This window comes from Novosphingobium meiothermophilum, assembly GCF_003171715.1.
Lineage (GTDB): Bacteria > Pseudomonadota > Alphaproteobacteria > Sphingomonadales > Sphingomonadaceae > Novosphingobium > Novosphingobium meiothermophilum.
This window is the reverse complement of sequence record NZ_QGHL01000004.1, coordinates 1-442,064: the sequence shown is the minus strand read 5'-3', so window position 1 is coordinate 442,064 and position 442,064 is coordinate 1. Positions and strand designations below refer to the sequence as shown.

At 64.7% G+C, this 442,064-nt stretch carries 439 protein-coding genes, 6 tRNA genes, 1 other RNA gene, 2 pseudogenes and 1 CRISPR repeat array (1 of these 449 running past the window's edge); of the genes and pseudogenes, 246 read left to right on the top strand and 202 right to left on the bottom strand.

The features are described 5' to 3' along the window. The 7 genes from DKM43_RS02590 to DKM43_RS16435 form a co-directional block, all read right to left on the bottom strand. Nucleotides 1–87, bottom strand: partial view of an ABC transporter ATP-binding protein gene (locus DKM43_RS02590; RefSeq protein ID WP_109796885.1) — the 5' portion only. The gene continues 1,611 nt to the left of window position 1, outside the view; only the first 87 of its 1,698 coding nucleotides appear in the window; the start codon lies at nt 85–87; the stop codon falls past the left edge of the window. After that, the gene (locus DKM43_RS02585; RefSeq protein ID WP_109796884.1) at nt 84–1,136 is read right to left on the bottom strand and encodes a hypothetical protein; all 1,053 of its coding nucleotides are present in this window, start codon (nt 1,134–1,136) and stop codon (nt 84–86) included. The genes DKM43_RS02590 and DKM43_RS02585 overlap by 4 nt, the downstream gene beginning before the upstream one ends. Continuing rightward, nucleotides 1,133–2,233 carry a YncE family protein gene (locus tag DKM43_RS02580; protein WP_109797064.1) on the bottom strand — a complete coding sequence of 367 codons (1,101 nt, stop codon included), beginning with the start codon at nt 2,231–2,233 and terminating at the stop codon, nt 1,133–1,135. The genes DKM43_RS02585 and DKM43_RS02580 overlap by 4 nt, the downstream gene beginning before the upstream one ends. Before the next feature lie 68 nt (nt 2,234–2,301). Continuing rightward, nucleotides 2,302–2,628, bottom strand: coding sequence for a quinohemoprotein amine dehydrogenase subunit gamma (gene qhpC / locus DKM43_RS02575; RefSeq protein WP_109796883.1), 327 nt, complete (start codon nt 2,626–2,628; stop codon nt 2,302–2,304). Further along, complete coding sequence (peaB, locus tag DKM43_RS02570) at nt 2,625–4,079, bottom strand: quinohemoprotein amine dehydrogenase maturation protein (protein ID WP_109796882.1); 1,455 nt, start codon at nt 4,077–4,079, stop codon at nt 2,625–2,627. Before peaB ends, qhpC begins: the two co-directional genes overlap by 4 nt. Next, entirely contained in the window at nt 4,076–5,884 is a 1,809-nt protein-coding gene (gene peaA / locus DKM43_RS02565; RefSeq protein ID WP_109796881.1) for a quinohemoprotein amine dehydrogenase subunit alpha, read from the bottom strand. Before peaA ends, peaB begins: the two co-directional genes overlap by 4 nt. Nucleotides 5,885–5,960: 76 nt before the next feature. Next, on the bottom strand, nt 5,961–6,101 hold the full coding sequence (locus tag DKM43_RS16435; RefSeq protein WP_161554019.1) for a hypothetical protein: 141 nt from the start codon (nt 6,099–6,101) through the stop codon (nt 5,961–5,963). Nucleotides 6,102–6,181: 80 nt separating this feature from the next. On the opposite strand from DKM43_RS16435, the gene DKM43_RS02560 reads away from it, so the two are divergent. After that, nucleotides 6,182–7,540, top strand: a complete 1,359-nt coding sequence (locus DKM43_RS02560; RefSeq protein ID WP_236632340.1) for an MgtC/SapB family protein — start codon at nt 6,182–6,184, stop codon at nt 7,538–7,540. A gap of 57 nt (nt 7,541–7,597) precedes the next feature. Here DKM43_RS02560 and DKM43_RS02555 read toward each other — a convergent pair whose 3' ends face one another. Then, nucleotides 7,598–9,433: a DUF885 domain-containing protein gene (locus tag DKM43_RS02555; protein ID WP_109796880.1), complete on the bottom strand. Its 1,836-nt coding sequence runs from the start codon at nt 9,431–9,433 to the stop codon at nt 7,598–7,600. Between the two features lie 290 nt (nt 9,434–9,723). On the opposite strand from DKM43_RS02555, the gene DKM43_RS02550 reads away from it, so the two are divergent. After that, nucleotides 9,724–9,797: transfer RNA gene (locus tag DKM43_RS02550), tRNA-Gly, on the top strand. Nucleotides 9,798–9,849: 52 nt separating this feature from the next. On the opposite strand, the gene DKM43_RS02545 is transcribed toward DKM43_RS02550, so the two are convergent. Continuing rightward, complete coding sequence (locus DKM43_RS02545) at nt 9,850–11,247, bottom strand: FAD-binding oxidoreductase (RefSeq protein ID WP_109796879.1); 1,398 nt, start codon at nt 11,245–11,247, stop codon at nt 9,850–9,852. 163 nt (nt 11,248–11,410) lie between these two features. On the opposite strand from DKM43_RS02545, the gene DKM43_RS02540 reads away from it, so the two are divergent. Next, nucleotides 11,411–11,791, top strand: coding sequence for a c-type cytochrome (locus tag DKM43_RS02540; RefSeq protein WP_407938477.1), 381 nt, complete (start codon nt 11,411–11,413; stop codon nt 11,789–11,791). On the opposite strand, the gene DKM43_RS02535 is transcribed toward DKM43_RS02540, so the two are convergent. After that, complete coding sequence (locus DKM43_RS02535; protein WP_236632339.1) at nt 11,788–13,677, bottom strand: alkyl/aryl-sulfatase; 1,890 nt, start codon at nt 13,675–13,677, stop codon at nt 11,788–11,790. The genes DKM43_RS02540 and DKM43_RS02535 overlap by 4 nt on opposite strands. Before the next feature lie 154 nt (nt 13,678–13,831). Then, complete coding sequence (locus DKM43_RS02530) at nt 13,832–15,589, bottom strand: fatty acyl-AMP ligase (protein WP_109796876.1); 1,758 nt, start codon at nt 15,587–15,589, stop codon at nt 13,832–13,834. 148 nt (nt 15,590–15,737) lie between these two features. On the opposite strand from DKM43_RS02530, the gene DKM43_RS02525 reads away from it, so the two are divergent. The 4 genes and pseudogenes from DKM43_RS02525 to DKM43_RS16770 form a co-directional block, all read left to right on the top strand. Continuing rightward, complete coding sequence (locus DKM43_RS02525) at nt 15,738–16,334, top strand: regulatory protein RecX (RefSeq protein ID WP_109796875.1); 597 nt, start codon at nt 15,738–15,740, stop codon at nt 16,332–16,334. Next, nucleotides 16,318–16,839 carry a DUF192 domain-containing protein gene (locus tag DKM43_RS02520; protein WP_109796874.1) on the top strand — a complete coding sequence of 174 codons (522 nt, stop codon included), beginning with the start codon at nt 16,318–16,320 and terminating at the stop codon, nt 16,837–16,839. The genes DKM43_RS02525 and DKM43_RS02520 overlap by 17 nt, the downstream gene beginning before the upstream one ends. Before the next feature lie 89 nt (nt 16,840–16,928). Next, nucleotides 16,929–17,342: an NADH:ubiquinone oxidoreductase subunit NDUFA12 gene (locus DKM43_RS02515; protein WP_109796873.1), complete on the top strand. Its 414-nt coding sequence runs from the start codon at nt 16,929–16,931 to the stop codon at nt 17,340–17,342. Continuing rightward, a pseudogene (locus tag DKM43_RS16770) lies at nt 17,342–17,797 on the top strand (DUF2155 domain-containing protein); the annotation flags it as partial. The gene DKM43_RS02515 and the pseudogene DKM43_RS16770, both read left to right, overlap by 1 nt. 35 nt (nt 17,798–17,832) lie before the next feature. Here the strand turns inward: DKM43_RS16770 and aat are convergent. Next, complete coding sequence (gene aat / locus DKM43_RS02505) at nt 17,833–18,609, bottom strand: leucyl/phenylalanyl-tRNA--protein transferase (RefSeq protein WP_109796872.1); 777 nt, start codon at nt 18,607–18,609, stop codon at nt 17,833–17,835. Between the two features lie 66 nt (nt 18,610–18,675). On the opposite strand from aat, the gene DKM43_RS02500 reads away from it, so the two are divergent. After that, nucleotides 18,676–18,751: transfer RNA gene (locus DKM43_RS02500), tRNA-Trp, on the top strand. Nucleotides 18,752–18,775: 24 nt separating this feature from the next. On the opposite strand, the gene DKM43_RS02495 is transcribed toward DKM43_RS02500, so the two are convergent. The 12 genes from DKM43_RS02495 to DKM43_RS02440 all read right to left on the bottom strand — a co-directional run bounded on the left by DKM43_RS02495 (nt 18,776) and on the right by DKM43_RS02440 (nt 26,361). After that, on the bottom strand, nt 18,776–19,900 hold the full coding sequence (locus DKM43_RS02495; RefSeq protein ID WP_109796871.1) for a tyrosine-type recombinase/integrase: 1,125 nt from the start codon (nt 19,898–19,900) through the stop codon (nt 18,776–18,778). Then, nucleotides 19,872–20,087, bottom strand: coding sequence for a hypothetical protein (locus tag DKM43_RS02490; RefSeq protein WP_109796870.1), 216 nt, complete (start codon nt 20,085–20,087; stop codon nt 19,872–19,874). The genes DKM43_RS02495 and DKM43_RS02490 overlap by 29 nt, the downstream gene beginning before the upstream one ends. Nucleotides 20,088–20,137: 50 nt before the next feature. Further along, a complete protein-coding gene (locus tag DKM43_RS02485; RefSeq protein ID WP_109796869.1) occupies nt 20,138–20,383 on the bottom strand; it encodes a hypothetical protein in 246 nt (81 codons plus the stop codon). After that, nucleotides 20,373–20,645: a hypothetical protein gene (locus DKM43_RS02480; RefSeq protein WP_109796868.1), complete on the bottom strand. Its 273-nt coding sequence runs from the start codon at nt 20,643–20,645 to the stop codon at nt 20,373–20,375. Before DKM43_RS02480 ends, DKM43_RS02485 begins: the two co-directional genes overlap by 11 nt. Nucleotides 20,646–20,744: 99 nt before the next feature. Beyond that, complete coding sequence (locus DKM43_RS02475; protein WP_145960457.1) at nt 20,745–21,251, bottom strand: hypothetical protein; 507 nt, start codon at nt 21,249–21,251, stop codon at nt 20,745–20,747. Continuing rightward, nucleotides 21,248–21,583 (bottom strand): hypothetical protein, encoded by a 336-nt coding sequence (locus tag DKM43_RS02470; protein ID WP_109796866.1) that lies wholly within the window; start codon nt 21,581–21,583, stop codon nt 21,248–21,250. The genes DKM43_RS02475 and DKM43_RS02470 overlap by 4 nt, the downstream gene beginning before the upstream one ends. 11 nt (nt 21,584–21,594) lie before the next feature. Beyond that, nucleotides 21,595–24,324 (bottom strand): toprim domain-containing protein, encoded by a 2,730-nt coding sequence (locus DKM43_RS02465; RefSeq protein WP_161554018.1) that lies wholly within the window; start codon nt 24,322–24,324, stop codon nt 21,595–21,597. A 58-nt stretch (nt 24,325–24,382) separates the two neighbouring features. Then, nucleotides 24,383–24,751, bottom strand: coding sequence for a hypothetical protein (locus DKM43_RS02460; RefSeq protein ID WP_109796864.1), 369 nt, complete (start codon nt 24,749–24,751; stop codon nt 24,383–24,385). Next, entirely contained in the window at nt 24,748–25,047 is a 300-nt protein-coding gene (locus DKM43_RS02455; protein ID WP_109796863.1) for a hypothetical protein, read from the bottom strand. The genes DKM43_RS02460 and DKM43_RS02455 overlap by 4 nt, the downstream gene beginning before the upstream one ends. Before the next feature lie 113 nt (nt 25,048–25,160). Then, nucleotides 25,161–25,586, bottom strand: coding sequence for an ogr/Delta-like zinc finger family protein (locus tag DKM43_RS02450; protein ID WP_109796862.1), 426 nt, complete (start codon nt 25,584–25,586; stop codon nt 25,161–25,163). Further along, entirely contained in the window at nt 25,583–26,038 is a 456-nt protein-coding gene (locus tag DKM43_RS02445; RefSeq protein WP_109796861.1) for a hypothetical protein, read from the bottom strand. The genes DKM43_RS02450 and DKM43_RS02445 overlap by 4 nt, the downstream gene beginning before the upstream one ends. Further along, on the bottom strand, nt 26,035–26,361 hold the full coding sequence (locus tag DKM43_RS02440; RefSeq protein WP_109796860.1) for a transcriptional regulator: 327 nt from the start codon (nt 26,359–26,361) through the stop codon (nt 26,035–26,037). The genes DKM43_RS02445 and DKM43_RS02440 overlap by 4 nt, the downstream gene beginning before the upstream one ends. Nucleotides 26,362–26,446: 85 nt before the next feature. Between DKM43_RS02440 and DKM43_RS02435 the strand changes: the two genes are divergently transcribed. Further along, the gene (locus DKM43_RS02435; protein WP_109796859.1) at nt 26,447–27,136 is read left to right on the top strand and encodes an XRE family transcriptional regulator; all 690 of its coding nucleotides are present in this window, start codon (nt 26,447–26,449) and stop codon (nt 27,134–27,136) included. A 15-nt stretch (nt 27,137–27,151) separates the two neighbouring features. After that, nucleotides 27,152–27,580: a hypothetical protein gene (locus tag DKM43_RS02430; protein WP_109796858.1), complete on the top strand. Its 429-nt coding sequence runs from the start codon at nt 27,152–27,154 to the stop codon at nt 27,578–27,580. Here the strand turns inward: DKM43_RS02430 and DKM43_RS02425 are convergent. The 12 genes from DKM43_RS02425 to DKM43_RS02370 form a co-directional block, all read right to left on the bottom strand. Continuing rightward, nucleotides 27,577–28,635 (bottom strand): contractile injection system protein, VgrG/Pvc8 family, encoded by a 1,059-nt coding sequence (locus DKM43_RS02425; protein WP_109796857.1) that lies wholly within the window; start codon nt 28,633–28,635, stop codon nt 27,577–27,579. The two genes, DKM43_RS02430 and DKM43_RS02425, sit on opposite strands and share 4 nt — an antisense overlap. Further along, nucleotides 28,635–29,018 (bottom strand): phage tail protein, encoded by a 384-nt coding sequence (locus tag DKM43_RS02420; protein WP_109796856.1) that lies wholly within the window; start codon nt 29,016–29,018, stop codon nt 28,635–28,637. Before DKM43_RS02420 ends, DKM43_RS02425 begins: the two co-directional genes overlap by 1 nt. Before the next feature lie 31 nt (nt 29,019–29,049). Next, nucleotides 29,050–30,816 (bottom strand): phage tail tape measure protein, encoded by a 1,767-nt coding sequence (locus DKM43_RS16745; protein WP_109796855.1) that lies wholly within the window; start codon nt 30,814–30,816, stop codon nt 29,050–29,052. Between the two features lie 36 nt (nt 30,817–30,852). Next, entirely contained in the window at nt 30,853–30,972 is a 120-nt protein-coding gene (locus DKM43_RS02410; protein ID WP_269089599.1) for a GpE family phage tail protein, read from the bottom strand. Beyond that, nucleotides 30,969–31,319 carry a phage tail assembly protein gene (locus DKM43_RS02405; protein ID WP_109796854.1) on the bottom strand — a complete coding sequence of 117 codons (351 nt, stop codon included), beginning with the start codon at nt 31,317–31,319 and terminating at the stop codon, nt 30,969–30,971. Before DKM43_RS02405 ends, DKM43_RS02410 begins: the two co-directional genes overlap by 4 nt. Before the next feature lie 137 nt (nt 31,320–31,456). Beyond that, complete coding sequence (locus tag DKM43_RS02400; protein ID WP_109796853.1) at nt 31,457–31,966, bottom strand: phage major tail tube protein; 510 nt, start codon at nt 31,964–31,966, stop codon at nt 31,457–31,459. A 100-nt stretch (nt 31,967–32,066) separates the two neighbouring features. Beyond that, nucleotides 32,067–33,230, bottom strand: a complete 1,164-nt coding sequence (locus DKM43_RS02395; protein WP_109796852.1) for a phage tail sheath subtilisin-like domain-containing protein — start codon at nt 33,228–33,230, stop codon at nt 32,067–32,069. A gap of 115 nt (nt 33,231–33,345) precedes the next feature. Then, entirely contained in the window at nt 33,346–33,720 is a 375-nt protein-coding gene (locus DKM43_RS02390; RefSeq protein WP_109796851.1) for a GPW/gp25 family protein, read from the bottom strand. Further along, nucleotides 33,717–34,292 (bottom strand): phage baseplate assembly protein V, encoded by a 576-nt coding sequence (locus tag DKM43_RS02385; RefSeq protein ID WP_109797061.1) that lies wholly within the window; start codon nt 34,290–34,292, stop codon nt 33,717–33,719. Before DKM43_RS02385 ends, DKM43_RS02390 begins: the two co-directional genes overlap by 4 nt. 112 nt (nt 34,293–34,404) lie before the next feature. Next, on the bottom strand, nt 34,405–35,445 hold the full coding sequence (locus DKM43_RS02380; RefSeq protein WP_109796850.1) for a hypothetical protein: 1,041 nt from the start codon (nt 35,443–35,445) through the stop codon (nt 34,405–34,407). A 75-nt stretch (nt 35,446–35,520) separates the two neighbouring features. After that, complete coding sequence (locus DKM43_RS02375) at nt 35,521–36,096, bottom strand: phage tail protein I (RefSeq protein ID WP_236632337.1); 576 nt, start codon at nt 36,094–36,096, stop codon at nt 35,521–35,523. After that, on the bottom strand, nt 36,093–37,007 hold the full coding sequence (locus tag DKM43_RS02370; RefSeq protein WP_109797059.1) for a baseplate assembly protein: 915 nt from the start codon (nt 37,005–37,007) through the stop codon (nt 36,093–36,095). Before DKM43_RS02370 ends, DKM43_RS02375 begins: the two co-directional genes overlap by 4 nt. 185 nt (nt 37,008–37,192) lie before the next feature. Between DKM43_RS02370 and DKM43_RS02365 the strand changes: the two genes are divergently transcribed. The 5 genes from DKM43_RS02365 to DKM43_RS02345 all read left to right on the top strand — a co-directional run bounded on the left by DKM43_RS02365 (nt 37,193) and on the right by DKM43_RS02345 (nt 40,530). Continuing rightward, a complete protein-coding gene (locus DKM43_RS02365) occupies nt 37,193–37,543 on the top strand; it encodes a hypothetical protein (RefSeq protein WP_109796849.1) in 351 nt (116 codons plus the stop codon). Beyond that, on the top strand, nt 37,540–39,108 hold the full coding sequence (locus tag DKM43_RS16615) for a collagen-like domain-containing protein (RefSeq protein ID WP_109796848.1): 1,569 nt from the start codon (nt 37,540–37,542) through the stop codon (nt 39,106–39,108). Before DKM43_RS02365 ends, DKM43_RS16615 begins: the two co-directional genes overlap by 4 nt. A 2-nt stretch (nt 39,109–39,110) precedes the next feature. After that, nucleotides 39,111–39,422 carry a hypothetical protein gene (locus DKM43_RS02355; protein ID WP_109796847.1) on the top strand — a complete coding sequence of 104 codons (312 nt, stop codon included), beginning with the start codon at nt 39,111–39,113 and terminating at the stop codon, nt 39,420–39,422. A gap of 113 nt (nt 39,423–39,535) precedes the next feature. Then, nucleotides 39,536–39,988, top strand: a complete 453-nt coding sequence (locus tag DKM43_RS02350) for a D-Ala-D-Ala carboxypeptidase family metallohydrolase (RefSeq protein WP_109797058.1) — start codon at nt 39,536–39,538, stop codon at nt 39,986–39,988. Beyond that, entirely contained in the window at nt 39,985–40,530 is a 546-nt protein-coding gene (locus tag DKM43_RS02345) for a hypothetical protein (RefSeq protein ID WP_109796846.1), read from the top strand. Before DKM43_RS02350 ends, DKM43_RS02345 begins: the two co-directional genes overlap by 4 nt. A gap of 91 nt (nt 40,531–40,621) precedes the next feature. Here DKM43_RS02345 and DKM43_RS02340 read toward each other — a convergent pair whose 3' ends face one another. Further along, nucleotides 40,622–40,909 (bottom strand): addiction module antidote protein, encoded by a 288-nt coding sequence (locus DKM43_RS02340; RefSeq protein WP_109796845.1) that lies wholly within the window; start codon nt 40,907–40,909, stop codon nt 40,622–40,624. A gap of 2 nt (nt 40,910–40,911) precedes the next feature. Beyond that, the gene (locus DKM43_RS02335; RefSeq protein WP_109796844.1) at nt 40,912–41,202 is read right to left on the bottom strand and encodes a type II toxin-antitoxin system RelE/ParE family toxin; all 291 of its coding nucleotides are present in this window, start codon (nt 41,200–41,202) and stop codon (nt 40,912–40,914) included. Between the two features lie 422 nt (nt 41,203–41,624). On the opposite strand from DKM43_RS02335, the gene DKM43_RS16430 reads away from it, so the two are divergent. The 3 genes from DKM43_RS16430 to DKM43_RS02320 are packed head-to-tail and all read left to right on the top strand — an operon-like array spanning nt 41,625 to nt 42,345. Beyond that, nucleotides 41,625–41,765 (top strand): hypothetical protein, encoded by a 141-nt coding sequence (locus DKM43_RS16430; RefSeq protein ID WP_161554017.1) that lies wholly within the window; start codon nt 41,625–41,627, stop codon nt 41,763–41,765. After that, the gene (locus tag DKM43_RS02325) at nt 41,765–42,109 is read left to right on the top strand and encodes a hypothetical protein (protein ID WP_109796842.1); all 345 of its coding nucleotides are present in this window, start codon (nt 41,765–41,767) and stop codon (nt 42,107–42,109) included. The genes DKM43_RS16430 and DKM43_RS02325 overlap by 1 nt, the downstream gene beginning before the upstream one ends. Beyond that, nucleotides 42,106–42,345 carry a hypothetical protein gene (locus DKM43_RS02320; protein ID WP_109796841.1) on the top strand — a complete coding sequence of 80 codons (240 nt, stop codon included), beginning with the start codon at nt 42,106–42,108 and terminating at the stop codon, nt 42,343–42,345. The genes DKM43_RS02325 and DKM43_RS02320 overlap by 4 nt, the downstream gene beginning before the upstream one ends. Here the strand turns inward: DKM43_RS02320 and DKM43_RS02315 are convergent. The 10 genes from DKM43_RS02315 to DKM43_RS02275 form a co-directional block, all read right to left on the bottom strand. Next, nucleotides 42,342–42,845 carry a phage virion morphogenesis protein gene (locus DKM43_RS02315; protein ID WP_109796840.1) on the bottom strand — a complete coding sequence of 168 codons (504 nt, stop codon included), beginning with the start codon at nt 42,843–42,845 and terminating at the stop codon, nt 42,342–42,344. The genes DKM43_RS02320 and DKM43_RS02315 overlap by 4 nt on opposite strands. 15 nt (nt 42,846–42,860) lie before the next feature. After that, the gene (locus tag DKM43_RS02310) at nt 42,861–43,370 is read right to left on the bottom strand and encodes a phage tail protein (protein WP_109796839.1); all 510 of its coding nucleotides are present in this window, start codon (nt 43,368–43,370) and stop codon (nt 42,861–42,863) included. Continuing rightward, nucleotides 43,370–43,534, bottom strand: coding sequence for a hypothetical protein (locus tag DKM43_RS16425; protein WP_161554016.1), 165 nt, complete (start codon nt 43,532–43,534; stop codon nt 43,370–43,372). Before DKM43_RS16425 ends, DKM43_RS02310 begins: the two co-directional genes overlap by 1 nt. Next, nucleotides 43,534–43,740 carry a hypothetical protein gene (locus tag DKM43_RS02305; protein WP_109796838.1) on the bottom strand — a complete coding sequence of 69 codons (207 nt, stop codon included), beginning with the start codon at nt 43,738–43,740 and terminating at the stop codon, nt 43,534–43,536. Before DKM43_RS02305 ends, DKM43_RS16425 begins: the two co-directional genes overlap by 1 nt. A gap of 2 nt (nt 43,741–43,742) precedes the next feature. Then, a complete protein-coding gene (locus DKM43_RS02300) occupies nt 43,743–43,985 on the bottom strand; it encodes a tail protein X (protein ID WP_109796837.1) in 243 nt (80 codons plus the stop codon). Then, a complete protein-coding gene (locus DKM43_RS02295) occupies nt 43,970–44,257 on the bottom strand; it encodes a hypothetical protein (RefSeq protein ID WP_109796836.1) in 288 nt (95 codons plus the stop codon). The genes DKM43_RS02300 and DKM43_RS02295 overlap by 16 nt, the downstream gene beginning before the upstream one ends. After that, complete coding sequence (locus DKM43_RS02290; RefSeq protein ID WP_109796835.1) at nt 44,257–44,730, bottom strand: head completion/stabilization protein; 474 nt, start codon at nt 44,728–44,730, stop codon at nt 44,257–44,259. The genes DKM43_RS02295 and DKM43_RS02290 overlap by 1 nt, the downstream gene beginning before the upstream one ends. Before the next feature lie 154 nt (nt 44,731–44,884). Beyond that, nucleotides 44,885–45,700, bottom strand: a complete 816-nt coding sequence (gene gpM / locus DKM43_RS02285; RefSeq protein WP_236632335.1) for a phage terminase small subunit — start codon at nt 45,698–45,700, stop codon at nt 44,885–44,887. A 77-nt stretch (nt 45,701–45,777) separates the two neighbouring features. Then, nucleotides 45,778–46,809 (bottom strand): phage major capsid protein, P2 family, encoded by a 1,032-nt coding sequence (locus DKM43_RS02280; RefSeq protein ID WP_109796834.1) that lies wholly within the window; start codon nt 46,807–46,809, stop codon nt 45,778–45,780. Between the two features lie 62 nt (nt 46,810–46,871). Further along, nucleotides 46,872–47,789 carry a GPO family capsid scaffolding protein gene (locus DKM43_RS02275; RefSeq protein WP_109796833.1) on the bottom strand — a complete coding sequence of 306 codons (918 nt, stop codon included), beginning with the start codon at nt 47,787–47,789 and terminating at the stop codon, nt 46,872–46,874. Between the two features lie 179 nt (nt 47,790–47,968). Between DKM43_RS02275 and DKM43_RS02270 the strand changes: the two genes are divergently transcribed. The 3 genes from DKM43_RS02270 to DKM43_RS02260 all read left to right on the top strand — a co-directional run bounded on the left by DKM43_RS02270 (nt 47,969) and on the right by DKM43_RS02260 (nt 51,918). Further along, nucleotides 47,969–49,864: a terminase large subunit domain-containing protein gene (locus tag DKM43_RS02270; protein WP_109796832.1), complete on the top strand. Its 1,896-nt coding sequence runs from the start codon at nt 47,969–47,971 to the stop codon at nt 49,862–49,864. Next, entirely contained in the window at nt 49,857–50,936 is a 1,080-nt protein-coding gene (locus DKM43_RS02265) for a phage portal protein (protein WP_109796831.1), read from the top strand. The genes DKM43_RS02270 and DKM43_RS02265 overlap by 8 nt, the downstream gene beginning before the upstream one ends. Before the next feature lie 172 nt (nt 50,937–51,108). Continuing rightward, nucleotides 51,109–51,918, top strand: a complete 810-nt coding sequence (locus DKM43_RS02260; protein WP_109796830.1) for a DNA adenine methylase — start codon at nt 51,109–51,111, stop codon at nt 51,916–51,918. A gap of 89 nt (nt 51,919–52,007) precedes the next feature. Continuing rightward, nucleotides 52,008–54,023: direct repeats of the CRISPR family, unit length 36 nt; unit sequence GTTGCCGCTGGACCGCGATTTCTGAACTGCTATGCT. Between the two features lie 72 nt (nt 54,024–54,095). On the opposite strand, the gene cas2 is transcribed toward DKM43_RS02260, so the two are convergent. The 5 genes from cas2 to DKM43_RS02235 form a co-directional block, all read right to left on the bottom strand. Continuing rightward, nucleotides 54,096–54,443, bottom strand: a complete 348-nt coding sequence (gene cas2 / locus DKM43_RS02255) for a CRISPR-associated endonuclease Cas2 (protein WP_236632334.1) — start codon at nt 54,441–54,443, stop codon at nt 54,096–54,098. After that, entirely contained in the window at nt 54,433–55,392 is a 960-nt protein-coding gene (gene cas1 / locus DKM43_RS02250; RefSeq protein ID WP_109797056.1) for a type II CRISPR-associated endonuclease Cas1, read from the bottom strand. The genes cas2 and cas1 overlap by 11 nt, the downstream gene beginning before the upstream one ends. Before the next feature lie 73 nt (nt 55,393–55,465). Next, nucleotides 55,466–58,654, bottom strand: a complete 3,189-nt coding sequence (gene cas9, locus DKM43_RS02245) for a type II CRISPR RNA-guided endonuclease Cas9 (RefSeq protein ID WP_109796828.1) — start codon at nt 58,652–58,654, stop codon at nt 55,466–55,468. Between the two features lie 164 nt (nt 58,655–58,818). After that, nucleotides 58,819–59,181: a thermonuclease family protein gene (locus DKM43_RS02240; protein WP_236632333.1), complete on the bottom strand. Its 363-nt coding sequence runs from the start codon at nt 59,179–59,181 to the stop codon at nt 58,819–58,821. Between the two features lie 882 nt (nt 59,182–60,063). Next, nucleotides 60,064–60,237, bottom strand: coding sequence for a hypothetical protein (locus DKM43_RS02235; protein WP_161554015.1), 174 nt, complete (start codon nt 60,235–60,237; stop codon nt 60,064–60,066). A 352-nt stretch (nt 60,238–60,589) separates the two neighbouring features. Here DKM43_RS02235 and secE point away from each other — a divergent pair, with 352 nt between their 5' ends. From secE to DKM43_RS16550, 5 genes are all read left to right on the top strand, one after another. Next, nucleotides 60,590–60,784, top strand: coding sequence for a preprotein translocase subunit SecE (secE, locus tag DKM43_RS02230; protein ID WP_109796825.1), 195 nt, complete (start codon nt 60,590–60,592; stop codon nt 60,782–60,784). Nucleotides 60,785–60,816: 32 nt separating this feature from the next. Next, nucleotides 60,817–61,353 (top strand): transcription termination/antitermination protein NusG, encoded by a 537-nt coding sequence (nusG, locus tag DKM43_RS02225; RefSeq protein WP_109796824.1) that lies wholly within the window; start codon nt 60,817–60,819, stop codon nt 61,351–61,353. A gap of 186 nt (nt 61,354–61,539) precedes the next feature. Next, nucleotides 61,540–61,971, top strand: coding sequence for a 50S ribosomal protein L11 (rplK, locus tag DKM43_RS02220; protein ID WP_109796823.1), 432 nt, complete (start codon nt 61,540–61,542; stop codon nt 61,969–61,971). 4 nt (nt 61,972–61,975) lie between these two features. Further along, the gene (gene rplA / locus DKM43_RS02215; RefSeq protein ID WP_109796822.1) at nt 61,976–62,677 is read left to right on the top strand and encodes a 50S ribosomal protein L1; all 702 of its coding nucleotides are present in this window, start codon (nt 61,976–61,978) and stop codon (nt 62,675–62,677) included. 92 nt (nt 62,678–62,769) lie between these two features. Further along, on the top strand, nt 62,770–62,946 hold the full coding sequence (locus DKM43_RS16550; protein WP_201739752.1) for a hypothetical protein: 177 nt from the start codon (nt 62,770–62,772) through the stop codon (nt 62,944–62,946). Here DKM43_RS16550 and DKM43_RS02210 read toward each other — a convergent pair. The 4 genes from DKM43_RS02210 to DKM43_RS02195 are packed head-to-tail and all read right to left on the bottom strand — an operon-like array spanning nt 62,933 to nt 66,538. Continuing rightward, nucleotides 62,933–63,508, bottom strand: a complete 576-nt coding sequence (locus DKM43_RS02210) for a hypothetical protein (RefSeq protein WP_109796821.1) — start codon at nt 63,506–63,508, stop codon at nt 62,933–62,935. The genes DKM43_RS16550 and DKM43_RS02210 overlap by 14 nt on opposite strands. Further along, nucleotides 63,486–64,196 (bottom strand): peptidylprolyl isomerase, encoded by a 711-nt coding sequence (locus DKM43_RS02205; RefSeq protein WP_109796820.1) that lies wholly within the window; start codon nt 64,194–64,196, stop codon nt 63,486–63,488. Before DKM43_RS02205 ends, DKM43_RS02210 begins: the two co-directional genes overlap by 23 nt. Before the next feature lie 4 nt (nt 64,197–64,200). Then, entirely contained in the window at nt 64,201–64,962 is a 762-nt protein-coding gene (locus DKM43_RS02200) for a competence/damage-inducible protein A (RefSeq protein ID WP_109796819.1), read from the bottom strand. Nucleotides 64,963–65,002: 40 nt separating this feature from the next. Continuing rightward, nucleotides 65,003–66,538 carry a flavin-containing monooxygenase gene (locus DKM43_RS02195; RefSeq protein WP_269089598.1) on the bottom strand — a complete coding sequence of 512 codons (1,536 nt, stop codon included), beginning with the start codon at nt 66,536–66,538 and terminating at the stop codon, nt 65,003–65,005. Nucleotides 66,539–66,625: 87 nt separating this feature from the next. Between DKM43_RS02195 and DKM43_RS02190 the strand changes: the two genes are divergently transcribed. Continuing rightward, nucleotides 66,626–67,630, top strand: a complete 1,005-nt coding sequence (locus DKM43_RS02190; RefSeq protein ID WP_109796817.1) for a magnesium and cobalt transport protein CorA — start codon at nt 66,626–66,628, stop codon at nt 67,628–67,630. 3 nt (nt 67,631–67,633) lie between these two features. On the opposite strand, the gene DKM43_RS02185 is transcribed toward DKM43_RS02190, so the two are convergent. Next, nucleotides 67,634–68,416 carry a DUF1365 domain-containing protein gene (locus tag DKM43_RS02185; protein WP_109796816.1) on the bottom strand — a complete coding sequence of 261 codons (783 nt, stop codon included), beginning with the start codon at nt 68,414–68,416 and terminating at the stop codon, nt 67,634–67,636. Continuing rightward, nucleotides 68,413–69,786: an NAD(P)/FAD-dependent oxidoreductase gene (locus DKM43_RS02180; protein WP_109796815.1), complete on the bottom strand. Its 1,374-nt coding sequence runs from the start codon at nt 69,784–69,786 to the stop codon at nt 68,413–68,415. The genes DKM43_RS02185 and DKM43_RS02180 overlap by 4 nt, the downstream gene beginning before the upstream one ends. Before the next feature lie 124 nt (nt 69,787–69,910). Here DKM43_RS02180 and DKM43_RS02175 point away from each other — a divergent pair, with 124 nt between their 5' ends. Both DKM43_RS02175 and DKM43_RS02170 read left to right on the top strand, forming a co-directional pair. Next, nucleotides 69,911–70,933 (top strand): SAM-dependent methyltransferase, encoded by a 1,023-nt coding sequence (locus DKM43_RS02175; RefSeq protein WP_109796814.1) that lies wholly within the window; start codon nt 69,911–69,913, stop codon nt 70,931–70,933. Between the two features lie 152 nt (nt 70,934–71,085). Further along, complete coding sequence (locus DKM43_RS02170) at nt 71,086–72,387, top strand: HD-GYP domain-containing protein (RefSeq protein ID WP_109796813.1); 1,302 nt, start codon at nt 71,086–71,088, stop codon at nt 72,385–72,387. A 2-nt stretch (nt 72,388–72,389) separates the two neighbouring features. Here DKM43_RS02170 and rimO read toward each other — a convergent pair whose 3' ends face one another. Continuing rightward, nucleotides 72,390–73,781 carry a 30S ribosomal protein S12 methylthiotransferase RimO gene (gene rimO, locus DKM43_RS02165; protein WP_236632332.1) on the bottom strand — a complete coding sequence of 464 codons (1,392 nt, stop codon included), beginning with the start codon at nt 73,779–73,781 and terminating at the stop codon, nt 72,390–72,392. Nucleotides 73,782–73,936: 155 nt separating this feature from the next. Between rimO and DKM43_RS02160 the strand changes: the two genes are divergently transcribed. Next, nucleotides 73,937–74,356: a DUF1761 domain-containing protein gene (locus DKM43_RS02160; protein WP_109796812.1), complete on the top strand. Its 420-nt coding sequence runs from the start codon at nt 73,937–73,939 to the stop codon at nt 74,354–74,356. On the opposite strand, the gene DKM43_RS02155 is transcribed toward DKM43_RS02160, so the two are convergent. From DKM43_RS02155 to DKM43_RS02135, 5 genes are all read right to left on the bottom strand, one after another. Next, complete coding sequence (locus DKM43_RS02155) at nt 74,331–75,377, bottom strand: potassium channel family protein (protein ID WP_109796811.1); 1,047 nt, start codon at nt 75,375–75,377, stop codon at nt 74,331–74,333. The two genes, DKM43_RS02160 and DKM43_RS02155, sit on opposite strands and share 26 nt — an antisense overlap. A gap of 4 nt (nt 75,378–75,381) precedes the next feature. Continuing rightward, nucleotides 75,382–76,263, bottom strand: coding sequence for a M23 family metallopeptidase (locus DKM43_RS02150; RefSeq protein WP_109796810.1), 882 nt, complete (start codon nt 76,261–76,263; stop codon nt 75,382–75,384). Then, nucleotides 76,260–77,543 (bottom strand): serine--tRNA ligase, encoded by a 1,284-nt coding sequence (gene serS, locus DKM43_RS02145; protein WP_109796809.1) that lies wholly within the window; start codon nt 77,541–77,543, stop codon nt 76,260–76,262. Before serS ends, DKM43_RS02150 begins: the two co-directional genes overlap by 4 nt. 90 nt (nt 77,544–77,633) lie before the next feature. Continuing rightward, nucleotides 77,634–78,737 (bottom strand): AI-2E family transporter, encoded by a 1,104-nt coding sequence (locus DKM43_RS02140; RefSeq protein WP_109796808.1) that lies wholly within the window; start codon nt 78,735–78,737, stop codon nt 77,634–77,636. 171 nt (nt 78,738–78,908) lie between these two features. After that, nucleotides 78,909–78,983: transfer RNA gene (locus DKM43_RS02135), tRNA-Val, on the bottom strand. A gap of 99 nt (nt 78,984–79,082) precedes the next feature. Between DKM43_RS02135 and DKM43_RS02130 the strand changes: the two genes are divergently transcribed. Further along, nucleotides 79,083–79,406 (top strand): DUF3297 family protein, encoded by a 324-nt coding sequence (locus DKM43_RS02130; RefSeq protein ID WP_109796807.1) that lies wholly within the window; start codon nt 79,083–79,085, stop codon nt 79,404–79,406. 9 nt (nt 79,407–79,415) lie between these two features. Here DKM43_RS02130 and DKM43_RS02125 read toward each other — a convergent pair whose 3' ends face one another. Then, nucleotides 79,416–80,312 (bottom strand): LysR family transcriptional regulator, encoded by an 897-nt coding sequence (locus DKM43_RS02125; protein ID WP_109796806.1) that lies wholly within the window; start codon nt 80,310–80,312, stop codon nt 79,416–79,418. A 160-nt stretch (nt 80,313–80,472) separates the two neighbouring features. On the opposite strand from DKM43_RS02125, the gene DKM43_RS02120 reads away from it, so the two are divergent. The 6 genes from DKM43_RS02120 to mmsB all read left to right on the top strand — a co-directional run bounded on the left by DKM43_RS02120 (nt 80,473) and on the right by mmsB (nt 86,301). Then, the gene (locus tag DKM43_RS02120; RefSeq protein ID WP_109797054.1) at nt 80,473–81,969 is read left to right on the top strand and encodes a CoA-acylating methylmalonate-semialdehyde dehydrogenase; all 1,497 of its coding nucleotides are present in this window, start codon (nt 80,473–80,475) and stop codon (nt 81,967–81,969) included. A gap of 81 nt (nt 81,970–82,050) precedes the next feature. Then, the gene (locus tag DKM43_RS02115) at nt 82,051–82,350 is read left to right on the top strand and encodes an I78 family peptidase inhibitor (RefSeq protein WP_109797053.1); all 300 of its coding nucleotides are present in this window, start codon (nt 82,051–82,053) and stop codon (nt 82,348–82,350) included. 88 nt (nt 82,351–82,438) lie between these two features. Continuing rightward, complete coding sequence (locus DKM43_RS02110; RefSeq protein WP_109796805.1) at nt 82,439–83,581, top strand: acyl-CoA dehydrogenase family protein; 1,143 nt, start codon at nt 82,439–82,441, stop codon at nt 83,579–83,581. After that, nucleotides 83,578–84,648, top strand: a complete 1,071-nt coding sequence (locus tag DKM43_RS02105) for an enoyl-CoA hydratase/isomerase family protein (protein WP_109796804.1) — start codon at nt 83,578–83,580, stop codon at nt 84,646–84,648. The genes DKM43_RS02110 and DKM43_RS02105 overlap by 4 nt, the downstream gene beginning before the upstream one ends. Continuing rightward, nucleotides 84,645–85,427, top strand: a complete 783-nt coding sequence (locus DKM43_RS02100; protein ID WP_109796803.1) for an enoyl-CoA hydratase-related protein — start codon at nt 84,645–84,647, stop codon at nt 85,425–85,427. Before DKM43_RS02105 ends, DKM43_RS02100 begins: the two co-directional genes overlap by 4 nt. A 4-nt stretch (nt 85,428–85,431) precedes the next feature. Beyond that, nucleotides 85,432–86,301 carry a 3-hydroxyisobutyrate dehydrogenase gene (gene mmsB / locus DKM43_RS02095; protein ID WP_109796802.1) on the top strand — a complete coding sequence of 290 codons (870 nt, stop codon included), beginning with the start codon at nt 85,432–85,434 and terminating at the stop codon, nt 86,299–86,301. Nucleotides 86,302–86,341: 40 nt separating this feature from the next. Here the strand turns inward: mmsB and DKM43_RS02090 are convergent, their stop codons facing one another. Continuing rightward, entirely contained in the window at nt 86,342–87,136 is a 795-nt protein-coding gene (locus DKM43_RS02090; RefSeq protein ID WP_201739751.1) for a CHAP domain-containing protein, read from the bottom strand. A 124-nt stretch (nt 87,137–87,260) separates the two neighbouring features. Here DKM43_RS02090 and der point away from each other — a divergent pair, with 124 nt between their 5' ends. Together der and DKM43_RS02080 are read left to right on the top strand one after the other, a co-directional pair. Next, nucleotides 87,261–88,643, top strand: coding sequence for a ribosome biogenesis GTPase Der (gene der, locus DKM43_RS02085; RefSeq protein WP_109796801.1), 1,383 nt, complete (start codon nt 87,261–87,263; stop codon nt 88,641–88,643). Between the two features lie 8 nt (nt 88,644–88,651). Next, a complete protein-coding gene (locus DKM43_RS02080; RefSeq protein ID WP_109796800.1) occupies nt 88,652–89,089 on the top strand; it encodes a DUF983 domain-containing protein in 438 nt (145 codons plus the stop codon). A gap of 18 nt (nt 89,090–89,107) precedes the next feature. Here DKM43_RS02080 and DKM43_RS02075 read toward each other — a convergent pair whose 3' ends face one another. From DKM43_RS02075 to DKM43_RS02045, 7 genes and pseudogenes are all read right to left on the bottom strand, one after another. Then, on the bottom strand, nt 89,108–90,283 hold the full coding sequence (locus DKM43_RS02075) for an acetyl-CoA C-acyltransferase (protein ID WP_109797051.1): 1,176 nt from the start codon (nt 90,281–90,283) through the stop codon (nt 89,108–89,110). After that, nucleotides 90,276–91,880, bottom strand: coding sequence for a class I adenylate-forming enzyme family protein (locus tag DKM43_RS02070; protein ID WP_109796799.1), 1,605 nt, complete (start codon nt 91,878–91,880; stop codon nt 90,276–90,278). The genes DKM43_RS02075 and DKM43_RS02070 overlap by 8 nt, the downstream gene beginning before the upstream one ends. 28 nt (nt 91,881–91,908) lie before the next feature. Next, nucleotides 91,909–93,144: pseudogene (locus DKM43_RS02065) on the bottom strand (3-hydroxyacyl-CoA dehydrogenase NAD-binding domain-containing protein); the annotation flags it as partial. 46 nt (nt 93,145–93,190) lie between these two features. Next, nucleotides 93,191–94,423, bottom strand: a complete 1,233-nt coding sequence (locus DKM43_RS02060) for a serine hydrolase domain-containing protein (protein ID WP_109796797.1) — start codon at nt 94,421–94,423, stop codon at nt 93,191–93,193. A gap of 14 nt (nt 94,424–94,437) precedes the next feature. After that, on the bottom strand, nt 94,438–95,232 hold the full coding sequence (locus DKM43_RS02055; RefSeq protein WP_109796796.1) for a thioesterase family protein: 795 nt from the start codon (nt 95,230–95,232) through the stop codon (nt 94,438–94,440). Nucleotides 95,233–95,525: 293 nt separating this feature from the next. Then, the gene (gene gluP, locus DKM43_RS02050; RefSeq protein ID WP_109797050.1) at nt 95,526–96,842 is read right to left on the bottom strand and encodes a glucose/galactose MFS transporter; all 1,317 of its coding nucleotides are present in this window, start codon (nt 96,840–96,842) and stop codon (nt 95,526–95,528) included. A gap of 131 nt (nt 96,843–96,973) precedes the next feature. Continuing rightward, on the bottom strand, nt 96,974–97,861 hold the full coding sequence (locus DKM43_RS02045) for a LysR family transcriptional regulator (protein ID WP_109796795.1): 888 nt from the start codon (nt 97,859–97,861) through the stop codon (nt 96,974–96,976). A gap of 96 nt (nt 97,862–97,957) precedes the next feature. Here DKM43_RS02045 and DKM43_RS02040 point away from each other — a divergent pair, with 96 nt between their 5' ends. Beyond that, nucleotides 97,958–99,070, top strand: a complete 1,113-nt coding sequence (locus DKM43_RS02040) for an S-(hydroxymethyl)glutathione dehydrogenase/class III alcohol dehydrogenase (protein WP_109796794.1) — start codon at nt 97,958–97,960, stop codon at nt 99,068–99,070. Between the two features lie 66 nt (nt 99,071–99,136). Here the strand turns inward: DKM43_RS02040 and DKM43_RS02035 are convergent, their stop codons facing one another. The 5 genes from DKM43_RS02035 to DKM43_RS02015 all read right to left on the bottom strand — a co-directional run bounded on the left by DKM43_RS02035 (nt 99,137) and on the right by DKM43_RS02015 (nt 102,669). Continuing rightward, nucleotides 99,137–99,916 carry an SDR family oxidoreductase gene (locus tag DKM43_RS02035; RefSeq protein ID WP_109796793.1) on the bottom strand — a complete coding sequence of 260 codons (780 nt, stop codon included), beginning with the start codon at nt 99,914–99,916 and terminating at the stop codon, nt 99,137–99,139. 71 nt (nt 99,917–99,987) lie between these two features. After that, the gene (locus tag DKM43_RS02030; RefSeq protein ID WP_109796792.1) at nt 99,988–100,530 is read right to left on the bottom strand and encodes an NUDIX hydrolase; all 543 of its coding nucleotides are present in this window, start codon (nt 100,528–100,530) and stop codon (nt 99,988–99,990) included. Beyond that, the gene (locus DKM43_RS02025; protein ID WP_330857602.1) at nt 100,527–101,207 is read right to left on the bottom strand and encodes a TPM domain-containing protein; all 681 of its coding nucleotides are present in this window, start codon (nt 101,205–101,207) and stop codon (nt 100,527–100,529) included. Before DKM43_RS02025 ends, DKM43_RS02030 begins: the two co-directional genes overlap by 4 nt. 12 nt (nt 101,208–101,219) lie before the next feature. Beyond that, the gene (locus DKM43_RS02020; RefSeq protein ID WP_109796790.1) at nt 101,220–102,041 is read right to left on the bottom strand and encodes a TPM domain-containing protein; all 822 of its coding nucleotides are present in this window, start codon (nt 102,039–102,041) and stop codon (nt 101,220–101,222) included. A 1-nt stretch (nt 102,042) separates the two neighbouring features. Continuing rightward, nucleotides 102,043–102,669, bottom strand: a complete 627-nt coding sequence (locus DKM43_RS02015; protein WP_109797049.1) for a LemA family protein — start codon at nt 102,667–102,669, stop codon at nt 102,043–102,045. A gap of 181 nt (nt 102,670–102,850) precedes the next feature. Between DKM43_RS02015 and mscL the strand changes: the two genes are divergently transcribed. Both mscL and ssrA read left to right on the top strand, forming a co-directional pair. After that, nucleotides 102,851–103,267, top strand: coding sequence for a large conductance mechanosensitive channel protein MscL (gene mscL / locus DKM43_RS02010; protein WP_201739762.1), 417 nt, complete (start codon nt 102,851–102,853; stop codon nt 103,265–103,267). A 60-nt stretch (nt 103,268–103,327) separates the two neighbouring features. Continuing rightward, nucleotides 103,328–103,694: a transfer-messenger RNA gene (ssrA, locus tag DKM43_RS02005) on the top strand. Between the two features lie 85 nt (nt 103,695–103,779). Here the strand turns inward: ssrA and DKM43_RS02000 are convergent. The 4 genes from DKM43_RS02000 to DKM43_RS01985 form a co-directional block, all read right to left on the bottom strand. After that, nucleotides 103,780–104,025 (bottom strand): hypothetical protein, encoded by a 246-nt coding sequence (locus DKM43_RS02000; protein WP_109796788.1) that lies wholly within the window; start codon nt 104,023–104,025, stop codon nt 103,780–103,782. 192 nt (nt 104,026–104,217) lie between these two features. Further along, nucleotides 104,218–105,483, bottom strand: coding sequence for an N-succinylarginine dihydrolase (locus tag DKM43_RS01995; protein ID WP_109796787.1), 1,266 nt, complete (start codon nt 105,481–105,483; stop codon nt 104,218–104,220). A 10-nt stretch (nt 105,484–105,493) separates the two neighbouring features. Beyond that, nucleotides 105,494–106,531 carry an arginine N-succinyltransferase gene (locus DKM43_RS01990; protein ID WP_109796786.1) on the bottom strand — a complete coding sequence of 346 codons (1,038 nt, stop codon included), beginning with the start codon at nt 106,529–106,531 and terminating at the stop codon, nt 105,494–105,496. Beyond that, the gene (locus DKM43_RS01985; RefSeq protein ID WP_109796785.1) at nt 106,528–107,736 is read right to left on the bottom strand and encodes a hydrolase; all 1,209 of its coding nucleotides are present in this window, start codon (nt 107,734–107,736) and stop codon (nt 106,528–106,530) included. The genes DKM43_RS01990 and DKM43_RS01985 overlap by 4 nt, the downstream gene beginning before the upstream one ends. A gap of 190 nt (nt 107,737–107,926) precedes the next feature. Between DKM43_RS01985 and DKM43_RS01980 the strand changes: the two genes are divergently transcribed. Further along, entirely contained in the window at nt 107,927–110,056 is a 2,130-nt protein-coding gene (locus DKM43_RS01980) for a malate synthase G (protein WP_109796784.1), read from the top strand. Nucleotides 110,057–110,088: 32 nt separating this feature from the next. Here DKM43_RS01980 and rsmA read toward each other — a convergent pair whose 3' ends face one another. From rsmA to DKM43_RS01965, 3 genes are read right to left on the bottom strand one after another with little or no spacing between them, the layout of a single operon-like run. After that, nucleotides 110,089–110,955 carry a 16S rRNA (adenine(1518)-N(6)/adenine(1519)-N(6))-dimethyltransferase RsmA gene (rsmA, locus tag DKM43_RS01975; RefSeq protein ID WP_109797048.1) on the bottom strand — a complete coding sequence of 289 codons (867 nt, stop codon included), beginning with the start codon at nt 110,953–110,955 and terminating at the stop codon, nt 110,089–110,091. After that, the gene (gene pdxA, locus DKM43_RS01970; RefSeq protein ID WP_109796783.1) at nt 110,952–111,953 is read right to left on the bottom strand and encodes a 4-hydroxythreonine-4-phosphate dehydrogenase PdxA; all 1,002 of its coding nucleotides are present in this window, start codon (nt 111,951–111,953) and stop codon (nt 110,952–110,954) included. Before pdxA ends, rsmA begins: the two co-directional genes overlap by 4 nt. An 11-nt stretch (nt 111,954–111,964) precedes the next feature. Beyond that, nucleotides 111,965–112,654 carry an HAD-IA family hydrolase gene (locus DKM43_RS01965; RefSeq protein WP_109796782.1) on the bottom strand — a complete coding sequence of 230 codons (690 nt, stop codon included), beginning with the start codon at nt 112,652–112,654 and terminating at the stop codon, nt 111,965–111,967. A gap of 61 nt (nt 112,655–112,715) precedes the next feature. Here DKM43_RS01965 and glmU point away from each other — a divergent pair, with 61 nt between their 5' ends. The 6 genes from glmU to DKM43_RS01935 all read left to right on the top strand — a co-directional run bounded on the left by glmU (nt 112,716) and on the right by DKM43_RS01935 (nt 118,441). Continuing rightward, a complete protein-coding gene (glmU, locus tag DKM43_RS01960) occupies nt 112,716–114,122 on the top strand; it encodes a bifunctional UDP-N-acetylglucosamine diphosphorylase/glucosamine-1-phosphate N-acetyltransferase GlmU (RefSeq protein ID WP_109797047.1) in 1,407 nt (468 codons plus the stop codon). A 31-nt stretch (nt 114,123–114,153) separates the two neighbouring features. Continuing rightward, nucleotides 114,154–114,402, top strand: coding sequence for a ribbon-helix-helix domain-containing protein (locus tag DKM43_RS01955; RefSeq protein WP_109796781.1), 249 nt, complete (start codon nt 114,154–114,156; stop codon nt 114,400–114,402). 2 nt (nt 114,403–114,404) lie between these two features. After that, a complete protein-coding gene (locus DKM43_RS01950) occupies nt 114,405–114,770 on the top strand; it encodes a type II toxin-antitoxin system VapC family toxin (RefSeq protein ID WP_109796780.1) in 366 nt (121 codons plus the stop codon). A gap of 35 nt (nt 114,771–114,805) precedes the next feature. Further along, on the top strand, nt 114,806–116,641 hold the full coding sequence (glmS, locus tag DKM43_RS01945) for a glutamine--fructose-6-phosphate transaminase (isomerizing) (protein WP_109796779.1): 1,836 nt from the start codon (nt 114,806–114,808) through the stop codon (nt 116,639–116,641). Further along, nucleotides 116,641–117,093: a tRNA (cytidine(34)-2'-O)-methyltransferase gene (locus DKM43_RS01940; protein ID WP_109797046.1), complete on the top strand. Its 453-nt coding sequence runs from the start codon at nt 116,641–116,643 to the stop codon at nt 117,091–117,093. Before glmS ends, DKM43_RS01940 begins: the two co-directional genes overlap by 1 nt. A 142-nt stretch (nt 117,094–117,235) precedes the next feature. After that, complete coding sequence (locus DKM43_RS01935) at nt 117,236–118,441, top strand: aromatic ring-hydroxylating oxygenase subunit alpha (protein ID WP_161554014.1); 1,206 nt, start codon at nt 117,236–117,238, stop codon at nt 118,439–118,441. A gap of 16 nt (nt 118,442–118,457) precedes the next feature. On the opposite strand, the gene DKM43_RS01930 is transcribed toward DKM43_RS01935, so the two are convergent. Next, nucleotides 118,458–119,144, bottom strand: coding sequence for a GntR family transcriptional regulator (locus DKM43_RS01930; protein ID WP_109796777.1), 687 nt, complete (start codon nt 119,142–119,144; stop codon nt 118,458–118,460). Nucleotides 119,145–119,325: 181 nt separating this feature from the next. Here DKM43_RS01930 and DKM43_RS01925 point away from each other — a divergent pair, with 181 nt between their 5' ends. The 14 genes from DKM43_RS01925 to DKM43_RS01860 all read left to right on the top strand — a co-directional run bounded on the left by DKM43_RS01925 (nt 119,326) and on the right by DKM43_RS01860 (nt 137,727). Then, on the top strand, nt 119,326–121,125 hold the full coding sequence (locus tag DKM43_RS01925; RefSeq protein WP_236632331.1) for a CocE/NonD family hydrolase: 1,800 nt from the start codon (nt 119,326–119,328) through the stop codon (nt 121,123–121,125). Between the two features lie 76 nt (nt 121,126–121,201). Then, on the top strand, nt 121,202–123,904 hold the full coding sequence (locus DKM43_RS01920) for a TonB-dependent receptor plug domain-containing protein (RefSeq protein WP_109796775.1): 2,703 nt from the start codon (nt 121,202–121,204) through the stop codon (nt 123,902–123,904). A gap of 13 nt (nt 123,905–123,917) precedes the next feature. Next, on the top strand, nt 123,918–125,024 hold the full coding sequence (locus DKM43_RS01915; protein ID WP_109796774.1) for a CapA family protein: 1,107 nt from the start codon (nt 123,918–123,920) through the stop codon (nt 125,022–125,024). Then, nucleotides 125,021–125,473 (top strand): TRAP transporter small permease subunit, encoded by a 453-nt coding sequence (locus DKM43_RS01910; RefSeq protein WP_109796773.1) that lies wholly within the window; start codon nt 125,021–125,023, stop codon nt 125,471–125,473. The genes DKM43_RS01915 and DKM43_RS01910 overlap by 4 nt, the downstream gene beginning before the upstream one ends. After that, the gene (locus DKM43_RS01905; RefSeq protein WP_236632330.1) at nt 125,470–126,780 is read left to right on the top strand and encodes a TRAP transporter large permease; all 1,311 of its coding nucleotides are present in this window, start codon (nt 125,470–125,472) and stop codon (nt 126,778–126,780) included. The genes DKM43_RS01910 and DKM43_RS01905 overlap by 4 nt, the downstream gene beginning before the upstream one ends. Before the next feature lie 2 nt (nt 126,781–126,782). Continuing rightward, nucleotides 126,783–127,664 (top strand): hypothetical protein, encoded by an 882-nt coding sequence (locus tag DKM43_RS01900; RefSeq protein ID WP_236632329.1) that lies wholly within the window; start codon nt 126,783–126,785, stop codon nt 127,662–127,664. Then, nucleotides 127,661–129,760 carry a CaiB/BaiF CoA-transferase family protein gene (locus tag DKM43_RS16545; RefSeq protein ID WP_236632328.1) on the top strand — a complete coding sequence of 700 codons (2,100 nt, stop codon included), beginning with the start codon at nt 127,661–127,663 and terminating at the stop codon, nt 129,758–129,760. Before DKM43_RS01900 ends, DKM43_RS16545 begins: the two co-directional genes overlap by 4 nt. After that, on the top strand, nt 129,757–131,058 hold the full coding sequence (locus DKM43_RS01890; RefSeq protein WP_109796772.1) for a 2-hydroxyacyl-CoA dehydratase subunit D: 1,302 nt from the start codon (nt 129,757–129,759) through the stop codon (nt 131,056–131,058). Before DKM43_RS16545 ends, DKM43_RS01890 begins: the two co-directional genes overlap by 4 nt. Continuing rightward, a complete protein-coding gene (gene dctP / locus DKM43_RS01885) occupies nt 131,055–132,113 on the top strand; it encodes a TRAP transporter substrate-binding protein DctP (RefSeq protein WP_236632327.1) in 1,059 nt (352 codons plus the stop codon). The genes DKM43_RS01890 and dctP overlap by 4 nt, the downstream gene beginning before the upstream one ends. Further along, nucleotides 132,110–133,024 carry an alpha/beta hydrolase gene (locus tag DKM43_RS01880; protein WP_109796770.1) on the top strand — a complete coding sequence of 305 codons (915 nt, stop codon included), beginning with the start codon at nt 132,110–132,112 and terminating at the stop codon, nt 133,022–133,024. The genes dctP and DKM43_RS01880 overlap by 4 nt, the downstream gene beginning before the upstream one ends. After that, nucleotides 133,021–134,214 carry a CaiB/BaiF CoA transferase family protein gene (locus DKM43_RS01875; protein WP_109796769.1) on the top strand — a complete coding sequence of 398 codons (1,194 nt, stop codon included), beginning with the start codon at nt 133,021–133,023 and terminating at the stop codon, nt 134,212–134,214. Before DKM43_RS01880 ends, DKM43_RS01875 begins: the two co-directional genes overlap by 4 nt. Next, complete coding sequence (locus DKM43_RS01870) at nt 134,211–135,332, top strand: CapA family protein (RefSeq protein WP_109797042.1); 1,122 nt, start codon at nt 134,211–134,213, stop codon at nt 135,330–135,332. The genes DKM43_RS01875 and DKM43_RS01870 overlap by 4 nt, the downstream gene beginning before the upstream one ends. Continuing rightward, complete coding sequence (locus DKM43_RS01865; RefSeq protein ID WP_109796768.1) at nt 135,329–136,348, top strand: hypothetical protein; 1,020 nt, start codon at nt 135,329–135,331, stop codon at nt 136,346–136,348. Before DKM43_RS01870 ends, DKM43_RS01865 begins: the two co-directional genes overlap by 4 nt. Then, complete coding sequence (locus tag DKM43_RS01860; protein ID WP_109796767.1) at nt 136,345–137,727, top strand: MmgE/PrpD family protein; 1,383 nt, start codon at nt 136,345–136,347, stop codon at nt 137,725–137,727. The genes DKM43_RS01865 and DKM43_RS01860 overlap by 4 nt, the downstream gene beginning before the upstream one ends. Here DKM43_RS01860 and DKM43_RS01855 read toward each other — a convergent pair. From DKM43_RS01855 to DKM43_RS01835, 5 genes are all read right to left on the bottom strand, one after another. Continuing rightward, the gene (locus DKM43_RS01855) at nt 137,724–138,494 is read right to left on the bottom strand and encodes an OmpA family protein (RefSeq protein ID WP_109796766.1); all 771 of its coding nucleotides are present in this window, start codon (nt 138,492–138,494) and stop codon (nt 137,724–137,726) included. The two genes, DKM43_RS01860 and DKM43_RS01855, sit on opposite strands and share 4 nt — an antisense overlap. Next, complete coding sequence (locus DKM43_RS01850; protein ID WP_109796765.1) at nt 138,491–139,993, bottom strand: hypothetical protein; 1,503 nt, start codon at nt 139,991–139,993, stop codon at nt 138,491–138,493. Before DKM43_RS01850 ends, DKM43_RS01855 begins: the two co-directional genes overlap by 4 nt. A 22-nt stretch (nt 139,994–140,015) precedes the next feature. After that, nucleotides 140,016–142,235 carry a TonB-dependent receptor gene (locus DKM43_RS01845; RefSeq protein ID WP_109796764.1) on the bottom strand — a complete coding sequence of 740 codons (2,220 nt, stop codon included), beginning with the start codon at nt 142,233–142,235 and terminating at the stop codon, nt 140,016–140,018. Nucleotides 142,236–142,311: 76 nt separating this feature from the next. Beyond that, a complete protein-coding gene (locus DKM43_RS01840; RefSeq protein ID WP_109796763.1) occupies nt 142,312–143,511 on the bottom strand; it encodes an MFS transporter in 1,200 nt (399 codons plus the stop codon). Beyond that, nucleotides 143,508–144,836 (bottom strand): MFS transporter, encoded by a 1,329-nt coding sequence (locus tag DKM43_RS01835; protein ID WP_109796762.1) that lies wholly within the window; start codon nt 144,834–144,836, stop codon nt 143,508–143,510. Before DKM43_RS01835 ends, DKM43_RS01840 begins: the two co-directional genes overlap by 4 nt. Nucleotides 144,837–144,919: 83 nt before the next feature. Between DKM43_RS01835 and DKM43_RS01830 the strand changes: the two genes are divergently transcribed. Both DKM43_RS01830 and DKM43_RS01825 read left to right on the top strand, forming a co-directional pair. Continuing rightward, nucleotides 144,920–146,098, top strand: a complete 1,179-nt coding sequence (locus DKM43_RS01830; protein WP_109796761.1) for a cytochrome P450 — start codon at nt 144,920–144,922, stop codon at nt 146,096–146,098. Between the two features lie 83 nt (nt 146,099–146,181). Then, a complete protein-coding gene (locus DKM43_RS01825; RefSeq protein WP_109796760.1) occupies nt 146,182–147,207 on the top strand; it encodes a LacI family DNA-binding transcriptional regulator in 1,026 nt (341 codons plus the stop codon). A gap of 22 nt (nt 147,208–147,229) precedes the next feature. On the opposite strand, the gene DKM43_RS01820 is transcribed toward DKM43_RS01825, so the two are convergent. Then, nucleotides 147,230–147,967 carry an SDR family NAD(P)-dependent oxidoreductase gene (locus DKM43_RS01820; RefSeq protein WP_201739750.1) on the bottom strand — a complete coding sequence of 246 codons (738 nt, stop codon included), beginning with the start codon at nt 147,965–147,967 and terminating at the stop codon, nt 147,230–147,232. A 155-nt stretch (nt 147,968–148,122) separates the two neighbouring features. On the opposite strand from DKM43_RS01820, the gene DKM43_RS01815 reads away from it, so the two are divergent. The 3 genes from DKM43_RS01815 to DKM43_RS01805 are packed head-to-tail and all read left to right on the top strand — an operon-like array spanning nt 148,123 to nt 150,390. Further along, nucleotides 148,123–149,334, top strand: a complete 1,212-nt coding sequence (locus DKM43_RS01815) for a toxic anion resistance protein (RefSeq protein ID WP_109796759.1) — start codon at nt 148,123–148,125, stop codon at nt 149,332–149,334. A 7-nt stretch (nt 149,335–149,341) separates the two neighbouring features. Next, a complete protein-coding gene (locus DKM43_RS01810; RefSeq protein WP_109796758.1) occupies nt 149,342–150,097 on the top strand; it encodes a hypothetical protein in 756 nt (251 codons plus the stop codon). Further along, nucleotides 150,097–150,390, top strand: a complete 294-nt coding sequence (locus DKM43_RS01805; RefSeq protein ID WP_109796757.1) for a polyhydroxyalkanoic acid system family protein — start codon at nt 150,097–150,099, stop codon at nt 150,388–150,390. The genes DKM43_RS01810 and DKM43_RS01805 overlap by 1 nt, the downstream gene beginning before the upstream one ends. 4 nt (nt 150,391–150,394) lie before the next feature. On the opposite strand, the gene DKM43_RS01800 is transcribed toward DKM43_RS01805, so the two are convergent. Further along, on the bottom strand, nt 150,395–150,856 hold the full coding sequence (locus DKM43_RS01800) for a DUF2721 domain-containing protein (RefSeq protein ID WP_236632326.1): 462 nt from the start codon (nt 150,854–150,856) through the stop codon (nt 150,395–150,397). Between the two features lie 202 nt (nt 150,857–151,058). On the opposite strand from DKM43_RS01800, the gene DKM43_RS01795 reads away from it, so the two are divergent. The 26 genes from DKM43_RS01795 (at nt 151,059) to DKM43_RS01670 (ending at nt 180,456) form a co-directional block, all read left to right on the top strand. Beyond that, nucleotides 151,059–152,270, top strand: a complete 1,212-nt coding sequence (locus DKM43_RS01795; RefSeq protein ID WP_109796756.1) for a DUF1624 domain-containing protein — start codon at nt 151,059–151,061, stop codon at nt 152,268–152,270. A gap of 403 nt (nt 152,271–152,673) precedes the next feature. Continuing rightward, entirely contained in the window at nt 152,674–154,854 is a 2,181-nt protein-coding gene (locus DKM43_RS01790) for a TonB-dependent siderophore receptor (protein WP_109797039.1), read from the top strand. A gap of 63 nt (nt 154,855–154,917) precedes the next feature. After that, nucleotides 154,918–155,943, top strand: coding sequence for a PepSY-associated TM helix domain-containing protein (locus DKM43_RS01785; RefSeq protein ID WP_109796755.1), 1,026 nt, complete (start codon nt 154,918–154,920; stop codon nt 155,941–155,943). Next, nucleotides 155,940–156,869, top strand: a complete 930-nt coding sequence (locus DKM43_RS01780; protein WP_109797038.1) for a 2-hydroxyacid dehydrogenase — start codon at nt 155,940–155,942, stop codon at nt 156,867–156,869. Before DKM43_RS01785 ends, DKM43_RS01780 begins: the two co-directional genes overlap by 4 nt. A gap of 164 nt (nt 156,870–157,033) precedes the next feature. After that, entirely contained in the window at nt 157,034–157,708 is a 675-nt protein-coding gene (locus DKM43_RS01775) for a haloacid dehalogenase type II (RefSeq protein ID WP_109796754.1), read from the top strand. After that, complete coding sequence (locus tag DKM43_RS01770) at nt 157,708–159,225, top strand: ABC transporter substrate-binding protein (protein WP_109796753.1); 1,518 nt, start codon at nt 157,708–157,710, stop codon at nt 159,223–159,225. Before DKM43_RS01775 ends, DKM43_RS01770 begins: the two co-directional genes overlap by 1 nt. Further along, entirely contained in the window at nt 159,222–160,202 is a 981-nt protein-coding gene (locus DKM43_RS01765) for an ABC transporter permease (RefSeq protein ID WP_109796752.1), read from the top strand. Before DKM43_RS01770 ends, DKM43_RS01765 begins: the two co-directional genes overlap by 4 nt. A gap of 2 nt (nt 160,203–160,204) precedes the next feature. After that, nucleotides 160,205–161,026: an ABC transporter permease gene (locus DKM43_RS01760; RefSeq protein WP_109796751.1), complete on the top strand. Its 822-nt coding sequence runs from the start codon at nt 160,205–160,207 to the stop codon at nt 161,024–161,026. After that, complete coding sequence (locus DKM43_RS01755; RefSeq protein WP_109796750.1) at nt 161,023–162,849, top strand: ABC transporter ATP-binding protein; 1,827 nt, start codon at nt 161,023–161,025, stop codon at nt 162,847–162,849. Before DKM43_RS01760 ends, DKM43_RS01755 begins: the two co-directional genes overlap by 4 nt. Nucleotides 162,850–162,875: 26 nt before the next feature. Continuing rightward, a complete protein-coding gene (locus DKM43_RS01750; RefSeq protein ID WP_109796749.1) occupies nt 162,876–163,832 on the top strand; it encodes an ornithine cyclodeaminase family protein in 957 nt (318 codons plus the stop codon). Beyond that, the gene (locus DKM43_RS01745) at nt 163,829–164,548 is read left to right on the top strand and encodes a cupin domain-containing protein (RefSeq protein WP_236632325.1); all 720 of its coding nucleotides are present in this window, start codon (nt 163,829–163,831) and stop codon (nt 164,546–164,548) included. Before DKM43_RS01750 ends, DKM43_RS01745 begins: the two co-directional genes overlap by 4 nt. Nucleotides 164,549–164,734: 186 nt before the next feature. Next, on the top strand, nt 164,735–165,580 hold the full coding sequence (locus tag DKM43_RS01740; protein ID WP_201739749.1) for a GNAT family N-acetyltransferase: 846 nt from the start codon (nt 164,735–164,737) through the stop codon (nt 165,578–165,580). Nucleotides 165,581–165,604: 24 nt separating this feature from the next. After that, entirely contained in the window at nt 165,605–166,780 is a 1,176-nt protein-coding gene (locus DKM43_RS01735) for an alanine racemase (protein WP_109796747.1), read from the top strand. Between the two features lie 43 nt (nt 166,781–166,823). Further along, on the top strand, nt 166,824–168,104 hold the full coding sequence (locus DKM43_RS01730) for an NAD(P)/FAD-dependent oxidoreductase (RefSeq protein ID WP_109796746.1): 1,281 nt from the start codon (nt 166,824–166,826) through the stop codon (nt 168,102–168,104). Next, complete coding sequence (locus DKM43_RS01725; RefSeq protein ID WP_109796745.1) at nt 168,101–169,561, top strand: aldehyde dehydrogenase family protein; 1,461 nt, start codon at nt 168,101–168,103, stop codon at nt 169,559–169,561. The genes DKM43_RS01730 and DKM43_RS01725 overlap by 4 nt, the downstream gene beginning before the upstream one ends. A gap of 27 nt (nt 169,562–169,588) precedes the next feature. Further along, on the top strand, nt 169,589–170,914 hold the full coding sequence (locus tag DKM43_RS01720) for an NAD(P)/FAD-dependent oxidoreductase (protein WP_109796744.1): 1,326 nt from the start codon (nt 169,589–169,591) through the stop codon (nt 170,912–170,914). A gap of 149 nt (nt 170,915–171,063) precedes the next feature. After that, nucleotides 171,064–171,921, top strand: a complete 858-nt coding sequence (locus DKM43_RS01715; protein ID WP_109796743.1) for a GNAT family N-acetyltransferase — start codon at nt 171,064–171,066, stop codon at nt 171,919–171,921. 3 nt (nt 171,922–171,924) lie between these two features. Continuing rightward, nucleotides 171,925–173,379 (top strand): NAD-dependent succinate-semialdehyde dehydrogenase, encoded by a 1,455-nt coding sequence (locus tag DKM43_RS01710; protein ID WP_109796742.1) that lies wholly within the window; start codon nt 171,925–171,927, stop codon nt 173,377–173,379. Nucleotides 173,380–173,436: 57 nt separating this feature from the next. Further along, nucleotides 173,437–174,516, top strand: a complete 1,080-nt coding sequence (locus DKM43_RS01705) for a tartrate dehydrogenase (RefSeq protein ID WP_145960455.1) — start codon at nt 173,437–173,439, stop codon at nt 174,514–174,516. A gap of 128 nt (nt 174,517–174,644) precedes the next feature. Continuing rightward, nucleotides 174,645–175,439, top strand: coding sequence for a DUF4198 domain-containing protein (locus DKM43_RS01700; RefSeq protein ID WP_109796741.1), 795 nt, complete (start codon nt 174,645–174,647; stop codon nt 175,437–175,439). 23 nt (nt 175,440–175,462) lie between these two features. Next, complete coding sequence (locus tag DKM43_RS01695; RefSeq protein ID WP_109796740.1) at nt 175,463–175,846, top strand: hypothetical protein; 384 nt, start codon at nt 175,463–175,465, stop codon at nt 175,844–175,846. Between the two features lie 7 nt (nt 175,847–175,853). After that, entirely contained in the window at nt 175,854–176,579 is a 726-nt protein-coding gene (locus DKM43_RS01690) for a HupE/UreJ family protein (protein WP_109796739.1), read from the top strand. Nucleotides 176,580–176,591: 12 nt separating this feature from the next. Next, nucleotides 176,592–177,215, top strand: coding sequence for a hypothetical protein (locus tag DKM43_RS01685; protein ID WP_109796738.1), 624 nt, complete (start codon nt 176,592–176,594; stop codon nt 177,213–177,215). A 175-nt stretch (nt 177,216–177,390) separates the two neighbouring features. Beyond that, on the top strand, nt 177,391–178,791 hold the full coding sequence (locus tag DKM43_RS01680) for an aspartate aminotransferase family protein (RefSeq protein WP_201739748.1): 1,401 nt from the start codon (nt 177,391–177,393) through the stop codon (nt 178,789–178,791). 26 nt (nt 178,792–178,817) lie between these two features. Beyond that, complete coding sequence (locus tag DKM43_RS01675) at nt 178,818–179,315, top strand: Lrp/AsnC family transcriptional regulator (RefSeq protein WP_109796737.1); 498 nt, start codon at nt 178,818–178,820, stop codon at nt 179,313–179,315. Beyond that, on the top strand, nt 179,308–180,456 hold the full coding sequence (locus DKM43_RS01670) for a M20 aminoacylase family protein (RefSeq protein ID WP_109796736.1): 1,149 nt from the start codon (nt 179,308–179,310) through the stop codon (nt 180,454–180,456). The genes DKM43_RS01675 and DKM43_RS01670 overlap by 8 nt, the downstream gene beginning before the upstream one ends. A 39-nt stretch (nt 180,457–180,495) precedes the next feature. Here DKM43_RS01670 and fghA read toward each other — a convergent pair whose 3' ends face one another. The 4 genes from fghA to copC all read right to left on the bottom strand — a co-directional run bounded on the left by fghA (nt 180,496) and on the right by copC (nt 183,119). Further along, a complete protein-coding gene (fghA, locus tag DKM43_RS01665) occupies nt 180,496–181,347 on the bottom strand; it encodes an S-formylglutathione hydrolase (RefSeq protein ID WP_201739747.1) in 852 nt (283 codons plus the stop codon). A gap of 59 nt (nt 181,348–181,406) precedes the next feature. Next, the gene (locus tag DKM43_RS01660; protein WP_109796735.1) at nt 181,407–181,778 is read right to left on the bottom strand and encodes a VOC family protein; all 372 of its coding nucleotides are present in this window, start codon (nt 181,776–181,778) and stop codon (nt 181,407–181,409) included. A gap of 99 nt (nt 181,779–181,877) precedes the next feature. Further along, nucleotides 181,878–182,723, bottom strand: coding sequence for a CopD family protein (locus DKM43_RS01655; protein ID WP_109796734.1), 846 nt, complete (start codon nt 182,721–182,723; stop codon nt 181,878–181,880). 24 nt (nt 182,724–182,747) lie between these two features. Continuing rightward, nucleotides 182,748–183,119, bottom strand: coding sequence for a copper homeostasis periplasmic binding protein CopC (gene copC / locus DKM43_RS01650; protein ID WP_109796733.1), 372 nt, complete (start codon nt 183,117–183,119; stop codon nt 182,748–182,750). Nucleotides 183,120–183,258: 139 nt separating this feature from the next. Between copC and DKM43_RS01645 the strand changes: the two genes are divergently transcribed. From DKM43_RS01645 to DKM43_RS01625, 5 genes are read left to right on the top strand one after another with little or no spacing between them, the layout of a single operon-like run. Then, complete coding sequence (locus tag DKM43_RS01645; protein WP_145960454.1) at nt 183,259–183,516, top strand: hypothetical protein; 258 nt, start codon at nt 183,259–183,261, stop codon at nt 183,514–183,516. Continuing rightward, complete coding sequence (locus DKM43_RS01640) at nt 183,516–183,953, top strand: Spy/CpxP family protein refolding chaperone (protein ID WP_109796731.1); 438 nt, start codon at nt 183,516–183,518, stop codon at nt 183,951–183,953. Before DKM43_RS01645 ends, DKM43_RS01640 begins: the two co-directional genes overlap by 1 nt. A gap of 16 nt (nt 183,954–183,969) precedes the next feature. Beyond that, nucleotides 183,970–184,539: an RNA polymerase sigma factor gene (locus tag DKM43_RS01635; protein ID WP_109796730.1), complete on the top strand. Its 570-nt coding sequence runs from the start codon at nt 183,970–183,972 to the stop codon at nt 184,537–184,539. Between the two features lie 33 nt (nt 184,540–184,572). After that, complete coding sequence (locus tag DKM43_RS01630) at nt 184,573–186,357, top strand: copper resistance system multicopper oxidase (RefSeq protein ID WP_109796729.1); 1,785 nt, start codon at nt 184,573–184,575, stop codon at nt 186,355–186,357. Beyond that, entirely contained in the window at nt 186,354–187,403 is a 1,050-nt protein-coding gene (locus DKM43_RS01625) for a copper resistance protein B (protein WP_109796728.1), read from the top strand. The genes DKM43_RS01630 and DKM43_RS01625 overlap by 4 nt, the downstream gene beginning before the upstream one ends. Before the next feature lie 40 nt (nt 187,404–187,443). Here DKM43_RS01625 and nusB read toward each other — a convergent pair whose 3' ends face one another. Genes nusB through hisG form a run of 3 tightly spaced genes read right to left on the bottom strand, consistent with a single transcriptional unit; the run spans nt 187,444 to nt 189,847 of the window. Then, the gene (gene nusB / locus DKM43_RS01620; protein WP_109796727.1) at nt 187,444–187,890 is read right to left on the bottom strand and encodes a transcription antitermination factor NusB; all 447 of its coding nucleotides are present in this window, start codon (nt 187,888–187,890) and stop codon (nt 187,444–187,446) included. Continuing rightward, the gene (gene hisD, locus DKM43_RS01615) at nt 187,887–189,176 is read right to left on the bottom strand and encodes a histidinol dehydrogenase (protein ID WP_109796726.1); all 1,290 of its coding nucleotides are present in this window, start codon (nt 189,174–189,176) and stop codon (nt 187,887–187,889) included. The genes nusB and hisD overlap by 4 nt, the downstream gene beginning before the upstream one ends. Beyond that, nucleotides 189,176–189,847, bottom strand: coding sequence for an ATP phosphoribosyltransferase (gene hisG / locus DKM43_RS01610; RefSeq protein WP_109796725.1), 672 nt, complete (start codon nt 189,845–189,847; stop codon nt 189,176–189,178). The genes hisD and hisG overlap by 1 nt, the downstream gene beginning before the upstream one ends. Before the next feature lie 54 nt (nt 189,848–189,901). Here hisG and DKM43_RS01605 point away from each other — a divergent pair, with 54 nt between their 5' ends. Further along, nucleotides 189,902–190,951 (top strand): DUF2332 domain-containing protein, encoded by a 1,050-nt coding sequence (locus tag DKM43_RS01605; protein ID WP_236632324.1) that lies wholly within the window; start codon nt 189,902–189,904, stop codon nt 190,949–190,951. On the opposite strand, the gene DKM43_RS01600 is transcribed toward DKM43_RS01605, so the two are convergent. Together DKM43_RS01600 and DKM43_RS01595 are read right to left on the bottom strand one after the other, a co-directional pair. After that, the gene (locus DKM43_RS01600) at nt 190,948–191,835 is read right to left on the bottom strand and encodes an alpha/beta fold hydrolase (RefSeq protein ID WP_109796723.1); all 888 of its coding nucleotides are present in this window, start codon (nt 191,833–191,835) and stop codon (nt 190,948–190,950) included. The genes DKM43_RS01605 and DKM43_RS01600 overlap by 4 nt on opposite strands. Beyond that, nucleotides 191,832–192,650: an SDR family NAD(P)-dependent oxidoreductase gene (locus DKM43_RS01595; RefSeq protein ID WP_109796722.1), complete on the bottom strand. Its 819-nt coding sequence runs from the start codon at nt 192,648–192,650 to the stop codon at nt 191,832–191,834. Before DKM43_RS01595 ends, DKM43_RS01600 begins: the two co-directional genes overlap by 4 nt. 230 nt (nt 192,651–192,880) lie before the next feature. On the opposite strand from DKM43_RS01595, the gene DKM43_RS01590 reads away from it, so the two are divergent. Next, nucleotides 192,881–194,509, top strand: a complete 1,629-nt coding sequence (locus DKM43_RS01590) for a family 43 glycosylhydrolase (protein WP_201739746.1) — start codon at nt 192,881–192,883, stop codon at nt 194,507–194,509. On the opposite strand, the gene DKM43_RS01585 is transcribed toward DKM43_RS01590, so the two are convergent. Beyond that, nucleotides 194,492–194,962: an NUDIX hydrolase gene (locus DKM43_RS01585; protein ID WP_236632323.1), complete on the bottom strand. Its 471-nt coding sequence runs from the start codon at nt 194,960–194,962 to the stop codon at nt 194,492–194,494. The two genes, DKM43_RS01590 and DKM43_RS01585, sit on opposite strands and share 18 nt — an antisense overlap. After that, nucleotides 194,955–195,227, bottom strand: a complete 273-nt coding sequence (locus tag DKM43_RS01580; RefSeq protein ID WP_109796720.1) for a BolA family protein — start codon at nt 195,225–195,227, stop codon at nt 194,955–194,957. Before DKM43_RS01580 ends, DKM43_RS01585 begins: the two co-directional genes overlap by 8 nt. Nucleotides 195,228–195,267: 40 nt before the next feature. Between DKM43_RS01580 and DKM43_RS01575 the strand changes: the two genes are divergently transcribed. The 3 genes from DKM43_RS01575 to DKM43_RS01565 all read left to right on the top strand — a co-directional run bounded on the left by DKM43_RS01575 (nt 195,268) and on the right by DKM43_RS01565 (nt 197,868). After that, a complete protein-coding gene (locus DKM43_RS01575; RefSeq protein WP_109796719.1) occupies nt 195,268–195,858 on the top strand; it encodes a J domain-containing protein in 591 nt (196 codons plus the stop codon). 185 nt (nt 195,859–196,043) lie between these two features. After that, nucleotides 196,044–197,009 (top strand): adenylate/guanylate cyclase domain-containing protein, encoded by a 966-nt coding sequence (locus tag DKM43_RS01570; protein WP_145960453.1) that lies wholly within the window; start codon nt 196,044–196,046, stop codon nt 197,007–197,009. A 97-nt stretch (nt 197,010–197,106) separates the two neighbouring features. Beyond that, the gene (locus DKM43_RS01565; RefSeq protein WP_145960452.1) at nt 197,107–197,868 is read left to right on the top strand and encodes a lysophospholipid acyltransferase family protein; all 762 of its coding nucleotides are present in this window, start codon (nt 197,107–197,109) and stop codon (nt 197,866–197,868) included. Here the strand turns inward: DKM43_RS01565 and DKM43_RS01560 are convergent. Together DKM43_RS01560 and DKM43_RS01555 are read right to left on the bottom strand one after the other, a co-directional pair. Next, nucleotides 197,838–198,695: a GNAT family N-acetyltransferase gene (locus tag DKM43_RS01560; protein WP_109796716.1), complete on the bottom strand. Its 858-nt coding sequence runs from the start codon at nt 198,693–198,695 to the stop codon at nt 197,838–197,840. The genes DKM43_RS01565 and DKM43_RS01560 overlap by 31 nt on opposite strands. A gap of 193 nt (nt 198,696–198,888) precedes the next feature. Continuing rightward, the gene (locus tag DKM43_RS01555; RefSeq protein ID WP_109797032.1) at nt 198,889–200,493 is read right to left on the bottom strand and encodes a phosphoenolpyruvate carboxykinase; all 1,605 of its coding nucleotides are present in this window, start codon (nt 200,491–200,493) and stop codon (nt 198,889–198,891) included. A gap of 326 nt (nt 200,494–200,819) precedes the next feature. Between DKM43_RS01555 and DKM43_RS01550 the strand changes: the two genes are divergently transcribed. From DKM43_RS01550 to DKM43_RS01515, 8 genes are all read left to right on the top strand, one after another. Continuing rightward, nucleotides 200,820–201,578, top strand: a complete 759-nt coding sequence (locus DKM43_RS01550; RefSeq protein ID WP_109797031.1) for a response regulator transcription factor — start codon at nt 200,820–200,822, stop codon at nt 201,576–201,578. Further along, nucleotides 201,544–203,157 (top strand): sensor histidine kinase, encoded by a 1,614-nt coding sequence (locus tag DKM43_RS01545; RefSeq protein WP_109796715.1) that lies wholly within the window; start codon nt 201,544–201,546, stop codon nt 203,155–203,157. The genes DKM43_RS01550 and DKM43_RS01545 overlap by 35 nt, the downstream gene beginning before the upstream one ends. Next, the gene (locus DKM43_RS01540; RefSeq protein ID WP_109796714.1) at nt 203,154–203,594 is read left to right on the top strand and encodes an HPr kinase/phosphorylase; all 441 of its coding nucleotides are present in this window, start codon (nt 203,154–203,156) and stop codon (nt 203,592–203,594) included. Before DKM43_RS01545 ends, DKM43_RS01540 begins: the two co-directional genes overlap by 4 nt. A 105-nt stretch (nt 203,595–203,699) precedes the next feature. Further along, complete coding sequence (gene rapZ, locus DKM43_RS01535; protein WP_109796713.1) at nt 203,700–204,629, top strand: RNase adapter RapZ; 930 nt, start codon at nt 203,700–203,702, stop codon at nt 204,627–204,629. A 196-nt stretch (nt 204,630–204,825) separates the two neighbouring features. Then, nucleotides 204,826–205,230, top strand: coding sequence for a PTS sugar transporter subunit IIA (locus DKM43_RS01530; protein WP_109796712.1), 405 nt, complete (start codon nt 204,826–204,828; stop codon nt 205,228–205,230). 1 nt (nt 205,231) lies between these two features. Then, a complete protein-coding gene (locus DKM43_RS01525) occupies nt 205,232–205,528 on the top strand; it encodes an HPr family phosphocarrier protein (protein ID WP_109796711.1) in 297 nt (98 codons plus the stop codon). Between the two features lie 40 nt (nt 205,529–205,568). Then, nucleotides 205,569–206,384 carry a TrmH family RNA methyltransferase gene (locus DKM43_RS01520; protein WP_109796710.1) on the top strand — a complete coding sequence of 272 codons (816 nt, stop codon included), beginning with the start codon at nt 205,569–205,571 and terminating at the stop codon, nt 206,382–206,384. A 58-nt stretch (nt 206,385–206,442) separates the two neighbouring features. Further along, nucleotides 206,443–206,862: an META domain-containing protein gene (locus tag DKM43_RS01515; RefSeq protein WP_109796709.1), complete on the top strand. Its 420-nt coding sequence runs from the start codon at nt 206,443–206,445 to the stop codon at nt 206,860–206,862. Nucleotides 206,863–206,870: 8 nt separating this feature from the next. Here the strand turns inward: DKM43_RS01515 and DKM43_RS01510 are convergent, their stop codons facing one another. The 4 genes from DKM43_RS01510 to recR form a co-directional block, all read right to left on the bottom strand. Further along, nucleotides 206,871–207,656 (bottom strand): hypothetical protein, encoded by a 786-nt coding sequence (locus tag DKM43_RS01510; protein ID WP_109796708.1) that lies wholly within the window; start codon nt 207,654–207,656, stop codon nt 206,871–206,873. Further along, nucleotides 207,653–209,185 (bottom strand): DNA recombination protein RmuC, encoded by a 1,533-nt coding sequence (gene rmuC, locus DKM43_RS01505; RefSeq protein ID WP_201739745.1) that lies wholly within the window; start codon nt 209,183–209,185, stop codon nt 207,653–207,655. The genes DKM43_RS01510 and rmuC overlap by 4 nt, the downstream gene beginning before the upstream one ends. A 92-nt stretch (nt 209,186–209,277) precedes the next feature. Continuing rightward, nucleotides 209,278–209,844: a peptide deformylase gene (def, locus tag DKM43_RS01500; RefSeq protein ID WP_109796706.1), complete on the bottom strand. Its 567-nt coding sequence runs from the start codon at nt 209,842–209,844 to the stop codon at nt 209,278–209,280. Between the two features lie 44 nt (nt 209,845–209,888). Next, nucleotides 209,889–210,485: a recombination mediator RecR gene (gene recR, locus DKM43_RS01495; RefSeq protein ID WP_109797030.1), complete on the bottom strand. Its 597-nt coding sequence runs from the start codon at nt 210,483–210,485 to the stop codon at nt 209,889–209,891. Nucleotides 210,486–210,537: 52 nt separating this feature from the next. Between recR and fmt the strand changes: the two genes are divergently transcribed. Genes fmt through DKM43_RS01480 form a run of 3 tightly spaced genes read left to right on the top strand, consistent with a single transcriptional unit; the run spans nt 210,538 to nt 213,326 of the window. Beyond that, the gene (gene fmt, locus DKM43_RS01490; RefSeq protein WP_109796705.1) at nt 210,538–211,458 is read left to right on the top strand and encodes a methionyl-tRNA formyltransferase; all 921 of its coding nucleotides are present in this window, start codon (nt 210,538–210,540) and stop codon (nt 211,456–211,458) included. Continuing rightward, nucleotides 211,455–212,207, top strand: a complete 753-nt coding sequence (gene truA / locus DKM43_RS01485) for a tRNA pseudouridine(38-40) synthase TruA (RefSeq protein WP_109796704.1) — start codon at nt 211,455–211,457, stop codon at nt 212,205–212,207. Before fmt ends, truA begins: the two co-directional genes overlap by 4 nt. A gap of 3 nt (nt 212,208–212,210) precedes the next feature. Continuing rightward, nucleotides 212,211–213,326, top strand: coding sequence for a zinc-binding dehydrogenase (locus DKM43_RS01480; RefSeq protein ID WP_109796703.1), 1,116 nt, complete (start codon nt 212,211–212,213; stop codon nt 213,324–213,326). Nucleotides 213,327–213,387: 61 nt separating this feature from the next. Here DKM43_RS01480 and DKM43_RS01475 read toward each other — a convergent pair whose 3' ends face one another. Further along, nucleotides 213,388–214,368, bottom strand: coding sequence for an AAA family ATPase (locus tag DKM43_RS01475; RefSeq protein WP_109796702.1), 981 nt, complete (start codon nt 214,366–214,368; stop codon nt 213,388–213,390). Nucleotides 214,369–214,449: 81 nt separating this feature from the next. On the opposite strand from DKM43_RS01475, the gene DKM43_RS01470 reads away from it, so the two are divergent. The 10 genes from DKM43_RS01470 (at nt 214,450) to DKM43_RS01425 (ending at nt 224,861) form a co-directional block, all read left to right on the top strand. Continuing rightward, the gene (locus DKM43_RS01470; protein WP_109796701.1) at nt 214,450–215,097 is read left to right on the top strand and encodes a glutathione S-transferase family protein; all 648 of its coding nucleotides are present in this window, start codon (nt 214,450–214,452) and stop codon (nt 215,095–215,097) included. Nucleotides 215,098–215,184: 87 nt separating this feature from the next. Further along, nucleotides 215,185–215,544 carry a hypothetical protein gene (locus DKM43_RS01465; RefSeq protein WP_109797029.1) on the top strand — a complete coding sequence of 120 codons (360 nt, stop codon included), beginning with the start codon at nt 215,185–215,187 and terminating at the stop codon, nt 215,542–215,544. A 9-nt stretch (nt 215,545–215,553) separates the two neighbouring features. Further along, complete coding sequence (locus DKM43_RS01460; protein ID WP_109796700.1) at nt 215,554–215,772, top strand: hypothetical protein; 219 nt, start codon at nt 215,554–215,556, stop codon at nt 215,770–215,772. 628 nt (nt 215,773–216,400) lie between these two features. Beyond that, complete coding sequence (locus DKM43_RS01455; protein WP_109796699.1) at nt 216,401–217,966, top strand: class I adenylate-forming enzyme family protein; 1,566 nt, start codon at nt 216,401–216,403, stop codon at nt 217,964–217,966. Nucleotides 217,967–218,003: 37 nt separating this feature from the next. After that, nucleotides 218,004–220,148: a PQQ-dependent dehydrogenase, methanol/ethanol family gene (locus DKM43_RS01450; RefSeq protein ID WP_109796698.1), complete on the top strand. Its 2,145-nt coding sequence runs from the start codon at nt 218,004–218,006 to the stop codon at nt 220,146–220,148. 132 nt (nt 220,149–220,280) lie between these two features. After that, on the top strand, nt 220,281–221,795 hold the full coding sequence (locus tag DKM43_RS01445) for an aldehyde dehydrogenase family protein (protein WP_109796697.1): 1,515 nt from the start codon (nt 220,281–220,283) through the stop codon (nt 221,793–221,795). A 67-nt stretch (nt 221,796–221,862) separates the two neighbouring features. Then, on the top strand, nt 221,863–222,735 hold the full coding sequence (locus DKM43_RS01440; RefSeq protein WP_109796696.1) for an amidohydrolase family protein: 873 nt from the start codon (nt 221,863–221,865) through the stop codon (nt 222,733–222,735). Between the two features lie 11 nt (nt 222,736–222,746). After that, nucleotides 222,747–223,202 (top strand): beta-lactamase hydrolase domain-containing protein, encoded by a 456-nt coding sequence (locus tag DKM43_RS01435; protein ID WP_109796695.1) that lies wholly within the window; start codon nt 222,747–222,749, stop codon nt 223,200–223,202. A gap of 2 nt (nt 223,203–223,204) precedes the next feature. Continuing rightward, nucleotides 223,205–223,942: an alpha/beta fold hydrolase gene (locus tag DKM43_RS01430; RefSeq protein WP_161554013.1), complete on the top strand. Its 738-nt coding sequence runs from the start codon at nt 223,205–223,207 to the stop codon at nt 223,940–223,942. Between the two features lie 16 nt (nt 223,943–223,958). Next, complete coding sequence (locus DKM43_RS01425; protein ID WP_109796693.1) at nt 223,959–224,861, top strand: TauD/TfdA dioxygenase family protein; 903 nt, start codon at nt 223,959–223,961, stop codon at nt 224,859–224,861. Nucleotides 224,862–224,864: 3 nt separating this feature from the next. Here DKM43_RS01425 and DKM43_RS01420 read toward each other — a convergent pair whose 3' ends face one another. Together DKM43_RS01420 and purU are read right to left on the bottom strand one after the other, a co-directional pair. Next, complete coding sequence (locus tag DKM43_RS01420; protein WP_109796692.1) at nt 224,865–225,266, bottom strand: VOC family protein; 402 nt, start codon at nt 225,264–225,266, stop codon at nt 224,865–224,867. Between the two features lie 83 nt (nt 225,267–225,349). Beyond that, complete coding sequence (gene purU, locus DKM43_RS01415; RefSeq protein WP_109796691.1) at nt 225,350–226,204, bottom strand: formyltetrahydrofolate deformylase; 855 nt, start codon at nt 226,202–226,204, stop codon at nt 225,350–225,352. Nucleotides 226,205–226,329: 125 nt separating this feature from the next. Between purU and ligM the strand changes: the two genes are divergently transcribed. The 3 genes from ligM to DKM43_RS01400 all read left to right on the top strand — a co-directional run bounded on the left by ligM (nt 226,330) and on the right by DKM43_RS01400 (nt 229,375). Further along, nucleotides 226,330–227,730, top strand: a complete 1,401-nt coding sequence (ligM, locus tag DKM43_RS01410; protein WP_109796690.1) for a vanillate/3-O-methylgallate O-demethylase — start codon at nt 226,330–226,332, stop codon at nt 227,728–227,730. Between the two features lie 83 nt (nt 227,731–227,813). Beyond that, a complete protein-coding gene (locus tag DKM43_RS01405; RefSeq protein WP_109796689.1) occupies nt 227,814–228,710 on the top strand; it encodes a methylenetetrahydrofolate reductase in 897 nt (298 codons plus the stop codon). Beyond that, on the top strand, nt 228,707–229,375 hold the full coding sequence (locus tag DKM43_RS01400) for an alpha/beta fold hydrolase (protein WP_161554012.1): 669 nt from the start codon (nt 228,707–228,709) through the stop codon (nt 229,373–229,375). The genes DKM43_RS01405 and DKM43_RS01400 overlap by 4 nt, the downstream gene beginning before the upstream one ends. Nucleotides 229,376–229,390: 15 nt before the next feature. Here the strand turns inward: DKM43_RS01400 and DKM43_RS01395 are convergent, their stop codons facing one another. From DKM43_RS01395 to DKM43_RS01370, 6 genes are read right to left on the bottom strand one after another with little or no spacing between them, the layout of a single operon-like run. After that, nucleotides 229,391–230,014: a riboflavin synthase gene (locus DKM43_RS01395; protein WP_109796687.1), complete on the bottom strand. Its 624-nt coding sequence runs from the start codon at nt 230,012–230,014 to the stop codon at nt 229,391–229,393. 12 nt (nt 230,015–230,026) lie between these two features. Then, complete coding sequence (ribD, locus tag DKM43_RS01390; protein ID WP_109796686.1) at nt 230,027–230,998, bottom strand: bifunctional diaminohydroxyphosphoribosylaminopyrimidine deaminase/5-amino-6-(5-phosphoribosylamino)uracil reductase RibD; 972 nt, start codon at nt 230,996–230,998, stop codon at nt 230,027–230,029. Continuing rightward, nucleotides 230,995–231,510: a hypothetical protein gene (locus tag DKM43_RS01385; protein WP_109797028.1), complete on the bottom strand. Its 516-nt coding sequence runs from the start codon at nt 231,508–231,510 to the stop codon at nt 230,995–230,997. Before DKM43_RS01385 ends, ribD begins: the two co-directional genes overlap by 4 nt. A gap of 46 nt (nt 231,511–231,556) precedes the next feature. Beyond that, a complete protein-coding gene (locus DKM43_RS01380) occupies nt 231,557–232,327 on the bottom strand; it encodes a M48 family metallopeptidase (RefSeq protein ID WP_109797027.1) in 771 nt (256 codons plus the stop codon). Nucleotides 232,328–232,337: 10 nt separating this feature from the next. Continuing rightward, nucleotides 232,338–232,781, bottom strand: coding sequence for a YcgN family cysteine cluster protein (locus DKM43_RS01375; protein WP_109796685.1), 444 nt, complete (start codon nt 232,779–232,781; stop codon nt 232,338–232,340). Between the two features lie 8 nt (nt 232,782–232,789). Further along, the gene (locus tag DKM43_RS01370; RefSeq protein ID WP_236632321.1) at nt 232,790–233,368 is read right to left on the bottom strand and encodes an SCO family protein; all 579 of its coding nucleotides are present in this window, start codon (nt 233,366–233,368) and stop codon (nt 232,790–232,792) included. Between the two features lie 146 nt (nt 233,369–233,514). Between DKM43_RS01370 and DKM43_RS01365 the strand changes: the two genes are divergently transcribed. The 5 genes from DKM43_RS01365 to ssb all read left to right on the top strand — a co-directional run bounded on the left by DKM43_RS01365 (nt 233,515) and on the right by ssb (nt 237,653). Beyond that, entirely contained in the window at nt 233,515–234,135 is a 621-nt protein-coding gene (locus DKM43_RS01365; protein ID WP_109796683.1) for an ankyrin repeat domain-containing protein, read from the top strand. Nucleotides 234,136–234,153: 18 nt separating this feature from the next. Further along, a complete protein-coding gene (locus DKM43_RS01360) occupies nt 234,154–234,807 on the top strand; it encodes a COQ9 family protein (protein WP_109796682.1) in 654 nt (217 codons plus the stop codon). 90 nt (nt 234,808–234,897) lie between these two features. After that, complete coding sequence (locus DKM43_RS01355; protein WP_109796681.1) at nt 234,898–235,155, top strand: FeoA family protein; 258 nt, start codon at nt 234,898–234,900, stop codon at nt 235,153–235,155. Further along, nucleotides 235,152–237,008 carry a ferrous iron transporter B gene (feoB, locus tag DKM43_RS01350; protein ID WP_109796680.1) on the top strand — a complete coding sequence of 619 codons (1,857 nt, stop codon included), beginning with the start codon at nt 235,152–235,154 and terminating at the stop codon, nt 237,006–237,008. Before DKM43_RS01355 ends, feoB begins: the two co-directional genes overlap by 4 nt. 96 nt (nt 237,009–237,104) lie before the next feature. Further along, nucleotides 237,105–237,653, top strand: a complete 549-nt coding sequence (gene ssb, locus DKM43_RS01345; RefSeq protein WP_109796679.1) for a single-stranded DNA-binding protein — start codon at nt 237,105–237,107, stop codon at nt 237,651–237,653. Nucleotides 237,654–237,698: 45 nt separating this feature from the next. Here the strand turns inward: ssb and DKM43_RS01340 are convergent, their stop codons facing one another. Both DKM43_RS01340 and DKM43_RS01335 read right to left on the bottom strand, forming a co-directional pair. Continuing rightward, nucleotides 237,699–238,445 (bottom strand): 7-carboxy-7-deazaguanine synthase QueE, encoded by a 747-nt coding sequence (locus DKM43_RS01340; RefSeq protein WP_109796678.1) that lies wholly within the window; start codon nt 238,443–238,445, stop codon nt 237,699–237,701. 21 nt (nt 238,446–238,466) lie between these two features. Then, complete coding sequence (locus DKM43_RS01335) at nt 238,467–241,169, bottom strand: valine--tRNA ligase (RefSeq protein ID WP_109796677.1); 2,703 nt, start codon at nt 241,167–241,169, stop codon at nt 238,467–238,469. 180 nt (nt 241,170–241,349) lie between these two features. On the opposite strand from DKM43_RS01335, the gene DKM43_RS01330 reads away from it, so the two are divergent. The 4 genes from DKM43_RS01330 to DKM43_RS01315 are packed head-to-tail and all read left to right on the top strand — an operon-like array spanning nt 241,350 to nt 244,872. After that, nucleotides 241,350–242,465 (top strand): ABC transporter permease, encoded by a 1,116-nt coding sequence (locus DKM43_RS01330; protein WP_109796676.1) that lies wholly within the window; start codon nt 241,350–241,352, stop codon nt 242,463–242,465. Further along, a complete protein-coding gene (locus tag DKM43_RS01325) occupies nt 242,465–243,316 on the top strand; it encodes an ABC transporter ATP-binding protein (RefSeq protein ID WP_109797026.1) in 852 nt (283 codons plus the stop codon). Before DKM43_RS01330 ends, DKM43_RS01325 begins: the two co-directional genes overlap by 1 nt. Before the next feature lie 9 nt (nt 243,317–243,325). Next, nucleotides 243,326–244,285: an MlaD family protein gene (locus DKM43_RS01320; protein ID WP_109796675.1), complete on the top strand. Its 960-nt coding sequence runs from the start codon at nt 243,326–243,328 to the stop codon at nt 244,283–244,285. 14 nt (nt 244,286–244,299) lie between these two features. Beyond that, the gene (locus DKM43_RS01315) at nt 244,300–244,872 is read left to right on the top strand and encodes an ABC-type transport auxiliary lipoprotein family protein (protein WP_109796674.1); all 573 of its coding nucleotides are present in this window, start codon (nt 244,300–244,302) and stop codon (nt 244,870–244,872) included. A 14-nt stretch (nt 244,873–244,886) separates the two neighbouring features. Here the strand turns inward: DKM43_RS01315 and DKM43_RS01310 are convergent, their stop codons facing one another. Genes DKM43_RS01310 through crcB form a run of 6 tightly spaced genes read right to left on the bottom strand, consistent with a single transcriptional unit; the run spans nt 244,887 to nt 248,773 of the window. Beyond that, a complete protein-coding gene (locus tag DKM43_RS01310) occupies nt 244,887–245,606 on the bottom strand; it encodes an ATP12 family chaperone protein (protein WP_109796673.1) in 720 nt (239 codons plus the stop codon). 1 nt (nt 245,607) lies between these two features. Continuing rightward, entirely contained in the window at nt 245,608–245,826 is a 219-nt protein-coding gene (locus DKM43_RS01305; protein ID WP_109796672.1) for a hypothetical protein, read from the bottom strand. After that, nucleotides 245,823–246,479 (bottom strand): HAD-IA family hydrolase, encoded by a 657-nt coding sequence (locus DKM43_RS01300; protein ID WP_109796671.1) that lies wholly within the window; start codon nt 246,477–246,479, stop codon nt 245,823–245,825. The genes DKM43_RS01305 and DKM43_RS01300 overlap by 4 nt, the downstream gene beginning before the upstream one ends. Nucleotides 246,480–246,489: 10 nt before the next feature. Next, entirely contained in the window at nt 246,490–247,092 is a 603-nt protein-coding gene (locus DKM43_RS01295; RefSeq protein ID WP_109796670.1) for an FMN-binding negative transcriptional regulator, read from the bottom strand. Beyond that, nucleotides 247,092–248,378 carry an RluA family pseudouridine synthase gene (locus DKM43_RS01290; RefSeq protein WP_109796669.1) on the bottom strand — a complete coding sequence of 429 codons (1,287 nt, stop codon included), beginning with the start codon at nt 248,376–248,378 and terminating at the stop codon, nt 247,092–247,094. The genes DKM43_RS01295 and DKM43_RS01290 overlap by 1 nt, the downstream gene beginning before the upstream one ends. Beyond that, nucleotides 248,375–248,773 (bottom strand): fluoride efflux transporter CrcB, encoded by a 399-nt coding sequence (gene crcB / locus DKM43_RS01285; RefSeq protein ID WP_109796668.1) that lies wholly within the window; start codon nt 248,771–248,773, stop codon nt 248,375–248,377. Before crcB ends, DKM43_RS01290 begins: the two co-directional genes overlap by 4 nt. A 188-nt stretch (nt 248,774–248,961) precedes the next feature. Between crcB and rpsU the strand changes: the two genes are divergently transcribed. From rpsU to gatB, 5 genes are all read left to right on the top strand, one after another. Then, nucleotides 248,962–249,168 (top strand): 30S ribosomal protein S21, encoded by a 207-nt coding sequence (gene rpsU / locus DKM43_RS01280; RefSeq protein WP_109796667.1) that lies wholly within the window; start codon nt 248,962–248,964, stop codon nt 249,166–249,168. A 177-nt stretch (nt 249,169–249,345) separates the two neighbouring features. After that, nucleotides 249,346–249,903: an FKBP-type peptidyl-prolyl cis-trans isomerase gene (locus DKM43_RS01275; protein ID WP_109797025.1), complete on the top strand. Its 558-nt coding sequence runs from the start codon at nt 249,346–249,348 to the stop codon at nt 249,901–249,903. Nucleotides 249,904–250,003: 100 nt separating this feature from the next. Beyond that, nucleotides 250,004–250,306: an Asp-tRNA(Asn)/Glu-tRNA(Gln) amidotransferase subunit GatC gene (gene gatC / locus DKM43_RS01270; RefSeq protein ID WP_109796666.1), complete on the top strand. Its 303-nt coding sequence runs from the start codon at nt 250,004–250,006 to the stop codon at nt 250,304–250,306. Continuing rightward, nucleotides 250,306–251,790 (top strand): Asp-tRNA(Asn)/Glu-tRNA(Gln) amidotransferase subunit GatA, encoded by a 1,485-nt coding sequence (gene gatA, locus DKM43_RS01265; protein WP_109796665.1) that lies wholly within the window; start codon nt 250,306–250,308, stop codon nt 251,788–251,790. The genes gatC and gatA overlap by 1 nt, the downstream gene beginning before the upstream one ends. 1 nt (nt 251,791) lies before the next feature. Further along, nucleotides 251,792–253,285 (top strand): Asp-tRNA(Asn)/Glu-tRNA(Gln) amidotransferase subunit GatB, encoded by a 1,494-nt coding sequence (gene gatB, locus DKM43_RS01260; protein ID WP_109796664.1) that lies wholly within the window; start codon nt 251,792–251,794, stop codon nt 253,283–253,285. Nucleotides 253,286–253,367: 82 nt separating this feature from the next. Here gatB and DKM43_RS01255 read toward each other — a convergent pair whose 3' ends face one another. Further along, nucleotides 253,368–253,664: a hypothetical protein gene (locus tag DKM43_RS01255; RefSeq protein ID WP_109796663.1), complete on the bottom strand. Its 297-nt coding sequence runs from the start codon at nt 253,662–253,664 to the stop codon at nt 253,368–253,370. 169 nt (nt 253,665–253,833) lie between these two features. After that, complete coding sequence (locus DKM43_RS01250) at nt 253,834–256,692, bottom strand: M16 family metallopeptidase (protein WP_109797024.1); 2,859 nt, start codon at nt 256,690–256,692, stop codon at nt 253,834–253,836. Here DKM43_RS01250 and DKM43_RS16420 point away from each other — a divergent pair. The 3 genes from DKM43_RS16420 to clpB all read left to right on the top strand — a co-directional run bounded on the left by DKM43_RS16420 (nt 256,691) and on the right by clpB (nt 261,314). Further along, nucleotides 256,691–256,849, top strand: coding sequence for a hypothetical protein (locus DKM43_RS16420; protein WP_161554011.1), 159 nt, complete (start codon nt 256,691–256,693; stop codon nt 256,847–256,849). The genes DKM43_RS01250 and DKM43_RS16420 overlap by 2 nt on opposite strands. A gap of 84 nt (nt 256,850–256,933) precedes the next feature. Next, nucleotides 256,934–258,553, top strand: a complete 1,620-nt coding sequence (locus DKM43_RS01245) for a M28 family metallopeptidase (protein WP_109796662.1) — start codon at nt 256,934–256,936, stop codon at nt 258,551–258,553. A 181-nt stretch (nt 258,554–258,734) separates the two neighbouring features. Then, nucleotides 258,735–261,314 (top strand): ATP-dependent chaperone ClpB, encoded by a 2,580-nt coding sequence (gene clpB / locus DKM43_RS01240; RefSeq protein ID WP_109796661.1) that lies wholly within the window; start codon nt 258,735–258,737, stop codon nt 261,312–261,314. Between the two features lie 162 nt (nt 261,315–261,476). On the opposite strand, the gene DKM43_RS01235 is transcribed toward clpB, so the two are convergent. The 5 genes from DKM43_RS01235 to ligK form a co-directional block, all read right to left on the bottom strand. Continuing rightward, the gene (locus DKM43_RS01235) at nt 261,477–261,821 is read right to left on the bottom strand and encodes an energy transducer TonB (protein WP_109796660.1); all 345 of its coding nucleotides are present in this window, start codon (nt 261,819–261,821) and stop codon (nt 261,477–261,479) included. Nucleotides 261,822–261,864: 43 nt separating this feature from the next. Then, nucleotides 261,865–263,721 carry a methyl-accepting chemotaxis protein gene (locus DKM43_RS01230; RefSeq protein WP_109796659.1) on the bottom strand — a complete coding sequence of 619 codons (1,857 nt, stop codon included), beginning with the start codon at nt 263,719–263,721 and terminating at the stop codon, nt 261,865–261,867. Between the two features lie 197 nt (nt 263,722–263,918). Further along, nucleotides 263,919–264,821: an amidohydrolase family protein gene (locus tag DKM43_RS01225; RefSeq protein WP_109796658.1), complete on the bottom strand. Its 903-nt coding sequence runs from the start codon at nt 264,819–264,821 to the stop codon at nt 263,919–263,921. Further along, on the bottom strand, nt 264,818–265,882 hold the full coding sequence (locus DKM43_RS01220; protein WP_109796657.1) for a 4-oxalomesaconate tautomerase: 1,065 nt from the start codon (nt 265,880–265,882) through the stop codon (nt 264,818–264,820). The genes DKM43_RS01225 and DKM43_RS01220 overlap by 4 nt, the downstream gene beginning before the upstream one ends. Then, a complete protein-coding gene (gene ligK / locus DKM43_RS01215) occupies nt 265,875–266,549 on the bottom strand; it encodes a 4-carboxy-4-hydroxy-2-oxoadipate aldolase/oxaloacetate decarboxylase (RefSeq protein ID WP_109796656.1) in 675 nt (224 codons plus the stop codon). Before ligK ends, DKM43_RS01220 begins: the two co-directional genes overlap by 8 nt. Nucleotides 266,550–266,715: 166 nt before the next feature. Between ligK and DKM43_RS01210 the strand changes: the two genes are divergently transcribed. From DKM43_RS01210 to DKM43_RS01180, 7 genes are all read left to right on the top strand, one after another. Next, the gene (locus DKM43_RS01210; RefSeq protein ID WP_109796655.1) at nt 266,716–267,870 is read left to right on the top strand and encodes a LysR family transcriptional regulator; all 1,155 of its coding nucleotides are present in this window, start codon (nt 266,716–266,718) and stop codon (nt 267,868–267,870) included. Between the two features lie 62 nt (nt 267,871–267,932). Next, on the top strand, nt 267,933–268,766 hold the full coding sequence (locus tag DKM43_RS01205) for an NAD(P)-dependent oxidoreductase (RefSeq protein WP_109796654.1): 834 nt from the start codon (nt 267,933–267,935) through the stop codon (nt 268,764–268,766). Beyond that, nucleotides 268,763–269,788 carry an amidohydrolase family protein gene (locus DKM43_RS01200; protein ID WP_109796653.1) on the top strand — a complete coding sequence of 342 codons (1,026 nt, stop codon included), beginning with the start codon at nt 268,763–268,765 and terminating at the stop codon, nt 269,786–269,788. Before DKM43_RS01205 ends, DKM43_RS01200 begins: the two co-directional genes overlap by 4 nt. Then, nucleotides 269,785–270,204, top strand: a complete 420-nt coding sequence (gene ligA / locus DKM43_RS01195) for a protocatechuate 4,5-dioxygenase subunit alpha (protein ID WP_109796652.1) — start codon at nt 269,785–269,787, stop codon at nt 270,202–270,204. The genes DKM43_RS01200 and ligA overlap by 4 nt, the downstream gene beginning before the upstream one ends. Then, nucleotides 270,204–271,046, top strand: coding sequence for a class III extradiol dioxygenase subunit beta (locus tag DKM43_RS01190; protein WP_109796651.1), 843 nt, complete (start codon nt 270,204–270,206; stop codon nt 271,044–271,046). The genes ligA and DKM43_RS01190 overlap by 1 nt, the downstream gene beginning before the upstream one ends. Before the next feature lie 72 nt (nt 271,047–271,118). After that, complete coding sequence (locus DKM43_RS01185) at nt 271,119–272,063, top strand: Gfo/Idh/MocA family oxidoreductase (protein ID WP_109796650.1); 945 nt, start codon at nt 271,119–271,121, stop codon at nt 272,061–272,063. 118 nt (nt 272,064–272,181) lie between these two features. Further along, nucleotides 272,182–273,141: a phosphatase PAP2 family protein gene (locus tag DKM43_RS01180; protein ID WP_109796649.1), complete on the top strand. Its 960-nt coding sequence runs from the start codon at nt 272,182–272,184 to the stop codon at nt 273,139–273,141. Between the two features lie 7 nt (nt 273,142–273,148). Here the strand turns inward: DKM43_RS01180 and DKM43_RS01175 are convergent, their stop codons facing one another. Beyond that, nucleotides 273,149–274,012, bottom strand: coding sequence for a dienelactone hydrolase family protein (locus DKM43_RS01175; RefSeq protein WP_109796648.1), 864 nt, complete (start codon nt 274,010–274,012; stop codon nt 273,149–273,151). Nucleotides 274,013–274,100: 88 nt separating this feature from the next. Continuing rightward, nucleotides 274,101–274,757, bottom strand: coding sequence for an alpha/beta hydrolase (locus DKM43_RS01170; protein ID WP_109796647.1), 657 nt, complete (start codon nt 274,755–274,757; stop codon nt 274,101–274,103). A gap of 125 nt (nt 274,758–274,882) precedes the next feature. Here DKM43_RS01170 and DKM43_RS01165 point away from each other — a divergent pair, with 125 nt between their 5' ends. The 5 genes from DKM43_RS01165 to parC all read left to right on the top strand — a co-directional run bounded on the left by DKM43_RS01165 (nt 274,883) and on the right by parC (nt 280,956). Further along, entirely contained in the window at nt 274,883–275,929 is a 1,047-nt protein-coding gene (locus tag DKM43_RS01165; RefSeq protein ID WP_109796646.1) for a cysteine desulfurase family protein, read from the top strand. Further along, complete coding sequence (locus DKM43_RS01160; protein WP_109796645.1) at nt 275,926–277,008, top strand: cysteine desulfurase family protein; 1,083 nt, start codon at nt 275,926–275,928, stop codon at nt 277,006–277,008. Before DKM43_RS01165 ends, DKM43_RS01160 begins: the two co-directional genes overlap by 4 nt. Nucleotides 277,009–277,010: 2 nt before the next feature. Beyond that, nucleotides 277,011–277,343, top strand: coding sequence for a 2Fe-2S iron-sulfur cluster-binding protein (locus tag DKM43_RS01155; protein ID WP_109796644.1), 333 nt, complete (start codon nt 277,011–277,013; stop codon nt 277,341–277,343). Between the two features lie 86 nt (nt 277,344–277,429). Beyond that, nucleotides 277,430–278,587, top strand: a complete 1,158-nt coding sequence (locus DKM43_RS01150) for an iron-containing alcohol dehydrogenase (protein WP_109796643.1) — start codon at nt 277,430–277,432, stop codon at nt 278,585–278,587. A gap of 83 nt (nt 278,588–278,670) precedes the next feature. Continuing rightward, nucleotides 278,671–280,956, top strand: coding sequence for a DNA topoisomerase IV subunit A (gene parC, locus DKM43_RS01145; RefSeq protein WP_109796642.1), 2,286 nt, complete (start codon nt 278,671–278,673; stop codon nt 280,954–280,956). 12 nt (nt 280,957–280,968) lie between these two features. Here the strand turns inward: parC and DKM43_RS01140 are convergent, their stop codons facing one another. Both DKM43_RS01140 and DKM43_RS01135 read right to left on the bottom strand, forming a co-directional pair. Beyond that, nucleotides 280,969–282,204, bottom strand: a complete 1,236-nt coding sequence (locus DKM43_RS01140) for an FAD-dependent monooxygenase (RefSeq protein ID WP_269089594.1) — start codon at nt 282,202–282,204, stop codon at nt 280,969–280,971. After that, a complete protein-coding gene (locus tag DKM43_RS01135; RefSeq protein WP_109797022.1) occupies nt 282,201–283,889 on the bottom strand; it encodes an alkaline phosphatase family protein in 1,689 nt (562 codons plus the stop codon). Before DKM43_RS01135 ends, DKM43_RS01140 begins: the two co-directional genes overlap by 4 nt. A 207-nt stretch (nt 283,890–284,096) precedes the next feature. Here DKM43_RS01135 and DKM43_RS01130 point away from each other — a divergent pair, with 207 nt between their 5' ends. Continuing rightward, nucleotides 284,097–286,115 carry a protein-disulfide reductase DsbD family protein gene (locus DKM43_RS01130; RefSeq protein WP_236632320.1) on the top strand — a complete coding sequence of 673 codons (2,019 nt, stop codon included), beginning with the start codon at nt 284,097–284,099 and terminating at the stop codon, nt 286,113–286,115. Between the two features lie 7 nt (nt 286,116–286,122). On the opposite strand, the gene DKM43_RS01125 is transcribed toward DKM43_RS01130, so the two are convergent. From DKM43_RS01125 to hemC, 4 genes are all read right to left on the bottom strand, one after another. After that, nucleotides 286,123–286,896: an SDR family NAD(P)-dependent oxidoreductase gene (locus DKM43_RS01125; RefSeq protein ID WP_109797021.1), complete on the bottom strand. Its 774-nt coding sequence runs from the start codon at nt 286,894–286,896 to the stop codon at nt 286,123–286,125. A 137-nt stretch (nt 286,897–287,033) separates the two neighbouring features. Continuing rightward, nucleotides 287,034–287,918 (bottom strand): MICOS complex subunit MIC60, encoded by an 885-nt coding sequence (locus DKM43_RS01120; RefSeq protein ID WP_236632319.1) that lies wholly within the window; start codon nt 287,916–287,918, stop codon nt 287,034–287,036. 56 nt (nt 287,919–287,974) lie between these two features. Continuing rightward, entirely contained in the window at nt 287,975–288,667 is a 693-nt protein-coding gene (locus DKM43_RS01115) for a uroporphyrinogen-III synthase (RefSeq protein WP_109796639.1), read from the bottom strand. Further along, nucleotides 288,664–289,623, bottom strand: a complete 960-nt coding sequence (gene hemC / locus DKM43_RS01110) for a hydroxymethylbilane synthase (RefSeq protein WP_109796638.1) — start codon at nt 289,621–289,623, stop codon at nt 288,664–288,666. Before hemC ends, DKM43_RS01115 begins: the two co-directional genes overlap by 4 nt. A gap of 45 nt (nt 289,624–289,668) precedes the next feature. On the opposite strand from hemC, the gene tsaD reads away from it, so the two are divergent. The 4 genes from tsaD to DKM43_RS01090 all read left to right on the top strand — a co-directional run bounded on the left by tsaD (nt 289,669) and on the right by DKM43_RS01090 (nt 293,816). Then, on the top strand, nt 289,669–290,721 hold the full coding sequence (gene tsaD, locus DKM43_RS01105) for a tRNA (adenosine(37)-N6)-threonylcarbamoyltransferase complex transferase subunit TsaD (RefSeq protein ID WP_109796637.1): 1,053 nt from the start codon (nt 289,669–289,671) through the stop codon (nt 290,719–290,721). Beyond that, nucleotides 290,718–291,725, top strand: a complete 1,008-nt coding sequence (locus DKM43_RS01100; RefSeq protein WP_109796636.1) for an NAD(P)H-dependent glycerol-3-phosphate dehydrogenase — start codon at nt 290,718–290,720, stop codon at nt 291,723–291,725. Before tsaD ends, DKM43_RS01100 begins: the two co-directional genes overlap by 4 nt. Beyond that, a complete protein-coding gene (locus DKM43_RS01095) occupies nt 291,718–293,199 on the top strand; it encodes a lipopolysaccharide biosynthesis protein (protein WP_109796635.1) in 1,482 nt (493 codons plus the stop codon). Before DKM43_RS01100 ends, DKM43_RS01095 begins: the two co-directional genes overlap by 8 nt. Nucleotides 293,200–293,267: 68 nt before the next feature. Next, nucleotides 293,268–293,816 (top strand): hypothetical protein, encoded by a 549-nt coding sequence (locus DKM43_RS01090; protein ID WP_109796634.1) that lies wholly within the window; start codon nt 293,268–293,270, stop codon nt 293,814–293,816. Between the two features lie 10 nt (nt 293,817–293,826). Here DKM43_RS01090 and DKM43_RS01085 read toward each other — a convergent pair whose 3' ends face one another. The 5 genes from DKM43_RS01085 to uvrB form a co-directional block, all read right to left on the bottom strand. Next, the gene (locus tag DKM43_RS01085) at nt 293,827–294,294 is read right to left on the bottom strand and encodes a hypothetical protein (protein WP_109796633.1); all 468 of its coding nucleotides are present in this window, start codon (nt 294,292–294,294) and stop codon (nt 293,827–293,829) included. A gap of 115 nt (nt 294,295–294,409) precedes the next feature. Next, nucleotides 294,410–294,694, bottom strand: coding sequence for an addiction module antidote protein (locus DKM43_RS01080; protein ID WP_109796632.1), 285 nt, complete (start codon nt 294,692–294,694; stop codon nt 294,410–294,412). Beyond that, entirely contained in the window at nt 294,675–295,019 is a 345-nt protein-coding gene (locus DKM43_RS01075) for a type II toxin-antitoxin system RelE/ParE family toxin (protein ID WP_109796631.1), read from the bottom strand. Before DKM43_RS01075 ends, DKM43_RS01080 begins: the two co-directional genes overlap by 20 nt. Before the next feature lie 4 nt (nt 295,020–295,023). Then, nucleotides 295,024–295,482, bottom strand: coding sequence for a DUF2924 domain-containing protein (locus DKM43_RS01070; protein WP_109796630.1), 459 nt, complete (start codon nt 295,480–295,482; stop codon nt 295,024–295,026). A gap of 55 nt (nt 295,483–295,537) precedes the next feature. Continuing rightward, complete coding sequence (gene uvrB / locus DKM43_RS01065) at nt 295,538–297,727, bottom strand: excinuclease ABC subunit UvrB (protein WP_109797020.1); 2,190 nt, start codon at nt 297,725–297,727, stop codon at nt 295,538–295,540. 111 nt (nt 297,728–297,838) lie between these two features. On the opposite strand from uvrB, the gene DKM43_RS01060 reads away from it, so the two are divergent. The 7 genes from DKM43_RS01060 to DKM43_RS01030 all read left to right on the top strand — a co-directional run bounded on the left by DKM43_RS01060 (nt 297,839) and on the right by DKM43_RS01030 (nt 304,328). Beyond that, complete coding sequence (locus DKM43_RS01060) at nt 297,839–298,387, top strand: DUF3617 domain-containing protein (protein WP_161554010.1); 549 nt, start codon at nt 297,839–297,841, stop codon at nt 298,385–298,387. Between the two features lie 79 nt (nt 298,388–298,466). Further along, nucleotides 298,467–299,270: an esterase/lipase family protein gene (locus DKM43_RS01055; RefSeq protein ID WP_407938475.1), complete on the top strand. Its 804-nt coding sequence runs from the start codon at nt 298,467–298,469 to the stop codon at nt 299,268–299,270. Between the two features lie 103 nt (nt 299,271–299,373). Then, a complete protein-coding gene (locus tag DKM43_RS01050; RefSeq protein ID WP_109796629.1) occupies nt 299,374–300,807 on the top strand; it encodes a circularly permuted type 2 ATP-grasp protein in 1,434 nt (477 codons plus the stop codon). 18 nt (nt 300,808–300,825) lie between these two features. After that, entirely contained in the window at nt 300,826–301,773 is a 948-nt protein-coding gene (locus tag DKM43_RS01045) for an alpha-E domain-containing protein (protein ID WP_109796628.1), read from the top strand. 12 nt (nt 301,774–301,785) lie between these two features. Continuing rightward, nucleotides 301,786–302,598, top strand: a complete 813-nt coding sequence (locus tag DKM43_RS01040) for a transglutaminase family protein (RefSeq protein WP_109796627.1) — start codon at nt 301,786–301,788, stop codon at nt 302,596–302,598. Nucleotides 302,599–302,678: 80 nt separating this feature from the next. After that, nucleotides 302,679–303,425 carry a proteasome-type protease gene (locus tag DKM43_RS01035; protein ID WP_109796626.1) on the top strand — a complete coding sequence of 249 codons (747 nt, stop codon included), beginning with the start codon at nt 302,679–302,681 and terminating at the stop codon, nt 303,423–303,425. Between the two features lie 282 nt (nt 303,426–303,707). Continuing rightward, entirely contained in the window at nt 303,708–304,328 is a 621-nt protein-coding gene (locus tag DKM43_RS01030; RefSeq protein WP_109796625.1) for a response regulator transcription factor, read from the top strand. An 87-nt stretch (nt 304,329–304,415) separates the two neighbouring features. Here the strand turns inward: DKM43_RS01030 and DKM43_RS01025 are convergent, their stop codons facing one another. From DKM43_RS01025 to DKM43_RS01010, 4 genes are all read right to left on the bottom strand, one after another. After that, nucleotides 304,416–305,102, bottom strand: a complete 687-nt coding sequence (locus tag DKM43_RS01025; RefSeq protein WP_236632318.1) for an extensin family protein — start codon at nt 305,100–305,102, stop codon at nt 304,416–304,418. A gap of 158 nt (nt 305,103–305,260) precedes the next feature. Next, nucleotides 305,261–305,336 (bottom strand) — tRNA-Val (locus DKM43_RS01020). A gap of 85 nt (nt 305,337–305,421) precedes the next feature. Beyond that, nucleotides 305,422–307,977, bottom strand: coding sequence for a DUF2309 domain-containing protein (locus tag DKM43_RS01015; protein WP_161554009.1), 2,556 nt, complete (start codon nt 307,975–307,977; stop codon nt 305,422–305,424). Between the two features lie 59 nt (nt 307,978–308,036). Continuing rightward, nucleotides 308,037–309,428: a proton-conducting transporter transmembrane domain-containing protein gene (locus DKM43_RS01010; protein ID WP_109796623.1), complete on the bottom strand. Its 1,392-nt coding sequence runs from the start codon at nt 309,426–309,428 to the stop codon at nt 308,037–308,039. Nucleotides 309,429–309,550: 122 nt separating this feature from the next. On the opposite strand from DKM43_RS01010, the gene DKM43_RS01005 reads away from it, so the two are divergent. Next, entirely contained in the window at nt 309,551–310,417 is an 867-nt protein-coding gene (locus DKM43_RS01005) for a LysR substrate-binding domain-containing protein (protein WP_109796622.1), read from the top strand. A gap of 897 nt (nt 310,418–311,314) precedes the next feature. After that, on the top strand, nt 311,315–312,223 hold the full coding sequence (locus DKM43_RS00995) for a LysR substrate-binding domain-containing protein (RefSeq protein WP_236632317.1): 909 nt from the start codon (nt 311,315–311,317) through the stop codon (nt 312,221–312,223). Here the strand turns inward: DKM43_RS00995 and DKM43_RS00990 are convergent. Continuing rightward, nucleotides 312,199–313,980: a cation:proton antiporter domain-containing protein gene (locus DKM43_RS00990; RefSeq protein WP_109797016.1), complete on the bottom strand. Its 1,782-nt coding sequence runs from the start codon at nt 313,978–313,980 to the stop codon at nt 312,199–312,201. The two genes, DKM43_RS00995 and DKM43_RS00990, sit on opposite strands and share 25 nt — an antisense overlap. A 104-nt stretch (nt 313,981–314,084) precedes the next feature. Between DKM43_RS00990 and DKM43_RS00985 the strand changes: the two genes are divergently transcribed. Both DKM43_RS00985 and DKM43_RS00980 read left to right on the top strand, forming a co-directional pair. After that, nucleotides 314,085–315,551 carry a DUF4139 domain-containing protein gene (locus DKM43_RS00985; RefSeq protein WP_109796619.1) on the top strand — a complete coding sequence of 489 codons (1,467 nt, stop codon included), beginning with the start codon at nt 314,085–314,087 and terminating at the stop codon, nt 315,549–315,551. A 2-nt stretch (nt 315,552–315,553) separates the two neighbouring features. Continuing rightward, nucleotides 315,554–317,092: a DUF4139 domain-containing protein gene (locus DKM43_RS00980; protein WP_236632316.1), complete on the top strand. Its 1,539-nt coding sequence runs from the start codon at nt 315,554–315,556 to the stop codon at nt 317,090–317,092. Nucleotides 317,093–317,110: 18 nt separating this feature from the next. Here the strand turns inward: DKM43_RS00980 and DKM43_RS00975 are convergent, their stop codons facing one another. After that, entirely contained in the window at nt 317,111–318,112 is a 1,002-nt protein-coding gene (locus tag DKM43_RS00975; RefSeq protein ID WP_109796617.1) for a helix-turn-helix domain-containing protein, read from the bottom strand. 85 nt (nt 318,113–318,197) lie between these two features. Continuing rightward, on the bottom strand, nt 318,198–319,487 hold the full coding sequence (locus DKM43_RS00970; protein WP_109796616.1) for an adenylosuccinate synthase: 1,290 nt from the start codon (nt 319,485–319,487) through the stop codon (nt 318,198–318,200). A 339-nt stretch (nt 319,488–319,826) separates the two neighbouring features. Between DKM43_RS00970 and DKM43_RS00965 the strand changes: the two genes are divergently transcribed. Next, nucleotides 319,827–321,176 carry an aromatic ring-hydroxylating oxygenase subunit alpha gene (locus tag DKM43_RS00965; RefSeq protein WP_109796615.1) on the top strand — a complete coding sequence of 450 codons (1,350 nt, stop codon included), beginning with the start codon at nt 319,827–319,829 and terminating at the stop codon, nt 321,174–321,176. A 41-nt stretch (nt 321,177–321,217) separates the two neighbouring features. Here DKM43_RS00965 and DKM43_RS00960 read toward each other — a convergent pair whose 3' ends face one another. Together DKM43_RS00960 and DKM43_RS00955 are read right to left on the bottom strand one after the other, a co-directional pair. Next, nucleotides 321,218–322,546, bottom strand: a complete 1,329-nt coding sequence (locus DKM43_RS00960) for an ATP-binding protein (protein ID WP_109796614.1) — start codon at nt 322,544–322,546, stop codon at nt 321,218–321,220. Nucleotides 322,547–322,549: 3 nt separating this feature from the next. Beyond that, complete coding sequence (locus DKM43_RS00955; RefSeq protein WP_236632315.1) at nt 322,550–323,233, bottom strand: winged helix-turn-helix domain-containing protein; 684 nt, start codon at nt 323,231–323,233, stop codon at nt 322,550–322,552. A gap of 78 nt (nt 323,234–323,311) precedes the next feature. Between DKM43_RS00955 and DKM43_RS00950 the strand changes: the two genes are divergently transcribed. The 4 genes from DKM43_RS00950 (at nt 323,312) to DKM43_RS00935 (ending at nt 329,528) form a co-directional block, all read left to right on the top strand. After that, a complete protein-coding gene (locus tag DKM43_RS00950) occupies nt 323,312–324,424 on the top strand; it encodes an efflux RND transporter periplasmic adaptor subunit (RefSeq protein ID WP_109796613.1) in 1,113 nt (370 codons plus the stop codon). 1 nt (nt 324,425) lies between these two features. Then, on the top strand, nt 324,426–327,536 hold the full coding sequence (locus tag DKM43_RS00945; RefSeq protein WP_109796612.1) for an efflux RND transporter permease subunit: 3,111 nt from the start codon (nt 324,426–324,428) through the stop codon (nt 327,534–327,536). Continuing rightward, nucleotides 327,533–328,768: a TolC family protein gene (locus tag DKM43_RS00940; RefSeq protein ID WP_109796611.1), complete on the top strand. Its 1,236-nt coding sequence runs from the start codon at nt 327,533–327,535 to the stop codon at nt 328,766–328,768. Before DKM43_RS00945 ends, DKM43_RS00940 begins: the two co-directional genes overlap by 4 nt. A gap of 67 nt (nt 328,769–328,835) precedes the next feature. Beyond that, a complete protein-coding gene (locus DKM43_RS00935; protein WP_109796610.1) occupies nt 328,836–329,528 on the top strand; it encodes a VIT1/CCC1 transporter family protein in 693 nt (230 codons plus the stop codon). A gap of 78 nt (nt 329,529–329,606) precedes the next feature. Here the strand turns inward: DKM43_RS00935 and DKM43_RS00930 are convergent, their stop codons facing one another. Continuing rightward, nucleotides 329,607–330,194 (bottom strand): helix-turn-helix transcriptional regulator, encoded by a 588-nt coding sequence (locus tag DKM43_RS00930; RefSeq protein ID WP_145960451.1) that lies wholly within the window; start codon nt 330,192–330,194, stop codon nt 329,607–329,609. Between the two features lie 57 nt (nt 330,195–330,251). Between DKM43_RS00930 and DKM43_RS00925 the strand changes: the two genes are divergently transcribed. Continuing rightward, on the top strand, nt 330,252–331,019 hold the full coding sequence (locus DKM43_RS00925; RefSeq protein WP_109796608.1) for a COG4705 family protein: 768 nt from the start codon (nt 330,252–330,254) through the stop codon (nt 331,017–331,019). Nucleotides 331,020–331,225: 206 nt separating this feature from the next. On the opposite strand, the gene DKM43_RS00920 is transcribed toward DKM43_RS00925, so the two are convergent. From DKM43_RS00920 to DKM43_RS00895, 6 genes are all read right to left on the bottom strand, one after another. Further along, nucleotides 331,226–332,899 (bottom strand): hybrid sensor histidine kinase/response regulator, encoded by a 1,674-nt coding sequence (locus tag DKM43_RS00920; RefSeq protein WP_145960450.1) that lies wholly within the window; start codon nt 332,897–332,899, stop codon nt 331,226–331,228. 50 nt (nt 332,900–332,949) lie between these two features. Next, nucleotides 332,950–333,579 carry a LuxR C-terminal-related transcriptional regulator gene (locus DKM43_RS00915; RefSeq protein WP_109796606.1) on the bottom strand — a complete coding sequence of 210 codons (630 nt, stop codon included), beginning with the start codon at nt 333,577–333,579 and terminating at the stop codon, nt 332,950–332,952. 304 nt (nt 333,580–333,883) lie between these two features. Next, nucleotides 333,884–336,211, bottom strand: a complete 2,328-nt coding sequence (locus tag DKM43_RS00910; protein WP_109796605.1) for a TonB-dependent receptor — start codon at nt 336,209–336,211, stop codon at nt 333,884–333,886. A 21-nt stretch (nt 336,212–336,232) separates the two neighbouring features. Next, entirely contained in the window at nt 336,233–338,275 is a 2,043-nt protein-coding gene (locus tag DKM43_RS00905) for a TonB-dependent receptor (protein ID WP_109797014.1), read from the bottom strand. Between the two features lie 120 nt (nt 338,276–338,395). After that, nucleotides 338,396–339,832 (bottom strand): porin, encoded by a 1,437-nt coding sequence (locus DKM43_RS00900; RefSeq protein WP_109796604.1) that lies wholly within the window; start codon nt 339,830–339,832, stop codon nt 338,396–338,398. A gap of 161 nt (nt 339,833–339,993) precedes the next feature. After that, the gene (locus tag DKM43_RS00895; protein ID WP_330857594.1) at nt 339,994–341,016 is read right to left on the bottom strand and encodes a PQQ-dependent catabolism-associated beta-propeller protein; all 1,023 of its coding nucleotides are present in this window, start codon (nt 341,014–341,016) and stop codon (nt 339,994–339,996) included. Nucleotides 341,017–341,214: 198 nt separating this feature from the next. Here DKM43_RS00895 and pedF point away from each other — a divergent pair, with 198 nt between their 5' ends. From pedF to DKM43_RS00870, 4 genes are all read left to right on the top strand, one after another. After that, entirely contained in the window at nt 341,215–341,658 is a 444-nt protein-coding gene (gene pedF / locus DKM43_RS00885) for a cytochrome c-550 PedF (RefSeq protein ID WP_109796601.1), read from the top strand. A 59-nt stretch (nt 341,659–341,717) separates the two neighbouring features. Next, on the top strand, nt 341,718–342,542 hold the full coding sequence (locus DKM43_RS00880) for a substrate-binding periplasmic protein (protein WP_109797013.1): 825 nt from the start codon (nt 341,718–341,720) through the stop codon (nt 342,540–342,542). Between the two features lie 322 nt (nt 342,543–342,864). Next, on the top strand, nt 342,865–344,622 hold the full coding sequence (locus tag DKM43_RS00875; protein WP_109796600.1) for a methanol/ethanol family PQQ-dependent dehydrogenase: 1,758 nt from the start codon (nt 342,865–342,867) through the stop codon (nt 344,620–344,622). A 142-nt stretch (nt 344,623–344,764) separates the two neighbouring features. Then, nucleotides 344,765–345,415: a response regulator gene (locus DKM43_RS00870; protein WP_201739757.1), complete on the top strand. Its 651-nt coding sequence runs from the start codon at nt 344,765–344,767 to the stop codon at nt 345,413–345,415. Nucleotides 345,416–345,440: 25 nt separating this feature from the next. Here DKM43_RS00870 and DKM43_RS00865 read toward each other — a convergent pair whose 3' ends face one another. The 8 genes from DKM43_RS00865 to DKM43_RS00830 all read right to left on the bottom strand — a co-directional run bounded on the left by DKM43_RS00865 (nt 345,441) and on the right by DKM43_RS00830 (nt 356,143). Then, nucleotides 345,441–347,726, bottom strand: a complete 2,286-nt coding sequence (locus tag DKM43_RS00865; RefSeq protein WP_109796599.1) for a hybrid sensor histidine kinase/response regulator — start codon at nt 347,724–347,726, stop codon at nt 345,441–345,443. After that, nucleotides 347,723–348,940 carry an FIST N-terminal domain-containing protein gene (locus tag DKM43_RS00860; RefSeq protein WP_109796598.1) on the bottom strand — a complete coding sequence of 406 codons (1,218 nt, stop codon included), beginning with the start codon at nt 348,938–348,940 and terminating at the stop codon, nt 347,723–347,725. The genes DKM43_RS00865 and DKM43_RS00860 overlap by 4 nt, the downstream gene beginning before the upstream one ends. Before the next feature lie 155 nt (nt 348,941–349,095). Then, the gene (locus tag DKM43_RS00855) at nt 349,096–349,404 is read right to left on the bottom strand and encodes an EthD family reductase (RefSeq protein WP_109796597.1); all 309 of its coding nucleotides are present in this window, start codon (nt 349,402–349,404) and stop codon (nt 349,096–349,098) included. 111 nt (nt 349,405–349,515) lie between these two features. Further along, complete coding sequence (gene adh, locus DKM43_RS00850; RefSeq protein WP_109796596.1) at nt 349,516–351,036, bottom strand: aldehyde dehydrogenase; 1,521 nt, start codon at nt 351,034–351,036, stop codon at nt 349,516–349,518. A 302-nt stretch (nt 351,037–351,338) separates the two neighbouring features. Next, nucleotides 351,339–351,413 (bottom strand) — tRNA-Gln (locus tag DKM43_RS00845). 94 nt (nt 351,414–351,507) lie between these two features. Continuing rightward, a complete protein-coding gene (yghU, locus tag DKM43_RS00840) occupies nt 351,508–352,356 on the bottom strand; it encodes a glutathione-dependent disulfide-bond oxidoreductase (protein WP_109796595.1) in 849 nt (282 codons plus the stop codon). Between the two features lie 25 nt (nt 352,357–352,381). Further along, nucleotides 352,382–353,737 (bottom strand): peptidylprolyl isomerase, encoded by a 1,356-nt coding sequence (locus DKM43_RS00835; protein WP_109797011.1) that lies wholly within the window; start codon nt 353,735–353,737, stop codon nt 352,382–352,384. A 129-nt stretch (nt 353,738–353,866) separates the two neighbouring features. Next, complete coding sequence (locus DKM43_RS00830; RefSeq protein WP_109796594.1) at nt 353,867–356,143, bottom strand: LPS-assembly protein LptD; 2,277 nt, start codon at nt 356,141–356,143, stop codon at nt 353,867–353,869. Nucleotides 356,144–356,245: 102 nt separating this feature from the next. Here DKM43_RS00830 and DKM43_RS00825 point away from each other — a divergent pair, with 102 nt between their 5' ends. The 6 genes from DKM43_RS00825 to DKM43_RS00800 all read left to right on the top strand — a co-directional run bounded on the left by DKM43_RS00825 (nt 356,246) and on the right by DKM43_RS00800 (nt 361,755). Continuing rightward, nucleotides 356,246–357,703 carry a leucyl aminopeptidase gene (locus DKM43_RS00825; RefSeq protein WP_109796593.1) on the top strand — a complete coding sequence of 486 codons (1,458 nt, stop codon included), beginning with the start codon at nt 356,246–356,248 and terminating at the stop codon, nt 357,701–357,703. Nucleotides 357,704–357,712: 9 nt separating this feature from the next. Continuing rightward, nucleotides 357,713–357,877, top strand: coding sequence for a DUF2256 domain-containing protein (locus DKM43_RS00820; RefSeq protein ID WP_109796592.1), 165 nt, complete (start codon nt 357,713–357,715; stop codon nt 357,875–357,877). Then, the gene (locus tag DKM43_RS00815; RefSeq protein ID WP_109796591.1) at nt 357,877–358,308 is read left to right on the top strand and encodes a DNA polymerase III subunit chi; all 432 of its coding nucleotides are present in this window, start codon (nt 357,877–357,879) and stop codon (nt 358,306–358,308) included. The genes DKM43_RS00820 and DKM43_RS00815 overlap by 1 nt, the downstream gene beginning before the upstream one ends. Before the next feature lie 98 nt (nt 358,309–358,406). Then, nucleotides 358,407–358,829, top strand: coding sequence for a nucleoside-diphosphate kinase (gene ndk, locus DKM43_RS00810; RefSeq protein ID WP_109796590.1), 423 nt, complete (start codon nt 358,407–358,409; stop codon nt 358,827–358,829). Between the two features lie 240 nt (nt 358,830–359,069). Next, the gene (locus tag DKM43_RS00805; protein WP_109796589.1) at nt 359,070–361,397 is read left to right on the top strand and encodes a TonB-dependent receptor; all 2,328 of its coding nucleotides are present in this window, start codon (nt 359,070–359,072) and stop codon (nt 361,395–361,397) included. A gap of 112 nt (nt 361,398–361,509) precedes the next feature. Further along, complete coding sequence (locus DKM43_RS00800; RefSeq protein WP_109796588.1) at nt 361,510–361,755, top strand: hypothetical protein; 246 nt, start codon at nt 361,510–361,512, stop codon at nt 361,753–361,755. A 55-nt stretch (nt 361,756–361,810) separates the two neighbouring features. Here DKM43_RS00800 and DKM43_RS00795 read toward each other — a convergent pair whose 3' ends face one another. The 3 genes from DKM43_RS00795 to purM are packed head-to-tail and all read right to left on the bottom strand — an operon-like array spanning nt 361,811 to nt 364,994. Further along, nucleotides 361,811–362,947: an MFS transporter gene (locus DKM43_RS00795; protein ID WP_109796587.1), complete on the bottom strand. Its 1,137-nt coding sequence runs from the start codon at nt 362,945–362,947 to the stop codon at nt 361,811–361,813. Between the two features lie 6 nt (nt 362,948–362,953). After that, nucleotides 362,954–363,895 carry a phosphoribosylglycinamide formyltransferase gene (purN, locus tag DKM43_RS00790; RefSeq protein ID WP_109796586.1) on the bottom strand — a complete coding sequence of 314 codons (942 nt, stop codon included), beginning with the start codon at nt 363,893–363,895 and terminating at the stop codon, nt 362,954–362,956. Further along, a complete protein-coding gene (gene purM, locus DKM43_RS00785) occupies nt 363,888–364,994 on the bottom strand; it encodes a phosphoribosylformylglycinamidine cyclo-ligase (RefSeq protein WP_109796585.1) in 1,107 nt (368 codons plus the stop codon). Before purM ends, purN begins: the two co-directional genes overlap by 8 nt. 128 nt (nt 364,995–365,122) lie before the next feature. Here purM and DKM43_RS00780 point away from each other — a divergent pair, with 128 nt between their 5' ends. Genes DKM43_RS00780 through DKM43_RS00765 form a run of 4 tightly spaced genes read left to right on the top strand, consistent with a single transcriptional unit; the run spans nt 365,123 to nt 368,157 of the window. Next, entirely contained in the window at nt 365,123–366,391 is a 1,269-nt protein-coding gene (locus DKM43_RS00780; protein ID WP_109796584.1) for a hypothetical protein, read from the top strand. Between the two features lie 36 nt (nt 366,392–366,427). Further along, nucleotides 366,428–367,042: an HdaA/DnaA family protein gene (locus tag DKM43_RS00775; protein ID WP_109796583.1), complete on the top strand. Its 615-nt coding sequence runs from the start codon at nt 366,428–366,430 to the stop codon at nt 367,040–367,042. A 27-nt stretch (nt 367,043–367,069) separates the two neighbouring features. Next, nucleotides 367,070–367,789, top strand: a complete 720-nt coding sequence (gene epsC, locus DKM43_RS00770) for a serine O-acetyltransferase EpsC (protein ID WP_109796582.1) — start codon at nt 367,070–367,072, stop codon at nt 367,787–367,789. A gap of 38 nt (nt 367,790–367,827) precedes the next feature. Then, nucleotides 367,828–368,157, top strand: coding sequence for a DUF2794 domain-containing protein (locus DKM43_RS00765; RefSeq protein ID WP_201739744.1), 330 nt, complete (start codon nt 367,828–367,830; stop codon nt 368,155–368,157). Here the strand turns inward: DKM43_RS00765 and DKM43_RS00760 are convergent. From DKM43_RS00760 to pyrE, 8 genes are all read right to left on the bottom strand, one after another. Then, nucleotides 368,154–368,558, bottom strand: coding sequence for a PaaI family thioesterase (locus DKM43_RS00760; protein ID WP_109796581.1), 405 nt, complete (start codon nt 368,556–368,558; stop codon nt 368,154–368,156). The two genes, DKM43_RS00765 and DKM43_RS00760, sit on opposite strands and share 4 nt — an antisense overlap. Then, a complete protein-coding gene (locus tag DKM43_RS00755) occupies nt 368,555–369,058 on the bottom strand; it encodes a PaaI family thioesterase (protein ID WP_109796580.1) in 504 nt (167 codons plus the stop codon). The genes DKM43_RS00760 and DKM43_RS00755 overlap by 4 nt, the downstream gene beginning before the upstream one ends. A 67-nt stretch (nt 369,059–369,125) precedes the next feature. Then, complete coding sequence (gene ruvX, locus DKM43_RS00750; protein ID WP_109796579.1) at nt 369,126–369,593, bottom strand: Holliday junction resolvase RuvX; 468 nt, start codon at nt 369,591–369,593, stop codon at nt 369,126–369,128. Between the two features lie 6 nt (nt 369,594–369,599). Beyond that, nucleotides 369,600–370,736 carry a DUF3089 domain-containing protein gene (locus tag DKM43_RS00745; RefSeq protein ID WP_109796578.1) on the bottom strand — a complete coding sequence of 379 codons (1,137 nt, stop codon included), beginning with the start codon at nt 370,734–370,736 and terminating at the stop codon, nt 369,600–369,602. Between the two features lie 67 nt (nt 370,737–370,803). Next, a complete protein-coding gene (gene lepB / locus DKM43_RS00740; protein WP_236632313.1) occupies nt 370,804–371,724 on the bottom strand; it encodes a signal peptidase I in 921 nt (306 codons plus the stop codon). Continuing rightward, complete coding sequence (gene acpS, locus DKM43_RS00735) at nt 371,721–372,185, bottom strand: holo-ACP synthase (RefSeq protein ID WP_109796577.1); 465 nt, start codon at nt 372,183–372,185, stop codon at nt 371,721–371,723. Before acpS ends, lepB begins: the two co-directional genes overlap by 4 nt. Nucleotides 372,186–372,209: 24 nt before the next feature. Then, complete coding sequence (locus tag DKM43_RS00730; RefSeq protein ID WP_109796576.1) at nt 372,210–372,950, bottom strand: pyridoxine 5'-phosphate synthase; 741 nt, start codon at nt 372,948–372,950, stop codon at nt 372,210–372,212. Continuing rightward, the gene (gene pyrE / locus DKM43_RS00725) at nt 372,950–373,534 is read right to left on the bottom strand and encodes an orotate phosphoribosyltransferase (protein ID WP_109796575.1); all 585 of its coding nucleotides are present in this window, start codon (nt 373,532–373,534) and stop codon (nt 372,950–372,952) included. Before pyrE ends, DKM43_RS00730 begins: the two co-directional genes overlap by 1 nt. Before the next feature lie 291 nt (nt 373,535–373,825). Between pyrE and coxB the strand changes: the two genes are divergently transcribed. From coxB to DKM43_RS00650, 15 genes are all read left to right on the top strand, one after another. Beyond that, nucleotides 373,826–374,872, top strand: a complete 1,047-nt coding sequence (gene coxB / locus DKM43_RS00720; RefSeq protein ID WP_201739743.1) for a cytochrome c oxidase subunit II — start codon at nt 373,826–373,828, stop codon at nt 374,870–374,872. A 30-nt stretch (nt 374,873–374,902) separates the two neighbouring features. Beyond that, entirely contained in the window at nt 374,903–376,594 is a 1,692-nt protein-coding gene (ctaD, locus tag DKM43_RS00715; RefSeq protein ID WP_109796574.1) for a cytochrome c oxidase subunit I, read from the top strand. Between the two features lie 227 nt (nt 376,595–376,821). Continuing rightward, the gene (locus DKM43_RS00710; RefSeq protein WP_109796573.1) at nt 376,822–377,760 is read left to right on the top strand and encodes a heme o synthase; all 939 of its coding nucleotides are present in this window, start codon (nt 376,822–376,824) and stop codon (nt 377,758–377,760) included. Beyond that, a complete protein-coding gene (locus DKM43_RS00705; RefSeq protein ID WP_236632312.1) occupies nt 377,757–377,945 on the top strand; it encodes a hypothetical protein in 189 nt (62 codons plus the stop codon). Before DKM43_RS00710 ends, DKM43_RS00705 begins: the two co-directional genes overlap by 4 nt. A 1-nt stretch (nt 377,946) precedes the next feature. Continuing rightward, nucleotides 377,947–378,576, top strand: a complete 630-nt coding sequence (locus tag DKM43_RS00700) for a cytochrome c oxidase assembly protein (protein ID WP_109796572.1) — start codon at nt 377,947–377,949, stop codon at nt 378,574–378,576. An 80-nt stretch (nt 378,577–378,656) separates the two neighbouring features. Then, nucleotides 378,657–379,478 (top strand): cytochrome c oxidase subunit 3, encoded by an 822-nt coding sequence (locus DKM43_RS00695; RefSeq protein WP_109796571.1) that lies wholly within the window; start codon nt 378,657–378,659, stop codon nt 379,476–379,478. Further along, nucleotides 379,478–379,849 carry a DUF983 domain-containing protein gene (locus DKM43_RS00690; RefSeq protein ID WP_109796570.1) on the top strand — a complete coding sequence of 124 codons (372 nt, stop codon included), beginning with the start codon at nt 379,478–379,480 and terminating at the stop codon, nt 379,847–379,849. The genes DKM43_RS00695 and DKM43_RS00690 overlap by 1 nt, the downstream gene beginning before the upstream one ends. Then, entirely contained in the window at nt 379,849–380,475 is a 627-nt protein-coding gene (locus DKM43_RS00685) for an SURF1 family protein (protein WP_109796569.1), read from the top strand. The genes DKM43_RS00690 and DKM43_RS00685 overlap by 1 nt, the downstream gene beginning before the upstream one ends. 54 nt (nt 380,476–380,529) lie before the next feature. After that, on the top strand, nt 380,530–381,936 hold the full coding sequence (thrC, locus tag DKM43_RS00680) for a threonine synthase (protein WP_109796568.1): 1,407 nt from the start codon (nt 380,530–380,532) through the stop codon (nt 381,934–381,936). Continuing rightward, on the top strand, nt 381,929–382,813 hold the full coding sequence (locus tag DKM43_RS00675) for a class I SAM-dependent methyltransferase (RefSeq protein WP_109796567.1): 885 nt from the start codon (nt 381,929–381,931) through the stop codon (nt 382,811–382,813). The genes thrC and DKM43_RS00675 overlap by 8 nt, the downstream gene beginning before the upstream one ends. 67 nt (nt 382,814–382,880) lie before the next feature. After that, entirely contained in the window at nt 382,881–383,258 is a 378-nt protein-coding gene (locus tag DKM43_RS00670) for a dihydroneopterin aldolase (protein ID WP_109796566.1), read from the top strand. Continuing rightward, entirely contained in the window at nt 383,258–384,028 is a 771-nt protein-coding gene (locus DKM43_RS00665; protein ID WP_201739742.1) for an SDR family oxidoreductase, read from the top strand. The genes DKM43_RS00670 and DKM43_RS00665 overlap by 1 nt, the downstream gene beginning before the upstream one ends. Continuing rightward, nucleotides 384,025–385,059 (top strand): GTP 3',8-cyclase MoaA, encoded by a 1,035-nt coding sequence (gene moaA, locus DKM43_RS00660; protein ID WP_109796564.1) that lies wholly within the window; start codon nt 384,025–384,027, stop codon nt 385,057–385,059. Before DKM43_RS00665 ends, moaA begins: the two co-directional genes overlap by 4 nt. Beyond that, the gene (locus DKM43_RS00655; protein ID WP_109796563.1) at nt 385,059–385,295 is read left to right on the top strand and encodes a MoaD/ThiS family protein; all 237 of its coding nucleotides are present in this window, start codon (nt 385,059–385,061) and stop codon (nt 385,293–385,295) included. The genes moaA and DKM43_RS00655 overlap by 1 nt, the downstream gene beginning before the upstream one ends. A 17-nt stretch (nt 385,296–385,312) precedes the next feature. After that, nucleotides 385,313–385,771 (top strand): molybdenum cofactor biosynthesis protein MoaE, encoded by a 459-nt coding sequence (locus DKM43_RS00650; RefSeq protein WP_109797006.1) that lies wholly within the window; start codon nt 385,313–385,315, stop codon nt 385,769–385,771. On the opposite strand, the gene DKM43_RS00645 is transcribed toward DKM43_RS00650, so the two are convergent. Continuing rightward, nucleotides 385,753–386,304 (bottom strand): hypothetical protein, encoded by a 552-nt coding sequence (locus DKM43_RS00645; RefSeq protein WP_145960449.1) that lies wholly within the window; start codon nt 386,302–386,304, stop codon nt 385,753–385,755. The two genes, DKM43_RS00650 and DKM43_RS00645, sit on opposite strands and share 19 nt — an antisense overlap. Before the next feature lie 289 nt (nt 386,305–386,593). Here DKM43_RS00645 and rplU point away from each other — a divergent pair, with 289 nt between their 5' ends. The 3 genes from rplU (at nt 386,594) to DKM43_RS00630 (ending at nt 387,952) form a co-directional block, all read left to right on the top strand. Further along, nucleotides 386,594–386,890 (top strand): 50S ribosomal protein L21, encoded by a 297-nt coding sequence (gene rplU, locus DKM43_RS16765; RefSeq protein WP_109797005.1) that lies wholly within the window; start codon nt 386,594–386,596, stop codon nt 386,888–386,890. Nucleotides 386,891–386,918: 28 nt separating this feature from the next. Next, nucleotides 386,919–387,188: a 50S ribosomal protein L27 gene (gene rpmA, locus DKM43_RS00635; RefSeq protein WP_109796561.1), complete on the top strand. Its 270-nt coding sequence runs from the start codon at nt 386,919–386,921 to the stop codon at nt 387,186–387,188. A gap of 242 nt (nt 387,189–387,430) precedes the next feature. After that, nucleotides 387,431–387,952: a GNAT family N-acetyltransferase gene (locus DKM43_RS00630; protein ID WP_109796560.1), complete on the top strand. Its 522-nt coding sequence runs from the start codon at nt 387,431–387,433 to the stop codon at nt 387,950–387,952. 46 nt (nt 387,953–387,998) lie between these two features. On the opposite strand, the gene DKM43_RS00625 is transcribed toward DKM43_RS00630, so the two are convergent. Continuing rightward, the gene (locus tag DKM43_RS00625; protein ID WP_109797004.1) at nt 387,999–388,910 is read right to left on the bottom strand and encodes a metal-dependent hydrolase; all 912 of its coding nucleotides are present in this window, start codon (nt 388,908–388,910) and stop codon (nt 387,999–388,001) included. Between the two features lie 37 nt (nt 388,911–388,947). On the opposite strand from DKM43_RS00625, the gene DKM43_RS00620 reads away from it, so the two are divergent. Further along, complete coding sequence (locus DKM43_RS00620) at nt 388,948–389,535, top strand: TetR/AcrR family transcriptional regulator (RefSeq protein ID WP_109796559.1); 588 nt, start codon at nt 388,948–388,950, stop codon at nt 389,533–389,535. On the opposite strand, the gene ygfZ is transcribed toward DKM43_RS00620, so the two are convergent. Then, nucleotides 389,519–390,280, bottom strand: coding sequence for a CAF17-like 4Fe-4S cluster assembly/insertion protein YgfZ (ygfZ, locus tag DKM43_RS00615; RefSeq protein WP_109796558.1), 762 nt, complete (start codon nt 390,278–390,280; stop codon nt 389,519–389,521). The genes DKM43_RS00620 and ygfZ overlap by 17 nt on opposite strands. 39 nt (nt 390,281–390,319) lie before the next feature. Here ygfZ and pyrC point away from each other — a divergent pair, with 39 nt between their 5' ends. Beyond that, nucleotides 390,320–391,366, top strand: a complete 1,047-nt coding sequence (gene pyrC / locus DKM43_RS00610) for a dihydroorotase (protein ID WP_109796557.1) — start codon at nt 390,320–390,322, stop codon at nt 391,364–391,366. A 4-nt stretch (nt 391,367–391,370) separates the two neighbouring features. Here the strand turns inward: pyrC and rarD are convergent, their stop codons facing one another. Continuing rightward, nucleotides 391,371–392,264 (bottom strand): EamA family transporter RarD, encoded by an 894-nt coding sequence (gene rarD, locus DKM43_RS00605; protein WP_330857593.1) that lies wholly within the window; start codon nt 392,262–392,264, stop codon nt 391,371–391,373. A 224-nt stretch (nt 392,265–392,488) separates the two neighbouring features. Between rarD and DKM43_RS00600 the strand changes: the two genes are divergently transcribed. After that, entirely contained in the window at nt 392,489–392,962 is a 474-nt protein-coding gene (locus DKM43_RS00600; protein WP_236632310.1) for a glycine zipper 2TM domain-containing protein, read from the top strand. Nucleotides 392,963–393,131: 169 nt separating this feature from the next. After that, nucleotides 393,132–393,350 carry a hypothetical protein gene (locus DKM43_RS00595; RefSeq protein WP_109796555.1) on the top strand — a complete coding sequence of 73 codons (219 nt, stop codon included), beginning with the start codon at nt 393,132–393,134 and terminating at the stop codon, nt 393,348–393,350. 55 nt (nt 393,351–393,405) lie between these two features. On the opposite strand, the gene astD is transcribed toward DKM43_RS00595, so the two are convergent. Together astD and DKM43_RS00585 are read right to left on the bottom strand one after the other, a co-directional pair. Beyond that, entirely contained in the window at nt 393,406–394,821 is a 1,416-nt protein-coding gene (gene astD / locus DKM43_RS00590) for a succinylglutamate-semialdehyde dehydrogenase (RefSeq protein ID WP_109796554.1), read from the bottom strand. A 201-nt stretch (nt 394,822–395,022) separates the two neighbouring features. Further along, a complete protein-coding gene (locus tag DKM43_RS00585; protein WP_109796553.1) occupies nt 395,023–396,459 on the bottom strand; it encodes a protein adenylyltransferase SelO family protein in 1,437 nt (478 codons plus the stop codon). A 74-nt stretch (nt 396,460–396,533) separates the two neighbouring features. On the opposite strand from DKM43_RS00585, the gene DKM43_RS00580 reads away from it, so the two are divergent. From DKM43_RS00580 to DKM43_RS00560, 5 genes are all read left to right on the top strand, one after another. Further along, nucleotides 396,534–397,388 (top strand): alpha/beta fold hydrolase, encoded by an 855-nt coding sequence (locus DKM43_RS00580; RefSeq protein ID WP_109796552.1) that lies wholly within the window; start codon nt 396,534–396,536, stop codon nt 397,386–397,388. Continuing rightward, nucleotides 397,385–398,551, top strand: coding sequence for a glycosyltransferase (locus DKM43_RS00575; RefSeq protein ID WP_109796551.1), 1,167 nt, complete (start codon nt 397,385–397,387; stop codon nt 398,549–398,551). Before DKM43_RS00580 ends, DKM43_RS00575 begins: the two co-directional genes overlap by 4 nt. A gap of 171 nt (nt 398,552–398,722) precedes the next feature. Continuing rightward, the gene (locus DKM43_RS00570) at nt 398,723–399,493 is read left to right on the top strand and encodes a tetratricopeptide repeat protein (protein WP_109796550.1); all 771 of its coding nucleotides are present in this window, start codon (nt 398,723–398,725) and stop codon (nt 399,491–399,493) included. 19 nt (nt 399,494–399,512) lie between these two features. Further along, on the top strand, nt 399,513–400,853 hold the full coding sequence (locus tag DKM43_RS00565) for an outer membrane protein assembly factor BamB family protein (RefSeq protein WP_109796549.1): 1,341 nt from the start codon (nt 399,513–399,515) through the stop codon (nt 400,851–400,853). A 43-nt stretch (nt 400,854–400,896) separates the two neighbouring features. After that, complete coding sequence (locus DKM43_RS00560; RefSeq protein ID WP_109796548.1) at nt 400,897–402,243, top strand: methyltransferase family protein; 1,347 nt, start codon at nt 400,897–400,899, stop codon at nt 402,241–402,243. 3 nt (nt 402,244–402,246) lie between these two features. Here the strand turns inward: DKM43_RS00560 and DKM43_RS00555 are convergent, their stop codons facing one another. Both DKM43_RS00555 and DKM43_RS00550 read right to left on the bottom strand, forming a co-directional pair. Then, the gene (locus DKM43_RS00555) at nt 402,247–403,635 is read right to left on the bottom strand and encodes a glutamate--cysteine ligase (protein WP_109796547.1); all 1,389 of its coding nucleotides are present in this window, start codon (nt 403,633–403,635) and stop codon (nt 402,247–402,249) included. 107 nt (nt 403,636–403,742) lie between these two features. Next, on the bottom strand, nt 403,743–404,495 hold the full coding sequence (locus DKM43_RS00550; RefSeq protein ID WP_109796546.1) for a 16S rRNA (uracil(1498)-N(3))-methyltransferase: 753 nt from the start codon (nt 404,493–404,495) through the stop codon (nt 403,743–403,745). Between the two features lie 62 nt (nt 404,496–404,557). Between DKM43_RS00550 and ubiA the strand changes: the two genes are divergently transcribed. Continuing rightward, nucleotides 404,558–405,472, top strand: a complete 915-nt coding sequence (ubiA, locus tag DKM43_RS00545) for a 4-hydroxybenzoate octaprenyltransferase (RefSeq protein WP_109796545.1) — start codon at nt 404,558–404,560, stop codon at nt 405,470–405,472. Here the strand turns inward: ubiA and DKM43_RS00540 are convergent. The 5 genes from DKM43_RS00540 to DKM43_RS00520 all read right to left on the bottom strand — a co-directional run bounded on the left by DKM43_RS00540 (nt 405,451) and on the right by DKM43_RS00520 (nt 411,953). Then, entirely contained in the window at nt 405,451–406,299 is an 849-nt protein-coding gene (locus DKM43_RS00540) for an arylamine N-acetyltransferase family protein (RefSeq protein ID WP_109796544.1), read from the bottom strand. The genes ubiA and DKM43_RS00540 overlap by 22 nt on opposite strands. Nucleotides 406,300–406,316: 17 nt before the next feature. Further along, nucleotides 406,317–409,757: a chromosome segregation SMC family protein gene (locus DKM43_RS00535; RefSeq protein ID WP_109796543.1), complete on the bottom strand. Its 3,441-nt coding sequence runs from the start codon at nt 409,755–409,757 to the stop codon at nt 406,317–406,319. 33 nt (nt 409,758–409,790) lie between these two features. Continuing rightward, entirely contained in the window at nt 409,791–410,537 is a 747-nt protein-coding gene (locus tag DKM43_RS00530; RefSeq protein ID WP_109796542.1) for a DsbA family protein, read from the bottom strand. 109 nt (nt 410,538–410,646) lie between these two features. Continuing rightward, nucleotides 410,647–411,369: a DsbA family protein gene (locus tag DKM43_RS00525; protein ID WP_109796541.1), complete on the bottom strand. Its 723-nt coding sequence runs from the start codon at nt 411,367–411,369 to the stop codon at nt 410,647–410,649. After that, nucleotides 411,366–411,953 (bottom strand): DUF721 domain-containing protein, encoded by a 588-nt coding sequence (locus tag DKM43_RS00520; RefSeq protein ID WP_109797002.1) that lies wholly within the window; start codon nt 411,951–411,953, stop codon nt 411,366–411,368. The genes DKM43_RS00525 and DKM43_RS00520 overlap by 4 nt, the downstream gene beginning before the upstream one ends. 80 nt (nt 411,954–412,033) lie before the next feature. Between DKM43_RS00520 and DKM43_RS00515 the strand changes: the two genes are divergently transcribed. The 4 genes from DKM43_RS00515 to DKM43_RS00500 are packed head-to-tail and all read left to right on the top strand — an operon-like array spanning nt 412,034 to nt 416,000. Beyond that, entirely contained in the window at nt 412,034–413,101 is a 1,068-nt protein-coding gene (locus DKM43_RS00515) for an A/G-specific adenine glycosylase (protein ID WP_109797001.1), read from the top strand. A 3-nt stretch (nt 413,102–413,104) separates the two neighbouring features. After that, nucleotides 413,105–414,400, top strand: a complete 1,296-nt coding sequence (locus DKM43_RS00510; RefSeq protein WP_109796540.1) for a serine hydrolase domain-containing protein — start codon at nt 413,105–413,107, stop codon at nt 414,398–414,400. Between the two features lie 11 nt (nt 414,401–414,411). Continuing rightward, a complete protein-coding gene (nudC, locus tag DKM43_RS00505) occupies nt 414,412–415,296 on the top strand; it encodes an NAD(+) diphosphatase (RefSeq protein WP_109797000.1) in 885 nt (294 codons plus the stop codon). Further along, a complete protein-coding gene (locus DKM43_RS00500) occupies nt 415,293–416,000 on the top strand; it encodes a DsbA family oxidoreductase (RefSeq protein ID WP_109796539.1) in 708 nt (235 codons plus the stop codon). Before nudC ends, DKM43_RS00500 begins: the two co-directional genes overlap by 4 nt. A 19-nt stretch (nt 416,001–416,019) precedes the next feature. Here the strand turns inward: DKM43_RS00500 and DKM43_RS00495 are convergent, their stop codons facing one another. After that, a complete protein-coding gene (locus tag DKM43_RS00495; protein WP_109796538.1) occupies nt 416,020–417,186 on the bottom strand; it encodes a CaiB/BaiF CoA transferase family protein in 1,167 nt (388 codons plus the stop codon). A 432-nt stretch (nt 417,187–417,618) separates the two neighbouring features. On the opposite strand from DKM43_RS00495, the gene DKM43_RS00490 reads away from it, so the two are divergent. From DKM43_RS00490 to DKM43_RS00465, 6 genes are all read left to right on the top strand, one after another. Continuing rightward, nucleotides 417,619–419,571 carry a flavin-containing monooxygenase gene (locus DKM43_RS00490; RefSeq protein ID WP_109796537.1) on the top strand — a complete coding sequence of 651 codons (1,953 nt, stop codon included), beginning with the start codon at nt 417,619–417,621 and terminating at the stop codon, nt 419,569–419,571. Nucleotides 419,572–419,605: 34 nt separating this feature from the next. Then, nucleotides 419,606–420,850, top strand: a complete 1,245-nt coding sequence (locus tag DKM43_RS00485; protein WP_109796536.1) for a cytochrome P450 — start codon at nt 419,606–419,608, stop codon at nt 420,848–420,850. Continuing rightward, the gene (locus DKM43_RS00480) at nt 420,847–421,833 is read left to right on the top strand and encodes an NADPH:quinone oxidoreductase family protein (protein WP_109796535.1); all 987 of its coding nucleotides are present in this window, start codon (nt 420,847–420,849) and stop codon (nt 421,831–421,833) included. The genes DKM43_RS00485 and DKM43_RS00480 overlap by 4 nt, the downstream gene beginning before the upstream one ends. 174 nt (nt 421,834–422,007) lie before the next feature. Next, nucleotides 422,008–423,183 (top strand): iron-containing alcohol dehydrogenase, encoded by a 1,176-nt coding sequence (locus tag DKM43_RS00475; protein ID WP_109796534.1) that lies wholly within the window; start codon nt 422,008–422,010, stop codon nt 423,181–423,183. After that, nucleotides 423,183–423,857 carry a TetR/AcrR family transcriptional regulator gene (locus DKM43_RS00470; protein ID WP_109796533.1) on the top strand — a complete coding sequence of 225 codons (675 nt, stop codon included), beginning with the start codon at nt 423,183–423,185 and terminating at the stop codon, nt 423,855–423,857. The genes DKM43_RS00475 and DKM43_RS00470 overlap by 1 nt, the downstream gene beginning before the upstream one ends. Next, the gene (locus DKM43_RS00465; RefSeq protein WP_109796532.1) at nt 423,850–425,466 is read left to right on the top strand and encodes an AMP-binding protein; all 1,617 of its coding nucleotides are present in this window, start codon (nt 423,850–423,852) and stop codon (nt 425,464–425,466) included. Before DKM43_RS00470 ends, DKM43_RS00465 begins: the two co-directional genes overlap by 8 nt. A gap of 97 nt (nt 425,467–425,563) precedes the next feature. On the opposite strand, the gene DKM43_RS00460 is transcribed toward DKM43_RS00465, so the two are convergent. Beyond that, nucleotides 425,564–425,640, bottom strand: a tRNA-Arg gene (locus DKM43_RS00460). A gap of 61 nt (nt 425,641–425,701) precedes the next feature. On the opposite strand from DKM43_RS00460, the gene DKM43_RS00455 reads away from it, so the two are divergent. Next, the gene (locus DKM43_RS00455) at nt 425,702–426,427 is read left to right on the top strand and encodes a queuosine precursor transporter (RefSeq protein WP_109796531.1); all 726 of its coding nucleotides are present in this window, start codon (nt 425,702–425,704) and stop codon (nt 426,425–426,427) included. Nucleotides 426,428–426,519: 92 nt separating this feature from the next. Here the strand turns inward: DKM43_RS00455 and DKM43_RS00450 are convergent, their stop codons facing one another. The 3 genes from DKM43_RS00450 to DKM43_RS16410 are packed head-to-tail and all read right to left on the bottom strand — an operon-like array spanning nt 426,520 to nt 427,036. Then, complete coding sequence (locus DKM43_RS00450; protein WP_109796530.1) at nt 426,520–426,744, bottom strand: PspC domain-containing protein; 225 nt, start codon at nt 426,742–426,744, stop codon at nt 426,520–426,522. Next, nucleotides 426,744–426,887, bottom strand: coding sequence for a hypothetical protein (locus tag DKM43_RS16415; RefSeq protein ID WP_161554008.1), 144 nt, complete (start codon nt 426,885–426,887; stop codon nt 426,744–426,746). Before DKM43_RS16415 ends, DKM43_RS00450 begins: the two co-directional genes overlap by 1 nt. Further along, on the bottom strand, nt 426,887–427,036 hold the full coding sequence (locus tag DKM43_RS16410) for a hypothetical protein (protein ID WP_161554007.1): 150 nt from the start codon (nt 427,034–427,036) through the stop codon (nt 426,887–426,889). The genes DKM43_RS16415 and DKM43_RS16410 overlap by 1 nt, the downstream gene beginning before the upstream one ends. A 6-nt stretch (nt 427,037–427,042) precedes the next feature. On the opposite strand from DKM43_RS16410, the gene DKM43_RS16320 reads away from it, so the two are divergent. From DKM43_RS16320 to rbfA, 7 genes are all read left to right on the top strand, one after another. Continuing rightward, a complete protein-coding gene (locus DKM43_RS16320) occupies nt 427,043–427,369 on the top strand; it encodes a hypothetical protein (RefSeq protein WP_145960448.1) in 327 nt (108 codons plus the stop codon). Beyond that, nucleotides 427,366–427,926: a ribosome maturation protein RimP gene (gene rimP, locus DKM43_RS00445; RefSeq protein WP_109796529.1), complete on the top strand. Its 561-nt coding sequence runs from the start codon at nt 427,366–427,368 to the stop codon at nt 427,924–427,926. Before DKM43_RS16320 ends, rimP begins: the two co-directional genes overlap by 4 nt. A gap of 3 nt (nt 427,927–427,929) precedes the next feature. After that, nucleotides 427,930–429,582 (top strand): transcription termination factor NusA, encoded by a 1,653-nt coding sequence (nusA, locus tag DKM43_RS00440; protein ID WP_109796528.1) that lies wholly within the window; start codon nt 427,930–427,932, stop codon nt 429,580–429,582. Then, the gene (locus DKM43_RS00435) at nt 429,563–430,297 is read left to right on the top strand and encodes a DUF448 domain-containing protein (protein ID WP_109796527.1); all 735 of its coding nucleotides are present in this window, start codon (nt 429,563–429,565) and stop codon (nt 430,295–430,297) included. Before nusA ends, DKM43_RS00435 begins: the two co-directional genes overlap by 20 nt. A 5-nt stretch (nt 430,298–430,302) precedes the next feature. Continuing rightward, the gene (infB, locus tag DKM43_RS00430) at nt 430,303–432,945 is read left to right on the top strand and encodes a translation initiation factor IF-2 (RefSeq protein ID WP_201739740.1); all 2,643 of its coding nucleotides are present in this window, start codon (nt 430,303–430,305) and stop codon (nt 432,943–432,945) included. 102 nt (nt 432,946–433,047) lie between these two features. After that, on the top strand, nt 433,048–433,584 hold the full coding sequence (locus tag DKM43_RS00425) for a DUF1697 domain-containing protein (RefSeq protein ID WP_109796525.1): 537 nt from the start codon (nt 433,048–433,050) through the stop codon (nt 433,582–433,584). Nucleotides 433,585–433,586: 2 nt separating this feature from the next. Continuing rightward, nucleotides 433,587–433,997, top strand: a complete 411-nt coding sequence (gene rbfA, locus DKM43_RS00420; protein WP_109796524.1) for a 30S ribosome-binding factor RbfA — start codon at nt 433,587–433,589, stop codon at nt 433,995–433,997. Between the two features lie 22 nt (nt 433,998–434,019). Here rbfA and DKM43_RS00415 read toward each other — a convergent pair whose 3' ends face one another. Further along, nucleotides 434,020–434,622: a YceI family protein gene (locus tag DKM43_RS00415; RefSeq protein WP_109796523.1), complete on the bottom strand. Its 603-nt coding sequence runs from the start codon at nt 434,620–434,622 to the stop codon at nt 434,020–434,022. A gap of 88 nt (nt 434,623–434,710) precedes the next feature. Here DKM43_RS00415 and DKM43_RS00410 point away from each other — a divergent pair, with 88 nt between their 5' ends. The 7 genes from DKM43_RS00410 (at nt 434,711) to DKM43_RS00380 (ending at nt 441,885) form a co-directional block, all read left to right on the top strand. After that, the gene (locus DKM43_RS00410) at nt 434,711–435,286 is read left to right on the top strand and encodes a thymidine kinase (protein WP_109796522.1); all 576 of its coding nucleotides are present in this window, start codon (nt 434,711–434,713) and stop codon (nt 435,284–435,286) included. Then, the gene (locus tag DKM43_RS00405; protein ID WP_109796521.1) at nt 435,283–435,837 is read left to right on the top strand and encodes a GNAT family N-acetyltransferase; all 555 of its coding nucleotides are present in this window, start codon (nt 435,283–435,285) and stop codon (nt 435,835–435,837) included. The genes DKM43_RS00410 and DKM43_RS00405 overlap by 4 nt, the downstream gene beginning before the upstream one ends. Next, on the top strand, nt 435,834–436,523 hold the full coding sequence (locus DKM43_RS00400) for a site-2 protease family protein (protein ID WP_109796520.1): 690 nt from the start codon (nt 435,834–435,836) through the stop codon (nt 436,521–436,523). The genes DKM43_RS00405 and DKM43_RS00400 overlap by 4 nt, the downstream gene beginning before the upstream one ends. A 2-nt stretch (nt 436,524–436,525) precedes the next feature. Next, nucleotides 436,526–437,437: a tRNA pseudouridine(55) synthase TruB gene (gene truB / locus DKM43_RS00395; RefSeq protein WP_109796519.1), complete on the top strand. Its 912-nt coding sequence runs from the start codon at nt 436,526–436,528 to the stop codon at nt 437,435–437,437. A 6-nt stretch (nt 437,438–437,443) separates the two neighbouring features. Beyond that, on the top strand, nt 437,444–437,713 hold the full coding sequence (rpsO, locus tag DKM43_RS00390; RefSeq protein WP_109796518.1) for a 30S ribosomal protein S15: 270 nt from the start codon (nt 437,444–437,446) through the stop codon (nt 437,711–437,713). A 223-nt stretch (nt 437,714–437,936) separates the two neighbouring features. Then, nucleotides 437,937–440,234: a polyribonucleotide nucleotidyltransferase gene (gene pnp / locus DKM43_RS00385; RefSeq protein WP_109796517.1), complete on the top strand. Its 2,298-nt coding sequence runs from the start codon at nt 437,937–437,939 to the stop codon at nt 440,232–440,234. 163 nt (nt 440,235–440,397) lie between these two features. Further along, nucleotides 440,398–441,885, top strand: a complete 1,488-nt coding sequence (locus DKM43_RS00380; RefSeq protein WP_109796516.1) for a CehA/McbA family metallohydrolase domain-containing protein — start codon at nt 440,398–440,400, stop codon at nt 441,883–441,885. Nucleotides 441,886–442,064: the final 179 nt, after the last annotated feature.

The window sequence follows — 442,064 nt, the reverse complement described above, 5'->3', positions numbered from 1 at the left end:
CAGCACCAGCCGCGCGGCATAGGGGCTGAGCCACGGCCAGAGCCGCCGGTAGGTGCTCCACGGCGCGATTTTCGGCGCCTCGTTCATGCCGCCCTTTCGCAGCCGAAGGCGGGGCGGCGGACCAGGTCGAAGCCGTGCAGGGCAAAGCGCGGTTCGGATCGCCTTGCCAGCAGCGCGGTGGTCTGGTCGTAGCCGGCCCTCGTGCTGGCATAGTGTTCGTGCCACCAGCGGCCCGTGCCGCCATTGGCGTAGAACGGCAGCGAAAGCTGAAGATGGCGGCGCAGCGCCGCCAGCAGGAGCGAATGATAGTGTTCGGCCAGCAGCGCAGGGTCTTCGCCCCGCGCCAGCGCGCCGATCAGCGCGGCGGCAAGAATGCCCTCGCGCGCGGCCTGGGCGGTGCCATCGCCGCAGATCGGATCAAAGGCAATGGCCGCGGTGCCGCACGCCAGCCAGCCATCGCCCGCCAGCCCGGCCAGCATCCGGGGGCTGGTATCGAACTGCCCGCCAGAGGGGGCCATGCTTTCGATCAGGGGGGCGATCATCGGCGCGCTGGCCGCCAGAACTTCCGGCGCGCCGCCCACCGCCAGCAGCCATGCATCGCCGTGCCCATCGGGGATGAGAAACAGCCAGCCCGCATCCACCGCCTCGATCCAGCAGGTCTGCGCAGGCGCATCCACCCTCAGCCTTACTCGTGCGGTTGAGGAAAGACGCTCTCCAAACCGCAGCACTTCTGCGGCAGGAAAGGGCGGCATGGCATGGATGGCGAAGCTCTTTTGAACGGCCTCGGCTTGTCTGGTCGCTGCCCCTTGTCCAGTGCCGTTTCCGTGGGGAAGCAAATCAAGAACATCTGCAAGGTCGTCTTCCGAGACAACCACCGCGCCGTGGGGCATTGCGCTGGCCTCGGCGCTGCCCCACTTCACCACGCGCCGCGCGATCCGGGGCCTGTCCGCAAACAGGGCGGGCTGGCCGAAGACATCGCGCAGCAGGCTCAGCGCCGCATCGCTGAGCATGATGACCGGGACCGGACGGCGAAGGCCGGGCTCGCGCAGGAACGCGAACCCGGCCCGGTCCAGAAGGTGCGCGGACGTGGCAATCGCGACACCTTGCCCCCTCAGAAGGATCGACGGCGCGGTCACTGCGTGATGATCATCCCCGCGCCCGTGGTATCGTTTCCAAGATCGATGGTCTTGATGTGTTGCAGCGTCTGCGCATCGTACATCTCGATGTCGTAGCTCGCGCCATAGATGTAGAGCATCTTGCCATCGCCCGACATGCCGAACTGGAAGCGCGTGCGGCAGGGGAACTCGGCCTTGTTCTTCACCAGGTTGGTCGTCAGGTCGAGGTGCCAGAACTCGCAGCGCTTGTTGCCGACCTTCTCCTGCGTCACCACGGTCCAGCCTTCCTTCATGTCCTTTGACACTTGCAGGCCAGCCATGCCCCCGCCGACCGGCGCGGGGCCGATGGGGCGGAAATCGAAGGACTTCGTCGCCAGATTGAAGCGGCCGACGCCATAGACCTTGTTGCGGATGTAGGGGTCTTGCGCCGTGAACATCGAGACATACTCGGCCGGGTTGCGCAGGGTTTCCACGCCCCCGCCAAAGCTCACACCTTCGATGCCGGTCGCTTCCGGCTTCGAAAACTCCAGCCGGTCCGTGACCTTCAGGGTGGCCGTATCCACGATCATCACCTTGTCGCGGATCAGGAACATGGTCTTGCCGTCGGGCGACATCATGTAGTTGCCGCGCCCTGCGCCCGTGCGCACGTCTTCTTCGGGCACATCGGCGGTGCGGACCACGGCCTTCTTCGTCAGGTCGATCACGCCAAACATCTGTGGGCTGATGGTCCAGCGGTCCTGAAGCTTCTCGAACCTTTGCAGCATGGTGTAGAAGAATCGGCCCGAAGGATCGGGCACCCCGCCGTTGAAGCGGTAGCGCGTGGTCGGGGTGTTGAGGCTGAAGGAATTGACCACCTTTCTGGTGGCCGTGTCGATCACCTCGATCCCGCTGGTCGTGATCGTGGTGACGTAGATCTTCTTGCTGTCGTTCGACAGGCGCATCGAAGTGGGCAGGCCCGATGCCAGCGTCAGGCGGTCCTTCACCTCGCCGGTCGCCTCGTCGACGATCAGCATCTTGTCCGGGTAGGAACCCATGAACACGGTTGACGCAATGGCCGGCACGGCGCCCGCAGCGATTCCGGTGGTGAGAGCAGCAATCGCAAGACCGAGTTTCTTCATGGCGTGTTCTTCCGCAGGGAGATGATCGAAAGGCGCGGGCATCGAAAGGCGCGGGCGATGCGCGAGCTTTACGGGAAGATGATGTCGAGGCTGCGCCAGTCCTTGGCCGCGGTCGCGCAATTGCTGGCCCAGTCGGGCGAATAGTTGACGTGATCGGGCACCTGCACCGGCCAGAAGCAGGTGACATAGCAATCGTAGATGTCGCGCTCTGCCGGCTGGCACAGACCCGCGGTGCCGCCGCCCGCATCGACTTCCCATCCGGGCGAGAACGAGATCGAGCAGCCCATCGGCGTGTGCATCGGCTTCTGCTGGAGCGCGATCACGTCCTCCTCGGTGGAGGAGATCGTTTCCTCGATCCGCAGTGCCTTCTTGTTGAGGGGTTTCAGGTGCTTCATGACAAGCCCTTTCGTGCAGCAAAGCGTTCAAGAAACTCAGGATTGCGCCGGGCGACCGTGCCGTAGATCTTGAGGCAGGTTTCGGTCCATTCGCGGATCCAGTCGCAGTAATGCAGATTGGCGTGGCCCGTATCGCCATAGCGGACGAAGGCTTCGTGATGGCAGCCGCCCGCACAGAGCGGCCGCGCCCAGCAGGTGGAGCATTCGTATTTCGCGCCCACGTGGCCGCGCGTCAGGAAATCGGTGCGCTTTTCCTTGTCGAGGCCGGTCGTCACATGGCCCAGCACGTGGGTATCGGCATCGGTGAAGCGGTGGCAGGGCGAAAGATCGCCCGACGGGCTGACGCCGACCAGTCCCAGTCCCGCGCCGCAAGGGTGCGACTTGTTGGTGCCCTGTATCAGTTCGCTGATCGTTTCCGATACGTTGGAAAACCCGTGCATCTCGCCGCGCAAGGCGAAGCTGAGCCATTCCGCCGCGAGTTCGTGGAAGGCGGCAACCACCGTGTCCATGCCATCGGCATCGAGCGTGTAGGCCTGCGCGCCGGAATCCGTTACCGGCGCAAAGCCCACTTCGTGAAAGCCGAGATCGTCCTTCAGATGGCGGTAGATGCGGATCACGTCGGTCACGCCTTCGGTAAGGGTGACGCGGGCGGTGATCGCGCGGGTCTTGTGCCCTGCAATAAGCTTTCTGAGCCGCGGCTCCATCACCGCATAGGAACCCTTGCCGTTCTTGTAGATGCGATGCCGGTCCTGAAGATCGGGCGGGCCATCCATCGAAACCGTCACGCCGATGGCCTGATCGGACAGGAACTGGATGATTTCGTCGGTCAGCAGCGTGGCATTGGTCGTCAGGCTGTAGGTCATGCGTTTGCCGACTGCGGCCGCTGCCTCGTTGGCATAGAGCACCACGTCGCGCAGCAGCTTGAAGTTCATCAGGGTTTCGCCGCCGAAGAAGGTGATGTGCGGCACCTCGCGCTCGCCCGAACTCTTGAGCAGGAAATCGACCGAGGTCTTCGCCGTTTCCAGCGACATGTATTTGGGCTTGCCCGCAGGGGTGGCGATCTTGTCTGCGCCGAACTCGTAGCAATAGGTGCAGGCAAGGTTGCACTGGTTCGTCACGTTCAGCACCAGCGCCTGCAACGGATAGTCCTCAGGCGGGGCCGCAGGGGCCAGCGGCGCTTCGCGGATCTCGTCCGAGACGATGCCGCGCACGGCGCGCAGTTCGCGGATCAGATCTTCGGCATCGGCGCGCGAATAGCCCTTTTCGACCAGCGCGCCCACCATTTCGCCATAGGCCAGCTGCCTTTCGCCCAGTAGCGCCATGACGCTGGCCGCGCCTTCATCCAGCGCGAAAATGGCGCCCGCCGAAGCCAGATAGACGAAGCCCGCGCCTTCCGCTTCGAACAGGTGAATGTCGCCGCGCCGATATTTCGGGGCAAGGGTCGTCGTCACTTGGCCACCTCCGGCTGATCCCAGCGCTTGTAGGCGGGCACCGTCACGACCATGAACGAGCGGCCCTTGAGCGGCTTGCCCAGCGCATCGAACTCGTTCTTGGCAGTAGCGACGACCCAGACTTCGCCGTAATTGTTGCGCCCCCACTTGCGTTCGGGATTGGGGCCGTCGATTGCGGGCGTGAACAGCGCGGTCTGGCTCAGTTTGCCGACATAGTTCACGTCGTCGTCGTAATAGACGGTCTGCATTTCCTCCATCGTCCAGGTCACGTCGATGGGGCCAAGCGCAACATCGTCGGGTGTGTAGGGCTTGCCGTCGAGACCGGCGTCAAAGCCGATGGCATCGAACTGGGCATGGCCGGGCGTGTGCTTTTCGCTCCCGCCAAGCCGGGCAATCGCGGTTTCCGGCGTGACCTTGATGTAATCGACCTTCCTGTAGATCGGCAGCCCGGCCGCCAGCACCGATCCGCCAAGGCCGACATCGTGCGCACCGACCGGGGCATCGGCCGCCACATCGACGCTGAGCACCGCCTGCGTCGGGCTGGCGGAAACGATCTTCGTAACCGTCACGCCCTTGCCCAGATCGATGTCGGCGGGTTTCAGGCCAGCGGGGAAGGCATCGCCGATCAGGGTCAGTGTTGCGCCCTTGGCACCGGCCTTCAGGGCATAGGGCCAGACGGCTGAAACGGTGGGCTCCGCGCTTGCGCGGGTCAGCTTCACGTTGAAGCCGAACTCCTTGTAATCGCCCCAGAACCAGCGGCCTTCGGCCGACTTTCGATCGGACGAGAACAGCATGGTCTCGCGCGTTTCGTGGTCTTCGGGGGCATCGGGCCGCGCGCCTTCAGGCCCGCTCGACGAGGTGCCGCGCCACGAATATCCGGTATAGACCAGCCCCTTGCCCCGGCGCGTGAGGGTGGACCCATCCGCCAGCGACCGTAGCGTGATGGTGGTGGCGTAATCATCCTCGTCACTGGCCGGGGTGACGATCATCTCGCCCGCGTAAAGCCCCTTGCCGGGCAGGAAGGCATTGACCAGCCACTTGCCGCCCAGCTTCGCCGACTGCTGGCGGGCCTGCCATTTCGTCCATTCGGGCGTGACGAGCGGAGCGTGCCTGTTCATGTATTCAAGCGCGACCTCGACTGGCAGCGGCTTGGGCGCGCCATTGGCGGGGACAGGCTGCGTCGGGTCTTCCACCGGCTTTCTGAACTGCGCGTCGGCCTGCGAATACATGGCCACGTGCAGGTTGCGCAGCAGGCTCCATTCCGCCTTGGACCGCCGCCACGACAGCGGCTGGGCAAAGGCATGACAGGCCGCACACGACTGGCGGATCGTTTCGTTGGGAATGTTGGTTTCGTTGATGTTGCGGTGTTCGGGCAGATAGGCGACCGGCTTGGCCTCTTCCGGGGCAAGGCCATGCGTGGCCGAGAGCGAGCGGATCACGCCGCGCGCCTCGGTGGGGGTGAGGGAAAGCCCGTTGAGCGCCGACATGCGCCGGATGACCTGCGCCCAGCCTTCCGGCGTGGTGCGCACCCACGATATGCGGGAAAGGTTCCCCTTCGCATCTGCGGTATGGCATGTGCCGCACTTTTCGACGACCAGTGCATCCTTCACAGGAATGCCGGTTTCACTCTCGACCGGGTTCGAAGGATCGCGCGGCGGCTCCTTGGCGGCCTGCGCCGCCACGATCGAGGCCGGCAGCGCCGTGATCGCAAGAAACCGCCACAAATGGGCGCGGCGCGCGCCTTGGGGCACAGGATGGTCCTGATCGGCGACGGGTTGACGGGTAACTGTTCGGGCCACGCTCATCTTCGCATTTTCCCCCAGATGCCGCGCCGGGACCGGAACGAGTCGAGTGCGGCGACAGGCAAAGACTGGACAGGTGTCAAAAGTTCGTCAACGCCTTTCTTGTGCAAGTGCGAAACAGCGCGGGGAAGGGTTCGGCCATCCGCATGGCGCTGATCCCGGTGGCGGCGGGCTTGCCCTTGATCCCCGGATGATCCACCAGTTGCAGAGTCCCGGCCATACGCGGATCGCGCAGGGCGGATCGCGCAGGGCAGGGCGCACAGGCCCGGCCCGCTTTCGCCGGGCGGAGGGAGTGCCTGCTTGCCCGATTTCGTCCAGCCAGTCACAGCCGCGCCGACCGAGCTGCTTTCGGGCCAGATCCTCTCGGACCAGATGCATTCTGGCCAGCCGCTTGCCGGTCTTGCGGCTGCGGTGCTGGCCGGGCTGATCGTGGGTGTCGAACGTGGCTGGACCCAGCGCGAGAAGCCCGCAGGCGGGCGGGTGGCAGGTATCCGCACCTTCGGCATTCTTGGCCTGATCGGCGGTCTTTCCGGCCTTCTCCCGGATGCGGCTATGGCGGTCCTGCTGGGTGGGGCAGCGCTTGTCATCGCCAGCGGCTATCGAAGCGCGGTGCGCGGGGATCAGCTTTCGGCCACCAGCGCGCTTGCCGCCGTGCTGACGCTGGCGATCGGCTGCGTGGCCACGCGCCTGTCCCCCATGCTTGGCCTTGGCACGGCGGCAGCCAGCTTTGCGCTGCTGCGCGCGCGCCATACCCTGCACGCCTTGCTGCGCGGCCTTGATGAACGCGAGATCGAGGCCGTTGCCCGCTTCCTGCTGGTGGCGCTGGTGGTTCTGCCGCTTCTGCCCGATGCCGAGTTCGGACCTTACGGGGCGTGGAATCCCCGCAAGATCTGGATGGTGGTGGTTATGGTCACGGGCCTCTCCTTCGTGGGCTATGTGCTGGCGCGCAGGATGGGCCAAGGTGAAGAGCAGGGTGAGGGGCGGGGGCAGGGGCGGGGTCAGGGGCGCGGCATCATGATCGTCGCGCTTACCGGGGCGCTGGTTTCATCGACTGCGGTGACGGCCGCCTATGCACGGCGGCTTCAGACCGAACCGGAGGCGCGGGGGGCTCTCATTGCCGGAATTGCCCTGGCGTCGGTGGTCATGTTCATCCGCGTGCAGGTGCTCACCCTCGTGCTGGTCCCGCGTGCATGGCCCAGTCTGGCGCTGGCGCTGGCCCCCGCGGTGATCGCCGCGGTCGGCATGGCCGCGCTTGCCTGGCGGCGGCAGGCAGCGCCCGCGCGGGGCTGTCTGAACCTTGGCAACCCGTTCGACTTCCGCCCCGCGCTTATCCTTGCAGGGTTCGTGGCGGTGCTTTCGCTGGTGGCGCGCTGGGCGCTGGCGCAGTTCGGCGGGCAGGGCATGGCCTTGCTGCTGGCGCTGACGGGGATGATGGATGTCGATGCCGCCGTGCTCACCCTTTCGGGTCTGCCGCGTGCCGCCCTTGGCGATGAACTGGCTGGGATCGTGCTGGCCGGGCCGGTCATTGCCAACACGGTGCTCAAGGGCTTCATGGCCCTTGCGCTTGGCGGCGGCAGACATGGCATGCGCGCCGCCGCGCCGCTGCTGGTGGCCGCTGCTGCATCGGCCATCGCCATCAGCCTTGAATGGTGGACCTGAAGGTCGAGGGAGCCGCGACGGGCCATGGGCTGCGCGGCTCCCCGATGGCGAAGCGGATCAGGTCTTGCTTGCGATCCAGTCGTCGACCCGGCGTTCGAGAATCGACAGCGGCTGCGATCCCGATGCGATCAGCAGATCGTGGAACGCCCTGATATCGAACCTGTCACCCAGCGCGGATTCGGCCTTGCGGCGCAGTTCCATGATCTTGAGCATCCCGATCTTGTAGCCGGTGGCCTGTCCCGGCAGCGTGATGTAGCGGCGCACTTCGGAACGCGCGGTTTCCATCGGCTGGCGGCCGGTCTGGTTCATGTAGGCCACGGCCTCGTCCTCGGTCCAGCCCATGGCATGAATGCCGGTATCGACAACCAGACGTGCGGCCCGGAACAGTTCGGCATCAAGCCGCATGAAATCGGCGGCAATATCGGGAAACGCACCCATTTCCTTGCACAGCGCCTCGGCATAGAGCGCCCAGCCCTCGCTGAAGGCGACATAGCCGGTGACGGCGCGGAACTTCGGCCCGCCCTTCTGGCGCACCTGGATATCGCCCTGCATGTTGTGGCCGGGAACGGCTTCGTGGCACATCAGCGTATAGAGTGCCGCCGGGTCCTCGGTATCACCGACGAGGTGGACAAAAGTGCGCGCAGGCCGCGAACCGTCGGGGCTGGGCGCAGAGGCATGGGCGGCGCCGCCCGGCACTTCGGAAAAGGCGGGTTCGCGCACCACTTCGATGCCATAGGCGGGCAGCGTGCCAAAATAGGGTGCCAGCATCGAGCGGGTCTTGGCGACGAAGGCGTTGGCTTCGGCAAGATAGGCCGCGCGGGCGGCATCGTCATAGGGCTTGGGAGGATAGAGCCTTGCCCGTTCGGCATAGAAGGCATTTCGGTCGGCAAGGCCCGCCTGCCGCGCAAGGGCATCCTGCTCGGCCTCGATCCGGGCGACTTCGGCGCGGCCGATGCGGTGGATCTCCTCGGCGGAAAGATCGGTCGTGGTGTTGAGTTTCAGCGCATTGGCATAGAACGCCGCGCCGCCGGGCAGCGAAACCGCGCCAACCCGGCCGCCGGGGGCCTTGGGCAGGCTGGCCTTGCCCCACGCGATCACGCGGCCATAGGCAGGCTTCAGCGCAAGGATCGCCTGCCGTGCCTGCGCCAGAAGCTTGTCCGCCTCGGCCTGCTCCAGCTTGCCGTTCTTGACGAGTGCGGCAGTCTTGGCCTTGACGTCTGCCCACAGCGCGGCATCGGGGCCCTTGTCGAAGGGAGCGCCGCTGACAAGCTTTTCGCTCCCCGAAATCACCGTCTCCACCTGGAAACGGGGCGCGCGGATCCCGGCGGCCTCGCTCGCCACGGTGCGCGCGATCGCCACATCAAGCACGGCGGGAATGCCGCGCAGGCGGGCGATGTAGTTCTTCAGGTCCGTCACGTCGGCCACGGTGTGCGTGTTGACGAGGAAATCGGGCAACTGGCTGTGCACTGAATAGAGCCGCGAGTAGAGCGGCGGGCGGAACATGCGGTCCTTGTTGGCAAGGGCGGCACGATCTGCCTCAAGCGCCCATATATCGAAGTTCACCTGCGCTTCGGGAGAAAGTCTCGCCCGGTCGAACTGCGCGCGCATCCGTGCCACGCTGTCCTGCCGCCATGCCACCTCGGCATCGGCAGCGGCGTCACTGATGTCGTTCCACTTGTCGCCGCCCTCCTTCATGCCAAGGCGCGTTGCAAGCTGGGGCTGAAGCCTGACCCAAGCGGCAAACTCGGCATCGAGGAAGGCGGTAAGGCGCGCGTCTTCGGTGATTGCGGCACTGGCCGGTGCGGCCATGGGCGCAGTCTGCGCAGATGCGGCAAGGGGCGCGGCCAGCGCGCAGGCAAGCGCCGCAAGACTGGCGGCGATGACAGGTTTCATGCAGGATCCTCTGGCAACATTGGTGGATTGATAGCTTGGCGGCCTTGCCCGGCACGGCGAGATGCGCCTTGCCGGAAACGGCAGGCTTGTGGCGCACTGAGGCCCATCATGGCAACCTGCCTGTCATGCCAGATCGTCGCAAATGAAACCGACCTTGTTGAAAACCGGCCTTGTCGGCAGCGATGGACGGCCATCGATCCTGTTGACGAGCGCCCCCTGATCGTGGCAGGGCGCGACACATTGGCGGGCGTTGCTCCGCCACCATCCGGCACGTGCCAGACCGGCCCGCCGCGGGTGTAGCTCAATGGTAGAGCAGAAGCTTCCCAAGCTTACGACGAGGGTTCGATTCCCTTCACCCGCTCCAGCGCTCCCTTCGCAGGCGCCAGATGCGTCTGGGTGCGCCGGTGCCAGTGCGTTCAGCTTCGGAATATCTTGCCCGGATTGAGCAGGTTATCGGGATCGAGCGCGCGCTTCAGGGTGCGCATCAGGTCCACCGCGTCTTCGCCCAGTTCATCGACAAGGCAGTGCTGCTTGCCCAGCCCCACGCCGTGCTCTCCGGTGCAGGTGCCGTCCATGGCCAGCGCTCGCTTCACCATGCGCTGGTTGAGCGCTTCGACCGCAGCCATTTCTTCGGGCGCTTCGGGGTCGATCGAGAAGATGAGGTGGAAGTTGCCGTCTCCGACATGGCCGACGATGGTGGCAGGCACCGGGCACTGGTCAAGCTCGGCGCGGGTGGCCAGAATGCATTCGGCAAGGCGGCTCATGGGCACGCAGACATCGGTGGTGAGGCCGATGGCGCCGGGACGCAGGTTCACGGCAGCATAATAGGCCTCGTGCCGTGCCCGCCACAGGCGGTTGCGCTCTTCGGCAAGGGTGGCCCACGCAAATGCCCCGCCGCCATTGGCAGTGGCGAGCGCGCGGACGGTTTCCACCTGTTCGGCAACGCCCGCTTCGCTGCCGTGAAACTCGAAAAAGAGGGTGGGCGCTTCGGGCAGGCCCAGTTTCGAGCGCAGGTTTACAGCGCGCACCTGCATGGCATCGAGCAGTTCAATGCGCGCCATCGGCACGCCGCAATGGAACGCCTGCACCACGGTTTCCACCGCGCCGGCAAGGCTTTCGAACGTGCAGGTGGCGGAAAGGATTGCCTCAGGCACGGGGTGGAGCCGCAGCGTGATGGCGGTGATGATTCCCAGCGTGCCTTCCGCGCCGATGTAAAGCCGCGTCAGATCATACCCCGCCGCCGATTTCTTGGCCCGCCGCCCGGTGCGGATGATCTTGCCCTGCGGCGTGACGACTTCGAGGCCCAGCACGGCTTCGCGCATGGTGCCATAGCGAACGGCATTGGTGCCCGATGCGCGGGTGGATGCCATGCCACCGATGGTGGCGTTGGCGCCCGGATCGATCGGGAAGAACAGACCGGTATCGCGCAAGTGCGTGTTCAGCGCCTCGCGCCGGATACCGGGCTGCACGATGCAGTCGAAATCAGCGTGGCTGACCGCGAGCACCCGGTCCATGCGCGACAGATCGAGGCTGACGCCGCCCTCGACCGGCAGCGTGTGTCCTTCAAGCGAGGTGCCCGCGCCATAGGGCACGATGGCCACGCCCGCAGCGCGGCAAAGGTTTACGCAATCGACCACGTCCTGCGTGTTTTGTGCAAACACGACGGCATCGGGCAGCAGGGTCTGGTATTGCGATTCGCTGGCGCCGTGGTGCGCGCGGGCGGCAAGGCCCGTCTCGCACGCCGGGCCGAAGCGGGCTTCGAGCGCCTGCATGAAGCCCTGAGGCACGGGACGGGGCGTGGCGGCAGTCTGCATCTGTTCACCTGGCGGGGTTTGGCACCTTTTTACGGGTCTGCTCCCTTTTGGCTATGGTGCAAATCCGTTCAGCCGCGATAAAGCGCGACGATCCGATCAGGGACATGTCAGCGCGTTGGCATGGCGCTGTTGGCGAGAGTTTGAACAGGGCAGGGATTCGATGATGAACAAGTTCAAGGGGTTTGCAGTTTTCGCGGTGGCCGCCTCGATGCTGGCGGGAGGCAACGCCTTTGCGCAGGACGCAGCCGCAGGCAAGAAGGTGTTCATGCGCTGCGTGGCATGCCATGCGGTGAAGGCTGGCGCTCCCGCCAAGATGGGCCCGAACCTTGCCGGTGTAGTTGGCCGCAAGTCCGGTTCGGCAGCAGGTTTCAAGTATTCGGCCGCCATGCAGAAGGCCAACCTGAAGTGGGATGAAGCCACGCTCGACAAGTGGCTGACCAAGCCCGCGGCCGTCGTTCCCGGCACTTCGATGGCTTTTGCCGGTCTTCCCAATGCGGCTGACCGTGCCAATGTGATTGCCTATCTCAAGAAGCCGGTCGATTAAGGCGTCACGATAGCGAAGGCGGGGTCCGGCTTGTCGAGCCAGCTTGCAAGGCGGGCAAAGACAGCCGGATCCCCTTCGATCTTGGCCGCACCGGACTGAATCTTTGCGGCAAGCGGCGTTCCTGCGAAAAGCGCATCGAGCAGATCGGGGTAATTCACCGTCAGGGTGGCATTGCGCCCTGCGCGCAGACCGGGGCGGTGGATCAGGACGCCCTTGGCGACCGTGATGGTATATTCCGCCTTGCGATCGGCAAAGACAAACCCCAGCGACAGCGCTTGCGTTCCGGCTTTGGCCGGATCGAGACGAACGGCCATGACATCGAAAAGATCGGATGGGGGAAGCAGCTTTGCCATGTCCGATCCGCCGGTCGGGTCCTGCATGGTTACGCCGCGCTCAAGTTCGTCTGCGCCTGTCAGATAGATGTTGCGCCACAGCGCGTTCTCGCTCTGGTAGCCAAGCTGGCGGTAGGTGCGGGCAAGCTGTGCCTTGGCCGGTGCATTGGTGGCATCGGCAAAGATCACCTTGTCGAGCAGTTCGGCGGCCCAGGCGTAATCTCCCTTCGTGAACGCATCCTGCGCCAGCGCCATGACCCGCTGCGCCCCGCCCATGGCCTCGACATAGCGCTTTGCACCGGTTTCGGGCGGCAGAGGGGCAAGATGCACCGGATTGCCATCATACCAGCCCATGTAGAACTGATAGACCGCGCGCGCATTGAAGCTGTATGAACCGTAATAGGGCCGGTCATACCATTCCTGCGCCAGAGCGGGCGGGAGGGTAAGGGTTGCGGCGATCTCCGGCCCGGTCATGCCCTTGTTGATGAGCCGCACCGTCTGATCGTGAAGATAGGCGTAGGCATCGCGGTGCTTGCCCAGATAATCGGTGATCGCGTCTGCGCCGAAGCGCGGCCAGCCATGGCTGGTGATGAGCACTTCGGCGCCCGCAAAGAAGTCCATCGCCTCGGTCAGTCCCTGCGCCCATGCCTTGGCATCGCGGATCACCGCGCCGCGCGGTGTCAGGATGTTGTGCTGGGTGGCGTTGGCGTTCTCGGCCAGATCGGCCACTTTCCAGTCAGGAAAGCCGAGGTTCATTTCCGCTGGTGCTTCGGTGCCGGGGGTCAGCTGAAAGCGAATTCGCACGCCATCGAGGACCAGTTCGGTCCCCGTATCGGCAATCTCGCGGGTTGGCGGCACCAGACTGCGCGTGCCGCCCGCCACCCCCATGCCGATGCCCGAACCCATCGATCCTTCCGGCCCCTTGGGCAGGCCAAGGCCGAACTGATAGCCCGCACGGCGGCCCATGGCAGGCCCGGCAATGACATTCTCGCTGACGGCAGCGCGCAGGAATCCTTGCGGGGCAAGGATCGGGGCGTCCTTGTCCATCACCGCTGCCAGACCCGCAGCGCCGCCGAAATGATCGACGTGGCTGTGGGTGTAGATCATGGCGGTCACAGGCAGCCTTGCGACCTTTTCCGCCACGAGATCATAGGCGGCGGCCGCCGTTTCGGTGGCGGTGAGGGGATCGATCACGATCCAGCCCCTGTCACCGCGCACGAAGGTGATGTTGGCCACATCGAACCCGCGCACCTGCCATATGCGGTCCGTGACCTTGAACAGTCCGGCCTGGCCCATGAGCCGGGCATGGCGCCACAGGCTGGGGTTCACGCTGGGCGGAGCATCGCCCTTGGCAAAGGCGAAGGCGGCGGTGTTCCAGACCGGCTTGCCTGCGGCATCGCGGATCACCGGATCCTTGCGCGTGGCAATGAAGCCGCGCGCGGCGAAATCGAAATCGCGGCGGTCGGCCATGGGCAGTTGTGCCAGCGCGGCGGCCTGCGCCTTGCGCGTTGCTTCGGTCGGCTCGTCTGCCACCGCAGGACGTGCAAACATCATGAGTGCGCTGCACACAAGTGCGCGCCGCAATCCGGATGAAGGCATTCTCTCTCCCGGCTCCAATCGGACGTGGAGCTTTCCGGAACAGAGCATGACCTTAATCGGCCGCTTGGGGAAGGGGCAAAACGCCTCTACCCCGGCGGCGTTTTTGCCTTCACGCCGCGAGCGGATAGGGCGTGATCTGTCCGGCCAGATAGAGCTTCTTGGCCTTGGCGCGGCTCAGCTTGCCGGAACTGGTGCGCGGCAGTGTGCGCGGGGGAACGAGTTCGACCACGCAGTTCATGCCGGTGATCGAGCGCACCTTGTCGCGGATCTGGTCGCGCAGCTTCACCCGTTCCGCGGGATCGGAGACGCGGCAATGCACCAGCACGGCGGGCGCTTCCTCGCCATTTTCGGTTTCGACCGAGAAGGCCGCGATATCGCCCTGATGGAAGCCGGGAAGCTGTTCCACCGCCCATTCGATATCCTGCGGCCAGTGGTTCTTGCCGTTGATGATGATCATGTCCTTGGCGCGGCCGACGATGAACAGATAGCCGTTCTCGTCGACATAGCCCATGTCGCCGGTATCGAGCCAGCCATCGACCATGCAGGCATCGGTTGCTTCGGGATCGCGGAAATAGGAGTGCATGACCGAAGAGCCGCGGCACCAGACCTTGCCGATGTGATGGTGGGCAAGCTGCTGGCCGTTTTCGCCGCGGATGGCCACTTCCATGCCGCGCACGGGCACGCCGCAGTTGACCATGGCGCGATAGCGGGCGGGGCGCGAAAGATCGCGCGGGGTGCCGGAAAGACGCTCTTCCTCGACCAGTTCGACGCGGATGCCCTCGCCCGGCGGCATGATGGTGACGGCAAGCGTGGCCTCGGCAAGGCCATAGCTGGGCAGGAAGGCTTCGGCCTTGAACCCGGCATCGGCAAAGGCATTGACGAAGCCCTGCATCACGTCGGGCCGGATCATGTCCGCGCCGTTGCCCGCCACGCGCCAGCGCGAAAGGTCGAACCGGTCGGCCACATGGGTCTGGCTGGAAATGCGGCGCGCGCAGATGTCATAGCCGAAAGTGGGCGAATAGGAGAGCGTGGTGCCGGTGTTGCGGCTGATGAGATCGAGCCATGCCAGCGGACGCCGGGCAAAATCCTCGGTCTTGAGGAAATCGACCGAAACCCCGTTGGCAATGGGCGAAAGGAAGCAGCCGACCAGGCCCATGTCGTGATACCACGGCAGCCACGAAACGCAGCGGTCGGGATTGTCGATCTTCATGCCGTGCGAATGACCGGCCAGATTGGCCAGCAGCGCCCGGTGGGTTACGGCCACGCCATGCGGGAAGCGGGTGGAGCCGCTGGAATACTGGAGATAGCTGATCGCATCGGGATCGGGCTTGGGCAGGGGCGCTTCGGAAGTATCGCCGGCATGAAACTCGTCCCATGAAAGACCGGCGCAGCCCTGCCGGGCGGCGGCGGCGCCCGCCATTTCGGCGATCTCGCCGGGATAGACGAGCATTTTCGGGTCAGAGCTGGAAAGCTGCACGGCAAGCTGGTCGATGTAGCTTTCCTTGCCGCCGAAGCTGGTGGGCAGGGGCAGCGGCACGGGCCATGCCCCGGCATACATCGCCCCGCAGAAGATGGCGGCGAAATCCGGCCCTGTTTCCGCCACGAGCGCCACCCGATCACCCGGCGCAACGCCCATGGCCATAAGCCTGCGCGCCGCGACCAGCGCATCGGCGCGCAGCTCGGAATAAGGGTAGGGACGGATCAGCGTGCCGCGCGGATCGTGGAAGTTGAAGCCCAGCACACCCTTGGCGGCATAGTCCAGTGCGTCGCAGAATGTCTCGAAATCGGCATAGCGACGCGGCTGGACGTCGATGTTCGGTGTGGGAACGAGAACCGCCTTGTCAGCGATGGCGTCCGAAACGGTCATGCGATACCCCGATTATTCTCTTCTGTCGTCCCGCCGTCCGATCGGGGACGCGGGATGAACGGCCCATGACTGCTCCGCGGCGCCAGGACAATATGCGTCGCGGCATGGCCGTTCTCATTTAGCCGCGACTGTGGCACGAATGTGGCGAATGGATCACAATTCGCAGCATGACCGGTCTCGGCGCGCAGCAGGTGCAAGGCGGCAGGCGCGCGCGCCGCGGCCTCTGGATGCGCCGGGGCTTGAGCAGATGGCGCTTGCCTATGTGGCGCGCTTTGCCACCAGTGCGGGCAAGCTGGGCGCCTATCTGAGGCGCAAGCTGCGCGAACGGGGATGGGAAGGCGATGGGCCGCCCGATGTGACGGCGCTCGTCGCGCGCTTCGTGGCGCTCGGCTATGTCGACGATGCCAGTTTTGCCCTGGGCAAGGCGCAAGGGCTGATGCGGCGCGGGTTCGGCGCGCGCCGGATCGATCAGGCGTTGAGCGCGGCGGGCATTGCCGAATCCCTTCGCGAGGATGCGCGCGGCAGCGAGGCCGAGCGCAGGCGCGCGGCGGTGGTCATGGCGCGCAAGCGGCGCTTCGGACCGTTCGGTCTGGCAAGTCCTGATGTGCGGCCTGACCCGGCGGTTCGGGAAAAACAGCTTGCCGCGCTGTTGCGGGCCGGGCACCCCCTTGCACATGCGCGCGCGGTGGTGAATGCCGTGAACGCGCAAATGCTGGAAGAATGGATCGATGAAGCCGGTGACTAGAACTCCCGCCCGAAGACTCGCCCTCAACACCGCTCTGGCTGCACTGGTGCTGGTGACGGGATGCTCGCCGGGTGCGGCAGGAGCGGGGACCAAGGCTGCGGATGCGGCAAGATCCGCAGCTGTCCATCCGGTCTCAGGGCTTGAGATCGTGCCGGTCACGGTTCTTTCCGGAAAGATCCGCCACGCCTTCAGGGCCGAAGTGGCGCGCAGCCCGCAGGCGCAGGCGCGCGGGTTGATGTTCCGCACGCAGATGGGTGACGACGAGGGGATGATCTTCCCGCGCAATCCGCCCGACCGGGCCGCCTTCTGGATGCGCAACACGGTGATCCCGCTGGATATCATCTTCATCGGGCTGGACGGGCGGATCATGAACATTGCCGCCAACGCCGTGCCTTATGACGAGACGCCGCTGCCTGCGGCGGGGCCGACGCTGGCCGTATTCGAGATCAACGGCGGTCTTGCCGCAAGGCTTGGCATCAAGCCCGGCGACAAGGTTGAATGGTGATGAGCCCAAAGCGCGGCGGCATGGCATCTACCCGCTTGCCGACTCCCCCCCTCAGCGGCTAAGCGCGCCTTACATCAACGGCAGGTATCATGAGCATCCTCGGCAAGATCTTCACGTGGTGGAACGGCGCCACCTTCGGCACCATGCTTGACAGTGCGCGCAACGGCGAACTGGTGGGCACCGATGCGCAGGGCAATCGCTATTACCGCGCAAAGAAGCCCTATCCGAAAGGGCATCCCTTTGCCGGGCGCGAACGCCGCTGGGTGATCTACAACGGTTCCAACGATGCCAGCCGCGTTCCTGCCGAATGGCACGGCTGGCTTCATGGCAGCTTTGATGGCGTGCCGGAAAGCAACCTGCCGCCGCCGCGCATCTGGGAAGCCGAATATACGCCCAATGCCACCGGCACGGTCCGGGCCTATCGCCCGCGCGGCGCGCTTGAACGCGGCGGCAAGCGGGCCGCTGCCACCGGCGATTACGAAGCCTGGTCGCCGGAAGCCTGATGCCGCCGCGCGCGCTGCCGGCAGGGCGCACGCGAATGCGCATGGGCCGCACGGCGCTTGGCACCGCGCTGCTGATGACCGGCGCGCTTGCCCTTGCTGGCTGCGAGGGCAACAAGGCCGCTTCGCCCCCGCCAGAGGCGACCGAAACCGGCGCGGTTGTTGCCGCCGCATCGGGCGTTGCGGTTGAAAGCGACTATGGCACGCCGGTCAGGGACCGGGTGGCAACGCTGGGCTTTCTGAACAAGCGCAACAACATCACGCAAGACATGGTGCTGAAGAGCGGCGAATCGCGGCGCCTCGGCAACGTCATCATCAAGCTGGCAACCTGCGAGAAGACCGCCCCTTGGGAATCGCCGCAGGAAACCGGCGCGTTTGTGCAGGTCTTCGTTGAGGAGGCCACCGCAAGCAACCGCGCACCGGCCTGGCGCAAGGTTTTTTCCGGGTGGCTGTTTGTCAATTCGCCTTCACTCAACGTGGTGGAGCATCCGGTCTATGACGTCTGGGTCAAGGACTGCGCGATGAACTTCCCCGGCGAGGAAGAGCCCATCGCCCCGGCGCGCAGCGCGGCAAAGCCTGCGGGCAGCGCCAGCGGCGCGGCGGCTCCCTCGCCAGCAGCCAGCCCCTCGCCGACGGCTTCGGCCAGCGCGCGTGCCGCGGCAATTTCCCCGTCGGAATAGCGCCGCTGCGCTGCCGAAAGCAGTTGCAGATACTGGCTCTGCGGGATCTCAACCGCGCCCAGCGAAGCAAGGTGCGATGTGCTGAACTGGCAATCGAGCAGTTCGGCGCCGATCCGCCGCAGCGCAGCGACCAGCCATGCCAGCGCGACCTTTGATGCATCCGATTCGCGGCTGAACATCGATTCGCCGCAGAATACCCTGGCAAAGCCCACGCCATAAAGGCCGCCCACAAGCCGCCCTTCGCGCCAGCATTCGATCGAATGCGCATGGCCATGTTCGAACAGGCCGATATAGCTTTCGCGGATGCGCGCGCTGATCCAGCTTTCCTCGGCACCGGGACGCGGCGCGGCGCAGGCATCGATCACCGCTTCGAAAGCGGCGTTGCAGGTCACGCTGAAGCGTTCGCGCCGCAATGTGCGCGCCAGTGATCTGGACAGATGAAAGCCGTCGAGCGGCAGGATTGCCCGCATCCGCGGCTCCACCCAGAAAACCTCAGGATCGTCCCGGCTGTCCGCCATCGGGAAAATCCCGGCACGGTAAGCCTTGAGCAGAAGCTCCGGCGGGATCGAGTGGGGGTCTTGGCGAGCCATATCTGCGAATATCTGTTTCGGTCGGTTGCATCCCTTGCGTCAACCCTATAAGGGGCCAGCCAGCACAGGAGTGTAGCTCAGTTGGTAGAGCATCGGTCTCCAAAACCGAGGGCCGGGGGTTCGAGTCCCTCCACTCCTGCCACCTTCTTATGAAAACTTATGTTTTTCAGGTGTTTGGAGGCGGGTTAGCCTGACGCTTTCTTGAGCGGTTAGCCAGATCGAGTTCGATTACCGGTGTCATGGCCCTCTTTGCGAGGGCTTTTTTGTTGGCGTCCTGCGTGTAGATCGCCACCTGGCGGTCGGTGGTCCAGCCTCCGAGGGCCTTCAGTTCCTGATTGGTGGCGCCGGTTTCGGCGCTTCTTCTGGCGGCGGCTTTGCGCAGGCCGTGGGCCGAGCAGTGGGGCAAGCCAGCCCTGGTGCACCATTCGCGCATCTTGTTGCCCAGCCCGGCGACCGAGAAGGGTTTACCGTAATCGGTGACGAGGAAGGTCTCGGTGCCCGTGACCGGCATTGCTGCGATGGCTTCGAGGAGCTGGGGCGCGGCGGGGAGCCAGACGGTTACGCCAGTGGAGTTTCCGGTTTTCGCGGGCGTGACCTCTATCTGTCCGTCCACCACGTGCCGGTGGCCGAACTTCGAGGCATCGCCGCGGCGTTGGGCCGTCCAGAGGAATATCTCAAGCGCCAGACGCGCCTTGGTGCCGAGCGGCCAGAAATCACGATACTGTTCGATCTCGGCATCGGTCCAGGTGTGGAAGCCCCGGCGCGGCACGGCAATCGCGGCGGCCTGATCGACCGGATTGGGGCGATCAAGATGAAGGACCTTGATGGCATAATCGAACAGGCCCTTGAGTTCGCGCCGCAGGTTGTTGGCCGCACTGGGGCCGCCAATCATCCGGCCCTTTTCATCCGGACGCTTCTGCGCCGCTTTCATGAGCACGGCTTCGATGTGATCGAAGCGCCAGTCGGCGATGCGATACTTGCCGTATTCGCCAATGAACCTGTTGAGGATCAGCCGGGCGGTGCGCTCGGTCTGGGCGGACTTTCCGCCGCGAAAGGTGGCCGAGGCGAAATAGCGGGCAGCGGCCCAGGCGACGGTGCCGTGGGCAGGCTGTGATGTGGCCCGCAAGGGCAGGTCGGCAAGGAACGCCTCAAGCTCGGCCCGGCCCTCGGCCGAATTGGGGTGGGCCTTGAAATAGTGCTGCCTGCCCGCCTTGCGCCAGCGGTAGCGCCGTTTGCCATGGCGATCGACGAAGCTGGAGACGTTAGCGGGCAGTTTTTCCTTGCGCGGCATGGAGCAGAACTTCGTCGAGCGGGTTTGCTGTTGCGCTGAGGCGGAACGACTCGGCGCAGGCTTTCGAGACTATCACGATCTCGCCATCGGGCATGATGCGGATGCTGCCTATATCGACGCCGCCATCGCGCGCGCCCCTGACGGCGCGGGTCACATCGGCCTGGAGGATGCGTGCGCGGGCGCTCATGCCGGATGTCCTTTCATAGCAGATACTTGCATGGGATCGCGGGTGGGTGGTCAATCGCGCAGCCACCAGGGCTGTGGGGGCGGTTCTGGGTCTGCACCGTGGATGGGCTGGGGCGTGCCGCGCCGGTTCTTGAGGGCTTCGAGCCGGGCGAGGGTTCGCAGCCAGCGCTGGCGCGCGGCGCGGCGGGCAATTTCGGCTTCGGCTTCCTTCGGGGTGCAGCCCAATTGCTGCGCGAGTTCGAAGGCCGCGCGGTGGGTGCGGTAGCGTTCGGCCAGACTGGTTGGCTTACGCGGCATCGCCGATCATCCCGCTGGCGCATTTCCGCGCAGCCTGCCGCGCAAGCCGCTGTTCGATCATCGCCTCGCGCTCGCGCTGATGGGCGCCCCACTGGCGGTGATAGGCCCGGTTGGTGAGCGTATCGGCTTCGGCCTGTTCAGCGGCGGTAAGCGGGCGTTCGAGGCGGATGGCATCGAGTTCGGCCAGACGGCGCACCTGATCGGGCACCGGCATCCAGCGTGCCACGGGTGAGCGGGCAGGGCGCGCGCGATCATCAGCCATGGTGGAGCCATCCGATCATCATGCCGAGTGCAGCGCCGCCCAGGTGCAGCGCGATAACCAGGAGGGTTTCGCGCGATGGCGGCGAGATATGCTTCCAGATCATGCGGCTTTCCTTTCTGCGGCGATTTCGGCGCGGATTTCACGGGTGAGGCGGGCGAAGCGGTGAACGGCGGGTGCGCCTTCGTGCAGGCGTTCGAGATGCCAGCGCATGGCCTGCAGGAGGTGCGACTGGCGGAACACCTCATGCGCGCGGTTGCCCCGGCGCAGTTCGGTGCCCACCCGTTCGATCGCGAGATCGATGGCGGCGAGGCGCTGATCGAGGCTGGAGGGTGGCGGCAGGGCGCCGCTGCCATCGACGATCCAGCGCCATTCCGCCGAGATCAGTTCCCAGGCGGCGATATCTTCGTCAGCATCGCCTGCGTCCATCGCACCGCGTTCGATGAGCTTGGGGTAGCCTTCGCGGCGGCGCGCCAGGGCGCCTTCGGCCTGTTCGAGCAGGGCGGCATAGTCCCAGGCATAGAGCGGGGTTTCAGCCCAGTGATCGAGTGCGGCAGGATCGCCCGCGATGACCACCTCGCCGGTGCGGGCGTTTATCGGGTCCATCATGCCGCCCTCTGCTGGCGGGCAATCAGATCGTTGACTTCGCGCACCCATTCGGCGCGCTGGGCGCTGCCTGCGGGCATGAGCGCCGCGCCGCGCCGGAGCAGGGCGAGGACTTCGCCGCGCAGGCGCACCTTGTCCGATGGCGAAGAAGACGGGCGGGACCGGCCGACAATGCGGGTGGCGATGCCGGAGCGAGTGCAATCGGTGCACCAGATGGCGCCGTGCCGCTGGGTCCAGCCCACCGGGGCCTTCGCATCGCGGCTGTGGTGGACGGCGCCGCATTCCGAGCATTCGAAGCTGGCAACCTGGGGAAGCGAGACGGGCTTGCGCTTCATGGCACGTCCTTTCAGATGATCGCGGTTTCGGAGAGGGGGCGGGTGAATACCCAGCAGTAGAAATGCTTTCCGCCGGGCGCGTTGACCGGCTTGCAGGCCACGAACTTGCGGCCCTTGGAGGTTTTCAGGTGGCGGCGCAGATCGTCTTCGGTGGGCGGCACCTGCCCGTGCGCGCGGCAGCGTTCGAAGAACTGGGGCAGGCTGACGGCGATGTATTCATCGGCCTTTCGATGGTTATTAAGTGGCCGTTCCTCGCGCTGGCTCTCGGTCTCGATCTCGACCAGGTAATCGAAAATCTGCCAGAACTTTTCGACCACCGGATGTTCGCTCGACACCACGCGCTGGCGGGCGGCGGTCATCTCGGCAATGAACTTCAGCCCCGCCGCGTGGAGGCCATCGCTGACGGGCAGGAACTGGCGCATGGCGGTGAGCGCGGCGGCAAGCTGGGCATGGTTGCGCAGCAGGCGGATATTGTTGACGCCCGATGCGGCCTGCAGTTCGCCCTGGTAGCGGGCATAGGCATCGGCCCAGGCCTTCATGAACTGTTCTTCGTGGCGCAGCGCGAAAAGGATGAAGCCCGAAAGCTCTTCGGCGGGCCAGCGTTCCAGCCTTTCGGCTGCGGCGCGGGTGGCTTCGGAAAAGCCCGACTTGTCGAAGTGCAGCGACATGATGCGTTCGAGCACCGCGGGCGAGGCGCTGACGGGATCGTTCTGGGCAATGATGATCGATCCGCGAAAGAGCGGCTCGAAGGTTTCCATGCCGCCGTTCTTGACCCCGCGCGAACGGGTGGCGCGGCCGTTGTAGAGGCTTTTGAGTTCCTCCCATTCGAACTTCTTCGAATGGTGCACCGCTTCGTTACGGTCCCCCTCGATCAGCACGACAGGCAGGTTCGATACCTTGCCCAGATTTCGTGCGATGGCGGCCGCCGTGCCTTTGGTGGGATCGAAACCTTCGTAGTTTTCACGCCCCGCCGTTTTCCAGAGGAACTCCAGCACGGTGGATTTGCCCGTGCCGGGCAGGCCCGACATTTCGAGGAAAGCAAGGCTCTTGGTCGATGCGCGGATCTGTTCGGCAAAGAGCGACATGATCCAATAGGCGCAGGTGACAAGGCCGTTCATGCCGAAGGCTTCGATCAGCACGGGAAACCAGCTCACCGGGCGGGCTTCGGCGTCGTATTCGATTTCCAGCAGGCGCTCGGTCGTGGCGAGTTTCAGCGCGCAATCGCCGAAATCGAAGAAATCCTCGTCGTTCAGGCGGAAGACCCGGCCCCGCCGCACGGCATAATCGCCCAGGACATAGACTTCGCGCTTGCGGTCGTAACCGGTGAAATCGAGCGTTTCGACCGTCTTGATCCGCCTGGTCTGGGTGCCCACGATCCGGTCAAGCTGTTCGCCGCTGCCCAGCCATAGCGCGCCTGGCGCCACCGAGATCAGCCGCTTCTTGAACTCGGCCGAGGCCGAAAGCGCGCCGCCGGAAAAGGGGGCCTTCACCTCGTGCCGATCGGTGGGGAAATCGATGCGGATGTAGTAGTGGCTTTCCTCGGTGGCGGGGTTTCGCTGGAAATAGAGGGTGCGGAAAGCGGCCGTGCAGATCCGCTTGATCGTGCCCACCTGCTCGGCGGCTTCCTGCCTTACTTCCCTCGGGTCTTTTCCTTCGTAGGCCGGGTTTTCCTGAAGCTCCTTGACGACTTCATCGATCTTGCGGTGGCTGAACTCGGCCCAGTAGGTTTCGGAATTGAAAATGAAGGGAAACTGGCCGACATTGCCGCCCTTCTGCTGCCACAGCTTGAACGCCTTTTCGAAGGCATCGGTGGCCACCAGCACTTCGCCATTGGCGCGGTATTCGGCCAGGTGCTTTTCTGTCAGCCGGTCGCGGACAAGCAGGTTGTTCCAGTCGAGCTTGTCGTCCTCGCCTTCCGGGCGGGGCTGGGCCGCGCTGGCCTCCCAGCCTTCATCGCGCGCGCGCTTCACGTATTTTCGGCTGTAATCGGCGCCGGCCTTGCCCACATCGAAGGCGAAGATCAGCCGGGGCTGGTGCGTGGGCGCAGGGCCATTGGCAATGGCCTTGCGAAGCTCATCAAGGAACTTTTCCGGCCAGTTGCTCACCGACATGGCCGAAACGGCAAACAGGCCCTTTTCTGCCAGTTCCGATCCGCTGAACGCCTGCCACAGCGCGCTGCAATCGAAGATGCCTTCGGCGATCCAGATTTCCTTTGCGCCGCTCAACTGATCCAGTGTGACATCACGCGGTATCCACACCTGCCCGGAATAGGATTTTCCGGGGGCGAAGCGGGCCTTGCGATCGAACCGGCCGGGCTGATCGATCAGCCTTTCCCACCATGAACCGCCGGGCAGATCGAAGCGCACCGTGGCGCTGGCGATGTTCTTGTCCCGGTCGAAGTAGCTTTCCTGGGTATAGGCGCCGCGCAGCAGGCGCAGATCAAGCCCGCGCGCGTGCAGGAGATAGGCATCGGCAGCGGCATGGGGATTGGCTTCGGTCGCCTCGTGGCGGTTTGACCAGTTGTCGAAGATTTCGGGGTAAAGGTCGCGCACCTCGCCTTCCCACCCGCAGCGGTTCTGGCGGCTGCATCGCAGCACCCAGGGCTTCCTGACGCTGGTGAACAGCTCCTTGCGGCCGCAATTGGGGCATTTTCCCTTCTGGAGCCATTCGCCGCGCGGTTCGGCAAAATGGTAATCGCGCCGGATAGAGGCCAGAACTTCTGTGCGGATATCTTCGCGCATGAAAACGGGGGACTTTCGGAAGGACAAGAGCCGATCTGGCCCTGATCTGGCGGCCCGATCAGCCCGCCGGATCGGGGCGGGCGGCGAGGGCGGCGGCGAGCTGGGCGTTGGCGGCGGCGGCGTGGCTGGCTTCGACCGCATCGGCCACCTGGGCCAGATCGGCGGCAAAGCGGCGAATGCCTGCGGGCGTCATCTCGATGAACAGGCCAAGATGCGTTTCATCCACTGGCCGGTCCATCATGATGCGGATCAGGCCGCCCACGCTGCCCACCAGCGTTTGCCGCGCCATGCAGAAATGCACGCCATCGGGCCGGTTGAAGCAGAACGGGGCGACGGTGACGAAATCAGGATCAGGCTCGCGCCAGATCGGGCCAGAGGGGGGCGGGGCTTCGGGGATCGGGCCATCCGGCTTGTCCGGCGCGCTCACTGGATCACCCCCGCCCCAAGGGCCGGAAGGAGGGAAGGCAGGCTGCGAACGGCCATCCACAGCAGCAGGAAGGCCCCGGCAATCAGCCCCAGCGCGCCCGCATTCTCCGCCACTTCGGCGCGGCGCACACGTTCGATCAGGGCCTTGCGCGCGGCCAGATGCAGATCGGCATGTTCCACCTCGATCACCGCACCGCCATCAAGCCTGACGGTGAACAGCGCGGCGCGCACATCGCGCTCTGCCGAAGCGAGGCAGGCCGCCCTTGTGCGGGTGCGGGAGTGGGTGGGCGAAGGCATGGGCTTTGATCCTTTCAGGCAAGGCGGCGGCGCATCCGGAAAAACGCTTTCCGAAGGGCGCAGCGGGGGGATCGTGCGGGGAGGTGTGTTATTGGCGGGGTGCGAAAGAGCGGTCAGCTCGTGTCGGCGCCCGGCGGCGCGGGATCGGCAGCGCCATCATGGCCGCCCTGGGCCGGAAAGAGATCGGGCTGATCGGCATCGGCTTCGCGCAGCAGTTCCAGCACCTGCTGGCGCGGCATGGGCCGCAGCGGCAGGGTTACGCGCGGATCGGGGATGGCGCTGGGCACGATGCCGTATTCATAGGACAGCGTGGCCAGCCAGGTATGGCCGCACAGCACGTTGCTGCACTGGTAGTAGATCTGGCGGTGCTGCGGGGTCACGGCGCGCGATGACCGGCGCAGGCCCACGCATTCGCAGTGCGGGCACCTGACATGGCCCGAACGATAGGGCCGGTCGGCAATATCGTTGGGCAGCGGCCCGGACTGGGCCGAAGAAGGGGCCGAGGATGGGGCCGGAGGGGTGGCAGGGCGCATGGTCATCCGCGCTCTCCTGCCGGTTCCTGCCGGTCGAGCGCGGCCAGCCCGCGGGTGATGGCGGCCACGGCCTCTTCGCCTTCCTTCCGGGCGCGGCGGCGCAGATCGGGGCAGGGCGATGATGCGGCCTCGATCAGGGCGGAAACCGCCTCGCCGCTTTCCTTGGCGGCTTCAGCGGCCACGCGCACCAGATCGGCATCGGCGGGCGCGGCGGCAATATCCAGCAGCGCGGCATAGACCTGGCCGAAGGGGGCATGATCGCCGCCCGATGCGATGAACGCCTTGTCGAGCCGCAGGGCATCGAGGATGGAAATCTCGCTGTCGGCATCGGGATCAGACCAGTTGCGCACCTGGCGCTCGCTGCGCCCGGTGATCATCGAGCAGCGATCCCACCCGATGCGTGCCGCCACCACGGTGAGCGCGCGATGAAAGGTCAGCGGCTCGCGGCGCTTGGTCATGCACCGGCTCCCATGGCGTCGCCGCGCTGCAAAACGCTGCCGTTTTGGAAAGAGACATGCGCCTCGCCCCGGTCTAGGCCATGCCATGCAGGCGGCGCATGGAGGACTTCGAGGGGATAGATATCGGGGCGAAGAAGATGGCGCGAGATACCGGTGGCGGCTTCGGCTTTCAGGACGAACTCTGCGGGCATCCGCTTGGAACTCTGGACCCATTTCCAGACCGCCGTGCTGGAGCAGCCGACAAGCCGCGCGAGGGCGGATTGTGAACCTGCCTGGTCAACTGCGGCCATCAGGGCTTCGTAAGGCGTCATGTCTGCAACCATGGTGGCAGATATGCCGATTACCAGAGTGGCAGTCAACCACCAATTTCACAGTGTCTAATTGCAACCGTGGTTGTAGAGTGCGCGCATGATCGTGCCGGAACGCCTAAAGGCGGCAATGCAATTGCGCGGATTGAGCCAGTCCGCGCTCGCGCGCGCGGCGAACATCAGTTCCTCGATGGTCAACAAGCTGGCCACCGGCCATGCGCGCGAGACCGCGCATATCTATGCCATTGCCAAGGCGCTGAAATGCTCTCCGGAATACCTTTCGGGCGAAGCCGAGGCGATGAATGCCGATGAGGCTGGCACAGGGCCGGACAGGCGGGCATCGCCCGCAGCAGCCAGCTTCGATGATCTGGCCATGGAAGCGGGCCTTGTGCCAGTGCGGCAGATCGATCTCGCCTATGGGATGGGCGCGTCCTACCTCGACATGGTGGTCGAGGAAGTGACCCAGTTCTTTCCGGCCGGATGGCTGCGCCAGTTCACGGCCTCGCCCGCCTCGAAGCTGTTCTTCGCGCAAGGCGTGGGCGACTCGATGCAGCCGACGCTTGCCCCCGGCGATGTGCTGATCATCGATACCTCGATCGACCGGCTGACCATGGCCGATCAGATCTGGGCGATAACCTTTTGCGGGCTGGGCATGATCAAGCGCCTGCGCCCCACGAAGGATGGCGGCGTGCGCATCATGAGCGACAATCCCAGCGTGCCCGAAGAGGTGGCCTATGACGGCGAACTTACGCTTATCGGCCGGGTCGTCGCGGTGATGCGGAAGATCTGAACGAGCATAGCGATCATGAAGACAATCCCCGTCCTGTTCGCATTCGCTGCTGCGGCAGCCGTGGCTTCCTGTGGTGGCGCTGCGCCAGGCGGGTCTGATGGTGCTTCGGTTGAAACCGAGGGGCGGCGTCTTTCCGGGCCGCTTGAGGCAGAGGCGCAGGCCGCCCGGTCTGCTGCCTGCATGGAGCGCATGGCGCATTACCGCGATCTCGGCGTGTGGAAGCACGGCGGGGCGAAGCCCGGCGTTGCCCGTGCGGCATGGGACATGCTCAAGCCTGCCGAAAAGGATGAGGTCTTTGCGATTGCCGCCTGCATCGCCGCAGGCGGGCAGACCGGCGAGCGTATCGTGACGGTGGCCGAGGAAGGCAACGGCCCGGAAATCGAAACGCGGCGCGTGGCCAATGACCGGGATTTCGCGGGTGCCGGAACGCCAGCCTCGCCCTAAGCCGCCACTTCCATCTCGATCCGGGTTTTCAGGCCGCCTGCGTCCATCGTGTGTTCGGCGCTGGAAATCAGCCAGCGGGTCTGGTCGATCTGGGGCTTGAAGCCACTGGCGGCCACCTGCACCCCCGGCGAAAGGCGCGGATCGCCCCAGGCAAGGCTGGCCGAAAGCGTGGCGGCGGCGCGTTTCAGCCGTTTGCTTTCCGCCTCGGCCGCCGCGCGGGCATCGGCCTGGGTGGCATAGGTCTTTTTCAGCCGCTTGGGGTTCTTTCCGCCGGTGCTGGCGGTGCGGCGCTGGCCCTGATCGGCATCGTGCCATTGCGCTTCGGCCCCGTCCTGCGCGCGTTCGCGCGCGGCGCGCCGCCATTCCGCGCTGCTGCACCGGCTGCGGGTGAGGGTGAGCGCGGGGATGGCCGCGCCCGAAGGCGTGGTGGCCGCGCCCTTGGGCGAAAAGATCAGGCAACCCGCCTTGGTGGTGGCGGCGGCATCGTGGCGGCGGGCCAGATCGCGCAGGAACTGCATCGGGCTTTTCCCCGCCTGTTCGGCCACGGCAATGGCAATGCCCGAAAGATCGGGATGCACCCTGGCGATCAGGCCATGATCGGCGGCAATCGCGGCCACGATGGCGCCGATGGTGGTATCCTTCCACACCCGGTTCTGCCGCTTGCGGAAGCTTTCGGCCAGATCGGCGCTGCGCGCCGTCAGGGTGATGCGATCGGGCGGGCCGCTCCAGCTGGCTTCATCCACCACGAAGCTGCCCTTGTCGATCAGGCCCGGCACAACATCGGTGCCGCGTTCCCAGCCCAGCCACACGCGCAGCCGCGCGCCTTCGGGCGGAATGGCCACGCGGCCCTGCGCATCATCCAGCACGATTTCAAGCTGATCGGCCTCTTCGCCATCGCGTTCGGAAAGGCGCAGCGAAACCAGCACGGGGGCCAGCTTCTGCGTCAGGTCATCCGCGCCCAGCATGACGCGCCACGCGGCCTTGGGCTGGACATAGCCCGAACCGGATTGCGGGCGCGTGTCAGGCGGCAGGGCTTCGAAAGGAATGCTGGCCATCAGGCCACCCGCGTCAGTTCGATGGTGAACTCGTTCACGCGGGCGCGGCCATCTTCCACCAGGTTGTCCTTGCGTTCGGAAATCCGGTCAATCGTGAAATGGCCCAGCACGCGGCCCTGCCCATCCATGAACGGCCAGGCATCGCCGGTTTCGGCCATTTCGGCCAGCGTTTCCAGCGCGCCGAAGCGGCCCAGCACTTCGGGCACGAGCCGCCCGGAAAGGGTGATCCTGTCCGCACCGGGGCCGGTGAACTGGCTGGCGGCCATGGCGCCGAAACGGTCGGTGCGTTCGTGCCGCCATTCGCGGCTGCGATCCAGCGCATCGAAGAGCGCGCTGCTGGTGGTGAAGGCGAACATGCCGATGGCGGCGAGCTGCTGCTGCATGGGGTTATGCCTCCTGTTCTTCGGCCATGGGTCAGAGCCGGTCCTCGAAGCTGCGCAGGCCCTTGCCGCGCTGGGCCTGTTCCACCAGCCTGGCCACGCGCTGCGCCAGCGCGTTCGCATCTTCGCCGGGCTGCTGGTGCACGTGGATTTCCACCTTGGCCGCTGCCGGGGGCGCAGCGGCGGCCACGCGCGCAGGCGCGGGCGATGCCAGCGCCATGGCCCCGGCGCCCGCCATGCGGCCCATGGCGCGCACGGGCCGCCCGCCGCCCTGTTCCAGCCCCATGCCAAGGCCAGCGGTCATGTGCCCGCCCATCTGCATCATCAGGCGTGAAGGGCTTTTGATGCCGAGATAGTTCTTGAAAGCGGTCATGCCGTTCTTCGCCACGGTGATGAGCTTGGCGGCGAGCGCCATGGGATTGATGGCCAGCAGGAGGCCATCCATCATCAACCTGCCGATGGTGCGCAAGCGATCAGGCAGGGCTGAAAGCGCGCCTTCCACGGCGTCCGCGCCCGCGCTGAACCAGCCCTTGATCGTTTCCCAGTTGGAATAGACCAGCCAGGCCAGCCCGGCGATGGCCGCGCCGATCAGGATCACCGGCAGGCTGATGGCCCCGGCAATGCCCGCCATGGCCCCGCCGATGATCGGCAGGGCCGCGCTGAACGCGCCGCCCACCGCCACCACCACCGGCGCCAGCGTGGCAATGGCCGATGCCACCCCCGCCACGCCGATCAGCACCGGACCCAGCACAGCGGCCGCCGCGCCCAGCACCACCACCCATTTGCGCGTGCCGGGAGACATGGCCGAAAACTGGCGGATCAGGCTGGTGAAAGTCTGGATCGCCGGGGTGAGTGCCGGGATCAGTTCCTGCCCGATCACCAGCAAGAGATTGGACCACGCCGATTGCCCGGCGCGAAGCTGGTTTGATGTGCTGCCCGACGTGCGCGCCAGATCGCCCTGGGCATTGGCGGTCTGCGCCATGATGAGGCCCGCGCGCGCCATGATCTTCTGCTGTTCGGTGAGTTCACCGTTCAGCGGCACCAGCCCCATCTTCAGCGCCTGCGCCTTGACCGCAGCCTCGGTCATGAACACGCCGAAATCGCGCAGCGGCTCGCTTTCGCCGGTGAGGCCCGATCGCAGCTTTTGCAGGGCGGTGCCCGGATCGACATTGTAGAAGCTGGCCAGATCCTGCGCGAGCATGGCGAACTGCTGGCTCATTGCCGCAGACCGTGCCGGATCGGCCTGATTGAAGAAGATGCCGAAGGTATTGGCCGCCTGCATCAGTTCCACATTGGTGCGGCCGATGGCATCGCCGGTGCGCTGCGCCCAGGCTTCCATCATCGCCCCGTTCGCCCCGAAGGTGACATGGAAGGCGCTTTTCAGTTCCTCGGCGTCCATGGCGGCAATGAAGGCCTGCCGCCCGAAGGCGACGAGCGGCGCGGTGACGGCGACAGAGGCGGCAGCGCCGGCCTTTCCGGCAGCGGCGGCAATGCCGGAAAAGCGGCCCTCGATCCGGGCAATGCGGGTGAGCCGGTCCTTCTGCCGGTCAAGCTCGCGGTTTACTTCGGCTAGCTGGGCTTCGAGCCGGTTCTGGTGGTTCACAAGGTTGGTCACGTTGCCGCTGGCGCCCGCCATGTCGCGGCCCACGGCCTTCAGTTCGGTCTTGAGGCCGCGCGCCTGGTCCTGAAGCGCGCGGATGGACTGGTTGCCCGCGCGGCTCGCCCCGATGATGTTCCTGAGGCCGCCTGAAAGCTTGTCGATCCCGGTGAACTGGACCAGCAGATTGAGCTTGTTCGACATGGCTTCGCTCCGATGCAGCGCGGCAGGGCCGCCGGTTCAGTCCATCCGGGGCAGGCGGTCCACGGCGCGCGCCTGCCAGTAGATCAGTTCTTCAAGGTCCATTCCGGCCAGTTCCGAAAGCGGCCAGTGAAACACGGCGGCGACATCGGCAATCACTTCGCCGATGGAACCCCAAGCAGCCGGTTGATGGCCGCCTTCATCTCGGCGCTCATAAAAAAACCCTTCACCGCGCCCGCCAGCTCGATCAGGTCATCGCTTTCCATGTCCTCGATCTCGGCGGCGATCAGCGCGGGTTCGGAAATGCGCGGCACCAGCACGATCAGCGCGTTGACATCGGTCTGATAAACATCCTCGATCTTCAGCCCGCGCAGCGCGCCCGCCTTGGGCTTGCGCAGGGTGATCTCGGCAATATCGCCGCCCGCGCGCCGGATCGGCGTGTTCAGCCTGATCTTCACGGTCTGCGCGGCGGCATCTGCCTGGGGGGTGGCATCGGCATCGGTCATCGGCGGGGGCCTTTCTGCTCAACATTGCGGGGATTTCCGGAAACCGGCGGCATGACGCCGAAGGCGGCATCAGTCCGGTTGACCTCAGGAAGGTCTCCCTGCCGGTGGCCCCCGCTGAACCACCGGCAGGAAGCACGTCAGGCGCCGATGGCGGCGCGAATGGCAGCGCGGCGGTCCTGCCCGAAGACGCGGAAAATCCCGCCGATCATGTCGATCTCGATCCATACCGCGCCATCGACCTGGAGCTTGTAGTAGCTGCACACGGCCTTGAAGGTCTGTTCGGTATCATCGCCGGGCTTGGCGCTGCCCATGTCGATTTCCATGGTGCGCCCGCGCGTGATGATTTCGCACGATACCACCTGCCCGGTGGCATCATCCTGATAGGCCCCGGCAAAGCGGTTGAGCGTGGCATCCGCCGCGCCCGCGCCGAACTGGCGGAACAAGTCGCGCACAAGGCCGCCTGCCTTGAACTCCAGCTCGATCTTTTCCAGCCCGAAATCCACCGGCACCGGGCCTGCCATGCCGCCCGCGCGGTAATCTTCCAGTTTCAGCGCCAGCTTGGGCAGGGTCACTTCGGTGACGCGCCCCTTGTAGCTGGTGCCATTCTCGAAAAAGTTCATGTCCTTGAGTTTTGCCGGAAAGCCCATGGTGCAGTTCCTTTGTGGTCAACCGGGCTGATGCCCGCTTCGCGTTCATGCCGCCGGTTTCCTGGGCGGCTCGCGCCGCCGGTTCCGGCGAAGGGGAAAGTCAGGCGCCCTGCGATTGCAGCCCGCCAAGCTGCTGCAAAAGATCGGCATAGTAGCGATCGGTGATGCGCTGGTTCAGTTCCAGCCCTTCAAGCGGGGCAGCAGGCGTGAACTCATAGTCGATCACCAGCTTGCCTGCGGCGAGATCGGCCGCATCGTTGAGCGCTTCATCGAACCATGCCCGCCCGCCGATCAGGCGCTGCTGCGCCACCAGCGCGCGCAGGCGGGCATTGATCGTCTCGATTACGTCCTTCACCAGGAACGCGGTCAGCGGCTTGTCGGCCGCCCACATCAGCCCGGCGGCGATTTCATCCTGAAGCACTTGGCTGGTGCGCACCGCGCTTTCGAAGGAGAACAGCGGTTCGGCGGCGCAGGTGCGGTTGCCCCAGTAGATGAACCCGCCCGCCGGGCTGCGCACCAGCGTGGTGATCTGCGCATCGTTGAGCGCCGAAACATCGGTGGTGGGATCCTGAATATCGAAGAACAGGCTTTTCGAAACGCCGGTGACGCCCAGCACCTCGACATTCGAGATGGTCTTGTGCCAGCCCGTTTCCTCATCGATCCGGGCGCGCAGGCCCAGCGCGCGGGCCACCGCATCGCCCGAAAAATCGCCGGTCCAGTTCGGCCAGATCAGCATCAGTTCGCGCGCGGAGAAATCGGCGCGATAGGCCGCCGCTTCGGCCACGGTATCGCCTTGCGCTGCGGCATAGACCATGCCGCGCAGCTTCTTCGCCACCGGGATCAGCGCGGCCAGCACCTGTTCAGTGTCAAGCCCCGGCGCGCCGATCACGCGGGGGCGCTGGCCAGTGGCGGCTTCTGCCGCCAGCAGGGCATGAAGGCCCGAATAATCGCCCGCCGAACCGATCACGGCATCATCCTGGTCATCGTTGTCGATCGGCACGCGCACCACCACCACGAAGGGGCTGGCCTGATCGTAGATCGCCTCAAGCGCCGGGCGCAGCGTGCCGCCCGTGCCCGCATCGGCAATGGCGCGCCGCACATCGGTGACAAGCACCGGGGTGTTGACCGGAAAGGCCGCATCAAGCGCGGCGGTGGCCGCCCCGGCGGCAGCGCTGGCGGTGCAGACAAGGCCGATCACCCCGGTGGCCACGGGAGAGATCGGGCGGGTGCCGGTGGTCAGCACATTGGTCTTGATGCCGTGCATGAAATGCTCCTTGTTTGGTCAACCGGGCGTTTGGCTTTCGCCCGGACTAATGCCGACTGCGTCATCATGCCGCCGGGCTTGCGGCGGGCTTCGCCGCCGGTTCGGGGATGATGGTTCAGCTCGTGTTTCTGCGGGCGATCGGAATGGTCAGGCGGGTCAGCGCATTGGCCGCGCCCTGGGTGCGGATGCCGGAAATCGTGACCACGGCCTGCCCCTGCGCCAGATCGCCGCCGATCTGCACCTGGGTGAGGGTGAGGCGCGGTTCCCAGCGCGCCAGCGCAATGGCGATGGCCATTGAACACAGAAGCGCGGTGGCCGGTCCCAGCGGGCGGTCGATCAGATCGAACAGCAGGCAGCCGTAATCGCGCCGCATCACCCGGCTGCCCAGCGGCGTGGTGATGATATCGGCGATGGACTGGGCAAGGTGATCGTCGCCCGAAAGCGCCGTGCCGCGATCGCGCGACATGCCGGAAAGGCTGGCCGAACTCATGCCGGAGGCCCGCTTTGCGCAGCGCCTGCGGCAACGCCGGTGTGGCGATGATCCTTCAGGCTTTTCCCGCCGCCGATCACGTCATCGCTGGCGGTCACGGTCTGGCTTACCGAAAGCGCGCCGGTGATCGCCACATCGCCTTGCAGATCGATCCCGCCATCGCTGATTAGCACCGTGGTGGCGCCCGATGGCAGTTCAAGGCGCAGCTCGTGCGCTTCGGGATCATAGCTGATGGCCGCGCCATCGCTGAAGCGCAGCAGCGCCACCGGTTGATCGGTGGGAGGGGGGAAGGCATTGCAATGCAGCCCGCCCACGAAGACTGCGCCCGCCAGTTCGCCGCCGGGGCACAGCAGCAGGCCCTGTTCGCCCACCGCCGGCGGCAGCCAGGCGCGCACATCGCCCATGCGCGGGTGCAGCCAGCGCAGGGGCGGGCTGATGGCATCATCGCCGCCGGTGCCCGCATCATCCAGCCTGACCGTGCAGGTGCCCGCCGCCGGATCGACCGACGCGATCCGCCCTACCCGGATCAGGGCATCGGCATCGGTGGGGGCATCTTCGGGTGTGCGTGGCATGGCGCAGACCATGCCGCGCGCCGCGCGCCGCGCCACCCGGTGCGCGTTGTGCGCGCACCTGCCACAACGCGCGCGGGTGGCAGGATGGCCCGATGGTGCGCCAGTGGCCGGATCAGACGCCCTTGGTCTGGATATAGACCCTTAGGCTATAGTTCTCTGCATTATAAACGGTTACACCCGAAAGCGTGACCGAGGAAATCCCGGTGTTCTCTTCGGCGTTGTTTGCGGCAAAGATCCCGACACCGGCGACAGGGTTGATCCAGCTCGAATGCGGGACAGGCACCAGGTATGTGGCAAATGCGTTGGCTGGAACATCAAGGAACCCCCAGGTTTCCTTAAGGCCATCCGAATAGACCAGATAGCCGCCGTTTTCGGTGATGCTGGAGGAAGCAACGCGCCGAAATGCCGAAGAGTTGTGTCCATCGAGCAGATCGGCATCGAGGCCGCTGCCCGCGCCATCGACATTAAGCAGCAGCGCCAGGATGTTCGCCGCTGTAAACACGCTGGAATTGAGCGGCACATAGCCGAGGCGCGCCGGGATGTTGGTATAGAACTCGGAGCTTTGCCCATCGAGCAGATCGGCATCGAGGCCGCTGCCCGCGCCATCGACGCTGAGCAGCCATCCCAGAATGGCCGAACGCGCAGCCGCAGGCGTAAGCGCGCGGGCGCTGTCAGTGCCGGTCTGCGCTTCGGCGTTGGTCGCCAGTTCAACAATACCCTGCCGTTCGGTGGTGGCCGAAGGCAGCATGAAATCGGTCGATCCGAATGTGATGCTGGCCGCGTTAATATCGGCAAAGACGATATCGAACGCGGCGAGCGCGACCGAGGATGCTGTCTTGTTCAGAATGGGATCAGTCTGACCTGTGCAGGCGAACAGGGTTCCATCGGCAAGATAAAGAGCCAGACTTCGCAGGGCATAGGTATCGCTGCTTTCATCGCGCATCGTCACGTGAAGGGTATCATCGGCGATGACTTCACCGGCAATGGCCGAAAGGCGCTTGATTTCGGATGGCAGCGCCGAAAGCGTCGGCACGGGGGCGGTGAAAGTGGCCGAAATGCCGATCTGCGCAATCGTCACCGGAAGGGTGCCGTTGTTCGCCGCGTTGACCAGGGCCGCGCGGCCCGCCGTGGTCACAACCAGATTGAGAGACATGGCACGGTGCTCCAGAAAGAGGGATCATGAATGGGCCGAATGGCGCGTGCGAAGGGATAAGGCATCAGGCAGCCATCACGCTGACGGTGCGGTCATCGAGACACGGACCAGCACGGCAGCACGCACGCCGCCGCGCAGCCCGATCGAGCCATTGAAGTTCTGCGAGAGCGAAAAGGTGAAGTGGCTGCGCAGCGGCTTGGCGGCTTCGACCGCGCGGATCACTCCATCAATGAATGCCGCGCTGGGCGGTCCGGAACCGCTGGAAAGCGATACTGCCAGGTTGAAGGTATGTGGATCGGCGGGCGGGTCCATCTCCCACCATTCCTTCAGCGAAACGGTGCCGCCGAGACCAGATATGATGGTCTTGACGCTTGAAGCCGTGCCCTTCCGGCGCTGGGCAGGGATGGCGCGGGCAATCTGGGCGCGGCGCACATTCTCGCTCCAGGCCGGATCCCATTCATCCACCGAGACCGCCCAGGCAAGCCATGGGAGCATGGCGGCGGGGCAATCCGCCGGCGACCAGAAGGCCCGATAGGCGGTTTCGATGGCGCCGATCCGGCTTTGTAACAGGGCATCAAACACGCGTTCGAGCGGGGTTGCGTTGGGCGGAAGCAAGCTGATGCACGCATGGTTGTTCGGGGCAGGCATCATGCGTATCCGCCATCGACAAGCGTCACCGATGTGCAGTGCGGCGCTTCGACATTGCTGATGGGGATATCCGCGGCGGGCGCGGTGAGCAGGACATTGTGCATCCCTTCAACCATAAGCGCCCCGATGATCCCCGCGCGCGTTACGGTCCGCCCGATGCCGCGCGCCGAAGCGATGAAGGCATCCAGCGATGCGGCGGCGTTGGCCTGCACAAGACTTTTGTCCGGGCCGGGCCTGAAAACCAGCGTGGCAGTGATCGAAAAGGCAACGATCTGGGCAGATTGAACCGTCACAAGATCAGTGATGGGCCGGATCGTGTCAGCCGACAGCGCATCCTCGACCTTCTCGATGAGGGCAGGGGCTGCCTCTCCATCTCCTGTTCGGGAAAGCACCGTGACAACCACCTCGCCAGGGGCGGGACTGATGGCGCTGGCATCGAGCACATCCGGATCAGCCGAAAGCGCGTGGAAGATATAGGCACCGCGCGGGCCAGCAACCGAATATCCCTCTGGTGCCAGGACAAGACGGCGGCGAAAATCCTCGTCGGTCTCGGTCACGGCAGCCACGCCATTGGCCGGGTCGGCCGCCACGATGATTTCCCGCTTCACGCCCAGCAGGGCGCCAAGCTGATCCAGATCTGCGCCCTGCGCATAGGCGACCATCACCGACCTAAGGCCCGCATTGCGGGCCGCGCGCCAGATCATTTCTCGATAGGCGCCCAATTCGATCAGCTTGATGACCGGATCGCTTTCCAAGGTGGCATCGAAGGTGATGCCCGCCTGCGCAGCCATATCAAGGAACTGGGCCAGCCACTGGCTGCGCAGCGTTTCGAAATCCAGCTCCTCGATCGCCTGGGGGGGCGGCAGGCGTGAAAGATCAACCCCAGTGAAGCTGTTCTGCGATTGTCCCGACATCATTCCTCCGGCGGCGCGTGTCCAATGAACTGCGATGGCAGGTGGCGGCGGTCTGCGCGCAGGCGCAACGCCCGCGCGCTGTAGCTGAGCGCGCCACAACACGGCCGCGATGCGCAATGTGCCGGTCAGCGCCATGATCGGGCCGAAGCGGACCATGGCAGCACTGCCATGCCGAAGGGGAAACCATGATGAGCAGCGTTCCGATCTTTCTGTTTCGCAGGGGCGAGCCGATCATCGTCGGCCACGAGGTTATCTCCGGAGATCCCGATGGCCTTGTGGTCGAAGCCTTGCTCAAGCGAACGACCGGGCAGATCGTTCCTCCGGCAGAAGCGCCGGTGGTGGCGGCATTTGCGGTGAGCTTCACCGCAGCGGTCGGAGATGATCCTGCGCGATGGTTCCTGACTATCCCGGCAGAGGTAAGCGCAAGCCTTGATCCGGGGCATTATGCGGCCGATCTGCGCTTTCTGCGCGATGGCGCAGTCGTGGCGATATCCGGGCCTGCCTTCGTGCGCCTGGCGGAAAGCGTGTGTGGATGACGCCGGGCTTCACGGGAGCGGCCATCGATGCCGGGGGCGCGCCAGTCCTCACCCGCTGGTTCGCGCCTGAACGCGCCATTGCGACCGCATGGTTCGGCCCGGAAGCTGCGATATTCCGTCCTGCGCCGCGCAGGCCCGATCCAGACTCGATACCTGCCGTCATCGCCCCGAAGGGACCGGCAGGACCGCAAGGGCCGAAAGGTGATACCGGCGATACCGGCCCGCAGGGACCGGCAGGGCCGCAAGGGCCGAAGGGTGATACCGGCGATACCGGCCCGCAGGGACCGGCAGGACCGCAAGGGCCGAAGGGTGATACCGGCGATACCGGACCGCAGGGACCAGCAGGGCCGCAGGGACCGAAGGGCGATACCGGCGATACCGGGCCGCAAGGGCCAGCAGGGCCGCAGGGACCGAAGGGTGATACCGGCGATACCGGGCCGCAAGGGCCAGCAGGGCCGCAGGGACCGAAGGGCGATACCGGTGATACCGGGCCGCAAGGGCCAGCAGGGCCGCAGGGACCGAAGGGCGATACCGGTGATACCGGGCCGCAAGGGCCAGCAGGGCCGCAGGGGCCGAAGGGTGATACCGGCGATACCGGCCCGCAGGGACCGGCAGGACCGCAGGGGCCGAAAGGTGATACCGGCGATACAGGCCCGCAGGGACCGGCGGGACCGCAAGGGCCGAAAGGTGATACCGGCGATACCGGCCCGCAGGGACCGGCAGGGCAAGGGGTGCCGACCGGTGGCAGCACCGGCCAGGTGCTGGCGAAGCTGACGGCGGCAGATTACAATACCGGATGGGTTACGCCTGCCACCGGAACGGTTACGAGCGTCGCCGCATCGGGTGGTTCCACTGGCCTGACATTCTCTGGAAGCCCTATAACCAGCAGCGGCACTTTGACGCTTGGTGGAACGCTGGCGCTTGCCAGTGGAGGCACTGGGGCGACAACAGCAAGCGGTGCGCGAACCAATCTTGGCGCCGCGGCATCCGGGGCTGTTGGTTCCAGCGGGCTGACAATGGCGACTGCGCGGCTTCTGGGCCGTAGCACGGCCAGCACCGGCGCCATCGAGGAGATCAGTGTAGGAACAGGGCTGTCACTGTCATCCGGCGTCCTAAGTGCTAACGGCGGCGGCGGAGCCAGTGAATGGACAGAAATTGCCAGCGTAACGCCAACCGGCGTCTCCAGCGTAGACTTCGCCAATCTAAAAACGACAGTCTACAACGACCTGCTGATCGTTTTTGAAGGCTTGAGCCACGACAGCGGTTCAAACACCACTTTCTCCATCGCAATCTCGGCCAATGGAAGCACGTTTGGCAACGCATATGTCATCACCAATTCTGTCGCTGCCACTGCGGTTTTGCACGGCGGACGAATAATTCCGAATTTCCGTGCGAATGCCGGTCTTTCGGCCAGCGGCCCCACCACGATCAATGACCTGGGCCAGGCCGCATCGCTTGCTGCGGCAAATTCGGCGTGGCGCTGCAACGGCGGGATCGATGCCATCCGCATTGCAACAGGCGCGGGCAATTTCGATGCCGGGACGATCCGGCTGCTGGGGAGATAGGCATGGGCAACGCGATCAGGATAGACGCGGCCACGGGTGAGATCGAACGTATAACGGTTGATGCTCAGGCGGCAGTTCCAGAAGCCATCTCGATGCGGCAGGCACGCCTTGCGCTGCTGCGCGCCGGTTTGCTGGAAGTGGTGGATGCCGCAATCGCGGCCCAGAGCGGCGTTGAAGGCGAAGCGGCGCGGATCGAGTGGGAATATGCCGCAGATGTCAGGCGCGACAGTTCGCTTGTGCAAATGCTCGCACCGGTCATCGGATTAAGCGCGGAACAGGTTGATGCCTTGTTTGTAATGGGGGCTGGGCTGTGATGTGAAACTGCCCGCCCCCGCGTTGTCGGCTTCGGGCTGACAACGCCGGGGCGCTGATCGGCGCGCACGCGGGGGGCATGGTGGGCCGTGTCATCATGGGAGCCGCCCGGATCATGAACCTTTCGCCCCATTTCACGCTTGCCGAGATGACCCGTTCGGCCACGGCCGTGCGGCGCGGGATCGACAATACGGCCCCGCCGCCGGTGATCGCGGCGCTGCGCCTGCTGTGCGCCGAGGTGCTTGAGCCGGTGCGCGCGCATTATGGGCGGCCGGTGATCGTCACCAGCGGCTATCGCAGCCCGGCGCTGAACCGCGCGATCGGCGGCAGCGCCAGCAGCCAGCACAGCCTGGGCGAAGCGGCCGATTTCACCGTGGCGGGCATTTCCAACATCGCGGTGTGCCGCTGGATCGAACAGAACCTGCGGTTCGACCAGCTCATCTACGAGTTTGGCGAGGCCGGGTGGGTTCATGCCAGCTTTTCCGCGCGCCGCGCCCGCAACCAGACGCTGACAGCGCGGCGGACGGCAAGCGGGCAGACCACCTATCTGCCGGGGATCGTGGCATGATCGAGGCGTGGCTGAAGCGCAACCTGTGGCGCGCGCTGGCTGGCGCCCTGGCGCTGTGGTGCGCGGGCCTGCTGATCGAGATCCACGGGCTGCCGGTTCTGGGCGGCGGGATCAGGGCAGGGCTGGCCGCCTGCCGCGCCGATCTGGCCGCCATCCGGCGTGCGCAGGCCGAAGCGGGCGCAGCGCAGGCCGCCGTCAATGCGGCAGAGGAGCGGCGCAGCGCCGCCAATGCGAAAAGGAGCGAAACCGATTATGCCCACGATCTTGCGCGCGCGCTGGCTGCTGGCAGCGCTTATGCTGGCAGCAATCGCTGCCCCGCTGGCGGGCTGCGGCCCGAAAGTGATCGAAGCGCGGCCAGCCAAGCCCCTGCCGCCGCCCCAGGTGGCAGTGCCGGGCTTCCTGCAAAGCTGCCCGCCGATCCCTTCGTGGCTGTCAGCCGTGCTGATCTGCAGGCCTGCACCGCCGCCGTGACCTATGCCGTGGCCGCCCACAACTGGGCACAGACCCTGCCGCGCGAGGACGACCGCGCGCCGGAGCGATGAGCGCGCAGGGATAATCCCCCGCAAGGATACGAAGGAAGGGCGCGCCGCATCCGGACCGGCGCGCCCATTTTCATTGGGCGTAAACCACCGATCATCGGGCCGATTCGACCTTCAGTTTCATGCCGAATGCACGCAGCAGGGCAACCAGCGTTTGCAGCGATGGATTGCCGTTTTCGCCCACGGCCTTGTAAAGCCCTGCACGGCTGATGCCGGCCTCGCTGGCGATGCGCGTCATGCCGCGCGCGCGCGCCACGTTGCCCAGCGCATTGGCGATGATCGCGGCATCGCCATCCTCGAACGCGGCATCGAGATAGAGACGGATTTCCTCTTCGCTGGTGAGATGCTCTGCGACATCATAGGTTTTCAGTTCAAGCGCCATGATCAGACTTCTTTCGCAAGCTGGATGGCAAGGGCGATATCGCCGTCCTGCCCCTTCTTCGTGCCGCCACACAACAAAATCACCAGTTCGCCCGCGCGTTCGGTGAAATAGATCCGGTAGCCCGGCCCGAAATCCACCTTCAGTTCGCTGACACCACCCTTCAGGTTGCGGCAAAGGCCGGGATTGCCCAGCGCCAGACGATCAATCCGGATGCGAATGCGAGCAACGGCGGCGCGGTCCTTCAACCCCTCCATCCATCGATCGAACTGCTCAGTTGTCTTGACCGCCCTCATGTTCACTATAATAGACGATGTGGCGGGAATGTCAACTATAGTAAGCAGCCTTCGACGGTGCCTTCGAAGCCGACCGCAACCTCATAGCCGATCCACGTATCCGAGGCAGGCAGGCGTTGCGCCTGCCTCTGGGGTGCGGCCTCTAGTCAGGGGCTTTCAGGCCTTTTTCCACGAGGCGGCGGATGGCCTCTGCGCGAGGGGGAAGGCCGGGTTGCGTTGCACGCCACTGGTCAACGCGGTCGAACCATTCGGAAGGCGCTTTCATTTCAAAGCGCTGCATTGGGCTAGGCTTTTTCATACGTGCGATACGTATCACCCGTTGACAGTGAATGCAAGAATACGTATCTAACGTATCAACCGGGGTGGAAGTCGGAAGCTACCACCCCGGTCTAACCTCAACCGATCACACGGAGATCAGGTCAATGGCTAAGACGCCCTATACACCCGCTTCGCGCGCAAAGGCAGCGCAAAATCCGCATCAGACCGCGAAACTGCGCCTCAGCCGCGAAGACCTGCTGCGCCGCCTGTGGGCAGAACATGCGCCCGACGGGAGCGCGCTGTGATGGGCGCGCGTTACGCGGTGGACCCGCTGGCCCTGATCGGCGCGGCACGCGCAAGCCTGTTCCGCATGGCCGAAAACTGCCTGGACACGCCGCGCATGGGCCATGCGCTGGATCTCGACGTGGTGCGGCTCGATCTGGACGAAGCGATCGACATCATGGCGCCATGCCCGCTGCGCGAGGCAGTCGGCCGCGTGCGGGCCGAGCTGGGCGCGCTGGATGTCCATGATCGCGCCCTTTCGCTCGATGATCTGGGCAGCATCTACCATCTGGCCGAACTGCGGCTTGCCCGCGTGGAACTGGCGCTGATCGAGACCGGCCATGCCGGGCTGGAGAAGGCGGCATGAAGCGCGCCGACCTGGTGATCCGCCATCATCTGAAGCTGCGGCTTCCGACGCGGCCCTGCCGCACGCTGGCCGATGACATGGCGGCCCTGCCTGTCAGCCGCTTCGGGAATATCGATCCCGATCTTGAACTGTTCACCTGGCCCGACATGATCGACCAGACCCGCATCGCCGATCCGGCCACGGCGTTCTGCGGGGCCTTTGCCGATGATGACATGGAAATGGATGACGGGGTCTAGCCTTCCAGCATCTTCAGCGCGGCGTCGGTTATCGCTTCCAGGTCTTCCGGGCCGAAGCCCAGCAGGCGGCGTTCGGGATAGGTTGCGTAGATTTTCCTGCCTGCCGTTGATCCGCCGCCCGTGTTGGCCCCAATCCGGCCAATCGGCACAGTGCGGCCTTCCTGATGGATCAAAGCGATATAGTTCGTGAAGCGGTTCCAGCCATAGCCGACTTCAACATGATCCTGTGAAGTTAGAACCTTGAGGCTTCGGGCCAGCCTGATCTTCGGAAACATCTTCGCGGTGCGGCGGATGCGGCCCTTGCGGTCCTTCATCCGCTTGCGCTTCTTGCGCGGCGCCATGGCGCTGCCATCGGGCTGCACGTTGGCGGCGATGCGGCGGGCATTCAGGCGGCGGGTTTCCTCGCCGATCTTGCGCAGAACCTTGCGCCGCTGGGCGGGGCCAAGCCGGTTGAGATACGCGGCGAGGAAGGGTTCCAGTTCGGCCAGATCATCGGCCATGCCTGATCCTTTCGATCAGGGCGCAGCCGCGCCGGGGACGGGCGCGACCTGCACGGGCGCCGCGCCATTGGCGCGGGTCCATAGCGAGGTGATGGGACCGGCACCGCTGCGCAGCGGTTCGGCATCGGGGAAAAGCGGGGCTTCATCCTGCACTTCCAGATGCCATGCGCCATCCCCCGCCGCGGCGGCGGTGACGATTTCGCGCAGGGGCAGCACCATCTTCACATCGAAGGTGCGTTCATCCAGCACGTCCACCTCGAAGGCGAAGCCGGGGGCATTGGGCTGGGTCACATCGGGCTGCTGGCTGCGCAGCCAATCGACCACGGCGAAGAACAGCGCTTCGGGCGCGTGGGTGAAATCTTCGGCCACCAGCGTGAGCTGGTATTCCAGCGCGAAGCCGCGCTGGCCATTGCACCCCGCGCGCACCTGCCCGGTTTCCACCCAGAGCGCGAGCTTATCAGGATCGCGCGCGTAATCGGGGAACAGCGCGGTGATCGCGGCGCGCAGCAGGGCGGGCTTCTTCATCAGGCAGTGCCTTTCACGCGGCGCGCGGCGCGGCCCGGCCGGGGCGGGGGCGATGCGCTCTTTCGGGCAGGGGCGGCATCCAGCGCGGCCACGGCCAGCGTCAGCCCCGCCACGGCAGCTTTCAGCGCGCGTCCGGATGCGGCGCGATCAGCAGGGGCGGCCATCACCGGCCCTTTCCTTCGCTGCTGGCGCCGGTGCTGGCGTTGATCGCGTTCGTGAGGTTGGCGAGCGCCGTGGCCAGTTCCTTGTCGGTTTCCACGCGCTCGCCATCAATCTTGTCGCGCCGCATCTGCTGCCAGATGAGATAGCCGACAAAGGCCCCGGAAGGGCCGAAATTGGTGATGATCTGCGATAGGATCGTGCTTTCCATCATCAGTCCCACAGGTTCACGGTTGCGAGAACCGGCACGGGCACCGGGATGGTTCCCGCAGCATCGGTGCCGGGCAGATCGGGCAGGATCACGGCTGTGCCTTCGGGCAGGAACGGCCCCAGCACGGCCAGCCCCGGATTGGCATCGAGCGCGGCTTCGACCACGCCGCCCGCCGTGGTGCCCAGCACGCGCCAGCAAATGGCATCGATCGTATCGCCCTGGCGCGCGGTCACGGTGCGGGGCATGGATCGCCTCCCTGCGGCGTTCCGGTGCGGCGGCTGCGCCAGAACCGGCCCGGCGGCCCGCACTTTTCGCGGCCGCGCTGGGTGCGATGGCCAGTGCGTTCCTGATCGGCCGGCACCATCAGCGCGCGGCGCGCCCCGCCCCGGCGCGGGCCATCGTGCCGGGAAAGGCCGCCCACCGCATTGACGGGCCGCGCGCAGAGAAAGGTTCCGCCCGAAGGCCCCGGCGGGGGCGGCAGGCCATGGGCGCAATCATCGCAGAAGCGGATCATCATCAGATCAGCTCCACGGCCACGCGCGGCACGCCCAGGATATCGCGCACGGCCTGGGTGGCGAGCTTGCGGTAATCCTCGGCCGTGAACATCCGGGGTTCGGCGCGGGTCTGGCCATCGGTGGTGGCGGACAGATCGCGGTGCAGCTCTGCCAGTTCGGCCGCCGCGTGAAAGCGCACCGCGCGGGTATAGAGCACGGTCAGCCGGTGCTCGCCGCCGATGGTGCGTTCCGGCTCCACCTCGGCCAGCGCTTCATGGCTGTCGGCCTCGCGCGAGGCGCGCCAGAGCGCCAGTTCCCCTTCGACTGTCAGCAGCGCGCCCTCGATCGCGCCGACAAGCCGCGCGTGCGTGACCTGATCGGACAGGCGCAGCGCCTGGCGCATGGCGGTGACATCGATATCGGGATACCAGCCATCGCCCGCCACGACCGAGGCCGGGGGCGATGCGGGCGATGGTGGCAGCGCGACGAAGGTCATCTTCGGGTTCCAGTTCCAGCGGAGACCGCCGGCATGGCCGCGAAGCGGACATTAGTGCGGTCGACCATCAATTAACGGGGGTGAGGTTGAGCGGCCTTGCGGCGGATGCCTTCGGCCCTCGCCCGCCCCCGGCGCGGGTGGCGCAGCTCGTCAATCAGGGTTCGGGTTCGGGTGCGGGTTGGGGTGCCTTTTTCAGTTCGCGATCAATCGCTTCGATCAGTTTCTTGACGCCTGCCCCCCGATCGAGGGCGAGCGCCTGGGCAAAGCTGGCGCGGGCCTGCGCCAGAAGCGCCGCCCGCCCGCCCGCCAGCGCGCTGGGCGCGGCCGGATCGAAGGCTTCGGCCTCTGCCGCCAGGGCAAGGCCGATGGCCTTGGCCAGCTTGGCGCGGACCTGATCGAAAATATCGTGCCCTTCAACCAGGGCGGCAAAGCGCTGGAGCCATTCGCGGCTGATCGGCGCCGGGGCATTGGCCGCGCGCGGGGCAAGGCCCGCCTCGGCCACCTCTTCGGCAATCAGCGTGGCCGGGGTGCGGCGATAGCGTTCGGGCAGGGCAAGGCCATGCCCCAGCACATGCGCGGCAAGGCGGAAGGCGAGGGTCCAGTCGGCAATATCGAGCGCCCAGATCAGCATGTTGCCCACGATTTCATCCTGCGCGGGCGGGCTGGCGGCGAGCGCGCCTTCCACCCAGGGCAGATACTGGCCGATCATGGTGCGCTTGGCCTCGATCTTGCGTTCGGTGCTCTGGATCTGGCGCAGGCGGTTCATGTCAAGCTGGAGCGCGGCCAGAAGCTGCTGATATTCGGATGCCACCGGGCCGCTTTCGGGCATGGGGCGGGCCGGGGCAGGGTCCGGAAAGCCATCGCGCCAGATCGCATCCCGGCGCGGCTCCGGGCCGGGGATCGCGCCGGGGATCGGGCTGGCCTGCGATGCGAGCTTGCGCTGGAAGCTGGCCTTGGCGGGCGAAATCATGGCTGCGGCTTTCCGTTTCTGCGGCGAAAAGGGGGATGCCCGGCCCGCCAGGAGGAGCAGGCCGGGCACGGGGGCTTTTATGCGTCGTGCGCCTCGATGTTTTCCACCATGCAGGCATATTCGAGGTTTTCGATCACGTAGGCCTCGTTAGAGGACTGATAATCGGTCACGCGGTCGTATTCCGGCTCGTCCTTGATCAGGCGGCGGCGCTTGCCATCCTGATAGTAGATCGAGAGGTTATCGGGCCGGGTGATGAGCACCGTGCCGCCGGGGAAGCCCGGCACGCGCATGGCGGGAAGGCCGCCGAGGCGCTTCGTGCTCATGATGACATCGCGGGCGAGCTGCTCGGTGGGCTTTTCATCGGCGTTGACCATGGGGAAATACTTGTCGTGCAGCAGATCGCTGCCGACGATGGCCACCAGTTCGGTATCGTTCTTCGCCCATTCGGCCAGGAGCGTTTCCTTGGCATCCCAGACCAGCGCATCAAGCGTCCTGTAATCGGCATCGGCATGGCTGCCATAGGTGACCTTGCCCGCCAGATCGCTGCCTTCGTCCATGACACGGGCGGCGTTTTCAAGGCGCATCTTCTGGAGCCATCCCACGTTCACATCCTGAAGCGCGGGATTGGCATCGCGATCGGTGGCGGCCGCCGCGCTGGTGCCGTTGAAGCCGATCAGGATGCGGTCAAGCGCGATGCGCTGCACCACGTTATCGCGCCAGATCGTCTCGAAATCGGGGAACTTGGCCCACATGTCGACCTTGGCATAGCGGGCGGACACGTCGAAGTTGGTCTGCACGCAGGTATAGGTGCGGCCGTCCATCGCCGAAGGATCGATGCCGTTGCGGCGGTTGCCCGCAGCCGTATTGGTGCGGCCCGCGATGGTGGAGCCGATGCCCAGGCCGATCAGTTCGCCCTGCATCTCATCGACCGGCGCGATGTTGATCATCGACAGGAACTGGCTGCTGTCCTGGATGCGCTGCTCAAGGCGCTGCTGCACCGAAGGTTCGACCGTGAACTTGGTGGTCTGCGCGGTGGCGGCATCGATGCCGTTGAGCAGCGCGATCTGGCCGACCATCGCGTTGAACCTGGCCCTGGTTTCGTTCTTCATGGGATTTCCTCAAATCTGGGGGAGGGGTGGGCGCGGGTTTCGGGAAATGGGCGCCGGGCCGATCAGCAATCGGTCCGGGCGGCGTTGACGTTGCCCCCGGTGGCGGCGGCGCGCTGGACAAAGCCCTGCGCATTCGTGCCGGGGACGGCGGCAGGGGTGCCTTCGAGCTTTTCGGCCAGGGCCTTCACATCGGCGGTGAGCCTGGCGATTTCGGCCTTGGTGCCATTCGCCAGTTCGGTCATGCTGGTGGCCATCTGCGTCATCAGCGCGCCGATGGCGGCGAAGCTGGCGGCATCTGGGGCAGGGGCGGCGGGCGCAGGTTCAGCCGGGGCAGGGGCAGCCGGGGCATCCGCTGGCGCCGGGGCGGCAGGGGCCTGCGCGGCAGGCTTGACCAGCCCATCGAAGAACGCCTTGATCGAGGCGAAGACGCCGGTTGGATCAGGATTTTCAGCAGGCTCTTCTGCCAGCACGATCTCGAACTCGGTCGCGGCGGTGAAGAGATTGCCCTTGTCCTGCTTGCGCGCGGCCAGCGGGTTGTTTTCGCCCTGGCTGGCGGCAAACTGGAGCATCTCGGTGCCGAGGCTGGCGGGGCTGTCGGTCACGGCAAGGCCGACGAGATAGGCCTTCCCGGTCTGGGCGAAGTTGGGGTTGATCTCGATCGAGGTGTAGAGCTTCTGCCGGTCCTTGTTGATGGCCAGCAGTTCGTCGGTCACGTCGAGTTCGGCAAAGAGCGCGAGGCGCTTTTCCTTCCGGCCCGCCAGCTCGATCTCGACTTCCTCGGTCTTGAGGCTGAGCACATCGCCATAGGCCTTGAAGGGCTTGTCCGCGGTGATGCCGCGCACGTGCTCCATGTTGATCCGCGCGGCATAGGTTTCGCGGTTATAGGTGGCGGCGGCATCAATCAGCCACTGGCGTTCGATGGTGCGGCCATCGGTGGTCTGGCCTTCCACGGCCACCCGGTAAAATCGCGTCTTCGCCATTGCTTCGGCTCCGGTCCTTTGGTGGGGCCGGTCGCTCGTGCGGGCGCTTCCGGCTGATCTGACAGGTCCACAAAAGACGGGCGCGCTGGCCTATTCGCAACGCGGGCGCGTTGTGCGCGCCAGGGTCACAACACGGCGGGGGCGCGCGGGCGCGGCCAAGCGCCATAGCGTGCACCGCCATGGAGCAGCGCGAAGACCAGGATCAATTGGCGCAGGCCCCATCCGGCGGGGATGAGGCAGGGCGTGCGCCGCGCGGGCCGGGCGAGCACACCCGGCTGAAGGCGCGCGCGCTCTACTGGCGGCACTGGACCATGCAGCAAATCGCCGATGAACTGGCCGTGCCCTATTCGACCGTGGCAAGCTGGAAGACGCGGCACAAGTGGGATGATGCCCCGCCGATCGCGCGGGCGGCCGAAGGCACGCTGGAACGCTATCTGGCGCTGATCGACAAGGACAAGAAAACCGGCAGCGATTACAAGGAGATCGACCTGCTGGGCCGCCAGATGGAGCGCCTGGCCCGCATTGAACGCTATCGCGAAGGCGGCAACGAGGCCGATCTGAACCCGAAGCGCCGCCATGGCGCGCGCGCCGCGAACGCGAAGAAGCAGGAGGCGAAGAACCTTATCACGCCGGAAATGGCGGCAAGGCTGCGCGCCGACATGGAAGGCCAGCTTCATGGCCGGCAGAAGGGATGGCTGCTGACCAGCACCGCGTTCCGCACGCGCATGATCCTGAAATCGCGGCAGATCGGGGCCACCTGGTATTTCGCGCGCGAGCGCTTTCTGGTGGGGCTGGAAACCGGCAAGAACCAGATCTTCATCTCGGCAAGCCGCGCCCAGGCCAACATCTTCCGCGCCTATATCGTGCAGTGGGTGCAGAAGGTGTGCGGCGTCACACTCAAGGGCGATCCCATCGTGGTGCAAAGAGGTGCCGTGCCAGGGAGCGCCGAAGGTGATCCCATCGAGGCATTGGACCCCTTTGAGCTGCACTTCCTGGGCACGAACTATCGCACCGCGCAGGGCTATCACGGCGATGTCATCATCGACGAGTGCTTCTGGATCTATGGCTTTGAAGAACTGTTCAAAGTGGCGAGCGCCATGGCCACGCAGAAGCAATATTCGATCACCCTGTTTTCCACCCCCAGCACCCTGGCGCACGAAGCCTATCCGCTGTGGAGCGGCGCGCGATACAACCGCAGGCGGCCCAAGGCCGATCAGGTGCAGATCGACATCAGCCACGAAGCGCTGAAGGAGGGGCAGCTTGGCGCCGATGGCGTGTGGCGCCAGATCGTGACGATCCACGATGCGGTTGAGGCAGGCTTCGATCTGGTCGATCCCGCGCAGCTTCAGCAGCAGTATTCGCTGGAAGAGTTCGACAACCTGTTCCGCTGCGTTTTCCTGGACGACAGCCAGAGCATGTTTCCCTTCCAGCTCATGCGGCGCTGCATGGTCGATAGCTGGGATGCCTGGGCGCATGACTTCCAGCCCTATGCCCTGCGCCCCTATGAAGGCGAGGTCTGGCTGGGATACGATCCCAATGCCAGCGAGAGCGGAACCGGCGATGATGCCGCGCTGGTGGCCGTGGCGGCCCCGGCAAAGATCGGCGCCAAGTTCCGCGTGCTGGAAAAGAAGCGCCTCAAGGGGCTGGATTTCGCCGCGCAGGCCGAAGCCGTGCGCGAGATGCACGACAAATACAACGTCACCAAGATCGGCATCGATGTGACCGGCGCGGGCAAGGCGGTTCACCAGCTGGTGAGCAAGTGGTTCCCCATGGCCCACGCCATCACCTATTCGGTGGCCACCAAGACCCAGATGGTGCTGAAGGCCAAGAACGTCATCTCATCGGGCAGGCTTGAGTTCGATGCCGGGTGGCTGGACCTGATGCAGGCCTTCATGGCGATCCGCCCCGAAATCACGCGCGGCGGCACCCAGGTGACATACGTGGCGAGCCGCGCGGGCGATACCGGCCACGCCGATCTGGCCTGGGCGGTGATGCACGCGCTCGCTTTCGAACCGCTTGACATTACCGAGCCTGCCAGCGGCGGGACCACCGTGGAGATCTTCGACGATGCCTGAAACCGAAACCGCGCCGCCTGCCGGACATCTGGCCGGAAATCTGGCCGCAGCTCCGGCCGGAAGCCTTCCTGCCGTGACACCTGAACCCGCGCGCGAGGTGGCCTTCACCTTCGGCGATCCGGAAAGCGTGATCGACCGGCGCGAAATCTTCGACATGTTCGAGGTGGCGCACAACAACCGCTGGTATGAACCGCCCGTCAGCCTTGCCGGGCTTGGCCGCGCCTATCGCATGGCCCCCCATCACCAGAGCGCGATCCTCTTGAAGCGCAACCTGCTCACCGCCAGCTTCGTGCCTTCGCGCTGGTTTTCCATGGCCGAGTTCGAGCTGTTCGCGCTCGACTGGCTGGTGATGGGCAATGCCTATCTCGAACGCGCCGACAATCTGGCCGGAAGGCCGCTGGGCCTGCGCTGTTCCAAGGCGGCATGGACGCGGGTGGGGCTGGCGCCGGGGCAGTTCTTCTGGGTGCCGCGCACCGGGTGGATCAGCGATGCCACCGAATACCGGCCGGGCACGATCCTGCACCTCAAAGAACCTGATCCCATGCAGGAAATCTACGGAATGCCCGAATATCTATCGGCGCTGCAATCGGGCCTGCTGAACGAGGCAGCGACGATCTTCCGGCGGCGCTATTACCTCAACGGAAGCCACGCGGGCTTCATCCTCTACCTTTCCGACGAAGGGATGAGCGATGCCAGCATCGAGGCCGTGCGCAAGGCGCTGCGCGGGGCCAAGGGCATGGGCAATTTCCGCAACCTGTTCATCCATTCGCCCAAGGGCAAGCCCGATGGCATCAAGCTGCTGCCCATCGCCGAAGTGGGATCGAAGGACGAGTTCCTGAACATCAAGAGCGTGACCGCCGAAGACCTCCTGGCCGCCCACCGCGTGCCGCCGCAGCTTCTGGGGATCGTGCCCAAGAACACCGGCGGCTTCGGCAACGTGAACGATGCGGCGGCCGTGTTCTATGAAATGGAAATCCTTCCCATCCAGCGCCGGATGCTGGCGATCAACGAATGGCTGGGCGTGGAAGCCGTGCGCTTCGAACGGCCCGCGATTGCGCTGGCGGCGGGATAGGGGAGCACCCCCGCCAAGGCGGGGGAAGGGCTGCTGGAACCAGCCCCTCCCGGCGGACTGGACTTCCGCCGCGAACCGAACGGTCCGGACGCGTCATGCGGCCGAATCGATCCGTCCCGCCTCCCGGCCGGGAGTGGAACGGATAAAGAACATTAAGACGGAGTCCAGTTCCATGTTGAAAGAGTATCCAGACCTTTTGCCAGTAGCGCCGGTCAGGCCGCTTGCGCCCTATATCGGCGGAAAGCGCAATCTGGCCCGGCGCCTGGTGCAGCGGATCAACGCCGTGCCCCACCAGACCTACGCTGAAGTCTTTGTAGGGATGGGCGGCGTTTTCCTGCGGCGCGATCGCAGGCCGAAAGGTGAGGTCATTAATGACTGGTCAGAGGACGTGGCGACATTCTTCCGGGTGGTGCAGCACCATTACGTGCCATTCCTTGATATGATGCGCTTCCAGATCACGAGCCGCGCGGGCTTTGAGAAGCTTTTGGCCATGAACCCGGCATCTCTGACCGACATGCAGCGTTCGGCGCGGTTCCTTTATCTCCAGCGGCTTGCCTTTGGCGGGAAAGTGAACGGGCGCGGCTTCGGCGTTGTGCTGGGCAGCGGCGCGCGCTTCGATGTAACCAAGATCGCGCCAATGATCGAGGCGGTCCATGAGAGGCTCGCCGGGGTCATCATCGAGCGGCTGCCATGGCGGGAGTTCATCGATCGGTATGACCGTCCGGGGACTCTGTTCTATCTAGATCCGCCCTACTACGGCTGCGAGACCGACTATGGCCGCGACATGTTCGGGCGCGATGAGTTCGAGGTGATGGCCGACAAGCTGCGAGCCATTCGCGGGCGGTTCATCCTGTCGCTCAACGATCATCCAGCAGTGCGGCGAATATTCGATGGCTTCGCGATCGAAGAGGCGAAAGTGCGTTATCAGGTGGGCGGCATGGACAATTCGAAAATAGCCGGCGAGGTGATCATCTCGAACTGACGAAAGGTCGCGGGGGGCGCCCCCCGCCATCAACCGGCCATAATCAGACGTTCGGGTCGAAGTGGACGCCACCACTTGGGAGCCGCCAGGTTGCCGCTGGACCGCGATTTCTGAACTGCTATGCTGCTGCACTGGACGCTGCATTGGCCGCTGCAGTTGCCGCTGGACCGCGATTTCTGAACTGCTATGCTCCAGTCGGTCTATCTTTCTGCCGACGAAACGTTGCCGCTGGACCGCGATTTCTGAACTGCTATGCTACGGCCGCGATGGTTTCCTCACCTCCGGCCGTTGCCGCTGGACCGCGATTTCTGAACTGCTATGCTTAGCCGGAACCGGACAGGGTGCCTGCATCAGTTGCCGCTGGACCGCGATTTCTGAACTGCTATGCTAGCCGATGCCATCCGCCGCTATCAGGTGGAGTTGCCGCTGGACCGCGATTTCTGAACTGCTATGCTGTGGGCCTCATCACCGGCAATCCCCAAGCAGTTGCCGCTGGACCGCGATTTCTGAACTGCTATGCTTATCCTCCAGCACGCTCCGGAGCTGCGCTTGTTGCCGCTGGACCGCGATTTCTGAACTGCTATGCTTCCATCGGGCATTGATATGACCCGCGACAAGTTGCCGCTGGACCGCGATTTCTGAACTGCTATGCTCGGGCGGCTTGGAGTTTCCGGCAATGCCAAGTTGCCGCTGGACCGCGATTTCTGAACTGCTATGCTTTGAATGGATTGTCATGATGCAGTTCTTTCGTTGCCGCTGGACCGCGATTTCTGAACTGCTATGCTTATAAAGTTCCGACAGTCTTGATAGACACAGTTGCCGCTGGACCGCGATTTCTGAACTGCTATGCTAGCCGGTCATGCAGCAAGGTTTCGGCGACAGTTGCCGCTGGACCGCGATTTCTGAACTGCTATGCTGTGCTGATCCTCGACAGTTTCAGCCACGCAGTTGCCGCTGGACCGCGATTTCTGAACTGCTATGCTGTCACGCCATCACTCCACATAGATCGGATCGTTGCCGCTGGACCGCGATTTCTGAACTGCTATGCTCCAAGCCGCGTAGCGTGCGGCCATTCGTGCGTTGCCGCTGGACCGCGATTTCTGAACTGCTATGCTAAGCCGGTCATGCAGCAAGGTTTCGGCGAGAGTTGCCGCTGGACCGCGATTTCTGAACTGCTATGCTGCTCCTGCTCCTTGGCCAACTTTTCCTGCCGTTGCCGCTGGACCGCGATTTCTGAACTGCTATGCTACGCGAAGCAGGCCGAAGCCGACATCGCCAGTTGCCGCTGGACCGCGATTTCTGAACTGCTATGCTTTGGTGATCTGGACAGCACGGGCGTGCTGAGTTGCCGCTGGACCGCGATTTCTGAACTGCTATGCTCCACGCCATGCAGGCCCATGGGGCACTTCAGTTGCCGCTGGACCGCGATTTCTGAACTGCTATGCTGGTGCAGCGTGTTGACGCATCTGTTCCGATGTTGCCGCTGGACCGCGATTTCTGAACTGCTATGCTTCTATGACTTGGGCAACAATGCCACCACGGTTGCCGCTGGACCGCGATTTCTGAACTGCTATGCTTGGTGGAGAGCTTTGCCGATGGCACAGGCGGTTGCCGCTGGACCGCGATTTCTGAACTGCTATGCTGATCGATGCCATTCGCATCGCGTGCGGCGCGTTGCCGCTGGACCGCGATTTCTGAACTGCTATGCTCAGATCAGGAAGGACGCCGAACAGTTCGCCGTTGCCGCTGGACCGCGATTTCTGAACTGCTATGCTTGGCGTCGATGTAGGTGCCCTCGCGCGACAGTTGCCGCTGGACCGCGATTTCTGAACTGCTATGCTACCAGCTGCAACAAGACGGGGCGGAGTTCGGTTGCCGCTGGACCGCGATTTCTGAACTGCTATGCTGCCGATCAGATCTGGGCGCTCACCTTCTGCGTTGCCGCTGGACCGCGATTTCTGAACTGCTATGCTCCGCGTCCCAAAGGCCCAGTTCGCGCAGGCGTTGCCGCTGGACCGCGATTTCTGAACTGCTATGCTATCATCTCGCACTGATGAAAGGTCAGCGCCGTTGCCGCTGGACCGCGATTTCTGAACTGCTATGCTGGATGTCGATACAACTCTTTGACGGGAAAGAGAAAAATCGGCATCCAGTAGTGCAAATCCCGCAGCGAATCGTCAGAATAGTGCAAGTTGAGCAGGATTTTGGCGTTGGCGCCGACGCCTTTGGCCATTGAAGCGGATGATGTTCTCATATTGTCGGTCGGTGAAGCTGAGAATGTGCACGTCGCCTTTTTCCGGCAGGTTTGACTCGATTCGCCGCACATGGGCTTCGAACTGTTCTTTTCCAGAGCAGAACCTTGCGTAGATAGAAAGCTGGCTCATCTCGAAGCCTTCATCAAGCAGATACTCGCGGAACTGTGTCGCCGCGCGGGCCTCTTCACGCGTTCGCACCGGAAGATCGAACATCACCAGTATCCACATCAGCCGATACCCGCTGAGTTGGGAGCCTTCCTCACGCATCATGCCTTTCCGGCATCACGTATTCCCCGACAGGATGACGGGTGGAAATCGCACGCCAACCGAGTGCCGTGGGCGGTGTGAAGAGCGCCAGGGACAGCCGACCCAGTTCGAAACTTGCCGCGAGCGATTGGGCCAGGCGCTGAATGGCGACCGAGAGGGGCGATGTCATTCCCGCAAGATCAACATCAGTTGCAAGCAGGGCAGCAAGTCGGGCCTTTGTCGCTCCATCGAGGACGTCCTGACCTTCATTCACCAGTTGATGAACCACGGCATCGACAAAGGGTCTGAAAGGTTCCATCAGGTCATCGGCAAGCGCAAAGGTATTCAGCCGGTTGGCGTGATGCACACCGATTGTGGGGTGCAACCCGGAAGCGAGGACCGCACGGGCCGTGGCCGCGCGAAGCACAGTGTAGCCATAGTTCAGGAGGGCGTTCACACCACCTGATGAGCGATCCCGCCGGAAGTCCGGCCCCATCAGGACTGGCCAGTAACGACGGGCAGCCTGAGCCTCAAGATTGTCGGGATCGCCAGAGCGCACTCGCCGCGCTAGCAGGCCAAGGGCTTCGCCTTCCTGCCGCCCGCATGCCGATAGCAGGCTGGCCTGACAAGCGATCTTGGCAACGACCAGCGCCTTCCATGCCTGTTTGCTGAGCGGCAGTGGAGCGTTCCACTGCGCCCGCATCCGAGCATTTTGGGCGTGGTGCCCTTCTACCGGCAAGATCCAAGCCACGGGGGCATGGTTGGCGGCACACAGGACCATGACCGCGCCCCGTTCGGCAAGTCTCACAGCGAGGCTGGTGGTCCATGTTACCCCGTGAGCGTGGACAATCAGGGCCGCCACATCATCCAGAGCGATCCGGCCGAGTTCCCGTTCGCCAAGCATGACGATGACGAAGCCGCGGTGCGCGCGTAGGTGCACGTTGTCGGTAGTAATGTCAACTATACGGTCCATGATCTGCTCCGCCGCATGGTTGCAGGACGCGATCATGCCGTGCCAAGGTTGGCATCCGGTTAAGCAGCCCGGTTCAGTCTTCGCGCGGCCCCGGATCGTGGACTTTTCCTAGTTCGTCGATCCGCACCTGCCGCGCGCGCATCTTCTTCAGTCCGCTCGCAACAGTGGTGACATAACGGAACGGATCGGCAGGGTCGGTATCACGCGTCTTTAGCGGCCCGGCTTCGTTATGTGGGGCGAAGGTGATCGAGCCATTGGCAGAAAACTTGACCACACGCATGATCTTGCCTGGGTCGCCATCGTGTTCAACCGCAACGAGATCATTCTGCCGCAGGCTAAGCACCTTCTTCGCGGCAGGGTGGGGGCGGTGATAGACTTGGCTCGGCTGATGTGCATCGAACAGCGATACTATGCCGGAATGTTCGATGCCGTCCCGGTCCTTCCACCGCGTGATCCATTTGCCATCAGGAAGCCGCCAGACATCGAAACGCGCATTGGCATCGCCCTTTACACCCTTATAGGCGTGTCCTGTTCGATCACGGATCGGAATCACGTTGAGCGCTTCGGTCAACCGTATGCGCCGGATGCCCTGATAAGGGCCGTCCCTTCGCGAAAAGTCGCGCAGCGCCTTTTCAAAGTCCTTGCCGGTTGCGCCCCGCGTGGCTTCAAACAACGCGCCCTGCAGTGCCGGGTCGGGTATTCTTTCCGGATCGGTCAGGTCTTCGGGCTTGAGGGCCAGCAGCGGCTTTCGCGTGACCACGATCGGCATGCCCTTGGCATTGCGCCTTCCGGTGAAGCCATAGGCCGTATCGTTGTGCAGGCGGCCTGAGGTGCTGTCTCGCCCTGGAAGGGGACGCCCCTTGCGCCCATGATCCGGCTTGTGACTGACAACAGCGGCCATGATGCGGCCCTGCAGTTCCTCGCGGAAGCCTGGCCATGGCGGTGGCAGATCGGCAAAGAGCCGGTCAAGATCCTGCTCTTCCGCGCGTGCTGCCGCTCTAGCAACCTGCTGGATCATTGCCGGAGTTGTGGCACCAACCACCGCAGCATCAATGGCATGGTGGCGGTGATCAAGCCGGTTCTTGGGTGCGTTGCTGTGCGGGTTCAGAACCCAGTTGTGATCGGGCAGGATGTCATTCAGTCCCCACAGTCGGCGGAGCATCGCCGTCAACCGGCCAGTCACGGCATAGACCCGCCGTCCCTCATCGGGTGTATAGAGAGCGGAAAGATACTGCGCCGCAATGCGCGAAAGATACTGGGTGTCGGTAAGCTGGCGAGCGATGAAGCCACCATCCCGGTCCACCCGTTCCATCGCATCGGGGCCAAAGCGCCATTGCTTGGACCGATGCATGCGAGCGACCTGCTCCTGGATCAAGGGCCAGCGCGTCGTTTGCCCCCATTGTTCCCATGGGGTGCGGTTTCCTTTCTGCCGATTGCAGTGGTTATGCGCGACAACCTTGTTCGCGGCGCTGTCATCAAGGCAACGCGAATAGGGAACAATGTGATCGATATCGGCTGATCCGCTCATCAGCATCTCGATCGAAATGGGTTCGGCGCAATAGGGGCACCGCCGGTCAAGTGGATTGGAGGGATTCAGTTCTTCCCATATGCGCAGGAGCATCCGGTTGCTGCCACTGTCGCGCTGGCCGATCTCGCGCAGCTTTTCTGCCCTGGCGCGGGCGGCATCGGTTGTCTGCTTGATCCGGCGCTTGTGGTCGGCCTTCTGCTTTTCGTTCAGCTTCAGCTCACGCGCCAGTTCGACGAAAATGAAATCGGGACGACCGTGCCGTCTGACAAGCGCGTTGATCAGCCGTCGCAACTGGTTCAGTCCGATGTGAACGGTGGGATTGGTAATCTTGCCCCATTGCCGTTCCAGCGGATCGCCGTATTCGTCCTTGCCTGGCGCGATCTCGCGGGAAAGTATCTCCCCGTAGTAGGGAAGCTCATCGTAGCACGCGCCATCGCGAAAGTCGCTGTGGTGGAAGCCTGCACGTCTTGCTGCTTCGGCATAAGTCACCACGTCAGCCTTGAGGTGTTCCAACAGGCGAACGGTGGCAGTAAGGCCAAACCTGCCATGGCCGTCTGGCAGATGCGCATTGGCTACTGCCTCGGCGACATCGCTGGGCAGCGACCATTCCTTTTCGAGCCAGGCCAGCAGGTCTTCGGTGCTTTCCTCGTTCAGCAAGCGGTCGATAACAGACCACTGCTCATCAAGGGAAAGGTGAAACCATCGCCTGCCAAAGCGCGTCTTGTCACTCATCTCGGCACGCACTTCGTCGCCTGCCAGATCCTTCCGGTTCTCGCTTTCCTTGTTGAAGCGTTCACCCTCCTTCAATCTTATGGTGCGCGCGAGGGTGGAGAAAGTGACCTTCTTTTTGTCCTGCAGCTTGAGGATGAGGGCATCGCGTTCGTCGCGCGTCAGCTTGCGGGCAGGGGCGCTTGCACAAACGATCTCAAGCTGGTTGACTTCCTCGTAAAGCCTGCGCTGCTGGAACAGGGGATGGGCTTTGGGCAAGCGCGTTTCATCGCCAGGGATGCCGTGTAACCCGGCGAAAGTGCATGTGCCGACAGCCTGCGGCTTAAGCGGGCGCTGGTGAAAGATGATTCGGTGGATGGCGGATTTCGCCTGTTGGCTCAGCAGATCGGGGTGGTATTGCGATTGCGCGTCCCAGATCTTCTCGAACTCTTCGAGATAGTGTTGCCGATTAGGATAGAAATCATAGCCCTTGACGTCAGGCCGCATGCGCACTCTGCGGGTGTCGCGTGAAGCGAGAAACTCGCCGAGGGTGCGCGCGCCGCTTTTGGCCATCGCCTCATCCAGAACACGAGTGGCGGTGGAAATCAGTCCGCTTTCCTGATCGCCCAATACCCTGTCGGCCTTGCGGTTAGAGCGGAAACCACGACGCTGGTTCAGGTGAAAGATCGCCCTGCCGATCTGATGCGGATCCAGCCGATGATCGAGCGCACGAACCCTCAAGCTGTATGGATCCTCGCGTTCGAGCGCCTTTGCCGCATCCTGTTCTGCGGGGAAAAGGCCATGGGCTTTGAGCGCCTTGATGAGAGCGGATCGACGACCAAGATAACGATCGCGGCGCCGACGCATGGCACGCGCATTCCGGCGATCAACGGCAAGACTTGCCCCGGATTTCGGGTCTCGTCCGTCCGAGAAGATTCTCACGCCGATATCGAGAATGCTGTCGCCTTCATACAGGCACCAACCGATCGAGTTTGTCCCGATATCCAGTCCCAGGCGCTTCTCCATAGGAACTCCTTTCGCCGTATAAATTACGCAGCGACGTGCGCGAATCAATTGTATCTTGAGAAACTTCGTGTATATTGAACTCTTCAGAAATCGCAGGTCCAGTTGTTAACAAGCAGCTTGACTGCACCAAATAAGGCGGGGGCTGCGGCCCTCGCTTTTTTGTTTCAGCGCCACTCGCGTGCCAGTCCTTGATCCATCATCCAGCGGCCAGCGTCGATGCCGTTGACTTTGACGCGCGCCAGCGTGCGTCCGTAAGCATCAATGCCGCGCCGCTCGATCTGGACCGGCCCACCTGCAATGAAACGCGCCAGCGCGGCGCGGGCCTGCTCGCCTCTGGCATGATCGCACCAGGGCGGGTTCCGGCTGTTCCGCAGCCGCGCCAGCGCCGCAGGGGAGCAGCGCGATGATCCCCTCAACTCAGGTGCGTCTATGCCAAGCAGACGCACCCGCTCGCCATCGCAAAGCCGCAGGCTGTCACCATCAGAAACCCGCGCCACACAGACGCTGGCGGCCGCCGCAAGGGTCATGAACGCGCTCATCCTGCCACCCTAACACCCCATTGGCGAAGGTGCCACGCCTCGACCCCACGCGCTGCGCTTGCCCCCACGCCCCGCCTCCTCGCTTCAAGCACTGGAATTGCGCAGATTGACACACTCCAGCTCATCGCCCTCGACTTGATGCCGTCGGCATCTTCCTGCGCGCTTTCGAGAAGTGCGTTCAATTGCAGACCTACGAACGAAAACGAGGAGGCGGGATGCAGCCGATCAAGCGCGGCTTTCCGCCTTGGAAATGGTCATATCGGGAAGCGCATTACATTCATCACATCCTAGCTTCCAGAACTATAAATCACTGTTTTTACGGCATTAAAATGTGATGCTCACAACATCACCTATTCTTACATGTGACCTTACCTTTTCTGAAACCCGCAGAAATCCGCCATTTCTTCGTTCTAAGATGTAATGTCGCGTTTTCATTACCATGTGATGTTGAGGTAATGCCGTTTGTGATGCCTCAAACCCGCAGAAATCCGCCAATGTGATGAATGTAATGCGCTTCCCGACAGGCCCCTGCACTTTTTAAGCCTGCCGCGCGCAGGCGTAGGAGACCGCACAGTCTCTTTAGTTGCGACAGGTGGCTGAAAAGGTTAGCCCATGACTGCTGAACGCCGCAGATTTGCTCGGGCATATTCTACATGGTTAGCCAACATATGGCGCTGAAAAATAGAGATTTTTGCAGTCCCTCCACTCCTGCCACCTTCCCCCATTCGCTGAGAGTTTTCCGGGTATTGCAGGTGATGCAAGGGCCATCGGGCGCTGCACGGGGCATTCATCCTGCCATGCCGGGGCAAAACTGAAGGGGGCGATCCTTGCGGACCGCCCCCTCTTGTTTCGGAACTGTCGGCGCGGGAATTACTGCGCGTCGGTCGTGCCTGCGTCCGTGGGGGCAGGCTGGTCGGTGGGAGTGCCGCCGTCGCTGGGCGCTTCGGTTTCGACCGGGGGCTGCCCGTCGGCCGGGACCGTCTGTGCATGGACGGCGCCGGCTGCGGCAACGGCGAGCAGCGGAGCGAGCGGGAGGAGCAGCATCTTCTTCATGGTTTCAGACCCTTTGTTGCGTGAGCGGAAAGTCAGCGACTTTGCATGAGGACAAGTCCTGAAGGTCCGGACGGGTTCCGTTCTGATACTCACCCTATCGAAAGTTAGGCTCGCTTCATCGCTTGCCCTTGGCGCCCATGCCGATGCGGTGATCCCGATCAGGTGATCGGGCCGATTGCCGCAACCCTTGCCAAGGGGCGGCTTGGCGACTAGATATGGGCGACTTTCCGACATCGGAGTTATCGCTTGCCCCTCCCGGACCTGTCCGGGGCGGCGCTGGCCCCTAGGCGGAAGAGACGAGTTTCAACGCGGCACGCGCCGCAGCAAGCAAGGCACGAGAGCAATGGCGAAGCCCAGCCCCGGCGAGTTCTTCAATCAGGTGAAGGCCGAAGCGCGCAAGGTCGTCTGGCCGACCCGTCAGGAAACCACCACCACGGCGATCTTCGTCGGCATCATGATGCTGCTGCTCGCGGTGTTCTTCCTTGGCATCGATTCGCTGTTCGGCATGATCGTCAAGTTCCTGCTCTCGCTCGCCTGATCGCAAACCCACAGGATCCGAAAGAATACGTCATGGCCCGCTGGTATATCATCCACGCCTATTCCGGTTTCGAGAACAAGGTCCGCGATGCGATCATCGCCGAGGCCGAACGCATCGGCCTTTCGCAGCTTGTCGAGGCGGTGGAAGTGCCCACCGAAACCGTCACCGAAGTGAAGCGCGGCAAGAAGGTGCAGGTCGAGCGCAAGTTCATGCCCGGCTATGTTCTCGCCAAGCTGACGATGAATGACGACATCTACCACCTCGTCAAGAATACCCCGAAGGTGACGGGCTTCCTTGGCACCAACAACAAGCCCCAGCCGATTTCCGACAAGGAAGCCGCGCGCTATTTCGGAACGGTCGAACAGGCCGCTGCGGCACCGCGCAAGGACGTGGCGGTCGATTACGAGATCGGCGATTCGGTCAAGGTCAATGCAGGCCCGTTTGCCTCGTTCAACGGGGTGGTCGAGGAACTGGACTTCGACAAGAGCCGCGTGAAGGTTTCGGTTTCCATCTTCGGCCGCGCAACGCCGGTGGAACTGGGCTTCGAGGAGGTTGAACTGGTCCGCTGAGGCGGCCTTATCCTCGGCCAAATCCATTGCTTTCGCGTGCGGATGGCATTATCCGCGCGCTTCCCTTCGGGCGATTCGCCGGAAGGTTCCGTGCGGGAGTTCCGGTCATCCGGCCGGGGCGATTGACCGCTCACTCTGAGGTTCGGCCCCGTAAGGGGCCTGCCGACAGGAAGAAAGGAGGCCATCGTGGCCAAGAAGATTGAAGGCTATATCAAGCTGCAGGTTGCAGCCGGTGAAGCAAAGCCCGCTCCGCCGATCGGTCCTGCGCTGGGTCAGCGCGGCGTCAACATCATGGAGTTCTGCAAGCAGTTCAACGCTGCCACGCAGGAAATCGAGAAGGGCACGCCGCTGCCCACCGTGATCACGGTCTATGCCGACCGTTCGTTCACCTTCGTCACCAAGACTCCGCCCGCCACGTTCTTCATCAAGAAGGCCGCCGGCATCAAGTCGGGTTCGAAGACCCCCGGCAAGGCTTCGGCCGGCACGATCAAGCGTTCGCAGCTGGCGGAAATCGCCCAGGCCAAGATGAAGGATCTGAACGCGAACGACATCGACGCCGCAACGAAGATCATCGAAGGCTCCGCACGCGCGATGGGCCTCACCGTGGTGGAGGGCTGAGATCATGGCCAAGCAGACCAAGAAGCAGAAGGCCCTCGCCGCCAAGCTGGGTGACAATCAGAAGCTCTATGGCGTCGATGAAGCCATCGCGCTTCTCAAGGACCTGAAGTCCGCCAAGTTCGACGAAACGCTCGAAGTTTCGCTCAACCTCGGCGTCGATCCGCGCCACGCCGACCAGATGGTGCGCGGCATGGTCACGCTGCCTTCGGGCACGGGCAAGGACGTGAAGGTGGCCGTGTTCGCCCGCGGCGACAAGGCTGAAGCCGCGCTTGCCGCCGGTGCCGACAAGGTGGGCGCCGAAGACCTGCTCGAAGACATGCAGGCCGGCAACCTCGATTACGGCCGCGTCATTGCGACGCCCGACATGATGGGCATCGTCGGCCGTCTGGGCAAGGTGCTTGGCCCCAAGGGCCTGATGCCGAACCCCAAGCTGGGCACTGTCACGCCGAACGTGGCCGAAGCGGTCAAGGCGGCCAAGGGCGGCCAGATCGAGTTCCGCGTCGAAAAGGCCGGGATCATCCACGGCGGCATCGGCAAGCTCTCGTTCTCGGATGAGGCGCTGCGCGCCAACTTCGACGCATTCGTCGATGCCATCGTCAAGGCCAAGCCTGCGGGCGCCAAGGGCAAGTATCTGCGCAAGGTGGGTCTGTCCTCGTCGATGGGGCCGGGCCTCAAGATCGACGTGGCGCAGGTGCACGGCGGCTGACGCCAGCCACGCCGTTAACAGGGAAACAGGGCCGGGGAGGGAAACCTCTCTGGCCCTTTTTCTGTGCGGACAACAGGGCTAGAGCGGAAGGCATGGCCGATCCTGAAGCACCGCAAAACCCGGTTACTGCCGCCCGCCTGCAGGTGGAAGCCGTGATCCCGCCGGAAAAGCGCGGTCCCGGCTGGGACCGGCACTGGCGCGAACTGGAAGCCTATGCCGCGGCGGCGGCAAACGGCGCGGAGGGTGACTGGACGGTCAATCCCCGCTGACGCGCGGCGCAGGCGCAAGGTTCGCCCGCGTATAGCATTCCACCACGAGACTGATCGCGCGCCCATCCGCCAGACGCAGGACGGCGCGGTGCGAAAGCACCGTCCCCTGCGGACATTCGGCCATGGCGCCGCGCAGGCTGGCCAGCCGCTGCCGCCGGAAGCCCAGAGGCGCGACGACCTTGCCGAAGGGCGCGTCGGTGGTTGCAAGCCTGTGGTTCATTTCGGTCGTCAGCCGCGATGGCACATACCAGTTGTGCGCGACGGACAGCACCCGGTTGCCGCAGACGAGGCTGACGTGCCGGTAGGCGGCCGTATCGTCGGGGCCGAGGCCAAGCGCTTCACGCACCGCCGGAGAGGCGGCCATGGACGCCTGACGGTCGGCAAGGGCGCGGATGACGGGTGGCTGCGCGATGGTGCGGGCTTCGCACCATCGGCTGAGCGCGATCGTTGCGCTGTCGCTGCTGGCAAGCGTTTGTTCGAAATCGGCAAGGCCGCGCGCGGTGCAGCCGCCAAGGATCAGCCCTGCCAGCAGGGCTGCCTCAGGGCGCAGGAGGCGCATCATCAGGCAGGCGGCGGGCGGTGATGATCTTCACCGGCTGGGCCAGAATCTGGCCGCGCATGATCCCTTCGCCTTCGGTTTCCGAAATCGGTGCTGCAAAGATGGCGCGCACCACGTCCATGCCTTCGATCACCTGACCGAAGGCGGCATAGCCTGCCTTCGCTTCGGGATCGGCGGAATCGGGCTGGGCATCAAGGCCGGGCTGGTCCGATACCATGATCGAGAAATCGCCGGTGGCCGTGCCCGGCGCATAGCGGGCCATGGAAAGCGTTCCGGCCTTGTGGAGAATGCCGGTCTGGTCTGTCGGCTCGTGCGGGATCGGAGCCAGATTGCGCCGGGGATCACCGCGCGTGCCCGCCTGAATGAGGCCATTGGGCTGCTCGCCCCAGTTGAGATGCATGGCGCGGTAGAACGTTGTGCCATCGAAGCGCCGTGTTTCGGCATAGCGCACGAAATTGGTGGCGCTGGCAGGCGCGTGCTTCACGTCGACCGCCACCACGATGCGGCCAGCCTCTGTATCCAGCGCGATGCGCACGGTATCGGGCAAGGGGGCGGTGGATGGCGCAGGATAGGCAGGTGCCGCCGCCGCGCGAGGGGGCGCCACGCGCTTCTTTGCAGGTGCTGCCGCCACCAGCATGACGGCCAGTGGCGCAAGCAGGGATGTCAGCAGAACAGGACGGCGGCTGAGCATGGCGTCAGATCCCCCCGGCAACCGGCGTGCGGCCAAGCGCGACAAGGCCATCTTCCAGCGCCTTGGCAACGGCGCCGAGCGTTTCGGCGCTGACCGAGCGGATGACAAAGTTGGCCCCGGTCCGGCCTTCGCGGAAGAAGGGATAGCTGCCGATCTGGCAGCCTTCGAAAGCCTTTTCGGTTTCGCGCAGGAGATCGGCAATCTCGCTTTCCGCCACCCAGCAGCCAACCGTGGCCGACAGGAGCGGCAGGCCGCCTTCAAGCTGGCCGGTGAGGCCATCGAGCATCTGCGCCGTGATCGCCGGAACGCCTGCCATCAGGAACACGTTGCCGATGCGGATGCCCGGCGCGCCCGAAACGCGGTTTTCGATGAGGTCTGCGCCATCGGGAACCCGCGCCATGCGCAGACGTGCCTCGTTCAGCCCCCCGCGCGGGGCATAGTAGGCTTCGAGAATGGCGCGCGCCTTGGGATGGATCACCACGTCCACGCCCAGCGCGGCTGCCACGGCATCGACCGTTATGTCATCATGTGTGGGGCCGATGCCGCCTGTGGTGAACAGGTAATCGTTGCGCTGGCGCAACGCATTAACCGCCTCGATGATGGCATCCATGTCATCGGGGACGACACGCACTTCACGCAGGCGGATGCCCTGCACGCCAAGCCATGTGGCGATCTGGGCGATGTTCTTGTCCTGGGTGCGGCCGGAGAGGATCTCGTCACCGACCACGACCAGCGCGGCTGTCCATATGCGGGATTCGTCAGTCATCCCCTAAAGGGATAGACCAAGGCCCCGTGCCGCAAAAGCGCTATTGCGCCGCGCGGACATGCTCTTTGTGCGGTCCTGTTCCGGCAACGGCAGGGCGAGCGTGATCGAGTTGCAGCACGCCGTCCTCGATCGGGTCTTCGCGCATCCACGCCACATCGCGCACGTAATCCTGATTGAGCCGCCAGCGCATGTCGCTTGCGCTCTTGGGCAGGAGGTGGCGTGCGCGTTCGATGTAGCCTGAGGAGAAGTCGTAGATGTTGTCCTCGTCAAGGCCGTGGTTGGGTGCCAGCCGCGGCACTGCAATGTCCGCGCCCTTGGCCTTCATCGCATTGAGCACATCGCAGATGTAGCGCGCGTTGATATCGGCGCGCAGTGTCCACGAGGCATTGAGATAGCCGAACACCGCCGCCAGATTGGGCAGGTTCGAGAACATCACGCCCTTGTAGTAATAGCGCTCTGCGAAATCGACCGGAACGCCATCGACGCTGATCGCGATTTTGCCCGCCATGACCATCTTCAGCCCGGTTGCTGTCACGATCACGTCGGCATCGAGATGCTGGCCCGATTTGAGCAGGATACCAGTGGCGTCGAACCGCTCGATCCGGTCGGTCACGACGCTGGCCTTGCCTGCCTTGATCGCTTCGAACAGATCGGCATCGGGCACAAGGCACAGCCGCTGTTCCCACGGGTTGTAGGGCGGGGTGAAAGCCTTGGCGTCGTATTTGTCGCCCAGCAGCGCCTTGAGCCTCTTGGTGAGGAACGCGCGGACCTTGTCGGGCCGGGTGCGAGCGCGCTTGTAGAAGTAGTTCTGGAGCCGCACGTTCTTGAAGCGGGTGATGCGATAGGCGAGATCTTCGGGCAGGATCTTGCGCAGGAAATTGGCCAGCCCATCCTTGGCAGGGCGCGTTGCATACCAAGTGGGCGTGCGTTGCAGCATGGTGACGTGGGCCGCCGTTCTGGCCATCGACGGGACGATCGTGACCGCAGTTGCGCCCGATCCGATCACGACCACCCGCTTGCCCGCATAATCGAAGTTCTCAGGCCAGAACTGCGGATGGACGATCTCGCCCTTGAAATCATCCCGGCCCGGAAACTCGGCTTCGTGGGGGTTGTCGTAATCGTAGTAGCCGGAACCGAGATAGAGCCAGCGGGCGGTCATCCGGCTGCGCTGGCCATCCTCGCTTTCCAGAGTGACGACCCACTGCGCGGCCGCGCTGTCGAAGTCGGCGCTGAGCACCTTGCGGCCAAAGCGGATGTGGCGGCGGATGTCGCGTTCGTCGGCAATGCGGTTGAGGTATTCGAGGATCGCGGGGCCATCGGCGATCGACTTCTCGTGCTTCCACGGCTCGAACACGAAGCCCAGCGTATGCATGTCGGAATCGGACCGGACACCGGGATAACGGAAAAGATCCCAGGTGCCGCCGATCTGGTCGCGGCGTTCGACGATGGCATAGCTGCGGTCCGGGCAGAGCATCTGCATGTGCGCGGCCATGCCGATACCCGAAATCCCGGCGCCAACGATGAGGACATCGTAATCAGGCTGTGCCGCCCTGATGGCGGTCTGCTCTGCACCCACTGCTGCTCTCCCATGTCTATTTACAGAAATGTTAGCACTTTCACATGCGATTGCCAGAGCCTTGCGCATTTGCCAGTGATGCGGGGCATGACCATCATTGCCGCCCGCCGCTACCGCCATGGCCGGATCAGCCTTGATCGGCTTGATCTGTCCGGGCCGCCGGAGACCGACCTGCCGCCCGATGCGTTCGACTGGATAGGGCTGCACGAACCCGATGCGGCGGAGATGGCCATGGTCCAGCGCAAGTATGGCCTGCACCCGCTGGCGGTGGAAGATGCGCTGAACCCGCGCCAGTTGCCCAAGGTGGAGGTCTATGGTTCCGGGCTGTTCGTGGTGGCGCGCACCGCGCAGTTGCAGAACAGTGGGCCGGGTGCAGGCGAGTCTGGAGCAGACGAGGAAATCACCTACGGACAAACCGCCTTGTTCGTGGGGCCGGGCTTTCTGGTCAGCGTGCGCTTTGGCAGCACGCGGGCGCACAGTGCCTTGCGCGCCGAACTGGAAGGACAGGTGGAACGGCTGGCCGAAGGGCCGGACTATGTGCTCCATGCGGTGCTCGATTTCATCGTTGATGGCTATCTGCCGCTGCTCGACCAGCTTGAGGAAATCGCGCAGGAGATGGAGGAGGCGGCCATAGACGTGTTTCCCGAACAGGCCGTGATCCGCCGCATCTTCCGCCTGCGCCGCCAGCTTCGGCGGTTCGAGCGCGTGATCGGCCCGATGGAGGAAATGTGCGCGCGGCTGGTCGAGGCTGATCTGCCGTGCATCGATCCCGCCGCCAGGATCTGGTTTCGCGATGTGCTCGACCATGTCCGCCGGGCGATGGCGCGGATGCGCTCGCTCAAGGAGACGCTGGCGGCCATCGTGGAGACGGCAAGCCTGCTGGAACAGCACCGGCAGGGCGAAATGACGCGGGCGCTGGCCGCATGGGCGGCGATTCTGGCGGTGCCCACGGCGATTGCCGGAATCTATGGCATGAACTTTGCCCACATGCCCGAACTGGAATGGCGCTATGGCTATTTCACGGTCTGGGGGGCGATCCTGCTGATCTGCGGTGGTCTGTGGCTGCGGTTCCGGCGGATCGGCTGGTTGTGATGCCTATTGCCCGACGGTGAGCCGCGTGGGCGGCGGTGGCGGCTTGCGGAAGAAGGGCGCGCGCTTCAGCCAGAGACGCAGCGCTTCCCAATGGATCGCGGCCGTGACCTTGAGAGTTGAAAGCGGATAGCGCACCGCCGCTTTGATAAGGGCCCGATCACTCAGCTCCTCGCGGCGGCCCGTGTGGACTGCGGCCATGACCGGGCCCTTCCCGTCCGAAACGCTGATGCCAATGGCGATGCGCGGGCCGGGAGGCATGACGCGGAAGGCGTAGTGCAGGTCCATCGGCAGGAACGGAGATACGTGGAATGCCTTGCCTGCCTGCTGGTGCAGCACGTTTGCCCCGCTTGCCCCTGTCCCCGCTGCGCTGCGGGCAGGAATCACGTAGTTGTGCCGCTCTCCGAAGGTGTTCGAAACGGCATATATCACCGCCTGCAAGCTGCCATCGGCGCCATGGCAGAACCACATGCTGAGCGGATTGAAGGCATAGCCGAGCAGGCGGGGCATCGTCAGCAGCCTGATGGGGCCGCCGTCGGGCACGATGCCGGCTTCTGCCAGCAGCGCTTCGGCATGATCGCGCAGCGAGCTATTGCGGGCATGGTCGCGGTCATGGAAGGAAATCAGATTGAAGCGGTTGTGCGAGAACAGGCGCAGCCGTGCAGCCAGTTCGCTGATCCGGTCAATATCCAGCAAGAGGTGGAACACCCGGTAACGCAGGGTGTGCAGACACGGCCGCAGCCGCCGGTGCAGGACATTGCCGTGATAGAGCGCGGGCGGCCCGATCATGCCGGTTCAAGCACCCGTTCCGGTGCTGGCCGCGGGAAAACATGGATGCGGCCGGATTCGTTCTCGACCGTCCATGGGCGGCGCAGGTTGCCGAGCTGCTCTGCCACGGCAAGTCCCGCTTGCAGGCCATCCTCGTGGAAGCCCGCGCCGAACCATGCTCCGCAGAACCATGTCCGTCGTCTGCCCTGAAGCGACCAGAGCTTGTGCTGGGCGGCGCTGGCCGCGGTATCGAACACGGGGTGATGATAGGTGCCGCGCCAGTGGACGCTTTCCGGCGCAGGCTCGGTCAGCGGGTTCAGCGTGACGAAGAGATCCTGCCCCGTGCGCAGGGGCTGAAGCCGGTTCATCCAGTATGTCACCGAAAGCTCGTGCTGGCTTTGCGGGCTTGCATGCTGGCCAGCCGCCTCGCCTGCCTTCGGGCAATCGGCGGCATAGTTCCACGCTGACCAGACCTTGCGCCGACGCGGCATGAGGCGGGCATCGCTGTGCAGCACGGCTTCGTTGCGGCGATAGGGGAAAGCGGAAAGGAGGCGGCGCTCCATCGCATCGGCATCTTCCAGCATGGCCAGGGTCTGATCGGCATGGGCAGCCATGACGACATGATCGAAACGCTCCCAGCCGCAGCCGGCATTGATTTCCACGGCATCGGCCAGGCGCCGCACCGCGCGCACCGGAGACTCAAGCCGCACACGATCGGCGAAGGTGGCGCTCATCCGCCGCACATATTCGCGACTGCCGCCATCGACCGTGCGCCAGCGCGGGCGTTCGCGAAACTGGAGCAGGCCGTGGTTCTCGAAGAAGCGGACGAAGGCGGCAGCGGGGTGGCGGGGAATGTCGGCCACCGGTGTGGACCAGATGGCTGCGGCCATGGGATAGAGATGATCGTCGCGGAAGGCGCTGCCGCAGCCCAGCCCGTCGAGATAGTCCCCAAGGCCGAGGTCGCCCATTTCGGGAAGGTCGCGCGGGGCGGCCTTGTAGAAGCGGGCAATGTCGCGCAGCATCGACCAGAAACGCGGCGAGACGAGATTGCGCTTCTGCGCGAACAGGCCGCGCGCATCGCCGGAATATTCGAGCCTGCCCCGGTCGAGCGAGACCGCGAAGGTCATAACCGTCTCGCGCGTGGGCACATCCAGATGGCCGAAGAGCGCGGTGAGATTGGGGTAAGTCCGCTCGTTATAGACGATGAAGCCGGTATCGACCGGAATGATTCCTTCAGGTGCAGCCACCTCTATCGTGTTGCTGTGCCCGCCCAGCCGGTCCGCTGCCTCGAACACGGTCACGCGGTGGCGCTGCGACAGCAGCCATGCAGCGGAAAGCCCCGAAATCCCGCTTCCCACCACGGCAATGTCCAGCGCATCGCTGCCGCTCATCCGTTTCTGTGCCCCCAAAAATGTCCGGTCTGCTGCAACGTCCCTAACGGCACAGCAGGCGTTCAGAAGCGCTCCCGTGCTGACAGCTTGACACACCGCGACCGGCAATGCCTAGCCTTGAGTCATGCCCTTTCTTGCCTCTGCCGCCGCGCTCGTCGAACGTCTGCCCCTGCCCGATGTGCTGACCCGCGCGGGCGTGGATTTCATGTGCAACCAGCGCCGCCGCGAGATCCACCGCGAAAAGCCCGCCGACAGTGCCTTTGCCGCGTGGATGACGCAGCGCCCCGTGGCTGAACATACCGACGCGGCAAACGCGCAGCACTATGAACTGCCGCCCCGGTTCTTCGAACTGAGCCTTGGGCCGAACCGCAAGTATTCATGCTGCCTCTACCCCACCGGCACCGAGACGCTGGAACAGGCCGAACTTGCCGCGCTGGAAGCAACGGCGGACCATGCCGCGCTGGCCGACGGGCAGGACATTCTGGAACTGGGCTGCGGCTGGGGTTCGCTCAGCCTCTACATGGCGGCGCGCTTTCCGCAGGCGCGGATTACGGCGGTGTCCAATTCCCGGCCGCAGGGCGATTACATCAGGGCGAAGGCCGCCGCGCGCGGGATCAGCAACCTGACCGTGCTGACCGCCGACATGAACCATTTCCGCCCCGAAGGCCGGTTCGACCGGGTGGTTTCGGTGGAGATGTTCGAGCACATGGCCAACTGGCGCGAACTGCTGGGCCGCGTGCGCAGCTGGATCAAGCCCGAAGGCCGCCTGTTCCTCCACGTTTTCAGCCATGCACGCTATCCCTACCGGTTCGATGCCGAGGACGGATCAAGCTGGATCGCGCAGTATTTCTTCACCGGCGGGATCATGCCAAGCCATGGCCTGATCCGGGAGTTTTCCGACCTGTTCACGCTGGAACAGGAATGGCGCTGGGAAGGAACGCATTACGCGCGGACCGCGCGCGACTGGCTGGCGCTGTTCGATTCCCGCGCAGCCGAGATCGAACCCGTGCTGCGCGCGGTCTATGGCCGCGATGCGCCCCTGTGGATGCGCCGCTGGCGGCTGTTCTACCTCGCCACGGCGGGTCTGTTCGGCAATAGCGGCGGGCGTGAGTGGGGGGTAAGCCACTGGCGCCTGAAGCCCGCGTAGCAGCGCGCAACGTGGCACCTGCCCGAAGGGGCAGGGGATCGGTCAGATACCGCAATTATGCCATCGCATAAGGGGTTTTGCGGATGGATCATGCGCAAGAAGGCTACGCACCTTAACCTAGGGCAGGGTTTGCATAACCTTTCGGGCGGGCCATGCTGAAGCGGATATCGACTGAAGAAATCAAGCTGGGAATGTTCATTCACAAGCTGGAGGGAAGCTGGTTCAGCCATCCCTTCTGGAAGCGCAAGTTCCTGCTGGATGACCCGGACATGCTGGATGCCCTGCGCGAAAGTGCGGTCCCGGCTGTCATAATCGATACCGCGCGCGGGATGGTGCCCGAAGCGGACAAGGCGCAAGGCGTGCCGCCCGCCGCCGCGCTGCGTCCCGCGGCATCGCCCCCGCACCTTTCCGTTGTGCCGCCGGTGCCGCATCACGGTTTCGCCCATGGCGCCTTTGCCCAGAGCACTTTTGCACGTCCGCGCGCCGCCTTGCCCATCGCCCGCGAGTTCGGCCGGGCCAAGCGCGCGGCCGGCGAAGCGCTGAAGATGGTGAGCCGCACCTTCATCGAAGTGCGGTTGGGCAAGGCGATCAAGGTGCACGATGTGGAACCGGTGCTGGATGCGGTCTATGCTTCGGTCCAGCGCAATCTCTATGCCTTCAACGGGCTGCTGCGCTGCCAGAACGACAGCGAGCCGGTCTATCGTCATTCGCTGGCGGTCAGCGCCCTGATGATCGCGCTGGCGCGGCAGATGAAGCTTTCGCCGCTGGAAATCCGCGATGCCGGGATGGCGGGGCTGCTGATGGACGTGGGCGTGGGGCAGCTCCCGGTCGACCTCAAGAGCGTGGGTGGCGATTACACCCTGCTGCGCGATGATCTGAAGCAGCAGCACGTCCTTCTGGGCTACACCTTCCTCAAGGCGGCGGGCGACATTCCCGATGCGGTGCTGCGCGCAGTGCTGCATCATCACGAAAGGCTGGACGGCAGTGGCTTTCCGCAGGGGCTGACCGCGCCCGTGATCGAGCCGCTGGGGCGCATGGCGGCCATCTGCGACACTTACGATACGCTGATTGCCGCGGGGGAGGAGCGCGCAAGGCTTGATCCTGCCGAGGCCATCCGCACGCTGCGCGCGCAGCCGGACAAGTTTGATGCGGGCATTCTGGAACGCTTTGTCGAGGCGGTGGGGGTCTATCCCATCGGCTCGTTTGTGCGCCTGAGGTCTGGCCGACTGGCGATGGTGGTTGACGAAGACCCCGCCGAAACCGCGCTTCCCACTGTGCGAACGTTCTGGTCGCTGGTGCAGGGCAGAAAGGTGCGGGGCGAAACCATCGCCCTTGCCCATTGTTATGGCGAGGATGCGATCGAGGGCGTGGCCGACCTTTCCGGGCTGGACTTGCCTGAGATCGACAAGCTGCGTTCAGCCTTGCTGGCGGCTGCGTGCCGGGAAGCGCAGTAGCTTCAGCCAGCGATCACGCCGTAAAGATCGTGCGGGTCTGCGTCTTCGACCAGAACCTGTGCGAAATCGCCGGGCTTCAGCGTGGCGGGCACGTTGCGCAGATAGACCGCGCCATCGATTTCCGGGGCGTCGGCCTGTGACCGGGCGGTGGCGCCGATGTCGCCGTCCTCGTCAGGTTCGCCAACCTCATCGACGATGACCTTGATCGTCCGGCCGACCTTGGCCGCAAGCTTGGCAGCGCTGATAGCCTCGGTCCGTTCCATCAGCCGGGCATAGCGTTCTTCCTTCACCGCTTCGGGCACGGGGTTCGGCAGGTCGTTTGCAGCGGCGCCCGCCACGGGTTCGAAGCGGAAACCGCCGACGCGATCAAGCTGTGCCTCATCAAGCCATTCAAGCAGGTATTCGAAATCCGCTTCGGTTTCACCGGGAAAACCGACGACGAAGCTGGAGCGGATGGCGATGTCCGGGCAGACCTCGCGCCAAGCCCTGATGCGATCGAGCACCTTTGCTTCGTTGGCGGGGCGCTTCATCGCGCGCAGCACGCTGGGGCTGGCGTGCTGGAAGGGAATGTCGAGATAAGGCGTAACCAGCCCTTCGGCCATGAGCGGGATCACCGCATCCACGTGGGGATAGGGATAGACATAGTGAAGGCGCACCCACGGGGTTTCGCCTTCAGGTGTGCGAAGCTGGCCGAGTTCGCGGGCAAGATCGGTCATGTGGGTGCGCACCGGGCGGCCTTTCCACAGGCGTTCCTCGTGGCGCACATCCACCCCGTAGGCCGAAGTATCCTGACTGATGACCAGCAGTTCCTTCGTGCCCGCGGCAACCAGCTTTTCCGCCTCGCGCAGAACCGCATCGATGCGGCGGCTGGCAAGTTTGCCGCGCAGCGAGGGGATGATGCAGAAGGCGCAGGCGTGATTGCACCCTTCCGAAATCTTCAGATAGCTGTAGTGCCGCGGCGTCAGCTTCACGTCACCGGGGGCGGCCTGAGGGATAAGGTCGATGTATGGTCCCATGCCCGGCGGCGCGGCTTCGTGCACGGCTTCTACCACCGCTTCATACTGGTGCGCGCCCGTGACGGCGAGAACCTGCGGGAATCTGGCGCGGATGACGTCTGCCTCGTTGCCCATGCAGCCGGTCACGATGACGCGCCCGTTCTCTGCAATTGCCTCGCCGATGGCGGCAAGGCTTTCCTCCTTGGCGGAATCAAGGAAGCCGCAGGTGTTGACCAGCACCACATCGGCGCCCGCATAGTCTGCGCTCATCGCATAGCCATCGGCGCGCAGGCGCGTGAGAATGCGTTCGGAATCGACCAGCGCCTTGGGACAGCCAAGGCTGACCATGCCGACCTTGGGCGCTTCGGGGAGCACGATGGGGGAAGTGTCGCTTGCCATTACCGCGCGGCCCATAGGCCAAAACGAAGCGCGCGTCACCCTTTGCCGCGATCCGGTGCGGGAAGGGTGGAACGAAGTGGCCATGTGCGACGTTGCCAAGCGGCAAGCGCCGGGATAGCAATCGTCGGTGGCGGGGGCAGGAGCGAAAGGCGGGAATGGGTCCGGTCAACTGGATGGGTGTCGTGGTTGCCGCGCTTGCCGCACTGGCGGTGGCGGGCCTCTGGTATGGGCCGATGTTCGGGCGGGCGCGGCTTGAGGAAGTCGGCCCCGGCAGGCTCGGTATCAGGCGTTCGCCCGCACGCACGGCAGTGCTTACCGCCGGGCTGCTCCTGGTGACGGCAGCAATGATGGGGCACATGTTCGCGCGCGTTGGCGCGGCCACCCTTGCGGTGAAGTGGTGGCTCTATCTCATGATGTCGGGCGGGCTGGCGATTGCCTTTGTCATCCCGGCGCTGTGGATCAGCTATGCCCAGCAGCGGATCGGAATGCGGCTGGCGCTGATCGATGCGGGGTTCTGGCTGGCTGGTTACCTTGCGATGGGGCTGGCCTTCATGCTGATGGACCGGTGGGGGTAATCTCCACGATCACGTCGCCGGGTTGCAGGGATTGCGCGCCAGGTTCCCAGAAACCGATCGGGCGGCCTGCCCGCAGGATGCGCAGACCGCGCCCGCCGCTGGCAAGATCGGTCAGCGGGCGACCGACTTCGGCAGGGTCGACGGGGCGCTCCACCAGTTGCACGCGGCCTTCGACCGAAGCCAGATCCGAAAGGTAATCGGCAACATTGGTCCCCTGCGCCGAGCCGGCCATGAGCAGGCCGGTGAAGCGCACCGGGTTGATGACCGTGGTCGCCCCTGCCTGACGGGCGAGCACTTCGTTATCGGCAGCGCGCACCACGGTGCTGATGGGAACATCGGGCGCAAGATGGCGCGCGGTAAGCGTGATGAGGATCGAGGTGTCGTCGCGCCCGCCGGAAACAAGAATGGCGCGTGCCCGGCTGATCTGCACGTCGATCAGCGTGGCATCGCGCGTGGCATCGCCTGCCATGATGTTGCAGCCCAGCTTCGCGGCGGCATCAAGGCGGGCCTCATCCGGATCGATCACGACGATGGCCTGCGGCGCAATGCCGCGCGCGATCAGTTCGGCAACGGCTTCCGATCCCGAAATGCCGAAGCCGAGCACGACAATGTGATCGGTGAGGTTCTTCTGGATCTGCGCCATGCGAAAGCGTTCCCAACTGCGCTTGATGATGAAGTTGTAGGCCGTGCCGACAAAGATGAAGAGCACTGCGAGCCGGATCGGCGTGACGATCACCGCCTCGATCAGGCGCGACCTGTCGCTGACCGGGGCAATGTCGCCAAAGCCCGTGGTGGTGATCGAGATCATCGTGAAATAGACGACATCGAGAAAGCTGATCTGCCCGTCGTGGCTATCGTTCAGACCGGCCCGGTCGAACCAGTGGACCATCACCACGATCATGATGAGGCCGAAAGCCGCGCCAAGCCGCAGCGCAAGGTCGGCCCAGACCGGCACTTTCACCGCACGGCGCAGCAGGTTGCGGGGTGAGGCTGACGTGCGGCGGCGGCGGGTGAGGTCCATCGCGCTAGAGCCGGGGCGGAAGAAAGAGTTCGGGATCGCGCGGCACGTTGTTGCGGCGCACTTCGAAATGGACGGTGGGACGCACGGCTTCCCCGCTCTTGCCGACAAGGGCAATGCGTTCGCGTGCGGCCACCTTGTCGCCTTCCTTCACCGTCATCGTGCCGAGATAGGCATAGGCGGTGATCCACCCCCCGCCATGGTCGATCAGGATCAACTGGCCGAAGCGTTCCGGCTCCTTGCCCGCATAGAGCACGGTTCCGGCAGCAGCGGCGCGAACCTTGGTGCCGTAATGCGCGGAAAGATCGATTCCGTTCGAGGGAATGCCCGCCACCCTTTCGCCAAAACGGGTGACGACCGCACCTTCGGTGGGCCACTGCATGGCAGGTGCATCCGAATCGCGCGGGACAAGCGGAGGGCGCGGCGGGGGGGGCGGGCGCAGCGTGGGCGCGGGGCGGGGCACCGCCTTTGGTGTTTCGGCGGGCGGCGTGGCCGGGGGCGCGGCAGACGAAGGCGCCCCGGATGAAGATGTGGCGGAAGGGGGCAGCGTCTGGCTGGGCTGCGTCCGGATGGGGGTGGGCGCGGCGGCTGATGTCCTCGCAGCCGGGCCTGGGGCAGGTGCGGCGACGGGGCGGGGGGCGCCTTTCGGATCGGGGCGTTTCAGCACCTGTCCGATGCGGATCACATAGGGGCTGGGAATGCCGTTCGCCTCGCCAAGTTCGGCCATGTCCACGCCCCAGCGGCGGGCGATGTCCGCGAAAGTATCACCGGGCTGGACGGTATAGCTCCATGCCACGATGGGGCCGCGCGCCGGTGCTTGCCCGGCAAGCGGAACCGCGATCAGCAGCGCTGCCGCGCCAAGCAGTATCGCAGCCGCAGGCCGCTTCATCCGCTGATCGGCACCAGACGGGTGACTCCGCCCATGTAGGGGTGCAGCGCTTCGGGAACGTCCACCGATCCATCCTCCTGCTGGAAGTTTTCCAAGACTGCCACCAGCGTGCGGCCAACGGCAAGCCCCGAACCGTTGAGCGTGTGGACGAACTCGGTGCCTTTCCCGCCTTCGGGCCGATAGCGGGCGTTCATCCGCCGTGCCTGAAAATCGCCGCAGTTGGAACAGGATGAAATCTCGCGGTAGGCACCCTGTCCCGGCAGCCAGACTTCAAGGTCATAGGTCTTGCGCGCGGTGAAGCTCATGTCGCCGGTGCACAGCAGCATCTTGCGATAGGGCAGGCCCAGTGCCTGAAGAATGCCCTCGGCGCAGGCGGTCATCCGTTCGTGCTCTGCGTCCGAATCCTCAGGACGCGTGATCGAGACCAGTTCCACCTTCTCGAACTGGTGCTGGCGGATGAAGCCGCGGGTATCGCGTCCGGCTGCGCCCGCTTCGGAACGGAAGCAGGGGGTCAGCGCAGTCATGCGCAGGGGCAGTTCGGCCTCGACGAGGATCTGGCCCTGTACGGCGTTGGTCAGGCTGACTTCGGCTGTCGGGATCAGCCAGCGCCGGTCAGTGGTGCGGAACAGGTCTTCGGCAAACTTGGGCAACTGGCCCGTGCCGAACACGGCCTCGTCCTTGACCAGCAGCGGCGGATTGCATTCGATGTAGCCGTTCTTGCCGGTCTGCCAATCCAGCATGAACTGCGCCAGTGCACGGTGCAGGCGCGCCATCTGGCCCTTGAGGAAGGTGAAGCGCGCGCCCGCGATCAGTGCGCCGGTTTCGAAATCAAGGCCCAGCGCAGGGCCGATATCGGCGTGTTCGCGCGGCGTGAAGGCAAAGCTGCGCGGAGTGCCCCAGCGGCTGACTTCGGCATTTGCGGTCTCGTCCGCGCCATCGGGGACATCGGCAGCGGGCAGGTTGGCAATCGCGGCAAGCGCAGCGTTCTGGAGCGCGGTCAGCCGCCGGTCTTCCTCTTCCAGCGCAGGCAGTTCGGTCTTGAGAGCGGCGACTTCGGCCTTGAGCGCTTCGGCGGTGTCCTTTTCGCCCTTGGCCATGGCTGCGCCGATGGCCTTCGATGCCTCGTTGCGGCGGGCCTGCACCTCCTGCATCCGCGTCGCCACGGTGCGGCGTTGCGCATCCATTTCAAGGATCGTGGCGGCTGCGGCCTCCACGCCGCGGCGGGCGAGGGCGGAATCGAAGGCTTGGGGATTTTCGCGGATCTGACGGATATCGTGCATGGGCGCGGCTATGCCGCCTTGGTCGGGCGGTTGCAAGCAAGGCGTTTGCCTGTCCTGTCGCGGATTGATCCGGTGCCGGATCGGTCTGGATCAGGCTTGGGACGCAGCGTCGGCGGGAAGGCGGCCTGCGGCAGCCAGATGCTGTTCGCGCAGGATCGACCAGCAGGCAAGGAACAGTCCGGCGGCAAGCGGGCCAAGCACGATGCCGGAAAAGCCGACGAGGCTGATTCCTCCCAGCGTTGTGACGAGAACGATCCAGTCAGGAATGCCAGTATCGCGCCCGACGAGGATCGGGCGCAGCACGTTATCGACCGAACTGATGACCACGAAGCCGGTGATGAGCACAAACAATCCCTGCCAGAGCGCGCCGGTTGCCAGCAGCCACAGCCCTACCGGCCCCCAGACCGCCACCGTGCCGATGACCGGAATGATCGAGAGGATCACCATCAGCACACCACCGAGCAAGGCCCAGGAAATGCCCGCAATCGCCAGCGTGATGCCGCCCAGCGTGCCCTGGACGATCCCCACCACGCCCGTGCCCTTGATCGTGGCGCGCACGATGCCGAGAAAACGTTCGGCCAGCCGGTCGGCGATGTCGCGTTCGATGGGCACGCTTTCAAGGATGATCTCCCCGATCCTGTGGCCATCGCGCAGGAGAAAGAACACGATGTAGAGCGCGAGCAGGAACGAGAGGACAAAGCCTAGCGCGCTGCCACCGAACGATACCGCCTGCTGCGCGATCAGGCCGGAGCTTTCGAGCAGAAGTTTCTGCACGCGCGCTTGTATGGCTGAAAGGCTGGCCCAGCCGCTGTTGTCGATGGCGTGCTGCGCGGCGGCAGGAAGCGCTGCGTGAATGCGAGCATAGACCTTTGCCAGATCAAGCGGGTTGGCCTGCAGGAAATTGACGAGCTGGACAGCCTCCTGAACCACCATCCAGCCGATCCACAGGGCCGGTGCCAGCACGGCGCAGAAGATGATGAGCAGCGAAAGCAGGGCCGCCGGATTGCGCCGCCCCCCCAGCAGTCTCAGCATCCTGCGATAGAGCGGCTGAAACATGACAGCTGCCAACGCCGACCACAGCAATGTCGTGGCAAAGGGCCAGACCACGCTGGCCATGATGATGCTTACCGTGGCAAGGATCAGCAGGAAGCTGCCTTTTTGCAGGCCGCTCGTGCGGCGCGATGGCTGGCTCATTTCCAGTGGTTCCGGCAGTGCATTGTGTTTCGCGCTTCTCTGGCACGCCTCGGCGCCAATGTCGCCAGCAAAAAGGGCCGAATCACGTGTGGCGTCTCTAGGGGGGGCTTCAGGTCCGCAACAACCCGGCCAGCCAGATGGCTGTTCCATCATTTCCGGTAAGGGAAAGGATGGTGGGCGCGACAGGGATTGAACCTGTGACCCCACCCGTGTGAAGGGTGTGCTCTACCGCTGAGCTACGCGCCCGCCCGTGGCAACCGGCAAGATGGCTGCCCGACAGGGGCGCGCCTCTACGATGGTCTGCGTTGATTGACAAGTGGGGCAATCAAGATATTTGCACCGGCCATGACCGAAGAAAGCCCCTCGCCTGAAACCGCCCCTGCTGTTCCCGTTGCCGCTGCCGGCGCAGATGTGCCGCCGGATCGTCTGGCCATCAATCCGCGCAGCCCCTACTTCGACGCGGAAAAGCTGCGCAGGGGCGTGGGTATCCGCTTCAAGGGCGTGGTGCGCAACAATGTCGAGGAATACTCGATTTCCGAAGGCTGGGTGCGGGTGCAGGCGGGCAAGACCATGGACCGCAAGGGCAACCCGCTGACGATCAAGCTCAATGGCCCGGTCGAGGCTTGGTACGAGGATCTGGGCGAGGACGCGCCGGTCGCCAGAGCCTGATCCTGCGCTTCATCGCGGCAGGAGGCGGCTCCGTTCGCGCGTGACGAGCGCGGTGAGCCATTCCTTGAAGGCGCGCACGCGGGCGAGATTGTGCGTGTCCTTGTGCGTGACCAGCCAGAATGAACGGGTGATGCGCCGTTCCGGCAGGACGGGGACCAGCCACTTGTCAGCATCGCCGATGAAGCAGGGCAGCACGCCGATCCCGGCCCCTGCGGCAATCATCCGGTGCTGGGCAATGATTGATGACGATCGCACATCGGCCGAAAGGTCGGGTTCGATCTCGGCCAGATAGCGCAGTTCCGGTGCATAGAGCAGGTCCGGAATATAGCCGACGAGACGGTGGCCATGTGCCAGTTCGGCGGCGCGCCGGGGCGATCCTTTCTGCGCCAGATAGCCGCGCGTGGCATAGAGCCGGAGCGCATAGTCCGAGAGCTTGCCCGCGATCACCGGTCCGGCGCGCGGGCGCGAGAGCGTGACGGCAATATCGGCCTCGCGCTTCGACGGGCTGAGAAAGCCCGAAGACGCGACGAGGTCGATGACGAGGCGCGGATTGGCATCCACGAAATCGCGCATGGCAGGCGCGACGATCCATGTTCCGAACCCTTCGGAAAGACTGATGCGCAAGGTTCCGGCTATGCCGCCGCCGCCCGCAGCGGTTTCGGCAATGCGGGCGGCTGCCTGATCCATGGCTTCCACTTGCGCCAGCATGGCCTCGCCCGCTTCGGTCAGCACCTGGCCTTCGCGGGTCTGCTCGAACAGCGTCGCACCGATGCGCTGTTCAAGGCGTCGTAGCCGCCGCCCGATGGTGGTGGCATCCACGCCCATGACCGCGGCCGCGCGCGCCAGTTGCCCGGCACGGGCCACGGCGAGGAAGGCCTGAAAATCGTTCCAGTCGCTATGCGGCATTGGCTGTTTCCGGTGGTCTGATCCTGCGCGGCGAAGGCGCCTCCCAACGGGCGGAACCATCCTGCAAGAATGCAGGTGAACCTCGCATATTCACTGGTTGCCTGCAATCCTTCATGGGCGCATGTGGGGTTCAGGCAGTTTTGGCGAGAAGAGGAATCCCATGCGTCTGGTAGATCATTTCATCGTCGGCGGCTCTGGCGGCGCGCCCGCGCGCAAGAGCCCGATCTTCGATCCCAACAATGGCGGCATTCAGGCCGAAGTCGCGCTCGGCACGGCGGAAACGCTTGAGCGTGCGGTGCAGGCTGCACTCAAGGCCCAGCCCGCCTGGGCGGCAACCAATCCGCAGCGCCGCGCTCGCGTGATGTTCCGTTTCAAGGAACTGGTCGAGGCGAACATGGACAGCCTTGCGCACATGCTTTCGTCCGAACACGGCAAGGTGATTGCCGATGCCAAGGGCGACATCCAGCGCGGTCTTGAAGTGGTCGAGTTTGCCTGTGGCATTCCGCATGTGCTGAAGGGCGAATATACGCAGGGCGCAGGCCCCGGCATCGATGTCTATTCGATGCGTCAGCCCATCGGCATCGGCGCGGGCATAACCCCGTTCAACTTCCCTGGCATGATCCCCCTGTGGATGAGCGCGATTGCCATTGCCACGGGCAACGCCTTTATCATCAAGCCGTCCGAGCGCGATCCTTCGGTGCCGGTGCGCCTTGCCGAACTGTTCATCGAGGCGGGCCTGCCTGAGGGCATCTGCCAGGTGGTGCATGGCGACAAGGAAATGGTCGATGCGATCCTCGATCACCCGGCGATCGGTGCGGTCAGCTTCGTCGGTTCGTCGGACATCGCCCACTATGTCTACAATCGCGGGGTTGCCGCCGGAAAGCGCGTGCAGGCGATGGGCGGCGCGAAGAACCACGGCATTGTCATGCCCGATGCCGATCTCGATCAGGTGGTGAACGATCTGTGCGGCGCGGCCTTCGGTTCGGCCGGCGAACGCTGCATGGCGCTGCCCGTGGTCGTGCCGGTTGGCGAAGAGACCGCAGAAAAGCTGCGCGCCAAGCTGATCCCGGCGATCCATGCGCTCAAGGTCGGCATTTCGACCGACCCCGATGCGCACTATGGCCCCGTGGTCACGCAGGCGCACAAGGAAAAGGTCGAAGGCTGGATCGCCAAGTGCGTCGAGGAAGGCGGCGAACTGGTCATCGACGGGCGCGGCTTCAAGCTGCAGGGCCATGAGAACGGCTTCTTTGTCGGCCCGACGCTGATCGACCATGTCACCCCCGACATGGACAGCTATCATAACGAGATCTTCGGCCCCGTGCTCCAGATCGTTCGCGCCGAAAACTTCGAGCAGGCGCTCGAACTGCCGAGCAAGCACCAGTATGGCAACGGCGTTGCGATCTTTACGCGCAATGGCCGTGCCGCGCGCGAGTTCGCGGCAAGGGTCAACGTGGGCATGGTCGGCATCAATGTGCCGATCCCGGTCCCGGTGGCCTATCACACCTTCGGCGGCTGGAAGCGCTCTGCCTTCGGCGACACCAATCAGCACGGCATGGAAGGCGTGAAGTTCTGGACCAAGGTCAAGACCGTTACGCAGCGCTGGCCGGATGGTTCGGTGGATGGCGGCAATGCCTTCGTGATCCCGACGATGGGTTGAGACTGTTCGAAAAGGCTTGCGGAAAGGATGGCTCCGGTGTGCGTTGCAAAGCTGATCTGCAACCGTGCCGGAGTTTTCCCGATGAAGCGTTTTCTGGTTCTTTCCCCCGTCGTCCTGTTCGCACAGGCTTGCGCTTCCCCGCAGGAGAGCGCCGAATTGCCAAGGCAGGCGCAGGCGGGGGTCTGCAACGCCGACAACCTGCAATCGCATGTGGGCCACAAGGCCAGCGCCGCCAGCGGAGAAACGCTGCTTCGTCTCTCTGGTGCGCGCACCCTCCGCTGGGGACCGCCGCGCAGCGCCATGACGATGGATTACCGGGCTGACCGGCTGACGGTGGCCTATGATGATGATTACACGATTGTCCGCATTTCGTGCGGATAACGGCGGGGCGAAGGGATGGCGGGCGACAACCGCCACACATCAGTTCTAAAGGCGCGGGGCTTTTGTCCTGCGCAACGGGAAGAGAGACATGACCGATCAGTTTGGCCTTACCGAAGACCAGATCGCCATTCAGGACATGGCGCGGCGCTTTACCGCCGATGCGATCACGCCGTTTGCCGCACAATGGGATGAAGAGCACCACTTCCCGCGCGAGACGATCAAGGCGGCTGCCGAACTGGGCTTTGCGGCAATCTATGTCAGCGAGGAATCGGGCGGCATCGGGCTTGGCCGTCTGGAAGCGGCGCTCATCATGGAGGCCATGGCTTATGGCTGCCCCACGACCAGCGCCTTCATTTCGATCCACAACATGGCCGCCTGGATGATCGACAGGTTCGGCGGGGATGAACTGAAATCGCGCTATTTGCCCGATCTTGTCACCATGGACCGCATGGCAAGCTATTGCCTGACCGAGCCGGGATCGGGGTCTGATGCGGCGGCGCTGAAAACCACGGCGCGCCGCGATGGCAATGACTACGTGCTCAACGGCACCAAGCAGTTCATTTCGGGCGGCGGGGTGAACGATGTCTATGTGGTGATGGTGCGCACTGGCGAAGACGGCCCGAAGGGCATCTCGTGCGTGGTGGTTGACAAGGACACTCCCGGCGTCAGCTTTGGTGCGCCGGAAAAGAAGCTGGGCTGGAATGCCTCGCCAACCGCGCAGGTCATCTTCGACAATGCCCGCGTGCCGGTGGCCAATCGCGTGGGTGAGGAGGGTGATGGTTTCCGGTTTGCGATGGCCGGGCTTGATGGCGGACGTCTCAACATCGGTGCCTGCTCGCTCGGCGGGGCGCAGCGCTGCCTTGATGAAGCGATCCGCTACGTCAAGGACCGCCGCCAGTTCGGCAAGACGATTGCCGAGTTCCAGAACACCCAGTTCGTGCTGGCCGACATGGCAACCGATCTGGAAGCCGCGCGTGCGCTGCTCTATCTGGCCGCAGCCAAGGTAACGGCCAATGCGCCCGACAAGACCCGGTTTTCCGCCATGGCCAAGAAGCTCTCGACCGACAGCGGCTCCTCGATCGTGGACCGCGCGCTCCAGATGTTCGGTGGCTATGGCTATCTGCGCGATTACCCGATCGAGCGGTTCTGGCGCGATCTGCGCGTGCACCGGATCCTTGAGGGCACCAACGAAGTCATGCGCATGATCGTGGGAAGGGACTTGCTGAAGTGACCGACGACATTCTGGTCCGGCGCGAACGCGCGGCGGGGATCATTTCGCTCAACCGGCCACGGGCGATCCATGCCCTCACGCTCGACATGGTTCACGCCATGACCGCTGCCTTGCTGGAATGGCGCAGCGATCCCGCCGTGGAAGCGGTTCTGATCGACCATCAGGTGGCCGCCGATGGTGATCCCAAGCTTTCGCGCGGGTTCTGTGCCGGCGGTGACATTGCCTTCCTGCGCAATTCGGCGCTCAACGATGGCGGTGCATCGGGCCGCAAGTTCTTCCACGACGAGTATCAGCTCAATCACTTGCTGATGACCTACGGCAAGCCTGTGGTGGCATTCATGGACGGCATCACCATGGGCGGGGGCGTGGGCATTTCCGGGCCTGCAACCTGGCGCGTGGCAACCGAGAACACCAAGCTCGCCATGCCGGAAACCGGGATTGGCCTGTTTCCCGATGTGGGCGGCGGATGGTATCTTTCGCGGCTGAAGGGGCGTCTGGGCCAGTATCTGGCGCTCACCGGCGCGCGGCTTGACGGGGCGGAATGCCTCTGGGCCGGGCTTGCCACGCACTATGTGCCCGCAGCCAATCTGGCCGAAGCCAAGGCGCGCATTGCCGCCGATCCGGGTGCCATCGCGGCGATCCTGCGCGAATTGTCGGCCGTGCCGCCAGAGGCGAAGATTGCCGCCCACGCTGCCGCGATCGAGCGCCTCTTTGCGGCCAACCGCTATGAAGACATTCTTGCCGCGCTTGCCGCCGAGGACAGCGACTTTGCGCGCGATACGCTGGCAACGCTGGCCACAAAAAGCCCGCAGACCTGCAAGGTGGCGCTGCGCCAGCTTGCCACAAGCCTGACGCTGCCCGATTTTGCCGCAAACATGGCAATGGAATACCGGGTGGGCGCGCGGGTGCTGACGCTGCCCGATTTTGCCGAAGGGGTGCGCGCGGTCATCGTCGACAAGGACAACGCGCCAAAATGGAACCCGGCCACTCCCGAAGACGTCACCGACGAACTGCTCGACCAGATCTTTGCGCCGCTTGGCGCCGATGAGGAATGGAAACCGCTATGACCTTTGAAACGATCCTTGTTGAACAGAAGGGTGCCGTCACCCTCATCACGCTCAACCGTCCGCAGGCGCTCAATGCGCTCAACTCGCAGGTTCTGGCCGAACTGATCGAAGCCTTTGCCGCTTTCGAGGCCGATGCTTCGCAGCGCTGCGCGGTGCTGACCGGATCGGGCGAGAAAGCCTTTGCGGCAGGGGCCGACATCAAGGAAATGGCCGAAAAGCCGGCGGCCGATTTCTATAACGAGGACTTCTTCGCGAAGTGGACCAGCCATATCGTCAAGACCACGCGCAAACCGTGGATCGCGGCGGTCAACGGGTTTGCCCTCGGCGGCGGCTGCGAACTGGCGATGATGGCCGATTTCATCATCGCGTCCGACACGGCAAAGTTCGGCCAGCCCGAAATCAAGCTGGGCGTGGCTCCGGGCATGGGCGGATCGCAGCGCCTGACCCGCGCTGTGGGCAAGGCCAAGGCGATGGACATGTGCCTGACCGGCCGCATGATGGACGCTGCCGAGGCGGAGCGTTCCGGGCTTGTCAGCCGCGTGGTGCCGCTTGCCGATCTGGTGGCCGAAGCGCTGAAAGCGGCGGAAACCATCGCCGCGATGCCGCCGATGGCCGCAGTCGCCAACAAGGAAATGGTCAATGCCGCGTTCGAAACGACGCTTGATCAGGGCCTTTTGTTCGAACGCCGCGTGTTCCAGATCCTGACCGCCACCGAGGACAAGGCCGAAGGCATGAAAGCCTTCATCGAAAAGCGTCCTGGCGTCTGGAAGGGGAAGTAAGCCCATGAAAATCGCTTTCATCGGACTTGGCAATATGGGCGGCGGCATGGCCGCAAACCTCGTCAAGGCAGGCCATGATGTTCACGCCTTCGATCTGGCCGAAACTGCGCTGGAACGCGCGAAGGAAAACGGCTGCACCACCTATACCTCGGTCAAGGAAGCGGTGCAGGGGGCTGATGCGGTTGTTTCGATGCTCCCCAACGGGGCCATCGTGAAGTCGGTCTATACGGCGGACGTTATCGGCCACGCGCCCACCACGGCGCTGCTGCTCGATTGCTCGACGATCGATGTGGCAACCGCGCGCGAAGTGGCGGCGGCCGCTGCCCAAGCCGGCTATGCCATGGTCGATGCGCCGGTTTCGGGCGGGATCGCGGCGGCCAACGGCGGCACGCTGACCTTCATGGTCGGCGGCAGCGATGAAGCCTTCGCCCGCGCGCAGCCGATCCTTGCCGCCATGGGCAAGGCCGTGATCCATGCCGGGGCCAGCGGCGCCGGGCAGGCCGCCAAGATCTGCAACAACATGCTGCTGGGCGCCTCGATGGTCGCCACCTGCGAGACATTCGCCATGGCCGAGAAGCTGGGGCTGGACCTCCAGACCTTCTACGACATTTCGTCGAAGGCATCGGGCCAGTGCTGGTCGATGACCTCATATTGCCCGGTTCCGGGTGTGGGGCCGCAGTCGCCCGCCGACAACGGGTATCAGGGCGGTTTCGCCACGGCCCTGATGCTCAAGGATCTGAAGCTGGCCATGGCAGCGGCAAAGGACGCCGGTGCGCAGGTGCCCATGGGCGCGCGTGCCGAAGAACTCTATGCCGCCTTTGCCGAAGCGGGCAACGCGGGGCTCGATTTTTCGGCGATCATCAAGTCGCTCTGAATGCTTGCGCGCCTCCTGTGCGAACAGGGGGCGCGCCGCTTCAGCGGGTCCTGGCCGCAATGATGCGCCCGATGGGGTCATCCGCAAGCGCCGGCTTCAGGCTTGACGGGCGGTTTGCAGCGCCCTTGGCATTGGCGGCATCGGGCCTTGCATAGCTTTGCGAAAGCATCCGCCGTGCGGGTGCGGCCTTCACGTCAACTTCCGGGCGAATGCCCTTCAGAAAATCGGCACCGATCCGCGATTCCGGCAGTTCGGCAGCCTTGGCCACCGGCGCGGACGATCTTGCCGCAAGCAGGGTAAAGCCCTTCTGCTTGCCCGGCTTTTCGGGATAGATGAAGCCGTTCACGGGCCACGCGGTGGTGCCAAGATTGCCGATCGGCGCATACCAGACGCGCACTTGCGACCAGTCGTTTTCCGGTGAAACATCCACCGCGCGCACATCATCCTCGATCTGTCCGCGGCGCCCATCGATGGGCGACCAGTTGGCGTGGCGCAGCAGGACAGTGCGCGAATCGATAACCTTGCTGACCGCAGCGACATGGCCCAGTTCCATCCGGCCATAAGGGGCAAAGCTCATCACCGCGCCGGGTTTGGGCCTGTGGCCACGGGCATAGCGGCCCTCGGCCTGATCCCACCAGGTTAACGCATCGCCATAGATCTGGATGCCCGATACCTGCCGTGCGTAAGGAACGCACTGGAGATAAGGCAGCGATTCGCCGTCATCGGGCTGTTGCGCTGAGATGGCGGCAGAACTGCGGATTTCTGCGGCCTTCGCGCCGGTCCCCAGCAGGGCGGCGGCGCACAGGATGGCAATGCGGCTGGGCGGTGTCCTCATGGAGGGCACTATCCCCTACTTTGGTTATGTCCAGCCTTTCACCCATGGTTAACGCGGGCCTAATCATTCGCCCGCACTTAAACCCGCGCTTGCGTTCACGCGCGGGAGGCGTAACGGGTGAGCCATGCGCCCCCAGGTCATCATCATCGGACGCCCCAACGTGGGCAAATCCACGTTGTTCAACCGTCTTGTCGGCAAGAAGCTGGCCCTGGTGGACGATCAGCCCGGCGTTACCCGGGATCGCCGCTTTGGCGATGCCAACCTGCTTGGTCTGGAGTTCACCATCGTCGATACCGCAGGCTGGGAAGATCTTGATCCCGATACCCTGCCCGGCCGGATGCGCCAGCAGACCGAAGCCTCGCTGGTGGGGGCCGATGTGGCCCTGTTCGTGATCGACGCGCGCGCGGGCGTCACCCCGCTCGATGAGGAAATTGCCCGCTACCTGCGGCAAAGCCGGGTTCCCATCGTGCTCATGGCGAACAAGGCCGAAGGCCGGGCAGGCGATCCCGGCCTTTACGATGCCTTCGCGCTCGGCTTTGGCGAACCGGTGGCATTCTCTGCTGAACACGGACAGGGGCTGGCGGATCTGTTCGAAGCGCTGCGTCCGCATATCGAAGGCAAGCAGGCGGACGAAGACGCCGAAGAGGACGATACGGCTGAGGAGGAGGAGTTCGATCCCGAATCCGTTCTGAAGCTGGCGATCGTGGGCCGCCCCAATGCCGGAAAATCGACGCTTATCAACAAGCTGCTGGGCGAGGATCGCCTGCTTACGGGGCCGGAGGCGGGGATCACCCGCGATTCCATCGCGATTGACTGGCAATGGTTCGATCCCGAACGCGAAGCCTACCGCCCGGTGCGCCTGATCGACACGGCAGGCATGCGCAAGAAGGCGCAAGTGACCGACAAGCTGGAGAAGCTTTCGGTCGCCGATACGCGCCGCGCCATAGACTTCGCCGAAGTCGTCGTGCTTGTGCTCGATGCCACACGCGGGCTTGAACATCAGGATCTCAAGATTGCCTCGATGGTGCTTGAGGAGGGCCGCGCGCTTATCATCGCGATCAACAAGTGGGATGTGGCCGAAGATCCTTCGGCGCTGTTTCAGGGCATTCGCGCCGCTCTCGACGAAGGGCTGGCGCAGGTCAGGGGCGTCCCGCTGCTCGCCATTTCCGGACGCACCGGCAAGGGCCTGGACGATCTCCTCAAGGCTGCCTTCGAGATCCGCGCCGCATGGTCGAAGCGCGTGCCGACCTCGGCGCTCAACCGCTGGTTCGATGATGCACTGGCCGCCAATCCGCCGCCCGCGCCGGGGGGACGCCGCATCAAGCTGCGCTATATCACGCAGGCCAAGACGCGCCCGCCCGGCTTCGTCCTGTTCGGCACCCGGCTGGATCAGTTGCCCGAAAGCTATCGGCGCTACCTTGTCAACGGCATCCGCCGCGAACTGGGCTTCGATGCCGTGCCGATCCGCCTTACGCTGCGCAGCCCGAAGAACCCCTTCGCGAAATAGGATCGCCCATGCCGAACCTTGCACTGCCGCTTGATCGAGGTCTCTTGCCCCAAGGGCTGGTTGGGGCGCTGTGGCGGGGCATCCGGGGCAAGTGTCCGCGTTGCGGCGGCACCCACCTGTTCGCGCGGTTCCTGAAGCCGGTCGAGCGCTGCCGGATGTGCGGGCAGAACTGGACGCTCCACGCGGCTGACGATTTTCCGCCCTATATCGCGATCCTGCTGACCGGGCATATCATGGCCCCGGTCATCATCGAACTGGGCCTGCATACCGGCCTGCCGGGCTGGGCGATGATGCTTGGCGTGGCCGTCATGGCGGTCATGCTGCTGGGAGCTTTCCTTCAACCCGCCAAGGGCGCGGTCATCGCGCTGCAATGGTGGCTTGGCCTTCAGGGGTTTGCTCCGGCACCCGGCAAGGCCGAAGCGGGCGGCGGCCAGCACAAGGGCTGAGGCCGCCCGCCCGCGTCCTTAGAAAACTTCGAACAGCCCGGCCGCGCCCATGCCGCCGCCGACGCACATGGTGACGACGACATACTTTGCCCCCCGGCGCTTGCCCTCGATCAGGGCATGCATGGTGCAGCGCGCACCCGTCATGCCATAGGGGTGCCCGATCGAGATCGAGCCGCCGTTGACGTTGAGCAGGTCATTGGGAATGCCCAGCTTGTCGCGGCAGTAGAGCACCTGCACGGCAAACGCCTCGTTCAGTTCCCACAGGCCGATGTCGTCCATCTTGAGCCCGAAGCGCTGCAACAGCTTGGGAATGGCGAAGACCGGGCCGATGCCCATTTCATCCGGCTCGGTCCCCGCCACGGCCATGCCGACATAGCGGCCCAGCGGGGCAAGGCCGCGCTTGGCGGCGAGCGCGGCTTCCATCACGACCACGGCCGCCGACCCATCGGAAAGCTGGCTGGCATTGCCCGCGGTCACGATGCCGCCTTCAATCACCGGCTTGAGGGCAGCAAGGTTTTCCAGCGTGGTCGAGGGACGATTGCCCTCGTCCCTGGCAAGATGGACATCCTGATACGTGATTTCGCCGGTGTCCTTGTTCTGCACGCCCATCGAGGCATCAACCGACACGATCTCGTCATCGAACTTGCCTGCACCTTGCGCGGCAGCGGTGCGCTGCTGCGATTGCAGGGCGTATTCGTCACAAGCCTCGCGGCTTATGCCATAGCGCTGGCCGACGATCTCGGCGGTTTGCAGCATCGGCATGTAGATGGCCTTGTGCATTGCCATCAGGCTCTTGTCGGGCATGACGCGCATGTCCTTGGTCTGGACGAGGCTGATCGATTCCTGTCCGCCCGCGGCCACCACGTCCATGCGGTCGATCACAACCTGCTTGGCGGCTGTGGCAATCGTCATCAGGCCCGAAGAGCACTGCCGGTCCATGCTCATGCCCGAAACCGTCACGGGAAGGCCCGCGCGCAGTGCCACCTGCCGGGCAATGTTGCCTGCCTGCGCGCCCTGTTGCAGGGCCGCACCCCACAGCACGTCGTCAACCTCGGCAGGGTCGATCCCGGCACGGGCAATCGCGGCTTCCAGCGAGAGCGCCCCCAGCGTGGCGCCGGGGGTAGCGTTGAAGGCGCCCTTGTAGGCGCGCCCGATGGGCGTGCGGGCGGCGGATACGATTACGGCGTCACGCATGGTCATGCTCCTGCTGGGATGGTGTCTTTTCAAGGGAAGTGGCGGCAAGGATCGGATTGCCGCCGAAACGGTCGCGCAGTTCGCGCTTCAGAACCTTGCCGATGGGACTGCGCGGCAGTTCATCAACCACCTCGATCGCGGAAATGCGCTGGGTCTTGCCAAGGCGGCTGTTGGCTTCGGCAAGGATCGTCTGTGGATCGGCTGCGGGATCGGCCAGAACCACAACGGCAAGCGGGGTTTCCCCCCAGACATCCGACGGTACGCCAACCACGGCGGCTTCCTTTACCGCGCTCTGGCGGGTCAGTTCGGCTTCAAGGTCGCTGGGATAGATGTTGAACCCGCCGGAAATGATCATGTCCTTGGCGCGGTCCATCAGGATGAGGAAGCCGTCCTCGTCGAACCGGCCAATGTCGCCATGGCGGATGTAGCGCCGCCCTTCGGCGTCGAACCATTCGACTTCGCGGGTCTTGTCGGGCTTGCCGTGATAGCCGTTCATCATGATCGGCGAATGGCCCACGATCTCGCCCACTTCGCCCTGCGGCAGTTCGTTGCCCGCCTCGTCGATGATCTTCATGATATGGCCGGGGGCCACCTGCCCCACGGTGTGCAGCTTGTCGGGGTGCTTGTGCGCCAGCAGGATCGTGGTGGCGCCGCCTTCGGTCATGCCGTAGCCATCGGTGAGACCGCCGGGCCAGCGCGGGAGGACATCGGCCTTGAGCCATGCCGGAAAGGGCGCGGAAGTGCACGATTTCAGCCGGTAGGATGAAAGATCGAAGCTGTCGAAATCGGGCAGTTCCATGATGCGCCGGTATTGCACGGGCACCAGCATGGCATTGGTCACGCGCTCGCGCTCGGACAGTTCGAGGAACCGGCGCGCATCGAACTTGCGCATCAGCACCACCTTGCCGCCTGCCGTCAGCGCGGGAAGGAAACTGACCAGCGTGGTATTGGAATAGAGCGGGGTCGAACAGATCACCGCCGTATCGTCGTCATATCCTGCAACGATCGTGCGCCGCGCGTATTCATGGCGCATCACATGGCTCTGCACGATGCCCTTGGGGGCGCCGGTGGTGCCAGAAGAATAGATGATGTTGAAAGGATCGCCGGGGGCGGGGACGCGCTCCTGCGGCCTTGCGCCTTCCTCGGCCATCCACGCGCTCAGCGGCTCGCCCGCAGCGCTGTCGTCCAGCGCGATCCGCTTCACACCTGCGGGAAGTGCCTGCCCGCCGATGCGCGCGGCGATTTCACTGTCGAGCAGGAGCACCCGGCTTCCGCTATCGGCCAGCATGGCTACGATGGTTTCCGGCGCTGCGGTGGAGGTAAGGGGGGCGGCCACGGCGCCTGCGCGGATGGCGCCGAGGAACGCCAGCGCGGTCGGCACCGCATTCATTGCCGCGATGGCAACCGGTTCATGGCTTTGCACACCCTCGCGCTGAAGAGCGGCAGCGATGCGGTCGATCAGGGCGTCCATCTGCGCCCAGCTGACCGTGCGCGTCTCATCCGCCAGCGCCACGGCCTTGCCCCGCCGTGCGGCATGGGCGCGCAGGATCACGCTGAGCGGGGTGAAGGGGCTTTCGACGATATCCTCGATCCGCATCGCCAGTCTCCGGTTCAGATCAGCCCGTTCAGTTGAACGTCTCGCCTGCGGCGGCCTTTCGCTCCAGCAGCGGCGCAACCGGCAGGCCGTGCTTTTTCAGGCCCGCAACCACCGTATCCAGACCGATATGATCGGCCCAGAACATCGGGCCGCCGGTCCACGCAGGCCAGCCATAGCCATTCAGCCAGACCGTATCGATGTCGCTCGCGCGCTGCGAGATGCCTTCCTCAAGGATCAGCGCGCCTTCGCTGATCATGGGGTAGAGCAGGCGTTCGCGGATCTCGTCCTTGTCGATCGAGCGCTGGGCTTTGCCTTCCTTCGCGGCGAACTCCGCGATGATCGCCTTCACTTCGTCGGATGGTGTGCGCTGGCGATTCTCGTCGTAGTCGTAGAAGCCCTTCCGGGTTTTCTGGCCCCAGCGGCCTACGGCGCACAGTGCATCGCGCAGGGTTTCGATGCGCGAGGGATCGCGGTGCCAGCCGATGTCCACGCCTGCAAGATCGGCCATCTGCCACGGCCCCATCGGGAAGCCGAACTCCAGCAGGGCCTCGTCCACTTCCCAGTAATTCGCCCCTTCCATGATGAGCGCGTGCGCCTGCGCCTGACGCGGGGAGAGCATCCGGTTGCCGATGAAGCCGTGGCACACGCCGGAGACGACCGGCACCTTTCCGATCTTCACCGAAAGCGCCATGACCGTGGCGAGCACCTGCTTCGAGGTCTTGGCGCCGCGCACCACTTCCAGCAGCTTCATCACGTTGGCGGGCGAGAAGAAGTGCATCCCCAGCACCGATTCCGGGCGGCCAGTGACGCTGGCGATCTCGTCGATGTCGAGATAGCTGGTGTTCGAGGCAAGGATCGCGCCGGGCTTGGCGATGCCGTCGATCTTGCGGAACACGTCCTTCTTCACGTCCATGTTCTCGTAAACCGCCTCGATGATGAGGTCGGCATCGGCCAGCGCGCCGAAATCGAGCGTCGGGGTCAGCCGGGCCATGGCCGCTTCTGCGGCGGCGGCTTCCATCTTCCCGCGCTTGACGGTGTTTTCGTAGTTCCTGCGCATGGTCGCCACGCCGCGGTCGAGCGCTTCCTGTGTCATTTCCACGATGGTTACGGGTATGCCGGCGGTCAGGAAGTTCATGGTGATGCCGCCGCCCATTGTGCCCGCGCCGATCACGCCAACGCGCTCTACCGGCAGAAGCGGGGTGTCGGCGGGAATGTCGTCGATCGTGGCCGCCAGCTTACGGGCCGCTTCGATATGCTCTTTCGCACCGGGGATGGGGTCGGACATCGCATTTGCTCCTTGGGGCTGGGGTTCAGGCGCGGCTTGTCGCCAGCGCGGCATAGATCAGCGTCTTCAACTGACGCCGGATGGGATAGATGAACGAAGGGTAGAGCTGGGTCATGAACACGGCGTGGACCTTCTCCACCGGATCGACGAAGAACGCGGTCGAGAAGATGCCGCCCCAGTAGAACTCGCCCGCCGAGCCGGGCACCAGCGCGCGCGCCGGATCGATCGTCACGCCAAAGCCCAGTCCGAAGCCTGCGCCCGCGTTATAGGCTTCGCTGAAAAGCGCGCGCGAAACCTGCGTCAGGTCAGCCCCGCCGGGCAGGTGGTTGGCCGTCATCAGTTGCAGGGTCTTGGGGCTGAGGATGCGCACGCCATCGGCCGCGCCGCCCCCTGCCAGCATCCGGCAGAACCGGTGATAGTCCTGCGTGGTGGACAGCAGCCCGCCGCCGCCGCTTTCAAAGCGCGGCACCCGGCGCGTTCCGGACTTCTCGGCGGGATCGAACAGTTGCGGCGGTTGCCCGGCCTTGTAGGCCCAGGCATCGGCCAGACGGTGCGCCTTGTCGTCGGGACAATGAAATCCGGTGTCGGTCATGCCCAGCGGATCGAAGATGCGGGTGCGCAGGAACTCGCCCAGGCTCATTCCCGAAAGCCGAGACACGATCACACCCAGCACATCGGTGCCCACCGAATAGTTCCAGCCCTGACCGGGTTCGAACTCAAGCGGGATCTGCGCCAGTTCGGCAATGAAGTGATCGTTGCCGGGAAGGCTGGCGTGGCCATCGAGCCGTCCCTTGCGATAGGCGGCGTCGACATTCGTCCGGTTCTGGATGCCATAGGTCAGCCCTGACTGATGGCTGATGAGGTCGATCATGCGCATCGGCGGGGCGGGGCGGGGCGGAGAGAAGTCAACCTCGCCGCCGCCGCCGGTATAGACGCCCAGCGCCGCGAACTCCGGCAGCACGTTCGTCACCGGATCATCGAGCGCAACCTTGCCTTCCTCGACCAGCATCATGAAAGCGACCGAGGTCAGCGGCTTTGTCATCGAGGCGATGCGGAAGATCGTATCGCCTGCCAGCGGGGTGCCATCGGCCCGCGCCTTGCCGCTGGTGTGGCGATAGACCGCCTCGCCGTCACGCGCGACCAGCACATCATATCCCGGCAGGCGGCCCGGTGCGACATAGGTCTGGTCGAGGAACACGCCGATCCTGTCCAGACGATCCGGTTCAAAGCCCAACGCGGCGGCATCGGCAAGCTGCATGTCGTCTGATCTCCTCACCCGAAAATGGCCACGCTTTGCAGGCCCCGCATCACTTCCACGCCATCGGCATTCCACATCCGCAGCGTCTCGCTCGAAAAGCCGTCGGCCATGTGGTTCGAGGATGTTTCGAGCAGCCACCAGCCATCGGTGGTTTGCGGCGCGTCGCCAAGGATGGTGAGCGACCAGTTCATAGAACTGATCGGCCCCTGACGCTCCATGGCGCGCATCGCCCCCGATGGCAGGGCATCGCCCAGCAGCACCAGTTCGCCGACAGGGTCCAGCCCGCGCCGGTCCTTCAGCCGCGCCCATCGGCGGATCGTGGCGGGGCGGGCATCGCCCCTTGCCGTTCCGCGCCGCAGATCGAGGTTGCGGATGAAGAAATCGCCTTCGGGGGCGGGGATGGGCGGTGCCTCCGCCAACGGGAGAATGGCCTGCTCCTGCCGGGCTGCGACCGCGCCGTTTGCAGGCCGCGCCGCGCCAAAGAGCCACAGGGTGCGGTGGGCAAGCGCGCCTTCGCACAGGATGTCGGTCTGCACCTGGGTCACGCTCCTGCCGCTTCGGATCGGGGTTACGACGATGTCAAGATCGCCGCCCACCGGCGCTATGAAGCCCACTTGCGCGCCGCGCAGCGGGGGCAGATCGGGCATGGCCTTGCGCGCGGCGGCATAGGCCAGGAACGAGGAGGCACCGCCATACATGGTGCGTCCCTGCCACCAGCCCGCTATCCCGCGCAGCGAGCATCGCCCGTCCTTCACGGTGATGCTGGCGGCCAGCTCACCCATGGTTGCCGGTTCGGCCAGCGCGGTCATGCGTCTGGTCCGTGAAAGGCCGCGGTCTTGGCCTGATGTGGGCGGACAGGTTCCTGCAATGCTCTCTCCCGGCGCTGGCGAGGGCGGCTGCGTGCCCCTTCGTGCGACTCTCTGGAAGAAAGTGCTAGTGGAAGTTTACGTAAAGGGAAAGGGGGCGAAATGGCCCCGGCAAAGGGCTGGCCGAGCTGACGCTACGGCATCCTTTGCCTTTGCCGGGCAGAAAATTGCGGTGGTCAGGCAATGGACGGTCGCTGCCGGGGCGTGTCCCTAAGGATTGATTCGCCCGGCCCGTTTCAGTGCACGCTTTCGCTGCTCGCGCGGCGCAAGACCGGCGCCCGCGCAGCGCCGATCGCGAAGACGACGAGCAGCGCATAGCAGGCCAGCGGCACGAGGAACGAGGTGAAGATGCCCGCCGCATCCGTCACCGCGCCTGCCAGTGGCGGGATCAGCGCGCCGCCGATGATGCCGGTGCACAGCAGGCCCGATGTTGCCTCCTCGCTGGCAGAGGAGCGTTCAAGGGTAAGGGTGAAGATCACCGGGAACATGATCGAATTGAACAGGCCGATGGCCAGCGCCACATAACCGGCCGAAACCCCGCCGACGAGGAACAGATAGGCGCACATCCCGGCCGCGATCGCGGCGAACAGCGCCATGAGCCGCGCTGCCGCAAAGCGTGCCAGCAACACGGTGCCGATGGCGCGCCCCACCATGGCGCCGCCCCAGTAGAACGAGACCGCCTTTCCCGCCTGTTCAAGGCTTGCGCCCCAGATCGCCTTGTCGCTGAGATAAAAGGCCATCTGCGTGCCGATGGTGACTTCGGCGCCCACGTAGATGAAAATTGCGCCTGCCCCCAGCACGGCCCAGCGCGAGCCGAACGCCTGCCCCAGCAGCGTGGTAATCCCGCCAGTCGGCTGCGAGGGCGGCGCGGCGGCGGCGATGCGCTTGCGGTTCACCCAGAAGAACGCCAGCAGCACGATCAACAGGCCGCAGATCCAGAAATAGGCGCGGTCGATCCCGGCCAGCGCGGCATCGCGCACTTCCGGCGTCAGCGCCGCGCCATCGGCCACTTCCACGCCTTTGAGGAACAGCGATGCGCCGATTGCCGGGCCAAGGAAGGTGCCGAAGGAATTGAAGGTCTGCGACAGGGTCAGGCGGAAATGGCTGCCTTCCGGCTTGCCCAGCGCGGCGGCAAGGGGGTTGGCCGCAACCTGAAGCACGGTGATGCCCGCGGCCAGCATGAACAGCCCGGCCAGAACCAGCGGGTAGGAGGCGATGTTGGCCGCCGCCAGCATGACAAGGCAGGCCAGTGTCATCGTGGCCAGTGCCAGCAGGATGGCCGGAACCGCGCGCAGCCGCCCGATGATGGCGGCGGCGGGGAAACTCATCACCCCGTATGCGATGAAGAAGGCGAAAGCGGAAAGCTGCGCTTCCAGCGTGCTGAGCGTGAAAACGCCCTTCACTGCGGCCACGAGCGGATCGATCAGCGAGGTGATGAAGCCCCACGCAAGGAACAGGACCGTAACCGCCGCAAAGGCGGCGCGCTGCGATGCGGGGGCCTGCGATTGGTCTGGCCGGGTTGCGGCTGTCGTTCCCTGGGGGCTTGCTGGCACGTCACTCTCCTCCTCGCGGCTGCTGGCGAGCCGCTTCCACACCGGACCCGCCCGGCGTCGCGGGCAGTGTCAGGCAGCATGCATAGCGGGTTATGTGAACGTTTCCAAGAACCGTCTTCAGACGGGCGCGTTCACCCTTGCGCCATCCTGGCGGGAAGCTCGCGGCGCAGCTTGTCGATCAGGCGCTGGACCTTCGGAAGCAGGTGGCGCCGCTGGGGATAGACTGCCCAGATCGGCTCGTCGTCGGGCGTGAACATGTCCAGCACTTCCACCAGCGTTCCTTCCGCGATGGCCCGGCTCACATAGAACTCCGGCAACTGGCACAGGCCCATGCCCGCCACCGCCGCATCGAACACCGCCGCGCCATTGCTGCACCGCCAGCGTCCGCGCGCGCGGATGGTGCGCGGCTCGCCGTCCACCTTGTAGCGCCACACATCCGATGTTGCCGGGATGCATTCGTGCGCATCCAGATCATCGACGGTCTGCGGCGTGCCCCGCTCGGCAAGATAGGCAGGCGAAGCGCAGGTCACGCTGCGGCGCGTGGCAATCTGGGTGCGGATCAGGCGGCTGTCGGGCAGGGTGCCGGTGCGGATCGCCAGGTCATAGCCTTCCGAAACCAGCTCCACCACGCGATTGGACAGATCAAGGTCGAGCGAAAGCTTGGGATATTCCTGCACATAGGCGCGCACGATGGGTGCCACGAAGCGTTCGCCCAGCGCGGTGGGGCAGGTGATGCGCAGATGGCCCTGCGGTTCTCCCTGAAGGTCGAGCATGGCGATTGCCTCGTCGCGCTCGGCAATGAGGCGGCGGAACTGGTCCACCAGCGTGCGCCCGGTATCGGTAAGGCTTACCGCACGGGTGGTGCGATGGAAGAACTGCGCGCCAAGGCTCTGCTCAAGCCGCGCCACCGCCCGGCTGACGTGCGAGGTGGAGGTGCCCAGCCGCTTTGCCGCTGCCACGAAAGTGCCCGCGTCGGCCACGGCCACCACTTCATCGATCCCATCCCAGCGATTGCTCATTGTTCTCGTCTTGCAACAGTGCTTATCTTGCGACCGCATTTATCAGCATAGCCGCAATTATGCTATCGCGCCGCCAGATCAAGGGAGTAGATCGCCATGAAGACCCGCGCCGCCGTTGCCTTTGCGCCCAAGCAACCGCTCGAAATCGTCGAACTCGATCTGGAAGGCCCCAGGGCGGGCGAGGTTCTGGTCGAGATCATGGCCACGGGCGTGTGCCACACCGATGCCTATACGCTCGACGGGTTTGACAGCGAGGGTATTTTCCCCAGCGTGCTTGGCCACGAAGGGGCCGGGATCGTGCGCGAGGTTGGCGCCGGTGTCACCTCGGTCAAGCCCGGCGATCACGTGATCCCGCTCTACACGCCCGAATGCCGCCAGTGCAAAAGCTGCCTTTCGGGCAAGACCAACCTGTGCACCGCGATCCGCGCCACGCAAGGCAAGGGCCTCATGCCTGATGGCACCAGCCGCTTTTCCTACAAGGGGCAGACGATCTATCACTACATGGGCTGCTCCACGTTTTCCAACTTCACCGTCCTGCCCGAAATCGCCGTGGCAAAGATCCGCGAAGACGCGCCGTTCCAGACCTCGTGCTACATCGGCTGCGGCGTGACCACGGGCGTTGGCGCGGTCATCAATACCGCCAAGGTGCAGGTGGGCGATAACGTGGTGGTGTTCGGGCTGGGCGGGATCGGTCTCAACGTGATCCAGGGCGCGCGGCTTGCCGGGGCGAACAGGATCATCGGCGTCGACATCAACCCGGACCGCGAGGAATGGGGCCGCAGGTTCGGCATGACCGCGTTCCTCAACAGCAAGGGCATGAGCCGCGAGGACATCGTGGCGAAGATCGTCGAGATGACCGATGGCGGCGCGGACTACACCTTCGATGCCACCGGCAATACCGAGGTGATGCGCACCGCGCTGGAAGCCTGTCACAGGGGCTGGGGAACCAGCATCATTATTGGTGTTGCCGAAGCGGGCAAGGAAATCAGCACCCGCCCGTTCCAGCTCGTCACCGGGCGCAACTGGCGCGGTACGGCCTTTGGCGGCGCCAAGGGACGCACCGATGTGCCCAAGATCGTCGACATGTACATGACCGGCAAGATCGAGATCGACCCGATGATCACCCACGTCATGGGGCTTGAGGAGATCAACACCGCGTTCGATCTGATGCACGCGGGCAAGTCGATCCGCTCGGTCGTGGTGTTCTGAGCGGCTGTTGAGCCGAACGCAGTCAAGGGCCGGACGAACCCGCGCGTTCGGCTGGCCCTTTGCGTTTCACATGGCGGATATGCCGCCGTCGAGTTTCAGTTCGGCCCCGGTCATGAAGCGGCTTTCATCGCTGGCAAGATAGAGCACGCCTGCCGCGATCTCGTCGGGTTCGCCCACGCGGCCCAGTGGGATCTGGCGGGCGAGCTTGCCCATGACCACCGCCTTTTCGAGGTTGGCGTTCGTGGCAATCCCATCAAGAATGGGTGTGTCGACAAAGGTCGGGTGAACCGAATTGCAGCGGATGTCCCACCCCCGCTTGGCGCAATAGAGCGCGACCGACTTGGTCAGCATCCACACCGCCGCCTTGCTGGCGTTGTAACCGGGCATGGTGTCCGATGCGATAAGGCCCGCGATCGAACTGATGTTGATGATCGAGGCAGGCTGGCTGTCGCGCAGCAGCGGCAGAGCTTTCTGGCAGCCGAGGAATACCGAATCCACATTGATGGCAAAACCGCGGTGCCACTCATCCAGCGTGCAGGTTTCGATATTGCCGCGCACGCCCACGCCCGCATTGTTGACCAGCACCGAAAGCCCGCCCAGCTTTTCGGCAGCCGTGGCGATGGCCTGGTCCCAGTCATCGGCGCTGGTCACATCGTGGCGCAGGGCGAAGGCAGTGCCTGCGCCCAGTTCGGCGTTGATGGCATCGGCCTGTTCGGCAGCGCCATCGCCGTTGATATCGGTCAGCAGAACGCGTGCCCCTTCGTGCGCCAGCAGCCTTGCGTGCGCCGCGCCCAGCCCCTGTGCCGCGCCCGTCACCAGTGCCTTCTTGCCCTGAACCCTGCCCATCGCTTCATCTCCCGCTTTCCGTTTGCGTCAACCAAGCAAGTTGCGCGGCAGGAGGCAAGTGGCGCAAAATGTCAGGCCATGATGCGCGGGGCCAGCAGCATCAGCATCCGCACGTCGATGGCATGGCCTTCGGCGCGCCTTGCCGCGAGAAATCGCTCGATTTCCGTAAGGGCAACCCGGTGCACGGTAATGCCTTCGCCTTCCACGCCGCCGCCTTCGGAAACTTTTTCAAGATCATGCGCGCGAAACAGGGTGAAGGCTTCTGTCACCATGCCCGGCGAGGAATGATATTCCCCAAGCGATTCGATCCGCCCGGCCCGGTAGCCGGTTTCCTCTTCCAGTTCGCGCAGGGCCGCGCTGGCAGCGTCCTCGTGCTCAGTGCCCGCCTCGTCGCCGATCAGCCCGGCGGGAAGTTCGATGCAGGGGCGGCCCAGCGGCACGCGGAACTGTTCGACAAGTATCACGTGGCCATCGTCGACTGCAAGGATCACCGCTGCCTTGATGTTGCGGTTGCGCGAGACATATTCCCACCGCCCGCGCGTCTTGGCGACAATGAAGCGGCCCTGCCACTGCACGGTTTCCGGGTGGTCGCGGTATTCCTCTTCAAGGCTCATAGTTCGATCAGTCTGTCCGGCAGTTCGTTGCTGTCGTCCTGCGCGCGCGGGAAATGTTCGGCCAGAACCTTGCCCACTTCCGCCACCGCGCCAACCATTCCTTCGGCGATCTGCCCGCGGCGCAGCGGATCGATCATTGCCTTCATGGCATGGCCCCAGGTTTCCGGCCGCACCTTTGCCGCAATTCCGGTGTCCGCGATGATCTCGGCATGATGCTCGTCTAGGCTGACATAGATCAGCACGCCGGTATGCCCGGTGGTGCGACTTTCCGCGCCAATGCGAAAGCATGACATGGCGCGAGCGCGGGTGCGTGCATTGCGCACCCGGCGCGGGGTCAGCCACAAGCCAAGCGGGGTGAAGCGCGCAATCAGATAGACGCTTGCAAACTTGAGCGTCGCCACGCTCAGCGCCAGCCCGATCAGCGTGCGTGGCGTCCATTCGAAAGCCCACAGGCCCAGCATGCGCTCTGCCAGCGGGAGATAGAAGCCGGGCGCGATCTCAAGCACGGAAAGCGCCGCGAACGCTGCCAGCGCCGCCCAGATCAGCGCAATGTCATGATAGCTGTCCGAGCGCCGGGTCACGATCGTCACGATCTCGCCCGAAGTGTGCGCCTCGGCGGCAGCCACGGCGTCGCTCACCAGCTTGTGGTCGGCTTCGGTCATTGCGATGCGTGTCACGTCTGTCCTGCCCTACCAGTCGCCAGAGGCGCCGCCGCCCCCGGAATCGCCGCCGCCGAACCCGCCAAAGCCGCCGAATCCGCCGCCGCCGCCACCGCCCCAACCGCCAGAATGGCGGTTGTCGGATGCCGCGCGGGCAATTTCGCTGATGCCCCACAGCACGATTCCCGGATCGATCCCGCTCTTGCGCGCAGCATGGCCGCGCCCGCGTCTTCCAAAGACAAGCATGAACATCACGATGATGAACACCCAGAAGAACGCGCTTGCGAGGACCGAGCCTTCCTCCCGGTCGCCGCCGCGCTTGGCCGCCGCTTCGGCAATCGCCTTGGCATCGGCGGGATTGCGGCTGAGCTGGGCAAGGATCTGCTCCACCCCAGCATTGATTCCGCCGGCATAATCGCCTTCCTTGAAACGCGGGGTGACGGCGCCCGCAAGGATGCGCCCGGCCAGCGCATCGGGCAGATATTCCTCAAGCCCGTAGCCTACCTCGATCCGCACCTTGCGTTCGTTTGGGGCGATCAGGAACAACAGGCCCTGATCGGTCTTCTCGCCGCCGATGCCCCAGGCGCGAAACAGGGCGTTGGCATAGGTTTCCACATCCTGATCGTCCAGCGAGGCAACCGTTGCCACCACCACGGCGCGCCCTGTTTCGGCATTGTAGGCCGAAAGGCGCTGCGCAAGGGCTGCTTCCTCCGCATCGGGAATGATCCCGGCCTGATCCAGCACCGGGCCTTGCGGGCGGGCGGGCAAGGCGGCATGGGCCGCGCCCGCTGCCAGCAGGAACAGCACCGCAATGGCGTGCCAGAATGCCCGCAGGGGGCGGGCCAATCCCATCTTACTGTCCCGCTGCGGGTGCTGCCGGCGCGTTCATGTCGAAATTGACCGTCGGCGCCACTTCGGAACCGGCAGCGGCCTTGAACGGCACCATCGGCTTGGCGCCATGGATCAGCTTTGCACCGATGGCATCGGGGAAGGTGCGGATCGTGGTGTTATAGGCCTGCACTGCCTCGTTGTAGCGGGTGCGGGCCACATTGATGCGGTTTTCCGTGCCTTCAAGCTGCACCATCAGATCGGCAAAGCGCGCCTGGCTTTGCAGTTGCGGATAGTTTTCCACCACCGTGCGAAGCTGGCCCAGAGCCTGGGTAAGCTGGTTCTGCGCGTTCTGGAACTTCTCGAACTCGGCCGGATTGGAAAGATCATCGGTGGTGATGTTGATCGAGGTGGCGCGCGCGCGCGCTTCGGTCACGTTCGTCAGGATCTGCGTTTCCGATGCGGCGGCGCCCTTGGCCGTGGCCACAAGGTTCGGGATCAGATCGGCGCGGCGCTGATAGGCGCTTTCCACGTCGGCCCAGCGTGCCTTGGCCTCCTCCTCGGCAGCCGGGACCGAGTTGATCCCGCAGGCCGAAAGGCTGGCGGCGGCAACAGTGGCAAAGGCAACCTGGCTGAAACGGAGTGCGGCCATCGGCAAAACATCCTTCTTGCTTGCGACCACAGGCGCGGTCGTCTTGCGTCCAGACATAGAGCCAGTCCGTTACGGTTCAAGTATCCGCACGGTTGCAAAAGATTCCGGCTTGCCGTGATCTGCGCCCCGCGCTTAGCTACACTCCGGTCGAATGGTTAATGCATCGGGGGAAAGCATGGGCATGATTGGCGAGTTCAAGACCTTTATTGCACGCGGAAACGTGCTGGATCTGGCGGTCGGTGTGATCATCGGCGCGGCCTTCGGCAAGATCGTCTCATCGCTCACCGATGATGTCATCATGCCGGTCATCAGTGCGGTGACGGGAGGCATTGATTTCAGTCAGAAGTTTGTCGTTCTGGGCAGCATCCCGGCCGACTACAAGGGGGAGATGACCTATGCCGCGCTGAAGGAGGCGGGCGTAGCCATGCTGGGCTGGGGTTCGTTCATCACGGCGATCATCAACTTCCTGATCCTTGCCTTCGTGATCTTCCTGATCGTTCGGCAGGCCAACAAGCTGATGCCGCCACCTGCTGCCGAGCCTGCGGGGCCGAGCGAGGTGGACCTGCTGACGGAAATCCGCGACGCCCTGAAGAAATAGGTGCCAACAGGCTGATCCGCCGGGCCGGATCGGAACGAACAGGGGGCGGGGTGATCTCCGCCCCTTTTCATTTGGCGCGCAATGCCTATATGAAGCCTTGCCGGTTTCGACCGGCTATGACGATAAACTGCGGCGTGCAATAGGCGCAGCGGACCCGGGGGCGGTACCCGGCGGCTCCACCATCACCACCGGCTGGAACAGGCCGGGCCTTGTTGTCGCAAGGGTGTTGATGGGGCCGAACTAGGATCGACGTGTGTTGAAAAGCGCTGTTTTCGTCCGGGCTGAGTAACCCGTTAAAGGCTCAAAACTCACAAGTGCCAACGACAACGAAGCACTTGCTCTCGCTGCATAATTCTAGGGGCTAACGCCCTGACGTTATAAAGCGGAAGCACGGTTCGGACCGAACCGGGTAACAGAATCGGAAACCGGGGGCTGGGGGCGAGCCTAGCAACAGAATCGCCCCACCCGCACAGCGCGTGCCGCGCCGCAAGCGTCAGCCACCAAACCTGCTTTCATCCCTCGTGCGAAGCGGCCATGTCCTTGAGCTGCTTTTCCATGCGCAGCGCATCGAGGATCTTGGCGCCCGCAATGAACACCGCGCCCGTTGCGGCCAGAAACAGCAGCTTGCCGCCAATGCCGGGATACTGCGTAAGGTATGCCTGTCCGCGTTCCACCGCGCCCAGCGAGATCGCGTAGATCACCGCATAGGCTTCAAAGCGGGTCTTGATGACAAACAGGCGACCAAACTTTCGCAGCATCCGGGTTCTCATCCTCTTTTGCAGACAAACGCTGCAACGATCATGCCAGTTCCTGCTTTGCTGGCTTGTTGCTGGTTAACCCGATCTTCACTGTAAAGTGAAGCGACAAGCACCGCGTGAAGGCAGGCCGCGTCCCCATTCGGAACAGTCTCCAGCCTGCTCAGTCCCCGGTTCGTTCAGGCGTCAATCCGCTCAGGCCAGTTCCTCAAGCGCAAGGGCCGAAAGCAGCGCCGCGCGCGCGGCCATGACGGCCTGCGCCAGGACAGGGCTTCCGATATCGGCGGGATCGATCTGTTCGGGCCAGTATGCTGCCACCACCGCTTCGAGCGCGGTGATCTTTGCCTCGTCCAGCAGGAAGCGCCGATCGACCGTGGCCGGATCGGCTACCACCCGCAGGCGCAGACAAGCAGGCCCGCCACCATTGGCCATCGATTGGCGCACATCAACCGGCATGACTCGCCGGATCGGCCCGTTCGCTTCCAGATGCCCTTCGAGCCAGGCCCGAACCGATGGCGTTTCCCACGCTTCCAGAGGGATCACGAGGCCCATCTCGCCCGATGGGAGGGTCAGCAACTGGGCGTTGAACAGATAGCTGCGGATGGCATCGGCAAGGCTCACCGCACTGGCAGGCACCACCACGATTTCGGCTTCGGGCAGGCGCTGGGTGATTGCGGCATAAGTGCCTTCGGGATCAGCAAAGGCCAGTTCGTGGGTGAAGAGCACGCGCTCGTTCGCCACCGCCACAACATCGTTGTGAAATGCGCCTGCGGCAATGGCATCGGGGGATTGCTCCACAAACAGACAGCGCGCCGGATCAAGCCCGTGCAGGCGCGCCACGGCGCGGCTTGCCTGTTCATGCTGGCGCGCCGGAAAGGCGCCGCCACCGGTGCCATAAACGAAGATTTCAAGTCCCGGCGCATCGTGGCGGGCGCACAGCCGCATGTGGTTGGCCGCGCCCTCATCGCCGAAGCAGGCGGGAACCGCATCGTGGACGGCAAAATGCGCCGTGTCGGCAAAGGCCAGCCGCAACTGGCGCGCGGTATCTGCCCATTCGTGTGACCGGTGCGGCATGGTCACAAGATTGGCCGCGGTCAGATGGCAGCGGCCGTCTGCCGTATCGGGCGCGGGGCTGACAGTGGCGGCATTGGCGGTCCACATCGATGACGCCGACCATGCCGCCGCGCGCAGGCGGCGCTGGGCGGTATCGGTCTCGTCAATAACATCAAGGCCCATGGCTGCAAGAAACGCCCGATTGGGCCGCGGCAGCGGGACCAGCAGGCCCTGCATCAGCCCAAGGCCAAGGTTGTGCCGCATCTTGGCCAGCCCCTGCAGCGCGGCCGCGCGGGGATGGGAAACCTCGCCCGCGTTGCTGGCCGAGGCCAGATTGCCAAGGCTGAGACCCGCGTAGTTGTGGCTGGGACCGACAAGGCCGTCGAAGTTGATTTCTGCAAGGGGCATGGAGTTCCTTCTAGCGTTCCACGAACCAGACCTGATCGCCCGCCCTGATGCCCAGCGTGGCGGCGGCCACCGGGTCGATGGTGAGGCCATCAGGCGTTTCGGCAATTTCGGCGAAGGCGCAGCGGAAATCGGCCAGTCTGCCTGCTGCCACCAGCGCCCTTGCCGCGGGGCCATCGCCTTCGGGCGCGCGGACGTGGGCCACGGGCATTTCCCTTGCCTCGCTGATCGAACGCACCTTGTCGGTGCGGGCGGTCATGGTCGGGCCGCCATCGAAGATGTCGACATAGCCTTCGTAGGCAAAGCCTTCTTCCTCCAGCATCCGCATCGCCGCGCGGCCCGAAGGGTGGGGCAGGCCGATGGCCGAGCGCGCGCTTTCGGGCAGCATCGCGACATAGACGGGGTGCTTGGGCATGAGATCGGCAATGAACTGGTTGCCGTTTATCGCATTGAAATAATCGGCTTCCTGAAAGCTCATGCCGAAGAAACGGCCGGCCACGCCGTCCCAGAAGGGCGATCCACCGCGCTCGTCGATCACGCCGCGCAGTTCGGCCAGAATGCGCTCGCCAAAGCGCTGGCGGTGCATGGCGATGAAGAGATAGCGGCTGCGCGCGAGCAGCAGCCCCAGCCCGCCAGCGCGTTCGGCAGGGTGAAGGAACAGGCCGCCGACTTCGCTTGATCCTTCAAGGTCGGTTACGAGATTGAGCATTTCAGCGCGGAAGGTGCGGCCCAGTTCCTTGGAATGCTGGGTGAGCGTGGCGATCCGGTAGGAATAGAAAGGCCACTGGCGACCGACGCTGGTGAAGATCTGGGCCGTGCCGCGCACTTCCCCGGTTTCCGCATTTTCCAGAATGAAAACAAACAGTTCATCGCGCGGATTGAGCGGGTCTGCGGCATCGGGTGTGGCGAAGGCATCGGCGGCGCGGGCCAGTTTTGCCGAAAGTGCGCGGCGATCGGGCGGCAGATTGGTGAAGCCGCCGCCGGCGAGCTTGGCCATTTCATAGAGGGCTTGCAGATCGGCGGTGCGCGCTGCGCGTATGCGGAAAGTCATTGATTTTCCCCGGAAAGACGATGCAGAACCAGCGCCGAAAGCGCCGCGCGCTCAGCCAGCGAGGGCACGATCAGGAACTCCCGGTCCGAATGGATCGCCCCGCCGCGCACGCCCATGGTATCGACCACGGGAACCCCGCAGGCGGCGATATTGTTGCCATCGCAGACCCCGCCCGACGCCTGCCAGCGCACCGGCTGGCCCAGCGCCTCGCCGCATTGCCGGACCAGCGAGAACAGCGATTTTGCCTTTTCCGTCAGAGGTTTGGGAGGGCGCGTCAGCCCTCCATGGAGGTGCACCGAGACTTCGTGCACCTTTTCGAGGTTTTCGACGAGCTTTGCGAGGTTTTCGGCAAGGTCGGCGGCAAGTTCGGCCGAGGCAGGCCGCACATTGAAGCGCAGCACCGCAAGATCGGGCACGACGTTGTTCGCGCTGCCTCCGTCGATCCTTGCCGGGTTGACCGTCAGCCCTTCGCGCTCAAGCGCCTTCAGTTTGAGCGCGAGGTCGGCGGCGGCGAGAATCGCGTTGCGCCCATCTTGCGGATTGCGACCGGCGTGGGCCGAGCGGCCGCGGACGACGGCGGCGTAGTTGCCGCTGCCGGGACGCTGGGCGGCAAGCGTGCCATCGGGCAGGGCGGCCGGTTCGTAGGTGAGGGCGGCGGCCTTGCCGCGCGCCAGTTCGGCGATGAGCGGCGCAGAGGCGAGGCTGCCGGTTTCCTCATCCGAATTGATGAGCACGTCATAGCCGATGCCAGCGGCGACGGGGCTGGCCTCGAAGGCACAGAGCGCGGCGAGGATCACCGCGATGCCGCCCTTCATGTCGGCAACGCCGGGGCCGTTCAGCGTCCGGGCATCGAGCCATTGCAGTGACTGGAAGGGGTGTTCGGGTCCGAACACGGTGTCCATGTGGCCGGTGAGGAGATAGCGGCGCGGCGCATCGGGGCGGACCGAAAGGACCAGATGCGCGCCATTGGCGGTTTCATGCCCGGTGCCATCGGCCGCGATGGTGCGCACCGGGGCGGGATTTGCCTTGCGGATCGTGCCGGGCAGGACGGCGAAGGCATCGGCCAGCAGATCCCACTGCCTGGCAAGGCCGGACAGGTTGCCGGTGCCGGTGTTGACCGCGCACCAGCGCTGGACATGGGCAAGCATGGCGGCGCCATCGATCGTTTCGATCAGGCCGCGTTCAGTGGGGGAAAGCTGTTGCATCTGCAACCACACTAACCGCTGGGGCGCGCGGGGTGAACCCCCCGGCGCGGGCAAGGCCAACTTTCGTATTGTTGCCAAGCCCTTTGAAAGCGGGCATAGCGCGAGGTGTTCCTCCCCAGGTCCACCAGATTCGACGCAGGCAGCCCGTGGCTGCGTGCGCGGTTTATGTGAGCGTATGGACATGGGAACTATGAACGGACGTATCGAGCGCCACGGCTTGCAGGTTGACGCGGGCCTTGCCACCTTCATCGACAGTCAGGTTCTGGAACCGCTGGGCCTTGTGCCGGATGCGTTCTGGCAGGGCTTTGCCGCGCTGGTGGACCGTTTCGCCCCCGTGAACCGCGCGCTTCTGGCCAAGCGCGACGCGATGCAGCAGGCCATCGACGACTGGCATCGCGCGCGGGCGGGCAAGCCCATCGACATGGCCGAATACCGGGCCTTCCTGACGCAGATCGGCTATCTTGTGCCGGAGCCGGAAGATTTCCTGATCGGCACGGCCAACGTCGATCCCGAAATTGCCACGATGGCCGGGCCGCAACTGGTGGTGCCGGTGCTGAACGACCGTTTCGTGCTGAATGCCGCCAATGCGCGCTGGGGCAGCCTTTACGATGCGTTTTACGGCACCGATGCGCTGGATGCGCCGCCCGCACGGCCCGGCGGCTATGACAAGGCGCGCGGGGCCGCAGTGGTGGCGGCCGGCCGCGAGTTTCTGGATGCGACCTTCCCGCTGGCGGGCACAAGCTGGAGCGACTGGGACGGCGCGGGCGATCCGCCGCTGGCCGATCCGGCGCAACTGGCAGGCCGCAAATCGGGCGGGCTGCTGCTGGCCAACAACGGGCTGCATGTGGAGATCGTGCTGGACCGCAGCCATCCGGTTGGCGCGGACGACAAGGCGGGCATTGCCGATATCGTGATGGAAGCGGCGCTGACGACCATCGTCGATCTGGAAGATTCGGTGGCGGCGGTGGATGCCGAGGACAAGCTGCTGGCCTATCGCAACTGGCTGGGCCTGATGCGCGGCGATCTGGCGGCCAGTTTCGAGAAGGGCGGCCGGACGCTGACGCGCACGCTGGAGGCGGACCGCGAATGGACCGCGACCGGCGGCGCGCCGATGGTGCTGCCGGGCCGCAGCCTGCTGTTCGTGCGCAACGTGGGCCACCTGATGACCAACCCGGCGATCCTGCTGCCCGATGGCGGCGAGATTCCCGAAGGAATCATGGACGCGGTGATTACGAGTGCGATTGCCTGCCACGATCTGAAGGGGCTGGGCCGCTATCGCAACAGCCGCGCGGGCAGCGTCTATATTGTGAAGCCCAAGATGCATGGGCCGGAAGAATGCGGCTTTGCCAACGACCTGTTCGATGCGGTGGAAGACCTGCTGGGCCTTGCCCGCCACACGGTGAAGGTGGGCGTGATGGACGAGGAGCGCCGCACATCGGCCAACCTTGCCGCGTGCATCCACGCGGTGAAGGACCGGGTGGTGTTCATCAACACTGGCTTCCTTGACCGCACCGGCGACGAGATTCACACTTCGATGCAGGCGGGCGCGATGATCCGCAAGGGCGCGATCAAGGGTTCGGGCTGGATCGCGGCCTATGAGAAGCGCAACGTGTGCATCGGATTGCGCCACGGGCTTTCGGGCAAGGCGCAGATCGGCAAGGGCATGTGGGCCGCCCCCGACATGATGCACGACATGCTGGAGCAGAAGGTGGCGCACCCGAAGACGGGCGCCAATACTGCCTGGGTGCCTTCGCCCACGGCCGCGACGCTTCATGCCATGCATTATCATCAGGTTCCGGTCTTTGCGCTGCGCGAAGAGGTGGCGAAGGAGCCGGTGCCGGGCCTTGACGCGCTGCTGACGATCCCGCTGGCCGAAGGGACCAACTGGTCTGCCGAGGAAGTGCGCGAGGAACTGGACAACAACGCGCAAGGGCTGCTCGGCTATGTCGTGCGCTGGATCGATCAGGGGGTTGGCTGTTCCAAGGTGCCCGACATCAACGACGTGGGCCTTATGGAAGACCGGGCGACCTTGCGCATTTCCAGCCAGCACATGGCCAACTGGCTGCTGCACGGGGTGGCCAGCGCCGAGCAGGTGATGGACAGCCTGAAGCGCATGGCGGCCAAGGTGGATGCGCAGAACGCGGACGATCCGCTGTATGAACCGATGGCGGGGCGCTGGGTGGAAAGTTTTGCCTTCCGCGCGGCCTGCGATCTGGTGTTCAAGGGCGTGGAGCAGCCCAATGGCTACACCGAGCCGTTGCTGCACGCATGGCGCCTGAAGAAGAAGGCGGCGATGGCCAAGGTGGCCGAGCCTGCCTGAGCGATACGGGGCGGGGCCTTGCGGGCCTGCCCCTATTTCGTCAGCGACCGTGCAATCGCCACGAACTCTTCAACGCCAAGTGTTTCGGCGCGGCGCTGCGAATCGATGCCGAGCGCATCGAGCGCATCGAGCGCGCCGGGCAGGCCCTTGAGCGACTGGCGCAGCATTTTTCGGCGCTGGCCGAAGGCGGCTTCGGTGACGCGTTCAAGCATCCGCGCCGAAACGCCCGCGGGCATGGCGGCCGGTTCCACATGGACGATGGCGGACATGACCTTGGGCGGCGGGGTGAAGGCGCTGCGGTGAACCTTCATGGCAATGCGGGGCGCGGCGCGCCACTGCGCCAGCACGGCAAGGCGGCCATAGGCATCGGTGCCGGGCCGGGCGACGATGCGTTCGGCCACTTCAAGCTGGAACATGAGCGTGAGCGATTTCCACCGGGGCGGCCAGTCCTGCCCTGAAAGCCAGCCGGTGAAAAGCTGCGTGCCGACATTGTAGGGCAGGTTTGCGGCCACGTGCCAGGGCGCATCGAAGAGCGCTTCGGGCGAGATCTTCGTGGCGTCGCCTTCGATGACGGTCAGCTTGCCCGGAAAGGCCTCGGCCAGTTCGGCAAGGGCGGGAAGGCAGCGCCGGTCCATTTCGATGGCGGTGACGTTTGCGCCCGCACGCAAGAGGGCGCGCGTGAGGCCGCCGGGACCGGGGCCGACTTCGAGCACGTTTTGCCCCTTGAGGCTGCCGGGCACGCGCGCGATGCGATCGAGCAGGAGTTCATCGAACAGGAAGTTCTGGCCCAGCGCCTTGGTGGCAAACAGGCCGTGGCGATTGACGACATGGCGCAAGGGCGGGAGTTCGGGGGGCGGAAGGTCTGGCGCCGGAAAATCGGGGGGCGGAAGATCGGTCATCCCTGTGCCCTTCGTGCGGCGCATTCGCCTGCCATGCGCAGCGCCGCAACCGTTGGCCCGACGCGCGCCGTGCCGGTTCCGGCAATGCCGAAGGCGGTGCCGTGATCGGGCGAGGTGCGCACGATCGGCAGGCCCAGCGTGACATTGACCCCTTCATCGAAATCGAGCGCCTTGAGGGGGATGAGCGCCTGATCGTGATACATGCAGATCGCCGCATCATAGCGCTCGCGCGCCTCGGCATGAAACATCGTGTCGGGCGGAAGGGGGCCGAAGGCATCGATTCCGGCTTCGCGCAGCATGGCGACGGCAGGGGCGATGATGGCGGCATCCTCGGTGCCCATGCGCCCATCTTCTCCGGCGTGGGGGTTTAGCCCCGCCACGGCGAGGCGCGGGACGGAAATGCCGAAATCGCGCACGAGCGCGGCGGCGGTGATGGCGGCGCGCCTGCGGACAAGTTCGGGCGTGAGCAGGCCGGGCACTTCGCGCAAGGCGACGTGGACGGTGACGGGCACGACGCGCAGGCTTGGCCCGGCCAGCATCATCACCGCATCTTCGGGCGCGATGGCGCAGGCCTCGGCCACGAACTCGGTCTGTCCCGGATGGGCAAAGCCGACGCGGGCGAGGCGGCTCTTGGCGATGGGACCGGTGACGAGCGCGGATGCGGCGCCTTCGCGCACGAGCCGGGTGGCGGTGGCGAGCGCCCGGAGCGCGAGCGCGGCGCCGGCATCATCGGGCGCGCCGGGGGCATAGGGCAGATCCGCCAGATCGAGGACGGGAAGCGCGGAGCCAAAGCAGGCGGCGGCCTGTTCCGCATCGGTGATCGTCTGCACCGGAACGGTGATGCCGCGCCGGTGTGCGGCCTGTTCGACCACGCGGGCCGAGCCGACCACGAAGAAGGGCGCAAGGGCTTCGGCATCGCTCAGCGCCCAGGCGGCGGCGGCAAGTTCGGGGCCGACGCCGGCGGGATCGCCAATGGAGAGGGCTATGGGCGTGAGCATGAACTGCGCTTCTAGGCGCTTGCCGCCGCGCTGGCGAGCGTTTCGAGCGCTGGCAGAAGTTCGTCGAAATGGTCGATCACGGCATCGGCGCCCAGTTCGTGCGCGGGCAGATCGTTGAAGCCGAAACGCACCGCCACCACCGGCAGGCCCGCATTGCGCGCCGCGCCGATATCGAAGGTTGTATCGCCCACGAAAGCCGCCGGGCCGCCGCCGCAGCGCCGCACCATTTCGTGCAGCATGTCGGGCCGGGGCTTGGATGTGCCGGGGCCGAGCGTATCGCCGCCGATCACGCAGGCGAAGCGGTGCAGCAGGCCAAGTTCCTCGAACAGGCGCAGGGCGAGGCTTTCCTTCTTGTTGGTGGCAATGGCGATCTTCACGCCGCGCGCATCCAGCGCATCGAGCATGGCCGCCCCGCCCGGAAAGAGCGTGGTGCGATGCGCGATGTTGCGGGCGTAGAAGGCGACGAGTTCGGACTGGAGGGTATCGAAGGCCGCTTCATCGACACCGCCCGATTCCAGCAGGGCCGAGCGCAGCATCTGCGCCGCGCCGCCGCCGATGTGGCGCGCGGTCTGATCGAGCGGGACGGGCGGGCGCCCGGCCAGCGCCAGCGCGTGGTTGAGCGCCGTGCCCAGATCGCCCGACGTATCGAGCAGGGTGCCGTCGAGATCGAAGCCGACGATTCGATAGGGAAAATCCGCCATGGCCGGGGCAAGTGGCGCGCCGTTCTGGAAAGCGCAAGATTTGTCTGGCAAGGATGCGGGCATGACTGAACCGACGCCCGTTCAAACGCCGCCTTTCGACCCGCCTCTGGCCGAAACCCCTCTGGCCATCATCGTTCTTGCCGCGGGCAAGGGCACGCGGATGAAAAGCGACCTGCACAAGGTGCTCCACCCCATCGCGGGAAGGCCCATGCTGATGCATCTTCTGGACAGCGCGGCCGCGCTGAACCCGGCGCGGCAGGTGGTGGTGGCGGGCCACGGGCGCGAGCAGCTGGAAAAGGCGCTGGGCGAAAGCGCGACGATTGCCGTGCAGGACCCGCAGCTTGGCACGGCGCACGCGGTGCAGCAGGCGCAAGGCGCGCTGGCGGGCTTTGCCGGGGATGTGCTGATCCTTTATGGCGACGTGCCCTTCGTGCGGGCCGAGACGATGCGCGCGATGATTGCGCGCCTGCACGAGGCGGACGCTCCGGCGGCGGTGGTGCTGGGCTTCGCGCCTGCCGATCCGCTGCAATACGGGCGCGTGATCGCCGAGGGCGGGCGCATCGTGAAAATGGTGGAGCACAAGGACGCGACCGAGGCGGAGCGCGCGTGCCGCATCTGCAATTCCGGCCTGATGGCGCTCAGCAGCGCCGACCTGTTCGGCCTGCTGGCGCGCGTGGGCAACGACAATGCACAGGGCGAATATTACCTGCCCGACGTGGTCAACATTGCCATTGCCGATGGCCGCACCTGCGCGGTGGTGGTGACGGACGATCCCGACGAAGTGGCCGGGATCAACAGCCGGGGCGAGCTGGCCGAGGCCGAGGCGCGCTGGCAGCAGCGCCGCCGGGCGCAGGCCATGGCCGACGGGGCAAGCCTGATCGCGCCCGAAACGGTGTGGTTTGCCTGGGACACGGTGCTGGGCCGCGACGTGGTGATCGAACCGAACGTGGTGTTCGGCCCCGGCGTGCAGGTGGCGGACGGCGTGACCATCCGCGCCTTCTGCCACCTTGAGGGGGCGAGCCTTGCCAGCGGGGTGGAGATCGGTCCCTATGCCCGCCTGCGCCCCGGCGCGCGGCTGGAGGAAAAGGCCAAGATCGGCAACTTCGTGGAAGTGAAGAACGCCGTGCTGCACAAGGGCGCGAAGGCCAACCACCTGACCTATCTGGGCGATGCCGAAGTGGGCGCGGGCGCGAACATCGGCGCGGGCACGATCACCTGCAACTATGACGGATACTTCAAGCACAGGACGGTGATCGGCGAACGCGCCTTCATCGGTTCCAACAGCGCGCTGATTGCGCCGGTGAAGATCGGCGCGGACGCCATCGTGGCCGCCGGAAGCGCGGTTTCACGCGATGTGGCCGATGGCGAACTGCGCATGGTGCGGGCCGAGCAACTGGTGAAGCCCGGCTGGGCCGACCGCTTCCACGATGCGATGAAGAGAAAGAAGGCGGAGAAGACGAAATCTTGACTATATACCGATATCATATCATGATATCGGTATGGCTCGCATTTTGACCGATATTCCGGACGCAGACATTGCCGCCCTTGATGCGCGCGCGGGCGAGCAGGGGCGGTCGCGCGCGGCGCTCATCCGTGAGGCCGTGAGGCTCTATCTCGTGCAAAGCAATGCCGGCAACGACTGGATCGAACGCTATGCAGGGCTTTGGACGGATCGCGGCGATATCGGCGACGGTGTCGAGTATCAGCGGGCGACGCGCGAAGATCGCCGCCCTTACAAAGATCTCTGATCGTGTCGGCCCCATTCTTCGATACAAGCATCGTGATCGACTGGTTGCTGTGCATCCCGCAGGCAACGCAGGAGATCGCGCGCTATCGCAGCCACCGCATCAGCCGGATCGTGTGGACCGAAGTGATGGCCGGGGAAGCGCTGGAAAGGCGTGATCGCCTGCGCGACGCGTTGAGCCATTTCGATTGCGTGGAAATCGATGCGCGGATTGCCGCAGCCGCGGCCGACATCCGCTATCGCAGCAGAATGAAGCTGATGGACGCCTATGTCCTTGCCACGGCGCAGGTTAACGGGGCGATCCTGATTACACGAAATACCAAGGATTTCCCGGCTAACCTGCCCGGTATCCGGGTGCCATACACTCTTTGAACGCCTGAACCCCCTAAGAGAAAGCATTTCCCTCCATGTGCGGAATTATCGGAATTGTTGGCAGGCAGCAGGTGGCGGAGCGGCTCGTGGACGGGCTGCGGCGCATGGAATACCGCGGCTATGACAGCGCGGGCATCTGCACCGTTGAGAACGGCGTGCTGATCCGGCGGCGAGCCGAGGGCAAGCTCAATAACCTTGTGCTGGAACTGGCGCGCAACCCGGCATCGGGCACGATCGGCATTGCCCACACCCGCTGGGCGACGCACGGCGCACCGACCACGAGCAACGCCCACCCCCATGCAACGGACGAAGTGGCGCTGGTGCACAACGGCATCATCGAGAACTTCAAGCCACTGCGCGATGCGCTGATCGCGCGGGGACGCCGGTTCGAGAGCGAGACCGACACCGAAGTGGTGGCGCACCTGGTTTCCGAACAGGTGGAAGCCGGGCTTTCCCCGCAGGATGCAGTGAAGGCCGTGCTGCCGCAACTGCGCGGCGCGTTTGCGCTGGCCATCGCCTTCCGGACGCACGACGACATGCTGATCGGTGCGCGGCTCGGCTCGCCGCTGGTGGTGGGATATGGCGACGGCGAGAACGCGGGCGAGACCTATCTGGGATCCGACGCGCTGGCGCTGGCACCGCTGACGCAGCGCATCACCTATCTGGAGGAAGGCGACTGGGTGGTGGTGACGCGCGAGGGCGCGCAGATCTTCGATGCCGAAAACCGGCCGGTGGAGCGGCCCGTGGTGGCATCGGGCGCGACGGCGGCGGCAATCGAGAAGGGCAATTACCGCCACTTCATGCAGAAGGAGATCTTCGAGCAGCCGGTGGTGGTGGCCCAGACCCTGCGCAGCTATCTGCGCCGGGTGGAGCAGACCGTGGCCCTGCCGCAGATCGACTTCGACCTTGCCAGCATCAACCGCGTGACCATCGTGGCCTGCGGCACCAGCTTCTATGCCGGGATGGTGGCGAAATACTGGTTCGAGCAGTTCGCGCGGCTGCCGGTGGACATCGATGTGGCATCCGAGTTCCGCTATCGCGACCCGGTGCTGGAGCCGGGCGGGCTGGCGCTGTTCATCTCGCAGAGCGGCGAGACGGCCGACACGCTGGCCGCGCTGCGCCACTGCAAGGCGGCGGGGCAGACGATTGCCGTGGTGGTGAACGTGCCGACGAGTTCGATGGCGCGCGAGGCGGACCTGCTGCTGCCCACCCATGCCGGCCCGGAGATCGGCGTGGCATCGACCAAGGCGTTCACCTGCCAGCTTGCCGTGCTGGCGGCGCTGGCGGCACATCTTGCGGTGCGGCGCGGGCGGATGACGCGCGCGGAAGAGGCGGCCATTGTCGAGCAACTGGTGGAAGTGCCCGCCGCGCTGAATGCCGCGCTGGCCCACGACGAGGAAATCGCCGCGATGGCGCACCTGATCGCGCCCGCGCGCGACGTGCTGTATCTGGGGCGCGGGCCGGACTATCCGCTGGCGCTGGAAGGCGCGCTGAAGCTGAAGGAAATCAGCTATATCCATGCCGAGGGCTATGCCAGCGGCGAGATGAAACATGGCCCCATCGCGCTCATCGACGAGGCCGTGCCGGTGATCGTGCTGGCACCATCCGGCCCGCTGTTCGAAAAGACCGTGAGCAACATGCAGGAAGTGCGCGCGCGCGGCGGCAAGGTGGTGCTGATTTCGGATGCCGAAGGGATTGCCGAGGCAGGCGAGGGCTGCCTTGCCACGATCGAGATGCCGCGCGTGCATCCGCTGATCGCGCCGCTGGTCTATGCCGTGCCGGTGCAGCTTCTGGCCTATCACGTGGCCGTGGCCAAGGGCACCGATGTGGACCAGCCGCGCAATCTGGCGAAATCCGTTACGGTGGAATGATGCGCATTGCGCTTTATGAGCCCGAAATTGCCGGAAACGTGGGCGCAGTGCTGCGGCTGGGCGCGTGCTTCGGGGTGGATGTCGATCTGATCGAGCCGATGGGCTTTGCCTGGGATGACCGGCGCGTGCGCCGCGCGGCGATGGATTACATCGACCACGTGGCCTTCGCGCGCCACGATGGTTTTGCCCCGTTCCGCGCAGCAACCGCCCCGGCGCGGCTGGTGCTGTTCACCACCAAGGGCGATTGCCTGCTGCCCGACTTTGCCTTTGCACGCGATGACGTGCTGCTGTTCGGCAAGGAAAGCGCGGGCGTTCCGGCCGAAGTGGCCGCGGCCTGCGATGCGCGGGTGCGCATTCCCATCAGGCCGCAGGTGCGCTCGCTCAACCTTGCGATTTCCACCGCGCTCGCGCTGGGCGAGGCGCTGCGCCAGACCGGCGGCCTGCCAAGCTGACGGCCCGCCAAGCTGACCGCCTACCCGTCGGTCTGCCTGCCATAATGCCGAGTTTCCCGGCCAGTGCGGGATGGGGCAAGGGTTAGACGCAATGCCCTTGCGTCCTTGCTGCATGGGCCAAGACGAACAGGAGAGGCCGCAGATGGACGTTCGCGAGGTGCTGGTGGGCGATGCCCGGCACATGCTGGAGCGATTGCAGGCAGGCACGATCACCAAGGCGCCGCAGTGCGCCAGCCGTCCCGCCTCGATCTATACCGATCCAGCGCTTTTCGCCCGCGAGAAGACGCTGCTGTTCCGGCGCGCGCCTCTGATGCTGGCGGCTTCGTGCGAGCTGCGCCAGCCCGGCGACTGCAAGGTGATGGACGTGGCCGGGGTGCCCCTGCTGCTGGTGCGCGGCAAGGATGGCGTGGTGCGCACGTTCCTCAATGCCTGCACTCATCGCGGCGCGCGGCTGATGCGCGAATGCGGCCACGCAGCGCGGCTGACCTGCCCTTATCATGCCTGGAGTTTCCGGCTGGATGGGAGCCTGCTGGCAATTCCGGCGCGTGAAGCCTTTGGCGAGGTGGAGGCGGAGGAAGGCCGCCTTGTGGCCTTCCCCACGACCGAGCGCGCGGGCCTGATCTGGGCCATTCTCGATCCCGGCGCCGCGCCCGATTTCGATGCCTTTCTGGGCGGATTCGATGCGCTGCTGGCGGGTTTCGGGTTCGAGCGCTGGCATCATTTCGAAAGCCGCACGCTGGAGGGGGCCAACTGGAAGCTGGCGTTCGACGCGCATCTGGAGTTCTATCACCTGCCGGTGCTGCACCGCGCCACCTTCGGTCCGGGGATGAGCAATCTGGCCGAGTATTTCCATTACGGCCCGCACCAGCGGCTGGGGCTGCTGACGCGCGCGGACCACGTGCTGGAACAGGACGACGTGGCGGGGCTTGCCGGGATTGCCGAAAGCGAGTGGCCGCAGGCATCGCTCCTGTTCGGGGAATGGATCATCTTCCCCAACGTTTCGATCAACTGCTTCTACAAGGGCGGGCGCGGGGTCATCATCTCGCAGGTTTTTCCGGGCGCCGAGGTGGGCCAATCGACCACGGTGCAGATCTTCCTGCACGAGAATCCTCCGGCGGGCGAACTGCTGGCCGATGCCCGCGCCATGTCGGACTTCCTGGGGCATGTGGTGGGCGAGGAGGACCTGCCGATGTCGCGCGATCAGCAGGAAGTGCTGGCATCCGGCCTGCTGCCGCGCGTGCGCTTCGGCCGCAACGAGGGCGGGGTGCAGCATTTCCATGCATGGATCGACCGCTTTCTTGGCGCCCCGGACGGGGCGACGCTGGCGCAGATCATGCAGCGGGCCTGACGGACGGGCCCGAACTTCAGCTGTAGAACTCGCTTTCGATCCGGGCGAGCGTTTCGAAGCCATCGGCGATGTGGCGGCGCATGGCGCGTTCGGCGCCTTCGGCATCGCCCGCAAGGATCAGGCCGAGCATGTGCTGGTGATCGGCGTTGGCGGTCTTCAGGCGTTCCTCATCGTAGAAGCTTTCGAACAGCAGGCGGTGGATCGGCACGTTGAGGCGCTGGAGGTGATCGGCAATGACGCGATTGCCCGATCCTTCGACGATGAGACGGTGCCATTCGTTGTTGAGCCGCCCGAAGCGATCGGGGGCACGTTCGCGCACGCTGGCATCGAGCTGGTCCTGAAGCGCTTTCAGCCGATCAAGCAGGGCGCTGCTTGCGCCGAGGGTGAAATCGTGCGCGGCCATGCCTTCGAGCGCCATGCGTGCGCGGTAGATCTGGCGCACTTCATCCAGCGTGGAGGAGCGGACCGAGGCGCCGCGGAACTCCTCTATCTGGACCAGCCCTTCGCCTTCGAGCCGCTTCAGCGCCTCGCGCACCTTGGACCGGCTCGCTCCGGTCTGGCGAATGATGTCCACCTCGACCAGCCGCTGCCCCGGCACGAAGCGCCCGGTGCGGATGCGCTGGCGCACCCAGTCGGCAATTTCGGGGCCATTGGGCGGGCGCTGCGGCGATCCCGGCAGGGTGGGGGTGGGCGCAGGGGACATCGGGCACTCTCCAACAGGGGGAGCGTCCCTTATCGAAGGGTATCGACGAAATTGTCAACAATATCGTCAGCCATTTTTCGGTTGTAAGCGCTTGCGAGTTGAAGGATCACACAAGGCAGAAAGATTGCGGAAACGAATCCGCGAGGGGTGCGGTGCGCTGCAAGGGTGCCAGGAGAAAGGCGTGAAGGGTTCTGCGAAAAGAGCTGCTGCACCGTTTGCACTGGCCGCGATGGCCTGCGTGGCCGCAGCGCTGCCGCAGGGACCGCTGGCGGCGCAGGGCGGCGTGACGACGGCGGCGCGGGAATGGCCCGATGTGGTTCGCACGTCGGCCTATGTCCCCGTGCGCGACGGCACCCGGCTGGCGGTGAACGTCTATCGTCCGGCGCAGGGCGGAGTGGCCGAAGCGGCGCCGCTGCCGGTGATCTTCGCCTTTACCCCCTATCGCGCCCGTTTCCGCGACAAGGACGGCGGGATCGAGGAACTGGCGCTGAACGACCGGCTGGCCCTGCGCAGCCTGATCCGCGCGGGCTATGTGGTGGCAACCGCCGACATCCGCGGCAAGGGCGCATCCTTTGGCCATCGCCGCGGCTTTCAGGACCGGACCGAGGCGATGGACGGCCACGATCTGGTGGAATGGCTGGCGCGCCAGCCCTTTTCGACCGGCAAGGTCGGGATGATCGGCTGCTCCTATCTGGGGGGCACCACGTTCCATACGGCCAGCACCGCGCCGCCTGCGCTGAAGGCGGTGTTCGTGGGCGCGTCCGATCTCGACAAGTATGCCTTCGTGCGGCGCGGCGGCATTCCGGCGCAGTTCAACACCCGGCCCGACGAACCGCCGGAGGTCGATCTGGCGAGCGTTCCGGTGGATGCCGATGCGGACGGGAGCCTTTTGCGCGCGGCAGTGGCAGAGCACAGTGCCAACACGCCGATGGCGGCGCTGTGGTATGGCATGCCCTACAGGGACAGCATATCGGCCTTCACCGGCAATGCGTTCTGGGAAGAAGTGGGCATCTACAATTACCTCGATGCCATCCGACGAGCAGGGATTGCCACCTATTTCTGGAGCAACTGGCAGGACGAGCCGACCGCGCAGGCCCTGCTGAGCGCGGCGAACCTTGCCGGATCGCGGTTCCTGGCAGGTCCGGGCAGCCACTGCGTGCCGCCGCCGGGCTTTGACTTTACCGGCGAGATCATCCGCTATTTCGATCTGCACCTGAAAGGCGCGGCGAACGGCATGGATAAGGCGCCGCGCGCGACCTACTGGGTGGAAGGGCTGGACGGTGCGGGCGGCTATGCAAGGGCCGACCGGTTGCCGGGCGAAGGCAGCCGGGCGCAGGCATGGTATCCGGGCGGCGAGCGCAGCGGCACGGCGCGTTCGGCCAACGACGGCAGCCTGATGCCGGGCAGCGCAGCGGCGAAGCGCGGCAGCGACCGCTTCACGGTGGATTACGCCCTGCCCGACCCCGAATACTTTGCCTTCTGGGCGAAGCCGATGGACGCCCATGGCCTGAGCTATACCAGTGCGCCGCTGGATGCGCCGCTCAGGCTTGAGGGCTTTCCGGTGGCGCATCTGGCGGTTTCGGCCGACCGCACCGATGCGCAGGTCTTTGTCTATCTGGATCAGGTGGACAGGGCGGGCAAGGCCGAGGTCGTTGCCTTCGGGCGGCTGGCGCTTGCGCACCGGATGGAAGGCAAGGCGCCTTACGAGACGATGGGCCTGCCGTTCCATCCGGGGCGAAAGGCCGATGTGCGGCCGGTGCGGCCGGGGCAGGTGGTGAACCTTGCCATCGACATGACGCCGGTGGCGCGCGTGGTGCCGGAAGGGGCGCGGCTGCGCCTGACGATTGCCGGGGCCGATCCGCGCCAGCGCAACCTTGCCGAAATCCGGCAGGCCGCGATGGCGCAGGGCGGGCCGCCGGTCATCACGGTGCATTACGGCGCAGGCCGGGGAACGCGCCTAGATCTGCCGGTGGCGAAGTGAAGCGGTTTTGTTGAAGCGATTGACGTTGGACCAGACGAGAAGCCGCATCTGACGGCTCAGGGAAGGAGCAAGGAACATGAAGGGCAGTTTCGAAGGGGCCGCGAAGGCCATTTTCCAGATCGGTTGCAGCATGATTGCGCTTGGCCTGCCGCTGGCGGCCGCGGCGCAGGACGCGCCGCAGGATGCGCCGGAAAGCGCCGCCACGGCCGATGAGGCAATCATCGTGACCGGCAGCCGCGTGCGCGGACAGGCCCCGGTGGGCGCGGCCATCACCACGCTGGGCCGCAAGGACATAGAGACATCGAGCGCGGTGACGGTGGACCGCATGATCCGCGAAATCCCGCAGGTCTTCGATCTTGGCGTTTCGGAGAACTCGCGCGGGCAATCGGGCGGCAGCGGCAATATCACCTATGGCAACTCGGTGAACCTGCGCGGGATCGGGCCTTATGCCACGCTGATCCTTGTGGATGGGCACCGCGTGACCAACAACAGCCGTTCGATCGATCCTTCGACCATTCCGTCGCTGGGCATCGAGCGGGTGGAAGTGATCGCCGACGGCGCTTCGGCGATCTATGGTTCGGACGCGGTGGCGGGCGTGGTCAACCTGATTCCGCGCCGTTCGCTGGATGGCGGCGAGGTGCTGGCGCGCGCCGGCATCAGCAGCCGGGGCGACTTTCACGAATACACGCTGGGTGCGGCGCTGGGCAAAGTGTTCGAGCGCGGGCAGATCATGGTGGCCTACGAGCATGTCGAACGATCGAACCTTTCGGGCGATGACCGGGCCTTCTTCACCAGCGACCAGCGCCCCTTCGGCGGCGCAGACTACCGCATCGTGCGCTGCGCACCGGGCAACATCAACGCCAATGGCACGACCTATGCCATCCCTGCTGCCGGGGTGACGCAGGCCACGGCTGGCGGTCTGGTGGCGGGCACGCTCAACAAGTGCGACGAACTGGACAATCAGGACCTGATCCCGCGCCAGAAATACGATTCGGTGAACAGCACCGGCCGGTATGAGCTGACCGACTGGCTGGAAGTGTTCTATGACGGGTTCTATTCCAAGCGGTCGTTCTATCGCCAGTCCGCGTTTTCCAATGCGCGGCTGACGGTGCCGCAGACCAATGCCTTCTTCGTGCGGCCCGCTGGCTTTACCGGCACGAGCTATACGCTGGACTACAACTTCCGCAACGATCTGCCCGCCAACGACAGTTCGGGTTATGCCCGTTCATGGCAGATCACGCCGGGCATCAAGGTGAAGCTGCCCGCCAACTGGGAAGCCGAAGCGCTGTTCGGCTATGGCAAGACCAATGACTTTTCCGGCTCCTACAACGGCGTGAACAATGCCGCGCTGAACGCGGCGCTGGCCAGCAGCAATCCGGCGACGGCGTTCGATCCCTATGGCCTTGGCCGCACCAGCCAGGCCGTGCTGGACGGCATTGCCAACCAGATCTTCCTTGCCCCCACCAACGGCCGCCTGCGCACGTATGAAGCGCGCCTCAACGGCAGCCTGTTTGCGCTTCCGGGCGGCGATGTGAAGCTGGCGACCGGCTACGAGCGGCAGGACTTCATCGTGGCGCTGGGCAGCGCCCGCGGCGCACCGACCAATCCGATCGTGTTCCGCAATTTCGGGCGCAAGGTGGATTCGGTCTATGGCGAAGTCTTCGTGCCTGTGTTCGGGCCGGAAAATGCGGTGCCGGGCTTCCGGCGGCTGGAGTTCAATGCTGCCGTCCGTTACGACAAGTATTCTGACGTTGGCGGCACCACCAACCCCAAGTTCGGGGTGAACTGGATGCCGGTGGACGGGGTGAAGCTGCGCGGCAGCTATGGCACATCGTTCCGCGCACCGACGATCCCGGAAATCTACGGCAATTCCAACAACCTGTTTGGCCAGTCCTATCAGAACCCGGCCGGAGGCGCGCCGCTTCAGGGCTATGCGCTTTCGGGTCCGAACCTTGACCTGAAGCCTGAAACGGCGACGTCATGGTCGGTCGGCGTGGACTTCGATCCTGCGCCCAACCTGCATATCGGGCTGACCTACTGGGACGTGAACTACAAGAACCAGGTGCTGGCGAACCTTTCGAACCTGGCCATCCTGGGCACCGAGGACCAGTATGCGGGAACCGGCATCATCCTGCGCGGTGCGGCGGCGGCGGCGCGCGTGCAGCAGCTTCTGGCGCAGGGCGTGACGCTGGCGGCAGGATCGTTCCCCGGCGGCAACCCGGCCAACGTGACGCTGTTCGTTGACGGACGCAGCCAGAACCTTGGCGTTTCGATCACGCGCGGCATCGACTTTACCGCCAACTGGCGGGCCGAGCTGGGCAGCGAGGATGCGCTGACGTTCAATCTGGCGGGCACTTACCTTACCAAATACCGCGTGGCGCTGACGCCGACCGCACCGCTGATCGACCGGCTGAACTTCATCTTCAACCCGCTGAAGTTCCGTGCGCGCGGCAGCGTGACCTGGGATCACGGGCAGTTCAGCGCGCGCATTCTTGCCAACCACGTCAACGGTTATTTCAACAACCTGACGGCGGGCGGGCAGAATGTGAAGAGCTATACGCCGATCGAACTGAACCTGACCTACCGGATCGGCGACCGCAACGCTTCGGGCTTCTTCGAGAAGGGCATGGCGCTGAGCCTTGAGGTGCGCAACCTGTTCGACATCGATCCGCCCTATGTGAACCTTGCGCCCAGCGGCAACGGCAGCGGCGGCTATGACGCCACGGCCAGCGATCCCATCGGGCGTCTGTTCGCGGTCAGCCTGCGCAAGTCGTTCTGACAGAGCGATAGCAATGGGTGACGGGGCGATCTCGATCGTGCTGGCGGGCGATCTCGTGCTTGACGAGCCGGATGCGCCCTACTGGCTGGCCGGGATCGCTCCGGCATTGCAGGCGGCAGACCTTGCGGTGGGCCATCTGGAAGTGCCGCATTCGGCGCGCGGGACCGAGCTGGAAGGCGACGTTCCCGCCCCCGGCGCGCCGCCCGAAAACGTGGCCGCGATTGCGGACGCGGGCTTTCACCTCCTCAGCCTTGCCGGGAATCACATTGCCGATTGCGGGGCCGAAGGGATTGCCGACACGCTGGCGCTGATGAAGGTGGCGGGCCTTGAAGGCGCCGGGGCGGGGCTGAGCCTTGCCGAGGCGCGCAGGCCCGTTGTGGCACAGCGGGGCGGCTGGAAAATCGGCCTGCTCAGCTACAACTGCGTGGGACCGGAAAATGCCTGGGCGGGCGATGCGCGCGCGGGGTGCGCCTATCTGCGGATCGAGACGGCCGATGGTTCGGCCATTGCGCCCGCCGCCGCGCTGGAGCGCGTGACCGCCGAGGCCATCGCCATGTTGCAGGCCGATATTGCCGCGCTGCGGACACGGGCCGATTTCGTGATGGTGGCGCTGCACAAGGGCATCGTCCACACGCCCGCGCGGCTGGCCCCCTATGAGCGCGCGATCAGCCATGCCGCCATCGATGCGGGGGCGGACGTGGTGATCGGCCACCATGCCCATATCGTGCGGGGCATAGAGTTTCACCGCGGCAGGCCGATCTTCCACGGGCTGGGCAACGGCTGCGTCGTTACCAGTGCGCTCAGCCCGGCGCAGGATCATCCGGCGCGGCGCGAATGGGCCGAGCGGCGCAAGGTGCTGTTCGGGTTCGAACCCGATCCCGCCTACAGTCTTGCGCCCTTCCATCCCGAAGCGGTCAACGCCATGCTGGGCAGGCTGGTGCTTCACCCGGATGGCCGGATCGAGGTGGGCATCGTGCCGGTTGACGTGCTGGCGCCGGGGCGCCCGGTTCTGGCCGAGGGAGAAAGAAAAGAGGCCGTGGCCCGCTATATCGAACAGATCACGCTTGCGGCCGGACTGCCTGCCATAACCATTGCCGCCGACGGAACGGTTGCGGCATGAGCAGCTTGCGCAGGGCCGTGATCCTGACCGGCGGCATGGCGTTGCTGGCGGCAACGGGGATAGACGCGGTGGCAGTGGCCGGGCGCCATCTGGGACTGCCGGTGCGTGGCTCCATCGAACTGGTGCAGGTGGCCGTGCTGGTGGCAGGTGCGCTCGCACTGCTGGTGGCAACGCTGGAGCGCGCGCATGCAAGGGTTCACTTGCTGGCCGACCGCATGGGCGCGCGCGCGAAGGACAGGCTTGAGCGCGCATCCGCGCTGCTGGGCGCGCTGTTCTTTGCCGCGCTGCTGGCGGGCGCGGCGTGGATCATGGCCGACCTGTGGGACGGGCACGAGGTGAGCGAGGTTATCGGTGTTCCGTGGCGCTGGATGCGGCTGTTCGGCTGCGTCGTGCTGGGGGCAATCGTGCTGGTGCTGATCGGGCAGGCGCTGCGGGGGCGGCGTCCATGATGCTGGCAACGCCCGAAACCGGCCTGATCGGTGTGGCCGTGCTGTTTGCGCTGCTGCTGGCGGGGCTGCCGATTGGCGTGGCGCTGGGGCTGGTCGGCCTTGGCGGGCTGTGCCTGGTGCTGGGCGTGGAACCCGCGCTCATCAAGGGCGGGGTGGTGCTGGTTGATACGCTGACGCGCTATGAACTGGGCACGCTGCCGCTGTTCATGTTCATGGCGCACCTGTTCTTTTCCTCCGATGCCAGCCGCGACCTGTTCGATGCGGCGGCCAAGATGGTGGGGCACCGGCGCGGGGGCCTTGCCTATGCCTCGGTCGGCGGGTGCGCGGGCTTTGGTGCGATCAACGGATCAAGCCTTGCAACGGCGGCCACCATCGGCCTTGTGGCCCTGCCGGAAATGCGCAAGCGCGGCTATTCCGATGCGCTGGCAACCGGCACAGTGGCGGCGGGCGGCACGCTGGGCCAGATGATCCCGCCATCGGGCGCGCTGATCGTGTTCGGCATCATTGCCGAACAATCGATCGGCAAGCTGTTTACCGCCGCGATCGTGCCCGGCATCACGCAGGCGCTGCTCTATTGCGCGGTGATCTGGCTGGTGGTGCGCCTGCGCCCCCATGCCGCCCCTGCCAGCGAGCGCGCGACATGGGCTGAGCGGCGTGCGGCGCTGGGCCGGGTGGCCGACATGCTGGTGCTGATCGCGCTGGTGATCGGCGGAATCGCGGTGGGCTGGTTCAGCCCTTCGGAAGCGGCATCGATCGGCGCGGCAGGCGCACTGGCAATTGCCGCGTGGCGGCGGCGGCTGAACCGGGCCATGCTGATGAAGGCGTTCGAGGAAACGCTGCGCACGAGCGGGCTGATCCTGATGGTCATCATCGGCGCGCTGGTGTTTTCGGTGTTCGTATCCATCACCGGCGTGACCGATGCGGTGGGCGCATGGGTGACGGGGCTGGGCCTTGGCACGGTGGCGACGCTTCTGCTGGTGGCGCTGATCCTGCTGTTGCTGGGTTCGGTGCTGGACGGCCTTGCGCTGATGCTGCTGACCACGCCGATCCTGCTGCCGGTGGTGGAAGGCGTGGGCATGTCGGCCATCTGGTTCGGCATTTTCCTGTGCCGCGCGATGGAGATCGGCTTTGTCCATCCGCCGCTGGGGATGAACCTCTATGTCATCCAGGGCGTGGCCAAGGACGTGAGCATCAACCGCATCTTCAAGGGGGTGATGCCGTTTCTGGCGAGCGACCTGCTGCACCTTGTCATCCTGATCCTGTTCCCCGCGCTGGCGCTGGGGCTGCCCGAACTGCTTGGAAACTGACCATGATTGCCCACCTTGGACCCAACCTGCCGCACGACCTGTTCGATGCCACCGGGCGCAATGCCGGCGCGCTGCGCTGGAACGTGGACCGCGCCATGCCCGCGGCCGACCGGTGGCTGGAGAGCAAGTTTGCGCCATGGACGCGCTCGGTGGTGCAGGACTGGGCCGATGGCGCGCTCGATCATCTGGAGGCGGTGGTGTTCAGCCGCGCCGACGACAGTGCGCAGCGGCTCTATTACTACATGTGCGAACTGCGCAGGACCGGCGCCGTCAGAGGGCCTGAGCCGCTGATGCTGGACATTGCCAAGATCCCCAGAGCCAGCAGCGTGGCGCGCACCGAGGCGGCGCTGCGGGCGCTGGGGGCAAGGCTGGGCGTGGACGAGGCGGCGCTGCGCGCGGCGATTGCGCGGGGCAATGCCGCGCGCCGGGAAAGCCCTGCGCTTGCTTCTGGGACCGCTCCGGTCTGTCTCATTGCCGGAAGCCTGCTGCCTGATGAGCGCCTGCACCGCGTGGCGGCGCAGGCCGGATGGCGCGCGCAGGGCCGCACGCTGGCCGATGAGTGGACTGACCGCGGGCCGCCGGTGGACGAGACGGGCGATGCCTTTGCCGCGCTTGCCCGCCAGATCCATGCCCGCGCGCTGGATACGCGCGGTTTCCATGACCGCGCTGGCGCGCTGGCGCAGCAGGCGCGCGTTGCCGGGGCAAGGGCGGGACTGCTGTGGCTGATCGAGGAGGACGATACCAGCGTGTGGCACCTGCCCGCGATGCGGGCCGCGCTTGAAGGGCTGGGCCTGCCGGTGATGGTGGCCACCCGGCGCGACTGGCTGTGCCGCGACGGGATTGATCTGGAGATGGGCGCATTCCTTGCCGGAGCCGTGGCATGAAGCTGCTGGCAGGACATCGCGTGGCCGTGCTGGGCGGCATGGCGAACAGGGCGCTGGCGCGCTTTCTGGCATCACTGGGCGCGCAGCTGGGCGGGCCGGTGGAAGGCGCATCCTTCGTGATCGACGACATCGGCCTTGACGGGCTGGGGGGTGTGACGATCCCCGAAAGCGCGGTCCATGTTTCGGTGACGCCGTTCGGTTCCGGTGGGCCGCGTTCGGGCTGGAAGGGCGGCGAACTGGTGGCATCGGCCATGGGCGGGGCCTTGCGCGTGACCGGCGAGCCGGGCCTGCCGCCGGTGAAGGAAGCAGGCGATGCCTGCACGTTCCATGCCGACATGGTGGCGGCATCGGGCGCGCTGGCGGCGCACTATGCGCGCGGCACGCAAGGCCCGAATCAGGGCAAGGGCCAGCATGTTGACGTTTCGATCCAGCAGGTGGCCTTCAGCCGCAATTTCAACGGCGTGCTGGTCTGGCAGTTCGACCGGCGCAAGCTGGTGCGCGTGGGCGGGGCGCTGGCCTATGGCAAGGCGACGGTGCGGGCCATCTGGCGGCTTGCCGATGGCTGGTGCTTCCATTCGCTGATGACGGGGCGGCTGGGCGCGCCTGCCAATCAGGCGCTGTCTGACTGGATGGACGAGGCAGGCGTGCCCAATCCGCTGGCGGGCACCGACTGGCTTTCCTATAACCGTTCGACCCTTCCGGCCGAAACCCGCGCCGTGTGGGAAGCGGCCATCGCCGCGTTCTTCCTGACGCGCACCAAGCACGAGATCGCCACCGAAGGCTTGCGCCGGGGCATCAACGCCTGCGTGGCCAACGAACCGGCCGATGTGCTGGCCGATCCGCATCTGGCCGCGCGCGGGTTCTTTGATACACCGGAGGGATTACCTGAACGCTTTGCATCGTTCCGCGAGGGAACGGCGCAGGTTGCCGCGCCCGCAATCCACACCGGCGCCCGTCCGGGGCCGCTTTCGGGCGTGAGGGTGCTGGACTTTGCCTGGGCGCTGGTGGGTTCGATCACCACCAAGACGCTGGGCGATCTGGGGGCCGAGATCGTGAAGATCGAAACCCGCACCCGGCCCGATCTGGCGCGGCTGGACGTGCAGGTTTCCGCATCGAAGCCCGGAAACTGGGATGACAAGCCGTGGTTTGCGCATCTCAACACATCGAAGCGCAGCCTTTCGCTGAACATGAAGAAGCCGGAGGCGCGCGAACTGATCGACCCGCTGATCGACTGGGCCGATGTGGTGGTCGAGAACTTTTCGCCCGGAACGATGGCCAAGCTGGGGCTGGACTATGACAGTCTTGCGCTGCGCAATCCCGGCATCATCATGGTATCGGGCAGCGTGTTCGGCCAGACCGGGCCAATGGCGCAGGAATGGGGTGTTGATGGCACGGGCGGGGCGCTTTCGGGCCGGACCTATCTGACGGGCTGGCCCGACCGCGATCCGGTGATTCCCGGCGCAGTGCCGTTTGGCGACGTGATCGTGCCCTATGTTATGGCGGCAGGCGTGGCAGGCGCCTTGCAGCACCGGCGCGAGACCGGGCGCGGGTGCCATATCGATGCTTCGATGTATGAAATCTGCGTGCAGCAGATGCGCGATTACCTTGCCATGGCCAAGCGCGGCGAACGGCCGCAGCGCATGGGCAATGCCGATGCCCGCGTGTTCTGGCAGGACGTTCTGCCCGCTGCGGGCGACGACCGCTGGGTGGCAATTTCCTGCCCCTTGCAGGACGATCATGCGCGGCTGCTGGCGCTGACCGGGCCTGACGTGGCGGCATGGACTTCGGTTCGCGAGGATCACGCCATCGCCGCACAGCTTCAGGCCCACGGCATCGCCTGCGGCGTGGTGCAGGACTGCGAGGACATGATCGAGCGGGATGCCCAGCTGATCGGCCGCGGGGCGCTGGTCACGCTGGACCATCCGCTGCTTGGCCCCTTTGGCCACATCGCAACGCCCATCCGCTTTTCGCGCGATGCCTTTGCGCCGTTCCGCGCGCCCGGCATGGGCGAACATGTGCACGAAATTGCGCGCGATCTGTGCGGTCTTTCCGACGAGCGCATCGCGCAGCTTGAACATGCAGGAGTATTCCAGTGAGCAGCGCCCCTACCGCAAACCCATCGGGCCAGCGCAGCCGCAAGGATCTTGCCTGCACGCTGGCGGCCAACGCCTTTCAGAAGCAGTTCGGCGCGGACCTGAAACGCCGCGTGGTGGACGAGGGTGAGCCGTTTGCCATCGTGCAGGCCGATACGCCGCACGAGATCTTTCACGTGATGGACATTCCGATCATCACCAACCAGTGGTGGTCGGCCTATATTTCGGCCAAGCAGCTTTCGAACCACTACTTCGAGGTGATGGCCGAGGCAGGATACCCGAAGAACAGCTGCAAATACTGTTCGCTGGGGCTTGCCTGCACACTGGCGAACGATCCGAAAACGGCGCCGTGGGGGGGCTTGCCCAAGCCCACGGTGCTGGTGGCGCGCATGACATGCGATTGCATCCAGCACGTTTTCGGCCAGTGGGCCGATGCGCTGGGCAGCGAGTTCTTTCCGATGGAAGCGCCCGCATGGGAGCACAAGGACCCGCGCTGGTTCGCCCATTCGAAGGACCAGTGGGAACAGGTTTACGATGCCGACCGCATCGCGCTGGCCGTTTCGGAAATGCGCGATCTGATCTCGCTGCTGGAAAACCGCACGGGCCGCAGGTTCGACGAGGCGAAGCTCCATTACCTGATGGAGCGGATCAACGAGCAGGAAGGCTATATCTGGGAAGCGGCACAGGCCATCGGCAAGGCGCGGCCCTGCCCGGTATCGATTGCCGAGCAGATGCCCAACACGATGATCCCGCAATGGCACCGCGGATCGGACTGGGCGGTGAACCACGCAAGGCGGTTCCGCGACGAGGTGATGGAGCGTATCGCCGCAGGCGAGGGCACGGCCGCCAACGAGAAGATCCGCCTGATGTGGATCGGCGCGGGCGTTTGGCACGATCCCGGTTTCTATCAGGCGCTGGAAGAGCGCATGGGCGCGGTCTTCGTCTGGTCGATGTACATGCCCTTTGCCGGGCCGCAGTATATCCGCGAATTGCAGGGCCGCCCGATGGAGGCGCTGGCCAGCCGCGTCTGTTCGATGAACGAGGTGCTGCACCTGCCGCCGTGGATGAACGGGTGGATGACGAGCGAGGCGGAGCGCTGCGGGATCGACGCCTGCGTGGTGCTGCTGCCACCGGAAAACCGCCTTTCGCAATCGGGCACGAAGATCACCGCCGAGGCGCTGGAAAGCGCGGGCGTGCCGGTGCTGATGATCGATGCCGACATGGTGGATGCGGCCAACTGGGACCATGACCGCATGGTGGGCATGGTGGCGGACTTTCTGGTGCGGCGGGGGCTGGCTTGAGGCTGCGTGCCGCCCCTTTCCCGGCGCTGATGCTGGCGCTGGTGCTGGCTCTGCTGCTGGCAGCCTGCGCGCGCCCGGTGCGGAGCGGGGTGACGGAGCTGGTCTATGCCTCGCCCTACAGCCCCGGCCACCCGTTTTCGAAGGCCGATCAGGAATGGATGGCCTTTGTCGAGAAGCGATCGGCCGGGCGGCTGAAGATCAGGCCGGTATGGTCGGGTGCGCTGCTTTCATCCGACATGTCGATGGAGGAACTGCGCCACGGGGTGGCCGACATCGGCCTGATAACGCCGATCTACGTGCGGGGCGGAACGCATCTCATCCGCATCCAGTCGGGGTTCTATCAGGGCGCGGACAGCGTGGAATCGCAGGTTGCGCTCTATCGCTGCATCGCGGCGGCAAACCCCCAGATCGGGCGCGAACTGGCGGGGCTGAAAGTGCTTGCCGTTCAGGGCGGCACGCTGCCCGGCCTTGTCACGGTGAACCGTCCGGTGAGAAGCCTTGCCGACATCAGGGGCCTGCGCATCCGCGCGCCGACCGAATTGCTGAGCGTGCTGGATTCGCTGGGCGCGGACCCGGTGAACATGCCGATGGGCGAGGTCTATTCGGCCATGGCCAAGGGCGTGATCGACGGGGTTATCGCGCCCGAAGATACCTTCAAGTCCCTGCATTTTGCCGAGATTTCCAGACACTTCTACCAGATCGCGGTGCCGCGCGGCGCCTATCCGGCCCGCGCGATGAGCGAAAAGCGCTGGAACACGCTTTCCGCGCAGGACCGCGCCGTGCTGGACGAGGGGGTTGCCGTGTGGGAGGCAGCGCTGGCGCGGCAGGTGCGCGCCGCGGTGGACAAGGGCAAGGCGGAAGCCGCGGCCTACAAGGTCAGCTTCCACCCTGCCTCGGCGGCGGACCAGCAGCAGTTTGACGCGATCTATCTGCGCGATTCCGAAGCCAATGCGCGCGCTCTGAAAGCCTTTGGCATCGATGGCGAGGCCGCGTTCCGGTCTGCCCGCGCGGCGGTGAAGGGTCGCGACCGGATTTCCTGTGGGAGTGCAACATGAAGCGTCTGATCTGCCTTGTCCTTTCGGTTGCGCTGGGGTCCGCCCCACTGGCCGCCCGGCCGCAGGTAATCGGCGAGCCGGCCGGAACCGGCCCGATGCCCGCCGTGGCCGAGGCGCGCGACGATGCGTCGGGCTATACCATCTATCGGCCCGCAAACTGGCCCGCCGGGCCACTACCGCTGGTGCTGTGGGGCAACGGCGGGTGCCGCAACAACGGCCTTTCGGTGAGCCACTTCCTGCGCGAGATCGCCAGCCACGGCTATCTGGTGATTGCCAATGGCGCGCCGAAGGAGGAGCGCCCGATGGAGGCCGCGCTTCCCCCCGCCGGGCAACCGCGTGCCGCAGGCGGCCCGCCCCCGCGCCCCACGCCCGATGAAACATCGACCAGCCAGATGCTGGCGGCGATCGACTGGGTGGCGGGCAGCGATCTTGCCCCCCATGCCGATCTTTCGCGCATTGCGGTGATGGGCCATTCGTGCGGCGGGTTGCAGGCGCTGGCCGCCGGGGCCGATCCGCGCATCGGCACGGTGGTGGCCTTCAACAGCGGGGTCTATGTCGGCGCGCGCACCGGGTTGAGCGGCGTGGGCATCACCAAGCAGGATCTGAACAAGCTGCACACGCCCGTGGCCTACATCCTCGGCGGGCCTGAGGACATTGCCTATCCCAACGGATCGGACGACGTGGAGCGCATTTCCCACGTGCCGGTGTTCTATGCCAATTCGCCGGTGGGCCACGGCGGCACCTTCGGCCTTGCCAATGGCGGGGATTATGGCCGCATCGGTGCGGCCTGGCTCGACTGGCAACTGAAAGGCAGCAAGACGGCGGGCGCGCTGTTTGCCGGGGCAAATTGCGGCCTGTGCAGGGACAAGACGTGGACAATCGTCCGCAAGCAGTTTCCGGAGAACCCATGAACGATCCTTCCGGCACCGGGCCGCTTTCCGGCATCCGCATCGCCGATTTCAGCCATGTCATGGCAGGGCCTTATGCTTCGCATCTGCTGCGGCTGATGGGGGCCGAGGTCATCAAGATCGAGCCGAAGGGCGGCGACGGTTTTCGCAATTACGGCGCGGACCGGCGCTATGACGGGATGTCGCCAGCGTTCATCGCAGCCAACGCGGGCAAGAAATCGATCGCGCTGGACCTCAAGGATGCGGACGATCTGAACATCGCCAAGGCCATCATCGCGCGCAGCGACGTGGTGCTGGAAAACTTCCGCCCCGGCGTGATGGCGCGGCTGGGGCTGGGATACGAGGCGGTGTGCGACGTGCGCGCCGACATCATCTATTGTTCGGTTTCAGGCTATGGGCAGGACGGCCCGCACCGCGACTGGCCCGCGATCGACAACATCGTGCAGGCCACCAGCGGCATGATGATGCTGAGCGGCGAGGAAGGCGATCCGCCGGTGCGCGTGGGCTTTCCCATCGTGGACACACTGACCGGGCAGACCGCGGCGCTGGCGATCCTCGGCGCGCTGATGCGGCGCGAGCGGCAGGGCAGGGGAAGCAAGCTGGACGTTTCGATGTTCGATGCCAGCCTTGCCTTCATGACATCGGCGCTGACGCCGTTCCTGGTGACGGGCAGGCCGATGACGCGCATGGGCAATACCGGCTACAGCGGACTGCCCACCGCATCGCTGTTTACCGCAGCAGATGGGCGGCAGGTGTCGCTGGGCGTGGTGCAGCCGCCTCAGTTTGCCGCGCTCGCGCGCGTGATGGGGCGCGAGGACTGGCTTGCCGACCCGCGCTTCGACACGCCCGATGCGCGGCGCGCCAATTTTGACGCGATGCACGATGAGCTTTCCGCCGAGTTCCTGAAGGACGGTGCGGCGGCATGGGAACAGCGGCTGAGCGATGCAGGTATCCCCTGCGGCATGGTGCGCCGGGTGGACGAGGCGGCTGCGCTTGCCGGAGATGGCGCACTGGTGGAACTGACCATTCCCGGCCTGCCGCACGAAGAGGTGCGCATTCCCGGCGCGGGTTACAGGGTGGCAGGCGCGCCGAGTGAGGCGATCGCCCCGCCACCGCGCCTTGATGCCGACCGCGAGGCGATTCTGGCATGGCTGGCGCAGGAGCCGCACAGCGCCGCAAAGGTGCGGGCTTGAGCCACATCGTTCTTGCCACCGGCGATCTGGCGCCGGACCGCGATGACTATGACGCCAGCTTTGTGGCCACCGCGCCGCTGCTGCGCGCCGCCGATCTGGTGTTCGGCCAGCTTGAGACGAGCTTTGCAGAAAAGGGCGTGCGCCTGCCGCAGGCGCGCCATGCGGTGCTGGCCCGGCCCGAAGGTGCTGCCGCGCTGGGACGTGCGGGGTTCGATGTGATCTCGATGGCGGGCAATCACGTGATGGACTGGGGGCACGATGCCTTCTTCGAAACGCGCGCCCATATCGAGGCGGCGGGGATGAGCGTGGTGGGCGCAGGCGCGAACATTGCCGAAGCGCGCCGCCCGGTGATCCGCACGCTGGGCGATGGCACGCGCGTGGCGTTTCTGGCCTATTCCAGCATCCTGCCGCATTCCTACTGGGCGGACGAGCGCCGCCCCGGCTGCGCACCGATGCGGGCCTTCACGGTTTACGAGCAGATCGAGCACGATCAGCCCGGAACGCCCGCGCGCATCCACACATACCCCCACCGCGAGGATCTGGCCGCGATGGAGGCCGACATCCGCGCCGCAAGGGCCGAGGCGGACGTGGTGCTGGTTTCGCACCACTGGGGCATCCATTTCGTGCGTGCGGTGATTGCCGATTATCAGCGCGACGTGGCCCGCGCGGCGATTGCGGCGGGGGCCGACGCGATTCTGGGCGGACACGCGCACATCCTGAAAGGGTGCGAACTGATCGGCGGCAAGCCGGTGTTCTATTCGCTGTGCAACTTTGCCACCGACCTGAGGATGGACCCGGCGCACGCGGCATCGAAAAGCTTCAACGAAATCCGCGTTCTGGCCGAGGAATGGGAACCGGACTTCGACAGCCTTTACAACTTTCCCAAGGCGGCGCGGCTTTCCATGATCGCGCGGCTGGAAATTGCGCAGGGCAAGGTTCTGCGCGCAGGGCTGCTGCCGCTGGTGATCGGACGCGATGCGGTGCCCCGTCTGGCACAGCCGGGCAGCGCGGATCATGCCGCCGTGGTCGATTACCTTGCCGCCGTGACCGCAGAGGCCGGGCTTAATGCACGCTATCGGCGGGATGCGGACATGGTGGTGCTGGAAGCGGAAGCATGAGGCTGCGCAGCATGGCCTTTCCGCTGGAAGGCTTTGTCCTCCTTTATCTGCTGGCCTATCTGCCCAACGTGATCGTGACCCGGCTGGTGACGACCACGCCGCACCCCGGCCTTGGCCGCCCGCTGACGGGCCTTGAGACGCTGCCTGCATCGCTCATCATCAACATGGTGCTGACATGGGGCTTCATCTGGCTTTCAGGCTGGCACCGCGATGCCAGCAAGATCGCGCTGGGGCGGTGGCGGGTGCCGTTTCCGACGCGGCACACGTTCCTTTCGGGCATCGGCACGGCGCTGATCCTGTTTACCGTGCCGCTGAGCTTCACCATCCCCGATGTGAGCATTCCGTTCATCCAGCTTATCATGCGAGGCGATATCCTGATCATCGCGCCGCTGGTGGACCTGATGTTCGGGCGACGGGTGCGCTGGTGGAGCTGGACCGCGCTGGCCATGGTGCTGGCGGCGCTGGTCATCACGCTTTCCGACCGGGGCGGGCTGAAGCTGCCGCCCATCGCGATCCTGACGGTGGTGCTTTACACCATCGGCTATTTCCTGCGGCTTTACGTGATGACGAGGATTTCCAAGAGCGGCGATCCGGCATCGGTCAGGCGCTATTTCGTGGAAGAGAAGATCATTGCGCTGCCGCTTTCCGTGGCGATCCTTGCGGCGATTTCGGCCAGCGGGATCGGCGGGCAGTCTGGCGAACTGGCATGGGGATTCATTGCGGTGTGGCGTGATCCGGTGCTGGCCGAACTGTTCTGGATCGGCGTGACGCTGACGGTGATTTCGGTGCTGGCCATCATCATCCTGCTGGACCCGCGCGAGAATGCCTATTGCGTGCCGCTGGAGCGCGCGGCGAGCCTTGTGGCGGGCGTTGGCGGATCGGTGCTGCTGGCGTGGTTCTGGGGCGGGCGGATGCCGCGCAATGCCGAACTGGCGGGCGCGGGCATCCTGATCGGGGCGATCGTGCTGCTTTCGCTGGCCCCCCGCCTTTCCGCGCGCAAGGACTTGCGGGCATGACAGGCGGGGTAAGCGATGTGCTGGCCCGCCACATTGCGGGCGCGCGGTGGGAGACGCTGCCCGATGCGGCGCGCGAGGGCGCGCGGCGGGTGCTGCTGGATGCGGTGGGGGTGATCCATGCCGCCAGCGGGCTGGCCCCGGAAGCCGCACCCTTCATCACGCTGGCCAAGGCGAACGGCGCGGGGCCTTGCGCCATTCTGGGCACGGGGCAAAGGGTGCAGCCGCTGGGCGCGGCGCTGGCCAATGGCGCGCTGGCCCATGCGGTGGATTACGAGGACGCCTTCGACCGCGCGCCAGCGCATCCCAATGCCTCGCTGGTGCCGGTGCTGCTGGCGCTGGCGCAGTCGCGGTCGGCGACCGAGGGCGCGGTTGACGGGCGCCGGTTCCTGACGGCGCTGGCGGTGGGCGGGGACGTGGCCTGCCGCATCGCGTTATCGCTGCGCCAGCCGATGGAGCAGGGGGGATGGTATCCGCCGCCGATCGTGGCCGCCTTTGGCGCGGTGGCGGGTGCGGCCAATCTGCTGGGGCTTGCGCCGCAGCAGGTGAAGGACGCGCTTTCGCTGGTGCTGTGCCAGGCGACGATGCCGGGCGAGATCAAGCACAGCCGCCGCACCGTGCTGCGCGCCGTGCGCGAGGCTTTTCCGGCGCAGGCCGCGTTGACCGCGGCCCTGCTGGCGCGCGAGGGGGTGGCCGGTTTCGAGACGCCGCTTGAAGGCACGGCGGGCTTCTATGCGCTTTATGCGGGCGGGCAGTTTGATGCTGCCGACCTGACCGACCGGCTGGGCGCGCATTACTGGGGCGCGGAGCTGACCTTCAAGCCATGGCCGAGTTGCCGCGGCACGCATCCGTTCATCGAAATGGCGCTGGACCTTGCCGCGCGCCATGCCATCGCGCCCGATGCCATTGCCGGGGTGGAGGTGATGGTGGACGAAGTGCAGGCCATGCTGGTGGAACCGCTGGCACGCAAGCAGGCGCCCGCCGTGGCGATAGATGCGAAGTTTTCCGTGCCGTTCACGGTTGCGCTGGCCTTTGCGCGGGGCCGGGTGGGGCTGGGCGATTTCGGGGCGGACAGCCTTGGCGATCCGGCGGTGCTGGCACTGGCGGCAAAGGTGCGCCCGGTGCATGAGGCACAAGGCCGCTGGCAGCGCGGGGTGGGCGGCGCCATGCGCGTGACCCTGCACGATGGCAGCGTGCACGAAGCCTTCGTTGCCAATGCGCTTGGCTGTCCGGCACGGCCGCTGTCCGATGCGGCGCAGGCCGCGAAGTTCATCGATTGCCTTGCGCGCGGGGCGGTGCCGGTAGCGGCCGAAGCCGCCGAAGCGCTGGCGGCCCGCATCCTTGCGCTCGACACCTGTGCGGACGCGGGGGCGCTGTTCTAGAACAGGGCGCGGATTTCCGCGCGGCGCTGGCTCTGCCAGGGCAGGCCATCGGCTTCGGGATCGTCGGTGGGCTGCGCGGCGGTCATGCTGCGGGTTTCGACCGGGATTGCAGGGACCAGACGGCGCAGCGTTTCGGCAATGGCCTCGGCGCGTTCGGAGGCGACTTCGGGCCGTTCGGCCAGAACCATGCCGCTGACCGTTTCCGGCGTGGTGGCGGCAAAGCCGGTGACAACCAGCTTTTTCGGCCGGGCGGCCCTGATCCATGCCACGGCATTATCGATGAGCCAATCATCATACTGATAGACAAGGAAATCCTTGTCGAACTCGAAATAGACGGGGAACACGCGCTCGGCATAGGGGCCGGGGGGGACGGGGCGCGGCACGCCAAGCGGCGCGATATTGCGCCGGGGCAGGACGAAGCGGCGGCCCGGCAGCCCTTCGGCCGGAAGCATGTGCCGCACGCAGGGCACATCGAGCCGCGAGGTGCGCACCGGATCGAGCACGGGCGAGCCGCAGGGCTGGTCGGCGCTGGCCGCAACCCTGCCTTCGACCAGCATGGCGAAGTTCCAGTCGGGCTTGTAGGGGCTTTCGGTCACGTCCCAGCGGGTGCCGGCTTCGCGGTCATCGCCCAGCCAGCAGCCCGATTTGCGCCCCGCATCGGTATCGCGGTAGATCGGGCAGGCGACAAAGCGCACGAGCGCACCGGTTTCGGCCGCATGGGCCGATGCGCTGGCGATGAGGGCGGCGGTGAAGGCAAGCGTTCTCACAGCACGCTCATCAGATTGACGAGATCCTGCTTTTCCTGCTCGGTATAGCCGATGGCGTAGCGCCGTTCGTAGTAATCGACCACCGCGCGCAAGTCCTTTGCCAGACCGGTGGAGAAATAGGGAGCACGCCCCGCAAGCCCGCGCATGGATTGCAGCGTGATCTTGCCGACATCGGCGCACTTGCCCGAGGTGAGGGCAAAGCCGGGGTCATAGGTATAGATAACCCTGCCATAATGGGGATGGGGCCTGCCAGTGCAGGTCACGCGGAACAATGGCAGATCGAGCCAGGGATCGGCAAAGGGCAGGGTGGTGGTGCCCAGATCGACCTGTCCCGGCGCGACATCGTTGCCCATCTGGCTCATGTTGTGACAGAACACGCAGGAATTGCGGACCGGATTGCCGAAGCCGATGCGCGAGTTGATGCCCGCGGTATCGGTGATGAGAAAGGTCTTTTCGCGGAATATCCGCGCACCGCGCGCGACCGACTGGCGGAACGCCAGCGTTTCCGGCGTGAGCGTGGCGGCATCGGCGGGCGTGATCTTCTCCCAGCCGGAAAACTCGCTCCAGACCGGTTCTCCGATGGAGCCGAGCGCGCCGGGCTGGCTGTCGCGCAGGCGGGCCGGGCCAGCCTTTGCGCCCATGCTGTCGAGTGCGCCGCCGACCTTGCTGACCTGCATCGCGGTGTAGATGCGCAGTTCGAAATCCTGCAACTGGCGGCGCTGCGCAGGGGTGAGACGCCGCAGCATCTGCAGGTGGGTGGCGGCGGCATCCTCCATCTGGAGGCGCAGGTTGCCCGCCCGGTTATCGGCCATGAGGTTGCCCGATTGCGGTTTGCCATCATCGGGATCGAGCGGCAGCGCATAGCCCTGCTTGGGATCATAGGGGAACCCGACCGCAAGCAGATACTTCATGTTCGCCACGGGGCGGGGGCGGCGATAGACCGAGATGCGCCCCGCCTGAGGCCCGTAGTCCGGCCCGGAATTGCAGCCATTGGGATCGCGCACCACCTCGATGGTGAAATCGGGCGTGACCGGCTTGCCGTTGAAACTGGTGACAGGCCAGGGCCGTTCGATGCGGATCAGCCCGCGATCGAGCAGCAGCGAGTGGCTTTCGCGCCGGTCCTGCGGCAGGGTGGGGCAGTTCGACCCATCGTAGGCGGCAAAGAGCGGATCGCGGCCCTGGGTGCGGTCCCACTGGCGGCGCGCGCTGTGGGCCGAAAGGCTCATCGCATCGGCAGGCTGGTGACAGGTGACGCAGGCGCGCCCGTCCTTGCCGAGCGGTTCGAAGAAGGGGTGGCCTGCGGTCTTGAGCGGCCCGCCGACCGTGAGCGTGCGCAGGGTGCCGTGTTCGTTCTCGTAATCGAGCACGGCGGGAAGCACGCGGCCTTCGCCGGGCGCCCACCAGCGATCGGGCGCTTCGCCGCTGCTGGCCGCCACCGAGACGACGGCAGCCAGCGCGGCAAGCGGAAGGGCGAACGACCTTGGCGGGAAGATGCGCATCGGTCTGTTCGCGCCCTTTGCCTCAGTTGCCGAAATCGACCCGCAGACGCACGCCGAAGGTGCGCGGCGCACCATAGATGATGCCGCCATCGGCGCTGGAGCTGTTCTGGATCTGCGAGGCGATGTAGGTCTTGTTGGTGAAGTTGTTCACGAACCCTTCGATCTTGTAGGAGCGGCCCAGATCGAGCGTGAGGCGCGCATCGAAGACATCGCGGCCGGGCACCAGCGTGTTCACGCTGGGGAAGGGCGTTGCATACTGCTTGGACAGGTGCGACCACTGCACGCGCGGGGTTAGCTGCACATCGCCCAGCGCGAAGGCATATTGCACCCCGGCATTGACAGTCCATTCCGGCGAGAAGGGCAGCACGCGGTCCTTGGGCACGAAGCGCAGGTTGGTGGGGCAGCCCGGATCGGTGCCCGGCGCATTGGTATCGGAAATGCAGGCCGAGTTGGCGAACTTGGCATCGAGATAGCCAAGACCGAGGTTGGCCGAGAAACCGCCGAACTGCGCGGTCACTTCAAGTTCGCCGCCCCACGATTTGCCGGCCAGCGCATTCTGCGTGACGGGCAGGCCGCCGACGAGGCTGGAAAGCTGGATGTCCTTGTAATCGGAATAGAACACGTCGCCGTTCACGCGCAGGTGCCGGTCGAGCAGTTCGGTCTTGAAGCCGAGTTCATAGACGAAGTTGCGCTCCGGCAGGAAATCGGGCGTGCTGGGGGTGAGGTTGACGCCGCCTGCCTTGTAGCCCTTGGAGGCGGTGAGATAGAGCATGTTGTTGTCGTCGATGTGGTAGTTCACGCCAAGCTTGCCGGTGAGCTGCTGCGATGTGACCTGGCTGGTGAAGGGCAGGGTGAACCCGGCCCCCGGCACGGCGAAGCGGGTATAGACCTGCTTGTCCCACGAATAGCGCGCGCCCACGATCAGTTCGATGGCATCGGTGGCGAAGTAGTTCACCTGCCCGAACAGCGACTGCGAGGTGTTCTTCGCCTCGGTGATGATGCTGCTGTTGGACTGGACCACGTCGCGCGTGTTGCGGTTGTCGCGCAGCAAGGTGACGGGGATGGTTTCATCCATGATGAAGCCGCCGACGACCCACTGGAGCGGCCCCTTGCCGGTGGAGAGCAGGTTGACTTCGCCGATCAGGGTCTTGAAGCGGGTCTTGCCGTTGCTCATGCGGCCGGGGAAGGTGCGGGTATTGGCCGCACTGGTGGGCAGATTGGCCGGGACCGGCAGCGCGGTGGCGGTGCGGTCGCCGTCGGTCTGGTCGTCGGTCGTGCCGTCCTGCCACGAGATCAGGCCGCGCGCCTGCACGCTGTCGCTCACATCGTAGCGGACCTCGCCGGACAGGCGGTAGCCTTCCTGGTTCTGGAAGGAGAGGCCGTCTTCCTGGATGACGAAGGGATCGTTGCTGACCAGATCGTTGCGGTTCTTCACCGCGTTGTTGTCGGACTTGAGGTTGAAGTATTCGCCGCGCACGTTGACGTTGAGCTTCCCGTCCAGCCCGCGCAGGCGCAGGTTGGCGCGCACGGCATCGAGGTTCATGTTGCCGGGCTGGCTCTGCGCATTGGCGGCAATGTTGCGGGTGAAGCTGTCGCGTTCGTCGTGGATGCCCGCGACGCGCAGGGCCACGTTCTCGCCGCCGATGTTGATGGCCGCGATGCCGCGATAGCGGTCATAGTTGGCGACGGTGAGTTCGCCATAGCCGAAGGTGCGTCCGAACTCCGGTTCGGGCGAGCGGACATAGAGCGCGCCGCCGGTGGAGTTCTGGCCGGTGAGCGTGCCCTGCGGGCCGCGCAGCACCTCGATCGTGCCGATATCGAAGAAGGAATGGCCGATGAACTGTTCGTGCGGGATGAGCTGGCCGTCGATGTAGTAGGCCACGCCGGGGTTCGAGGTGGGAGCGCTCTGCGCGATGCCGACGCCGCGGATGTTGATGAAGGTGGAGCGGTTGAAGGTGTTGATGGCGATCGAGGGCGCAACCTGCTGGATGTCGTTCAGGTTGAGCACGCCGCGCTGTTCGAGCTGTTCGCCGGTGAAGACCGTGGCCGAGATCGGCACGTTCTGGAGGTTCTGCTCGCGTCGTTCGGCAGTGACGATGATGGCGGTGAGGCCGCCGCTGCTTTCGGCATTCTCGGCGCCGCTGTCAGCCGTCTGGGCGAGGACCGGGCTGGCCGGGAGCGTGGAAGCGCCGGCAAGCAGCGCACCGAGCAGGATGGTCCTGCGCGAGGAAGAAACGGTCATAAGGCACCCCTCCGAATTATGCTCTTTCAGATAACAGTTTTCGTAGCGCGGATGTAAGCCCTTGCATAGCCCTTTTTCAGGCGTTTGGGCGGTTTGGCCGGGCGAGTGTTGCGGCAATGGCACAGGTGAACGCGGCGCCCGTTGCCAGCATGAGCGCGAGCGCGACGCGCAAGGGATCGAGCGGCGCGAACATGCCGAGCAGCGTCATGGCAAGGGCGCTGGCCAGCATCTGGAGCGCGCCCGCAAGACTGGTGGCGGTGGCCGCTAGCCCCTCTTCGGCAAAGGCCACGGCATTGAACGCCACCGGCCCGGCCAGCCCCGCGCCAAGGCCGAGCAGCGTGACGGGCGCGATCAGGAGCGCGGCGCCTTCGATCCCGAAGAGCGCAAGGCCAAGCGCGATCAGTGCCCCGCTGGCCGAACTGGCGGTGCCGAGGACCATCGCGCTGGTCCGGCGCTCGACCGGGACGACGAGCCGCGTGCCGAGGATGCTGGCCGCCGCGATCACGAGCAGGCCGCCGCCAGCCTCGCCCGATGACAGGCCGAAACGGTGGACGAGCAGGAACGGCGCGGCGCCGAGGAACATGTAGAGCGCGCTGCTGGCAAGGGCGAGGGTGGCTGAGGTCAGCACGAAGCGGCGATTGCCCGCGAGGCGCAGGTAGGATGCACCAAGCCGCAGGGCCTGGCTGCCGGAGCGGACGGGGGCGCCGGTTTCCGGCAGACGGCGCCGGGCCGCGAGGAAGGTCAGCCCTCCGGCGAGAGCCAGCGCGCCGAATACCGCGCGCCAGCCTGCCAGATCGGCAAGGGCGCCGCCGATGACCGGCGCGATGGCGGGCGAGACGAGCACGATGGTCATGAGCGAGGCCTGCGCGCCCGCCGCCTTCTGCGGGCCGAAGACATCCCCGACCATGACCCGTGCGGTGACGACTCCGCAGGCACCGCCAGCGGCCTGAACCAGCCGGGCAAGGAGCAGCCAGCCGGGCGCAGGGGCCAGGGCGGCGGCGAGCGCTCCGGCCGTGAACAGGGCAAGGCCCGCGAGCATGACCGGGCGGCGGCCCCGCCGGTCTGCCAGCGGCCCGGCGACAAGCTGTCCGGCGGCAAGCCCGGCCAGATAGACGCTGACGGTCTGCTGGGCGCGGGCCTCGCCAATGCCGAAATCCGCCCCGATCAGGGGCAGGGCGGGCACCAGCATGTGAATGGCCATCGACCCCATTGCGGCAATGGCGGCAAGGGTGAGGATGGTGAGCCGGTAGCCGGGCGGGGCGGCGGCATCGTTCATGCCGGGCCGGGCTTTTCCGCGATGCGGCGCGCGATCAGCGTCAGCGCGGCGCAGAGCACGGCAATGCCGAACAACAGCAGCGTGGGCGGCGTGAACGAGCCGGTCTGTTCGCGCAGCCAGCCCATCAGCGGGGGCACGCTGGCCCCGGCCAGGCTGCCGGTCATGTTGATGACGACAATGCCCATGGCCATGCTGCCGGGGCTGAGCAGGCGGGTGGGAATGGCCCAGAAGGCGGCCACGGTGCAGCCCGTGCAGGCCCCGCCGATGACGAGAGCGACAAGCCCGGCAGGCCCGGCGCCGAACAGGTTGGCCGCCAGCAGGCCGCAGCCGCCCAGCAGCGCGGGAATGGCCACGTGCAGGTAGCGTTCACCGGTGCGGTCGGAATGGCGGGCGTTGAGGATGAGGCCGATCCCGCTGGCGGCCCACGGCAGTGCGACGACCAGCCCGGTCTGGGCGGACGTGAGGCCCGACAGGCTTTTCACCACCTGCGGCAACCAGAACATGATGCCGTAGTTCGAGGCAAGGATGCAGAACCAGATGGCGGCGCAGAGCCAGCCGAGCGGGCTGCGCAGCACGGCCCAGCGGTCGGGGTCATGGCTCCTTTCCGCAGGGCCGGAGCGCGGCCTTGCGCCTGCCACGTTACGGCCGATCCAGTCCTGCTCCTGCGCGGTCAGCCAGCGGGCATCGGCCGGGCGATCAGGAAACCAGAACCATGCGAAGAGCGCCAGCGCCAGCGCGGGCAGGGCCTCGATCAGGAACATGAAGCGCCAGCTTGCCATGCCCAGCGGCTGATCGAGATCGAGCAGGAGGCCCGACAGCGGCGCGCCGATCACCTGCGCCACCGAGATCGAGACGATCGGAATGGCAAGGATCGAGGCGCGGAAGCGTTCGGGCGCCCACATGCTGAGATAGAGCATGAGGCCGGAAGACAGTCCGCCTTCGGAAAACCCGATGGCAACGCGCAGGGCATAGAGCTGCCATTCGTTGCTGATGGCCGCCATGAGGCATGAGCATACCCCCCAGGCGGCGGTGATCGTGGCGAGCCAGCGGCGCAGGCCGACCGCTTCGTAGAACAGCACGCTGGGATACTTGGCGATCATGTAGCCCACGAAGAGCACGCCCGCGCCGAAGCCGTATTGCGTGCTGGACAGGCCGAGCGCGCGGTTCATGTCGATGGCGGCGAACCCGACGTTCGTGCGGTCTATCGCGCCGACGAGGATGAAGAGCGCGGCAGGGATCACCAGACGCCGGATGACCTTGCCCCCGACGCTGGCTTCGAGCCGGGAATCTTCGTGAATGTCGATGCTCGTGCTGGCCGCCGTCACATGCTCTCCCCTTCGGACAGGCGCATCCCGCCTGCTGATGATAGCGCTTGCATGGCGCAGCGGCGCTGCTTATGCAACCGTTCATGACCGAACGCGTTCAGGATTTCGACCCCGAAGTTCCAGAGGATTTCGACAGCCCGCATGCCGAATATGCACGGCTGCGCCGCGAATGCCCGGTGGCGCACACCCATGGCCTTGGCGGGTTCTGGGCGCTGACCCGATACGAGGACGTGAAGCGCGCGGCATCGGATTCGGCAACGTTCATCACGTCGGTGCAGAACGTGGTGCCCAAGGTTGCCTTCACCGGGCGCCGTCCGCCGCTGCACCTCGATCCGCCCGAACACACGCCCTACCGGCGCGCGCTCAACCCGCTGCTCTCGCTGGAGCGGTCGGAACAGTTCGCGCCCAAGACCCGCGAACTGGCGCAGCGGCTGCTGGCGCCGATGGTGGCGCGCGGCGGGGGCGACATCTGCGTGGAGTTTTCAAGCTATCTGCCGGTCCATGTCTTCGGCGAATGGATGCGGATGCCCGAAGAGTGGCTGGATACCCTGCACGATGCCGGGCGCGCCTTCATTCTGGCGGTGCATTCCAACAAGCCCGAAACGATGAAGGAAACCTCGCTGAGGCTTTACGACATGGCCCGCGCGCTGATTGCCAAGCGCCATGCCGAGCCGCAGGATCCCGCCATCGATCCGACCAGCGCACTGCTGGAGGCGCGCCACGAGGGCAAGCCCCTGCCCGACGACCTGCTGGTGGGCACCGTGCGGCAGGTGCTGGTGGTGGGCATGGTGGCGCCGATGGTGATGATCGGCAACATCTGCGTGCACCTTTCGCGCGATCAGGCATTGCAGCAGCAGCTTCGGGCCGATCCTTCGCTGATCCCGGCGGCGGTCGAGGAGTTTCTGCGGCTCTACACGCCCTATCGCGGCTTTGCCCGCACGGCGGTGTGCGATGTGGAGATGCGCGGGCGCACGATCCCTGCCGGAGAGGCGATTGCGCTGATCTATGCCTCGGCCAACCGCGACGAGGAGATCTTCCCGGAGCCGGACCGGTTCATCCTCGACCGGCCCAACATTGCCCAGCATCTCGCCTTCGGGCGCGGGCCGCACAATTGCCCCGGCGTGCATCTGGGCCGGATGCAACTGCGCGTGGCGCTGGAGGAAATCCTTGCCGCCACGGCCGGGTTCGACCTTGCCGGCCCTGTCAGCGTCAGCCGCTGGCCCGAAGTGGGCGCGCTTTCGGTGCCGCTGCGCTTTGCCTGAGGGCAGGCCGGGTTTGCGCGGGATGCAACCGGCCCCTTGCAGCCGATTGCAACGGCGCACCCGGAAGGGCTAGCATCCGCCGGATGACCAAGGCCCTGCCGCCCAGCCCCGACACACTTGCCGGAAAAGCGCCGACGCTTGACGATGTGGCCGCGCGCGCCGGCGTTTCCACCGCCACGGTGAGCCGGTATGTGAACAATCCCGCCGTGGTGGCCAAGGCCACCGCCGAACGCATCCGCGCCGCGATTGCCGCCACGGGCTATATCCCCAATCTGCTGGCGGGCGGGCTGGCATCGAGCCGTTCGCGGATGGTGGGGGTGCTGATCCCCTACCTTACCGATTCGATCTTCAACGATACGATGCAGGCCATGGTGGAAGAGCTTTCCGCCGCAGGCATCACGGTGATGATGGGGCTGACCGGCGTTTCGGAGGCGCGCACGGAAGACCTGATCCGCGCCGCCCTGAGCCGGAGGGTGGACGCCATCATCTTTACCGGGCCGATGACCGCGCAGGTGGAAGCCATGGTGCGGCGATCGCCAGCCCTGTTCATTCAGGTGTGGGAGCTGCCCGATGATCCCATCGGCATTGCGGTGGGCTTTTCGCACCATGCGGCCGGGCGCGACATTGCCCGCTTTGTGATGCAGCGCGGGTATCGCAGGCCGCATCTGGTGACGGCCGAGGGCGCGCGCGCGCAGATGAGGCGTGCGGGCTTTGTCGAGGAATGGGCGCGATCGGCAAGCGGCGCCATCAGCGAATCGGATGTGGAGGTGCCTTCGCGCTTCGGCCACGCGCGGCGCATCTTTGCCGAGATCCGGCGCCTGCCCGAACTGCCCGATGTGGTGGTCTGCGGGTCCGACTATCTGGCGCAGGGCGTGATCGTGGAGGCGCTGGCCGCCGGGCTGCGCGTGCCCGACAACATTGCCGTGATCGGTTTCGGCAACAGCTCGATCGCGGGCGAGATGCGGCCCACGATCACTTCGGTTGAGGTGGACGGGGCGCGCATCGCACGCGAGGCGATTGCCGCAATCCGCCGCCACTGCGCGCAGGAACCGCTGGCCGAACGGTGGATCGACGTGGGCTTCCGGCTGGTCGCCCGCGAAAGCGCCTGAGCCGGACCGCGCCCGGTGCGGTTCAGAAGGGGATTTCGGCACCGTCCCATGCAAAGCATTTGCCGCTGTCGGCAGGCGAAAGGCGGCTCATCACATCCAGCAGACAGGCGGCGGAATGCTCGCTCGTGAACAGCCTTTCGGGCGCGACACCGCGCTGGAAGGGACGGGACAGCGGGGTGTCAACCGTGCCGGGATGCAGTGAAACCACCACAGCGGCGGGGTGGAGGCGCCCCATCTCTATCGCGAAATTGCGCACCAGCATGTTGAGCGCGGCCTTGGACGCGCGGTAGGAATGCCACCCGCCCAGCCGGTTGTCGGAGATCGATCCGACGCGCGCCGAGATGGCGGCGAAGACCGGCCGTTCTGCCCGGCGCAGCAGGGGCAGGGCATGTTTGCCGACAAGCGCGGGGCCGATGGCGTTGATCGCGAAGAGTTCGGCCATGGCATCCGCGCCAAGGCCGCGCCACGACTTTTCCGGCCCTTCACCGTTTGCCCGCGTGAGGCGGCCGGTGGCCACGATCACCATGTCGAGCCGGTCGCCCAGCCCTGCGCAGGCCGCCGCGATCGAGGCTTCATCGGTCAGATCGAAGCAGTGCGGGATCACCTTGTCTGCCGGGGCAAGCGCGCGCCGGGCAAGCGCGTGGACTTGCGCCACGTCATCGCGCGCGGCCAGCAACCGGGTGAAAGCCGCGCCAAGGCCCCCGCTGGCGCCAAACACGGCGCAGCGCAGGCCGCCGTCCTGTGTGGTTGTCGGGTCCATGGTGTCGTTCGTGGAGCGCGGCGGGCGCTCCGTCGATACGGACGAAGGCGCTGCGCTGTGTTGCGAGTATAAGACAGGTTGCGCCAGCGCGCGCAAGACACCATGTTGCCCGCTGAACCCAGTTGGGCTGATCCCACGTTGAAAGTTCGATACCGATGGCTTCCACACCCTCCGAAACCGCCACGATGAGCCCGATCACCCTGACCCCGCCCGATCCGGTGCCGGTGGTGGCGCCCGCCGAGGCTGCCGGGCTGGTGCCGGTCTCGCAGGAGAACCGCAGCAAGCTGGAAGCCAAGGTCGATGCCTTTGTGGCCGATCTGATCGCGGTTGATGCGCAAAGCCCGGAGTTCGGCCGCAAGGTCGATCAGCTTACCAACATGGGGCGCAAGGAAATTGCGGCGGCAGCAGGCATGTCGAACCGGTTTCTGGACCGGCCGGTGCGCGCGATGGACAAGGACAACGGCGTGGGGGCCGATCTGGCCGAACTGCGCCGCACGATCGAGGATCTGGACCCCGGCAAGCAGGGCAAGCTTTCCACCGGGCGCAAGTTTCTGGGGATCATCCCCTTCGGCAACAGCCTGAAGCGCTATTTCGACAGCTACACTTCGGCGCAGGGGCACATCAAGGCGATCCTCGACCGGCTTTCATCGGGCAAGGACGAACTGCTGATGGACAATGCCGCGATCGATGTGGAGCGGCAGAAGCTGTGGGAAGCGATGGGCAATCTGGAGCAGATGATCCACATTTCCCGCACGCTCGACGCAAGGCTTGAAGAGGCCGCCGCCGATCTGGATGCCACCGATCCGGCCAAGGCCAAGGCGATCCGTGAATCTGCGCTGTTCTACACCCGCCAGCGCACGCAGGACCTGCTGACGCAGATGGCGGTGACGGTGCAGGGCTATCTCGCGCTCGATCTGGTGAAGAAGAACAATGTCGAACTGGTCAAGGGCGTGGACCGGGCCAGCACCACCACCGTGGCCGCGCTGCGCACCGCCGTGACCGTGGCGCAGGCGATGACCAACCAGCGGCTGGTCTTGCAGCAGATCACCGCGCTCAACACCACGACGGCGAACATGATCGATTCCACCGGCAAGCTCCTGCGCGAGCAGACCGGCAAGATTCACGAGATGGCGGCATCGAGCACGATCCCGCTGGAAACGCTCCAGCGCGCCTTCCAGAACATCTACGACACGATGGACACGATCGATACCTTCAAGCTGAAGGCGCTGGATGCGATGAAGCAGACCGTGGACACGCTTTCGGGCGAGGTCGAGAAGTCGAAAGGCTATATCGCGCGGGCCGAAGGCGCGGCGCAGGCCAAGCTGTCAGGTCCCGAAACCGCGTCGCTGCTGACGCTTGAGGGCTGAGCCACTGATGCCATCTTCCTCGGCACATGAAAGCGACCGGATCATCGCCTCGGCGCGCCAGTCGCTGGCCAACAACCGCGCCGGTGGCCGCCGCAGCATAGGCCGCCGTTCGGCCGAGATGAAGCGCCAGCACTTTGCCCGCAAGGCCGCGCGCATGGCCATGGCAGTGGCGGTGCTGCTGGCCGGCGCAATGGTGGCGGGGCTGGTGCTGGACGGGATCGGCCTGACCGGGGTCATGGTGCTGGGCCTGGCGATCGTGGCGGCGCTCTGGTTCTTCGGCACTTATCCGAAGATGAAGGTGCCCGATCTGGCCGCGCTCAACACCGGTGACGTGCGCACCATGGTGGGCCGGACCGAACTGTGGCTTGAGGCGCAGCGCCCGGCCTTGCCCGCGCCCGCGGTGCAACTGGTTGACCGGATCGGCGTGCAGCTTGACGGGCTGGGCGTGCAACTGGAAGGGCTTGACCCGTCCGAACCCGCCGTTGGCGAAGTGCGCAAGCTGGTGGGCGAACATCTGCCCGGCATGGTCGAAAGCTGGCGCAAGATCCCTGCCCATCTGCGGCGTGAGGAGCGCGGCGGGCGCAATGCCGATCAGCAGCTGGCCGACGGCCTTGGCAAGATCAGTGCCGAGATCGATGCAATCACCCGCCAGCTTGCAGCGGGCGATCTTGATGCCCTTGCCGTGCGCGGGCGCTTTCTGGAATACCGTTACGGCGACGGGCCGGAAGCGGCGCCCTTGATCGAAGCACCGAAGGCACCCTGATGCGCATTGCCATCCCCCATTCGCTCGATCGGGATGAGGCACGCCGCCGCTTGCGCGAGAAAGCGGCGCAGGCTGCCGAAAAGGCCGATGGCATGGCCACCGTTACCACGACCTTTGCCGACGACGATCACATGGTTATGAGCGTATCCGCCATGGGTTATACCCTTGATTGCGGGGTGGAACTGGGCGAGGCGGAACTGGTGGTGGAGGTGGATATTCCGGCCAGCCTCGGCTTTGCGCGCCGCATGATCGAAGGGGTGATCCGGGAAAAAAGCGGCAAGCTGCTGTCCTGAACCGTCAGATCTTCCGTTCCAGTTCGAGCAGTTCCTGCGGCAGGCGCAGCGAGCTGGCGGCAATGCGCGTTTCCAGCAGCAGATAGACGAGCGCCATCATCAGCATGGCAATGGCGAGCGAGAAGGTCAGCCCGGTGAGGTTGCCCGTTTCCAGATCGGTCAGCTCGCCCACGAACAGCGAAGCCACTGTCACGCCGATGGCCAGCCCGGAAATGACCAGCAGCAGCAGCGCGCGTCCGATGAGCTGGATGCGCCTGTCGACATAGCGCAGCTCGATCACCACCATGTCGTGTTCGCGGCCGGTGGTCTGGCCGTGTTGGCCTTGGAGTGTGCGGGACCGGTCGACGATGCGGCCAAGGCGGGTGGTGAGGATGTTCATGATGTTGCCGATGGCGACAAGCACGAATACGGGTGCCAGCGCGAGCTGGATGGTCTGGGCAATCACGCCGGTGTGAACAGGGATCATGCACGTCCTTCAAGGGCTATGGCAATGCCCTGCCATGGACCGGGCGGGCGCTGCAAGCCGGATACGTCTGCGGCATGAAACTGCGGTTGCACCGCCGGGCGGCGGCAAGATCGGATTGCCAGAGCGCAATCTTCGATACGATAGGCTGTCATATCGGCATAAGCTGTGAGACTTGAACGGAATCGATAGAAGGAGGGGAGCAATGGCAAGCCTGGCACCATCGCCGCAGGGCATCGCACCTGCCGCGGCCGCCGCCGCCAATCCGGCGGCAGTGCGAACGCGGCTTCTGGCCATCGATGCGCTGCGCGGGCTGGTGATGCTGTTCATGCTGGTTGACCATGTGCGCGAGACCTTTTTCCTGCACTTGCAGGTGAGCGATCCGGTGGACGCCAACACGACCGATCCGGGGCTGTTCTTCACGCGCCTGCTTTCTACCTTCTGCGCGCCCACATTCGTCGCGCTGACGGGGCTTTCGGCCTGGCTCTATGGCCAGTCGCACACGAAGAAGGAGGTAAGCGAGTTCCTGCTCAAGCGAGGGCTGTTCCTGATCTTCCTTGAACTGACGGTGATCTGCCTTGCCTGGCCGACGCAGACCTTCGCCTTTCCGCCAGCACGGTTCTGGTTGCAGGTGATCTGGGCGATCGGCATTTCGATGGTGGCGCTTTCGGCGCTGATCCATCTGCCGCGCAAAATGCAGTTTGGTCTGGGGCTGGCGATCGTGTGCCTGCACAACCTGCTGGACGGAATCGTTCTGACGCCGCAAGACAGCGGCTATGCGCTCTGGGCGGTGCTGCATCAGCGGTCGGTGATTGATCTCGGCATGGGGCTTACGGCCAAGACCACCTATCCCGTCCTGCCATGGATCGGGGTGATCCTGCTGGGCTATGCTTGCGGCCCGTGGTTTGCCAAGGGCACCGATCCGGCGCAGCGGCTGCGCAGGCTCATCATGCTGGGCACCGGCATGATCGCGGCCTTCGTGCTCATCCGTTATGCCAATGTCTATGGGGACAAGCCGTGGTTCATTGGCGAAACGCCGCTGCGCACGGTGATGAGTTTCCTGGCGCTGACCAAGTATCCGCCTTCGCTGCTGTTCCTGCTGCCAACGGTGGGAACGGGCGTGCTGCTGCTGGCGCTGTTCGAGAAGTATCAGGACGGTGCAATCCTGCCGCATCTGGCCTATCTGGGCGGCGCGCCGATGTTCTTCTACATCCTGCATCTGTATGTGCTGAAGGGCATCTATCACGCCGCCCTGATGCTTTACGGGCCGGTGAAGGGCACCGTTTTCGGCGTGGACAACCTTTCGACCGTGTGGATCTGGGTCTTCGTTCTGATTCCGCCGCTCTACTTCCCCACCCGCTGGTTTGCGGGGCTGAAGCAGCGGCGCAAGGACATCTGGTGGCTCAAGTATCTGTGAGCGGGACATTGCCGGGCCTGCCGTAGCGGCAGGTCAGGAAACAAGGGCCGGTCCGGCAGGTGCGCCGGGCCGGCCCTTTTCGGTGCATCAGGTGCAGCGTGCCAGAGCCTTGCGGAAGGCGGCGAGGACCCACGTCGGCAGGTGCGGTCTGCCTGGCAGGGCAGGCATGAAGGTGCGTTCATGGACGGCGGCACAAACATGCCGGTGTCATGCCAATTTCACAATAATCGTTCGTCTGCCCACACCCTTTCGACGCAAGATTCGTCTGCGGGGGCATAAGCTGAAGCGATAACAATAAACCGCAGGACGGCTCGAACGCAGGTTTCGCTTGCAGCACGTGTAACAATGTTACACGTGCTGGGTGGGATCGAACAACCGCATCAACAAGAGGGGTGAAGTTGCGATGATGAAGATGTCCTCAATAAAGGCCGCGCTGGCAATCGGCGTGGCGACGGGAGCGATGCCCTTTGCCGCCCATGCGCAGAGCGCGGCGGCAGCAGACGAGGAAGCCAAGCCCGCCGAAGAGATGGTGGTGATCGGCCAGCGCCAGCAATATCGCGGTGACGTGCCCCTTTCCGCCCTGCCGCAAAGCGTGCAGGTGATCGACGCCAAGACGCTGCAAAACCTCAACATCACGCGCTTCGATGCCGCGCTTGACCTTTCCAGCGGTGTTTCGCGGCAGAACAACTTTGGCGGCCTGTTCGACGGCTTTGCCATTCGCGGCTTTGCCGGTGACGAGAACTTTGCCGGCGGCGTTCTGGTGAACGGCTTCAACGGTGGACGCGGTTACGGCGGCCCGCGCGATGCTTCGGGCATCGAGAAGATCGAGATCCTCAAAGGCCCCAATGGCGCGGTCTTCGGCCGCGGCGAGCCGGGCGGCACGGTGAGCATCATCACCAAGAAGGCCAAGATCGGCGATGACTTCGGCACCTTCGCGGTTCAGGGCGGAAGCTGGAACACGTTCCGCATCGAGGCCGATTACAACCTTTCGATCGGCGATACCGTGGCGATCCGCCTGAACGGCGCAGCACAGGATGGCGACAGCTTCCGCGATACGGTTCACCAGACGCTTTATGCGGCCAACCCGTCGATCCTGTTTGCACCCAGCAAGGACACCAGCATCTCCTACGAGATGGAGTTCATGCAGAACCGCATCCCATTTGATCGCGGCACGATTGCGGTGAACGGGCAGCTTGGCGTGGTGCCCAATTCCACCTTCTTTGGTGAGCCGGGCGATGGCCCGATGCGCGTGAACGTGCTGGGCCATCAGGTGCAGTTCCAGCAGAAGCTTGGCGGAAACTGGTATTTCCTGGCCGGGTTCGGCTATCGCGAGACCGAGTTCAAGGGCTTTTCGAGCGAGCCTGAGCTTGATCCGATCGGCACGAACCGCCGCCAGACGCTGACCTCGACCGGCACCTTCCTTTCGCGTCAGCGCCGTTCGCGCGATTACAGCACCGACAACCTTGTGGTGCGCGGGGAAATCTCAGGCAAGTTCTATACTGGCGGCATCGCACACCATGTGCTGCTGGGCGCGGACTGGGACCGTTTCCGCATCGACCTGCTACAGCTTCGCGGCCGCCCCGTGAACTATACCGCCGGAACGCCGATCACCGCGGCGAACTATGCCGTCAACATCTTCAATCCGGTCTATGGGCAGACGCTGGCGCTGGGCGCCACGCCGCTGACCAATACCTATGAAACGCAGAAGGCGTGGGGTATCTACTTCCAGGATCAGATGGATTTGACCGACCGCCTGAAGCTGCGCCTTGGCGGCCGCTATGACAATTACCGCCAGACCGTGCTGAACCGGAATACCAACCGGTTCGCCCCGGCTGTGCACCAGACCCAGTTCAACCCCACCGGCGGCGTGCTTTACGAAGTGAGCGACGATATCTCGGTCTTTGCCGGATATGGCGAGGGCTTCCGTCCGAACAGCGGCGTCGATGCGGCCAGCAATCCCTTCCCGGCCGAGCTGAGCAAGTCCTATGAAGTGGGCGTGCGCCTTGGCGAACCGGGCGGTGCGCTGAGCGGCTCGATCGCGGCCTTCACCATGACGAAGAACAACATCCTCACCGCCGATCCCAATCCGGCCAATGCCGGGTTCTCGATTGCTGGCGGCAAGGCCCGTTCGCGCGGGATCGAGATGGACTTCAACGCCAACCTGCCCGGCGATATCACTATCATCGCTACATATGCCTATCTTGATGCCAAGTGGACGACCGCAGCCGGCGACAAGGACTTCGGCCTGACGATCAACCCCGGCGACCGTCTCATCAACATTCCCGAACATGCGGCGAATCTCATCGCGACCAAGGGTTTCATGATCGGCGGGCATCGCGCCACGTTTGGCGGCGGCATCAACTATGTGGGCAAGCGGCTGGGTGAAACCGGTTCGACATTCGAACTGCCCGGCTATGTCATTGCGCGTCTGCTGGCGAGCTTCGAGCCGACCGACAACGTGAAGATCACCGCTGATGTGACCAACCTGTTCGACAAGCAGTTCTACACCGCGTCCTATGCGCGGCTGTGGGTTGCACCCGGCGCCCCGCGCGCCTTCAACGTGCGCGCAAGCTTCTCGTTCTGACAAGGGCCGGCAGGGCTGCCGCGCTTGACGCGATGGCCCTGCCGGTTGGAACGAGAGGACGACATGCGCCGCAGCACTTTTCTGGCATGGCACCGGCGCATTGCCTTGCTGTTTGCGCCGCTGCTGATCCTGCAAGCCCTTACCGGCGCGGTGCTGCTGTTCAGGGCGCCGCTTGACCGGCTGATCGCGGGGCCGCCAGCCGCAGGGCCGGTTCTGCCCGCCGAGAGGCTGGTCGTGGCGGCATCGGCCAGCGGCAAGTGGGTGGAGCGGTTGTGGATGCCCGCAGCACAGGGCGATCTGGCACGGGTCCAGCTTGCCGATGCGGCCGGTGCGCGCAGTCTTGCCGCGATTGATCCGGTTTCCGGCCGGATCCGGCGCGAGGGCGGACTGGCCGCCTTTCCTGCCGAAGCGGCCCTGCAACTGCATTACCGGCTGATGGCCGGGACAACCGGCCTGATGATCGTGGCGATGACGGGCCTTGTGCTGCTGGCCATGGCCGCCACGGGCCTTGCATACTGGTGGCCACGGAACGGACACTGGGCGAAGGCGCTTGCGATCAATCCGCGTCTGCCCTCGCGCATCCGGTTGCGGCACTGGCATCGCAGCATCGGAGTGGTGGCGGCCGTGCTCATCACCGTCAGTGCGGCGACGGGGTTGCTGATGGCGGGGGCCGATCTTGCCGCAGCCATCGCGCCCGGCAAGGCGCTGCCGGCACGGGCAGGGCGCCATTCGCCCGCCGAGGCCGAAGTGCGGCGCGCGATGGCACTGGCAAAGGCAGCCTTTCCGAAGGCCAGGGTGCGCGATCTGCGCTTTTCGCCCGGTGGCATGATGGACGCGAACCTGCTGGCACCCGAACGCAATGCGCTGGCTGTGCATATCGTGAAGGTCGATCTTGCCCAGGGCCGGATCGTGCGCACGATCAGGGCGCAGGACAATCCGGCGCTGTGGATGAAAGTTCTGCCCTATCATGCGGGCGATGCCTTCGGGATCACCGGCAGGCTGGTCCTGCTGATCGAGGCACTGGTGCTGGTGGGGCTGGGCATTTCCGGCCCGGTCATGTGGTGGCAACAAGGGAAGCGGTCGAAATGATAATGCTGTATCACGGGCTTGAGGAACGGGGCCGGGTCTGGGCGCAGATCATGGCAGAGCGCGTTCCGCACCTGCCCTTCCGGCGCTGGGGGCACGATGCAGTCGATCCGGCCGAGGTGCGCTTTCTGGCTGCATGGAACGCACCTGCCGACTTTGTTGCGCAGTTCCCCAATCTTGAAGTGCTGTTCAGCGTGGGTGCGGGGATCGACCAGTTGCCGATTGCCGATCTGCCCCCGCAAGTGCGCGTGGTGCGCATGGTGGAGCAGGGCATCATTACCGGGATGGCCGAATATGTCGCCATGGCCTGCCTTGCCATGCACCGCGATCTGCCGTTCTTCATCAACGAACAGCGCGCGGGGCGCTGGACCTATCGTCATACCCGGCTGGCGGCGGAAACGCGGGTGGGCATCATGGGGCTGGGCGAACTGGGCAAGGCGGCCATCGAGATGCTGAGGCCGCTGGGCTTCACGCTTTCCGGCTGGAGCCGCAGCGCCCACGAGATTCCGGGGGTTGCCTGCCATGCCGGAGCGGAAGGCTTAGAGGCGTTTCTGGCCGGGGCGAACACCTTTGTCTGCCTGCTGCCGCTGACCCAAGAGACACGCGGCATTCTGTGCCGCGAGACCTTCGGGAAGATGCCGCGGGGCAGCGCGGTCATCAATGCCGGGCGCGGCGGGCACCTGGTGGCCGATGACCTGATCGCAGCGCTCGACAGCGGGCGCCTGCGCGCGGCCATGCTGGACGTGACCGACCCGGAGCCGCTGCCCGCAGGCCATCCATTCTACAGCCATCCCGCGATTTTCCTGACGCCCCACGTTGCCGCCGAAACGCGCCACGCGACCGCTGGGGAAGTGCTGGCCGACAATGTCATCCGCCTGCTGGAAGGGGCGCCGCTCGTGGGGGAGGTCGATCGCACACGGGGTTATTGAGGTGCGGCATGCCATGCCGTTGATCCGCCCAAAAAAGCGTGACGCGCCTTGTCGGGGCAAGCCGAACGGGTGCAAGTTCCGCTGCAATGGTGGTGATCTGTGAGCATCGAAACCAGCCTTCCGGCCATGCCGCAAGCATCAGGAACAGGGACCGAGTTGCAGCCATGAGCACCGCCGTTTTCACCCCCAAGTTCATCAGCTTCGATTGCTACGGCACGCTGACCCGCTTCCGCATGACGGAGATGGCCACGCAGTTCTATGCTGATCGCCTGCCCGCCGAAGCGCTGCCTGCTTTCTGCAAGGACTGGGCGGCCTACCGGCTGGACGAGGTGCTTGGCCCGTGGAAGCCCTACCGTGAAGTCATCGCCAATTCGCTTGAGCGCTGCTCGAAGAAGTGGGGCGTTCCCTTCCGCCGGGAAGAGGCTGACGCGGTTTATGAAGCCGTGCCGACGTGGGGCCCGCACGATGACGTGCCGGGCGGCCTTTCGAAAATCTGTGACAAGATCCCGCTGGTGATCCTTTCCAACGCGATGAACAGCCAGATCATGTCGAACGTCGAAAAGCTCGGCGCGACTTTCTACAAGGTCTATACCGCCGAGAGCGCGCAGGCCTACAAGCCGCGGATGCAGGCGTTCGAATACATGTTCGATCAGCTTGGCATGGGGCCGGAAGTGGGGATGCACGTTTCGTCCAGCTTCCGCTATGATCAGAACACCGCGACCGACCTCGGCTTTGGCTGCCGGGTGTTTGTCGGGCGCGGGCATGAGCCTTCGAACGCGAACTACCGCGATGTGGAGATCCCGCACATCGGTGCGCTGCCTGCGGTGGTGGGCCTCTGATGCTTTCGCGACGCGGCCTTCTGGGCGGCCTTGCAGCCGGAGCGGCACTCGCTCCGGCGACGAGGCTTGCCGGAAAGCCGCGCATGGGCGGGCGTGTCCGCGTTGCCGGTATCGTGGCCTCTACGGCCGATACGCTTGACCCTGCGCGCGCGGGCAATTCGAGCGACTACATGCGCATGTTCCTGCTTTACAGCGGGCTGATGCAGTATGACCAGGGGCTGCTGGTCAAGGCAGGGCTGGCCGAATCCATCGAGACGGACGACAATATCAGATGGACCATCCGCCTGCGCCGCGGCGTGCATTTCCATAATGGCAAGGCACTGACGGCCGACGACGTGGTCTATTCGCTGCTGCGCCACCGCGATCCTGCGGTGGGATCGAAGGTGAAGGCGGTTGCCGAACAGTTCGTGAGCGCGCGGCGCATCGGCCCGCTTGAGGTGGAGCTGCGGCTCGTCGGCCCCAATCCAGACATTCCCGTGATCCTTGCCCAGCCGCAGTTCGTCATCGTGGAAAACGGGCGGCGCGATTTCCGCGAGGCGAACGGCACCGGCCCATTCGTTCTCAAAGCCTTTGCGCCGGGCATCCGCACCATCGTGCGGCGCAACCCCAATTACTGGAAGTCCGGCAAGCCCTATCTCGACGAGATCGAGCTGATTGCCATCCCCGATGAACTCTCGCGGGTCAACGCCCTGCTTTCGGGCGATGTGCAGATGGTCATTGCCGTCAGCCCCGGTTCGGTCAAGCGCGTCAGGGCATCAGGATCACATCTGGTCATGGAGACCAAGTCCGGCGTCTATACCGATCTGGTCATGCGCCAGGACAATCCCGTGACCGGGCATCCCGACTTTGCACTGGCGATGAAGTATCTGCTGGACCGCGACCTTATCAAGCGGGCCCTGTTCCGGGGATTTGCGACGATTGCGAACGATCAGCCGATTTCGCCGCTTGATCCCCATTTCAACCCCGCCATCCCGCAGCGTGCCTTCGATCCGGATAGGGCGAGGTTCCTGCTGAAGCGGTCCGGGCTGCTGGGCACGCGCCTGCCGGTCTATGTCTCGCCAGCGGCCACGCAGTCGGTTGATATGGGGTCCATCCTTCAGGAACATGCCGCGCGGATCGGGCTGAATCTTGCGATCAACCGGGTGCCAAGCGATGGCTACTGGTCAACCCACTGGATGAAGCATCCGCTGACCTTCGGGAACATCAACCAGCGGCCCACTGCCGATCTCATGTTCAGCCTGTTCTTCCAGTCGAAGGCGACAGAGAACGAGGCGGGCTGGAAGAACGAACGGTTCGACCGGATGCTGATCGAGGCGCGGCAAGCCCGCGATCCGGCCGTGCGCAAGGCCATCTATGGCGAGATGCAGCTCATGATCCACCAGACCGGCGGGGTGGGCATTCCCGTCTTCATCAGCCTGCTCGACGGGTATGACCGCCGCGTGCGCGGCCTTCAGCCGATACCGATGGGTGGCCTCATGGGCTACAGCTTCGGCGAACACGTGTGGCTTGACGCATGAGCGGGACGGCTCCTGCTGCGCGCTGGCGCGGTCCGGCCCGGCTCGTGGCGCAGCGCGTGGTGCTGGCGCTGTTCACGCTGTTGCTGGTTTCAGCCGTGATCTTCACGATCAGCGGGCTTCTGCCGGGCGATGCCGCGCAGGAACTGCTGGGCCAGGGCGCAACGTCCGAACAGATCGCGGCGCTGCGCCATGAGATGGGGCTCGATCGCCCGGCGGTGGTGCGATACCTTGAATGGTTGCGCGCGATCATTGGCGGCGATCCCGGCATGTCGCTGGTGGCAAACAAGCCCGTGGCCGAGATCATCTCCGAGCGATTGCCCAACACGCTGACGCTGGCCGCGCTGACCACGCTGTTTTCGGTGCCTTTCGCGTTCCTTGTGGGCATCACATCAGCCGTGACGCGGGGGCGGACGACCGACCGCGCGCTCAACATCCTGACGCTGGCGATGGTGGCCCTGCCGGAGTTTCTGGTTGCGACAATCGCGGTGCTGGTCTTCTCGGTGAAGCTGCTGTGGCTGCCTTCGATCACCATCGTGCCGCAGGACCCGACACCCGGAGAGTTCCTGCGGGCCTATGCCATGCCGGTGATGGTGCTGGGCGTGGGGGTGATTGCCCAGCTTGGCCGGATGATCCGCGCCGCGATCATCGCCGAACTGGATCGGCCCTATGTCGAGATGGCCCGGCTCAAGGGCGTTTCGCAGCGGCGCCTGATCTTCCGCCACGTGCTGCCCAATGCCGTTGGCCCGATCGTGAATGCCATGGCGCTGAGCCTTTCCTATCTGTTCGGAGGCGCGATCATCGTGGAGACGATCTTCAGTTATCCGGGCCTTGCCAGCCTGATGGTCAATGCCGTGACATCGCGCGACATGCCGCTGCTTCAGGCCTGCGCCATGATCTTCTGCGCCACCTATCTGCTGCTGGTCCTGATTGCCGATACGGTGGCGATCCTTGCCAATCCGCGCCTGCGACAGGGATGACCATGGACAGCCTCATACGTGCCGCGCGGCGGCTTCCGCTTTCGGGCAAGCTGGGTCTGGGGCTTGTCGTGTTCTGGATCGTGGTGGCCATTGCCGGGCCGTTCGTCGCGCCCTATCCGCCCGGCTCCTTCGTCAACGAAGAGGTCTTTGCCGGATCGAGCGGCAGGTTCCTTCTGGGCAGCGATTTTCTGGGACGCGATGTTCTCAGCCGCCTGCTTTCCGGGGCGCGCTTCACCGTGGGACTTTCCGCGATTGCGGTGGCGATCGCGGCCAGCATCGGCACGGGGCTTGCGCTGTGTGCGGCGGTCGGCCCGCGCTGGCTGGACGAAATCCTCTCGCGGTCGATGGATACGCTCATCTCGATCCCCAGCAAGATCTTCGCGCTGGTCCTTGTGGCGGCCTTCGGATCATCGATCGTGCTGCTGACGCTGATCCTTGCCCTGACCTATGTGCCGGGCAATTTCCGCATTGCCCGTTCGCTTGCGGTGGGGCTGGCGCGGCTGGACTATGTGGAGGTGGCGCGTGCGCGGGGCGAGGGGCGGCTCTATCTGGCGCTGGTGGAAGTCCTGCCGAACATGATGCGGCCGCTGTTTGCCGATATCGGGCTGCGCTTCGTGTTCATCGTGCTGCTGCTTTCTGGGCTTAGCTTCCTTGGACTGGGGCTTCAGCCGCCCGATGCCGATCTGGGATCACTGGTGCGCGAGAACACCTCCGGGCTTGCCGAAGGGGCGCTGGCGATCATTGCGCCGGCGGTGGCCATTGCCAGCCTGACGGTGGGGGTGAATCTCCTGATCGATGCCGCAACGCAGGGGAAGGCCGAATGACGGCGCAGGCGCAAATCGCCCCTTCACAAACAGGTGCGGCACATGTCGAAGTCTGCAACCTGTGCGTGACGGTGCGCGCGCCCGATGGATCGGCGCTGCGCATTGTCGATGACGTATCGTTTGCGATCCCGCGCGGCGAGGTGCTGGCCCTGATCGGGGAATCCGGATCGGGCAAGACGACGATTGCGCTTTCGCTCATGGGATATGCGCGCGGCGGAGCACGGATCGAAGGCCGCATCCGCGTGGGCGATGCAACGCTGGATGGCACGGAGTCCGCGAGCCTTGCCGCCCAGCGCGGCAACCGGATCACCTATGTGGCGCAAAGCGCCGCTGCCGCCTTCAATCCGTCGCGCAGGGTGATGGAACAGGTTATCGAACCGGCGCTGATTCACGGCACGGCAAGCGACGCCGAGGCGCGGCGGCACGCGGTGGAACTGTTCGAGGCGCTCTCTCTGCCCGATCCGGCCGGCATCGGCAGCCGTTATCCGCACGAACTTTCGGGCGGGCAATTGCAGCGCCTGATGGCGGCAATGGCGCTGATAACGCGGCCTGATCTGGTGATCTTCGACGAGCCGACCACCGCGCTTGACGTGACGACGCAGGTGGAAGTGCTGCAAGCCTTCCGCAAGGTCGTGCGCGATCAGGGGGCGACGGGCGTCTATGTCTCGCACGATCTGGCCGTTGTGGCACAGATGGCGGACCGGATCCTTGTGCTGAACCGTGGCAGGGTGCGCGAGCAGGACGCCGTGCGCGCCGTGCTGGAAACCCCGGCAGACGATTACACGCGCACCCTGCTGGCAGCAGCGCGCCCCGTGGTGAAGGCAGCGGTCCCTGCGCCCGCCACGGGCAGCCCGCTGCTGAGCATCGAGGGGATTTGCGCAGGCTATGGTCCGGTTGATCGCGAGGGCCGGGCCGCGCATCCGGTGCTCAGCGATGTGAGCCTGCACATCGGCCGGGGCGCGGCGGTTGGCGTGATCGGCGAATCCGGTTCAGGCAAATCGACCGTGGCGCGCGTGGTGGCGGGCCTTTTGGCGCCAACCGCAGGCACGGTCCTGCTTGACGGGCAGCCGCTGGCACGTTCGCTGAAGGATCGTTCGCGCGAGGAACTGCGGCGCGTCCAGATCGTGTTCCAGAATGCCGACATCGCGCTGAACCCGGCGCATAGCGTTGGCGAGATACTGGGCCGGGTGCTGCGCTTCTACGAGGGGATCAGCGGCCATGCGGCGCGTGCGCGCGTGGCAGAGCTGCTGGACCTCATCAGGCTGCCCGCAGCCGTGGCAACGCGCCGCTGCGACGAGCTTTCGGGCGGGCAGAAGCAGCGCATCAACCTTGCCCGCGCGCTTGCCGCAAAGCCCGACCTGATCCTGTGCGACGAGGTGACATCGGCGCTGGATACCGTGGTGCGCGAGGCCATTCTGGAACTTCTGGCCGAACTGCGGCGCGATCTGGGCGTGGCCTATCTGTTCATCAGCCACGACATCGCCACGGTTCAGGCGCTGTGTGACGAGATTGTGGTGCTTTACAAGGGCACCTGCGTGGAAAGCGGCCCGGCCCGCGCCTATGCGGCACCGCCCTTTCATCCCTACACCGATCTGCTGATTTCCTCTGTGCCGGAACTGCGCACCGACTGGCTTTCGGATGTGGGCCGGAAGGACCCGCCGCGTCTGGCCGCGCCGGACGATGGCGGGGGGCTTTGCCGGTTCCTGCCGCGCTGCCCGGTGGCAATCGCAGGCCGCTGCGACACGGCCTCGCCGCCGTTGCGCCAGCTCGACTCAGGAAACGCAGTGCTGTGTCACCGGTCGCAGGCCGAGCTTGCAGGCTGAGTGATCCGCTGGAACAGGAGCATGTCTTGAAGTTCATTTCCGAGGATGAATCCGCCGCGCTGGTAACGCACGCGATGGCCTTTGCCGCAGCGCGCGAGGCGCTGTGCGCGGTGGTTGAGGGCGCGGTGCTGTTTCCCGCCGTGCTGGCGCATGGCTCCGATGCGGCAAACCGCTTCTCGATCAAATCGGCAGCGACCGCCGCCTTTGCGGGGCTGAAGGTGGGATCGTTCTGGCCTGGCAATCCGGCAATCGGCCTGCCCCGGCACAATTCGGTGATCCTGCTGTTCGACCAGCGCATCGGCCGGATCGAATGGGTGATCGAGGCAGGCAAGGTCAACGCCTATCGCACGGCAGCGGCCGATGCGGTTGCGGCTGATGTGCTGGCGCGGCCCGATGCTTCGGTTCTGGCAATCTTCGGTGCGGGCAATCAGGCGCTGTTCGAATGCCTTGCCATTGCGCGCATCCGGCCCATCACCGAAGTGCTGGTCGTGGCGCGCGATGAGGCGAAGGGCCGCGATTTCGCAGACGCGCTCTCAGCCGAAGGGCTGAACGCTGCACTGGCGGGCGCGAAAGAGGCATGTGCGCGGGCAGACATCATCGTGACCGCGACGCCCGCGCGCGCGCCCTTGTTCGAGGCTGACTGGGTGCGGCCCGGCACGCATGTGGCCAGCATGGGATCGGACGCGGCAGGCAAGCAGGAATTGCCGCCCGCGCTCTTCGAACGGGCGGCTCTGTTCTGCGATCACCCGGCACAGGCCGCGGTCATGGGCGACTTGCAGCACTTTACCGGCGATCGCGCCCGGATCACGGCACTGGGCGATGTGCTGCTGGGCAGGGCCGCGGGGCGGACGTCGCCCGAACAGATCACCGTGTTCGACAGTTCGGGCATCGCCTTGCAGGACCTGACCATCGCGCGCAGCCTGATTGCCGCGAAGGAGGCGCAGGACAGACAGGTTTTCGGATCGGAAAGAGAGAGCGCATGATGACCTTGAAAGCTGGGCAAACGGCGGTGGGTGCGGTGATGGACCTGCGCGCCTATGCCGAGGGGACTGCACCATCGGCAGCCTGGCTGGACGGCCGTGCCGCACCGGCCTTTGCCGACGACAAGGCAGTGGTGTGCGCCTTTGCGCTGCGTGGGACGGGGCAGGTTGCCTTTCTGCCGAGCGACGAGTTCGTGCTTGTGCTGAAAGGCGGGCTGGAGATTGCGGCCGAGGGGACGGCGGCCCTGGTGCTGGGGCCTGACGACTGCTGCGCGCTGCCATACGGTTGCAGTTTTGGCTGGACGGCATCGGACGACCTGCTGGCGCTGGTCTATTCCGCGCCAACAGACCGGGCCGGCAATGTCACGGTGCCGGTAATGATCGACAAGAGCGCACCGCTCAATCCTTCAACCCCGCCAGCGAGCGAGAACCTTCTGGGCGAAGTGCCGACCTGCCGGGGCTTTTCCGACTATGTTTCGGCCAATGCCGAGTTCTGCGCCGGCACATGGGATTCCACGCCCTATCACCGCCGCCAGATTCCTTACCGGCAAGTGGAACTCATGCTGCTGATGGAAGGGGCGGTCACATTCAGCGACGGGAACGGCAGTGTCTCGTTCGGGAAAGGGGATGTCTGCCTGTTCGTGCGCGGCGATGGCTGCGCATGGCTGAGCGAGGAATACGTGAAAAAGGTCTTTGCGACGCAGCGTCCGCTGAGCTGACCACCGGAGCGTGGGGGTGGCGGCACAATATGTCGCGGGTGGCAGCATCTTTCGCACGACCGGTTCGCGCGCTTTGGCCTTTCGGAACAATTTGCCATCCTGAATCCGCTTTATAATCAGGTGCTGCGCCCTTGCCGCATATCGGTTGGCGCGCGCTTGCAGGAGTAGCTGGATATGTCGGGGGCCATGGCGGGAAGCGACAAGCGGGACGTGATCGCGCTGCGGCCGGACCACCTTGAACAGGCGCTGGGCCTGTCGCAGGCGCTCAACTGGCCCTACCGGCTTGAGGACTGGAAGTTCGCGCTTGATCTGGGGCGCGGCTATGCGGTCGAGGCGCAGGGCAAGCTGCTGGGGACCGCGCTGTGGTGGCCTTACGGCAAGGATTTTGCCACGGTCGGGATGATTATCGTCTCTCCCGACGCGCGCCGGCAGGGCATTGGCGCAAGGCTGATGGAAGCCCTGCTGGCCGATGCGGCAGGTCGGCGCATCACCCTTATTTCGACGCAGGACGGCGAGCCGCTCTATACCCGGCTTGGCTTTATGCGCTGCGGCTTCATCACGCAGCATCAGGCTGTCCTGGCCAAGGTGCCGGCGATCGACAGATCGGTGCCGGTCCGTGCAGCCTTGCCGGAGGACCGCGCCGCAATCGATGCGGTGGATGCCCGCGCTGCTGGAATGGACCGGCGCGAACTGCTGGATGCGCTGCTGGGGATTGCCGATACGGTTGTGGTTGAACAAGATGGCGCGATCACCGGCTATGGCTGCGTCAGGCGCTGGGGGCGCGGCGTGGTGATCGGGCCGGTTGTGGCAGCGACCGCCGGTGATGCCAGGGCGATCATCGCCACGCTTGCTTCGGCCCATGAAGGCGATTTCGTGAGGATCGATGTGACAGAGACCAGCGGACTTGCGCCGTGGCTGGAGGAGATCGGCCTGCCCAGGGTTGACCGGGCGCCCATCATGGCACTGGGTGCGCCGCCGCAGGCAGAGCCGGGTGCAATGCTTGTTGCCTTGTCCAACCAGTCGCTTGGCTGAGCCAGCAACCAGAGAAGGTTCGTGATGACCGATACAGCCGTTCGAGATGCCAATGCCGCCATTGCCGCCTCGCTTGAGACGGTGCCGACCCCGGCGCTGATCCTTGATGTGAGCAAGGTTGACCGGAACATTGCCCGGCTGCGCGCGCATCTGGCGCAGCTCGGCACGGGATTCCGGCCGCATGTGAAGACCAGCAAGTCGATTGACGTGGCGCGCAGGCTGTTTCCGGAAGGCGTGGGTCCGATCACCGTCTCCACCCTTGCCGAGGCCGAATATTTCGCCGACGCGGGCTTTGCCGACATTACCTATGCCGTGGGACTGAGCCTTGACCGGATTGCGCGGGCGCGCAGGCTGGTGGTGCGGGGCGTGCGGCTTTCGGTGCTGATCGACACGATCGAGCAGGCGCATGCGCTCGTCTCTGCCGCCGCCGATGGCGAGCCAATGCCCGCCGTGCTGATCGAGATCGACTGCGACGGGCACCGTGGCGGCGTTCTGCCCGATGATCCTGCCCTTCTTGCCATTGCCGAGGTGCTGCACGGCGGCGGGCTGGAACTGGCAGGGGTTCTGACCCATGCCGGGGAATCCTACAATGCGCGCGGCGGCGAGGGGCTGCCTGAAGCGGCCGAAGGCGAACGCGCGGCGGCTGTAGCTGCGGCCGAGCGTTTGCGGGCAGCCGGCCATGCCGCGCCAGTGGTCAGCGTGGGATCGACGCCGACTGCCCATTTCGCGCAGAACCTGAGCGGTGTGACCGAGGTGCGCGCGGGCGTGTTCAGCTTCTTCGACCTGGTCATGCACGGGATCGGCGTGTGCACGCTGGACGACATTGCCGCATCGGTTCTGCTGACGGTGATCGGCCATCGCCCGGAAAAGGGCTGGATCCTGACCGATGGGGGCTGGATGGCCCTTTCGCGCGACCGGGGCACGCAGCGCCATCCGGTGGATCAGGGCTATGGCCTTGTCTGCGACATCGACGGCAATCCCTTTGCCGACGTGATCGTGGAAGATGCCAGCCAGGAGCACGGGATCATCAAGGTGCGGCCCGGCAGCGGCGCCAGCCTGCCTGATCTGCCGATCGGATCGCGAGTGCGGGTTCTGCCAAATCACGCCTGCGCCACCTGCGCGCAGCATGACAGCTATCACGTGGTGGATGGCACGGGCCGCGCGATCACGGGCCAGTGGCAACGGATGCGGGGCTGGTGAGAACACCTTGTTTCATGAGGTCCGCAAGGGCGGAGAAGCCAAAATGAAGATGACATCATACTGGCTCGATTCGGCAAAGCCCTTTGCATCGGCCGCACCCGGCGGCCCGGAGGGCAGGGCCGATGTGGCCGTGGTGGGGGCGGGCTTTACCGGGCTTTCGGCAGCGCTGACGCTGGCGAAGAAGGGGGCCAAGGTCGTCGTCCTGGAAGCCGACCGGGTGGCGGGCGCCGCATCGGGCCGCAATGGCGGCATGTGCAACAACGGCTTTGCGCAGGACTATGGCGGCATGGTTGCCAAGTTCGGGCTGGAACGCGCGAACATGTTCTACCGCGCCTTCGATGCGGGCGTGGATCTGGTCGAACAGATCGTGGCCGAGGAAGGAATCGACTGCCATTTCGGGCGCGTGGGCAAGCTGAAGCTGGCGGCCAAGCCCGAACACTTCGAGAAGATCAAGCGTTCGCAGGAACTGCTGGCCCGCAATGTCGATCCCGAAACGAGCATCGTCATGCCTGCCGATCTGCCATCGGAGGTCGGCTCGGACATTTTTTACGGCGGGATGCTTTATGGCAAGAGCGCCAGCATGCACATGGGCGAATACGGGCAAGGCCTGGCCGAGGCCGTTGTCCGGCGCGGCGGCACGATCTTCGAACGCAATCCGCTGATCGCGATGCGCCGCATTGCGGGTTCGGCATACGAGCTGACCACCCTGCACGGCAGCCTGACCGCCAAGCAGGTGCTGCTTGCCACCGGCACATCGCGGGTGGGGCCGCTGGGCTGGTTTCGTCGGCGCCTTGTGCCGGTTGGGGCCTATCTGATCGCCACCGAACCCTTGCCGACCGAACTGCTCGACCGGCTGACCCCGCGCCGCCGGAATACGGTGGATACGCGCAATTTCGTCAGCTATTTCCGGACCACGCCCGACAACCGCATCCTGTTTGGCGGCCGCGCACGGTTTTCGAGCCGCAGCGATCCGGCCGCCGATGCGAAGAGCGGGGCGATCCTGCGCCGTTCGATGACGCACTTCTTCCCCGAACTTGCCGATGTGCGAATCGATTACTGCTGGGGCGGCATGGTTGACATGACGGGCGACCGGCTGCCGCGCGCGGGAGAGCGCGACGGGTTGTTCTATTCGATGGGCTACAGCGGCCACGGCACGCACATGGCGACCTACATGGGCAGGATCATGGCCGACGTGCTGGACGGCAAGGCCGAGCTGAACCCCTGGCGCGATTTCGACTGGCCCGCCATCCCCGGCTATTTCGGCACACCGTGGTTCCTGCCCTTTGTCGGCGCATACTATCGCTACAAGGACATGGTGGGATGAGCGATCCCGTGGCACAGGCGATTGCGCAGGTCGTGGCTCTTTCCGGCCATGCCTATATCGACGGCGGGTGGGTGGCGCTTTCGGGCGGCGAGCGCCTGCCGGTCATCAATCCGGCAAATGGCGATGTGGTGGCCGAGGTCACGGCCGGGACGGCTGCCGATCTTGATCGGGCCGTGGCTGCGGCACGGGCGGCGTTTCCGGCCTTTTCGCAATCGCCGGCGGCCGAAAGGCTTGCCCTGCTGGAGCGCATTCATGCGCTGATCGTCGACCGTGCCGAGGCTCTGGCGCAGGTGCTCGTGCGCGAGATGGGCGCTGCCATCAGTCATGCGCGCAGCGCCCATGTGCCGTTTGCGCTGGGGCATGTGCAGGCCGCCATAGAGGTGCTGCGCGACTACGATTTCCTGACCATGCGCGGCACCACCGCGATCGTGCGCGAAGCAATTGGCGTGGCTGCGCTCATCACGCCATGGAACTGGCCGCTCTACCAGATCACGGCAAAGGTTGCCCCGGCGCTGGCGGCCGGATGCGCGGTCGTGCTCAAGCCCAGCGAGCTTTCGCCGCTCAGCGCGATGATGTTTGCGCAGATCGTGCATGATGCGGGCGCGCCTGCCGGCGTGTTCAACCTTGTCAACGGCACGGGCAGCGAGGTTGGCGCGGCCATGGCGGCGCATCCCGATATCGACATGATCTCGATCACCGGGTCCAACCGCGCGGGCGTGCTGGTGGCGCAGGGCGCGGCGCCCACGGTAAAGCGGGTGACGCAGGAACTGGGCGGAAAATCGCCCAATGTCCTGCTGCCCGATGCCGATTTCGCACGCGCCGTGCCGCTGGGGGTCATGGCTGCGTTCCGCAATGTCGGCCAATCATGCAGCGCGCCCACCCGCATGATCGTGCCGCGTGCGGCCCTTGCCGAAGTGGAGGCGATTGCGCGCCGCACGGCGGAGGCGATCGTGGTGGGCGATCCGGCAGACGAGGCGACCACCCTTGGCCCCATCGCCAATGCTGCGCAGCATCGGCGCGTGCAGGCAATGATCGCTGTGGGGATCGAGGAAGGGGCAAGGCTGGTCTGCGGCGGTCCGGGCTGTCCCGACGGGCTTGACCACGGCCTGTTCGTGCGGCCCACTATCTTTTCCGACGTTTCCACCGCCATGCGCATTGCGCAGGAGGAAATCTTCGGCCCGGTGCTGGTCATCATCCCATATGACACCGTGGACGAGGCCGTGGCGATTGCCAACGATACCGAATACGGCCTTGGCGGTCATGTGCATGGCGCCGATCTGGCGCTGGCGCGCCGGGTGGCGCTGCGCATCCGCACCGGGCAGGTCCACATCAACAGCCCGGCGTGGGATCCCCATGCCCCGTTCGGCGGCTACAGGCGGTCGGGCAACGGGCGCGAATACGGCCTTTTCGGTTTCGAGGAATACCTTGAGGTCAAGGCCATCCTTGGTTTCGCATGACATCAGCATTCATCGGAGAAGTGTGACATGCCCGCGCCCCTGAGGTTCATCGAGTCCACCCCGGAACTGCCGGCCGCAGCGGATGTGGTCGTCATCGGCGCGGGCGTGATCGGCAGCTTTACCGCCTATTACCTTGCCAGGCGCGGCCTGAAGGTTGCGCTGATCGAAAAGGGCGTGGTGGGCGGCGAGCAATCGAGCCGCAACTGGGGCTGGTGCCGCCAGCAGAACCGCGACGAGCGCGAACTGCCGCTGGCGACCAAGGCGCTCGACCTGTGGGAGGCGTTCGGCAAGGACAGCGGCGAGGAAACCGGCTTTCGCCGCTGCGGGCTGTTCTATGTGAGCAACGACGAGGCCGAGATTGCCACATGGGCGAAGTGGGGCGAATATGCCCGCTCCATCGGCGTGAAGACGCGGATGCTGAACAGTGCGGAGGCGACCGAGAAAGGCAGCTTTACCCGGCAGGTGTGGAAGGGCGGCGTGCATTCCCAGATGGACGGCATTGCCGATCCGGGGCTTGCCGTGCCGGCGGTGGCGCGCGCCATCATGGCGCTGGGCGGAACGGTGCATCAGGCATGCGCTGCACGCGGGATCGAGACGACCGGCGGCGCGGTGAGCGGTGTCGTGACCGAACGCGGCACGATTGCCACGAAGCTGGTGATCCATGCGGGCGGGGCCTGGGCATCATCGTTCATGCGCCAGTTGGGCGTGCGCTTTCCGCAGGCGACGGTGCGCCAGTCGATCCTTGCGGTCGGCACTGGCCACATGAGCCTGCCCGATGCGTTCTACGGCGATTCGATGTCGATCACGCGGCGCGGCGATGCCGCCCATGCGCTGGCCTACAGCGGGCGAGCCAAGGTTGATCCGACGCCTCAATTCCTGCGGTTCCAGAAGCAGTTCATCCCCATGTTCAGGCAGCGCTGGAAAAAGGTTTCGCCCGGCGGCCTGCACGGGCTGCGTGCTGGGCATGAAACGCTGGCGCGCTGGGCGCTGGACCGGCCAACGCCGATGGAGGCCCGCCGCATTCTTGATCCGACGCCCGATCCCAAGACCATCCGCCTTACGATCGAGCGCGTTTCGCGCCTGATTCCCGAAGTGGCGCGCGCACCCGTGGTGGGGACATGGGCCGGATTTGTCGACAGCACTCCCGACGGCGTTCCCGTGATTGGCGAGATTCCGGCGATCCCCGGCTTCATTCTGGCGGCAGGCTTCAGCGGCCACGGCTTTGGCATCGGGCCGGGCGCGGGGCATCTGGTGGCCGATATTGCCACGGGCGAGGAGCCGATTGTCGATCCGCGTCCCTATCGTCTTTCCCGCTTCGATCCGGGAGCGGCGATTGACGTGTCCGAGTTCTGAGCTGTCGAAATCGGCCTGTGCAGCATTTCGCAATATTGTTCCAAATCTTCCTCAAAACCAGCAGCTTCTTTTGAGAGCTGTCGGATAGACATGAGTCTAGCTGGACGACGCTTGTCGTCCATGTTTCGTCACAATGGCGGGAGCACCCGATGGCAGTTCAGGACACGACGCAGATCGTGCTGCGGGAGATGGCGCGGGAGGATATCCACGCGGTTGCCGATCTGTGCTTTGAACAGCAATGGCCCCACCGCGAGGAGGATCTGCAAAAGCTGCTGGCCATCGGCAGCGGTCTGGTTGCCGAAGTGGACGGCAAGATCGTGGGCACGATCATGGCATGGCGCTTTGGCGATGCCTTTGCCATGCTTGGCGTCATCATTGTGGCGATGGCGCATCAGGGCAGGGGGCTTGGCCGCCAGCTTGCCAGCGCCATGATCGATCGGCTGGGCGTGGGCACGGTCATGCTCAACGCCACCGATGAGGGGCTTGGCCTCTATGGCAAGCTGGGCTTTTCCGAGCTGGGCAAGATACGCCAGCATCAGGGGCTGGCCCCGGTGCAGCCGCTGGTGGCGCTTCGCCCCGGTGAGCGGGTCCGCCCCATGGGCGCGGCCGATGCCGATGCGGTCGAGGCGCTTTATTGCTCGGCCACGGGCATGGACCGCAAGGCCCTGCTCGATGCACTGCTGGCCGATGGCAGCGCGGTGGTGCTTTGCCGCGAACATGTCCAGACCGGGTTTGCCGTCATGCGCCGGTTTGGCCGGGGGTGGCTGATCGGCCCCGTGGTTGCGCCCGATCTTGCCGGGGCAAAGGCGCTGGTGGCGCACTGGCTGGGAACGCAGACCGGCAGCTTCTGCCGGATCGATGTGCCCGATGCCAGCGGGCTTGGGGCCTGGCTTGAGGAAGTCGGACTTCCGGCTGTCGGTCAGGTTACGCGCATGGCGCTTGGCCCGGCTCCCGTCCCCGGCCATGATGCCGCCCTCTTTGGTCTTGCTGCACAAGCGCTAGGTTGAACAATGCTGACACTTTCCGACCCCACACTGCTGCGCGAGGCAGCTTTCATCGACGGCGCATGGATCGGGGCTGGCCTCCCCGCCCTTGAAGTGACCAACCCGGCCACGGGAGAGGTGATCGGCACCGTTCCCGATTGCGGCAGGGCTGAGACCGAGGCCGCCATCTCGGCAGCGCAAGCCTCGTGGGGTGAATGGCGCCGCCGCACGGCGGGAGAGCGCGCCGCGCTGCTTGAGGCATGGCATGCGCTGGTGCTGGCCAATATCGATGACCTTGCCCGGATCATGACTGCCGAACAGGGCAAGCCACTGGCCGAGGCGCAGGGCGAAATCCGCTATGCCGCGACGTTCATCAAGTGGTTTGCCGAGGAAGGGCGCCGCGTTGGCGGACGCAACATTCCATCGCCCGAACGCGACCGGCGCATCATTGTGCTGACTGAACCGGTGGGCGTATCGGCAGCGATCACGCCGTGGAACTTTCCGGCTGCCATGATAACGCGCAAGTGCGCCCCGGCGCTTGCGGCGGGTTGCCCGGTGGTTATCAAGCCATCGGAGATGACGCCGTTCACCGCGCTGGCGCTGATCGAACTGGCCGTGCGCGCTGGCTTTCCCAAGGGCACGATCAACCTGCTCACCGGGATGCCGAAGGCCATTGGCGAGGCGATCACGGCAAGCCCGGTGGTGCGCAAGCTCTCGTTCACCGGTTCCACCCGCGTGGGCGCCCTGCTGATGCGGCAGAGCGCCGACACGATCAAGCGGCTGAGCCTTGAACTTGGCGGCAATGCGCCGCTCATCGTGTTCGACGATGCCGATCTTGATCTGGCGGTGAAGGCGGCGATGGCATCGAAGTTCCGCAATGCCGGCCAGACCTGCGTATGCGCCAACCGCATCCTTGTTCATGCACCGATCTATGATGATTTCGCGGCACGTCTGGGGGCAGCGGTTTCGGCGCTCAATGTGGGCAACGGCATGGACGGGGACGCCACCACCGGGCCGCTCATCAACCGGGCCGCTGCCGAGAAGGTGGCCTGCCATGTCGAGGATGCCCTGACCAAGGGGGGCAAGGTGCTGTTTTCGGGCAAGGGGGCGCAAGGCGGCAACTTTGTCCGCCCGGTCGTCATTGCCGAGGCCAATGCCGAGATGCGCCTTGCGCGCGAGGAAACCTTCGGGCCGGTGGCGCCGCTGTTCCGGTTCGAGACGGAGGAAGAGGCCATCGCGCTGGCCAATGATACCGAATACGGCCTTGCCAGCTATTTCTACACGTCCGGCCTCGATCGTGCATTCCGCGTTGCCGAAGCGCTGGAGGCGGGGATGATCGCGCTGAACACCGGATCCATCGCGATGGAAATGGCGCCGTTCGGCGGGGTCAAGCAATCGGGCCTTGGGCGTGAGGGCGGCACGCTTGGCATCGAGGAATACCTTGAAACCAAAGCCTTCCATATCGGCGGTCTCAAAATCTGACGTCTCCGGTCCCGGCATCGCCGGATCCGGCATGAGGCGGCTTCACAGGGGAATCACATGAGCAGCAATATCCGCAAGCACACCATCGCGGTGATCCCCGGTGATGGCATCGGCAAGGAAGTCATGCCCGAAGGCATGCGCGTGCTGGAAAAGGCCGCCGCGCTCTATGGCTTCGAGATCGATCAGAAATGGCACGATTTCTCCTCGTGCGATTACTATGCGCGCCATGGCCGGATGATGCCCGAAAACTGGAAGGAGGAGATCGGCCGTCCGGACGCGATCTTTTTTGGCGCGGTGGGCTGGCCCGATACCGTGCCCGATCACGTCTCGCTGTGGGGATCGATCATCCAGTTCCGCCGCGAATACGACCAGTATGTGAATCTGCGCCCGGTGCGGCTGATGCCGGGCGTGCCCTGCCCGCTGGCCGGGCGCGAGCCGGGTGACATCGATTTCTGGGTGGTGCGCGAGAACACCGAGGGCGAGTATTCGGCCGTGGGCGGCATCATGTTCCCCGGAACCGAGCGCGAACTGGTGATCCAGGAAACGGTGATGACACGCGTGGGGGTTGACCGCGTGCTGCGCTATGCCTTCGATCTGGCGCAAAAGCGCGAGCGAAAGCACCTGACCAGCGCCACCAAGTCGAACGGCATCGCCATCACCATGCCCTATTGGGACGAGCGTGTCGAAGCCATCGGGGCCGAATATCCCGATGTCAGCCACGACAAGTATCATATCGACATCCTGACCGCGCAGTTCGTGCTGAACCCGGACCGCTTCGATGTGGTGGTGGGATCGAACCTGTTCGGCGACATTCTTTCCGACCTTGGCCCTGCCTGCACCGGCACCATCGGCGTTGCTCCATCCGCCAATATCAACCCCGAAGGCAGGCATCCTTCGCTGTTCGAGCCGGTCCATGGTTCGGCGCCCGATATCGCCGGGCAGAACATTGCCAACCCTGTGGGCCAGATCTGGTCGGCGGCCATGATGCTGGAGCATCTGGGCGAGACCGAGGCCGCTGCGGCGATCATGCGCGCGGTGGAGCAGGTTCTGGCCACCCCTTCGGCCCGCACCCGCGATCTCAAGGGCGCGGCCAATACCCAGGAATGCGGCAAGGCCATCGCAGAAGCGCTGGCATAGGCACGAACTGCAAGAGCGCCCGTGCAGGGGGCGACAAGTTCTGCTGCACGGGCGCCGATCCTCAGGGAAACCTGTCGATTGGAACTGTCTTTCGGGCAAAAATGCCGGGCGCGAGTCATACTCTTGTCATGCCGGAACAGCCCGGCGCGCTCATCCGAAAGGCCATCATCGTGCGCAGGATTTCCTCCTATATCTCGGCCGTTATTGCGGTGGCCACTGTCGCCACCGCTCTTGCCTCATCCGCTGCCAGTGCCCACGCGATCTGGTTTGCCCAGCGCGCCAAGCAGCTCGCCATGGTCTATGGCGTTGGGGCGGACGATCTGGATGCGGTCAAGCGGATGCCGCTTGTCACCGCGGTTGCGGGCTACGACGCTGATGGACTTCCGGTAACGGCGACGCTGCGCGCTGCGGGCGCGATTCCGGTGGTTGACAGCGACGAGCCGCTGGCCGTGGTTGCCGCCGCCATGGATTATGGCGTTTGGTCCAAGGATGGCGCCGGTGTGTTTCACAACAAGGGCCATGACGAGATCAAGGACGCCACGGTCAGCGAGCACAATTTCAAGTATGCCGTCCACATCAACCAGTTGCCGAAGAAGGGCGTCCCGCTTGTTCCGGGGCACAAGCTGCAACTGATCCCGGCTGACAATTTCATCCCGCAGTCGATGGGCCAGCCCATCCGCCTTCGTGCCTTTTACGATGGCAAGCCCGCAGCCAACGTGGATATCCTGCATGACTATGTGAACGATCCGGATCAGACGCCGTCGAAGACCGACGCGCAGGGCTATGTCACGCTGCCGGTGCGCAATCAGGGGCTGAACGTGATTGTCGGCATCCTTGTTACCGGATCGGACAATCCGGCCAGATACAGGCAGATGGAACACCGCGCATCGCTGTCATTCGTGCTGCCGCACCTGCCGGAATGAATCCAGATTCGGGGAGAATTGTCATGAATATCAAGAAGATCGCCACAGCACTGGCGGGCCTTTCGCTCATCGCGCTGCCGGTGGGCGCCAGCGCCCATGGTTCGATGAAGCCGCAGCATGGCGGGATCGTCACCATGACGGGCGAAACGGTGATCGAACTGGTCCGCGCGCCCAAGGGTGTGGATGTCTATATCACCGAAGAGGACGAGCCGCTGGCAGCGTCCGGCTTTGCCGGAAAGCTCATCGTGACAGCAGCAGGCGCCAAGGCAGAGACCGCGCTGGTATCGCAGGCCGGCAACAGGATGTCCGCGCCGGGGCTGAAGATCCCGGCGGGCGCGAAGGTGGTCGTCGCGCTGACCGCCAAGGGCAGCGGGGCCAAAACCCTGGCATCCTTCACGGTGAAGTGAGGCCCCGATGGCCCGCCCAGCCGCCCGTCCGCTTCTGCAAGGACTGCTGCGAGGGGCCGGGTGGGCCATCGCGCTGTTCATCATCATCGCGCTGAAATCCGCTGCCTTCGCCCATGGTGTGGGCGAGGACGACCGCGCCTTCATCGAAGGCGCATCGGGCATGGCCATCGGCCCCTACATGTATCTTGGCGCCAAGCACATGGTGACGGGCTACGATCACCTGCTGTTTCTGGTGGGGGTGATCTTCTTTCTCTACCGGCTGAAGGATGTCGGGACATACGTGACGCTGTTCGCCATTGGCCACAGCACAACCCTGCTCATCGGTGTTCTGTTCGACATTCGCGCCAACCCCTACATCGTCGATGCCATCATCGGGCTTTCTGTGGTCTACAAGGCGCTCGACAATCTGGACGCGTTCCGCACCCTGTTCGGCCGTGCGCCCAATCCCAAGGCGGCGGTGCTGATCTTCGGGTTCTTCCACGGCTTCGGCCTTGCCACCAAGCTCCAGGAACTGACCCTTGCCAAGGAGGGGCTGGTGCCCAACCTGATCAGCTTCAACATCGGGGTGGAACTGGGCCAGTTCACCGCACTGGGGGCTATCCTCATCGCGATGAACCTGTGGCGCTCGACCGGCAGTTTCCGGCGCAGCGCGATTGCCGCAAATGCCGCGCTCATGTGCGCGGGCTTTGTTCTCGTGGGCTACCAGCTAACCGGTTATTTCACCAAGACCTGATGAGGCAGATCAATGACCCAGACCATGACCGCAAATCCGGTGGGTTCGATCGAAGCATCGCCCCGCACGCTTGCCAAGGCGACCGGCGGGGCCTTGCTGGCGGCCGCGGCGATTGTCGTGCTGTTCGTGATGCCTGCCGAATACGGGATCGATCCGACGGGCTTTGGCCGCATGATCGGCATTGCCGGCATGGGGGCAGGCAGCAAAGATGAAGCTGCCCCTGCCCCTGGCCCTGCGGAGGCACCGGTTGGCGGCCCTGCGGCTCTGACTGTGCCGACGAAGGATACGATCATTCGCCAAGGCGATTTGCGCAGTGATGAGATGACGATCACCCTTGCGCCGCACAGCGGGCAGGAAGTGAAGGCGCACATGCTGGAAGGGCAGAGCTATGTCTTCGAATGGTCTGCCAAGGGCGGGCCGGTGAAGGTGGATATGCACGGCGAAAGGCCCGATGCCGCCGAGGGCGAGTTCACCAGCTACTGGGCGGAGAAGGCGCTTACGGGTGGCAAGGGCGTGTTCACCGCGCCGTTTGCGGGAACCCACGGCTGGTATTTCCGCAACAAGGGCGAAACGCCCGTGACGGTTACGGTAAAGACGGCGGGCTTCTACAACGATCTGTTCCTGCCGCAGGGATAGGCGCGGCGCTGTCACCCGCAGGCAGGCGCACCCGGCGGGCAAAGTGTCGCGGCATTTTCTGCCGTGCGCATTGCCGCCAAAAGCGGGGCACCGTTCATTCCCCGCCGCATTCGGGCAAACCCGCTTCGGCCGCTGACTTAGGCTGGGCCGCGTGATAGACAACGGACAAGCCAAGATGACCCACCCGACCAATCGCTCCCTCGTCGAAATGGACCGCGATCACCTGATCCATTCGGTGACATCGTTCCGCGGGCATGAACAGCATGGCGCCATCGTGCTGGAAGAGGGCAAGGGCATGTGGCTGACCGATGCGGCGGGCAACACGCTGCTGGATGCCTTTGCCGGGCTGTGGTGCGTGAATGTCGGTTATGGGCAGGAATCGATTGTCGAGGTGGCGGCAGAGCAGATGCGGCGTCTGCCCTATGCCACCGGTTACTTCCACTTCGCCAGCGAACCCGCCATCCGGCTGGCGGCGGAACTGACCGCCGCGGCCCCGGCCGGGCTGGATCACGTGTTCTTCACGCAGGGCGGGTCGGATGCGGTGGACAGCGCGATCCGCTATATCGTTCACTACTGGAACGCGGCCGGGAAGCCTGAGAAGAAGCACTTCATCGCGCTGGAATGGGGCTATCACGGATCGAGCAGCCTTGGCGCGGGGCTGACCGCGCTGGGCAATTTCCATCGCAACTTCGATCTGCCGCGCCCGTGGCAGCATCACATCGCATCGCCCTATCCCTACCGCCATCCGCAGGGCCACGACGATGCGGCGGTGATTGCCTCGACGGTTGTCGCACTGGAAGCGAAGGTTGCGGAGCTGGGCGCCGAGAATGTGGCCGCCTTCTGCTGCGAACCCATTCAGGGTTCGGGCGGGGTGATCGTGCCGCCGCGCGGCTGGCTCAAGGCCCTTCGCGAGGCATGCACCCGGCTGGGCATCCTCATGCTGGTGGATGAGGTCATCACCGGCTTCGGTCGCACCGGGCCGCTGTTCGCCTGCCTCGACGAGGATGTGTCGCCCGATTTCATGACCACGGCCAAGGGACTCACGTCGGGCTATGTGCCGATGGGCGCTATGTTCATGGCCGATCATGTCTATCAGACCATCGCCGATGCAGCCCCGGTCGCTCTGCCCATCGGGCATGGCCAGACCTATTCGGGGCACCCCGTGGCGGCGGCCGTGGCGCTGGAAGTCCTGCGGCTTTACCGCGAAGGCGGCCTGATGGAAAACGGTCGCAAGACCGCCGAACGGCTGGCATGGCACATGGAACGCATCCGCGTGCATCCGCTGGTGGGCGATGTGCGCTATCGCGGGATGCTGGGCGCAATCGAGCTGACGGCCGACAAGGCGACGAAGGCAGGCTTCGATCCGGCGCTTGATATCGGGGGCCGCCTGTCGAAGCTGACATATGCCAACGGGGTTATCGTGCGCTGCTTTGCCAATGCGGTGCTTGGCTTTGCACCGGCGCTGTGTTGCACGATCGAGGAAATGGACATGATCTTCGAACGGGTGGAAAGATCGCTGGACCAGTTGCTTGAACAGCCCGATGTGGCTGCTCTTGTGGCCTGTCACACGGCCTGACCACAGCCGGACAAGGGGGAACTGCCATGCTGCCGGGACCAAAGCTCGACCGGATTGATCTGAAGATCCTGGCCAAGCTCCAGCAGGAGGGGCGAATTACCAACGTGGAACTGGCCGATGCGGTCGGCCTTTCGCCAAGCCCCTGCCTGACGCGGGTGAAGCGGCTGGAGAAGGCGGGTTACATCAGCGGCTATGGCGCCCACGTGAACTTCAACAAGCTGGGCGAATACCTGACGGTTTTTACCGAAGTGACGCTGAGCGAACACCGTCAGGGCGATTTCAGCCGGTTCGAGAACCGCATCGTCAAGCTTGACGAGATCGTCGAATGCCATCTGGTTTCAGGCGGATATGATTATCTCCTGAAGTTCGTGACGCGCGGTGTGTCGCACTATCAGTCGATCATCGAAAGCATGCTGGAAGGCGATTACGGCATCGAGAAGTATTTCTCCTACATCGTCATCAAATCGCCGTTCATCAAACAGAAGTTCCCGATCCAGAGCCTGTTCGGCCAGAACCATGGCTGAGATTGCCGATCCTGTTCCCGATCTGGTGGCCCTGCGCCGCGACATTCACGCGCATCCCGAACTGGGTTTCAGCGAACATCGCACCGCGCGCGTGATCGCAGCGGAACTCGCAAGGCTGGGCCTTGAGGTGCACGAAGGCATCGGCAAGACCGGGGTCGTGGGCGTGCTGAAGGGCAGGCGCAAAGGCACGCGCACGCTTGGCCTGCGCGCCGACATGGATGCCCTGCCCATCCATGAACAGACCAACCTGCCCTGGGCCAGCACCACGCCCGGAACCTTTCACGGCTGCGGGCATGACGGCCATGTCGCCATGCTGCTGGGCGCGGCGCGCGTGCTTGCCGCCGATCCCGATTTTGCCGGGACGCTGAACTTCATCTTCCAGCCCGCCGAGGAAGGGCAGGGCGGCGCGCGCGTGATGATAGAGGAGGGCCTGTTCGAGCGCTTTGCGTGCGATCGCGTCTATGCCCTGCACAACTGGCCGGGGCTTCCGGCGGGCACGATCAGCACGCGCCCCGGACCGATCATGGGCGCGGCCGACAAGTTCCGCATCACGCTGACGGGCAAGGGCGGCCATGCCGCGATCCCGCATGACACCCCCGATGCCATCCTTGCGGCGGCATCGCTGGTGCAGCAGATCAACACGATCGTGGCGCGCGATGTGCCGCCTTCGGCCAACGCGGTGTTATCGGTGACGCAGATTCACGGCGGTCATGCGCACAACGTGATCCCGGCTGAAGTCGTGGTCAGCGGCACGGTGCGCACTTTCGATCCCGCGGTGCAGGACCGGATCGAGGACCGGATGCGCGCGATGCTGAAGGGCATCGAGGCCAGCTTCGAGGTGCAGTGCGCGCTGGATTACGACCGCTATTATCCGGCCACCATCAATGATCCCGCCGCTGCCGCCGACGCGCTGGCGGTTGCCGCCACGGTTGCCCATGCCGAACTGGCGTCCGAACCCGCGCCCACATCCGAAGACTTCTCGTTCATGCTGCAACGGCGGCCCGGTGCCTATATCTGGCTGGGGCAGGGCGCTGCCGATCACGCCGCCCCGCTGCACAATCCGCATTATGATTTCAACGATGCGGTGATGGAAACCGGCATCCGGCTTCATGTCGCGCTGGCGCGGCACTGGCTTGTCTGACGGCCAGGAGCCTGTCCGAAGGCAGGGCTTGTCTGAAGATCAGGCTTTCAGCCGGTCCGCGTGCCAGCGGATATGATCGTCCATGAAGGTGGAGATGAAGTTGTAGCTGTGGTCGTAGCCCGGCTGCATCCTCAGCGTGAGGTCGATACCGGCCGTCTTGCAGGCATTGGCAAGCAGTTCGGGGCGCAACTGTTCGGCCAGAAAGGCATCGGCATCGCCCTGATCCACCAGCACCGCGCCCGCGGGACGCCTGCCATCCTCGATCAGCGCCACGGCATCGTGCCTGCGCCATGCGGCCCGGTCATTGCCCAGATAGCCGCCCAGCGCCTTGTGCCCCCACGGCACCTGTCCCGGTGCAACGATGGGCGCAAAGGCTGAAAGCGAACGGAATCTTTCGGGATGGGTGAGGCCGAGCGTCAGCGCGCCGTGACCGCCCATCGAATGGCCGGTGATGCCCATGCGGCCAAGGTCCACCGGGAAGTTCGCCGCGAGCAGCGCGGGCAGTTCCTTGGCGATATAGTCCCACATGCGGTAATGGGCGGCATAGGGTTCCTGCGTGGCGTTGACATAGAAGCCCGCGCCCAGCCCAAAGTCATAGGCGCCATCGGGATCGTCGGCCACGCCTTCGCCGCGCGGCGATGTGTCGGGCGCCACGAAGACGAGGCCATGTTCTGCACAGGCCCGGCGATACTCGCCCTTGTCGGTGACATTGGCGTGTGTGCAGGTCAGCCCTGAAAGGTAGATGAGCACCGGCAGGTTTTCCTGCTGCGCCGCGGCGGGCGGGAGGAAGACCGAAAAGGTCATCCCCGTGCCCGTCGATGCCGACGCGTGCCGGTAAACGCCCAGCGTTCCGCCATGCGCCTTTGATGTCGATACGGTTTCGATGCTCATCTGCCTGTGTTTTCCTGTGGCCGTGTTTTCCTGTGGCCGTGCTTTCCTGCGCTTGCCGGTCAGGCGATGATATCAAGCGCGCAGAGCTTGTTGCCCGACGGATCGCGCAGATAGGCAAGGTAATAGGGCGAGCCTTCGCGCGGGCCCGGCGGGTCTTCGCAGGCCGTGCCGCCATTGGCGACGCCTGCTGCGTGCCAGGCATTTGCCTGTTCGGGCGACATGCGGAAGCCGATTGTGCCGCCGTTGGCGCCGGTTGCAGGTTCGCCGTTGATGGGCTTGGTCACGATGAACAGGCCGCCGTTGTGCTGATAGATCAGGCGGCCCTTGGGATCGATGATGGCTTCCGGTCCGCCGAAGGCGGCAAAGGTGGCATCGTAGAACTTCTTGGCGGCGTCGATATCGTCGGCGCCCACCATAATGTGGCTGAACATTCGCACTCTCCCTTGGGCAGGTCGTTGCCGCAAAGAGAGCTACGCCATCGCCCGGAGCGGTCAAGCACCCGCGCGGGAAATCTTTATTGCCAATCTGCCTCAGCCGTGGGGATCGATCACGCCCAGCATGGCGACGACGCCCACAACGCCAAGCCCGGCGGCCAGTTCCGAGAGGACCGAAAGGCGCAGACGGCGCATGGCCTGCGGCTGTGCCCGTTCGAGCGCCGGAACCACGCGCCAGCGGTTGTTGGCCGCCAGCGCCAGCATCAGCCCGAACAGGCCGAGCTTGAGCGCCAGCAGCCCATGCCATGGGCCGGGGCGCGGCCAGAGCGATCCGGCAATGGCAAGCGTGTTTGCCATTCCCGTCAGCACCAGCACGGCGACGGCAATGCTGCCGGTGCGGGCAAATGCGGCAAGCGCGGGGATATCCGGCCCGGCGCGCGAGATCGCTCCAAGGGCAAAATCGACCAGTGCGGCAATCCACAGGGCGGCCGCCAGAAGATGCAGCGCATCGGCGGCGCGGTGCAGGCCATGCTCGCTTGCCCCTGCGTGCCCGGTCAAGGCGATGGTGGCAAGCGCGGCGGCCCCTGCCAGCCCCATCACTGGCAAGCGCAGGGCCTTGAACGGGGCCGCTGCCGCTGCGATCACGGCAAAAAGCGCCACCAGGCGCCATTCCATGACCTTGCCGAGCGGCGTTGCGGCCAGCACCATGTCGACCGTTGGCTGATCGAGCGCGGCGATGCCCGTGCCGGTCATCGCGGCGATGCTTTCCAGCGCCCACCAGGCCGAAGCCGCAGCCGCAAGCATCGCCAGCACCGCCATGCCGGTTCGCTCAAGGCCAGACAGCAGGCGGTTTTGCAGCAAGCGGTGCAGGGGCCATCCCGCCACGATCAGGAGCGCGAAGCATGCCGCAGCACGCGACAGGACGAGGCCCTCACTTTCCACCTTTGCGGTTCGCCTTCCGGCCGATCAGCGGACGGTGAAGCTGTATTTGCCTTCGATGCGGTGCTGATCGCCCGCAACCGCGTGCCAAGTCAGGTCATAGCTGCCGGCGGGAAGCGGGCGGGGCAGGGTCACGGTCAGCACCTTGCCGGTAACGGCGGTCTGGAAGCCCTTGATCGGCATGGGGGCGTGGTTTGCCATTCCGGGCATTCCGGTCATGACCAGTTCGATGCCCGAAAGCGGGGCGACGAGATCTTCCGAGAAGGTCAGGGTGAGCTTGGTCGGCTTGGCCACGGCGGTGTTCGCCGCCGGGCTTGACGAGACAAGCTTGGGATGGGCGAGCGCCGGGGTGGCGATGAGGGCGAGTGCCGGTGCGGCAAGGAGCGAGAGAAGACGCATTGGAAGTCCTTTCATCCGGGATCTTGCTGGCTTTACGCAGGGCGCTGGCCGATCCCTCGTGCAAGGCGGAAAAAATTGCCATGAGGGATTTGCCGCATCCGCGCGTATAGGGGGCAGGTGGAACGAGGGTATGGTGGCCATGGCCGATATTGATGAACTTCTTGGGGTGCTGGCCCACCGGGCGGTGCCTCCGGCGCTGGGTTCACTGGAGGGCAGTGTCCTTGCCGGGCTGGCGGAACGGCGCGAGCGGGCAAATGCACGCCGCGCGATGGCGGCCGCGCTGCTGGTGGCCGCGTTCGTGGGCGCGTTCGGCTCGGTCGTGCCATCGGCCCCGGCACAGGCCGAGCCGCTGTTCGGCATTCCGGCGGGCGCGCCATCGCACCTTCTGGCGGACTGATGGCGCCGGTGCTGCGCTATGTGCTGGTGGCGGTGCTTTCCGCCGCGGTTGCGCTGGGGGCCAGCCATCTGGCGCAGGGCTGGATGCCCGCGCGCCACGGCAGCGAACTGCACCAGCTTGTGCACGGAAAGCTGAACCTGACGCCCGACCAGGATCGCGAAATCCGGCGGTTGGAGCAGGACTTCGCCAAGACCCGCAAAGGTCTGGATGCGCGGTTGCGGGCGGCCAACATCGCGCTGGCCAAGGCCATCGAGCGCGAGCACAAGATCGGCCCGCAAGTGACGGGGGCAGTGGATTCATCGCATATGGCGATGGGCGAATTGCAGAAGGCGACGCTGGCCCATGTCTTTGCCATGAGGGCCGTGCTGACCCCGCAGCAGCAGGCGATTTTCGACCGCGAGATCAGCCGCGCGCTGACATCGGCGGACGGACACTAGACGCCCTCGGACGCCGATGAACCGCCCCGGCGATGACCAGGACGACCACGCACTGGTCAGGCGCGCGCTTTCCGGTGAGCAGCAGTCCTATGCCGCCCTGATGGCCCGCCACCGCGAGGCCGTGTTCCGGGTGGCGCGCCATCATACCGGTGACGAGGCCGAGGCGCTTGACCTGACGCAGGAAGCCTTCGTTGCGGCCTTTGCGGCGCTGACTCGGTTTGATCCGGCACGGCCGTTCCGTGCGTGGATCCTGCGCATCACGATCAACAAGTGCCGCGACTGGGCGCGCCGCCGCGCGGTGCGCCGCATGTTGCGCTTTGCGCTGCCTCTGGAAGATGCGCGCGATGTGGCCGATGCCGGGCCTGATCCGGAAGCGGCGGCGATTTCGGCGCGCGAAGTGGCGCGGATCGGCGCGGCGGTGGCAGCGCTTCCGGCAAACCTCAAGACCCCGCTCATCCTGTGCCGTCTGGAAGGGATGAGCATGGCCGAGGCGGCGCAGGTTCTGGGCATCAGCGAAAAGGCGGTGGAAACGCGGATCTATCGCGCCCGCCAGAAGCTTTCCGAAGATTTCATGCGCAAAGCCTGAGGGATCGGCGGCGCGCCCGCGTATCAGCAGGCAATGGACAAGCCGCTTCTTCTCGATCGTCGCCGTCTGCTTGCCGCAGCAGGCGCGCTTGCTGCAACACCCCTTGTGCCCGCATGGGCGCAATCGGGGCATTCCGGCCATGGCGGCGCGGGCCATGCGCGCAAGGCAGGGGCGATGGCCGGGCGCAACACCGGCGGCATGCTTTCGGGCGAGAGCATCGCGCTTTCAATCGGCGCGGCAAGGTTCGGGGTGGGCAGGCGGTCCGCGGCGGCAGTGGCGGTGAACGGTTCGATCCCCGCCCCGCTGATCCGTCTGCGCGAAGGGCAGAACGTGCGCATTGCCGTGACCAATACCCTTGCCGAGCAAAGCTCTATCCACTGGCACGGGCTGCTGGTGCCCTTCCACATGGACGGGGTGCCGGGCGTATCCTTTCCCGGCATCGATCCGGGCGAAACCTTCGTTTACGACTTTCCGATCCTGCATTCTGGCACGTTCTGGTATCATTCGCATTCGGGGATGCAGGAAGCCCTGGGGCTTTACGGCCCGATCGTGATCGACCCGGCCGAGCCTGACGGCGCTGCGCCGTTCGAGCGCGAATATGTGCTGATGCTGGCCGACTGGAGCCCGACCGATCCGCACACGCAGCTGCGCAAGCTCAAGACCATGGGCGGTTATTACAACTGGCAGCGCCAGACCGTTGGCGGGCTGCTGAAGGGCAAGGACCAGAACCTGAAGGAGCGGCTGGAGTGGGCGAAGATGCGCATGGACCCGGCCGACATTTCCGATGTGACAGGGATTACCTATTCCTACGTCATCAATGGCCATGACAGCGAAGCGAACTGGACCGCGCTGTTCGCACCGGGCGAGCGAGTGAAACTGCGGATCATCAACGCTTCATCGATGACCAATTTCAACTTTCGCATACCGGGCCTTGCCATGACCGTGGTGGCGGCTGACGGGTGCGACGTGCAGCCGGTTGAGACCGACGAGTTTCAGATCGGTATTGCCGAGACTTATGACGTGATCGTTCAGCCGAACGAGGCCGCAGCCTTCGCCATCATTGCCGAGGCGATCGACCGTTCGGGGCTGGTGCGCGCCACGCTGGCGCCGCAGATCGGCATGGCAGGGGCAATTCCGCCCAAACGCCGCCGCCCGATCCTGACCATGCGCGACATGGGCATGGACATGAGCGGCATGGACATGGGCCAAGGGGGCGAGATCGATCTTTCCAAGCCCGCGAACGAAAGCATGGACGGCCATTCCATGAAGATGCGTGATCTTTCGCTGGCGCCCGGCGTGAAGCCGGGGCCGGGCGTGGCGACGATTTCTCCGATGCCTGCCGACCGGCTGGCCGACCGGCCGACCGGGCTGGAAGATGTGGAGCACCGCGTGCTGACCTATGCCGACCTGCGATCCCGCAAGCCCAACCCCGACCGCCGCACGCCCAGCCGCCAGATCGATGTGAACCTGACCGCCAACATGGAACGCTACATGTGGTCCATCGACGGGCAGACAATTTCGAGCGGCGGCCAGCCGATTCCGTTTCGCGAAGGCGAAAGGGTGCGCGTGAACCTCATCAATCACACGATGATGCCGCATCCCATTCACCTGCACGGCCACTTCTTCGAACTGGTGACGGGCGAGCCGGGCAACCGCCCCCGCAAGCATACCGTCAATGTGCTGCCCGGCGGCAAGGCGAGCTTCGATCTGACCGCCGATGCCGTGGGCGACTGGGCGTTCCACTGCCACATGCTGCTGCACATGCACGCCGGGATGATGCGCGTGGTGACGGTGCGGGCCGCCGGAGACGCGGCATGAAGCCCGTGTCGTTCGCCGCGCTCTTGACGGCGGCGGGCCTGGTGGCCTCTGCTCCGGCGCTGGCCCAGGATGCCTCCGATCCTCACGCAGGCCACGACATGGGCGCCATGGGCGCCATGGATCATTCCATGCACCAGATGCCCGCTGCCGCTCCGGCAGGCGCGCCAGACCCCCATGCCGGGCACGACATGGGCGCCATGGATCAGGCAGCGCAAAGCGATGAGACTGCCCGGATGGATCATTCGACGCAGACGGATCATTCCGCGCACATGGACCATGCAGCGGCTTTGGCCATTCCCGACAGCGAAGTGGGCAATGCTCCGCCGCCGCCCGTGCCCACCGATCATCCTGCCGATGCCTTCTGGGACAAGGCACGGATGATGCGCGCCCGCGCGGCCCTTTCAAGGGAAGGGGCGTTTTTCGGCAATGCCCTCATCCTTGACCGGATGGAGCACCGCAGCCGCAACGGAAAGGGCGGCTATGCCTGGGAGGCGACCGGCTGGATCGGCAATGATTACGACCGGCTGGCCTTCGACACGCAAGGCGAAGGCACTTATGGCGAGCCGCTGGAGCGCGCCGAAGTGCGGGCGGCATGGCGGCATGCCTTCGATCCTTGGTGGAACTTCGAACTGGGGGTGCGGCAGGACTTTGGCCACGGGCCGGACCGGACCTATGCCGTGGCAGGGTTTCGCGGCCTTGCGCCCTACTGGTTCGAGGTGGGCGCACATGCCTTTGTTTCGAACAAGGGTGACGTGCATCTGCGCATCGATGCCGAGCATGACATGCGGCTTACGCAACGGCTGATCTTCCAGCCCGCCATCGAGATAGACGTGGCGGCGCAGGACGTGCCCGAACTGGGCATCGGGGCAGGCATCGAGAAAATCGAACTGGGCGCGAGGGTGCGCTACGAGTTCGCGCGCGAGTTTGCGCCCTATGTGGGCGTTCACTGGGAACGCAAGCTGGGCCGCACGGCGGGCTTTGCCCGTGCCGATGGCGAATCGCCATCACAGGTCAGCGCGGTGGTGGGCCTGAGGATGTGGTTCTGACGTGGGACGCGGCGGGGCGGCCGCACGAGAGGCAAGTCTCCTAGCGCACGTCCTTCGCCACGGCATCAAGCACGCCGTTCACGAACTTGGCTTCGCGGTCCTCGAAGAAGGCATGGGCCACATCGACATATTCGGTGATGACCGTGGCCACGGGCACGTCCTTGCGGGCGAGCAGTTCATAGGAACCGGCGCGCAGGATCTGGAGCATGGTCTTGTCGAGCCGGGCCAGCGACCAGCCCTTGGCCAGCTTGGCCGAGAGCAGCAGGTCGATCTCGTTGCGGCGGGCATCGACGCCCTTCACCACATCATCGAAGAATGCGACATCGGCCTTGAGGTATTCGACATCCTCGATTTCGGCGCCCAGCCGGTGCTGGTGGAACTCGTCCAGCAGAAGGTGGAGCGGGGTGCGCTCCATGTCGATCTGATAGAGTGCCTGAACGGCAGCGAGCCGCGCGGCGGCGCGGGCCTTTCCGGAAATCTGGGTCACAGGCCAAGCCTCAGTTCGATGGAGCGCGCGTGGGCGGCAAGGCCCTCGGCCTCGGCAAGGGCGATGGCAGCGGGGCCGATTGCGGCAAGCGCCGCATCCGAGGCGGCGATGAAGCTGGTGCGTTTCATGAAATCCAGAACGGAAAGGCCCGACGCGAAGCGCGCACGGCGCCCTGTGGGCAGGACATGGTTCGGCCCGGCAATATAATCGCCGACGGCTTCGGGGGTCATCCGGCCAAGGAACACCGAACCGGCATGGCGGATGCGGTCGAACAGGCTTTGCGGATCGTCGGTGGCGATCTCCACATGTTCAGCGGCCAGCGCATTGGCAAGCGCGGGGGCTTCATCCAGCGAATCTACCACAATGATGACGCCGTGATTGTCCCAGCTTGCCTTGGCGACGCGCGCGGTAGGCAGCATGGCGATCTCGACGCCCACCATGTCTGCCACCTGATCGGCAAAGGCGGCATCATCGGTGATGAGGATGGATTGCGCGACGGGATCATGTTCGGCCTGGCTCAGCAGGTCTGCCGCGATCCACTGCGGATCGTTCCTAGCATCGGCAATGACAAGGATTTCCGAAGGGCCGGCAACCATGTCGATGCCGACAACGCCGAAAAGCTGGCGCTTGGCCTCTGCCACCCAGGCATTGCCGGGGCCGGTGATGACATCGACCGGCCTGATCCGTTCGGTTCCATAGGCAAGCGCGGCAATCGCCTGCGCGCCGCCGACGCGCCACACTTCGTCGGCTCCGGCAAGGTGGGCGGCGGCCAGAACCAGCGGGTTTGCCTCACCCTTGGGCGTGGGAGTGACGACGACCAGCCGCCCGACGCCCGCTACCTTGGCGGGGATGGCGTTCATCAGCAGCGAGGAGGGATAGGCCGCCCGCCCGCCGGGCACATAGAGACCGGCACCGTCCACCGCGCTCCAGCGCGCGCCGAGCCGCATTCCGGCCTCGTCGGTGTAGTCGCGGTTTTCGGGCAACTGGGCGCGGTGATAATCGCGGATGCGCTGCGCGGCGAGTTCCAGCGCGGCGCGCAGATCGGGCTTGAGCGCATCGAAAGCCTCGCGGCACTCCTCGGCGCTGATGCGCCAGCCATCCGCGGCCGGGGCATGGCCATCGAAGCGGGCGGTATATTCGGCCAGCGCATCACCGCCGCGCAGTCGCACGTCCTCAATGATGGTCTGCACATCGCGCGCCACGCTTTCATCGCTTTCGCGCCGGTCCTTGACGAGGCGGGCGAAGTCGCGGGCGAAATCGGGATCGCCGGAGTGGAGGCGCAGCATCAGGCAGCCTGCCTTTCCGCCACGAGCGCGCGGAAGGCATCAACCAGCGCGCCGAGGCGGGCGCTGTCGGTCTTCAAGGCGGCGCGGTTGACGATCAGCCGGGCCGATACGGGCATGATACGGCTGGTTTCGACAAGGCCGTTTTCCTTGAGCGTGCGCCCGGTGGAGACGAGATCGACGATACGGCTGGCAAGGCCCAGCGACGGGGCGAGTTCCATCGCGCCGTTGAGCTTGACCACTTCGGCCTGCACGCCCAGCTTTTCGAAGTGGCGGCGGGTGAGGTTGGGATATTTCGTGGCGACGCGGGCGTGGCTTTCGCGGGCATTGGCCCCGCTTTCCACCATGGCGACGGGTTCCGCCACCGACAGGCGGCAGTGGCCGATATCAAGATCGACCGGCGCATAGAGATCGGCATAATCGAACTCGTCGATCACGTCCGATCCGACAATGCCGGCATGGGCCGCGCCATGGGCCACGAAAGTTGCCACATCAAACGCGCGGACGCGGATGATCTTCACGTCGGGCCGGTTCGTGGCAAAGGACAGCGCACGCGAAGCCTTGTTGAAGAAATCGGCTTCGGGCACGATCCCGGCCTTCTCCAGCAGTGGAAGGGCCTCGTCGAGGATGCGGCCCTTGGGCAGGGCGAAAACGAGCGGTGCGGCGGTGGACATAACCCGCCGCCCATATGGCAGGGCTGCGCAAAGGGCAACCAAATGAACCCGATCATGGAGATCGAAGAAGTCGCAAGAGCCATAGAATGGCAGGCAGATCACGCCGCGAACAACGGTGCGCCCTGCACGGGCCGCGTGGTGCGGGCGCAACTGCGCCTGCTGGACGGGGCAACGCAGGTGGGCAGGCGAATCGCTTCCTGGCCGGGAAAGCCGCTGGAGGACGCGCTGCCGCTGCGGCTTGCGGGCGGACACCATAACCTTGTGCTGACGGGCCGGGATACGCGCCTTGGTCCGGTCTATCGCGGCGAACTGACCGATCAGGCAGAGGTTGATGCGCTGGTGCTGTCGGTCACGCGCGAACATGACGCGGACCTTCTGCCATGGCTAGACGGACCGCCGCAGACCAACGAGGCGGGGCGTTCGGCCTCGATCATGGCTGCGCTGCTGTGGCTTTCGCAGCGGCTGGGGCCGCACTTCGAACTGAACGAACTGGGCGCAAGCGCGGGCGTCAACACGATGATGGAGCGCTTCTTCTTCGATCTGGGCGGGACAAGGGCCGGACCGGAAGAATCGCCCATGCGCATCATACCGGAATGGCGCGGGCCGCCACCGCCGCAGGCAGGGGTTGAAATCACCGGGATCAGAGGGTGCGACCGTGCGCCGGTGAACCTTGCCGATCCGGAAGCGGCGCTGCGGCTCAAGTCCTATGTCTGGGCGGAAGTGACCGAACGGATCGGACGGATCGATGCCGCCATCGCGCTGGCAGGCCGCAAGGCGCCCGACGTGCTGCCGATGGACGCGGCCGAGTTTGTCGCACGGCGTCTTGCCGCGCCGCAGGCAGAAGGCACGACGCGGGTCGTGTTCCACTCCATCGTCTGGCAATATCTGCCGGGGGAAACCCGCACCCGGATCGAGGAAATGATGGCCGCGGCAGGGCAAAGGGCCGACACGACGCGCCGGCTGGCCTGGGTCATGCTCGAAACCAACCGCCAGACCTTCCGCCACGAACTGAGCGTGCGATACTGGCCCGGTGGGGCGGAGCCGCGGATCCTCGGCACCGCCCATGCCCATGGCGCGTGGGTGGAGTGGTTCGGGCTGGACTAGCCAAGAAACCGGTCGAGCGCGGCGTTGACCGCTTGCGGCGCTTCCCACGGCACGAAGTGGCCGCAATCGTGCACCTTTTCGAGCGTGAGATTGGTGACGAGGCGCTCCATCCCGTCAAGGTTACAGGGCGGCAGGGCCATGTCGTCCATCGCCCAGATCACCAGCGTGGGAATGGCGAGCGGGGGCAGCGGAGCATCAGCATAGCCTTCGGGCAGTTCGAAGGGCGCGTCCATCGGCGGCACGGCCATCGGACTGGCGCGATACCAGTTGAGCATGGCAATGGCGGTATCGGGGTTTGCCCAGTCCCGCAGCAGGGCATCGCGTTCGGCATCTTCGAGCGCGGGCGAGCGCTTCCAGTCGAGCGCCTTGAGCAGCAGCGCGCCCAGACCGTGTTCGCGCACCAGCGCATCGTTCGCAGGATCGCGGAAGGCGCGCATGTATTGGCTGGCGGCACGCTGCTGCGGATCGGTCCAGAGCAGGCGGGGGAAGATCACCGGGTGCGGCGCATTGGCGATGACCGCGCGGGTCACGCGCGTGCCTTGGCCTAGCAGGGCAACGCCCCAGGCAATCGCCCCGCCCCAGTCGTGGCCCAGGATGGTGAATTGCCCCACGCCCAGCGCATCGGCGAGCTGGAAGATATCGGCCACCAGTTTGTCGGGGGTATAGTTTTCCACCCCTTCCGGCCTGGACGATCCGCGATAGCCGCGCTGATCGGGCGCGATGCAGCGGAAGCGCGGGGAAAGGTGGGCAATCTGGTGGCGCCAGGTGCGGTGGCTTTCGGGAAAGCCGTGGAGGAAGATCAGGACGGGGGCGTCCCTTGGCCCCGTATCCCACACGTCGAGTTCGATGCCGCTGGCAAGTTTCACAAGGGTCAAGTCGGTCATTCGGGGGCTTCCTCGTTCATGCGTTGGGCATAGCCGGCGGCAACGACCGCGGCCATGCGATCGTGCAGGGCATCCGGTGTGCGGCGCAGTTCGCCGATTTCCTTCTCCATGCCTTCGCCCATGATGATCTCGCGCTCGTCGACCGCGATGGCATCGAGCATCTGGCGCGCGGCCTGATCGGGATCGAGGCCGTTCTCGATGGCGGCATCGCTGATTCCGCGGCGTGAACCATCGGCGGTGACGGCATTGCGCGAAACATCGGTGCGGATCGAGCCGGGTGCAATCACGTGCACCTTGAGGCCAAGACCCGCCACTTCGGCGCGCAGGGCATCGGAATAGCCGAACAGGCCGAACTTGGCCGCGCTGTAGCCGGTGCGCATGGGCGAGCCGACCTTGCCTGCGATGCTCGATACCATGACGATCCTGCCGGACCCGCGTTCGGCCATGCGCGGCAGCATCGCCTGCGTCAGCGCGATGGGCGCGAGCAGATCGACCGCGATGATGCGCTCATAGACCGGAAAGGCCGTGTTCACGGCCAGCGAGCGCTGCGAGATGCCAGCGTTGTTCACCAGCATGTCGACGCGGCCCTGCCATGCCCATGCCTGATCGGCTGCACGGGCAGCGGCGGCATAGTCGGTCGCCTCGAAGGGCAGGACCAGCGCATCACCGCACTGATCGGCAACTTCGGCCAGCGCTGCCTCGTTGCGCCCCGAAAGGACAAGCAGCGCGCCTTCGCGCGCCAGCGCCCTCGCCAGCGCCGCACCGATGCCGGAGGACGCCCCGGTAATCCACACCACCAGCCCCGCAAATGCCATCCGCCTGATTTCCCGTGTCAAGCGAGTCTTAACCGACCCATTAAGGACATGGTGTCAGGCTTCGCGGCCCTACGCCAGTCGTTTTCACGGTGGTTCCTGTTGTGCCGGTCCATTTCACTGTTGCATCTGAACCATGAAACGCCCAATATTAGAAGTAATAATCTAATTTGGAGGGGCGTTTGGAATCTCGCAGATCAGCAATTAAGCTTGGCGTTCTGGGCACCTTGGGCATGTGCGGACCTGCTTCGGCGGCCTCCGGATCAAGGAAGACGGGCGCTGCCTGCAAACCTGAAGCGCACGATGCGGGGCCGTGCTGGCGCGTCGGCATCGAAGGACAGCGCATTGCCGATCTAGGGGATGGCCGGTTCCTGAATCCGGTTCTGGCGGGCGATTATCCCGACCCTTCGGTGCTGAAGGACGGCGACGATTATTACATGACGCACTCGTCGTTCGATTCCGCTCCCGGCCTGCTGATCTGGCATTCGCGCGATCTGGTGAACTGGCGTCCCGTCGGCCCGGCCCTTGCAAAGCCGCTGGGCACGGTATTTGCTGTTGATATTGCCAAACATGACGGGCGGTATTTCATCTACATCCCGTTCATGAAGGCCCCGTGGTCGCCCGATCTGCCGAGCTTTGCGAATACATTCGTCATTCACGCGCCGTCCATGGAGGGGCCATGGAGCGATCCGATTGATCTCAAGGTGGGAGGTCTGATCGATCCCGGCCATGTGGTGGGGGAAGACGGGCACCGCTACGTTTTCTTCAACGATGGCAAGCGCGTGCGCCTTACCGCCGACGGTCTGGCCACGGATGGACCGATCGAGACGGTCTATGAGGCATGGCGTTATCCCGATGACTGGATCACCGAAGCCTTCGCGCCGGAAGGCCCCAAACTTTTCCGCAAGGGGGACTTCTTCTATCTCGTCAACGCTGTCGGCGGGACAAGCGGGCCAGCCACGGGCCACATGATTGTGGCGGCACGATCACGATCGATTCACGGTCCGTGGGAAAACTGTCCGCACAATCCGATCCAGCGTACGCTTTCCCGGAACGAGTTGTGGTGGTCGCGCGGGCACGCAACCTGCGTGGAAGGGCCGGGTGGCAAGTGGTTCATGATCTATCATGGATATGAGAACGGCTATCACACCCTTGGACGGCAGACGCTTCTCGAGCCTGTCGAGTGGACGCCTGACGGCTGGTTCAAGGCCGTTGGCGGTGATCTTTCGGCGCCGCTTGCCAAGCCCCACGGGCAGGCGCAGCATCACGGCATGGCCCATTCGGATTCGTTCGAGACGGATCGTCTGGGCACATTGTGGAGCCTCTATGCCAGCGCACCGGCCGAAGCCGCGCGCGTTGCCATTGGCAGTCGTGCGCTCTCGCTCAGGGCCAAGGGCAATGGCCCTTCGGACGGTGTGGTGATTACCCAGCAGGTCGGCGACCGCAGCTATGAGGTGACTGTCGAAGTTGAACTGCGCGGCAGGGCTTCTGGGGGGCTGCTGCTGTTCTTCGATGACCGGCTGTTCCTTGGCATGGGGATCGACGGCAGCCGGATGACGACGTGGCGCGGGGGCAAGGCATCCTACTGGCCTGAACCAGCCCCCGCCGCACGGCGTATGTTCATGCGCATCACCAATCAGGAGCAGATCGTCACGTTCTACTACAGTCTCGATGGCGAGACGTGGACGCGGCATGGCGTGCGTTCGGAGGTGACGGGCTACAATGCCAACACGATCGATAACCTGCTCAGCCTGCGTCCAGCGCTTTATGCGGCGGGTGAAGGCGAGGTGATGTTCCGCAGCTTCGTTTATCGCGCCCTTGAAACCGGCTCAAATGAATCCGGCTCAAAGCGGTGTGTCTAACAGGTCGAGGATGTTCACCGGGAACACTGGTTCGTGCCAGTTTGCCAGTTCGGTGCGGCTGAACCAGCGGAAGGTGTGGATCAGTTCGCGCTCGATCGCGGTGTGGCCGGAAGTGTCGGGCGTGAAGCTGCGCGTCACCACGCGGAAGAAGCGTTCGTCCGAGGTGATGGGTTCGCCTTCGAGGGTGAGATAGTCATCGGCGCGGCGGGCGATTTCGGGGCCGCAGGTTTCCAGCCGAAGGCCGGTTTCCTCATAGACTTCGCGCAGGGCCGCACTCTGGAAATCCTCGCCCGGATCGCATTCCCCGCCCACACCGCACCAGAACGGGCGGCGGTCCTTCGGCGCGAAGCGGAAGAGGAGAAGCCGGTCGTGCTCGTCTATCAGCAGAATGCGGGCGGCACGGCGGATGCGGCGTCCGCTCGCCGTGCGGTCATTCACCTGTGTTTCATTCACCGGGTGCGCGGGCCTTGATCGCAAGGGCGTGGACGCGCTGTCCGGGCAGATCGCCCAGCGCCTTGTTGACCATGCGCTGACGGTTGACCCGCGACTGGCCGATGAAGGCGGCACTTTCGATTTCCACGGTGAAGTGGGATTCGCCCGTGCCATCATCGCCCATGTGGCCTGAATGCGATGCGCTGTCGTTGATGACGGCGAGGCGGGTGGGGGCAAGGGCTGCTTTCAGCAGCCGTTCGATTTCCTGTGCGATTGGTCCGGTCATGCCTTTTCTTCTAGCGCGTTCGCCGCCATGTGGACAGCCGATGCGAAATGACAGGTTCCATGGGCGCGTGGAAGGCACGGGCCATGTCTGCCAGGCTCCCGGATGCGAGGAGCCGGGCGAGTTCCGCGCGCCGGGCGCGCGCGGGCCGGGATTTGACGGGCCGGGCGACTACCGCTGGTTCTGCCTCGATCATGTGCGCCAGTTCAACGCGGGCTATGATTTCTTTGCGGGGATGACGCCGGAGGAAATCCTGCGCGCGCAATCGCCGATTGCCGGTTGGGAACGCGAGACGCGGGCCTTCCGTCCCGATGCCGGGATCGATGCAGCGCCGCGCTGGGCCGATTTTGCCGATCCGCTTGAGGCAATCGCCCAGAGGGCGCGGGCGCGGCGCGCCGACCACCAGAAGGCAGCCGAAGCGGCGCGGCGCGGCATCAGCCCGGACGAACGCAAGGCCTATGATGCGCTGAAGCTGGATTACGGCGCAGACCGGCGCGCGCTGCGCAGCCGCTATTCCGAACTGGTGCGCAAGTATCACCCTGACCGCAACGGCGGCGACCGCAGCCACGAAGCGCGGTTGCAGGAAGTGGTGGAAGCCTACAACCTGCTGAAGGCCAGCGCGCTGTTCGCATGACCGGCCCCTGCTGCTTTCGCGGCCCTGCCTGAAACTGCCGCATCCTGCCGACGCTGACATCGATTGTTGCCGATTGGCCCCGATCCTGCCATCCCGCTGCGGGACAGTGGCGGTGCGAGAGTGTGATAGGGCACATTTCAGGGGCGGCATTATCGTTACTAGAGGAGCGATCAGCGGAGGGGGCCTTGGCGACCGAGGAGTGCGATACGTTTCTGCGCATAGTGGCTGGTGAAGGGCAGCGCGAGATTCCGCTTGCGCGCCTCGGCCTGTGCGGATTCGGACGCGCACCTTCAAACACGGTGGTCTTGGCCGATAGCCTTGCCTCGCGCGAACATGCCATCATCCGCCGCAATGCCAGCGGGCATTGCACGCTCAACGATCTGGGGAGCACCAACGGAACCTGGCTGAACGGGCGGCCGGTGCAGGGGCCGACACGGCTGCGTTCGGGCGACCGCATCCAGATCGGCCGGTGCGTGATAGAACTGGTCCAGCCCGAAGCCCCCGTCGATCTTTCCGACCCGCTGGCAGGCCAGACGCAGTTTCATGTCGACACTCAGCTTGTCAGCACGCTGGTGATCGACATTCGCGGCTTCACCCGGCTTTCGGCGGCAATGGGCGAGCAGGCGATTGCCGCGCTGATGGCCGAGATCAACCGCGAGGCAGGCGCGATGCTGGATGGCGCCGGGGTATGGTCAACCAAGTTCATCGGCGATGCGATCATGGCGGTCTGGCTGCATCCGGCCAATACGCTTGCCCGGCGCGACGTGGTGACGGTGCTGGATGTGATCAGCGGTTATCAGGAGATTTTCCGCGTGGCCGGGAAGCGCCACCGTCCGCCCGGACTGCTGCGGTTTGGCTGTGGTTACAATGCCGGCATGGCCTCTGTCGGCAACATCGGCCACGGAGGTGCAGCCGATTTCACGGCGATGGGCGAGGCGGTGAACATTGCCTTCCGTCTGGAGACGGCGACCAAGGAGACGGGCTGCGACGTGCTGATTGCGCAGGACGTGTTCCATGCCCTTGGCGATGTCCGTTTCCGTCCCGATCCGCTGATAGAACTCGACATCAAGGGTTACGGGCAACCGATACGTGCGCTCGGCGTGAACTTTGCGCAGATCGGCAGCTTCGTCGAACGCTTTCTGGCGGCCTGAACGGCCTGTCTGGGCAAGGGCTATCGGCTGGTTGCGTCGCACGACTGTCAGATTGCAGATGTAATGTCCCGCCAGACAAGGGTCGGGACGATTGCGCGTGTTGCGGACGGTATTTGCGCTTGTGGTCATCATGGTTTGCGGCCTGCTGCGGCTGATCCTGCCGTTCCGGTGGATCGAGCAGGCAGGCTGGGCCATGGTGCTCGCGGCTTTCAGGATCAGGGTCGAGGTGCATGGCCGCCCGGTGCAGGGCGGGGCAATGCTGCTGGCCAATCACGTATCCTGGATCGACATTGTTGCTCTGGGGCGGACGGTGAAGGCCAGTTTCATAGCCAAGGCGGAAGTGGCGCGCTGGCCGGTCATCGGTGCCGGTGCGCGGCGGATCGGGTGCATCTTCGTTGATCGCAGTGCGCGGATCGGCGCGCTTGCCATCCGCGGGCAGATCGCCGCGCGTCTGGCGCAAGGGCGCAGGGTCGTGCTCTTTCCGGAGGGCACGACCGGGCCGGGCGACCGGGTGCTGCGTTTCCAGAGCAGCCTGATGGGGGCGCAAGCAGACGGCGAGGCGGCCCCTTCAATTGGCCGCATTGCGCAGAAGGCGGCGCCCTTTGTGGTGCAGCCGGTGGGACTGGTCTATCGCACGGCGCGCGACCGGAGGCTGGCAGCATGGCTGGGCGATGCCCTGCTGCTTCCCCATGCGGTCAGGCTTGCCCGCGAAGGCGGCGTAAGGCTGGAAATCTGGTTTGAGGAGCCGTTTTCGGCGACTGACCGCAAGGCCGCCGCGCGCCGCGCCGAAGCGGTCATTGCCGCGCGGCTGGCCGAACGGATTGCCGATCAGGATGCCACGTTGAAGCGGGCCGCATAGCGCGCTGTTATGCGCGCGACCGGCATGACCACGCAGACGTCCACGGTATTGAAGGCGTGGTCGATGAACGCCCCGTCGCCAAAGCAGGCACCCGTGCGCAGGTAGCCCTTGATCAGCGGGGGCAGCGTGAGCATCGCGGCGCGCGGATCGTATTGTCCGGGGGCGAGCAGATCCATGCGCGAGCCAAGCCCGGCATGAACGCGCGGCCGGATCGCTTCTGGGGCGAGGTGGTGGTGATGGAGCCACGAAAGTGGTGCGGCATGAACCGCCGGGTCGGTGCCAGCAAACGAAGCGCAGCCGAACATCAGGGCAATGCGGTTTGCGGCAATGTATTCGGAAATGCCGCGCCAGAGCAGGGCGATGGTTGCGCTGGTGCGATAGGCAGGCAGCACGCATGATCGGCCGAGTTCGAGCAGTTCACCCGCCGGACGCGAAGCGCCACCGATAAGCGGCGAAAGATCGTATTCTCCGGCCGAATAGAAGCCATCGTGCGCGCGGGCCACGCTTTCGCGCAGAAGCCGGTATGTGCCAACGACGTTGGCTGGGTCAGGCGCTGCGCCATCGGCGGCCTCATCGATGACCAGCAGGTGATCGCAAAGGTCATCGTATTTGTCGCGGTCGAGGAGCGGTGCGGCATCGTTGGCCTGCGCAACAGCACCGGCCCCGCGCTCGGCAAAGAACACCGTCCAGCGCAGTTTCTGCACTGCGCGCAGATCGTCGGCATCGCGGGCGAGGCGGACCGTGAGGCGTCGTTCCGGGGACGCAGCGGCCGGTCCTTTGCCCGTTGACGATGTGCGCAGGGATGATGCCGGCAGCACTGCGCTCATGATGATCCTTCCATCCCGCCAAGTTAGCGTGATGGGATGACCGGGGCTTTACAGTTTCATGCCAGCCAGATGTCATCCGGCCATGCCGTGTAATGACGCGGTAACAGGTCATGTCCGGCCAGTTGCTGGCCCAAACGGAACGAGGCCCCGCACGGGGGCCTCGCAGTTGTCAGAGACTGGGGGAAAGTCCGGATCAGGCCGCAGCGGGCGCGGCATCGCGCACCGACTGGTCGACGTGATCGGCAAACTGCTGAAAGTTGTCGACGAACTTCCGGACCAGTTCCTGAGCGGTCTTGTCGTATTCCTCTGCATCCGCCCACGCGCCGCGCGGATCGAGCAGACGGGTTTCCACACCGGGAACCTCGACCGGAACTTCGAAGCCGAAATTGGGATCCTTGCGGAAGGTGGCGTTGTTGAGGCTGCCGTCGAGCGCGGCGTTGAGCAAGGCGCGCGTGGCCTTGATCGGCATGCGCTTGATGCCTGCCATCGTGGCCTTGCCGCCGGACCAGCCGGTGTTGACGAGCCAGCACTTGACCCCGCCCTTGGCGATGCGCTCCTTCAGGAGGTTGCCATAGACCGAGGGATGGCGCGGCATGAAGGGTGCGCCGAAGCAGGTGGAGAAGGTGGCTTCCGGTTCGGTCACGCCAATTTCGGTGCCCGCAACGCGTGCGGTATAGCCCGAAAGGAAGTGATACATTGCCTGATCGGGCGTGAGGCGCGCGATCGGCGGCAGGACGCCATAGGCATCGGCGGTGAGGAAGATGAGGTTTGCCGGAACCGGGCCGAGGTTCTTTTCCGAAGCGTTCGGGATGAAGTCGATCGGGTAGGAGCCGCGGCTGTTTTCGGCAAGGCGGTTGTCATCAAGATCGATCTTGCGCGTGATGGGGTCGATCACGACGTTTTCGAGCACCGTGCCGAACCGCTTGGTCGTGGCGAAGATTTCCGGTTCGGCTTCGGCCGAAAGGCGGATCATCTTGGCATAGCAGCCGCCTTCAAAGTTGAAGACGGCCGTATCGGACCAGCCATGTTCATCATCACCGATGAGCGTGCGGCTGGCATCGGCCGAAAGCGTGGTCTTGCCGGTGCCCGAAAGGCCGAAGAACACGGCGGTCTTGCCATCGGGGCCGACATTGGCCGAGCAGTGCATCGGCATGACGCCCTTGGCCGGAAGGAGGTAATTGAGAATGCCGAAGACCGACTTCTTCATTTCGCCGGCATAGGCCGTGCCGCCGATGAGGATCAGCTTTTCGGTGAAGTTGACCGCGATCACGGTTTCGCTGCGGCAGCCGTGGCGCGCGGGATCGGCGCGGAAGCTGGGCAGGTCGATGATGGTGTATTCGGGAACGAACGAGACGAGCTCTTCGGCCGTGGGACGCACCAGCAGCGTGCGGATGAACAGGTTGTGCCATGCCAGTTCATTGATGACGCGCACGTTGACGCGGTGTTCAGGCTGCGAACCGCCGAACAGATCGGCCACGTAGAGGCGGTTCTTTTCCGACAGCGCCTTGAGGAAATCGGCCTTGAGCGCGGCGAAGTGGTCGGGCGTCATTGCCACGTTGGTCTTGCCCCACCACACGGTGTCCTCGGTCGTCGCATCGCGGACGATGAACTTGTCCTTCGCCGAACGGCCGGTGTGCTTGCCGGTTTCGACCACCAGTGGTCCGTCGACGCAGAGCAGCCCTTCACCGTTGCGGACCGCGTGTTCGACCAGAGGGGCGGTGCCGAGATTGGCGAACAGTTCCGCCGGCTGCGGGAAACCCTGGCTGGCGAGGGATACGTTCAGGCTGGTATCGGACACTTGCGGGCCTCCGGTTGCGGTGCCGAGGCGGTCGCCAGAAAGCGGGCGTCCATCCGGCACACGGTTTGCGAATACGAATGCGCTGATTCTCGAACCGCGCATAGTGCGCTGCATTTGCTGCGTCAAATCCGCAGCGACAATGAAGATTTTTGCGCAGCAAGTTGCGCGGCGTGCAACTTTCGATCTTGTCTGACAACATGGCGCCGCCCCACACTCGCCCCCGCCTTGGGCCGCGCCCTTTGCGCCGCGATGACGCGACGGCCATGGTGAAGGATCATGCGGGCACGTTGCAAGGTGCCGCGCCAGCCGGTATGCCCGATGAGGCAATGGCCAGCACCCAGCCCGCCCGCCCGGATGCCCCCGAAGCTGCGCGCACGATCGCGCTGGTCGATGATGACCGCAACATCCTGACCACGGTTTCGATCGCCCTCCAGACCGAAGGCTTTGCCACCCGGCTCTACAACGATGGCGATACCGCGCTCAAAGCCCTGCTCGACAACCCGCCCGACCTTGCCGTGTGCGACATCAAGATGCCGCGCATGGACGGTCTGGAGCTGCTGCGACGGCTGCGCGAGAAAAGCGATCTGCCGGTGATCTTCCTGACCAGCAAGGACGATGAGGCCGACGAGGCGCTGGGCCTTTCGATGGGGGCCGACGATTACATTGCAAAGCCTTTCAGCCACCGGCTGCTGGTGGCACGGATCCGGGCGATCCTGCGCCGGAGCGAGATCGTGCGGCGCGAGGCGGCGCAGGAGGCGCAGGAAGGCGAACCTCTGCCCGAAGCGATCCGCCGGGGACGTCTGGTCATGGATCCCGCGCGCCATGCCGTGACCTGGAACGGGCAGGCCGTGTCGCTGACCGTGACCGAGTTCCTGATTCTTGAGGCGCTGGCGCTGCGGCCGGGCGTGGTCAAGACGCGCAACCAGCTCATGGATGCGGCCTATCACGACGATGTTTTCGTCGATGACCGCACGATCGACAGCCACATCAAGCGCCTGCGTCGCAAGTTCCGCGCGGTGGATGCAGGCTTCGGCGCGATCGAGACGCTCTATGGTGCAGGCTACAGCTTTGCCGACGAACAATAGCGCCGCGGCTCATCCGTCACGCGACCGGGGGGGCGGACGGCTTCGCCAGTTGTGGCGCATTCGCGGGGTCTCGCTCACCACCCGCATCCTGTTTGTCAACGTGATCGCGCTGGCGTTGCTGGCAGGGGGCTTCTTCTATCTCGACAGCTATCGCAAGCAGCTTATCGAGGAGCGCTTCAAGCTGGCGCGGGCCGAGGCGGAGATCGCCGCCGAAGCGCTGGAAGGGGCAGACGCGGCGCGTCGCCGCCAGTTGCTTGTCCGGATCGGCACCAAGCAGATGCTGCGGCTGCGGCTTTACGACGGGGAGAGTCACCTGCTGGCCGACAGTTTCGCGCTGGCGCCGCCGTCCTTCGCGCTGATCGATCCGGAAAGCGAGCCGTGGTATCAGCAGGCGGCGCGCTGGCTGGATCGGGGGGTGGATTTCATCGTCAATGCGCCTGTGATCGAACGCTACAGCGATACAGCCGAGCGCCCCGCCGGTTCATGGCCCGAAATACAGGCGGCGCGCACCTCCGGCCAGACCGCAGTCTACCTGCGCTATGCGCCCGATCGCACCCCGATCATCACTGCGGCAACCCCGGTGGGCGCACAGGGTGAGGTTCTGCTTTCGCTGCGCAATGCGCTCGACATCACGCAGTCGGTGCGCGATGCGCGCCAGACGCTGGTCATCATCATCGGCCTTGCGCTGCTGCTTTCGGTGCAGCTTTCGCTCTATCTGGCGCGAACCATCGTGCAGCCGCTGCGCGCGCTGGTGCGGGCGGCAGTGCGGGTGCGGCTGGGCCGCGAGCGCGAAGTGGTGGTGCCGCGCCTGCCCGAACGGGGCGATGAAATCGGCCTGCTGGCGCGCGCGGTATCCGACATGACGACCGCGCTGCGCCAGCGCATCGACGCGGTGGAAACCTTTGCTGCCGATGTGGCGCACGAGCTGAAGAACCCGCTGGCATCGCTGTCGAGCGCGCTGGAGACCATGCAGCGCGTGGAGGATGCGGGGCTGCGCCGCCAGCTTGCCGACATTGCCGCCCACGACGTGCAGCGGATCGACCGCCTGATTACCGAAATCGCGGATGCCAGCAGGATCGATGCCGAGCTGAGCCGGGCGACCTTCCTGCCGGTTGATCTGGCAGCGCTTGCCGCGCAGGTGGTGGGCGCGCGCGATGTGCGCACGCGCGGATCGGTGCCGGTCCGCCTGCGCCGCGACGGCGGCGATTGTGTGGTGCCCGGCGATGCCGCGCGGCTTGAGCGCGTTCTGGAAAACCTGCTGGACAATGCGGTCTCGTTCTCGCCGCCAGGAGGCGTGGTGGAAGTGATCGTCTGGGGAGATGGCGAGGCGGCCCATATCGCCGTTGTCGACGAGGGGCCGGGCATTCCTGAGAGCGAGCGCGAGAAGGTGTTCGAGCGGTTCCATTCGGTGCGCCCTGTCGAGGAAGCCTTCGGCGCGCACAGCGGCCTGGGGCTTGCCATTGCCCGCACGATTGCCGAAGCCCACGACGGCACACTGACGATTGCCGACCGGCCGGACGGAAAGCGCGGCGCATGGCTGGTGCTGAGCGTGCCGCTGGATGTTGAGGCCGACGAATGAGCGAAGGTGATGGACTTCGCGCGGCGCAGTTCTCGTGCGTTGCCGTGGGCGGGCGGGGCCTGCTGATTGATGGCGCGCCGGGATCGGGTAAATCGAGCCTGGCCCTGGCCCTGATCGATCGGGGGGCAGTGCTGGTGGGTGATGATGGCGTGATGCTCCGTGCGGCAGACGCAAGGCTGGTGGCGGCGCCGCATCCTGCGATTGCGGGCAAGCTGGAGGTGCGCAACCTGGGCCTTGTGGACTTGCCGGTCTCGGCCCCGGTGCCGGTGGCGCTGGTGATCCGCCTTGACGATGCGGCGGAAAGGTTCATCGAAGCGGCCGAACGGACGCGCCTTCTGGGGGTGGAACTGCCACTGGTGCGGCTGTGGCCGTCCAGCCCGGTTCTGGCCCTGAAGGCGGAGCTGGCGCTGCGCCAGTATGGGCTGGACCACGCCTGACAGGAATGAGTTGGCAATGCGGACTTCCCAAGCCCTGCGGAAGCGCGCAAAGCAGCATGGCAGGGGGCCGGGCGTTCATCCGGACCAATAGGCAGGCACAACGAGATGATCCGCAATCCTTCACCCCAGCGCATCCTGCTCGTGACCGGAATGCTGGGCGCGGGCAAGACGACGGCGCTGCGCACGCTGGAGGATCTGGGCTGGGAAGCCATCGACAATTTCCCGATCCGCCTGCTTGACCGTCTGCTGGAGACCGAACCCGGTTCGGCGCGGAGCGAGGTGGGGATCGAGGCGGGCGCGCCTATGGCCATCGGTTTCGACACGCGCACGCGCGGTTTTGATCCGGCGCGCACCATCCGGCTGGTCAAGGCGCTGTCGCAGCGGCCCGACCTTCAGATCACGACCCTGTTCCTGGATTGCGCAGGCACCGAGCTGGAACGGCGCTACAACGAAACACGCCGTCGCCATCCGATGAGCGAGGACAAGCCCGCCGCCGTGGGCATCGCCGCCGAGCGCGAGCTGCTGGAGCCGCTGCGCCGCTGGGCCGATGTGGTCATCAGCACCACGAACTATACCAGCAATGATCTGCAAGCGGCGATTCGGGCACAGTTCGGTCAGGAAACGGGTGCGCCCACCACGCTGACGATCAGCAGCTTCGGATTTTCGCGCGGCACCCCGCCCCTTGCCGATCTGGTTTTCGACATGCGGTTTCTGGCCAACCCGCACTGGGTTGATGCCCTGCGCCCGCGGACCGGACAGGATGCCGCGGTGGGCGACTACATCCGCACCGATCCCGCATTTGCCGAGGCTTTCAGCCGGATCCGCGATCTGTTGCTGCTGCTGCTGCCGCGCTACGAGGAGCAGGGCAAAGCCTATGTTCATGTGGCTTTCGGCTGCACAGGCGGACGACACCGATCGGTGTTCATGGCCGAACAGATTGCTTCTGCCTTGCGCGACGCGGGATTTTCACCCACATTGCTTCATCGCAACCTCGCGTCGCGACCGGCCGATCTGCTCGAAGGAGCTAAACCGTGAGCAGGACCGGGCGCAGGCAGCGGGGAAGAACAAGGATGGGTGGGACAGCACTGGAAGCCATGCATTTCGATCCCCAATCGTCTTGCGTGCCCAGCCATCGTGCCATTCCGGCGTTTTCGGCCCCGGCTGTTCTGGTCCCGGCGGCCATGGCCGGCAAGGCGGGATGCACGGCCGCACTTCGGAGCCTGTCCCTTTCATGATCGGTCTCATTCTGGTTACACACGGCGCGCTTGCCGACGAGTTCATCCACGCGATGGAGCACGTTGTCGGGCGGCAGACGGATATCATCGGCGTCTGCATCGGCCCCAACGATGACATGGAAAAGCGGCGCAAGGAAATTGCCGACGCCATCCGCCGGGTCGACAGCGGCGAAGGCGTCATCATCCTGACCGACCTGTTCGGCGGCACGCCTTCGAACCTCGCCATTTCGCTGATGCAGGCAGGCCGGATCGAAGTGATCGCCGGGATCAATCTGCCCATGCTCATCAGACTGGCCAAGGCCCGCAACAGCATGGGCGTGAAGGAAGCGACAGCGGCGGCGCGCGATGCCGGGCGCAACTACATAACGATCGCTTCCGAGTTTCTGGGACAGGATGCATGAGATGCCGGAACAGGGCTATGTCACCCGCGAAACCGTGACGATCGTCAACCAGCGGGGCCTCCATGCCCGCGCCAGCGCCAAGTTCGTCAACGCCGTGGCCAAGCTGCCGCAGGGTTTCGACGTGACGGTGAGCAAGGACGGCACCGATGCCAATGGCGGCTCCATCCTGGGGCTGATGATGCTGGGCGCGGCGCGGGGCGATACCGTGGACGTTGCCGTGGCCGGGCCTGAAGGCGAGGCTGACGCGATCCTGATGAAGCTTACCGGCCTTATCAAGGACGGTTTCGGCGAAGACTGATTCGCTTGCCGCAGGCGCATTGCTGCCGCATGGGGGCGCAATGACGCGCAAGATCATCACCGGCTATTCCAACCCGACGGTCAAGTTCGTCCGTTCGCTGCGCGAGAAGAAGCACCGGCGGCGAGAGCGAAAGTTCCTTGCCGAAGGTCTGCGCCTGCTGACAGACGCGCGTGAAGGCGGACGCCTGCCCGAAATGCTGCTGATGGCGCAGGGCCGCGAAGGGCATCCGCTTCTCGACGAACTGGAGACCGAGGTTGCCCGTGCCGGGGGCGAGGTGATCGAACTGCCGCTTGATATCCTGGCCAAGGTGACTGGCAAGGAGAACCCGCAGGCCGTTGCCGGGGTCTTTGCCGAATGGGACACCTCGATCCGGCTGATCGACCGCAACGCCGCCTCCATCTGGCTGGTGGCCCATGCCATGCGCGATCCGGGCAATCTGGGCACGATGCTGCGCACCGCCGATGCAGTGGGCGCCGGCGGGCTGATCCTGATTGATGAATGCGCCGATCCCTTCTCGGTCGAGGCAGTGCGCGCCAGCATGGGGGCGATCTTCACCCGGCAGCTTGCGCAGGTCCGCTGGGACGGGTTTCTGGCCTGGCTTCGCGCCGGAGAGGGGCAACTGGTGGCGGCATCGCTGCGCGATGCAGTTCCCTATCGCGATGCGCCCTATGCCGCGCCGTGCTTTGTCATGGTGGGCAACGAATCGCGCGGCCTGCCGCTTGAATACGAAATGGCCTGCGACCTGCGCGTGACCATGCCCATGAGGGGCAGGGCAGACAGCCTCAATGCCGCAGTCGCTGGCGCAGTGCTGGCCTATGAGGTGCTGGCCCGGCTTGAAGCAGGCCGCGCAGGCTGAACGATTGCGTAGGGTGCGGTTAATCGGCTGCTCAGGCAGGCGGGTATAGCCTGTGCGCATGATGTCAGCCCGCCGCCTTTGCGCAATCGTCACGATCATGGCCGCCACCGCACTGGCAGGCGGCTGCGCGACCGGGAGCGGCAGTGCAGCGGGTCTTGCCGGAACGCAGTGGACCATCGTGAAGATCGATGGCGCCGCCCCCGTCGCGCCAGACCGTGCGATGATGCGCTTCGATGCCGAGCGGCTTTCCGCCCATGTCGGCTGCAATTCCATCGGCGGCGAATACCGCGTCGAAGGCACCCGCTTGCTGGCCGGTCCGCTCATGGCGACCCGGATGTATTGCGAAGGGCCGGTCTGGGCGCAGGAAGAGGCGGTCAATGCGCTGCTGTCTGCTGCGCCTGAAATGGAGCGCCGCGGTTCCGCCATGCGGCTGGTATCGGGCGGGCATGAGCTGCAACTCCAGCTCAAGGCGTCCTGACCGCCGGATCAGTCGCCCGCGATGAAGGCGGTGATGCGCCATGTGCCATCGGCTGGTTCTGCAATCAGGCGGTAGTCTAGCAGGCTGCGCAGTCTGGCCGTTTCGACCCAGCCCTTCTGGCCATTGTCGAGCGTGACCTGTGTTTCCGGCTTGGTCCGGTCGAATGCCATCGGATCGATGCCGACGAGAAACCAGCCGACCGGGCTGATGACCTTGCCTCCGGGTGATTTGCGCAGCGGGGTGGCATCGCCCAGAACCAGCATGGCATGATAGCTGTCGACCGTTTCGGGCACGTTCCAGAACACCCATGGCATTGCCGCCAGCCCGCCTTCGACCGCGCAGCCCAGCGGCAGGATCGCGGCGAGTTCTTGCCAGAGGCCGTTTGCCGGATCGGCAAGGCGCCGCTTCAGTTCGGCAATGCCGCTGCCGCCGCCGTAATCGAGCATGATGTCGGGGGCGGCAAGCGCGACAAGGGCTTCGGCATCGCGGGCGCGGATGGCGTTGCCAAGGCTTTTGCGGAAGGCGGGCCAGCCAGGCTTTGCCGTGCATTCATCCTGCGGCGGGTAAGTGAGGCCCGCCAGCGCCTCTGGCGCGGCTTGATCGGGCGGGGGCGAAATGCCGGGCTTTGGGGCGGGCGTGGGTGCCGGGTCTGGTTCGGGCGGTGCAGCAGCAGAGGCTTGCGCGGCCGCAGCTTTGGCGGCGGGGGATACGGGTGGCTGCGGTGTCCTGTCGCACCCTGCCAGCGCCACAGCACCGACAAGGAGCGCAAGCAAGGGCCGCTGCCATCCGTTCATGGCGCTGTCGGCTCTCCTTCGGCGCTGGCCCTTTCATTTCCGGCAATGGCCGCGAGTGCGGGGGATTCCGCTTCGGCATAGCGCGGCGCGGATTCCACCAGAGGCACTTCCTCGATCTCGCGCTTGCCGATCTCGATATGCTTGTCGCGCAGGCGGCGTCCGGCCGAAAGCACGTTGCGTTCGAAGCTGCCGACGAACTTGTTGTAATTGCTCACCGCGCTGTCCAGCCCGTTGCCCACCCGCTTGAGATGTTCGGCCGCAACGGCCAGTCGGTCATAGAGTTCGCCGCCCATGCGACCGATCTCGCGCGCTTCGCGGGCAAGGCCGTCCTGTCGCCATACCTGCGCGACCGTGCGGGCGATGGCGACAAGGTTGGTCGGGCTGGCCAGCAGCACGCGCCGTTCGAACGCGAAATCCCACAGCGCGGGATCGCGTTCGAGCGCGGCGGCAATGAAGTGTTCGCCGGGCACGAACATAAGGACGTAGTCGGGCGCTTCCTCGAACTGCGACTGGTAGGACTTGGCCCCCAGTGTCTGGATATGGTTGCGCATCGACTGGACGTGGGCATTGAGCGCGATCTTGCGGGTGTCCTCGTCCTCGGCCTCGAACGCATCCTGATAGGCGTTGAGCGAGACCTTGGCATCGATGACCAGCAGCTTGTTGCCGGGCACGCGAACGATGGCATCGGGGCGCAGGCGGCCTTCCTCGGTTTCCACCGAATGTTCGGTGATGAAATCGGTATGTTCGGAAAGGCCGCACTGTTCGAGCACGTTGCGCAGTTGCAGTTCTCCCCAGCGGCCCCGCGTTTTGGGGCCATTGCGCAGCGAATTGCCAAGCTGGGCGGCGGCGGCGCGCACGGCTTCCTGACCATCACGCATCGACTGGATCAGGCCGGTCAACTGGCCGAAGGCATCGACCCGCTGCTTCTCAAGGTTCTGGACCTGTTCTTCATAGCTTTTCAGCCGCTGATCGACCGGAGCAAGGAGCGACTTCAGCCGCTCGGCGCTGGTCTTTTCGCTTTCCTCGAAGCGCGACTGGGCACGGGCGAGGAAGGCTTCCTGTGCCTTCTCCAGCACCTTGTTGCCCGCATTCTCGAACTCCTTGCGCAAGGCATCCTGGGCTTCGACAAGGAGCCGCTTCTGTTCCTCGAAGTTTGCGGCATCAGCCTTCATCCGAGCAAGTTCGGCGCGCAGGGTTTCGCGGCTCGTGCGCGCATCGGACAGTTCCGCGCGCAAGGCGGCGGCATCGGCGGCCTGTTGGCGCGCAGCGGCAAGGGCAGGGGCCAGCTCGTCGCGTTCACGGCGAACGGACTGCAATTCGGCGAGGCTGGCTTCCAGCGCCTTCGTCCGCTCGGCCATGGCGGCCAGATCGACCGTCATCGCCTTGATCGTGCCTTCGTGCGCCCGCGCTTCGGCATCGCGGCTATCGGCCCGCGCACGCCATTCGGCCACCGGGCGCGAGCCGAGAAACCAGCCAATCGCCAGACCGGCAAGGAGAGCAAGGATGACGAGAATCAGCGACTGGTCCACAATGGCTCCGCATCAGAACGAAGCGTGAACTTACAGCCTGCGGATTATTCTGGCAATCGCTCCCTTGCGGTCGGTCCGCAAGGAAGTGCCGATCAGGCCGCCTTGCGCAGCTTTTCCAGCTTCTTCAGCGCCATGTTGCGCTTCAGGCGCGAGAGGTGGTCGATGAAGAGGATGCCTTCGAGGTGGTCCATCTCGTGCTGGAGGCAGGTGGCCAGAAGGCCGTCCATCTGCTCTTCATGAACATTGCCATCGAGATCCTGCCAGCGTGCGCGGATCGTGGCGGGACGTTCCACCTCGGCATAGATTTCCGGAACCGAGAGGCAGCCTTCCTGATAGACGCTGAGTTCTGCCGAAGGATCGAGGATTTCGGGGTTGATGAACACGCGCGGTTCGCGCTTCGTCGGCTGGTGATGATGGTGGTGGCCATCGTGGTTGCAGGCAACCGGTTCGGCGTCAGGGTCTTCCGGCTGAAGATCGATCACCAGCACGCGCAGCGGCACACCCACCTGAATGGCGGCAAGGCCGATACCGGGCGCATCATACATCGTCTCGAACATGTCCTCGACAAGCGTCTTAAGCTCGTCGTCGAACTTTTCGACGGGGACGGAGACCTGCTTGAGGCGCGGGTCGGGAACTTCGATGATTTCGCGGATGGCCATGAGCGGCAGATAGGCAATGTGCGCAGGCTTCGCAAGTATGGCTGCTAGGCCACTGGCCGCCTTGCCCGCAGCGCCTGGGCCAGAGTGCCTTCGTCAAGGTAATCCAGTTCGCCACCCACCGGCAGGCCATGCGCCAATTGCGTGACGCGCACCGCCGCGCCCTCGAGCCGTTCGGCGATGTAATGCGCGGTGGTCTGGCCTTCGAGCGTGGCGTTCATGGCCAGCACCACCTCGTCGATGCCGCCCCGCGCCACCCGATCGAGCAGCGCGCCGATCGCGAGATCTTCGGGGCGCACGCCTTCGAGTGCCGAAAGTCGCCCGCCCAGCACGTGATACTTGCCGGTGAACAGCCGCGCACGGTCCAGCGCCCACAGATCAGCCACTTCCTCGACCACGCAGATCGCGCGGGCATCGCGGCGGGGGTCGGCACAGATGCCGCAGGGGTCGGTGGTATCGACATTGCCGCAGGTGGCGCATTCCACCAGCAGTTCCTGCACCTTGCCCAGCGCATCGAGGAGTTGCGGCAGTGCGGTTTCGCGGCGCTTGATAAGCCAGAGCACGGCGCGCCGGGCCGAACGGGGGCCAAGCCCCGGCAAGCGGGCCAGTGCGCCGGAAAGTGCCTCGATCTCTTGCGATGCCATGACGGCACAGATAGGGCCGGAGCCGACAAACGGAAGGCCATTTGCGATGGTTATGCGCATCATCTTCATGGGAACGCCCGATTTCGCGGTGCCAACGCTGGAAGCTCTGGTCGCCGCAGGGCATGTGGTGGTGGCCGCCTACAGCCAGCCGCCCCGCCCGGCAGGCCGGGGCAAGAAGCTGCAGCCATCGCCCGTGCATCTGGCGGCAGAGGCCCACGGCATCGAAGTGCGCACGCCCGTCTCGCTAAAAGGTGCGCAGGAGCAGGACGCCTTTGCCGCGCTCAGGGCCGATGTGGCTGTGGTGGCCGCCTATGGCCTGATCCTGCCGCAGGCGGTGCTTGATGCGCCGCGCATGGGGTGCCTCAACGTTCACGGATCGATCCTGCCGCGCTGGCGCGGCGCGGCGCCGGTTCAGCGCGCGATCCTTGCCGGTGATGCGATGACCGGGGTGACGATCATGCAGATGGAGCGCGGGCTGGACACCGGGCCGATGCTGGCAAAGGTGGAAACGCCCGTGGACGGGAAGACGGCGGGCGACCTTACCGCGGAACTGGCGGCAAAGGGCGCGGCGCTGATGATCGAGGTTCTGGGCAATCCGGCCGCCTACCCGCCAGTGGCGCAGCCTGAAGAAGGCGTGACCTATGCACACAAGATCGACAAGGCCGAGAGCCGCCTTGATTTTGCGGCCGACGCGCGCGCCGTGGAACGGCAGGTGCGCGCCTTTGCCCCTGCGCCGGGGGCCTTCTTCGAACTGGACGGCGAGCGTTTCCGCGTGCTGGCGGCCGAAGTTGTCGATGGGGCCGGAAACGATGTTGCAGCAGATGCTGGCGTGACGCTTGACGATGGCCTGACGATTGCCTGCGGCAGCGGCGCGATCCGGCCGGTGCTGATCCAGCGAGCCGGAAGGCCCGCGATGGAGACGGCAGCACTCTTGCGCGGACGGACGATCCCGGCAGGAACGCGGCTGGGCTGATGCGCTTTGCCCTGACCCTTGAATGGAACGGCCTGCCCTATATGGGCTTCCAGCGGCAGGCGCATGGTCCCAGCGTGCAGCAGGCGTTGGAAGATGCCATCCACCGCGTAACGGGCGAGACGGTCGTGCTTCATGCCGCCGGGCGCACGGACACCGGCGTTCATGCGCTGGCGATGCGCGCGCATTTCGATCTGGCGCGGCGCTTTGATCCGTTCCGCATGATGGAGGCGCTGAACGCGCATCTGCGACTGGCCGAAGAGGCTGTGGCGGTGCTGGATTGCATCGAAGTGAGCGAAGATTGGCACGCGCGCTTTTCCTGCACCGGGCGCGCGTATGAATACCGCATCGTCAATCGGCGCGCGCCGCTGACGCTGGAGGCAGGGCGTGTCTGGCGCATCACTCGCCCGCTCGATCACGAGGCCATGCACGCCGCGGCGCAGGCGCTGGTCGGGCATCATGATTTCACCACGTTCCGTTCGGTGCATTGCCAGTCGGCCAGCCCGGTGAAGACACTGGACCGGCTGGACGTGCGGCGCGAGGGCGACCGCGTGATCGTCGAGGCAGCGGCGCGCAGCTTCCTGCACCATCAGGTGCGGTCCATGGTGGGCTGCCTTGCGCTGGTGGGACAGGGGCAATGGCGGGTCGATCAGGTGGCCGAGGCGCTGGCCGCGAGAGACCGTTGCAGATTGGGACTTAACGCGCCGCCCGAAGGGCTCTACTTCGTGCGGGCAACATATCCCGGAGAGTAGAAGATGACCGACCTGAACGGCCAGCGCATTGTTTCGCAACTCGATTCTGACGGAACCCTGACCGTTTCGATCGAGGATTTCACGCTTGCAACGCCTACGGGCAGCGAGGTGGTGATCCGGGTCGAGGCGACGCCGATCAATCCGTCCGATCTCGGCCTGCTTTTCGGCCCGGCAGACATTGCCAATGCCGATTTTTCTGGCGGGCGCATCGTGGCGCGGATGCCCGATCCGGCAGTGCGGGCCATGGCGGCGCGGCACGGCATGGCCATGCCCGTGGGCAACGAGGGCGCAGGCACGGTGATCGCTGCGGGCGAAGCGCCTGAGGCGCAGGCCCTGCTGGGCAAGCGCGTCACATGCTTTCCCGGCGGGATGTATGCCACGATTGCCAGGGCGGATGCCGCCATGTGCCTTGAACTGGCAGACGGCATCAGCGCCGAGCAGGGCGCATCGGCCTTCGTCAACCCCCTGACGGCGCTGAGCTTTACCGAAACCATGCACCACCTTGGCCACAAGGCGCTGGTCCATACCGCCGCCGCATCGAACCTTGGGCAGATGCTGGTCAAGATCTGCAAGGCCGATGGCATCCCGCTGGTGAATGTTGTCCGCAGCGAGGCACAGGTGGAGCTTCTGAAGGGAATCGGCGCCGAGCATGTCGTCGATAGTTCGAAGGAGTCGTTCCTCGACGATCTTGCCGCCGCGATCAGTGCCACGAAGGCGACCATGGCCTTCGATGCCATCGGCGGCGGCAAGCTGGTCAGCCAGATCCTGTCGGTGATGGAGCAGGTGGCGAACAGCGGCGCGGCCTATAGCCGCTATGGATCGAACAGCCCCAAGCACGCCTTCATCTATGGCGCGCTCGATCTTTCGCCCACGATCCTCAACCGCAACTTCGGCTTTGTCTGGGATGTTTCGGGCTGGCTTCTCACGCCATGGATGGCCAAGCTGGGGCCACAGGTGGTGGAGCGGATGCGCCGCCGCGTGATGGCCGAACTGACCACCACGTTTGCCAGCCACTACAAGGCGCGGGTAACGCTGGAACAGGCACTGAGCCGCGAGGCCGCGCTGGAATACAATGCCCGGCGCACGGGCGAGAAGTATCTGATCGTGCCGAACGGCTGATCCGCAAAAGAAAAAGGCCCCCGGATGGACGGGGGCCTTTCTTCTTTCACCAGCGCCGGGTTCACTCCCGGTGCGCGACGCTTTCGGGCAGATCCTTGCCAAAGACGCGCTGATAGTATTCGGCCACCAGCACGCGCTCCGTCTCGTCGCACTTGTTGAGGAACGAGAGGCGGAAGGCAAAGCCGACATCGTTGAAGATCTGGCTGTTCTGCGCCCACGAGATGACGGTGCGCGGGCTCATCACGGTGGAAATGTCTCCGTTGATGAAACCCTGCCGCGACAGGTTGGCCACGCGCACCATGTCAGTCACGGTCTTCGGGTCGAGCGTGGGCACCTTCTTGGTGACGATCTCGACTTCGGTTGCCTCAGGCAGGTAGTTTAGCGCGACGACAAGGTTCCAGCGGTCCATCTGGCCCTGGTTGATCGCCTGCGTGCCATGATAAAGGCCCGACGTATCGCCAAGGCCGACGGTGTTGGCCGTGGCGAAAAGGCGGAAGAACTTGTTGGGGCGGATCACCCGGTTCTGGTCGAGCAGGGTGAGCTTGCCTTCGGTTTCCAGCACACGCTGGATCACGAACATCACGTCCGGGCGGCCCGCGTCATATTCGTCGAACACCAGCGCGGTCGGCGTTTGCAGCGCCCAGGGCAGCAGACCTTCGCGGAACTCGGTCACTTGCAGGCCATCGCGCAGGACAATGGCATCGCGGCCCACCAGATCGATGCGGCTGATGTGGGCATCGAGGTTGATGCGGATGCACGGCCAGTTGAGACGCGCGGCCACCTGTTCGATATGCGTCGACTTGCCGGTGCCGTGATAGCCCTGCACCATCACGCGGCGGTTGTAGGCAAAGCCCGCAAGGATCGCCAGCGTGGTATCGGGATCGAACACGTAGGTATCGTCGCGGTCGGGCACGCGCTCGTCTGCCGCCGAGAAGGCGGGAACGTTCATGTCGATATCGATGCCGAATGTTTCGCGGACATCGATTTCGGTGTCTGGCGCGGCGAGCAGCGTCGTCGCGTGGCTGTTCGGAAGTTCGCTCATCGCTGCATCGCCTATACGCGAGGGCGCGGCGCTGCAATAAGCTTTGGCGCAAACCTGTCCGATAGAATGGGAGATCTATTGATGAAACTCTATGGCGCGCTCTTGTCGCCGTTCGTGCGCAAGGTGGCGGTTGTCGCTACGGAAAAGGGGATTTCGTGGGATCTGGCGCGGGGCGGACCGGGCAGCACCGACCCGGAGTTTCTGGCGGCAAGCCCGCTGGGCAAGATTCCGGCGATCGATGACGATGGCTTCACGCTGGCCGATTCGACGGCCATCGCCTTTTATCTCGACGCGCAGTATCCGCAGCCGCGCCTGATACCCGACGATGCGAAGCTGCGCGCCAAGGCGGTTTTCTGGGACGAGTTTGCCGATACCGTGCTGGGCGCATCGGGCCTGAAGATCCTGTTCAACCGGCTGGTCGGTCCGAAACTGCTGAAGGTGGGTGGCGACGAGGCCGTGGCGCTTCAGGGCGAGGCCGAACTGCCGCGCTGGGTGGACTGGTTCGAGAACGAGGTGCCCGATGGCGGCTGGCTGCTGGGCGATGCATTCAGCCTTGCCGACATTGCCGTGGCATCGACGTTCCGCACGCTGGCCTATGTCGGGCATGGTGTCGATGCAGACGCGCGGCCCCGAACGGCGGCATGGTATGCGCGCGTGGCGCAGCGTCCGGCATGGGCAGGCGTCGCCGAACGCGAGGACGTGGTGGCCAAGCGCATCATGGCGCTTTGATGCGCGCTTGCGCATGCTATGCTCGGCCCGCTCCGATTCCGGTTTGCAACCGGACCGGAACGGATGCTTGCAGGAAGGAATGATCCGATGAGCCTGTTTGATTCGATTCTGGGCCAGGTGGCCGGCAATGTTGATGTGAAGAACCTTGCGGCCAAGGTGGGGATCGATCCCGACATGGCCGAAAACGCGATTGCCGCGCTGGCGGCGGGTCATCAGGCCAAGGGTGACACGATCGAGGTTGCTGCCGCCAATTCCGGGCTGGATGCATCCAAGTTGCAGGAAATTGTCGGCCACATCGGCGGTGAAGGCGCGCTCGGCAGCTTTGCTTCGATGCTTGGTCAGAATCCCGATGCTCTTCAGAAGGTTGCGGCTTTCCTTGACAAGGACGGCGACGGCAATCCGATTAACGACATTGCCGGTATGGCCAAGGGCCTGTTCGGCGGTTAACGCGGGGCGATGCTGGATACTGCGCTTTCCCTGCTGATGCTTGCCGCGCTCGCCCTGCTGCTGGGCGCGGCGTTTCTGTGGCGGCGCGGAGAGCGCAAGCGCCCGGCACTGATGTTGACGCTGGCGGGGATCATGGTGATGAACCTCATCATCTGGACCTTGCCGGACAAGTCTGGCGCAACGCTGGCGGGCGCCGCAAAGCAGCCCGCCCTGCCTGATGGGCAATGACCCGGACGGGTCGGGACGGCATTTCCTGACCGGGCGTGACCTTGCGCACAGTTGCGCCGCAAATCCCCTGTTATCGAGACACAGACAGCGCGTGATCCTTGAAGCGCGCTGACCTGACTTCGATTGGACCGCAGCCCGTTTTCGCCGCGTCTCTCGCGGGCTGTGCCAGTCTGGTCGATCAGACGGATGGCGTGCTTCAATCCCTGGCACGGCAGCCGTCCGGACGGGGGCGCTCCTGCAATGCAGGCGCTCCCGTTTCAACTTGCTCCGCATCAAGGCGGCCTCACTTGCTCTGGCATGGCTTGGCCTGCCCTCATTTCCCCATCGTCACATTGCACGGGGTGAAACGCGTTGAGTCAGGGCCGTGCGCGGGTAGCGGCGCACGCCCTAAGCCGCGAGTTGCGGAGAGGCGGAGTGCTGCTTGCAGACTGCGGCAAGCGCTGTGCGATCCGCCAATCAGTATGTGTTGCTGACAATTTTTTGGGGCAAAGGGCTGGGGCAAGCAGAAAGACCGGCGTTTCCGGAAAGGAAAACGGTCTGTCGGGCAGACCTGCGAGGCCGCGATGCTCCGCATGAAGAACCCGGTGCGGCGTTCCCGTCGATCCGGGTCTATCGCCGGGAAGAACCAATGCGCGCTATCGACTATTTTGACCGCGGACATGATCGCAACCCTGATCGGCTTGCCATCATCGACACCGAAACCGGCCTGGAGCTGACTTTCGCACAGACGAAGGAACTGTCTGAACGCATTGCTGCGGCGCTTCAGCGGGGCGGCTTCGAAAACCAGGATCTGCTGGGCCTTTATGGTCCCAACGACGGGATGCTGCTGGTGGTGCTGCTGGCGATGTGGCGCGCCAACGGCAAATGGATCCCGGTGAACACCCGCAACGCCATCGATGCCAATGCCGCCTACATCAACTACGTGCGGCTGAAATGGCTGGTCTATCATTCCTCCAAGGCGGGCGAGGTCGAACAGCTCAAGGCGCTGTGCCCGACCTTGCAGCACTTCGTCTGCCTCGATCGCCGGATGGGGGATGATCCGAGCCTTGAAGAGTTCATGGCCGGCGTCTCGGTGGCCGATTTCGTTGAACCGGAGATCGATGCCTTCGGCAACCTGATGGACATGGTCGGCATTTTCCCGACCGGCGGCACGACCGGCCCATCGAAGGGCGCGAACGTGACCAACCTTGGCTGGGGGACCATGATCGAGACGGCGGCCGACGGCATGGGCGGCCGCACCGATGATCCCGTGGCGCTGGTTTCCGCGCCGATCACCCATGCTGCGGGGCCGATTGCGCTCTCCACGCTCAGCCTTGGCGCAACCCAGGTGATCCTGCCCGGCTTCGATGCCGAGCGCGTGCTGCGCACGATCGCGCAATACAAGGTCACGCACATGTATCTGCCGCCGACGGCGCTCTACCAGTTGCTGGCATCGCCCGAACTTGGCGATCACGATTACTCCTCGCTGAAGATCTTCATCCTCGTTGGCTCGCCATGCAGCCCGGAGAAGCTGCGTCAGGCAGTGGAGGTTTTCGGGCCTGCCATGTGCCAGTCCTACGGACAGGTGGAATGCCCGATGATCGTGGCCTGGTTCCCGCCGGAGGACGTGGCGCGGTTTGCGCGGGAAGCGCCGGAAAAGCTGGCCTCGTGCGGCAAGCCCACGCGTTCCATCAAGGTCAAGCTGCTGGACGACGATGGCCATGAAGTGCCGCTGGGCGAGGCTGGCGAAATCTGCGTGCGCGGCGCGCTGGTGACGCATTCCTATTTCGAGAAGCCCGAAGAGACGGCGGAAATCCGCAAGTTCGGCTGGCACCACACCGGCGATGTCGGCAAGTTCGACAAGGACGGCTATCTCTACATCGTGGATCGCAAGAAGGACATGGTGGTATCGGGCGGATTCAACGTGTTCACCGCCGAAGTGGAGGCCGCCATCACGGAATTGGCGCAGGTGCGCGAAGCCTGCGTTTTCGGCATTCCGCACGAGAAGTGGGGCGAGCAGGTTCACGCCGTGGTCGTGGCGGACGGCATTACCGACGCCGAGATCATCGCCTACGCCAAGGAGCGGCTCGGCGGGGTCAAGGCGCCGAAATCTGTCACGTTTATCGACTCGATTCCCCGGACCGCAGCAGGCAAGATGGACAAGAAGGCGCTGCGCAAACCCTATTGGGGCAATGCCGATCGTATGGTGAACTGATCCGCGAAAAAGCGGGCGGCTTGGAAGAGGTCTGGATATGGGATCGAGGGTCTGGCTGAAGGGATTGCCGCTTGCCGCGGCGCTGCTGGCGCTGGCTGCGTGCAATACCGGCGGTGGCGGCAGCGGTGGATCGATCGCGGCATCGGGCGTGACCGATGCGCTGATTGCCGCCGCGCCCGAAGGGGAATGGCTCAGCTATGGCCGGGACTATGGCGAGCAGCGCTTTTCCCCGCTGACCCAGATCAACGATGGCAATGTGGGCCAGCTTGGCCTTGCCTGGTTCCACGATCTTGAAACCGCGCGCGGGCAGGAAGCCACCCCCCTGATGCACGATGGCACGCTCTACATCTCGACCGCATGGTCGATGGTGAAGGCGTTCGATGCCAGGACCGGGCAGCTAAAGTGGGCCTATGATCCCGAAGTTCCGCGCGAAACGCTGATCCGGGCATGTTGCGATGCGGTGAACCGCGGGGTCGCGCTCTACGGCGACAAGGTGTTCGTGGGCACGCTCGACGGGCGGCTGGTCGCGCTTGACCGGAAGACTGGCAAGGTCGTCTGGTCGAAGGTGGTGGTGCCCAACCAGACCGACTACACCATTACAGGCGCACCGCGCGTGGTGAAGGGCAAGGTCATCCTTGGCAGCGGCGGGTCGGAATACCGCGCGCGCGGCTATATCGCGGCCTATGACGTGGAGACCGGGAACGAGGTGTGGAAGTTCCACACCGTGCCCGGAAATCCGGCAGAGGGCTTCGAGAAGGAAGGCGTCAACCGTAAGGCGATGGAAGCCGCCGCGAAGACCTGGGCCGGAGACTGGTGGACGCTTGGCGGTGGCGGAACGGTCTGGGACGGGATTACCTATGATCCCGCCACCAACCTTGTCCTGTTCGGAACCGGCAATGCCGAGCCGTGGAACCCTGCGGCATCGGGCCGCGATGGCGATGCGCTGTACACCTCGTCGATCGTGGCAGTAAATGCCGACACCGGTGAATATGCCTGGCACTTTCAGGAAACGCCCGAAGACCGCTGGGACTTCGATTCAGCCCAGCAGATCACGCTGGCAGACCTGACCATCGACGGGCAGCAGCGGCACGTGGTGTTGCATGCGCCCAAGAACGGCCATGTCTATGTGCTCGATGCCAAGACCGGCCAGTTCATTTCGGCAACGCCCTTCGTGATGGTCAACTGGGCAACCGGGATCGACCCCAAGACCGGCAAGGCGATCATCAATCCGGCAGCCCGCTATGAAAAGAGTGATGCGCCCTTCTTCAGCCTGCCCGGTGCTGTGGGGGCGCATAGCTGGCAGCCGCAGAGCTTCAGCCCCAAGACGGGCCTGCTCTATCTGCCGGTGAACAATGCAGGCTTCCCCTATGTCGCCGCGAAGAACTGGAAGCCGAGCGACATCGGCTTTCAGACCGGCCTCGATGGTTACGTGACCGCCATGCCAGCCGATCTCAAGGTTCAGGCCGAGGCCAAGGCCGCAACGACCGGGACGCTGGTGGCGTGGGATCCGGTGGCGCGCAAGGCGGCGTGGAAGGTTGAACTGCCCAGCCCTTCGAACGGGGGCATTCTTTCAACTGCTGGCAATCTGGTTTTTCAGGGCACGGCGGGCGGCGATTTCGTTGCCTACAGTGCCGACAAGGGCAAGCAGCTCTGGTCGTTCCCGGCGCAGAGCGGGATCATCGCGGCCCCGATGACCTATGCGATCGACGGCGAACAGTATGTGGCCGTGATGGTCGGCTGGGGCGGGGTGTGGGATGTGGCGACCGGCGTGCTGGCGCACAAGGCGCGCCAGCAGCGCAACATCAGCCGACTGGTGGTTTTCAAGCTGGGCGGCAAGGCCGCGCTGCCGCCGCCGCCGCCGATGAACCAGATGGTGCTTGATCCGCCGCCCTTTACCGGCACCGCCGAGCAGGCAAGGGCCGGCGGCGAACTTTACGGGCGCTATTGCAACGTCTGCCACGGCGATGCCGCGGTGGCGGGTGCGGTGAACCCCGACCTGCGCCATTCGGCCGCGCTCAACACGCCTGATGCGATCCGTTCCATCGTGATCGACGGGGCGCTGAAGCACAACGGCATGGTGTCGTTCAAGTCGGCGCTCAAGGCCGAAGACGCGGACAATATCCGCCACTACCTGATCAAGCGCGCCAACGAGGACAAGGCGCTGGAAAAGAAGAAGGGCTGAGCAGCCCGACCGGGCCGGGACATCGCGCCCCTCCAGTACGGGGGCGAGGTGTCTTGATCCGGCTTGAAAATTGTATGCGTTGCATACTAAGATCAAGGGAAAGCACAGCAGTTTTACGGAGAGGAGTCGGCAATGAACGACATGACCACGATCAGCCGCGTGCAGCCTGAATACTCGCAGGCCGCCAAGGCATTCCTCGCGCGCAAGCCGCAGCTTTTCATCAACAACGAATGGGTCGACAGCAGCCACGGCGAGGTGATCGCGGTGGAAGACCCGTCGAACGGAAAGATTGTCGGCCACATTGTCGATGCCTCGGACCGCGACGTTGACCGGGCGGTGGCCGCCGCGCGCGCCGCGTTCGATGATGGCCGCTGGTCGGGCCTGCCGCCGATGGTGCGCGACCGCACGATGAACCGTCTGGCCGATCTTCTCGAAGCCAACGCCGACCTGTTCGCCGAACTCGAAGCGATCGACAACGGCAAGCCCAAGGGTATGGCGGGCGCGGTCGACATTCCCGGCGCAATCAGCCAGCTTCGTTTCATGGCCGGGTGGGCCAGCAAGGTGGGTGGCGATACGATCCCGCCCTACACGATGCCGGGCGGCATGGTGTTCAGCTACACGGTGAAGGAACCGGTGGGCGTGTGCGCGCAGATCGTGCCGTGGAACTTCCCGCTGCTGATGGCCTGCCTCAAGATCGCGCCCGCGCTGGCGGCGGGCTGCACGCTGGTGCTGAAACCTGCCGAGCAGACCTCGCTCACCGCGCTCAAGCTGGCGGATCTCGTGGTTGAGGCGGGCTTCCCCGCAGGCGTCATCAACATCATCACCGGCAACGGCCATACCGCTGGCGACAGGATGGTGAAGCATCCCGACGTGGACAAGGTGGCCTTCACCGGATCAACCGAGATCGGCAAGGTCATCAACCGCAATGCCACCGACACGCTCAAGCGCGTGACGCTGGAACTGGGCGGGAAAAGCCCCGTGGTGGTCATGCCCGATGTGGACGTGGCGCAGGTGGCGCCCGGCGTTGCGGGCGCGATCTTCTTCAATTCGGGTCAGGTCTGCGTGGCCGGATCGCGGCTCTATGCGCACAGATCGGTGTTCGACAGCGTGCTTGAAGGCATGGCGCAGACCGCGCCGTTCTGGGCGCCGCGCCCTTCGCTTGATCCTGAGGCGCACATGGGGCCGCTGGTCAGCAAGGAGCAGCATGACCGCGTGATGGGCTATATCGAGGCGGGCAAGCGTGATGGCGCCAGCGTCGTGCTCGGCGGCGATGCGCCAAGCGCCGAGGGCGGCTATTACGTGAACCCCACGATCCTTGCCGATGTGAACCCGCAGATGTCGGTCGTGCGCGAGGAAATCTTCGGCCCGGTGGTGGTGGCCCAGCGCTTCGACGATCTGGATGAAGTGGCGAAGATGGCCAACGACACCTGCTTCGGGCTTGGCGCCGGGGTGTGGACGCGCGACATTTCGATAATGCACAAGCTGGCCGCGCGCATCAAGTCGGGCACGGTCTGGGGCAATTGCCACGCCATGATCGATACCGCGCTGCCTTTTGGCGGCTACAAGGAATCCGGTCTGGGCCGCGAACAGGGACGGGCCGGGATCGAAGCCTATCTCGAAACCAAGACCGTCATCATCCAGATGTGAAGCGGCGCCATCCGCGCCGTTCCCGCAAAGGCAGGAATGGCGCGGCTGCCCGATCAGGAGACTGCCAGTGCCCATCGACCTTTCGAAGATCAAGGCGATCGACGTTCACGTTCACGCCGAGGTTTCGTGCCATGATCCCGAAGATCCGGTGATGGGCCAGTTCTTCGATGCCGCCTCGGCCTATTTCAAGGCCCCGCGCGAGCGCCCCAAGATGCCCGAAATCGTGGAAATCTACCGCGAACAGCAGATTGCCTTCTGCATGTTCACCGTGGATGCCGAATGCGGCATGGGCGCCAAGCGCGTCTCGAACTACGAAGTCGCCGAGATCGCGCTCAAGAACGATGACATCTGCATCGCCTTTGCCTCGATCGATCCGCACAAGGGCAAGTATGGCGCCCGCGAGGCGCGCGACCTGATCGAGAACTATGGCGTGCGCGGCTTCAAGTTCCACGGCATTGCCCAGAACTGCCATCCGGCAGACCGCGTGGGCTATCCCATCTACGAGGTGATCGCCGAATATGGTCTTCCGGCGATCTTCCACACCGGCCATTCCGGCATGGGCACCGGGATGCGCGGCGGCGGCGGGATGCGGCTGAAATACGGTCAGCCCATGCTGGTCGATGATGTGGCGGTCGATTTTCCCGACATGAAGATCATCCTTGCGCATCCTTCCTGGCCGTGGGTTGACGAGAGCCTTTCGATGGCGCTGCACAAGGACAACGTGTTCATCGACCTTTCGGGCTGGTCGCCCAAGTATTTCGCGCCGCAGATCATCCAGTATGCCAACACGCAGCTGAAGAAGAAGATGCTGTTCGGTTCGGACTTCCCGCTGATCCACCCGCAGAAGTGGATCGAGGCCGCGCTGAAGGTGGGCTTCAAGGAAGAGGTCATGCCGGGCATCATGAAGGACAATGCCGCGCGCCTGCTGGGTCTGGCCTGAGGGCTGGCGCGATGGCCGATCCCGATGACATCCGCGCATGGCAGCGGCTGGATGCGCAGATCACCACATCGGGCAGGCTTGAGGACAGGGACGTGGCGCGCCTTGCCGACATGGGTGTGCGCCATGTCATCAACCTTGCGCTGGAAACCCATCCCGAAGCGCTGGCGGACGAGGGCGACAAGCTGGCGGCCGCCGGCATTGCCTATACCCATATTCCGGTGCCCTTCGATGCGCCCGACGAAACGCATTTCCGGCGTTTCGTGGCCGCGCTGGAGCAGGGCGCAAAGCCGGTTCACGTGCACTGCATCATGAACTGGCGGGTCTCGGCGTTCTTCTATCGCTATCACCGCGATTGCTGCGGCATGGATGAGCCTGCCGCGCGGGCGATCATGGCACGGCAATGGTCGCCCGATGGCCATGACCGGCCCGAAGCGGCGGTGTGGGCGCAATTCATCGCACGGAGTTGAAGTTGGCAGGTTTTGTTCTGATTCACGGTTCCTGGCATGGTGGCTGGTGCTTTGATCCGGTTGCCGCGATCCTGCGCGCGCGCGGACACGTGGTCGCAGCCCCGACGCTTCCCGGCATGGGAGGTTCGGCCGATGAAATGGCCGCCGTCACCCTTGCCGGATGGGCCGATTTTGCTGCGCAGCATTGCCGCGAGGTGCGCGCGGCCTGTGGCGGGCCGGTGGTGCTGGCGGGCCATTCGCGCGGGGGGCTGGTGGTTTCCACGGCGGCAGAGCGCCACCCCGATGCGATGGATGCGCTGGTCTATATCTGTGCGATGATGCTTCCCGACGGGATGAGCCGCGCCGAGTTCAAGGAACTGGAGGGGCCGAACCCCGCCTTCGATGGCATCATCCGCAAGGTTCATGGCGGCATTGCCACGGAGATCGACCGTGAGAACGCTGCGCCGGTCTTTGCCCAGGTTTCCCCGCCTGATCTGGTGGCGGCCGCCATGGAACGGCTGGTGGCCGAACCGCACGGACCGCGTTCGGAAAAGCTGCAAGTGACGGCGGAGCGCTGGGGCAGCCTGCCGCGCACTTATGTGGAATGCACGCTCGATCGGACCATTCCGATCGACAGCCAGCGCAAGATGCAACAGTTTTCGCCGGGGGCGAAGGTGGTGACACTGGAGGCCGATCACAGCCCCTACCTGTCGAAGCCGGAAGAGCTGGCCGACGCACTGGAAGGGGCCATACCGGGCTGAAGCGAGGGGGCAGGCAATGCGTGAGGTGAGGCTCAGTCCGCAGGGCGATTTCGACAATGCCGCGAAGGCCTATCGGCACATCACCGCGCATCCCCTGACGGCGGCGATGGGCGCCGAGATCACCGGCGTGCATCTGGGCGCAAGCCTTACGGACGAAGCCTTCGACGAGATTGCCGATGCGCTCTGGCGGCACAAGATGGTGTTCCTGCGCGGTCAGCATCTGACCCACGCCGAACACGAAGCCTTCAGCCGCCGCTTCGGCCCGTTTGCCGTCGATGCCTACACGCAAGGGGTGGAGGGGCACCGCAATGTCCACCCGCTCATCAAGGAGGCCGATACCCGAACCAAGGCGCTGTTCGGCAGCGGCTGGCATACCGATTCGCCCTTTCTCGACGAACCGCCTTCGGTGACGATCCTGCGCGCGGTGGAGGTGCCCCCCTATGGCGGCGACACCACCTGGGCTGATACGCAACTGGCCTGGCGGATGCTCAGCCCCGCGATGCAGGCCATGCTGCGGCCGCTGCGGGTGCACATGTCGGCCGAGGCCAACGTGTTCACGCAGGAGCGGATCAGCGGCAAACCGATGGCCTTTGCCAGTGAGGACCGCCGCCGGTCCGCGCTTGCAGGCAATTTTCATCCGCTGGTGCGCACGCACCCCTTCACTGGTCTGCCGTCGCTTTATGTGGACGAGGTCTATGCCGTGGGCATCGAAGGCATGACTGACGCGGAAAGCCGTCCGATACTGGACTTTCTGGTGCGCCATATCACGCAGGCCGGGTTCACCTGCCGCCTGCGCTGGGAGCCGGGCATGATCGCCATGTGGGACAACCGGTCCGCCCTTCACCTTGCGCCCAACGATTACGACGGGTTCCGCCGCGAGATGTATCGCACGACCATGGCGGGCGAGCGCCCGCAATAGCCATCAGTCCCCGAAGAAATTGAGTTCCAGCAGAACGTTGTTGGGGTCTGCCGTGAAAATCTGGCGCAGGCCGATGGCTTCGACCGTGTTGGTCTGGCAATCGAGCCGCATTGCCGTGATCCGTTCAAGCACCGTGTCATAGCCGCTGCAATTGAGCGCGACGTGGTGGATGGCGCCGGTCAGCGAACCGGGCTGCACTTCGCGGTCATAGGCGCGCGGGCAATCGACGGCGTTGATGTGAATGATCGGTCGCCCTGAGGCATCGTGCATCCACTGGGCGTTCTGCGGAGTCAACGGGGGAGGGCCATTGCGCCGCTCAAGACCCAGCAGGGCGCGATAGAACTCGGCGGTTTCGTCCAGCCGGTCGGTGATGATGTTCACATGGTCGAGCGCGTTGACCTGCATCGTTCCTCTCCCCTTGGCCGAACGGCGGCAAGGGCATTGTGCGCCTGCCACCGTCCGATCTCAACCGCGCAAAAGAACGAGGCTCAGCTTTTGAAGACAACCGTCTTGTTGCCGTTGATGAGCGCGCGATCCTCAAGGTGGAGCCGCACCGCTTCGGCAAGAACCCGGCGTTCCACGTCGCGGCCCTTGCGCACGAGATCTTCCGGGCTGTCGGCGTGGGTGACGGCTTCTACATCCTGATGGATGATCGGGCCTTCATCGAGATCGGCGGTAACGTAGTGGCCGGTCGCGCCGATCATCTTCACGCCGCGGGCATGAGCCTGATGATAGGGCTTGGCACCCTTGAAGCTGGGCAGGAACGAGTGGTGGATGTTGATGCAGCGGCCCGAAAGGAACGCGGCCAGATCATCCGAAAGGATCTGCATGTAGCGCGCCAGCACCACCAGTTCCGCGCCGGTTTCGGTAACGATGCGCTTCACTTCGGCTTCCTGCTGCGGCTTCGTGTCCCTGGTGATGGGCAGGTGATGATAAGGCACATCGCCCATCAGCGAGATCGAGAGCGCTTCCTTCGGGTGGTTGCCGATGATGGCCACCACGTCCATCGGCAGTTCGCCGATGCGGGTGCGGTAGAGCAGATCGCCAAGGCAGTGGTCGAACTTGCTGACCATGAGGATGACCTTGCGCTTCACGGCGGTGTCGCGGATGTGCCAGTCCATCGCATACTGGTTCGCCACGGGGGCAAACGACGCGCGGAAATCATCGACCGTTGCCGCGCCGGGGTTGAACACCACGCGCATGAAGAAGCGGCCGCTCAGCGCATCGTCGAACTGCTGGGCTTCCTCGATGTTGCCGCCAGCCTCGAAGAGGTTGCCGGTGACGCGGGCGACGATCCCCGGCTGGTCTTCGCACGACAGCGTCAGAATCAGCGATGCACTCATCAAAATCTCTCCCTCAGGTGTGCGCCGCATAGAGCGCAACATTTGGCATTGCGAATCTCGCGTAAAATTGTATGTGTTGCATACAAGTTTTTCAACGTGTCTTTTTCTAGTCGGGAGAGCAGGTCATGGTGGCACGAAACCTTGAAGAGGTGATCCAGCAGAACGGTAATGTGGTCGATATGCTGCGCAACTCGCAGCTTGGCGCCTATGTCTATCCGGTGGTGGCGCCGGAGTTTTCCAACTGGCGCAGCGAACAGTGGGCATGGCAGCACAGCGCGGTCCTGTTCGACCAGTCGCACCACATGGTGAACCTCTACATCCGCGGCAAGGACGCGCTCAAGCTGCTGTCCGACACCATGATCAACAGCCCCAAGGGCTGGACGGTCAACAAGGCCAAGCAGTATGTGCCCACCACGCCTTATGGCCACGTGATCGGCGATGGCATCATCTTCTGGGAAGAAGAGGAATCATTCACCTACGTCGGCCGTGCGCCTGCATCGAACTGGCTGCGCTATCACGCCGCAACCGGCGGGTATGACTGCGAGATCGAACTCGACGACCGCTCGCCGATGCGTCCGATGGGCAAGCCCGTCCGCCGCAAGGAATGGCGCTTCCAGATCCAGGGGCCGAATGCCTGGGCGGTGATCGAAAAGCTGCATGGCGGCCCGCTCGAACAGCTCAAGTTCTTCAACATGAGCACCATGAACATCGCGGGACGCAAGGTGCGCACGCTGCGCCACGGCATGTCGGGCGCGCCGGGTCTTGAAATCTGGGGGCCTTACGACGAGCAGGAGGAAATCCGCGCCGCGATCCTTGAAGCGGGCAAGGAGTTCGGCCTGATTGCCTGCGGTAGCCGCGCCTATCCCTCGAACACGCTTGAATCGGGCTGGATCCCGTCGCCGCTGCCCGCGATCTACACTGGCGAGAAGCTGAAGGGCTTCCGCGAATGGCTCGGCGCCGACAGCTATGAGGCGACCGGATCGATCGGCGGTTCGTTCGTGTCGGACAACATCGAGGACTACTATCTCAACCCGTGGGAACTGGGCTATGGCGGCTTCGTCAAGTTCGACCATGACTTCCACGGACGCGAGGCGCTGGAAGCACTGAACCCGGCCGAGCAGCGCAAGAAGGTCACGCTGGCCTGGAACCCTGAGGACATGGCCAAGATCATGGCTTCGCTGTTCAACCCCGATGGCGAACAGTACAAGTTCTTTGACGTTCCGCTCGCCAACTATGCCTCGTCGAACTACGACCGCGTGGTCGACGCGGGCGGCAAGACCGTCGGCTTCTCGATGTTCACCGGCTATTCCTACAACGAAAAGCAGGCGCTTTCGCTGGCCACGATCGATCCGGAAATCCCGGTCGGCACCGAACTGCGCGTGGTGTGGGGCGAAGAGAACGGCGGCACCCGCAAGACCACGGTCGAACCGCACAAGCAGATCGAGGTCCGTGCCATCGTCTCGCCGGTCCCCTACAGCCGCGTCGCGCGCGAGAACTACGCCGAAGGCTGGCGCACCGCGCGCTGAGCCTCATTGAACGAAAAGAGCCCGCCCGGATCATCGCAAGGATGGCCGGGCGGGCCGTTCGATCTCCAGAGAGGATCCCGAAAATGGCAAAGGCATCGCTCATCCATCCCAACTGGGACAAGGAACCCGACGGGATCACCGATGGCTTCAGCCTTGAGATGACCGCGAAGGACGAGGCGTCGCTGCGCGATGCCGCGCCGCTCATCCCGGCTGACACGCCCATTGCCATCACCTTCCTGCCCGGCGAAGATGTTGCCGCGCGTGTAGCCGCCACAGTTGCGGTGCGCCAGCTTGGCTTCGAGCCGATGCCCCACTTCTCCGCGCGGCGGATCACGTCCGAGGACGATTTCGAAGGCTACCTGCGCGCCGTGGTTGAACAGGCGGGGGTTGAGCGCTGCTTCATCGTTGCAGGCGATCCGCCCGAACCGGTCGGCCCCTATTTCGACACTTCGGCACTGATTGCCACGGGCGCGTTCGAACGCGCGGGCATCAAGGCCATCGGCATTGGCGGGCATCCCGAAGGCCATCCGAACATGACCGAGGCCGAGTGCTGGGCCGTGCTGGAAAAGAAGGTGGCCGAAATCGAGCGGCGCGGCATGGCTCCGCTGATCGTGACCCAGTTCGGCTTCGATCCCGATGCCTTCCTGCGCTGGCTCAGGGAACTGCGCGCACGCGGCATCGAAGCTCCCGTGCGCATCGGGGTGCCCGGCCCGGCAGGGATCAAGCGCCTGCTGGCCTTTGCCGCGCGTTGCGGCGTTGGCGCCTCCACCGCAGTGCTGAAGAAATACGGAATCTCGGTGACGAACCTGCTCGGCACGGCGGGGCCGGACAAACTGGTTGATGCCTTTGCCAAGGGTTTGGGACCGGAGCACGGCAAGGTGCGCCTCCACTTCTACCCCTTTGGCGGGCTGACCAAGACGCTGGAATGGATCAACGCCTACAACCGCAAGCATGGGCGCAAGCACGGCATCGGGGCATGACCGATTTCGTTCTGGTTCACGGGGCGTGGGGTGGCAGTTTCGTATGGGACCGGCTCAAGGCCGATCTGGTGGCTGCTGGCCACGGCGTGCTTGCCGCTGATCTTACCGGACTTGGCAAGCGCAAGGCCGAGTTTCATCCCGGCATCACGCTGACGACCCACATCGATGATGTCTGTAGCCAGATCGCGCAGGCGGGCTTTGATCGCTTTGTCCTTGTCGGTCATTCATGGGGCGGCATGGTCATCACGGGCGTTGCCACCCGGTTGGGGGCGCGGATTGATGCCATCGTCTATGTCGACGCCTTCCTGCCGCAGGATGGCCAGTCGCTGTGGGATCTGACTGGCGAGTGGGAACACGCGCACTACATCGGCAGCCAGAAGCACAACCCCGGCGCTGTTTCACCGTTGCCGGGTCTGGAAAGCCCGGTGCTTTCGGCCCATCCGCTGCTGACGCTGGTTGAGGCGGTGCGCTTCACCGGCGAGGAGGCGAAGATCCCGCGCCGGGTTTATGTATTTGCCAATGGCTGGCAACCAACGCCGTTTGCGCAATTTGCCGCTGCGGTGCAGGACGATCCGGCGTGGGAATACCACGAAGTGGAAGCCGGGCATTATGTCATGGCGGACCAGCCGGACCAGACGCTGCACATCCTGCTAGGCTGCGCATGAGCTGGCCTGCGCCGCTTATCCTTGCGCCGCAAGGCTCTGCATCCGCTTGAGATAGCGGGCGAGCACGTCGATCTCCAGGTTGACCTTGCGGCCTTCCGCCAGCGTGCCCAGCGTGGTCACTTCGGCGGTATGGGGAATGATGTTCAGCATGAAGTGGCAGGCGCCATCGGGCTGATCGGCCACTTCGTTGACCGTCAGCGACACGCCGTCAACCGTGATCGAGCCTTTGGCGGCAATATAGGGCGCCAGTTCCGCAGGCGCGGAGACGATATACTGCCACGATGCGCCGACCTGCTTCACGCTGACGACTTGGCCCACGGCATCGACATGCCCGGTGACGATATGCCCGCCCAGTTCGTCGCCCAGCTTGAGCGCGGGTTCAAGGTTGAGCGGCGCGCCCACTGTCCACTGTTCGGGCGCGGTGCGCTTGACCGTCTCGCCCGATACATCGACGGCAAACCAGCCTTCACCGGCAACGCCGCCCTTGTCCACCACCGTCAGGCACACGCCCGAACAGGCAATCGAGGCACCGATGGCAATTTTCGCCGGGTCCATCGCGCACGATATGGTCACGCGCCGGTCCCCCTTGTCCTCGATGGCGAGGATATTGCCGACTTCGGTGACGATCCCGGTGAACATGCGAACTCTCCTTCAGCGCACCCGCTCGTAGACATCCAGCGCATCGCTGCCAAGCGTCCTGCGGTCCACGTTGCGCCAGCGGCCATGTGCCTGCGCCAGATCGCCAAGCCCGATATCGCCAATGCAGGCAAGGCCCCGCCCGATCAGGATAGGTGCCCGATAGATGAGGAGGCGGTCCACCATGTCGGCCGCAAGGAAGCTGGCCGCGGTCTGCGCGCCGCCTTCGACAAAGAGATACTGGGCATCGCCAAAGGCGCCGGGTGCGCCGATGTCCGCCACGCGGTGCCAGCCATCGGGCACCTTTTGCCGGGTGAGGGCCATGCGCTGCGGGCTGCGCTGTTCCAGCCCCGGCAGGCGCACGTCGAGCCGGGGGCGATCCGTGCGCAGGGTGCCGCCGCCCACGAGGATGGCATCGGCGCGTGCGCGCTCGGCATGGCAGTGGGCGCGCGCGGCGGCGCCCGTGATCCACTGGCTGGACCCGTCAATCAGCGCAATCCTGCCATCGATCGAACACGCCAGCTTGAGCGTGACGTGCGGGCGGCCAAGCTGGCAGCGTGCAAGGTATCCGGCCAATGAGGCGCGCGCCGCCGCGCAAGGCAGGAGATCGGCGGCAATGCCTTCGGCGCGAAGGGCGGCAATCCCGCTTCCGGCCGTGCGCGGATCGGGGTCTTCCACGCCGATGACCACGCGGGCAAGGCCGCTTTCAAGCACCAGCGACGTGCACGAAGGGCCGCGCGAACTTGCATGGGCGCAAGGTTCAAGCGTGACGTAGAGCGTGGCCCCGGCGGCAGCCTTGCCCGCCATGGCCAGCGCTTCGGCTTCGGCGTGCGGTCTGCCGCCTTGGCGTGTCCAGCCGCGGCCCACCACCTTGCCATCGTGCACGATCACCGCACCGACCGCTGGATTGGGGCGGCTGAGCGGGCGTCCGCGCGCGGCCAGCGCGGCGGCGGCATTCAGCCAGCGCTCGTCTTCGGCAACGCTCATTCGCCCTGGGCGGGAGATCCGCTGCCGGCCTGCGATTGCAGCTTCTTCTGCTCCGCCTCGAAGACCGGGTTCTTCACAAGATGCTTTTCAAGCAGTGCCTTGCGCTCGGCTTCGATCTTTGCATCGATGGCAGCGCGTTCGGCCTTGCCCGCTTCATAAGCCTTGTCGGCATCGATGCCGGTGGCATTGCCTACAGCGCGATACATCTGGCGTATGCGTTCGGCGCTTTCCTCTTCCCGCGCGGCTTCGGCGCGGGCCTTGGCGGTGGCCTCGCGATTTTCGGCAAGGATTTCCGCATCGGTGCGGCCTTCGGCAAGGCTGGGGAAATAGATCAGTTCGGGCGGTCGGGGCAGGCCGCGCCCGCCCTGCTGGCCCATCACATAGAAGATACCGCCGGTAACGGCCAGGGCCAGAAGCATGCCAACGAAGCGATATTCGCTTGGTGCGCCAAGGACTTCCCACAAGTCGATGACTGCGCGGCGCGGAGAGACGTTGCGGAAGAAACCCTTCATGGTCGCCAAGATAGGCGCTTCGCGCCCGTTACGCTAGGCATGAGCATCATCCGAACACCGCATAGAGCGTGCGGCCATGCTGTTTCAGCCAATGGTTGGCCGTCTCGACATCGGCTTCATAGAGCCGGCCGAGATGGGCATGGAAGGCAGGGCTGTGATCGAAATGGCGGATGTGGGCCACTTCGTGCGCGACGACCGAGCGCCGCACGAAATCAGGAGCCATGACGAGCCGCCAGTTGATCCGGATGGTGCCATCGGCCGCACAGCTGCCCCAGCGGCGCTGGGCGCGTGACAGGGCAAGGCGTGGCACGGCCTCTTCGGCGCGGGCGCAGTAGTGCGAAAGGTCATCGGTGCAAACCCGCAAGGCTTCGGCTTCCAGCCAGCGCTGCAAACGCGGGGCCAGCCCTTCGGCAGGGCCGCCAAGGATGATGCTGCCTTCGATTGCCACAGGTCTGCGCGGCGCCCCCTGCTGCCAGTCGATCCGCAGTTCCTGTCCGCGGAAAGGCAGGCTGGCACCCGGTGCGATCGTGGCGGACTGCGGCAGGCGTTCGAGCTGGCCTGCCAGCCAGTCGGCGCGCTGGCGCGCAAAGGCTTCGGCATCGCCCACGCGCCCCCATGCGGGAATGGAAACGCGCGCTTCGCTGCCATCGGGGGCAAGGCGCAGGGTCATGCGCTGGGCGTGGCCAAGCTTGCGGATGACGAGGGGCAGTTCGCGTTCGCCCACAACGATCGTGCGCCGCACCGCGCTGCGCGGCCGTGGCGCTGCCGCCTTGCGGCCTGACGGCGAGGTGTCGGCGCGGCGGAGCCAGTCGAGCATCAGGCGAACCTCACGCATCGAAATGATCGGCTGGCACGATGTGTTCTTCCAGCGGACCGGCCAGTGTTTCACTGATCGCCCTGCCGACCACCGATTGCCCGGCGCGGTGCACCGCATCGCGGTTTCCGCAGACGAGATAGTGCCATTCGGGCAGGGGATCGCCATCGGCGCGCAGGCGATAGGCGCAGGTAACGGGCAGCCACGGCAATTGCCGCGCCAGCTTGGGCGTGAGGCGCAGGCAATCGGGCACATAGGCCCGGCGGTGCCGGTAATCGCTGCACCGCGCGGTCTTCAGATCGAGCAGCTTGCAGGCGACGTTGGTGTGATAGACATCGCCTGTCGCATCGTCTTCCAGCTTGTGCAGGCAGCACTTGCCGCAGCCGTCGCACAGCGCTTCCCACTCCTCGCGGGTGAGAGCCTCTATCGGCTTTTCCCAGAAGCGTGTTTGCGGCATTCAGCGGATCAATGCACCCATCGTGCAAGTTCGGCGGCAACCGCCTTGCCGTCCTTTTCGGCAGGCAGCAGGGCGATCGGTTCACCCTTGGGGCCCATCAGGAAAGCGCCGCGGCTGTGATCCATGAGGTAGGCATCGCTCGTGCCGCCTTCACGGCGCGAATGGAACACGGCCCATTTCTTGGCCACGGCATCGATTTCTGCCTGCGTGCCGGTAAGGCCCACCACTTCGGGGCCGAAGTTGGCGGCAAATCTGCCCACGACTTCGGGGGTGTCGCGCGCGGGATCGATCGTGATGAATATCGGGACCACGCTGCCGGCAAGCCTGGCGTGCTCCTTGCCGAACAGGCGCACCCCTTGCGCGATGTTCAGCAGATCGACCGGACACACATCAGGGCAGAAGGTGTAGCCGAAATAGACCACGCGATACTTGCCCTCGAAATCGCTCCAGCGCACCGGCTTGCCGTCCTTGCCGGTAAGCGTGAAATCGCCGCCGATGGCCGCGCCTGCGAGCGGGGGCGGCTCGGACTGTCCGCTGCCGCACGCGCCCAGCGCGAAGGTGCAGGCTGCGGCAAGGGGAAGGAGCATGGATCTGAAAAGCTTGGTCATGGCGCGGCGGTTCATGCTCTGCTAACCGTGTGCTTGCAAGAGCCGAGTCCGCGCCGCACCGACGTTGCCCGTCATGCCGCGCAACTTGGGGCACGCCCTTCCGGGCAGGAAAGCAGGAGGAACAGATGCTGTCGAACATCCGCAGGCCATTTGCCGCGATTGCGGCGGTTCTGGCTGCGGCCGCGCTTGCGGTGCCCGCACAGGCCCAGTTTTCCGACAGCTACAAGTTCCTCGAAGCCGTCCGCAAGAAGGAAGGCGACAAGGTGACGGAGGCCCTCAACGAGCCGGGCACCCAGATCATCAACACCAAGGATTTCACCACCGGGCAGACCGCGCTGCACATCGTGGTGGCCCGCCGCGACCTGACGTGGGTGCAGTTCCTGCTGGCCAAGGGCGCCAACGTGAACGCGCGCGACAACCGCGGCGTGACGCCGCTGGTGCTGGCATCGGAAATGGGTTTCATCGAAGGGGTGGACGAACTGATCCAGTCCGGGGCGAGGGTGGACGAGGCCAACAATACCGGCGAAACCCCGCTCATCAGCGCGGTGCATCGCCGCGATCTGGCGCTGGTGCGCTTGCTCATCAAGGCCGGGGCCAACCCCGATCGCCCGGACAATTCGGGGCGATCCGCGCGCGATTATGCATCGCTTGACGGAAAAGGCAGCGCGGTTCTGGCCGAGATCGAGCGTTCGACCAAGGAAGCGCAGGGCAATGCGCCCAAGAAGACCTATGGTCCCTCGTTCTGAAACGGGCATGATGAAGGAATGATCGAAGACACCTCGCTTGATGCGCTGCGCCTGCGCCTTGCCCCTGCCATTGCCGAGGCAGCGGCATTCGATGGCTGGAAGCCCGCGGCAGTAGCGGCTGCGGCCGAAATCGAAGGGGTTGATCCCGCGCTTGCCGCCTTTGCCTTTGATGGCGGGGCGATGCAGATGATTGCCGCATGGATCGCGCGGATCGATGCCGACATGGCCCAGGCCCTGCCTGCAAGCCAGCTTGGCAACCTGCCCATCCGCGAGCGCATCCGGCGGCTGGTGCAGTTCCGGCTTGATGCGATCGAGGGCAAGGAGGAGGCGCTGCGCCGCGCGCTTGCCATCATGGCCATGCCGCAGAACGTGGCCGCCGCCGCCCGTCTAGGCTGGTCGAGCGCGGATGCGATGTGGCGGCTCGCCGGAGATACCGCGACCGATTACAATCACTATACCAAGCGGATCACTCTGGCTTCGATCTATGCCGCGACGCTGGCCTATATGGCGCAGGATACGAGCGAGGACCACGAGGACACACGCGCCTTTCTCGATCGCCGGATCGAGAACGTGATGCAGTTCGAAAAGGCCAAGGCACGCTTGCTCAAGCCGCGCGACGAGAGTTTTTCGCTGGTGCGCCTGCTGGGCCGGATGCGCTATCCGGCCGCATGAGCGCGCCCGCTGCGGCGACGGATTTTTGATCTGGCGCAATTTTATTGCGAATGACTTGCAATCACTTCGTTGCTATGGCAGCGGAGACTTGTGACGCTCGATCAACTTCCTATCGGAACTCCTGCGCGAATCGCTCAGGTCGACTGGCCTGCGCTGGTCCCCGAAGAAGCGCGGCGGCTGCGCGCTCTCGGCCTTGATGAGGGGGCGCGGGTCACGCTTGCCTATCGGGGCGTGTTCATCGGCCGTGATCCGCTGGCGGTTGAGATCGGGCGGATGACCGTGGCGATCCGCCGGGTTCATGCCCGCGCCATGCAGGTTGAACCGCTGGCGGAAAAGACTTCGGCATGACGCGCAAGACGACGGTTGCCGCATTGGTGGGCAATCCCAATGCGGGCAAGAGCGCGCTGTTCAACGCGCTCACCGGCGCGCGCCAGAAAATCGCGAACTATCCGGGTGTTACCGTTGAACGCAAGGCAGGCCGCCTGCTGCTGCCTTCGGGTGAGCCGGTGGAACTGGTCGATCTGCCCGGCTCTTACGCGCTGGATGCCGCGAGCCCGGACGAGGAAGTCACCCGCAAGGTCATCATGGGCGAACAGGAAGGGCAGGCGCGGCCCGACGTGATCGTGCTGGTGCTCGACAGTTCCAACCTCGAACAGCACCTTGTCTTTGCGCAGGAAGTGATCGAACTGGGCCGCCCCACGGTGGTGGCGCTCAACATGATCGATCTGGCCGAGCGCGACGGCCTGACGCTTGATCCAGCGGCGCTTGAGGCCGCGCTGGGGGTGCCGGTCATCCCCACAGTGGCCGTTCGCCGCCGAGGCTTGACCGAACTTGCCGCCGCGATTGCCGAGGCGCGCGAGCGGCCCGAAGCGGCCCATCCCGCGCCGCGCCCGCATGTGACCCTGCCCGAACGACGGATGCTGGCGCATCAGATGGCAACCGCGGCGATCCTTTCGGAAACCGCAAGGCACCGCATCCACGCTCGGATGGACAAGGTTCTGCTGCATCCCTGGGCCGGGCCGCCGATCCTGTTTGCGCTGCTGTTCGTGGTGTTTCAGGCAGTGTTCACCTGGGCCACGCCCTTTGCCGACGGGCTGGAAGCGCTGGTCGGCGGGCTGGGCGATCTGGCCAAGCAGACCCTGCCGGAAAGCCTGCTGCGCGATCTCCTGACGGAAGGGGTGATCGCGGGGGTCGGTTCGGTGGTGGTTTTCCTGCCGCAGATCGTGATCCTGTTCTTCTTCATCCTGACGATGGAGGCGACCGGCTACATGGCGCGCGCCGCCTTCCTGATGGATCGCATGATGGCGGGTGTCGGTCTTTCGGGTCGCAGTTTCATTCCGCTTCTGTCCAGCTTTGCCTGCGCCATTCCGGGCATCATGGCCACGCGCAGCATTACCGATCCCAAGGACCGGCTGACGACGATCCTGATTGCTCCCATGATGACCTGTTCGGCACGCCTGCCGGTCTATGCGGTCATCATTGCCGCCTTCATTCCCAATACCAGAGTGGGGCCGGGGGTGGGCTTGCAGGGCCTTGTGCTGTTCTGCCTCTATGTGGCGGGGATCATCGGCGCGATGCTGGTGGCGCTGGTCCTGCGCCGTTCGGTGACGAAAGGCGCGGCTTCGGGGTTCATCATGGAACTGCCGAAGTATCAGCTTCCCACGGTAAAGGATCTGGCACTGGGGCTGTGGCAGCGGGCGTGGATTTTCCTGCGCCGCGCGGGCACGATGATCTTCACCGTGACCATCGCGCTGTGGATCCTCCTGAACTTCCCGCGCGCCGAGCCGGGACAGGACCAGATCGATGCCTCGATTGCGGGCACCATGGCCAACGGGCTTGCCGTCGTGCTTGAGCCGATCGGCTTCAACCGCGACATGAGCCTTGCGATCATCCCGGCCATGGCCGCGCGCGAAGTGGCGGTCAGCTCGCTCGCCACCACCTATGCCGTGGGCGCCGAGGACGAGGAAGAGGCCGCGATGGCGCTGGGCGCGCAGCTCAGGACGCGCTGGACCCTGCCGATGGCGCTGGCTTTCCTTGCTTGGTTCGTGTTCGCGCCGCAGTGCCTTTCCACTATCGCCGTGGCCCGGCGCGAGACGAACGGCTGGAAATGGCCAGCCTTCATGCTCGCCTATCTTTTCGCACTGGCCTATGTGGCGGCGGGCATCACCTACTGGACCGCGATTGCGGCGGGGCTGGGCTGACGGGGCCAATTCCTTCTGGAAAACTCGCGTCCCGGACTCGCCCCGCGCCAAAACCATGCGCTAGGCATTCGGCCAGATCAGAAGGAACCCGATTCTATGGCAGGCAGCGTCAACAAGGTTATCCTTGTCGGAAACCTGGGGGCTGACCCCGAAATCAAGAGCTTCCAGAACGGCGGCCGCATTGCCAACCTGCGCATCGCCACGTCGGAGACGTGGAAGGACCGCGCCACCGGCGAGCGCAAGGAGCGCACCGAATGGCACAATGTCGTCATCAATTCCGATGGCCTTGTGGGCGTTGCCGAACGCTATCTGCGCAAGGGTTCCAAGGTTTACATCGAAGGCCAGCTTCGCACCCGCAAGTGGCAGGACCAGTCGGGCAATGACCGCTATACCACCGAGGTTTCGGTGGGAATGAACGGCAATCTCACCATGCTCGACGGTTCGGGCGGAGCCGGTGGCGGTAGCGGCATGGGCGGCGGTGGTGGCCGTTCTTCGGGCGGTGGCTGGAACGAGGGTGGTTCCGGCGGCGGCGGCTATGGCGGCGGCGCGCGCGGCGGCGCATCGGGCGGCGGTTCTTCCGGCGGCTGGAATCAGGGCGGCGGCAGCAGCTTCGGCGACGATCTCGACGACGACATTCCGTTCTGAGCCGATCACTGGCCGTTCTGAGCCGATCACTGGCTGATCGGACCGTCAGGTGCCGCGCGTATCGCCGTAAAGGTGGATGTGCAGCCGGTCGGTAAAGCGCCAGCCGCGATCCAGCGCTTCTTCCGCCAGCCAGCGCGCACGTTCGCGCAAGGTGGAACTGGCGGTGCCTTCGGGCATCACGAAGAGGTGATCGGGCCGAATGGCGTGGCGGGCCTGAAGCGCGGCGATTTCGGCCAGATCGGCAGGCGCCGAAACCACGAACTTGAACCACGCGCGCGGATCACGCGCCCATTCGTCCAGCCGTTCGGGCACGAGCGCCAGCGCGGCGTCGTTGCCCGAATGGGCCAGCTTGGGGCTGACGTTGAACTGATCGGCCAGATGGTCGAGCGCGGGATGAACCGGGACCGTGCCGTTGGTTTCGATCTCGACATGAAGGTGCGGGCGCGCGGCTTTCAGCAGCGCCACCATGCGCGCGAGCGCCGCACCTTGCAGCAGCGGTTCTCCCCCGGTGATGACCAGCCGGTCTTCCGGATGGGCAAGGACAAGCGCGGCGGCATCTTCCTCTGAAAGGGACACCTGGTTCTCGGCCCGTTCGAAGGCCACTTCGTCGCGGTGGGGTCGGTTGTCGCCCGAAAAGCGCCAGGTATAGGCCGTATCGCACCAGCGGCAGGCCAGATTGCAGCGTGATAGCCGCACGAAAACCGAAGGCCGCCCCATGCCGGGGCCTTCCCCCTGAAGCGAGGAGAAGACCTCCGGCTCGCCGGGGTTGACCGTGGCCAGAACCAGCATCAGGCGCTTCCCACCGCGCGGTCCCTATCCCAGCCGCCTGAGCGCGGCGGTGAGCCGTTCGGCTTCGGCGGCGTGCATCGCATGGTCGGCGCGGGCCTTTTCGACTGCTTCGGGCTTGGCCTTCTCGACGAAGGCGGGATTGGACAGGCGCCCTTCCAGCGCTTTCGCTTCCTTCTGCGCGGTGGCCAGCGCCTTTTCCAGACGCGCCTTTTCGGCCGCAATGTCGATCACGCCTTCAAGCGGCACGATGATATTGGCATCGCCTGCGCCCACTTGCATGGCAGCGCCTGCGGGCGCGCCTTCGAAGCGGATGCCGTTAAGACGGGCAAGGCGTTCGATGGCGGCGGGGGTCGCCTCGATGATTGCGCGGGTCTGCGCCGAAGGTTCGGGCAGGTAGGCATCGAGCTTTGCGCCCGGCGCAATGCCCAGTTCGTTTCTTGCGGTGCGCATGTTCGAAACCAGCGCGATCAGCCACTCGACCTCGCGCTTGGCGGCGGCATCCACCGCTGCTTCGGGTCTGGGCCAATCCGCAACGATCAGTTCGCGTTCCCGATCCCCAAGCGCATGCCACAGTTCTTCGGTGACGAAGGGCATGAAGGGATGGAGCATGACGAGGATCTGATCGAGCACCCAGCCTGCCACGGCCTTTGTCTCGGCATCGAACGAACCCTTGATAAGCTCGATATACCAGTCGCAGAACTGGTCCCACACGAAGTGGTAGATCGCGTTGGCGGCGGCATCGAAGCGCAGGTCGGCCATGGCCTGATCGAGTGCGGCGACGGTTTCCACCACTTCACCGATGATCCACTTGTTGACGGACGAGGTTGCGGCAGGAGCGGCAACTGATGTGCTGCCGGTGATGCCGTTGCTCTGGCAGAAGCGCGCTGCGTTCCACAGCTTGGTGGCGAAGTTGCGGTATCCCTCGACGCGGCGCTCATCCATCTTCACATCGCGGCCCTGGCTTTCCATGGCGCACATGAAGAAGCGCAGCGCATCGGCGCCATACTTGTCGATGAGGCCCAGCGGATCGACCACGTTGCCCTTGGATTTCGACATCTTCTGGCCATCGGCCGCGCGGACAAGGCCGTGCAGGTAAAGCTTCTTCCATGGCACTTCCTTCATGAAGTGCATTCCCTGCATGGCCATGCGCGCATCCCAGAAGAACAGGATGTCGAAGCCGGAAACCAGCAGGTCGTTGGGATAGTGCTTCTTCAAGAGCGGCGCGTCTTCATCCGGCCAGCCAAGCGTGGCGAAGGGCCAGAGGGCGGATGAGAACCACGTGTCGAGGACGTCCTCGTCACGGGTCAGCGTTACGCCCGCGCCTGCTGCGGCCTGGGCTTCTTCTTCGGTTTCGGCAACGTAGCACTCGCCATCCGAGCCATACCAAGCCGGAATCCGGTGCCCCCACCAGAGCTGGCGCGATACGCACCAGGGCTGGATGTTCTCCATCCAGTTGAAGAAGGTCTTTTCCCATGTCTTGGGCACGATCTCGATGGCGCCCGAACGCACGGCTTCGATGGGCGCCTTGGCCAGCGCGGCGGCATCGACATACCACTGGTCGGTCAGCCACGGTTCGATCACCACCCCGCCGCGATCACCGAACGGGGTCTGGATCGTGCGCGGTTCGGCATCGTGCTGAACCGTGTTGCCTTCCTTGTCCTTCGTGACATGCGGGATCAGGAAGCCCTGTTCCTTCATCCGTTCGACCACCAGACGCCTCGCATCGAAACGGTCCAGTCCGATGAACTCGGCGGGCACCAGCCCGTCTGCCGTCTGCACGACGCGGGCTTCGGCATCCAGCATGTTGAGCATCTGCGACGGCGCAATGCCTGCGCGCTTGCCCACTTCAAAATCGTTGAAATCATGCCCCGGCGTGATCTTCACCGCGCCCGAACCCAGTTCCGGGTCGGCATGCTCGTCGGCCACCACCTTGAAACGGCGTCCGGTCAGCGGCTGGAGGATTTCCTTGCCGATGACCGACTGGTAGCGCGCGTCATCGGGATGGACCGCCACGGCCATGTCGGCCAGCATGGTTTCAGGGCGCGTGGTCGCAACTTCGATGTAGTCCAGCCCGTCATCGCGCTTCACGCCGTCTGCCAGCGGATACCTGAAGTGCCAGAAATGGCCCTGCACCTCGCGCGTTTCCACCTCAAGGTCGGAAATCGCGGTCTTCAGCTTGGGGTCCCAGTTCACCAGCCGCTTGTCGCGGTAGATGAGGCCCTGATTGTAGAGGTCGACGAAGACCTTCACCACGGCGCGGGTGAAGTGCGGGTCCATGGTGAACTGCTCTCTGGACCAGTCCATCGAACAGCCGAGGCGGCGAAGCTGGCGCGTGATCGTGCCGCCGCTTTCGCGCTTCCATTCCCACACCTTGTCCACAAAGGCATCGCGCGTGTAATTGATGCGCTTGTCGCCCTTGGCTTCCATCTGGCGTTCGACCACCATCTGCGTGGCAATGCCCGCATGGTCGGTGCCCACCACCCACAGCGCATCCTTGCCGCGCAGGCGTTCATAGCGGATGACCACGTCCTGAAGCGTATTGTCGAGCGCGTGGCCGATGTGAAGCGAGCCGGTGACGTTCGGCGGCGGGTTGACGATGGTGAAGGGCTGGGCATCGGGACGTTCGGGCCGGAACAGCCCGTTCTTCTCCCAATGATCATACCACTTTGCCTCGATTCCCGCAGGCTCGAAGGTCTTTGCAAGTTCGGCTCGATTATGCTCGGTCATGGCGCAGCGCCTTGCCATCCCGCGCCGCCATCGGCAAGCGCACAAAGACGCCATCCCGCGCCGCCATCGGCAAGCTGGTGATGATGTGAGGCATTACGGGAACCGTGGGCGCTGTCATGCCGTTACAACCCACGTGATGCACTTGTCGGCCCGTCCATATTCCCCCATGAAGCTGGCAAGATGCGGGAGTTGACCGATTTCCAGTTCGTCGCCGGTGCCAATGGCGAAACGGCGCTTGCCTTCAGCGGCCCGATGACGGTGGCCTCGCTGGGGCAGGCCGATGCGCGCCTGCGCGCCGCGGGCGATGCCTTTGTCGAGATTGATCTTTCGGCCGTGACGCGGATCGACACGGTCGGCGCGTGGACCGTCTGGCGGCTGGCACGCGATACCGGGGCGCGCATAACCGGATGCAGCGATGAGGCGCAGAAGCTGGTCGATGCGATCCGGCGTGCCGATGCGGGCGCGCCCGAAGTGCCCGAAAGGCGGCTGCCGCTGTTCAGCCGCGTGCCCGCACATGTCGGCATGGTGATGATCGGTCTGGGGCAGGGCGCGGTGCAGGTGCTCGGCTTCATGGGGCAGATCATCCAGACCTGCGGCATCCTGATCCGCCATCCCTCGCGCTTTCGCATGAAGGCGCTGGTGCACCAGATGGAACTGGTGGGGGTCAATGCACTGGCGATCATCGGCTTGATGAGCTTTCTGGTCGGCATCGTGATTGCCCAGCAGGGCGCGGTGCAGCTGCGCCAGTTCGGGGCCGAAATCTATACCGTGAACCTTGTGGGCCGCCTGACCTTGCGCGAACTGGGCGTGCTGATGACGGCGATCATGGTTGCGGGGCGGTCGGGTTCGGCCTTTTCCGCGCAGCTTGGCACGATGAAGCTGACCGAAGAGGTCGATGCCATGCGCACCATCGGTGTCTCGCCGGTAGAGGCGCTGGTGATCCCGCGCATTCTGGCAACCATGATCATGATGCCGCTGCTGGGCTTCTATTCGGCCTTCATCGGCATCATCGGTGGCGCCTTCCTGTCCTCGATGACGCTGGGCATTCCCTTCTTCACCTTCCTTGCCCGCATTCAGGAAGTGGTGCCGCTCTACGATGTGTGGGTAGGGCTGACGAAGGCGCCGGTATTTGGCCTGATCGTGGCGATTGCCGGCTGCTATCAGGGGATGCAGGTGAAGAACAACGCCGAAGAAGTGGGCACGCGCACCACGGCGGCGGTGGTCATGGCGATCTTCATGGTGATCGTGCTGGATGCGTTCTTCGCGGTATTCTTCACCGAGATCGGGTGGGGATGATGGCAGACGCCGACATTTCCATCCGGGTGCGGGGGGTGCGCAACCAGTTTGGCAGCCACGTGATCCACGAAGGGCTGGATCTTGATGTGCGCCGGGGGGAAATCCTTGGCGTGGTGGGCGGATCGGGCAGCGGCAAATCGGTGCTCATGCGCACCATTATCGGCCTTCAGATCCCGCAGGAAGGCGAGGTCGAGGTGCTGGGCCATTCGATCACCGATGCCCGCGACGACCGCGATATCGACATCCGCAGCCGCTGGGGCGTGCTGTTTCAGGGGGGCGCGCTGTTTTCCACGCTGACCGTGGCCGAAAACGTGGAAGTGCCGCTGCGCGAGTTCTACCCTGAAATCACCGACGAACTGCGCCAGGAGATTGCGCGCTACAAGGTTCTGCTGTCGGGCCTTCCGGCAGAGGCGGCGGCAAAGTATCCGGCGGAGCTTTCCGGCGGCATGAAGAAGCGCGCCGGCCTTGCGCGGGCGCTGGCGCTTGATCCGGAACTGCTGTTTCTGGATGAACCGACCGCCGGGCTGGACCCGATCGGGGCGGCGGCCTTCGACCAGCTTATCCTGCGCCTGCAACAGACGCTGGATCTGACCGTGTTCCTCATCACCCACGATCTTGATACGCTTTACGAGATCTGCGACCGGGTGGCGGTGATCGCGGATCGCCGGATCATTGCGGTGGGCACGATCCCGGAACTGCTCGCGCTCGACCATCCGTGGATTCAGGAATACTTCAACGGGCCGCGCGGCCGTGCGGCGCAGGATGCAGCCGAGCGGCACGAGGCGGCCAAGGTCATGGCGATGACACTTTTCCCGCAAGACGGCGATGCGCCAAGCGCGCAGAAGGCATAAGGACAGGACATGGAAACCCGCGCAAACCATATCTGGGTCGGCCTCGTCACGCTGCTGCTGCTGGCGGCGACCGCCTTTCTCACCGTGTGGATCGCCCGGCTCAATCAGGGTTCGCTCAAGGAATACGACATCTTCTTCAAGCAGTCGGTCGATGGTCTTGCCAAGGGATCGGAAGTGGCCTTTTCCGGTGTGCCTTCAGGGCAGGTGAAGACGATCGACCTGTGGGAGCGCGATCCGGAATTCGTGCGCGTGCGCATCGCCGTGGACAAGCGCGTGCCCATCCTGGTTGGCACCACTGCCAGCGTGCAGGGCAGCTTTACCGGTGTTTCGACGATTCAGCTGACCGGCGCGCACAAGGGCGCGCCCCCAATCGAATGCCCAAGGGAAAACCCGCGGGCGACCTGCCCGGAAGGCGTGCCCGTGATCCCGACAAAGCGTTCCGGGCTGGGCGAAATCCTGTCAAACGCGCCGCTGCTGCTGGAAAGGCTGGCCACCCTGACCGAGCGCCTGACCATGGTGCTTTCGGACAAGAACCAGAAGTCGATCGAGAACATCCTTGCCAATACCGACAAGCTGACCGGCAATCTGGCCGATGCCTCGCCCGATGTGAAGCGAACCCTGGCGGAGCTTCAGGCAACCCTGCGGCAGGCCAACTATTCGCTGGCCAGCTTTGAAAAGCTGACCAATTCGGCCGATTCGATGCTGAATGATGAAGGCAATGGTCTGGCACGGCAGCTTCGCCAGACGCTGAAATCGGCGCAGAGTGCGGCGGACGAACTGCAAGGCGCGCTCAGCGAAGCGCGTCCGGCGGCGCGCCAGCTGAACGAGCGCACGCTGCCCGCAGCCGAAGCGGCCATCCGCGATCTTCAGGCCACGACCCGATCCTTGCGCGATGTGACCGAGCGGCTGAACGATCAGGGTGTGGGCGGGTTCGTCGGCGGGGCAAAGCTGCCCGATTACAAGGAATGAGGAGGCGATACGAGATGATCCGCAAAGCATTGGCCGTCGCCAGCCTCTCGGCCGCGCTTGCCGGCTGTGTCAGCCTTGGTCCCAAGATTCCCGATACCTTGCTGGCGCTGACTGCCGAAGCCGCGCCCGCCGCAGGCACCGGGACGAGCGGAACGCTGGCCAGTGCGCTGGTCGTGCTGGAGCCTGCGGCCGAAGCGCGGCTTGCCGTCACGCGGGTGCCGGTGCAGATTGATGATGCGAACCTTGCCTATCTCAAGGGCACGATGTGGGTCGAACGGCCTTCGCGCCTGTTCCAGCGGCTTCTGGCCGAGACGATCCGCGCGCGCGGCAAGCGTCTGGTGATCGAGGGCGATCCGGGCGCGGGCAGTCATCAGCTTGCCGGGCGGCTGCTCGATATGGGGTGGGATGCGCGCAGCCGCATGGTGGTGGTGCGCTACGATGCGGTCCGACAAAGTGGCGGGAAGGTTGAGACCCGGCGCTTTGAGAGCACGGTGCCGGTCGCCGAGGCCGATCCGCGCCTCATCGGCCCGGCGCTGAATCAGGCCGCAAACGACGTTGCGCGGCAGGTGGCCGACTGGGTGGGATAGTTCAGGGTCTGCCTTTAACAGGCCGACCCGCGCTTGCCCCCGTCCTTCGCCAGGCCCGCAAACCGCGCTGCTGCGGCAAATGCTGCGGCGCGCTTTTCCCGCCGGTCCATGGCTTCGGCATCCTTGCCCCAAAGCTCGGCCTGCCAGTCCTCTTCAAGATTGGCCGCATCCCACAGCGCGTCGAGATCGGCATCGGGGCGCAGCGCGGCAAGGCCGATGATGAGCGAGGCGGCAAGGCTGGAGGTGTTGCGCAGCGCGGCAAGGCTGAAAGCATCGAGGCTTTCCAGTTCGGCCCTCAGCCGGGCAAGGGTTTCGGCGGGCTGCGGCTTGTGGATGATGCCCGCAACCCTGACGAAGCGAACCCCCAGCCTGTTTTCCGCATCGGCCAGAAGCGGATCCCACATCAGCCGCTGGCGCGCGGCAAAAGCCTCGTCCGGCTCGGCCCGGTAACACAGGGTGTCGGTTTCCGCATAGGGCAGGATTTCGCCTGCCACCGCATCCGGTGCAGGGGCAACCACATCAAGCGCATAATCGGCCATGTCGCGCAGCACGAAGCGGGCCGGATCGATCTCTTCGGGCTGTGCGGCCCACTCCTCGGCCATGGCTTGGGCCAGTGCGCGCGTCGGCACGGTCTGCGGCTTGCCGCCCACTGTCTTGATGGCCCTGCCATCGAGCCTCACCCCGAAGCCGCCCTCTGCGGCCTCGACTGTCACAACCTTGTAAAAACGCTTCATCTCAGTCCGGCGTCCGCCACTTTCGCGCCAGCAGGCGCGGCACCCAGAAAAACGCGATCATGCCGATCACGCACAGCAGATATCCGGCCACATCAGGAATGGCTGCCAGAATGGCAGGGCCGCGGCCCGTGCCGATCATCACGCCGAGCAGCACCAGCACCGCGCCGCAAAGACGCAGGATCTGCAAGGCCATGAAGCGTCCCGCTGCCGGATCGCTCATGCGATCTGCCCCAGCAAGACGCGCAGGTGGGCAATGTCCGTGGCAACAGCTTCGGCCCCGGCTTCGATCAGTTCGTCGGTTTCGTGATAACCCCAGTCAACCCCGATGGGGCGGACTCCCGCATTGACCGCCATGGCAATGTCATAGACGGTATCCCCGATCATCGCGGTGCGGGCGCGGTCGGCTCCGGCATCGGCGATGCACTGTTCGATCATCGAAGGGTGGGGCTTGGACGGGTGGCGGTCGGCCGTCTGGAGCGATACGAAGTGCCCGGTCAGGCCATGCATCTCAAGGCAATGGGCCAGGCCCCGGTCGGATTTGCCCGTGGCCACGGCCAGTTGCCAGCCGGAATCCGCCAGATCGGCCACCAGCGCGGCAATGCCTTCGTAGAGCGGCTCGGCCACGGCGCCCGAAGCGCGGCGCGCGCGGAAGGCGTCCTTGTAGAGTTCGGTCAGGCTGGCATGATCCTCGTGCGCGCCTTCGGGGTGCAACTGGCGCATGGCCTCGTGCAGCGAAAGGCCGACGACGCGGCGCGTGGCGTGGCGATCGGGCGGGATCAGCCCCGCTGCGCGGAAGGCCGCGTCCATGGCGGCGCAGATATCGGCCTGGCTGTCGACCAGTGTCCCGTCGCAATCGAATATGGCCAGTTTCATGGCGTGATCCTCATGGCACCAGCCGGCGCATCAGTTCGGCAATGGCTGGCGAGCCTTCGGCTTCCAGCCCTGCGGCGATGCGCGCGCGATCCTGTGCAGACTTGTTCTGCGACAGCTTGAAGGTGGGCCGCCATGCCAGAACTTCAAGTTCGAAGCCGATGATCCCGGTCATCATCCGGCGCAGGGTGTCGGCAGGCATCTTGTCCATCGTCCATGGCTGGCCATCGGCAAGGCGCGCTTCATGGGCGGTGGAAACCGCCTCAAGCAGACCGTGCAGCCCGTCCTGATCCATCCGCCGCACCCGGCCTTCCATTTCGAGGGCAACATAGTTCCAGGTCGGCACTTGCGCGGGATCGGCATACCAGCGTGGCGAGACATAGCCATCAGGGCCGTTGACGACGGCCAGCGCGGTCGTCCCGTCAAGATGCCTCGCCAGCGCATTGCCGCGCGACAGGTGAAACTGCACCGCGCCGTCGCCGGTGGAATGAAGTGGCACATGCGCCACGCGCGGCCCATCGGGCGTTGCGGCAAAGATCATCCCGAAACCGATCTCGGCGATCAGCGCCTCGAACAGGTCGCGCTCGTCAAGCCGGAAGGAGGGATTGGGGTGCATCAGCGCGCCTTGCCTCCGGGCGGGCCTGCCGGGCGCGCCGGAGCCTTGCCGACGGCCTTGCGCGGTGACTTGGAAGGTGCCTTTGCCGCGGGCTTGCGGCCCTCCGTCTTTGCGACCGGTTTGGCGCCGGGCTTGGCCGAAGCCGCGCGCTTGCCGGTGGGCTTGCGCGACGTGCTCCCCTCGGAGCGCTTGCGCCGTTCGCCCCGGCGCTCCTTGCGATAGTCCTTTGCGTGCGCCTTGGCCGCGCGCTTCTGCACGGTCTTGTCGTCAAGCAGCTTGGGCGCTTCGAGCGGAAGGTCGCCTTCTTCCTCGTGGAAGCCGAGGCTGGCCATGCTGGCGGCAAAGTGCGCGGGCAAGGGCGCGGTCACGTCGATCAGGTCGCCTTCGGGATGCTCGATGCGCAGGCGGCGGGCATGGAGGTGCATCTTGCGGCTGATCGAGCCGGTCAGAAAAGCGGCCTGCCCGCCGTATTTGCCGTCGCCCACGATCGGATGGCCGATTGCCGCCATGTGGACGCGAAGCTGATGGGTCCGCCCGGTCAGCGGCTGGAGTTCGACCCACGATGCCGCATTGCCCGCGCGGCTGATGATCCGGTAGCGGGTGCGGGCGGACTGGCCCTGGCCGCTTTCGTCGACCATCATCTTCTCGCCGCCGGTGCCGGGCTGCTTGGCAATGGGCAGTTCGATCAGCCCGTCCTTGATCTCTGGCACGCCGACGATCAGCGCCCAGTAGATCTTGCGTGCGGAACGGCCCGAAAAGTGCCGCGAAAAGAATGCCGCGCTGCCCGGCGTGCGCGCCACCAGCAGGACGCCCGACGTATCCTTGTCGAGCCGGTGCACGAGGCGCGGGCGCGGTTCGCCATCGGCGGCAAAGGCATCAAGCAGGCCATCGACATGTTCATGGGTGCCGCTGCCGCCCTGTGTGGCAAGGCCCGGCGGCTTGTTGAGCACGATTGCGGCGCGGTCCTTTTCCAGCACCATTGATTCGGCCAGCCGGATCTGTTCTTCGGTCAGGGGCTTGCGCACGCGCTGCCCTTTGGCTGGCGCGCCCACCGGAGTGGCATTGCCGGGCGGAACGCGCAGCACCTGCCCGGCTTCGAGCCGCGTATCGACATCCGCGCGTTTGCCGTCGAGGCGGATCTGGCCGGTGCGCGCCCAGCGTGAAACCGTGGCAAAACCCACTTGCGGCAGGTGCCGCTTGAACCACCGGTCGAGCCGCGCGCCCGCATCGTCGCGCCCGATGGTGAACTGGCGGACGCTGTCGTCTGGCAGCTTGCCCCGGCTCATGCCGCACCTCGCATCAGCGAAAGGCCGATGAACAGGCCGGCCACACCTGCAACGACCGAACCGAGCGCATAGACGGCGGCAAGGCCATGAAGCCCCCGCTCCACCAGCAGCGCGGTTTCGAGACTGAAGGCGGAAAAGGTCGTGAAACCGCCAAGCACGCCCACGCCAAGCAGGAGGCGCAGGGACTCGCTGCCGCCTTCGCGGGCGAGCCATCCGGCCAGCAGGCCCATGGCCAGACTGCCTACCACGTTGATCGCGAATGTGCCCCACGGAAACACGGTGTTGGGACCGGTCAAGGCGTTGACGGCGCGTCCTGCGTGAAAGCGCAGCATCGCGCCGACACCGCCGCCCAGGGCGACGATGGCGGTGGCGGCAAAGGTGTTGGGAGAACTCATGCGCAGGCCCTTAGACCCTGAGGCGGCAAAATGCACGAGTTTGCTTGCCTTTGGTGGCGGATTTGGTTAGTGGCGCACCCGTTCGGGCCGGTCCTGCACGGATTCGGCACTATTTTCGTTTTCAGAAATCAGGGTGAACCCCGCAAGTTCGGCGGGCTCTCGCCAGCAAGATTGAGGTGTAGCGGTTTATGCAGATTCTCGTGCGCGATAACAACGTCGATCAGGCTTTGCGGGCTCTCAAGAAGAAGCTGCAGCGTGAAGGCGTGTATCGTGAGATGAAGCTGCGCCGCCACTTTGAAAAGCCGTCGGAAAAGCGCGCCCGCGAAAAGGCCGCTGCTGTCCGTCGCGCCCGCAAGATGGAGCGCAAGCGTCAGGAGCGCGACGGCGTCAAGTAAGCGAGAGGCGGGGGCTGCGCCGGTTGCGATGCCCCTTTTCTCCCACTTGCCGTTTCAGCCCGCTTGGGCCAAGAGGGCGCCGGAATCCGGCGCCCTTTTTCGTGGCACCGGGACAGGCCATTCGAATCATCCGGCGCGGCTCAGGAAATGTGCGAGTCGCGGCCGCAGGGGGAAAGCATGTCGGAAATCACCCGCGTTCCGCTCCAGCCCGTTGCCAAGGGCTCGTTGACCAAGATCTGGCTGGGAGTGATCCTCGCCGTGCTGATCGGTTCGGGCGTTGCCTATGGCACCCGCTACAAGGGTATCACGATCCAGACCGTCAAGGCCGGTGAAGGCGGATCGCCCACTCGCGCGGACGTGGCGCTGATTAACTATGTCGGTCGCCTCGCCAACGGCAAGGAGTTCGACCGGGGTGAACGCGCGGTCCTGCCGTTGCAGACCGTGATCCCCGGATTTGCCGAGGGCCTTTCCAAGATGCAGAAGGGCGGCAAGTATGTCCTCGAAATCCCTTCGGACAAGGCCTATGGCGCCGAGGACAAGCGCAACCCGCAGACCGGCGAAGTGGTGATCCCGGCCAATTCCGATCTCGTGTTCGAAGTTGAACTGATCGACTACAAGAACGCCGCTGAGCTTGAGCAGCAGCGCATGATGATGGAGCAGATGCAGCGGATGCAGGGCGGCGCCCCCGGTGCCAATGTTCCGGGCACTGCCGCTCCGGGCGCTCCGCAACCCTGATCGCAGCCGGGCGCCCTTTGCGGGGCGGCCTCGGCTTGAAGCACGCCGTGCGCTCTGGTAGCGCGCGGCGTTCCTTTTTCTCTCGCTAGAGTATCCGACAATGTCCGTAGATACCGCCACCGTGGCGAAGATCGCGTCGCTGGCCCGCATCAAGATGACCGAGGCCGAGATTGACGCGATGGTCCCCGAACTCAACGGCATCCTTGCCTGGGTCGAACAGCTTGGCGAGGTCGACGTGACCGGGATCGAGCCGATGACCGCCGTCATCCCCAACCGGCAGCGCCTGCGCGAGGATGTGGTGAACGCCGATCCGCAGACCGGCGGCGACATGCGCGATGCGGTGCTGGCCAATGCGCCTGCTGCCGAACATGGCTTCTTCGGCGTGCCCAAGGTGATCGAATAATGACCGAACTGACTGATCTGGGCATTGCCGCCCTTCGTGATGGCATTGCCAAGGGTGATTTCACGGCCACCGAAGTGGCCACGGCGTTCAACGCGGCGGTCGAGGCGGCTCAGCCCGCGCTCAACGCCTTCATCGTGACGACGCCGGACAAGGCGCTGGAGGCGGCCGCGAAGGTCGATGCCGATCGCGCGGCGGGCAAGCCGCTGGGCAAGATGGCAGGCGTGCCCATCGGCATGAAGGATCTGTTCGCCACCAAAGGCGTGCAGACTACGGCCGCATCCCATATTCTGGAAGGCTTCGTGCCGCCCTATGAATCGACCGTTTCGCGCAAGCTGTGGGAAGCGGGCGCGGGGATGCTGGGCAAGCTCAACCTCGATCAATTCGCGATGGGCTCCTCGAACGAGACCAGCGCCTTCGGCAATGTCATTTCGCCGTGGCGGCGTCCCGGCGATGCGACGCCGCTGGCGCCCGGCGGCTCGTCAGGCGGCTCGTCGGCTGCGGTGGCGGCGCGCATTGCGCCCGCCGCCACGGGCACCGATACTGGCGGCTCGATCCGCCAGCCCGCCGCTTTCACCGGCATTTCGGGCATCAAGCCCACTTACGGGCGGTGTTCGCGCTGGGGCGTGGTGGCGTTTGCCTCCTCGCTCGATCAGGCGGGCGCCATGGCGCATGACGTGACCGACTGCGCGATCATGCTTGAAGCCATGGCCGGGTTCGACCCCAAGGACTCGACCAGCCTTGATCTGCCCGTGCCCGAATGGACCGCGAACCTTAACGCCGACATGCGCGGCAAGAAGGTGGGCATCCCGCGCGAATACCGCCTTGACGGGATGGACGCGGATGTCGCGAAAAGCTGGGACGATGGAATTGCGTGGATGAAGGACGCGGGCGCCGAGATCGTCGAGATCAGCCTGCCGCACACGAGATACGCGCTGCCCACCTACTACATCATCGCACCGGCCGAGGCGTCCTCGAACCTCGCCCGCTATGACGGTGTGCGCTATGGCCTGCGCGAGCTGCCCGAAGGCGCCGGCTTGCAGGACATGTATGCCGCAACGCGCGCCGCTGGCTTCGGACCGGAAGTGAAGCGCCGGATCATGATCGGCACTTACGTGCTTTCGGCGGGCTTCTATGATGCCTACTACACGCAGGCCCAGAAGGTGCGCACTCTCATCAGCCATGATTTCACCAATGCCTTTCGCGAAGTGGACGTGATCCTCGTGCCGACGGCGCCCTCTTCGGCCTTCGCGCTGGGTGAAAAGAGCGCCGATCCGCTGGAAATGTATCTGAACGACGTGTTCTCGGTTCCGGCCAGCCTTGCGGGGCTGCCGGCCATGTCCGTGCCAGCCGGGCTTGACCGCAACGGGTTGCCGCTTGGCCTTCAGGTCATCGGCAAGGCATTTGACGAACAGGGCGTCCTCAATGCCAGCCTTGCGATCGAACAGCGCGCGCAGTTCTCGGCCCGTCCGGCAAAGTGGTGGTAAGATGAGCGAATATCGTATTCAGGGCGCAACCGGTGAATGGGAGGTCGTGATCGGCCTTGAAGTTCACGCGCAGATAACCACCAACGCCAAGCTCTTTTCCGGCGCGGCGACGGCATTTGGCGCAGAGCCGAACACGCAGGTCAGCCTTGTCGATGCGGCGATGCCGGGAATGCTTCCGGTGCCCAACCGCGAATGCATCCGGCAGGCGGTGCGCACCGGGCTGGCCATCAACGCGAAGATCAACAAGTGGAGCCGGTTCGACCGCAAGAACTACTTCTACGCCGATCTGCCGCAGGGATACCAGATCAGCCAGCTCTATCATCCGCTGGTGGGCGAAGGTTCCATCGAGATACAGCTTGATGACAAGAACCCCGAAAGCACGAAGACCATCGGGATCGAGCGCATCCATGTGGAACAGGACGCGGGCAAGCTGATGCACGATCAGCACCCGACGATGTCCTATGTCGATCTCAACCGGTCGGGCGTGGCGCTGATGGAAATCGTCAGCCGTCCGGACATGCGCTCTCCGGCCGAAGCCGGGGCCTATCTTGCCAAGCTGCGGACGATCCTGCGCTATGTCGGCAGTTGCGATGGCAACATGGATCAGGGATCGATGCGCGCCGACGTGAACGTTTCGGTGCGCCGTCCGGGTGATCCGTTCGGAACGCGCACGGAGACAAAGAACGTCAACTCGGTGCGCTTCGTCATGGCCGTGGTCGAGCAGGAAGCGAAGCGCCAGGTCGCGGTGATCGAGGATGGCGGCACCGTGGTGCAGGAAACGCGCCTCTACGACCCTGACCGGAACGAGACGCGCTCGATGCGCAGCAAGGAAGACGCGCACGATTACCGCTACTTCCCCGATCCTGATCTGCTGCCGCTGGAACTGGACGATGCCTTCCTTGAGGAATGCCGCGCGTCCCTGCCCGAACTGCCCGATGCCAAGCGGCACCGTTATGAAACGGCGCTGGGTCTTTCGGCCTACAATGCAGGCGTGCTGACCGCGGATGTGGAAACCGCCCGCTGGTTCGAGGCGCTATTGGCCGAAACCGCGGCAAGGGCGAAGAAGAGCGAGGCCGAAGTGGCCAAGCAGGCATCGAACTGGCTGATCTCGGAGCTGTTCGGCGCGCTCAACAAGCTGGGAAGGAGTCTTGAAACCTCGCCGGTCAGCCCGGCGGCGGGTGCAGAACTGCTGGCGCTGGTGGCCGATGGCACGATTTCCGGCTCCATCGCCAAGCAGGTGCTGGAGAAGATGCTGGAAAGCGGTGATGGCGCGGCCGCCATTGTCGAGCGCGAGGGCCTGAAGCAGACCTCGGACACGGGCGCGATCGAAGCCGCCATCGACGGCATCCTTGCCGCCAATGCCGACAAGGTCGAGCAGTTCAAGGCAGGCAAGGAAGCCCTGTTCGGCTTCTTTGTCGGCCAGACGATGAAGGCCATGCAGGGCAAGGCCAACCCGCAGCTTGTCAACGAACTGCTGAAGAAGAAGCTGGGCTGATTTCCGCCCGTTTCCCGGCAAAGAGAAGGGGGGAGACCTTGCGGTCATCCCCCCTTTTTGGTTTCAGCGCGGCTTGCGCCTTTCAGGCGCGCGTGCCTTCCATGGGGAAGGTGCCGAACATGCCCGCTGTTACCTTGCCTTCCAGCTTGTCGCCGTCGACCGTGGCGGTGCAATCAAGAGTCATGGGCATGGGCACGGTCATCTTCATCTGCCAGGTGAGGGTGTTGCCATCGACCTTGCCGTTCTCCACTTCCATTGTGCCCATCTGGCCGCTGTTGGAGCCGGTGAAGCTGTCGCCATCGACATTGACGGTGAAGGTGCTGGTCTGATCGCCCATGGGGGTGCGGGTTACACAATTGTAGGTGCCGGCAACGGACATGTCTGCTCTCCCAATCGGTTTGCCAGCGCCAGTCTATCTACAAAAGTGTCAATAGCAAGACGGTGGCGGTAACGAACCTTTGCCGGGGCTGCCGGGAATGGCGCGTGAGAAGCCATCTGTCTCTGGGGCGGCCAGCCCCACGCGCCATTCAGACCGGCAGGAGACCGGGTTATTGCGGGGCCTTCATTTCTTCGACCGGAAGGCCAAACTTCTCAAGCTGCGGCCGCACCTTTTCGGCATCACCAACGACGACCCAGACCATGCCATCGGTGGAAACCTGCGCGCGAAACGCCTTGTCGGCATCGGCCGGGGTCATGGCTTCATAGCGGGTGGCAAGCGTTTCGTAGTAATCGTCGGGCCGACGATAATTCACGATCTTGGCCATGCCGTCGAGCACGGCGGCGCTGGTTTCGAACATGCCCGGCAGTTCGCGGGCGCTGCCCTTGGTGGACCAGTCCAGTTCCTCCTCGGTCACGCCCTTGGTGGTGCTGAACGTGTCGATCTCCCGCTTGATCTCGACCAGAGCATCGCCGGTGCGGTCAGTCTGGACGGGGGCGATGACCTGAAAGCGGGCGCGCTCTTGCGGCTCGGTCACACCGTTGTAGGCGCCATAGGTCCAACCCTTGGCCTCGCGCAGGTTCATGTTGATGCGGCCAAGGAAGTTGCCGCCCAGAATGTCGTTGGCGGTGTTGAGCGCCGTGTTGTCATCCGTGCCCTTGGCGGCAATCACCTTGCCCGCCATGATGAAGGATTGCGGCGAGCCGGGACGGTCCACCAGAATGACGCGGCTCTTCTGCGCCGGGATCGGAACGCTGAAATCCTTGACCGGGCGCGCCATGCGGTTGGCTGGCCAGTTGCCAAAGCTCTGGTCGAGCATATTTACCACGGCATCGAGCGTGGTATCGCCGACCACGAAGATCTTTGCGGTGTCGGGCCGGAACCAGCGCGCGTGGAATGCCTTGAGATCATCGCGGGTCAGCTTGGCCACGGCATCGGGATTGCCAAGGCCGCTGGGCGGCAGGGCGTAGGGATAGTCGCCATAGAGGGTCGGCACCAGCACCCGTGCGGCCAGCGCCTGCGGGTTCTTCATTTCGGCCGAGATCGCGGTGAGCTTCTGCACGCGCACGCGCTCAAGCTCTGCCGGATCGAGCGCGGGCCGGCGCACCACATCGGCCAGCAGGCCCAGCGACGGGGCGAGATTGGGGGAGAGTGCGTTGAGCTGGAACGAGGTGAGATCGGCATTGGCCGAGAGCGAGATCTGCGCCCCCAGCCTTTCGCGTTCACGCGCAAGCGCCGAGCTGCTGAGCTTTTCAGTGCCTTCATCCATCAGGCTGAGCAGCAGCGACTGCGTGCCCAGCGCCGATTTGGGATCGGCGGCATAGCCTGCATCGAAGCTGATCCGCACCGAAACCGTGGGCACTTCGCGGCGCTGCGCGAAATAGACAGGAATGCCGTTCTTCAGCGTGGCACGCTGGATCGTGGGGAAATCAAGTGGGGCAAGTTCGCCCACTTCGGGCAGCTTCGACCGGTCGGCCGGTCCGGTCGAGGCAACCGGCGCGCCCTTCATCGGCAAGTTCGGATCGGCATAGAAGGCGGGTTGGCGGCCCATGGCGTCGGTCGTGTAGAAACCGCCGCGCGCCTCGCCTCCTTCGGTGCGCTGGCCCGGCTCTACGGTGAGCGCGAAGACCGGTCGCGTCAGCCACTTTGCCAGTGCCGCGCGGACATCGGCAGGCTTCATCCTGGCCGTGCGTTCCAGCGCCTTGCGATAATGCGCGGGATCGCCATTGTAGAGGAGACCTTCGGCCAGCGTCGGTGCCTTGCCGGTGAAGCCGCCGGTGCGTTCAAGGCCACGGATCTCGCCAGCCGTGGCGCTGGTGGCCGCACGCAGCAGTTCGTCGGCAGTGGGGCCTTCCTTGATGAAGCGGGCGATTTCGGCATCGAGAGCGGCGGCAACCTTGGCCGGATCCTGCCCCGGCGTGACATCGGCCTTGATGACGAGCTGCCCGGCCTGCGCGAAGATTTCCGCTTCGGCCGATACTGATACGGCGAGCTTCTGCTGGCGCACCAGCGCATCATCAAGCCGCGACGAGGCAAGCCCGCCCAGCACCGATGCGCCCAGTTCCAGCGGCAGGTAATCAGGATTGTCGAGGCCGGGGATGGCCCACATGCGATAGATGCGGGTGGTGGCCACCTGATCCTTGATCGTCTTGGCGAGCGGGGCGGGAAGCGTGGGGACGGGCGCATCGACCGGCTTCACCGCCGGACCGGGCTTGATGTCGCCGAACCACTTGGCAACCTTGGCCTTTGCCGTTGCCACATCGACATCGCCCGCCAGCACGAGAATGGCATTGTTGGGGCCATAATTGTCGCGGAACCACTGTTTCACGTCATCGAGGCTGGCTGAATCGAGGTCTGCCATCGAGCCAATGGTCGAGTGGTGATAGGGGTGGCCGGAGGGATAGAGGTTTTCGAGCTGTTCGTATTCGACAATGCCGAAGGGGTTGTTGTCGCCCTGCCGCTTCTCGTTCTGGACGACGGCGCGCTGGTTATCGAGCACTTCCTGCGTAACCGCGCCGAGCAGGTGGCCCATGCGGTCCGATTCCATCATCAGGACCAGGTCCAGCGCGGCCGTAGGCACGGTCTGGAAATAGTTGGTGCGATCAAACCACGTGGTGCCGTTGAGATCGGTGGCGCCAACCTGCTGGAGCGGGACGAAGAAATCCCCCGGCACGTTTTCAGTGCCGTTGAACATCAGGTGTTCGAACAGGTGGGCAAAACCGGTCTTGCCCCTGGGTTCGTGCTTCGAGCCGACACCATACCACACCGATACGGCCACGACCGGCGCCTTGCGATCGGTGTGGACAAGCACGGTCAGTCCGTTGTCGAGCCTGAAGCTTTCATAGGGGATCTGCACTTTGGCAACCAGATCACCCAGCGGCGCGGGCTTGGCTTCCTGCGCGAAGGAAGGAACGGCAAGCGCGGTGGCGGCGGAGAGGGCAATCAGGCTTGCGGTGATCTTGCGGTGCATGGATATTCCCGAAATTGTTCGTCGCGACAGTCCGGTTGCCATCGTGCTTTCAAGGGGGGCAGGAACGCCGCTGTTGACGATCTTTCCCGTGCGCCCCGCCATATGGGCAGATTTGGCCGGTATCTCGGCAGATTTGGTTTGTGCTGTAACTTTCTAGTGCCCATGATCGCGCGCGCAAGAGGCGCGTGCCCAAGGGGCAGGTGCCATCCCGGCCGTTTCGACCAACGATCATGAGAGTCCGATGAACGTCAAGTTTCTTAGCATTGCCGCCTTGCTCGCCACCGCCGCCGTTCCGGCATTCGCCGCCGATCCGGTGTTCGATCCCGAAGCCGTGCGTGCCCATGTCACCTTTCTGGCCGACGATCTGCTGGAGGGGCGCGATACCGGAACGCGAGGCTATGACATTGCCGCCAATTACGTGGCCAGCCAGTTCATCGCCATGGGGCTGAAGCCTGCCGCGCCCGATGGAACCTTCTTCCAGAAGCTGACCGTGCGCGAGGCGCGGCTTGATGGTCCACCGCAGCTGACGCTGAGCTTCGGTGGAAAGGACACGGTGCTTTCGGATACGGGCCAGGTGCTGGTCCGCCCCAGCCTCGGCGATTCCACGGTTGATGTTTCGGCCCCGCTGGTCTTTGCCGGTTTCGGCTTCGACCGTCCTGACCTTGGCTTTGATGACTATCGCGGGCTGGACGTGAAGGGCAAGATCGTCGTTGTCCTTTCGGGCTTTCCCAAGGGGACGCCCAGCGAACTGGGTGCGCATCTCAATTCCGAAAAGGCGGTCATGGCCATGAAGCGCGGGGCCGTGGCCATGATTACCGTGCCCACCATCGAGGATACGGCGCGCCGCCCGTGGGAGCGCCGCGTGGCCATGTCGGATGGCCCGGCGAAGGGCTGGGTCGGCCCTGATGGCAAGGCGTTCAGCCGGTCGGGCGCAATCAGGGGGACGGCCACGATCAATCCCGATGCCGCTACGCCGCTGTTTGCCGCAGCAGGCAAGCCGCTTGCCAAAGTGCTGGCCGAGGCCGAACGCACCGGCGGGCGGCCGAAGGGCTTTGACCTGAAGGCCAGGGCGCGCCTTGCCTTTGCCAGTAGCTGGAAGGACGTGACGAGCAGCAACGTGGTGGCCATGCTGCCGGGCAGCGATGCGCGCCTTGCCGGGGAGTTCATCGGCATGACGGCGCACCTCGACCATATCGGCGATCACGGCAAGGGCGAGGACAGGATCTACAACGGCGCGATGGACAATGCTTCGGGCGTTGCCACGATGCTGGAGGTCGCGCGCGCCGTGGCGCAGGACAAGCCGCGCCGTTCGGTGCTGTTTGCCGCGCTGACCGGCGAGGAAGGCGGGCTGATCGGCTCCGACTATCTGGCGCGCAACCCGGTGGCGAAGGGTGAACTTGTTGGCCTTGTAAACTTCGACATGCCGATCCTGACCTACCGGTTTTCTGATGTCGTGGCCTTCGGTGCTGAAAACTCCACCATGGGCCCGGTGGTAGCCGAGGCAGCGAAGAAGGCCGGCATCACGCTCTCGCCCGATCCCATGCCGGAAGAAGGGCTGTTCACCCGTTCGGATCATTACCGTTTCGTGCAGCAGGGCGTGCCGGCCGTGTTCATGATGACCGGCTTTGCCGGCCCCGGCGAAAAGGCTTTCCGCGACTTCCTGAAGACTCACTATCATCAGCCGGGTGACGATCTGAAGCTACCCTTCGACTGGCAGGCAGGCGCGCTGTTTGCCAAGGTGAACTACTATACGGTGCAGGCGCTGGCGAACGCCGATCAGCGACCCCTGTGGTATGCGCGCAGCTTCTTCGGCAAGGAGTACGCGCCCAATGCGCCCAAGGCGGCGATGCCCGGCAAGTAGCCTTCGGCCTATCCGGCGGTCACGCTTTGGCAGGGAGTGCGCAGGCAAGTCCTTCGCGCTCCCTCCTTGCGTTCGGTCAAGGAATGCCTCCATTCTGGTGGTGTAGTCTTTTTCGTATGCGCAGCCCTTGTGTTGCGAAAAAGTCACACCATGTCTTGCGCAACAGGAGGACACTCGACCCATGAACCTCGAGAAATTCACCGACCGCGCCAAGGGCTTTCTGCAAGCCGCGCAAACCGTTGCGATCCGCATGAATCATCAGCGGATCACGCCGGATCACATTCTGAAGGCCCTGCTGGAGGACAGCGAGGGCATGGCCAGCGGGCTGATCCAGCGCGCGGGCGGCAATGCCGCCGTGGCGCAGGCCGAAGTGGACAAGGCACTTGCGAAGATCCCGGCGGTGTCCGGTTCCGGCGCACAGCAGACGCCGGGGCTCGACAACGATGCCGTGCGCGTGCTCGATTCGGCCGAACAGATTGCCGCCAAGTCAAACGACAGCTTTGTCACCGTGGAGCGGATGCTGGTTGCGCTGACGCTCGCCACCACCACCTCCGCCGGACAGGCGCTCAAGGCCGCGAACGTGACCGCGCAGGCGCTGGAAGCGGCGATCACGCAGCTTCGCGGCGGCCGCACGGCCGACAGCGCCAGCGCCGAAAACGCCTATGATGCGATGAAGAAATATGCCCGCGACCTGACCGAGGCAGCGCGCGAGGGCAAGCTTGATCCGGTTATCGGACGCGACGAGGAAATCCGTCGCACGGTGCAGATCCTTGCCCGCCGGACCAAGAACAACCCGGCGCTGATTGGTGAGCCGGGCGTTGGCAAGACCGCGATCGCGGAAGGGCTGGCGCTGCGCATCGCCAATGGCGACGTGCCCGACAGCCTCAAGGACCGTCGCCTGATGGCGCTCGACATGGGCGCGTTGATTGCAGGGGCCAAGTATCGCGGCGAGTTCGAGGAGCGGCTCAAGGCCGTGCTCGACGAAGTGAAGGGCGCGGAAGGCGAGATCATCCTGTTCATCGACGAGATGCACACGCTGATCGGGGCGGGCAAGGGCGAGGGCGCAATGGATGCCTCGAACCTGCTCAAGCCGGCGCTGGCGCGGGGCGAACTGCACTGCATCGGCGCGACGACGCTGGATGAATACCAGAAGTATGTCGAGAAGGATCCCGCGCTCCAGCGGCGGTTCCAGCCGGTGTTCGTGGGCGAGCCGACGGTCGAGGATACGATCAGCATTCTGCGCGGCATCAAGGAAAAATACGAAGTGCACCATGGCGTGCGCATTGCCGACAGCGCGATCGTGGCGGCGGCAACACTGTCGAACCGATATATCTCTGACCGCTTCCTGCCCGACAAGGCCATCGACCTGATGGACGAGGCCGCGAGCCGCATCCGCATGGAAGTTGAGAGCAAGCCCGAAGAGATCGAAAAGCTCGATCGGCGCATCATCCAGATGAAGATCGAGGAGATGGCGCTGGCCAAGGAAACCGATGCTGCATCGAAGGACCGGTTGCTTGCCCTGCGCGAGGAACTGGCAAACCTTGAACAGCAGTCAGCCGAACTGACTACGCGCTGGCAGAACGAGCGCGACAAGATTGCCGCCGAGGGCAAGGTCAAGGAAGCGCTTGATGCGGCGCGCAGCGAACTGGAAATGGCGCAGCGCAATGGCGATCTGGCCAAGGCCGGTGAGCTTGCCTATGGCCGCATCCCCGAACTGGAGCGGCAACTGGCCGAAGCGCAGGGCGCAAGCCAGAACGCCATGCTGCGCGAGGAAGTGACCGCCGAGGACATCGCTGCCGTGGTCAGCAAGTGGACTGGCGTGCCGGTCGACCGCATGATGGAAGGCGAGCGCGAGAAGCTGCTGCACATGGAAGAAGCGCTGGGCCAGCGGGTGATCGGGCAGAAGGACGCGGTGCTTGCCGTATCCAAGGCCGTCCGCCGGGCGCGGGCCGGTTTGCAGGATCCGAACCGTCCGCTGGGCAGCTTTCTGTTCCTTGGCCCCACGGGCGTGGGCAAGACCGAACTGACCAAGGCACTGGCCGGCTTTCTGTTCGATGACGACAACGCCATGGTGCGTATCGACATGTCGGAGTTCATGGAGAAGCATTCGGTCAGCCGCCTGATCGGTGCGCCTCCGGGCTATGTCGGCTATGACGAAGGCGGCGTTCTGACCGAAGCGGTGCGCAGGCGACCCTATCAGGTCGTGCTGTTCGACGAGGTGGAAAAGGCCCATGGCGACGTGTTCAACGTGCTGTTGCAGGTGCTCGACGATGGCCGTCTGACCGACGGACAGGGGCGCGTGGTGGATTTCACCAACACGCTCATCATCCTGACCAGCAACCTCGGTAGTCAGTATCTGGCCAATCTGGAGGAAGGACAGGATGTGAGCGCGGTGGAACCGCAGGTCATGGAAGTGGTGCGCAGCCACTTCCGGCCGGAGTTCCTCAACCGGCTGGACGAGATCATCCTGTTCCACCGGCTGGGGCAGGAGCACATGGCCCCGATCGTCGATATCCAGGTGGGCCGCGTGGCCAAGCTGCTCAAGGATCGCAAGATCGTGCTTGACCTTACCGATGCTGCCAAGCGCTGGCTCGGCCGGGTTGGTTACGATCCAGTCTATGGTGCGCGTCCGCTCAAGCGGGCTGTCCAGCGTTACCTGCAGGATCCGCTGGCGGAAAAGCTGCTGGGCGGCGAAATACCCGATGGCAGCACGGTGCGGATCGACGAGGGCGAGGGCGCACTGACCTTTGCCGTGGCCTGATCCGCAAGGATATGCTGGCGCGCCGCATGGCGAGCCTGCAAAAAGGGGGCGGTCCCTAGCGGGGCCGCCCCATTCCTGTGTCGGCGGGGGGTCAGGCCGACAAGTCTGCATCCGGCGCGGGCAGGGAGGGTAGCCTGCGTGCCGATGCAAGAAGCGTTCTGCTTACAGCAGCTTCCACGTGACCGGCACAACGAGGGATGTAGCTCCGGCCGGCGGCGGCGGAACCGATCCGGCGCGCGTTGGCATGGCCAGCGCTTCCTTGTCGAGCGTTGCCGAACCGGACGGCGCAACAAGTTCGGTGCGCTCGATCTGGCCGCTGGCGGTTACATAGACCTTCACCTTGGCGGTGCCTTCCTCGCCGCGCATCTGCGCGGTGCGGGGGTAGGTCTGCTTCGAGGCAATGATCCCGGCAACCTGCCTCTGCCAGTCGCCGGACTGGGCGAAGACCGGCGTGCCGGAAAGAGCGAAAGCGGTAAGGCCGAGGGCAAACTTTGCAATCATTTTCATGGGCTTGTCCTGCACTTTGGAGGTTGGTGGAAAGGGGAAGGGTTCAAAACTCGGACCAGTCATCCTCATCGGTTTTGAGCGCGGCATTGCCCACGACCGGAGCTGGCACGGCGGCAGCACGCCTTGCCGGAACCGCAAGGGCCAGGGGCGGGGCAAGGGTTGCGGTCTGCTGGCCGGAAATCCGGAACCGGCGCAACTGATCGACAAGCGAGAGGGTTTCGGCGGCCAGATTGCGCGTTCCTGCCGAGCTTTCCTCGACCATGGCCGCATTTTGCTGGGTGAAGGCATCCATCGAGCCGACCATGCCGGAGATATCGGCAATGCCCGCAGCCTGCTGGCCGGCAGCTTCGGCGATGGAGTTCACCAGTTCCGAAACCGCACTGACTTCGGCAACGATCTGGCGGAGCGCTTCACCGCTGGATTCGACCAGCGCAACCCCGCTGCTGACTTCATCGGTGCTCTTGGCGATGAGATCGCGGATCGATTTGGCGGCATCGGCCGATCGCTGCGCCAGTGCGCGCACTTCGGTTGCCACCACGGCAAAGCCCTTGCCTGCATCGCCTGCGCGGGCCGCTTCGACACCGGCGTTGAGCGCGAGCAGGTTGGTCTGGAAGGCAATGCCGTCGATCACGCTGACGATCTCGGCCATTTCCTTTGAGCTGCCTTCGATGTTGCGCATGGCGGCGATGGCGCGGTTGGCGGTATCGCCCACGCTGTCAGCGGTGTCGCGGGCAACGGACAGGCGGGCGCTGGTCTGCCGGGCGTTTTCGGCAGTTGTCCTGACCGAGGTGGTGAACTCGTTCAGGGTGCGCGAGGTTTCGGCAAGCGAGGTCGCCTGCTGCTCGGTGCGCATGGCAAGATCGTTTGAGGCGCTGGCGATCTCGTCGGTGCCCAGCTTGATCGTGTTGCAGCCATCGACGATCTTGGCCAGCACCCGTTCGAGCGAGGCGACGGCAGCGTTGTAATCGAGATGCAGCTTGGCCAGAGCACCGCTGCCGTTTTCCTTCACGCGGAATGTCAGATCGCCTTCGGCCAGAGCGGTCAGTCCGGCGCCGATCTCGTCGATCGTGACCTGGGTTTCGCGCGCTCTTGCGATTTCGGCGTCGGCGCGTGCATGGTCCGAGGCGAAGACATCGCGGAACCGGTCAAGCGCGCGGGCAAGCTGGCCCAGTTCGTCGGTCCGTTCGAGCGCTGGCATGACCACGCCATGATCGCCGTCGACCAGTCGCGTGACGGCCTGCGCCATTCCGGACAGAGGCCGTGCCACGCTGCGCATCAGCCACGCGAGCATGACCAGTGTGGCAAGCAGGGCCGCCCCCATGGACACGAAGGTGAAGGTGCGCGCAGAGGCATAGATTGACTGTGCATTGGCAGCGGCGTTGGCGGCATCCTTGCGGTTGGTTTCGATTGCTGCAAGGATCGCATCTTCCAGTGCGTAGAAGCCTTCCAGGCCTTCGCCCGAATGAAGGGCGTGGGCGGCGTCTGTTTCACCGTTCATCACCAGGGATTGCAGCCGGTCGTCCTGTTCGACCAGTGCCGTCCATGCCTGGTGCATGGTGGCCAGCGCTTGTTTCTGCGCCGGGGTCGTGGCCAGTTTGCCGTAGTCTGCAAAGCCGCCCTCAATGGCGCTGCGGGCATTGCGCAGAAGTTTGCGGCCGCGCTCCTGCGCGGCGGGATTGGGCGCGCGCAGCAGTTCATCCTGCTTCAGGCGATATTGCGAGGTGAAGGCGTGGATGTCGCCAAGCGCAGCCGATCCGGGCATCCAGACATCGCGCTGTTCGGCAGCAATCGCGTTGACTTCACCGATCTTGGCGACGGCGAACAGGCCCGTCGCGGCCATGACAGCCAGCAGCACCGCAAACGCGGCGACAAACCGGGCCGTGATATTGAACTTGAGCATTCGCATCCCTCGAAAGCCGGTTGGCACAGGGCCGGGCTTAACGAGGGAACGACAATCATCGGTAAGGCACCGCGCACGTAAAGATGCGCAGGTTAGCCCGGAAGATCCTGCAAGGAATGTTGCCGGGCATTGTCAGCAACCGGGAAAGTTGCCTGCAATCCCGGCACTTGCAAGGGTTAACGCATTCCTGTGCGGCCTCAGCCTGTCGCTTCTTCGGGCCAGTAGAGACGCATCGGGTTGTCGACCAGAAGCTTGCGCTGCAATTCGGCCGTGGGGGCTATGCGCGGAATCATGTCGACCAGGTGGCCGTCGTCTGGGATTTCGGTTTCCATGTTGGGGTGCGGCCAGTCGGTGCCCCACAGCACGCGGTCCTGATAATCGGCCACGAGCGGCGCGACGGCATGGGCAAAGGCGTCCCACGGATCGCCCGCGCCGCCTTCCTTGATTGCATCGAGGCGGTCCGGGCAGGTTGCCTTGAACCATATGTCCTCGCGGCTGTCGAGCAGGCGTCGAAACGCCCTCATGTCGGCGCCATCCGGCCCTTGCCGCACGTCGGGGCGGCCCATGTGATCGACCACCAGCGGCACCGGAATGGCATCCATGAACGGGCGCAGTTCCTCAAGGATATCGGCTTCGAAGTAGATGACCACGTGCCAGCCCACAGGCAGACGCTGCGCGACTTCGAGGAACCTGTCCTTGGGCGCATCATCGACAAGGCGCTTGAGGAAGTTGAAGCGGATGCCGCGAATGCCGCCCTGATGCAGGGCTTCCAGCCCCGCTTCGGAAATGCCGGGATCGACCACCGCGACACCGCGCGCCCGTCCGCCGGACCTGGCGATGGCATCGAGCGTGGCCGCATTGTCGGTTCCGTGGCAGCTTGCCTGAACGATAACGTTGCGCGCAAAGCCCAGATGATCGCGCAGGGCGAAGAGCATGTCAGGTCCGGCGTCCTGCGGCAGATACTTTGCCTTCGGGCTGAACGGGAATTGCGCCATGGGGCCGAAGACGTGGCAATGCGCGTCCACCGCGCCCGGCGGAGGCGTATAGCGGGGCTTGCTGGGATTGGCGTGCCAGCTGATGATGCGTCCGTCGGTGCTCATGCGAATACTACTCCATCCATCAGCTTGCGCGCCGTGCGCAGCAGGGCGGCGGTGCGGACCTCGCCGCTCTCGTCCACTTCGAGAACGCAGCTCATCTCGCCGGTCGGGTGTTCGACTGAAAGCAGCTTGCGGCTGCCTTCGGGGATCGAGGCGACTTCGGCTGCGGGCGAGCCGGGGATGAGGCAGGCCGTTGCCACGCTGACGGCGCCGAGCACGCCGATGGTGGCGTGGGCGCGGTGCGGAATGAAGCTGCGCACCGTAACCGCTCCGCCGTGCCTTGGCGGGGCCACGAGCATCATCTTGGGGACCGATTTTTCCTTCACGTCGCCAAGGTTCATCATCGGCCCGGCGATCAGGCGGATGGCCTCGATCCGTGCCTTCAGGTCTGCCGCAGTGTCCAGCCAGTCACGGTCCTCGTAGCCGGTCACGCCAAGGTCTGCGGCCTTCATCACCACGCAGGGCATGCCGTTGTCGATCAGGGTAACGGGCACGCCGTTTACCACATCCACCGCGTTGCCGCTGGGCAGCAGCGCGCCGCACGATGAACCGGCGGTATCGCGAAACTCCAGCGGGACCGGAGCGTGCGAGCCGGGCACTCCGTCGATCCGCGCATCGCCAGCGTAGGATACACGGCCGCCCGGCGTGCAGACCGTGGCCACCGCGACCTGCCCGGTGTTTTCCATGTAAATGGCAACGCGGGTTTCATCGCCGGTGGGGGCCACAAGGCCGCGTTCGATGGCAAAGGGACCGACGCCTGCAAGGATGTTGCCGCAGTTTTGCGCGTCGGTCACGATAGCCTGATCGACGAAGACCTGAAGGAACAGGTAATCGATATCGATGCCCTCGCGGCTGGACTTCGAGACGACCGCGACCTTGCTGGTCAGCGGATCGGCACCGCCCATGCCGTCAATCTGCCGGGGGTCCGGGCTGCCCATCACGGCCAGCAGCAAGGCATCGCGCGCGGCGGTATCGTGCGGCAGATCGTCCTTCAGGAAATAGCCGCCCTTTGACGTGCCCCCGCGCATCCACATGCACGGCACGCCACCGGTGCCGTCAGACATACCGGAGACCTTCCTTCTCCAGCCGCTCGCGCATCTTGTACATGTCGAGGCCGAGGACGCCTGCGGCCAGTTTTGCGCGCTTTTCACCTTCGTTGGCTTCGCGCAGCCTTGCCGCCTTGAGCACTTCGGCGGCCTTCTCGCGCGGGACGACGCATACGCCGTCATCATCGGCGACGATCACGTCGCCGGGGTTCACCAGGGCGTTGGCACAGACCACGGGGACATTGACGCTGCCCAGCGTGTTCTTGACCGTGCCCTGCGCGCAGATGGCCTTGGACCAGACGGGGAACTGCATTTCGGTGAGATCGCGCACGTCACGCACCCCGGCATCGATCACCAGACCGCGGCAGCCGCGCGCCTGCGCGCTCGTGGCCAGAAGGTCGCCGAAATAGCCGTCTTCGCAAGGGCTTGTCGGCGCGAGCAGGAGGATGTCTCCGCCCTGAAGCTGTTCAATGGCGACATGCACCATCCAGTTGTCGCCCGGAGGCGCGCTGATGGTGACGGCGCTGCCCGCGATGCGCGCGCCGGGATAGATCGGGCGCATGTAGGAGGCGAGCAGGCCGGTGCGCCCCTGCGCTTCGTGGACCGTGGCGACGCCGCAGGCGGCAAGGCCATCGATGACGTCTGGATCGGCACGTTCGATGTTCTGGACGACGATTCCCGACATTTGGCGGCTCCCATGCAAAAACGGATCGTGCGTTCCATGCGACTGCGGGGCGCGGGGAACCAATGCAATTCTTGGCATGAGGCATAAGGAAATACTAAGATGATGGAAATGCAATCTCATTTCATGAATATCCGGCCATTGAGTATCCGACCATGAATCTTCGGCCATGAACATTCGGAACGCCTTCAACATGCGGCATTGGGCGGCCTTTGCCGCCACGGTGCGCCATGGCAGCGTGACGCGCGCTGCGCGGGCGGTGAACCTGACGCAGCCCGCGCTGACGCAGGCGATTGCGCGGCTTGAAGCCGATCTGGGGTGCGCGCTGTTCGAGCGCGGGCCTGCGGGCATGACGCCGACCGAACCGGCGCTGCTTCTGGCCCCGCGCGCAGAGGCGGCGATTGCCCATGTAGGCAGCCCGCGCGTGACGGGCGCGCAATTGCGCGCATTCCTGGCGCTGGCGCGGGCCGGCTCCTATGCCGTGGCGGCAGAAGCGACGGGCCTTTCCTCTGCATCGCTGCACCGTGCAGTGGCGGACCTGTCGGTGGCGCTGGGGCAGCGGCTGGTGGACCGGCGCGGGCGTTCGGTCATGCTGACACCGGCCGGAGAGCGGCGCGCACGCGGCTTCGGTCTGGCGATGGCGGAGCTGCGCAGCGGCCTTGCCGAAGTGGCTGCGTGGCAGGGCAAGGCGGCAGGGCGCATCGTGGTGGGGGCCATGCCGCTCAGCCGGGCGCGGTGGCTGCCGGAAACGATCCTGCGCTTTGCTGCGATCCATCCGGGGGTGGATGTGGCGGTGGTGGAAGGCAGCCATGCCGAGCTGGCCGGGCCGCTCAGGGACGGGGAAGTGGACCTCATGCTCGGCGCGCTCAGGGATGCGGCATCAGTCGACGATCTGCGGCAGGAGGCCGTGTTCGAGGACCGGCCCGCGCTGGTCATGCGCAGCGGGCATCCTCTGCTTTCGCGCGTGATCGACGGGCCGGCGCTGGCAGCGTTTCCGTGGATTCTGCCTGCCAGCGACACGCCGTTGCGCCATTACTGGGAGGGTATGATGCGCGCGGCCGGGGCAGAGCCGCCGCGCGTGGGGATCGAGTGCGGATCGGTGCTGACGGTGCGGCAATTGCTGCTGGGATCTGACGCGCTGACCCTGCTGTCCCCGGCGCAACTGGCGGTGGAACTGGACGCGGGCGTGCTGGCCACGCTGCCGCCGCCGGTGCCGGTGGCGCGGACCATCGGCATCACCACGCGAGAAGGCTGGCGGCCGACCGGCTCGCAGGCGGCGTTCGTGGCAATCCTGCGCGAGGTGGCGAGCGAAGGGTTCGCATAAACTTATACCTGCGGCGATCTTTGCATTTGTTTGGATGGCGGGTCCGACGCAGGACCGGCGGCATGGACAGCATCCCCGATTTCACAATTGCCCTGATAGGCTTCGGTGAGGCCGGGGCGACCTTTGCCAAGGCGGCAGGCTGGCAATCCGCGGCGCTGGCGTTCGATATCGATCCGGCGCGGCGCAAGGCGATGGAAGCGGCGGGCGTGGTGGTCTGCGCCGAGGCGCAGGATGCGCTTGGGGATGCCGATCTCGTGCTCTCGCTGGTCACGGCGGATTCGGCGCTTGCTGCCGCGCATGATTATGCCCCGCTGCTCAAGCCCGGCGCGCTGTGGTGCGACATGAACTCGGTAGCGCCCGATACCAAGCGGTCTGCGGCCGGAGTGATCGATGCCGCAGGCGGGCGCTATGTCGATGTGGCTGTGCTGGCGCCGGTGAACCCGGCACGGATGAATGTGCCGCTGCTGGTTTCCGGACCCCATGCCGCCGAGGCCGCGGCTCGGCTGCGGGCTGCGGGTTTTGCCAATACGCGGGTCGTGGGCGATGACATTGGCCGGGCCAGCGCGATCAAGATGATCCGTTCGGTCATGGTGAAAGGCATCGAGGCGCTGACGGCCGAAATGATGCTGGCGGCAACGAAGGCCGGCGTGGTGGACGAAGTGCTGGCCTCGCTTGATGCAAGCGAGAAGGCGCAGAGCTGGTTCGGCCGCGCCGAATACAACATCGAACGCATGACCACGCATGGGCTGCGGCGCGCCGCCGAGATGGAAGAAAGCGCCAAGACGCTGGAATCGCTGGGAGTTGAACCGGTGATGACCCGTGGCACAGTGCAGCGCCAGCGCGAACTGGCGGGCAGGACATTACCGTTTACCGCAAAGAGGACCGAAGTGGCATGACCATGATTATCGACTGCCACGGCCATTACACCGTGCTGCCAAAGGCGCACGACGAGTGGCGCGAGAAGCAGAAGGCCGCGTTCAAGGCCGGGACCGAGTGTCCGCCCTATCCCGAAATCTCCGACGACGAGATCCGCGAGACGATCGAATCCAACCAGTTGCGCCTGCTGAAGGAGCGCGGCGCGGACATGACGATATTCTCGCCGCGTGCCTCGGCCATGGCTCCGCACGTGGGCGACCAGTCGGTCGCGGTGAAGTGGGCGCAGGTCTGCAACGACCTGATCGCGCGCGTGGTGGGGCTTTACCCCGAAACCTTCGCGGGCGTGTGCATGTTGCCGCAATCGCCCGAAGCCGACATGACCAGTTCGATTGCCGAGCTTGATCGCTGCGTGAACGAACTGGGCTTCATTGGCTGCAATCTCAATCCCGATCCGGGCGGCGGGCATTTCAGACATCCGCCCCTGACGGACGAATACTGGTTCCCGTTCTACGAGAAGATGGTGGAACTGGACGTGCCCGCGATGATCCATGTTTCGGGGTCATGCAACCCGGCCATGCACGCAACCGGCGGATACTATATCGCGGCCGATACCATCGCCTTCATGCAGCTTCTGGAGGGCGACCTGTTCAGCAGGTTCCCGACCCTGCGCTTCATCATCCCGCATGGCGGCGGCGCGGTGCCCTATCACTGGGGGCGCTATCGCGGTCTGGCCGACATGCTCAAGAAGCCATCGCTCGACACGCACCTGATGAACAATATCTATTTCGATACCTGCGTCTATCATCAGCCGGGGATCAACCTGCTGGCAGACGTGATCGAGACCAAGAACATCCTGTTCGGTTCCGAAATGGTGGGCGCGGTGCGCGGGATCGATCCTACGACCGGGCACTATTTCGACGATACCAAACGCTACATCGACGCGCTCGACATCTCGGACGCTGAACGCCACGCGATCTTCGAGGGCAACGCGCGCCGCGTGTTTCCGCGACTCGACGCCAAGCTGAAGGAGAGGGGGCTGTGACACACGACAAGCCCAGGCAGAACATTCACGAATACCTTGCCGAGTTCGAGGATATTCCGGGGACCCGCGTCTTCACGGCGGCCCGTGCGCGCAAGGGTTACTGGATCAACCAGTTCGCGATGAGCCTGATGAAGAGCGAGAACCGAGAGCGCTTCAAGGCCGATGAGCGCGCCTATCTGGATGAATGGAACATCTCCGAACAGGCCAAGCAGGCGATCCTCGCGCGCGATTACAACACCCTGCTTGACCTTGGCGGTAACGTCTATTTCCTGTCCAAGCTGTTCTCGACCGACGGCCTGCCCTTTGCCGAGGCGGTCAGCACGATGACCGACATGACCTGGCCGGAATATCGCCAGATGATGCTTGACGGGGGCCGCTCGCCCGAAGGCAACCGTTCCATAAAGGGAGGCTACTGATGGCCAGGATTACTGCTGGCGTAGGCTCCAGCCACGTTCCGCTGCTGGGTGTCGCTGTCGATCAGGGCAAATGGCAGGACGATTATTTCGGCCCGATCTTCAAGGGCTATGAATGGACGCGCGAGTGGGAAAGGCGCGAGAAACCCGATGTGGTGATCCTTGTCTATAACGATCATGCCTCGGCTTTCGACGCGAATATCATTCCCACGTTCGCCATTGGTTGCGGCGAGCGTTACAAGCCTGCCGACGAAGGCTGGGGGCCGCGCCCGGTGCCGGACGTGGAAGGCCATGCCGACCTCGCCTGGCATATCGCGCAGAGCCTGATCCTCGAAGATTTCGACATGACCATCATCAACGAGATGGACGTGGACCACGGGCTGACCGTGCCGCTTTCGATGATGTTCGGCCAGCCCGAAAAGTGGCCGTGCAAGGTTGTGCCGCTGGCGGTCAACGTCGTTACCTATCCGGTGCCTTCGGGCAACCGCTGCTGGGCGCTGGGCGAGGCGATCGCCCGTGCGGTGGAAAGCTTCCCCGAAGACCTCAACGTGCAGATCTGGGGCACGGGTGGCATGAGCCACCAGCTTCAGGGACCGCGCGCTGGCCTGCTGAACCGCGAATGGGACAATCGCTTCCTCGATATGCTGGAAGCCGACAACGATGAAGTGCGCCACATCCCGCATATCGAATATCTGCGCGAGACCGGATCGGAAGGCATCGAGATGGTCATGTGGCTCATCATGCGCGGCGCGCTGGGCAAGAAGGTGAAGCGCCTAAACCGCCACTATCACATTCCGTGCAGCAACACGGCGATCGGGCACATCGTGCTCGAACCGGCAGACTGAGTTTCAACCCCATCCACCCTCGCCGGGCGGCCACCGTGGCTGCCCGGTCCTTTTTCAAGAAAGGGACAAGACATGCGTATTGCTCTGGCAGGCGCAGGCGCTTTCGGTGAAAAGCATCTCGATGGCCTGAAGAACATCGAAGGCGTCGAGATCGTCTCGATCATCAGCCGCCGGGCCGAACAGGCCGCGGCCGTGGCCGAGAAGTATGGTGCAGGGCATTCGGGCACCGAACTCGACGAGGCACTGGCGCGCGATGATGTGGACGCCGTCATCCTGTGCACACCGACGCAGATGCACGCGGCGCAGGCCATCGCCTGCATGAAGGCGGGCAAGCACGTTCAGGTGGAGATTCCGCTGGCCGACAGCTGGGCGGATTCGCAGGAAGTGCTGCGTGTAGGCCAGGAAACCGGCAAGGTGTGCATGGTGGGCCACACGCGCCGCTTCAATCCGTCGCACCAGTATGTGCACAACCGGATCAAGGCGGGCGAGTTCAACGTCCAGCAGATGGATGTCCAGACCTACTTCTTCCGCCGCAAGAACATGAACGCCAAGGGCGAGCCGCGTTCGTGGACCGATCACCTGCTGTGGCACCATGCTGCGCACACGGTTGACCTTTTCGCCTATCAGACCGGCAAGATCGTGAAGGCCAACGCCATTCAGGGGCCGATCCACCCCGAACTGGGCATTGCCATGGACATGTCGATCCAGCTCAAGAGCGAAACCGGCGCGATCTGCACCTTGTCGCTTTCGTTCAACAACGATGGGCCGCTGGGCACCTTCTTCCGCTACATTGGCGACACGGCAACCTACATCGCGCGCTATGATGATCTGGTGAACGGCAAGGAAGAGCCGATCGACGTTTCCAGGGTGGACGTCAGCATGAACGGCATCGAATTGCAGGACCGCGAGTTCATCGCCGCGATCCGTGAAGGCCGCGAGCCGAACAGCTCCGTCGCCAAGGTGCTCGACTGCTACCGGGTGCTGGGCGAACTTGAACAGCAGCTCGCCGCGGGCTGATTGACGCAAAACGGCCCGCCCGAAACGGCGGGCCTTTCCCGTTCAGGGTATGGTCAAGACTGCGCGCCGAGGCGCGGCATGAAAGCACTTCTTAATCATGATGGCCTAGGCCATCGCCATGCCCCCGATTGCCCTTGATGATGCACCAGCTATTGCCCCGAAGACGCTGGACGTGGGGGGCTGCGTCGGTTCGCCATCTCATCGGGCAAGCTGGCTCGTCATCGCCTGCGGGTTCCTGATCGCACTCCTGATTCTGGCGGCAAGCGGCATAGGTATTTCCGTGACAAATGTCGGGCCATTGCTTGGCCTTGCGATGGCGCTGGTGGGCGCGGAGTTCTATTACACGGCGTATCGCGCCGAAGAACGGATTGCCGCCACCTGCGGGACACTGGCCACCTTGATCGCGGCGGCCCTGCTGGCGGCATTCATCAGCCACGCGAGCCTGAGGCTCGGCGCTGCCAATATTGATGCTGCCCTGAGCGGGGCGGATCTTGCGCTTGGCATCCGTGCGCCCGATATTGTTGCCGCCTTCGCCGCATATCCTGCCTTCGCCCGACTGCTCGGCGTGATCTACAGCACCGCGATGCCGGTCTGCATGGTTCTGGCGCTGGTTCTGGCGGCAGGCGGGCGGCGGGCGCGGGCCTCGGAACTCGTCTTCTCTTTCACGTTCTGCATCGTGCTGGCGGCGACAGTATCCATCGGCTTTCCGGCGCTGGGCAGCACCGTCCATCACGGCATCGAAGGCATTGCCGGTCTGCCGAAGTCAGCCGGGAACTTCCACATGCCGATAGTGGACTATTACCGGAACCATCCCTCCGCGGTTTTCGACCTTGCCAAGGTGGAAGGAATTGTCACTTTCCCGTCGTTTCACATGGTCATGGCCCTCATGGCGCCCTATGCTCTGCGCGGCGCTGGCCTTGCGTCAATGGTCGCGTTTGTCTGGGCGGCTCTGGTCACGGTGTCTTCCATCGTGATCGGCGGGCATTACGTCGTCGATCTGCTGGGCGGCGCTGTTACCTGGGTGGCAGCGATCGGGTGGGCTCGCTCTGCCGACCGCAAGACGCAAGGCACGGCCTGATCCCGGCTTACAGATTGGCCTGATAGAGCGCCAGCATCCGGTCCCACGCACGGTCTGCCTGCGCCTTGTCATAAACCGGTGCATCGATCGTGCACCAGCCGTGCTGGGCGGGATAGACTTCGATCTCCGCCGGGCGGCCTGCGGTGTCGGCTGCGACGCGCAGCTTGGTCTTCTCGTCGGGCGCGCGCGCATCGTCATTTTCGGCGATGGCAATGAGATAGGCGGCATTGGTGCGCGGCAGCAGGTTGATCGGGCTGTCGGGAGAATCGCCCGCCAGACCAGCCCCGTGAAACGATGCAGCGGCGCCCACGCGCACCGGATTGGCAAAAGCGGTGCGCACGGCGAAAGGCCCGCCCATGCAGTAACCGCATGATCCGATGCGCCGCGCGGTATCGACCTCTGCCTGCTGGTCGAGCCATCTGACGAAGGCCGCAGCATCGGCAACCGTTCCGGCGGGCGTGATGGCGGCAATCATCGGCTTCAGTTTTTCCTGCCCGGCAGGCGTGCGCCATTCCATCAGCGAGCCGAGGATCGGTGCGGCAGCGGAGCGGTAATACTGGTTGACCGCCAGCACCGCATAGCCAGAAGCCGCAAGCCTGCTTGCCATGGCCTTGTAAGCATCGCGCAGGCCCGCAATGTCAGGCCACATGATGACGGCGGGATGCCGTCCTTGCGCCGGATGGACGAAGAAGGCATCAGCCTTGCCATCGGCGGTTTCGATTACCACGCTGCGGCTGGCAAGCGGCGTGTCGAGCGCGGCCGCGCAGCCCGGCAGAGCGCCAAGCGTTGCCGCGCCTGCACCCAGCGCGGTGAAGGCACGGCGGCTGAGCAGCCATGCGGCGGCTTCGGTTTCGGTCAGTTCATCGCACATGGGATCGCGGTGCTCCTTCGTGGGCAATGACCGCGAGCCTAATGTGCTGGCGCGGCAAGACAAGCTGTCTTGCCGCATGGTGCCCCGATCAGCGGATCGGGCAATCCGGCGAAAGGCGCATGTCGAGGTAATTGTCGACCGAGCGCATCAGATCATCGAGTTCGTTCTCGAAGAAGTGGTTGGCGCGGGGCACTTCATCGTGGTGGATGGTGATGTGCTTCTGGGTGCGCAGCTTGTCGACCAGCTTCTGCACCGAATTGGGCGTGACCACCGTATCGGCTGCGCCCTGCACGATGATGCCGGATGCGGGGCAGGGGGCAAGGAAGCTGAAATCATACATGTTGGCAGGCGGCGAGACCGAGATGAAACCACGGATTTCGGGGCGTCGCATCAGGAGCTGCATCCCGATGAGCGCGCCGAACGAATAGCCTGCAATCCAGGTGGTGCTGGCTTCCGGGTGGATCGACTGAACCCAGTCGAGCGCGGCGGCGGCATCCGAAAGCTCGCCGATGCCGTTGTCGAACGAACCCTGGCTGCGGCCAACCCCGCGGAAGTTGAAGCGCAGGGTGGCAAAGCCGCGGGCGACGAATGTCTTGTAAAGGGCCTGCGTGATGCGATCGTTCATCGTGCCCCCGGCCTGCGGGTGCGGGTGCAGGATCATGGCGACCGGCGCGCGCGGGCGGGTGGCGGGCTGGAAACGGCCTTCGAGGCGGCCTTCGGGGCCGGGAAAGATGACTGCGGGCATTGCCTGTCCGGTTATCCTGTGTGCTGGCCGCACGGCAAGGGCTGCCGGGGCTTGGGAATTTCGTGCACGCTATATAGAAACGAGCCGCGCGAAAGCAATCTTTGCAGACAAACCGGACCAGCCCCTTGCCATCACATCCCGTCTATCTCGATCATGCCGCGACAACGCCCCTTTTGCCTCAGGCGATGGTGGCGATGCAGGAGGGCTGGTGTCTGTGGGCAAACCCTTCCAGCCCCCATGCTCCGGGCCGTGCGGCGCGCAGCGCGCTCGAAACGGCAAGGGCGCGCATCAAGGCCCTGCTGGGCTGGCAGGGAGAGGTGATCTTCACCAGCGGAGCAAGCGAGGCGCTGGCGCTGGCCATCGGCAGGGCGAAGGTTGCACAGGTGCTGGCTTCGGCGGTTGAGCACGATGCGGCCTTGCGCGTGGCCGGCGATGCGCCGCGCTTGCCGGTGGGACAGGGCGGGCTGATTGATACGGCCGATCTGACTGATCGTCTGGACAAGGGCGGACCGGCGCTGGTGGTTGTCCAGCAGGTCAACAGTGAAACCGGCGTGGTGCAGGACATCGCGGAGGTTGCCGCCATCGCACGCGCGGCAGGCGGGATTGTGCTGTGCGATGCGGCGCAGGGCGCGGGAAAAATCGGCCTGCCCGATGCCGACATGGTGGTCCTGGCGGCGCACAAGTTTGGCGGACCGGTGGGCGTGGGTGCCTTGCTGGTGCGCGATTATGCCTTGCTCGCCCCAGGCGGCGGTCAGGAGCGGGGCTATCGCGGCGGGACCGAAGCTTTGCCGCTGGTTCTGGGCATGGTGGCCGCACTGGAAGCCGGAAACGCATGGATGAAGCGGGCATCGCATTTGCGCGATGGTTTGACGCAGGCCCTTGTGGATTGCGGCGCGGAACTCGTGGCGGCCGCATCGCCGCGCAGCCCCACGATCGCGGCCTACCGGATGCCGGGCAGATCAAGTGCGGCGCAGCTCATCCGTTTCGACGGGGCAGGCATCGCCGTTTCGGCCGGCAGCGCCTGCTCTTCGGGATCGCTCAAGCCCAGCCACGTGCTGACGGCGATGGGTTATCCCCACCCCGGCGAAGTGATCCGCGTGTCCATCGGGCGTGAGACGACCGATGCCGAAATCGCCCGGTTCGTCGAGGTCTGGAAGGAGATCCGCGGGTGATCTACCTCGATTATCAGGCGACCACGCCGCTTGCCCCTGAAGCGCGAGAGGCCATGCTGCCGTGGCTTTGCGGACCGGAAGCCGCAGGGTTTGCCAATCCGCACAGCCCGCACCGTTATGGCCGGGCAGCCGCCGCTGCTGTCGAAGTGGCGCGCGAGCAGGTGGCGGCGCTGCTGCCGCCGGGCGGGCGCGTGGTCTTTACCTCAGGCGCGACCGAGGCAATCAATCTGGCGCTGATCGGTTCGGGACGCCGCAGGCTTGCGGTTTCGGCCATCGAACATGCCGCCGTGCTGGATACAGCGCGCTTCATCGATCCGGCAGTGGCGGTGCTGCCGGTCAATGGCGAAGGGCTGGTTTGCCCTGATGTCGCGATCCCTGATGGAACGGGGCTTGTCGCGGTGATGCAGGTCAACAACGAGATCGGCACGGTGCAGCCGGTTTCGGCGCTGGCGGCACGCGCGAAGGCCATGGGGGCGTTGTTCGCGTGCGATGCGGTGCAGGGGGCGGGCAAGCTTGCTGCGCCAGACGGCGCCGATTTCATCGCCCTGTCGGCGCACAAGCTTTACGGACCCAAGGGCATAGGCGCGCTGTGGGTGCGCGAGGGGGTGAAGCTCGACGCGCTGATCCACGGAGGCGGACAGGAAGGGGGCTTGCGTTCGGGAACGCTTTCGCCCGCGCTTTGCGCGGGCTTCGGTGCGGCCGCAGCGCTGTGCACAAGGCTGTGGGAAACGGATCGGCAGCATGTGGAAAGCCTGTGGCACAAGGCGCGCCAGCTCTTTGCGGGCTGGACGCTCAACGGCAGCGAGACGGCGCGCTGGCGCGGCAACATGAATCTTCGCCTGCCGGGGCTGGATGTGGCGCGGGTGTTGTCGGAATGCCGCAGTGTGGCATTTTCTGCCGGGTCGGCCTGCGCCAGCGGCTCCGGCAGGCCAAGCCATGTCTTGCGCGCCATCGGACTTTCCGACAGGGATAGCAAAAGCGCGATCCGCATCGGTTTCGGACGCTATACGGGGGATGATGAACTGGAACAGGCCGCGGCAGCGATCAACGCTGCGGCGCGCGCGCAGGGAGTCATTTGAGGATGGTCAGCGTCACCTTCATCACCGCCAAGGGCGAGAAGATTTCCGCAAGCGGTGAGCCGGGGCAGCGGCTGCTGGAAGTGGGCCAGATTGCGGGAATGCCGCTTGAAGGCACCTGCGAAGGCCAGATGGCGTGCTCTACCTGCCACGTTATCGTGGCGCCGGAATGGTTCGAGCGTCTGCCCGGCGCCGTCGATGACGAGGAAGACATGCTCGACCTTGCCGCCGGAGTCACGCGCACCAGCCGCCTGTCCTGCCAGATCGAACTGACCGAGGCGCTGGACGGCCTTGTGGTGCATGTCCCGGCCGAAGCCTACGACATGCAGAACCTCTGAGCGTTCTTCGCGGGCCTGCATCTTTGCAGGGTTGCGAAAGGGGGCCGTTGCGGTGAGAGTTTCCACCGCAAGAGGAGAGGCAAGCCATGGCAACGATCAATCTTCCCCGCATCATCCGGGTTGGCGGCGGAACACTGGCCGAATTGCCGCAAGCCATGGCCCAGTGCGGGCTTTCGCGCCCGTTTGTGGTGACGGACCGCTTCCTGGCCGATTCCGGCATGATTGACCGCATGACCGGGCCGCTTGCCGAGGCGGGAATGACGATCACCGTCTTTGCCGATACCGTGCCCGATCCCACCGTGGCAGTGGTGGAGCAGGCGCTGGAGGCCCTGTGCTGGAGCGGCAGCGATTGCGTGATCGGCTTTGGCGGCGGCAGCCCGATGGACACCGCCAAGGCCATTGCCGCGCTCGCGCTTGACGTGCGGCCAGTCCAGACGATGAAGGCGCCCGCCCTCACTGACGCGCCGGGCCTGCCAATCATCGCCGTGCCGACCACGGCGGGCACGGGATCGGAGGCGACGCGCTTCACCATCATCACCGACGAGGCTACCAGCGAGAAGATGCTGTGCGCAGGGCTTGCCTTCCTGCCCACCATTGCGATCGTCGATTTCGAACTGACCATGGCCAAGCCCGCGCGGCTGACGGCCGATACGGGCATAGATTCCCTGACCCATGCGATCGAGGCCTATGTTTCGGTGAAGGCCAATCCCTTCTCCGATGCCATGGCGATTTCAGCGATGAAGCTGATTGCGACCAATATCCGCACCGCATGTGCCGAACCGGCGAACCGCCATGCGCGCGAGGCCATGATGGTGGGTGCGCACCATGCCGGCATCGCCTTTTCCAATGCCAGCGTGGCGCTGGTCCACGGCATGAGCCGCCCGGTGGGGGCCTTCTTCCATGTGCCGCACGGCCTTTCCAATGCCATGCTTTTGCCCGCTATCACCGCTTTTTCCGCGCCTGCGGCGCTTGCGCGCTATGCCGATTGCGCCCGCGCCATGGGCGTTGCGGCAGAAGGCGAGGGCGATAAGGCCGCGGTGGCGCGCCTGCTTGATGAACTGGCCGCGCTGAACCGTGATCTTGCCGTGCCCACGCCGCGCAGCCACGGAATAGACCGAGAGCGCTGGTTTGCCGCCGTGCCGGAAATGGCGCGGCAGGCCATTGCATCGGGATCGCCCGCCAACAATCCGCGCGTGCCCGCTGCGGCCGAAATCGAGCAGCTCTATGCCGAGGTCTATGGCTGAAGGGATGATGCGCGCAGATTGCCGGGGATGCAGGCCATCGGCGGCTTTCGTTATGCTGGCGGGGTTGCTAGCACGCTGGTGCCATGGCGACCGAAACGACAGAACCCGATCCGTTTGACGCAATCGTCGATGCCCCGTTCGATTCCGCGCTGTCGGAGCGCTACCTCGTCTATGCGTTGTCGACAATCACCGCGCGTTCGCTGCCGGACCTGCGCGATGGCCTAAAGCCGGTGCACAGGCGGCTGCTGTGGGCAATGCGGCAGTTGAAGCTGAACCCCAACGACGCCTTCAAGAAATCGGCGCGCGTGGTGGGCGATGTCATCGGCAAGTATCACCCGCATGGCGATGCGTCGGTCTATGATGCGATGGTGCGCCTCGCGCAGGACTGGTCGCTGCGTTACCCGCTGGTCGAAGGGCAGGGCAACTTCGGCAACGTGGATGGCGATAATGCCGCAGCCTATCGCTATACCGAAGCGCGGCTGACCCGCACTGCCATGCAGCTCATGGCAGGGCTGGACGAAGGCACGGTCAACTTCGTGCCGACCTACAACGGCGAGGACGAAGAGCCGGAAATCTTTCCCGGCCTGTTCCCCAACCTGCTGGCGAATGGTTCCAGCGGGATCGCGGTTGGCATGGCCACCAACATTCCCAGCCACAACGTGGCCGAGATCATTGATGCCGCGCTGCTGCTGATCGACAATCCCCATGCCGAGCACAGCCAGTTGATGGACGTGTTCCACGGGCCTGACCTGCCGACCGGCGGCCTGATTGTCGACAGTCCGGCGGTGATTTCCGCAGCCTATGAGAGCGGCAAGGGTTCGATCCGGGTCCGCGCCCGCTTTTCCACCGGCCGCGACGCGGCGGGCAACTGGGAAGAGACGGGGATCGAGAAGCTGGGTGGCGGGCAGTGGCAGCTTGTCGTCTCCGAAATCCCCTACATGGTGCAGAAGAGCAAGCTGATCGAACAGATCGCCCAGCTTATCGCCGACAAGAAGCTGCCGATCCTCGAAGACGTGCGCGATGAAAGCGATGAGCAGATCCGGCTGGTGCTCGTGCCCAAGAGCCGCAACGTCGATCCCGAACTGCTGAAGGAATCGCTCTACCGGCTGACCGACCTTGAGACGCGCTTCGGTCTCAACCTCAATGTGCTCGATTCGCGGCGCACGCCGGGCGTGCTGGGGCTGAAGCTGGTGCTACAGGAATGGGTTATCTCGCAGATCGACATCCTGCTGCGCCGTTCGCGGCATCGGCTCGACAAGATCGCCGCGCGGCTGGAACTGCTTGAAGGCTATATCATTGCCTATCTCAACCTTGACCGGATCATCGAGATCATCCGCACCGAGGATGAACCCAAGCCGGTGATGATGGCCGAGTTCGCGCTGACCGACCGGCAGGCCGAAGCCATTCTCAACATGCGGCTGCGGAGCCTGCGCAAGCTGGAGGAGATGGAACTGCGCCGCGAGCGCGATGATCTTCTGGCCGAGCAGGACGAGTTGCAGAAGCTGCTCGACAGCCCGGCTCGCCAGCGCACCCGGTTGAAGCGCGATCTGGCGGCCCTGCGCAAGGACTATGCCGAGGACACCCCGCTGGGCCGACGCCGCACGACCATTGCCGAAGCCGCGCCGCTGCGCGAGTTCAGCATGGACGCGATGATCGAGAAAGAGCCGGTCACGGTGATCCTTTCGGCGCGCGGCTGGATAAGGGCGGCAAAGGGGCATGTCCCCCTTGATGGAGATTTCAAGTTCAAGGAAGGCGATGGTCCGGCCTTTGCCCTCCACTGCCAGACCACCGACAAGCTGCTGGTGGCGGTGGACAACGGCCGCTTCTACACGCTGGGCGCCGATAAACTGCCGGGCGCGCGCGGCTTTGGCGAGCCGATCCGCACCATGGTGGACATCGATCCCGAAGCGCAGATCGTGGGCGTGACCGTTTACAAGCCCAAGGGACAATTGCTGCTGGCAGCCAATACCGGGCGCGGATTTGCCGCGGAGATGGACGAACTGCTTGCCGAAACCCGAAAGGGGCGCGGCGTTGTTTCGACCAAGCCGGGGGTAAGACTGGTGGTGGTGCGCGAGATTGCCCCCGAACACGACCACGTGGCCGTGATCGGCGAGAACCGCAAACTGGTCATCTTCGCGCTCTCTGAAGTGCCGATCCTCGCCAAGGGGCAAGGCGTGACCTTGCAGCGCTACAAGGATGGCGAGCTTTCGGACGCCACCACGCTGCGGCTTGAAGATGGCCTGTCATGGGCCATGGGCGGCGAGAGCGGACGCACGCGAGTGGAGAAGGACTTGCTGCCGTGGAAGGTGGCGCGCGGTGCGGCCGGGCGCCTGCCGCCCAACGGTTTCCCGCGCGACAACCGGTTCTGAGGTTCTCCTGCTTCAGGCTGCGCGCAGCAGCCTGGGCAGGTTGCCGCTCATTCCGCGCGCTTCGTCCATGAACCAGCGTTTCAGCGGGGAGAAGCGCTGCACCCCGGCCATGCCGAGGCGGCGCACCGCCGAAGGCAGCTTGCCAGGAATGCCGAACAGGCGCGTCAGCACATCGGTGGCGGTGGCAACCATGAAGGTATCGACGGCGCGCCAGCGTTCGTAGCGGGCAAGAAGCTGGGCATCGCCCACGTCCATGCCAAGCCGCACGCCATCGGCCAGCACTTCGACGAGCGCGGCCACATCGCGCAGGCCAAGGTTCAGGCCCTGCCCTGCAATGGGGTGCATTCCGTGGGCGGCATCCCCCACCAGCGCCAGCCGGTCTTCCACCACGCGCACGGTGTGATGGAAGTTGAGCGGATAGGACGAACGCGGGCTGTTGAGTTCGATCCTGCCGAAGATGCCGTGCATCCGGCGCGCCACTTCGCCAAGGAACATGGCATCGGGCATCGCAAGAACAGCGGCGGCATCCTTTTCGGCCACGGTCCAGACCAGCGCCGAACGATGCCCGCCATCGGCATCGTCAAGCAGGGGCAGCAGCGCGAACGGGCCTGCCGGATAGAAGACTTCCCACGCCACGTTCTCATGCGGCTTTTCATGGCGCAGGCCGGTGATGATGGCGCGGTGGCCATATTCCCACTTTGCCGGGGTGAAACCGGCCTCATCGCGCGTGGGAGACTTGCGGCCTTCAGCGGCCACCAGCAGCCGACCCTTGAGCACGCGGCCATCGCGCAGCGTGACAGAAACGCCGTGCTTGCCGCGCTCACGCGCGACGACGTGGCTGTTAGGATGGAAGCGTATGGCCTCTTCGCGCGCGGCGGCGGCATACATGGCAATGCGCAGATCGCGGTTGGCATACATGCGGCCAAGCGAGCCTTCGCCTTCCGCTGGCCGGAAATCGATCCGCCCCGGCTTCATGCCATCGGTCACGGCAATCGCGTCGATCGGACAGCCCTTGTCGGCCAGTTCGTCGGCCATGCCGAGGTTGGTGTAGAGGTTCCAGCTTGCCGTGGAGATGGCCGATGCCCGCCCGTCGAAACCTTCGGCGGTCTGTGCGGCGGGATCGGAATTGTCGACCACGTGGCTGGTGATCCCGGCTCTGGCGAGGCCGATGGCCAGCGTCATCCCGACGAGGCCCCCGCCGAGGATCACCACCTCTGCCTGATCTGCACCTTGTCCTGATTCGTTCACCTGATCGCTCCACACGTGTCGCCGGGGCCAGCATCCAGATCGAGGCAGCGCCCGTCAAATGCACCTTGGGGGATCTTGAGACCGATCAATGCCGCAAGCGTGGGGGCAATGTCCACCGTTTCCACTGCGCTGGGCTGTTCGAAACCGGTCATGCCCTTGCGCCAGAACAGCATCGGCACGCGTCGGTCATAGTCCCACGGGCTGCCGTGGGTTGCAACATAACCGGGTGCCGGTGTGGGGATCGGCACCACGCCGCGCTTGAGAAACACGACGAAATCGCCCGAATGCAGCGGGTTGTAGGACGCGCGCGCGCGCTCGGCGAGGGTCCATGTCTCCGGAGATCCCTTTGGCATGGGCGTGGCGGCGATTTCTGCTGCGGTCAGGACAACCTCCACTTGCGGATCGGCTTCGAGCAGGGCCTTGGCATCGGTCAGCAGGCGTCCCTTGATACCAGGGGCCAGATCGCGGCGCAGCCAGTAGTCGCCTGAAGGCCCGTCGGACAGGACCAGATCCCTGGCCGCAAGGCCGTGGCGTTCGGCCAGCTTTGCCGAAAGGGCGGCGGCAGAAACGGTCGGCGTCACCCGCGCGGCACGATCGAGCGCCTGTTCCTGCAGGCGTTCGGGAAGGTCGAAGCCGCCATGATCGGCGGTGAGCATCACCACATAATCCAGCCCGCGCTTGTCGAGACCGGCGAAGAAATCGGCCAGCGCGGCATCGAGCTGCGCCATCTGGATGCACATTTCCGTGCCTTCGGTGCCGGTGCCGTGGCCGATATAGTCCGTGGCCGAAAGGCTCACAGACAGGACATCGGGAACTTCGTCCCGGCCCAGCTTTTCCTCGTCCACCAGCTTCATCGCCAGATCAAGCGTGGCGCGGTCAAGCCGCGGCGAATTGCGAAAGCCATTGCCATCCCCGGCCTTGAGCGCGAAGCGCCCCGTGCCGACGGTCAGTTCACCCGCCCTGATCGGACGGTCCGCCCGGCGGCAGCCATCCGGAAGCGCAAGCGCCGGCGCGCCCTTGTCGAGGACTTTGGTGATCTCGGCGTTCTGGACCTTCGCGCTGGCGCCGGGTTCGCGTCCGGCCAGCGTGACAAAGCCCTTGCCCTTCCACCAGTAAACCTGATCGATGTCGTGTCCGCCCATCATCAGCGCGCCGCGATCCTTGCCCGAAACGGCAACGTTGCGCGCCGCAGGGTTCGCGCGCTTCATCCAGTCACCCAGTGTCGGCACGAGCAGGTGCACGGGCGATGCCACATAATCGCGCGATGCGGCGCTTCGCTGGCTCACATCCTCGGCGCAATAAACCACATTGGGGCCGACCGTGACGGACTGGTCGATCCACGAATTGGCGATGATGCCGGTGTGCGCCGGCCGGTTTCCAGTGAGAATCGTGGAATGGCCGGGGCAGGTTTCGGTTGCGGCATGGCTCTGGTATCCGGCAGGGAACACCACGCCCTGCGCAAGGCGCGCTATGCCCCCGGTGAAGCGCTGGCGATACTGTGCGAAAAGATCGGACGAGAACTGGTCGATCGCAAGAGCCACGATCAGACGCGGTGCACCTTGCGGCACGGCCTGAGTCACGGGCTGGCTTGCGTCCACCGGTTCTGCGTGCAGCGGCGCGAGGGGCATGGTGCCCGTCATCAGTGTGGCGGCAAGCAGCGGGGCGGCAAAACGGGAAAGGCGCATCACGGCAAACATACTCCTATGGGCAAGCGCGCTGGACTCGGCTGCGGGCCAGCCCTAGGACGCCCATGAGCGACGTGCATGGCCCCGGTCTTGCCCCCGTTCAAGGGGCCAGATGGACTTTCGCCATGGACTTTCGCCCAAAGGAACCTGCTTGGCGTTATGGCACGACCCGAACCGGCCCGGATCAATAGTTTGCGCAGCATAGCGATGTTTGTGACGGCACTGTTGCTGCTGATCGCATTTGGCGCTCCGCTGCGTGCGGAACCCAACCACGTCAGGGCAAGCCTTGTTGCCGAGGGACCGGTCCAGCCGGGCAGAACGGTGACGCTGGCGCTGCTGATGCAGCCCGAAAAGGGGTGGCATGGTTATTGGTCCAATCCCGGCGATGCCGGTTACGGACTGACCCTGAAGTGGGATCTGCCCGGCGGCGCGCAGGTTGGGGCCATGGAGTTTCCGGTTCCGCAGACGCTGCTGATACAGGGGCTGATGAACCATGTTTACGAGCACGATTATGCCGTGCTCGTGCCTTTCACCGCGCCTGCCGAAGCAAGGCAGGGCGAGACGCTGCCCATCCGGGTGAAGGCGCAGTGGCTGGCCTGCACCGACATGATCTGCGTGCCCGAACAGGCTGAGCTTGCGGGCGCCGTCACCATAGGAAGCGGTCCAACCGATCCGCGCTTTGCCGCTTGGCGCGCGGCGCTGCCCGCTCCGCTCGACCGGTCCGGGAGCTTTGCGGTGCAGGGCAAGGCGCTCAGGCTGGCACTGCCGTTTCCGGCGTCAGCACCTCTGGCTGCGCCGCATCTGTTTGTCTCTACCGAGCAGGTCGTGGATTATGCCGCTCCGCAGCGTTTCTTCCGCAATGGCGATACGCTTGTCATCGAAGTGCCGCTTGCTGCGTCGGCAGGGGACGCGGCACGAATAGAGGGCGTGCTGGCCATGGGCCGCGATGCAGGCGGGATCCGTTTTGCGGCTGCTCCCGGCGCGGTTCCCGAAGGCGGCGAGGAACTGGCCGGGGCTGGCGCAGCCAATGCACCGGCCTTTTCGGCAGCAACGCTGGCGCTGGCTGTGCTGGGGGCCTTCGTGGGCGGGCTGATCCTCAACGTGATGCCTTGCGTGTTTCCCATACTCAGCCTCAAGGCCATGGCGCTGGCGCGTGGCAATTCCGACAATGCGCGGGGCGAAGGGCTGGCCTATACCGCCGGGGTCGTGCTGGCATGCCTTGCGCTGGGCGGGGTGATGCTGGCCTTGCGGGCAGGCGGCGAACAGGTCGGCTGGGCGTTCCAGTTACAGGAACCGGGCGTGGTCGCGCTGTTGCTGCTGCTGGCGGTGGCGATCACCGCAAACTTTGCCGGGGTCTATGAAATGCCCGGCCTTTCGGTCGAGCGCGGAGCAGGGCATTCAGGTGCTTTCGGAACCGGGCTGCTGGCGGCCTTCGTGGCAACGCCCTGCACCGGGCCGTTCATGGCTGCTGCCATGGGCGCAGCGCTCGTGCTGCCGGTATGGGCGGCGCTGGGCGTGTTTGCCGCGCTGGGACTGGGGCTGGCGCTGCCATTTCTGCTGCTGGGCTTCGTTCCCGCTCTCAGGCGGCTGCTGCCGCGGCCCGGCGCATGGATGGAGCGTTTCCGCCGCTGGATGACGTTGCCGATGGGGCTGACGGCGCTGGCGCTGGGCTGGCTGGCATGGCGGGTTGGCGGGGCAGACTTTGCGGCCGCTGCCATCGCCCTTGCCGCAGCGGTGCTGGTGGTTCTGGCCTATGCGGGAAGGGCGCAGCGGCAGGGTCGCGCGGTCATGGGGTGGACAATGCCTGCCATGCTGGTGCTTTGCGCGGCGGCCTTTGTCGCAACGCCGCGGCTCGTGCGGGAACAAGTTGCCGGGCAGGACGGTCTTCATGCTGCCCAGCCATTCTCGCAGGCCGGTCTGGCAGAGGCACGCGCCAGCGGAAGACCTGTCTTCGCCTATTTCACGGCTGACTGGTGCCTATCCTGCAAGATCAACGAAAGCACGTCGATCGAGCGCGAAAGCACGCGGGCGGCATTCGAGAAAGCGGGCGTGGTGGTTCTGGTGGGCGACTGGACCCGGCGCGATCCGGCGATCACCGCGTTCCTGACCGAACAGGGCGTTGCCGGGGTGCCGCTTTATCTGTGGTATCCGGCGGGCGGCGGGCAGCCGCGCCAGTTGCCGCAAGTGCTGACGCCGGACATGCTGGCGGCGCTGCCCGGCCAGTGATGCGGGTCTAAAGCGATTGCCCGTCGTCGATGGAGATGAAGGTTCCCGTCACCTGACGCGAGGCGTCCGAGGCAAAGAACAGCATCATGTCGTCCAGCGCGTCGATCTCGGTCAGTCGCTTTCTGGGCCATGAGGCGATCTGCGCCTTGCCGCCTTCGGTATCGAACCATTCGCCATCGATTTCGGTGCGGATGTAGCCGGGCTGGATCACGTTGACGTTTATCCCCTGCCGCGCCCACTCGCGCGCAAACTGCCGACCCAGATGCTGCACGGCAAGCTTCGTGGCCGCATAGGCGGCATCCCCCGTGGCAGTCATCTGCGCGGTGATCGAACCTGTCAGGATGATCCGGCCCCGCTCGGTCTGCTTCGAACCGGCTGCGATCATGCGCCGCGCCCCCTCGCGCGCGGTCAGATAGACACCGTTGAAATTGGTATCGACCACGCGGCGCATGGCATCGGCGGGCAGATCGATCGATCGGCCCGGTTCGACAATGCCCGCATTGGCCACCACGATATCCGGCACCCCGATTCCTGCTTCGGCCGCGTCGAAAGCGCGAATGATCGATGCTTCGTCGGTCACGTCGAGCGGCACGGCCACCGCCCTGCCTCCACCGGCATTGATCTCTTCGGCCAGCGCGGCAATGCGTTCCATCCGGCGCGCACCGATCACAACCGCAGCCCCGGCGGCGGCATAGAGCCGGGCAAAGCGCGCGCCGAGACCCGAAGACGCCCCGGTTATGAGTGCGATGCGGCCTTCCAGCGAATAGCGCGGCTTGTCCATGATCTTCTCCCTTGCCACCCGGCTTGCGGCTCTTGCCTCCGGGCGCTCAGGCGTTTAACCGATCCATTAAGGTGCGCAAGCCCCAGATAAGCATGCCTGAGCAATCCGGGTGCGGGCACGATGCACGCAAAGCGTGATCAGAAACTTTCGGCCGCGCCGGGCGCAAGGCTGCCGGGTGTCCGCTGCGTCGGGTCTTCGGCCTTGGGCGGGGTGACGGGACGCGCGCCCATCAATGCCGCGGCCTCAAGCTGGTCAAGCGCGCGCTGCGCAGCCAGATAGTCGCGCGCGCGGGCCACCCATGTGCTTGCCTGCGCGCTGCCCGGCATTTTCTCGACCTCGGCAATCGTTGCCTCGATCTTGCCTCCAGCCAGAAATGCGCGGGCGCGCGCAAGGCGGCTTTCCGGCGCGGGTGAGGGCGATCCGGCATGGCGGATCACGAAAAGGTCGGAAATCTCGCGTTTGAACGAAGACCAGATGCCTTCGTCATCGCCACTGCCGATCATAGCCGGGGCGAGGGCTTCGAATTCCTCGGACAGTTGCGGCAAAGTCACCGGGTTGGCGGCGGCCGCAATCACGCGGTCAACCGCTGCGCCTTGCAGTTCGCCGAACCGCGCCCGCAATTGCGCTTCGATCCAGCCAAGCGGCTGGCCGCGTTCCACTGCGCGGCGTGCGGCAAATGCCAGCAGCAGCGCTTCGGCATGAGTGGCGTTGCCCGATGCGGCCAGCGCCTGCTGGTTGAGTTCCGCCAGACGCTGCTCAAGCGCGGCGAGGCGAGCGGTGGCCGCAGTAATCTGCGCATCGACCTGCGCCTTGTCGGCTAGGGCCTGCGCGGCAGATGCGCTTGGTGAAGGCGGCGTTACGGGTGAGCTGACGAGATGGGGCACGCCCGACGTGCCCAGTTCAATATCGAACATGCCATTGCGCCAGCCAAGCCATGCCGCGCCCGTGGCGCCAAGCAGCAGGCATCCTGCCACCAGTGCCGCAACCGTCCGACCGCCAAGGCCGCTCCGCTCTGGTGCCATTCGCGGACTGTAGCCGAGATCCTGCATCCGTTTTCGCTTGTCCTGTCGCCCCGAAGTCACACTGTCTGGCACATTCGCGCTGCCAGTTCCAGCAATTCGGCGTCCGTTCTGGCACGAGCGACGGCGACGGCCTTCCAGCCGGCTCCTGCCATTTCGGCAATGCGCGGGGCGAGGCAGGCAAGCTGGACATTCTGCCTTGAAATACAGGATCTTTCGCACTCGTCGGCAAAGTGTCGTGCCGCTTCTCCTGAATGCAGAAGGACGACTGCGCCGCGTGCCAGCACGGCAATTGCCGCATCGGGAAGCGGCCTGCGCTGCGCGGCATAGGCAATAACCGTGGCGATTCGCACACCGGCAGGCGGATCGAGCACGATATGATCGGCACCCGCGATTCGGAGGTAATCGCCCGGCGGCAGCGTGGCGACAACGGGCTGCAAACCGCCCTCTCCAGTGCGGGCGACGGCAAAGCCTGCCTCGCGCGCGGCCTGCGCAGTCGCCTCGCCCACGGCGATTACCGGGACATGGGTGAGGGTTGCGAGCGATGCGCCGCCATGCCGGAAGACATTGGCACTTCCTGCGAGAATGCGGTCGAAACGGGCTGCGGGTGCAGCCCATGCCAGCGGTTCAACGCTGAAGAGGGGAAAGCTGCGGGCATCAAGCCCTCGTTCGCGGGCGGCGCGGCAGGTCGCCGCATTGCCCGGTTCCGGACGGATGACAAGGACGGGCAGATCGTTGCCGGGCTTGCTCATTCGCCGGAAAAGTGGACGCGAATTGCCTCGCCTGCCTGCGTCAGCAGATGTGCGGCAAGGCGTCGGGGGCCTTGTTCATCGGCCGGGGCAAAGGTTTCGGCAGCCTCGACGCGCTCTGCACCATCAGGGCTGAAAATGGCGGCGCGCAGGGTAAGGAGGCCTGCGTCATGCGTGGTCAGCGCGGCGATCGGGCTGTGGCAATTGCCGCCCAGCGCCTTGAGCAGGGCACGTTCGGCCATCACGGCATGGCGCGTTTCGGAATGGTCGATCGCACCCAGCCATGCGCGCACCGCCTCATTGGCTGCAAGGCATTCCACGCCAATCGCGCCCTGGGCCGGTGCCGGGAGCCATTGGTCAGCCGCCAGTGGCGTTCCGACCGCGCTCTGATGGAGGCGTTCAAGCCCGGCTGCGGCCAGCAGCGTCACGTCGGCCTCGCCCGCGGCCAGCTTGCCCAGTCGCGTGGCAACATTGCCGCGAAAGCCCACGATGCGAAGATCGGGCCGCATGTGGAGCATCTGTGCGGCGCGGCGCGGCGCGCTGGTGCCAACCCTTGCGCCCTTTGGAATGGCCGCAATCGACGCGGCCCCGACAAGCACATCGCGCACGTCGGCGCGCGGCAGGATGGCGGCAATGCAGAACGGATCGGGACGCAGGGTCTCGACATCCTTCATCGAATGGACGGAGAAATCGATATCGCCTTCGGCAAGCCACGCGTCCAGTTCCTTGGTCCAGAGCGCCTTGCCGCCGATCTCGGCAAGCGGACGGTCAAGCACCTTGTCGCCGCTGGCAGTCACGGGGACCAGTTCGATCGTGGTTTCGTCCCAGCCATGGGCGGCGCACAGGCGCGCGCGCGTTTCCAAAGCCTGCGCCATGGCGAGCGGGGAATTGCGCGTGCCGAGGCGAAGCGGACGGTCTGGACGAGCCGCAGGGCGGCTTTCGGACAAGGCGTTGTTCATGCTCTGCTTGCCGTAACCGGGATTATCACTAGAGGGAAGCGCCTGATGGCGCTGATCCTTGGCATAGAATCCAGTTGCGATGAAACCGCAGCCGCGGTGATTGACGGCAATGGCGCAGACCTTGCCGCACGAATCGTTGCGCAGCGCATCGCCTCGCAGGACGAGGCGCACCGACCTTATGGCGGCGTGGTGCCTGAAATTGCTGCGCGCGCGCATGTTGAAGTGCTGGCGCCGATGATCGAGGGCGTTCTGGCCGATGCGGGCATCGGACTGGACAAGGTAGATGCCATTGCTGCGACCGCCGGACCGGGCCTGATCGGCGGGGTCATGGTTGGGCTGGTGACGGCCAAGGCACTGGCCATGGCGGCGGACAAGCCGCTGGTGGCGGTCAACCATCTCGAAGGTCACGCGCTATCGCCGCGCCTGGCCGATCCATCGCTGCATTATCCCTATCTGCTGCTGCTGGTTTCCGGCGGGCACTGCCAGATTCTTGAGGTGGCGGGCGTCGGCCGGTATCGCCGCTTGGCCACGACCATTGACGATGCCCTTGGCGAAGCTTTCGACAAGACCGCGAAGATTCTGGGTCTTGGCTATCCGGGCGGCCCTGCGGTTGAACGTCTTGCCCGCGAGGGCGATCCGCGCGCCGTGCCCCTGCCGCGGCCGCTGGTCGGCAGTTCTGAACCGCACTTTTCGTTTGCCGGGCTGAAAAGCGCTGTAATGCGGGCAAGGCAGGCGGGCATTCATGCCGATGCCGATATTGCCGCCTCGTTCCAGCAGGCCGCGCTCGATTGCGTGGTTGATCGCACGCGGGCGGCGCTGGCGGCTGCGGCTCCGCAGATGACTGCGCTGGTCGTGGCGGGCGGGGTGGCGGCCAATGCGGCACTGCGCGGCGCGCTTGAGGCATTGGCGGCCGCGTATGGCCTGCCGCTGATTGCACCGCCGCCGAAACTGTGCACAGACAATGCCGCGATGATCGGATGGGCTGGCGCAGAGCGCTTTGCTCTGGGATACACCGATCCGCTGGATGTGGCGGCGCGGCCGCGCTGGCCGCTTGATGCCAATGCCGCGCCGGTGCGCGGTGCGGGAGTGAAGGCATGAGCGCTGGAATAGGCGTGATCGGTGCGGGCGCATGGGGCACGGCGCTGGCGCAGATGCTGGCAAGCGATGGCCGCGCGGTGCAGCTGTGGGCGCGCGAGGCCGAAGTGGTGGAAGAGATCAACGTCCGCCGCACCAACAGCCTGTACCTGCCTTCCGCACAGCTTGCTGAGGGTATCCGGGCAACGGACGACCTTGCCGAAATGGCCGGTCTGCCGGTGCTTCTGCTGGTGACGCCGGCACAGTTTCTGGCGCGGGTTCTGGGCGAAATCGGATCGGTTCAAGGCGATGTCGTGCTCTGTTCAAAGGGAATCGAGGCAGGCAGCGGCCGTCTTATGGCCGAGGTGGCGCGTGATGCCGCCCCGCGCGCAAGCCTTGCCGTGCTTTCAGGGCCGACCTTCGCGCACGAGGTGGCTGCCGGTCTGCCCACGGCGGTGACACTGGCCTGCGAGGGCGGGGAGACGCAGTGGCAACGGCTTTCGGCGGCCATCGCGCGGCCCACTTTCCGCCCCTATTATTCGGACGATCTGACCGGGGCCGAAATCGGCGGCGCGGTGAAGAACGTGCTCGCGATTGCATGCGGCGTGGTTGACGGGCTGCGGCTGGGGCAGAATGCGCGGGCGGCGCTGATAAGTCGCGGGTTTGCCGAGATGCAGCGTTTCGGTCTGGCGCTTGGCGCGCGGGCAGAGACGCTGGCGGGCCTTTCGGGGCTGGGCGATCTGGTGCTGACGTGCTCGTCCACCTCAAGCCGCAATTTCTCGCTGGGCAAGGCTCTTGGCGAAGGCGCGCGGGCAAGCGATGTGCTGGGGGCAAGAAGCTCTGTGGCCGAAGGTGCCTTTACCGCCCCGGTTCTGGCCGGAATCGCACGCTCGCGCGGGATTTCGATGCCGATCGTCGAAGCGGTGGTGACGCTGCTGGAAGGTTCGGCACCGGCACGCGATGTGGTGGCGGGTCTGCTTGCGCGCCCATTGAGGGCCGAGGCGCAGATGGACGGCGCGCTTGCCTGACAGTCAGCGCACCTCGCAAAAGGACATTGCGGCGCTGGCCAAGGGCGGGCGCACCAATTTCCTTGGCTTCATCCTGCGCCTTGTGGCGCGCATCCCGTTCCTGTTCATCGCCAGCCGTCTTTATGGCGCAGCGGCCATGGGCCGGTTCGCCTCGGCGCTGGTCATGGTGGAATTCGCCGGAATGCTGGCAACGCTGGGCCAGAAGCGCGGACTGGCGCAGCGGCTGGCCGAAGGCGAAGAGCATCCTGCCAATGTGGTGGGCGATGCAGTGCTGCTGGCGCTGGGTCTGGCGCTGGGCATGGCCGCGCTGATCTATGCCTTCCCGCAGTCGATGTATCCGGCGGGCAATTTCACTTTTGCCGATCTGCTGCTGGTGCTTGCGATACCGGGGCTGGCGCTGGGCGATCTGGCGCTGGCGGCGCTGGCCTATCGCTTCGATGTGGCAACCACGGTGCGAGCACGTTCAGTGGTGGAACCCTGGACGATCTCCATTGCGGCGGGCGCGTTCTTCTTCCTGTGGCCGGCATCGGGCCTGAGCCTGGCCTATCTTGCTTCGGTCTGGGCGGCAACGGGCGTTGCCCTGTTCGTGCTGGTGCGCACCTATGGTCTGCCGCGCGGGTGGAAGCCGCATCCCGTTCTGTTGTGGCAGATTGCGCGGCGCAACATTCCGCTGGCCGGAGCCGATGCCGTGGAATGGGGCACACGCAAGCTTGACGTGTTCATCCTGCGCTTCTTCGTGGGCGAGGCGACGGTGGGCATCTATTACTTCGCCCAGCAGATCGCCTCGCTGCCGCAGAAGCTGAAGACCAGCTTCGAACCGGTGCTGGGACCGGTGATAACCCGCAGCATCAAGGACCGCGATTACGCCGCGATTGCCAAGCAGGTCTGCCAGGTGGGCTTCTGGATCGGCGCGGCGCAGATCGGCATTGCACTGGCCCTGGGCATCCCCGGCGAGGGGCTGATGGGCCTTGGCGGACCGGCTTTCGTATCGGGAACAGCGGCGCTGGTGTTCCTCCTGCTGGCCGAGGTCGTGGCATCCAAGGCCGTGGTGAGCGAGGCGGCGCTCGTTTACCTGGCCAGAATGCGCAACCTCTGGATGAGCCTTGTCACGATCACCGTGCAGGCCGTGCTGACCTTCGGGCTGATCCTGCTTGCCCGGCGCGCGGGGTGGGGGCCGATGTATGTGGCCGCCGCCGCATCGCTGGCGCTGGCGCTTTCTCTGGCGTTGGCATCCTCGGTCAAGGCGCGGCTGCTGGCGCGCATCCTTGGCCACCGTATCAGCAACTGGCGCTGGCGTCTGGGCTGGGCGGTCGTGCCTGCCGTGGCCCTGGGAATTGCGGTGAAATGGTTGCCCGAATGGGCCGAACTGGCATTTGGAATCCCGGCGATTCTCGCTATTTACTGTTACATGCTGTGGGTCCGCTCGTTCGGGCCTGATGATCGCGTGCTGTTTCGCAAACAGCAGGCGAACTGATCCGGGGTTGACCCTTTGCGGGTTGTGGACCCGCATTCGGGTTTTGAGCGTTTTCAGGGGGTATTTTCATGCTGGAGCAGTTCGAAGCCAACCAGGCATTGCTGGCGGGCATCGTGCTTGTGGTGGTATTTCTTGTCTGGTGGTTCTGGGGCCGGACCAAACCGACGCCCCGATCGCGCGAATATACTGACGTTCTTTCCGAAGGCGCCGAAAAGGCAGCGCGCAATACCGCGCTGATCGATGCGCCCAGCGCTGCAATGATGGCGGCTCCCCCGGCGGTGCCCGTTCCGGCAGAGGCTCCGCAGGTTCCCGCAACGCAGGCAGAGCCGCTCAAGACCGCAGAGCAGGAAGCACAGGCAGCCAAGCCCGAAGCCGGCCCGGTTGATGATCTGGGCAGGATCAAGGGCATCGGTCCAAAGCTGAAGGCGCTTCTCGCCTCGCTGGGTGTCACCAGCTTTGCCCAGATCGCCGCGTGGACCGATGAGGACATGGCCCGGATCGATGCGCAGCTTGGCGCCTTCGCCGGACGGGCAATGCGCGATAACTGGGTGGAGCAGGCAAGGTTGCTCGCAGCCGGTGATACGGCCGCTTACGAGGCGAAGTTCGGCAAGATCTGAAGCGCCGCCTTCATTCGGCAGCGCTGTCCGATCCTGCTGGCTGGGGCGGTGGAGCATGCCCGGCAGCACGGCATCGCGCCAGAACTTCGCGCACCGGGTTTCCTGTCGGAACCTTGATCATTCCGGCACCTGGCAGCGTGCCCGTGTAGGCCCCGCCCAGCACCTTTGTGCGCGGATCATCGGCTGCAATCATCCCTTGCCAAAGATAGCCGCGATGGCCCGGAACCGATGTGGCATCCACCGGCAGGCGCATGATCCCTTCGCTGCCTACCAGCGCGAACAGCGCCTGCGCTCCAACCGGAGCCGCGGCATGGCGGGTAATGATGAGCACGCCTTCCCGGCAAGTGACGGAGAGAAGCGGCGGTCCGCCCAGCGCGCCGAACGACGCCATCCGGCCATCAAACGAGCCCGACCATGCAGGCGCTGCCGCACCGCCCGCCACTGCGGCCGACGCATCCTCCTCATCCGGCATGGCCATGCGCACGGCATCGGCTGGCGAATCCGTTGGAGACTGAGGCTCCGGCGCACGCGAGCATGCGGCGAGGGCGAGGGCGAGGGCGGTCGTTGCCGCTGAAACAGCTTTCACGTCTGGCTCAGGCGGCGCGCTTCTGGACGGTCAGTTCGAGACCGAGGACCGAAAGGACCGCAACCAGCGTTTCCAGCGTGGGGTTTCCATCTTCGGACAGAGATTTGTAAAGCGCCTGACGGCCAAGGCCCGTCTTGCGGGCAATCTCGCTCATACCTTTGGAGCGCGCAATATTGCCCAGCGCACTGGCAATCTGCCTTGGATCGTTCCCTTCCATTGCCGCTTCAAGATAGAAAAGGATATCCTCTTCCGTCTCCAGATAACTGGACGGGTCAAACGGGCGAAGCTCCATCAGTGCGCTCGATCTCTTCCTTCAGCCGCTTTGCATGGGCAATGTCGGCGTCCTGCGTGCGCTTGTCACCTCCGCAAAGAAGAATGACAAGCTCCTTGCCTCGCTGGAAGAAATACACCCGGTAGCCCGGTCCATAGTCGACGCGAAGTTCATGCACGCCGCCCTTTACGGACTTGCAGTCACCAAAGTTCCCGTCGGCTAGGCGTTCAAGACGAACGACGATCCTTGCCCGTGCTCGCCGGTCCCGCATGGAGCCGAGCCAATTCGTGAAGTCGGGCGTTTCCGACAGCTTGAAGGCATGTCCTTTATAGACGACACTCGGCATTCTGTCAACGCTGCTGCAGTGGGTAGGAATTTCGAATTACTTCCAGGCGCCGCCAGCCATTATCGCCCGGAAGCATTCCTTCCCAGAAGCGCCATCCATTGACTGTAGTTCTGGTAATCGCTGAAGCTGCAGCAGAAGGGCTGGAGAACTCTGCCCCATCATCAGCGAACCACCTACCGTCACGAATCTCTGCGAAGTGCTGAACGCCCTTATATCGTGCTCTTAGCTTTGTGCCGTTCGGCAACACCAACCCACGTGAATAAAACTGTCCTGGATGATTGAATCTGGCTGCTATCAGCTGTGGATCAGTGATCGGTTCAGGTGATTCAGCTTCCAAAACGGAGTCCAAGTTCAACAGCTCGCGCAGCACGTCGTTATGCTCTTGGCCTTCGGTTTTAATCAAGGCAGTCAATGCCTTAAACACATCCAAATCGACATCGACTTGATAAGGTCTCTTAACCATAAAGCTAGCCCGTCTCTGTGCTATAGTCTTGCTAATAGCACTATTAGTCTAGATGTCAGCGCCCCCACTTCGTCTTCTGGCTTTTCCCATACCGCGTCTTGCGGGTGCCCGGTTTGCCTTCGTTGCTGCGGCCGACGATGGGAGCTTTGCGTTCGCCCTCCGGAAGGCCGAGTTCGGTAGCCTCCAGTCGCCGGATCTCGTCGCGCAGGCGGCCGGCTTCCTCGAACTCCAGATCGGCGGCGGCGGCGCGCATCCGCTTTTCCAGATCCTCGATGTAGGCGCGCAGGTTGTGCCCCACGAGGTTGTTGCGTTCATCATCGCCGGTATCGATCACCACGCCGTCGCGGCTGGCGGCATCGGCCACGATATCGTGGATGCTGCGCCTGATCGTCTGCGGGGTGATGCCATGCGCTTCGTTGTAGGCTTGCTGCTTGGCGCGGCGGCGATCGGTTTCGGCAATGGCGCGTTCCATGCTGCCGGTCATCCGGTCGGCATAGAGGATCACGCGGCCATCCACGTTGCGGGCAGCGCGGCCGATGGTCTGGATGAGCGAGGTTTCGCTGCGCAGGAAGCCTTCCTTGTCGGCATCCAGAATGCACACGAGACCGCATTCGGGAATGTCCAGCCCTTCGCGCAGCAGGTTGATGCCCACCAGCACATCATAGACGCCAAGCCGCAAGTCGCGGATCAGTTCGATGCGTTCCAGCGTTTCCACATCGGAATGCATGTAGCGCACGCGAAGGCCAGCCTCGTGCATGAACTCGGTCAGGTCTTCGGCCATGCGCTTGGTCAGCGTGGTGACAAGCGTGCGATAGCCCATGGCGGCGGTTTCGCGGCATTCGTTGATGCAGTCCTGCACCTGATCCTCGACCGGGCGGATGATGACCGGCGGGTCGATCAGGCCGGTGGGGCGGATGACCTGTTCGGCAAAGACCCCGCCCGCCTCTTCCATTTCCCAGCTTCCGGGGGTGGCTGAGACCGCGATCGTCTGCGGGCGCATCGCGTCCCATTCGTTGAAGCGTAAGGGGCGGTTGTCGATGCAGCTTGGCAGGCGGAATCCGTATTCGGCCAGGGTCAGCTTGCGGCGATGGTCGCCGCGCGCCATGGCGCCGATCTGCGGGATGGTCTGGTGGCTTTCATCCACGAAAAGCAGCGCGTTGTCGGGAAGGTATTCGAACAGGGTGGGCGGCGGTTCGCCGGGCAGCCGCCCGGTCAGGAAGCGGCTGTAGTTTTCGATCCCCGCGCACGATCCGGTGGCGGCAATCATTTCCAGATCGAAGTTGGTGCGCTGTTCCAGCCGCTGCGCTTCCAGCAGTTTTCCTTCGGCCACAAGTTCCTTGAGCCGTTCCGACAGTTCGAAGCGGATGGCATCGGATGCCTGCTTCATGGTGGGGCCGGGGGTAACATAGTGCGAGTTGGCATAGACCCGCACCGAGTTAAGCTTCGTTCCCGCCTTGCCGGTCAGCGGATCGAACTCGACGATCTCCTCGATCTCGTCGCCGAAAAAGGAGATGCGCCACGCGGTGTCTTCGTAGTGCGAGGGGAAGATTTCCAGATTGTCGCCGCGCACCCGGAAATTGCCCCGGCTGAAGGCTGCGTCGTTGCGTTTGTATTGCAGCGCCACCAGCTTGCGAATGATCTCGCGGCTGTCGGCCGAAGTGCCCGTCTTCAGATCGAAGATCATGGCCGAATAGGTTTCGACCGAGCCGATGCCGTAGAGGCAGGAAACCGAAGCCACGATAATCACGTCATCGCGTTCGAGCAGCGCGCGGGTGGCCGAATGGCGCATACGGTCGATCGCCTCGTTCACCGAGCTTTCCTTCTCGATGTAGGTATCCGAGCGGGGAACGTAGGCTTCGGGCTGATAGTAGTCGTAGTAGGAGACGAAGTATTCAACCGCGTTTTCGGGAAAGAAGCTCTTCATTTCGCCATAGAGCTGCGCGGCGAGAATCTTGTTGGGGGCAAGGATGAGTGCGGGGCGCTGCGTGGCCTCGATCACTTGGGCCATGGTGAAGGTCTTGCCCGATCCGGTAACGCCCAGCAGCACCTGCGTCTTTTCGTTTGCGCGGATGCCCTCGACCAGATCGGCGATGGCGGTGGGCTGATCGCCCGCAGGCTGATAGTCCGAGACGATGCGGAACGGGATGCCCCCTTCCACCTTTTCCGGCCGCGCCGGACGATGCGGCACGAAGGCGCCGGAAGTATCGGGTTCTTCAAGTCCTCTGCGGATGATGAGTTCGGCCATGGCTGCGATATGGAGAACCGGCCGGACCCATGCAACCGGCGTGACGGCCGGCACTGGCGCATTGCCCGAAAGGTGATAGCCTCAGGGCCGGAACGAGAAATGGAGATGCCGATGCGTGCTGCCCTGTCGTTGATCCCGGTGATGCTGCTGGCTGCGTGCGGCGACGGGCCATCCGTGGATAAGAAAAACGCCAGCACCGCCGAGGTGGCCCAGTCGGTTGCCGATGCGGGCATGAAGCTGAAGCCGGGTCGCTGGGAAATGACGATGAAGTTCGACCGGCTGGAGGTGGAGGGGATGCCGGCCGAAGCCAGGCAGACCATGCAGCAGATGATGGGGCAAAGCCGCAAGTTCGCCTCATGCCTGACCCCGGAAGAGGCGGACAAGCCCGATGGCAGCTTCTTTGGTCAGCAGGGTGAGGATTGCCGCTATGACAGCTTCACCATGGGCGGCGGCAGAATCGATGCCGTGATGACATGCAAGGGCAAGGGCGAGGATGCCGGTTCCTCGGCCAGGATGAAGCTGGCAGGCACCTACAGCGCCGACAGCTATGACATGACGATGGACATGGACGGAACGGCTCCCAACGGGAAGGCCATGTCGATTAGGATGGCGATGGCATCAAGGCACGCAGGCGCCTGCAAGGGCGATGAAACGTCATAATTCTGCATTCTTGACGCATTCTTGAAACAATTGCGCAATTCTGGCGTTCATCGGCGGTTAGACCGATAGGGTTCACGCCATGAAGATGATTGCGCATCACGATTCCGTTTCCCGCGAGGCCGGGCAGGCTTTTGCCCGCCTTTCCCGGCTGCGTGACGAAGTGGCGCGGCGCTTGGTGCTTGCCTTCCAGCCGCGGCCCGAAGGTGTGCGCGGCCCCAAATGGCAGGCGCTGCTGGGTGAACTGCGCACCCCGGTGGAGCATTGGCAGGCCCGCCGCCGCCCCTGCACCGATGTTGTTCCGCCGCAGGCGCCATCGCGCCCGGTGATGCTGCTGCCCGGCTTCGGCACGCATCCGGCGCGCATGAAGCCGCTGGGCCGTGCGCTTGAGGCGGCAGGGCACAGGGTGAGCGACTGGGGCCTCGGCTTCAACTTCGGGCCGAGCGAGGACAGGTTCGGGCGGTTGTGCGAGCGGGTCGTCACCATGGCCCGCAAGGAGGGCGAGCCGCTCGTGCTTGTCGGCTGGAGCCTTGGCGGCATTTTCGCGCGCGAGGTGGCCAAGGCCCATCCCGAAGCGGTGCGCATGGTCATCACCATGGGTACCCCCTTTTCCGGGGACCGGCGCGCCAATAATGCGTGGCGGGCCTATCAGCTCATCGCCGGGCATTCGGTCGATGAACCGCCGATCGGGCAGGACATGTCGGCCAAGCCGCCGGTTCCCACGATCGCGCTGTGGAGCGCGCGCGATGGCATTGTCTCGCCGCGATCATCGTGCGGGCGCAAGGGCGAGCGCGATCTGGCCATACCCATGCGATGCACCCATCTGGGCTTTGCGGCCCACCCCGATGTTGCGGTGATGCTGAAGCGGCTGGTCGCGGCTTTCTGAGGCTTCCTTGCGGACCGGTCCATCTTAATTCGCAGGTGCAGCATTCGCGCGCTTGGCAAAGCCGTTTCATTGTGCAAGCTTCGCACGTGAACGGGATGTGCCTATGAAAACAGCCTCGCCCTCGTCATATGACGAGATGCTCAATGCCGATGGTTCGGTGCGCTCTGCCTACGCAGGATACTGCGAGTGGTACAAGGAGCAGCCCCCTGATCTGTTGCGGCGCAAGGGCAGCGAGGCCGAGGCATTTTTCCGCCGCACCGGGATCACCTTCAATGTCTATGGAAGCGAAGACGCGGAAGAGCGGCTGATTCCGTTCGACATGGTGCCGCGCATCATCACCGCGCAGCAGTGGCGCAAGCTTTCGCGCGGGATCGAACAGCGGGTCAGGGCGCTGAACGCCTTTCTGCACGATCTCTATCACCGGCAGGAAATCGTGCGGTCCGGGCGCCTGCCCGCGCGTCTGCTCAGGGGCAACGAAGCCTTTCTGGCCGAGATGGTCGGCTTCACCCCGCCGGGCGGGGTCTATACCCATATCGTCGGCATCGATCTTGTCCGCACAGGCGAGGACGAGTTCATGGTGCTTGAGGACAATGCCCGCACGCCCAGCGGTGTCTCCTACATGCTGGAGAATCGCGAGACGATGATGGCGATGTTCCCGGAACTGTTCACGCGCGTGCGCGTGCGCGAGGTTTCGGATTATCCGCGCCGTCTTGCGCGCAGCCTTGCGGCCTGTGCGCCGCCCGCGTTCAGCGGCAAGAAGCCGGTGGTCGCGGTGCTGACGCCGGGGGTCTATAACTCCGCCTATTTCGAGCACGCCTTTCTGGCCGACCAGATGGGCGCGGAACTGGTGGAAGGCAGCGATCTGCGCGTCGAAAACGGGCGCATCGCCATGCGCACCACGCGCGGCTACCAGCCGATCGATGTGCTCTATCGCCGGGTGGATGACGAATATCTTGATCCGCTGACCTTCAATCCCAACAGCGTTCTGGGCGTTTCGGGGATCATGGATGTCTATCGCAGCGGCGGCATCACCATTGCCAACGCGCCCGGAACGGGCATTGCCGACGACAAGGCGATCTATTCCTTCATGCCCGAAATCGTCGAGTTCTATACCGGCGAGAAGCCGATCCTGCCGAACGTGCCGACATGGCGCTGCGCCGAACCGGAGGCGCTGAAATACGTGCTCGACAATCTGGCCGAACTGGTGGTGAAGGAAGTCCACGGTTCGGGCGGCTATGGCATGCTGATCGGGCCGACCTCCTCGAAGAAGGAAATCGCCGCCTTCGAGGCCAAGCTGCGGGCCAAGCCGGAAAACTACATCGCCCAGCCGACGCTGGCACTTTCGACCGTGCCGATCCTGACCAAGGCCGGCCTTGCCCCCCGCCATGTGGACCTGAGGCCCTTCGTGCTCGTCAGTCCCAACGGCATCGACATCACGCCGGGCGGGTTAACCCGCGTGGCGCTCAAGAAGGGATCGCTCGTGGTCAATTCGTCGCAGGGTGGCGGGACCAAGGACAGCTGGGTGCTGGACGACTGATATGGCGGAGGATTTCCCGTGCTAGGACGTTCGGCAAACGGCATCTTCTGGCTGTTCCGCTATCTTGAGCGGGCGGAGAACATCTCGCGCCTGATCGAAGCGGGTTTCCGCATGGCGCTCACGCGCGACGTTGCGGACGCTTCGGACGAATGGCGCTCGCTCATCGTCACGCTTGGCCTCCAGCCGGGCTACGAGGCGCGTTACGGGCCTGAATATACCGGCCCGCACGTGTTCAACTATATCCTGCGCGACCGGGACAATACCGGCAGCGTCCTTGCCATGACCGAGATGGCGCGCACCAATGCGCGCATGGTCCGCGCCGGGATCACCCGCGAGGTGTGGGAATCGGTCAACGACGGGTGGATGCAGCTCAAGGAAGCGCTGGCGCGGCCTGTCACCGAGACCCGGCTTGGCGATGTGCTTGATCTGGTGCGGCGGCAGTCCACGCAGGTGCGCGGCGCGATGGAAGGCACCATGCTGCGCAACGAGATCTACAATTTCGCGCGGCTGGGCAGCTTCATAGAACGTGCTGACAACACCGCGCGCATCCTCGATGTGAAGTATTACGTGCTGCTGCCCTCGATCTCCTATGTCGGCTCCAGCCTCGACAACGTGCAGTGGGAAAACGTGCTGCGCTCGGTTGCGGGGGAACGCGCCTATCGCTGGCTCAATGCCGGCCGCATGGACCCGCGCGGGATTGCCGAGTTCCTGATTCTCGACGGGCGTTTTCCGCGCAGTCTGGCCTTCTGCTATTCCAAGCTGCGGTCCAACCTCGCCAGCCTCGCGCGCGAATATGGCAGCGAGATGCACTGCCACGAGATCCTGCGCGATGCCGATTGCCAGTTTCATCAGGCCACGATCGAGGCGATCTTCGAACAGGGCCTGCACGAGTTCATCGGCAAGTTCATCCGCAACAACACGGCCCTCGCGCTCCAGATCCAGCGCGATTACCGCTTTATCGACTAGGCCACCCCGTCCATGCGCCTCGCCATCGATCACACCACCCACTACGTCTTTTCGGAGCCGGTCAGCCATGGCCTTCAGCGACTGCGCCTGAAGCCCAAGTGTTCGTCCGGGCAGCGGGTGCTTGAATGGAACATGCATTTCGACGGCGCGCACATGCAGGTCGAATATGACGATGCCAATCACAACCATGTCACGCTGATTTCGTTCGATCAGGGGGTGAGCGAAGTGACGATCCGCTGCGAAGGCATTGTCGACACGAACGACGAGGCCGGGATCATCGGCAAGCACGCGGGCTTCATGCCGATGTGGCAGTTTCTGGAGCCGACTGAGTTGACGAAGGCAGGGGGGCGGGTGCGCTCGCTTGTTTCAGCGCTGGCGCAGGATGGCAATTCGCTTGCCCTGCTGCATTCGCTTTCGGCGCTGGTGCGCGCGCGGATTGAATATGCCTCCGGCCATACCGATGCCGCGACCCCGGCCGAAGCCGCCATCGCGGCCGGGCGCGGGGTCTGTCAGGACCATGCGCATGTCTTTATTGCCGCAGCGCGGGCGCTTGGCATTCCGGCGCGTTATGTCAGCGGCTACCTGATGATGAACGACCGGGTCGATCAGGATGCAGGCCACGCCTGGGCCGAGGCTCATGTCGAAGGTCTGGGCTGGGTCGGGTTCGATGTTTCCAACGGCATCAGCCCGGATTGCCGCTATGTCCGCGTGGCCACGGGGCGCGACTATCGCGATGCGGCCCCGATCACCGGCATCCGTTACGGCGCGCGTGACGAGACGATGCATGTCAGGCTTGCCGTTGAACAGCAGCGCGTGGAGCAATAAGACAGCCCGATGACGGCAGGGATTCGGGATGAGGCGGGTTCCGGTTCCTGCCTCTGGTCGGCAATATTCGGGGCGGAACGATGACCTATTGCGTTGGAATGGTGCTCGATCGCGGGCTTGTCCTGATGAGCGATACCCGCACCAATTCCGGCGTCGACAATATCTCCACCTTCCGCAAGATGTTCCACTGGTCGGTGCCCGGCGAACGGATCATCACCATCATGACGGCGGGAAATCTCGCCACCACGCAGGCGGTGATCTCGCAGCTTGAGGAACGCAACAAGGCGCCGGGAGAGCGTCGCCCCTCGATCCTTGAGGCGCCCACCATGTTTCAGGTGGCAACCCTGGTCGGCAACCTGCTGAGCGATGTGATCGAACGGCGGCAGGATGGCGGCATGACCGGCGAGGGGCCGCGCTTTACCGCATCGATGATCGTCGCCGGGCAGATCCGGGATATGGAGCCGCGCCTTTTCCTTATCTATCCGGAAGGAAACTTCATCGAGGCGAGCTTCGACACGCCGTTCTTCCAGATCGGCGAAACCAAGTATGGCAGGCCGATCCTGCTGCGCGGCTATGATCGCACGATGTCGTTCGAGGATGCGGTCAAGCTGCTCATGGTCTCGTTCGATTCAACCCTTGCGGCCAACCTTTCGGTCGGCCTGCCGTTCGACCTGATGGTGATGGAGCGTGACCGGTTCACGCCGCTTCACCAGCGCCGCATTCTGGCAAGCGACCCATACTTCAAGTCAATCTCGTCAAGCTGGAGCGAGGCGCTGCGCCAGGCGTTCCATTCGCTGCCTGACTATTCGTTCGACGATCCTGCTTAACGAACCGGTGTGCATTGCGCGCGCAAGGCGCGGCCAGCCTCGGCAAAGCGGCGGCGAATCTGGTTAATGCTTCTGGCCGGGGCCGCCGGTCGGACCTCATCGTGCAGGTCAGACCGGTGCGGTTTTGCGACAAGACGCCGGGAACGCAATGCGGTTGCATCCGTTCCCGAAGTTATCTTCCTAAGGAATAACGTGTATGTTGCGCGGAAAGGGCGCTTCTTTCGGTTCATTCCGAAACTAACCTTTCTGGCTAATTGTTACGTCTCGCGCATTAATGCGCACATGGCTGAACGCGTAACTCTTCATATCCTCGATGGCGACACCGCCCGGCGTGCTCAACTGGCAAGGCTTGCCTTTGCTGCGGGCCATCATGCGGAAATCTATTCCGGTGCCGATGAACTGCTGGCGCACGCGCCTTCGTCCGGTCTGGTGCTCGCACAGGATGAACCGGTGGGTGAGGGCATTGCCCAGCTCATCTCGGCCATGATGCGTGCCGGACAATGGCTGCCCGTGATCGCCATTGCCGAAAAGCCGGAAACGGGTGCGGTCGTGCGGGCGATAAAGGCGGGCGCACTCGATTATCTGGCCATGCCCACCCAGATCGGCCCGCTGAACGAGGCCGTTGCCCATGCCGCCAGAGAAGCCGAAGCCTATCGCGCGCAACGTGCCCGCGCGGCCGAGGCACGCCAGCGCATTGCGCGCCTCTCGCTGCGCGAACGCGAAGTGCTGGACCGGCTTGCCGAAGGGTGCAGCAACAAGGCCATCGCCCGCGATCTGGCTATCAGCCCCCGCACCGTGGAAATCCACCGCATGAAGATGATGGGCAAACTTGGCGCACGGCACGCGGCCGAAGCGGTGCGCCTGCGGCTTGAAGCGGCAGGGCTGGATGATGTCGCGGCCTGAGGCTGCTTGACTGCGTAAAAGGCATCACACCGCTGGGACTGCGATGAGTCCGGAGCTTCAAGCAAGGCTGCACGGTCGCCCCTGAGGCTATCGGCAGAAGGCTTTCAGTTCACCGGTTTCGAAGTGGAAGTGATCGCGGTGCGCCGCGTTGTAATCCGGGCTGAGCACGGTGCCGAACCGCTTGCAGGCACTGTCTCGCACGGTGCGCAGGAAGGCACGGACTTGCGGTGAAGGGCTGTTCCAGTCGTTCAGAACACTGATCCGCCGTCCATCGGCAAGCCGGAATGCCGATACATCAACCGCGTTGGCGGTGGCATGGGCAGAAAGCCGGTTGGTTCCCGCGACATTACGGCAGGAAAAGCTGCCCATGGTTTCGATGCGGACAAGTTCGCTCCCCAGAATCTGGCGCGCCGCACGGTCAACGCCGAACCGCGCCCAGCCCTGAAGCGCGCTTGCCACCGGGCAGGCAACGGGGCCGAGGTTCGACACTTCAAGGCGCCCGCCATCGCTGCTGAGCGAGTTGAGCTTTACCGTGCCGAGCGTGGCACAACCGGGGGAATGATACTGGTCGGGCAAGGGGCTGAAGCTGGCCTGGGTAGCCCCCAGACTGGCATAGCACGCCCGCGCCTGCGGCGAGGTGGACAGGGTTGATCCGGTCGCGCGCATGGGTTCGTTGCGAGGCTGTTCGGGACTGCCCACGCAGCCTGTGACCAAAACGGTCCAGCTCAGCAGGATCAAACCGCGCTTCATCATGACCGAAGCATTGCACTTCATGGTTTTCAGAAGGTTAACACGTGCTTCCGTCCACCGCAAAGCCGCTTGCGCTGGCCTTGGTCATGCATTCGCATAGGCGCTCGCTGGCGGGCTGCATCGCGAGCAGCCGTGATGCTTGGAGCGTCGCCAAAAGGAAAAGGTCTGGAAGGCCGGGTATCTGGTGGGCGGTGACGGGCTCGAACCGCCGACCCTCTCGGTGTAAACGAGATGCTCTACCAACTGAGCTAACCGCCCCCGGCTGCTGCGCTAATGCGCACAAAGCCGGGGGCAGTCAATTGCTGTTTCCGACAATATTTGCGACGCTTGCGCCACAGGCCCGTCAGCAGGGGCGGGCAGTCCATTCGCCGCGCACCCAGTGGTGGGCCTTGTGCTTCCACGGGTCGATCACGATCAGGTTGATCCACCCGTTCTCCACGAGACGGCCAACCGCATCGTGGCGCAGGACGATATCCTGAACCCGCTGCAGGGGCGCCTCGATGATGACCGCAAGACGGCGCGGCGTGTGATAGGGCACGCCATCATCCCGGAACAGCGACTGGCGTGGCAGACCGACGCACAGATCACCGCCGCTGCCCTGCACCACGCCAAAGCCGCCAACGACATTCTGCGTGGTCTTGTCGCCCGCGCCGAACACCTCGTTGTCAATGGTCGAAAACAGATACTGGCAGTTGATCCATTGCGCCACGATCATTGGCGCGGTCATGATGCCCGTCAGCGCGCTGCCGTCCTCGTCCTTCTTCCAGTCATAGCTGTGCAGAAACGCCTGCCCGCCGAGGTCGATCTCGCTGGTAAGCGCGCGCGGTCCGACGACGAAGGCGGCATTGCCCGAAAGCCCCCACTCCGGCCGCACTTCGGCCCAGTGCGCAGCGCCGGTGAGGAGGTCATCGGCGCTGCGCCCAAGCCTTGCGGCGCGCTCCTTGCGCGCGATCTGACCGGCGCGCTCCAGCGCTTCTTCCAGCCGGGCAAGATCGGCGGCATGGCTTGCCGGAACGAGGTGCCGGTCGAAGATCTCGACCGCATCGCGCGTGGTATCGTGCTGGGCGGCAAGGAACCACGTATCGGCAGGCAGCGGAACACCCTGCTGCGCCAGACCATCCCGCACCGCCGGGTCATTGAGAATGGAGGCCATCAGCCGGGCGTTCGGGCCGCCGGGGTGGCCGCCGCAGGCGCCGCAATCGAGGCTGGCCGCGAAGGCATTGTTGGTGGTGCATCCCCCATGGCCGACCAGCGCCACCAGCCGCCCGGTTTCCGGCGAAAGCCCGGTGAGCGTGAACATGCCGCGCGCATAGGCGATGCGCTGGTCGAGCGGAATGGCAGAGCCGCCATCGGCATGGGCGGAATGATCGTGGTCATTGCAGGCAACCGGCGCCAGCACCTGCTTGCGCGCACCGACAAGGCGCTGGTGCAGCGCGTCGGTCAGCCGGGGGGCAAGCGTGCGTGCCAGCATGGCAACGGCAGCGAGAGGCCCGGCGGCCTCTGCCGTGGCAAAGCCGGTTGCACCGCCCTTGGTGGCATCAAGCATGGCCTGCGCATCCAACAGCGCTGCCTGCCGCGCCAGCACCGCATCGGCTTCGGCCTCGCGGCCCTTGGCCGGGCGTTCGGTGACTACGTGGGCCGGCGAGAGCAGCACCGGCAACTGGTTGCGCTGCGGTGCCGAGCAGGCCGGATCGAGCGCAATCGGCAGCCCGAAGAACCCCGCATAACCGAAAGTCTCGATGCGGCCCTGCCGTTCCAGCGCCCGGCGCATAGGTTCCGACCTGACATCGATGCAGAACACGAGCTGGGCATCGGGCCGAAGGGCCGATTGTGGCGCGGTGAGGCGGGCCGATGCGCCTTCAAGCTGCGGCGCAAGCGCAGACAGGAAGCTGGCTTCGGCTGCTTCCTGAAAGATCAGGCCCAGCCGGGCGTCATCCAGGGCGGCAATCTGGCGCAGCTTGGCCTGTGCCTTTGCATCCCACGTTCTGGTCGCATCGGCAGGCAGGCCGAAGTGCGCAAGGAGCGCGGCCTCTAAGGCAGCAGGATCGGTCTGCGGCGTCTCCACCGCCTTGGGGCCAGTGCGGACAGCCCCTTCGACCAGCGCCACCAGCGCCATGAGTTCGGTCATGCTGGCGGGCGCGCCAAGGCTTGCTTCCGGCCCGGCATGATCCTCGCGCCAGCGCAGGTGCGAGGCCCAGCCGGGAAGAGCGGCTGCTAGCCGCCGCAGCCAGGCAAGCCGCGCATCGGGGCCCACGCCATCGCGCTGCGCGGCAAGCAGCAGCATCTCGACAGGATCGGAAGGCGCCTTTGCCAGCCATGCCGCGCCAGTGCCATCAGCCAGCTTCTGCATTGCCGGATCGAACCGCAGAACCTGCGAAAGGCATGCGTAAAGGCCGCGCTCGCGTCCGGGCACCTGAAGCGTGGCCTTGCGATCGAAGAAGGCGGCCAGCCAGCGCGCCAGCACGGCAAGGCCGGGAGAAAGCTCGCGCCGCACGGCCGGTGTGTCGTCTGCCGGCAGTTCGGTAAGGCGCGCGACAAGCAGGTTGTAGGCATTGAGGTCTGGCCCCAGCGAGGCGAATGCCTCATCCAGCCCGCCCAGCGCATCGACCACGGCCTTGCGCATGGCGACATAGTCGATCCGTCCCTCGTTCATCAGTTGCCGCCACTGCACCAGCGACAGCGATGCGCGGGCGCCGAACAGCGCGGCCGCCTGCGGCACGGCATCTTCGAAGGCGAGATCCTCGAAGCCAGAGAGCGGGTTTACGGCAATGGCGCTGTTCAGCGGCCAGAGCGGTGCCACGGTCTGCGCGGCAAGCGCGATTTGGGCAGTGAGTGCGGCGCGTTCATCGGCAAGGCTGGCGGGGATCTGCGCGACAAGGTTTCCGGTGGCAATATTCATGGCATGGATCCTTGGGAAAATGGGCGGTGCAGGGCAGTGCGGGGGAAGGCAGGGACCAGTCAGGGCGCGGGATGGCCTGCATGGAAGAGCCGGGCAAAGAGCGCAGGCGGCAGGGTCAGCTCGCCGCTGGCAATGCCCTGCTGCCAGACCCATCCGGCAAGCAGGAGCGAAAGCAGGCCGAACTGGGCGTAGTCGGGGATCAGAGGGATGGCGGCATTGGCCTGATAGGCTGACACCAGGGCGAGCGCGGCGATGTTGAACCCGATCAACAGGAACGGGGCGGCGAAGACCAGCAGGCCAAGCGGACCGCGACGCGCGCCCTTCAGCGCCACGCCAAGCGCGGCCAGCATGGCGGCAAACGCGAGGCCCAGCGGGAGAATGGCGGCATTCCGGTCTGCCTGCATCAGGGCGAGGGCGGCGATGATCGTCATCAGCGCAACCAGCGCGGGCCAGGGCTTGGCAAGCATCTTGGCCGCATTGTTGCCGGAGGTGGCAGCGGGCACGATGGTGCCAGCCGAACCCAGAAACAGCCATGCCTTGAAAACCCCGTGGGCAACCATGTGCCAGAGTGCGGCAGCATAGGCGCCAAGGCCCACCGTAAGCAGCATGAACCCCATCTGGGCAACCGTGGAGGCAGCAAGCGAGCCCTTCACGTCAACCCGCACCAGCATGATGGCGCTGCCGAACAGTGCCGCGACGACGCCCACGGTGAAGAGCATGGCGCGCGCGATCGGAGCGGCTTCGAGCACTGGCGCAAGGCTGATGAGGAGGAAGCCGCCGGCATTGACGAAACCAGCATGGAGCAGGGCGGAAACCGGCGTGGGTGCCGCGAGCGAGCGCATGAGCCAGGCTGAGAAAGGGGGCAGGGCGCAGCGCGCCATGGCGGCGATGACCAGCAGCACCGCTGCCGCAGTCATCATCGTCGGGTCGAGCGTGGGCGCCGCAGCGGTGATGGCTGCAAGGTTGCTGCTTCCGGCCCCGACCGCAAGCAGGAGCGCAGCCGCCACGAGGGCAAGATCGCCCGCCGCGAAGGAGAGATTGGCCCGGCGGGCAGCCAGACGGGCTTCGCGCCAGTCACCGACATGGCCGATCAGTCCGGCCATCAGTCGTCCGCCCACGATCCATGCGGCAACGAGCAGCAGGATGTCGGCAGCCAGCGCCATCAGGATCGTGGCAATGGCAAGGCCGAGTGCGAGACGCGTGAACGAGCGCGCGCGCGGATCGGCGCGGAGCTGACGGCGGGAAAAGACCAGAACGACGCCGGTGACCAGCACGCTGAGGCTGCTCAGCGCTGCGCCGGGAGCGGAAACGACTGCATGGCCCGTGGCGATTGCGCCAGCCAGCAGGAGGCCAAGGGCGGCTACCGGCAAATCGGCGGCGGAAAGCACGGGGCGGGCAGGCTGGTGCGGCATCGGTGCGGCAAGGCCCGCAGAGATCGTCAACTGGTTCATGGTTGCACCTTCGTGTCCGTTAGGGGGTGAGATTGACTGTGCAGGTGCAGCAGGAAGTCTGATAATGGAAACGAATTATTCAAATATTGAAGATTGACATTTGAAATGATAGACGGTGCCGCATGGCCCTGCGCAATCTCGACATCGACCTGCTTCGCTGCTTCGTGACGATTGCCGATACCGGCAGCTTCACCCGCGCCGGAGAGCGGCTGGGGCGCACCCAGTCTGCCATATCCTTGCAGTTGAAAAGGCTGGAAGAACAGCTTTCGCGCACGCTGTTTGAACGCAGTCCCCGCAAGCTTGTCATCACGCCGGACGGTGAACGTCTGATCGGTCCTGCCCGCCAGATTCTGCGGTTGCACGATGCCACCGTGGCGGAAATGTTCGAACCGGAGATTGCCGGATCGGTGCGCATCGGGGTGCCGGAGGATTTCGCAACCGCACATTTGCCCTCGGTGCTTTCAGCCTTCACCGAGGCGCACCCGCTGGTGGAACTGGAAGTGACCTGCGATCTCACGCTCAACCTTGTCGAGCGGTTTCATGCCGGCCACTTCGATCTGGTGCTGGTGAAGCGTCAGCCAACGCAGGACCGGCAGGAAGGCGTGCGCGTCTGGCGCGAGCCACTCGTCTGGGTGGCGCGCGACCGTCAATCCGCCGCCGATTTCCTGCGGGTGCCGTTGGTCGTTTCGCCCGAACCGTGCGTCTATCGCAAACGTGCGACCGAAGCACTCGATGCAATCGGCAGGCCGTGGCGCGTCGCCTATACCTCCACCAGTCTTGCCGGGAGCCTTTCGGCCGTGCGGGCAGGGCTTGGCATCACCGTTCTGCCGCTGGAGATGGTGCCGGCCAGTCTGGCAGCCGTGGGCGAGGATGCTGGCCTTCCGCCCCTTTACGATACGGAGATTGCGCTGATCGAGGCGCCGGGTCTTTCAGACACCGCGCACCTTCTGGCGCAGCACATCATCGCTGCGCTGGAACGGGGAGCGTGATCGCACCGCCGGGCTGTCCCATTCGGGCAAGCGGCAGGGGCTTCACGCAGCGAAGGGCATCTTCCACCGGGTTGGCACAGCGCGAATGCTGCACGCGCAAGGCCCGCAAGTGCTGTCCGGGCATTGCAGCCGTCTCTTCGCCTTCAGCCGAGATGCGCCAGCGGGACTGTTCGTCGGCACGGTTGGCGCAGACGGTCACGGCCCCGGAGGGAGTGCAGCCTGCGCGGTTGCGGCTGCGCTGGTGGTGAAGGGTGCGGGCGGTTTCCGTCCGGGATGTTTCAGGGGGGAGTCGAAAGGCATGGTGCGGGTCGGATCCGGGGGCTGAGCCAGCAAAAGTCAGGGCGGCCGAGGCAAGGATCATCATCATCGCACATTGCCTTTCACGCAGTGCCCGGCGGCCTTGCGGACCGTGGGCGTTGCCGGAGCGACAGGATGGCCGCCCCGGATGCGCGCAGTTGCCCGGCGGGGCAATCGCGCTTGCCGATTAGTCTGGCGGCGCGCCGGGCCGTGGCTTGCCGGAGCCGGGGTCAGGCTATCCGGCCGCCATTCCATCAAGGCCGCGCACCGCCAGTGCCCCACGGCCAGCAGCCTTTGCCCATGCGCAAACAGGCGGCTGTGTGGCCATGGCGTGCCGCAGACCCGTGGGAAGGGGTGGGGTATGGCCTGCGGCGCGTTTGAAACCGGGGTGGGGGCGGCGCTGAATGGCGGGTCGCCGCCCCCTTGCAAGGTCAGAAGGTCTGGTCGGGCAGCGCCCTTAAGGGGGGTCGCCAAGGGGACTGCTGGAGATCGACCATTTCGGGGCATCCTCTTTGTTCCTTGCTCCACCCTGATGACGCAGCCTTTCCATTGCGTCCAATCGAAAGAACGGTGATAATTTGATAGATTTCTTCTATCGAGGTGCCTGTGCCCACGGTCCGCCAGCTTGAGTATTTCCTGGCCGTTGCCGAACTGCGTCATTTCGGCCGGGCGGCCCATTCCTGCAACGTTTCGCAACCAACGCTGAGCCATCAGTTACGTGCGCTTGAGCAGCGTCTTGGCACGATTCTCATCGACCGGGCGGCGCAAAGCGTGGAATTGACCCCCGTGGGACGCGAAATTGCCGAGCGCGCCAAGCGCGTGATGCTGGAGATTCGCGATATCCGGGCGGTGGCGGCCCGTTCGCGAAAGCAATTGTCGGGAATCGTCCGATTCGGCGTGACGCCCACGCTTGGCCCTTATCTCATGCCCGCGATCATCGGGGCGCTGCACGCCGAGCAGCCCGATCTGCGTCTTTACATCCGTGATGGCATCCCGGCCGAACAGGCGCGCGATCTGGTTTCAGGAAGGCTCGACATGATGGTCGGCCCGGCGCCCGTGATCGGAGAGGATCTGGAAGTCCTGCCCCTATTTTCCGAGCCGATGAGCGTGGTTGCCCCGCGCCAGCACAGGCTGGCCGATGTGTGCCGCATCGACCGGCGGGATCTGGCCGGAGAACGCTTTCTCACGCTCGACCAGCGGCATCACTATCACCAGCTCGTCCAGTCCGTCTGTGCCGAACTGGGGGCGGAAATGCTGCTCGATTACGAAGGGACCAGCCTTGACAGCATCCATCAGATGGTGGGCAGCGGAGTAGGTCTGGCGATTCTGCCGGAACTCTATCTGCGCTCCGAAGTGGGCGGCGATGCCCTCGTCGTGCGCCTGCCGATCGACAACTGGCGATGCTCCCGCGATGTCGTGGCGGCATGGCGCGCCAAATCGGCCAGCGCCGATGATTACCGCGCACTTGCCTTGTGCATCCGCGATCAGGCGCTGTCGCTGCTCGCCTGATCGGCAGGTCCGCCCGCAAGCTGGGGCTTCGTGATGATCCGGTCGCGGGCGGCGCGGATATCGCCTGCCTCGAATTGCAGCGCCAGTCGTTCCCGGTCGTTCGCGCGGAACGCATCTTCCGCGCGGCTGATGGCTTCGGCCGAAAGACCGGCATCGGCCAGCGCAAGCTTTGCCATCTTTACCGCCGATTCCATCACCTCGCGAACGACGGCGTTTACGGGTGCATCGCGCAACTGGATCAGGGAGCGGCGGTCGAAGGCGCGCACGTAAAGCGCCGCGCGCGGGAAAGCCGCGTGCACTGCTGCCACGAGATCGGGCGAAACCTGATCCCTGTCCATGCAGAACAGGATCATTTCGGCCTCGGCAGCGCCTGCCTGCCGCAACACGTCAAGCCGGGTTCCGTCTCCGAAATAGACCTTGGCCCCGAAACTTGCCGCAACGTCGATCATCTCGATGTCGGTGTCGATCATCGTCACCGGGATATTGCTGGCGAGCAGCATCTGCGTCACGCCCTGTCCGAACCGGCCGAAACCGACGACAAGCGCGTTTGCGCCATCGGGCTGGGGGCCATCGCGCTCGCCTTTCGGGCTGTCGGCCTCGCGCCGGAACCGGGCGGTTGCCATCATCAGGAACGGTGTCGTCGCCATTGAAAGTGTGACCACCGCGCCGAACAGGCTTGCGGCTTCGGGTGCGATCAGCAGCGCGTTCTGGGCCTGCGCGAAAAGCACGAAGCCGAACTCGCCCCCCTGGCTGAGCAGCAGACCGAGCGCGAGCGCTCCGCGCCACGCCATGCCGAATGCGCGGCCGATGGCGAAGATGACACCGGCCTTCACCGCGATCAGCGCCAGCGCCATGCCGGCAACGAACAGGGGCCGTTCGGCGATGGCATGAAGGTTCAGCATCATGCCCACGGCAAGGAAGAACAGGCCGAGCAGGACCGAACGGAATGGCTCGACATCGGCTTCAAGTTCGTGCCGATAGGGGCTGTCGGCCAGCATAACGCCTGCCACGAATGCGCCGAGCGCGGTGGAAAGGCCCAGCAGTTCCATGACGGCCGCCGCCGCCATGACCGTGAACAGCGCGGCGGCAACGAACATCTCGCGCTCGCCCATGTTGCCGATCAGGCGGAACATCGGGCGGATGACGAAACGGCCGGCCGCAACCAGTCCGATCAGCGCTCCGGCGGTGTAGAGTGCCAGCAGCCACCCCGGCGGTCCGCCCGCATCGGCCGGGTTGCGGCTCATCGCGCTGATGATGGTGATGAGCGGGATTATCGAGAGATCCTGAAACAGCAGGATGGCAAAGGCGCGTTCGCCGAAGGGGGTGCGCAGGCGGCCGGAGGATTGCAGCATCGGCAGAACCTGCGCGGTTGACGAAAGCGCCAGCGGCAGGCCCAGCGCCAGCGCCGCGCCCCAGCTGAAGCCGGTGGTAAGGCCGATGACGCCTGCCACCGCCAGCCCGCACAAGGCGACCTGCAAGAGGCCCAGGCCGAAGATGTCGCGTTTCATGCGCCAAAGTCGCGCCGGGTTGAGTTCAAGGCCGACAAGAAAGAGCAGCAGCGTGATGCCCAGTTCGGCAATGCCCAGCTTGGCTTCCGGATCGCCCACCAGCCCAAGCGCCTGCGGGCCGACGACGGCGCCCGCCACAAGGTATCCCAGCGTTGCGCCCAATCCCAGCTTGCGGAACAGCAGCACGAACGCGAGCGCGAAGCCCAGAAGGATGAACCCGTCGCGCAACAGGGAGGAATGTTCGGCCATCATCCCTGTTTAGCCCGGCGGCATTTTGCCGCAACCGCCGTTCAGCTTGCGTTGATCTGCACTTGCCGAAAGACTAGCCTCGATGTTCTGAAATGGAGGGGTGAATGCGCAAGGTTCTGTTACTGGGGGCAGCTTTTCCTGTCGCGGCGTTTGCCCAGTCGGTTCAGTCGGCGCAGGGCGATGTATCGCTGACGATCTACAACAACGATCTCGCGCTGGTGCAGGATGTGCGCCAGATGAACCTGCCGCAGGGACGCACCCGGCAGGAGTTCCCCGACGTTTCCGCCGCGATCCGGCCCGAAACGGTCACGCTCAACGCTGGCGGAACCGGAATTGTCGAACAGAACTTCGACTATGATCTGCTGACCCCCGGCAAGCTGATGGACAAGGCCGTGGGGCAGACCGTGACGCTGGTCCGCACCAATCCCGCAACCGGTGCCGAAACCCGCGAAAGCGCCACGATCCTTGCCAACAACGATGGCACCATCGTGCGCGTGGGGGACCGGATCGAAGTGCTGAACACCTATGGTTCGCGGGTGATCTTTCCCAGCCTGCCCGCCGGTCTTCGCGCCCGGCCGACTCTTTCCGTGACGCTTGACACCAGCACTGCGGGCACGCGGCCGGTTTCGCTCAGCTATCTCTCGCGCGGGTTCGGCTGGAAGGCGGATTACGTGGCCCTGTTCGACGAGGCAGCAGGCAAGATCGATGTTCAAGGCTGGATCACGCTGACCAACAACAGCGGCACCACATTCGACAAGGCGAAAGTGCTGCTGGTGGCAGGGGCGGTCGGCAGTGCCAACGGGGGATATGATTCCTACCGGCCCCAGCGCGCGGTCATACCCGGCAACCGCCCCGGCACGCAAAGCGCGAACCGCGAAAGTCTGGGTGATTTCTATGTCTATCCCATCGCCGGACGCACCACCGTGGCCAATGCCCAGCAAAAGCAGGTGAGCTTTCTGGATGTGGCTGGAGCGCCTGCCACCAAGGCATACCTCTATCGCAACAACTGGCTGGCCAACCAGTCTCAGGCGCAAAGTGCCGACACGGTGCTGCGCTTTTCCACCACGCGCGAGGCAGGCCTGGGCGATGCGCTTCCGGCCGGAACGGTGCGCGTTTACATGCGCGATGCACGAGGGCAGCCGCAGTTCATCGGCGAGAACGGCATTGGCCACACTCCCATGGGATCAAGCCTTGCGCTCAAGACGGGCGAGGCTTTCGACGTAAAGGTGCAGCCAACGCTTGAAAAGCGCGAACGCATCGACAGCGGCGAATGGGAGCGCACCGCGCGCTACCGCGTCACCACGCCGGGCAAGGCGCCAGCCGAAGTGACAGTGGATCAGGAAAAGGTCTTCTGGCGCACGATGATGGCCTACAAGGTGACGAACGCCAAGGCGACGCCGGTAACGGTCGAGGTGGTGCAGGCCGGTCTGGATAACTGGTGGCATGACACCCGCGTGCCGAGCGAGAGCATCAAGGGCGAGCAGCTTTCGGCGGACGAGCGGATCTGGCGAGTGCCTGTGCCCGCCAATGGCGAGACTGTCCTCACCGTCCAGTTCGACACGCGGTATTGACCATGGCCCTGCGCCGGGCGCTGTTGCCAGCATTGTTCTTCGTGCTCTCGCCGTCGGCTCTTGCCGAGACGGTGGTCACGTCCGCCGCGCCTGCCAGCGTTTCGGTAAGCGTATATCGCGCGCCTGACCGGGCCAGCGACAGGGCAATGGACCTCGACTGGCTCGAAGGCTATGCCCTTGTCACCGAACGCCGCGAGGTGGAAATCCCGGCGGGCAAGGCCACGATCCGGTTTGAAGGCGTGGCGGCAGGGTTGTTCCCGGAAAGCGCGATCATCACCGGCCTGCCATCCGGCGTGCGCGAGAAGAACCTTGATGCCGATCTGCTCAGCCCCCGCAGCCTTTATGCGCGCATGTTCGGGCGGCCGGTGATCGTGCGGCGCACGCTGCCTGGCAGGGGCGGCGTGCGCGAGGAGCGTGCGATCATCCGTTCTGGCCCCGATGGGGCCGCGATCCTGCAAACCGCCACAGGGTTCGAAGTGGCAAGCTGCGGCGGCCTGAGCGATGAATTGCTCTATTCCGAACGGCCTGTCGATCTTTCTGCACGGCCGACGCTCTCGATCGAGACCGAGAGCGTGGCGGCGCAGCGCGTCACGCTTTCGCTTTCCTATCTGGCCTGGGGTTTCGATTGGCAATCAAACTATGTGGTCCAAATGAATCCCGATGGCCGCACCGCTGATCTTGCGGCATGGGTGACGCTGGCAAGCAGCGATTCCACCAGCTTTGCCAATGCCGATGCTGCCGTGATCGCGGGCAAGGTGAACCGGGAGGATGCGCCGCGCGGAGCGGTTCCGACCGGGGGTGATCTGGTGCTGGAATGCGGCTTGCAGCAGATGGCGCCAGTCTATGATGCGGTGCCCGCGCCGCCTCCGCCACCCGTTGCCATGGCTGCGCCCATGATGGAAATGGCCGAGGTCGTCGTTACGGGAATGCGGGCCAAGGGCATGGATGCGCCGGTGACGGTGCAGCAGGAAGGGCTGGGCGATCTCAAGCTCTATCGCGTGCCGGTGCCCGTCACGGTTTCGGCCCGCGCACAGAAGCAGGTGGCGCTGGCCGAAAAGCCCGGCGTGAAGATGGAAGCGCTCTACCGGGCCGAAGTGTGGGGCGATCAGGTGCAGTCGGTGCGCCAGATGCTGCGCACGCGCAACCGGAGGGAGGATGGTCTGGGGCTGGCCCTGCCGGGCGGGCCGGTGGCGGTGTTCGAGCCTTTCGGCCAGACCATGTTGCTTGTGGGCGAAGGCGGGCTTGAGGACCGTGCGGTGGGCGAAGACGTGGAAATCCTGCTGGACGAGGCAACACAGGTGACGGCTGATGCCACCCTGCTGAACCGGCAGGGCCGCACCGCCACGATCCGGCTGACGGCCCGGAATGCGCGGCAGGTGCCAGTGCGGTTCGAGGCACGGATCGAACGCCAGCCCGGTGCGGCGCTGCGTGCGCAAGGCGCAAGGCTGACGCGCAAGGACGGGCGCGACATCTGGGCAACCACGATCCCCGCAGGTGAGGAGCGCACGCTGGTTTACAGCCTGACCGACCCCGCGCAGTAGCTTGCAATGCGGGCCTGATCAGGTCACGCAAGGATCGCTGGCCAGTTCGCCGAAATAGCGGGCCATGGCATCGGCGGCCTTATCGGAAAGGGTGATGAAGGCGCGGCGGCGGTCGGCGGTGTCTTCGGCACGGCACAGGAGGCCCGCCTTCGTCATCTGGCTGATCCAGCGCAGCGCGGTTGTGGGCGGAACGCCCGATGCGATGCACAGCGACGTGACCGAAACGCGGGTGTGTTCGGCACGCGCGGCGGCAAGATCAAGCAGCATGTCCCAAGCCGGATCGGCAAACAGCTCCCCTTCGAAGAAGCGCGAACGCATCTGCCGCATGCGGATGATCTTGCGCACAAGGCGCGGATCGGGAAGTGAGGGCCGCTGCTGGCGCACGAGCCGCTGCGTGGCGCCATCCTCTGCGCCCGGACGATCGAAGGCAAAGACGGAAAGATCGCCGGGCTGCGTGGGCGCAAGCGGCGCGCCCGAAAGCACTTCAAGCCTGTGCGCGATTTCAGAAACCTGCTGGGTCAGCCGCAAGAGGGACATGCGATCACTTTCGGAAAGCTCGCGCACGCGCGATCCGCCCTGCGTGGCGATCTGGCCCAGCAGATGGCCGAGCGCCACGACCCTGTCCGCACGGCTGGGACTGACAAGAATCTGCGCGGCGGACTGATCGAGGCAGCCGAACACATCATCAAGCGCACCCATGCTGGTGGAAACCACAAGATGCGCCTGCGTGCGCGCTGCCTGCTGATCCAGCCGGGCAAGAGCGGCAAGCTCCGCCCCTTCGGGCACCGGACAATCGACAAGAACAAGATCTCCAAGCGCGCCATCAGGCTCCTTGGCGGCAAGGATTGCCAGATCGGCGCTGCGGGCCACGCGCAAGCCTGCCGCGGCGGCATCTTCTGCCATTTCGCTGCGCAGCCATGCCCGATCGGCAAAGATCGAGACCGCCAGAGGAGCGCACGGCCGCAGCAGGGCAACATCCGCTTCCGGTGAAAGATCGAACCGCGCCAGCCCCTGAGCCATGATCCTGTCCCTAAGCAATTCCACTTATGTGAACATGTGTGGAACAAAAAAGGATCAGGTCAAGCCCATTTTCTGCGATTTTGGATCAATCGATGAAGGGATCACGCACCAGAATGGTATCCTCGCGTTCGGGCGAGGTGCTGACGAGCGCCACCGGGGTTTCGATAAGTTCCTGCACGCGCTGGATATACTTGATCGCCTGCGCGGGCAGATCAGCCCACGAACGTGCCCCTGCGGTGGTGCCGCTCCAGCCGTCCATCTCTTCATAGATCGGCTCAACCTGGGCCTGATCGGCGGCGTGGCTTGGGAAATAGTCCAGCACCTTGCCGCGCAGGCGATAGCCGGTGCAGATCTTCACCTTCTCAAACCCGTCGAGCACATCGAGCTTGGTCAGCGCGATGCCGGTTACGCCGGAGATGGCGCAGGACTGGCGCACCAGCACGGCATCGAACCAGCCGCAGCGCCGCTTGCGCCCCGTAACCGTGCCGAACTCGTGCCCGCGTTCGCCCAGACGCTGGCCGATCTCGTCTTCAAGCTCGGTCGGGAAGGGGCCTGAGCCGACGCGGGTCGTATAGGCCTTGACGATGCCGAGCACGAAACCGGTGGAATTGGGGCCAAGCCCTGATCCCGATGCGGCCGTGCCCGATACCGTGTTCGACGAGGTGACGAAGGGGTAGGTGCCGTGATCGACATCGAGCAGGACGCCCTGCGCCCCTTCGAACAGGATGCGCGCGCCAGCCTTGCGCACCTTCTTCAGGCGTTTCCACACAGGCTGCGCGAATTGCAGCACGAACGGGGCGATTTCCTTGAGCTGCGCGATCAGCGCGACGCGATCGACCGGCGGCTGGCCGAAGCCGGCGCGCAGCGCATCGTGATGGGCGCAGAGCCGGTCAAGCTGCGAATCCAGCGAATCAAGGTGTGCCAGATCGCAGACGCGGATGGCGCGGCGACCGACCTTGTCTTCATAGGCGGGGCCGATGCCGCGCCCGGTGGTGCCGATCTTGCCCGCTCCGGCGGCCTGCTCGCGCAGCCCGTCAAGATCGCGGTGCAGGGGCAGGATCAGGGGGCAATTGTCGGCAATGGCGAAGTTTTCGGGATTGATCTCCACGCCCTGGCCGGTCAGCTTCTCGATTTCGGCCTTGAGCGCCCAGGGATCGAGCACCACGCCATTGCCGATGATCGAGAGGGTGCCGGTGACGATCCCCGAAGGCAGCAGCGAGAGCTTGTAGGTCTGATCGCCCACCACCAGCGTGTGTCCGGCATTGTGCCCGCCCTGAAAGCGCACCACGGCATCGGCACGGCTGGCCAGCCAGTCGACGATCTTGCCCTTGCCTTCATCGCCCCACTGGGCGCCGATCACGGTTACATTGGCCATGGATACACTCCTCCACCCTGCCAGGGTGGATCCAGAAACGCCCTTCGACAGGACTCGGCGTATTGGACGGGATGATGGGAGCCAGGCGCTCCCGATTTCGGTGGGCGCCCTAGTGGCGGATGGCCGGTCAAGTCAAGGCGAAACAAGCCGGGGTGAAAGCCGCCGCGCTGGTGCGCCGGGCATTTCCGCCGGTAGCGCGTGATGCCAAGCGGCGCGATCTTTCCTGCCGTTTTGTGCAGTTAGCGATGCTGCGGGCACGGGTTAGGCTTCGGCAAGAAGTGCAACCCGCGATACGCGGACCGGGACCGAACGGTTCCGACGACCGGAGAGGATTATGCCATGAGCCTGCGAGGACATGTTCCGCCGCCGATGGACGGGCGCGACCCGTCGCACCTGCGCGGCGATGCGATCACGGGGGATCGCTACTATTCGGCCGAGTTCGCGCAGAAGGAATGGGACCATATGTGGACGCGCATCTGGCACATTGCCGGACGCACCGCCGAAATCCCTGAACCGGGCGATTTCCTTGTCCACAACTTCATGAAGGAATCGGTCATTGCGGTCCGGCAGGATGATGGCTCGATCCGCGCGTTCTACAATTCCTGCGGCCATCGCGGAATGCGCATGGTGCATTGCTCCAGTTCGGTCGAGGCGTTTCATTGCCCCTATCATGGCTGGAAGTGGGGGATCGATGGCGTGCTGAAGCACGCGCAGGATGCCGATGTCGATTTCAGCAGAGGCAACCCCTGCGGCAAGTTGAAACTGAAGGAACTGCGCTGCGATACCTGGGGTGGTTTCGTCTGGTATTCCATGTCCGACGACAGCCCGTCGCTGCATGATTTCCTTGAGCCGATGCCCGAACTTTACCGCAACTACCCGATGGAAACGGCGGTGCGCGTGGCGTGGTATCGGATCGAACTGAACGCCAACTGGAAGTTTGTGACCGACAACTTTTCGGAAAGCTACCACACCCGCACCGCGCATCCGCAGGTGCCGCCGTGGATCGATCAGGATGTCGATTCCGCCCGGCACGAAATGTGGCCCAAGGGCCATGGCCGCACGGTGCAGCCGATGCGCCCCTCGCTCACGGACCGGCCCGAAGGGGGCGGCAATGCCATGTTCGAGGCAGAACTGGCCAAGTGGGACATCGATCCCGCCCGCTATGCCACCTATGAAGAGTTTGCCATGCAGGGCTGGCGCGATCTCAAGGCGGCCAAACGGAAGCTGTGGCGCGAGAAGGGCTATCTCCATTACGAACACATGGACGAGGAGGAAATCACCGACAGCCCGCACACGGTGATGTTCCCCAACGTGACGATCAGCTTCCTGCCCGACAACCTGATCCTGTTCCGCAGCGAACCGCATCCCACGGACCCGGAGAAGTGTTATTTCGATCTGTGGTGCATGGCCTTCCCGGTGGAAGGCAAGGCCGAGGTGGAATCGATCATGGCTGGCATCCGTCCCCTGAGGGAAGCACCCGAATGCGAACACCGCGTGTTCGATGGCGGGCGCGGCGTGCCGGAACTGGCCGGGCAGATCGTCTATCAGGACATGGAGCTGGCCGAAGCGATGCAGGCCGGTATGCATTCTCGCGGCTACGGCGATGCCTATCTTTCAGATCAGGAAACCCGCATCCGCTTCTTCCACGAAGTGCTGAACGACTGGATCGAAGGGCGGCAAGGACGGTAGGGGCGGGAGCGAAGGAAAGGGCGGCAGACGAGCCGATGCCATCAGGGGAGCAGCAGCACCAGACAGGCGCCGCTCCCCGCAGCGGCCGAACCGATCTGCACATCGCCGCCATAATCGCGGGCAATTGCGCGGGAGATGGCCAGCCCCAGGCCCGATCCGCCGTTCCCGTCCGAGCCGGTGTGTCCCACGCCGAAAACCGCTTCGTGGTTTTCGGGCGCAAGGCCGGGGCCGTCATCCTCGATCAAAAGGCGCTCACCCGATCCGCCTTGCGCAAAGGTGATGCGCACTTCGCTGGCTGCCCATTTCCCGGCATTGTCAAGCAGGTTGGAAAGGATCTCGCTGAGGTCATCCTCGTCCATGGCCAAGGTTGCATCCGCCGAATGCGCGGCAACGAAGCGCTTGCCGGGATGGCACCTGCGCATGGCATCAAGCAGCGGCGGCAGAACTTCGGCAAGCCTCGCCTGAGGGCGCATTCCCGCCTTCGATCCGCCTGAACGGACACGTGCCAGATGATAGTCGATCTGGCGTTGCATCCGCCCGGACTGGTCGAGAAATACCTTCGCCGCATCGCTTTGCCCGCGTTCGAGCAGCCGTTCGGCTTCGTCGGTGATGACCGCCAGCGGCGTGCGCAGCGAATGGGCAAGCGAACTGGCCTCCACCCGTCCGCGTTCGACGATTTCGGCATTGCGATCGATGTAGGCGTTGAGATCGGAAACGACCGCCTCGATCTCGTCAGGATAGCGCCCGTCGATCCGGCGCCGTTCGCCCTTGCGCAGGGCATCGATGGCGCGCGAAAGCTGGTTGAAGGGGCGCAGTCCGAAAGTGATGATGGCAAGGCCGCTGGCCAGCAGCGCCAGCGCCAGCAGGGCGAGCCACACGGTCAACTCGCGGGTGAAGGCGCTGATGATGCGTTGCAGGTGACGTTCATCGGTGGCGATCACGAAGTGCAGCGGCGGGCCGCCGGGCGCCTCGCGGATAAAGCCATAGACGATCGCCGGCCCGGTTGGTCCGTTGGCTACGCGGTGCAGGATGCTGGGCGAGTGGGCGATATCGTAATCCAGTTCGCCCCGCGTCATCGATGGTGATTTGAGGGTGCCGAAGCCGGGCCGGGTGATCTGCCAGTAGAATCCCGAAAGCGGTTCGGCATAGCGCGGATCGGACAGCGGCCGGGCAAGGTGCGGCCGTCCCTGCGCATCAAGCGATGTCAGCCCGCCAAGTTCGCGGACGTGGACTTCCAGTTCCTCGTGATACTGCGATTCAACATGACCGGTGAACAGCCGGACCGAGGAATACCAGATGCCGCCAATGCCAACCATGACCCACAGCAGGATTGCCAGCAGGAACCTTCCGCGAAGCGAGCCAAGCCGCACCAGTCAAACCTCCAGCCGATAACCAAGCCCGCGAACGGTGCGGATGGCATCGCGCCCGATCTTGCGGCGCAGGCGGCTGATGTGCGCTTCCACGGCGTTGCGGTCGCGTTCGGCTTCCAGCGCATAGAGCTGTTCAAGGATCGCATCCTGCGAGATGATGTGGCCGGGACGCCGCAGGAACAGGTGGAGCAGGGCAAACTCCTTGCGGCTGAGATCGAGCGGCATGCCCCCCAGCGTCGCGCTGCGCGCCACCGGATCGAGCGCGATGCTGCCAGCGCGCACGATGCTCTCGCTTTGCCCCCGTCCCCTGCGCCACAGGGCGTGGAGCCGGGCCATCAGTTCCTCGAATCGCACCGGCTTCACCAGAAAATCGTCGGCCCCGCTGTTCAGGCCTTCAACCTTGTCGCGCCAGTTGCCCCTTGCGGTGAGGATGAGCACGGGCACGGTTTCGGCCTGCGCGCGCCAGAAGCGCAAGAGATCAAGCCCGTCTCCATCGGGCAGGCCGAGGTCGAGGATGACGGCCGCGATCTCGGCCAGATCGGGCCAGTCGCGCGCCGCTTCGGCGCTGCGAACCCAGTCAACCGCCATGCCCGCCGTGGCAAGACGCTCCGACAGGCGTCGGCCCAGTTCGGCATCGTCTTCCACAAGGAGCAGTCGCATGAGGTTCAGGTTCTCGTCCAACGGCATTGGAGATGCCGCATCAATCTGACGCCACCCTGACAGATTGTCAGGCTTGTGTCAGCTTCGCCTGCAAAGTGCGGTGTCATGGAACGCAATACGATCATCGGGGGTGCGGCCTTGGCCGCCGTTGTGCTGGGCGGATTGGGCTGGTGGGCCATGCAGGGCGGATCAGATGCCCCGCCTGCGCAGGAGGCTGCGCCCAAGGCTGGCAGCGGCGAACTGACGGCGGAACAGGTCAGCCGCATGGGCATCACGACCGCGGTGGCAAGCGAAAGCGATACTGCGCAGCTTGGGGTCGTTCCCGCTGTCGTGACTTTGCCCCCGGAGGCGCGCGTGGCCGTTACCGCCCCCTTCGGCGGCACCGTGACGCGGCTTTTCGTGGTCATGGGGCAGGCGGTGACGAAAGGACAGGCGCTTGCCGTGGTCCGCTCGATCGAGCCGGTGCAGTATGGCGCGGCGATGGCACGCGGCGAAGCGCAACTGGCCGTGGCGCGCGCCAATGCCGAACGCGCCAGCCAGCTTGCCCGCGAAGGCATCATTGCCGGCGCCCGCGCCGACGAGGCTCGCGCGGCCCTGCGCGAAGCCGAGGTGGCGGTTTCGGAGAACCGGCGCATCCTTGCCCAGTCCGGTGCGAGCGCGGGCGGCGAAGTCACCCTGCGTGCGCCCATCACCGGCAAGATCGCAGCGGTCGCGGTGCAGACCGGCGGTCCGGTTGACGGACTGACCGCGCCGTTCGTCATCGAGAATACGGCCAGCTTCATGCTCGATCTCCAGATTCCCGAACGGCTTGCCGGGCAGGTGCGTCCCGGAATGGCCGTTGCGCTTGCCGATGGCGGTTCCGAGGCCGTGGAAGGGCAGATCATTTCGGTCGGAAACTCGATCGATCAGGAAACCCGCGCGCTGGTGGCCAAGGCGCGGATCGGATCATCGCCGCTGCTGGTCAGCGGCAAGGGCGTCTCGGTCATCCTCAAGGGGGCAAGCGCGGTCCGCGCCGTCAGCGTGCCTGCTGCTGCCATCTCGCAGATGGGCGGTAAGGATGTTGTCTTTGTGGCCGCGGCGAAGGGCTTTGTCCGCCGCGAGGTGGTTGTCGCGGGGCGCGGGAGCGAGACGGTGACGCTCGCATCGGGGCTGAAGGCAGGCGAGCGTGTGGCCACCTCCGGCCTCGCCGAACTCAAAGTCCTGCTGGGCGGCGAATAAGATGCTGGCAAGACTCGTAGAGAAGGCGCTGGCAGCGCGCTTTGCCGTGTTGGGGCTGGCGCTCGCTCTGGCGGCGTGGGGCGGCTGGTCGTTCATGAACCTCCCGATCGACGCTTTCCCCGATATCAGTTCGACCCAGGTCAAGATCATCCTCAAGGCGCCGGGGATGACCCCGGAAGAGGTCGAGAGCCGGGTCATCACGCCGATCGAGATGGAAATGCTCGGCATTCCGAACCAGACCAACCTGCGTTCGGTGGCCAAATACGCGATTGCCGACATTACCATCGATTTCAAGGACGGCACCGACATCTACTGGGCGCGCAGCCAGGTGGCTGAAAGGCTTTCCAACGTTACCGGCGATCTTCCGGCTACGGTGGATGGCGGCATGGCGCCCATTTCCACGCCGCTTTCGGACATGATCATGTTCACGCTGGAAGGCCCGCAGAGCCTTTCGGAAAAGCGCCGCGTGCTTGACTGGATCGTGCGTCCCGCCTTGCGCACCGTGCCGGGCGTGGCTGACGTCAACGCACTGGGCGGCTTTGCCGAAACCTTCGAAGTTCGCCCCGACACGGCCGCGCTTGCCGCCGCCGGGCTGACGGTGGAAGACCTGCGCACCGCCATCGAAAGCAGCAACCGCAATGACGGTGCGGGCCGCCTCAAGCAGGGTGAGGAAGCGCTGATCGTGCGTGCCGTCGGCGCGATCCGCACACTGGATGATCTCTCCTCGGTTGTCGTCCGCTCGCAGAAGGGCGCCGTCCTGCGTGTGGGTGATGTGGCCAGCGTCGGCATGGGCAGCCTCACCCGCTATGGTGCAGTGTCGAAGAACGGCAAGGGCGAAGCGGTGCAGGGCCTTGTCATCGCGCTGCGCGGCGCGGACGCATCGAAAGTGGTGGATGGCGTCAAGGCGCGGCTTGAGGAAATCAAGCCCAGCCTGCCTGCGGGCATGAGCGTGGACATCTTCTATGATCGCACCGATCTGATCGAAAGCGCGGTCGGCACGGTGGAGAAGGCGCTGATCGAGGCCACGATCCTCGTGGTCGTGCTGCTGCTGCTGTTTCTGGGAGACGTGCGCGCTTCGGTGATCGTGGCGGTTGCCTTGCCGATGGCGGCGCTGCTCACCTTCATTTTCATGCGTTCCATCGGGCTTACCGCCAACCTGATGAGCCTTGGCGGACTGGCCATTGCAGTGGGCATTCTTGTCGATGGCGCGGTGGTGGTGGTGGAAAACGTGGTGGAGCGGCTTTCCGATCCGAAACACCGCTCCAGCGGAAAACTGCACGCGGTATTCATTGCGGCCTCGGAAGTGGCGGTCCCGGTGGCTTCGGGCCTGCTTATCATCGCGCTGGTGTTCATGCCGCTCCTCACGCTGGAAGGGCTTGAGGGCAAGCTGTTCTCGCCAGTTGCGCTGACCATCGTGCTCGCGCTGCTCTCGGCGCTGGTGCTTTCGCTCACGCTCGTGCCGGTGCTGGCCTTCTTCGTGCTGCGCCAGCACGAGGCGCATGGCGAACCCTGGCTGATGCGCCAAGTGGCACCGCGCCATGCCCGCGCGCTGGAATGGGCCTTTGCCAACCGCCGCACGGTAAGCCTGATCGCGGGCGGCTCGCTGCTGCTTGCGGGCGTTGCCTACACCGCTACCGGCAAGACCTTCCTGCCGACCATGGACGAAGGCGCAACGCTCGTTCAGCTTACCAAGCTGCCCAGCGTGAACCTTGAACACAGCGTGGCGGGCGACATGCGCGTGCAGCGCCTGCTGATGGAGAAGGTGCCCGAAATTACCGACGTGATTGCCCGCGTGGGCAGTGACGAACTGGGGCTTGATCCGATGAGCCTCAACGAGACCGACAGCTTCGTGCGTCTGAAGCCGCGCAACGAGTGGCGCAAGCAGGACAAGGACTGGCTGGTCGAACAGATCCGCGAGGCGCTGCATGCCATTCCCGGCATCGAGCCGAGCTTCACCCAGCCCATTGAAATGCGCGTTTCCGAAATGCTGACGGGCGCGCGCGGCGATCTGGCGATCAAGCTCTTCGGCCCCGATCTTGGCGAACTTTCGCGCCTTGCCGGGCAGATCCAGCAGCGGCTCGAAAAGATCAGGGGCACCAGCGAGGCAATCACGGTTGCCAATGACAGCGTGGACTATCTGGAGATCGACATCGACCGCGTAGCCGCAGGCCGGGCAGGGATGCCGGTTGACATGCTTCAGGACATGATGCGCGCCAACGTGGAAGGCGTTCGCGCCGGCGTTGTGGCAGAAGGCGTGCGCCGCGTGCCGGTGGTGATCCGTGGCAACGGCGGCGAGGGGATGGCGCCCGAAGCCTTTGCCGATCAGGTCTATCGCAGCCCTTCGGGCCAGCTTGTGCGGGCCAGCGATGTGGCGCGCGTCAACCGCGTGGAAGGCCCGGTCAAGGTCGAGCACGAGAACGGTTCGCGTTTTGCCATGGTTCAGGCCTTCGTTTCGGGGCGCGATCTGGTGGGCTATGTGGAAGAGGCCAAGGCCGACATTGCCGCTAATGTGAAGCTGCCGCAGGGCTACCGCATCGTTTGGGGCGGACAGTTCGAGAACCAGCAGCGCGCTTCGGCAAGGCTGATGATCGTGCTGCCCTTTGCGGTACTGCTTATCTTTGTTGTGCTTTACCTTACGCTGCGCTCGGTGCGGGCATCGGTGCTGATCCTTGTCAACATTCCCTTCGCAGCAGTTGGCGGCATGATCGCGCTGGCGGTTTCGGGGGAATATCTCTCGGTTCCGGCATCGGTCGGGTTCATCGCGCTGCTCGGCATCGCCGTGCTCAACGGCCTTGTCATGGTCAGCTACTTCCGACAGCTCCGGCAGAACGGCATGCCGCTGGGCGAAGCGGTGCGGGTTGGCGCGGCGCGGCGGCTGCGGCCGGTGCTGATGACCGCGAGCATTGCCGCATTCGGCCTTGTGCCGCTGCTCTTCGCCACGGGGCCGGGTTCGGAAATCCAGAAGCCGCTGGCCATCGTCGTCATCGGCGGGCTGGTCACGGCAACGCTGCTGACGCTGATCCTGCTGCCCATTCTGTACGAACGCTTTGGTGAAAGCGCCGAGGAGCGCGAGGCTGGCGACCGGCTCCATCCGGCAGGAGGTGCAGCATGATCCGTCGGCTTCCGCTTCTTGCGTTGCTGCTGGGAACGGTGGCAGCCCCGCTTGCCGCGCAGAATGCGCTGCCCCCCGAAGCTGCTGTCATCGAGGCAATCGACCAGCAACCCTCGGTGCTTGCTGCCGATGCCCGGCTTGAGGCCGCGCGCGCCGAAGCGCGCACGCTGCGGGGAAGTGCATCCAGTTTCAACTTTCAGGGCACCCATTCGCGGCGCTGGGCGCAAGGGCTGGGGCAGAACGCCATGGCAGAGTTCGACGTGCAGATCACTCGCCCGGTGCGTCTGCCCGGCAAGGGCAGGCTTGACCGTGATGCCGGCGAACTGGGCATCACGTCTGCCGAAAACCGGGCCGAAGATGCCCGTCATCAGGCAGCCACCTTGCTCAATGATCTGTGGTGGGACTGGCTGGGCGCCAGCGCCGAAGCGCGAGTCGATGCGCAGAGCGTGGCCAATTACGAGGCGTCGCTGGCCGCGATCCGCCGCCGTGTGAGCCTGCGCGACATGGCCACGCTCGATGCGGACCAGACCGAGGCCGCGCTGGGCGAAGCGCGCACTCAGGCCGCTCAGTCGCAGGGGCGGGCGGAACTGGCGCGCTCGCGCCTCGCAACCCGGTTTCCTACGCTTCCCTTGCCTGCCGAAGCTCCCGACGCGCCGGTGCCGCAGCTTCCGGCAGAAGCGCTCGACGCGCTTGCCGCGCAGGTGATCGAGCGCAGCCACGAGATTGCCGCGGCCAATGCCGATGCGGAACGCGCGGCCGTCATGGCCGAACGCGCCCGCAAGGACCGACTGGCCGATCCCAGCCTTGGCGTGCGCCTGTTCAGCGAGTTCGGCGGGCTTGAGCGCGGCGCCGGTCTGGTGATTTCTATGCCGTTCGGCGGAACCGGTCGCCGCGCCGAGGCTGATCGCATGGCATCCGAAGGTCAGGCCGCCGATGCGGAACGCGCGGCAGTGCGGATCGACGTGCAGGAAATCGCCATGCGCGACGTGACGCGCGCCAGATCGGCGATGCAGACATGGCAGATGGCGCGCGATGCGCTCAATGCCCAGGTTGCTGCCCTCGCCAAGACCCGGCGCGGGCATCAGCTTGGCGCGATCGACCTTGCCGATGTGCTTCAGGCCGAACGTCTGGCCCATGCAGCCTTCCGCGCCGAGGCGATGGCACGGGCAGAGGCGCACCGGGCCATCAACTGCCTGCTGATCGACAGCCACAACCTGTGGATTGCTGACTAGCAGGGACGATCGTGGGGCTGCAAAGGCGCGGATTGCGCGCCAGCCCTTATGTCTCTAGGCTCGGCGCATGAAGCCTCATCGCGAACTCCATCTCGTATCCCGGATCGGCTGGCTTCGCGCTGCCGTGCTGGGGGCAAATGATGGCATCGTCTCAACCGCCAGCCTCATCATCGGGGTCGCCGCCTCCGGGGCCAATCGTCAGGCGCTTCTGGTGGCGGGCGTTGCCGGTCTGGTTGCCGGCGCGATGTCGATGGCGGCGGGCGAATACGTTTCGGTCAGTTCGCAAGCAGATACCGAGCGCGCGGATCTTGAAAGGGAGCGCGCCGAACTTGCCACAAGCCCCGATCTTGAACATGCCGAACTGGCGGACATTTACGTCGAGCGGGGCGTTGATCCCGAAACGGCGGCAAAGGTCGCCACGCAGATGATGGCGCACGATGCCCTTGGCGCCCATGCGCGCGACGAATTGCACATTACCGAAACGACTGCCGCCCGGCCGGTTGTCGCAGCTTTCGCCTCGGCAGGAACCTTTACCGCAGGGGCTTTTCTGCCCCTGCTGCTGGCGGCCCTGCTGCCGATGGCATGGATGGTTCCGGGCGAAGCGGCTGGTTCCATCCTGTTCCTTGCCGTGCTTGGCGCAGTAGGGGCGAAGGCTGGCGGAGCAGCGCTGCTGCGGCCGGTGATGCGCGTGGTCTTCTGGGGGGCGCTGGCCATGGCGCTCACCGCCCTCATCGGACGGCTTTTCGGCACCGTTGTCTAGGGGGAAACGGATCGAGGCAGCCGCAAGATGGACCGTTCCGGCAAAGCAGACCGCGGTTGAACCACCCGATGCGGGCATTCATTGCCCGGCAGGCACGCCGCCCAGAAGATCATCGAGAAAGCTGGCCACCAGCATTGACTGGCTGCTGACCTGTGCCTTGGCATAGACCTGGCTGAGCTGCGAACGGACAGTTCCGGTGGCTGCCTTTCTGATCTTCGCGATCTCGGCGATCTGGAAGCCCTTGATGGCCAGCATGGCCACCTCGGCCTCGGAAACGGACAGGCCCCATTCGGCAAATTTCATGCTGACATGGGCACCAAGCGCTCCGCGGGCCACACTCAGGGCGTCATCCTTTCGCCTGATATCTTTAGCGAGCCGCTTGCTGTGCCGTATGCCCAGCACGATGCCGGCAACAAGGCCCATCGTGACAAGCCCCTCGACGACAAGTTCCGCCCCCACCGGGGTCCGGCCCAGTTCGACGTAGTCGCTGAAAATGTCGAAGCCGAAGAACAGGGCCGCGATCGATTGAAGGCCGATGACTGCCCGCGAGATCAGCATCTCGCGTCTGTCTGCCGCGGCGCCAGTGAGCCGAGAGAAGTGATGTCCGAACATGCCGCTATCGCTGATCCCGATCGATTTGAGCACCTGCTTATGGGGTAAGCGCATGGCCGACGCTAGGTCTCGATCCGCAAACCCGCCTGAACGCAAAGGAAGGACAAGGCGATGACGGACGAGACTTCGGAGATTTTGAGCAAGGTGCCTGCGGCGACCGCGGGCTTCTGGGTGGTGAAGATCCTCGCAACGACACTGGGCGAGGTCGGCGGCAACCTCATCAGCATGGATATGAACCTTGGCTATTTGACGGCAACCGCGATCCTTTTCGGCCTGTTCGCGGCACTGGCCGTGATCCAGACAGCGGCGCGGCGGTTCCACCCGGCGCTTTACTGGTCAACAATCGTCGCCTCGACCACGGCGGGAACAACGCTGGCCGATTACTGCACCCGCTCGCTCGGAATTGGCTACACCGGAGGCTCGTTGCTGCTGCTCGGCCTCGTGCTGGCCTCGCTCGTCTCGTGGAAGCTGGCGCTTGGCCGCGTGGCGGCAGACCAGATTGCCGAACGCCGGGTGGAAGCCTTCTACTGGATCACCATCACCTTTTCCCAGACGCTGGGAACTGCGCTGGGTGACTGGTTCGCGGACACGGCGGGCTTCGGCTATGGCAGCTCGGCGCTTATCTTCGGCGCGGCGCTCGCGGTCCTGCTTTTCCTGCATTACCGGCGCGCGGTCAGCGGCGTGATCCTGTTCTGGGCGGCCTTCATCCTCACCCGCCCGCTTGGCGCGGTTGTCGGCAACTTCTTCGACAAGGCGGGCGACCACGGCGGGCTTGCCATCAGCCGTCCGCTGATCGTTGCCGTCATTGGCGGGCTGATGATCCTTGCCCTGGGCCTGCTGCCGCAGCGTGCGGGGCATCACGGGTCCTCTGCCGCCTGATCCCGGCAGGACAGGAATTGTGGTCTGATGGCCTCTCCAGGCCGAACCTCGCGCGATGAGGTTCGGCCGGGGAAGAACGATAGTGACCATAGCGGGCAACACAAGCTGATCCGCCGCGCTCCGTGCGGATTCTGCGGCAGGTGCGGCTCAATCGCTGCTTACGCTTCACCCGGCAAACAGATCAACCAACGCGACGTCCTTGGAGCCTAGTCCGCTGTCAACGCTGCGAGCAGGACCGGTTCGGGCACCGGCTTCAACAGCAGCGAACACCCGGCCTCGGCTACCTGCTGCGCGGTTGCCCCGGTGGCGTCACCGCTCATGACGAGGGCGCGCGCGTCCGGGCAGATCTTGTGCACGAGAGCGATGACTTTTGCCCCGCTGTCTTCGCGGCCCAGGTGCCAGTCAGTAATCACCGCCCACGGGCGCAGGCCCTGCGCAAGGGCGTCGGCCACTTCGGCGGAACTGGCACAGGCCCAGACCTGTGCGCCCCTCATGCGCAGTGTCCCGGCCATCGCCTCGCGCGTGTCGACCCGGTCTTCCACAAGCAGCACGATCTGTCGGTCGAGCGTGCGATCGGGATCGGCAGCCTCATGTTCCGGCGTTGCGGAGGCTCGCAGTGTGCCTTCGGGCAGGGTCAGAACGAAGGCACAGCCGCCTGTCCAGCGCGGATCGTGAACCAGTGTGCCATCCATCAGCATGGCCATTTCCCGCGCAATTGCCAGACCCAGCCCCGATCCGTGGCCCAGCCGTCGCGTTCCAGCCCCTTGGGCATAGGGCAGGAACAGGGCTTCGGCTTCTGCCGCCGGGATACCGTTACCATCGTCAAGCACGGCAATCTGCACGCTTTGATCGCGGCGACGCACCAGAACCCGGACACGCGTGCCGTGGGAATGGAGGAGGGCGTTGGTCAGGAGATTGCGCAGGATGCGGGTTAGCAGCGCCGGGTCTGCGTGCACGACCCGATTGCTGCGGGCGATCCGCAGAGCCATGCCTGCCCGGCGCGCGGCCGGCGCCAGTTCATGTTCGAGTGCCTCAAGAATGGAGATGAGCGGCACCGCCCTGCTGCGTGCCTCCATTCGTCCACTTTCAAGGCGCAGGTGTTCGGCCATGCCTTCCAGCATGACCATGGCTTCCTCAAGCCCCCGCTGCACGCCCTCGGCGGCGCGCTCCTGCCGCTCGGCGTCGGGAGCATGCAGCACCTGGCGGAAGAACAGCATGGCCGCCTGCAAGGGCTGGCGCAGATCATGCGAGGCAGCGGCGATGAAGCGCGTGCGCGCATCGCGTTCGGCATGGGTTGCGGCCAGCGCGGCGGTGATGTCGGCCGACATCGCCTCTGCCCGCAGACGCTGGGCAATCGCACTGCGGATCGCATGCTTCAGCACGACAGCCGTGCCGATCATCAGCGCGCCGAAGGCCAGCAGGAAGATGGCGAGGGAATCGGCATAAAGCGTTTCGCTGCGAAAGAAGAACAGCGCCGCCGATCCGAAGATGGCGATCACGCCAAAGGTGATGTTGCCAATCGCTTCGGCCGTGGCCACCACCTGTCCGCTGATCGCGGCGGAATAGAATATGACCATCAGCAGTTGCAGCGGTTCGGATGCGTAGGGCAACAGCATCCATACACTGGCCGCCACGACCACATCGAACAGCACGGCCACGACCTTGCCCAGAGGCGACCAGAAGCGTTCGATCTGTTCGGCATCGGGTTTGCGGATATAGATCAGCAACGGCACGGTCAGCATGATCGCCGTGACAACGCCCATGGAACCCGTCCACGACCATAATACGTGCGGCGGCACCAGCGGGGCGAACAGCGAATGGACATAGGCCAGCGTGCCGGCCACCAGCAGTGTGAGCAATCCCGTCAGCGCAAATTCCATGCGCGATTCAGCAGCGCGGACTTCGCGGTGAATAAGGCCGTCGTCGGGTGTCAAAGCAGGCCGCGCCCGCGCGCTATGGCAACCGCTTCGGTGCGGTTGACCGCGCCCAATGCCGACAGGACCTGCGCGACATGGGCCTTCGCCGTGAAGGGCGAAATGCCTAGTTCCCTTGCAATAAGCTTGTTCGCGCTGCCATTGGCCAGAAGGTGCAGGACCTGCAACTGGCGCTGTGTCAGGCAGCTTTCAACGGCAGGGGCGGTGGGCGCATGGACCGCTGTCTCCAGCGCCAGATTACGCACGGCATCGGGCAGATAGCGCCCTCCGGCCAGAACCAGTCGCAGGGCCGCCTCTACGACTTCAGGGCGTGAAGACTTGGGGAGAAAGCCATGCACGTCCATTTCAAGCGCCATGCGCAGGTGATCCGGGTTTTCGCTGCCGGAAAAGACCACGACCCGCGTTTGCGGGCAGGCCGCTCGCACAGACCGGAGGTTTTCGCGTGGGTCTTCGCCGGGGATATGAAGGTCCAGCAGAAGCAAGTCCACAGTGCCTAGACGGCGCACCCGATCCAGGGCATCGCTACAGGAATGGGCGATGTGAACCTGCGCGTCGAACGCGGCTTCGACCGTCATGCCCATAGCCGATGCGACAATGGGATGGTCATCGCAAATCAGCACCTGCATTACTTGCCCCTGTAATCCGGTGTTGACGGAGGGAATATGGCGTGGGGCAAAAGTTTACAAGAGAAAGCGGGCTATTGTCGTGCAAATCTTCATTCTGGTTATTGCAAGCCGGAAGTCGCCGAATGGCAGTAAATCGCTTAATGGGCTGATGGGATCACGCTCTACTGGTGCGAGGCTTAAGATGGAAGCGTAAAACGGCATGTATCTCTGGATCGAGACTCCATCTATCCCAATGAGATGATTTGATAAAAGCTTTGCTTTTCCGCTCCTGCGCGATCGCAGCCGCGGACTGCGAAACGCAGGTTCAGAACTGCGTGCGCAGGGATACGCTGATGCGCCGGGGCGCGCCGGGGGCATAGGCGCGCGGATTTTCGGCGCCAGGCGCTTCGGCCAGTGCGATATCGTCGATTTCGGCGAAGGTGCCGAAGGTTGCGTAGCGCCGGTTCAGCAGGTTGCGCACCTGCGCCACAAGGCTGAGGCGCGGCGTGAGGCGTAGCGCTCCATCAAGATCGAACACCACATAGGCGGGCGTGCGCGGATTGTCGTTGCCATCATCGCCCGCAAGGAACTGGCCCGAACGCGCACGCATGGTCAGCCCTGCGCTCCACGTGCGCGCATCACGGCCAAGGCGCAGGTTGAGCGCGTGGCGCGGCACTGCGGGCAGCCGGTCTCCCGGCCGCACCGTAATCTCTCCCGCATCGTCTGCGGCCGGATTGGCGGGGCTGGACATGACGAAACCATCGCGAAAGCGCGCATCGGTGAACCCATAGACAAGGCTGGCACGCCAGCCATCGCGGTTCCAGTCGAGCGAGGCTTCGATTCCCTGCCGCCGGGTCTGACCAAGATTGGCAAAATAGGCGCGTCCCCGGATCTGCGAGGCGATCATGCGGATGTCATCGCGCGTATCGGTGCGCCAGGCGTTGAGCCGCCATGCCAGCGTTTGCGCAGCCGCGGCATCGCCATCGGCGGCGCCGGAAAGACCCAGGTGCCAGTTGCGCGCTGTCACCTGCTTCAGGGGGGGATCGGCAATGAAGAAATTGGCCAGCGTGCAGGGAGCATCGGGATCGGCGCAGCTCAGTTCGGCAGGGGTCGGGTTGCGGCTGGTGAGCGAGAAGCCCGCCGCCGCCTTGATGCCGGGAGCCAGTGCATAGTCGAACTCGATCGAAGGGTTGAACCGGTTGAAGGTATGATCCCCGTCAAGCGCGGTTCCCAGCCGGTCGTCCATGCGCACCCGGTTATGCGAGAAGCGCGCCCCGGCCTCGACCGAAAAACCGCGCATGAGCGGAAGTTCGACGCTGGCAAAAACCGCCAGATCATCAACCTTCGAGACGAGGTCGACCGGCTGGATCGCGCCCTCCTCTGAGGCGAGCAGCAGGCCGAGCGGTTCGACCGAACGATCTTCTTCCAGTTCGCCCAGTTCGGTCGAGGCGCGAAAACGGGTGCGGGCATGTTCCCATGCCACGCCCAGCGCGATACGCCGCGTTCCAATGGCGGTCTCGCGCTCATCAAGCCATTGCAGCATCGCGCCCAGCGCATCGGTGCGTTCCTGCCCCCGGTTGAATACCGCCGGATCATCGCCAGCCGGATCGAATGGCACGAAAGCGCCGCCGGAAAGCAGGCGGTCCTCATAGCCATCGTCCTCTTCGCCCACGCAGAGCAGGCCGGGCGCATCATCGCACGGGCCGAAATCGGCAAGATCGCCATTGGCATTGCTGCGGCGCAGATGCTGGTAGTGGGCGCGCAGTTCGATCCGCCCCGACTGTCCGGTTTGCACCCACGGCGCGGCCACAATGCGCGCAAAGCGGGTGCTGGTGGTATCGGGCCGGGTGAACACGGCCGAATATTGCGCATCCAGCAGTTCCACCGGCGAAACGCCGTTGCCGGTCAGCTCGCTTGCCGCGCCAAGGGCGGACAGTTCAATCCCCCATCCTGCGCCGGTATGCACCCCCTTGGCGAAGGCGCGGTAGAGCTGAGAGGGGCTGGCCACGCGCCAGCCCGCATCGCGTCGCGCTTCGGCGGCGACCAGCAGATTGCGTGTCTGCGTGCCTGTGCCAAAGCTGAACGCGCCGCCTGCCATGCCGGTGCTGTCAGCATCGGCCAAGGCGCTCAGACCTGCGAGCGATGCGCCATCGCCCGTCTGGAGCAGGAGCGTGCCAGCCAGTGCATTGCGGCCCAGAACGGGGTTGGCATCGTTCACCTGCGCGCGCACCAGAACGGTATCGGGCACAAGATCGAGCAGCACCACATCGCCGAACGGCTGGTTGAAGCGCACACCATCGAGATAGACCGCCATGCCCTGTTCCGCGCCCTGCAAGGCACTGGCCGAAAAGCCGCGCCACAGGATCTGCGCCTGCCACGGGTTGCCGGCCGCCTCGGCCAGGGTCAGACCGGGAATCGCCCGTTCCAGCGCGCGGCCCAGATCAGGCCGGCCCGACGCATCGAGCGCGGCGCGATCCAGCCCGCGCGCCTCGTCGGTATCGATCAGCCCGCCCGGTGCGCTGACCACGATCTGCGCGTCGCTACCGCCGCGCGCTGCGCCATCGGCGGTCAGGGCATCAGGATCATCGGATGTGGCCAGTGCCGGAACAGGCGCTGCTGTCAGGAGGAAGAGGACGAGAAGATGGCGCGTCATCGGGCTTGCTCCTTTGCAGCTTCACATCGTGAAACGCAGCCCGGCCCAGACAGTGCGCGGCACGCCAAGGTCGATCGAACCGCCCGAGTTGCGCGTGACGATTTCGGTATCGAACAGGTTTTCGCCGCGCAGGACCAAGCTGGCCCCGCCGCCCAGCGGCACCTGCGCGAACAGATCGAGCGTGGTGGCCGCCTTCAGACTGTCGATCTGGAGATCGTCCTCATATTGCTGCCCGACATGGCGCAGCGTTGCGGCAATCTGCCAGCCTGGTGCAGGCGTCAGCGTAAGCGTGCCCGATGCAGCGATGCGCGGGGTCTGGGCCGGGCGCTTTCCGGTAAGCGGCGAGGCCGCACCGTTGCGCAGTTCGGCATCGGTCCAAGCGAGCGAACCATCGAAACGCGCGATGCCCACACTGGCGCTGGCCGTTGCTTCGATCCCGTGGGCGCGGATCTCGTCGACGTTGCGGCGCTGGCGCAGGTTCGTGCCAATGGTGACGTTGGCGATCGCGTTTTCGATCCGGTTATCAAACCCTGTCAGCGAAAGCGCAAAGCCCTCGGCAGGGGTAAGGTCGATGCCTGCTTCGAAGCCCTTTTGCCGTTCGTTGCGCAGCGCCGCATTGGCCTGCGTGGTGACGGGAAAGACGGTGAAGGGGCGGTAAAGTTCATTGAGCGTGGGCTGGCGCAGGCCGGTGTAGGCCGCAGCGCGCAGCGCGACCACCGGGCTTGCCCGCCACAGCGCCCCGCCGCGCCATGTCAGCGTCCAGTCCGCCTGCCGGGCATAGTCGCTGCGGCTGGTGACGGTGCCCGCCGCATTGCGCACTTCGAAATAGCCATCGGCAATCACCGTGCGGTCGGCGCGCAGGCCGCCTGTCAGCACGATCCGTCCCAGCGTCATGTCGTTTTCGGCATAGAGACCGAAATCGCTGTTCACGCCGCCTGCGGTGCGGCGGGCGGTGATGGCGCCGGTGTTGGCGTTGAATGCGGTTTCGCGCATCGTCCCGCTCAGCCGCCGCCAGTCTGCGCCAAGCCGCAAGACATTGCTTTCGCCCAGCGGCGGGCGCACTTCAAGCTTGCCGCCGATACCCTGCGCGGGGGTGGCGAACTGATCGAGGGTGGGGCGGAACGTGGCCGCCGACACAACCACGTTGGAAAAGTCCCGTGCCTGGAAATAGGCCAGCGCATCGAACTGCCAAGCCCCACGGCCCACCAGACGCAGGCTGGCATCCTCACCTTCGGTTGAGGTATCGGCGCCGGCAAAGCGCAGCACCCGGTTGTCGCGATAGACGGCGATGCGGCTTTGCAGTTCCACATCAGGCGCGATCGGCGCGACCGCGCGCACCGCAGTGGACCATGATTCGTATGCGGCGCGCACCGTTGCCGGGACGCGCTGCGCAGGCGGAGTGGTGAAAAAGCCCTTGCCCCGGTCCCAGCGGCCCGAAACCACGACAAAGCCCTGGCCCAGACGCGGCACGATTGCGCCGCTCGCCTCGGTTTCGCCGCGCTGGCTGGCGAGCAATTGTGCCGATACACGCCCCAACGCATCCGGTCCGGCGCTTTCCAGCTCGATCGTTCCCGAAAGCGCGCCCGCGCCAAACGGCCCGGAGCCGCCGCCGCGTGTCACTCGCACCGCGCCCAGCGTATCGGGGGCAAGCGCGGAAAGCGGCACATAGCCGAAGAACGGATCGACCATCGGCACACCATCTAGCAGCACCAGCGCGCGGCTGGTGGCATTGCCGCCCAGCGCCCGCAGGGTGACGCCCTGCGCCGAAGGATTGGACGAGCGGCTGTCCGACCGGCGGAACTGCTGAAATCCCGCAACGTTGGTCAGCACATCCTCGATTCGGCCCGATGCCGCGCGCAGCAGCGCATCGCGCCCCAGCGTGACGGCGGCATAGGCAGGCGTTCCGGGCGTTTCGCCAAGGCCGTTGCCGGTGACAACGATCTGCTCGGCGCGAACGCGTTCGGCGGCATCGTCATCTGCGGGGGCTTCCTGCGCGATCGCCGGCAGGGCGCCAAGGGAAAGGGCGAAGACTCCGGCAAGGATAGCGCCGGTGCGAAAGAACATGTCATCCATCTGCTGCGACTTTCAGGGATACTTCAGCATTTTCAGTATGCCGGCAGCCCTTTGCGGGGATCATGGGCTGCCGGCAAGGGTGCACTTGGATCAGGCAGGCAAAATGCCACCTCAGAAGAAGAGGATGCCGCCCAGTGCAACCGCGTCGCTCTGCGCGCTGTTGCCGGAATGGGCAACCGCCTTGGAGCGGACATATTCCCCGATCAGCGTGACCCACGAGGTCAGCCCGTAGCGCACCTGACCGACGTAGCTGGAATTGACCCTGACAAGGTTCGGATTGGCAAGCCGGTCGGCCATGCTGGCATGATCGAGGCGGCTTTCACCATAGCTGCCGCCGATCGAGAACTTGCCGAAGGTGGCCAAGGCCTGCGCATAGAAGCCCTCGCTCTTGCGGCGGGAAATGCCGGTGCCATTCTGGGCAAGGCCGGTATCGAACAGGCCGAAGACCGTGGTGCCAAGGCCGGTGGCGGTGTAGTAGTAGCCGAGCGCGGTCAGCGGGCCGACCGTGACCTTGCCGCCCACATCCAGCCCCTGTCCGGTGAAGCTGCCGCCTGCTGCCAGATCATGCTTCTGCGTGATGCCCGAAACCCACAGGCGGGTGGCAACATCGCCGAACTTGCCATCATAGGTGAGCTTGCCCTGGAACCCCGGCGCGGAGTTGCTTTCCGCAGGCCCGGTGAGCGAGGACAGCGGCTGGAACACGCCGACAGAGGCCTGAAATCCGCTGAACACGGGCGAGGTATAGGTGATCTGCGGTTGGAAATCGGTGTAGATATAGCCCGATCCGATGCGGCCCAGCGTGGTATTGCCCGGCGCGACATTGCTTCCCGGCGAACCCGAAGACAGCAGCGTGATGTCGTTCAGGATCGCCTCGGACCCGAACAGGCCGATATCGCGCCCGATCTTGAAGGTGCCGATCTCAGGCTTGCCGAAAGTCAGGAAGGTCTGGCGAAAATCGATGCCAGCGGTGGCAAGCGCCGTGGGCTGGCCTCCGTTGTTCGCGCCCAGTGCGCCCCATGCAGTGGAGTTGATGCCCGGATACATGCCGAACGTCGCGCCCACGTCCCAGCCGCCCTGATTGGTGCTGACCGCGATCTTGAGAAAGCCGGGCAGCAGACCATTGCGCACCGCGCTGGAATTGTTGCTGCCAACATTGGCAATGCCGCCCACCACCGCGGTGCGCGCCGATGGCGTATCGGGATTATCGTGGACGTAGAAGCCGTTGACCGAACCGGAGAAGGTGATCGTGGCCGGGCCGACTTCAAGTCCGATGCCGCTTTCGGTCGTGCGGACAAGGCGGGTGGTATCGATAGCGGCCTGCGCGCGCGCGGTGGCATCGCCCGCAGGTGCGGCGGCAGACGCCGGAGCAGCAGGGGCGGGCGAAGGCCGCGCCTCCTCGGCCAGCAGTTCCTGGTATTCCTCGTCGGTCAGGATTCCCTTCTCGTGCAGGCGCTTCAAGAGTTCGGGCGTTCCGGCATGGGCGGGCGATGCCGCAAGGGCGATGGCACCCAGTGCGGCCGAGGCGCAAAGCGCCCTGGTGATCTTCATGATGTTCCCCTCCGTGAAAGGCGTGTCGGTTATCCTGCGACTGGGGGAAACAATGCTGCGCAGCATCGCCGCGCGATATTGGACTTATGGCCTTGGACTTTGGGATGAGACGCAGTGCATTCTTGGCATCTGGTTGCGGTGTCTTGCCGGGCGTTGACCGGTCATTTGCCTATGGCAACGCCCCAAGGTCCTGCGCCCGCCGCAATGGTGCCGACAACCCGGCGTGTGGCAATGTCGATCACGGAAACCGTATCGCTTGCCCCGTTGGCGACGACGGCGCGGCTGCCATCAGGAAGGATCGCCAGATGCCACGGCCGTTCGCCCACGGGCACGTAGCCACTGATCCTGCGGCTCTGCACATCGACGAAGGCCACCGCATCGGCCCGGCCGAGTGCGACAATCGCGGTGCGTCCATCGGGCGTGAAGCGGATGCCGCAGGGCATCACCTTGTAATCGGGAATCCCCGGCGGGGCGAAGTGGATGGTGTCCACCACCTCGCGCGTGGCCACATCGACAACATGCACTGTGCCCGCCATTTCCGCCGCCACCCAGACCTGCGCGCCATCAGCGGTGAACTCGACATGGCGCGGACGGGCATCGGTTTCGGTCTCGTGAACCACGGCGCGCGTGGCCAGATCGATCCACGCGACGGTATTATCCTCCTCGCTCGTGACGAGGAGCCACTTGCCATCGGGGCTTTGCGCCACACCTTCCGGCTCGTCGCCCACGGGCACCTGCCAGGCAACGCGCCGGGTCTTCAGATCGATCGCGGTCACGGCAGCGTTGTCCTCGTTTGCCGCGAACAGCAGGCTGCCATCGTATGATGCAAAGAACTGTTCGGGATCTGCCCCCGAAGGCAGCGTGGCAACCAGCGCGCCATTGGCAGGATTGCGCATCTCGACAGCGTTGTCGGCGCTGGCGGCTACCAGCAGTGTGGCACCATCGCGGGTCAGGGTGATGCCGCGCGGCCGCTTGCCCACCGCCCACTGCGCCACCGCGCGCCCGTTGCCGCCGTCCGCGCCCAGATCGATCACGGTCACGGTGTTGCCGCGCTCGTTGCTGACATAGACCGTCTGCGCCGTTGCCGCCGTGGCCGCGGCAATCACGGCTGTGAGCATTGCGCCCAGCAATGTGGCCGTGCGACGCTGCCATGCGATGCGCGCCGGGCGTCGGGTTGGTTTCATGGTGCCTCTCCACAAGCTTGTCGCCGGCCAGCATAAACCCGGCACGGCCATTGCGGTATGGCACCTTGGCCTAATACCATTGTCCAATATGGGCGCAGCGCGGGGTGTGAAAGGAAGGGCGGGCATGGCGCAGGCGGAATGCGAATCCGCGTTGCCGACCGGCCAAAATGAGCACTTGTCGCAGAGGATGTTTGAGCCATGACCATTTCCTACGGCCGCGCGGCCCTGCTTGCTGCGGCGGCGCTGGCATCGGCCAGCATTGCCACCCGCCTTTCGGCCCATGGTGATGTCACGCCTCAGGCGGTGGACACGTCCGCCCTGCCCGATATTGAGGGCGGAAACGATAACTGGACTGCCGTAAACCCCTATCGCGGCAATGAAAAAGCGATCGAAATCGGCCAGTCCGCTTATGGCCAGAACTGCGCGCGCTGTCATGGGCTGGATGCCATTTCCGGCGGGATTGCACCGGATCTGCGCTATCTTGAACTTGGCGATGCGGGCGATGAATGGTTCGTCGAACGCTTCCGCCACGGATCCAGCCACGATGGAAAGGTCTATATGCCGCCCTTCGGCGAAGTGCTGGGCCAGAAGGCGGGCTGGGCGATCCGGAGCTGGATCGAGACGAAGCATACGGAAGACTGATCGTGCGGCAGGGCTTCAGACGTCGCGATCTGCTTGCCCGGATTGGCGCTGCGGCCGTGATGAGCGCGCTCGCGCCTTCGCGGCTTGTTGCGGCACCGCTGGAAAAGGTCAGGGATCTGGGGGTCTTGCGGGTCGGTCTTTACGCCGACAACCGACCGTGGTCGTGGTCCGATACACCAGGCGGAAGGCCGCTGGGAATTGATGCCGAAATCGCCCGCGCGCTTGCCGAAGCGCTGGGCGTGCGGGCCGACATCCAGCTTTTCCCGGCGGACGAGGATATTTCCGACGATCTGCGCAACGTTGTCTGGCGCGGCGGACTGCTGGGCTTCCAGCCTTGCGACGTGATGCTGCATGTGCCCTTTGACCGGGTGCTGATGCAGCGTGAGAACAATGTCGTGTTCCTTGCCCCTTATTATCGCGAGACCTTCGGTGCGGCCTGCGCGCGCGATGGCGGCAATTGCGAAGCTTCGCCCGCCGCATTCAGGGGGCGGAAGGTGGCGGCCGAACTGGCATCCATCCCTGACTTCTACCTGCTCGGACATGCAGGCGGAGCGCTGGCGAAGGATCTCGTCCATCTGCCGAGCGGCTATGCCGCAGCGGCCAGCGTTGCCGACGGCAGCGCCGATTTCGTGGTTGCGACAAGCGCGCAGATCGAGGCGGTTGTCCACGACTATCCCGGTGCTGGCATAAAGGTGCGCAAAGGCGCCTTGCCGCAGATGATGTCCGCAGGCTGGGATATCGGCATTGCGGTGAAGGAGAACTCCCGCACGCTGGGCTTTGCGCTGGATGCGCAGATCAGCCGGATGATTGCCGATGGGCGCATGGCCGCCCTGTTTGCGCAGCAGGGGGTCGCCTGGCGGCCTGCGCTTGCCGCGCAGGGCTGAGGCCCGGACAGCTTTCAGGGGTTCCGCACCATGTGCGGACAACAGGGGGACGGGGACATCGACTGCGACCGGTGTCCCCCGAACCGCGCACCACGCTGCGCGCATTTCTGCACGGCAGCCCATGACTTTCCGGCATGTGCGGTCCCTCTCATTGCCTGCTTCCTCTCATCCCCCGCTTCCTCTCATCCCAAGGTGCAATTGTGCAGCAATGCGCAGCCGATAGGCTTGATGACGACGATCGGGAAAGCTGTCTGGCCCAAGGCCTGTCGCAACGGCAGCCCGCCCGGCGCGCGGAAGAATATCCCATAACAGGAGGGACAGGATGAAGCGGCGTATCTCCAATTTTATCGCGGGGCTGGCGGCAGCCACCAGTCTGGTCGCTGCCCCGGCCATTGCCGGCGGACCGACCAGTGCGGACATTCTCAATGATGCGGCAACGCCCGGCGATGTCATCAGCTACGGCATGGGCCCGTGGCAGCAGCGCTTCAGCACGCTCGACAAGCTGAACACGCAGAACGTGAAGAAGCTGGTGCCGGTCTTTGCGGCATCGCTGGGCGGTGAAAAGCAGCGCGGGCAGGAGTCGCAGCCGCTGGTCTATGACGGCACGATCTATGTCACCGGGTCGTATTCGCGTCTCTTTGCGTTCGATGCGCGCACGGGCGAGAAGAAGTGGGAATACAACGCCCGCCTGCCCGACGGCATCATGCCCTGCTGCGACGTGGTCAACCGCGGCGCGGCGATCCACGGCGACAAGGTGATCTTCGCGACGCTCGACGCGCGGCTTGTCGCGCTTGACCGGCACACCGGCAAGGTGATCTGGAACAAGAAGACCGGCGACTATCAGGCAGGCTATTCGGCTACTGCCGCGCCGCTCATCGTCAAGGACATGGTCATAACCGGCAATTCCGGCGGCGAGTTCGGCATTGTGGGCGCCGTGCAGGCGCGCAATGTCGAAACCGGCGAACTGATCTGGGAACGCCCGGTGATCGAAGGCCATATCGGCACGCTCAACGGCCAGCCTAACGGCATGACCGGCAAGCTCAATGCGAGCTGGACCGGCGATCTGTGGAAGACCGGCGGCGGCGCCACGTGGCTTGGCGGCACCTATGATCCGGGCACCAACCTTGTCTATTTCGGCACCGGCAATCCGGGACCGTGGAACAGCCACCTGCGCCCCGGCGACAACCTCTATTCCGCTTCGACCCTTGCGATCGATGCCGATACGGGCGTCATCAAGTGGCACTACCAGACCACCCCGCATGATGGCTGGGACTTTGACGGGGTGAACGAGTTCATCCCCTTTGACGCCACGATCAAGGTCAATGGCAAGGACAAGCCCATGAAGCTGGGCGCCAAGGCTGACCGCAACGGCTATTTCTATGTGCTTGACCGCACCAACGGCAAGCTCGTGGGTGCTCACAAGTTCGTGATGCAGACCACCTGGGCCAATGGCATCGATCTGAAGACGGGCCGCCCGAACTATGTGCCCGAAAACCGCCCTGGCGCTCCCACCGCCGATGGCAAGGGCAAGTCGGTCTTTGCATCGCCGTCGTTCCTTGGCGGCAAGAACTGGATGCCGATGGCCTATTCGCAGGACACTGGCCTTTTCTATGTGCCTTCGAACGACTGGGGCATGGACATCTGGAACGAACCCATCGCCTACAAGAAGGGCGCTGCCTATCTGGGGGCGGGCTTCACCATCAAGCCGATCGCCGAAGACCATATCGGCGCACTGCGCGCGATGGACCCGGCCACGGGCAAGATCGTGTGGGAATACCGGAACAAGGCGCCGCTGTGGGGTGGGGTTCTTGCCACGCGCGGCAATCTGGTCTTCACCGGCACGCCCGAAGGCTATCTCAAGGCATTCAATGCCAAGACCGGCGAGGAACTGTGGCAGTTCCAGACCGGATCGGGCGTGGTCGGATCGCCGGTCACATGGGAACAGGACGGCGAACAGTATGTGGCCGTGATGTCGGGCTGGGGCGGCGCGGTGCCGCTCTGGGGCGGCGAAGTGGCCAAGACCTTCAAGGAAATCAGTCAGGGCGGAATGCTCTGGGTGTTCAAGCTGCCACGGCAGTAACAACCCGCCGGATGCGCCATGCCCCTGAGCGGGGGTATGGCGCTCCTCGACCTCCCCGGTTAGGATAACTATGAAGACCGCCACCGCGCCGCATCCGGCCGGACTGACCGCACCGGACGGCGGACAGACCGCGAGGAGCCTCATGCCGCAAAGCATCGTTCCCGAACGCGTCCTGATCGTCGACGATCATTCGCTGGTGCGCGATGGCCTGCGTTCGATCTTCGACGATACCTTTCCCGATTGCACCATTCTTGAGGCCGACAGCCTTGAATCGGCACTGGCCGTGCTGGCCGAAGCAGGCGACGTCGATCTTGTGCTGCTGGATCTCAACATCCCCGATGTGGCGCATCTTTCCGGGCTTGAAGCCCTGCGCGATGCCTTTCCAGCAACCCCGGTGGTGATGGTTTCGGGCGTGACCGACCGCAAGGTGGTGCGCGATGCTCTGGCGGCAGGTGCGGCGGGCTTTGTGCCCAAAAGCCTCAAGCGGGCGGCAATCGTCGAGGCACTGGGGCAAGTGCTTTCGGGCGAAATCTACATGCCCGAACTTGAAGGCGATGATTCCGCCGCGGCCGAGGAAGACCTCATTCGCAGCCGTATCGAAAGCCTGACGCCGCAACAGCGGGTGGTGCTGGGCCATCTGGTTGCAGGCCGCCTCAACAAGCAGATCGCCTATGAACTGGACGTTTCGATGACCACGATCAAGGCGCACGTATCGGCCATTCTCCAGAAGATGAACGTGTTCTCGCGCACGCAGGCCGTCATCATGGCAGGCAAGGTGGGCTTCAGGGGATAGTCTGCACCCCGCGCGGCCCGCGCGTTCACAGCACGTCGAGTTGACGCAGCAGAGCGCGAAGCTGGGCAGGCTTGACCGGCTTGTTCAGCAGCGGCAGCGATTGCGCGGCAAGGCGGGCCTTGGTCTCCTCGCTGCGATCAGCGGTGATGAACACGGCGGGAATGACACGACCGCCAAGCTGCACCGCGCCACGTGCGCGCAGATCGGCCAGCGCTTCCTCGCCCGTCAGCCCGTCATCCAGATGATAGTCCACGATCAGCAGCGCCGGGCCTTGGGCCAGTGCCGCACGGGCTGCCGGATCGGCCGGGCCGCGCGCAACCACGACTTCAAGACCCCAGTTTTCCAGCAGGGCCTCCATGCCTGCAAGGATGGCGGGATCGTTGTCGATCACCAGCACCATGCCACCCATGCGGCCCGCGGCGGCGGCCACCGGCGCCTGTGCCGGTGGCAGCATGACAGGCGCCACCCTTGGCAGCACGATCGAGAAGGCCGCACCCGCGCCCGGTGCCGTATCCAGTTCGATGGCATGGCCCAGCATGCTGGACACGCGCCGCACGATGGCAAGTCCCAGCCCCTTGCCGGGAATCTTCTGCGTCTTGCCCACGCGGCGGAACTCGGCGAAGATCTCCTCGCGGTCGGCCTCGGCAATGCCGGGGCCGGTATCGCGCACGGTCACGCGCACCATTGCGCCAAGGCCACCGGCGCCAGCCTCTTCCGAAACTTCCACCCTCACGCTGCCTGCCTCGGTATAGCGGATGGCGTTCGACACGAAGTTCTGGAGAACACGGCGCAGCAGGCGCGCGTCGGAACGCACCCACAGGCCGGTTTCGGGCACATCGAACGCCAGCCCACCGGCTGCGGCGAGCGGGGCGAACTCCACCCGCAGCGCATTGAGGATTGTGCCAAGGGCATGGTCGCTCACTTCGGGCTGGATCGCACCTGCATCAAGCCGCGAGATTTCAAACAGGGCTTCAAGCAGATCCTCGACCGAATCGAGCGCCGTGCTGGCCTGCTGCACCAGCGCGCGCGGGCGTTCGGGCAGGGCAAGACCGTCCATCGCGGAAACGAACAGGCGCGCGGCATTGAGCGGCTGGAGCAGATCGTGGCTGGCCGCAGCAAGGAAGCTCGTCTTGGAACGATTGGCGGTTTCGGCCTCGTTCTTGGCTTCGACGAGCTGCCGGTTGACCTCGACCAGTTCGGCGGTGCGCTCCTGCACGCGCCGTTCCAGCAGTTCTGCCGTTTCGGTCAGCGACCGTTGCAGGCGCACATGGTCGGTCACGTCATCGAAGGTGAAAACCATCCCGCCATTGTTCAGCGGAACCGAACGGATCACGAAGTTGCGCCCAGCCATGAGGCAGTCGGCGGAAAGCTGCGCTGTCGTGCCTTCGCGCCACGTCAGGGCATCGGGGCATTCCAGCCCCAGCTTCCAGGTGCACCATTCGATCAGTGCGGCGTGGCTGTCGACATGGCGGAGCAGCTCCGCGCTGCTTCCCGAAAGGCCAAGAACCCGCAACAGCCCCTCGTTCCATGCCTGAATGCGGCGCTGCGCATCGAACAGGCAGACGCCTTCGGAGAGCGTATCGAGCGTGGCCTGAAGCGCCAGGTTGCGTTCGGCCAGTTCAAGCGCGCGCTGGCGGGCATCCTCGGCCTTGACCGAGGTGATATCGGTATAGATGCCCACGATCCCGCCATCGCTGGTGCGGATTTCGTTTATCTGGATCCAGCGCCCGTCGCTGAGTGCCTGAACATGCGCGCCCTCGGCGCGGCGATGCCGCTCCACCCGTTCGGCAAGCCAGCGTTCGGGCGCGCTTTGCGATCCGGCCATGGCCCCGGTCTGCGCAAGGCGGCTCGCCAGTTCGCTGAACTCCGGCGCGCTTCCGGCGATATCGGCAAACTCCGGGAAAATGCGCAGGAAAGCCCGGTTGCACAGGACCATGCGGTCTTCCGCGTCGAACAGCGCGAAGCCGTCATCCAGCGATTCGATCGCATCGCGCAACATCACGCGCGCGGCGGTTGCGTCCTCGTTTGCCGCTGCCAGTTCGGCAATCACGCGGTTGAGTTCGGCCATCGTGGTTTCAAGTGCGATCGTGCGGTCACGCACCACCGTTTCGAGCGCAATGGCCGTCTCGAACATTGAGAAGGCGCCGCCTTCCATGTCGACCGAACGTTCCACCCGGTCCATCAGCGCGGCATTGATCTTCTCAAGCTGGCGGATGCGCGCCTGAAGGCGGGCAATCTCGCTTTCGCCCTCGACCGGAGCGGGCGGGAGAATGCCGCCTGAAGGCAGGAGGGCGGAAAGGTTCGCGCTCATCGTCCGATCGCCAGCCCAGTGAAGGTCTGGTTCATATGAGCGGCGCGGAACTGCTCGCCATAGGTGTTGAAACCGAAGACCCGGTTGGCAACATAGCGGCGCGATACGGCCCCGGCCTGCTGGCGGTCCTCGGCGTCGAGCCGGTTGAGCACGCAGTCGAAGCCGATGACATGATCGATCTCGCCCACGCTCGCGCCGATTTCGGCAAACAGATCATCAAGCGCGGCCACGCGGTCCACGGGTTCGCCGATGGACAGGACCACGCCGGTATCGATGGCGCAGTAGAAGGTCAGCGAGCCGTCGTCATTGGCGGTCTGGATCGAACGGACATGGCATTGTCCTCCCGTGCGCACGATTGGCGGATAGGCGGCGAAGAACTGCGCATCGAGTGTCGCAAGCGGGCTTCCGGCAAGCCTGCGGTATTCTTCTGCTGCCGGTGCGGCGTTGATCTCGTGAACGATACGCGCCTGGGCATCGGCTTCGGTTATCACCATCTTGGCGGGGCCGGGGCGGTAGAAGCTCTTGCAGAACACATGCAGCGGCCGCTCGCTGGTCAGCAGCACGACCACGGCGGCATCGGCATGGAAGCGCCCTTCGTGAAGGATCGCGGTATCGCGGAAGGAAAGACCGTCGCCACTTGACCCACCGATAAGCTGGATGTCGCCCAGCGCGTGCTGCGCGGTCATGGTCAGCAATTCTTCGCGGTGGGAAAGCCCGTCGACGAAGAACAGGGCCACCTGATGCGAAGCCCGGTCCGCAGGGGCCGCGGCAACCCGTCCACGCCGCTCCTGCGCGACCAGCTGGCGGATGGCGGCCTGTGCGGAAGCGGGGTCGAACCGGTCGAGATCGTCGAACCGCACCGAAGCCATCGAAAAGGGGCCTTGCGGAAAGCCGATCAGCACCACGCTGCGGGTATCATAACCACGCTCGGTAAGTTCGCCCGCGCTGGTGCAGCCGAACAGCGGCACGTCCGGCAGGCGGTGGAGGAGCGCGGTTTCCAGCGCATCGCGCGGATAGGTGTTGGAGCAGAACAAGAGCGCGCCTGCCAGCTGTCGCTCTCCAAGCTGAGCCTCAAGCTGTTCAGCCAGTTCGGCAACTGCCGCAGCCGGATTATCGGCATGTGATGTGCACGCAACAACGCCCGATTGCGCCTGCGCGAACGCACCGCATCCGTCTGCCGCTTCTGCCCTTTCCAGAGCGCCTTTCGCTGCCATGGCCGACCATCCCCTAGCGACGGGCCTGCCTTCCGGCCCGCTTCTGCTGTGCCGCTGTCCTTATGCGGACATGCGAGCTTGGCCTTGCATCCTATGCCCCGCTGGCCATTGCGCCAAGCACGAAGCGGGGCCGACACCACAAGGTGCCGGCAAGATCAGACAACCTCGGCCACCAGCACACTGGCGCCGCCCGTGGCGAAGTTGGCGATATCGGCTGTTGCGGCCTGCGCCTCAGGGCTGGCCATGGCCTCGGCCATGGCGGCGGCATCAGCGAAGAAGAGCTGGGCCATGCGGTAGTAGGGCGCAGGGCTGCCATCCGGTCCGGGCAGACCCTTCAGCAGCACGATCCTTTCAACGCCGGGAATGCGCGCCGCGATGGGCATGTGGATGCTGTCGTAATAGGCTTCGAACGCCGCCGGATCGGCGGGGGCATGATAGATGACGTTGACGGCTACCTCAGGCATGGCTCTCTCCACGATGCGCGGCGCAATCCTTGCGCTTCTTTCACTGCCTGCGGCGCGGCTGCGGAGCCTTCCCTCCGCACCGCGCCGCGCCCTTTTTGCAAAGGGATGGGTTCAGAAGAAGCCGAGCTTCTTCGGGCTGTAGCTGACCAGCAGATTCTTGGTCTGCTGATAATGGTCAAGCATCATCTTGTGGGTTTCACGCCCGATGCCCGACTGCTTGTAGCCGCCGAACGCCGCGTGGGCGGGATAGGCATGGTAGCAGTTGGTCCAGACGCGGCCGGCCTGAATGCCGCGGCCGATGCGATAGGCGCGGGTTCCATCGCGCGTCCATACGCCCGCACCGAGGCCGTAAAGCGTGTCGTTGGCGATGGCGAGCGCTTCCTCGTCGGTTGAGAACTTCGTGACCGCAAGCACCGGGCCGAAGATTTCCTCCTGAAACACGCGCATCTTGTTGTGCCCTTCAAGCACGGTGGGCTGCACGTAATAGCCCTGCGCCAGATCGCCGTTGTGCGCCGCGCGGCCGCCGCCGGTCAGAACCTTGGCGCCTTCGTCGCGGCCAATCTGGATATAGCCAAGGATCTTCTCCATCTGTTCGGAAGATGCCTGGGCACCGATCATCGTTGCCGGATCGAGCGGGCTGCCCAGCTTGATCGCCTCGACGCGCGCCACTGCCTTTTCGATGAAGCGGTCATAGATCGATTCATGCACCAGCGCTCGGCTGGGGCAGGTGCAGACCTCGCCCTGATTGAGCGCGAACATGGTGAAGCCTTCCAGCGCCTTGTCGAGGAAGTCATCTTCCTCGGCCATCACGTCGGCAAAGAAGATGTTCGGGCTTTTCCCGCCCAGTTCGAGCGTGCACGGGATCAGGTTCTCCGAAGCATACTGCATGATGAGGCGGCCGGTCGAGGTTTCGCCGGTGAACGCGATCTTGGCGATCCGCTTGCTGGTGGCCAGCGGCTTGCCTGCCTCAAGACCGAAGCCGTTGACGACGTTGAGCACGCCTTCCGGCAGGAGATCGGCAATCAGCTCGGCCAGAACTAGGATCGACATCGGGGTCTGTTCGGCAGGCTTGAGCACGACGCAGTTGCCTGCGGCGAGCGCCGGAGCCAGCTTCCAGGCTGCCATCAGAATCGGGAAGTTCCACGGGATGATCTGGCCGACGACGCCCAGCGGTTCGTGGAAGTGATAGGCAACGGTATCGTGATCGATTTCCGCGATGGAGCCTTCCTGCGCACGCACGCAGGCCGCAAAATAGCGGAAATGGTCGATCGCCAGCGGAATGTCCGCCGCGGTCGTCTCGCGGATCGGCTTGCCGTTGTCGATCGTCTCGACCATGGCCAGCAGATCGAGATTCGCCTCCATCCGGTCGGCAATGCGCAGGAGGATGTTCGAACGTTCGGTGGAAGAGGTGCGTCCCCACGCATCCTTGGCAGCGTGGGCGGCATCAAGCGCCAGTTCGATGTCCTCCGCCGTGCCGCGCGCCACCTGGCACACGACCTGCCCGGTCACGGGCGATACGTTGTCGAAATAGGCGCCGCGCACCGGGGCGACCCATTTGCCGCCGATGAAATTGTCGAACCTGTCGCGGATCAGCGACGCGCCTGCGAACTTGCTGAGGGCCTGCTGCAACATCCTCGTTCCTCCAGAAAAACGGATTGTCGTTGAGATCTGGAAGGCAGTGTGCGCCCACGGCGTGCGCGCGCCAATTATACCTTGGGACAAGGTGCCTGAAGCACGACGCATCCGGGCCTCCCGGCGCGTCGGCATCAGATGGCCTGCTTGAAGAAGGCGGGCTTATCGGGATGTGGCTTGCATCGGCCGCCTTCGTGATGGGCAAGCGGGATCAAGCGCCATCACAAAGCGTGGAGAGGCCATCTGCGGTGCAATGACTTTCCTGCCAAGGCATGTTTTGCCAAATTGTTCGCAGAGGGGCCTGGCTGGGGCGGCAGGATTCGAACCTGCGAATGCCGGTACCAAAAACCGGTGCCTTACCGCTTGGCGACGCCCCAACAGAGGGCGCGCTTATAGCGTGCGCGGCGGGTAATGAAAGGGGGATATGCAGAGGTTCGTGCCGAACTTTCGGGCGGCTTTGGCAATCCCTTGTCAGTCGCGACCGTCAAGCCCCGCCGCGGCGAAATCGCCCGCATCATGGCGTTCGGCAATGCCCTTGGCGGCATTGACGAGGCGGCCGCGCTGCACCGCCGGGCGGGCGGCAATCTCGTTCACCCAGCGCCCTACTTGGCTGTATTCTTGCAGCGAAAGAAACGTGGCTGCATCACCATAGGCGCTGCCGAAATAAAGGTTCGCGAGCCACGGAAAGGCCGCAATGTCGGCAATGGTATAGTCGTCTCCTGCAAGGAAGCGGCTTTCGGCAAGGCGCTTGTCCGCCACATCGAACAGGCGCTTGGTCTCCATCGCGTAGCGGTCGATCGCATATTCGATCCTGATCGGCGCGTAGTGATAGAAGTGCCCGAAGCCGCCGCCGATGAACGGCGCCGATCCGACCTGCCAGAACAGCCATGACAGGCATTCGGCCCGTTCCGGCCCGGAGGCGGGAAGGAAGGTGCCGAACTTCTCGGCCAGATGCATCAGGATGGCGCCCGATTCGAACACGCGCACCGGTTCCGGGCCTGATCTGTCCACCAGTGCAGGAATCTTGGAATTGGGGTTGATGCCCACAAAGCCTGAGGTGAACTGATCGCCTTCGGCAATGCGGATGAGCCAGGCATCGTATTCGGCCCCGGTCTGTCCCAGCTCAAGCAGTTCCTCCAGCAGGATCGTTGCCTTCTGGCCGTTGGGAGTGCCGAGCGAATAGAGCTGGAAGGGGTGCTTGCCAACCGGCAGGTCGCGGTCGGTCAGCGCGCCGGAGACGGGACGATTGATGCTGGCGAACTGGCCCCCGTTTGCCTTGTCCCACGTCCACACCTTTGGCGGCACGTATTCTGCCGACATCGTCTTGCTCTCCCTGCCAGACTGGTCAGTTGTATTCGATCACCGCATCGCGCCGCAGATCGCGCAGGTAGGTCTGTGCGCGCTTGTTGACCCGGTCGTCCTCGATCTGGGCCATCATTTCGTCGAAGCTGGGGCCGCTCGCGACCTGCGGGTCGTCGCGTCCGCACAGCATGAGCACCCGAACGCCTTCCTCGATCGAGCCGAAGGGCGGCGTGGTCTGGCCGACGGGCAGGGCAAGAAGCACTTCCTGAAGCGCGCCGGGCAGATCGCGCGCGCGGATCTGGTCGTTCGCCACGACGGTGGCGCCGATCTTCGCGGCTTGTGCATCGGCATCGCCGCAGCCTTTGATCGCCTTCACGGTGCTGGCGAATTCGGCTGCCTTGGCGGTGGCCTGTGCCGGGGTGGTGCCCTTGGCGAACTCGATCGAGATCTGCTTGAGGCTCAGCATTGCATCGCGCGGATCGGCGGTCAGAACCTGACGCTTGTCGATGAGGTAGATGATCGAAAAGCCGCCGCGAATCTCGATCGGGCCAGCAAGCTGGCCGGGGCCCATCGTCCCGGCAGTAGCCGCCAGTTCGGGTGGAAGCTGGCCCAACCTGATCCAGCCGAGATCACCGCCCACGGCGGCCGTCGAGGCTTCGGAATACTGGCGGGCATAGGCGACAAAACTTCCGCCTTCCTGCAACTGTTCGACGATCTTCTGCGCGTTGGCATAGACCTGCGGCTTGTTGATGTCGGTAGCGGAAAGGAAGATTTCACCGATGCGGTATTCTTCGGTGCCTTTTGATGCCTGAAGGCGCTGCATCACCTCCTGCACTTCGCTTTCCGACACGTTCACGAAGGGCTGCACGTTACGGCGCAAAAGGTTCTGCCATGCCAGTTCGCCGCGGATCTGGCGCTTGAGCGATGCGGCGGACGATCCGATGCGATCAAGATACTTTTCCAGCGCTTCGGGGGATTGTCCGAAGTTCTGCGTGGCGACACGCTCATAGGTTGCCTCGACCTGTTCGTCGCTGGCGGGCACATCGGATGCCTTGGCTTCCTGAATCTGCAGCGTCTCGTCGATGAGATTGCGCAGCACCTGCATTCGCAGGCGCTCCTTCTCTTCATCGTCGATCTTGCCGGAATTGGCCGAAACGATCAGGGCGAGCCGCTGCTCCACATCGGTTCCGGTGACGATTTCTCCGTTGATGATGGCCGTCGCGCGGCGCACGTTGGGGTCGTTCTTGCCGAACATCACCGGGTTTTCGGGAATGTTGAGCTGCCCATTGGCGCCCTGTGCCAGCACGGGCGAGGCGCACATGGCAGCCATGGCAACCGCCATCGAGCAATTGCCGAGCGAGCGCATCAGGGTCTTTCGGGAGAAGGTCAGCTTGGACATCATGCTTGAATATCGGTCCTGTCGAACTGGCACGCCTGCGGTTTCAGCAGGCCACCCGGCTCTGTGGGCAGAGGCGGCTTAACCCAAGCTGAGTGGCGCATGGGAAACAAAAGGGCAAGAGACCAAGCGTCACTTCACGCCGAGGTTCTTGAGCGAGAGCGAGATCTGGAACGAGTTGCCGCGCACCGCGTCGCCGATATTCACGTAATCGCGCCGCCAGGTGAACGAAAGATCGAGGCAATCGTCCGTCCACGCAATGCCCAGCCGGTGGCGCAGCATCTGGTAGCCATCGGACATCATCGTCGGGTCATCCTCGCGGTTGGTGAGGTTGATGATGGTCGAGCCGAAGGCCGAGAGCGTGCGGGTGATCGGCGTGCGCACGGCAAAGCGCAGCTCCTCGCGGTCCTGAAGATCCTCGAAGCCGTTTGCGATGTTGCGGTTGAGCTTGAGGTAGCCAGCCTCAAGATAGCGCCGGTGGTTGCCGACGGTCACGTCGAACTCGTGCCGCCGCAGGGCGAAGCTGTCCTTGTCTAGCCGGAAGCGATGGGTGAACTTGACGATATCGGCAAACCGCACCGTGGTGCGCCCGACGATGTCCGAGGCCCGGTTGGTCAGGCCCGTGCCATCGGGAAGGATGGCGTTCTGGCTGGACAGGCGATAGCTCTGCCCGATGGTGGACATGATTTTCAGGCCAGGGCGCTGGAAGGTCCAGTCCACCCCGTAGGTGAAGCGCACACCGTCCTCGATCCGGTCATACCCCGGAAAGCGGTTGAGCGCGAAAAGGTTCACGTCCTCAAGATCGACCGAGCGCGAATCCTCGTTGGGAATCTCGAAGTTGCGCACACCGGGCGTTGCCACGATCTGGAAACGCGGCGTCAGAACCTGCGTGCCGCCGAACGCGCTGCCCGTGAAGGGCCACTTTACGTCAATTGCGGCGGTGGCGATCCCGCGCGTCTGCCAGCCGGGCAGGCCCCGGTAGATTTCCGTCGTCGTCAGCGCATTCTCGTCGCTGTGATAGACATCGCCGCGCACAAGACCGGTCAGCGTCACTTCCTGACCCATGCCGGTTATGGTGCGCAGATCCCACTGGGCGCGGGCAAAGGCGCGCTGGCTGTCCTGTCCGGCGGTGCGCAGGATGGCAAGGCTGTTGGCCTGAAGCTCGAACCGGCCGGGAAGGCCGTCGATGGTCAGGCGGCGGCGATAGTCGATGGCGGGCAAGGCCAGCGGCACCAACCCTTGCGGATCGTTCACCCTTGCTGTCTGCGTTGCCCACCCCGCGATCGAGAGGTAGCTGGCATCGTCGATGCGCTCGAAGTTGATCGATGAGCGCAGACGGTCGTCGCGGCTGATGTCATAGCGACGCAGGAAGGTGCGGTCCGAGGCCAGCCGGCCATAGCCGGTCATGCTCCAGTGCTCGGAAAACTGGAGCTTGCCGTTGGCCTCGATATAGCCGCGCCAGCGCTGCTCGCCAGTGGGCACGGTATTGATCGGCGCGCCCAGCGGAATGCGCGCACTGCGGGTGGCATAGCCCGTGATCTGGAATGCGCCCAGATCGGTCAGATGCCGATACTTGGCCGTAAGCATCGGCAGCGACCCGGTGTAGAATGTGCCGGTCAGCGCCAGATCGCGGTTGTCGGCAATGCGCCAATACCAGGTCTGGCTGACTTCCGCGCCATTGGCCGCACCCAGCCGGAAATCGGGGATCAGCAGCCCGGTTTCCGCGCGAAAGTCCGATGTATGGCCAAGGCCCGGCAGCGGCAGCAGCGGCAGGCCGAACATGCGCAGCGTGGCACCGCGATATTTGACGCGCTTTTCCTTGGCATCGAAATAGACGCGCGCTGCCGTCACTTCCCAGCTCGGCCGTTTGGCGCAGCCCTTGTCGTCCTCGATGGCGCAGCCCGAATAGACCGCGTTTTCCAGCGTCATGTTGCCTTGCGCATCGCGCGATCCGCGCTCTGCCGCCAGCCTGCCGCCAGTGCGCAGCACGACCAGCAGATCCTCGATCGCGCCCGACTTGAACTCGTCGGTCAGTTCAACCTTGTCGGTATAGACGACGTTGCCGTCATCATCGACGAACCGCACATTGCCGGTTGCGACGATCTGGCCGCTCTCACGGTTCCACGTAAGGAGATCGGCGCGCACGGTCTGCTTGTCGTGCCGCAGGACAATATTGCCTTCGGCAAAGACCATTTCGGCATTGCTGTCATAGCGGACCTTGTCCGCCTCGAAGCGCACGACATCGTCAACGCCCGATTCGTCGCCGGGTGCCGCAGCCATGGGGGCATCCTGCGCCAGTGACGGAAGAGCGACGAGGGCGGAAATGCCGACGCCAAGCAGCGTGGCCATGCGCGCGGCGCGCAAGCGACGGTAAGGGGCTTGCGGCTGCGGCCGCCGGGCGGGTTGCATGCGCTTGCCTATCGCACCAGTGCATCCTAACTGCAATTGCACATTTGCGGTGTTGGTCCCGCTTGCGTCGAACTGTGGCACGTTTTCCCTCAGGAGTTCTTGATGAAGGTCGTCTTTCGCACCAGTGATGCCCCGCAGCCTCGCCTGGTCGCCCGCCTCGTGGCGCTCGATGCGCTTCCGGCGAATCTTGATGCGGTGGTGCGCGAAGGCGCGGTCGCAGCGCGTTTCAGTGGCAAGGCCGGGCAGGTCTTCGAGGCATTTGTCGAGAATTCCGGCGGCTTGACGCGGCTTGCGCTGGCCGGGATCGGCAAGCCAGATGCCGATGACCGCATGGCCAATCTGGAGAAGGCAGGTGCCGCGCTCGTCGCCCGTTACCAGACTTCGGGCGAAACCGCGCTGGCGATCGATTTCGCGGGGACGGGGCTGAGCGGGACAGAGGCGGCCGCCGTGCTTTTCGGGGCACGCCTGCGCGGCTGGCGCCACGATGCCTATCGCACGAAGCTGACCGAGGAACAGAAGCCGTCCCTCGCGGAAATCGTGTCGATTGCGGCGCCGGAGGGCACGGCACCCGCCTGGGAGGAGGCCGCCGCACTTGCAGCAGGTGTGGAGTTTGCCCGTGAACTCGTGACCGAACCGGCCAACGTGATCTATCCGGCAAGCTTCGTGGAACGCTGCAAGGCCCGGCTGGAAGGCACCGGCGTCGAGGTGATCGTGCTTGGCCTTGCGGAGATGACCGCTCTTGGCATGGGCGCGCTGCTGGGCGTGGCGCAAGGGTCGGTGCGCGAGCCGAAGCTGCTGGCCATGCGCTGGAAGGGCGCGGAGGCGGCAAAGCCCACGGCCTTCGTCGGCAAGGGCGTGACTTTCGATACGGGCGGCATCTCGATCAAGCCAGCCGCGGGCATGGAAGACATGAAGTGGGACATGGGCGGCGCGGCGGCCGTTGCGGGCGCAATGCTGGCGCTGGCGAAGCGCAGGGCAAAGGCCGATGTCATCGGCGTGTGCGGCCTTGTCGAGAACATGCCCGATGGCAATGCCCAGCGCCCCGGCGATGTCGTGACATCGATGTCGGGCCAGACGGTGGAAGTCATCAATACCGATGCCGAAGGCCGCCTCGTGTTGTGCGATGCGCTGACCTGGGTGCAGAAGGAATATGCGCCCGCGACCATCGTTGATCTGGCTACCTTGACCGGTGCGATGATCATCTCGCTGGGCCATGAATACGGCGGCATGTTCAGCAATGATGATGCCCTTGCCGGACACCTTGATGCGGCGGGCAAGGCCAGCGGCGACAAGCTGTGGCGATTCCCGCTGGGACCGGCCTATGACAAGCTGATCGACAGCCCGATTGCGGACATGAAGAACGTGGGGCCGCGCTATGGCGGCTCGATCACCGCGGCCCAGTTCCTTCAGCGTTTCATCGACAAGGACGTGGCCTGGGCGCATCTCGACATTGCGGGCATGGTCTGGGCCGACAAGCCCGGACAGACCTGGGCCAAGGGCGCAACCGGATATGGCGTGCGCCTGCTGGACCGCTATGTCCGCGACGTGCTGGAGGCATAAGGCGCCTCCATGCCGAAAATGCGGCGCAAGTCCGATCTTCCGACGAAGACCTGCGCCGCCTGCGGCCTGCCGTTCACGTGGCGCAAGAAGTGGGAACGGGACTGGGACAACGTGAAGTTCTGTTCCGACAGGTGCCGCAGCGTGAAGGGCGGCAGGCGCGAAGGTGCAGGCTGATGCGCGTCGACTTCTATCAGCTTACCCGCGATCCTGCCGAACTCGTCCTGCCGCTGATCGCGCGCAACACACTGGCGGCGGGCGAGCGGCTGCTTGTCGTTTCCGAGGATGACCGGCAGTTGCAGCGGGTGAGCGAGGCCCTGTGGACGCGTATTGCCGAAAGCTTCCTTGCACATGGGCGCGCAGGCGATGGACACGAGGACCGCCAGCCGATCCTGCTTTCAGCAAAAGCCGATCCTGCCAACGGTGCCCGCTACATGGCGCTGGCCGACGGGGTCTGGCGCGAAGGCACGTTCGACCGCGTGTTCCTTCTGTTCCCGCCCGCCCGGATCGATGACGCGCGCGGTTGCTGGCGGATGCTGGGCCAGCGCGAAGGCGTGGAGCGGCGCTACTGGCGTCAGGACGGGGGCAAGTGGAAGGAAGGGCCTTGAGCCTGCGCCGAGCGTGGGGAGTGGCCGAACTTGCGCCATGGCACAAAGCCCGCTAGGGGCGCGCGCAATCGCAATCCCTACATCGCAAGGAACATCCCATGGCGGTTACCCGCACCTTTTCGATCATCAAGCCCGACGCCACGCGCCGCAACCTGACCGGCGCTGTCACCAAGATGCTGGAAGAAGCCGGTCTGCGCGTCGTGGCCTCGAAGCGCATCCGCATGACCCGCGAACAGGCAGAAGGCTTTTACGCCGTGCACAAGGAGCGCCCCTTCTTTGGCGAACTGGTCGAGTTCATGATGAGCGAACCGGTGGTGGTGCAGGTGCTGGAAGGTGAAGATGCCGTTGCCCGCAACCGCGAAGTGATGGGCGCGACCAACCCCGCCGATGCGGCACCCGGAACGATCCGCAAGGAACTGGCGCTGTCGATCGGCGAGAACACCGTGCATGGTTCGGATTCGGAAGAGAATGCGGCCATCGAGATCGCTTTCTTCTTCAAGCCGGAAGAGATCGTCGGCTGACCCTCCGCGGTTTTCCGGAGCCGAGAAAAGGCCGGGGCAGTGATGCTCCGGCCTTTTTCATGCGCAAACCTGACGCCCCTAACGAAAGTGAAATGTTGCTCAGGTGCAACGCTCTGTTGAATTGATTGCGATAGTTCAGAACAGAAATTGTATGTTGTGCATACAACGCTAAATCAGGGCGCGTTCCGCACGAGAACGCGCAGGGCCGCATCCGTCGGCTCTTTCTGGGAGGGAAACCTGATGACCAAACTTCGCGCATTGCCGCGCCTGCTCGCGCGCACCAGCCTCATCGCCGGCACCGCCATCGCCCTGGCCCAGCCTGCCTTCGCACAGGAAGCGGCCGATAACAGTGGCGGCAACGAAATCATCGTGACCGCGCAGAAGCGCGCCCAGTCCCTGTCCGATGTGTCGCTGTCTGTTTCTGCGGTGGGCGCCGATCAGCTTGCCGCCAACAACACCTTCACCATCGAGGCGCTGCAAACGCTGGTGCCTTCGATCAGCTTCGGCAACGATTTCAACTTCGCCAAGCTGTTCATCCGCGGCATCGGCCTGTCCAGCTCGCTGCCGGGCGTCGATCCTTCGGTGGCGCTTCACGTTGACGGGGTGGTGGTCAGCCTTGCCCAGGCCCAGCTTGGTTCGATGTTCGATCTTGAGCGCGTCGAAGTGCTGCGCGGGCCGCAGGGCACGCTCTATGGCCGCAACGCCACGGGCGGCGCGGTGAACCTCATCACCGCCAAGCCCACGGACCGTTTCGATGGCTATGTCCGCCAGACCATTGGCGGGGATGCCTTCCTGGTGCAGACCGATGCCGCGATCAGCGGACCGATCACCGAGGGTGTGCGCGGGCGTCTCGCGTTCCAGCGCATCAAGCGCGACGGGTTCGGCGTGAACGAGTTCACCGGCAACCAGATCGACAACATGAACCAGTGGTCGGCGCGCGCTCACCTCGAACTGCTGCCTTCGGACAAGGTCAACATCCTGCTGACCGGCGAGTATCACCGCGAGGATGACCGTTCACTGGCGATCAAGTTCCGCGAAGTGTCGTTCCCCGGCGTGCTGACCGACAACATCGCCAGCAACGACGGGCTGAGCGCGCTGGGCCAGCGTCTCAACGCCGATGGCAGTCAGGCGCGTTTCGCCAGCAACCCACGCAACCTTGCCACCAACTTCGACCCGATCAACGATCGCAAGCAGTGGGCGCTGACCGGCATCGTCACGGTCGAGGCTACCGATGCGATCTCGCTCAAGTCGCTGACCAGCTACCGCAGCTTCGATTCGATCTTCTTCCACGATTTCGACATGTCGACCTATCTGGGCTATCCGCTGGCCCAGACCAACGCCCTGCGCAGCAGTGCCAACCACTGGCAGCCGGTGTTCCAGCACCAGTTCAGCCAGGAGCTTCAGGCCAACGTCGATACCGACCGGTTCCACGGCGTGTTCGGGCTGTTCTATCTGGATGAGCAGATCGAGATCGAAAACCATATCGGCCTTGATGTACTGAACAACACCGATCCGCTGCGCATCCAGTTCGACGGACGGCTCGACGTGAAGGCATGGGCCGGTTTTGCCAACCTTGCCTATGAGCTTTCGGACCAGTTCACCGTGAAGGCAGGCGCCCGCTACAGCTGGGAAGAACGCCGCCTGCGCAACAATACCGGCCTTGGCTCTCCCGCGCTCAACCGGCTCGTGCTTGATCCGCTACAGTGGGATGCCACCAAGAGCTGGAACGACTTTGCGCCGTCGCTGGGCATCGAATACCGGCCGAATGCCGACCTGATGCTCTATGGCAACTGGTCGCGCGGCTTCAAGAGCGGCACTGCCGAGATCGGCTCCACGCGCCGTCTTTCGGCCACGCAGCCGTTGCCGTTTGTCGATCCTGAAAAGGTCGAAGCCTTTGAAGTGGGCGCCAAGTATGCGCAGGGTGGCCTCAGCGCGAACCTTGCCGTGTTCTTCCAGCGGCTGAAGAACGGACAGTTCTCGCTCACCCGTCCGATCCCGGCGCCGCCGTTCTTCACCAGCACGCTGACCAATGCGGCGGTTTCCGAAGCCTATGGCGCCGAGCTTGACCTGCTGTGGCGGGCCACCCCTGCGTTCACGGTTTCCGCTTCGGTGGGCTACCTCGATTCGAAGTTCACGCGCTTTTCCGCTTCCGACCCGCTTGACGCGCGCCTGTTCGCACCGGGCGCGGTGGAATCGCAACTGGTCAAGGATCTTTCGGGCAACCGCACGCGCATGTCGCCCAAGTGGAGCCTCAACCTCAACCCGACTTACGACATCGACGTGAGCAATGGCGGCACGGTGCGCCTTGGCACCAACTTCGCCTTCCGGTCGAAGCAGTATCACACCGAGTTCAACGATGACCGCATGGCGCAGGATGATTACATCCAGCTTGATGCCAACATCATGTATCGCGATCCCAGCCGCAAGTTCTCGGCCAACCTGTGGGTTCGCAACCTGACCAACGAACTGGTCTATGCGGGCAGCTTTGCGGTTTCGACCAGCCGCGCAATCGGTGGCACGCTTATGCCGCCGCGCACCTATGGCATCACGCTGGGTTACGATTTCTGATCGGCGCGCAGGCGATGTGATCCAGTCATCGGGGCTGCCGGTTCAATCTGGCAGCCCCCTTTGCTATTTTGGCTTTGCCATTCAGGGTGGCGGAATACGGGAGATTTGGCCGATGCAGGGCATGGGCGGGGATGATTGTCCCTTCACCTTCAATTTCGATCCGGCAACCTTCAAGGCTGGCGATACGGTCAGCTACAGGATTACCGGCAATCCCATGTTCGAGGGCATGCCCTTTTTGGGCGAACTGGTGGAAGTACACGAGGATTTCGTGGTGATCGCGGGCGATCCCAAAGATCCTTCGGTGCGCTATCGCGCAACGCGCGAAAGCCGACCGCAGGTTGATGCGGACCAGATCTGAAGGCTTGCCGTTGCCGGCAGTATTCCAGCCGGCCAGCTCTCAGGCCGTCTCGAATTCAGGCTTTAAGGGGCTGGCGATACCATGCGGCAAGGCCCCACCATATGGTGCCCAGCGCGGCGAGACCCGTCAGGATCGGCAGGGTGTAGCCCAGACCGCTCGCCAGAACCGCCGCAGCACCCAGCGCGGCAGTTGAGCAACCCAGATCCCAGCCACCTTCGGTCGCCATGTTGAAGCGCAAGGTGCATTGCGAACGCTGCGCCATGGCATAGAGCGGCGAGAGCATGGCGGTTGCCAGCATGGGCGTGACCAGCGCGCCCAGCGCCGTGGCGATGAGCGCTGGCAGGGGAGCCTGCCATGCCACGGCCTTTGCGATCAGCACCGCGGCCCCAAGGCCATAGGCGAGGGCTAGCGAGTGTTGTGCCCGCCCGCCATCGATCAGGCGGCCTATGATGAGGCTTCCGGCCGCCGCACCAAGTCCGGCCAGCGCAAGCGCGCCGCCGAAGTGCTCGAAGCTTTGCCCCAGCGTGACGAACAGCGCGAGGTTCCACACCACCACTCCGCAGCCGGTCTGCAAGCCTTCCGCGAAATAGAGGCGGCGCCCCCTGCGCACCATGGCCGGATCGGCCGTGGTGTCTGCCTCGATCGCCGGGTTTGCCGCGCCAAGAAAGGGCAGGCCGGCCAGAAGCTGTATCAGCGCGATGACGGCAAACCCCGCGAAAGGTCCGGCCCAGCCCAGAAGGAATCCGCCCGTGACCGGCGCGACGATGCCGACGGCGGCATTGGTGGCCTGCTGGATCGATACCTGACGCCCCAGCGCCGCGTTGTCGCCGGCGGCAGAGACATAGGCATGAAACCCGGTCCAGTAGAGCACGCTGCCCAGCCCAGAGACCAGAACATAGGCCGCCAGCACCGGCCCCAGCCCGCCCACGAATGGCAGGAGCAGAAAGCTCAGCGCGCGGATGCCCAAGCCCATGAGCACCACGTTGCGAAGGCCCTGCGCCCGCGCTAGCGGCATCACTGCCGCGCGCAGCACAAAGCGCGAGAGCAGGATGAGCGCGAAGCTCGCCAGCGCTGCAGCAGGCGAAAGGCCCTGCCTGACCAGAAAGCCCACGACAAACAGGCCTCCGCTAGCCTCTACAAACGATTGCAGGGCCGTGTGCGCGTAAACCCGGCGAATGGTGGTGAGCGTCATGGTGCGTCAGAAATCCATCATTGCCGCAAGGCGGCGCGGCGCAACCGCGGCCCAGCTGCGGCGAATCCAGTCGGCGGCATGGTCCCAGTCGACATCGGGGCGGTTGAGGATGAGGCCCGCCCAGCCGCTGGCGCCGTAATAGGCCGGACGGAACCAGACATCGCTGTCCTGCTCCACCAGCGCTGCCAGTTCGTCCTGCCCGCTGGTCTTCACCAGCAGTGCAATGTGCGGCGTGCCGTGGCGCTGATCGTTGAAATAGGCGAAATACTTGCCGCCCACGCGCCATCCGGGGGAGCCGTGACTCTCGCGCTCTTCCACCTCCGGCAGGGCGCTGACGAGGCGGCGCACCTGTTCCAGCAGCCATTCGGCGCTTCGCTCGCGCGAGACCCACACGGCAAGGGTGCGCGAATAGAGCTGGTGTTCGGCAAACAGCACGCGCGCGGCAAGGCTTTCGCCGGTATCGCCCGGAATGATCGCCACGGGTGTCTGTCCAAGGATCGGCCCATCATCGAGTTCGGCGGTAACGAGGTGCACAGTGCAGCCGCCGTGCGAATCGCCTGCCTCGATTGCCCGCTCATGCGTGTGCAGGCCCTTGTATTTTGGAAGCAGCGAAGGGTGGATGTTGAGCATCCGTCCTTCCCAGCGCGCCACGAATGCGGGGCTGAGAATGCGCATGTAGCCCGCAAGCGCGATGTAGCGCGCGCCAGATCGTATGACTTCGGCTTCCATCCGCGCGTCATGGTCGGCGCGAGTCATGCCCTTGTGGGGCAGGACGAAGGTCGGAACACCTTCAGCCGCAGCAAGCTTCAGACCGGAGGCTTCCGGGTTATTGGAAAGCACCAGCACGATTTCGTAGGGGCAGTCTGCCGCGCGGCTGGCATAGAGCAGCGCCGCCATGTTGGTGCCGCTGCCCGAAATGAAGACGGCGACAGGAATCCGCTCAGCCAAGGTGAACGGCTTCCCATGCGGCGCGTGCCGACCATGTTTCGGCGCTGCCGGTAACGGTGCAGCCCTTTTCGCCGCGAACGATCTCGCCCACGCGCCAGACGGTTTCGCCAGCCGCGGCAAGATCGGCGGCAAGCTGATCGGCCCCGTCGGCATCCACGGCAAGGATCATGCCTATGCCGCAGTTGAAGGTGCGGGCCATTTCTTCGGGCTCGATATTGCCCTGCGCCTGGAGGAACGCCATGAGGCGGCTTTGCTCCCAGCTATCGGCATCAATGCGCGCGTGCAGGCCCTGCGGCAGGACGCGCGGCACGTTTTCCAGCAGGCCGCCGCCGGTGATGTGGGCAAGAGCATTGATCCGTCCCGCGCGGATGAAGGGCAGCAGGCTTTTTACATAGATGCGGGTCGGCTCGATCAGGTAATCGATGAGCAGCCGTTCGTTGTCGAACAGGGCGGGCCGCTCCAGCTTCCAGCCCTTGTCTGCGGCAAGGCGGCGGACCAGCGAATAGCCATTGGAGTGAACGCCTGAAGAGGCAAGGCCCAGAAGCACGTTGCCTTGGGCCACGCGATCCCCGGTAAGCTGTTCGCCGCGTTCCACCGCGCCCACGCAGAACCCGGCAAGGTCGTAATCGCCATCGGCATACATGCCGGGCATTTCGGCGGTTTCGCCGCCGATCAGCGCGCAGCCGGCCATGCGGCAGCCTTCGGCAATGCCTGCCACGACGCGCTCGGCCACGCCGTTGTCGAGCCGGCCGGTGGCAAAGTAATCGAGGAAGAACAGGGGTTCTGCGCCCTGCACGATCAGATCGTTGACGCACATGGCAACCAGATCGATGCCGATGTGATCATGCCGGTCATGATCGATCGCCAGTTTGACCTTGGTGCCGACACCGTCATTGCCTGCCACCAGCAGCGGGTCCTTGTAACCTGCTGCCTTGAGATCGAAGAAGCCGCCGAAACCGCCCAGTTCGGCATCGGCACCCGGCCGCGCGGTGGACTTGGCAAGGGGGCCGATGGCCTTCACCAGCGCATTGCCTGCGGCGATGTTTACCCCGGCCTGGGCGTAGCTGTAGCTTTGCGGCTTTTGATCCTGTTCGCTCATGGTTGGCGCGCGTAGCGCTTTCTTGCTTGGATTTCCACTTGCGTTTGGGCAAAAGCACACGCGCAAGGCTGCCTTGCCAACAGCAAAGTTCCCTGTTCCTGCATTTGGTCTGTTTTCTCGGAGTTCCCTTGGCCGCACTGCGCCTGTCTTTCGAAAGCGCGAAGAACCGCAAGGCGCTGGGCATCGGGCTGGCGCTGCTGGCCGGTCTTGGCGGTGTGGCCCTGCTGGCGCAGATCGAGGGCGATCGCGGTATCGCGCCGATTGCCAGCAATGGCGATTTCGAGGTGCGCGGGATCGAGGTCAACGTCAGCGGCGACAATGCCGAGGACGCCCGGAGCAAGGGCTGGCGCGAGGCACAGCGCAAAGGCTGGGTCAAGCTGTGGGAGCAGAGCGGTGGTGGTGGAAGCGCGCCCGCGCTTGATGAAGCCACGATCGATTCGATGGTTTCAGCGGTTGTGGTGGAGCGCGAGCAGATCGGCCCGCGCCGCTATGTCGCGACGCTTGGAGTGATCTTTGATCGGGCGCGCACAGCCGAGCGGCTGGGCATGACCGGGGTTCGGGCGCGCTCGGCGCCGATGCTGGTGATCCCGGTGCTCTATCAGGGCGGCGTCGCCACGGTGTTCGAAACGCGCACGCCCTGGCAAAAGGCGTGGGCCGAGTTCCGCACCGGCAACAGCGCCATCGATTATGTGCGGCCCGCCGGTGCAGGATCGGATTCGCTGCTCCTGACTGCGGGGCAGCTTGACCGCCGCAGTCGCAACTGGTGGCGGTTGATCCTTGATGAGTTCGGTGCGTCCGACGTCATCATGCCCATCGCAAGGCTGGAGCGCAGTTTTCCCGGCGGGCCGGTCACGGGGCGCTTTGCCGCGCGTTACGGTCCCGACAACCGCTATCTGGGAAGTTTCACCCTCACCGCTAAAAGCGAAGCCGATCTGCCCAGGATGCTGGAAGAGGCCATCGCGCGGATCGACCGGATCTACGCACAGGCGCTGGCCGACGGGCTGCTGAAACCCGATCCCACGCTGAACATGGCCATGCAGGTCGATCCAGCCCTGATCGAGCAGACCCTTGCCAAGGCAGGGCCGGTGGCCGCTGTGCCCGGCATGGATACGGCGCAGAACCGCCCTGCGGCTGCGGCAAGCACGGCAGCCGCCGCGGCCGAGCGGACCTTCACCGTCCAGTTCGCCACCGCCGATGCCGCCGCCGTCGATGCGGGCATGGCCGGGATGCGCAGCATTGCCGGCGTGAAGAGCGCCGTTTCCACATCGATCGCCATTGGCGGCACATCGGTCATGCGCGTGACCTATGCGGGCGATCTGGAATCTCTGGCGGCGGCACTGCGGGCGCAGGGCTGGCGCGTGACAGCGGGCGCCGATGCGCTCTCGATCCGGAAATAGGCGCGCTCAGGCGGTTTCTGGTTCATAACGGCAGCCATGTCCTTGCAGATCGCTCTTCCGCTGGTGACGGCGCGCAGCGCCGAGACGGTCGTCATGGGGCCAGGTCTCGTGCCCGTGATCGAAGCCTTGCAGGCATCGGACCGCTGGCCGTTCCGCACCGCGGTGCTTGCCGGACCACCGCGTTCGGGCAAGAGCCTGCTTGCGCGCTGGTTTGCCGAGAGCGGCGCGGGCGAAGCGATCGACAACGCCGATGACCTGCCAGAGGATGAAGTGTTCCATCGCTGGAACCGGGCGCAGACCGAGGGACGCGCGCTCCTGCTTGTCAGCAACCGCGCGCCGGGACAATGGCGGATCGCCTTGCCTGACCTTGCCTCGCGGCTGGGATCGGCGCTGCTGATCGAGATCGGGGCGCCCGACGACGATCTGGTGGCCGGGTTGATTGCGGAACATGCCACGCGCCGCGGGCTGATCCTTGGCGATGCGGTAACTGCCTATCTGCTGCCCCGCGTGGAGCGAAGCCATGCGGAAATCGAGTTGCTGGTTGAAACTATTGACCGGCTCTCTCTTGAGCGTAAGGCGCCCGTTACCATATCGCTGGTACGTGATGCGCTGGAGGAGCGATCGGGGCAGTTCCAGCCGCGCTTGCTTTGATTGGCGGAAAGAGAGAGAACCCACGGCATGTTCAAGGGCCTGATTGCCTATCTCGACTCGATCAGGGCGCGCGATCCGGCGCCCCGGTCGCGCTGGGAAATCCTTCTCTATCCGGGATTGTGGGCGGTGGGTTTCCACCGTGTCGCGCACTGGCTGTTCGAGGCGCGCCTGTTTTTTCTGGCGCGTCTGGTCAATCACTTTGCCCGCTTTGTTACCGCCATCGATATCCATCCTGGCGCGAAGATCGGCAGGCACCTGTTCATCGACCACGGCTTTACCGTGATCGGCGAGACGGCCGAGATTGGCGACAACGTGACGATCTATCAGTGCGTGACGCTGGGCGGGACGAATCCGGCCAATGGCGTGCCGGGCAAGCGCCATCCCACGCTTTGCGACAATACGATTATCGGATCGGGTGCGCAGATTCTGGGGCCGATCACCGTGGGGCCGCGTGCGCGTGTCGGCGCCAATGCGGTTGTGACCGATGATGTGCCGGAAGGGGCGACGATGATCGGCCTCAAGGCGCGTTCCACGCTGGTTCCGGCGGAGACGTGGCTCAAGGAGTTCATCCCCTACGGCACGCCCTGCAAGGAGCCGTGCGAGCCGAATGGCGGAACGCGGATCGATGAACTCGAAACCGAAATCGCCGCGCTCAAGGCGCAGGTCGCAGCGCTGATCGCGGCGCAGACTGAAACCGAGGCTCCCGCGCCCGGACCCGGCACGCTCGGCAGGAGGACACGCCGCTGAGCGTTAGCGGGCCAGATGCCGGGATTTCCGGCACGGTCGTGCCCTTTCCCTATGCGCGCGCAGGCGTGCAGGTGGGCTTTGACCGGGGTGAACTGCTGAAGATCCTCGATCTTTACGGGCGTATGGTCGCCGCTGGCCTCTGGCGCGATTACGCGATGGATTTCGGCAGGGATGCCGCGGTATTTGCCGCGTTTCGCCGCACCGCCGAACGGCCTACCGCCCGCATCGAGAAACGCCCGTCGCTGCGGGCGCGGCAGGGTATGTGGGCGCTGTTTGGCGAGGCGGGGCAGGTTCTCAAGCGGGGGCACGATCTGGCAGGCGTGCTTTCGCCGCTTGAGCGCAAGTTATTGAAGGTGGTGGACGACTAGGATTTGGGCTGGATGAGGAAGTTCATCCAGCAACTGGCCAGCGGCTTTGTGCGGTCCGATTGCCAGGCTTCCGCGCGGACGTTGGCGATACGGCGACCGGCGCGGATCACCTCTCCCCGCGCGAAGGTTTCCACTGTCAGTCCGCCGCGCAGATACTCCACCGAGATGTTGACCGGCTTGATCCGCACGCGCGCATCCTCATCGCCAAGCTCGGCATGAAGCGCCATGATCGCGGCGATTTCCAGAAGGCCCGCAATGGCCCCGCCGTGGAGATAGCCGGGGCGCCCCGTGGCGCGATCGGTGCGGCTCATGGCCAGAAGCGGCGCACCATCGAGCATTCCGTCAATCCGCATTCCCATTGAGCGGGCATAGGGCGGCAGCCTTTCGGCAAGATCGGTCATGCCGCATCTCCCTTTGTGGCGGCCCACGATTCAGGTTCGACCTGAATGAAGATGCCGGCCGCATGGGCCACCGGATCGGCGATATCGCCATCGTGGGCAAGCCCGCGCACAAACGCCATCGAACGCTTCAGGCGGTAGCACTCCGCCCAGGCGAACACTGTCTTGCCGGGCGTTGCCGCGCGGACATAATCCACCCTGAGATCGAGCGTGACCTGCGGGTGAAAGCGGCCGCGCAGCGCCCAGACAGACATCGATGTGGCATTGTCGAGCATCGAGACGATCGGGCCTGAGGCCAATACGCCGGTTTCGGGATCACCTACCAGATCCTCGCGCCAGGGCAGGGCCAGTTCGATCCAGTTCTCGCCATGGCTGCGATACTCCATGCCGATGAACCCGGTGTGCCCGAACTGGCGCATGGAGTGATTGAAAAGGGCCGGGTTGAACGGCGTGTCCGGCGGGATGATCGGGCGTCCGCCCATGGCTTCCGGGGTCTTGTTCATGGATCATCCCTGCCGCAGCAGCGCAGGGATTACAAGCGGTTCAAGCGCGCGGTTAAAGTGCGCTCATTCAGAATGCGCTTCCAGCCAAGGCGTCGATCGCGCCTTGCAGGATCAGCGCGGCCGCATGGGAATCGATGCGGGTGGCGCGCTTGGCGCGGCTGAAATCCTGCTCGATCATGGCGCGTTCGGCGGCCTGCGTGGTCCAGCGTTCATCCCACAGCAGGATCGGCAGGCCAAGGTCGGCAAGGTTGCGGGCCATGGCGCGCGCGCCTTGAGAGCGCGGACTTTCCGATCCGTCCATGTTGAGCGGCAGTCCGATGACCAGCCCGCGCACCTGCCGTTCGGCCACCAGCGCGGCAAGCGTTGCCTTGTCGTCGGTAAAGCGGCCGCGCTGGATGGTCTTGCCCGGAGTGGCAAAGCGCCAGTCCCGGTCGCACAAGGCAACACCGATGGTCCTGGTGCCGGTATCCAGACCGAGCAGCACGCCGCCATCGGGCAGGGCATCACGCATTTCCAGCGCAGACTGCGTAATCATCACGGCCTACTGTCTGCCGGAGCGCGCGGTCTGCCAGGCGGCAACGCGGCGTGCGACATCCGCGCGCAGGTTGGCCCAGAACAGGGGCACGTCATAGACATGGTAATTGTTGCCCGGCAGGACATAGGGGCCAAGATCGGGCGGATCGCCGATGAGCAGCAGGCCGGTTGCCGGATCGCAGCGCGCAGGCACGGCAGCGGGGATCATCTCGCCGCCATCAAGTTCGGCGCTGGGCTTGAGGGTGCCCAGATTGGCCGAAGCAGGAGCCGCACCGCCAAGCCCGCCTGTAAGCGGATTGGTGCAGAGCACGGGGCGCGTGTCCTTGGCTTTCCCGTCAAGCGCCGGACGGCTGCGATAGGCGGCAAGGACCATTTCGGGTTCGGCCGGTTCGGCAAAGCTGGACCAGTTCATGATGCAGCCCGCCTTGTCTGGCCCGGCGCAGGCGGGAAGGCCCATGACCGGAAGATCATGTTCGACCGAGATCGGCCAGCCGATCGGATAGGCGGCAGCCACGCGCGCTGCAAGCGGGGTTCCGGCGATGCGCTCCTTCATCAGCTGCATGAGGTGCAGCGCCCCCTGACTGTGGCCTGCCAGCACGATCGGCTGATCGGCCGGAATCGAGCGGACGAAGGTGTCGAATGCCTGACGCACGTCGAGATAGGCCGCATCAAGCGCCATCTGTCCCTCGGCCTTGTCGGTCAGGAAGGCACCGAAGGCCGCCTGCCGGTAGCGCGGTGCCCAGACCTGCGCCTGGCCGTTGAAGGCCGATGCCATGCCGCGCAGGAAATAGCTGGCGCGCCGGTTGGAATCGGCATCGTTCAGCGGGCCGTTCCAGTGAGCGCGGGCAAGATAGCTGGTCGGGTGAATGAAAAAGACCGCCGCGGCGCCCTGCTTCGCCGCCTCATCGCCCGGAATCTTGGCCGGGCGCCATTGCGAGGGATCGCCTTCTCCCATGCCGGGACGCGAAAACCACATTTCCTTGTGGGTGTAGGCATCCTTCGCCAGTGGCTCAAGGCGGGCATAGGCCGTGCGCGGCACGAAGGCGAAGCGTGTCAGTTCGGCAGACCAGATGCGCAGCACGAACAGCGCCGCGATCACCAGCACGGCCAGAACGGCGATCAGGTAAAGAAACTTGCGGGCCATTTTCAGTGTTCCGTCTGAGGTCGGTTTTCCGTCATGCGGATTGAGGCGGTCTTTGCGAAAGGCGTCGTCACCGGTCCTGTTGCGCGGTATCGAACCGGGCCGGACGGCGGATTTCCGGGCGCAATCTGGTCCAGCTGCGACCCTCGCGCAAGGCTGTCCACCAGGACAGCGGGTTCCAGCTTTCGCTGCCATTGAGCGAGAATGTTACGAATTCGGCCCGCCCGCCGACATTGGCCAGCGGCACCGGACCGCCAAGCCCGCGTTCCTCGATGCTCGCGCGGCTGTCGGCGGAATGGTCGCGGTTGTCGCCCATCAGAAACACGTGGCCTGCGGGCACCACGGTTTCGGGGTAATTGTCGAGCGGCTGATCGGTATGATCGATCACCAGATAGCTGGCGCCGTTCGGCAGGGTTTCGCGAAATGCGGGCAATTCATAGACTTCGCGGCCATCGGCAAGGCGCGTGCGATAGCGCTCGAACATCATGTAGCAAGGGTTGCCATCGCATGAGAGCATGGGATCTGCCGGGATCTGCACGGGCGGTTCGGCCTGCTGGGGAACCAGCCTGCCGTTGAGGATGATCTGCCCGTGGATCACGGCAATGCGGTCTCCGGGCAGGGCGACCACGCGCTTGATGTAGTCCTCGTCTGTGCCGGGCGGCACCGCGATGACGATATCGCCGTATTCGGGGGTCCGTGGCAGCACCCGGCGGTCCGAACGCGGCAGTATGTGGAACGATGCCGAGACCCAGGACCAGCCATAGGGATACTTGGACACGATCAGCCGATCGCCCACCAGCAGGTTGGGCATCATCGAGATCGAGGGGATATAGAACGGCTTGGCAATCAGGCTGTGAAAGGTGACAACGGCCAGCAGCATGAGCGCAAGGCCGCGGATTTCCCCCCACCAGTCAACACCGGTGCCGGGCGGCGGCGGGGCAGGGCTGAGGGATTCGGCCGGATCGTCGGGGGTGGTCGCAGGGTCGGTCAAGCAGGCGGCGCTCCGTCAGGAAGAGGTGCGGCAAAAGGCGAAATGTGCGCAAGCGCGCCCGCCAGCGGACGGGCTTCGATCACCACGAAGGCCTGTGCCCAGGGGTGGTCGTCGGTCAGCGTGAGGTGGACGATGGCCTCGTAACCTTCAGGCGTGATGGCGGCAAGGCGGGCTGCCGCGCCACCCGTGAGCGCCAGTGCAGGCGCGCCGGAGCGGGCATTGACCACGCCGATGTCCTTCATGAACACGCCCGAACGGAACCCCGTTCCCACGGCTTTCGAAAAGGCTTCCTTGGCGGCAAAGCGTTTGGCCAGCGTGCCGGCCATCGTGTGGGGGCGGCGCGCCGCCTTGGCCTGTTCGACTTCGGTGAACACCCGGTCGAGAAAGCGCTGCCCGAACCGTTCCACCGAATTGCGGATGCGTTCGATGTTGCACAGGTCGGAGCCGATGGCGAGGATCATGCCGATGCTCTCAGCAAGCCGCTCTCACCGCGCCGCATCCATCAGCTCGCGCATCCGGCGCACGGCGGCATCAAGGCCCACGAAGATCGCCTCTCCGATCAGATAGTGCCCTATGTTCAGTTCGGCGAGCTGCGGAATGGCCGCGATGGGCTGCACGTTCTCGTAGGTGAGACCGTGCCCGGCATGCGGCTCTATGCCGTTGCGCGCGGCAAGCGCGGCCATGTCGGCAAGGCGCTTCAGTTCCACTGCGCGCGCCTCGCCTTCGGCATGGGCATATTCGCCCGTATGCAGTTCGACCACCGGTGCGCCGAGTTTCATCGCTGCCTCGATCTGGCGTGCTTCCGGGGCGATGAACAGGCTTACGCGAATGCCTGCATCCGACAGGCGCGCGACGATGGGCGCAAGACGATTGTGCTGGCCCGCCGCATCGAGCCCGCCTTCGGTGGTGCGCTCCTCGCGCCGCTCCGGAACGATGCAGGCCGCATGGGGCCTGTGGCGCAGCGCGATTTCGAGCATTTCCTCGGTTGCGGCCATCTCCAGGTTGAGCGGCAGGCTTGTCGCGGCCTGAATGCGGGCAAGGTCTTCGTCGCGGATATGGCGCCGATCCTCGCGCAGGTGCGCCGTGATGCCGTCTCCGCCGACCGCCGCCACGATCTCGGCCGCGCGGACCGGATCGGGGTGGTCGCCGCCGCGCGCGTTGCGGATCGTGGCAACGTGATCGATGTTGACGCCAAGGCGAAGGCGTCCGGGACTCAGGGTGCTCATCAGGGCTTCGACCGGCTGCCGGGCTTCACGGCAGGAGTTGCAGCCAGTTCCGGCGGCAGTTCATCGGCCGCGTAAGTGGGAAAGTTCAGCGCAACGAGCGGGAAGAACGGCACGCCAAGATCGACGCTGCCTGCGGACCGGTCGACAAGTGCTGCTGCGGCAATCACCTGCCCGCCTGCGTCCTCAATCGCGCGGATCGCCTCGCGGCTGGAAAGACCCGTCGTCACCACGTCTTCAACCATCAGCACCTTTTCGCCCGGAGCGAGCGTGAAGCCGCGGCGAAGCTCGAAGGTGCCGGTGGGGCGCTCGACGAACATGGCTTCCACCCCCAGCGCGCGGCCCATTTCGTGCCCGATGATGACGCCCCCCATGGCTGGCGAGACAACCTTCTGGATCTGCTGGCGCAGATCGCGCGGGATCCTCTGCGCCGTCGCCATCGCCAGCCGCGATGCGCGCATCGGGTCCATCAACACGCGCGCGCATTGCAGGTAGTGGGCGCTGTGCCGCCCCGACGACAGCAGGAAATGCCCCTCCAGCAGGGCCTGGCTGGCGCGGAACTCGGCAAGGATTTCATCTTCGAGCATGGGAACTGCCTGACTGGATCGACAACCTGCCCGCAAATGGCCCCTGCCAGCGCATGGGGCAACCCTTTTCGCGCAGACGTGCTCCTTTTGGCGCAGGCACGTTGCGAAGCGTTTCCCTTTGCCCCAAGGGACGGCCTGTCCGCGCTGGAAAAATATCCAAAGGGCGGGTTGAGGCTTGTGGCGGCTACGCGTATAGGCCGGTGCGATCGAGGGACTTAGGGGAAGCGCGAAAGTGCTTTCCTGATGCAGCGCAACAAGCGCGCAAACAGGGAAAAAGCGGAAACTTTGACGATGAGTCTTGCCGATACCGCCCGCAATGCGGGTAAAGTAATCCGGGCCCTTGGCGTCGCTGGCGCGATGACTTTCGGCACGTTGACGATGGGGGCTTCGAGCCTTGCGGCCGCTCCGGCGGCGCCTGTCGCGCAGGCGGCTGCGCCGACGACGGCCGATTCGGCAGCGCCCGCTCCGGCAGCGCCCGCTCCGGCGGCGGCTTCCGCCGATGCGGCGGCTCCCGCTGCCCCGGCAGCCGATGCCGGCTCCTACACCCCGATGGCGCCGACCCCTGGCAAGGGGATGCCGGTGGACAAGGGTTGGACCTTCCAGGACCAGTATTCGCCCGTGGGCGAACAGGGTCTGTGGATGCATGACGTGATCCTGATGCCGATCATCGTCGCGATCTCGATCTTCGTGCTCGTGCTGCTGCTCGTCGTCATGGCCCGCTTCAACAAGCGCGCCAATCCGGTCGCTTCGAAGACCAGCCACAACACCCTGATCGAAGTGGTCTGGACGCTGATCCCGGTGTTGATCCTCGTGGTCATCGCGGTGCCTTCGATCCGCCTGCTCGCCCAGCAGTATGAGCCTGCGCCCAAGGGTGCGCTGACGGTGAAGGTCACGGGCTACCAGTGGTATTGGGGCTATACCTATCCGGACAACGGCGGCTTCGAAGTGATCTCGAACATGCTGCCGGATGAAGAAGCGGTGAAGCGCGGCGAGCCGGGCCAGCTTGCGGTTGACAACCGCATGGTCGTGCCCGCTGGCGAACCGATCCGCATCCAGACCATCGGGTCGGACGTGATCCACGCCTTTGCGGTTCCGTCGCTGTGGTTCAAGCTTGATGCCGTGCCTGGCCGGATCAACGAGAAGATGCTCTTCATCAAGGAGCCCGGCGTCTATTACGGCCAGTGCTCCGAACTGTGCGGTGCTCGTCATGGCTACATGCCGATCGCCATCGAAGCGCTGCCGCGCGACAAGTTCGAGGCGTGGGTGAAGACCCAGCCGGGTGGAACCGTGGGCGGTGCGGAGCAAGCCGCCGCTGCCCCGGCCGCACCCGCCGCCTGACGCGACGTTCATGGACAAGGTTTGAACGAAATGGCTTCCATTCCCGCAAACGAAGGTTTCGATGCGCACGATCATGCGCACGACCACGATCATGATCACAAGCCGGGCTTCTTTGCCCGCTGGTTCATGTCCACCAACCACAAGGACATCGGCACGCTCTATCTGATCTTCGCGATTTTCGCAGGGATCGTGGGCGGCGCGGTGTCGGGCATGATGCGTGCCGAACTGGCGCAGCCGGGCATCCAGTATCTCGGCTATTTTGCCCAGATCCTGGGCACCGCCAATCCCAGCTTCGACCAGCAGCTTCACCTGTGGAACGTGCTGATTACGGCGCACGGTCTCATCATGGTGTTCTTCATGGTCATGCCCGCCATCATCGGCGGGTTCGGCAACTGGTTCGTGCCCATCATGATCGGCGCGCCCGACATGGCCTTCCCGCGCATGAACAACGTGTCGTTCTGGCTTACCTTCGTCGGCTTCCTGTCGCTGATGATCTCGGCCTTCATGCCGGGCGGCACGGGTCAGGGCGCAGGCACCGGCTGGACGGTCTATGCACCGCTGTCCACGTCGGGCTCGGTCGGTCCGGCCGTGGACTTCGCGATCTTCTCGCTGCACCTTTCGGGCGCTGGCTCGATCCTCGGTGCGATCAACTTCATTACCACCATCTTCAACATGCGCGCGCCGGGCATGACCCTGCACAAGATGCCGCTGTTCGTGTGGTCGGTGCTCGTGACCGCGTTCCTGCTCCTGCTGGCGCTGCCGGTGCTCGCTGCCGCCATCACCATGCTGCTGACCGACCGCAACTTCGGCACGACCTTCTTTGATCCTGCCGGCGGTGGTGATCCGGTTCTCTACCAGCACCTGTTCTGGTTCTTCGGCCACCCCGAAGTGTACATCATGATCCTGCCGGGCTTCGGTATCATCAGCCAGATCATCTCGACCTTCTCGAAGAAGCCGGTGTTCGGCTACCTCGGCATGGCCTATGCCATGGTCGCCATCGGCGTTGTCGGGTTCATCGTGTGGGCGCACCACATGTACACCACTGGCCTCGACGTGAACACGAAGATGTATTTCACGGCCGCAACCATGGTGATCGCGGTGCCCACCGGCATCAAGATCTTCTCGTGGATCGCCACGATGTGGGGCGGCAGTCTTGAGTTCAAGTCGCCGATGGTCTGGGCGATCGGGTTCATCTTCCTGTTCACCGTGGGCGGCGTGACCGGCGTCGTGCTGGCCAACGGCGGCGTGGACGACAACCTGCACGACACCTACTACGTCGTTGCGCACTTCCACTACGTGCTGTCGCTCGGTGCGGTGACGTCGCTCTTTGCCGGGTTCTATTACTGGTTCCCGAAGATGAGCGGCCGCATGCACTCGGAGTTCCTGAGCCATCTCCAGTTCTGGATCTTCTTCGTCGGCGTGAACCTGATCTTCTTCCCGATGCACTTCCTGGGTGTTCAGGGCATGCCGCGTCGCTACCCGGACTACGCAGTGGCGTATACCTACTGGAACGAGATCGCCTCGTTCGGCTATGTCATCATGGCCGCGTCGATCGGGGTGTTCTTCATCAACATCCTCTACGCGTTCCTTGCCGGCAAGAAGGCGGAAGCCAACTACTGGGGTGAAGGTGCAACGACGCTGGAATGGACCCTGTCCTCGCCGCCGCCGTTCCACCAGTTCGAAACCCTGCCGGTGATCGACGACAAGGCTCACGCGCACTGAGTCGCTGCATCGATCAGCAGGTTGAAACGAAGGGCCTCCGGAGAAATCCGGGGGCCTTTTGTGTTCATCTGCCAGGTTCAGGTGGCAAGCCAAGGCCGGTGCTGATGACTGCAAGCCAGGCAGTTGTTGCCAGATTCGCATCTCCCCTGAACCCAGTTTTCCTGACCCTTTGTGTGGTGCCGTTTTGCTTCCCTTGAACCTCAAGCCCGTGTAGGGGCAGGGCAATCATGGACTCGTCTACTGGCCTTGCTTCCGCGCCTGCCGCAGGTGTGCCGCTTCCCGCAGACTGGCGCGATTTCTTCGCGTTGACCAAACCGCGGGTGATGACGCTTGTCATCTTCAGCGGGCTGTGCGGCCTGCTTGCAGCGCCGGGAACAATCCATCCGGTGATCGCCTTTACCGCAATCCTGTGCATCGCGGTCGGCGCCGGGGGCGCGGCCGCGCTCAACATGTGGTGGGAAGCCGATATAGATGCCGGCATGAAGCGCACTGCCGCCCGCCCGCTTCCTTCCGGGCGGATGGACCCGACTTCTGCGCGCGATTTCGGTTTTGCGCTGTCGGGTGCGTCGGTCATGGTCATGGGGCTGGGGGTCAACTGGCTGGCGGCCGGAATCCTCGCCTTCTCGATCTTCTATTATGCGTGGATCTACACCGTCTGGCTCAAGCCGCGCACGCCGCAGAACATCGTGATCGGTGGCGGGGCAGGTGCCTTTCCGCCGCTGATCGGATGGGTTGCGGTGACGGGTAACATCACGCTGATGCCCGTGTTGCTGTTCCTCATCATCTTCATGTGGACACCGCCGCACTTCTGGGCGCTCGCGCTGTTCGTGCAGATCGATTACGCCAAGGTCGGCATTCCGATGATGCCGGTTGTCGCGGGCGAAAAATCGACCCGGCGGCAGATCCTGATCTACGCCATCCTGCTGCTGCCAGTCACGCTGGCGCCGTGGCTGATTGGCGGAACGGGCTGGGTCTATGGGATTTCGGCGGTCGTGCTTGGGCTGATATTCGTGGCGCTTTCGATCAAGGTCGGCCTTCGCGAAAGCGTGCCCGATGACCGGATGCTGCCTGAAAAGCGGCTGTTCGGCTATTCCGTGCTCTATCTTTTCGTGCTCTTCGGCATGCTGGCGGGGGACCGGCTTGCCACTGTACAAGGCTGGCAATGATGAATGATCCCCTGAATCCCGGTCCGATCGCGCCGGAACACCTGTCGAAGGAACAGTCCGACCTTTACCGCACCCGCCAGCGCGGGCGGAACAAAGTGCTGGGCATTGTCCTTGGTGCGCTGGCTGTCCTGTTCTTTGCGATTTCCATCGTGAAGATTGCGGCACAGACAGGCGGGGCGAACTGAAATGGCAACGCAGGTGGTTCCCGATACGCGGCGCAATCGCAAGGTGGGCCTGATAGCGGGCGCGTGCGCGCTGGGGATGCTGGGCCTTGGCTATGCCTCGGTTCCGCTTTACCGACTGTTCTGTCAGGTGACAGGATACGGCGGCACGACGCAGCGGGCGGATGCGAAGACGGCTGCGGGCGTGAAAGTGGCGGGCAAGGTCATAACCGTGCGGTTCGACGCCAACGTTGCGCGCGAAATGCCGTGGGACTTCAAGCCGATGCAGGTAAAGCAGGAAGTGCGCATCGGGGAGCGGCAGATTGCCCGGTATCACGCCCGCAACCTTGCCAGCCAGACGGTGACGGGAACCGCGATCTTCAACGTTTCGCCAGAGCAGGCGGGCAAGTATTTCAACAAGATCCAGTGCTTCTGCTTCACCGAGCAGACCTTGCAGCCGGGGCAGGATGTGCCGATGCCGGTGATCTACTATGTGGACCCGGCGATTCTCGATGATCCGGCAGCGAAGAACATCGAGGAAATCACGCTCAGTTATACCTTCAACGAAACCCACGAAAGCCTTGCCGCGCGCAGGAATGCAAAGCCGGCAAAGCTCGTCGAAAAGCCTCTGGACCCGGCGCAAGCCCGGCGATAAAGGCCCAAGGAAACCTGTCCGGGGTATCGTGCCGCGGGCAACCGATTACGACCAGATCAGACTGGGGGAAATGGACAATCATGGCCGGCGCTAAGAACCACGATTACCACATTCTGCCGCCCGACGTGTGGCCTTTCGTCGGCGCGATGTCGGCGCTGACCATGACGAGCGGCGGCGTGCTCTACATGCACAAGATGGCGGGCGGCACGGCTGTCATGCTTCTTGGCCTGCTGGGCGTGATCGTCACATTCTTCTCGTGGTTCGGCAAGATCGTGAAGGAAGCGCATGCGGGCGATCACACCCCGGTGGTCCAGCTTCACCAGCGTTATGGCATGATTCTGTTCATCGCTTCGGAAGTGATGTTCTTCGTCGGCTGGTTCTGGGCTTTCTTCGATTTCTCGCTGTTCCCTTCGCAGCTGGCCGAAGTGGTCGGCGGTCAGTGGCCGCCAAAGGCGATCGAGGCGGTCATGGACCCGTTCGATCTTCCCTTGCTCAACACCCTGATCCTGCTGTGCTCCGGCACCACGCTGACCTGGGCGCACCACGCCCTTATCCATGGCGATCGTGATGGCCTCAAGAAGGGGCTGTGGGCCACTATCATTCTCGGCCTCGTGTTCTCGGCCATTCAGGCTTACGAATATGCCGGTGCGCCCTTTGCGTTCGGCCAGAACACCTTCGGTTCGGCCTTCTACATGGCCACTGGCTTCCACGGCTTCCACGTGATCGTCGGCACGATTTTCCTCATCGTCTGCCTGATCCGCGCCTACAAGGGGCACTTCACCCCGCGTCAGCATTTCGGCTTTGAAGCGGCAGCATGGTATTGGCACTTCGTTGACGTGGTGTGGCTGTTCCTGTTCGTGGCCATCTACGTCTGGGGCAGCTGGGGCTATCCCACTCACTGATGCCTGAAGGCGAAAGCCATCACCAGAAGGGGCAGTCCGGTATCGCCGCGACTGCCCTTTTCGGTTTGTGCCCGCGCTGCGGGGCAAGGGGAGCATGGGCCGGGCCTGCCGCACTTGCGCTCTCATGCAAGGCGTGCGGGCTGGCGCTGGAAGAGCACGAGCCGAGGGGGCGGGCAATGTATCTGGTGGTTCTGCCGGTGACGGCACTGCTGGTGGTTGCGGCCCTGAAGCTGGATGAATGGGTGCAGTTGCCCGTCTGGGCGCTCATCGCACTCTGGGGCTTGGCAGTGCCGCTGGTTATTACCGGTGCGCTGCGTCTTGCCAAGGCAGCGGTGCTGCTGGCGCGGCTGGAAAGGAAAGGGTTGCTCTGATGCGGCGTCTGCCGGTGTTTCCCACGCTGTTCGTCAGCGGCGCGGTTGCAACGATGCTTGGGCTTGGCGTCTGGCAGTTGCAGCGGCTTGACCAAAAGCAGGCTTTGCTCGCGCGCTATGCGGCGGCGATGGAGGATGGCGCGCCGGTTCGCTTTCCTGCCGCCCGCAAGACGGAAGATGCCGCGCAGCACCGGGCGGCAGTGGAGCAGGCACTGTTTCATCGCACTGAAATTGATTGCCGCGTGCCTGCCGGGGAATGGCAGTCCATCGCGGGGCGCAACGCGGCGGGCGAGACGGGCTATGTCCACCTGGTGCAATGTGCGCTTGATGACGGGCGGACCGCCTGGGTTCAGGCAGGATGGACGCGTGGCCCGGATCATCCGGACTGGACCGGCGGCAAGGTGGCCGGAATGATTGCGCCCTACACTGATGGCGTTGCGCGGCTGATTGCCGATCCGCCGGTTGCCGGCTTTGCCGCCAGTGCCCGGCCTGACCCGGCCGACGTGCCCAACAATCATCTGGCCTATGCCGTGCAATGGTTCTTCTTTGCCGGGGTGGCGCTGGTGATCTACGCGCTTGCCTTGCGCAAGCGCCTGCGCGAGCGGGATGGCGGCGCGCAGCGCTGAGCATTGCCCAGAAACCTTGCCACAGACGGCCATCGCCGTTACCTGCGCAAACCCATGAAGTATGTCAGCACCAGGGGGCAGGCACCCTCGCTCGATTTTCAGGGCGTTACGCTCGCAGGTCTTGCCTCGGACGGGGGGCTTTACGTGCCCGAAACATGGCCGCAGTTCTCGGCCGACGAAATCGCGGCAATGGCTGGGCTGCCCTATGCGAAGCTGGCGCAGACCATCATGCTGCCCTTTGTGGGCGATTGTCTGACACCCGAACGGCTGCTGGAACTGTGCGAGCAAGCCTATGGCCGCTTTGCCCACGCGGCAGTAACCCCGCTGAAGCAGCTGGATGAAACCCAGTGGGTGCTTGAACTGTTCCACGGCCCGACGCTGGCGTTCAAGGACGTGGCGCTGCAACTGCTTGGCCTGTTGTTCGAGGAGTTCCTTGCCCGCGGTGACGAGCACATCACTATCGTTGGCGCGACCTCTGGCGATACTGGCTCTGCCGCGATCGATGCGGTTGCAGGGCGTGCCAAGGTTGATATCTTCATGCTTCATCCGCATGGCCGGGTATCGGATGTGCAGCGCCGCCAGATGACCACGGTCATCGCGCCCAATGTCCACAACATCGCCATCGAAGGCAGTTTCGACGATGCGCAGGCGATGGTGAAGCGCATGTTCAACGATGCGGCGATGACGAGCCGATTCGGCATTGCGGCGGTCAACTCGATCAACTGGGCGCGCCTGATGGCGCAGGTCGTCTATTATTTCTACGCTGCGCTTCAGCTTGGCGCGCCGCATCGCAAGGTGGGATTTTCGGTTCCGACCGGCAATTTCGGCGATGTGTTCGCCGGATATGTCGCGGCAAAGATGGGCCTTCCGATCGAGCGCCTGATCGTGGCGACCAATATCAACGACATCCTGCACCGGGCGCTGTCCACCGGCGACTATTCGGCCAGCACGGTTACGCCGACCGCAGCGCCTTCGATGGATATTCAGGTGTCGTCGAACTTCGAGCGGCTGCTGTTTGACGGCTGCGGGCGTGATGGGGCGGCCATGGCGGCGCAGATGAAGCAGTTCGAGACGACCAAGGCCATGCAGCTGACCAATGCGCAGCGCGAATCTGCTGCGGCACTGTTCAGCTCTGCCCGTGCCGATGCGGGGCAGATGGCCAATGCCATGCGCTGGGCGCACGAAGCCTGCGGCGAAGTGCTCGATCCGCACACGGCCATCGGGCTTCATGCTGCGCGCACCGCCGAGGGCATCGCGGCAGGGGTTCCGATCGTCACGCTGGCAACCGCGCACCCGGCCAAGTTCGTGGACGCGGTAGAGCGCGCAACCGGGGTGCGGCCGGGATTGCCCGCGCGCGTGGGGGACCTGTTCGAGCGCGAGGAACGGTATGATCGCCTTCCCGGCGATTACGATGCGGTTGCCGCCTATGTTGCCGAGCGCGCGACGCTGAAAAATGGCTGAACTGGTCCTCCAGCCCACCCTCATGGTTGGCGAGGGCTGGGCGGACTTTGCCCTGATTGATTCGGGGCACGGGCGAAAGCTTGAGCAATACGGGCCGCACCGCTTCATCCGTCCTGAGCCGCAGGCGATGTGGGCGCCACGTCTGGCGGACTGGCGGGCCGATGGCGAGTTTGTTCCGGGGTCCGATGAGGATGGCGGCGGGCGCTGGGTGTTCGATCGGCCGGTGCCGCGCGAGGGCTGGGAACTGGGCTGGAACGAGGTGCGGTTCACCGCTTCGTGCACACCTTTCCGCCATCTGGGCTTCTTCCCCGATATGGCCCCGGTGTGGGACTGGATGGCAGAACGCCTTGCCGGAAAGGCGCAGGCGCAGTGTCTCAACCTGTTCGGCTATACCGGTGTCGGCACGCTGGCGCTTTCCGGCCACGGGCCGGTGACGCATGTCGATGCCTCGAAAAAATCGGTAGCGCAGGCGCGCGCCAATGCCGCCCTGTCCGGGATGGCGGAGCGTCCGGTGCGCTGGATCGTGGACGATGCGGCAAAGTTCACCGCGCGCGAGGTGCGCCGGGGGCGGCGTTATGACGGCATCATCCTTGATCCGCCCAAGTTCGGGCGTGGGCCGGATGGCGAGGTATGGCGGCTGGAAGAAAGCCTGCCGGGGCTGGTGGCCGATTGTGCAAGGCTGCTTGATAGCGAAAGCCGCTTCCTGTTCCTCACGGTCTATGCCGTGCGCATGTCGTCGCTGGCCATTGCCGGGCTGCTGGCCGAGGCGCTGCAAGGCTTGCCCGGAACCATCGAACATGGCGATCTGAGCATTCGCGAGCAGGGCGCGGACGGACGGCACCTGCCGACCGCCATATTCGCGCGCTGGCGCAACTGAAGCGCAAAACGAAAACCCGCCGGTGCGTGGTGGACTCGCCCGCGGCTGAGTGGCAAAGGCCGCGGCCATGACCGACAGCCTGATCCTTGAAGTGGCCAATCTGGAAACCGATGTCCTGACGGGCATCTATTCCGAAGAGACAGGGCGGCCGCAACCGCTGCGCATCACCATGCGCGTGGGTTTGAAGCAGCAGGAGCGCTACACCGCCGATTGTCCGCTTGCGGCCAGCAAGAACTACATGGACCTGAAGTTCGCGGCCACCGAGGGCTTGCCCAAGGGGGTGCATTTCAAGCTGATCGAGGCCGTGGCAGACCACATCATCGAAACGCTGATGTTGCAGGACGACCGGGTGATGTGGGTTGAAGTGAAGATTGTGAAGCTGGCCATCAGCGAGAACGGCGAGGAAATCGGCATCACCTTGCGGCGCGAGCGGAGAACCGCCTGATGCAGCAGCCTCGTCCGCTTGCGCTCATAACCGGCGGATGGCGGCGCATCGGCGGGGCCATTGCCCGCAAGCTGGCCGAAGAAGGATGGGATCTGGCGCTCCATGCGCATCGCCCGTCCACCTTCGATGCCGAGTTCAAGGCCCAGCTTGAATGGCTGGGGGCGGCGGTTTTCCCGGTGTCGGGCGATCTGGATGATCCGGCCGTGCCGCAGCAGCTCCTTGGGGAGGTGATCGGCATGGCCGGGCGGGGCCCCGATCTGCTGGTGAACTGCGCATCGCTGTTTCGCGATGACCGGGTGGAAACGATCACGCCCGAAGAGCTTGATCTGCATTTCCGGGTCAACCTGTTTGCGCCGGTCCTGCTCATGCGCGTCTTTGCCGAGGCAATTGGCGCGGGGGAGACGGGCGGTGCGGTCATCAACATTCTCGACCAGCGCGTGCTCAATCCCGTGCCCGACCAGATCAGCTACACCCTGTCCAAGCAGGCGCTTCATGCGTCGGTGCGCACGCTGGCGCGGGCAATGGCGCCCAAGGTGCGCGTAAACGGAGTGGCCCCCGGCCTGATCCTGCCCACGGCCGATTACGATGCCGAGCAGTGGCGCAGGCTCGAATCGGTGATGCCGCTCAGGCGTTTACCGGGCGCCGACGAGATTGCCGATGCCGTCCACTATCTTGCCACGGCGCGGTCGGTGACGGGGCAGACTTTGTTCGTCGATGCCGGGGCAAGCCTTGAATCCTACCCGCGCGACTTCGTATACATGGGCCGGTGAGCACGCTTGCACTTCCCGGCGCACAGCCCCTGATCGACCGTTTCGCGCGGCGGATCACCTATCTGCGGCTTTCGGTGACGGATCGTTGCGACTTGCGATGCAGCTATTGCATGCCTGAACGCATGCAGTTCCTGCCCAAGGCCGAAGTGCTGAGCCTTGAGGAACTGCACCGGCTTTCGCTGCATTTCATCGCGCGCGGGGTGCGCAAGATCCGGCTGACCGGTGGCGAACCGCTGGTGCGGCGCGACATGCTGGAGCTGGTGCGCGCGCTGGGGCGCAAGGTTGGCGCCGACCACGCTGACGGAGCGCTCGACGAGCTGACCATGACCACCAACGGCACCCGGCTGGCCGAGTTTGCCGATGATCTGGCTGCGGCCGGCATGCGCCGGATCAACGTCTCGCTCGATACGCTGGACCGCGAAACATTCGCCCGGCTTTCGCGGCGCGACATGCTTGCGCAGGTGCTTGAAGGGATTTCCGCGGCCAAGGCGGCAGGTCTGAAGGTCAAGATCAACACCGTGGCGCTCAAGGGCATCAACGAAGCCGAGATCCCCGATCTGGTTGCATGGGCCCATGCCGAGGGCCACGATGTGACGCTGATCGAGGTCATGCCGTTGGGCGAGATCGAGGGCGACCGGTTTGACCATTATCTCCCGCTGGACGGGGTGCGGCGCGCGCTTGAGCGGCGATGGACGCTGAAGCCCAGCGATGCCCGATCAGGCGGGCCTGCGCGCTATGTTGATGTGGCCGAGACGGGTGGCCGTCTGGGGTTCATCACGCCGCTGACGGGCAATTTCTGCGATGGCTGCAACCGGGTTCGCGTGACGGCGACCGGCCAGCTCTACATGTGCCTTGGCGGCGAAGGCCGGGTTGATCTGCGCGCGGCGCTGCGTTCTGCCGATCCCGATGTCGCGCTGGCGGAATGCTTTGCCCGTGCCATGGGCGAGAAACAGGAGCGGCATTCCTTCGTGATCGACCGGCCGGGCGGTGCGCCCGCGGTTTCGCGCCACATGTCGATGACGGGCGGCTGATGGCGCGTCTGGTCTTTCTGGGGCGGCTGGAGGACGTGGCAGGAATGCCGCAGACGGAGGTTCCGCCCGGACCGGTGGAGCAGGTGCTGGCAGCGCTTGCGCCGGAACTGGCCGTGGCCCTGCTGGACGAGAAAGTGCGCATGGCGCTGAATGGGCGGCTGATCGGCGACAGGGGCGCCGTGGTGCTGGGCAAGGGCGACGAACTGGCATTCCTGCCGCCCGTCAGCGGCGGCTGATGGCAGCCGGGGCCGAGATGGCTGATGTTCGCCTTGCGCTCGATCCTTTCGATCCGGCCGCAGAGATTGCCGCGTTCAACGCCGCCCATCCCCATGCCGGGGGCATTGTCACCTTTCTGGGGCAGGTCCGGCTGACAGGCGGGGTCGAGGCGCTGGAACTGAAGCATTATGCGCCGATGACCTTGCCGGGCATGGAAGAGCTTGCCCGCGCCGTGCGTGCACGCTGGCTGCTGGAGGGTCTGTCCATCATTCATCGCAGCGGCGTGATGCGGCCCGGCGATCCGATCGTGCTGGTCTGTGCTGCGGCGCGCCACCGGCGCGATGCCTTTGCGGCTGCCGATTTCGCGATGGACCATCTCAAGAGCCAGTCATGGTTCTGGAAGCGCGAGAAGACCGCCGCGGGCTGGCGCTGGATCGAGCCGCGCGCCGAGGACTTTACCGACCTCGCGCGCTGGGATCACTCGGCCAGCCGCTGACGCAGGGCGGTGATCGCGGCGTCCTGCCGCTGCATCAGGGCTTCAACCTGCTCGCGCGTCGCGCGCACTGCCTTGAGATCAAGGTCCGAACCATCGACAGCGCGGTTGCTCGCCTCGGCTTCAAGCCGGTCAAGATCAGCCAGAGGCAGGGCGGTGCGCGAACGGGCCGTTTCCAGACCTGCCAGCGCGATGGAAGCGATCGACCAGCGCTCACTGCCAGGGGCCGCGCCGGTGGCAGCGCCGACTGCAGCGGTTGCGCCGCTGCGGCGCTGTTCGAACTGGGCGTTTGCCTCGCGGGCGGCGGCAAGCAGGCCGTCGAGCCGCGCGGGCAGATCCGCGCTCAGGCTGGCAGCGCCGTTGGACGCGGGGCGCGGCGTGCTCGTGGTGCGGTATGCCGCTTCGGCAGGACGCCGCATGAGCGAGGGAAACTGGCTCCGGTCAGCGCAGCCGGCCAGCAGTGCCGCAAGGACCACGGGAAGAAATGCGATGGATTCGCACGGGCGGCTCTGGCGCTTGAGGCTGGGCAATGGCATGGCTTGCCCAATAGCACGACCGGCGCTTGCCGCCAGTGGCCTGTGATGGAAGATGAAGGCTTGCGGCAAGGCGGACCCGGTGCCGATCTTCCGCCAGGATCGCCTGATCTTCCGCCAAGATCGCATTGACATGGCGGCCCGCTTTGACTATCCGCGCCACTCTTTCCGGGACCTCGCAGCCAGCGGGGAAACGGCGCGTTGCCCGTTGTCAGCGATTCGCAGGCGTAGGGCGCCTCATTTGGAATCGCCCTTGGGAAACCGCGGGCTTTTGGAACGGATAGCAGGAACCATGTTCGCAATCGTGCGCACGGGCGGCAAGCAGTATCGGGTCGCCGCCGGAGACAAGATCGCGGTCGAGAAGCTGGCAGGTGAAGCCGGCGACAAGATCACGCTGGGTGATGTGCTTCTCGCAGGAGAAGGCGATTCGCTGGCAGATGCCGCCAAGGTCACTGTTTCGGCAGAGATCATTGCGCAGGCCAAGTCGGAAAAGGTGATCGTGTTCAAGAAGCGCCGTCGCCACAACTATCGCCGCCGCAACGGTCATCGCCAGCAGATGACGCTGCTGCGCATCCTTTCGGTCGCCTGAGCGCAAACGGTATTCGGAGTAATCTGAGATGGCACACAAGAAAGCAGGCGGCTCTTCGCGCAACGGTCGCGACTCAGCGGGCCGCCGCCTCGGCGTGAAGAAGTTCGGCGGCCAGGAAGTGGTCGGCGGCAACATCATCATCCGCCAGCGCGGCACGCGCGTCTATCCGGGTGCGAACGTGGGCATGGGCAAGGACCACACCCTGTTTGCGCTGACCGAAGGCCGCGTCCGCTTCCACGCGGGCAAGCTTGGCCGCAAATACGTGTCGGTCGACATGGTAGCCGAAGCGGCTGAATAACCGGATGGTCATTCACAGGGCCATCCCGATGGGGTGGCCCCGCCAGCGCCTGCACGCTGGCCGATAGAGGGAGAGGGCCCCGCCCATCTCCCTCTTTTCATGTCTCCCTCATCCTTCAACCCCGCGCCTGTATGATGCCGCGCGTTCGGCGCATGCCGGATGCGATCTGGCGCAGGGCGCAATACGGCTGTCATTTCCGCTGCTTAGATGCGCGGGCGAGAGGGCCGACGAGGAGACGAGTTATGTTCATTCGCAGCGAACGCCTGTTCCTGCGGCCCGCATGGCCAGAGGACAGGACGGACTTTGAGGCTCTTGGCAGCAATCTGCGTTGGCCTGAGGCGAACCTCACCGAACCGCGCCTGCCGCGTCTTCTGGTGACGCTGCCGGGCGCAGCAGGATCGCGTATCATCGGCATGGCCGGGCTTTGCACAGGTGGACCGGCGGCAGAAGAGGAAGCACCGGAACTGGCCTGCTGGATCGCGCCTGTCTGGCGTGGCCGCGGGTTCGGGGGCGAGGCGGCACGCGCCCTGCTGCCACTGGCACGCACGCTGGGGCATCGGCGCATCATCGCCTTTCCGCGCAGCGGCGATCGCTCATCGCTGCGGATGTTGGAAAAGGCCGGTTTCCGTGCGATTGCCCGCCCTGAAGCGGCCGGGCTGACGACGCTGCTTGGCGCTCAGGCCCATGTCATCGATCTGATGCCGCCCGTTGACTGCGACGGCCCGGAAGATGGCGGGTTCGAGCCGATGCGACGTGCCGCCTGAGGCCGACTGGCGCCGATCTTCCGGTTCCGGGCTCTTGCTGTGATCCCTATCGGGGCATCACGGCATCGGGAAAGGCGCTGTCCGCCTTGCCGATAAGGGCGCGGTCGTCGTGGTTCCAGGGATGGAAGCCGGGCAGGAAGTAGCTGAGCCATGCCGGGAAGATGCGGCGGATGACGCCCGGCTTCCACAGCAGATAAGCGGCGAGCTTCCACTTCCACTTGGCGCCGGTGAGGCCATCCTGCGCCAGCAGTTCCAGTGTGTCTTCCACCCGGTGCGTGATGAACCGCTTGGTCACGACAATCATCATCAGGCTCTTGACCTTCCAGCGTTTCCACCGGCTCCAGTTGCGTGTGGCGTGGAGCCAGGTGTCATAGGCAACGCCCTTGTGCTCGATCTCCTCGATCGCGTGCCAGCGCCACATGTCGGCGGCTTCCTGCTCGGCCCCGGCGAAATGGGCCGGGTTGGCAAGAAACTCGTGCGCCATCATGGCAGTGTAGTGTTCCAGCGCCATCGTTGCGGCAAGGTTGAGGATGACGGGGCGATCCTTCGTCAGCGCCAGCAGTTCCTCCACCCGCTTGTCAATGGCTGCCATGTCGTATCCGGCATTTTCCGCGGCGCGGTTGAAGGCGATATGTTCGCGCGTGTGGTTGATTTCCTGCTTCACGAAGGCGCGGATTTCGGCTTCGAGCTTGGGCGGCACGCCATCGCGGTGCGCTTTTACCGCTTCGATGAAGAAGGCTTCGCCGCGCGGGAAGGTGGCGGACAGCGCATTGTGCCATGCCGTGGCGACGGGATCGTTGTTCAACCACCAGCGTCCGGCCGGTTCATTGCGCCCGAAGCGCCGGTCGCGTATCGTGATCGCCAGATCGGCGGGGGTAGGGGCCGTTCTGGCCAAGGGAGCGGTGCGCGCGCCCTTGTCGGAAGAGTCGCTGCGCTTTAGGGCGAAGGGTGGGGTCATGGCGGTCATGAGCCGTAATTCAGGCAAACTTACACAAATGTCAATAAGGAAGCGTCTCCCACCTGAGGAAAGCCGCATGGCCGCGCTGGAGGCTGCGCGCGGGTTGCTGGTGGAGGCAGGGCCGCAGGCGGTCACGCTCAAGGCTGTGGCTGGCCGGATCGGCCGCACCCATGCCAATCTCCTGCATCATTTCGGTTCTGCCGCGGGCTTGCAGAAAGCGCTTGCCAAGCACCTTGCCGAGACGATCTGCGCCACGATCCGCGAGGCGGTGATCGCCAGCCGTTCGGGCATCGGATCGCCGCGCGATGTGGTGGACCTGACCTTCGATGCCTTCGACAAGGAAGGGGCAGGCGCACTGGCATCGTGGATGCTGCTTTCGGGCAACGAGGATGCGCTTGATCCCATTGTCGATACGATCCACGATCTGGTGGTCGATCTTGACGAATATCAGTCGGGCACGCAGCGCAGCACCACGCTGGCGCTCACGCTCATGGCGCTGGGCGATGCGTTGATGGGTGGCCCGCTGGCGCAGGCGCTTGAATTGCCGCGCGATGCTGCGCGCGACAGGGCAGAGCAGATGCTGGTGGAAGGGATCCTTGCCGCTCAGGCTACGCCTGAGGGATGAGCGCCATCCAGCCGGGGACCAGTTCGGGGGGAATATCTTCGACCCGCCGATGATCGACGGCAAGGCCCAGGTCGGGATAGGCGGCGCGCTGCCGCGCCGGGTCTGACTGCGCCAGCGGCACAACCACCAGCCTGCGGTTGACTTTCTGGCGCCAGTTCATCCGCGCGGTGTTTTCCTGCCCGACGTAGCAGCCCTTGGTGAAGCTGACCCCGTTGAGGTCTGCCGCGTTGCACTCAAGCCAGAGCACTTCGCCGCTGCCGAGTTCGGTCGCCCCTTCGGTGACGCCCAGTGAAAGCCGATGCGCCAGCCAAGCGCTGTCTGCCGCCTGATCGCTTGGCGATGCCGGAGCAATCCGGCGCCAGCCTAGCGCCGCAAGACGCGGATCGCACGCGCCCTGACCAGACTGCGGCTGATCATCTTCGGCAGTGGCCCAGAACACGCCCAGTTCATCGGCGCGGGCAATCGCGATCCGGCGGCGCAGGCGGTAAAGCGTGAGGCGTTTGGCGAGCGCTTCGGCCTGCGCTGCCTCGCAGTCGATCAGCAGGGCATCCTTGCCATCGGGCCAGACGAGGAAATCGAACAGAACCTTGCCTTGCGGGGAAAGCAGACCCGCCCAGACCGGCAGGGCGCCGCTGACATCGTTGGTGACGAGCCCTTGCAGGAATGCGCGCACGTCCTCTGCCGGATCGAGCGGTGCAAGACGGATGATGGCGCGCTTAAAGAGGCGTGAGGCAGTGCTGGTCATGGCTGGAAGATAGGCACCGCCACCGCTAAGGGGAAGGGCATGACAACGACTCCGCCCCAGCGCCTGACGATCCGCCGCCCTGATGACTGGCATACCCATCTTCGCGACAAGGACGTGCTGGTGGGCGTTGTGCCCTATACCGCGCGGCAATTCGGCAGGGCCATCGTTATGCCCAACCTGTCCCCGCCGATGACCGATGTGGCGGGGGTTAGGGCCTATCGCGACCGGATTCTGGCAGCTCTGCCTGAAGGGAGCGACTTTACCCCGCTGATGACGCTGTATCTTACCGATTCGACCGATACGGCAGAGGTGGAACGCGGATTTGCCGAAGGCGTCTTCGTTGCGGCAAAGCTCTATCCTGCCCATGCCACGACCGGATCGGCCCACGGGGTGACCGACATCCGCAATATCTATCCGGTGCTTGAAACCATGCAGCGGATCGGAATGCCCTTGCTGATCCATGGCGAAGTGACGGACAGCCATGTCGACATCTTCGACCGCGAGGCCGTGTTCATCGAGCGCACGCTGACGCAGCTCGTGGCCGACATGCCGGCCTTGCGCATCGTGTTCGAACACATCACCACCGAAGAAGCGGCGCAGTTCGTCGAAGGGGGCGGGCCGAACATCGCCGCCACGATCACGCCGCAGCACCTGCATATCAACCGCAATGCCATGCTGGTGGGCGGCATCCGCCCCCATGCGTTCTGCCTTCCCGTGGCCAAGCGCGAAAAGCACCGGCTGGCCTTGCGCAAGTTTGCCACTTCCGGCTGCGAGCGCGTGTTCCTTGGCACGGACACCGCCCCTCATGCCAGGCATCTGAAGGAAACCGCCTGCGGATGTGCGGGGATATTCAACGCCCCCTTCGCGCTGGAAAGCTATGTCACGGTTTTCGACGAGGAGGGCGCGCTTGACCGGTTCGAAGCGTTTGCCTCGCTCAACGGGCCGAAGTTCTACCGGATGCCGGTGAACGAGGGCACGGTGACACTGGAGAAGGCGCCCGTCGAGGTGCCGGAATTGCTGGACTGCAACGGCACCCAGATCGTGCCGTTTCATGCGGGCGAGACGCTGGGCTGGCGGATGGCCTGATCGATCAGGCCGCCGTCTTTGCCCTGCGGGCGCGCTGCGTCATGTCCCAGGTGTAGATCGCGATGGCGGTCCAGATCAGGATGAAGCAGACAAGCCGCGAAGGATCGAGCCTTTCGCCAAATACCGTCAGGCCCAGAATGAAGCTGATGGTGGGCGCTATGAACTGCACGAAGCCGAGCGTGGACAGCGGCAGGCTGCGCGCGGCCACCGTGAACAGCAGCAGCGGCACGGCGGTGACAAGGCCGGATGCGGTGAGCAGCGCGGTAATCTGTCCGCTGGAGCCAAGGCTGGCGCCGGCTGCCGACTGCGCGGCAAGGCCGACGATTGCCACGGCAGGAAGGGTGAGAATCGCGGTCTCGATGGTCAACCCCGGCACTGCGCCGACCGGTGCCTGCTTGCGCACGAACCCGTAGAGCGCAAAGCTCATGGCCAGCGTCAGGGCAAGGGCAAGCGTGTCGAGAGCACCGGCCAGAAGCATGGCTATTCCGATTCCGGCGATCCCCACTGCCGTCCACTGCACCCGGTTCAGCCTTTCACCCAGAAAGGCGGTGCCCAGCAGCACGTTGATGAGCGGGTTGATGTAATAGCCAAGGCTGGTGGCAAGGACATGGCCGCTGTCGATGGCGATGACAAAAAGCAGCCAGTTTCCCCCGATCAGCAACGCGCTGAGTGCCAGCAGTCCCAGGATCCGGCGGTCGCGCGTGGCGCCGAGCAATTCCTGCCAGAGCTTGCGGCGATGGATGATCGCAAGGCACACCGGCAGGGTGAAAAGCACGCGCCAGCCCACCATCTCAAGTGGCGGGACGCCCCGCATGGCGCGAAAGTAGAGCGGCAGCAGACCCCACATGACATAGGCGCCAAGCGCGGCGAGCAGACCAGTGCGGAAGGTGTTCGACATGTGCATCGCGGTGCGCCCTGCCAGTATTGGCCGGGCAGGCCAAGCCTCTAATGCCAAACGGCTGACCGACCGAATGAAACGCTTTGCCGCAATCCGCAAACCTGACAGCGTGGTTGCCAGCCGTTCAGCTTCGATGCGCTAAACCTGAACCATCGCAATTGAGACCAGAGCCATACCAGATCACGGACGGGGCAAGGGTCTTCGCAATGATGAGGAGAAGGACCATGTTCAAGATCGGGAACGCTGCACTGGCCCTCGCCGCTGCTGCCAGCGCCGCCGCAACCCTTGCCGCTGCTCCGGCTGCTGCCGCTCCCTTGCCGCAGGCGCACTTCGGTGCGTCCGCTGGTGCGGATATGGGCACGACATGGAATGGCTGGCGCGATGATCGGCGCGGCTGGAATGATGGCCGCTGGGATAACCGCCGCTGGGACGATCGCCGCTGGGATGATCGCAGGGGCTGGGATGACCGCCGCGGCTGGCGCGACAACCGCAATGCGTGGCGCGGTGACGATGGCCGCTATTACTGCCGTCGTTCGGACGGAACCGTCGGCCTGCTTATCGGCGGAGCAGCGGGCGCCGTGATAGGCAGCGAAGTTGCCGGGCGTCGCGGTGACAGAACGCTGGGCGCAGTGCTTGGCGCTGCGGGCGGCGCCCTGCTCGGCCGCGAGATTGACCGCGGCGGATCGCGCTGCCGCTGATCGCGCATGACTGAGCTTCCGGCCCGGACGCCTGCCTCTCCCCATGCGTCCGGGCCATGCCGACCGCCCTTCGGGTCGCTCTGAACGGTCGGAAGAAAGCGCATCGCGCCTCTCCTCCGGGTGCGGTGCGCTTTCGCTTTTCTTAACCATGTGCGGCTAGACGGCTGCCATGCGCATTCTGCACTTCTCCGCCGCGCTGCTGAGCATGGGGCTTGCTGCCTGCAACAGCGAGCCAGCGATGGAGCAGAGCGCGGCGCTTGACCCGGTCATGACCGAGGCGCTGCATGGCCAGTTGATGGTCGATCCCGATCTCAGCCAGCAGAACATGGCAAATCAGGCAATCATTCCGGGCGGCCCGGTCGATCCGGCCTTGCCGCTGCCAGATTGATCCTGCGTTGCCCTGGCCGCCGTTGCCATGGCCATGGCCATGGGCGGCGCGTTGGCTACTCGCTGCGCAGGCCCACGCCGATGCTGGCGCGCGGCTGGTCCATTTCGGTCGATGCAACCGGGTAGGCGCAGTAATCGGCAGCATAATAGGCGCTGGGGCGGTGATTGCCCGAAAGCCCCACACCGCCGAAGGGCGCGGCCGAGGATGCACCGTTCGTGGGCCGGTTCCAGTTGACCACGCCTGCGCGGATATTGGCCCAGAAGCGGTTGTAATCCTGCGCATTGCCGCCGATCAGCGAAGCCGAAAGGCCGAAGCGGGTATTGTTGGCCTCGGCGATGGCTTCGTCGAAATCATCGACCCTGACCACTTGCAGCAAGGGGCCGAACAGTTCGACATCGGGGCGTTCGGCCACGTCGGTCACGTCGATGATGGCGGGTGAAAGGAAGGGCAGTCCCGGCTGGAGCCGGACCATGTGCTTGATCGGCCGCCCACCGGAAGACAGCAGATAGACGAAGCTTTCGGTCAGCCCGTCTGCGGTGCGATTGTCAATGACCGGCCCCATGAAAGGCGCAGGTTCATCGAAGGGCGCGCCGACGATGATCCGGTCGGCCAGACGTTTCACTTCGCCCACGATCGCATCGTAGAGCGATGACTTGACGATCATTCGCCGGGCCGCGCTGCACCGCTGGCCGGCGCTGGTAAAGGCGGATTGCACGATCAGCGTGGCTGCATCCTCGATCTTGGGCGTGTCCCAGACCACGATCGGGTTGTTTCCGCCCATTTCCAGCGCCACGATCTTGCCGGGATTGGCGGCAAGCTTGCGGTTGATGGCAATGCCGACATGGGCCGAACCCGTGAACAGCACGCCATCGATACCATCATGCGCGACGAGTGCCTGCCCTTCCTGCGGCCCGCCGATCAGCACCTGCACCACGGCTGCCGATATGCCCGCCCGATGGAAGCACTGCGCGAGCAGTTCGCCGGTTGCAGGGGTCTTTTCCGATGGCTTGAAGATCACCGCGTTGCCCGCGATCAGCGCGGGAACGATGTGGCCGTTGGGCAAGTGGGCGGGGAAATTGTAAGGGCCAAGCACCGCCAAGACCCCGTGGGGCTTGTGGCGCAGCGCGGCGGTTCCCTGCAATGCCGAATCCAGTTTGCGCTGCGCGGTGCGCTCCGCATAGGCGCGGATCGATATCTCGACCTTGTTGACCACGCTTTCAACTTCGGTCCGCGCCTCCCACATGGGCTTGCCGGTTTCGCGCGCGATCATGGTGGCCAGCTTTTCGGCATCCTTGCGCACTTCGTTGGCAAAGCGCCGCACGAGTTCGATGCGGGTTGCCAGGGGCTGCGCGGCCCACGCTGGCCAGGCGCGGCGCGCGCGTGCCACCACGTCATCGACATCACCGGTCTTGCCCCGCCAGATCTCGGCGCCGGTGGCGGGTTCAAACGAGACGATTTCGGCAGTTGCCACGGAAATATGCCTGCTTTTCTCTGTTACTGCCAAGGGGGCGGACCCGCATTCTTCCGGATCGCGCCATTCTGACTGATAGCGTTACACCTGTTACCGATTGGAAAACAGTGCCCCGCGCAACCGGCCAGTGGATCGACCGGCCAGCGGCGCAACCCGCCGGTGGAAACGTGGCCATCCCGCCAACCCCGCCGCAGAGGCTTTTCAGCCTCCATGCCCGGCCGGTTCGGGCCGTTTGCCCATTGCTTCTCCCATCTCTCTTACGGCCACGATCTTGGCGTCAAGCCTCGACCAGTCGTCATTGGCTGCAATCGGTTGCCAGATCGCCTCGACCTCATGGATCAGCATGGACTGCGCTTCCGGCCCCGACCAGTAAGGATGATTGCTGCTTATGGTGTGATAGGGAGCCAGCGCCTCCTTCAGGGCCTGTTCTTCCGCAGACGAGCCGAACGGCCCTCGTCCGCCGCGATGGCGGAAGAAGAAGGCGTCCGGCCCGATGTTCTGCCTCGCCATGACCTGTTCGCAGACCCCGATCATGGCCGTATCCTCCTCAAGCCCGCGCGGCACCAGCCCCAGCCGCCAGCACCATCGCCGCGCCATGGCCTGCTGATAGAGCTGCGGATAGCGATTCAGCGCCTCGATCAGCGGCGCAGCCTCGACCAGCGAGCGCAGCGCAACCGCAAGCTGGCCGCAGTTCCAGTGGATCGCTTCGGGCTGGCGGCCATAGGCATACAGGCCCCCGTGATCGAAATAGGCGGCGGTGAAGCCCGGCTCCCACGCCGGAAGCCAGCGCCACGGGCCATAGTCGAAGCTTTCGCCGGTCACGTTCATGTTGTCGGAATTGAGCACGCCGTGAACGAAGCCCGCCACCATGTAGCTGGCGGCCATGTCGGCCATGCGCTCGACCACCTGATTGAAAAAGCGGATCGCGGGATGAGTGTCTTCAGTCATGGCCGGGCCGGGGAAGTTGGCGAGACAGTAGCCGACCAGTTGCGCCATCTCGTCCTCGCACTGGAGCGCGGCGAGGCGCTGGAACGTGCCGATGCGGATGTGACCATGACTGAGGCGCACCAGCACTGCCGAACGGGTGGGCGATGGTTCATCGCCGCGCCAGAGCGATTCGCCGGTTTCGATCACCGAGAGCGTGCGGCTGGTGTTGACGCCAAGCGCTTCGAGCATTTCGGTGGCGAGGATTTCGCGCACCGCGCCTTTCAGCGTCAGTCGCCCGTCGCCCGCGCGGCTCCATGGCGTTTGGCCGGAGCCCTTGGTGCCAAGATCCATCAGGCGTCCGCCCGCATCGAGCATCTGCGCGAAGGTGAAGCCGCGCCCGTCGCCCAGATCGGAGTTGTAAACGCGGAACTGGTGGCCGTGATACCGCAGCGCCAGCGGCCCCGGCAGATTATCCGGAAGGGGTTCGAACCGGCCGAAGTGGCGCACCCATTCCTCGTCGGAAAACGATGCAAGGCCAACTTGCGCGGCCGCCCGGTCATTGCGCCAGCGCAGCCGGGTTTCGGGAAAGTCTGCCGCGCTGACCCGGTCTCCGATCCAGTCTGCCAGCGCCAGAATGCGTGGAGAAGGGCGATAGGGAGCGGCTGCTGCGGGGGAAGGAGGAGAGATCGCGTCTTGCGGCTGCGCTGTCATCCGGCAATAGTGGGGCAGCACCCGCCTGCAGGCAAGCAGGCTTCACCGGATTTGACGCGGAATAACGATCAATCATGGCCGATTTCGAAGATCGCTACTGGACGAGCAGCGACGGACTGCGCCTGCATTTTCGCCATTACGATGGCGATGCGGCCCGCCCGCCGGTCATCTGCCTGCCCGGACTTACGCGCAATGCTCGCGATTTCGAGGATCTGGCCGCATCGCTGGCAGGCTCATGGCGGGTGCTGTGCCCCGAAATGCGCGGGCGCGGTGACAGTGACTATGCCAAGGATCCGATGACCTACACGCCGCTGCACTACCTTCAGGACGTGGAGGCGCTGCTGGTGCAGGAAGGCATCGAACGGTTCGTGGCGATCGGCACTTCGCTGGGCGGTCTGCTGACCATGCTTCTTGCCGCGACAAATCCCCAGCGCATCGCCGCTGCCGTTCTCAACGATATCGGCCCTGAGGTGTCACCCGCCGGGCTTGAGCGCATTCGCGGCTATGTGGGGCAGGGGCGCAATTTCGAGACATGGATGCACGCGGCCCGCGCGCTTCAGGAAAGCAGCGGCGACGTCTATCCCGACTGGGACATCCACCAGTGGCTGCGCCATGCCAAGCGCATCATGGTTCTGGGGACGGGAGGGCGTATTTCCTTCGACTACGACATGAAGATCGCCGAGCCGTTCGAAGCGCCCGAAGGCGCAACCCCGCAGGTTGACATGTGGCCGATGTTCGATGCCCTTGCCACCCGGCCGCTGCTGGTTCTGCGGGGCGAGACATCGGACATCCTCTCGGCCGAAACCGCGCAGAAGATGGCCGCGCGCGAGGGGGTTGAACTCGTGACATTGCCGCGCATCGGCCATGCGCCGACGCTGGACGAGCCTGAAAGCATGGCGGCCATCGGCCGGTTGCTCGACCGGGTATGAGCGATGGGGCCGGGCAGGGGCCGATCAGGCTCCTGCATTTGCACTCCACGTTCGATGCCGGCGGCAAGGAACGCCGTGTCGTTGCCCTGATGAACCGCTGGGCAAGGCCGCCCTACGCCAACCGGCTTGAGCATCACATCGTGTCCGCCGTGCCTTCGGCAATGGGGGCGAAGGCCCTGATCGAAAAGCACGTAAGGGCGTTCTTTCCTTTCGGCTTTCCCCCGCTTGCGGGCAAGCTGCGCATTGCCCGGCTGCAACGGCTTGCCCGCGCTATGCATGGCTTCGATCTGATCCTGACCTATAACTGGGGGGCTATGGATGCCGTCATGGCCCATGCGGTGTTTGCCCCATCCATGGGCCTTGCGCCACTGATCCATCATGAGGACGGGTTCAATGCGGATGAGGCTGGCGGGCTGAAACGCAGCCGCAACTGGTATCGCATGATCGCGCTCTCGCGCGCCAGCGGCCTCATCGTGCCGTCGCGTCAGCTTGAGGATATCGCGCTCAGGACATGGCGCCAGCCTCAGGCGCGGGTGCAGCGCATTTCCAACGGGATCGACATTGCGCTCTATGCCCGAAAACCCCGGCCCGATGCGCTGCCGCGCGTGGTCAAGCGGCCGGGCGAGCGGTGGCTGGGCACGCTGGCCGGGCTGCGGGCGGTCAAGAACCTGCCGCGCATGGTGCGCGCCATGCGCGATCTTCCGCCCGAATGGCACCTTGTCATTCTGGGAGAAGGGCCTGAGCGCGATGCCATTCTGGCAGAAGCGATGCGGCTTGATCTTGGCCACAGGGTGCATCTGCCCGGCCACGTTGCCGATCCTTCGGCAGCGGTTGGGCTGTTTGATCTGTTCGCGCTTTCGTCTGACAGCGAGCAGGCGCCGCTTTCGGTGATCGAGGCCATGGCGGCGGGCCTTGCCATCGCCAGCCCTGCCGTGGGCGATGTGCCGGAGATGGTGGCCGAGAAGAACCGCCCCTTCATCGTGGCGCCGGGTGACGAGGGGGCCCTTGCCCGCGCGATTGCGGCGCTGGCGGCGGATGATACGCTTCGGGAAAGCATCGGCAAGGCCAACCGCGCACGGGCTGCGGCAGAGTTTGATGAAGCGGCCATGGCCCGGCGTTATGCCGAGGTCTATGCACGGGTTCTGCCGCAAAAGTCCTTCTGATCGGAGCGCGGCGCCACGCGTTGCCCGGCGTCCGCGCATTCCCTGCGCTTCAGCAAGGGTTCACGCAGTGGGGGCAAACAAGCAATTCGGTTGAAAAGGCAGCCCCATCCGCTAAACACCGCGCCAGACAAACGCTAGCAATCTTCCACGTCCCTACCCGAAAGCGAAGCCTTGGCTCTCCGTCCTGATCGCCCGCAATCCCGCTCCGAACAACTTGCCGACCGTTCGGCCACGCAGGCCGATGCCTTCCTGAGGGAAGTGGACGATGCCCTGCGCGAGGATCAGGTTCTTACCTCGCTGCAAAAGTATGGCAAACCAGTTGGTGCAGCCATTGCGGCGGGGCTGCTCGGCCTTGCCGGATGGCTGTGGTATGACCATCACACCAAGACCGTCGCCGGTGAACAGGGCGAAGTGCTGACGCAGGCGATCGACAAGCTCGAACTGCGCAACCTGAAGGCTGCGTCCGATGATGTCGCCCCGCTCGCCAAGGATGGCACACCCGGATACAAGGCAGCCGCCCGTGTGCTTCAGGCCGGCATTCTCTCTGAACAGGGCAAGACAGCCGAGGCCGCCAAGGCTTTTGCCGCCATTGCCGCCGATGCTGCGGCACCGCAGGCCTACCGTGATCTTGCCACGATCCGCGAGGTTTCCCTCACCTTCGACCAGATCGGCGCGGAAAAGGTGGTGGAACGCCTCAAGCCGCTCGCCGTGCCGGGCAATCCGTGGTTCGGCAGCGCGGGCGAACTTGTTGGCATGGCCTATCTCAAGCAGGGCAAGACCGAACTGGCCGGTGCGCTTTTCGCGCAGATTGCCAAGGACAAGACCGTGCCTGATTCGCTCAGGCGGCGCACCCGGCAGATGGCCGGCGCACTGGGCGTTGATGCCGTTGAAGATCCGGGGTTGCAGGTTTCGGTAGAACCAGCCGCCGCCCCGGCAAAGTAAGATTCAGGGAATCCGAGCCATGACTTCCAACTCCTCGTTTCGCCGCGCTTCGCTCGCCAGCGTGCTCGTGCTGGCGCTTGCGCTGTCGGTTGGCGGTTGCGGCAAGAACAAGGGCAAGATCACGCCGACCGTGGGCGCACGCCAGCCGATCCTTTCCAAGATCGAGGCGGGCACCAAGGTGGACGATTCGATCGCGTCCATGGCAGTGGTGCTGCCCGCGCCGGTCGTGAATGACGAGTTCGCGCAAGGGGGCGGCAATGCCGCCAAGTCCTATGGCCATGTTGCCATCGGCAATGCGCCGGTGCGCGTCTGGAGCGCGGGTATTCGCGGCTCCTCGCCCAAGCAGCGCCTTGCCGCATCGCCGGTGATCGGCGGCGGCAGGCTCTATGTCATGGATACCGACGGCACGGTTCATGCCTTCAACGCGCAGACCGGCGCACGTATCTGGCAAACCTCGTTCCGCGCCGACAAGCAGAACGCGACGTCCACTTTCGGCGGGGGCGCTGCTTTCGACGATGGCATGGTCTATGTCACCAACGGCGTTGGCGAGGTTGGCGCAATCGATGCCGCCACGGGCGCGGTAAAATGGCGGGTGAAGCCTGCCGGGCCGATGCGCGGTTCGCCCACGGTTGCCTTCGGACAGGTCATGGTCATGACGCAGGATAACCAGATCATCGCGCTCAATGCCGATGACGGCGCGGTCCTGTGGAACGAGAATGCCTCGGTAGGCCAGACCAACGTGTTTGGCGTTGCGTCTCCGGCAGCGGGGCAGGGCACTATCGTGGCCGGTTACTCGTCGGGCGAACTGGTTGCCTATCGCTATGAAAACGGGCGTGAACTCTGGGCCGATGCGCTGGCGCGCACCAGCATCGCCACCTCGGTTTCCACACTGACGGACATCGACGCCGATCCGATCATCGAGCGCGGGCGCGTCTATGCTCTGGGGCAGGGCGGGCGCATGGCCGCCTATGAACTCGTCACCGGCCAGCGCATCTGGGAACTGAACCTTGCGGGGATTTCCACCCCGGCCATCGCGGGCGACTGGATCTTCACCCTGACCGACGAGGCCAAGCTGCTGTGCATCGCCAAGTCCAACGGCAAGGTCCGCTGGCTGATCCAGTTGCAGCGTTACAAGAACGAGAAGAAAAAGAAGAACCAGATCTTCTGGACCGGGCCGGTTCTCGCCGGAAACCGTCTCTGGCTGGCCAATTCGCGCGGCGAGATCATGACCGCTTCGGCAACGGACGGCACCGTCAGCCCCTTTGCCAAGGTCGGCTCCGGGGTGAGCCTTGCGCCGGTCGTCGCCAACCAGACGCTCTACATTCTGGATGACGGCGGCAAGGTCACCGCCTTCCGCTGATCGCAAACGCTTTCCTAACGCTTGGGGTTTATGGCTCGCGTGCATGAGCGCGCGTCCTTCCGATCGTCCGGCCCCGCCGCCGTCCGATGTTTCTGCCGGTGTCGGCCTTGCCGGGCTGGCAGGGCTGACCTTCTGGGTGCTGGTGTGCCGCTACTGGCCGCAGATCGTTGATGGGTTGGGCCTTGATGCACCGCGCGCGGTGATGGACGGCCCCGGCGCGGCCATGCTGGCGCTGGTCTTTTCGGGAAGCGCGATGGTGGGCTGGTCATTGCTGGTCGACAAGGTCCACCTGCGGCCGTCGACCGGGATCGACTGGAACCACCCCCGCCCCTTGCGCGATGTGCTCGACATTTCGATCACCAAGATCGCCGGCTTGTGGGCAACCTGGACTATCATCGCTTTCGTCTATTGCCTGGCGCGCTGGTATTGGCGCGGGCAATACCTGTTCGCCATGGAGGTGCTGGAAAGCGCGGTGCCTTTCCTGTTCCTTGGCGCCATTCCCTATGTGCTCTGGCTTGATCGTGTTCTCGTCAACCCGCGCGATGGCGCATGGCATTTTGGTGCCATGCTTATCGGGCGCGAACCGTGGGATCCGGCCGAGGTCAAGCGGCACTGGCTGGCCTGGCTGGTCAAGGGGTTCTTCTGCGCGTTCATGATCTCGATCGTGCCGGGCGGTTTCGGCGAGGTCGTCGGGTCTGACTGGAGCGGCGCACTGGCTGATCCGGTGCGGCTGGCGGGCCTGCTGATCGAGACGATGTTCATGATCGACGTGCAGATTGCCATGGTCGGCTACCTCGTCACCATGAAGCCGCTCGATGCGCAGATACGCACCGCCAACCCGCACCTTTCGGCGTGGGTGGCCGCGCTCATCTGCTATCCGCCGTTCATCCTCATGGGTGGCGGCGATGTGCTCGATTACCACCATAACGGTGCGGAATGGCCCTTCTGGCTTCAGGGGCACGATGTGCTGTTGTGGATCTGGGCCGGTGCGCTGGTATTCCTGACCGGCATCTACGCCTGGGCGACAGTGGCCTTCGGCCTGCGCTTCTCCAATCTCACCTATCGCGGCGTCCTCACCAACGGGCCTTATGCCTTCACCCGCCACCCGGCCTATCTGTCGAAGAATGCCTATTGGTGGCTGGCCACGCTGCCCTTCCTCACCACGAGCGGATCGATGGTGGATGCCATCCGCAACACCGTGCTCCTGGCCATTGTCAGCGGCATCTATTACTGGCGCGCGCGCACCGAGGAAAAACACCTGCTGGCCGAGGATGCGAAGTATCGCGAATACCACGCGTGGATGGCCGAACACGGCCCGATTACGCGGGTTCTGCGCCGGTTGGCCCGCGCCATCACCCCGCGGCGGCCGGTGATCCAGCCTGCCGAATAGCGGTCAGAAGCTCTTTTCGCCGTAAACCTGCGAAAGATCGCCACCCCATGGGCCGTTGTAGAGATCGAGCAGGCGCTGCGCCGGAACCTTGCCGGTTGCCACGATTTCATCGAGCGGCTGGAGATAGCCGGTTTCATTGTCGCCCGCATCGTTGAGCCGGGCGCGCGCCGAAAGGCCGCTGCGCGCAATCTCCAGCACTTTGCCTGCAATATCGCGCAGCGTTCCGCCGCCCCCGCTGAACGAATCGGGCAGCGGGGCATCAAGGCCCAGCTTCGGCACTTCGGCGCGCAGGCGTTCGCGCCCTTCCATGTCCCAGCCTTTGACCAGATCCCACGCGGCATCAAGCGCGCCCTGATCGTACAGCAGGCCCACCCACAGCGCGGGCAGCGCGCAGATCCGGCTCCACGGTCCGCCATCCGCGCCGCGCATCTCAAGGAAGGATTTGAGCCGCACTTCGGGAAAGGCGGTGGAAAGATGGTCGTTCCAGTCGGCCAGTGTCGGTTTCTCGCCGGGCAGGACGGACAGTTTGCCATCAAGGAAATCGCGGAACGAAAGCCCGGCCGCGTCGATATACTTGCCGTCGCGAAACACGAAATACATCGGCACGTCGAGCATGTAGTCGACATAGCGTTCGTAGCCGAAGCCATCCTCGAACACGAACGAGAGCATTCCGGTGCGCGCCGGATCGGTATCGGTCCAGATATGGCTGCGATAGGACAGAAAACCGTTGGGCTTGCCTTCAAGGAAGGGCGAATTGGCGAACAGCGCCGTTGCCAGCGGTTGCAAGGCAAGGCTGACGCGGAACTTCTGCACCATGTCGGCCTCGCTCGAATAATCGAGGTTGGTCTGGATCGTGCAGGTGCGCAACATCATGTCGAGGCCCATCGAACCCACGCGCGGCATGTGCCGCAGCATGATGTCATAGCGGCCCTTGGGCATGATCGGCAGTTCTTCGCGGGTCTTGTCGGGCCAGAGGCCAAGGCCGAGATAAGCAAGGCCGAGCCGGTCGCCGATGGTCTTGACCTGGGCAAGATGGCGCCCGGTTTCGGCGCAGGTCTGGTGCAGGTTTTCCAGCGGCGCGCCGGAAAGTTCAAGCTGGCCCGCCGGTTCAAGGCTCACCGTGCCATCCGGACCGGACATGGCGATCACATTGTCGCCCTCCATGATCGGGGACCAGCCATAATCGCCAAGTGCCAGCAGCAGATCACGGATTCCGCCGGGCTCGGCATAGGACGGCGCGCGCCGATCATCCTTGCGATAGACGAACTTCTCGTGCTCGGTCCCGATGCGCCAGCGCGCCTGAGGCTTTTCGCCCTTCTGCATGGGCGCGACAAGCATGTCGCGGCTTTCGATGACGGGATCGTTGCGATCTGAAACTTGCCGCGTGCTCATGCCCGCGCAGTTAATCCGTCAGACAGGTTTATGCCAGTGCAATTCTTGGCACATGATATTGCACGCCAGCAAGAAATGTCGCGCACCGCCGCAACGGCACCCGGCGATCAGCCGCCCGGCCAGTCGCCGTTCAGCCCCATCCACAGCGCCATTGCGGCAATCGCGGCCGTTTCGGCGCGCAGGATGCGCGGGCCGAGGCCGATCGGAACCGCCGCACCGTGCGCGCGGATGGCGGCGCGCTCCGCCTCGTCAAATCCGCCTTCCGGTCCGACCAGCAGCGCAGCCGGTCCGCGATTTGCGGCGAAGGCTTCGGCCGCGGGCATGCCGCCGTTCTCATCGGCAAAAAACAGGATGCGGCCTTGCGGCCAGCCCTTCAGCAAGGCGTCGAGCTTCACTGCCTCGTCAATGGCGGGCAGGGCAGTGCGCGCGCATTGCTCTGCCGCTTCCACCACGATCGTGCGGGCCCGTTCGGGGTTCAGCTTGTCGGCCACGCAGCGCCGGGTGATAACCGGGACAATCCCGGCCACGCCCAGTTCGGTTGCTTTCTCCAGAACCAGATCGAAGTTCGGCTTCTTGATAAGTGCAGCGCACAGCTGGAAATCGGGCACCGCCTCGCGCGGGCGCAGCAGGTGTTCCACTGCCAGCAGAACATCGCGCTTGCCGGTTTCGGTAACTTGCGAAAGCCATTCGCCGGTCTGGTCATCGCACAGGATCACCGCATCGCCGGGGCTGATCCGCATGACCTTTGCCAGATAATGCGCCTGTCCCCCCGTGATGCCGAGCATCAGCCCTTCCGTCAGCGGCGTATCGACGAAGAGGCGCGGCGCCGATTTGGGCGGCCATGCAGGAACGGCTGGCATGTGCGGGGCAGACATGATTTCGCCCCTAGCGCAAATTGCCCGGTGCGGTAAGGCTGGCCGGCATGATCGAGACCGCAACCGGTGCCATCGTTCCCGACAGCGAGCACAGGGGCCTTGTTGCCCGTCTGCCCCAGCCATGGCGCAATTTCGCGCTGCTGGCGCGGTTTGACCGGCCGATTGGCTGGTGGCTGCTGTTCTGGCCCTGCGCCTGGGGCCTCTTTCTTGGCGGAGGAACCACTCGCTTGAGCGTGCTGGCATGGATGCTGCTGGGCGCCATCGCCATGCGCGGAGCGGGCTGCGTCTATAACGATATCGTCGATGCCGATCTTGATGCCAGAGTTGCCCGCACGGCCGCCCGGCCAATCGCCAGCGGTGCGGTGAGCAAGCGCGCGGCGTGGGGATGGCTGCTTGCGCTGTGCGCGGTGGGACTTCTGGTCCTGCTGCAACTGCGGCGGGAAGCGCAGCTTGTTGCGCTGGGCAGCCTTGCGCTGGTGGCCATCTATCCCTTCATGAAGCGCATCACCGGTTGGCCGCAGGCGTGGCTGGGCCTTGTCTTTACATGGGGCGCGCCGGTGGGATGGGTCGAGGCTGCCGGCCTTGAGCGGCTTGCTCCGCTCGTCGCGCTCTATGCCGGCTGCTGGGCATGGTGCATGGCCTATGACACGATCTACGCCCTTCAGGACCGCGAGGACGACGCTCTGGTGGGCATCGGGTCATCCGCGCTGTCGTTCGGAAGGCATGTGCGCGCGGGTGTGGGTGCGCTCTATGCGCTGGCGCTGACGGGGTGGAGTGGTGCGGTATGGCTGGTGCGGCCCGATCCCGTGGCCATGGCGGCGCTGCTGCCGGTGGCGCTGCATCTGGGCTGGCAGGTTGTCACGCTGCGCGAGGACGGGGGCGATGCTCTGGCAAAGTTCCGGTCGAACCGTTTTGCCGGGCTTCTGATGGCAGCAGCCTGCTATGTGGTGGGCGCTGCCTGACCGCCGAAGAGCGCTTCGTGCCGTGCGCAGATGGCAGGCCACAGCCCTGCCGCCTCCGGAAGATCAAGGCCGAAGTCGCGCCTGAGGCAAGCGATCAGGTCATTGGCATCAGCCAGTTCATGCCGGGTTTCTCCCCCGGGGGTGATCCTGCTCAGGACCTTGCCGCGCAGCATCAGCAAGGTATCGGCATGGCGGCGCTGGATGCTGAGATTCTGCACGAAGACCGAGGAAGGATCGGTGCATTGCCAACGGCATAGCGCCGAAAGCTGGCCTTCGTTCGCCGGTTCTGCGGCGAAGTCATAACTCATCATAGTCTCGCCGGGGGTCACAGTCAGCCGCCACAGGTCGTCATCCGTGCGCGAGAGCGCGACCGGCAAGGGTGCCTGCATCCAGCAGCCTTGCCTGAGGGGCACGGGCGAGGCAATCCAGCTTCCGAAGCCGACATCAACCAGCCACGTGCCATCGCACGCGACCAGCAGGCACAGATGCGTGCCCATGGCTGCTTCGCCGCGAACCTGCCGCATCACCGCCCCGCTCACGCGCATGACCTCGAAGCCAATGGCCATAAGTGCCGCTGCCAGCAGTCCGTTGTGTTCGTAGCACCAGCCGCCACGGCGCGCTTCGACCAGCTTGGCAAAGGCGGCATCCTGATCGGTGGTCAGCGTGCGGCCCAATTGCACGTCGATGTTCTCGAAAGGGATGGACTGCACATGCGCCTGCACCAGCGCGTGCAAGGTTTCCGAATCGAGTCGCGGGGTGGCGGAAAAGCCGATGCGGGCAAGATAGGCGGAAAGCTGCTGCGGCGTTAGCGGGGCAGGGGCGACCATGGGCGTTTGCCTTCTCGTCAGCCTGCGGCTTCAAGCAGTTCCACCGCCCCGCCAAGGTCCACGCTGACCAGCCGGGAGACACCGCGTTCAACCATGGTGACACCGAACAAACGGTGCATCCGGCTCATCGTCACGGCATTGTGCGTGACGATGAGATAGCGCGTGCTCGTCTCCGCGACCATGGCGTCGAGCAGATCGCAGAAGCGTTCGATGTTGGCATCATCAAGCGGCGCATCCACCTCGTCCAGCACGCAGATCGGCGCAGGGTTGGTGAGGAAAAGCGCGAAGATCAGCGCCACCGCGGTCAACGCCTGCTCTCCGCCTGAAAGAAGTGTGAGCGATTGCAGGCGCTTGCCCGGCGGTTGTGCGAAGATTTCTAGGCCCGCTTCAAGCGGATCGTCGCTGTCCACCAGCGCCAGGTGGGCTTCACCGCCGCCGAACAGCCGCGCAAAGAGGCGGCGGAAGTGACCGTCCACTGCCTCGAAGGCCGCGCGCAGACGCTCGCGCCCTTCGCGGTTGAGATTGCCGATGGAGCCTCGGAGCCGGTGCACCGCTTCGGTAAGTTCGGCCTGTTCGGCAATGCTGGTGCCGTGCCGTTCCTCGGCTTCGGCGAGTTCGTCTGCGGCCACCAGATTGACCGGGCCAATCCGTTCGCGCTCTGCCGCAAGGCGGTCCATAGCGGCTGATTCCGCGCCAGCGGTGCCAATCTCGGCACTGGCAAAATCGAAGCGTTCGGGCAGGAGCGGTGGCGGGCACTGGAAGCGCTCGCCCGATATTCCCGCCATTTCCTGTCGCCGGGCGTCCTCGTTCTCGGCGCGGGCGACGGCGCCGGCACGTGTCTCGCGCGCGGTGGCCAGCGCCTCGTTGGCTGAAGAAAGTGCGCTATCTGCCTGTTTTGCAGTGCTTTCGGCGCGCGCCAGCGCGGCCTCGGCAGCGGCCAGATCGCTGGCAAGGCGGGCGCGAATGCTCTCTCCCTGCTCGATCTCGGCGATCAGGCCCTTTGGCTTCTCCGCGCAGATTGCGCGTTCTGCCTCCAGTTCTTCGCGTCGTCCGGTCATTTCGGCAAGACGCTTGGCGGCATCGCCCGCGCGGGCCTGCCATGCGCGAATGTCGCCTTTCAGGCTCGCGACACGCTCCTTTTCGGCCGAGATCTGCTGCTCAAGCGAAGCCACGGCGGCGACTGCGGCCTGCAGCGCAGTGCGGGCAGCATCGTTGCGTGCGCGCGCAGCGTCCAGTGCAGCGCGCCCACCGTTGGGATCGGGCAGGGTGGCGCGGGCATCCTCCGCCGCCTGAAGTTCGCTTTCGGCGTTGTGGCGCTGCTCGGCAAGATCGGCCTCGGCCAAGGCAATTTCCTGCCGCTTCTGTTCCAGCCTTGCGCGCGCGGCCTCTGCCGCATCGAGCGCGCGCAGGGCAGAGCGTTCGGCATCGGCGGCGCTGGACAGCGTCCTTTCCTGTTCGCCAAGCGCGGCGGAAACCGTGGCAAGGCTTCGGGAGACAGTTTCGAGTGCAGCCTGCGCGCCATGCACGGCCGCCTGCCGATCTGGCAGCAGAGCCTGGAGTTCGGCCAGCCGGTTATCCGATTCGAGGGCGGCGGCTTCGGCCGCACCTTCGCCCCGTGCCACGAAGCCGTCCCAGCGCCGCAGCCTTCCCGCTTGCGTCACCAGCCACTCGCCGGGGTTGAGCGCCTGTCCTTCATCGGCAGGCGCGACGCGCACCAGCGCAAGGCGGGCGGCCAGTTCAGGCGGGCATTGGGGGATATGGTGCGCAAGCGAATCGGCCAGCGGCGCCGGAGCGGGTGCGCCGGTCCAGAAGCGGCCTTCGGTATCGGCGGGGGCGGGCCCGGTCGCAGCCGCGGCATCGCGGCCCAGAACGGCGGCAAGCGCGCGCTCAAATCCCGGATTGGCGCGGCACTGGGCAATAGCGGTCTGGCTGAGGCCCTTGGCCGCGCGGGCCTTGTCGCGGGCGGCCTTGTCACGCGCGAGCGCTTCGGCTTCGCGCTCCACGCCGGAAAGTTCGGCGCGGGCTTCGGCCAGTGCATTGCCTGCACGGTCACGCTCGGCAGAAAGCGCTTCGCGTTGCCGGGCAAGTTCGGCGCGCTGTGCGGTGGCGGCGGCGGTGGCGGCGGCGGCATCGGCGCGCTGGGCTTCGGCTTCGGCGATGCGGGCAGCCGGATCAGCTTCGCCGGAAAGGGCACTTGCCTGCCGGGATAGCCGCTCGGCCTCGGCGTCGAGGCGAAGCAGGCGCTGCCGGGCAGCGGCGACGGCGGCTTCGGCCACGCGCCATTCGGCCTCGATCCCGGCCTGTTCGGCCACGCGCTGGGCAAGGGCAAGTTCTGCGGCGCGGGCCGCACGATCGGCATCCTCGGCAGCGGCAGACAGGATCGGACGACGTGCGGTCTGCGTTGCCAGAGCGGCTTCGGCAGCGGCAAGATCCTGTTCGAGCCGGGCCATGGCGGCGGCGGCATCCTCGGTCAGCCGGTCGGCGCTGGCGCGGTCCTGTTCGATCCGGGCAAGCTGGCGCTCGATGTCGGCCACACGCTGTTCTGCCGCTTCGAGCTGCGCGCTGAGCGAGGCCATGCGCTGGCCGTGCGCGGCAGCATCCTGACGGCGATCGAACAGTTCGTCGCGCGCCTCGGCAAGGGCGGCTGCGGCCTTGTGCTGCGCGGACTGCGCTTCGTTTGCCAGCAAGGCAGCGGCCTTGACCGCATCCTCTGCGGCGCTGGCCTGCTTGCGCGCGGCATCGGCGGCGACAGCAGCATCGCGCCAGCGGGCAAAGACGAGCCGTGCCTCGGCAAGGCGGATCTTTTCGCTGACCGCCTTGTAGCGCTCAGCCGCGCGGGCCTGACGACGCAGGCTGGCGATCTGGCTTTCAAGGCCGGAAAGCATGTCTTCAAGCCGGGCGAGATTGGCTTCGGTTGCGCGCAGCTTCTGTTCGGCATCGCGCCGCCGCACATGCAGCCCGGCAATGCCTGCCGCTTCTTCCAGCATCATGCGCCGTTCGGTGGGCTTGGCGGCGATGACAGCGGCAATGCGGCCCTGACTGACCAGTGCCGGGCTGTGCGCACCGGTTGCGGCATCGGCAAAGACCAGCGCCACGTCCTTGGCCCGCACGTCGCGGCCATTGACGCGATAGGCGCTGCCTGCACCGCGTTCGATGCGCCGCACCACTTCCAGTTCGCCCCCGAAGGGACCGGCCGGATCGGTCTCGGCCGTGAGCATGACTTCGGCAAAGGCCCGCGCGGGGCGGGTGGCGGTGCCTGCGAAGATCACGTCTTCCATGCCGCCGCCGCGCAGCGATTTGGCCGAGCTTTCGCCCATGACCCAGCGGATCGCTTCGAGCAGGTTCGACTTTCCGCAGCCATTGGGACCGACAACTCCGGTCAGCCCCGGTTCGATGCGCAGTTCGGCAGGCTCGACGAAGCTCTTGAAACCGGTGAGTTTCAAGCGCTTGAAATGCATCTTCAGCGTTCCCCGGCCACGCTTCCCGGCCGCTTAGCGAGCGCCGGCCTTCTGGAGCATGGGTTCAAGCTCGGCCCAGGTCGCAACGCCGGTCTTGTTGCCATTGAGGAAGAAAGTGGGGGTGCCGGTGATGTCGTACTCCTTGCCCCACTGCTCGTTGAGGTTGGCCAGCTTGGTCGCGCGGTCGCTGTCGGCAAGGCAGGACGCGCCCTGCGCCGCCGCAACCCCGCGCGAGGCGAAAAACTCGGTCATTCCGGAAACCTGCGCGATGCCGCCAAAGCGCTTTTCGGGCGGCAGGTTGGCAACCTGCTGGAAGGCCGCTTCGTTCTGCTGGAGATTCTTGAACATGTTGGGCTGCCAGCCCCAGAACTGTTCAGCCAGCGGGATCACCGCTTCGGGCGTGCTGCAGGTGGCGAGCAGGACCGAGGGCATATCGAGCGCATTGAGCAGGAACAGGCGCAGCTCGAACGACACGCGGCCCGATGCGATGTATTCATCGCGCAGCGCCGGGAAGCCTTTTTCCGAAAACTCCGCACAGTGCGAGCATGAAAGCGCCCCGAACTCGATCAGCTTGATCGGGGCATCCGGGTTGCCCATCAGGTAGCCGCCTTCGGGCGTTGCCATGAAAGTTTCGGTCCACGATTTGCCTGCGGGCGGCGCAATCCGGGCAATTGGTTCAGCCGAGACGGTCTGGCTGGTGGCGGCGTCCTTCTTGTCGCACGCGGCAAGGCCGAGGGTGAGCGGCAGGGTAGCAAGCAGGAGAGCGCGGGCGAACTTCATCGTCTGGATAATCCCGTGATTTGGCAGGTGCGGCGCGGACGCTAGCGGATTGTCGGGCCGGATTGAAGGGGCAGGGCAGAAAGTCTGCCCCGCAGGCATGTGCGCGGTGCTATTTCGTGCGGGCCATGAGCTGCGGACGAAGCGTGGCCCAGTTGTGCGTTCCGGCCAGCAGGATTCCGTCTAGCATGAAGCTGGGCGTTCCGGTGACGCCCTGCCTGTCCACCGCCTGCTGCGTCTGTTCGGCCAGGCGCTTTGCCAGCGACTCGTTGCCAAGGCAGCGGTCGAGCGCGGGCCGGTCCATGCCGCGTGCGGCCATGAACTCGTAGAACCTGAAATCGGCGGCAATCGCACGGGTGCGGCTGGCGAAGGGACCGGTGCTCCAGCGCTGGCGCTGGGCTTCGGTAGAGTTGGCCAGCGGCTGGATCCATGTCGACTGCGCGCGCATGAAGGCCGTGTGCAGGGTGAAGAAGCGATTGGCGGGCGCGCAATTGGTGATGAGGGCCACGGTCATGTCCACCGGATCGCGCACGAAGTTGCGAATCTCGATTGCGCCCTTGCCGGGGCCGACCATGCCCAGCTTCAGTTCGCCTTCGGATTCGATCTCGAACTGGGCGCAGTGCGGGCAGGTGTAGCTGACATACTCAACAAGGCGCAGCGCTGCCGCAGGATTGCCGAGCACCCGGTTTCCTTCGGGCGTGGTCGTGACCGTGGCGTTCCAGTTGGGACGCGCCCCGGCATTGGGCAGGGGCTTGCGCGCCGGCTGGGCCGCGCCCGTGCCCGAACAGATCAGCGCCGCAGCAGCAAAGGTGATGATGGCGATCTTGCGGATCATGACTGGTTCTTTCCCCCGGTTGCGCTGTCGAGACTGCGCGCCAGCGATTCGAGTACGGCGCGCAGTTCGGGATCGCCGATATCGCGCAGCGAATCCCCAAGTTCCATCGGAATCGGTTTGAGCGATGGGGGCGCGGTGCGCGGACCATCCTTGGGGCGCGGCGCATGAACCGCGCCTTGCCGCAGCTTTATGCGCGCCACCGCGTTGTAGCCGAAGAAGCGGTTTACCCGGTCGATGATTTCCGGGATCACGTGCTGGATCAGCGGGGCATGGGCCGGGCTGACAACCAGTTGCAGGATGCCTTCGGACTTTTCGCCCGGCGGGAAGCGGATCGATTCCGGCATGCAGTGGCGCGCGTGGCGTTCACCCACGATTTCCGGCCACCGCGTGACCACGCTGGACTGCACGAAGCCGAAGCGACGAAACGCCGTGCGCCCGATGGCGGGCATGAGGTCTGCAATCTGGCGCGCCTCGCCGCCGCGCGGCCGTTCATAGGGTCTTGCGGCAGGCTGCGTGGCGACACGCGCGGCCTTGCGCGGCCGTTGTGTGGTGTTCCTGTCCGCGTCCGAAGGGGTGCTTTTCATCCTGCCAAGCGCCATGCCATAGGTAAGCCATGCAAGCCAGAGAGGATGCCGTGGATACGCACGCAAAGCGCGATCACGCCATGATGCGGCCAGAGGCAATCGCCCCCCGGTTGCTGTCATGGTATGATGTGCACGCGCGACGGCTGCCGTGGCGCACGCTTCCTGCCGACAGGGCAAGAACCGGGTTGTCGCCCGATCCCTATCGCGTGTGGCTTTCCGAAGTGATGCTGCAACAGACCACCGTGGCGGCGGTGGGACCATATTTTGCAAGGTTTACCGAGCGCTGGCCCACGGTGAATGATCTGGCCGCGGCGGACGATGCCGAAGTCATGGCGGCGTGGGCGGGTCTTGGCTATTATGCCCGCGCGCGTAATCTGCTGGCCTGCGCAAGGGCGGTTGCGGCCATGGGCGGGGCCTTTCCCGATACCGAGGAGGCGTTGCGCGCGCTTCCCGGCCTTGGCGAATATACCGCAGCCGCAGTGGCGGCGATTGCCTTTGGACGGCGCGCGGTGGTGGTGGACGCCAACGTGGAGCGCGTGGTGGCGCGTCTGTTCGGCGTTGATGAACCACTGCCTGCTGGCAGGGCAGCCATCCGCTTTGCCGCAGGTCAGATCACGCCGGAAACCCGCGCGGGCGATTTTGCGCAGGCCATGATGGACCTTGGCGCCACGATCTGCACCGCGCGCAGCCCGCGCTGCATGCTGTGCCCGATCAGGGCGGCGTGTCGTGGCCATGCCGATGGCGCGCCCGAACGCCTGCCGGTGAAGGCGGCGAAGAAGCCCAAGCCGGTGCGACAGGGCCGGGCCTACTGGATCGAGGAGGATGGGCGGGTCCTGCTGGTGCGCAGGCCGGGGCGCGGAATGCTGGGCGGCATGCGCGCCTTGCCCGACGATCATTGGTCGGCCCGTCAGGATGGTGCGGCCACGCTGGAAGGAGCGTGGAAGCCGGGCGGGATTGTGCGGCATTCATTCACGCACTTTGATCTGGAACTGCAATTGCTGCTTGGCGAAGCGCCACAAGCGGTTAGTCTGCCGGGTGCCGAGTGGTGGCCGCTTGCCGAGATCGAGGCGGCAGGTCTGCCCACCGTTTTTGCCAAGGCCGCGCGGTTGGCGCTTGCGGCAAGAACCAACAATGAGAGGACAGACTGAAAGATGGCGCACATTATGGTGACGCGCAGAAGACTGCTGGGTTCGCTGGGCGCGCTGGCCGGAACGGCAGCACTGCCGCACATGGCCCTGGCCAGCGCTGCGGCCGAGGCCCGCTTTCCGGCGGTCACGGCAATGCTGGAACGGTATGTGGGAACCGGGCGGCTGGCAGGGATGATCGCCTCGATCGGATGGGGCGCAGGCGAGGCGCCGCTCGGCATCGCGCGCGGATCGCTGGCGCGCGGGGCACCCCAGCCGGTTGGCATGGACAGCCTGTTCCGCATCTATTCCATGACCAAGCCGATCACCGGCATGGCTGCCATGATGCTGGTCGACGAGGGCAAGCTGCGGCTGGACCAGCCGATTTCCGATCTTCTGCCCGCCTACGCGAAGATGATGGTGCAGGCCGTGCCCGATGGATCGCTCACCGATCTGCGGCCTGCGCGTGCGCAGATTACGGTCCGGCACCTGCTGACTCATACGGCGGGGCTTGGCTATTCGATCATCCAGAAAGGGCCGATCAAGGACGCCTACATCCGTGCCGGTCTGGTGCCGGGGCAGGCCAGCCGCGTGCGCGTGCCCGGAGTCGACGCACCAAAGCCACTGCGCAGTCTGGCCGAGTTTGCCGATGTCCTTGCCACGATGCCCCTGGTTTACGAGCCGGGATCGACCTGGAGCTATTCCGTTGGCCTCGATCTTCTGGGCCGGGTGATCGAGGTGGCATCGGGCAAGCCGTTCGATGCTTTTCTGGACGAGCGGATCTTTGCGCCCTGCGGGATGACATCAACCTGGTTTCGTGTGCCCGAAGCAGAGGCGGGGCGGCTTTCCACCAACTATGGCGTGGTGGGGGGCGTGCTGGTGCCGATCGATCCGGCGCCCGCTTCGGTCTATCTCGAATCACCGCCCTGGCCGTTCGGCGGTTCCGGTCTGGTTTCCAGTCCGCGCGACTATGACCGGTTCCAGCGGATGCTGCTGGGATACGGCACGATTGAAGGGCGGCAGGTGATGAGCGAGGCAGCCGTGCGGCTGGGGACAAGCAATCTCTTGCCGGAAGGCACCGATCTGTCTCGCGCGTTCATTCGCGGTAGCGGGTTCGGTGCGGGCGGATCAGTGGGCCTTGGCGATGATGCGGGAACCTATGGCTGGGCGGGGGCGGCCGGGACCGTGGGCTTCGTCAACTTCCGCATCGGGCTGCGGGCCGGGTGCTATACGCAATACATGCCATCGGAAGCCTATCCGGTGCACAGCGAGTTTCCCAAGGCCGTGCTGGCCGATGTGATGACGAGAAAGGCCGCAGCCTGATGGATAGCGTGATGACACCCCCCGCATTTGCCTTTGGTGGTGGCGGGCTTGACCGGGCCGACCACGTGCGCGCCGATCCCGACCGGCTGGCCAGCTTGATGAACTGGCGGGCAAGGCTGCTGAAGCTGGATGGCATCGATCCGGTGATTGCGCCGGACGGCGGGCTGCAATGGGGCACGCTGGCCGATGCCGACCCCGAAGCGGAAATGGTGTTCCTTGGACTTGCCGATGATGGACGTGGATGCTTTGCCGAAGTGACTCCGCGCATCGTGGGCAGCGTTGCGCCGCCCAATCCCCGGTTGTGGGCGGCCATGAGCACGCTTTCAGCGGCCGATCTGGCGATCTATGGCGGTGCACGCAGCCTGGTGGACTGGCACGCGCGGCATCGTTTCTGTGCCATGTGCAGCGCCCCCACGCGGCTGGTGAAGGGCGGCTGGCAGCGCCTGTGCACGAACGAGTTGTGCAAGGCAGAGCATTACCCCCGTGTCGATCCGGTCACGATCATGACGGTGGAATGCGATGGCGAACTGCTGCTGGGCCGCCAGCCGCGCTTTCCGCCGCGGCGCTATTCGGCGCTGGCCGGTTTCGTCGAGCCGGGTGAAGGGCTGGAGGATGCCGTGCGGCGCGAGGTTCTGGAGGAGGCAGGCGTGAAGGTGGGCGAGGTGCGCTATGTCGCCAGCCAGCCCTGGCCGTTCCCGTCCTCGCTGATGATCGCCTGCCATGCCTATGCCACCGACAAGGCGCTGACCATCGACACCACGGAACTGGACGATGCGCACTGGTTCACGCGCGAGGAAGTGCGCCATGCCATGACCGGCGCCGAGGATGCAGCCTTCATCGCGCCGCCGCCCTTCGCAATTGCGCATCACCTGCTCAAATGGTGGCTGGCCCAATGAGCGCCGGGGCCTTGCGCGCTCCGGCGCAAGTGACGCTCGATATCTGGTCTGACGTGATGTGTCCGTGGTGCGCGATCGGCCTCAGGCAGCTTGACCGGGCGCTTGCCGCGATGGCGGACGAAGTGTCGGCAAAGGTGCGCTTTCACCCGTTCGAGCTGAACCCCGACATGCCGGAGGAGGGCGAGGAGCAGGGCGCGCACATCCAGCGCAAGTATGGCCGCACGCCCCAGCAATCAGCGGGCGTGCGCGAAGCGTTGAAGGCTGCGGCACAGCGGGCGGGCTATTCCTTCGACTATGCCGGAGAGGGTGAGGCGCCGCCCGCCATGATGTGGAATACCCGGCTCGCGCATCGGCTGCTGACCTGGGCGCTGCGCGATTTCGGCCCTGAGCGGCAGATGCGGTTGAAGCGCGCGCTGTTCGATGCGCACTTTCAGGCACGGCGCAATGTCTCTGACCCGGAAGTTCTGGCGGAAATTGCAGAAACCGCGGGATTGCCACGCATCGATGCCCTGAAGGCGATGATCGACCCCGAAATCGACGCGATGGTCACGGCTGGCGAGCGGCAGGCGTGGGACTGGAACGTGACCGGGGTTCCCGCCGTGGTCATCAACGGCAAGCTGATCGTGCCCGGCGCGCAGGAACCGGAGGTTTACGCCGATCTCATCAGGAAGGTTCTGGCGCGCGAGGCGGCCGGAAAAGCCTGAACCGTTTCAGCCTTCCCCTTCAACCAGCGACAAGCAGGCCGGCCGACGCAAGGGCGTCAATCTCTGCACTTTCGAGTTCCCATTGCTCCAGCGCGGCCATCCCACCTTCGCCCGGCAGCGAGGGCATTGCCTGCAATGCACCGGGCGTGCGTGAAAGACGCGGTGCAGGGGCGGGCTGGCGGGCATCATCCGGGCCGACATGGACGCCGCGTTCGATGTTGGCGGGATGGCTCAGGGCTTCCTGCGGCGAGAGCACCGGGCTGACGCAGGCGTCGATTCCCTGAAACGCCGCTATCCACTCATCGCGCGTCCGGGTGCGGATGATGGCGGCAACCGTGGCCCCGCGTTCTTCCCAATGCGCGGGGTTGAGGTGATCGGCATAGTCGGACGGATCAAGCCCGATGGTCTTGACAAACAGCGCGTGGAACTGCGGTTCGAGAGCGCCGACAGCGATGTGGCGACCGTCTGCCGTTTCGTAGCACCGATAGAAATAGGCGCTGCCGTCGAGCAGGTTGCCGCCGCGCCCCTGCCGCCAGATGCCCATGCGCGACCAGGCGAAGACTTGCGTCATCAGCAGCGATGCGCCGTCGATCATGGCGGCATCGATCACCTGCCCCCGGCCGCTCGTGCCGCGTTCGACAAGTGCGGCAAGGATTCCGGCCACCATCGTCATGCCGCCGCCGCCGAAGTTTCCGACAAGGTTGAGCGGAGGTTGGGGGGGGCGGTCGGGCTGTCCAATCAGATAAAGGGCGCCGGTCATCGCAAGATAGTTGATGTCGTGCCCGGCCGCCTGTGCAAGCGGACCGGTCTGGCCCCAGCCGGTCATGCGGGCGTAGATCAGGCGCGGGTTGTCTTCCATGAGATCAGCAGGGCCAAGGCCCAGCCGCTCCATCGTGCCGGGCCTGAAGCCTTCGATCAGCACATCGGCGTGCGAAGCCAGCTTGCGGGCAAAAGCCAGCCCTTGCTCGGCCTTCAGGTCCAGCGCGATCGCCCGGCGGTTGCGGTTGAGATAGTTGTAGCGTTCATCGCCGCCAGCCACCGACGTGTGGTCAAGGCGTTCGACCCGCACGACTTGCGCGCCGAAGTCGGCCAGCACCATTGCGCCGAAGGGCGTGGGGCCAAGCCCTGCCAGTTCCAGAACGCGGATTCCGGCAAGCGGCCCCTTGGCGGGTGCGGCATCGGGCATCGCGCCAGCATCCTCGCAATCGCATTCGCTGGATCGGGCGGAATGGCTGGATCGAGAAGGAGGCCCGGCGGTGTCCATCAATGTGCGTCTCCCATGTGCGCCGCGCATCTGCCTGAAGCGTTTGTGATCCAGCGCGGTCCTGCGCGCGTCTTACCATTGGTTGGAAATTATACCAGAGCGTATCCAGAAAGTGTGGCAACCGCAGGGGACGCATCCAGCCGCAGCGAAGCGGTCATCTCCACGGGCCTTGCATCGCCGTTTTTCACGATCCCACGCTTTGACGGCCGAAATTGGCATATCCGTCAGTGCGGCTGGACGATTGGGGAAATGGCACTCATGCGCGATTGACTTTGAATACTGATGAGTAGATATTTCTTATGAGTGGTATTATCCCGGTGGAATAATGCCTGATCGCGACCGGCAAGGAATGACATGAACGCTCCGAAGATCACCGACCGTCCCTTTGCGCCAGAGGCCATCGATCGCGTGCTGCTGCGGCAGGGTGTGAACGAGGCGAACATTCCCGCGCTGCTGATGGTTCTGGTCCAGCTTACCGGCGACAGGCGGTATCTTGAGCCGCCTTATGCTCCGCAGCGCGGCAAGGGGCTGGACGACAACGACACCGGCGGTCTGCCCGATGAGGTGCAGGCGCAGATCCGCGATGCTGCGTGGGATGCGATCACCGCGTGGATCGATGGCCGCGAACCGGCGCTGCCACGTCCGGCCAATGCCGATCTGGCGGCGATGCTCGCTGTTGCCATGACCGAACCGGTGCCCGCCGAATATGGCGACATCATCGCCGCGACCATGCACTTCGATCCCGTGCCGGAGCCTGCCCGTCTGGCAAGACCGCTGAAGGCAATCATTATCGGGGCAGGTATTTCGGGCATGGTGGCCGCAGTGCGGCTTCGGGAAATGGGCATCGAACATGTGATCTTCGAGAAGAATGCCGAGTTCGGCGGGACCTGGTGGGAGAACCGTTATCCGGGCTGCGGTGTCGATACGCCCAACCTTACCTATACCTTCTCGTTCCGTCCGAATGACTGGTCGGCCTTCTTCCCCTTGCGTGACGAGATCGAGAACTACCTCCTCGAAACGGCGAGAGAGACGGGGCTTTATGACCGCGTCCGCTTCAGCACCAAGGTAGAGCGTGCAGAGTGGCTGGCGGATCGCAACCAGTGGCAGGTTACGGTGCGGCTTGCCGATGGAACGCATGAAGTTCACCACGCCGACATCGTGATGAGCGCGGTCGGCATCCTCAACATGCCGTTGGTGCCCGATATCAAGGGCCTTTCGGGTTTTGCAGGCAGGGTCGTCCACACCAGCGACTGGCCGCAGGATATTGATCTCAAGGGCAAGCGTGTCGCCGTGGTGGGCAATGGCGCTTCGGCAATGCAGGTTGTTCCGGCCATTGCCGACGACGTTGCCGAGCTGACCCTGTTTGCCCGGTCCAAGCAATGGGCCGCGCCATTCCCGCAGTTCCGCAAGCCGGTTCCGGTGGGCGTTCGCTATCTCATGCAGGCCGTGCCGCTTTACCGGGCATGGGTGGAGCAGCGGCTTTCGTGGACGTTCAACGACCGCGTTCACGGCACCCTTTTCCGTGATCCCGAATGGCCCGCGCCCGACCGCGCGGTCAATGCCATCAACGACGGGCACCGCGAGTTCTTCACGCGCTATGTCCGCGAGGAGCTTGGCGAGCGGCAGGATCTGCTGCCGCTGGTGCTTCCCGACTATCCGCCCTTTGCCAAGCGGATGCTGCTCGACAACGGCTGGTATCGCACTTTGCGCAAGCCCCATGTGAAGCTGGTGCCGCAAAGGCTGGCCGAGGTGCGGGGATCAACGCTGGTCGCACAGGACGGGTCCGAGACCGAGGCCGACGTGCTGATCCTTGCCACGGGGTTCCAGGCCGCCAATGTCCTTGGCTCTTACGACGTGATCGGACGGGATGGCCGCGATCTTCATGCCTTCTGGGAAGGCGACAACGCGGCGGCCTATCTGGGCACGCTGGTCCCCGGATTTCCCAATTTCTTCATCCTGCTTGGCCCCAATGTCGGCTCTGGCCATGGCGGCAGCATGATCCGCAACATCGAGAACCAGGCGCACTACGCGATGCGCGTTATCGAGGCGCTGGCGCGGTCCGGCGCCGAAGCGGTCGAAGTGCAGGAAGAGGTCTATGCCGATTACAAGGCGAAGATCGATGCCGCACACGAAAAGCTGGTCTGGACCCATCCGGGGGCGACAAACTGGTATCGCAATTCGCGCGGGCGCGTGGTGGCGATCACGCCGTGGCGCAATGATGCCTTCTGGAGAATGACGCGCGAGGCAAACCCGGACGATCTGGTCTTTACAGGAACGCTGGAGGACAAGGCCGGGCGCGCCGCCTGATCCGAACCTGATCTTGCCGGGGGAGAGGAGTTGCATGGAACCACAAGCTGCAATTGTGCCGCTCGATACCTCGGACCCGGCACTGATCCCCGATCCCTGGACAACCTTCGCCGCCCTGCGGGAACACGATCCGTTCCATTGGTCGAAATACGGCTACTGGGTGGTTTCCCGCCACGAACATGTGCGCGATGTGCTGATGAACCGAAGGGATTTCGGCACCGGAGACTTCGCCGCAAATCTGCGGCTGTTCTACGGGCCTGATTTCGATGTGCTGGCCAATCCGGCCTATCGCTGGCTGTCCGAAGTTTTCATCATGCAGGATCCGCCCCAGCACACGCGCATCCGTAATCTGGTGGTTGGTTCGCTGACGGCAAAGCGGGTGCGCGCCATGGAGCCGCGCATCCGCGAGATTGCCGCCGAACTGACTGACGGCTTCAGGGCACAAGGGGCGATCGATCTCATTACGGGGTTTGCCTACAAGTTCCCGGTCATGGTCATCTGCGATCTCATGGGCATCGATTACGAAGCGCCTGAAATGGCAGACCTTATTGCCGCGATTCCAGAGGCCTTCACGGTTTTCGAGGCGCGCATCCTCAGCCCGGAAGAGCTGGCGCTGGCCAACCGGCGGATTGGCGAGCTTGAGGCGTTCTTCGAAGCCCAGTTCGCCGACCGGCTCGCCCATCCGCGCGATGACCTGCTGACCGCGCTGGCGCGCACCGGGCAGGAACCGGGCGGGCTTTCAGTGCACGAGGCGATCACCGTGGCCATCGGCCTGTTCGGCGCGGGCTTCGAGACCACCGCGAACATCATTGGCAACGGACTTCATGCGTTGCACGCGCACCCTGCGCAGTGGGCGCGGCTGGTGGCTGATCCGGCGGAAATGGCGCCGGGGGCTTGCGAGGAAGCGCTGCGCCATCAAAGTTCGCTCATCGCCACTTATCGCACCGCGCTTGCCGATACCGCGATCTGTGGCCATCCCGTGCGTGCGGGAGAGCGGGTTCTGACGCTGATCGGCGCGGCGAACCGCGATCCGCGCAAGTTTGCCGATCCCGATACCTTCGATATCGGGCGCACCGATGCCGAGCACCTGACATTTGGCGGCGGTATCCATTTCTGCGTGGGGGCAGAACTGGCACGGATCGAGACGCGGGTGGCTTTCGAACATCTCGCGCGCGAATTGCCGCACATGCGGGTCGATACGGCCAGCGCGCAGTGGCGGGACAATTTCCTGTTCCGGGGCCTGACCTCGCTCCATGCTGCGTGGGATGATGCCGCGTGAAGCGTGTGGTCATCAACGCGCTGGACGGCATCAATGCGCTGGAGATTGAGGAGCAGGCACCGCTGCCCGAACCCGGCCCCGGCGAAGTGCGCTTGCGGGTGGGCGCGGCAGGTCTCGGCTTTGTCGATGGCTTGCTGATTTCGGGAAAATACCAGTGGAAGCCGCCCTTGCCCTTCGTTCCGGGCGGCGAAATTGCCGGAACAGTCGATGCCGTGGGAGATGGCGTTGCATCATGGATGCCCGGCCAGAAAGCTGCTGCATGGCTGATGGGCGGAGGGTTGGCGGATTACTGCGTGGTGCCTTCGGCCTCGCTCGTTGCCGTTCCCGAAGGATTGAGCGCTGCGACCGCGGCTTCTGTCCTGCTTGATTATGCCACGGCAGACTATGCGCTGAACGTGCGGGGCGCCTTGCGGACCGGTGAAACCGTGTTCGTGCTGGGGGCCAATGGCGGGGTTGGCGGTGCCGCCATGGCGATTGCGAAGGCGGAGGGCGCGCGGGTGATCGCCGGCGTATCGGGTGCGGAACGGCGCGAACCTGCCATGGCGCGCGGAGCGCATGCCACTGTCGATCTGTCTCAGGCCGATTGGCGCGCGCAGCTGCGCACGGTTCTTGATGGCGCGGCGCCCGATCTGGTGGTGGACCCCCTTGGCGGCGACTACACCGAGCCAGCCTTTCGTTCGCTGGCCAAGGACGGAAGGCATCTGGTGGTGGGCTTTGCAGCGGGAGGGATACCGGCGCTGCCGGTCAACCTTGCCCTCCTCAAGAACGCGGCGCTTGTGGGCGTTGACGTTCGCCATTTTGCCGAGGGCGACAGCGCGAACTTCAGATCGCGCCTTTCGCACCTTCTCCGGCGTTGCGAAAGCGGCGAACTGCCAGCGCCGCCGATTGCATCATATCCGCTTTCCCGGACGAAGGACGCCTTTCTTGCGCTTTCGCGGCGGGGCCGGGGCGGGAAGCTGGTGGTGGTGCCCGATGGAGCCTGAAGCATATTCGCTGTGCTGCGTCGTCGGCTGGCGTGAAGACCGCGCATGAGCGTCCAGCGCTACGTTTCGCAGGGACGCTGCGGACGGTTTCATCGCAAGACAAATCTTTAATTGACCCACATTCTAAAATTGCTACCAATCAGTATAAGCAAAGCAAGTGGTGGGAGAGCGGCAATGGTCACGGCCTCACAGGTCATCCTCACGGCAACCGAACGCGTCACCTTGGGTGTGCCGGCAGCAGAAGCAGTTGCGCAGGAAGCAGCCGCACGCGCGGCGCGGCGCGTGTTCATCTTGGCGAGCAGCTTCCTCAACCGGCATACCGACGAAATCCGCCGGATCGAAGCCGCACTTGGCGATCGTCATGCCGCCACGCATGATGGTATCCAGCCCCATGCCCCGCGCAGAGATGTGCTGGCAGCGGCAAATGCGGCGCGCGCTGCCGGTGCCGATCTGGTCGTGACCGTCGGCGGCGGTTCCGTGACGGATGCGGGCAAGATCCTGCTGATTTGCCTCAAGCACAACATCACCACGATCGAACAGTTTGACGACTATCGCGTGCGTGTCGACGAAGCCGGAGCCATGATCATTCCCGATTTTGCCGGGCCGGACGTGCGCGCCATCTGCGTGCCCACCACGCTTTCGGGCGGAGAGTTCAATCCGCTTTCGGGCGCGACGGATGAGGCGATCAAGCTCAAGCAGGCCTACACCCAGCGTGACATGGTTCCCGTCTGCGTCGTGCTTGATCCGGCGATCACCGTGCACACTCCCGAATGGCTATGGCTTTCAACCGGCGTGCGCTCGGTCGATCATGCAACGGAAACGCTGGCATCGTTCCTGTCGAACGATTTCTGTGACGGTATTGCCGATAGCGCGCTCCGGCTTCTGGCCGAGGGCCTGCCAGCGGTTAAGGCCGATCCGGGCAATCTTGATGCCCGGCTCAAGTGCCAGATCGGCGCTTGGCAATCGATGATCCCGATCATCGGCGGCGTGCCCATGGGGGCAAGCCATGCCATCGGTCATGTCCTCGGCGGCACTTGCGATGTTCCGCATGGCTACACTTCGTGCGTGATGTCGCCGTTTGTTCAGGCGTTCAACCTTCCGGTCAATGCCGAACGGCAGAAGCGCATCAGCGCCTGTCTGGGCGATGCGTCGCGGCCGGCGTCCGAACTGCTGGACAAGCTGATACGCGGGCTGGGGATGCCGCGCAGTCTGAAGGAGGTCGGCGTCGGCGAGGACAAGCTGAAGCTCGTTTCGGAATATACGCTGGAGGACATCTGGGGACGCACCAATCCGCGCCCGATCCGGACCGCCGACGATGTGATGGAAATCTTGCGGACCGCGATGGGCTGATGCAGAACGCGGCCGACATCATCGACATTGCGGACTTCATGGAAAAGCCCAGAAAAAAGCGCGCGGCAGCCCAGCTCAAGGACGAGATCACCGCCTACAAGCGGCGCAGGATACTTGAGGAAGCCAGCCACTTTTTCTTCGCCAAGGGATACGAGGCGACGACACTGGATTCCGTGGCCGAGCAGCTTAACGTGACCAAGCCGTTCATCTATTCGTATTACAAGAACAAGGGTGAACTGCTTTACGAGATCTGCCAGACGGGCATCCGCCTTTCGCTGACTGCGCTGGAGGAAGCGCTTAGCGTCGAAGGTTCGGCAAGCGAGCAGCTAAAGATCGTGGTTGAGCGCGTTGCGCGGATCATCATCGAGAACCAGCGCTACGTGACGGTCTATCTGCGCGAGGAAAAGTCGCTCCATCCCGATGATGCAAGGCGCATCCGCGACCTTCGGCATGCTTTCGACACACGGCTGGCGGCCTTGCTGGAAAGAGGCAAGCGCAGCGGCGAGTTCGACGTCATGCACCCCTCGCGCACGGCAATCTGGATTTCCGGCCTGCTGAGCTGGATCGCGCTGTGGTATCACGAGGGCGGGCGCTGGTCGGCTACCGAAGTGGTGATGGACGCGATCACCATGGTGCAGAAGATGGTCAAGCCGGAAGGAAGCGGCCATGCCTGATGACAAGTCCCACGCCGATCCGCGCGTTCTGGATCGCCGCAAGTGCGTGCTGCGTTATCTTGTTGATGATTATGCCGCTTCGCAGCCCGACGCGGTCTATGCCGTGTTCGAGGATGGCGGCCAGTGGACCTATTCGGAACTGCGCGATCTGATCGTGCGCAAGGCTGCCGGGCTGCAAAGGCTGGGCGTGAAGCGCGGCGATCACGTCGCGGTGTGGCTTCCCAACGGGCGCGAGGCACTCATTACCTTTTACGCGATCAATTACCTTGGCGGCGTATTCGTGCCGTTCAACACAGCCTATCGCGGGTCCATTCTCGAACACGTTCTGGCGAACTCGGACGCCAGTGTTCTCGTCGCCCATGGAGGCCTGCTTGACCGACTGGAAGGGATCGATACCGCCGGGGTGAACACGATCGTCCAGGTGGGCGAGGGGGCCGCTCCTGCCCACTTCGCCGTTCACGCCTTTGCCACGGTGAATGGGGCGGAAGCGGACCTTGCTCCGCTCGACGCCCCGATCGAGCCTTGGGATACCCAGTCGATCATCTACACATCGGGCACCACCGGGCCTTCTAAGGGCGTGCTTTCGTCCTACCTGCATCTCTATACCAATGCCGGCCCGGAAAGCTGGCATTTCGTGACCGGCGAGGATCGCTTCCTCGTGAACATGCCGGTTTTCCACATCGGCGGGCTGGGCATTCCCTTCGTCATGCTGGCGCGTGGCGGCTCGATTGCCCTGATGGAGAACTTTTCGACCGACACGTTCTGGGATTTCGTGCGCCGCACCGGCTGCACGGTGATCTTCCTGCTGGGCGTAATGGCGACATTCCTCATCAAGCGCCCGCCCGGACCGGAAGACCGCAGCCACGGCGTGCGCAAGGCGTTCATGGTGCCGCTGACAGAGGCGGCCGGACCGTTCCATGAACGTTTCGGCATCGATGTCTACACGATCTTCAACATGACCGAGATATCCTCTCCGATCGTGTCCGAACCCAATCCGGTCAGGCTTGGCACCTGCGGCAAAGTGCGCGCAGGGGTCGAGGTCCGGCTCGTCGATGCCAATGACTGCGAGGTGGCGGTGGGCGCCGTTGGCGAGATGATCGTGCGGACGGATCGGCCCTGGGCCATGAACAGCGGCTATCACAAGAACCCGGAAGCAACGGCACGCGCGTGGCGCAATGGCTGGTTCCACACCGGCGACGCTTTCCGCCGTGACGAGGAAGGTTACTTCTATTTCGTCGACCGGGTGAAGGACGCAATCCGCAGACGAGGGGAGAACATCTCCTCGTTCGAGGTCGAAAGCGATGTGACGGCCCATCCCCATGTGCGCGAGGCGGCCGTCATCGGTGTGCCAAGCGAATATTCGGAAGACGAGGTCATGGCAGTGATCGCGCCGGTGCCTGGGGCCGAGATCGACCCTGTGGAACTGTCCGAGTTTCTGGCGGCAAGAATGCCCTATTTCATGGTGCCGCGTTATATCCGCATCATGCCAGAACTGCCCAAGACGCCCACCGCCAAGGTCATGAAGGCCGAACTGCGCGCCGAAGGCATCACGCCCGATACATGGGATCGCGAAAAGGCAGGGCTGCGGCTGAAGAAGGAGCGGCTCTAGACGCTGGTGTTCTCTTGATATCTGTCGTGAAGGTAAAGCAGATCAGGCATTCCAGCCGATCTGCGCTTGGTGCAATTGCGCCATGATACCGCGAACATGGCGCGCCCGGCAGGACTCGAACCTGCTGCCTCAAGATTAGAAGTCTCGCGCTCTATCCAGATGAGCTACGGGCGCGCACCGGATGCCCCATAAGCATCCTTTGCGGATCATGCAAACCGGGTTAGCAAGTGCAGCCATGACCGATCCCCAGCTTTCGCGCATCGACGGCACTTCGGGCGCGCGCCGCCACTTTCGCTATTTCGACTATGTGATGGCCTCGTTCGTGGCCATCCTTCTGCTGTCGAACCTTATTGGTGCGTCCAAGCTGGCGCAGGTAGGGGGCTTCACCTTCGGCGCGGGGATCCTCTTCTTTCCCGTGTCCTACGTCATTGGCGATGTGCTGACCGAGGTCTATGGCTATGCCAATGCGCGGCGCTGCGTGTGGATGGGCTTCTTCGCCATGGTCTTCATGGCGTTCATGAGTTTCGTGGTCGTGGCCATGCCCCCGGCGCCGGGCTGGGATGGGCAGGCGGCCTATGAAAGCGTGTTCGGATCGACGTGGCGAATCGTGATTGCGTCGGTTGCAGCCTTCTGGGCGGGCGAGTTCGTCAATTCGTTCGTGCTGGCGCGCATGAAGGTGCTGACAGGTGGCAAGTATCTGTGGAGCCGCACGATCGGATCGACCGTGTTCGGACAGGCGGTGGACAGCCTCATCTTCTATCCGGTCGCCTTCCTCGGCATCTGGACGGTCGATCAGGTGCTGACGGTGATGGTGACGAACTGGGCGCTGAAGGTCGCCTGGGAGGCAGGCTTGACGCCGTTGACCTACATCGTGGTGGGATGGCTCAAGCGGCGCGAGGGGGCGGACGTTTTCGACACCGATACCGACTTCTCGCCCTTCGCCAAGGCGCCTTCGGTCTGATCCGTGCAAGGCCCCCTGCGCCCCGGCATTGTGTGGGCGCAGGGATCGCTTTCCTGCGAGAGGGGCGCCGTGCTTCCTGCCCGGCCGTCCGGTCAGTCCGCGATCAGGCCGATCAGGACATAGACGATCAGGGCCGAGCCGAGGCCGAGCAGGGTGGCAAGGGCGAAGGCCACACGAACGAGCGTGACATCGATGCTGAAATAGTTGGCGATGCCGGCACAGACGCCCATGAGCTTGCCGCGCGCCTTGTCGAGGCGGAAGCCGCGCGAGGTGGTGAGGGGCCGAGGGGCTGCATCATCAAAACGAAGCTGGGACATCAGATCATCTCCTGCATTGCGGCAGCAGGGGCTGCCGGGGTCTGGCCGGGGCTGGCCGGGTTGTGGACAGTGCCTGCGATGAGTGCGAGGCTGAGGGAAAGGGCGCCAAAAGCGCTGCCAAGCTGACCGAGCACGGCGCGCATCAGATCAGCCCTTGCGCTGCGGGCGCGGCATTGCCGGACGGGGTGGCGGGAACGCTGACGGTTCCGGCGATGAGCGCGAGGCTGAGGGCGAATGCGCTGAGAGCGGCGGCGATGCGGTTGGTGTATTCGGTCATGGTGCGGGTCCTCATGTGCAAGTGGTTCAAGCCGTTCTGGCCTATGCCGACCCAAACGCATGGGGCGTGCCAAACTTGAAAAATGGCTGGAATCCGGGCTTTTCTGCGATCATCTGGGTTAATTTGGCAAATTCAGATGCTGAAAAATGGCAAATATTCCCAATTATTCGCAATGGGGTAATCTGGCAGTGGCGAGAGCCATGCGGGGATGGCGATTGCAGCTTGCAATTTTCCGGCAAGGCGCCTATTTGCGCCTCATCCCGACATTGTGAAAGCAAGGTCAGGCTGGGGCCATCTGGTTCCGGCACGGACCTGCTTTTGCCATTCGGCCAGTTGGAGCTTGCATGACCGATCTTGCGCGTATCACCGAGGTTATCGAACCGGAGGCGAAGGCCCTTGGCTTTGATCTCGTGCGCGTGCCCTATTTCAAGGGCGGCGAGATCGGCGACGAGGAGCACACGCTTCAGGTGATGGCCGAGCGGCCGGAAACCGGCCAGCTCGTGATCGAGGATTGTGCAGCGCTTTCGCACCGCATTTCCGACCGTTTCGATGCGTTGGAAGAGCAGGGCGAGGTGCTGATCGCGGATGCCTATCGCCTCGAGGTGTCCTCGCCGGGCATCGATCGCCCGCTGACCCGGCCGAAAGACTTCGCGGCCTGGATCGGCCATGAAGCCCGGATCGAGCTTTCCGAACTGCTTGACGGACGCAAGCGTTATCGCGGTGATCTCAAGGGATTTGATGCCGCGAGCCAGACAATTTCCATAGAGGACGACGGCGTGGTGTTCACCGTGCCCTTTGCCCTTGTTGCCAATGCCAAGCTGATCCTGACGGACCGGCTTATCGCCGCTTCCCGGCCGCTCGATACGAGTGGTGCGGACGAAATACTCGAAGAACAGGAAGACTGACCCATGGCCAGTGCGATTTCCGCAAACCGCGCCGAACTGCTTGCGATCGCCAACGCGGTTGCCACCGAGAAGATGATCGACAAGTCGGTTGTCATCGAGGCGATGGAAGAGGCGATCCAGAAGTCGGCGCGCAACCGCTATGGCGCCGAGAACGACATCCGCGCCAAGCTTGATCCCCGCACCGGCGACCTGCGCCTTTGGCGTGTGGTGGAAGTGGTCGATGTGGTCGAAGACTACTTCAAGCAGGTCGATCTCAAGCAGGCCGAGAAGCTGCAACCGGGCGCGAAGATCGGCGATTTCATCGTCGATCCCCTGCCGCCGGTCGATCTGGGGCGCATCGATGCCCAGTCTGCCAAGCAGGTGATCTTCCAGAAGGTCCGCGATGCCGAGCGTGACCGCCAGTATGACGAGTTCAAGGACCGTGTCGGCGAAGTCATCACCGGGGTCATCAAGTCGGTCGAGTTCGGCCACGTGATCGTGAACCTCGGCCGGGCCGAAGGCGTGATCCGGCGTGACCAGCAGATCCCGCGTGAAGTGCCGCGCGTGGGCGAGCGTGTGCGCGCGCTGATCCTCAAGGTCGAGCGGCAGAACCGCGGCCCGCAGATCTTCCTCTCGCGCGCGCATCCTGAGTTCATGAAGAAGCTCTTCGCGCAGGAAGTGCCCGAAATCTACGACGGCATCATCGAGATCAAGGCCGCCGCACGCGATCCGGGCAGCCGTGCCAAGATCGGCGTCATCAGCCGGGATTCGAGTATCGACCCGGTCGGTGCCTGCGTCGGCATGAAGGGCAGCCGCGTGCAGGCCGTGGTGCAGGAACTTCAGGGCGAGAAGATCGACATCATCCCCTGGAGCGAGGATACCGCCACTTTCGTGGTCAACGCATTGCAGCCCGCCACGGTCAGCCGCGTTGTCATCGACGAGGAAGAAGGGCGGATCGAGGTGGTCGTGCCCGACGATCAGCTCAGCCTTGCCATCGGCCGTCGCGGCCAGAATGTGCGTCTGGCATCGTCGCTGACCGGATCGGCCATCGACATCATGACCGAGGCCGAGGCTTCGGAAAAGCGCCAGAAGGAGTTCGCCGAACGCTCGAAGATGTTCGAGGAGGAACTCGACGTCGACGAGACGCTTTCGCAATTGCTGGTGGCCGAAGGGTTCACCGAGCTGGAGGAAGTGGCCTATATCGAGATGGCCGAACTGGCCGCGATCGAGGGCTTCGACGAGGAACTGGCCGAAGAGCTCCAGAGCCGCGCGGTCGAGGCGATCGAGCGGCGCGAGGAAGCGCTGCGCGAACAGCGCCGCGCGCTGGGCGTGGAAGATGCGCTGGCCGACCTGCCGCACCTGACCGAGGCCATGCTGGTCACGCTGGGCAAGGCGGGGATCAAGACGCTCGATGATCTGGCCGATCTTGCGACTGACGAACTCATCGCCAAGAAGCGCACCGAGCAGCGCCGCCGTAACGACAAGGGGCCGCGCGAAAAGGGCGACCGTCCGGAGCGTGCCGAAGACAAGGGTGGCGTGCTGGGCGAATATGGCCTGAGCGAAGAGCAGGGCAACGAGATCATCATGGCCGCGCGTGCGCACTGGTTTGAAGACGAGCCGGGGTTCGCCGACGAACCCGCAGCTGAGGAGGCCGCCGATGCGGAGTCCTCACAATGAGCCGCTGAGTTCCGACAGCGTTGACGCCTTGCCGGCGGGGAAGGCCCCGCCGGAACGGAAATGCGTGCTGACCGGGCGACATGATTCGCGCGGGCAGTTGATCCGCCTTGCGATTTCGCCCGACGGTCTGGTTCTGCCCGATGTCATGGCGCGTGCGCCGGGGCGGGGGGCATGGCTTGGGGTCTCCCGGCCGGAGCTGGAGAAGGCTTTGGCCAATGGCAAGCTGCGGGGAGCGCTCGCCCGCGCCTTCAAGGGGGCGCCGCTGACCATTCCTGCCGATCTGGCCGATCGTATCGAACAGGCGCTTCGCCGTCTGGTGACGGACCGGCTCGGCATTGAGCTGCGCGCAGGCAACATGTTGCTTGGAACGGAAAAGATCGCGCAGGGTTGCAGATCCGGGGCGGTGACGTTCCTTGGACATGCCTGCGACGCCGGCAGCGATGGACCCAACAAGCTGGCGCAGGCATGGCGGGTCGGCGAAGGCGCTGAAGGTTCGGGCCTCAAGGGCGCAATCTTGCCGCTGGACCGCGCGGCGCTGTCTGTGGCATTGGGCCGCGACAACGTCGTTCACTTTGCGCTGACCGATCCTGCCGCTGCCGAAAGGCTGAAGGCATTGCTTCAGCGTCTGATGCATTTTCTCGGCAACGAGACTGAAGCCGCCAATCCTCCATCGGACGGGGCGGCAAACGACGATATTGATACGAAGGGCGAATGAGTTCGATGAGCGATAGCGACAAGAAGCCGACGCTGGGCCGCAGGCCGCTGGGCCTGAAGACGGCGGTAGAGGCCGGAGAGGTCAAGCAGACCTTCAGCCACGGTCGCACCAACAAGGTGGTGGTCGAAGTGAAGCGGCGCAAGCTGATGGGGCGTCCGGGCGAGGCCGCACCAACGGCCGCGCCCGCGACTCCTGCGCCGCAGCCCGCGCCGGTCGCTCCCCCTCCGCCGCCCCCGCCGCCGCCTCCGCCGCCTTCGGCAACCCGCGAGACGCGCCAGGAAATGCAGGCCCGTCTGCTGCGCGAGGCGGAAGAAGCACGCCTTGCCGCGCTTGAGGCTGCCAACCGGCGCGAGCAGGAAGAGCGTCAGCGCGCCATCGAGGAAGAGCGCCGCCGTGCCGAAGAAAAGGCCCGTGCAGAGGCTGAAGCGGCCAAGACCGAGAATCCCGCGTCAGGTTCTGCCGATGTGGAGGCGCCTGCCCCGACAGCGCAGCCGGAGGTTGCACCCACGGCGGGTGATGGCACCACTGCACCCAAGGCAGCCGCCGAAGCCGACAATCTTCAGCCGGATTCCGGCAAGCCTGATGGCGGTCGATCCGACGGGACGCAGCCGGGATCCGCGAAAGCCGAGGCGCCGGTCATCCCCGCGCCGCGCCGTTTCACGCCGGTTGCGCCATCGGCCCCGGCCAAGCGCCCTGAACCCGCCGCCAAGAAGCCGACCAGCGTGCCGCGTGACCGCAAGGTTGAGGATCGCCGTGGCGGCAAGCTGACCGTGACCCGCGCGCTGAACGAGGACGAAGGCGCTCGTGCCCGCTCGCTCGCCGCGCTGAAGCGTGCCCGCGAGAAGGAGCGCCGGGCGCACTATGCAGGCCAGTCGCAGCCGCGCGAAAAGCAGGTGCGTGATGTGGTGGTGCCTGATGCGATCACCGTTCAGGAACTGGCGAACCGCATGGCCGAAAAGGCGGCCGATCTGGTCAAGGCCCTGTTCAAGATGGGCATGATGGTGACGATCAACCAGACCATCGATCAGGACACCGCGGAACTGCTCGTGACCGAGTTCGGCCACAACATCCAGCGCGTGAGCGAGAGCGATGCGGACATCGACACTTCGGCCGACGTCGATCCCGAAGACACGCTGAAGCCGCGTCCGCCGGTTGTCACGATCATGGGCCATGTCGACCACGGCAAGACCTCGCTGCTGGATGCGCTGCGCGGAACCGATGTGGTGCGCGGTGAGGCCGGCGGCATCACGCAGCATATCGGCGCCTATCAGATCAAGACAAAAAGCGGCGATCTCATCACCTTCCTTGATACGCCGGGCCACGAAGCCTTCACCGAAATGCGCATGCGCGGGGCCAATGTCACCGATATCGTCATCCTTGTGGTGGCGGGCGATGACGGGCTGATGCCGCAGACGATCGAGGCGATCAACCACACCAAGGCGGCCGGTGTGCCAATGATCGTGGCGATCACCAAGTCGGACAAGCCGGAGTTCAACCCCCAGAAGATCCGCGAGCGACTGCTGGAGCACGAAGTTATCGTCGAGGCGATGTCGGGCGACGTGCAGGATGTCGAGGTTTCGGCCAAGACCGGTGCAGGGCTTGACGAGCTGATCGAGAAGATCCTGCTTCAGGCCGAACTCATGGAACTCAAGGCCAATCCCGACCGGGCGGCCGAAGCCACCGTGATCGAGGCCAAGCTCGACAAGGGCAAGGGTCCGCTGGCAACCGTGCTTATCAATCGCGGCACGCTCAAGGTTGGCGACATTTTCGTGGTTGGCACCCAGTCGGGCCGCGTTCGCGCGATGCTGGACGACAAGGGCCGTCAGGTGAAGGTCGCTCCGCCTTCGCTGCCGGTCGAGGTGCTGGGCATCGGCGGCGTGCCGATGGCCGGCGATACGCTGACGGTTGTCGAAAGCGAGGCACGGGCCCGTGAAGTGGCGGCTTACCGTCAGGAACGCGCCACGGCCAAGCGCACCGCACAGGCGCCTGCCAGCCTTGAGAACATGTTCTCCGCACTGGCCGCCAAGAACACGGTCAAGGAGTATCCGCTGGTTATCCGCGCCGACGTGCAGGGTTCGGTCGAGGCGATCGTCAATGCGCTGAACAAGATCTCCACCGACGAGATCAAGGTTCGCATCCTTGCCTCTGGCGTGGGCGCGATCACCGAAAGCGACGTGAACCTTGCACAGGCCAGCGGTGCACCGATCGTCGGCTTCCATGTCCGTCCGAACGCCAAGGCGCGCGAGCTGATCGAGCGCAACAAGGTGCGGATGAAATACTTCGACGTGATCTATCAGCTCACCGACGATATCCGTTCTGAAATGGCGGGCGAACTGGGACCGGAGGCAATCGAAACGGTTGTCGGCCGTGCCGAGGTCAAGGAAGTCTTCCCGGCAGGCAAGAAGGACAAGGCGGCCGGTCTGCTCGTGGTCGAAGGGGCCATCCGCAAGGGCATCCATGCGCGCCTTACCCGCAACGATGTCATCGTCAGCCGGACGATCATCGCATCGCTGCGCCGTTTCAAGGACGACGTGCCGGAGGTGCGCGCGGGCCTCGAATGCGGTGTGGTGCTACAGGACACCAACGACATCAAGCCGGGCGACCAGCTTGAAGTCTTCGAAGTCGAGATGCGCGAACGCACCCTGTAAGGCCCATTCCGCGAAGCCGCGATCCGCACTGGTTCCCTCCTGCCTGCGGGAGGGAACCCGGATGTCAGCGCTTCCGGGCCTTGCGGCGCAATGGAGGCTCGCATGGCCCGTTATGTTGCCCTGTTCGGTTCCATCAATGTCGGTGGCAACCGCCTGTCTATGGCAGACATGCGCTGGGCATTCGAGCGCGAGGGGCTGAGCGGCATCGAAACCGTGATCGCAAGCGGCAACCTGCTGTTCGACCATGACGAGCGCCCGCTCGACGGGCTGGAAGACCTGTTCAGCCACGTGATGCTGGACCGCTTCAATATCAGGAGCTTCGTGGCCGTGCGTGATCGTGCGGCGATTGCCGAGGCGGTAGAGGGCAATCCTTTCACCGGCATCGGCAAGGACAATCTGGTCCACACGATGTTTCTGGAGCGCCAGCCCGAAAGGGCAGCTTTCGACAGGCTGGCTGCGGACCAGGCGATGCGCGGGCTGGAGAAACTGGCAATCGGCGAACGCAGCATCTATATTGATTTTGCGAACGGCGTTGCCGAAAGCAAGCTGACCGGAGCCTTCATCGAGCGACGGCTCGGTTGCCGGGGAACCGCCCGAAACGTGCGTTCCATCGCGCGCATTCTTTCGAAGATGAGTTGAATTTGGCCAGGCATCAGACGTCCCCCGAAACCCGTTCCGTGCGCCTTCTCAAGGTGGGCGAGCAGGTGCGCCATATCCTGTCGGAGCTGCTGACGCGCCAGCAGGTGCATGACGATGTGCTGACGGCGCATACCGTTTCCGTAACCGAAGTGCGCATGTCGCCCGACCTGCGTCATGCCACGGTGTTCGTGAAGGCGCTGCTGGGACAGGACGAGGACATCGTGCTCAAGGCGTTGCGGGTCAATACTGCCTTTTTCCAGCGCGAGGTGGCGCAGCGGCTGAGGCTGAAATACGCTGCGCGGATCAAGTTCCTTGCCGATGAAAGCTTCGACGAGGCCTCCCGCATCGAGCAGCTGCTGTCCGATCCCAAGGTCCGCCGCGACCTTGATGCGGAAGACGGCGACGACACCTGAAACAGGGCTGCGGCCCGGCGGTTCAGCCCGGCACCATCTGGGCCTTGATGGTAATCGTGACGGTTTTGCCCACGATCAGGCGATAGGCCGCCATGCCGAAATCGGTGCGGTCGATGCGGGTCTGTGCGCTGAACTGGATCGGTTCGCGGCCCGATGCCGAGGCAGGTGGTTCGGCAAAGCTGACATCCAGCACGACCGGCCGAGTCACCCCGCGCGCGGTGAGATCGCCTTCCACTATGGCCGTTGCTGGGCCGGTCATCGTCATTCGCCGCCCGCTGAAACGCACCGTGGGATGGCGCGCCACGTCGAAGAAGTTTTCGCCTTTCAGGCGTTCAAGCGTGAGCGGATCGCCCGCTTCAAGGGCGGAAGCATCGAGCGTGACATCCATGCGGATCGTATCGAGGCGGGCAGGGACGAGTTCTATGCCGCCGCTGACCTTTGGAAAGCGGGCCGTCTTGCTGGCAAGGCCGAAGAAGTTCACCTTGGCGGCGACATCGCTCTGGCGTGGATCGAGCTGGTAACGTAGTGCATTGCTGCCACTGGCCGTTGCCACGCCCGCCTGCACAAGCGCGGCGGCCATCAGGCTGAGGCCGATGATGCTCCTGATTGCTGCTGGCTTCGGCATAAGGCACATCCCGTGGACCAAGTGACCTGTCGAATAATCGCTTCTGCCCTCTGGCGTTCCGGTGCGCCGCGATTATGGCAGTCGGGCGATGGCCAAACTCTATTTCTACTACGCCAGCATGAATGCGGGCAAATCGACGAACCTGTTGCAGGCGGACTTCAACTACCGCGAACGCGGCATGGCCACGATGCTGTGGACCGCTGCCATCGACGACCGCGGCAGAGACCGTGCGATCGAAAGCCGGATCGGATTGAACGCCGAAGCCCATCGCTTCGGCAGCGATACCGACATGTGGGCGGCGGTGAAAGCTGCCCATCTGATACAGCCGCTCTCATGCGTTCTGGTCGATGAGGCGCAGTTCCTGACCAAACGGCAAGTCTGGCAACTGGCGCGCCTTGCCGATGAGGCGGGCATCCCTGTGCTGTGCTATGGCCTGAGAACCGATTTTCAGGGAGAACTCTTCGAAGGCTCGGCCGCATTGCTGGCCATTGCCGACACGCTGGTGGAACTCAAGGCGGTGTGCCACTGCGGCCGGAAGGCGACGATGAACCTTCGCGTGGACGAAAGCGGCGGTGCGGTGCGGGCGGGCGCACAGACCGAGATCGGCGGCAATGACCGCTATGTCGCGCTTTGCCGCAAGCACTTTTCGGAGGCGCTGGCATGACGGCGGACGATGGCCTTCATGTGCCGCTGGCGGACGGCGAACTGCGGCTGGAAGTGCTGGACGAACAGCACCGCGAAGGCTTGCGCGCGGCCTGCGCCGAGGATGCCGAAATCTGGGAAATCTATCCCTTCAGCTATAGGGGCGAGGCATTCGATCCGCAGTTTGACAGCCTTCTGGCCAGTGGCCGCGCGCGTCGGCCCTATGCGATATTTTCCGGCGAGGAACTGGTGGGCATGACGGCATGGATCGAGAATGGAATGCCGGGCTGGTCCATCGAGATTGGCAACAGCTATATCGTGCCCCGCCTGCGCGGCACCGGTTTCAACGGGCGGCTCAAACGGCTCATGCTGGATCATGCCTTTGCCCGCGGGCTGGAACGGGTGGTTTTCAAGGTGGACGTGATGAACCTGCGCAGCCGGGCAGCGGTTGCCAAGCTGGGCTGTATGGAAGAAGGGATCATGCGCCGCGAACGCAGGACATGGACGGGCCGGGTGCGCGATACCGTGCTCTATTCCATCCTGCGCGATGAGTGGCAGGAGAAGCGGGCATGAATCCCGAAAGCCTTGCATGGCAGATCGCCACTATTGCCGTGCCGATGGTTCTGGCGATCGTGTTTCACGAAGTGGCGCATGGCTGGGTGGCCCGCGCACTGGGCGATCCGACAGCGGCGGAGCAGAACCGGTTGAGCCTCAATCCGCTGCGCCATGTCGATCCCTTCGGCACGATCATCCTGCCGGGCCTTCTCAAGCTGTCGGGCGCGCCAGTATTCGGCTGGGCCAAGCCCGTTCCGGTTGATTTCCGGCGCCTGCGCAATCCGCGCTGGGGCATGGTGCTGGTGGCCGCCGCAGGCCCCGCCGCGAACTTCGTGCTCGCGGCGCTGGCTGCGGTTTGCCTTGGCCTTATGGCATCGGCATCAGGGCTGCCTGCGCGGTTCGTGGCGGAGAACCTGCTCAACTTCCTGTTCATCAACCTGTTTCTGGGTGCCTTCAACCTGCTGCCGATCCCCCCGTTTGACGGATCGCGCATCGTCATGGGCGTCTTGCCGGGGCCGCTTGCACGCGGTTATGCCCGGCTTGAACCGTTCGGTCTGCTCATCGTGTTTGGCTTGCTGGTGATCCTGCCGTGGTTCGCGCCCGATCTGCAACTGGTGCAGCGCCTCATCGGCCCGCCGGTGCAGTGGATGAGCGAAGAGCTTGCCGCGCTGGCCAATCTTTTTGCCGGCCCGGGGCAGCGCTGATCGTGGTGGATGGCTGGATCGTTCTCGACAAGCCGCTTGGCCTCGGCTCGACGCAGGGCGTCGGCGCGGTAAAGCGTAACCTGCGCGAGGCGGGATATGGCAAGTGCAAGGTCGGCCATGGCGGCACGCTTGATCCACTGGCCACCGGCGTCCTGCCGATTGCCGTGGGTGAGGCGACCAAGCTGTGCGGCCGGATGCTGGATGCGACCAAGGTCTATGCCTTTACCGTCCGGTTCGGAACCGAGACCGATACGCTCGACCTTGAAGGCAAGGCCATTGCCGAAAGCGCGGAGCGGCCATCGTGGGCGACGGTTCAGGCGGTCTTGCCGCGCTTCACCGGCACGATCAGCCAAGTGCCGCCCGCGTTCTCGGCCCTGATGGTCGATGGCGAGCGGGCCTATGATCTGGCTCGCAAGGGAGAGGTCTTCGCGCTGAAATCGCGCGAGGTGACGGTGCATTCGCTGGTCGCCGCGCCACCTCAGGGGGGCGAGCCACTTGAGGAACTGACCCTGACCGCCAGAGTTTCCAAGGGCACCTACATCCGCAGCCTTGCCCGCGATCTGGCGCGGGCGCTGGGCACGGTGGGCCATGTTGCCATGCTGCGCCGCATGAAGGCCGGCCCGTTTGCCATCGAACAGGCGATTTCGCTGGACAAACTGAACGAACTGGGCCAAGGGGCGGCCCTTGAACACATTCTCTTGCCGCTGGAGGCAGGGCTGGTCGACATCCCGGCTCTCTCCCTCGATCCCGAGCAGGCAAGGGCGGTCCGTCAGGGCCGCGTTCTGGCGGGATTGCCCTTCGAGGACGGGCTTTACTGGGCGAAAGCAGGCCGTGTGCCGCTGGCGCTGGTAGAGGTTTTGGGCGGAAGCCTGAAGGTCCAGAGGGGGTTCAACCTTTCCGATGTCGCGGAGTGAGAAGACATGTCGATTACCGCCGAGAAGAAGCAGGAAGTCATTGCCAGCAACGCCCGCGCCGCAGGCGATACCGGTTCGCCTGAAGTGCAGGTGGCAATCCTGACCGCTCGCATTCAGACGCTGACCGAGCATTTCAAGTCCCACCACAAGGACAACCACTCGCGTCGCGGCCTGCTGATGATGGTGAACAAGCGCCGTTCGCTCCTCGATTACCTTAAGAGGAAAGATGTGGAGCGTTACAACGCGCTGATCCAGAAGCTCGGTCTTCGCAAGTAACCAGCGGAGCGGCCCCAAGCGGGCCGCTTTTGCTTTCTGGGAGTATCGCGCGAAAAGTGGGAACCGGTTTTCACTCGTCGCGATGCGACCGAAAATGAAGGCGGCTTTGCAATTCGGCGAAGCGCCTTGTGGGCAGGATCAAATGCCCCGCACCGGACCGGGACGGTATTTGCCCGGCAGCAAACCCCGCTCGCAATAGGGCGCGCGGGCTGAAGGATGTAAAATGTTCGACGTCAAAACCGTATCGCTGGAGTGGGGCGGAAAGACCCTCACTCTGGAAACCGGCCGCATTGCCCGTCAGGCTGACGGCGCGGTCCTCGCCACTTATGGCGAAACTGTGGTCCTTTGCGCCGTCACGGCCGCCAAGTCGGTCAAGGAAGGGCAGGACTTCTTCCCGCTGACCGTCCACTATCAGGAAAAGTATTCGGCTGCGGGGCGCATCCCCGGCGGCTTCTTCAAGCGCGAACGCGGCGCGACGGAAAAGGAAACGCTGGTTTCCCGCCTGATCGACCGTCCGGTCCGGCCGCTGTTCCCCGAAGGTTTCTATAACGAGATCAACGTCATCGCCCAGGTGCTGAGCTATGACGGCGAAACCGAACCCGATATCGTGGCGATGATTGCCGCATCGGCTGCGCTGACCATTTCGGGCGTGCCGTTCATGGGTCCGATCGGCGCGGCGCGTGTCGGCTATGTCGATGGCGAATACGTGCTAAATCCGAAGCAGGATGCAGCGCTTGAACAGGGCCGCCTCGACCTCGTTGTCGCGGCAACCGATTCGGCCGTGATGATGGTTGAATCCGAAGCCAAGGAACTGACCGAGGAAGAAATGCTTGGCGCGGTCATGTTTGCGCATGACGAATGCCGCAAGGTTATCGGCGCGATCATCGAGCTTGCCGAAAAGGCTGCCAAGGATCCCTGGGAAATCGACCTGACGGACAACACCGCCGAGATCAAGGCGAAGCTCAAGGAGCTGGTCGGTGCCGATGTCGCCGCCGCCTACAGGCTGACCGACAAGTCGGCGCGTTCGAACGCGCTGAACGAGGCCCGCGCCAAGGCAAAGGCCGCGTTTGCGGATGAAACCCCGCAGACGCAGATGGTCGCAATCAAGACGATGAAGAAGGTGGAAGCCGACATCGTGCGCACCGCGATCCTCAAGGATGGCCAGCGCATTGACGGGCGCACCACCACGCAGGTCCGCCCGATCGAGGCGATGGTGGGCTTCCTGCCCCGCACCCACGGTTCGGCGCTGTTCACGCGCGGAGAAACGCAGACCATCTGCACGACCACGTTGGGGACCAAGGACGCCGAGCAGATGATCGACGGCCTTGAGGGCCTGCGCTACGAAAGCTTCATGCTCCACTACAACTTCCCGCCCTATTCGGTTGGTGAAGTTGGCCGTTTTGGCGCTCCGGGCCGTCGCGAAGTGGGCCATGGCAAGCTGGCATGGCGTGCGCTGCACCCCGTGCTGCCGAGCAAGGAAGAGTTTCCCTACACCATCCGCGTCCTTTCCGACGTGACCGAATCCAACGGCTCGTCCTCGATGGCCACCGTCTGCGGCGGCTGCCTCTCGATGATGGATGCGGGCGTTCCGGTGAAGCGTCCGGTTTCGGGCATTGCCATGGGCCTCATCCTTGAAGGCAGCGAGTTTGCGGTGCTTTCCGATATTCTCGGCGACGAGGACCACCTCGGCGACATGGACTTCAAGGTGGCGGGCACGTCCGAAGGCATCACCACGATGCAGATGGACATCAAGGTTGCCGGTATCACCCGCGAGATTTTCGAGGTGGCGCTGCGTCAGGCCAAGGAAGGCCGTGCTCACATTCTGAACGAGATGACCAAGGCGCTGGGCGAAGCGCGCACCGAACTTTCGGCGCACGCCCCCCGCATCGAGACCATCACGATCGACAAGTCGAAGATCCGCGATGTCATAGGCACCGGCGGCAAGGTCATCCGCGAGATCGTGGCGACCACTGGCGCGAAGGTCGACATTGACGACGAAGGGATCATCAAGATCTCCTCGTCCGATCTGGCGCAGATCGAAGCGGCCAAGAACTGGATTCTCGGCATTGTCGAGGAAGCCGAACCGGGCAAGATCTACAAGGGCAAGGTCGTCAACATCGTCGACTTCGGTGCCTTCGTGAACTTCATGGGTGGCAAGGACGGTCTGGTCCACGTTTCCGAAATGAAGAACGAGCGCGTCGAAAAGCCGACCGATGTCGTTTCGGAAGGTCAGGAAGTCTATGTGAAGGTCCTTGAGATCGACCCGCGCGGCAAGGTTCGCCTGTCGATGCGGGTGGTCGATCAGGAAACCGGTGCCGAACTGGAAGACACCCGTCCGCCGCGCGAGCCGAAGGGCGAGCGTGGCGACCGTGGCGGCGATCGCCGCGGACCGCGCGGTGATCGTGGTGGCAGGGGCGGCGATCGCGGCCCGCGCCGCGAAGGGGGCGATCGCCCGCGCCGTGACCGCGATGATGGCCCTGCTCCCGATCACATGCCGGCGTTCCTCAAGTCTGACGACTGAGGACCGCGCCAGCGATCAGACGAACGAGGCTCCGCCGCAAGGCGGGGCCTTTTTCGTTTCGGCATGGCCGCGCTGGAAAATGACGGGTTTCGTCAAACAGATGTAACGCACGGGGTGCAGGCGCGGGGGCGTCCAAGCATCGTTGCCGGAGAATGATCGCGCCATGAAACTGTTCAAGCTTGCGGTGCTCACCGCCGTTGCACTCTCGCCGGTTCCGGCGCTGGCCCATGGCGATCACGGGCAGGTGCTGGAAGCGCCTGCGCAGCGCGGCAAGGCGAAGGGCGCGCGCCAGTGGCTTGCGGGCGATCATCACATTCACAGCGAATTCAGCGTCGATTACGAGAAGGATCCCGCCAATCCCGATGGTCCGCCCATTGCCCTGCTGGGTCGGGACGGGCGCTATTCCATCCGCAAGAATGCCGAAATGGCGCGCAGCTTCGGGCTTTCTTGGATGGTATCGACCGATCACGGCGGGCCGAACCATTCGCGCGTGAACCACGATCTGGCCTATCCGGCGCTACTCGAATCGCGCAAGGCCGTGCCCGAAGTGCTCCAGTTCTTCGGGATGGAACTTGATCCGCCCAATGGCGATCATGCCAGCCTGATCGTGCCGCACAGCGCGGGCGAACGCTCGCAGCTGTTCGAGATCGAAAAGGGCTATTCCCGGCGCGAACCATGGCCCGCCGATCCTGCCTTCGATGAACCTTCGCACATGCTCTCCGCTCTTCGCGCCATGAAGGCGCAGCCCCTCCCGCCGCTGGTCTTTGCCAACCATCCTTCCCGTTCGGCCAAGGCGCTGGATGCTTATGGCCGCTATGATCCGGCCGAACTGCGCGACTGGAACGATACCGCACCAGAGGTTGCCGTGGGCATGGAAGGCGCGCCCGGCCATCAGGCCAGCGCGTTCAAGCCCGATGGTGGGATCGATCCCGAAGGACGGCGCGGTGGCTACAAGCAGGTGCCGACGCGCGGCGGCTTTGATCCCATGACCGCGATTACCGGGGGCTTCTGGGATGCCATGCTGGCCGAAGGGCGCCGCTGGTGGATCACGGCCACGTCGGATTCGCACTTCAACTGGCGCGAGGGCGGCAACGACTTCTGGCCGGGCGAATATTCCAAGACCTATGTGCTGGCTCGCAAGGACTATGCCGATATCGTCGATGGCTTGCGGCATGGCCGCATCTTCGTGACGACGGGTGATCTGGTGTCGGCGGTCGATGTCGCGGTGCGGCCTGCGGGCGCGAAGGGCAGGGCGGGAATCGGCGAGGAACTGGCCGTGCGCAAGGGCCAGCCCCTCCTGATCGAAATCCGCGTCCGCGATCCGAAGCGATTCAATGCCGGAGGACGTGATCCGATGGTGCGCCGGATCGATCTCATTGGCGGTCCGGTGACCGGCCCCGCAGCAAACCGTACTGCCGACCGTGCGCCGCAGACGAGTGTCATTGCCCGCTTCACTGCGGCGGACTGGCAGGTTGCAGGTGAGGATATCGTGGTGCGTTATCGCCTGCCGGAATTCAGCGGACCGATGTATCTTCGCGTGCGGGGCACCAATACCGACGAACTGGAGCCGGAAATCGATCCGGCAGGGGAGAATCCCTGGGACGATCTGTGGTTCTACGCCAATCCCGTCTTCGTCAGCATCAGGCCCTGAGACGTCGAAGCAGATCCGGCCCATTCAGGCCGCTGCAAGGGCAGATGTCATGCGGCGTCCTGGATGGGTGAGGGTGCTTGTCCCGCGAGGAGGATTTGGTTTCGGCCGGCCTGTTTGGCGGCGTAGAGGGCCTCGTCGGCGGCTTTGAGGGCTTCGCTTCTTCCGGGATAGGCGTTCAG

What these genes read in the sequence shown, in the direction of transcription:
- DKM43_RS02405 (WP_109796854.1), bottom strand. Translation starts at nt 31,319, where the DNA reads ATGACCGATGCCGATGCCACCCCCCAGGCAGATGCCGCCGCGCAGACC.
- DKM43_RS01060 (WP_161554010.1), top strand. Translation starts at nt 297,839, where the DNA reads ATGCGTGCTGCCCTGTCGTTGATCCCGGTGATGCTGCTGGCTGCGTGC.
- DKM43_RS01595 (WP_109796722.1), bottom strand. Translation starts at nt 192,650, where the DNA reads ATGGCATTTGCGGGGCTGGTGGTGTGGATTACCGGGGCGTCCTCCGGC.
- DKM43_RS02375 (WP_236632337.1), bottom strand. Translation starts at nt 36,096, where the DNA reads ATGATGCCTGCCCCGAACAACCATGCGTGCATCAGCTTGCTTCCGCCC.
- DKM43_RS01670 (WP_109796736.1), top strand. Translation starts at nt 179,308, where the DNA reads ATGGCTGAGATTGCCGATCCTGTTCCCGATCTGGTGGCCCTGCGCCGC.
- DKM43_RS00920 (WP_145960450.1), bottom strand. Translation starts at nt 332,899, where the DNA reads ATGGAATTTGCGCTGACGGGATTGCTCACACTGCTGGTGGCCGGCACG.
- DKM43_RS00565 (WP_109796549.1), top strand. Translation starts at nt 399,513, where the DNA reads ATGACTTCCAACTCCTCGTTTCGCCGCGCTTCGCTCGCCAGCGTGCTC.
- DKM43_RS02445 (WP_109796861.1), bottom strand. Translation starts at nt 26,038, where the DNA reads ATGACCAAGCGCCGCGAGCCGCTGACCTTTCATCGCGCGCTCACCGTG.
- DKM43_RS01875 (WP_109796769.1), top strand. Translation starts at nt 133,021, where the DNA reads ATGAACGATCCTTCCGGCACCGGGCCGCTTTCCGGCATCCGCATCGCC.
- glmU (WP_109797047.1), top strand. Translation starts at nt 112,716, where the DNA reads ATGACTGAACCGACGCCCGTTCAAACGCCGCCTTTCGACCCGCCTCTG.
- der (WP_109796801.1), top strand. Translation starts at nt 87,261, where the DNA reads ATGCGCCCCCAGGTCATCATCATCGGACGCCCCAACGTGGGCAAATCC.
- DKM43_RS01050 (WP_109796629.1), top strand. Translation starts at nt 299,374, where the DNA reads ATGAAAACAGCCTCGCCCTCGTCATATGACGAGATGCTCAATGCCGAT.
- DKM43_RS01435 (WP_109796695.1), top strand. Translation starts at nt 222,747, where the DNA reads ATGGCCGATCCCGATGACATCCGCGCATGGCAGCGGCTGGATGCGCAG.
- DKM43_RS01860 (WP_109796767.1), top strand. Translation starts at nt 136,345, where the DNA reads ATGACAGGCGGGGTAAGCGATGTGCTGGCCCGCCACATTGCGGGCGCG.
- ndk (WP_109796590.1), top strand. Translation starts at nt 358,407, where the DNA reads ATGGCGGTTACCCGCACCTTTTCGATCATCAAGCCCGACGCCACGCGC.
- DKM43_RS01775 (WP_109796754.1), top strand. Translation starts at nt 157,034, where the DNA reads ATGAGCACCGCCGTTTTCACCCCCAAGTTCATCAGCTTCGATTGCTAC.
- DKM43_RS00405 (WP_109796521.1), top strand. Translation starts at nt 435,283, where the DNA reads ATGACGGCGGACGATGGCCTTCATGTGCCGCTGGCGGACGGCGAACTG.
- DKM43_RS01205 (WP_109796654.1), top strand. Translation starts at nt 267,933, where the DNA reads ATGGACAGCATCCCCGATTTCACAATTGCCCTGATAGGCTTCGGTGAG.
- DKM43_RS01155 (WP_109796644.1), top strand. Translation starts at nt 277,011, where the DNA reads ATGGTCAGCGTCACCTTCATCACCGCCAAGGGCGAGAAGATTTCCGCA.
- DKM43_RS01180 (WP_109796649.1), top strand. Translation starts at nt 272,182, where the DNA reads ATGCCCCCGATTGCCCTTGATGATGCACCAGCTATTGCCCCGAAGACG.
- DKM43_RS02260 (WP_109796830.1), top strand. Translation starts at nt 51,109, where the DNA reads ATGTTGAAAGAGTATCCAGACCTTTTGCCAGTAGCGCCGGTCAGGCCG.
- DKM43_RS00575 (WP_109796551.1), top strand. Translation starts at nt 397,385, where the DNA reads ATGAGCGATGGGGCCGGGCAGGGGCCGATCAGGCTCCTGCATTTGCAC.
- DKM43_RS01200 (WP_109796653.1), top strand. Translation starts at nt 268,763, where the DNA reads ATGACCATGATTATCGACTGCCACGGCCATTACACCGTGCTGCCAAAG.
- DKM43_RS01030 (WP_109796625.1), top strand. Translation starts at nt 303,708, where the DNA reads ATGGCTGAACGCGTAACTCTTCATATCCTCGATGGCGACACCGCCCGG.
- DKM43_RS01460 (WP_109796700.1), top strand. Translation starts at nt 215,554, where the DNA reads ATGCTGGATACTGCGCTTTCCCTGCTGATGCTTGCCGCGCTCGCCCTG.
- DKM43_RS00625 (WP_109797004.1), bottom strand. Translation starts at nt 388,910, where the DNA reads ATGACCCCACCCTTCGCCCTAAAGCGCAGCGACTCTTCCGACAAGGGC.
- DKM43_RS01545 (WP_109796715.1), top strand. Translation starts at nt 201,544, where the DNA reads ATGGTGCAGGCTACAGCTTTGCCGACGAACAATAGCGCCGCGGCTCAT.
- DKM43_RS01330 (WP_109796676.1), top strand. Translation starts at nt 241,350, where the DNA reads ATGCGGGAGTTGACCGATTTCCAGTTCGTCGCCGGTGCCAATGGCGAA.
- hisD (WP_109796726.1), bottom strand. Translation starts at nt 189,176, where the DNA reads ATGCTGCGCCTCCACTCCGGCGATCCCGATTTCGCCCGCGACTTCGCC.
- DKM43_RS00685 (WP_109796569.1), top strand. Translation starts at nt 379,849, where the DNA reads ATGCGGCGTCTGCCGGTGTTTCCCACGCTGTTCGTCAGCGGCGCGGTT.
- DKM43_RS02030 (WP_109796792.1), bottom strand. Translation starts at nt 100,530, where the DNA reads ATGAGCCTTGAAGAGGAATACCGCGACCACCCGGAAACCGTGCAGTGG.
- DKM43_RS02555 (WP_109796880.1), bottom strand. Translation starts at nt 9,433, where the DNA reads ATGAAACCTGTCATCGCCGCCAGTCTTGCGGCGCTTGCCTGCGCGCTG.
- serS (WP_109796809.1), bottom strand. Translation starts at nt 77,543, where the DNA reads ATGCACGATATCCGTCAGATCCGCGAAAATCCCCAAGCCTTCGATTCC.
- DKM43_RS02000 (WP_109796788.1), bottom strand. Translation starts at nt 104,025, where the DNA reads ATGCTGCGAAAGTTTGGTCGCCTGTTTGTCATCAAGACCCGCTTTGAA.
- nusG (WP_109796824.1), top strand. Translation starts at nt 60,817, where the DNA reads ATGGCCCGCTGGTATATCATCCACGCCTATTCCGGTTTCGAGAACAAG.
- DKM43_RS00490 (WP_109796537.1), top strand. Translation starts at nt 417,619, where the DNA reads ATGAACGCTCCGAAGATCACCGACCGTCCCTTTGCGCCAGAGGCCATC.
- DKM43_RS01845 (WP_109796764.1), bottom strand. Translation starts at nt 142,235, where the DNA reads ATGACCGTTTCTTCCTCGCGCAGGACCATCCTGCTCGGTGCGCTGCTT.
- DKM43_RS02440 (WP_109796860.1), bottom strand. Translation starts at nt 26,361, where the DNA reads ATGGTTGCAGACATGACGCCTTACGAAGCCCTGATGGCCGCAGTTGAC.
- DKM43_RS02475 (WP_145960457.1), bottom strand. Translation starts at nt 21,251, where the DNA reads ATGATGGACCCGATAAACGCCCGCACCGGCGAGGTGGTCATCGCGGGC.
- DKM43_RS00675 (WP_109796567.1), top strand. Translation starts at nt 381,929, where the DNA reads ATGGCTGAACTGGTCCTCCAGCCCACCCTCATGGTTGGCGAGGGCTGG.
- DKM43_RS02090 (WP_201739751.1), bottom strand. Translation starts at nt 87,136, where the DNA reads ATGAGGACACCGCCCAGCCGCATTGCCATCCTGTGCGCCGCCGCCCTG.
- DKM43_RS01770 (WP_109796753.1), top strand. Translation starts at nt 157,708, where the DNA reads ATGCTTTCGCGACGCGGCCTTCTGGGCGGCCTTGCAGCCGGAGCGGCA.
- DKM43_RS02290 (WP_109796835.1), bottom strand. Translation starts at nt 44,730, where the DNA reads ATGACCTTCGTCGCGCTGCCACCATCGCCCGCATCGCCCCCGGCCTCG.
- DKM43_RS00825 (WP_109796593.1), top strand. Translation starts at nt 356,246, where the DNA reads ATGAAGGTCGTCTTTCGCACCAGTGATGCCCCGCAGCCTCGCCTGGTC.
- hemC (WP_109796638.1), bottom strand. Translation starts at nt 289,623, where the DNA reads ATGAACAACGCCTTGTCCGAAAGCCGCCCTGCGGCTCGTCCAGACCGT.
- rpsO (WP_109796518.1), top strand. Translation starts at nt 437,444, where the DNA reads ATGTCGATTACCGCCGAGAAGAAGCAGGAAGTCATTGCCAGCAACGCC.
- DKM43_RS02115 (WP_109797053.1), top strand. Translation starts at nt 82,051, where the DNA reads ATGAAGCGTTTTCTGGTTCTTTCCCCCGTCGTCCTGTTCGCACAGGCT.
- DKM43_RS00975 (WP_109796617.1), bottom strand. Translation starts at nt 318,112, where the DNA reads ATGGCTCAGGGGCTGGCGCGGTTCGATCTTTCACCGGAAGCGGATGTT.
- DKM43_RS02515 (WP_109796873.1), top strand. Translation starts at nt 16,929, where the DNA reads ATGAGCATCCTCGGCAAGATCTTCACGTGGTGGAACGGCGCCACCTTC.
- DKM43_RS02240 (WP_236632333.1), bottom strand. Translation starts at nt 59,181, where the DNA reads ATGACCCTTGCGGCGGCCGCCAGCGTCTGTGTGGCGCGGGTTTCTGAT.
- DKM43_RS00425 (WP_109796525.1), top strand. Translation starts at nt 433,048, where the DNA reads ATGGCCCGTTATGTTGCCCTGTTCGGTTCCATCAATGTCGGTGGCAAC.
- DKM43_RS01510 (WP_109796708.1), bottom strand. Translation starts at nt 207,656, where the DNA reads ATGAACGGATGGCAGCGGCCCTTGCTTGCGCTCCTTGTCGGTGCTGTG.
- gpM (WP_236632335.1), bottom strand. Translation starts at nt 45,700, where the DNA reads ATGATTTCGCCCGCCAAGGCCAGCTTCCAGCGCAAGCTCGCATCGCAG.
- DKM43_RS01360 (WP_109796682.1), top strand. Translation starts at nt 234,154, where the DNA reads ATGATCGAAGACACCTCGCTTGATGCGCTGCGCCTGCGCCTTGCCCCT.
- DKM43_RS00595 (WP_109796555.1), top strand. Translation starts at nt 393,132, where the DNA reads ATGCGCATTCTGCACTTCTCCGCCGCGCTGCTGAGCATGGGGCTTGCT.
- DKM43_RS00700 (WP_109796572.1), top strand. Translation starts at nt 377,947, where the DNA reads ATGGCAACGCAGGTGGTTCCCGATACGCGGCGCAATCGCAAGGTGGGC.
- DKM43_RS02480 (WP_109796868.1), bottom strand. Translation starts at nt 20,645, where the DNA reads ATGGCTGATGATCGCGCGCGCCCTGCCCGCTCACCCGTGGCACGCTGG.
- DKM43_RS00705 (WP_236632312.1), top strand. Translation starts at nt 377,757, where the DNA reads ATGATGAATGATCCCCTGAATCCCGGTCCGATCGCGCCGGAACACCTG.
- DKM43_RS02530 (WP_109796876.1), bottom strand. Translation starts at nt 15,589, where the DNA reads ATGACCGTTTCGGACGCCATCGCTGACAAGGCGGTTCTCGTTCCCACA.
- DKM43_RS01455 (WP_109796699.1), top strand. Translation starts at nt 216,401, where the DNA reads ATGCGCGCTATCGACTATTTTGACCGCGGACATGATCGCAACCCTGAT.
- DKM43_RS01820 (WP_201739750.1), bottom strand. Translation starts at nt 147,967, where the DNA reads ATGGACCCGACAACCACACAGGACGGCGGCCTGCGCTGCGCCGTGTTT.
- DKM43_RS01630 (WP_109796729.1), top strand. Translation starts at nt 184,573, where the DNA reads ATGGACAAGCCGCTTCTTCTCGATCGTCGCCGTCTGCTTGCCGCAGCA.
- feoB (WP_109796680.1), top strand. Translation starts at nt 235,152, where the DNA reads ATGACGCGCAAGACGACGGTTGCCGCATTGGTGGGCAATCCCAATGCG.
- DKM43_RS02315 (WP_109796840.1), bottom strand. Translation starts at nt 42,845, where the DNA reads ATGGCCGATGATCTGGCCGAACTGGAACCCTTCCTCGCCGCGTATCTC.
- DKM43_RS01805 (WP_109796757.1), top strand. Translation starts at nt 150,097, where the DNA reads ATGCGCATTGCCATCCCCCATTCGCTCGATCGGGATGAGGCACGCCGC.
- DKM43_RS02210 (WP_109796821.1), bottom strand. Translation starts at nt 63,508, where the DNA reads ATGATGCGCCTCCTGCGCCCTGAGGCAGCCCTGCTGGCAGGGCTGATC.
- DKM43_RS01310 (WP_109796673.1), bottom strand. Translation starts at nt 245,606, where the DNA reads ATGAAGCGTTTTTACAAGGTTGTGACAGTCGAGGCCGCAGAGGGCGGC.
- DKM43_RS00905 (WP_109797014.1), bottom strand. Translation starts at nt 338,275, where the DNA reads ATGTTCTTTCGCACCGGCGCTATCCTTGCCGGAGTCTTCGCCCTTTCC.
- DKM43_RS01295 (WP_109796670.1), bottom strand. Translation starts at nt 247,092, where the DNA reads ATGCACCCCAATCCCTCCTTCCGGCTTGACGAGCGCGACCTGTTCGAG.
- DKM43_RS00540 (WP_109796544.1), bottom strand. Translation starts at nt 406,299, where the DNA reads ATGGTCGCCCCTGCCCCGCTAACGCCGCAGCAGCTTTCCGCCTATCTT.
- DKM43_RS02495 (WP_109796871.1), bottom strand. Translation starts at nt 19,900, where the DNA reads ATGCCGCGCAAGGAAAAACTGCCCGCTAACGTCTCCAGCTTCGTCGAT.
- DKM43_RS01385 (WP_109797028.1), bottom strand. Translation starts at nt 231,510, where the DNA reads ATGAAGGGTTTCTTCCGCAACGTCTCTCCGCGCCGCGCAGTCATCGAC.
- DKM43_RS01450 (WP_109796698.1), top strand. Translation starts at nt 218,004, where the DNA reads ATGGGATCGAGGGTCTGGCTGAAGGGATTGCCGCTTGCCGCGGCGCTG.
- DKM43_RS00775 (WP_109796583.1), top strand. Translation starts at nt 366,428, where the DNA reads ATGTCCTTGCAGATCGCTCTTCCGCTGGTGACGGCGCGCAGCGCCGAG.
- DKM43_RS00465 (WP_109796532.1), top strand. Translation starts at nt 423,850, where the DNA reads ATGCCTGATGACAAGTCCCACGCCGATCCGCGCGTTCTGGATCGCCGC.
- DKM43_RS02155 (WP_109796811.1), bottom strand. Translation starts at nt 75,377, where the DNA reads ATGGACCTCACCCGCCGCCGCCGCACGTCAGCCTCACCCCGCAACCTG.
- DKM43_RS02340 (WP_109796845.1), bottom strand. Translation starts at nt 40,909, where the DNA reads ATGGCGCTTGAACTGAAAACCTATGATGTCGCAGAGCATCTCACCAGC.
- DKM43_RS02035 (WP_109796793.1), bottom strand. Translation starts at nt 99,916, where the DNA reads ATGGGCAGGGTTCAGGGCAAGAAGGCACTGGTGACGGGCGCGGCACAG.
- infB (WP_201739740.1), top strand. Translation starts at nt 430,303, where the DNA reads ATGAGCGATAGCGACAAGAAGCCGACGCTGGGCCGCAGGCCGCTGGGC.
- DKM43_RS00535 (WP_109796543.1), bottom strand. Translation starts at nt 409,757, where the DNA reads ATGCATTTCAAGCGCTTGAAACTCACCGGTTTCAAGAGCTTCGTCGAG.
- ruvX (WP_109796579.1), bottom strand. Translation starts at nt 369,593, where the DNA reads ATGATTACGCAGTCTGCGCTGGAAATGCGTGATGCCCTGCCCGATGGC.
- DKM43_RS00875 (WP_109796600.1), top strand. Translation starts at nt 342,865, where the DNA reads ATGAAGCGGCGTATCTCCAATTTTATCGCGGGGCTGGCGGCAGCCACC.
- DKM43_RS02275 (WP_109796833.1), bottom strand. Translation starts at nt 47,789, where the DNA reads ATGGCGAAGACGCGATTTTACCGGGTGGCCGTGGAAGGCCAGACCACC.
- DKM43_RS00655 (WP_109796563.1), top strand. Translation starts at nt 385,059, where the DNA reads ATGGCGCGTCTGGTCTTTCTGGGGCGGCTGGAGGACGTGGCAGGAATG.
- DKM43_RS02180 (WP_109796815.1), bottom strand. Translation starts at nt 69,786, where the DNA reads ATGAGCGGCAGCGATGCGCTGGACATTGCCGTGGTGGGAAGCGGGATT.
- DKM43_RS02055 (WP_109796796.1), bottom strand. Translation starts at nt 95,232, where the DNA reads ATGACCGCGCTGGCCGAACCGGCAACCATGGGTGAGCTGGCCGCCAGC.
- DKM43_RS00985 (WP_109796619.1), top strand. Translation starts at nt 314,085, where the DNA reads ATGCGCAAGGTTCTGTTACTGGGGGCAGCTTTTCCTGTCGCGGCGTTT.
- DKM43_RS01740 (WP_201739749.1), top strand. Translation starts at nt 164,735, where the DNA reads ATGGCGGGAAGCGACAAGCGGGACGTGATCGCGCTGCGGCCGGACCAC.
- copC (WP_109796733.1), bottom strand. Translation starts at nt 183,119, where the DNA reads ATGCGTCTTCTCTCGCTCCTTGCCGCACCGGCACTCGCCCTCATCGCC.
- ubiA (WP_109796545.1), top strand. Translation starts at nt 404,558, where the DNA reads ATGATCGAGACCGCAACCGGTGCCATCGTTCCCGACAGCGAGCACAGG.
- DKM43_RS02015 (WP_109797049.1), bottom strand. Translation starts at nt 102,669, where the DNA reads ATGGCCGCACTCCGTTTCAGCCAGGTTGCCTTTGCCACTGTTGCCGCC.
- DKM43_RS01720 (WP_109796744.1), top strand. Translation starts at nt 169,589, where the DNA reads ATGCCCGCGCCCCTGAGGTTCATCGAGTCCACCCCGGAACTGCCGGCC.
- DKM43_RS16435 (WP_161554019.1), bottom strand. Translation starts at nt 6,101, where the DNA reads ATGGCCGGGACTCTGCAACTGGTGGATCATCCGGGGATCAAGGGCAAG.
- DKM43_RS01920 (WP_109796775.1), top strand. Translation starts at nt 121,202, where the DNA reads ATGAAGGGCAGTTTCGAAGGGGCCGCGAAGGCCATTTTCCAGATCGGT.
- DKM43_RS01725 (WP_109796745.1), top strand. Translation starts at nt 168,101, where the DNA reads ATGAGCGATCCCGTGGCACAGGCGATTGCGCAGGTCGTGGCTCTTTCC.
- DKM43_RS01865 (WP_109796768.1), top strand. Translation starts at nt 135,329, where the DNA reads ATGAGGCTGCGCAGCATGGCCTTTCCGCTGGAAGGCTTTGTCCTCCTT.
- acpS (WP_109796577.1), bottom strand. Translation starts at nt 372,185, where the DNA reads ATGATCCTCGCCATCGGCTCCGACCTGTGCAACATCGAACGCATCCGC.
- DKM43_RS01190 (WP_109796651.1), top strand. Translation starts at nt 270,204, where the DNA reads ATGGCCAGGATTACTGCTGGCGTAGGCTCCAGCCACGTTCCGCTGCTG.
- pyrE (WP_109796575.1), bottom strand. Translation starts at nt 373,534, where the DNA reads ATGCTCGAAGATGAAATCCTTGCCGAGTTCCGCGCCAGCCAGGCCCTG.
- DKM43_RS00600 (WP_236632310.1), top strand. Translation starts at nt 392,489, where the DNA reads ATGTTCAAGATCGGGAACGCTGCACTGGCCCTCGCCGCTGCTGCCAGC.
- DKM43_RS00485 (WP_109796536.1), top strand. Translation starts at nt 419,606, where the DNA reads ATGGAACCACAAGCTGCAATTGTGCCGCTCGATACCTCGGACCCGGCA.
- ribD (WP_109796686.1), bottom strand. Translation starts at nt 230,998, where the DNA reads ATGAGCGTTGCCGAAGACGAGCGCTGGCTGAATGCCGCCGCCGCGCTG.
- DKM43_RS02110 (WP_109796805.1), top strand. Translation starts at nt 82,439, where the DNA reads ATGACCGATCAGTTTGGCCTTACCGAAGACCAGATCGCCATTCAGGAC.
- DKM43_RS00900 (WP_109796604.1), bottom strand. Translation starts at nt 339,832, where the DNA reads ATGAAGATCACCAGGGCGCTTTGCGCCTCGGCCGCACTGGGTGCCATC.
- mmsB (WP_109796802.1), top strand. Translation starts at nt 85,432, where the DNA reads ATGAAAATCGCTTTCATCGGACTTGGCAATATGGGCGGCGGCATGGCC.
- DKM43_RS01255 (WP_109796663.1), bottom strand. Translation starts at nt 253,664, where the DNA reads ATGTCCGTTGCCGGCACCTACAATTGTGTAACCCGCACCCCCATGGGC.
- DKM43_RS01380 (WP_109797027.1), bottom strand. Translation starts at nt 232,327, where the DNA reads ATGCTCGACTGGCTCCGCCGCGCCGACACCTCGCCGTCAGGCCGCAAG.
- DKM43_RS00475 (WP_109796534.1), top strand. Translation starts at nt 422,008, where the DNA reads ATGGTCACGGCCTCACAGGTCATCCTCACGGCAACCGAACGCGTCACC.
- DKM43_RS00630 (WP_109796560.1), top strand. Translation starts at nt 387,431, where the DNA reads ATGTTCATTCGCAGCGAACGCCTGTTCCTGCGGCCCGCATGGCCAGAG.
- DKM43_RS02355 (WP_109796847.1), top strand. Translation starts at nt 39,111, where the DNA reads ATGGGCAACGCGATCAGGATAGACGCGGCCACGGGTGAGATCGAACGT.
- DKM43_RS01470 (WP_109796701.1), top strand. Translation starts at nt 214,450, where the DNA reads ATGAAACTCTATGGCGCGCTCTTGTCGCCGTTCGTGCGCAAGGTGGCG.
- ygfZ (WP_109796558.1), bottom strand. Translation starts at nt 390,280, where the DNA reads ATGACCAGCACTGCCTCACGCCTCTTTAAGCGCGCCATCATCCGTCTT.
- DKM43_RS01550 (WP_109797031.1), top strand. Translation starts at nt 200,820, where the DNA reads ATGGCCAGCACCCAGCCCGCCCGCCCGGATGCCCCCGAAGCTGCGCGC.
- DKM43_RS00495 (WP_109796538.1), bottom strand. Translation starts at nt 417,186, where the DNA reads ATGCCCGATGCCGCACCCGCCAAGGGGCCGCTTGCCGGAATCCGCGTT.
- DKM43_RS02545 (WP_109796879.1), bottom strand. Translation starts at nt 11,247, where the DNA reads ATGCAGACTGCCGCCACGCCCCGTCCCGTGCCTCAGGGCTTCATGCAG.
- DKM43_RS02540 (WP_407938477.1), top strand. Translation starts at nt 11,411, where the DNA reads ATGAACAAGTTCAAGGGGTTTGCAGTTTTCGCGGTGGCCGCCTCGATG.
- DKM43_RS00945 (WP_109796612.1), top strand. Translation starts at nt 324,426, where the DNA reads ATGCTGGCAAGACTCGTAGAGAAGGCGCTGGCAGCGCGCTTTGCCGTG.
- DKM43_RS02430 (WP_109796858.1), top strand. Translation starts at nt 27,152, where the DNA reads ATGAAGACAATCCCCGTCCTGTTCGCATTCGCTGCTGCGGCAGCCGTG.
- hisG (WP_109796725.1), bottom strand. Translation starts at nt 189,847, where the DNA reads ATGTCCACCGCCGCACCGCTCGTTTTCGCCCTGCCCAAGGGCCGCATC.
- DKM43_RS01675 (WP_109796737.1), top strand. Translation starts at nt 178,818, where the DNA reads ATGCTGCCGGGACCAAAGCTCGACCGGATTGATCTGAAGATCCTGGCC.
- DKM43_RS02040 (WP_109796794.1), top strand. Translation starts at nt 97,958, where the DNA reads ATGAAGACCCGCGCCGCCGTTGCCTTTGCGCCCAAGCAACCGCTCGAA.
- DKM43_RS02070 (WP_109796799.1), bottom strand. Translation starts at nt 91,880, where the DNA reads ATGCGGATCGAGGATATCGTCGAAAGCCCCTTCACCCCGCTCAGCGTG.
- fmt (WP_109796705.1), top strand. Translation starts at nt 210,538, where the DNA reads ATGCGCATCATCTTCATGGGAACGCCCGATTTCGCGGTGCCAACGCTG.
- DKM43_RS00530 (WP_109796542.1), bottom strand. Translation starts at nt 410,537, where the DNA reads ATGAAGTTCGCCCGCGCTCTCCTGCTTGCTACCCTGCCGCTCACCCTC.
- DKM43_RS00520 (WP_109797002.1), bottom strand. Translation starts at nt 411,953, where the DNA reads ATGAAAAGCACCCCTTCGGACGCGGACAGGAACACCACACAACGGCCG.
- ctaD (WP_109796574.1), top strand. Translation starts at nt 374,903, where the DNA reads ATGGCTTCCATTCCCGCAAACGAAGGTTTCGATGCGCACGATCATGCG.
- DKM43_RS01325 (WP_109797026.1), top strand. Translation starts at nt 242,465, where the DNA reads ATGGCAGACGCCGACATTTCCATCCGGGTGCGGGGGGTGCGCAACCAG.
- DKM43_RS02080 (WP_109796800.1), top strand. Translation starts at nt 88,652, where the DNA reads ATGCCGAACCTTGCACTGCCGCTTGATCGAGGTCTCTTGCCCCAAGGG.
- peaA (WP_109796881.1), bottom strand. Translation starts at nt 5,884, where the DNA reads ATGAGCGTGGCCCGAACAGTTACCCGTCAACCCGTCGCCGATCAGGAC.
- DKM43_RS01800 (WP_236632326.1), bottom strand. Translation starts at nt 150,856, where the DNA reads ATGATCCCTGTTCACACCGGCGTGATTGCCCAGACCATCCAGCTCGCG.
- DKM43_RS00950 (WP_109796613.1), top strand. Translation starts at nt 323,312, where the DNA reads ATGGAACGCAATACGATCATCGGGGGTGCGGCCTTGGCCGCCGTTGTG.
- DKM43_RS00935 (WP_109796610.1), top strand. Translation starts at nt 328,836, where the DNA reads ATGAAGCCTCATCGCGAACTCCATCTCGTATCCCGGATCGGCTGGCTT.
- DKM43_RS02455 (WP_109796863.1), bottom strand. Translation starts at nt 25,047, where the DNA reads ATGCCTTCGCCCACCCACTCCCGCACCCGCACAAGGGCGGCCTGCCTC.
- DKM43_RS01580 (WP_109796720.1), bottom strand. Translation starts at nt 195,227, where the DNA reads ATGACCGGACCAATCGCACAGGAAATCGAACGGCTGCTGAAAGCAGCC.
- DKM43_RS01990 (WP_109796786.1), bottom strand. Translation starts at nt 106,531, where the DNA reads ATGACTTTCCGCATACGCGCAGCGCGCACCGCCGATCTGCAAGCCCTC.
- DKM43_RS01070 (WP_109796630.1), bottom strand. Translation starts at nt 295,482, where the DNA reads ATGGTTAAGAGACCTTATCAAGTCGATGTCGATTTGGATGTGTTTAAG.
- DKM43_RS01765 (WP_109796752.1), top strand. Translation starts at nt 159,222, where the DNA reads ATGAGCGGGACGGCTCCTGCTGCGCGCTGGCGCGGTCCGGCCCGGCTC.
- nudC (WP_109797000.1), top strand. Translation starts at nt 414,412, where the DNA reads ATGACACCCCCCGCATTTGCCTTTGGTGGTGGCGGGCTTGACCGGGCC.
- rsmA (WP_109797048.1), bottom strand. Translation starts at nt 110,955, where the DNA reads ATGACCGATCTTCCGCCCCCCGATTTTCCGGCGCCAGACCTTCCGCCC.
- gatB (WP_109796664.1), top strand. Translation starts at nt 251,792, where the DNA reads ATGAGCGAATATCGTATTCAGGGCGCAACCGGTGAATGGGAGGTCGTG.
- DKM43_RS01645 (WP_145960454.1), top strand. Translation starts at nt 183,259, where the DNA reads ATGGCCGATATTGATGAACTTCTTGGGGTGCTGGCCCACCGGGCGGTG.
- DKM43_RS01125 (WP_109797021.1), bottom strand. Translation starts at nt 286,896, where the DNA reads ATGGACAAGCCGCGCTATTCGCTGGAAGGCCGCATCGCACTCATAACC.
- DKM43_RS02125 (WP_109796806.1), bottom strand. Translation starts at nt 80,312, where the DNA reads ATGCCGCATAGCGACTGGAACGATTTTCAGGCCTTCCTCGCCGTGGCC.
- DKM43_RS02400 (WP_109796853.1), bottom strand. Translation starts at nt 31,966, where the DNA reads ATGGGCTTTCCGGCAAAACTCAAGGACATGAACTTTTTCGAGAATGGC.
- DKM43_RS16550 (WP_201739752.1), top strand. Translation starts at nt 62,770, where the DNA reads ATGGCCGATCCTGAAGCACCGCAAAACCCGGTTACTGCCGCCCGCCTG.
- DKM43_RS01005 (WP_109796622.1), top strand. Translation starts at nt 309,551, where the DNA reads ATGGCCCTGCGCAATCTCGACATCGACCTGCTTCGCTGCTTCGTGACG.
- DKM43_RS00580 (WP_109796552.1), top strand. Translation starts at nt 396,534, where the DNA reads ATGGCCGATTTCGAAGATCGCTACTGGACGAGCAGCGACGGACTGCGC.
- DKM43_RS16745 (WP_109796855.1), bottom strand. Translation starts at nt 30,816, where the DNA reads ATGTCGAACAAGCTCAATCTGCTGGTCCAGTTCACCGGGATCGACAAG.
- DKM43_RS00730 (WP_109796576.1), bottom strand. Translation starts at nt 372,950, where the DNA reads ATGAGCACCCTGAGTCCCGGACGCCTTCGCCTTGGCGTCAACATCGAT.
- DKM43_RS01025 (WP_236632318.1), bottom strand. Translation starts at nt 305,102, where the DNA reads ATGAAGTGCAATGCTTCGGTCATGATGAAGCGCGGTTTGATCCTGCTG.
- ligK (WP_109796656.1), bottom strand. Translation starts at nt 266,549, where the DNA reads ATGTCGGGAATCGTCGTCCAGAACATCGAACGTGCCGATCCAGACGTC.
- DKM43_RS01935 (WP_161554014.1), top strand. Translation starts at nt 117,236, where the DNA reads ATGGACGTTCGCGAGGTGCTGGTGGGCGATGCCCGGCACATGCTGGAG.
- DKM43_RS00910 (WP_109796605.1), bottom strand. Translation starts at nt 336,211, where the DNA reads ATGACGCGCCATCTTCTCGTCCTCTTCCTCCTGACAGCAGCGCCTGTT.
- DKM43_RS02140 (WP_109796808.1), bottom strand. Translation starts at nt 78,737, where the DNA reads ATGAGCCAGCCATCGCGCCGCACGAGCGGCCTGCAAAAAGGCAGCTTC.
- DKM43_RS01560 (WP_109796716.1), bottom strand. Translation starts at nt 198,695, where the DNA reads ATGAGCGCAGTGCTGCCGGCATCATCCCTGCGCACATCGTCAACGGGC.
- DKM43_RS01230 (WP_109796659.1), bottom strand. Translation starts at nt 263,721, where the DNA reads ATGCTCAAGTTCAATATCACGGCCCGGTTTGTCGCCGCGTTTGCGGTG.
- DKM43_RS01425 (WP_109796693.1), top strand. Translation starts at nt 223,959, where the DNA reads ATGCGTGAGGTGAGGCTCAGTCCGCAGGGCGATTTCGACAATGCCGCG.
- rimP (WP_109796529.1), top strand. Translation starts at nt 427,366, where the DNA reads ATGACCGATCTTGCGCGTATCACCGAGGTTATCGAACCGGAGGCGAAG.
- DKM43_RS02490 (WP_109796870.1), bottom strand. Translation starts at nt 20,087, where the DNA reads ATGAGCGCCCGCGCACGCATCCTCCAGGCCGATGTGACCCGCGCCGTC.
- cas1 (WP_109797056.1), bottom strand. Translation starts at nt 55,392, where the DNA reads ATGGACCGTATAGTTGACATTACTACCGACAACGTGCACCTACGCGCG.
- clpB (WP_109796661.1), top strand. Translation starts at nt 258,735, where the DNA reads ATGAACCTCGAGAAATTCACCGACCGCGCCAAGGGCTTTCTGCAAGCC.
- DKM43_RS01900 (WP_236632329.1), top strand. Translation starts at nt 126,783, where the DNA reads ATGATTGCCCACCTTGGACCCAACCTGCCGCACGACCTGTTCGATGCC.
- DKM43_RS00525 (WP_109796541.1), bottom strand. Translation starts at nt 411,369, where the DNA reads ATGATCCGCAAGATCGCCATCATCACCTTTGCTGCTGCGGCGCTGATC.
- DKM43_RS00820 (WP_109796592.1), top strand. Translation starts at nt 357,713, where the DNA reads ATGCCGAAAATGCGGCGCAAGTCCGATCTTCCGACGAAGACCTGCGCC.
- DKM43_RS02120 (WP_109797054.1), top strand. Translation starts at nt 80,473, where the DNA reads ATGCGTCTGGTAGATCATTTCATCGTCGGCGGCTCTGGCGGCGCGCCC.
- DKM43_RS01715 (WP_109796743.1), top strand. Translation starts at nt 171,064, where the DNA reads ATGGCAGTTCAGGACACGACGCAGATCGTGCTGCGGGAGATGGCGCGG.
- DKM43_RS01120 (WP_236632319.1), bottom strand. Translation starts at nt 287,918, where the DNA reads ATGGCACCAGAGCGGAGCGGCCTTGGCGGTCGGACGGTTGCGGCACTG.
- adh (WP_109796596.1), bottom strand. Translation starts at nt 351,036, where the DNA reads ATGTTGCAGCAGGCCCTCAGCAAGTTCGCAGGCGCGTCGCTGATCCGC.
- ligM (WP_109796690.1), top strand. Translation starts at nt 226,330, where the DNA reads ATGGTGGCACGAAACCTTGAAGAGGTGATCCAGCAGAACGGTAATGTG.
- DKM43_RS01320 (WP_109796675.1), top strand. Translation starts at nt 243,326, where the DNA reads ATGGAAACCCGCGCAAACCATATCTGGGTCGGCCTCGTCACGCTGCTG.
- DKM43_RS02235 (WP_161554015.1), bottom strand. Translation starts at nt 60,237, where the DNA reads ATGCTGCTCCTCCCGCTCGCTCCGCTGCTCGCCGTTGCCGCAGCCGGC.
- DKM43_RS01335 (WP_109796677.1), bottom strand. Translation starts at nt 241,169, where the DNA reads ATGACCGAGCATAATCGAGCCGAACTTGCAAAGACCTTCGAGCCTGCG.
- DKM43_RS01940 (WP_109797046.1), top strand. Translation starts at nt 116,641, where the DNA reads ATGCGCATTGCGCTTTATGAGCCCGAAATTGCCGGAAACGTGGGCGCA.
- DKM43_RS16545 (WP_236632328.1), top strand. Translation starts at nt 127,661, where the DNA reads ATGAAGCTGCTGGCAGGACATCGCGTGGCCGTGCTGGGCGGCATGGCG.
- DKM43_RS02520 (WP_109796874.1), top strand. Translation starts at nt 16,318, where the DNA reads ATGAAGCCGGTGACTAGAACTCCCGCCCGAAGACTCGCCCTCAACACC.
- DKM43_RS02395 (WP_109796852.1), bottom strand. Translation starts at nt 33,230, where the DNA reads ATGCACGGCATCAAGACCAATGTGCTGACCACCGGCACCCGCCCGATC.
- DKM43_RS01115 (WP_109796639.1), bottom strand. Translation starts at nt 288,667, where the DNA reads ATGAGCAAGCCCGGCAACGATCTGCCCGTCCTTGTCATCCGTCCGGAA.
- DKM43_RS00665 (WP_201739742.1), top strand. Translation starts at nt 383,258, where the DNA reads ATGCAGCAGCCTCGTCCGCTTGCGCTCATAACCGGCGGATGGCGGCGC.
- DKM43_RS01100 (WP_109796636.1), top strand. Translation starts at nt 290,718, where the DNA reads ATGAGCGCTGGAATAGGCGTGATCGGTGCGGGCGCATGGGGCACGGCG.
- DKM43_RS01910 (WP_109796773.1), top strand. Translation starts at nt 125,021, where the DNA reads ATGAGCAGCTTGCGCAGGGCCGTGATCCTGACCGGCGGCATGGCGTTG.
- crcB (WP_109796668.1), bottom strand. Translation starts at nt 248,773, where the DNA reads ATGAGTTCTCCCAACACCTTTGCCGCCACCGCCATCGTCGCCCTGGGC.
- DKM43_RS02300 (WP_109796837.1), bottom strand. Translation starts at nt 43,985, where the DNA reads ATGCCCCGCACCGTGACCGCGCGCCAGGGCGATACGATCGATGCCATT.
- DKM43_RS01210 (WP_109796655.1), top strand. Translation starts at nt 266,716, where the DNA reads ATGAACATTCGGAACGCCTTCAACATGCGGCATTGGGCGGCCTTTGCC.
- DKM43_RS01590 (WP_201739746.1), top strand. Translation starts at nt 192,881, where the DNA reads ATGTGCGGACCTGCTTCGGCGGCCTCCGGATCAAGGAAGACGGGCGCT.
- DKM43_RS01745 (WP_236632325.1), top strand. Translation starts at nt 163,829, where the DNA reads ATGATGACCTTGAAAGCTGGGCAAACGGCGGTGGGTGCGGTGATGGAC.
- DKM43_RS01810 (WP_109796758.1), top strand. Translation starts at nt 149,342, where the DNA reads ATGCCATCTTCCTCGGCACATGAAAGCGACCGGATCATCGCCTCGGCG.
- DKM43_RS00830 (WP_109796594.1), bottom strand. Translation starts at nt 356,143, where the DNA reads ATGCAACCCGCCCGGCGGCCGCAGCCGCAAGCCCCTTACCGTCGCTTG.
- DKM43_RS01575 (WP_109796719.1), top strand. Translation starts at nt 195,268, where the DNA reads ATGCGAAATGACAGGTTCCATGGGCGCGTGGAAGGCACGGGCCATGTC.
- DKM43_RS01790 (WP_109797039.1), top strand. Translation starts at nt 152,674, where the DNA reads ATGATGAAGATGTCCTCAATAAAGGCCGCGCTGGCAATCGGCGTGGCG.
- DKM43_RS01185 (WP_109796650.1), top strand. Translation starts at nt 271,119, where the DNA reads ATGCGTATTGCTCTGGCAGGCGCAGGCGCTTTCGGTGAAAAGCATCTC.
- recR (WP_109797030.1), bottom strand. Translation starts at nt 210,485, where the DNA reads ATGGCATCGCAAGAGATCGAGGCACTTTCCGGCGCACTGGCCCGCTTG.
- DKM43_RS01815 (WP_109796759.1), top strand. Translation starts at nt 148,123, where the DNA reads ATGGCTTCCACACCCTCCGAAACCGCCACGATGAGCCCGATCACCCTG.
- DKM43_RS00895 (WP_330857594.1), bottom strand. Translation starts at nt 341,016, where the DNA reads ATGAAACCAACCCGACGCCCGGCGCGCATCGCATGGCAGCGTCGCACG.
- DKM43_RS01235 (WP_109796660.1), bottom strand. Translation starts at nt 261,821, where the DNA reads ATGAAAATGATTGCAAAGTTTGCCCTCGGCCTTACCGCTTTCGCTCTT.
- DKM43_RS01980 (WP_109796784.1), top strand. Translation starts at nt 107,927, where the DNA reads ATGAACGGACGTATCGAGCGCCACGGCTTGCAGGTTGACGCGGGCCTT.
- DKM43_RS01175 (WP_109796648.1), bottom strand. Translation starts at nt 274,012, where the DNA reads ATGTGCGATGAACTGACCGAAACCGAAGCCGCCGCATGGCTGCTCAGC.
- DKM43_RS01405 (WP_109796689.1), top strand. Translation starts at nt 227,814, where the DNA reads ATGGCAAAGGCATCGCTCATCCATCCCAACTGGGACAAGGAACCCGAC.
- gatC (WP_109796666.1), top strand. Translation starts at nt 250,004, where the DNA reads ATGTCCGTAGATACCGCCACCGTGGCGAAGATCGCGTCGCTGGCCCGC.
- DKM43_RS01755 (WP_109796750.1), top strand. Translation starts at nt 161,023, where the DNA reads ATGACGGCGCAGGCGCAAATCGCCCCTTCACAAACAGGTGCGGCACAT.
- coxB (WP_201739743.1), top strand. Translation starts at nt 373,826, where the DNA reads ATGAGTCTTGCCGATACCGCCCGCAATGCGGGTAAAGTAATCCGGGCC.
- tsaD (WP_109796637.1), top strand. Translation starts at nt 289,669, where the DNA reads ATGGCGCTGATCCTTGGCATAGAATCCAGTTGCGATGAAACCGCAGCC.
- DKM43_RS00515 (WP_109797001.1), top strand. Translation starts at nt 412,034, where the DNA reads ATGATGCGGCCAGAGGCAATCGCCCCCCGGTTGCTGTCATGGTATGAT.
- DKM43_RS01515 (WP_109796709.1), top strand. Translation starts at nt 206,443, where the DNA reads ATGATGTCAGCCCGCCGCCTTTGCGCAATCGTCACGATCATGGCCGCC.
- rpmA (WP_109796561.1), top strand. Translation starts at nt 386,919, where the DNA reads ATGGCACACAAGAAAGCAGGCGGCTCTTCGCGCAACGGTCGCGACTCA.
- def (WP_109796706.1), bottom strand. Translation starts at nt 209,844, where the DNA reads ATGGCCATCCGCGAAATCATCGAAGTTCCCGACCCGCGCCTCAAGCAG.
- DKM43_RS00915 (WP_109796606.1), bottom strand. Translation starts at nt 333,579, where the DNA reads ATGCAGGTGCTGATTTGCGATGACCATCCCATTGTCGCATCGGCTATG.
- DKM43_RS02485 (WP_109796869.1), bottom strand. Translation starts at nt 20,383, where the DNA reads ATGCCGCGTAAGCCAACCAGTCTGGCCGAACGCTACCGCACCCACCGC.
- DKM43_RS02305 (WP_109796838.1), bottom strand. Translation starts at nt 43,740, where the DNA reads ATGGAAAGCACGATCCTATCGCAGATCATCACCAATTTCGGCCCTTCC.
- nusA (WP_109796528.1), top strand. Translation starts at nt 427,930, where the DNA reads ATGGCCAGTGCGATTTCCGCAAACCGCGCCGAACTGCTTGCGATCGCC.
- DKM43_RS01905 (WP_236632330.1), top strand. Translation starts at nt 125,470, where the DNA reads ATGATGCTGGCAACGCCCGAAACCGGCCTGATCGGTGTGGCCGTGCTG.
- rplA (WP_109796822.1), top strand. Translation starts at nt 61,976, where the DNA reads ATGGCCAAGCAGACCAAGAAGCAGAAGGCCCTCGCCGCCAAGCTGGGT.
- DKM43_RS01135 (WP_109797022.1), bottom strand. Translation starts at nt 283,889, where the DNA reads ATGCGCCTTTCCCGTTTTGCCGCCCCGCTGCTTGCCGCCACACTGATG.
- DKM43_RS02425 (WP_109796857.1), bottom strand. Translation starts at nt 28,635, where the DNA reads ATGGCCAGCATTCCTTTCGAAGCCCTGCCGCCTGACACGCGCCCGCAA.
- DKM43_RS00695 (WP_109796571.1), top strand. Translation starts at nt 378,657, where the DNA reads ATGGCCGGCGCTAAGAACCACGATTACCACATTCTGCCGCCCGACGTG.
- gatA (WP_109796665.1), top strand. Translation starts at nt 250,306, where the DNA reads ATGACCGAACTGACTGATCTGGGCATTGCCGCCCTTCGTGATGGCATT.
- DKM43_RS01695 (WP_109796740.1), top strand. Translation starts at nt 175,463, where the DNA reads ATGAATATCAAGAAGATCGCCACAGCACTGGCGGGCCTTTCGCTCATC.
- DKM43_RS01525 (WP_109796711.1), top strand. Translation starts at nt 205,232, where the DNA reads ATGCCGGAACAGGGCTATGTCACCCGCGAAACCGTGACGATCGTCAAC.
- DKM43_RS01850 (WP_109796765.1), bottom strand. Translation starts at nt 139,993, where the DNA reads ATGCGCATCTTCCCGCCAAGGTCGTTCGCCCTTCCGCTTGCCGCGCTG.
- DKM43_RS02130 (WP_109796807.1), top strand. Translation starts at nt 79,083, where the DNA reads ATGACCGAAGAAAGCCCCTCGCCTGAAACCGCCCCTGCTGTTCCCGTT.
- DKM43_RS00585 (WP_109796553.1), bottom strand. Translation starts at nt 396,459, where the DNA reads ATGACAGCGCAGCCGCAAGACGCGATCTCTCCTCCTTCCCCCGCAGCA.
- DKM43_RS02535 (WP_236632339.1), bottom strand. Translation starts at nt 13,677, where the DNA reads ATGATGTTTGCACGTCCTGCGGTGGCAGACGAGCCGACCGAAGCAACG.
- DKM43_RS01170 (WP_109796647.1), bottom strand. Translation starts at nt 274,757, where the DNA reads ATGCCCGCAGTCATCTTTCCCGGCCCCGAAGGCCGCCTCGAAGGCCGT.
- DKM43_RS00880 (WP_109797013.1), top strand. Translation starts at nt 341,718, where the DNA reads ATGAGCGCGCTCGCGCCTTCGCGGCTTGTTGCGGCACCGCTGGAAAAG.
- DKM43_RS02365 (WP_109796849.1), top strand. Translation starts at nt 37,193, where the DNA reads ATGATGAGCAGCGTTCCGATCTTTCTGTTTCGCAGGGGCGAGCCGATC.
- DKM43_RS02435 (WP_109796859.1), top strand. Translation starts at nt 26,447, where the DNA reads ATGATCGTGCCGGAACGCCTAAAGGCGGCAATGCAATTGCGCGGATTG.
- DKM43_RS02370 (WP_109797059.1), bottom strand. Translation starts at nt 37,007, where the DNA reads ATGTCGGGACAATCGCAGAACAGCTTCACTGGGGTTGATCTTTCACGC.
- DKM43_RS00435 (WP_109796527.1), top strand. Translation starts at nt 429,563, where the DNA reads ATGCGGAGTCCTCACAATGAGCCGCTGAGTTCCGACAGCGTTGACGCC.
- DKM43_RS01300 (WP_109796671.1), bottom strand. Translation starts at nt 246,479, where the DNA reads ATGAAACTGGCCATATTCGATTGCGACGGGACACTGGTCGACAGCCAG.
- DKM43_RS00455 (WP_109796531.1), top strand. Translation starts at nt 425,702, where the DNA reads ATGACCGATCCCCAGCTTTCGCGCATCGACGGCACTTCGGGCGCGCGC.
- DKM43_RS02075 (WP_109797051.1), bottom strand. Translation starts at nt 90,283, where the DNA reads ATGCGTGACGCCGTAATCGTATCCGCCGCCCGCACGCCCATCGGGCGC.
- DKM43_RS01685 (WP_109796738.1), top strand. Translation starts at nt 176,592, where the DNA reads ATGACCCAGACCATGACCGCAAATCCGGTGGGTTCGATCGAAGCATCG.
- DKM43_RS02170 (WP_109796813.1), top strand. Translation starts at nt 71,086, where the DNA reads ATGCTGAAGCGGATATCGACTGAAGAAATCAAGCTGGGAATGTTCATT.
- DKM43_RS00970 (WP_109796616.1), bottom strand. Translation starts at nt 319,487, where the DNA reads ATGGCCAATGTAACCGTGATCGGCGCCCAGTGGGGCGATGAAGGCAAG.
- DKM43_RS01465 (WP_109797029.1), top strand. Translation starts at nt 215,185, where the DNA reads ATGAGCCTGTTTGATTCGATTCTGGGCCAGGTGGCCGGCAATGTTGAT.
- DKM43_RS01290 (WP_109796669.1), bottom strand. Translation starts at nt 248,378, where the DNA reads ATGAGCCGGGGCAAGCTGCCAGACGACAGCGTCCGCCAGTTCACCATC.
- DKM43_RS01250 (WP_109797024.1), bottom strand. Translation starts at nt 256,692, where the DNA reads ATGCACCGCAAGATCACCGCAAGCCTGATTGCCCTCTCCGCCGCCACC.
- DKM43_RS02580 (WP_109797064.1), bottom strand. Translation starts at nt 2,233, where the DNA reads ATGAAGAAACTCGGTCTTGCGATTGCTGCTCTCACCACCGGAATCGCT.
- yghU (WP_109796595.1), bottom strand. Translation starts at nt 352,356, where the DNA reads ATGTCGGCAGAATACGTGCCGCCAAAGGTGTGGACGTGGGACAAGGCA.
- DKM43_RS00690 (WP_109796570.1), top strand. Translation starts at nt 379,478, where the DNA reads ATGCCTGAAGGCGAAAGCCATCACCAGAAGGGGCAGTCCGGTATCGCC.
- DKM43_RS00380 (WP_109796516.1), top strand. Translation starts at nt 440,398, where the DNA reads ATGAAACTGTTCAAGCTTGCGGTGCTCACCGCCGTTGCACTCTCGCCG.
- DKM43_RS02325 (WP_109796842.1), top strand. Translation starts at nt 41,765, where the DNA reads ATGGGCGCGCGTTACGCGGTGGACCCGCTGGCCCTGATCGGCGCGGCA.
- DKM43_RS01055 (WP_407938475.1), top strand. Translation starts at nt 298,467, where the DNA reads ATGAAGATGATTGCGCATCACGATTCCGTTTCCCGCGAGGCCGGGCAG.
- DKM43_RS00470 (WP_109796533.1), top strand. Translation starts at nt 423,183, where the DNA reads ATGCAGAACGCGGCCGACATCATCGACATTGCGGACTTCATGGAAAAG.
- rpsU (WP_109796667.1), top strand. Translation starts at nt 248,962, where the DNA reads ATGCAGATTCTCGTGCGCGATAACAACGTCGATCAGGCTTTGCGGGCT.
- DKM43_RS01530 (WP_109796712.1), top strand. Translation starts at nt 204,826, where the DNA reads ATGATCGGTCTCATTCTGGTTACACACGGCGCGCTTGCCGACGAGTTC.
- DKM43_RS00835 (WP_109797011.1), bottom strand. Translation starts at nt 353,737, where the DNA reads ATGTCCAAGCTGACCTTCTCCCGAAAGACCCTGATGCGCTCGCTCGGC.
- DKM43_RS01305 (WP_109796672.1), bottom strand. Translation starts at nt 245,826, where the DNA reads ATGAGCGATCCGGCAGCGGGACGCTTCATGGCCTTGCAGATCCTGCGT.
- DKM43_RS01690 (WP_109796739.1), top strand. Translation starts at nt 175,854, where the DNA reads ATGGCCCGCCCAGCCGCCCGTCCGCTTCTGCAAGGACTGCTGCGAGGG.
- DKM43_RS02320 (WP_109796841.1), top strand. Translation starts at nt 42,106, where the DNA reads ATGAAGCGCGCCGACCTGGTGATCCGCCATCATCTGAAGCTGCGGCTT.
- DKM43_RS16425 (WP_161554016.1), bottom strand. Translation starts at nt 43,534, where the DNA reads ATGGCCGCCCCTGCTGATCGCGCCGCATCCGGACGCGCGCTGAAAGCT.
- DKM43_RS01955 (WP_109796781.1), top strand. Translation starts at nt 114,154, where the DNA reads ATGGCTCGCATTTTGACCGATATTCCGGACGCAGACATTGCCGCCCTT.
- purM (WP_109796585.1), bottom strand. Translation starts at nt 364,994, where the DNA reads ATGAGCGAACAGGATCAAAAGCCGCAAAGCTACAGCTACGCCCAGGCC.
- DKM43_RS00410 (WP_109796522.1), top strand. Translation starts at nt 434,711, where the DNA reads ATGGCCAAACTCTATTTCTACTACGCCAGCATGAATGCGGGCAAATCG.
- DKM43_RS01780 (WP_109797038.1), top strand. Translation starts at nt 155,940, where the DNA reads ATGATAATGCTGTATCACGGGCTTGAGGAACGGGGCCGGGTCTGGGCG.
- glmS (WP_109796779.1), top strand. Translation starts at nt 114,806, where the DNA reads ATGTGCGGAATTATCGGAATTGTTGGCAGGCAGCAGGTGGCGGAGCGG.
- DKM43_RS00620 (WP_109796559.1), top strand. Translation starts at nt 388,948, where the DNA reads ATGTCAATAAGGAAGCGTCTCCCACCTGAGGAAAGCCGCATGGCCGCG.
- DKM43_RS02020 (WP_109796790.1), bottom strand. Translation starts at nt 102,041, where the DNA reads ATGGGATTGGCCCGCCCCCTGCGGGCATTCTGGCACGCCATTGCGGTG.
- DKM43_RS02525 (WP_109796875.1), top strand. Translation starts at nt 15,738, where the DNA reads ATGGATCACAATTCGCAGCATGACCGGTCTCGGCGCGCAGCAGGTGCA.
- DKM43_RS00980 (WP_236632316.1), top strand. Translation starts at nt 315,554, where the DNA reads ATGGCCCTGCGCCGGGCGCTGTTGCCAGCATTGTTCTTCGTGCTCTCG.
- DKM43_RS00650 (WP_109797006.1), top strand. Translation starts at nt 385,313, where the DNA reads ATGGCTGATGTTCGCCTTGCGCTCGATCCTTTCGATCCGGCCGCAGAG.
- DKM43_RS00940 (WP_109796611.1), top strand. Translation starts at nt 327,533, where the DNA reads ATGATCCGTCGGCTTCCGCTTCTTGCGTTGCTGCTGGGAACGGTGGCA.
- DKM43_RS00965 (WP_109796615.1), top strand. Translation starts at nt 319,827, where the DNA reads ATGAGCCTGCGAGGACATGTTCCGCCGCCGATGGACGGGCGCGACCCG.
- DKM43_RS02350 (WP_109797058.1), top strand. Translation starts at nt 39,536, where the DNA reads ATGAACCTTTCGCCCCATTTCACGCTTGCCGAGATGACCCGTTCGGCC.
- DKM43_RS02295 (WP_109796836.1), bottom strand. Translation starts at nt 44,257, where the DNA reads ATGATGATCCGCTTCTGCGATGATTGCGCCCATGGCCTGCCGCCCCCG.
- DKM43_RS01365 (WP_109796683.1), top strand. Translation starts at nt 233,515, where the DNA reads ATGCTGTCGAACATCCGCAGGCCATTTGCCGCGATTGCGGCGGTTCTG.
- DKM43_RS01605 (WP_236632324.1), top strand. Translation starts at nt 189,902, where the DNA reads ATGGAGATCGAAGAAGTCGCAAGAGCCATAGAATGGCAGGCAGATCAC.
- DKM43_RS01830 (WP_109796761.1), top strand. Translation starts at nt 144,920, where the DNA reads ATGACCGAACGCGTTCAGGATTTCGACCCCGAAGTTCCAGAGGATTTC.
- DKM43_RS00860 (WP_109796598.1), bottom strand. Translation starts at nt 348,940, where the DNA reads ATGGCAGCGAAAGGCGCTCTGGAAAGGGCAGAAGCGGCAGACGGATGC.
- DKM43_RS00855 (WP_109796597.1), bottom strand. Translation starts at nt 349,404, where the DNA reads ATGCCTGAGGTAGCCGTCAACGTCATCTATCATGCCCCCGCCGATCCG.
- DKM43_RS01540 (WP_109796714.1), top strand. Translation starts at nt 203,154, where the DNA reads ATGAGCGAAGGTGATGGACTTCGCGCGGCGCAGTTCTCGTGCGTTGCC.
- DKM43_RS00500 (WP_109796539.1), top strand. Translation starts at nt 415,293, where the DNA reads ATGAGCGCCGGGGCCTTGCGCGCTCCGGCGCAAGTGACGCTCGATATC.
- DKM43_RS01130 (WP_236632320.1), top strand. Translation starts at nt 284,097, where the DNA reads ATGTTTGTGACGGCACTGTTGCTGCTGATCGCATTTGGCGCTCCGCTG.
- purU (WP_109796691.1), bottom strand. Translation starts at nt 226,204, where the DNA reads ATGAGTGCATCGCTGATTCTGACGCTGTCGTGCGAAGACCAGCCGGGG.
- DKM43_RS02335 (WP_109796844.1), bottom strand. Translation starts at nt 41,202, where the DNA reads ATGAGGGCGGTCAAGACAACTGAGCAGTTCGATCGATGGATGGAGGGG.
- uvrB (WP_109797020.1), bottom strand. Translation starts at nt 297,727, where the DNA reads ATGGCCGAACTCATCATCCGCAGAGGACTTGAAGAACCCGATACTTCC.
- DKM43_RS02100 (WP_109796803.1), top strand. Translation starts at nt 84,645, where the DNA reads ATGACCTTTGAAACGATCCTTGTTGAACAGAAGGGTGCCGTCACCCTC.
- DKM43_RS02465 (WP_161554018.1), bottom strand. Translation starts at nt 24,324, where the DNA reads ATGCGCGAAGATATCCGCACAGAAGTTCTGGCCTCTATCCGGCGCGAT.
- DKM43_RS02190 (WP_109796817.1), top strand. Translation starts at nt 66,626, where the DNA reads ATGACCATCATTGCCGCCCGCCGCTACCGCCATGGCCGGATCAGCCTT.
- DKM43_RS02420 (WP_109796856.1), bottom strand. Translation starts at nt 29,018, where the DNA reads ATGCAGCAGCAGCTCGCCGCCATCGGCATGTTCGCCTTCACCACCAGC.
- DKM43_RS02345 (WP_109796846.1), top strand. Translation starts at nt 39,985, where the DNA reads ATGATCGAGGCGTGGCTGAAGCGCAACCTGTGGCGCGCGCTGGCTGGC.
- DKM43_RS01700 (WP_109796741.1), top strand. Translation starts at nt 174,645, where the DNA reads ATGCCGGAACAGCCCGGCGCGCTCATCCGAAAGGCCATCATCGTGCGC.
- DKM43_RS01475 (WP_109796702.1), bottom strand. Translation starts at nt 214,368, where the DNA reads ATGAGCGAACTTCCGAACAGCCACGCGACGACGCTGCTCGCCGCGCCA.
- DKM43_RS00415 (WP_109796523.1), bottom strand. Translation starts at nt 434,622, where the DNA reads ATGCCGAAGCCAGCAGCAATCAGGAGCATCATCGGCCTCAGCCTGATG.
- DKM43_RS01660 (WP_109796735.1), bottom strand. Translation starts at nt 181,778, where the DNA reads ATGTTCAGCCACATTATGGTGGGCGCCGACGATATCGACGCCGCCAAG.
- DKM43_RS01640 (WP_109796731.1), top strand. Translation starts at nt 183,516, where the DNA reads ATGGCGCCGGTGCTGCGCTATGTGCTGGTGGCGGTGCTTTCCGCCGCG.
- DKM43_RS01785 (WP_109796755.1), top strand. Translation starts at nt 154,918, where the DNA reads ATGCGCCGCAGCACTTTTCTGGCATGGCACCGGCGCATTGCCTTGCTG.
- DKM43_RS01710 (WP_109796742.1), top strand. Translation starts at nt 171,925, where the DNA reads ATGCTGACACTTTCCGACCCCACACTGCTGCGCGAGGCAGCTTTCATC.
- DKM43_RS01150 (WP_109796643.1), top strand. Translation starts at nt 277,430, where the DNA reads ATGGCAACGATCAATCTTCCCCGCATCATCCGGGTTGGCGGCGGAACA.
- DKM43_RS01400 (WP_161554012.1), top strand. Translation starts at nt 228,707, where the DNA reads ATGACCGATTTCGTTCTGGTTCACGGGGCGTGGGGTGGCAGTTTCGTA.
- DKM43_RS02390 (WP_109796851.1), bottom strand. Translation starts at nt 33,720, where the DNA reads ATGAGTTCGGCCAGCCTTTCCGGCATGTCGCGCGATCGCGGCACGGCG.
- DKM43_RS00930 (WP_145960451.1), bottom strand. Translation starts at nt 330,194, where the DNA reads ATGCGCTTACCCCATAAGCAGGTGCTCAAATCGATCGGGATCAGCGAT.
- DKM43_RS01625 (WP_109796728.1), top strand. Translation starts at nt 186,354, where the DNA reads ATGAAGCCCGTGTCGTTCGCCGCGCTCTTGACGGCGGCGGGCCTGGTG.
- DKM43_RS02270 (WP_109796832.1), top strand. Translation starts at nt 47,969, where the DNA reads ATGGAGCAGCGCGAAGACCAGGATCAATTGGCGCAGGCCCCATCCGGC.
- DKM43_RS02205 (WP_109796820.1), bottom strand. Translation starts at nt 64,196, where the DNA reads ATGCTCAGCCGCCGTCCTGTTCTGCTGACATCCCTGCTTGCGCCACTG.
- DKM43_RS01010 (WP_109796623.1), bottom strand. Translation starts at nt 309,428, where the DNA reads ATGAACCAGTTGACGATCTCTGCGGGCCTTGCCGCACCGATGCCGCAC.
- DKM43_RS01600 (WP_109796723.1), bottom strand. Translation starts at nt 191,835, where the DNA reads ATGACCGACTTGACCCTTGTGAAACTTGCCAGCGGCATCGAACTCGAC.
- DKM43_RS01880 (WP_109796770.1), top strand. Translation starts at nt 132,110, where the DNA reads ATGAAGCGTCTGATCTGCCTTGTCCTTTCGGTTGCGCTGGGGTCCGCC.
- DKM43_RS02060 (WP_109796797.1), bottom strand. Translation starts at nt 94,423, where the DNA reads ATGCAGCTTGCCGATGCCGCCGCGTTGGGCTTTGAACCGGATCGTCTG.
- DKM43_RS01735 (WP_109796747.1), top strand. Translation starts at nt 165,605, where the DNA reads ATGACCGATACAGCCGTTCGAGATGCCAATGCCGCCATTGCCGCCTCG.
- DKM43_RS00550 (WP_109796546.1), bottom strand. Translation starts at nt 404,495, where the DNA reads ATGCCAGCCGTTCCTGCATGGCCGCCCAAATCGGCGCCGCGCCTCTTC.
- DKM43_RS02450 (WP_109796862.1), bottom strand. Translation starts at nt 25,586, where the DNA reads ATGACCATGCGCCCTGCCACCCCTCCGGCCCCATCCTCGGCCCCTTCT.
- aat (WP_109796872.1), bottom strand. Translation starts at nt 18,609, where the DNA reads ATGGCTCGCCAAGACCCCCACTCGATCCCGCCGGAGCTTCTGCTCAAG.
- DKM43_RS00955 (WP_236632315.1), bottom strand. Translation starts at nt 323,233, where the DNA reads ATGCCGTTGGACGAGAACCTGAACCTCATGCGACTGCTCCTTGTGGAA.
- DKM43_RS16420 (WP_161554011.1), top strand. Translation starts at nt 256,691, where the DNA reads ATGGATATTCCCGAAATTGTTCGTCGCGACAGTCCGGTTGCCATCGTG.
- DKM43_RS16615 (WP_109796848.1), top strand. Translation starts at nt 37,540, where the DNA reads ATGACGCCGGGCTTCACGGGAGCGGCCATCGATGCCGGGGGCGCGCCA.
- DKM43_RS01275 (WP_109797025.1), top strand. Translation starts at nt 249,346, where the DNA reads ATGTCGGAAATCACCCGCGTTCCGCTCCAGCCCGTTGCCAAGGGCTCG.
- DKM43_RS16430 (WP_161554017.1), top strand. Translation starts at nt 41,625, where the DNA reads ATGGCTAAGACGCCCTATACACCCGCTTCGCGCGCAAAGGCAGCGCAA.
- DKM43_RS01635 (WP_109796730.1), top strand. Translation starts at nt 183,970, where the DNA reads ATGAACCGCCCCGGCGATGACCAGGACGACCACGCACTGGTCAGGCGC.
- DKM43_RS01985 (WP_109796785.1), bottom strand. Translation starts at nt 107,736, where the DNA reads ATGCAACAGCTTTCCCCCACTGAACGCGGCCTGATCGAAACGATCGAT.
- qhpC (WP_109796883.1), bottom strand. Translation starts at nt 2,628, where the DNA reads ATGAAGCACCTGAAACCCCTCAACAAGAAGGCACTGCGGATCGAGGAA.
- pyrC (WP_109796557.1), top strand. Translation starts at nt 390,320, where the DNA reads ATGACAACGACTCCGCCCCAGCGCCTGACGATCCGCCGCCCTGATGAC.
- DKM43_RS00510 (WP_109796540.1), top strand. Translation starts at nt 413,105, where the DNA reads ATGGCGCACATTATGGTGACGCGCAGAAGACTGCTGGGTTCGCTGGGC.
- DKM43_RS01995 (WP_109796787.1), bottom strand. Translation starts at nt 105,483, where the DNA reads ATGCCCCTTGCAGAAATCAACTTCGACGGCCTTGTCGGTCCCAGCCAC.
- DKM43_RS16415 (WP_161554008.1), bottom strand. Translation starts at nt 426,887, where the DNA reads ATGCGCGCCGTGCTCGGTCAGCTTGGCAGCGCTTTTGGCGCCCTTTCC.
- rimO (WP_236632332.1), bottom strand. Translation starts at nt 73,781, where the DNA reads ATGGCAAGCGACACTTCCCCCATCGTGCTCCCCGAAGCGCCCAAGGTC.
- DKM43_RS01930 (WP_109796777.1), bottom strand. Translation starts at nt 119,144, where the DNA reads ATGTCCCCTGCGCCCACCCCCACCCTGCCGGGATCGCCGCAGCGCCCG.
- DKM43_RS00870 (WP_201739757.1), top strand. Translation starts at nt 344,765, where the DNA reads ATGCCGCAAAGCATCGTTCCCGAACGCGTCCTGATCGTCGACGATCAT.
- DKM43_RS02470 (WP_109796866.1), bottom strand. Translation starts at nt 21,583, where the DNA reads ATGAAGCGCAAGCCCGTCTCGCTTCCCCAGGTTGCCAGCTTCGAATGC.
- DKM43_RS01795 (WP_109796756.1), top strand. Translation starts at nt 151,059, where the DNA reads ATGGCAAGCCTGGCACCATCGCCGCAGGGCATCGCACCTGCCGCGGCC.
- mscL (WP_201739762.1), top strand. Translation starts at nt 102,851, where the DNA reads ATGATTGGCGAGTTCAAGACCTTTATTGCACGCGGAAACGTGCTGGAT.
- DKM43_RS01075 (WP_109796631.1), bottom strand. Translation starts at nt 295,019, where the DNA reads ATGCCGAGTGTCGTCTATAAAGGACATGCCTTCAAGCTGTCGGAAACG.
- DKM43_RS01370 (WP_236632321.1), bottom strand. Translation starts at nt 233,368, where the DNA reads ATGCTCCTTCCCCTTGCCGCAGCCTGCACCTTCGCGCTGGGCGCGTGC.
- DKM43_RS01245 (WP_109796662.1), top strand. Translation starts at nt 256,934, where the DNA reads ATGAACGTCAAGTTTCTTAGCATTGCCGCCTTGCTCGCCACCGCCGCC.
- DKM43_RS02160 (WP_109796812.1), top strand. Translation starts at nt 73,937, where the DNA reads ATGGGTCCGGTCAACTGGATGGGTGTCGTGGTTGCCGCGCTTGCCGCA.
- DKM43_RS00865 (WP_109796599.1), bottom strand. Translation starts at nt 347,726, where the DNA reads ATGAGCGCGAACCTTTCCGCCCTCCTGCCTTCAGGCGGCATTCTCCCG.
- DKM43_RS00555 (WP_109796547.1), bottom strand. Translation starts at nt 403,635, where the DNA reads ATGAGCACGCGGCAAGTTTCAGATCGCAACGATCCCGTCATCGAAAGC.
- rarD (WP_330857593.1), bottom strand. Translation starts at nt 392,264, where the DNA reads ATGTCGAACACCTTCCGCACTGGTCTGCTCGCCGCGCTTGGCGCCTAT.
- DKM43_RS01375 (WP_109796685.1), bottom strand. Translation starts at nt 232,781, where the DNA reads ATGCCGCAAACACGCTTCTGGGAAAAGCCGATAGAGGCTCTCACCCGC.
- DKM43_RS02380 (WP_109796850.1), bottom strand. Translation starts at nt 35,445, where the DNA reads ATGTCTCTCAATCTGGTTGTGACCACGGCGGGCCGCGCGGCCCTGGTC.
- secE (WP_109796825.1), top strand. Translation starts at nt 60,590, where the DNA reads ATGGCGAAGCCCAGCCCCGGCGAGTTCTTCAATCAGGTGAAGGCCGAA.
- DKM43_RS01705 (WP_145960455.1), top strand. Translation starts at nt 173,437, where the DNA reads ATGAGCAGCAATATCCGCAAGCACACCATCGCGGTGATCCCCGGTGAT.
- DKM43_RS01395 (WP_109796687.1), bottom strand. Translation starts at nt 230,014, where the DNA reads ATGTTCACCGGGATCGTCACCGAAGTCGGCAATATCCTCGCCATCGAG.
- DKM43_RS00450 (WP_109796530.1), bottom strand. Translation starts at nt 426,744, where the DNA reads ATGTCCCAGCTTCGTTTTGATGATGCAGCCCCTCGGCCCCTCACCACC.
- epsC (WP_109796582.1), top strand. Translation starts at nt 367,070, where the DNA reads ATGTTCAAGGGCCTGATTGCCTATCTCGACTCGATCAGGGCGCGCGAT.
- DKM43_RS02045 (WP_109796795.1), bottom strand. Translation starts at nt 97,861, where the DNA reads ATGAGCAATCGCTGGGATGGGATCGATGAAGTGGTGGCCGTGGCCGAC.
- cas2 (WP_236632334.1), bottom strand. Translation starts at nt 54,443, where the DNA reads ATGATGCGTGAGGAAGGCTCCCAACTCAGCGGGTATCGGCTGATGTGG.
- DKM43_RS01085 (WP_109796633.1), bottom strand. Translation starts at nt 294,294, where the DNA reads ATGGCCATGCCGGATGAGGAGGATGCGTCGGCCGCAGTGGCGGGCGGT.
- DKM43_RS02310 (WP_109796839.1), bottom strand. Translation starts at nt 43,370, where the DNA reads ATGAAGAAGCCCGCCCTGCTGCGCGCCGCGATCACCGCGCTGTTCCCC.
- DKM43_RS01225 (WP_109796658.1), bottom strand. Translation starts at nt 264,821, where the DNA reads ATGAGCACCGACGGACGCATCATCAGCTGGCACGCCAATCCCAGCAAG.
- DKM43_RS01220 (WP_109796657.1), bottom strand. Translation starts at nt 265,882, where the DNA reads ATGTCTGACGGCACCGGTGGCGTGCCGTGCATGTGGATGCGCGGGGGC.
- cas9 (WP_109796828.1), bottom strand. Translation starts at nt 58,654, where the DNA reads ATGGAGAAGCGCCTGGGACTGGATATCGGGACAAACTCGATCGGTTGG.
- DKM43_RS00815 (WP_109796591.1), top strand. Translation starts at nt 357,877, where the DNA reads ATGCGCGTCGACTTCTATCAGCTTACCCGCGATCCTGCCGAACTCGTC.
- DKM43_RS01445 (WP_109796697.1), top strand. Translation starts at nt 220,281, where the DNA reads ATGAACGACATGACCACGATCAGCCGCGTGCAGCCTGAATACTCGCAG.
- DKM43_RS01035 (WP_109796626.1), top strand. Translation starts at nt 302,679, where the DNA reads ATGACCTATTGCGTTGGAATGGTGCTCGATCGCGGGCTTGTCCTGATG.
- DKM43_RS00925 (WP_109796608.1), top strand. Translation starts at nt 330,252, where the DNA reads ATGACGGACGAGACTTCGGAGATTTTGAGCAAGGTGCCTGCGGCGACC.
- DKM43_RS02150 (WP_109796810.1), bottom strand. Translation starts at nt 76,263, where the DNA reads ATGAAGCGGCCTGCGGCTGCGATACTGCTTGGCGCGGCAGCGCTGCTG.
- DKM43_RS01315 (WP_109796674.1), top strand. Translation starts at nt 244,300, where the DNA reads ATGATCCGCAAAGCATTGGCCGTCGCCAGCCTCTCGGCCGCGCTTGCC.
- DKM43_RS02385 (WP_109797061.1), bottom strand. Translation starts at nt 34,292, where the DNA reads ATGCCACGCACACCCGAAGATGCCCCCACCGATGCCGATGCCCTGATC.
- rapZ (WP_109796713.1), top strand. Translation starts at nt 203,700, where the DNA reads ATGATCCGCAATCCTTCACCCCAGCGCATCCTGCTCGTGACCGGAATG.
- ssb (WP_109796679.1), top strand. Translation starts at nt 237,105, where the DNA reads ATGGCAGGCAGCGTCAACAAGGTTATCCTTGTCGGAAACCTGGGGGCT.
- DKM43_RS01760 (WP_109796751.1), top strand. Translation starts at nt 160,205, where the DNA reads ATGGACAGCCTCATACGTGCCGCGCGGCGGCTTCCGCTTTCGGGCAAG.
- DKM43_RS16410 (WP_161554007.1), bottom strand. Translation starts at nt 427,036, where the DNA reads ATGAGGACCCGCACCATGACCGAATACACCAACCGCATCGCCGCCGCT.
- DKM43_RS00800 (WP_109796588.1), top strand. Translation starts at nt 361,510, where the DNA reads ATGCAGGGCATGGGCGGGGATGATTGTCCCTTCACCTTCAATTTCGAT.
- DKM43_RS01090 (WP_109796634.1), top strand. Translation starts at nt 293,268, where the DNA reads ATGCTGGAGCAGTTCGAAGCCAACCAGGCATTGCTGGCGGGCATCGTG.
- DKM43_RS01965 (WP_109796782.1), bottom strand. Translation starts at nt 112,654, where the DNA reads ATGGCGGATTTTCCCTATCGAATCGTCGGCTTCGATCTCGACGGCACC.
- DKM43_RS00745 (WP_109796578.1), bottom strand. Translation starts at nt 370,736, where the DNA reads ATGGCCCGCAAGTTTCTTTACCTGATCGCCGTTCTGGCCGTGCTGGTG.
- DKM43_RS01520 (WP_109796710.1), top strand. Translation starts at nt 205,569, where the DNA reads ATGACGCGCAAGATCATCACCGGCTATTCCAACCCGACGGTCAAGTTC.
- DKM43_RS00795 (WP_109796587.1), bottom strand. Translation starts at nt 362,947, where the DNA reads ATGACGCTCACCACCATTCGCCGGGTTTACGCGCACACGGCCCTGCAA.
- DKM43_RS02175 (WP_109796814.1), top strand. Translation starts at nt 69,911, where the DNA reads ATGCCCTTTCTTGCCTCTGCCGCCGCGCTCGTCGAACGTCTGCCCCTG.
- DKM43_RS01420 (WP_109796692.1), bottom strand. Translation starts at nt 225,266, where the DNA reads ATGCAGGTCAACGCGCTCGACCATGTGAACATCATCACCGACCGGCTG.
- DKM43_RS01015 (WP_161554009.1), bottom strand. Translation starts at nt 307,977, where the DNA reads ATGAATATTGCCACCGGAAACCTTGTCGCGCAGATCCCCGCCAGCCTT.
- DKM43_RS01840 (WP_109796763.1), bottom strand. Translation starts at nt 143,511, where the DNA reads ATGAACGATGCCGCCGCCCCGCCCGGCTACCGGCTCACCATCCTCACC.
- DKM43_RS01040 (WP_109796627.1), top strand. Translation starts at nt 301,786, where the DNA reads ATGCGCCTCGCCATCGATCACACCACCCACTACGTCTTTTCGGAGCCG.
- pedF (WP_109796601.1), top strand. Translation starts at nt 341,215, where the DNA reads ATGACCATTTCCTACGGCCGCGCGGCCCTGCTTGCTGCGGCGGCGCTG.
- DKM43_RS01680 (WP_201739748.1), top strand. Translation starts at nt 177,391, where the DNA reads ATGACCCACCCGACCAATCGCTCCCTCGTCGAAATGGACCGCGATCAC.
- pnp (WP_109796517.1), top strand. Translation starts at nt 437,937, where the DNA reads ATGTTCGACGTCAAAACCGTATCGCTGGAGTGGGGCGGAAAGACCCTC.
- DKM43_RS01915 (WP_109796774.1), top strand. Translation starts at nt 123,918, where the DNA reads ATGGGTGACGGGGCGATCTCGATCGTGCTGGCGGGCGATCTCGTGCTT.
- DKM43_RS02200 (WP_109796819.1), bottom strand. Translation starts at nt 64,962, where the DNA reads ATGACTGACGAATCCCGCATATGGACAGCCGCGCTGGTCGTGGTCGGT.
- DKM43_RS00400 (WP_109796520.1), top strand. Translation starts at nt 435,834, where the DNA reads ATGAATCCCGAAAGCCTTGCATGGCAGATCGCCACTATTGCCGTGCCG.
- DKM43_RS02265 (WP_109796831.1), top strand. Translation starts at nt 49,857, where the DNA reads ATGCCTGAAACCGAAACCGCGCCGCCTGCCGGACATCTGGCCGGAAAT.
- DKM43_RS02185 (WP_109796816.1), bottom strand. Translation starts at nt 68,416, where the DNA reads ATGATCGGGCCGCCCGCGCTCTATCACGGCAATGTCCTGCACCGGCGG.
- parC (WP_109796642.1), top strand. Translation starts at nt 278,671, where the DNA reads ATGGCGACCGAAACGACAGAACCCGATCCGTTTGACGCAATCGTCGAT.
- fghA (WP_201739747.1), bottom strand. Translation starts at nt 181,347, where the DNA reads ATGAGCATCGAAACCGTATCGACATCAAAGGCGCATGGCGGAACGCTG.
- DKM43_RS01730 (WP_109796746.1), top strand. Translation starts at nt 166,824, where the DNA reads ATGAAGATGACATCATACTGGCTCGATTCGGCAAAGCCCTTTGCATCG.
- DKM43_RS00560 (WP_109796548.1), top strand. Translation starts at nt 400,897, where the DNA reads ATGAGCGCGCGTCCTTCCGATCGTCCGGCCCCGCCGCCGTCCGATGTT.
- DKM43_RS00710 (WP_109796573.1), top strand. Translation starts at nt 376,822, where the DNA reads ATGGACTCGTCTACTGGCCTTGCTTCCGCGCCTGCCGCAGGTGTGCCG.
- DKM43_RS00645 (WP_145960449.1), bottom strand. Translation starts at nt 386,304, where the DNA reads ATGCCATTGCCCAGCCTCAAGCGCCAGAGCCGCCCGTGCGAATCCATC.
- DKM43_RS00990 (WP_109797016.1), bottom strand. Translation starts at nt 313,980, where the DNA reads ATGGCCGAACATTCCTCCCTGTTGCGCGACGGGTTCATCCTTCTGGGC.
- DKM43_RS02280 (WP_109796834.1), bottom strand. Translation starts at nt 46,809, where the DNA reads ATGAAGAACGAAACCAGGGCCAGGTTCAACGCGATGGTCGGCCAGATC.
- thrC (WP_109796568.1), top strand. Translation starts at nt 380,530, where the DNA reads ATGAAGTATGTCAGCACCAGGGGGCAGGCACCCTCGCTCGATTTTCAG.
- DKM43_RS01080 (WP_109796632.1), bottom strand. Translation starts at nt 294,694, where the DNA reads ATGGAGCTTCGCCCGTTTGACCCGTCCAGTTATCTGGAGACGGAAGAG.
- rplU (WP_109797005.1), top strand. Translation starts at nt 386,594, where the DNA reads ATGTTCGCAATCGTGCGCACGGGCGGCAAGCAGTATCGGGTCGCCGCC.
- pdxA (WP_109796783.1), bottom strand. Translation starts at nt 111,953, where the DNA reads ATGCTCACGCCCATAGCCCTCTCCATTGGCGATCCCGCCGGCGTCGGC.
- DKM43_RS00755 (WP_109796580.1), bottom strand. Translation starts at nt 369,058, where the DNA reads ATGAACAAGACCCCGGAAGCCATGGGCGGACGCCCGATCATCCCGCCG.
- DKM43_RS01825 (WP_109796760.1), top strand. Translation starts at nt 146,182, where the DNA reads ATGACCAAGGCCCTGCCGCCCAGCCCCGACACACTTGCCGGAAAAGCG.
- DKM43_RS01480 (WP_109796703.1), top strand. Translation starts at nt 212,211, where the DNA reads ATGACCGACCTGAACGGCCAGCGCATTGTTTCGCAACTCGATTCTGAC.
- DKM43_RS00670 (WP_109796566.1), top strand. Translation starts at nt 382,881, where the DNA reads ATGACCGACAGCCTGATCCTTGAAGTGGCCAATCTGGAAACCGATGTC.
- DKM43_RS00760 (WP_109796581.1), bottom strand. Translation starts at nt 368,558, where the DNA reads ATGACCGATCTTGCCGAAAGGCTGCCGCCCTATGCCCGCTCAATGGGA.
- DKM43_RS00805 (WP_109796589.1), top strand. Translation starts at nt 359,070, where the DNA reads ATGACCAAACTTCGCGCATTGCCGCGCCTGCTCGCGCGCACCAGCCTC.